The organism is Roseibium sp. R5, assembly GCF_055755305.1.
This window is the reverse complement of the sequence record NZ_CM146910.1, coordinates 454,713-916,085: the sequence shown is the minus strand read 5'-3', so window position 1 is coordinate 916,085 and position 461,373 is coordinate 454,713. Positions and strand designations below refer to the sequence as shown.

Below are 461,373 nucleotides of genomic sequence, written 5' to 3'. Positions count from 1 at the left end.
CAGCATGCTCGCCAAGAAGGCGGGCCTTGCGGACAAGGCCGTTGCCGACAATCTCCAAGCGACTTGCGGGGAAGCGGGGGCCGCCCATCCCGTCATTATGCTGGTGCACGCTTTGGAAACCGCAAGACCGGACGACAAAATCCTTGTGACCGGCTTTGGCCAGGGGTGCGATGCTTTGATCTTCGAAGTGACGGACGCCATCGAAAAGCTTGCACCGAGAACCGCTGTTTCCGGCCATCTGGCCCGACGCCGGGCGGACACCAACTACGCCCGCTTTCTCACCGTCAACGGCCTGGTCACGATGGAAGAGGGCATAAGGGCGGAGGTCGATAAACAGACCGGCCTGTCCACCCACTATCGAAACCGGGACATGGCACAGCGCATGATCGGAGGGTGCTGCAGTGAATGCGGCACACTGCAGTTCCCCAAAAGCAATGTTTGCGTCAATCCGAATTGTGGCGCCATCGGCACGCAGGAAGACCACGCGTTTGCCGACAAAAAGGCCCGGCTGAATTCCTTCACGGCCGACCGGCTGACCTTCTCTCCGGACCCGCCCGCCTATTACGGCATGATCCAGTTCGAGGACGGCGGCCGGTTGATGGCCGACTTCACAGACATTGATCCGGACCAGGAACTGGCCGTCGGCATGCCCATGAAGTTGATGTTCCGGGTGAAGGACTACGACAGGAATCGTGGTTTCCGCCGGTACTTCTGGAAGGCAACGCCAGACAATGATGATCAGGCCAGCGCGCCCGCCGAAGCGGCCGAATAAGGAGGAACGAACATGGCATCTGGAATTAGAGACAAGGTCGCCATTCTCGGCATGGGCTGTTCGCAGTTTGGCGAGCGCTGGAGCGACAATGCAGAAGATCTGATGATCGAAGCGTTTACCGAGGCCCTCGGCGACGCAGGCATTGAGAAAAACCAGATCGACGCCGCCTGGCTCGGGACGGCCATTGAAGAACAACATGTTGGCAAGTCCGCCGTGCCGCTGTCGATGGCGCTGCGTTTGCCGAATATTCCGGTCACACGCGTTGAAAACTACTGTGCCTCCGGCTCTGAGGCCTTCCGCGGCGCAGTTTATGCCGTTGCAGCTGGGGCGGCCGACATCGCGCTGGCTCTCGGTGTCGAGAAGCTCAAGGATACTGGCTACGGCGGCTTGCCTCAGCGCAACCGCGGCTCAGTCAACGATCTTTTTTGGGCGAACGTGTCCGCACCCGGATCCTTTGCCCAGCTGGCGTCGGCCTATCAGGCCAAACACGGCATCAATGCCCGCGATCTGAAACGGGCCATGGCGCATATCTCTGTCAAAAGCCACGACAATGGCGCGCGCAATCCCAAGGCTCATCTGCGCAACAGGATCGATGAAGACAAGGTGCTGAATGCACCGATGATTGCCGAACCGCTCAGCCTGTTCGATTGCTGTGGCGTGTCTGACGGGTCGGCCTGCGCCATCGTGACCACACCGGAAATCGCCAAGTCCCTCGGCAAGCATGACCTCATTACCGTGAAGGCCTTGCAGTTGGCCGCCTCCAACGGACTGGAAGCGCAGCACAATTCGTGGGACGGCAGTCATTTCGTGACGACGCACAAATGCGCAGAGCGCGCCTACAAGGAAGCCGGCATCACCAACCCGCGCGATCAGATCAGCCTGTTTGAAGTGCATGACTGCTTTTCAATCACCGAGCTGGTGACAATGGAAGACCTTTTCATCTCACCGGAAGGCGGCGCTGTGAAGGACATCATGGACGGTTTTTATGATGCCGACGGCAAGGTCCCCTGCCAAATCGATGGTGGTCTGAAATGCTTTGGCCACCCGATCGGCGCGTCGGGTCTCCGAATGATTTACGAAATGTATCTGCAGCTTCAGGGCCGTGCGGGAGACCGTCAGCGCAAGGAAGAGCCCGTTTTCGGCATGACACATAATCTGGGCGGTTTCCCGCACCAGAACGTCTGCTCTTTGGCAATCGTCGGAAAGATGGGGGCGTAAGCGCCGCCATCGCGATGGCAGGGCCCGGTGACTGATACCTAGCCGGGTCTTGTCACAGCAGTTCAGCAGGAGGAGCCGCCTGCAAAAGCATCCTGGGGAGGAGCAATGAGCGATTTACTTGTAAAGCGGGACAGCGGTGTGTTGAGCCTGACGCTCAACCGTCCGGACCGGTTGAACGCCCTGTCAACGGACATGCGCGAGGGCATCTTGTCGGAGCTTCTATCGGAGTTGCATGCTCCGAGTGTGCGCGCTGTTTTGATCACGGGGTCCGGCCGCGGCTTTTGCAGCGGTGCCGATCTCGATCTTGAAACGATTTTGGCGCGCCGTCAGCATATCGAGACCCAGATCCTGAGCGGTATCAACCGGGTTGTGCAAGCACTGCGGGATCTTCCCGTCCCGGTCATTGCCGCTGTCAACGGACCGGCTGCCGGAGCCGGGTTCTCCCTCGTCCTTGCGTCCGACATTGTCGTCGCCGCGCAGTCGGCCAAATTTCATCTGTCCTTTGCAAGGATCGGCGCGGTCCTCGATGGCGGGGCCTCTTCGCTCCTGACCCACAGGATCGGTGCATCTCGGACCACGGCGCTAGCGATGCTTGGCGGATCGATGGACGCGGAAACGGCAAAAGACTGGGGCCTGGTTCACGAAGTTACGGAAGAAAAAAGCCTTTTGGATACCGCAACCACCCTTGCACAGCGCCTCGCCTCGGGACCAACCGTCGCACTCGGCTTGATCAAGCGCGAAATCGCAGCCGCGCAATCAGCATCCCTCGACGAGTCCCTGCGTCTGGAAGCCGCCTGTCAAAGCAAGGCCTTCAACACCCAGGATTTCGAAGAAGGCGTCCGTGCCTTCGGTGAAAGTCGCAAGCCCAATTTTCTGGGCCAATAAACGGGAAGAGACACAAAAGATGCCGAAAACATTGATTTGCGGGCCCCGGTCTATGGACACCGATGACGTGCGCACCCTTGCACGCCGCGCCGCGAGCGGCTTTCTGCAAGCTGGAGTTACGGAAGGTGGGACTGTTGCCACCATGATGCGCAATGATTTCCCGCTGGTAGCGATGGATCTGGCGGCAGCTCTGGTGAAGGCGGCGGCTGTTCCGGTTAACTGGCGTTTCACGGCTGAGGAAGCCGCCTATATTCTGAAGGACTGCAAGGCCAAGGTTTTTGTTATTCACGCGGATCTCTGGAACCAGATCGGCCCGGACCTTCCGCTTGATGTCATTGACCAGCTTCAGATTGTCATTGTGCCGACCCCGGCCGACATCGCTGAAAGCTATGGCCTCTCAGCAGATGCTTGTGCTGTGCCGGAGGGGTTCCCGGTCTGGGAGGACTGGCTCGCAGACCAACCTGTCTGGGAGGGACCGGACGCCCATGGGCAGGCTGCGATGATCTACACCTCCGGGACCACCGGACACCCCAAAGGCGTGCGCAGGCTGACCAATCCCACCTTGGTCAGCACCGGGTACAACAGGATTTTTTCCGAACATTGCCGGACCCTGATGGTGGCTCCGATGTATCACTCGGCCCCAAACCGGTTTGCCATGCTGACTATTGATGTGGGCGGCGATCTTGTTCTTGTTCCGCGATTCGATCCGGAAAAGATCCTTCAGATCATTGAGGAGCATCAGATCACCACGGCCTTCATGGTACCGACCATGTTCATCCGGCTCTTGAAACTGCCAGCTGCGGTGCGCCAGCAATATGACAAATCCTCCCTGCGGCACATCGTTGCCGCCGGCGCACCGTTCCCCCCGGATATCAAACGCGCGATGATCGACTGGTGGGGACCCGTGATCTTTGAGTATTACGGCGGCACCGAAACCGGTGCGGTGACGTTGTGTTCCAGCGAAGACGCACTTCAAAAGCCGGGCACGGTGGGCCGCGCCGTTGAGGACGCGACAATCAAGATCTTTGCCGAAGATGGGTCGGAGTGCCCGCCGAATGTGCCAGGCGAAATCTATTGCCGTCTGCATTCCTTTCCCGACTTTGTCTACGAGGGCCGGCCGGAGGACCGGGCCGCTGTTGAGCGGGACGGGCTCTTCACCGTTGGCGATATTGGCTACCTTGATGACGACGGCTATCTGTTCATCTCCGACCGCAAGCGCGACATGATCATCTCCGGTGGGGTCAACATCTATCCGGCGGAGATCGAGGCCGCCATGTTCGGCCATGATCGGGTCCATGATTGTGCGGTTTTTGGAATTCCCGATCCCGATCTAGGCGAAGCCATCGCCGTTGCCATTCAGCCGGAACCGGACACCACCATCGATACCGGTCAATTGCAGAATTACCTCCGGTCCCGGATTGCCAGCTACATGATCCCCCGTAAGATCCTGATAAAGGACAGCTTGCCGCGGGACGACAACGGCAAGATTTTCAAGCGCAAGCTGCGCGATACTTTTTGGGCCGATGCCGGCCAGCGGATTTGAGTAAGGAACATTTCATGGCCGATGTATTGCCTTCCACCAACGCCAGCCTCGATGTTCTCCTAAAGCCTCAATCCGTTGCAATCATCGGGGCGTCGGATGATGCAACCAGGATTGGCGGGCGGCCGGTCGCCAGCACGATAGCCGGCGGGTTCAAGGGACGGATCTATCCAGTCAACCCGAAGCGGCCAACGGTTCAGGGTCTCAAGGCTCATCCATCGATTACCGAGGTGCCCGAAGCGGTGGATTGCGCAATTGTTGCCGTGCCCGCGCCTCTCGTTGAAAAGACGGTTGTGGATTGCGCCGCCATGGGCACCAAGTCCACGATCATTTTCAGCTCCGGTTTTGCAGAACTCGGAGCGGAGGGAGCAGAAGCACAGCAACGGATCGCGGCAGCTGCTCAGAAAAACGGGATGCGGCTGATCGGTCCGAATTGTATCGGAGCGTTCAGCGTCAGTGCCGGCTGGTTCGGCACGTTCTCTAGTGTTCAGGCCAGCTTGCGCCTTGCTCCGGGAAAAACGGCAATCGTCAGCCAAAGCGGTGCCTATGGGGCGCACATGTTCTACATGGCACAGCGGCGCGGTGTTGCGACGGACCTTTGGGTGACCACTGGAAATGAATGCGACATCGATGTTGCTGAGGTCATCGCTTACTATGCGGATCATCCGGATGTCTCGACCATCATGGCCTATACCGAAGGCGTGAAGAACCGAGACCGTATGTGCGCGGCTCTTGATTTAGCCCGCGCCGCGAAGAAGCCGGTGATCATGATCAAGGTCGGAGACACGGATGTGGGCGCAGAAGCTGCGGCCACACACACGGCCAGTCTTGCTGGTGATGATGCGATCTACGACGCGCTCTTCAAACAATATGGCGTTTACCGGGCGCACAGCTGCCAGGAAATGGTCGATGTCGCCTATGCTTGTCAGACAGGGCTTTTCCCGACGGGCCGGAAGATGGCCATTCAGACAGTCTCCGGCGGCATTGGCATTCAGATGGCCGACGAGTCTGTCAAAAACGGCTTGGAAGTTCCGGCGATGCCGGAGGCCTTGCAGCAAAAACTTCTGGGGCTGATCCCCTACGCTGGTGTGCGCAATCCGATCGACATTACCGGGCAGGTCCTCAACCAGCCGGAGGTCATCGGTCAGGGCATCGATCTGTCGATCCGTGATAGCGGCTGTGATTCCTATGCAATCTATCTTGCGAGTGCCCCACAGGCGCCGGGGCTCAAGAACTTCTGCCTTCAGACGTTCAAGGACCTGCGAGCAAAACACCCTGAAACACCGATGGCGCTCAGCATGATCGCCACACCTGAAATCATTGCCGAGTATGAAGCGCTCAACATCGGCTGTTACGAGGATCCTGTGATGGCGATCCGCGCAATGGCGGCCCTTGCGCAGTTTCACGAGACCTTCGAACGCGGCCAGCCGGATACACCTTCAGATCTTCCGGCGGATTCGGACAGAGTGCCGGATGAACGGGTGTCAGAAGCCGGGGCAAAAGCCATTCTGGCAAGCGCCGGCATCCCGGTGACGCGTGACTTCCTGACGGCTGGTGCCGAGGAGGCAGTCAATGCGTGGCACGCGATTGGCGGCCCCGTGGTTTTGAAAATCGCCTCGCCGGATATCTTGCACAAAACAGAGATTGGCGGCGTCTTGATCGGTCTAAACGACGAAAAGGCCATAGCCGAAGGTTTTGAAGCTATCCTGAACCGGGCGCGGGCAGCCCAACCAGATGCCACAATTGAGGGCGTGCTCGTCTGTGAAATGGTTTCAGGAGGTGTTGAAACGGTCCTTGGTGTAACGAATGACCCGGCACTCGGGCCGGTGGTGATGTTTGGTCTTGGCGGGGTTTTCGTTGAAGTGATGAAGGACGTGACCTTCCGCCTGGCCCCGTTTGGCGTTGATGAAGCGCATCGCATGATCGGCGAGATCAAGGGACGGGCGATGCTTGATGGTGTGCGGGGCGCACCGCCTGCGGATATTGATGCATTGGCGCAGGCTCTGTCCCGGCTCTCGGTCTTTGCCGCAGAAAATGCCGACCGGTTGGAATCAATCGACATCAATCCGTTTGTCGTCCTGCCGGACGGCGCCGTTGCCCTGGACGCGGTTATTGTTCCCAAAGCCACAGGGCCTGCCGGCGATCCGGCGGGAAAGTGACATGCGGGCATTCAAGGGACTGCGCGTCATTGATTTCACCCGCGCGCTTTCAGGGCCCATGGCCGCGCAAATGCTGGCGTTGCTCGATGCAGATGTGGTCAAGGTCGAACCGCCCGGCGAGGGAGACCAGCTGCGCGGAGTGCTGGCCAGCCCTGAGATGGCGGCACAACGCCTCTCACCGGCGTTCCTTACCGGCAATCTTCGAAAGCGCAGCCTTGCCCTTGATCTGAAGTCGGAGATTGGACGCGAGGCGGCAGGCCGATTGGTTTCCGGCGCGGATGTTGTCATCGAAAACTTCGTTCCGGGAACCGCGAAGAAACTCGGCATCGACTACGAGATGGTTCGAAGAGCCAACCCGGATGTCATCTATTGTTCCATCAGCGGGTATGGTCAAACGGGTCCAAGAGCTTCGGAAAAAGCTTATGATTCTGCCATTCAAGCCGATTCTGGGATGATGTCACTGACCGGGTTCCCAGAGACAGGGCCGACCCGGATCGGTTTCATGCTTGTTGATGTCACAACCGGTGTTTCGGCAGCCTATGCGATAGCGGCAGCGCTTTACCGGCGGGCCATGACCGGCAAAGGCCAGTTTCTGGACGTTGCCATGTACGACACGGCCCTTCAGTTGATGTGCTGCCAAGGGGCGGACTATCTGGTTCGAGGGCACCTGCCACCGCTGATGGGCAATGAATCCCCGATGACCCAACCGACTGCCGGGACCTTCGAAACATCGGACGGCATGATCCTGCTTGCAACCTTGACCTCAGATCAGCAGGAAGGGACTTTCAAGGCGCTCGGTCTTGCGGAGTTATTGGGAGACCCGCGTTTTTCCTCCGAGCTCGCCCGCCACAAACATCTTGAAGAAGGCCGGGAGCTGATCCGGCCCGTCTTGCGAAGCCGTTCGACGGAGGAATGGTTGAAAATCCTGAAGGCGCATGGCGTCCCTGTCCAAGCCGTTCGTGATCTGGGTCAGGCGCTGTTCGACCCGCAGCTTGACCATCGCGGCCTGCTTGTGGAGGCGGGGAAACTGGACACCACATCAGACCCCGTCACCTTGCTCGGCGCGCCCTTCATCGCGAACGAGGACGGACCGCACCAAACGGCAGAGCCACCCTTTCAGGTCGGGCAGCACAGTCGTGAAGTTCTGGAAGAACTTGGTTTCTCTGCGTCAGAAATCACAAAATGCCTGGCAACAGCTCCGTAAGGTTACCCTCGACCAACTGACGATTGTTCGCATGTACATATTTTGCTAAGGATCGCGCGCCGTTAAGGCAGGGATAAAGACTTTGACCGGACCGATGGCAAGCAGCGGGTGCAGAAAATCCGCTGATGAAATCGGTTTTGGTAAACCTGAAATTGGACACATATGCACGACCTGGATCGCAAACTCGGAACTTTGTTCAGCGACATTGCCCGTTTCCGCCGGATTCTCTTCGATCAGCTGGCAACCGAGTATGACCTGACCCATGTGCAGGTGTTCCTGCTCAATCATCTTCACAAGGATGATGGTCTGACTCAGACGGATCTTGCATCCCGGATGGATATCGGAACGGTCACGATCAGCGGTCTCGTGGACCGGCTGGAAGCCAAAGGCTATGTGGAGCGCCGGCCAGATGATAAAGACCGCCGCGCCAAACGTGTTTGGCTGACGCCGAAGATGCAGGAAGTCTGGAAGAAGATCGGCGAAAGCATGCGCCAGATGAATGAAGTCACCTTCGAAGGTGTCGATGAAGCCGACATTGAGCATCTGATCACGACCCTGCGCAAGGCACGGCAGAACCTTCAGGGCCGGTTGAGCGGAACCGGCGCTTAGCCCTGGTTGGGCTATTCCTTCATAACTTCATGAAATCGGGTGCTGGGCTTCAGAGCTGGCGGTGTCTTCTTGCTCCGTTTTGACTGACCCTGCAAAGGGCGTCGAGCCCGCTAGATCACTATAAACGCTTGCCAGAAAAATAGTTCGCAATATAATAATAAATATACTTATGAAAAACGTTGTCGGATGGACCTACCCCTCGATCACGCACCAAAAAGAGTGTTTGGACGCATGACTCAATCTCCACGGCTCGTCGGACCGGGATTCCACTGGCAGGACTTTTCTGCCGGTGACCGGTACCGGACCCTGGCACGCACAATTACGGAAGCAGACATCATCGCCTTTGTCGGTGTAACCGGAATGACCGAAGTCCTGTTCACCGACCAGACCTTTGGGCAAGGGGTCGCGGCCCGGGGGCGGGTCGCACCTGCGGCACTGACCTACACGTTGATCGAGGGCATCCAGTGCCAGACCCTCATCCAGGCGACAGGGCTGGCGCTTCTGGAAGTCGACAAGAAGGTTCTGGCACCCGTCGCTGCTGGAGACACCATTCACGCCATCGTGGAGGTTTTAGAGGTCCGCCAGACCAGCAAGGGCAACCGTGCCGTGGTGACGACGCGCAACGACATCGTCAATCAAAATGGAGAAACGGTGATCACCTACACCGCCAAACGGCTGATCGCGGGACGGTAAGAGCCATTGGCGTCAAAGCCGCTGGGGGAGCGGCCGATGCCTAGAGGCAAGTAAACAAATTGGGAGTGAGGCATGGACATCAATTATACGCCGGAAGACGAGGTTTTCCGGACTGAGGTAAAGGCCTTCCTGGAGGCGAAGCTGCCAAAAGGTCTCAGTGACAAGGTCAAGGCAGGACAAAAGCTTGATGGCGAAGACTTCATGCGCTGGCAGCAGATCCTTGGGCAAAAGGGTTGGCTGGTGCCCCGCTGGCCCGAGGAACATGGCGGCTGCGGCTGGACACCGGTGCAGGTGAATATCTTCGATGAAGAAGCCTATCTTGCCGGAGCGCCCCGCGTTCTGCCGTTCGGCGTTAATATGGTTGGCCCGGTGATCATTGAATTCGGCAGCGAGGACCAGAAAGCCCGTCACTTGCCTGGAATTGCTCGCGGTAAAGTCCCATGGTGCCAGGGTTTTTCCGAACCCGGATCCGGCTCGGATCTGGCTTCATTGAAAACGGCGGCGGTTCGCGACGGCCACGATTACATCGTCAATGGACAAAAGATCTGGACGTCATACGCCCATTTTTCCGATTGGATGTTCTGCCTGGTGCGCACTGATCCCAACGCGGCCAAGAAGCAGCAGGGAATCTCATTCCTTCTGATCGACATGAAAACCCCCGGCATCACCGTCCGCCCGATCATCACGTTTGACGGCATGCATTCGGTCAACGAGGTTTTTCTGGAAAATGTCCGGGTCCCGGCGGAAAACATGGTCGGCGAAGAAAACAAGGGTTGGGACTATGCCAAGTTCCTGCTCGGGCATGAACGCACCGGGATTGCCGGCGTCGGCGGCTGCAAGGCCGAGTTCGAAAAGCTCCTGGAAATCGCCCGGACAGAGAAAAAAAACGGCAAGCCTTTGATCGAGGATCCGCTGTTTGCGGCGAAGATCGCTCGGCTCGAGATCGACCTCAGGGCCTTGGAACTCACCAACATGCGGATGCTGAGTGGCAGTGGAACGGGTATGAACGGGGCCTTCCCGTCTGTTTTGAAGGTCAAGGGCACCGAAGTGCAGCAGCGCATTGCCGAATTGCAAATGGATGCGGTCGGAGTGCATGCCTTGCCATGGCAGCAAGCGGCGATGGATCCAGCGTGGAACGGCGACACAGTCGGGCCGGATTATGCAATCCCGCGCATGCCGGCCTATATCGATCGCCGGAAGGCAACGATCTACGGCGGCTCGACCGAAATTCAGAAAAACATCATTTCAAAAACACTCCTCAGTTAAGCGGACCGGCGTCATGAATTTCAATTATTCTGAAGAACAATCCCTGATTTCCGACAGTCTCGGCAAGCTGTTGAGCGATGGCTGCAGCCAGGCCGCCCGAAGAGCCCTCATTGCCGAGGAACAGGATCATGATCCTGCGATCTGGTCGGCGCTCGGTGAGCTTGGAATGCTGGGCCTGCCGATCGCAGAGGCTTATGCGGGCGTTGGCGGTACCGCCGTCGACACGATGGTCGCGGCCGTCGAGTTTGGGCGTCACCTTTCGCTCGAGCCGTTCACGGCAAGCGTTGTTTTGGGCGGGGGCGCCCTTCAATTGGCTGGAACGGAAGACCAGAAAAACGCTTTTCTGCCCGGTATTGCGGACGGCTCCAAACGCGCCGCGGTCGGGTTTTTGGAACCGGAAAGCCGGTTTGACCTTTCAAGTGTTGCGACTCGTGCGGAACCGGACGGCGATTGCTACCGGCTCTCCGGCCGGAAAACAGCAGTGATCGGTGCTCCGTCAGCTGACATTCTGATCGTGTCGGCCCGAACGTCAGGACATGCAGATGATCCGGAAGGTCTCACCTTGTTCCTCGTACGGCCGGACGCAAGTGGTGTGGAGATGAAACCCTACCGGTTTGCAGATGGCCGGACCGGTGCGGACATTGTGCTTGAGAATGTTCCTGTAGCTGCATCCGATATGCTCGGTCCGAAAGACAAGGCGGCAGACCTCATTGAGCATATCGCAGATCTAGGGACGGCAGCGCTGTGCGCCGAAGCCTTGGGAGCGCTTGAGAAAATCATCGCCATGACGACAGAGTATCTCAAGGTTCGTACCCAGTTCGGCCGTCCGATCGGTGAGTTCCAGGCACTTCAGCATCAGTTGGCCGAAATGATGATTGATTTCGAGCATGCCAAGTCGTTGGTGTTTGAAGCCGCCATGACCGCCGATAGCCCGGACGCCCCCATTCGGAAGAAAGCGGTCTCTGCCGCCAAGGTCTACCTTGGCGAACGTGGGCGGGTGATCTGTCAAAATGCGATACAGATGCATGGCGGCATCGGCATGACGGATGAATATGAGCTTGGCGACTATGTGAAACGGGTCATGGTCGCAGAAAAAGCGTTCGGCGATACCGACCAACATTTGGAGCGCTATGCCCGCCAAATGGCTTAGATGTCGTGGCTGCTAAGCAACGCGATCGGGAGGATAGTCCTCGCGACTGCGTTAACATGTTAGCCGAAAGACATATTTTTCGCCGGGCTCATTTGAAGATCGGATCGGACAATCCGATGCTCTGAGCGGTTGGTCCGCTCCAGTAATCCTTGTGAAACGCCGTAAACGGCACGTCAAAGTCACCCACGGTGTAGAGCCCGTACTTGAAATAATAGCCGTCTACCTTGTCGTTGGAATAGCCGGTTGTACCTTCATACTGAATCATGTCCTGCCAATCGCTGTCACAGGTCTCCCGCAGGGGTGGACACTGCCGCATCCAGGAGTCGATTCGGCCATCATTCTCCGGCGACCACACAACACGGTAGACATATTCGTGGTAGACGCCCTGGTCGATCCGTGGTTCCGAATAAAGGATCTGGCCGTCTCCTTCGATGGTGCCAAGCCGCTCGATGACGTCGTCGCTCCAAAGGGTCACGACAAATCGGCCGTTCCAAAGCCGGTGCGAAATGTTGGGCCGCAGGCTATGGCCACCTGCTCTCAGCCGCTCGTGCCACTGAGACAGGACCAGCCGGTGGTCTGCTTCCATGGGAAACGTTTCCGGGATTAATGTGGAGATCCGGTACCAGACTTCCTCGCCATTTTCGGCTACGTACATGTCGCGCAACTCAGCGCGGATCCCGGATGAAATAGGTTTGTCATCCGGTGAAATGGTAAACTTTACGGCGCGCAGATCTTTACCCGGCAATTCAAAATCGATGAGTTCGGCGGATTCGCAGTTTGCCAGCCGTTTGATGCTCAGGTCATCCGGGATTTCCTTAGCGGTCATGTCACATTTGTAAGAGTCTTCCTCGACAGGTACGGCTTTACCACCGATGACGATCTCGTCTTGAGCGAGTGCGGCTGACGCGCCCAAGAGCGTTAGAGCTCCGCAAACTGAACAAGCTTTTGCTTTCGAAAAAGACATGGTGCCGGTGTTGCCCGCGGTCATAGGGAAGTCCTTTTTTGCTTTCATTCATCAACTGAGCGAACGCGAGGGCGTGCTTATCGTTCCGTAAACACAGACTTGTGATCACAGTTTTTTGGGGCCAATTGCACTTTTATCTGGAAAAGAAGGAAGTTGCTTTTTTATGCGAATGATCAAATTCGGAGCTCGCCCTACATAAATATTGACAAAAATACGTATTATGAACAAAAAATAGGCAATAAAACTGCGTTCAGGCAAGTGTAACCATATCTAATTTATTTATTCAGATTAACTTTATAGAAGTGGTCAGATTGTTATTTCAAAAATACTGTGCCGACCACTGATCAACCGTGAACTGTTCAGGGCGAGAAAATTGGTGCCACCGCTGTAAGGCATTTCTAGAGTACGGATTTCGCAATTGCGCTCACTTCTTCAAAAACTTGCGTCCCGTTTTTCCAACTTGGGGGCGGATCAGTCCGGTAATGTCGCCATTCTCACAGCTTTGGCGTTTGTGCCGCTCATGCTGATCACGATTGGCAGCCTCGATGTCGTCCGGATGACGACCGCTCAGGCAAAACTCCAATCCACGTTGGACTCAGCGACGCTTGCGGCCGCTTCTTTGAGCAACACTGCGAGTATCGAAGATACGGTAGATGAGTATATCCGAGCCAACCTGCCCGACACCGCACCCTGGACAACTTTGAACCTGACCATGGGAAATGTCACGGACAGCCTCAACGCAAAGTCTGTCGAGATCAATGCGACCGTTGACATCGAAATGACGATTTTGAAGCTGGCTGGAATTGACACGACGAGTGTTTTGGCATCTTCAGTTGCTCAGCAAGCTGCAACAAATGTCGAAGTGGCTGTTGTACTTGATATCTCGTCGTCTATGGGCGGTTCGAAAATTACGAACCTGCGTTCAGCTGCTAAGTCATTCATTGAAACAATGCTGAACGAAGACGATCGGGAATACACGTCCCTGAGCATTATACCATTTGGCGGAACCGTTAACATCGGGGATTTCTATGATAGATATGCTGTGAACTCATCGACCCCGGGAGTTATCGACTCGCCAAGTCCGGCTGATTACTACGTGAACAAAAACGTTCCCTACGGCAAATTCATGTTCTCCACGGAGAGAGAAGGGTGCATCGAATACACAGATGACGATTTCGATATGACCGCGATCCCTGCGAACAGCCGCCCGCAAATACCTGACTTTACCAAATGGGTCGCGACCAATCCCTGGTGTCCGTCTGACGACACCGCAATGCTTCTAAACTCAAATAACACATCCGACTTGAAGGCGTTGATTGATGACATGGACCTGTCCGACGGTACCGGCATGGACATCGGAACGCTGTGGGGTGCAAAGGTTCTGTCCAGTGACATGAGGGGGCAACTGGGCGGTGATTTTTCGGACCGGCCTGCCGATTTTAATGATGAGGATACGCTTAAGGTTGCTGTGATCATGACTGATGGCGCAATAACTGCGCAGTTTCGACCACGGGACTACACAACGACTGGTAAAATCAAAAACAATACTCAGCAAACCATCGTGTCGAAGGGCGGTAAAAATACCTCTTCATCCACAGCTGATAATGCGGTTGCTTACTTTAAGCGCGTTTGTGAATATTTGAACGATAACAATGTTCAAGTATATACGATAGGATTTCAAATAAGTAGTGGTTCATTGCCAGACGAGCTTCTTCAATACTGCGCATCAAGTATTTCAAATTACTATTTTGTCGAGGGCTTGAACATCGATGATGCATTCAATGCTATTGCGGCGTCGGTGAACAGTCTTCGCATCTCCGGCTAGGTTGATTTCAATGTGTGCCCTGCGAAGTTTCCTTAAAAAGAAAGACGGTGCGACTGCCGTAGAGTTTGCGCTGATCGGCCTGCCGTTTTTTGCGTTGTTTATGTCCTGTTTTGAGATGGGACTTTTGTTCATCCGCATGGCAATGCTGGATCATGCTGTAAACACAACCTCAAAATCTGTCTATATCGGGACAGTCACACAAGGATTGGCGAACAATACGGTTTCCAGCGATGACCTTGAGCAAGATATCTGCGATCTCGTAGGTGTTGTTGTTCCCAATTGCGCGAATAACATCACTATCGAGCTCACGGAAATCGATAACCTAGTCGATCTGCCGGACACGGACGCAGTCTGCCGCGATGAAGGTGATGAATTCGAGCCTGTTGTGAACTTCAATCCGGGCGCTGGGACCAGCATCGTGTTCATGCGGGCGTGCGTTACAACGGATGTCTACACACCGGGGTTGGGATTTGGCCTGGAGCTCTCGAAAACCGACAACAATCGGTTTGAAATAATCTCTTCAATGGCCTTCATGAACGAGCCTTTTTAAGATGCAGTTGTTCTTTAGAAGGATCCGGAGCTTTCGGGCGGCTGCAGAGGGAGCTGCCGCGGTCGAGTTTGCGCTCATTTTTCCCTTGTTGATCCTGATCTTCTTGAACACCGCCAGTTTATTTGATGGGTTCCGTGCTTCCCGTCAGCTTGAGCGAGCAGCAAGTGTGACAACAGATCTCGTTACCCGATTCAATGGAGATACGTTTACAGAGGATGATTTCGATCTTATTGAAGCAACGGCAGTGTCGATCCTCGGAAATTACGCGACCGACAGCAATTTCATCATGACAGTTTCGAGTGTCCGCAATTTCTTCGATGATGAGGATGAATTGGAGGTTCACTGGTCAGAAAGCAATGATGACGATGCGCTTCTGGAAGATGATGATTTGGCCCAGTTTGATTTTCCGACCCTCGCAGAAGGCGACACTGTCATCGTCGTACAGTTGTCGTTGGAGCATTCAGCCTTGTTTGTAAGTGACATTGTCGGTGACTTCAGTCTGAATGATTTCCATATCCGGCGCCCACGGTTCAAAACAGAGATTGTTCACGAAGACGACAGCTGATTGTGGCGCTAACGCCGGAATAGCGTAGTCCATAAGACAGCTCTCAAGTTGCCCATTTTCCCGAACTAAGCCTCGGTATCAAACACGCTTAAGATCTCCTCAAGCGGTTTTTTGATTTTGGCTGCGGCTGGAACGGTGGCATCGTTTGCCGGGTGGCCGACGGCGAGGATCATAACGGGCTTTTCGGCTTCCGGGCGGTCTAGAATATCGTTCAAAAACCGCATCGGATTTGGCGTGTGGGTCAAGGTGCTGAGGCCAGCATGGTGCAAAGCCGTGATCAGCACACCAGTCGCGATCCCGACGCTTTCAGGAACATAGTAGTGCTTGTAGCGCGTTCCGTCTTCATACGTGCCCCAGCGCTGTGCAAAGATCACAATAAGCCACGGAGCGATTTCCAGATGCGGTTTGTGCGCGTTGGTGCCGATCGGTTCCAGCGCCTTGATCCAGGCATCCCCCGCCCCGCCATCATAAAACTTTTGCTCTTCTTCTTCGGCGGCCTCTCGAATTTGGCGCTTTAGGTCTGGATTACGGATTGCCACGAAATGCCAGGGTTGATGATTGGCGCCGCTTGGAGCGGTGCCGGCTGCCCGTATGCAGGTTTCGATCACGCTGCGCTCTATCGGTTTGTCGGAAAACTGGCGAATCGTATGCCGGGTGCGGACGTCTTCCAAAAACTCATTAGCGCGCTGGCGTATGTCTTCATCGGAAATAGCCCGCCGATCCGGCATTGGCAGAGCCGTATAGACGAGGTTTGATTTGTCGATCATGGAAAGACCTTGCGCGTCTTGGCTGTTGTCCATCAGTATGAGGCTTGCCCGAGTTCCATCCAAAGGCAGCACGGTTGATACTGCAGGAATTGCCAATATCATGGCAATGCAAGCTTGAGTGGAAATTGGAAAATAGAAACAATATGAGCGAATTAACGGGTCAACAGAATTAAAATTCCGCATGACTAAAAAATAGTCTTGACCAGAGAGCTGGCAGCTTTCTAGATTTTCTTGACCATTTGGTCAGGCTGATTGTGAAGAAGGCGACACGCCCGCACTGTGCAGCGCGGCCATATTGCGGGGAATGTGCAAGAGCGTGAGGGAGATGCTCATTCCTTTATTCCCGGCAAGGTTTGACTTCCAGAGACGGGCGGAGCCAGAAAGGCACGCCCATAACCAATAGGGGAATGGCAATGAAGGCACTCAAAAGTCTGGCACTGGCTTCGGTCCTTGGCGCCGGTCTGTTTGCGACCGGTGCTCAGGCTGCTGACGAGCTGACGCTTCAGTTGAAATGGGTTACGCAAGGCCAGTTTGCAGGTTACTACGTCGCCAAAGACAAAGGCTTCTACGAAGAGGAAGACCTGGACGTCACAATCAAACCCGGCGGTCCGGACATTGCGCCGCCGCAGGTGATCGCCGGTGGTGGTGCTGATGTCATCATCGACTGGATGCCGTCAGCTTTGGCGTCGCGCGAAAAGGGCGTGCCGCTCGTTAACATCGCCCAGCCATTCCAGAAGTCCGGGATGATGCTGACATGCCGGAAGGAAACCGGAATCTCCTCTCCAGAGGACTTTCGGGGCAAGACGCTTGGCGTGTGGTTCTTCGGCAATGAATATCCGTTCCTGTCCTGGATGAGCCAGCTTGGCATTCCGACTGACGGCAGTGACGGTGGCGTGACGGTACTCAAGCAGGGCTTCAATGTGGATCCGTTGCTACAGAAGCAGGCCGACTGCATTTCCACGATGACTTACAACGAGTATTGGCAGGTCATCGACGCGGGCATCCCGGCGGAAGAGCTGGTGGTTTTCAAATATGAAGACCAGGGCGTCGCGACCCTTGAAGATGGCCTCTATGTCCTGGAGTCCAGCCTGGAAGACCCGGCAATGGTCGACAAGCTGGCGCGCTTTGTAAAAGCCTCCATGAAGGGCTGGGCATATGCCGCTGAAAACCCGGAAGAGGCAGCTGAAATCGTTCTGGAAAACGACGCCACTGGTGCACAGACTGAAAAGCATCAGATCCGGATGGTTGGCGAGATCAACAAGCTGGTCGACGGGTCTGACGGCAAGTTGGACATGGCCGCCTATGAGCGGACCGTGAAGTCTCTCCTTTCTGGTGGGTCTGATCCGGTTATTACCAAGGAGCCGGAGGGTGCGACCTCAACGGCAGTGACAGACAAGCTCTAAGCGAAGCATCTGTCGCTCAAATAGTTCTGAAGCCGGGGCGGGTTATCCGCCCCGGTTTTTTGTTGTTTTACACGTATTGAGAGAAAATTAGAGAATTACCTTTAAACACTACTTCATATCGTCCAGATCTGGATAGAATATGGGTATTATTGACGATAAAAATGACGAAACGATCTATGATGATGGAAGTGAAAACCGAGAAGGCGTCGTAAAAAGTCGCATTGGAATAAATACGCTATTTGTCGCGCCAGTCGCCGTCGTGCCTGTTTTATTCACGATCGTGTTGGTTGTTTTCGGCGCAGTCTTCATCAAGGTCTGGATCGCCGAAAAGGAAACCGCGCAGCGCGAAGTCATGGCGGTTTCTCGGATTTTTAACAGCTACCAGCAATCGCTCGTCGACGAGATGGAGCGGTACGCTGCCTCCAATGCCGCTTATATCAATGTTGTTTCCAAACCAGACGCGAACTGGATATCAGGCCGGTTTGGCGTCGATATGGCCGGCGACTTTTCACCCGACTTTTCCGGGCTGATAGAGCCGAGTGATGGCCTGACATTTTCTGCCAGCCGGTCAGGCGAATCGGCGCAACCGGTGTTTCAGCATATCCTGAGCAGTGGCTTTGCTAATGCGTTGCAGCTGATACGTAACAATTATCTCGCCGGGCTCAGCGCGAATGAAGCCGGAGATATTCTGTTCTCCGGTGATTTGGCTGATCTGAATGGATCGGATGTATTCCGGATTAACGGCATTCCAAGCCTTGTAACCGCTTTTGCGATCGTCCCAGATCCTGGCGGTATTCCGATGGTCTATCAGGAGCCATACATCCTGATATCCGTTTTCAAGCTGAACGACCGCAGATTGGCTGAGCTGCTGTCCATCCTGCCTGTCGAACAACTTGAGTTGTTGGATGAAGTTCCGGAAGGGATGATCGGAATTCCGTTGAAGAATGCAGCGGGTTCGAGTGTGGCTCTGCTTGTTTGGAATCCGATCAGCCGTGCAACCGGGGTTATCGTGTCTTCGATCCCGGTGTTGTTTTTGTCTCTTGGAACCATTTTGATCATGGTTCTGGCGGCTTTACGTCAGATCACACAGGCCAAAAGTGAACTGGCGGTGCAGGAGCAGGAAGCGCGTCGGGCGGCGTCTCATGATTCCATGACCGGGTTCACCACACGTGCCCAATTTTACAAGGAAGCCGGCAAGCGCTTGTCATCCGAAGACGTGCGCATAAACGGCGCCAGTGTTGTTTATCTGGACCTGGATAACTTGAAAGAAGTCAACGACATCCATGGGCATATGGCTGGAGATTGGCTGATCATGAGCCAAGCCGTCCGGATACGAAAGCGTCTTGGGCCGGACGCGCTGATCGGCCGGATTGGCGGCGATGAATTTGTAATTCTGGTAGAAGGCCGGGTCGGGGAAGATCACTTCCCGAGCAATCTGGTTGGATTGTTTGATGACCTGATCGAGCCAATTGAGTTTGAAGGGCGTCTGATCGATGCATCCTGCAGCGCAGGGATTGCCCGTTTTCCGGACCATGGCCGAGGTATACTCGACATCATTCGATCCGCTGATGTTGCTCTTCAAAGGTGTAAGGCCGAAGGCAAACGGTCTTACAGGCTGTTCGACAATAGGATGGATGAGGAGCGCTGCGAACGCCGACAGCTCCGCAGTGAGCTGGCGACTGCCCTTCAGGACGATCAGTTTGAATTGTTTTATCAGTCGATCGTGGTTTCCGAGACGGGCGAACGGGCACACGCTGAAGCACTGATCCGCTGGCGCCATCCCGAACGGGGGCTTGTTTCTCCAGGGTTGTTTTTGCCCATTGCAAAGGAAGCTGGGTTTACATCCGAAATCGACAATTGGGTGTTGGAGCGGGCGATCCGCGACGCCAGCAATTGGGGCGGAACAGGTGTTTCTGTCAACGTGAGCTCAAGCCAGTTCCAGAAAGAAGGGTTTGCCGAGCACGTCGCTGACCTTCTGATGACCTATGGTTTGTCTGCTGACCAATTGCTGCTTGAGATCACGGAAGATCTGGTGCTGGAGGAGGACCAATGCACCCAGAAGGTCTTTGCTGAACTTCGTGACATGAATATCGGCCTGGCGATTGACGATTTCGGAACCGGTTATTCCAGCTTGAGCTATCTGCACAAGTACCCCTTCAACACGATGAAGGTCGACCGCAGCTTCGTGGCGCGAATTGGGATCAGTGAAGAAAACGACATGCTGGTCCGCACGCTTCTCGGCATTGCCAAAGTGATGGGAATGAAAACCATTGGCGAAGGTGTTGAAACCCAAGAACAGCGGGAGTTTCTGGTCAATGCGGGCTGCGAGTATCTACAAGGCTATCTCTTCGACCGGCCGGCGCCGTTGGCCGAAACCGGTTTGAAACGCGCCAGCTGACGCATACCGTCTTCAAGTGTTTAGCTTTTCGGCGTTTTGCGCATCAAGATCCAGGCAAGGAAGCCGATAAACGCGAAAGTTCCCAAGTTCATAAGTGTATCGACGGGATCACCGATAAGCATTTTTAAGCCTCCTTGGGATTGTCGAGGATGAGCGCCTTTATCAGGCAAACCAGCAGCAGCATCGTTATGAAGACGAACGGCAACGCGCCGAGGGCGATAAGTGTCCTCACGGCCGACATGGATCCCGAGAGGATCATCGCTGCCCCGAGTATGCCCAACAATCCGCCCCAGATGACCTTGATCTTTGTGCTCGGGTTTTGATTCCCGCCGGTTGAAAACATGCCGAGTACGAAGGCGGCACTCACCACGCTCGTCACAATGAAGAGGAAGGCCGCCAGAATGGTTGCTAATGTGGTCAAGGTGGCCAAGGGCAGGCGATCAAGGAGAGCGAACGTCATGCGCTCTACGTTGGTCTGTGTCAAAGCAAGCAACTCGCCCTTGCCGTTGAGGGTCTCAAAGATGCCCACTCCGCCAAAAGCGCCAAACCAGATCGTGGAAAACAGAGTTGGGCCGATCAGGACGCCGAGAACAAATTCACGGATCGTGCGGCCCTTGGAAATCCGCGCGACAAAGACCCCGACGAACGGACCCCAAGCGATCCACCAAACCATGTAGGTGAGTGTCCAGTCCTGAAACCAGCGGCCGATCTCGTCGCCGTAGAAGGTAAAGGTGCGGAAGCCGGCGGGTATGACATCGGCAATGTACATGCCAATACCGCCGATCACCGAATTCATCAGGAATTCGCTCGGGCCCATGATGACGGTGTAAGCGACTAGCGCGATCGCAAGGCTCATGGCGATGTTGGAAAGCTTTGCCATGCCGGTGCTGAGATCGACCATCAGGGGCGGAATATATGCAATGACCATGACAACAAAAATCAGGCCGACCAGCCACGGCGCCGCCGTCTGGGTGCCAGCAAGCACCGACACGCCATCGGCAACCTGAAACACACCCATTGCAATTGATCCGCCAACCCCGATCGCGATTGCAGCAATGGCCATGAAGTCTGAAAACCAACCGACTAGACTGGCCCACTTTTCGCCAGGAAACAGGCTTTTGATGGGTGCGCTGACCAGCATCGGTGTGCCCCGCCGGAAGCTGAAATAAGCAATCGCCAGTGCCGTCGTGCCATAAATCGCCCAGGCATGAATGCCCCAGTTGAAATTGGTGGCTAGCAATGCCCCGTCGGCAGCTTCAGGCACGGATATTTTGCCTTTCAAGAAGGCAAAATGGGTCAAGGGCTCGGCCACTGCCCAAAACAACAGTCCGACACCCATACCAGCGGCAAACAGCATGGCGATCCAGGTCGGTGTTGAGTATTCGGGCCGGTCATCATCGGCACCTAGGCGGATGTCGCCGAAGCGGCTGAAGGTCAGACCAAGACAGAACAGCAGCATGATCGTGACAGAGAGCATCACGAACCAGCCGCGGCTTATAAAGTACTGATCAACGATCTCCCGCGCGATTGCCTGAAGGCCTTCCGGGTCGATGACACCCCATACGCCGACGACGGCACACAGGCCAATGGAGCACGTGAGAAGCAAGCGGTTCGAATCCAAGGGGGCCTCCAAGCAGAATTGGCGAACGCTAGCCCATCTTGTGATCGATGCCTAGGCCGCCAGAAGCGCACCCGAGCATTCTGATTGCGCGAAGAAAAAACAGCGCCTCACTTCAACCGCTGAAGTGTTCTGTCCCTCTTGACGTCAAGCCAACTCAAGTCTTCAGTTAGAAAGCCTTGCTCCGATATCCGCCCAAAAGAAACTCAGATTTCGCGGCGGCGCAGTTTGGCAGGATGCGATTTCAAGAGACGCCTTGGGAGGGGATGTGCTCAATCATAGTCAACCGATGGTGGAGACGTCTCCGGCTGTCTCCGATGAAATACGAAAAACCACCTGTTACATGTGTGCCTGCCGATGCGGGATCAACGTCCATTTAAAGGACGGGAAAGTCGCATACATCGAGGGCAATCGGGATCATCCGGTGAACAAGGGCGTGCTCTGCGCCAAGGGCGCATCCGGGATCATGCAGGTCACCGCTCCGTCGAGATTGCGCAAACCGCTCAGGAGAACGGGTCCGCGCGGCTCGGGTGAGTTTGAGGAAATCAGTTGGGAAGAAGCGCTGAAAACAGCCGTTTCCTGGTTGGAGCCCATCCGCAAGACCGCTCCTGAAAAGCTGGCCTTTTTCACAGGTCGCGATCAGTCTCAGAGCTTTACCAGCTTCTGGGCACAGAACTTCGGCACTCCCAACTATGCCGCTCATGGAGGCTTTTGCTCGGTCAACATGGCAGCCGGCGGTATCTACACCATCGGTGGTGCCTTTTGGGAATTTGGGCAGCCGGATTGGGATCGCACGAAGCTCTTCATACTGTTTGGTGTGGCAGAGGATCACGACTCCAATCCGATCAAGATGGGCCTCGGCAAACTGAAGGCGCGGGGCGGTAAGGTCATCGGTGTGAACCCGGTTCGGTCCGGCTACAACGCCATTGCCGATGAGTGGGTTGGAATCACTCCGGGCACGGATGGACTGTTCATTTTGTCCCTCTGCCACGTGCTTTTGAAAACTGGACATATCGATCTTGCCTATCTGGCCCAGTTCACAAATGCGCCCTGTCTGGTGATCGACAATCCAGGGTCTGACGACCACGGCCTGCTGCTGAAAGATGCAGACGGCAAGTCCCTTGTGATCGACCGGGTGACCGGAAAACCGGCACCATTCGACCAGAAAGGTGTCCGACCGGATCTTGGTGCAGAGTATGACGCAGATGGCGTGTCCTGCAGGACCGTCTTTCAGCATCTGGCGGAGCGCTACCTGGATGATGCCTACGCCCCGGAGACGGTCGCCGAAGCATGTGGGGTATCTGCCGGCAAGATCCGGGCTGTTGCCGCAGAGCTTGCCCGCGTGGCTTTCGAGGAATCCTTTGAGATCGACCAGCCCTGGACGGATTTCCGGGGGGAGACCCATCAGACCATGCCGGGTCGGCCGGTCAGTTTCCACGCCATGCGCGGTGTGTCTGCTCATTCCAACGGGTTCCAGACCTGCCGGGCGCTGCATGTGCTGCAGATCCTGCTCGGAACGGTCGAGGTTCCGGGTGGCTTCCGGTTTAAGCCGCCTTACCCGAAGCCAGTCACGGCGCACCCGACGCCCCATTGCAAGACCCAACCGGATCGTCCGCTGGATGGTCCGCATCTTGGCTTCGTCCGCGGCCCGAAAGATCTTGCGTTGAAAGACGATGGCACGCCGGCACGCATCGACAAGGCGTTTTCCTGGGAAAACCCGATGTCGGCTCATGGCCTTATGCACATGGTCATCTCCAACGCCCATGCGGGCGATCCTTACAAGATCGACACGCTGTTCCTTTATATGGCGAACATGTCCTGGAACTCCTCCATGAACACCCGTGGTGTCATGGAGATGCTGACGGACAAAGATGAGAACGGCGACTATGTAATTCCCAAGATCATCTATTCGGACGCCTATTCCTCGGAAATGGTCGCCTATGCGGATCTGATCCTGCCAGATACCACGTATCTGGAACGGCACGACTGCATCAGTTTGCTGGACCGGCCGATCTGCGAGGCGGATGCAGCAGCCGATGCGATCCGATGGCCGGTGATCGAGCCGGACCGTGACGTCCGGGGTTTTCAGTCTGTCCTGGTGGATCTCGGCGCACGGCTTGGCCTGCCCGGTTTCGTCAATGAAGACGGCAGCGCCAAATATGCCGACTACGCCGACTACATCGTCAATCACGAACGCCGGCCGGGCATCGGCCCGCTCGCCGGTTTTCGCGGGAATGGCGAGCAAGCTGGCCGCGGGGACGTGAACCCGGCCCAGTTGGACCGCTACATCGAAAACGGCAGTTTCTTCGTCGAGCATATCCCGGAGGAAGCGGCGTTTTATAAACCCTGGAATGCGGCCTATCAGGACTGGGCGGTGAAACTTGGTCTGTTCGACAGCCCGCAGCCCTATCTGTTTGAGATCTACTCCGAGCCCATGCGCCGGTTTCAGCTGGCCGCAGAAGGGCATGGTGACCGGCAACCGCCCGATCGCTTGAGAGATCAGGTGCGGGAAGCCTTTGACCCGTTGCCGGTTTGGTATCCACCGCTCAGCGATACCATTGCCGATCCAAACACCTATCCGGTTCATGCGCTGACCCAGCGGCCAATGGCGATGTACCATTCCTGGGGGAGCCAGAATGCCTGGCTCCGGCAGATCCACGGCCGGAACCCGCTCTACGTTCCGACCCGGATTTGGGAAGAAAATGGCTTCTCAGAAGGTGATTGGGCAAAGGTGACCTCGCCGCATGGTGAGATCGTTGTGCCGGTTGCTCACATGGCAGCGCTCAATGAAAACACCGTGTGGACATGGAACGCCATCGGCAAACGCAAAGGTGCTTGGGCGCTGGATGGGGATGCGCCGGAGGCAACCAAAGGCTTCTTGCTCAATCATCTGATCCACGAGTTGTTGCCGCCGAAAGGCGATGGCCTCAGGTGGTCAAACTCCGATCCGATTACCGGACAAGCTGCCTGGTTCGATCTGCGGGTGCGGATCGAGCGTGCGGAGCCGCCCCCGGAGAGCCAACCGGCATTTGATCCCATCAAGTCCCCGGTTGGAACAGGCCCGAATACTGTTCGACAGCAGGTGCGCTCATGACCCAGTTGCCGGAAACTACAGACAAGAAGCTCGGGCTCGTTATCGATCTCGACACCTGCGTCGGGTGCCATGCCTGCGTGACCGCCTGTAAGGGGTGGAATACGGAAAACTATGGCGCGCCTCTGAGTGACATGGACGCTTATGGCAAGGACCCGGTCGGGTCTTTCCTGAACCGCATCCATTCCTTCGAGGTTCAACCGGAGAACGGGCCAGCGCAGACGATCCATTTTCCGAAGTCGTGCCTGCATTGCGATGATGCGCCGTGCGTCACCGTCTGCCCGACCGGCGCAAGCTACAAACGCCGTGAAGATGGGATTGTTCTGGTCAATGAAGATGCCTGCATCGGCTGTGGTCTGTGTGCCTGGGCGTGTCCTTATGGGGCCCGGGAACTCGATCAGGCCGAAGGTGTGATGAAGAAATGCACCCTTTGCGTTGATCGGATCTACAACGAGAACCTGGAAGAGGTGGACCGGGTGCCGGCCTGTGTCAGAACCTGTCCCGCTGGCGCCCGGCATTTCGGGGATCTCGGCGATCCGGACAGCGATGTGTCCCGTCTCGTGGCCGAGCGTGGCGGGTTCGATTTGATGCCCGAACAGGGAACCAAGCCGGTGAACAAATATCTTCCCCCGCGACCGAAGGATAAGCTCGCGGAAGTATCGGCCGGTTCGGACACGATGCAGCCCGTTGCCGAAACGCCAAAGGGCTTCTTGCGCTGGCTCGACAAAGCATTGGAGGCGCTCTGATGCATCCGGCTCCCTCCGTCATCATTTTCACGGTCTTGTCCGGGCTCGGGTTCGGATTTCTTGCCTGGCTGGGCCTTGGCCTTCCGGCGGTCACCGGCTGGACAGCGTTTTTCGCCTATCTGATCGGCTTTGCGCTCGCTGTCGGCGGCCTGCTGTCGGCAACCTTTCACCTTGGCAATCCGCAGCGCAGTCTTCTGGCCTTCACCCAGTGGCGATCAAGCTGGCTGTCGCGTGAGGCCTGGCTGTCCGTGCTTGCGCTTGTCTTTATGGGGATCCACGGCTTTGCAGCCGTTTTCTTCGAAGTAACCCTGGCGCCGATTGGCGTGACCGGTGCATTGCTTTGTGTCGCAACAGTGTATGCCACCGCGATGATCTATGCGCAGCTCACCACCGTGCCACGATGGAACCATTGGCTGACACCTTTGCATCTTGTGTCCCTATCCTTGGCGGGTGGCGCTATCCTCGCCGGACAGGGTTTCGGCGCCGTTCTACTGCTCGCAATTGCCGGGTTGGTTCAGAGCCTTTATTGGATCTTCGGAGACCGCCGTTTTTCCGAACGCGGACACACGATGGAGACCGCGACCGGACTTGGCGAGCGTGGCAAGGTTCGCCTGTTTGAGCCGCCTCATACCGGCACGAATTACCTTTTGAAGGAAATGGTGTTCACGGTCGGCCGCAAGCATGCGCAGAAGCTGCGGATCATCGCATTCGCACTCAACTGTGTGCTGCCGATCCTTCTGATCTCCCTGTTGCCCGTTAGCCTGCCGGTTGTCGCTGTTGCAGGAATTGCCTTCCTGATCGGAACGTTTGCCTCGCGCTGGTTGTTCTTCGCCGAAGCGGAACATGTCGTCGGGCTATATTACGGCAAGCGGTAACAAAAACGCAGGCAAGGAAGCCTTGCCTGCGTTGATTTTCTGACACTGCAGTCGGAGTTATTCCGCAGCTTCGGGCACCGCCATCGGGTTGTTCGGATGGGTTGTCCAGTTGGCGTATTTCTCCTCGACCACCTTGTTGGTGCGCGGATCAATGGTGCCGGGGGCCATCTGCTCCATGGTGATGCAGTTCTCAACCGGGCAAACGTTGACGCAAAGGTTACAGCCGACGCATTCCTCGTCGATCACCTCGAACTTGCGTGCGCCATCCACCATGTTGGTGATTGCCTGGTGGGACGTGTCCTCACAAGCAATGTGGCAACGGCCGCACTGGATGCAGAGATCCTGATCGATCTTCGCCTTGGCGATGTAGTTGAGATTCAGGTGCTGCCAGTCGGAGGCGTTCGGAACCGCCCGGCCGACAACCTGATCAACCGACGTATAGCCTTTTTCGTCCATCCAGTCGCTGAGGCCCTCAATCATGTCCTCAACCACCTTGAAGCCGTAGGTCATAGCGGCTGTACAGACCTGCACGGACCCGGCACCAAGCGCCATGAACTCTGCCGCATCACGCCAGGTGGTTACGCCACCAATGCCCGAGATCGGCAGGCCATGCGTTTCCGGATCCCGGGCGATTTCGGCCACCATGTTGAGCGCAATCGGTTTCACGGCCGGGCCGCAATAACCGCCATGAGCGCCCTTGCCGTCGACCATGGGAGCCGGTGACATGGCATCCAGATCAACGCTGACGATCGAGTTGATCGTGTTGATCAGGGAAACCGCGTCCGCACCGCCCGCTTTTGCGGCCTGCGCCGGTTTACGGATGTCGGTGATGTTCGGCGTCAGCTTGACGATACAGGGCATGCGTGAGTGTTTTTTCACCCACCGCGTGACCATCTCGATGTACTCCGGCACCTGACCGACAGCGGATCCCATGCCGCGTTCGCTCATGCCGTGCGGACAGCCGAAGTTGAGTTCCACACCGTCTGCCTCGGTGTCTTCAACTGCCTTGAGGATATCGATCCAGTTCTGCTCTTCGCAGGGAACCATCAGCGATACGACAAGCGCACGGTCCGGCCAGTCACGTTTGACCTGCTTGATCTCCCGAAGGTTCACTTCCAACGGGCGGTCCGTGATCAGCTCGATGTTGTTGAGCCCGATCAGCTGCCGGTCCTTGCCGTGAATGGCGCCGTAGCGCGGCCCGTTGACGTTGACGACCGGGTCGCCATCGCCAAGCGTTTTCCAGACAACGCCGCCCCAGCCTGCCTTGAAGGCGCGGACAACGTTGTACTCCTTGTCCGTCGGCGGCGCGGAGGCCAGCCAGAACGGGTTCGGCGATTTGATGCCGATAAAATTTGTCGTCAGATCAGCCATGTGTCTCTCCCTCGGCCGTTCAGGCGCTCAGCGCGGCGTTGATGGCTTCTGCAGCGATCTTGCCGTCTTCGACGGCTGCGACCGTGAGGTCTTCACCGCCGGCAACGCAGTCACCGCCCGCCCACACATCATCGAGGCTGGTCTTGCGGTCCGCGTCCACCACAATCCGGCCCTTCTCGAGGGTCAGGGCGCCACCGAGATCCGTATCCACCAGGGTCTGGCCGATGGCCTTGAAGACCATATCAGCTTCGAGTGTTACGATTTCACCGGTTCCGGTCAGGGATCCATCTTGATCCTGTGTCCGTTCCAGTTCAATCCCCGTAACCGAGCCGTTTGCAGCCACAAGCGCCTTGGGCTGTGCCCAAGTCATGATCTTGACGCCATTGGTCTGCGCAAGGTGTTGCTCATATTCGGATGCGTTCATGCGATCCTGACTGCGCCGATAGGCAATGGTGACATCATCGGCACCGAGCAGCTTGGTCTGAACTGCGATATCGACCGCGGTCATGCCGCCGCCGATAACGACCACCCGCCGGCCAACAGGAAGTTTTCCAAGATCGTCGGCCTGGCGCAAGTTGGCGATGTAGTCGACAGCATCCAGAGAGCCGCCCTTGTCTTCGCCGTCAAGGCCAAGCGCGTTCACGCCGCCAAGGCCAATGCCGAGGAACACGGCATCGTAGGACGCGCGCAGATCGGCGAGGTCCAGATTGTCGCCAAGGCGGGAGCCGGTCTTGAGTTCGATGCCTCCGATCGAAAGAACAAACTCGACTTCACGAGCCGCAAAGTTGTCGACTGATTTGTAGGATGCAATTCCAAATTCGTTCAGGCCGCCTGCCTTTTCGCGTGCGTCGAACAGGGTCACGTCATGACCGTGCATGGCGAGGCGGTGCGCACAGGCAAGACCAGCCGGACCGGCGCCGACCACGGCAACTTTTTTGCCAGTGCTGGCCGCCCGTTGATAGGGCTGCGTTTCATTTTCGGCCATGTAGTGATCAGTGGCATAGCGCTGGAGCTGACCGATCTGAACCGGCTTGCCTTCTGCGACTTCGCGCACACACACCTGTTCGCACAGGGTTTCCGTTGGGCAAACCCGGGCGCACATGCCGCCGAGAATGTTCTGGTCAAAAATGGTCTTCGCCGATCCGGTCGGATTGCCCGTTGAGATCTGGCGGATGAATTGCGGAATGTCGATGCTGGTCGGGCACGCTTGCATGCAAGGTGCGTCGTAACAGAAGTAGCACCGGTCTGCCTCGACCTGTGCCTCGTGCGGTTCCAGCAGCGGATGCAGATCGCTGAAGTTTTCAGCGTAAGCTTCCTGAGGCAAGCGTCCGGCGGCAATATCGGGGCCGGCTTTGGTCTGGGTCATGAAGATCTCCGGAAGGTTGGCGATCGTTTTTGGGAACGGCATCCTTCGTTCTTTTGAGGTTGCTCGTGGGAGTATTGGGCAAAAATTTGAACAGTTAGTCAAATATTTTTAGAACAATTAAAAACTGGAGACAAAAACTCAGAAATAATATTACTGAAACATCAGTGGTTTAGTTTATATTTTGGGCGTGATTAAATTTGCGCCATAGGGCAAAGCAGTGCCAAACAAGCCGGTTCGGCTGGAGTGTTTTCAATCAGATATGCCGATTTGTGGCAGTTTTTCGGATCGAAAAACACGTCGCATGGCGGTCAGGTGGTGTCTTGGTGAAAGGAAAATACCCTTGAGCGGGAATGTCGAGACTGACCGATTGCTGCTCACGAGACCCAAACTTTCCGAGGTGCCAGAGTTCTACGGTTTTCTTGGGGATCCGTGGGCAATGCAACTCACCCAAATCGACAAGGATCTGGCGTCATGCCGACGGCGGATTGCGGTCCAAGAGTGGCGCCGCCGGCGGGACGGATTTGCTCCTTGGACAGTTCGTGTGAAGGGACAGCCGGAAATTATCGGTTGGGGTGGACTTTATGATGATCCGTTCGACCCCGGGTGGGGGCCGGAGCTGGCGTTTTTCTTTCATCCCAAAGCTTGGGGCCAGGGATACGGCGCGGAACTCTCGTTGGCAGCACTTGAGGTCGCCGACATCAAGATTGAATTGCCTTTGGTGTCGGCGTTTGCGCACCCGGAAAATGTAGCATCCCAGAAACTGCTGCAGAAGGTCGGGTTTCAGCCGGAGCGCCATGTTGAGAGCATGAACCGTATCCTCTACCGACGGCGCCACCCGGCCCTGTAAACGAGACTCACTCCGGATACCAGAAGCGCGCCTTTTCCGCGCCTCGGTCTATGATGACGTGCGAGTTCGCATTACGTAGAGGAGCGAGTAGACTTAAAGGGAAATGCGGGAAACGATGGTTCTTTAGGTTTCCGAGGAGGTATTACGCCGGTTTAAAATGCTCTTTGCGCAGGCCCGGCTGGCTCAGTATCCATAGTGGCCGCCGTTGCGGATGAAAATGAGCTATGAAGTCAGCCCGAAATTAGCTTCAGTCAGGGAAACGGGTAGGGAAATCAAGCGCTCATTTCCCTAACGATTCCTGCTCTTCTTTTCGCGCATAGGCAGTTTTAGCCGGGGGACCAACCATCCTGTGGAGCTGACCGTGGATCCGGCTTCCACACCTCCATCATGTGGTTCCTGCGCGTCCCCAATTGAAACCGATTTGCCTATCAAGATAAATCCGGCGAATTTGTGAAAATGGTTGAGCCTATGTTTGTCGGCAGTTAGGTCGCACGCCTGATGGCGCTCGCTGATGTGTTGCGCATAGGGCTGCGTATGTTTTAAGCGTCCACAACTCAGCATCAAAACCAGAAGTTGACAACCGCATCGCAAACTCTTAAGGCTAGAGCATCGATATTTTCTTGCCGAGATTTGGTTACAACGCGCTTGGCATCGCGTTCTGAACGAACCCTCCCTTTAAAGCATCGTTATCATCACCTGCGAGCTCTTTGCTCGCTGGCCTCTCTCTCTATGCTATGAAAGGGTTCATCATGACCACTGGCACAGTTAAATGGTTCAATTCCACCAAAGGCTTCGGCTTTATCCAGCCTGACAACGGCGGTCCTGACGCCTTCGTCCATATCTCCGCCGTCGAACGCGCTGGCATGCACGAAATCGTTGAAGGTCAGAAAATTGGTTACGATATGGAGCGCGACTCCAAGTCGGGCAAAATGTCCGCCTGTAATCTGCAGGCTGCCTGATAGATCCGGGATCTGCTTTCCCTTGACCACGGATGTACTGGCATCGTCGAAAGCATCAGACCAAGCACGGCCAGGCAAGTTGCCTGGCCTTTTTCGTTGCTGCTCCTAGGTGAACAGCCTTCCGGAGGAAAGTCATGACTGAAATTTACAGCAAACCCCGCCAACAGGCAGAAGTCGCGTTTGGCAAAAACCAGTCGCAATTTTTTGAACGCCAACGTGCAATTGAGGACCTCAACTCGATCGTAGTCGCCCGTAATGAAAAGACACGGAGGTTGCGAGAGGCTCGTCTTGCCAAAGAACGCCAAGACCACATGGCCTCAGCAACAAAGTCCGCTCCAAAACGTGCAAAAAAATCCTCAGGTCGCTCAGTGTAACCGGTTAAATGGAATTGAGATTTGAAAAAAATCAGAAATAACGAACACTCAGACCGCCGCCGCGCCGCGGCAGACGCCAAGGCAGCGCTTGTAGTGGCCTTTCGTACCGCCAGGGAAGCTTCCGAGCCAACCCGAGAAGCCCGGCAGACGGAGCGCCGTTTAATCGCAGAAGCTCGTGACAAGCGCCGTGCCGAGCGCGAGCAAATAAAGCTTGATGAAAGAAATCGCATCGCCGCGGAAGCAGCAGCACGAGACGCTGCCGTTGCAGCCGCAGCCAAAGCTGAAACCGAGGCGCGCGAGTTCGCTGACAAAACCCGTATTGAGCGTGTTCTGCAGGACGAAGCAGCCCGCAAAGCTAAACGCGATCAGCGCTATGCAAATCGGAAGGCGCGCCAGGCCCGATAATGTCATGACGCGGGGTGTTCACACTGTTCATGAACGTCAGACACATCTACCAGAACGTTGTGGAATCGGCTCAGGTCCTGGTTTCTGCCAAATTGGAAAGCGGCGCCGCCTTGTCCAAGGCCTGACGGACGGTGCTCACATCTATCAGCATGGCGATACTTGACGCGCAGGAGAGCTGGGCGCCCAGTTGCCCGGACAATGTTTGCTGCGTGCTTTAATGATGAGCGGATAAAACGTGGCGTATCCCATCGGTCCCGCGGTAGGGCTGAGGGTGCGCGCTCCATACGAGATGAAATGCTATTTTAAAGGCAGGTCGGCTAGCATATTGATTTTTCTCATACAGATAAAAACTCAAATACTTCGTTTAGCCATAGGCACGCAGGCCTTTAGAGCGGCAGCCCCGTTTTGTGTCTTTTGCACGGGCCGTTCCGCTAGAGCTTGAATTCGTCAAACGCTTTGTCTGGGCAACATGTGAACTCGACATGCGTAATTACGCAGCTATGGTTCTATTTGTCCTATAGCGCTCCGCTGGCGGAAAAAGTTGGCCTAATAACTGTTTTCTCAAACGTAACGCCGCATGCAGGCTGAGTTGCGTGACCGCAAATTCTGTAACGAGGAGTATGTAGATCCGTGATTGAAACACTCCTCTTCACCGCTGCGCGCATACAAACGCTCAGTCAGGGTCAAGTTCTCACCAATGCAACAGGGTTCTTCTTCAAGCGGGATGACCGGCTTTTTCTTGTCAGTAGCCGGCACGTCTTTGTTGACGAGGTCAGCCAGCATTTTCCAGATACAGTGCAAATTGAACTACATACTTCTGCCGAGAACGTTGCGCAGACCGTCCGTTTCTTGATCCCGCTTTATAGGGACGGCAAATCTTTGTGGCGCCAAGCTGTTGATGGTGGAGGGCAGATAGACGTGGCATTGATCGAATTGGACCGGCAATTTCTACCTGATCCTTGTATTCTGCATGCTTTCAGCGAAGCGCACTTGATTGATCCATTGGTCAAACAGCCCGAAGTCGGCGAACCACTTCTCATTCCTGGATATCCCCTCGGCTTCTCAGACACTTTGCATGCTTTGCCGGTCGTGCGGCATGCCATAATCGCTTCGTCTTTCGGCATGCGCTTTCAGGGACAAGGCTATTTTCTAACCGATGCGCGAACACATCGCGGCAGCAGCGGTGCACCTGTGCTGATGCGCTCGACCAACGGCCATGTCGGTGATAGCGAACTGAGTTGCTATTTATTGGGCATCCACTCGGCGCGGCTCGACGTTGGGACCCGTGATGTGACGGTGGACGAAGCTCTTGGTCTCAATTGCGCTTGGTATGCCGATATCCTGATGACTTTAACGGACGAAACTGAATCCGTTTAAACGCGATTTGCTCTAAACGAGGCTCACTCCGGATACCAGAAGCGCGCCTTTTCTGAGCCCCGGTCTATGATGACGTGGGAGTTCGCGAAAACGCGGTAACTGTGGCTCCAATCGCCGTCCGGCCATTTGATTCGAACGTTTGCCCGTTCGGCAACGCCGAGGCCAAAATGAACAAACCCGAGTTGTCCGGAGGCATGCCCCGCGCCGACTTCTATGTCTTTGACGACGGTTCGGTTACCCGTTTTAACGCTTATTTTTGCGCCGACGGCGCGGCTATTCGCCGTGCCGGGCTGGCGGACGTCAATTGAGAGCCAGTTGCCGAGCGGACGCGGTTTATCAGTGGATCCAGCCCCGGCATTGCGGAATAGGCTGACCGGCGCGGACCGGTTCACCACCACGAGATCCAAAAGACCGTCGGAGTTGAAGTCTGCAAGACCGGCTCCCCGGCCACGCCGGTCGAGCGCGATGCCAGAGGCTTCTCCGGTCTCAGCGAACTTGCCGCTCCACTGGCCCAGCAAGAGGTTGTCCGGGTCGAACGCGGCAAAGTCGGGCATCGCCTCGACATTGCCCTTGGCGATAAAGAGATCCCAGAGCCCGTCATTGTTGACGTCCTGGAACTCCGAATGCCAGCCGGTCGAAGGCTTCAGATCATCGCCGGTGTAGGGTCGGTGCGCTGTCACACCAAGATTAAAGGCGATGTCCTGGTAGACGGGCACGGTTTCGTCCGCCTCATCATCCAGTTGTTGAAGCTTGGTGTCGCCCATGCTGGTCAGCGCATATTCCGGGAAGCCATCGACATTTAAATCGATGGAGGCGATGCCCATTCCCCAGATTTTCAAATGCTGCCAACCGTCCGTCTTGCGGTAAGGGCGTGGCGGCCTGCCCGGCGGAACAGCCCAGAGCTGTTCCTGGCCGCCGCGATAGTAATGCCGGTCATTGGAGACGCGCAGGGACGGCTCGCCCGAGCGGTTCCAGTCTGTAAACAAGATCGAGAGGCTGCAATATCCGGGTGACAAGCGGATCGGCTCCGGGTAGCTGACGCCGCCACCCGCAGATACTTCCGGCCGGAAGAGAAAGTTGTCGTGGCATGTCCCCCAGGGCGAGCCGGGCGCCGAGCGATCGACATAGTTTCCGAAGGCGAGGGTCGGGTAGGCGTTGCCATCCTCAAAGGTTGCCGAAAAGGCTGTTGTCCATTCCCGTCCGCCGTCGAAGCCGAGCGCGCGGTTGGCAACGTCGAAGGTGCAGTCGCCCTTGCCTTTCAGGATCAGGTTTTCGCCCAGTCTCAAGAGAACAAGATCGAGGATGTCATCGTTATCGACATCCAGCGGATAGGCGCCGAGCACCTTGGAGAGCTGCTTGTCGTTTGGCCCGTAATCCGAAACCGTTTCGAAATTGAGTTTTCCGCCCGTGAGGCTTTGGTTGCGGTAAAGCTTGGCCGGGTTTTTGCCGCCCGCCAGAAACATGTCGGGACGGCGATCGCCGTTGCAGTCAAAAATCGCAACCCCGCCGCCGACGAAATACTCCCATGCCCCGTCGTAGGTATGTGTAACGCCAGCATTTGCGGCTTCTTCGACAAAAGAGGGGACAGGGGCGTGCGAGGTCTGACCGTTTGCCAAGGCGGGGCTTGTCAGAGCTGCGCAGAGACCGGTGATGCAGATGCGAAATCCTAAAGAGTCAAAGATCATTCGGTGATCTCCAGGCTTCGCAGGAAGGCGATGATGGACTGGTGGCCACTTTCATCGAGACTGGCATAGGCCTTGCGGCTGTCGGCGGCATCCCCGCCATGGGCAAGGATCACCTCGTTCAAGGTCGTCAGGTCGCCGCGATGCCCATAAGGCGCCGTACTTCCGATCCCCCAGAGTTCTGCCGTGATGAAGACATCCCGTGCCACGAACCGCTGCGCCAGGAGCTCGTTGCCGAGTGTGTCATTGGCCGGATCAGCGATCTTGTGGCGTTTCAGGTCGCCGAAGAGCGGGACCAGAACGCGCCCGCTGTCATCCCTTGGCAGGGTTTTCACCCACTCCAGTGTTGCCAGATCGAGGGCGAGCGGCTGGTCCACATCGCTTTGACGCAAGGTGCCTGCTGTGTCGAATGGACCCGGATCTTGAAAGACCAGACTGTCGAGTGGCAAGGCCGGGACATGGCAGGAGGTACAGCCAATCTCGTCAAAGATCAGTTCACCTCGTGCAGCGGCTTTTTCCCAGATTTCCGGCATGTCCTGTTTTCTGCCAGGCGGTGGCAGGGTTGCCTGCCAGGCAACGAGGGCCGAGATTTGCCCATCGCTGAATTCGTGCGCGAACCCGTCTGCATCGAAATCATCTGTGCCGGTCCAGCGGGCACCGAATCGTTCATTGGCCTGAATGCCGTGATGATCATTCATCGCGTTGACGGTGAATTGGCGCAGTGATGCAAAGACACCTTTTTGACCGAAGGGCCGAAGAGTCAGATCGTCGTCAATTCCGTCCAATTCAGACACATCGAGAATTCCGTCCGGATGTGCGGTGAGACGCCCAAACGAAATTCCCTTGGTCTCCAGATCCACCGTTGCGGTGGAACCGGTCGTCCTGGCGTCTTGAAGGACTTTGCGGCGCTGGGCGCGCAGATCCGTCGTCATTTCCCGGGCGAGCAACTCGATCAGGCCCGCGCCCTGCAAGGCGTTGGTGTTGCGCTCATTCGAAAACTGCGGGTCGATCGTGTCGAAGTCCGCGCTTTCAAATCCTTCGGACACGAAGACATTGACGGCAAAGGATCCTGCACCGCCCATGACCGGTTCATTATGGCAAGAAGCGCAAGCGTTGGCGTCCGGACCCGCCAGCCGCTGAAAAGTGAGATGAGACTGCCGCCGGACTTTCGTTGGCACGATGGCACCGGTGGCATCCGGCCGGCCGGCTCCGTCGAGGCTGGTGAACTTTGCTTCAAAAAGCGTTTCGCCAAGCGGCTGCAGCACAGGTATTGGATCTTTTCCGGACTCCGCCAGAGCGTTGAGATCCACATCTTCCAGGATGGTTCGTTCGCTCCACGGGGGCAGCGTTTCATCAGCGAGCCCGTGTGCGGGGAAAGCCGCCAGAGCCGCAATGCCGATCAGGAGAGAATTGCGCCGGGTCATGAAGCTTCCCGCCTTGGCGTTTTCACTTGCGCTCCCAGAAAATCCTTATCGAGCCGTTCCATCGATTGGGCCACCAGACCTGTCCTGATGAAGTCTTCGTTCCAAGGCATCACATCAAGTGTGAAGTTGTTGCGCAAGTCCTCGACAAGCGCATCTTTCAAGCCTTCCCACACGCCTTTTTCCATGAACGTGTAGGCCCGCATCGCAGCGCCTGTCAGCACGATGCGTTTCGGGTCGATCAGCGCAATCACTCTGGCGAGCCCGTATCCGAGAACGCGCCCGGCCTGGTGAAATGCCTTTCGGGCGTTTTCATCGCCTGCGTCTGCAGTTTGAATCAGTTTTTCAAGACCTTCGACGCCCGCCTTAATATCCGCCGGGTCTGTGTCTTCAGGCAGCTGTGATGCGGATCGCACCAGCGCATAATCGGAAAGATAGGCTTCAAGGCACCCTTTCTTTCCGCACCGGCACAAAGCGCCGTCCGGAATGTGATTGGCATGTCCGAATTCTGCAGCTGTGCCGCTGGCACCGGAAAACAAATGGTTGTCGAGGTAAAGGCCCATACCGACGCCATAATCGAGCATGATCACCGCGAACGTCCCGCTGTACCGCTCCGGATCCGACCAGTGCAGGGCCTCGGTGATCATATTGGTGTCGTTGGAGATATAGCAGTCTGCGCCAAAGGCCTGATGCAAGGGGGCAACCACCGGTATCTTGCGGCCCGAGAACGCCGGGCTCCAGGCGACCAGGCCCGCTTCGGTTTCCACAACGCCTTGTGCTGCCACACCAATTTCCTGGACTTGCGCCTCGGAAATACCAGCATCTGCAATGAATTGGCGGATGGCAGAAATCAGGACCGGAGGAAAACTGTCTGCATCGGCGGTGGCGCTGTCGTATTGCGTTCTCAAGCTCGATGCGATCGTGCCGGCAAAATCAACGAGCGAGAGATCCATCGTGTTCACGGAGAGGCGGATACAGACCGTGTAGGCGGCTTCCGGATTGAGCCGTAAAAGCGTTCGCGGACGCCCACGGGCCTGATGCGATTTCGGTTCATCGCTCTCCACGCTGATGATCAGTTTCTGATCGAGCAGATCGGAGGTGATTGCCGTGACGGTGGCTGGGCTCAGCCGCGTTATTTTACCCAGATCAATCCGGGCTGTTGGACCATTCCGCCGAAGTGCCTGTAGAACAATACTTCTATTCTGCCGCCGGATCTGATCCCGGTCCGCCTTGCGTGTCATGATGTTTGCGCTCGCTCCCAAATCATTTTCTTACGCCGCGTTTTCCGGGCTTTTTGGCGATTTTTTCTTCGAAGTCCTCTCTTCGAAGTCAAAGTTTCGCAAAACCATGTTGACAGGAGCCGCGCTTTAGAGCAACTTTTTTTCGGGGTCCAAAAAAAATAACAATAAGGCTGTCCCATTTTTTACCGGATCCGGTCCGGCCACAAACAAACGTGTTTCAGGTGCTGTGCTTCGACATCATGCGGCACCGATGGGAGGAATGATAACGATGCGCAAGTTCACCACATTGCTGGCGGGCGCCCTTGTGTCCGCAACTGCTCTGACCGCTGCCCACGCTGAAGACATCGTGGTCGGTGTCAGCTGGTCCAATTTCCAGGAAGAGCGTTGGAAAACTGATGAAGCCGCGATCAAGTCCGCGCTGGACGCTGCGGGCGCGAAATACATCTCCGCTGACGCTCAGAGCTCATCTGCCAAGCAGCTATCCGACGTTGAGGCATTGATCGCGCAGGGCGCAAACGCTTTGATCATCCTTGCCCAGGACGCACAGGCAATTGGCCCGGCGGTCCAGGCTGCAGCTGATGAAGGCATTCCGGTTGTCGGTTACGACCGTTTGATCGAGGATCCGCGGGCGTTCTACCTAACCTTCGACAACGTTGAAGTTGGCCGTATGCAGGCTGCTGCCGTCCTGGCTGTGCAGCCGAAGGGCAACTACGTGATGATCAAGGGCTCCCCGACCGATCCGAACGCAGACTTCTTGCGCGGTGGTCAGCAGGAAGTTCTTCAAGCAGCAATCGACAGCGGCGACATCAAGATCGTTGGTGAAGCTTACACCGATGGCTGGTTGCCGGCGAATGCTCAGCGCAACATGGAGCAGATCCTGACCGCCAACGACAACAACGTTGATGCGGTGGTTGCGTCCAACGACGGCACCGCGGGTGGTGCAGTTGCTGCACTGACTGCACAAGGCATGGAAGGCACCCCGGTTTCCGGTCAGGATGGCGATCATGCTGCCTTGAACCGCGTTGCACGCGGCACGCAGACCGTGTCCGTTTGGAAAGATGCGCGGGATCTTGGCAAGGCCGCCGGTGAAATCGCAGTTGCACTCGCCAACGGCGGTGAGATGTCTTCGGTGGACGGCGCAAGCAGCTGGACTTCACCGGGCGGCACCGAGCTGACTGCGAAGTTCCTGGCTCCGATGCCGATCACCAAGGACAACCTGACTGCTGTTGTTGATGCCGGCTGGATCTCCAAGGACGATCTGTGCCAGGGCGTCGAAAACGGCCCGGCTCCTTGTAACTAAGAAAAACAACGAAACGGTCCGGGCTCTGAGCCCGGACCGCATGATCGGGGCGCCGGAGAGGTCAGTCCCCATGGGCTGGCCACCCGGCTTTTGAAAAAGCAAATGGTCTCCAAGCAGGAGTAACCGCAATGTCCGATACGGCACTGTCCGGCTCTAAGAGCCCGACGGCACGAAACTTCTTTACCGCGTTGCAGCTGGATACGCGCCTTTTGGGCATGATTGGCGCGTTCATCGTCCTGTGCCTGGTGTTCAATGTGTTCACTGAAGGCCGGTTCCTAACCCCGCGCAACATCTTCAATCTGACGATCCAGACCGTCTCCGTTGCGATCATGGCAACAGGCATGGTCTTCGTAATCGTCACACGCCACATCGACTTGTCGGTTGGCTCGGTGCTCGCCACTGTTGCAGCTGTGATGGCAGTGGTCCAGACGGATATCCTCCCGCAATTCATGGGGCTCGGACACCCGGTAATCTGGGTGCTGGCCATCCTGTCCGGTGTTTTCGTCGGAGTGATCATTGGCGGTTTCCAGGGCTGGATGATCGGCTATCTTGGCATTCCTGCCTTTATCGTCACCCTTGGCGGGCTTCTCGTCTGGCGGAACGTTGCCTGGTTCATTACCTCCGGTCAAACGATCGGGCCGCTCGACGACACCTTCACGATGATTGGTGGCATCGGCGGTACGATGGGCGAAACCGGGTCCTGGATCTTCGGCATACTGGCCGTCGCTGCCGCCCTTTGGCTTCAGATCGCATCGCGCCGCCGCAAGTCCTCGCATGGGTTCCCGGTCAAACCGGTGTGGGCGGAAGTCACCATGGGCGTAATCACGACGGCTGCAATTCTCGGGTTTGTTGCGATCTTGAACGCATACGACATCCCGAAAGCCCGGTTGCGCCGGATGTTTGAGGCATCTGGCGAGACACTGCCGGAAGGCCTAACCATGGGCTATGGTATTCCGTATTCCGTCGTCCTTCTCATTATTGTGGCTGTGGTCATGACCGTTGTTGCCCGGCGCACACGTCTCGGCCGCTACATCTTCGCGACCGGCGGCAATCCGGATGCAGCGGAACTTTCCGGCATCAACACACGATTCTTGACGGTCAAGGTGTTTGCCATCATGGGCGGCCTCAGTGCTCTGGCCGCAGCCGTCGCCGCAGCCCGCCTCGGGTTCTCCACCAACGACATCGGCACGCTTGACGAACTCCGCGTCATTGCAGCCGCGGTTATCGGCGGTACGGCGCTGGCCGGTGGTGTCGGTACGATCTACGGCGCAATTCTCGGTGCCTTGATCATGCAGTCACTGCAATCGGGCATGGCGATGGTTGGTGTCGATGCTCCGCTTCAGAATATTGTTGTTGGTACGGTGCTTGTGCTCGCCGTTCTGGTCGACATCATCTACCGCAAGCGCACGGGAGAGTAACAATGACCGCCCCTCTCGTAGAAATGAAAGACATGTGCATCTCCTTTGGCGGGGTGCGCGCAGTGGACCATGTCTCCGTTGATCTTTTTCCCGGTGAAGTGGTCGGTCTTCTGGGCCACAATGGTGCCGGCAAGTCGACGCTGATCAAAATCCTGTCCGGGGCCTACAAGGCCGACAGCGGTGAGATCCGCATCAACGGCAATGAAGTGCATATTCATTCGCCGCGTGATGCGCGTGCTCAAAACATTGAAACCATCTACCAGACGCTTGCGCTGGCAGACAATCTCGATGCCGCGTCGAACCTGTTTCTCGGCCGGGAGCTCACCTCGCCGCTCGGGTTTGTCGACGACGATGCCATGGAGGCGGAAACCCGCAAGATCATGGGCCGGCTCAACCCGAACTTTAAAAAGTTCCATGCGCCGGTGAAAGCCCTGTCTGGTGGTCAGCGTCAGTCCGTTGCGATTGCCCGGGCCGTTTACTTCAACGCCAAGATCCTGATCATGGATGAGCCGACGGCGGCGCTCGGGGTGCATGAAACCCAGATGGTGGCTGAGCTCATTCAGGAGCTGAAGAAGCAGGGCCTCGGTATCTTCCTGATTAGCCACGACATCCACGATGTTTTCCAGTTGTGTGACCGGATTGCCGTCATGAAGAACGGTCAGCTGGTCGGGACGGCCAAGACCGGGGATGTCACCGATGATGATGTTCTCGGCATGATCATCCTGGGCAAATGTCCTCCAGGCGCAACTCCCGGACCTGGCGCAATTGTTGACGACACGGTCGTCGGATAGACTTTTTGGCCCGCGCCATGGTGCGGGCCATCCCTCGAATTGACCGCAATCATTGTTTGGGTCAGTTCGGACGATGTGCCAATGCCGGGCCTCAAGGTTGAGGCTTCGGCATTCTTTTGAAACCAAAATGAGGAACGCACCTCATGTTTATTGGCCTTGATATTGGTACCAGTTCGGTCAAAGCGATCTTGCTCGATGAAAATCAGGTCCTTGTGGCGTCCGCAACGGCGGAGTTGACGGTCGGACGTCCGCACCCAGGCTGGTCTGAACAGGATCCGGAGAGCTGGTGGACCGCCTGCGAAACGGTCCTCGACAGTTTGAAGCAGCAAGTGCCTTCAAAGTTGGCCGCCGTGAGAGGCATCGGATTGTCCGGTCACATGCATGGGGCGACGCTGCTGGATGCAGACGGCAAGCCATTACGGCCTTGCATCTTGTGGAATGACAGCCGGTCCGCAAAACAATGCGCGGATCTTGAAGCGGTAGAACCGAAGTTCCTGAGCCTTGGCGGCAACCGGGTGATGCCGGGTTTCACTGCCCCAAAGTTGCAGTGGGTGCGTGAGAACGAGCCGGAAGTCTTTGCAAAGACGGCCATGGTTCTGCTGCCCAAGGACTATGTGCGTTTTAAACTCACCGGGATCTATGCCGGGGACATGTCCGACAGCGCCGGAACGCTCTGGATGGATGTGGCAAAGCGCGACTGGAGCGACGAGCTTTTGGCCGCCACAGGTTTGAACCGCCAGAACATGCCGCGCCTCGTGGAAGGGGCGGACGTCTCAGGTGAAGTGACATCAGATCTGTGCGCCCGCTGGGGATTTGACAAGGCTCCGGTTGTTGCCGGCGGCGGCGGCGACAACGCCGCATCCGCCTGCGGGGTCGGAGCGGTGGAGCCGGGTTCCGGGTTTGTTTCGCTTGGCACGTCCGGGGTGCTTTTTGTCACCAATGATCGCTTCTCGCCCAATGTGGAAAATGCTGTCCATGCCTTTTGTCATGCCGTGCCAAACACCTGGCACCAGATGGGCGTGATCCTGTCGGCGACCGACAGTCTCAACTGGCTGGCAAGTCGGCTGAAGAAAACCCCGGGGGAGTTGACGGCGGCGCTTGGGAGCGCGGCTGGGCCGTCAGATGTGTCTTTCCTTCCGTACCTCGGCGGCGAGCGGACGCCCCACAATGATGTGGCGATCCGGGCAGGGTTCGCCGGGATTTCCCACGAGACGGGCGATGCAGAGCTGACCCATGCCGTTCTGGATGGGGTGGCCTTTGCCTTGAAAGACTGCCTCGTAGCGTTGACCGCTGCCGGCACGAAAGTTGACCGTCTGCTGGCTGTTGGCGGCGGATCCAGATCTGAGGTCTGGCTGGAGATCATCGCGAGCCTCTTGGAAGTGCCGATCGATGTCCCAATCGACGGCGATTTCGGAGCCTCTCTTGGGGCTGCGCGCCTGGGTCAAGCTGCGGCTCTCGGTTCCACCGAGGGTGTCTTCATCAAGCCAGCGCTTCGAACCACCATTGATCCCAACCCAACCCTTATTCCCGCTTATGCCGATGCTTATCAGCGCTGGCAAAAACTGTATCCGGCATTCAAGCAGGCCGGTTTTTAAAGGAGATACTTTCATGAGCACTGGTTTTTTCGGCGATCTGCAGCCGATCCAATTCGCCGGACCCGACAGCCGCGATCCGCTGACCTACCGCCACTACAACAAAGACGAAGTCGTCTTTGGAAAACGGATGGAAGATCACCTGCGGCTTGCCGTATGTTACTGGCACAATTTCTGCTGGCCGGGCTCTGATCCTTTTGGTGGCGAGACCTTCAACCGCACCTGGATGGCAGCTGGCGGCGACCCGATGGAACAGGCAAAGCTCAAGGCCGATGTGGCTTTTGAGATGTTCCAGATCCTCGGAATGCCGTTTTTCACCTTCCATGACCGCGACATTGCGCCGGAAGGCAAAACGCTGGCGGAAAGCAATGCCAATGTGAATGCGATTGCCGACATCTTTGAAAGTAAGATGGCCAAGACCGGCGTGAAACTTCTTTGGGGAACAGCCAACATGTTCTCCAACCGCCGGTACATGTCCGGCGCTGCGACCAATCCGAACCCGGATGTCTTTGCCTATGCGGCAGCCCAGGTCAAAAACGCCATGGATGTCACCCAACGCCTGGGCGGGGCGAACTATGTTCTATGGGGCGGGCGCGAGGGGTATGAGACCCTGCTGAACACCAACATCAAACAGGAACTGGACCAGCTTGGCCGCTTCCTCAATATGGTGGTCGAATACAAGCACAAGATCGGTTTCAAAGGCGCGATCCTGATTGAACCCAAACCGCAAGAGCCGTCCAAGCACCAGTACGACTATGATGTTGCAACCGTTTACGGCTTCCTGAAAGCTTACGGCCTTGAACACGAGGTCAAAATGAACATCGAACAGGGCCACGCAATCCTTGCTGGCCATTCGTTCGAGCATGAGCTGCACATGGCCCGGTCATTGGGTATTTTCGGGTCCGTTGACATGAACCGGAACGATTACCAGTGCGGTTGGGACACCGATCATTTCGGCATGAATGTACCGGAGCTGGCGCTGGCCTATTATGAGATCCTGATGGCGGGTGGCTTCACGACCGGCGGCACAAACTTTGACGCCAAATTGCGGCGCCAATCCCTCGACCCGGTTGATCTGATTCAGGCACATGTGGGTTCGGCGGACGCTATTGCGCGTGGCCTCAAGGCGGCGGCTGCCATGATCGAAGATGGCCGTATGAAAGGTTTTGTCGAGGATCGCTATGCTGGCTGGAAGAAGCCGGAGAACCAGGAGGTTCTGAAGGGAGGGAGCTCTCTTGAAGCGCTTGCCGAACGGGTACATGCCCGGGATCTTGAGCCGCAACCTGTGTCCGGCAAACAGGAATATCTGGAGAGCCTTGCAAACCTTTTTGTCTGAATTTCCAGACGACGTTTGGGTCCCGGCCTTGAGCCGGGACCCAACCCGCCATGATCCCGGCTCAGGGCCGGGAAAGCGTTCAAGGAATGAGTGTCACATTTTCTTCCGCTCGCGCTTGCAGCGCTCGGAACAAAATTTAACCTCATCCCAGTCCCGCGCCCATTTCTTGCGCCAGGCAAATGGCCGCCCGCAGGCCGCGCAGATTTTCTGTGGCAGATCGCCTTTGCGGCGCATTTTCATGTCGCATCCCCAAAAAGATCGGCCTGATCCGAATTGGCAGCGGCTTTCCGGGTGCGGCGGCGGGGTTTCTCCTGCCCGCGCATCGGGATCCCGCTCTTGCGGCTGCCATGTTTGGTCTGGATCCCGGAGGCTTCCGATCGAAATGCTTGTCCCTTGCGCACGGCCCAGACCTTGTCCCGTGCCTCCTTGGCAGCCGACAGATACTCGACAACGGGGAACGGATAGGTCTTGCCGAGAACCTTTCCGGCGTTCTCCGCTTTCCAGGGTTCATGAATATGGGCCGGATCGATGTCTTTGAGTTCCGGGACCCAGCGTTTGACGAACACACCGTCCGGATCCTGATCCTTGCCTTGTTTCACCGGATTGTAGATCCGAATCGTGTTGATCCCGGTGGTGCCCGACTGCATCTGGATCTGCGACCAGTGAATGCCCGGTTCATAGTCGGTGAAGAGGCGTGCCAGATGCAGGCCGGGTTGGCGCCAGTCGAGCCAAAGGTGATAGCTCGCAACTGCTGTCAGCATGGCCCGCATTCTGAAATTCATCCAACCGGTCGCGGTCAGCGCGCGCATGCAGGCATCGACAAAGGGCAGTCCGGTTTCACCGCGTTGCCAGGCTTGAAGCCGCTCCGCATCGGGCGTTGAAGGCCGCAAGCCGTCATAGGCGCGATGCAGGTTTTTAAATTCGAGGCGCGGCTCGTCCTCAAGCTTCTGCATGAAATGGCAGTGCCAGTGCAAACGGCCTGAAAAGGAGCGCATTGCCCCCTGCCATGTGCTGCGGCCTTTGAAATCTGTCTGCTTTAACTCTGCTTGCCGCGCCCATGTCGCCTGCGCCACTTCCCGCATGGAGACTGTTCCGAAGGTGAGGTAAGGCGACATGCGCGAACAGGCTTCAAATGCTTTCACCGGTGTGGCCATGGCCGCACGGTAGGGTTTTCCGCGGGCGAACAAGAAACTTTCCAGAGTTTCCATAGCTGCCACGCGCCCCCCAATCTGCCGATCCGGGCAGGGATCCGCGGCAAGCCCGAGGTCTGCGGCTTTCGGTAGCGGATCTGAAGACAAGCCGGAAAGGGGTTTGAGTTCGGGTGGGTCAATCGGTTGCTCCGCCATAAACTGATCCCATTGCCCGGCCCAGCCATTGCGCGATTTTATCCGCCGGATAACGCCAGTCTGGCGGCACTCCGTCCAAGGGACAGCATTGGCCCGGCACCAGGCAGCAACCTCTTTGTCCCGCTGATACGTCCAGCCGTTGCCGGTTTCTTCGTGGGACCAGAGACTGGCGATCCGATAACGCTTGGAAAGAGACGTCAGCACATCGGTCACCGAGCCGGTGCAAAGCATCAACGGCTGTCCAAGGCGCGAAAGCTCCTGGTTCAGCTCCTGCAACGATTCAGACAAAAACGCATAGTGGCGGGCCGACATATCCTGCAGGCGCCACAGGTCCGGCTCAATAACGTAAAGCGGCAGAACAGGGCCCTGCAGGCTCGCACGTTTGAGCGGCTCGTGATCGAAAACACGCAGATCTTTCTTGAACCAGACGATGTGGATTGGTTCTGACACGGGTACCCAGGTGATTTGTTTCTGGAGTTATACGTGGCAACAGAATGCTGGATTTGTAGCGCTAGCCTAAAGACCGTCGTTAAGGTGGCGGACCTCCGGATCGACAAGAGCGTGCAGCCTGTGTGCCGTATGCTGGGCAAAACGCAACGTGACGGCTTTTCGAGTTGCAGCAGCAACCTTGTGTTCGGGTGCATCGCGCAAGATCTCTGCGCCGTATCCATCAGAGATGATCAGACCAGCTTCTTCAGGAAAGATGTCCAACGGAACATCTGGATGGGTAGCGAAGAAGAACCGGTCGCAGTGTTGACGATAGTCCGGCCATTTGTGGTCGGCGCGAAAGTCGGCCACCGACGATTTCACTTCAATAATCCAAAGTTCGTGTTTCGGGCCAAGGGCCAACAGGTCTGCCCGGCGTGCGGAAGCCAACGTGACTTCCGCAGCGCAGGCAAACTTGCGTTGCCGCATCAGCCGCGCCGCGCCGCGCCATACCTTCAGTGCTGTTTCCGATTGCCGCCCGTCCGTGAGCGGATTATCGAGCTCTATTCGGCTGCCTTCTGAACGAATATCGGTTTTCATTCCACTTTTGTTCCATTTATGTTCGAAAAATGCAAGCAGCGGAATCGCAGAAGTTGACGTGGCAAACGAAAACTGTCTCCATCATGCTTGCGAAGGGAGCTGCGCGGACGGAGGAACAGCTCTTTAGGAGGGGAAGTGGTTATGAACCGTTGGGTGATCGCTGCATGTTTTTGTGCTGCCGCAGCTGTGGCAGCCGCGCCGGCCATAGCTGGCAAGGGCGATCTCAAAAGGTCTGTTCCACGCTCTGCACCGTTGCTTAAGGGCAAGACCCTGGACCTGAGATTTGCAGATTTCGCGCAAGGCATCTGGGTGCGTGATTTGAGCAATTGTCCGGCACCCCGGATCGACCGCAATGACCCCGGCGCTGCCATTGCGATTTACCGCGGGCTTTTGGAAACGCCGAGCCGCATATGTCAGGTCTATGGGGCTGAAAAGGACAAGCAGTTCACCCAACGTGCGGCGATCAATTGCCTCTTGAATGATGGCGGTGAGGCCATCGAGCTCGTGACCGTACAGCCGCGTGGCACCAATGGACTCATCGTGCAGGAGGGCGAGCGGGCTCCGGTGCATTTCCGGTTCTGTGAAGCCATTCAGCCCGTCCTGCAGTCGGCCCAAAACAACGACAACTGATCGGACAAGATCGAAGAAACTTGGTTCAGATTTCCGGTCCGGCCCAAACATCGGACCGAGCGGCTTTCTTTGGAGTGCGCGATTCTGAAATATGCGCCGTTAGAGGATCCAGCGTGACCAGCGCATCATATTGGCTGAGGAACACTTGGCCCGTTAGATGATCAAGGAAATCCGTCCGTTTCAGCCGGTCCATCACAGGCCCCTTGACCTCGGACAGATGAAAGGAAACGCCGGAATCGAACAGCCGGTGATTGATTTCTTCCAGACTTTCGAGCGCGCTGGCGTCAATTTCATTCACCGCCGGGCACATCAGCACAACGTGCTCGATATTCGGGCGGTCGGCGACTAGAGCGTAGATTTTGTCTTCCAGGAACCGGCTGTTGGCAAAGAACAGGCTTTCATCGACCCGCAAGGTCAGGACCCGCTCTCCGGTCACGACCTTGTGCCGATCGATATTGCGGAAATGCTCCGTGCCGGGCACCACGCCAACGATGGCCATATGCGGCCGGCTGTTCCGGTAAAGATAAAGCGCGATGGATAGCCCGACCCCGGCGACAACGCCCTGTTCCACGCCGAAAAACAGTGTGATCAGGATGGTTGCCGCCATCGCGGTGAAATCGCTTTTCGAGTAGGCGAATGTCCGCTTTACGGCACCGAAATCGACCAGCGACAGCACGGCAACAATGATCGTCGCAGCCAATGTCGCCTGCGGGAGGTGGGTGAGGAGCGGCGTTAAGAAAAGCGTGGCGAGCGCAATGCCGACGGCGGTATAGGCGCCGGCCGCCGGCGTGGCCGCGCCTGCATCGAAATTGACCACAGACCGCGCAAAACCTCCGGTGACCGGATAACCGCCTGACAGCGCGGAGGCGATGTTCGATGTGCCAAGACCAATGAGCTCCTGATCCGGTTCGATCCTTTGGCGTTTCTTGGCCGCGAGGGTCTGTGCGACGGACACGGATTCCACAAAGCCGATCACGGATATCAAAAGCGCTGGGCCCGCCAGCGCCAGCCACAACTCGCTGTCGAAACTGGGTAATTGCGGCATGGGCAGGCCGGATGGGATATCACCGACGATCCGGACGCCCTTGTCGCCAAGGGAGAACACTGCCGAGGCGAGTGTCGTCACAGCGACAGCCGCGACGGGACCGGCTTTGGTCAGGATATCGGCGAAAAACGGTTTGAAACCGAGGCCGAGCAGCAGTCTTTTCAGACCCTTGCGCACCCAGAACAGGAACGCGGTCGCGCCAGCGCCAATGATAAGTGTGATCCAGTTCACCTCATCGAGATGCGCGGCGATCGAAAGCAGGATCTCGTAAAGCGTATGACCGTGGGCTGGAACGCCCAGAATATGTTTCAACTGACTGGAGGCAATCAAAAGCCCTGATGCAGTGATGAAACCGGAGATCACCGGGTGGCTCAAAAGATTTGCAAGGAACCCGAGCCGGAACAGACCCATAATGACCAGCATCAATCCGGAAATGAAGGCAAGGGCAATCGCAGCGCCGAGATATTCGGGGGTCCCTTGAGCCGCGAATTGACCGACGGCAGATGCCGTCATCAGAGAAACAACGGCAACCGGACCCACGGCGAGCGCCCGGCTGGTGCCGAATACGGCATAGGCCACCAGCGGCGCGATCGATGCATAAAGTCCGACTTCCGGCGGCAGTCCTGCCAGCAAGGCGTAGGCAAGCGATTGTGGAATGAGCATGATGGTGACAATGACCGCAGCGACCAGATCGCTGGTTGCTGTCGTCTTGTCGTAGGTTTTGCCCCATTCAAGGATGGGGAAGTAACGCTTCAATCCGCTCATTTTCTGCCTGATGGTATCAAGAACTCTGGCGTGGTCATGCCACATCGCCGGGAAGACTGCATAAAGAAATCGAGCCGGTTTCCCGGCTCGAAAGAGAGTTAGGGGCAAGCCTTTGTGGAAGGCTCTTTTATCTAGGCTGCCGTGACTTTTTCCGGTCTGGCCATCCACTCCTTACCGCGCAGCATGGCGCGCCAATAAATCGGAGGGAGAATCCGTTCCTTCAAAAGCCACGCGGTCCGCGTTGGCTTGGTCCCGTCCACCAGCCAACGCGGGAAGCTCGGCAACAGCGTTCCGCCATAGCCGAATTCTGCAAGAACTATCTTTCCGCGCTCAACGGTGAGCGGACAGGAGCCATAGCCGTCGTATTGCGCCGTTGCGCTGTGACCGTTGATGTCTGAGATTATGTTTTCCGCCACCACGGGTGCCTGCTTGCGCGCTGCTGCCGCGGTCTTCGCATTGGGCGCATTCATCACATCGCCAAGCGACCAGATGTTGTCATAGGTCTTGTGACGTAAGGTCGCCTGATCCACGTCGACCCAGCCGGCAGCATCGGCCAGCGGCGAGACGCGAATAAAGTCCGGTGCCGTCTGCGGTGGCGTTACATGGATCATGTTGAACTCAACATCGACCTGAAGCGGATCCGTCCCAGGTTCTTTGATCTCAAACCGGGCTTTCCTGGCGGGGCCATCGATCGAGATCAGATTGTGGAAGAAATTAAGGGTCGCATCGTAGCGCGCTACATAGTCCATGAGGGCGGGGACATAGTCCTTCACGCCAAAGAGGACCCCGCCAGCATTCATGAACTGGATGTCGATGTTGTCGATGCGCCTTGATTTAGTCCAGTGGTCCCCCGAAAGGTACATCGCCTTTTGAGGGGCGCCCGCACACTTGATCGGCATTGGCGGCTGGGTGAACACGGCCCGGCCTGACGTCATCTCCTGCACCAGTTTCCAGGTGTAGGGCGCAAGGTCATACCGGTAGTTGGATGTCACGCCGTTTTTGCCGAGCGTGTCGACGAGACCTTCAATGCCGTGCCAATCCAGTTTCAACCCCGGGCAGACCACAAGCCGGTCGTATTTCACCACGCGGCAACCATCCAGAATGACCGCATTGTCCTTCGGCTCAAATGCTGCAACGGCAGATTTCAGCCAGTGAACGGCTGCGGGGATCAGCGAAGCCATGGTTTTAGCCGTGTCGGAGGCATCAAAAATGCCGCCACCGACCATGGTCCAGCCCGGCTGGTAGTAATGTACATCGGCCGGGTCGATTACGGCGATATCGAGATCATCGTCCCGGGACAGCAGGCTGGACGCAACCGATATCCCTGCAGCTCCTCCGCCGACGATGACGACATCAAAACGGGCATCTTCCGCAGTTTCCGTCGGTGTCCGCCCGCCATTTGCGATCCGGCGGACAACACCTGCCATGTCGTAACCAGCGGCTTTGGTTTTTGTCAGAATACCGGCGACCGGCAAGGTATTTGCCTGAGACAGAGACCAAAGCGTTGCCGAGCGGGTCCCGGTCCGGCAGTAGGCAAGAACCGGTTTCGGCAGCAAGGCCAGATGCGCGCCAAAGGCATCGGCATCTTCATCCTGCACCTTGCCGGCCGTAATCGGCTGGTACCGGACTTCAAGGCCGAATTTCTTGGCCGCAGCCTCGATTTCCTCAAATGTCGGCTGGTCGGCGGCTTCTCCATCCGGCCGGTTGCAGATGATTGACCGGAACCCTTGCTGTGCAATGTCCGGCACGTCCTCCGGCATGATCTGCGGGCAAACCGAAATCTGCTTGTCTATGGATGCCACCTGCATGGCCGCCGCCTCCCGTTTTTGTCAATCAGAGCCCGTTAACCGGCACTTTCAGGAATGTTTTTCCGCTCTCATCAGCGGGCGGCAATTTTCCGGCGCGCATGTTCACTTGAAGGGACGGAATGATGAGCTTTGGCATATCCAACTGGGCGTCACGCTCGGTCCGGAAACGGACGAACTCTTCCCGTGTCTTGCCGCCGCCGACGTGAATATTGTGCGCTTTTTCATCGCCGACCGTGGTTTCCCAGGCGATGTCCCGGCCGTTCGGGCCATAATCGTGGCACATGAACAGGCGCATATCATCCGGAAGGGCGAGAACCTTCTGGATGGAATCATAGAGTGTACCGGCGTCCCCGCCCGGAAAGTCTGCGCGCGCAGATCCGCCATCCGGCATGAACAAGGTGTCGCCCGCAAACGCCGCATCGCCCATGACATGCACCATGCAGGCCGGTGTGTGGCCGGGTGTATACATGGCAAAGGCGGTCATTTCGCCGATCTGATACGTGTCGCCATCCTTGAACAGGCGATCGAACTGGCTGCCGTCACGCTGGAATTCGGTGCCCTCGTTGAAAACCTTGCCGAAGGTTTCCTGAACAACTGTAATCTGTTCACCGATGCCGAGCTTGCCGCCCAGCTTTTCCTGAATGTACGGCGCGCCGGACAGGTGATCGGCATGAACATGCGTTTCAATCAGCCATTCAAGATCCAGATCTTTATCCTGAATGTAGGCGATGATTTCATCGGCATGGTCGTATGTGATGCGGCCGGCCGCGTAGTCGATGTCCATCACACTGTCGACGACCGCGCAGGCGTTTGACGCCGGATCCTTGACCACATAGCTGATCGTGTTTGTGGCTGGGTCAAAAAACGCTTTGACCTCTGGAATAATGGCCATATCGACCGGATAGTTCGAGGAACTCATTGTGTGTCTCCCGTTGTCTGGCTTCGCCAGTTCTGTTCTCAGGCTTGGGCCGGACTGGGGCGTGACCCCAGTGTTGTGATCCAGCGCGCCACCAAAACTCCTGCGACAATCGCTGCACCTGTCAGCAATGGACCGCTCAGTCCAAGGCCGAGGACCGGAACCAGTCCGCCTGGGCAGAAGCCGCTCATGCCCCAACCTATGCCGAAGATAGCCGATCCGCCGATCAGTTTCATATCCAGATCGGTTTTTGTCGGCAGCGAAAACTCGGCGGCCAGGACCGGAGAGTTCATGCGGAAAGCGAGCCGGTATCCAATTGCGGCAACCGTCAGGGCGCCGCCCATGACGAAGGCCAGGCTCGGATCCCACGTCCCCGCAACATCGAAAAAGTTCAGAACCTTGGCCGGATTGCCCATCCCGGAAATCAAAATGCCTGTCCCGAAAACAAGGCCAATCGCGAATGCTGAAAGAAGCCGGATCATGATTAACCTCCAAACACGTGACGGATGAGGAAAACGGTGATGCCGCCGGTTGCCATGAAGGTCATGGTCGCAACGATAGAACGGGCGGACAGGCGGGACATTCCGCAAACGCCGTGTCCGCTGGTGCAGCCCGAGCCGAGCGTGGTCCCGACACCGGTTAGGAACCCTCCGGCAAGCAAAAGCGCAGGCGAAGATGGGATGCTGATTTCTGGCAGTTGCCCGGTAGCGCCAAGCAGAACCAGCGGGCTGGCGACCATGCCGGCGATAAAGGCTGCGCGCCACGCCCAGTCGGAATTGATGTTTAGGCTCAGCAGCCCGCCGACAATGCCATTGATCCCGGCAATGCGGCCATGAACAGCCATAAGGGCGACGGCGGCAAGTCCAATCAGCAGGCCGCCTGAGAAGCTGAGTATGGGTGTGAATTCGGTCATGGGGATCCTCATTACGTTATTTTCGAATATATGAATATAAGACAAAAGATGCAAGCGGTGAATTCAGAGACTGCCCTGAGTATCCTAAGGGAAAGCGCGTGCTGGCCAAAGGGCGGAAAATCCGGCATGGTCAGATGAAATCTGAGCGTCGGAGGGGCTATGAAAACGCAAAACTTGTTGGCTGTATTGGTGTTTTCCACGTTCGCGTGTCTTCAATCGTTGCAAGCCTATGCAGATGAGGATGCCTACAAACTGCCATTGAAGCTTTTCGGCAAAGACGAAATTGTCGGTGGAATTTCTCCGTGTCATTTGTCGTTCTGGCAGCAGAACCGCGACCCTGAGACAGACGATTATGCGTATCTGTTCCATGCCAACCAGGAGAGCGATGGTTTCACGGGTCCAGGATTGGTGGAGATCGGAGACAAGTTCTACAGCGTAAACGAGCTCGTCTATGGCGGCGAACCCATCGAAGGCCATGGCACTCAATATCTGTTTGCAAGCGATGACCGGGATATAAAAGTCCAGATCGAACTTCTCGAAGTCACGTTCCGAAATGACGCCTTTTATTTCGACAAGGCCAAGGTCACTGTCATCCAGAAGGGCAAACTGCCTTTCACGGCGAATGCCAAAGGGGTCAGCGGTTGCCCGAAAACCGCATCGCAACCACAGACGGCCTCAGCCAGCCCGGACTTGCCTGCAGGTATTCCGATCGGTTACGAGCGATACTTGGCACATATGTCCGAAATCCCGGCTGTTTTGCGCCAGCAAATGCGCGATTACGCGAGCGAAGCCTGCGACATCGATGGCCAGTTTGCCTGGTCGGGCGCGCGTTATTTGATCAACGATTATTATCTGATGTGGCAAATCCCTTGCTTTCAAGGTGCCTATCAGGGTTCCGGTGTCTTTGCAGTAACTCAGAACCCGCCGCAAGACTGGGGTGAGTTATTGACCTTGCCAAATCCCCCGGGGTTGGAGGGCTATCAGAACTATTCAGCGATGAATGCCAAGGTGTTGGGATCGTCCGGTCATATTGAAACCACCGAGTTTGGCCGGGGCGCGGGAGACTGCGGCGTCTATCAGGTGTTTCGCCTGATCGATGGGCCAGGCGAAGTCCTTGAGTTGGAACTTATAGAGTATCGGGAGAAGATCGACTGTGACGGCAATGCGCCTGAACCCAAAACCTGGCCTTTGGCCTACCGGGCGCAATAACTCAGTCTGCAGCCGGAGTTGAAAGGCCGGGAGGTTCGGGCAGACGCGCCAGCACAACATGCGAAAGGTTCGCGCGCTGCCGGGTCTCTGCACCTGGTATGAGACGGGCCGGATTGACTTCAACACCAGGAAGCTCCCGGTCCATTTTAGGACCGGAGAACTCACCCATAGGCCTCAGAATGTCCTCGTGGACGACGCTGCCAAGATAAAGGGGCTCCAGCGTCCCACCTTCGAGAACTTCGTATCGGCTTGGCCATAGCCGCATGACCCAGCGTCCGCCCTCCGCGCCATCGGCATCGTTGCGGATCAGGACCAGGTCCGGTTGGCGGCCGTTCTGGCTACGCGGCAGAATCGGCAGAGAGTCTGGCGGCGTTTCGCCTTCCACAAAGCCGCCTGCTGTCGACAGTGACCACTTTGGCGGATGCACCCAGTCGTCTTTCGCCGCAATGTCAGCGAAAGCTTGGAGCGGACCTGCGTATTGAATGACAAGCGGTTCTTCGGTTTCCCCGTCAATTCCGATCCGGTGTGCCGGTAGGCTTTGCCAGGTTCCACCTCTCCAGTCGCTCGCCTGGATGATCTCTTTGTGAATTTGCGGCGCGTAAGTGACCAGCCCAGCATCGAAGGAGCGGGCCACATGCCAGCCACCGAACCCGGCAAGCATCCCGCAAACGATCGCTGTGAGGGTCAAACGCCCGATTTTCTCGTTGTGGATCGGGCCGAAAACGAAGGCGAAGGCGGACACGATGGCCGTGCCGAACAAGAGCCCGGCCAACACATCCGACATCCAGTGCGCACCAAGATAGATCCGCGAGAAACCGATGGTGATGACATAGGCGACAGTGACTGTGAAAATACCCGCTTTTACCCAGCGGCTGCGGTCATGGGCAATCAGAACTGCACAGATACCGAACAGGACGGTGTTGAGCGTTGCATGGCCGCTCGGGAAGCTGAAAGAGTCGGCTCCTGTGTAAAGCTCCATGGGCCGGGAGCGGTGCAGCATCAATTTCAGCAAAGGCACAAAAATGGCCGTGCCGGCAATCGCGATGACAAACCCGATGCCGCGGCGCCAGGCCTTTCGGAAGAACAGATAGGATGCCACGGCAAGCGCAATCGCAGTCACGACGATGCCGTCCCCCAGTGTGGTCATGAAGACCATGATCTTGTCACCGACGGGCGTTCTGAGGCTGTCAAAGAGGTTCAGGATGGCAAGGTCCGCGCGAACCATCGGTTCGTTTGGAGCGACTTCACCAATCAGCCAGAAGAAAGCAGGCATCGTGATGAGGATAAGCACAGTCGAGGCCAGCATTCCCGCAGAGCGGGGGTGAGCCGGATCGAAATTGTGTCCTATCCATTGCGAGATCCGGTCGGGCCGCCGGGCAAACCAGCGTGCGATGGCCGAATGCGCGTTTGGAAACAGGGGCAGAATAATGAGGATCAACCACCGGCCCAGCATGACCGCCAGGAAGATCACCAGGAGAAGCGCGCCCAGAACCAGCGCAAGGCGGCCGCTGATCTGACCGATCGCATGAAGCGCTGACCCGGCAATAACGCCCGGCGCAATGTGCGCCACACTCCAGGCGATTGCGGAGGTGAAGTTGACCACCGAGAACCGGGTGAAATTCATACCGGCCATGCCGGCAATGCCCGGAACCACGGATTTTACACCTGGAACGAAGCGGCCGATAAAGACGCTCTTGCCGCCATGTTGTTTGAAGAACTCCTCGCCGCTTTCGACCACGTTGCGGTACTTGTTCAGCGGCCACATGCTTTTGATCTTGTCTTTGAAGGCCCAGCCAATCCAATAGGAGATCGCATCTCCTGCGGTTGCGCCAAGCGTTGTCCAGATGAGCAGCGGCATCAGATCAAGCTTGCCCAGGCCAACAAGGGTGCCGGCACCCACCAAAACAACAGTGGTTGGAACAAACAATCCGATCAGGAACAATGCCTCGCCCATGGCTGCCAAAAAGCAGATCAACCCGGCTAGCGACGGGTTCTCGGCGATGAAATGCAGGATGGGATCAAGGAAGTCTGTCACGGAAATCCGGCGGTCTCTAAGAAGGTGCTGGCAATGTTATAACCCGGCTCCGTGAAATTCGGATGCGGGCAGGGTTTCATATATGCGCTGATCGCATCCTCCAACAGGGAAAATGCAGTTTCCCTTACCGCATTATGCCTGTCTTCAGCGACGGAGTGGTTTTTTCAGGTTTGCTGTTTCACAATGTGGCTTCATGGTTCGTGACCGGAGGACGCAATGTTCGAATCTGCCCGCATGCCGCAAAAAATGACCAAAAAGTCCTTCAAGAAACTTGAACCGGAACTTCGCGAGGCGCTGTTGGCGGCGCAGCTTCCGGTGATCGAGAAGCAGCAATTTTCCACACTCATCCTGGTTGATGGCCTTGATGGGGCCGGCAAGGGCGAAGCGGTTGCCCGGCTTTATGGCTGGATGGATGCACGGCATCTCGTGTGCAACGCTTATGGCGAACCCATGGATGAGGCCCGGTTGCGCCCGCCCTTGTGGCGTTATTGGCGGGATTTGCCGGCCAAGGGAGAAACCGCGATTGTTTTCGGCAGCTGGTATCAGTCCCTGTTGCGCGACCGCATTTACAAAAAGATCGACGAGGATGCTTTCGAGAAGGGTTTGGTTCGGATCCGGCGTTTTGAGGAGATGCTGGCGAACGAAGACGTTCTCATCCTCAAGTTTTGGTTTGTCCTTCCCAAGGATGTTCAAAAGGAACGCTTGAAGAAGATCGAAAAGAAAAATGCTGGCCGGCATGTCCTGGCAGACTGGGCGGCCTTGAAGCACCATAAGAAAGCCAGTGAAACCGGTGAGAAGATTATTCTGGAAACCAGTATGGGGTTTGCCCCTTGGTTTGTGATCCCCTCGCAAGATCCGGAGTACCGCGACGTAGCTCTTGGGCAGACAGTCGCAAGATCCATGCAGCTCAAGCTTGAAGATGGCGAGCCCACCTCGGTCGCAGCGCCGCCTGTGGTGGGTGGACTGAAGCGGGAAACCGCGGTCGACGCGATCGATTTGACCGAGACACTGGAGAAGACCGAATACGAAGAGCTCAGAAAAAAGTATCAGGACCGGCTCTCCGAACTCTCAGACCGCAAGTCGATGTCGAAGACCGGTGTTGTCCTCGTTTTCCAAGGCAATGATGCGGCTGGCAAAGGCGGCGCCATCCGGCGTTTGATCCGGCCGCTAGACCCACGGATCTATAAGGTGCATTCGATTTCGGCGCCAACCGATGAAGAAAAGGCACGCCCTTATCTTTGGCGGTTTTGGCGCCGCGTACCGCGAAAAGGACACTTCGCGATTTTTGACCGGTCTTGGTACGAGCGGGTTCTTGTTGAACGTGTGGAGGGTTTTGCCGGTCACGATGACTGGCTGCGCGCTTACAACGAGATCAACGAGTTCGAGCAGGAACTCACAGACTTCGGATACACTGTGTGCAAATTCTGGCTGGCCATTTCCGAAGAGGAACAGCTCCGGCGGTTCAAGGCCCGCGAGGAAACCGTGTACAAGCAGCACAAGATCACTGACGAGGATTGGCGCAACCGTCTTAAATGGGACCAGTACGCCATTGCCGCCGGTGATATGGTCGACCGAACTTCAACCCACTATGCGCCGTGGACGTTGGTTTCTGCAGAAAACAAAAAACACGCGCGGGTCAAGGTTTTGAAGACCATCTGCGACCGTTTGGACGAAGTTCTGTAATCTTGGCCGGGCCCGTTTGGAGCCCGAGCCTGGATTGTTGCGGGGCGCTCTAAAGAGCCCCGGCCAGAGTGTCGATCGCGGCCTGAACGCCGCCCTTTTCATGAGGGATGTCAAGCTTCGCAAGACCGAGCTCGATCGCGGACAGCGTACCGAGCGTCATGACAGCGTTCACGTGACCCATATGAGCAATCCGGATACCTTCATTGGAAAGCTCTCCGATTGTCCCTCCGATGGTGACGCCGCAAACTTCCTTGGTGAAGTCGCGCAGTGGCTCGGGATCCGTATCCTTGAGCCGAACCACCGTGACACTGTCGGAGCGGTGGCGCGGATCTTCGATGTTGAATTCCAGAACACCGCCTTTGGCCCACTGGCTTACGGCCGCCCTGGTCGCATCCGCCAAGAGTTTATGACGGTTCCAAACCTGCTCAAGACCCTCGTCGAACACAAGATCGAGCGCTTTCCGGAACCCGAACAGCAGATGCTCCGGCGGCGTGCCACAGTATTTTTGGTAGTGAACAGGGCCTTGCCGGAACGTCCAGTCAAAATAGTTGGTTCGAAGATTTGCGGTTTCGTGCGCCTTGTCTGCCTTTGGCCCGGCGGCGACAAAGGAAAGGCCTGGCGGTGACATCAATCCTTTCTGAGATCCGGTCAAGGCGACGTCGATCCCCCATTCATCCATTTCGAAGGGAATACATCCGAGCGATGCGATGGTGTCGACCATGAAAAGGGCAGGGTGCTTGGCGGCATCAATCGCCCCTCGCAGAGCCTGAATGTCATTCCAGACCCCGGAGGCTGTATCAACCTGAACAACGAGGATTGCCTTGATCTCGTGTTCGGTATCCTCCGTCAGACGCGCCTCCAGCTGGTCCGGATCGACCGCTGTGCGCCAAGTCCCGGGCAGAACCTCGACATTCAGATCCAAGAGTTTTGAGGCCTCTCCCCAACCGGCTGCAAACAAACCGGAATGAAGCGCCAGGATCTTGTCACCTCGGTTGAGTGTGTTGGTGAGGGCGGCATCCCAGGCGCCATGTCCGTTGGCCGCGTAGATGTACGTTTTGCCTTCTGTCCGGAAAAGCTGTTTCAGGCCGGAAAGGCAAGCATCTGTGGTTTCCAGCAAGGGGCCTTCATAGATGTCGATCGCTGGCCGATGCATGGCCCTCAAGACTTCTTCAGGGACATTGGTCGGTCCCGGAATCATCAAAAATTCCTTGCCATATCGCAGCGGCATGGCGGCATCCTTTTTAAATGCAGGGGCTAAGCCCCGAATGAGCTGAAATGAGTGCGGCCGGACGGGCCGGGCGGGTCAGTCTTCACAATTGCGCGCCAGAGGCTTTCGGTCAAGAGTGCATGTTTCTTGCTCCAATAGAAGTATAGATGCAAGTTGAGGGCAAAAAAGAGCCTGATGATGAATGAAGGAGGTGAATGTCGAGCTTTTTGTGGCTATTTTGGTCGCGCAGGTGCCAATGTTCATTCGCCGGAAGGGCTGTGATTGCTTCGTAAGACAAATTCAGGGGTTGTTTCTTCGGAATCTGTCTTGTTTCCGTAAAGGAAATTATACAAGCTGGTCTCTGGACGAGATCGTCAACTGGGCGGTGCAGTATGATTGTGGTCGAAGAGGGGGCCAGCCCTCTCGTTTTGTGTTTGCCGCATACCGGTACAGATGTGCCGGCAGTGATCGGAAAACGGCTGAATGCGACTGGTCGGTTGCAGACGGACCTGTCCTGGCGTCTTGAGGACGTCCTGCGGTTATCCTCCGATCTCAATGCAACAATCATCCGCTCAACCATCTCCCGGTATGTCATTGACCTTGATCGCGATTTGGAAACTCCTCTGAGCGCTTCCGAAGACCCGAAGACTGCGCTTTGTCCGGTGACCACCCTCGACGGCAAGCGCATCTATTTGGATGGAGAGGAGCCGGGAGCAACCGAAGTCGAACAACGGGTCCTTTTGTTTGCAAGGCCATTCGAAAAAGCTGTGCAGCAGCAGGTGTCCCGGCTGTCCAGGATGCACCGCAAGGTGATCGTAATCGATTGCCAATCCATGCGATCTCATATCAAGGGCGTGACGGACAAAGGCCTGCCGGTCATCAGTGTTGGCAGTGCAGAAGGGACGGCCTGCGATCCCGATTTGCTGAACTTGATTGTCGGCTCCTTCAAAAGTCAGCAAGGATACACGGTCGGTGTCGATGAAATTATGAAAGGCGGTCATTTGACACGGACCTATGGAAGACCGGAGCGCGGCCTTCACGCCTTGTCACTTTTGATTGCCCAGCGAGCCTATTTGCGCCACGAATCGCCGCCCTTCGAGCCAGACAAGAGCCGGGTGCAGCGCTTGGGGAGCTTGCTTGAGGACACTTTCTCACGGGCCATCGACTGGGCGCGCATGGAGAACAGTCAGTCATTCCAGCCATCGGCTGCTCAAGAACAGGAGGCAACTGTGCCCCCTCCGACGGAAGACGAAGCAGCCAATGACACCCATGGGCCTGCAGGCGAACGCCCTGGCCAGCCGCCCACAATGCTCCAGGTTGCCGAATAGGAACTGGTTGCAGGGAGAAGACCTCAGACGACGTTTTTCTCGACAATCGGATGATCGGCTGCCAGGCGATCGAACGCGAGCGGTGTGAGATCCAGCGTTTGATAAGTGCCCGTAGCAATCAGCTCTGACAGGCCACGTCCGACGGCGGGCGATTGCTGCAGTCCATGGCCGGAAAAACCGAGCGCCACATAGAACCCGTCAACGCCCGTAACGCCGCCCAAAAACGCATTGTGATCAAAAAGGTTCATATCGTAGGTGCCGGCCCAGGCAGCGCCCGGTTTGATCGCTTCAAAGGCGGGCACGCGGTTGGCAAGAACGGGCCAGATGTGTTCTTCAAAGAGCCCGTAATCGACATCGAAGTCAGTTGCGTCCGGATCTTGATCTTCGGGCGGTGCGGATCCGCAGATATAGCCTGTGCCTTCCGGGCGGACATAGGTCCCGGTCGGGTCGATGAGAAGTGGGAATTTCGCAAGGCTATCCCGGCATTCGAACGTGAACACGCAACGTTTTTTCGGAACGATCGGCACATCAATCCCGGCCTGGCAGCATAGATCCGCACCGCCAGAGGCGCCGGCGCAATTCACCACAATTGGTGTTGAGACAGTGGCGCCATCGGGGAGGCGCACAGACCAGTACCCAGCGCCCTCTCTCTCAATTGCCGCTTTTCCGGAAAAGTAGTCCACGCCGAGAGACCGGGCTTTCTTTCGGAAGGCCTGCATCAAGCCGTAGCCGTCGAACCAGCCTTCACCCGTGAGTCCATGACACCCTGCAGCCAGATCACTCGTGTTGAGCCATGGAAATTTCGCTACAAGGCCGTCTGCATCATAATATGCGATGTCTGCACCCAGCTCTTGTTGCAGTTGGTGGTTTTCCTGGAGGATGTGTTGCTTGTCCGGCGTTGCCAGAAAGAGATATCCGCCTTCATGAAGGTCAATCACGGGGCGGTTGCCATCCACCGCGAGCTGGGCGCCGATTTCCCGGAGATACTTTATGCCATAGAGCGAGATCTCGATGTTGATCGCGCTGGAGAATTGCTGGCGTATGGAAGCTGCCGAGCGCGCAGAGGCGCAAATCTCATATGAGGGATCTGCCTCAACAACGATAATGCGTCCTGAGAAGTCCTCGCGCTGGGCAAGATGACAGGCAACGGAAGAGCCCATGACGGCTCCGCCAAGGATTACGACATCCGCGGTTTGGTGCGCCATATAGCCCCCAGAAGAAGGAAGCGGGCCAAACGGCCCGCCTCAAAAGTCAATTCTTAGAAAAATGCCTGCAAGCCGGTCTGAGCACGGCCAAGGATCAGCGCATGAACATCATGCGTGCCTTCATAAGTGTTGACCGTTTCCAGGTTCTGGGCGTGGCGCATGACATGGTATTCCTCGGAAATCCCGTTGCCGCCATGCATGTCGCGGGCCTGGCGGGCGATGTCCAAGGCCTTGCCGCAGTTGTTGCGCTTGACGATGGAAATCATTTCCGGAGCCATTTGACCGGCATCGAACAGCTGTCCGACGCGAAGCGCAGCCTGAAGGCCAAGAGCGATTTCGGTTTGCATGTCGGCCAGTTTCTTCTGGAAGAGCTGGGTTTGTGCCAGCGGACGGCCGAACTGTTCGCGGTCGAGGCCATATTGGCGTGCGCGGGTCCAGCAATCTTCAGCGGCGCCCATCGCGCCCCAGGAAATGCCATAGCGGGCCCGGTTGAGGCAGCCAAACGGGCCTTTTAAGCCGGATACATTGGGCAGCAGCGCATCTTCGCCGACTTCCACGTTGTCCATGACGATCTCGCCGGTGATGGAAGCGCGCAGCGACAGTTTGCCGCCGACTTTCGGGGCACTCAGGCCTTTCATGCCTTTTTCCAGGACGAAGCCGCGGATTGCGCCGTCATGAGCTTCGGACTTTGCCCAAACAACAAAAACGTCCGCGATCGGCGAGTTGGAGATCCACATCTTGGAGCCGGTCAGCTTGTAGCCGCCGTCGATCTTTTCAGCGCGCGTGCGCATACCGGCCGGATCAGATCCTGCGTCCGGTTCCGTCAGGCCGAAACAGCCGACATATTCGCCGCTGGCGAGTTTCGGCAGATACTTGTTCCGCTGCTCTTCAGATCCGTAAGCGTAGATCGGGTACATCACCAGGGAGGACTGAACGCTCATCATGGATCGGTAGCCGCTGTCAACGCGTTCAACTTCCCGGGCAACCAGACCGTAAGCGACATAAGAGGCGCCTGCCCCGCCATATTCTTCCGGCAGGGTAACGCCCAGCAGGCCGAGTTCACCCATTTCGTTGAAGATTTCGCGATCGGTCTTTTCTTCGCGATAGGCCTCGATGACCCGCGGCAGCAGCTTGTCCTGAGCGTAGGAGCGGGCCGTGTCCATGATCAGCTGCTCGTCCTCTTTCAGCTGATCGCGAAGACGGAATGGGTCTTGCCAGTCGAAAACGCCGCCGCCAGCTGGGGCTGATTTCACATTTGCCGGTGCATTCATAACAGATCTCCCGGGCCAAACAGGTGCTGGCCGCAATCGTTTCAAGGCGCCTTATTCAAGGCAGATCATTCTGTTTCAGACAGAGTTGCCTGATTTGTGTTTGCGGAAAAGCGAATTCTCCTCCATCATTCATTACCAAATGGAATGAACTAGGAAATTCGCAAGGTATGAAACGGGCATTTGTGCCGCCCGCGGACACCCTCATCGCGTTTGAGTGTGCGGCCCGCCATCTCAGCTTTACCCGTGCAGCGGAAGAGTTGCACCTGACCCAAGGCGCTGTCTCCAAACAGGTGCGTCAGCTCGAAGACCGGTTGGGAGTGGAGTTGTTCCGCCGCGTACGTCAGCGGATCGTTCTGACTGATGCCGGGCGGCTATACCTTCATGATATCAGGGGCGCTCTGGAACAAATGACGCTCGCCACGCGGCAGGTAATGTCGTTTGCAGGCAGCGCGGATGTACTCAATCTTGCGGTCTTGCCAACATTCGGCACTCGTTGGCTGGCGCCGCGTATTGCCGACTTTATCCGCCGATATCCGGACGCGGGTTTGAACTTGAGCGTCCGGCTGCAGCCTTTCGATTTCGACGAAGAGCCTTTCGATGGCGCCATCCACCATGGGGATCCCGTCTGGGCGGGGGCAATTGCCGAACATCTATTTGACGAAGAAGTCATCCCCGTTGCCTCTCGCGTTTTTCGGGACCGGCATAACATCCGTGTGCCGGAGGATTTGACGCGGGTGCCACGTTTGCAATTGGCGACCCGTCCACTGGCCTGGCGGCACTGGTTTGAAAGTGCCGGTGTGGAAACGGATGCGGCTTTCCAAGGTGCAAGGTTCGAGCAGTTCGTCATGATTACGGAGGCTGCGATCCACCACGCGGGCGCCGCGCTCATACCCCGCTTCTTTATCGAGCAGGAGCTTGCTTCCGGCCGCCTAGTGCGTTTGTTTGATGTTCCGCCGGAGCACGAAACAGCTTACTTCTTTGTCTATCCGGAAGGCCGGACCATGCGCCCGGTCGTTGCGGCCTTCCGCAAATGGTTGGCTGAGGAAGCCCGGTCGGCAAGAACCGACCGAGAGACCATGTTGCCTGGATGATCCAGGCCGATTGTATTTGGAGAGTCCTTTGAGCAAACGTCACTTGCGTCTGATTCTAAACGGTAAATCCGCAGGCCGCGCAGATGTTCGTGCTGCTGTGGATGCGGTTCGGAACATGGGTCACGAGGTCTCGGTGCGCGTGACTTATGAGGCCGGAGATACCGAGCGGTTTGCTCTCGAGGCTCTGAAAGAGCATCAGGACAAGAAGATCGATGTTCTGGTGAGCGGCGGCGGCGACGGAACAATTCATGCTGTGGTGGACGGTGTTCTCGATGGACTTGAGGCGGAGGAAAAGCCTCCGTTTGCGTTCGCGGTTTTGCCGCTCGGAACCGCTAACGACTTCGCCCACCACATCCGGCTGGACCCATCGGACATCGTCTCATCCTTCCGCTTTGCCGCAAGAGGGAAACCCAAGCCAACGGACATTGGAACTGTGAATGGCCGTGTCTTCGTGAACATGGCGACCGGCGGCTTTGGGACGAGGGTGACCGCGGAAACGGATCCGAACCTGAAGAAGTTGTTGGGCGGGGCCGCCTATCTCTTTACCGGGATCAACCGGTTTTCAGAGCTTGCCGCCTGCGAAGGCCGGATCGAAACCGATGGGTTTTCGTGGGAGGGCGCGTTCATGGCGCTTGCCATCGGTAATGGCCGCCGCGCCGGCGGCGGGATCAGGTTATGCCCAACAGCCGAACTGGATGACGGATTTCTTGATCTCACCATTCTGCCGATGCCGGATCGAAACCGAGTGACAGAGTTCCTGTCCATCGTGCTTGAGGGGGACCCGGAACGTATTCCGGAAATTGCCATTATGCGCAAAGTGAAGTCGCTGAGGATCGAGGCAGATAATCAGGTCCAGGTGAACCTCGATGGTGAGCCGCTGCACGCCTCCAAACTGGAAATCGAGACCCATCCGGCGCGAATTGAAATGATACGCTAGCGAACCGTTAGCGGGCTTTTTGTGAAAATCAATACGGTCCTTAGTAGAAGTGCGGTGCGGAATGATCGGCCTTAATGATGGATGTGAGGCGATCAAGCACCGAAGCAATTGACAGCCGTTCGGGTAGATAGTCGGCGCAAGTCAGGCCAAGAGTTCCAAAGGGCATGCTCCAGACACGAGGACATACGGCAAAGAGCTAAGCTGCAGTTGCGGAAGGTCATTTTTCTCAATGAGAAGTTTGTCTTGGCCTGAAAAACCTGCCTATGATCGCATGAAATCAACTTTGGTGTTTTTGGGAGGAAACACATGAAGGGACAGATGATGCATCGTCCGCTGAAAATTGCGGACCTCATCACTTTTGCTGCTGATACCTTTCCGGACAGCGAAATCGTTTCCGTACGAACCGAAGGTGATATTCACCGAACCACTTACGGCGAAACCGCCAAACGGATCGCGCAACTGGCGCATGGCCTGCAGGGGCTGGGGATCGAAGTTGGGGATCGCATCGCGACCCTTGCCTGGAACGGCTACCGGCATTTTGAGCTTTATTACGGGATCTCCGGGATTGGGGCGGTCTGCCATACGATCAACCCGCGGCTCTCCGCAGAGCAGATGATCTACATCATCAATCACGCGAAAGACCGTTTGCTCTTTGTTGATCTCACCTTTGTCCCGATCATAGAGAAACTGCGCGAACACCTGCCTGAAGATCTGCGTGTCGTCGTCATGACCGACCGGGCGCATATGCCGGAAACATCTCTGGAGAGTGTTCTCTGCTATGAAGAGATCCTGGATGGTCAGCCGGATCACATGGATTGGCCAGACTTCCCGGAAGAGACGGCCGCTGGCCTCTGCTACACCTCCGGTACAACGGGCAATCCCAAAGGGACTTTGTATTCCCACCGGTCCACGGTCCTGCACGCCTACAGCTTGTGCGTGACCCTCCCCAAGGTTCTGCAGGAAGGCAGCCGTATTCTGCCGGTTGTCCCGCTGTTTCATGTCAACGCCTGGGGGCTGCCCTATTCAGCGCCGTTGTCCGGCGCCAGCATGATTTTCCCGGGCGGCGCGCTGGATGGTAAATCCCTCTACGATCTGATGGAGCGCGAGAAGGTGTTTTCCGCCTGGGGCGTTCCGACGGTCTGGCTCGGTCTCATGAATGAAATCAACCAGCGCGGCCGGTTGCCTGAAGGCCTCGGCGATATCGTCGTCGGCGGATCTGCCGCGCCGCGCTCCCTGATCGAGGGATTTGAAAAGCAGGGCGTCAATGTGTGCCACGCCTGGGGCATGACCGAAATGAGCCCGCTCGGTACGCAAGGCAATCTGCCGCCGCGCATGGACGATTGGAGCATGAAGGACCGGATTGACCGGAAACAATCCCAGGGCCGCCGGGTCTTTGGTGTCGATCTCAAAATTGTCGACGATGAAGGCAACCGCCTGCCGCATGATGGCAAGACGCCAGGTCATCTCTATGTGCGCGGAAACTCGATTACGTCGGGCTATTTTGAGAACCCGGAAGCCTCAAAACTGGTGTTTGACGAAGAAGGCTGGTTCTGCACCGGGGATATCGCTGCGATTACATCCGACGGTTTTCTGGTTATCACCGACCGGTCGAAGGACCTTATCAAGTCCGGCGGGGAATGGATCAGCTCGCTCGATCTGGAAAACATCGTCATGTCCCATTCCGGCGTTGCCAATTGTGCTGTGATTGCTGTGCCGCATCCAAAGTGGGACGAGCGCCCGCTCCTAATCATTCAATCGAAAGACGACGATGTGCCGCCGCCGAAGGACGAACTTCTTGAAATGCTGGGCGAACATTTTGCCAAATGGCAGTTGCCGGATGACGTCGTTTATGTCGACGCTTTGCCGCTGACGGCGACCGGCAAAGTATCCAAACTCACCCTCCGCAAAAACTTCGCAGAAGGCGCAGCATGACCCCGGATAAACTGTTCAGTCTCACAGGCAAGACTGCCCTTGTCACAGGTGGGGCAACCGGCATCGGCCGCATGGCCGCTGAAGGCCTCTGCGCTGCTGGCGCACGGGTGTTGATTGCCAGCCGCAAGGAGGAGGCTTGCCTTCGGGCAGCCGAGGATCTCAATGCGCTGGGCTATTCCGGCAAAGTGGAAGGGTTCGGCGGGGATGTCGCGACAGAGGACGGTATTGCGGCACTCACATCTGAAATTGGAAAGCGCACCGATAAGCTCGACATTCTGATGAACAATGCCGGGACCAGCTGGGGCATGCCGCTCGGCCAATTCCCCTATGAAGCCTGGGACCGGGTGATGCGCTTGAACGTGACCGGCCTCTTCCATCTGACCCAAAGCCTGTTGCCGATGCTGGAAGCGTCTGCATCGGATGACGATCCAGCGCGGGTGGTCAATGTCGGCTCGGTGATGGGCGAAACCCCGCATGGCGACCGGGCCTACAGCTATGCCGCGTCTAAGGCAGCTGTTCATCACCTGACCCGGATCCTGGCTAAGGAACTTGCGGACAAGCGGATCACCGTCAACGCTCTGGCTCCCGGACCGTTTGTCAGCAAGATGACGGCCTTTGCGACAGCGGACGAAGACACCTGCAGCCGGGTGGGGGCTCAAGTGCCGCTTGGCCGCGTTGGCAAGCCCGAAGACATTGCAGCGATCCTGCAGTTTCTCTGCGGAGCAGGCGGTGGCTACATCACCGGAGCGATCATTCCGGTCAGCGGCGGTATCAACGTGGAAACCGGTCCGGACCTGTTCCAGGAGGCCTATAGTTGATCCCGGATCTGGATGACACTGACTTGCCTGTCGAGACCTTGAGCGGTCTCGTCGGCAAGGAGGTCGGCGTATCTTCGTGGCATCTCATCGATCAGGCCATGATCGATGCTTTTGCGCAGGTGACCCGGGATCATCAGTACATCCATGTCGATCCTACCGAAGCGGCAAAGACCCCCTTTGGCGGAACCATCGCACACGGGTTCCTTACGCTGTCGTTGTTGTCTGCCATGGGCCTGGAGGCGCAGCCACGAATTCAGGGCATGGTGATGGGCATCAACTACGGATTTGACCGGGTCCGGTTCTTGAGCCCGGTGAAATCCGGATCCCGTGTTCGTGGGCGGTTTGTCCTGAAAGACGTGAGGGCGGTGAAGCCCGGCGAATTGGACATCACCTGGGCCTCAACCGTGGAAATCGAGGACGAGAGTCGTCCGGCCCTGTCTGCGGATTGGCTCAACCGGTTCTATCTGGAGACTGGCGCAGCCTAAGTCGTGCGAATTGGGGAGGCATTTGTTGGGAGGCGAAATGCTTAAAAAACGCGAGCTGCCAAAGGCTCTGCAGAATTTGCGGCTGCCGGTCGTCGCGGCGCCGCTCTTTATCGTGTCCTGCCCCAAGCTGGTGATAGCCCAGTGCAAGGCGGGTGTGATCGGGAGTTTCCCGGCGCTCAATGCCCGCGATGAAGATAGCGGGCCGGTCATGCTGGAAGCCTGGCTCAAGGAAATCACGGAGGAACTCGACCGCCATAATCAGGCCAATCCGGACAATCCTGCAGCGCCCTTCGCGGTCAATCAGATCGTCCGCAAAACCAATGAGCGCCTGGAACGGGACATGGACATATGTGTCCGCTGGAAAGTGCCGATCTGGATCACCTCGATGGGCGCGCGGGTGGATGTCAACGAGGCCGCGCATTCCTGCGGGGGCATTGCGCTCCATGACGTGATCAACAACACCTACGCCAAAAAGGCGATCGACAAGGGGGCCGACGGTCTTATTGCCGTGTGCGCTGGCGCTGGCGGCCATGGCGGACCGCAATCGCCATTTGCCTTAATCCGTGAAATCCGGGAGTGGTTCGACGGCCCGATCCTTGCCGGTGGTGCGGTTTCAACCGGTGAGGCGCTGCTGGCCGCGCGGGTTCTTGGCGCCGACTTCGGCTACGTCGGCTCGCCATTCGTGGCAACGCATGAGGCGGATGCAGCCGATGTCTACAAGGACATGATGGTCGCCGGCAGTGCGGAAGATGTCATCACGACAGCTGTTTTTACCGGCCATCCGGCCACCTACCTTAGGTCATCAATCACCAAGGAAGGCCTCGATCCGGACAATCTACCGACGGACTGGAAGCCGTCGATCCTGCCGGATGGTGATGATTTACCGAAAGCCTGGCGGGACATTTGGGGCGCCGGTCAAGGGATCAATGCGGTGAAATCCGTCGGTCCGGCTGCCGAGGTCGTCAATCGTTTGGAACAGGAATACAAGGCGGCCATCTCCCGGATGCGCGCCGAGATTTGTTGAGGAATAGGTTATGGATCTTGGAGTAACGGACCGGGTGCGCCCGCTGATCGAGCAGGTGCGCCGCATGGTGGAAACCGAAATCGCGCCGCTGGATGCCGAATACCATGAGGAAGTCGGCAAGCATCCCACCGGTGACCGGTTCTTGCACACCGACCGGCAGATCGAAATCCTGGAAGGGTTGAAGGCCAAGGCCAAGGAACGCGGGCTCTGGAATTTCTGGCTGACCGACAGCGAGCGCGGCTTTGGTCTGACCACAGTGGAATATGCCTATCTTGCTGAGGAAATGGGCAAGGTCGGCATCGCGGCGGAAGTTTTCAACTGCAATGCCCCGGACACCGGCAACATGGAGGTTCTGGAGCGCTATGGCACGCAAGCCCACAAAGACCGCTGGCTGAAACCGCTTCTGAACGGCGATATTCGCTCTGCCTATTTGATGACAGAGCCGGACGAAGCGTCTTCGGATGCCACCAACATCGCTTTATCCGCAGTCAAAGACGGCGATGAGTGGGTGCTGAACGGTGAGAAGTGGTGGGCGAGCGGGGCCGGTGACAGCCGCTGCAAGCTTTATATTGTAATGGCGCGCACCGACCCGGACGCACATAAGCACAGCCGCCATTCCATGTTCCTGATCCCGGCCGATGCTGATGGACTGGAAGTCCTACGGCCGATGCATGTCTTTAATACTGATGATGCACCGCACGGCCATATGCACATCCGCTTCACCAATGTGCGCGTTCCGGAAGCTGATCTCGTTCTGGGTCAGGCGCGTGGCTTTGAAGTGGCGCAAGGACGCCTCGGCCCGGGCCGGATCCACCACTGTATGCGGGCGATCGGTCAGGCGGAGCGGGCGCTCGAACTCATGTGCAAGCGGGCACTGAGCCGGGAAGCTTTTGGCAAAAAACTCGCAGATCTCGGGGCCAATCACGACATCATCGCCAATGCGCGCATGGAAATCGAGATGGCGCGCCTGCTCTGCTTGAAGGCGGCCTGGATGATGGACACGCAAGGCACCCGTGCAGCGCAGCCCTGGATCAGCAAGATCAAGGTCATCGCACCGCTGATGGCGCTGAAAGTGGTCGACGAGGCGATGCAGGTCCATGGGGCCGCCGGGATCAGCCAGGACTTCCCGCTGGCGAGCATGTGGGCGCATTTGAGGACCCTCCGCTTTGCCGACGGGCCGGACGCGGTCCACCGGCGCCAGGTCGCCCGGGTTGAGCTTCGCAAATACACCAACGCCGGGTGAGGTACGCGCCATGACCACTGTGGCACTGGATCTTAAGCGACTGGCATCCTGGCTGGAGCAAAACCTGCCAGGGTTCAAAGGGCCGTTGACGGCAGAAAAGTTCAACCGGGGGCAGTCAAACCCGACCTTCCGGCTCTCCGCGCCCTCAGGTGCCTATGCTTTGCGGCGAAAGCCGCCGGGTGTGCTTTTGAAATCCGCCCACGCTGTTGACCGAGAGTTCCGAGTTCAAAAGGCGCTCGCAGCAACGGATGTCCCGGTCGCCCGGATGCATGTTCTGTGTGAAGACGATGATGTGATTGGCTCGGCCTTTTACATCATGGATCTGGTCGAAGGGCGGAACTTTGATGATCCCCGGATCCAGGACGTTGATACTACTACCCGGTCGGCAATTTACGACGAAATGAACCGCGTGCTCGCTGCCATCCATTCCGTGGATCTGGAGGCGGCTGGCCTGGTCGATTATGGCCCGGCGGGGAACTACTACCGCCGCCAGATCGATCGCTGGACCAAACAGTACAGGGCGAGCGAAACCGGGACGATTGCGGACATGGACGAGCTGATTGCATGGCTTGACCAGAGCATTCCGGAAGACGATGGCCGGCGCACGCTGGTGCACGGCGATTACCGGATCGACAATATGCTGTTCGCGAAAGATAGTCCGGAGTGTGTCGCGGTGCTCGACTGGGAACTGTCGACCCTCGGCCATCCTTTTGCGGATCTCGCAGCCCTTATCATGCAATGGCGCTGCCCGCCGGGAGCAGAGGGCCGGGGTCTTGCAGGCGTTGATCGCAAAACGCTCGGCATTCCCGAGGACCAAGATTTTGTGGAGGCCTATTGTAAGCGTATGGGGATCTCCGGCATTCCGGGTTTCGGTTTTTATCTGGCGTTTTGCTTCTTCCGCATGGGCGCGATCCTGCAAGGCGTCAAAAAGCGTGCGCTTGACGGCAATGCCTCAAACCCGGAGCAGGGGCTGAGGCTCGGCAAGGCGGTACCGGGTTTTGCCAAGGGCGGCCTGGAGGCTATCCAGCATGGCTGATCAGCGTTTTGCAGGCCAAACGATCATGATCACCGGAGCCGCCGGTGGCTTTGGTGCCGAAGCTGCACGCAAATTTGCAGCGCTCGGTGCGCGCTTGGCCTTGTCGGACCGGGACGAGAGCGGGCTGGAACGCATCCGTGCCAAGCTTCAGGATACGGGCGCAGATGTTCTGATTGAGGCCTATGACGTCGGTAATGAAGACCAGACCAAAGCGCATATTGATCAAATCCTCGAGCGTTTCGGTTCCCTTGATATTGCGCTCAACAACGCCGGTATTTGTCACGATCTCAAACCATTGACGCAGCTCGCGGTTGAGGATCTTGACCGGATGTTTGCGGTGAATGTGCGCGGTGTCTTTTTGGGCATGAAATATCAGATCCCGGTGATGGCCAAGGCCGGGCGCGGTGCCATCGTCAACTTGGCCTCAGCCGCCGGGCTTGTTGGGGCCGGGATGTTGTCGGCCTATGCGGCTTCAAAACACGCCGTCGTCGGATTGACGCGCTCGGCTGCCGACGAGACGGGGCGCAGCGGCCTCAGGATCAACGCGGTCTGCCCGTCCTTTGCGCAAACGTCGATGTACCTGAGCTTTTCCGAAGCCTTGGCGGAAAGCCAGAACAGGCCGGCCAGCGAGATCGATGCGGCCTTCACAAAACGGAGCCCGATGGGCCGTGTCATTCGATCTGACGAAGTCATCTCGGCCGTGCTGTGGCTCGCAGACCCGAACAACACGGCCGTCCACGGTCAGGCCATCCCCGTCGATGGCGGCCTGACCGCAGTGTGAATTATCAAGACCAGCCTTTCCTTGATGGTCATCCCGGACGTGATCCGGGATCTACTCTCATTTCAGCTCGCTGCAGATTTCGAGCAATTTTCCGGCGGCTCTGCGAACGATTGGATCCCGGGTCTCAGCTTGCGCTTCGCCCGGGATGACAAATGTTCACGATGACAGGTCAGTTCCAGCCGGTTCAGACGTATGAAACTCAGCCGTTGTTCCTTTCAGCAAACGTTCCACCGGTCGCGGCCATCTGGCGCAGGAGAGCCGGAACCTGCCAGTAGTAGCTGTCTTCCTCAGCAAAGGCTTCGATGCGCTTGACGAGTTCCGCTGCGCCGATTTGGTCTGCTGTGTGCATTGGCCCGCCACGGAACCGTGGGAAGCCGTAGCCGAAGAGATAAACCGCATCGATGTCGATTGGCCGGAGCGCGATGCCGTCCTCAAGAACGCGGATTGCCTCGGAAATCATCGCGGTCATGAACCGGCTGACGATCTCTTCTGCCGTGAATTTGCGCGGTGTGATCCCGGCCTTGGCCCGTTCTTCATCAATGATTTTGAGGGTATCCGGGTTCGGGCGGGCACCCGTCTCATCGTAGATGTAAAAGCCGCTGCCGGTTTTCCGGCCAAACCAGCCCTGTTCGCAAATCCGGTCGATGATCGGGACGTAGCGTTCTTCTGCAGGTCGGGTGGCTGCGCGGCGCTTGTTGGTCGCCCAGCTGATATCGAGACCGGCGAGGTCGTAAACCTGATAAGGGCCCATAGCGAACCCGAAATCGGTCATGGCCGTATCGACTTCTTCTGGAGAAGCACCGTCCATCATCATGTAATCCGCAGCCTTCTTGTAGAAAGACAGAATGCGGTTGCCGATGAAGCCGTCGCAGACCCCGGCCCGGACAGCGACTTTTTTCAGTTTTTTTGCAAGGGCAAAGCCGGTCGCCACCGCGTCCGGTGCTGTCTTTTCAGCGACGACCACTTCCAGCAGCCGCATGACATGGGCCGGCGAGAAGAAATGCAGGCCAATCACATCCTGCGGACGGCTCGTCACGGAAGCGATTTCGTTGATGTCGAGATAGGAGGTGTTGGAGGCAAGCACCGCGCCGGGCTTTGCCACCTTGTCGAGCTCGGTGAAGATGCTGCGCTTCACATCCATCTCTTCGAACACGGCCTCAATGATGAGATCGGCTTCTGCCAAGGCACCCAATTCGACCGCGGAGGACAGATTACCGGAGAGGATCTGATCGCGCTTGTCGGCTGCAAGCTTGCCGCGTTTGACGGCGCCGTCCAGGTTCTTGGCAATTGTCGCCAGGCCCCGGTCGAGTCCGCCCTGGTCTCGTTCGGTCAGGGTAACATTAAACCCGGCCAGGAGGCACGCGGTCGCAATGCCGGAGCCCATTGTGCCACCGCCTATCACGCCGATCTTTGAGACCTGGCGGGGCGGTTCGTTGGCTTCCGGGATTTTTGACACAGCCCGCTCAGCAAAGAAGGCATGGATCAGACCGGCGCGCTGCGGGCTTTCCATGCAGTCCTGAAATAGGCTGCGCTCTTTTATTAAGCCATCGGCCAGCGGCAGTGTGCTGGCTTCAACCGCATCCACGCACTTGTGCGGTGAGAACAACAACGGTTGTGTCTTTTGCAGTTTCTGCCGGTAGGCCTCTATGGCGTCCGGATCGGCGGCTGTCTTCAGTTCGCCCGTCTTGCGATGGCTCAAGGTGCCGTCTGCAAGCGCTTGCGCAGCCTTGAGCGCAAGATCGCGTGGCGCGCCCTCTTCGACCGCATCGACCAGCCCGGACTCCAGCGCCTTTTGCGCCGAAATCGGCTTGCCACTGGTAATCATGTCCAAAGAAGCAGCAACGCCGGCAAGGCGCGGTGCGCGTTGTGTGCCGCCCGCACCCGGCAGAATGCCAAGGGTGACTTCCGGGAGCCCGACCTTGGCGCTGGGAACTGCAATGCGCGCATGGCAGCTCATGGCAACTTCTAGGCCGCCGCCGAGAGCCGTGCCATGAATGATGCAAGCGATGGGCGTTTCAGAATTCTCAAGGAAATTGCATAGGTCCGGCAGCCAAGGGTCTTGCGGCGGTTTGCCGAATTCCCGGATATCCGCGCCTGCAATGAAGGTGCGGCCTTCACCGTAGAGGCCAATGGCCTTGATCCCGGGGTCTTTCTGCAGGTCTGAAACAGTTTGATGGATGCCCTGACGCAAGGCTTGGGAAGCAGCGTTGACCGGCGGGTTGTTGAGCGCGACAAGCGCGACATCGCCGAGTTTTTCGACGGAAACTACGTCGTTCACTTTGCTGGCTGCGGATTGCACCGGCGTATCCATTGAGCTTCTCCCGTATGATTGTTGCGACAAGCATTGGCAATCTTGACGAACGTCTGTCAAGCTACCCAACGGGGTAAGCGCGTTTGAACTACGCGCCGGACCGCGGTTTGTCCGTGAAGGCGCACCGATCGGGTTTGAGATCGATCAGAGGAGTGCCGTTGAGGCAGTCGAGCCCGCGTACGGTCAAAAGGGGACCGTCGACTGAAATCAGTTTGACCAGCGAGGTGCCGATGGGGTTGGGCCGGTTGGGCGAGCGCAGCGCAAAGGTCCCACGGACATCCCCGGTGTGCGCCGGGTTCTGGATGACCAGGTCACGCCGGGCACGATCAAGCCAATACAGCACCTCGATGCTGTCGAAGGTCTCAATATTTTTGAGCGCCGGGACCCATGGCTCGAACACTTCAATCCGGCAGTCCGGCCCGTTTTCAGGATCGCCGCGCCGCGGGCACTCCTTGCGCTCCACCCAGGGCGTGTGGATCCGCCCGATATAGCGCAGCTGGGCATCTTCGGGCGGCGTGGTCGGGACGAACACTTCATGAGGGCGAATATCGGTCATAAAAATCTGTCTGTTGCGTTCAAGGAGAGAGCCAGCGGACGCGGCCGAGCGGAGAGAGGTCATAGCCGCCCATATTGGCGGCTTTGTCCTGAAACTGCTGCGTCCGGGTGAAGTTCAAAAGCCGCTGAACGGGATCAGTGAAGTAGGACTTCCGGTCGATCAAAAGATCAAAGTGTTCATCGGTTAGCGGGACAAATCCGAGTTTGTACTGTTTGGCCATGGCTTCAACGCCAAGTGCTGCGTCCGCATCCCCGCTGGCAACAGCCCCGGCCGCCTCACTCTCGGTGTAGGCATATCCGCTCGAAGCCTGAAGATCCTCTTGGCTCAAGCCGGCCTCTTCCAGAAGCCTTGAAAAAAGGGCCGCTGCACCGGCGCCCGGTTGACGGCGCACAACGCGCTTGCCTCTGAGATCGGCAACCGAATGAATGTCATGGGCTGCATCGCTTGAGACCAAAAGCCCGCGTTTTCGGATGGCCCAGCCGATGAGTACAGCGTCTGTAACGCCGAGTTCGGAGGCTGAGCCAACGTTCCAACCTGTTTCTTCGGGAATATGCAAGCCGGACAGGGCAGCACGGTGATCGGCAAAACAGGCAAGACCCTCCCGGCTGCCATTGAACAGCGTGGCAAGACCGCAGCCGGAATCTCTGATGGCCCAGTCGAGCAACGGATCATGAGACCCTGTGATCACCGCGGGCCGGTCGTCCGGTACAAGTGATCCAGACCCTTCGATCCAAGCGCGGATTTCGGAAGCCGGAAACAGGAGTTTGCCCGTGATGCGCCGGTGGGGGATCTCATCGGCAGCTGCAAGGTCATAGACCTTGCGCTCCTTGACCCGCAACAGGTCGGCGACCTCGCGGGTCGTCAGATAGTCAGGCTGCTGTCCGGCGCTTTGTGGCACTTCAATCCCCATGTGTGGTGGCTGAACTTAGCGGAGTTTCAAAGACTTGCACAGGGGTGTCAGCGGCCGAAAGACCCAGGCTGGAGATCAGCTGGGTTGACCGTGCTGAACATCAGTTCACCTGAATAAAGACGATCACGCAGCCGGAACAGGGACGGGCAATGTTGTTGTGCATTGCCGCATATTTAAATCGATCTAGTATGTTTTGAATGCGCTCATAAACGTTTGGTCTTTCTGCCGCTAATGGATTCTTAGAGCGTTCTAGATCGCTGGAAATGCAGTTGGACAAAAGGTGTTTTTTGATCATTGCTTGGCTCAGCAATTCTGCCGAAGTTGTTTCGCGCTGCAAAATATTCAATCAGCATGTGATTAAAAAATATTAGTTTTTTTTGATGCCCCCCCTTTCAAAGGGCTTTGATTTTTGTTTTGCTACCGCTCACAGCTGAAACGAAGACAGGCGGCACGGAGGGGTGCGGTCGGAAATCGCTGGGGCTGATAAAAACAAACAAACCAGACTTGGGGACAAAATGGCGAATAATCGGGGCGCTGCTGTTAAGTATGACAGCGTTCAAAAAAGCTATGACGGCGAAAGCCTTGTCGTAAAAATCTCAATCTGGATATCCCGCCGGGCGAATTTCTGACCATGCTTGGTCCGTCCGGGTCTGGCAAAACCACCTGCCTGATGATGCTGGCAGGCTTCGAACCGGCAACGCACGGCGAAATCTATCTTAACGACCGGCCGATCAACAATGTCCCGCCGCACAAGCGCGGGATCGGTATGGTCTTTCAGAACTACGCCTTGTTCCCGCACATGACAGTGTCAGAAAACCTTGCCTTTCCGCTTCAGGTCCGCAACGTCAGCAAAGCGGAGCAGGAAGAGAAGGTTCAGCGCGCGCTTGATATGGTGGAGCTTGGCAGCTTCGGAAACCGGCGCCCAGCACAACTGTCCGGTGGTCAGCAGCAGCGTGTCGCAGTTGCCCGTGCATTGGTGTTCGACCCGGAACTCGTTTTGATGGATGAGCCGCTCGGCGCGCTCGACAAGCAGTTGCGCGAGCAGATGCAGTACGAGATTAAGCACATCCATGAAAATCTCGGCGTGACTGTTGTTTACGTGACGCACGACCAGACCGAAGCGTTGACCATGTCGGACCGCGTCGCCGTGTTCAATGATGGCGTCATCCAGCAACTGTCCACGCCGGATGATCTTTACGAAGATCCGCAAAACTCTTTCGTGGCGCAGTTCATTGGCGAGAACAACAAGCTCAATGGCAAGGTCATTGATATCCAGGGCGAAGAGTGCCGTGTGGAGCTTGGTGACGGAACACAACTCAAGGCCGACCGTGTAAATGTCAGCTCTGTTGGCGACAAGACCACATTGTCGCTCCGTCCTGAGCGTGTCGAGTTCGACACCCACGACAGCATGGACAATATTGTCAATGGCCGGATCGAAGAACTCATTTATCTGGGTGACCACATCCGCGTTCGTATGAACGTGGCTGGCAATGATGAGTTCATTGTAAAAGTTCGCAACCGCGGAGAGAAGCGCAAGCTGCATGTCGGCGAAACAGTCCCTGTGGGCTGGGCGTTGAATGACTGCAAAGCGCTCGACGCTGTTGTCTAAAGTCGCAGGGCGGCCGGTGTTCGGCCGCTAGCGAGATCGACGGAAGAAAACCGTTCAATCCTAAAAGAGGGAGCTACCAAACATGAAGCTCAAGACATTGGTTCTTGCAGGAACTGCCCTGGCTATGGCCGGTGGCGCAGCAACTGCGGAAGACATGACGCTGGTATCCTGGGGCGGTGCTTATCAAGCATCCCAAAAGGCTGCTTATGCTGATCCTTATGTAGCAATGCATCCGGAAGTGAATGTCATTTGGGACGAGTCGTCTGCAGAAGCTGTTGCCAAGCTGCGCGCGATGAACGAAGCTGGGAACATCACCTGGGACCTCGTTGACGTTGTTGCATCTGACGCCATCCGTCTGTGCGACGAAGGCCTTGCAATGGAAATCGATCCGGACACCGACCTTGCGGCGGCACCGGACGGCACCTCTGCATCTGATGACTTCGGCGACCTTCTCGTCTCCGAGTGCTTCATCCCGCAGATCGTTTACTCCACGACCTTCGGTTATCGCACTGACGTAGCCGACTGGGGCGGCAAAGAGCCGGATGACATCTGTGATGTGTTCGATCTCGAAGCTTTCCCGGGCAAGCGGTCGCTCGAAAAGCGTCCGATCAACAACATGGAGTGGGCACTCCTGTGTGACGGTGTTGCCAAGGAAGACGTCTATGACGTTCTGGAGACAGAAGAAGGTCAGGACCGTGCATTCGCCAAGCTTGATTCCATCAAGGACAACGTTGTCTGGTGGTCTGCTGGTGCGGAAACCCCGCAGCTTCTGGCTGACAGCGAAGTCGTCATCGGTTCTACCTACAACGGCCGTCTCTTTGCTCTGATCGAAGAGCAGAAACAGCCGGTGAAAATGCTCTGGGACGCTCAGGTGTTCGACCTTGACGGTTGGATCATCCCGACCGGTCTGTCTGAAGAGCGCCTCGCGCGCGTCAAGGACTTCGTGAAGTTCGCGACCGATACACAGCGTCTTGCCGACCAGGCAAAATACATCTCCTACGGTCCGGCACGTAAGTCGTCCGCACCGCTGGTTGGTCAGCACGCATCGCTGGGTATCGACATGGCTCCGCACATGCCGACCGATCCGGAAAACGCCAAAAACACCTTCCTCTATAACTATGAGTGGTGGGCGGATTACCGCGATGACCTGGACGCAAAGTTCCAGGCCTGGCTCGCACAATAATTGGCCTTTTGAGGCCTGCGGACGGGGTACGCCCCGTCCGTTCTTCTTTTCTTTTCACGGAAGTCAGTTTGCATGAGCGATACCACCTCTGACCAGGTGTTGACGACGCAAGACGGAAAACCGTTAAAAGCCGCGCTTGCGCGCGCGCTTCGGCGGGAAAAGCTGCGGTCATTTCTATTGATCGCGCCCCTCTTGATCTTTGTCCTGATCACCTTCGTCGCGCCGATCATCGATATGTTGTTCCGGTCTGTCGAAAACGAGATCGTTTCCGAGACACTGCCGCGGACAGTGGTCGCGCTGGAGGAGTGGGATGAGGCTTCGGGACAAGCTCCCGGCGAAGACGTCTACAATGCGCTCCTGTACGATCTGATTATTGCCGTTGAAAACAAGCGTCATACGCAGCTTGGAACCCGCCTCAACTATGAACAGACGGGTCTTTCGTCCATGTTCAGGCGGACTGGACGGCGCGTCGACGATTTCGGAGAAGTTTACGCCGATCAGCTGATCGACCTGAATGCAGCCTGGAAAGAGCCAGTGACTTGGGCGACCATGTTTGGAACGCCTGAGTGGATATCAGCGCAAGAAACCTGGGCAGCAAATCCATCTGGACCGGAACCGGCTTTTGTGGTGTCGGACGCCGCCCGCAACGCCTTGCCGGTAACGGCAGATCTGTACGGCGCATTCGCCCGCTTCATCCAGACGGAAGACAGCGACAGCCCGATGGAGGAAGATCCCTGGGTCCCTGTCTATAAGGCGCTGTATCAGGACCTGATCGCAAACCCGGACGCCGCATCTGCGTTTTCCGGAGAAACGGCGACACTCGTTGGCCAAGCGGCGGCTGCCGCGCCAAACTTTGAAACAGTCAGCATCAAAGAGTTGTTCATCGACGCGGATGATGACTGGGGAAGTGCTGAAAACTGGGCGGTCATCAAGACATTCGCCCCCAAATTTACATCTGGCTATTTCCTGTCTGCGGCTGATGCGCAGTTGACACCAACCGGTGTCGAGTTGAAGCCGGAAGATGAACGGATCTACCTTTATCTGTTCTATCGCACGTTGCTGCTTTCGATCATGATTACGGTGTCGTGCCTGTTATTGGGGTATCCGATCGCGTTCTTGCTGGCAGCCTTGCCACTCAGGTACTCCAACCTGCTTCTGATTCTGGTCTTGCTGCCGTTCTGGACATCGCTTCTCGTTCGGACGTCTGCTTGGAAAGTGCTTCTACAGCAGCAAGGGGTGATCAACGATTTCCTTGTCTGGATAGGGATAATAGGAGACGCAAACAGATTGGTGATGATCAACAACCAGACGGGCACGATCATCGCCATGACGCACATCTTGCTGCCCTTTATGATCCTGCCGCTTTATTCGGTGATGAAGACGATTTCGCCATCCTATGTGCGCGCGGCCAAGAGCCTTGGGGCGAATGACTGGACTGCATTCTGGCGCGTCTATTTCCCGCAATCGATCCCAGGCATCGGAGCTGGCGCGATTCTCGTGTTCATTCTGTCGATCGGTTACTACATCACGCCAGAATTGGTCGGCGGCACATCCGGTATCTTCATCTCCAACCGGATTGCGTTCCACATTTCCAGTTCGTTGAACTGGGGTCTTGCCGCAGCACTCGGCACTTTGTTGCTCGTCGCGGTGCTGCTCCTCTTTATGGTCTATGATCGTATCGTAGGCATCGACAACGTGAAGCTGGGGTGACGAACATGAGCGCTTTACCTCCATATGCCTCCCCGCTTCAAAGGACTTGGCATTACAGCTTCCGGGTCATTTGCGGATTGATCTTCTTCTTCCTGATCTTTCCGATCATGGTGATCGTGCCGTTGAGCTTCAACGCACAGGACTTCTTCACGTTCACACCAGAAATGCTGGCTCTTGATCCGGCCGGGTATTCGTTGAAGCACTATCACGACTTCTTCACCAACCCGGACTGGCAGCAGGCCCTGCGCAACTCGGTGATGATTGCTCCGGCCGCAACAATCCTTGCAACGTTCCTGGGGACGCTTGCAGCGATCGGTCTGTCTCAAAGTCATGTACCGTACAAGTCGGCAATTATGGCGGTCCTCATCTCGCCGATGATCGTGCCGTTGATCATCTCGGCCGCAGGCATGTACTTCTTCTATTCCCGGATCGGTCTGCAAGGCACCTACTGGGGGGTCGTACTGGCACACGCGGCTCTTGGCACCCCGTTTGTGATCATCACGGTGACAGCGACGCTGGTCGGGTTTGACAAAAGCCTCGTCCGCGCAGCTGCAAGCATGGGGGCTGATCCGGTTACGACCTTCTTCAAGGTCCAGATGCCGCTGATCATTCCAGGTGTTGTGTCTGGAGCCTTGTTTGCGTTCATCACGTCCTTTGATGAGGTGGTCGTGGTCTTGTTCCTCGGATCTGCCAGTCAGCAGACTTTGCCCTGGCAAATGTTCACCGGTTTGCGCGAACAGATCTCACCAACGATTTTGGCGGTCGCCTCGCTCATGGTGGCGATTTCAATTGCGCTTCTGACAGTTCTGGAACTGTTGCGCCGCCGGTCGGAACGCTTGAGAGGCCTAACGCCGGGCTAAGAGACCTAGCGCCATCTGTCCGGATTTGCGCAGGACGTGACGGTTTTGAACATGACATGCGCACGCTTGCGCAGTAGGAAGTAACCGAGCTGTTTCCAAAAGACCGGTGGCGGAACGCCAGTCACCGGGTGGACGGACAACCGTCCCGGCAGCAAGACAATTTGGGTTTGGGCCTGGCGGGCCGGCTTCTTTTCAGAAGCCGGCCCGTTTTCTTTTTTCAAGGCCTTCTTTGGTGAAGATACACAGGAGGACGCGATGAGCGACGACATGATCCGGATTTATGAAATGAACAATGGCGAAAAGGCATTCTCGCCATTTACGCCGCGGGAGATGGACCGCCGGCAGGCTCAGCTCAGGACCTTGATGGCAGACCGGGGGATCGACGCCTGTCTGTTCACCTCGTATCACAACATCTGCTATTACTCGGGCTTCCTTTATTGCTACTTCGGCCGGAAATACGGGTTCCTGGTCACTCAGGACAACGCAACCACGATTGCAGCCGGGATCGACGGCGGCCAGCCATGGCGCCGGACCCATGGTGACACCGTCATTTACACAGACTGGCGCCGGGACAACTATTTCTACGCCATCCAGTCGTTGCTTGGCTTGCCCAATGCTTCCGTGAAGCGTGTCGGCATCGAGTTCGATCACGTCTCTCTGGATCTATTGAAGCAACTTGAGGCGGCTTTGCCGGGGGTCGAGCTGGTCGACATTGCAGCGGATGCAATGACCCAGCGAACCATCAAAAGCGCGGAAGAGCATGCGTTGATCCGTGAGGGCGCCCGTATCTGTGACGTTGGCGGCGCGGCGCTCGTTGATGCCGTTCAAGCGGGCGTTACCGAGCACGAGGTCGCGATTGCATCCACCAATGCCATGATCCGCGAAATCGCCAAGTCCTTCCCGTTTGTCGAGCTGATGGACACGTGGACCTGGTTCCAGTCCGGTATCAACACGGACGGCGCGCATAACCCGGTGACCAACAAGGTGGTGGAAGCCGGCGACATCTTGAGCCTGAACTGTTTCCCGATGATTTTTGGTTACTACACGGCGTTGGAGCGCACGCTGTTCTGCGAGCATGTCTCTGATGACCATTTGAAGCTTTGGGAAGTGAACTGTCACGTCCACCGTGAAGGCCTGAAGCTCATCAAACCGGGTGCGCGCTGCCGCGACATCGCGGCGGAGCTGAATGACATCTACCGCAGCCACGATCTTCTGAAGTATCGCAGTTTTGGATATGGCCACTCATTCGGGGTCTTGAGCCACTACTATGGCCGTGAGGCTTCAGTTGAGTTGCGGGAAGACGTCGATACCGTCTTGGAACCCGGAATGGTTGTCTCCATGGAGCCAATGATCATGATCCCGGAAGGAGAGCCGGGTGCGGGTGGATATCGTGAGCATGACATCCTGATCGTGACGGAAGATGGTGCGGAGAACATTACCGGCTTCCCGTTTGGTCCGGAGCACAACATCATCCCGAAACGATAGTTGGGGTAGCTGCCGGGGCATCGTGGGTTCCGGCGGCGGCCATGCAGGACGAATTGTGCTGCAATTCAATTTTTGAAGCCATTGGCTCAACGCGCATGACCGGGCATTATCCAGCCGCAACAAAAAGCGACATCCAGTTTGGGAGACAGTTGAAAATGATCAAGATCCATGGCCGCAAGACCTCGGCCAATGTGCAGCCCGTGATCTGGTGCCTGGACGAGCTGGGTGTCGAGTATGAACGCCTTGATGTAGGGGGCCCGTTTGGCGGCACGGACACCCAAGAGTTCTTGGGCATGAACCCGCTGGGTCTTGTGCCGGTTCTGGAAGAAGATGGTCAGGCGATTTCGGAAGCAGTGACCATCCTGCGTTATCTGATGCGCCGTTTTGGTGGGCATCCGAACGACCCGATGGCGGCCGCGCAGATCGAAAAATGGGCCGACATGTCCCGTCAGCACATCTATGTGCCGTTGATCCCAACGATCTTTATCCAGATGGTCCGGGTGACTGTGGAAGACCGCAACGGAGCTGCGGTTGCTCAGGCAGAAGCGGCTCTGAAGCAGGCGATGGCTATCTTCGAGGCAAACATCAAAGGTCCGTATTTCGGCGGTGATGCACTCAATCTCGTCGACTACCAGGTTGGCGGCCTTTTGTACCGGTACTACGAGCTGGATTTCGATCGTGCGGATCTCCCGCAACTGAAAGCCTATTATGACCGGCTGTGTGAGCGGAAAGCCTATCAGGAGAACATCATGATCGACTTTTCCGCCATGAAGGTTCCTGGCGCTTGAGTTCCTAAAGCGCTTAAACCCAACGAGGCTTCAGGAAAACCTGGAGCCTTTTTTGTGTGCTGGATGCAGGTCCTTTTTGGCACTGCTGCACTTTTCGGCTGCGCTTGAACATGCAATCACTTGCACAACACTAATAGGCTGTTGCCAGAGGGGAGACACGGGAATGAAGTTGTTGCGGCATGGGGCCCCAGGCGCCGAAAAACCAGGTCTTCTGGACAAGGACGGCAAGATCCGCGATCTCACGGGCATTGTTCCGGATATCGCGGGTGCGGTTTTGTCAGATGCCGGTCTTTCGGCCCTTCGCGGCATTGACGTAGAGAAGCTGCCGGAAGTCACACCCGGAACGCGTCTCGGTCCCTGTGTTGCCGGAACAGGCAAGTTCATCTGTATCGGTCTGAATTACGCAGATCACGCGGAAGAGGCCGGTATGGATGTGCCGCCGGAACCGATCATTTTCATGAAGGCAACCAGTGCGATCTGTGGTCCGAACGATCCCACTTTATTGCCGCGCGGCAGCGAAAAGACGGACTGGGAAGCTGAACTGGCTGTCGTGATCGGCAAGACCGCGAAATACGTCGATGATGCGGACGCCATGGACCATGTGGCCGGATATGCGGTGGCCAACGACATATCGGAGCGCAGCTATCAGATTGAGCGGTCAGGCCAGTGGACCAAAGGCAAGTCCTGCGACAGTTTTGGCCCGGTCGGGCCGTGGCTGGTCACACGGAACGAGGTCGCCGACCCGCAAGATTTGAACATGTGGCTGACAGTAAATGGCGAGAAGCTTCAGGACGGGTCGACCCGGACGATGGTGTATTCCGTGGCGTATCTTGTCTCCTACCTCAGCCGGTTCATGACGCTGCATCCGGGCGACATCATTTCCACTGGCACACCTCCGGGTGTCGGCATGGGCATGAAACCGCCGCGCTATCTGAAAGCCGGTGACGTTGTGGAACTCGGTATTGAGGGCCTCGGCTCCCAGCGGCAGGACGTTGTTGCGGACTGACGTTTCCTGGTTTGCACAGGCTCGGTCTAGAGCTTCCGGAAGTAGCTCAGAGTTTCTTTAAGACGCTGGAGCCGGGCACTTAAAAAGCCGGTTCCACCTTGTCTCGACATTTCTTCGGTATAAGCCGGATAGGCGATCTTGAAGGAGGCCGGCACCTTCTCCGTGCAGTTCTCGCCGAAGGTCGGCATCTGGGCGCGATATTCCGTTAAGAAACGATCGGCAACGTCCTGAAGGGTGGCAGCCTGGTCACCGGGCAGGTTTGCAAATTCTGTCTGCGGTATGGGCTTTCCCGAAAGTGTGCCGTAAACAACCGCTGCCATGAACGAGTTGCCCAAAGGTGTCAGGTGGACACTGTCACTGAACAATGCGGCAAGGATTTCCTGCGCGGACATGTCCTTGAAACCCGGTAGTCCACCTGGTGTTGAGACCAGCTGGTCCACCAGGTCGGCCAATGCCAGCGACGCCGGGACTAGCATGATCCTGTCGTCTCGGCCGTCCTTTGCGAGCCCTGCGTTTACGGTTGCAATTGCGCATTGCCAGATTGGCCAGGCCTCGTGTTCATAAGCGATCCATGAAGATGGGTCTTCAAGGTTCGCAACATCAAGCCAGGGCGCGTAGAAATAGCTTTGCCCGTTCGGATTGTGCGCATGAAATACATCCTGGTAGGCGCGGAGAAACCTAGGGGTTTCCTGCCACAAAAGAGAATCGAGCAGACGGTGTTGTTCGGTGATCAGGAGTACATCATAGGGCTCGGTTTCATTTGCAGAACTGGGCGAAAGTTCGTCCCGGACGTTGATAGGGGCACCGTCCTTATCCGTGCCGTAACCGTATCCGGACCATGGCGACTGGCCGTCCGGTCCATGGCTGCGCTGTTTGATCGAAGATCCGCCGATATGCTGCATGTTCCAAGTGACCGGTTGTCCGGAACTCTCGGCAATTGCTGCCAGCATTTCCGGCATAGGACGATCGGTCAGGCTGTGACCGGAAATGAAGATCTTTTGCACGGCTGGTGTCTCACCGTCTTCAGGCAGGGATGGAAAGCCGGTTGTCGTGAGCTCTTGTCCTCTGGAGAGGAACATGATCGCAACGGCAGCAATCGCAATCACAAATAGACCGCAGGCGATAGCAAGGACCAACTGGAAGCGTGTCATTAAGCATACTCTCGAATGAGGTCTGCCCTGTGGGCATAGAGGGTTTGTTCATCAAACCGTGATCCGTCGGCTGCGGCTGCCTTGATCAGCTGCGCCAGCTTGCTTCGGTTTTCATGTAGATCTTGGATTGTCGCACTTAATGCAGCCGGATCATTGAGCGGCGTACCGACGCCGCCGCCGTTCTGGCTCACAAGGTCATCCGAATAAGACGATTGATAACCGACGATCGGGCACCCGGAGACTAGCGCCTCAATCAGGCATCGGGGCGACTCCTGTGTCTTATGGCAATAGACGAAAAGATCGGCATCTCGCATTTCTGCGAGGATGGCGGCCCGGTCAGAAGAAAACCCCGGCAATTCTATGTGGGCGTCCATTCCCTGCGTTAAAATGCCCTGCTTCATGTCTTCCAGGAGAGGGCCGTCGCCGATCCACTTTGCTTGAAGCGGGACGCCCGATTGCATCGGCTTTGCGATGGCCTCGATCCAATCGAGCGGCCCCTTCATCTCCGAGGCGCGCCCCACATAGAGGATTTTGAGAGCGGCGCCGGATTGCACGCGTTCGGCTTTTTCTTCCAGCGCTGCCGCACTGATGAGGTCAGTGTACTGCGTGTGCACGTCATAAACACATTGCGGATTTGTCGAATGGTCCGCATAGGCATTCAGCGTATCCTGCCCCTGAAACAAACCCAGTTTGCTGTGCCGGATCAGATACTGATGGTACCGGACCATCACGGGCAGTGTTGCAACTTCCTTGATCCGCCGCTTGAGTGGTATCGCGGGAAGCGTTCTGCGAATGACATCGTGCTCGACCCGGTCAAACCAAACGGCATAGTCCCGGTTTTGCCTTATCGCTTCAAGAGCGGCCACGGCGGCCCAGTCACCAAACAGGTATCCGAGGGTGAAACACAAGTGATCTGCCTTGGCGATCTCTTCGCCAACCATCTTCCGGGTTGATTTATAGTCTTTGAAAAATCGTCCGATTTTATAGGCAAACGGGAGAGCAACGACCGTGAGTCGGTCGCGGCAGTCCAAGTCGGCAATATCGATCCAAGTGACTGAGGTATCGTCTTCTAAATCGGCCGGCTGCTCAATTCCCATATAAGTGACATGGCCGAAACTTTCGGCCCATCTGGCGAGCCCGGCGCAGGTCTGATCATCCAGCTGTAATCCCCTGGATCCTCTGCGCAACCGCACCGCTGTGACGAAAAGCACGCGTCCGCCGCGCTGGTCTGCGCTTCCGCTCATGACACAGCGCCTTTCTTGAATTGTTCAGAGTTGACACAAACCGCTGACACGACATGCCCGTTGTAAATCACCTGGCGTCCCCGAAATTTTGTCCCCTTGGCAAAGCCTGGGACTTTGCGCTGGAGCACTGCGAAGAAATCATGGCCATCAAATGTGATCTCCAGATCTTCAAACTCGAAAAACTCCTGCGTGAGCGGGTACTGCGCCTTGTAAGCACTTTCTTTGGCCGTAAACATTCGGAGCGCCTGGCGAGCCCTCTGGCTACTAGGCAGCCGGGCAAGCCATTTACGTTCGTTTGACGTACAAATGGTATCCCACATGTCTTCGTGGAGAGGTGAATCGGGCTCAATATCGAGCCCGATCGACAGGATATTATCCGTCTGCCGGGCGACCGCCGCGAGACACACTGTTTTGCAGTGGCTGATGGTGCCAGTCAAACCGCGGGGCCAGATCGGGCTGCGATCGGGACTTACACCGATAGCAGTTGGCCGGAAGCCAAGGTCTTGCATCGCTTTGCGGGCGCATGCTCGTCCGGCAAAGAACTCCGATCGGCGTGAGGGAACCGCGTTGGCCACATGGATTTCCTCATCTGCATATCCGGTCGGTTTTCCGCCGCGCGGATCACCCGCGGCGATCTGAACCCCGTCCGGAAAGAGAGCCCAAAGCATTGCGGTACAATCACCCCCGGTTCCCGGAGAGCGCTTGCCGTCTTGCGCTCAGCGCCGCGCGGCGCTTGGCCGCCCGGCTGGCAACTTCTCCGAGACGATCGTCAGCGCGTCCGGCGTCCATCAGGTGTCCGGCGAGGCCGCCAACGGTCGGAAAACGGAAGATGTCGGTGATTGTCAGATTTGGAGCCACACTGGCTTTCAGGTCCCGGTGGAGCTGGACCGCAAGCAGGGAATGTCCGCCAAGGTTGAAGAAGTTGTCGTTCTGTCCCACCTGACCCAGACCAAGAATGCGCTGATACGCGTCCGCGATGGATTTCTGCATGTCGCTCTCTGGCGCGACAAAAGTGCTTTGGGCCGTCTCGCGAACCGTTGCATCAGGCGCGGGCAGAGCCTTCCGATCAATCTTTGCATTTGGTGTGAGAGGGAAAGCCTCCAACACGACAAAATGAGCGGGAACCATGTATTCCGGCAATGTGTCTTGCAGCTCTGAGCGTAACACGTCTTCGTCGAGCGATCCGGACTGCGTCCGGACATAAGCGACCAACCGGACATCATCAACCCGGTCTTCGCGTGCAATGACAACGGTCTCGATCACGCCGGGATGCGCGGCAATTCGGGCTTCGATTTCACCAAGTTCGATCCGGTATCCCCGCACTTTGACCTGTTGGTCCGTTCGTCCAAGAAACTGCAGGCTGCCATCTTCAAGCCTGCATACGAGGTCCCCGGTACGGTACATTCGGCCAGGGGCAAACGGGTTTTTCAGGAAACGTTCTTCAGTCAGTTCCGGGCGCTGGAAATATCCGCGGGTTACGCCTTCACCGCCGATAAACAGTTCACCGGGTTGGCCAGGAGCTGCAGGCTGATTTCTGGCATCAAGCACGTAGAGCTGCGTGTTGGCAATCGGCCTACCGAGCGGAATGGTCTGCTCAGGAGCACCCACTTCTGCCGTCGATGACCAGATGGTTGTCTCGGTCGGGCCATACATGTTGGTGACCGAGGCTGAAGTGCACGTCCGAATGTCTTTCAGAAGCGACCCCGGGAACGGTTCCCCGCCGACGTAAAGATGACGGATGCTGGAAAACGCCGCGCGGTCTTCCTCGCGGGTGAGGAACATACGTGCCATGGACGGCGTGCACTGCATGTGGGTGACGTTGTGGCGCGCAAGGTCCACGGCGAGGCCCGCGCCGACCGGGGACGCTTGCTTGACCGGTATTTGAACCTCACCTGCATTAACGCGTCGGATGGCCTCGGCCAAGGGCTTCAAACGGTCTAGAGCGATGTCCTGAGACACGCCAAAATCGATCAGGCAGGCAACTTCGTTTACACCGATGGCACTGATTTGTTCGATACGCTTGAGCGCATCGGAGACCGTTCCAAACAGCCCGCTGTCTTCAAAGTAGCGGAGGAACGCAAACTCCAGGATCGCGTCCAGCTCGTCTTCTGAAAGCGTCTGCAGGTCGATATCCATCGGATTGCTGGCGCCTTCCGGCTTCTTGAAGGCCGGAAACGCCCAGGCGTATTGCTTGATCAACGCTGCCGCACTGCGCAGATATTCCTTCATTGGACCACGCGCGCGGTCCATCACCTCATTCCGGTCCTCTCCGAGAAGCGTGTGCAGCATCAGGGTGACCTTGTAGTCATCCGGATTGCGGCCACATTCAATAAGGGTGTCCCGATAGATCTTGATCTTGCCAGCCAGCTCATCGATGGATTGCCCAAGAAGGTGGGTCAGAACGTTGGCCCCGTTGCGGGCTGCATCCCGATAAGTCTCCGGGTTTCCAGCTGTGGTCAGCCAGACCGGCAACTCGTTTTGAACGGGTCTTGGCTGCGTGACGACGCTGACGGTCTTGTCGCCGGCTTCAAAGTCCACGGCGTCTCCGCGCCAGAGTTTCCGGACGGTCTCAATGTCCCGGTACATGGCCGCCTTATTGTTCGGCGGCCTGTTTTCCGGGCGCAGCACAAAGTCTTCGGGCATCCAGCCGGACGCAAAGGCAAGGGCAACCCGGCCGTTGCTGAGGTTGTCGATCACAGACCACTCCTCGGCAACCCGTGCCGGGTGGTGAAGGGGAAGCACGCAGCTGCCGGCGCGGATGGACAGGTTCTTGGTGACGGCCGCAACTGCCGCACCTGAAACGGACGGATTGGGATAAAGACCACCGAAGGAATGAAAGTGGCGCTCTGGCGTCCATACCGATTTGAAGCCGTTTTCGTCGGCAAATTTGGCGCCTTCCAAAAGCAGCTTGTAGAGATCGCGGCCAGCGCCTTCATTGTAGCCCCAGAAAAACAGCCCAAAATCGACGCTTGCCGTTTTCCCTGAGCCTTGCGCCTCAGGTGTTGTGCTGACCTGCGAGGTTGCTGTTTCAGAGGAATGAATGACGACCTTGAAGCCGCGGGTCAGGGTCCAGAAAAGTTCGAGAACGGAGATGTCGAAGGAAAGACTTGTGACAGCAAGCCATGCCGGTTGTTCTTGCTGGTCGAATTCAATGCGATCATCCATTCCGGCAAAGAAATTGACGACATTCCGATGCTCAACCATTACACCCTTCGGCCGGCCGGTCGAGCCTGACGTGTAGATCACATAAGCGAGATTGTCTGATTGAACGCTACTTTGCGGCTGTTCTGCTGAGGCAACGCGCGCCAGAACATCCTCGATAAACAAGGTCTGTACTCCGGGCGCAGCAAGCGGCTCTGGAAGTGCTCGGCTGGACAGGATGACCGCTGCACCACTGTCTTCGACCATGTAGGTCAGGCGATCTTTCGGGAAGTCGGGATCGAGTGGAACGTAAGCAGCACCAGATTTTAAAATACCAAGTGCGCCGCAGACCATCTCAATGGACCGGGGTATGTTCAATCCGACAAGCTTGTCCGGTCCGGCGCCAAGCGTTTGCAGTTCAATGGCAACGCGATTTGCGCGACCGTTTAGCTCCCGGTAGCTGATGGACTGATCGTGCAGAGCAACTGCCGGAGCGTCCGGCGTCGCCTCAGCCTGATGTTCGATCATCTGATGAACGCAGATCTCCAGATCCACATCCGTGGCAGAGGCGTTCCAACGATAAAGAACAAGGTCGCGCTCGTCAGCGGACATCATGGCGATATCGGCAGCCACTTGTTCTTTGTCAGACAGGGCAGCGGCAACGAGTTCAACGCGCTTGGCATATTGTTTTGCTGTATCGGCGGAGACCCGCGATGGATCGAAGATCAGCGCAGCCTTACCCTGGACAGAAACGCTAAATGTCAGCGCACAGTCGGCCAGAAGCTCCGGCCGCGTGTTTGCTGCTTCGGTTTCAACAATTCCGATTGTATATGCTGGCCGCGCCATCCCAGGCACACGGGAGAACAGATCGGATAGCGGAGCAGTCCTGTCCCGCAATTGCGCTAGCTTGGCATTGGTGTCGTCACAAAGAGCGCTTAAGGGCCGCTGCCAATCGATATTGATCGGAAATGGAAGGCTTTCCGAAAAATGGCCAGGAAACCGGTCCGCGACCGCCGCGCTCTTTGGTCCGAGATAAGCGAGACCAAAATTGTCCTGTCCCGAGAACCTCCCGATAAATAGGGCGATTGCCGCAACTGTGTCCTGCGGTGCCATCAAAGAGGGAAGTGACAACGGCAGGACTTCTGGCGCAGCCCCCCTTTCAACATCGTCCTTGATCCCGAGAAGGCTCGGTATCTCGAGCGTTTTGATCGTTGCAATGACTGCGTCTTCATGACGGACGGCATCGAAGACTGCGGCATCAAGGACAGCCGCTTCTTCATCAGAATAGAGAGGCAATTGCTCATTGAGAGTTACGGACTGTGCCAGATTTGCGTCCGAGCTAATCGCAAAACCGTCCAGCAAAATCGGTTGGTCGCCGGTGGCAACAAGCACGCCGTCTGGGCCGGTCTGCAGAACAGCGCCTGCGGGCCCATTTGGGGTGCCGGGCGGCGGTAAATCGAGCTTGGAAATCTTGAAAAGACCGCGATTGGTTCGCAGCTTTGGTGCGACCAGCGGGTTCGCGTACCCCTCTCCGAAGCTAAGGGCCCGAAAGAGCCGCGACAGCTCCTCTGATGTCCGGGATAGGTCGAGAGTTCCGGACAGCGCCGGGCGCTTGTTTTTTCCGAAGTAGCTGCGTTTTGAAAAATCCTGCGCAATTCCGTTGAGCGTATTGCCGTCTATTTTGGCGATGAGATCGACAAAACTTGCGTACCCGGCCTCAAAGCATTTGGCATTTAAGGTAAGGCTGGTCTCGTCGGGGCTGATATCAAAGTCAGCTTGCGTGTAGATCCGGCCCTTGTCCGCACCCGACGCTATCTCATGCCAGGTGACACCGAAGCGCTGTTCACCATTGAGGATGGCCCAGGCTGGCGCATTGAGGCCTGCGTATCGAGGCAGGGGGCCATCGTGAAAATTCACCGCACCGGATCGCGCCTGTTGCCAAACGGTATCGGGAAGCATCCTCAGATTGGCAATGCTAAACAGCCAATCAAAGTGATAGTCTGCTGTGGTTTCCTCAAGAGAGCTGCCCCAATCGGCCGCTGGAATGCTGTGCGACGACGCCCAATTCCGAATTGCCGGGTTGGAGGATATGACCGCAACGATGCGGTGACCACGTTCTTTCAGGTGTTCGCCACACTGAACTAGAAGGGATTCATCGCCTATCAGGAGACAATCGAGCATTTAAGTTCCCTTGGATGACGCATAACTGGGCAGCAGCAAATTCTTTGTAAAAGAGCACGCAGACTAGTTTGCATATATCCTCGAAGAACCCGTTAATTCATCCGAGAATTTACGGATGTTTGTCTGAATTTTCATAATACACGCGTGAGAAAGTCCATTTATTAATATTTGTTAAGATTTGATCCCGGAGTTTACGCTTATTTTGGTGATCAAGCTCGGGTCACGTGAAACCAGCTTTTCGTATGCCTCTCTCAGTCGGCCTAACACTATGCTAAATATTTACAGGTATGGTCCGCTCAATAATTTGAGGCGAAGTCCCGTTTCCGGAATCTTGAAATGACAATAGGATCAACCGATGCCGGCCTGAATGATGTTGCAATCGTCGGGATGGCTCTTCGTGTTCCAGGCGCACGGAATACCGGCGAATTCTGGGAAAATCTCAGAAACGGTGTTGAATCGGTGCGCACGCTGAGCGACGCGGAACTTGAAGCATCTGGCGAAGATCCGGTGAAGGCCGCACAGCCGAATTACATTCCCCGAACGGCAGATATTCCAGATATGGAGCTGTTCGATCCGGAGTTTTTCGGGCTGAGCCCTAAGGAAGCCGCGATCATGGATCCGCAGCACCGCCATTTTCTCGAGTGTGCCTGGGAAGCGATCGAAGATGCCGGGCGTCCGCCGGAATCCATCGAAGGTCCTGTTGGGGTTTATGCCGGCTGCGGCATGGGCAGCTATTTCTATTTCAACGTTTGCAGTGACCGGCAGCTGATGGATCAGGTGGGCATGTTCCTGCTTCGTCACACAGGCAACGACAAGGACTTTCTGGCGACACGCGCCTCTTACGCTTTCGATCTCAAAGGCCCGAGTGTCAACGTCCAGACAGCCTGCTCAACGTCCCTTGTTGCGGTCCACTACGCCTGTCAAAGCCTGTTGAACGGCGAAACCGATATGGCATTGGCCGGTGGAGTGACCATCGATCTGCCGCATCGCCGTGGATACTTTTTCCAGGATGGCGAAATCCTGTCACCGGACGGACATTGCCGTCCGTTCGATCATCGGGCTGCTGGCACGATCTTTGGCAGCGGCGTTGGGGTTGTTGTCCTGCGGCGTCTTGAGGATGCGATTGCCGACGGCGACAACATCCATGCTGTGATCAAGGCATCTGCCATCAACAACGATGGTCACAGCAAGGCGGGTTACCTTGCGCCGAGCGTGACCGGGCAGGCGGAAGCGATCATCGAGGCGCAGGCGCTCGGCGGGATCGAAGCCGACACCATTCAGTATGTCGAATGCCATGGAACCGGCACATATCTCGGCGATCCGATTGAAATCGAAGCCCTGACCCAGGCGTTTCGTCAAAGCACAAACCGAACGGGATATTGCCGTGTCGGTTCCGTGAAATCTAACATTGGTCACCTCGATACAGCTGCCGGTGTTGTCAGCCTGATCAAGGCCTCATTGGCGCTTAAGAATGGCGAAATACCGCCAAGCCTCGGCTACGAAAAGCCCAATCCATCGATCGATTTTGCTAACAGCCCGTTTGTCGTCAATGACACGCTGACCCCCTGGCCGATAGGCGTCGGCCCTCAGCGGGCCGCTGTCAATTCACTTGGCGTTGGCGGAACAAACGCCCACGTCATTTTGGAAAAGGCGCCGATGGTTGCCGATGACAGCGGGCGGTTTGACGATGAACCCCAACTCATCCTCTTGTCGGCCAAGGCAAAAAAGGGGCTAGCGGACACTGCCGCCCATCTTGCGAATGCCTTGGAAAGTGATCCGGCATTACCTCTGGCCAGCATGGCCGAAACGCTTTTCAATGGCCGGAAGCCGTTCGAACACCGTCAGATCTCGGCGGTGCGTGGGCGCGCTGATGCGATTGCCGTCTTGCGCGGTGAGCAGCCCAAGAGGCTCGCCCATCATCAGGCAGGAGATCATCCTTGCACGGCAACGTTCCTCTTTCCGGGGGGCGGGGCGCAACATCCCGGCATGGCCCGGCGGCTCTATCAGGAAGACAGTTCATTCCGTCAGTCTGTCGATGAAGGTTTGGCTTTCCTTCCCAATGAGACGGCCGCCCGGATCCGGGAGCTCTGGTTCCCACCGGAGGGCTCCGATCTTGAGAAGGCGGCCGAGGAGTTCCTGACGCCGTCCCTGCAATTGCCGGCCATCTTGATCCTGGAGGTTACGCTGGCTCGCTTGTGGATGAACTGGGGCGTTCAACCGACCGCATTGATCGGCCATTCCATGGGCGAGAATACAGCGGCCTGTATCTCTGGGATCCTCAGTTATCGCGACGCTGTTGGCCTCGTTCATCTCCGCGGCAAGCTCTTTGACACAGTCGACCCAGGCGGAATGCTCAGTATCCCATTGAGTGAGACCGAAGTCCGGGCGCTGATGCCGGAATCTCTCGATATGGCTTCCGTAAACGCGCCGGAGCTTTGCGTTGTTTCCGGGCGGGACGAGGATCTGGAAGACTTTCAGAAGGCGCTTCTGGAAAAAGACATCGATGCAACCCGGATCGCCATCGATATAGCGGCTCATTCGCGGATGCTCGAGCGGATCCTGCCCGAGTTTGAACAGTACTTGCGCAGCATTGCACTCAATCGGCCGCAGATCCCGATCATGTCCAATCTCACCGGAGACTGGCTCACTGATGCGGAGGCCCGTGATCCATCTTATTGGGTCCGGCATCTGCGCTCGACTGTTCAGTTCGGCGCCGGCATGACCCGCCTGAGTGCAGATCCGAACCGGGTTTACATTGAAGTTGGTCCGGGAAAGACCCTGTCCTCGCTGGCCAAGCTGCAAGCGGACGTGGCCGCCAATCAGGTCTTCAATACGCTGCCGCATGCCGACGATGATGCGGATGACCGGCTTTCTTTCCTGACTGCAGCCGGATGGTGCTGGGCCACAGGCTTGAAGGCGGATGTTGCCCGTTGCTGGCAGGACTTTGGCCCCAAGCGCGTTTCGCTGCCACCTTATGCGTTTCAGCGGCAACATTATTTTGTCGAGCGCAGTGTTGCGCAGGGCGGTCAGGCCGGGACAGATACTCCTATCTTGCGCCAAAAGGACTTGCGGGACTGGGGGTACCGTCCGGCCTGGAAACGGTCGGTTCCAGATCTTGTCATAGACGGGGACAAGGAGCCTCGGTCCTGGCTGGTTTTCCTCGATGATACCGGCACCGGAAAACAGCTTGCCGGCAGGTTGAAGAGCGCAGGGCATCAGGTGACCACCGTTCAGCGCGGCGATGTGTTCGCCAAGGTTGACCCGCACACTTACATCCTGTGCAGCGAGGAAGGCAGATCGGGATACGATGCTCTGGTGGCCGGGATCCTCGAGGATGGCCGCTTTCCCGGCAACATTGTGCACGGTTGGCTGTTGACGCAGGACGAAAGCCACCGGCCCGGTTCCAACTTCTTTGAAAGAATGCAGGAAGACGGCTTTTACAGTCTGCTTTACCTCGCCCAGGCGCTTGATGAGCAATCTGCCATCGAAGAGGCGCACCTTACCGTTTTGGCAAACGGAATGATGCGCGTTGGGCACGAGCCCGTCGTGTATCCGTCCAAATCGACAGTGCTCGGTCCGGTTCAGGTCTTGCCAAAAGAGCTTTCCGGCCTCTCGGTTCGCTTGATTGACTTTGATATCTCAGCGGCTGCGAACAATCAGCTGCACGTGGGGGCGCTCGACGATCTGTGGGACGAGCTTTTCGCAAAAGCGTCCAGTGAGATTGTAGCCTATAGGGGAAGCCGCAGGTGGCAGCGTATCCATGAGCGTTTGCCCTTGGAAGACGGGCAATTCGAAGGGCACTTCCAAAAGGGCGGCACTTATCTCATTACCGGTGGTCTTGGCGATCTGGCGATGATTTTCGCAAAGGCCCTTGTTGAAGACCATGATGCCAACATCGTTTTGGTCGGACGCCGCAGCCTGCCGGAGAAGCAGGATCGGGAAACCTATCTGCAGACGCATTCCGGTGAGGATCCGGGTGTCCGAGCGTTGGTCCGTCTATCTGAACTTGAGGCGCTGGGGGGGAAGGTGCTTTATGTTCCTGCTGATGTTACCAACCCGGAAGAGATTGGCGCAGCTGTTGCCGCAGCAAAGGCCCGGTTTGGGGCAATCAACGGCGTGCTTCATACAGCCGGCATTGTCGATGATGATCTCGTCCAACTGAAGACCCTTGAAAATACGCAGCACGTTCTTGCGCCTAAGGTTCAGGGCACGCGCGTTCTGGACATGGTGTTTGCCGACGAACCGTTGGATCTGATGGTGCTGTTTTCGTCAACCAGCACGGACACTGCGCCCATTGGCCAGGTCGATTACGTCGCTGCCAATGCGTTTCTGAACGCCTATGCCGAGAGCAAGAGCGGGGACAAGGGCCGCAGGACGGTTGCGGTTCACTGGGGCATCTGGAGCGAGATTGGTCTGGCCGCGCGGGCGGTTTCGGGTGAGGCGGCTGTTTCAAAGACGGCAACAACGTTTGGGGCGGCCAAGGGCCCCTTGTTCGAGCGCTGGATAACTGATGCTTCCAACACGCGCTGGCTGGAATTCACTGCCAGCACGCAAAAGCACTGGATGTGGAATGAGCACAGGCTCGTTTCAGGCGATGCGATCCTGCCGGGCACCGGGTACATCGAGCTGATCGCGCAAGCCTATTCGGAACTGGATTTTGACCAGCGCCCGGATATCCGCAATCTTGTGTTCTTTAAGCCGCTTAGCCTGGAAGACGGTCAGCCTCGCAACATACGGGTCCGTTTCGAGGCTCAGGGAAATAGCACCTTGAAAGCTATTGTCGCGGCAACTGAAAAAGATGATCCGTCCGCCGAGATCGAGGTTTACGCTGAAGCTCTGGTTTGTCCGCTCAAATCTGTCCCACTGTCTGTGCAACTTGAAGACCTTCAAGCTCCGGCGCGCTGGACAGATGTCCGAAAAGCACCAGAAGGCGGGACAATGCCGTCAGCTCAGGCGCATCATATCAAGTTCGGACCGCGATGGGATGTCTTGCGCAGTCTGTCGCTTGGGCGCGGTGAAGCGCTGGCACGCCTGACGTCCCCGGCTGGCTTCGAGGCAGATTACACGGAAACAACTCTTGCTCACCCCGGTCTTCTCGATATTGCGACCGGCTGTGCCATGGAACTTATCGAAGGCTTCAAGAGTTCAGGTGTTCTTTGGGCGCCCGTTTCCTACTCCGCGATACGCCTTTATGAACCGCTGCCATCCGATGTGATCGCCCATGTACGTTTTGTCGATGAGAATGCTTACGGCGACGGTTTCGGCAGTTTTGACATTACCGTCATGCGGCCGGATGGAACGGTTGTACTTGAAGCTGATCGTTTGACAGTAAAACGCCTGTCCAATGACACCGGGTTTGCAAAGGATTTGAAAACCGCGGCAAGCCAGGATGCTGCTGCGCTCTACAAACTGGCAGCGCAAGTCAAGCAAGGCATTCCACCCGAGCAAGGATTTGAGACCCTGCAAAGGGCTTTGGCGACCGGCCAAACACAGCCGATTATCTCGACCATGCCGCTGGATCTGCTCATAAGAAATGCCGAGGCCGAGGCGCAAGCGCGAGATGTCCAGGAGGGACAGCTCTTTGAGCGTCCGGACCTTGACAGTGCCTACGAGGCACCGCGCAATCCGCTTGAGATCAAGCTGGCTGAATTCTGGTCTGAGCTGCTCGGAATTGAGAAGATCGGTGTTCACGATGATTTCTTTGATATCGGTGGGCATTCACTCATCGCGGTCCGCCTGTTCCGGATGATCCGCCAGACTTACGGCGTCGACCTGCCCATGTCCGTCCTGTTCGACGCTCCGACAATTGCCGAATGCGCCGAGCTGCTGGCATCACATGGTGTTGCCAGTGACGGGGATGCTTCTGCGGAGGTAAAACCCGAACAAACTGCGAAAGCCGATGAAACGGTGCATTTGGTCTCGATGAGCAAAGGCCCGGGAACGGGGGCGACGCCCTTGTTCATCTGTGCTGGCATGTTCGGCAACATCCTGAACCTGCGTCAGCTGGCCCTTCTCGTTGGGCGCGACCGGCCAGTCTATGGACTTCAAGCCCGTGGCCTTTTCGGAAATCAAGAGCCCCACGAAACCTTCGAAGAGATGGCGCGGGATTACCTCGCTGAAATCCGCCAAGTCCAACCTCACGGCCCGTACATCCTCGGTGGTTTCTCAGGTGGCGGGATCGTTGCTTATGAAATGGCGCAACAGCTTGCGGCGCAAGGGGAAGAAGTTGCCGAAGTCATTCTGCTGGACACGCCTGTCCCTGAACAGGTTCACCTGTCGCTCGTCGATCGCGTGATGATTAAGTGGCAGGATCTTCAAAAGAATAAGACAAAGTTTTTCAGTGTTTGGTTGCGCAACCGGAGAGAGTGGCGCGCTCGAACAGAAGCTCAACAGAATGCGGCTGGGGATCAAGCAACCGCAGAAAGTTTTAACAACGAACGGATCCGTTTAGCTTTCATGCGGGCGCATGATGGATATGAAGTTCGACCATATAACGGGCCGGTTGTCCTGTACCGGCCAAAAGCTGAGGTTCTCTATCAAATTTCCGGCGGCCGCCGTCTTCAGGATGGTCTGAACATTCTTCGCGAAGACAACGGCTGGTCGCCGTTTGCATCAAAACTGTCGATTGTCGAGGTGCCCGGAGATCACGATTCCATGGTTCTCAATCCGAGTATTCAGGTGCTCGCCAGTAGAATGAGAAAATCCTTGGAAGCAAGGACGGCGGCGGCAATTGGCTCTGACAAGGCCGGGATTGCGGCAGAGTGATGCTGGACCAGGTGGTGCTAGTGAAAACCGGTCCTGTCGCAGATCAGGAGTAATCCCGGCGGTTTGTAATTGGCCGACCGGCGATCAGGTCTTCGTAATACGGGACAGTCAGCGCTGCCTTGCGATCCCAGGTAAAGCAGTCTGTAGCGTACTCTACGGCTGAATTGGCCTTTGAAAGCTGGTCGGCTGGTTTGGTCACAGCCTCTTCCATCGCGTGCTGATAGCCGGCGACCATCTCATCGAGGGTGTTTAGTTCGATTCGAAAGCCGCGATCCTCAGATACGAGATCACCCGGCGCGCCATAGTTGGTGACGAAATTCACACAGCCTGACGCCATTGCTTCGACCACCACGCCCGCGCCAAGTTCGCGGATTGAAGGAAAAACGAACCCGTCTACGGATCGGAAAAACCGACCGACGTCCTTCTGCTCTATCCAGCCGTGAAAGATGACGCTATCGCCCCGCCCTGTTTGCTCGACGACCGCTTCTAGCCGTTCCCTTTCAGGGCCGTCACCGACTATATGCAGTTTGTGCTCTGCCAGGATGGCGCTTTCACAAAAGGCCCGAACGGCCACCTCCGGAACTTTGTAGGGTACCAGCCGCCCGATGAATGCGAAGTTGTACGGTCCTTCTCCGGAAAATGCAGGCGTCCGGTCCGTTGCATCAAACCATTCAGGGTCGAAGCCGACTTCAGGAAAGCTCACGACCTTCGAGGCCGCGCCGTCTGGTAAATCCCTTGCGGTATGATCAAAAGCAGCCAGGATCAGTGCGGCATTTCTGTACGTTGCAGAAGAATAGGGCAGGTATTTGTAGAAGTTCCGGAGTACCCGCGCCCGTTCTTTTTCCCGTGTCTGTTCGGAGCGGAACTCTTTTGGCCAGTCCAAATTGCCGTTCAAGGGACCAATGACAAACGGAACCGGCGATTTGCTCGCGATATAACTGGGCATTGTGGGCGACATGGGTGTGATCCGGTGCACCAAATCAAATTCGCCGGATTGCAGCTCGTCCTTGAAGGTTTTCCAAACCTCCCACTCAAAAGCAAGGTATGTCGGATAGTGAAAAATCGTTCCAAGCGACCATGCCACCTTCCCGCCACCTCTGATCCAGGTTGAGAAGCGGTGGATTGGTTTTGCCACGTATTCATTATCGACATAGCGGAAGTCGGCGCCTTTTGATCGCGGATCCTTTTCGATGTTTTCCCTGTTTCGGACGTGGGTGGCGATGGTCACATCACAGAATTTTGCCAAGGAAAGCGCATACTTGTATCCAACAACCGGAAGCGAGGGCCAATTCGGATTACAATCATCAGCAAGGATCAGAACACGGGGTTTCTTCAATTATAACTCCTGGGACGGACACTTAGTCACTTAGCTGAAATCCTGCGGACACGCTGTTTCTGATCGGTTTTGAACCAAAACCAATTACTTCATCGTACTGGCGGATTTGTGCCGCCATTTCAAAAACATCCAAATGATTTTGGGGCCATCCCAAAGATAACGCCGCCACATCCGTTTCGGGTTGGCCAACAAACGGAAAGCCCACTCCATTCCGCAGGCGCGAACCCATTCCGGTGCTCGCTTTTGCCGGTCAGTCAAAAAATCAATACTTGCACCGACACACAGGCCGATACCCGCGGCGCTGCCTCGGCGTTTCAGATCCTGGGCAAAAAACTCTTGCTTCGGAAAAGACAGGCAAATCAGGTAAATGTCCGCATCGCAGGTCTCAGTAGCTGTCAGAGCTTTCTCCCAATCTTGTGCGCCTCGGTCCATGAAGCCAGACGGGATGTACTGCAAATCCACCCCCGGATACCTGTTTCGCAGTATCTCTATCTGGGAGAGATCGGGGCCGACAACGGCGAAACGCAAGTTTTGAGCTTTGGGATCCGCCAGAAGGTCCTGCACAATATCGGCACCAGGATAAACCCTGAGATTCATTTTCTGGGAATTCGCCAGGCGGCTCAAGATCTTGCTGTCGCAGACCTTCCAGAATGCGTCTTTATAAGCCGATGCTACCTCGTCATCGCGTTCCAGAAGGATGACATGATAGACGTTTGGAGTGACGAAATATTCGAACGTCTGAGGCTTCGAATTCAAGATGAGCGACAACCAATCGGCCTGCTTGCCAATATCGAATTCCAAACCGATGAACTGGAGTTTGGAGAACGGTGAGGCAGGTGCTGCGGTCAGCGAATCCTCAGGTTTTTGCTCAGAACGGTTCGGCATATGGCTCGTCGGATGTCGGTTGAATCCTGCGATCATGAAATCTCAGAAATCTCAATATGTTGCGTATATGTGATCGAGATTAACAAACTGCAGGCGGGTCTGCTTTTTGATCAAAAAAGATCAATTTTTTAACCTGCTGAAAGATATACAGTCTTTGAGCCATCTTCAATCAGATCGCGAATGAATTCTTAACAACTTGCTACCTCGGTTCTAGACCGAAAAGCACAGTTCCATGACGTAACGAGTTGGAAAATGCATGCGTATGTGTGACGGAGCTACTCGCTCGATCTATGAGGCGATCTCAACCGTTTTTCGAGGGGCCTAGCCCAAGTGGCGATTACGCAAAAAAAAGCGATGACCGGTGCGATTTGGACAATCGCTTCCTTTGGTGGAACGACAGGAATACGTTTCGTCTCCAATGTGGTGTTGTCGCGCCTTATCACGCCGGAAATCTTCGGCATCGCAATGGTGCTTTCAACGTTCAGATCAGGCATCGAACTGCTGACCGACGTGGGCATTGCACAGAACGTCGTCCGCAGCCGAAACGCCGATGATCAGTCTTTCCAAAACTCTGCCTGGACATTGCAATTTGTCAGGTCTCTCATTCTGTGTTCGATACTGTCGATCGCGGCCTACCCGTTGGCAAATCTATATGAGATACCGTCAACAGCTATTCAGCTGAGCGCGGTAACGATCATTTTTCTTGGTTTGTCTTCGACGTCTATCTTTTATCTGCAGCGGAATTTGCAGTTTGGACGTGCGAATATGTTCGAGCTGTCATGTGATTTTGTCACGGCGGTTTTGATCATCTTTTTCGCCTATATGAGCCCGACAATTTGGTCGATCCTGATTTCGGGCCTTTTCGCGGCTGTGTTTCGGGTCGGGCTCAGCTATCTCTTACCGAGAGCGCGAAACTGGTTTGAGTGGAACCGGGTGCATGTGCGCGAGATTTTTTCCTTCGGAAAATGGATGTTTTTATCGTCCTTATTGTCATTTCTGTGCATGAACTTCGACAAACTGTTTTTGGCCAAGACCATTCCTTTGGCGACTGTCGGCATCTATGCCATCGCCCGAACAATAGCAGACCTACCGGCATTTTTGGCCGGAAGGCTGGGGTATTCGCTTATCTTCCCCATGGTTTCCTCGCAGCATGCAGCTACCCGTACTGAGATAAGATCAGGCCTTTTGGCACTCAGAACAAAACTATTGACGCTCGCGGCCCTCGGGGTTGCTTGTGGCATCGCCTTTTCCGATGTGGCGGTGTGGATCATATACGATCCGCGCTATTCCGATGCAGGCTGGATCCTGGCCATGCTGCTCATCGGAACCTGGGGCGCAATTCTGTCCGCTTTTTCAGAATACACGCTCTTGGGCCTCAGCAAGCCGGTCTACGGTGTTGTGGCAAACGCTTTGAAGCTGGCTGGAATTCTTCTTTTGCTTCCCATTGGCTATCAATGGATGGGACTTCCTGGGGCATTGATCGGCTTGGCGGTTGGTGAGGTCGTTCGGTATTTTCCGCTTGCAATTGGGTCTGTTCGGGAAAGGACATCCTTTCTTTTGCATGATCTGGCGATGACTGCGATTGTTGTCGCGGCGACGGCTGGTTTGATGTGGGGCAGGAGTGCGGCGGGTTACGGCACCTCGCTCGACGCCGTTTTGCCGCTCCTTTCCGCTGGCGGAGTGTAATGGAGATGGGCCAGCGCAGATGACTATTGGGATCGTGATCATTGGCCGCAACGAAGGGGAGCGGTTCCAGAACTGCATAAGATCCCTTCAGGGGGTGTCTGATCGGGTCGTGTATGTCGATTCCGGATCGACAGACAATAGCGTCAGCTGGGCTAAGGAAGCAGGTTTTCAAGTTGAAACTCTGCCAGCAGACCGCCCGTTCACGGCAGCCCGTGCCAGGAATGCAGGCTATCGCAGGCTTGTTCAACAGTTCCCGGATACCGTTTTCATCCAGTTCATGGATGGTGACTGCCAATTGAATGCCGGTTGGTTAGATGCCAGCTTGGATTTTCTGAAAAATCACCCCGAAGTCGCAGTTGCTTTTGGTCGTCGGCGGGAACAATTTCCCGACGCCACCATCTACAACACCATGTGCGACTTAGAATGGAATACTCCGATTGGCGAGCGACAGGAGTGCGGTGGAGACTGCCTGATCCGCAGGGCAGCTTTCGACGAAGCTGGCGGATACCGTGATGACTTGATCGCGGGTGAAGAACCGGAAATGTGCCTGCGGTTGCGGGAGAAGGACTGGAGGATCTGGCGGCTTGATGCCGAAATGACCCTCCACGATGCCGACTTACATTGTTTTTCCCAATGGTGGAAACGCTCGGTTCGAGCAGGGCACGCATTCGCTGAGGTTTCTTGGCGGCACCGGAACTCACCGAAGAGGATCTGGCAACGCAACGTTTTCCGGGCGGTTCTTTGGGGGGGCGCGTTGCCAAGTGTTACTGTTGTTGCCGGGATGATCCATCCGGCGTTCTTACTGTTGTTCTTGCTCTATCCGCTGCAGCTTGTTCGGCTGATGCTCCGGTCATTTCGGGCGGGCCGTCCTGCGGCTATTGGGTTTTATGAACTGATCGGAAAGTTTGCCGAGTTTCAAGGTATCCTAAAACATTATTGGAACAGATTTCTGATGCGAAATAGCAAAATAATTGAATATAAGTAGTGCTTGTGTGCAGATCGTAGTTGTTTGCCATTTTCAGCGACAAAAATTGAAAGAGCCTAGCTGGGGTTAATCTAACGGCGAAATTTGTCTTTTGGTTTTCATGCAAATGTTGGTCTTTAGAGGTATTGGGATATGCATTTTGTGACGTCGCGCATTACCGAGCCATTGAAAAAAAAGTTCACAAAACAGACGCGCAATTACCGGATGCAGGCTTTTATCGGTCACTTGGGAATACGAAATGGAGAACGCGTACTGGATTTAGGCGGTGTGCCTGAGTTTTGGGAGAATTGCCCTATTCCGTTGGATATAACGATCTTAAATCTCCCAGGATACAATCCGCGAACAGTGCCACAGTCCCATCATCGCATCACTTTGGTTGAAGGGGATGCATGCAACGTCGAATTTGCTGCAGACAACAGCTTCGATATCGTTTTTTCCAATAGCGTTATTGAACATGTCGGAGACAAGACAAAACGGTCTGAGATGGCCAGAGAAGTACGCCGTCTGGCGCCCAGGTACTGGGTGCAGACACCTTCAATCTGGTTTCCTATGGAAGCGCATTGTCACATGTTCTTTTGGTGGTTTTACCCTGAATCCGTACGCCGTTTTTTCATGAATCGTTGGCGCAAAAGCTTGCCGGCCTGGACGAATATGATGTTGGGCACCACGGTTGTTTTGCGAGGGGAGATGCTCGCACTCTTCCCAGATGCTGCGATATGGACTGAGCGGAAATTTGGGTTCACCAAAAGCTACAGTGCGTTTCGCAGTTCAGCGCCATGACGGTCCATAACAAACGAAATAGTTCATTGATGCTGGTCGTGCTGAGACGTCTTTGACAATTGCCGAGGCGCTTAACCCTTTAATCTGATTAGTTCAGAAACTTCTGGAGTGTCCGTCTGATCTTGCCAGTAACCATATCCATTTTCGGAATTTTGCTTTCAATGGTTTCCTTTACAACACCCAATCCGGCTGGATCCCAGGGCCGATTGCCAGCGTAGGCTGTGCGATCCAACACATCATAAAAGCGGTCCCAGATCTCGGTTCGATGATAAGGGTCGTTCAATTTTTCTTTGTATCTCGCGTGCCAAGGCTTCACCGTTCCTATCAAGTGTATGATGCGGTTCTCCACGGTATCCGGCCGTTCGTATTGTGACGTGTTCCAGACATGATCCAGAAATTCGGTGTCGCCGTCGAAAAATACGTTTAATGCGTCCTGATCTTGCGAATGAAAAGTGTCAGCACGTTCGAGCGTCAAATCGACCAAACGGTTTCTGGCATCAAGTTTCCGCCAGCGATCAAGATCGATAATCAAAACACCGCTGTTAAAGTAGTCGTATGGATTAGTGAGCTGAAGCCGTTCACCAATGAAGAGGTGAGGATCAGCGGTCCTTACGGAAATATCACGAACAGAACCTATCGTCTTCCCGTGCATGTTGGCTGCGTTCAATTCAGCCAAATCGCGGAGCACCAACAGATCACAATCAAGATAAATGCATTTTGATTCTTCTCCCAAAAAGTCAGAAATAAAATATCGCGAATAGGCAGATTTTGACTTTAGATACATAGTTGAGCGGAACTTAGAGATATTCTGATAATCAATGTCATAAAATACTACATCCTGGCACATCGGATGGGGCTTCCAGGAATTAGATAACTTTTGTTTATCTTGTTTTGAGAGCCGATCAGCTAAAACATGGATGCGGCAAGGTATACTTGAGTGCTCCAATGACGAGCGAATAGTGACGGCCAAGCCTGGAAGGACCTTTGTATCGGCGCATGCTGCAATGTTTGCGTACAAGTTCTTCTCCATGAAAACAGCGGCCAGTATCTCTGTGTTGACATCGGACGTCTTGCAAACCGTAAAAAATGGAATGCAAGACATATGCGCTTGAATCTTTAGATGTGCGGTGTCCTAAGTACGTTGTCATGTTCATATGATTTGAGGTGCTCGCATAGGGCCCGTGCCAAATCACTGATATCATGCATGGCGGTGACGCGCTGGCGCCCTGTTTCACCCATCTCCTGGAGTGTTTTGGGATCGGCTGACAGCGCAGAGCGAATGGCTTCTGCCAACGCGTTTTCGTCGCCTGGTTCGATCAGCCACCCGCATGAGGTATTTACCAGTTCCGGTATGCCGGCAATGGTTGTCGTAATAACGGGCCGGGTCAGGGCCAAAGCTTCCATCAAGACGATCGGAAGGCCTTCCGCATAGCTGGGGAGAACAAGGGCACGTGACGACTTTATGAAATCCTGGACCTCCGAGTTTGAGCCCCACCCGTGCAAGACGACATGGTCCTCGACCGCATTTTCTTTGATCGCAGCTTCCACATCAGCGCGGCTCTCTCCGTCGCCAACCAGGATGACTTTGATATCGGGATAATCCGCTTTCAAAGCTGAAACGGCGGCCGGAATATGGACTTGGCCCTTCTCCGGACACAGCCGCCCAACACAGACAAAGGTGTTGTTTGTGGGGCTGACGGGAGGCTGCGGACGATAGTCATCCAGTCTTATCCCGCAGCGCGCGATATGAATTTTCTCACTGTCTTCAGCTCTTTGGGCGAAGCTGATGAGCAAGTTTTTGCAATAATCCGAAATAGCCAATACGAAGGCCGCATTCTGGATCTTCAACGCAAAACTCTGAGCCTCCGGATTTTCGAACTCATTCGGGCCATGTGCTGTGAAGCTGTAGTTTGGTCCTCCCAGGGAATGCGCCAGCATCGCAATGGCAGTGGCGTTGGTTCCGAAATGTGCATGAAGATGCCGGATTCCGGATCGGCTCGCCTTTTGGCGGAGGCTCGCGGCTTGCATCAAGTAAGCTACGTGCCGGACGAAACCGCCGTCGGCGTTCGAGTGCAGCTGTTTCCAAATCGGCAGGGTGCGCCAAACGCCGGTAATGTTTGTAAAGATCTCTCGGATGGACGCCAGAAGCAGGTCGGCAAGTTTTCCATCAAGCAAATATTCAGTTCGCGCAGCCTCGCTCCGATCCTTTGGATCTACAAGATCACCGGCAAAACGCCGGCAGGCAAACGGCGTAACCTTGAGCCCGAGATTTTCAAGTGCGTGAATCTCCCGCCGGATAAATGTCGCACTCGGAACTGGATATGTGTTTAGGATGTAACCGATGGCACCATTTTCCGGCATAGGGGAATGCGTCGATTGCGCTGTCACTTGGCGGCACCGGATAGAAAAGTCCTTTGTTTCCGTAAGAAGTTTGCGACCGGAGAAAACAAAAATATCAATGGGTTTTCTCTGGCATTTATCAGCACGGAGCCAATGATTTTCTTATGAATTGAAGGATTTAGTGCAAGCGCGGTCGCCAGATCCGTTTGTGATGTCTTTGCCCATTCTGCGACGAAAATGATTGAATCAAGGTACTTCGACGCCGCGCCCACGTCCGTTGACGCAAACAATGGTGGCAAGTTGAAAATCACCAAATCATATTGCCGGAATGATGGCTTTAATTCCCGCAACTTGTCTGACCAGATCAATTGCCCAGCTCGTTGAGAGTTTTTAACTGTGCCAATGGAAATGGTCGAGAGACCGGTGTCCGGTTCCCGTTTCACAGCTTTTTCGGACAGCTCGCCTTTGCCCATAATGATGTCGATCAGACCGCGTTCGCCATCAGTGACATGGTTTTTTGACGATGCGGCACTGCTATATGCGTTTGCGTCGACCAGAAGAACTTTATGATCGGGTGTTGAAATGAGGCGAGCCAATTGTTCGGAGACCAAAGCGCTGCCGCTTTCTTTTTGCAGCGAGGTCACCCCAACGTAGCGCATTCGGCTGCCAGTTTCAGAGGTCGAACTTTGTATCAACGACGCAACATTAAACAAGGCTGAGTCATCAACCTCTACTTTAGCAGAAGCCGGTCGGAGTTCCTTTTTTTTGTCCGCAGTTCCAGCCTTCTTTTTCGTGCGTGAACTGGTTTTGCCTACTCCAAGGCAAGGCTGTCCAATCACATTGGTGAGTTGCTCCGGGTTTCGGATGCGCGTGTCGAAGAAAGACAAGATCAGGGCTGCAAACAGACCGATGAATCCACCTATGACACCAGCGACGGCAATGATAAGCAGGCCTCGGGTGTTGCTCTTGTGAATGGGCGGGTAGGCTGCCGACACCACCGTCGCCCTTGGTCCGACAGAGCGAAGTTGCTCCTGAAGCCAGCCGCTTGCTGCTTCCGCGGTTTCCAATCGGTCCTGCTCAAGTTTTGCCAGATACGCATCAACGACTGCATTTACAGTGTTTGCTGATGTTTGCGGATCGTCGGACCGAAAGCTGATGTTAATGAGGTTGCTTTGCCCGATGCGGGAAACAATAAGCCTCTGACGGAAGGCTTCCAATTCCTCAATATCTGAGACGGTCTTCACGTCATCGGCTTCATTATCTGCCGCTGTGCCTTCCAGCGTCTCGATTGCAGCTATAATGATTGAGGTGGACCCGATGATCTGTTGCTGGGTATCGAGAAACGTCGGCAAGGCTTGCGCTTCAGGTAGAAACACCCCGGAACCCCCGCCGGGCAAGAGGCGCAAGTTCACGACATCAAGTGTCGCGGTTGCCTGAAACGTCGCAGGCCTGACAAGCACATAAGTTACTGCCAGCACGCCGAAGATTGCCGGGATGAGAATGACTACCCATAGGCGCTCGATTAAAGCGCGCGCCATCCATTGCCAGTCATACGTCGATCCGTTTGACACTGGCAGCGATCTGACGGCTGTTTTTGGAAGAGAAGAAACGTCCACTTTGTCTTATTCTCCAAGCCGAAGGCTGCCAGAGGACACTCTCTGAGGTATGGCTCCGGACAGGTCGTCGTCTCCAAAGCGTGCGACCTTCACAATGTCGCCGGGGTTGACGCTTGTCGTTTCCTCAGCGTTCAGTGTTTGAACCTCACCGTCGACCGTCCGAATGATCGTGAAAGTGAGGCTTTGTGGCAAACTGAGCTCACTATTTGGCCGCTGGCGGTCTGTGAAACCACTCGCGGAATTCACCAGGCTTTCCCGTGTCTTGACCCGTTCCTGATTGGCGCGCAACTCGGACCGTATCCTGACGAGTTGTGTTTCGGCCTCGTCGAGGTAATTCGACTCATGATCTCGCAGCTCGATACGTGCAGCTTCGAGTTCTTGTTCGGCGCGCAGGAGTTCCACTTCAAGTCGCTTCTTCTCCAGCTGTCCGTCTGCTATTTCGCGATTGAGCGGCAGCAAGCGGGGTGAGCCGTAGCCCTGTTTGATCAGATCCTGGATTTTTTCCAGCTCCGTCTGAAAAGAATCCAGCTTGAGTTTGGCATCTTCCAGTTGCTGATTTAGCAGTGTGATCTGGCCTTCAAAGAGGGTAATTGCCGTTGTCAGTGATTTCTTTTCATTATTAAATCGCTGCAGTGAGGCTCTAAACAGCTGAGCTTGCTCGGCGAGCGCACGCGTAAGATTTGGCGGCGCATCTTCTGGGAGCGGCGGAAACACGGTTTCCCCTTTTGCCTGAGCCTCGTAACGGACCCTTTCCGCTTCCAGATCGGCCGCCTCGCTTCTGAGCGTTCGCAGTTCACCCAATGTATTGATGGCAGAGCTTTCAAGGCCCCACTCCGACTGGCTTGGTGGACGATAAACGCCCCCGGCAATGCTCAAAGCGTTGAGCACCAGCATCCCGGGCCGATACGCGTATTCGCCCGGCGATGTGACTGCTCCAAGAATGTAAAACGGCCGGTAAGCGGAAATATCGACAGCCACATTTGGGAGTGAGCGAAGTTTGGCTTGCTCTTGGAGACGTTTAGCGATTTCTGTGGCCAACTCCCGCGGTTCAAGCCCGGCTGCATCCACCTCACCCACGATGGGTAACACCACACTGCCGGATGCGCCGACCTCAAATTCATTGGTAAGGGCGGGCCACTCCGCCACATAGATGCGCAGCCGGTCCTGGATGCCGAGGCGGTATTCGTCCGCCTTAGTCGGGATCGATCCGCCCAAAGCAAACATCGGTAGCGCCAAAAACAGCACCAATAGAACACCGATTATCCGCAGCGGAAATCGCTGCGCTGTTGTGTTCGGATAAAGCCGCAATTCCTACTCCACCGCATGTACTTCTGGTTTGATCGTAGCACTCTGAGTGCCAGATTTAGTTCAAATTTGTAAAAACGGGCCAAATGAAATCTGACCATTGAAAATTGTGACAGTATATTGGTTTCTATGGTTACGGAAACCTATACACCCGTTCACCCAACCCAGAACCAATTATGGCCGCGCCTATTTGCTCAAAGCCCCCGCTTTGAACGTGAAAGTGGCGACTGGATTTTCGCTTGCAACTCTTTGATGGATAGACGTCTCATCTGCGTATCGACGGCTAGCAATGCCAAATGTCATTCCAACCACGATGGCAAACACGATCTGCACCTGCTTGATCAGGAAAATCCATTCAAACAGAGAATGGAGGTAGGCGATGAGCATTGCCGTGCCAAACCCCAGAAGTAACCCGCCATCGGGTATCAAGCGGCGGCGCCACCCAACAAAAAATGCGGTAACCAATGGCACTGCCAGCAAAGCGTAGAATGAAAGCAGGCCCGCCCGTCCGGTTTCTACACCGATCAATCTGTAAGCGTCATGGACGATGTTGTTGATGTTGCCTTCGTTTTGATGAACGCCGGCAAGCTGGGAGTAGTTATACCGCTTGAGCGTATAGGTGTAGTGATTGAAGCCAACGCCTGCAGGGAAATCGTCCCTGATGAGGTCTGCGGCCCTGTTGAACGCTGCGCGCTCGTCATAAACATCTTCGCTTAGAGCAGCGCTTTCAAATCTCTTTTCGAAAACAAGATAGGTCGCCGGTGCAAGCGCAAGAGCTGCTATCCCCGCGAGGGCGGCGGCTGCCATGATGCGGTTGGTAAGACCCGTCAGAGCGACGATCAAAAATGTGAGGGCTATGCCGATCACCGTGAAACCGACTGCTCCGCGGGAAGCGGTGAGCAGCATGCAGCATAAAACGGTGAGAATTATCAGACCGTTCCAGATCGTGCCCCGGCTTTGGGTGAGGAGCATGTACAGAAACGGGTAAAGGACGAAATGAGCGATCATCCCAAGGGTATTTTGGTGCAAGAACAACCCAGGAGCCTGGGCGTAGCCCAACCCAAACCGTTGCCACAGCGACGCGACCAATTGGGCCATAATGCCAAGGGCCATACCGCGTAGGAGAAGGTACGGCACCTCTTCAAACGCGCAGGCACGGGCGACGATTGCTGCAACAAATGCCATTTTGGCAAACTGCCAGACTCCGAAGGATGCGACTGTCGGGTTGGCAGCGTTCGGGACTGATGTTGCGGCAACGGCCGTGAAAACAACGAACGGCAAGAAAAACAGCCAAGAGGTGCGGTGGCGTGGCAGTATGAAAAATGCCACTACCGCTAGGTAATCGACGATCGAAATCTCGATGCCGTAGACAAAACCAACCCAACCATCGGGAGCGTTAATTACGCCGATGTCGAGTAGCGGTATGCTGGTCATGAAAAAGGCTGCGGCGCCAAAGGAAATCCAGAAGATGCGCGTGAGGATCTCATACCGCCGTACCAGAAGCGCAAGCGGCAGCGTGCAACACAAAACGATGAGAACGAACGCTATCTTCACACTTCGCACCGACCCTAATTCAGGCTTTTTTTGTCATTTCAGCTGATAATACCTGAACCCCGCTTTGGAATAACGAGATTCTGTTAATGGATGATGTGCTCCCGGTTTTTCGTCTGAGACTATGGCTGGGAATTGTCTGGCTTCTTATGGCCACGGGATATGGTTTTGCTAAAGATCTACGTATCGCGGAAGTCACGATTGCAACGCCCGATATGATCAGTGTTGAGATCAAAGATCCCAACTTTAAACATGGTGCAATCATTGAGCTTGAAGGTTCGCTCCCCCAACCGGTGGGGACCTGGATCGCGCATCGCGACACCTGGGGGATGGTGATTGGTCCAGAACGGCGCCATCTCAGGTTGGCCGACACGCCACCGGCTGAGTTGCTCGACCGAGCGGTTGTCGATCAGGTCGACGGATACCGATTAAACGGCCAGCCGGCCATCACGTCTGTCTACAGGAAATCGCTTCCCTACGATTCCGGCTTCTATCGGTCATCATCCGGTCGCAGCCGGACGGCAGCGGCGATGAAACACCAGGTGTTTCTGAAATTGAGCCATCCTTTGGAGCCTGGGACACACACACTTAGCTGGCCTGGTGACCTGTTTTCCGAGACCACGTTCACCTATGACCCGTCAATAACACGTGCACTAGGCATACGGTCCACACAGGTCGGACACGCCCCGGAAGATCACTCAAAAAAGGCGTATCTCGCATTGTGGGTTCCAGGAGGCCTAAGTGCCGGCGCGATTGATTTCCGCAGTTACGGTCTCGCCCGGTTCTCAATTCTGGATGAAGCGGGGTCCGCCGTGTACTCCGCCGATATGAAACTCAAGTCGTTGCCGGACGCGAAAGAGCCATGGAATGGACTGGGGTCGCCGCTAATTGATTACGCAGCACTCGGAGAGCGACCTGTACCCGTAACTGGGATCGAGACATCCGGGACTTCGTCAATCACTGTGCCAGGCCATGATTTTCAAACTGGCGAGCGTATCGTGCTACAGAGGCTGTCCGGTGCCGAAGATGCTGCCGCGGTGTTCGCCACAGTCGGTGCAGTTTCTTTGGAGACGATCGAAATTCTCGACAGTCAGTCTGCGCTGCCACCCACAGTGGCTCCAGGTGCCACCGCACGTCGCGCTTATTCGGCCAACCGGGCCGGCACTTACGTTTTTGAGATGGATTACAGCGACTGGGTGCCAAAGCCGAACGGGAGCTACCGGATTCGTGTGGATGGGCTCGGCGTGTCCGATGTGTTCCAGGTGTCTTCAGACCACTGGAAAGACATTGGCAGATCAGCACTTGGAGGGCTTTACAATCATCGCAGCGGGATCGCGCTGGATGGGCGGTTTGGTTTTAAGCGGCCGGCTGCTTTCGTTCCAGGTCTGAATGTGGAAATCGCCGAAAGCACCCTGCCTCTATCGTTCTCCAGCCACGGCACGTTGGGGCTTGTGCCGTTTGAGGATGCGGCCAACAGCACATGGCGCAATGGAAAATTGGCCGGGGCCGACTATTGGGGAGGCTATGTGGATGCCGGTGATTGGGATCGTCATATTGTGCATCTTCGCGTGTCCCGCCTGTTTCTTGATCTTCTCGACTATCTGCCCGCGGACCGCCTGAGGACATCCTATGGCATTCCGAAATCCTCAGAGTATTTGGATCCAGAGCTTTATGCCGGCACCGATGACCTCCCGGACCTCCTTCATGAAGCCATATGGACGATCGACTTTTTCCGCAGACTGCAAGGTCCTGATGGAACAGTTCGGGGCGGAATTGAAAGCGCTGGACATCCATTGCTGGGCACTGCCAGTTTTCTGGAAACCCTTCCTGTTTTCACATATGCACCTGACATCAGCAGCACTTACACATATGCGGCAATCGCTGGAAGCCTTGCACGGCATTTGGAAGCCTACGGCCAACCGGAACTGGCCGCTGTCTACATGGACAGTGCTTCTCGGGCCTGGGACGCTGCCGAGGCTGGGTTTTCCGACCTGGATGCTTTTTACGCTGATGCGGTCGCAGGTTTGGTTGCCAGAGGCTACTCAGATTCTGAAGGCTGGCCCGAAATACGTATAAAGTTGAAGGCGGAAGCTGAAACGCTCCGCGTTGCTGCTGCCAGTTCCCTCTACCGCACGACTGGAGAGCTGAGATTTCGAACAGCCGCAGAAGAACGGCTGAGGGAAAATTGGGACTTGTATCTGGAAAAGAGCGATGCCGCTTGGGACTACATGAACAGCTCGGAAACGGACCAAGGCATACGCAAGACGCTGGAAAATCTCTTCAAATCAGAAACTGCGCTTCTGCTGGAGGCCCAGGAAACGAACACCTATCCGAGCATGAAACACCCTTACGCTCCTGCGGGATGGGGACAGGGCGGTCCGCCAGATTCTGGAATAGCGCAGTTGGCTATGCGAACGCACATGTTGACAGGTGACAACGCCATAACTGGGCTTGTGCTGGAAACCCTGAATGGTCTGCTAGGTGCAAACCAAACCGGGATGAGCCTTATGACCGGAGTGGGAGCACGGCAAATACTGCATCCACTTCATGAAGACCATCGTGCGATGGGCGTTCAAGCCCCGCCGGGGATCATCATCTACGGCTGGGCTCCGGCAAATGCTTTTGCCTATGGATGGATCTTCGGACCGTCGTGGTCTCCGCTTGCGGAGGTCGGACTGACATCTCAGTCCCAAAACACCAAGGTTGAACCATCACGGTTTGCAATTCCGTATTTTGAAAACCTAATCGAGTTTCCAGATGTGATCATACAGCAGGAATACACAGTGCATCAGACGATCGGTCCGGTCGCTGCACTGGCACTCTATCTCGATGGACAAGTCGATGCGGATTAGGCAAATCGACTCCATCAAAGGCAAGACAGGATGACTGCCAGCGCTTATGACAGTGCAGATGCCTTGCGGTGACTTCCAGTTGCTGGAGTTTATGTCTTTTCATCCGCTAATTTTGCAGGAGCCTGCCGAATGCCGGCAACCGATACAATAACTCTGTTGGGAGCTGTGACCTACACCGGGCTTTTGGTTTGGGTGTCGATCACCCTTGTCATGACAGTTGTCTATTGTATTGAAGTTCTTGCAGCCGTTTTTTTGCCAAAGCGGCCAATCCAGTGTTCAGAAGAGCGCGTCCCGATGGTTGTCCTCATACCGGCTCACAATGAGGAAGCGGGGTTAACGGAAACCTTGAAAGCAAGCCAAAAGGGGCTTTATCCATTTGATCGGATCCTGGTTGTTGCCGACAACTGCACCGACAACACCGCGTCGGTTGCGCGCCGGAACGGGGCCGAAGTGATCGAGCGAAATGATCCGGATCACCGCGGGAAGGGATTCGCTCTTGATTTTGGTGTTCGCCAACTCGAGCAAAACCCGCCCGGCTGCGTGGTGATTTTGGATGCCGACTGCGTACCCGAAGCCTCGGCGTTGGACAGGATCCGGCGGGTGGCGGGCCACTTGGGGCGTCCTGTCCAGGCGCGGTATCTGATGACGCAGTCTGAAGACACGATTGCGCAAAAAGTCTCGGTCTTCACCTTCCGTCTCAAAAATTGGGTCCGTCTTCTCGGTGTCTGTAATCTGGGCGGTCCCTCGTTCCTGACCGGCAGCGGCATGGCGTTTCCCTGGGACGTTCTTGCAAAGGCTGATCTGGCGCATGGGCATCTGGTGGAAGACATGAAACTGGGTCTGGATCTCGCATCTCAAGGCACCCCTCCAATTTTCTGCGATGAAGCGATCATCCTGAGCCCTCTGCCACACTCGGTCGAGGGCGCCACCACCCAGCGGTCCAGGTGGGTACGCGGTCATCTCTCGCTCATGGGGGTGGCTTTGTGGCGTTTGCCGAAACACCTTGCTCAAGGCAGGTGGTCTGCGGCCGCGTTGGCCGCGAGTGTTCTCGTGCCTCCCTTGACGATCCTCATCTTCCTGCAAGGTGTTGCAGTCTTGAGCACTTTGATCCTGACAGCCCTTTTAAAACTACCTTTACTCCCCCTCGGAATGGCTTTTGGAACACTTTTGGCGTTTTTAGTCGCGACACTGACGGTTTGGTGGGTGTATGGCCGGGATGTCATCCCCGCACGAAACCTCTTGAGACTTGTGGCGCATGTTTTTGTGCGCATTGCCAAGTATCCAGTGGCTGTGTTCAGACCAAAAAGGGCTGGTTGGGCCCGCACGGAAAGAGACGCTGACAGCTCCGAGAACTAGAGTTATGTCTCCGAACAGCGGAACGGATACGTTCGACTTCCATAGCGGATTAGATGACGAAAGATCGGTTGAAGATCGACGATTGGAAACCGACGGTTACAAAGCAATAAGAACGAAAAATATGGCGCACCCGAGAGGATTCGAACCTCTGGCCTCTGCCTTCGGAGGGCAAGGGATATTAATTTTTCTAGAGTTTCTGAGACTCCTGAATATTATATAAGATACAGAAATATAATGTAATTTTAGAATTGACGTTGATGGACATTCCTTGACGTTCGGGCTTCGGTGGTTACTATGTGGTTACTTTTTTGAAAAAGTAACCACCGATCAGGGCCCAAACCCATGACACTCAAGCTGACGAAATCCGCCATCGACAGGGCTCAGCCGAAGAGCGCTGACTATTTCCTATGGGATGGGGAATTGAAGGGGTTCGGCATCAAGATCGCAAAGGGCGGCCGCAAGGCCTACGTGTGCAAATATCGTGTCGGATGTGGACGAACCGCTCCAAGCCGCCGCATGACAATCGGGGCGCACGGGTCTCCCTGGACTCTGGAACAGGCACGCGCCGAAGCGCGGAAAATATTGGGCCGTGCGGCAAATGGGGAAGATCCCGCCAAGGAAAAACAGGACGAGAAAAAGCAGATTACCGTCTCGCAGCTTTGCGAGCAATACCTCGAGCATGGCATCGGCACCAAAAAGCCGAGTACGATTGCCACTGATAGGGGGCGGATAGAGCGACACATCAAACCCCTGCTAGGCCGAAAGAAGGTGCCAACGGTTACCCGGGCGGACATCAAACGCTTTCTACAGGATGTCGCCAACGGCAAAACCGCCAAAGATGAAAAAACCGGCCTGCGTGGCCGTGCGATCGTTCGGGGCGGACAAGGGACGGCAACACGAACGGTAGGCCTGTTGGGCGGAATTTTCTCCTATGCGCTTGATTGCGGCATGATTGAAACCAACCCTGTGCGGGGCGTGAAACGTTTCAAGGACAAAAAGGGCGATCGCTACCTTAGCCAGCAGGAGCTCGTCGCGCTGGGCCAGGCTTTGCATGACGGACTGGAGCAAGGTCTGAACCCCTATGCTATTGCGATCCTCAAGCTTTTGATTTTTACCGGCGCACGTAAAGGCGAAATCGAAACCCTTCGGTGGAGCGCAGTTGATTTCGACGGCGGTTATATTCGTCTTGAGGATTCCAAGACGGGGCAGAAGACATTCCCACTGAACGCTGGCGCCTTGGAAGTACTCGACGAAATCCCGCGCCTCGACGAGTCACCCTTCGTATTTCCTGCACTTCGCGGTGATGGACACTATGAGGGTACGCCAAAGGTCTGGCGGATCATCCGCAAAATGGCGAACCTTGAAGATGTTCGCCTGCACGATCTGCGCCACAGCTTCGCGAGTATCGCCGTTTCCGGCGGGGCGAGCCTACCGATTATTGGGGCCTTGTTGGGTCATGCCGACAGTGCCACAACACAGCGCTATGCGCACTTGCATGATGATCCGGTAAAGGCGGCGAGCGAGGCTGTCGGAAATAGTATCAAGGCGCTGCTTTCTAATAGTCTTGGTCGAATTGTTAAACTTTCAGGAAAGGGATAGCTAGGTTGTAAAGCGTGTCATCAAAAGCTGTTTTGGATCGGCTTTATTCAGGATAAATGCAGCCGCATCGTCTGTATAAATTAACTGCGTGCCGAACCTGAGATATCCGTGTTCGGTTGGGTAATACCCATTGTATTCATGCCCGTCTTGTGTTGCGACACATCCGGATATGACGCGCTTGAGGCGCCGCAATGCGTCGTCGCGGAAACAGATTTTTCCAGCTTCCAACTCTTCGAAGATGTGCTCCATTTCCTTGTGCCCGCGAGCAATCGCCATGCCGGGTAGGAACGTGTTTGCGCCGAAGTCGACCGCCCAGCCCAGTGAATGTAGGTAGACCCGTCGAGCGTGTTTCGGTGCCCCAACATATGAATAGCTTGTTGGATGATCCCAATATGCACACGCTCTTATAAAGGCCTGCGCATCTTCCAAAAATACCGTTTCGACGCGAGCGTTTTTGTTGCAACGTCGACGAGCTGCTCCTGCTGCACCACGAATTCTAGAAAGCCAGGAATTGCGAAGGTCCACCAGCTCCTGGATGAAAGTCTCGTCTAACTCACCTGTAAGAAAAATGCTTCCACAATCCGAACACTCGCGACCACGCCTAAACCAATGAATATCAACGTATTGTTCATGGTTGACGCGTTGTGCCTTTTTCTTTCCCAGTTTGGTCGGCGAAATAGCACGGCAAATAGTCTCTCGCCGGCATCTTGCACAGTAAACACGTGTTCCGCCTCTCGCCATTTATCCCATCCCTACCGCACTGATCTTCATCGGCATGCTGTGACGACCAACAACTTCATTTTTGGATAACGGGCACGTCAAACCACAATTTTTGGTATAGTTCTACGTTATGGGCATCTTGGTGGCTATATCCTATTGGCAAGATCAGTGAGCTTTGAGTTTTTGGTCAGGAAGCGAACAAGAAAGACGTTGTTAAAAGACCTGGAATGGTCGTTTACGATCGATGACTATCTTGAGCTCAAGCGCCGATTTCCTGATTCAGACACTGCGCTATGGATGGTGTTGGCCAGCGATAACTCATCGCCAAGCTGGGGTATGGATTTTGCCTTTCAATTAGAAGGCGACTATGAGCGGTTCGGGATTTCAATTCATAGTTTTTTGGGAGCGTTGGATGGCGACCCAGACAATATCGACAAATTTATATGTGAGATTTTGAACGCATTGTCAGAGCGCGAAAAAGCGCTGACCGAAAATCCTCATGCGATCAGCGCCGGTAAGGCAATCCCCAATGCTCTGGTTGATTTTTCAATTGGCACACTCGTCGAAGCTTTTGCTTACTATGGATATCCGCCACCAGATTCCTTTCAAATCCTGTTGAAGTATCGGCTCGGCCTATTCAAGAGTACGCTCAAGGAAGAACGTGTTTTGAAATGGCGCCGGACCATGGTTGCCAAATTCGTCGCCGAGAACCCATCACTTTCAAACCGTCAAATTGCAAAAACAGTTGGTGTCAATGTGAGCACGATCTCCCGTTGGATGGGCGAAGAAGACTTTCAAAGATACGTCCGCATGTTCCAAGCGCCGCCGCTGACACTAAAAAGTTAGTGATATGTTGCGCAGAAAACAACGTGCGCAACACCTCAACTGATTGATAGCGCTTCCCTCACCTGCCGGGGTTGTCCGGCGAATCGATGGTGATGGATCAATGACTACGAACACACAGCTGGTGTTGAGCGCCGCACAGGTTGCCAGGCAACTCGGCCTTTCAATCAGCACATTGGCAAAGATGCGGTTGTCCGGCGCTGGGCCAGCGTATTCCAAGCTCGGTCGACGCGTTGTTTACCGCCCTTGTGATGTGGATGCCTGGATCGAGGCAAACCGGTACCAGTCGACCTCCGAATATCCAGACAAGACCTTCGGAGCGTGAGCATGTCGGGCCGCAAGAAGCGCAAGCCGGACTTTCGCCGGATCCGCACCACGAAAACCTATTCGGTTTCCGAAATCGGAAAAGCGCTCGGGCGCAACCAGGCAACGGTGAGGCGATGGCTTCGGGACGGGCTACCGACCATCGACGATCAACGTCCACCGATAGTCCATGGTGCCGACTTGAAGGCGTGGCTCGTTACCCGCTGGGACAAGGGCAAACGTCCTTGCCAGCCTGGAGAGCTCTATTGCTGCAAGTGCAGGCGTCCCCGAAAGCCGGCAGACAATAGCTTTTCCATCGAGCCGCACAACGACAAGACCGTCACTTTAAAAGGCCTGTGCAGCGTTTGTGGAACACGAATGTCCCAAGCCGGTAGCAGGGCGAAAGAGCTGGAAATCCGGCAGGTATTTGATGCGCCAATGCCAGCTTTGCAGCGAATGGATAGGTGCAACAAACCCAACGTTAAGCGCACTGTCCAGCCCACAAGCACCGAAGGTGCGCCCATCAAAAGAAAATCAACGCAATTGAGCCTTGGTTTCTAAGTGCAAGACGGGCTGCAACGATTGAAGGGACGATCAGAGATGGTCAGGCGAAACGCGGAAAACTTGCGGATCAAGCATCGTTATTTTGAGTATCTGGAACATGCGGAAAGCAAGTCAGGCGCGACTGTTCGACAGTTCGAAAGGGCCATCCTCCGCTATGAGGAGAACACTGGCTTCGAAGGTTTCAAATGCTTCGACCAGAAGAAGGCAATGCGGTTTAAGGAGGCGCTGTCCAGAGCTGACCTTGCGCCGGCGACTATCTTGTCAACGCTCACCTGCCTGAAACGCTTCTTTGGCTGGCTGGCGCTTCAGCCTGGCTACAAGCGTCAGATCAAGTTCTCGGAGATCGAATTCCTTAACCTGCCGGAAAAGGATATTCGTGCGGCAAGCGCGCCGGCCGACAAAGGCTATCCGTCCTTACAGATGGTCAAGCAGGTCATCTCGTTGATGCCATCGAGCACTGCAATCGAAAAGCGTGATCGCGCGCTCGTGGCCTTCATCGCAGTTACAGGTATCCGGGACGGAGCTCTTGTCACTCTGAAGCTAAAGCATTTCGATCGGCGGCGAAGCCTGGTGCTTCAAAACCCGAAGGAGGTGCAGACGAAATTCGGCAAACGAATAGACACTTTCCTTTTCCCACTTGATGATGAACTCGAGCGGATTTTTCTCGATTGGGTCGACTACCTCTCCAATGATCTTCTGTTTGCGGACAACGATCCACTCTTTCCCAAGACGGCTTTAGGGCAGGATCACAACAAGTGCTTTTCAGTCGTTGGATTGGGTCGTGAGCACTGGGCAAACGCTTCTCCTGTCAGAACGATATTCAAGGCCGCTTTTGAACGCGCGGATCTTGAAGCCTTCGGGCCTCATCGGTTCAGGGACATGATCGTTTCCGAGATGTACCGGCGAGATCTTTCAATTGCGGAATTCAAGGCCTGGAGCCAGAACCTCGGGCATGAAGGGGCGATGACCACGCTGACGAGCTATGGCAAGTTGAGTTTGGAGGAGCAGGGGAAACTGGTTCGAACTGGTTCAGGCATCCCGCGCCAATCCAGACACAGCAAGTCCAAGAACGACATGCTCCAAGATATTGGACTATAGATCGTCCGGATGTGGCAAAGACAGCAAGGAGCGAACTGTCCAATCCGAAATCTAAAGCCAACAACGAAATTATTGAGGAATTTCAATCGTTGCTGTTACAACGTGTAGCAGGCGACAAGATTAGAAACCTGACTTTAGATTGAAGTCCTGTTTCAGGTGGTGGGGGCGATATTGAAAAAGGAAGAGAAGCTCAAGCTCAGTGAGTCGGATATCTGCGATCTTTTCATCACCCCCTCGATCAAGGCCGCGAAGTGGGATCCTCTTACCCAGATCAGGCGCGAGGTCACTTTGACCCCTGGCCCAGTGATCGTTCGCGGACAGTTGGCGTCACGGAACAAGAAAAAACAAAAATACGCCGACTACGTGCTTGCCTGGAAACCATCGCTCCCCGTTGCGGTCGTTGAGGCCAAACACAACGGATACACGGTCTCTCATGGCCTCCAGCAGGCGCTGGGCTATGCCGAAATTCTGGATGTCCCCAGCGCCTTCAGCTCAAACGGAGATGGTTTTGCCTCGCATAACAAGGTAGCGAAGCCAGGCGAGGACATCGAGACCGAGTTCGTCCTTGAACAGTTTCCTGATCCTGATGAACTCTGGCGGCGATACCGCGAGTTTCATAATATCGAAGACACCGACGACACGGCGCTCGTGCAGCAGTCGTATCATGCGGAACCGGATGGCAAGGAGCCTCGCTACTATCAGGTGGAGGCCATCAACCGGACAGTCGAAGCCGTTGCAAAGGGACAGAAGCGCATCCTGCTCGTCATGGCGACCGGCACCGGAAAGACCTACACCACCTTTCAGATTATCTGGCGCCTCTGGAAGGCTGGAGAGGTCAAGCGCGTCCTGTTCCTGGCAGACCGAAATATCCTTGTCGATCAGACCCTGGTGAATGACTTCAAGCCCTTCAGCGGCGCAATGACCAAGGTGAAGAACCGACGGATAGATCCCGCCTATGAAATTCATCTTGCCCTCTACCAGGCGCTCACCGGGACTGAAGAAGCGGACAAGATTTTCAAGTCGGTATCGAGGGATTTCTTTGACCTCATCGTGGTGGACGAGTGCCACCGCGGGAGCGCTGCAGACGACTCTGCATGGCGAGAAATCTTGGACTATTTTGACAGCGCCATTCAGGTCGGCATGACCGCCACGCCGAAGGAAACCGAGTACGTTTCCAACATCACCTATTTCGGCGAGTCGGTTTACACCTACACCTTGAAACAGGGCATCGAGGACGGCTTCCTGGCGCCCTATAAGGTCATCCGCATTGATATTGACCGCGACATCGAAGGCTGGACGCCGCCGCCGGGGATGGTCGACGATCTTGGAAATGCGATCGAGGAGCGGGAATACAATCAGCAGGACATGGACCGCATCCTGGTGCTCAACCAGCGGACAAAGCTTGTCGCAGAACGGGTGATGAAGCTGCTGCGCGCGACGGACCCGATGTCCAAGACGATCATTTTCTGCGAGGACATCGACCACGCGGAACGCATGCGCAAGGCCATCGTGAATGCCGCCGGCGATCTGGCGCGCAACAATTCCAAGTATGTCATGCGGATCACAGGAGACAGCACCGAGGGCAAGGCGGAGCTGGATCGGTTTATTGATCCGGAGGAGCCCTATCCGGTCATCGCCACAACCTCACAGCTGATGACAACGGGGGTCGATGCGAAGACCTGCAAACTCATCGTTCTGGACCGTACAATTAATTCCATGACGATGTTCAAGCAGATCATCGGCCGCGGAACGCGCATCGATGAGGAAAACAACAAGTTCTTTTTCACCATCATGGATTTCAAGAAAGCGACCAAGCTGTTCAGGGATCCGGACTTCGATGGCGACCCGGTCGTGATTTATGAGCCGGATGATAATGAAGACCCCGTTCCGCCGGATCCTGACGATGTTGGCGGCGACGGCGAAGGCGAGGACAACGAGCCAGACGATACCGATGGACCGGAAACTCCGGGATCGCGGAAGGTACATGTAAGTGGTGTCGATGCCCGCATCATCGCCGAGCGTATTGAGTATCTCGGACCTGATGGACAGCTGATCACTGAATCCTATCGCGAATTCGCTCGCAAGCAGATCAAGGGTGAATATCGCTCGCTCGATGACTTCATGCAGAAATGGCAATCGAGCGATCGCAAGAAGGCCATCATTCAGGAGCTGGAGGAGCATGGCATCGTGCTGGCTAATCTGGCGGAGGAAGTCGGCAAGGATTTCGGCGACTTCGATCTCCTCTGCCACATCGCCTACGATCAGCCGCCACTCACCCGCAGAGAGCGGGCGGAGAAGGTCAAGAAGCGCAACTACTTTGCCAAGTATGGGGATAAGGCCCGCGCCGTCCTGGAAGCCCTGCTGGACAAATATGCGGATGAAGGTATCACCAGCATTGAAGAGCCCAAGGTGCTTCGCCTGAGGCCGTTTACGGACATCGGAACGCCAATCGAGATCATCAATGGCGCTTTCGGTGGCAAGGCCAAATATGAGCAGGCACTCCGCGAGCTCGAGAACCAGATTTATGGACAGGCTTCCAACGAATGAGCAATATTTCCGGTGTCATCAAATCGATCCAGGACATCATGCGCAAGGACGTGGGTGTCGACGGTGACGCACAGCGCATCAGCCAGCTTGTCTGGATGTTCTTCCTGAAGATCCTGGATGATCGCGAAGCCGAGCTTGAGCTCATCGATGATGACTTCGAGTCTCCGATCCCGGAGCATCTGCGCTGGCGCAATTGGGCTGCCGACAAGGAAGGCTTGACCGGGGAGGGGCTGGCCGACTTCATAAACCTTCAATTGTTCCCGAAGCTGAAAACGGACCTGCCGGTTCAGGGGGACAACGCTGCGCGCGCAAAGATCGTTCATGACGTTTTCGAAGATGCCTACAACTACATGAAATCCGGGACGTTGATCCGTCAGGTGATCAACAAGATCAACGAAGTCGATTTCAACAACAGCGACGACCGGCACACCTTCGGCTCGATCTACGAGCAGATCCTCAAGGACCTGCAAAGCGCGGGCAACGCGGGTGAGTTCTATACGCCGCGCGCGGTAACGAAATTCATCATTGATCGATTGAACCCGAAGCTGGATGAGATCGTCTTTGATCCGGCTTGCGGTACCGGCGGTTTCCTGGCCTGCACCATCGATCACAAGCGCGACCAGGTGAAAACCGAAGACGACCAGAGGAAGCTGCAGCGGACAATTCGCGGCGTTGAGAAAAAAGCGCTGCCGCACATGCTCTGCGTCACCAACATGATCCTGCACGGCATCGACACCCCTTCGGGTATCCGGCACGGCAACATGCTGGAGCAGCCGTACAGGGATTATGGTGACAAGGACCGTGTGCATGTCATCGCCACAAACCCGCCTTTCGGAGGAGTTGAAGAGGACGGCATAGAAAACAACTTTCCGTCCCATTTGCGCACGCGCGAAACCGCCGATCTGTTCATGGCGCTGATCATGAGACTTCTCCGAAACCACGGGCGGGCAGGTGTCGTGCTGCCGGATGGTTTCCTTTTCGGCGAAGGCACCAAGTCGACGCTCAAGAAAGCCCTTCTGGAAGAGTGCAATCTCCACACGATCGTGCGCCTGCCGAACGGCGTCTTTAATCCATATACCGGCATCAAGACCAACATCCTGTTCTTCACCAAAGGTGTGTCTACGAAGGACGTTTGGTTCTACGAGCACCCCTATCCGGACGGCGTGAGCAGCTACAACAAGACCAAGCCCATGCAGTTTTCGGAATTTAAAGCTGAGCGGGACTGGTGGGGGGATGAAGCCGATGGTTTCAGGGCTCGTAAGGCAACGGAACAAGCCTGGAAGGTAAGTGCTGAGGAGATTGCTGCCAAGGGTTACAACCTGGACCAAAAGAACCCACACCAGGCGGAAAAGCTTGTTCACGCTCCCGAAGAGCTTCTGGAGGCCTATCAGGAGACGCAGAACTCCATTCAGTCGGTCCGGGATCAGCTGAAATCCATCCTAGCTGAAGCGCTAGCAAGGTGAAGGCGATGATGGGGATCGAAACCGTTCTCACCGAGAACCTCGACATCTGGACCAGTGCGATCGAACGCAAGAACGGCGCTGGGCGCGGTCGCACGAAGAAAGTCAGCTTTTATGGGATCGAGAAACTCCGGGCTCTGATCCTGGAACTGGCTGTGCGTGGCAAGCTGGTACCTCAGAACCCGAATGATGAACCGGCTTCGATACTTCTTAAAGGGATTGCTACAGAGAATGGCGGTTCTATTAGAAGAGGTCCTAGCCGTAAGGCTGAGCATCGCCTGTCGACTGGGGTGGAAGAGCAACCATACGAATTGCCAACTGGCTGGGTGTGGACGAGGTTACAGGAAACTGCGGAGGTAATTCGTGGTGTGTCTTATTCAAAAAGCGATGCTTCTAATGCAGAAGAGGTAGGCAAAATCCCTTTGCTAAGGGGGGGCAACATACAAAAAAAGCTCGAGTTCACTGATTTAGTTTATGTCCCAGTGGAAAAGGTGAACGAGCGCCAATTCGTCCGCCCAGGGGATATGGTCATTGCGATGTCGAGCGGATCAGCAGGCCTTGTCGGCAAAGCAGCTCAATTTACTGAAAATATGTCAATTACGTTCGGTGCCTTTTGCGGAGTTGTGCGTCCATGTTCCGAGAAACTTGAGCCATATTTTCGTTTCTTCTTCGAAACGCCATTTTATCGGAGCCAAACAACTCATGGCGGTAAAGGTATAGGGATCCAGAATCTCAATAAGTCTGCGCTAGAAACACTGCTTCTTCCACTCCCTCCACTCGCTGAACAACAGCGCATCGTTACAAAGGTCGATGAGCTCATGGCGCTGTGTGACACCCTGCAGGCAGAGACTTCTGACGCGGTCGAGGCGCATCAGGTGCTGGTCGAACAGCTGCTCGCCACGCTCTCCGACAGCCAGGATGCAAAAGAACTCACTCGGAACTGGGCGTGGATCGAGGAGCATTTTGACATCCTCTTCACGACCGAAGACAGCGTTGACCAGCTCAAACAAACCATCCTGCAGCTGGCTGTGATGGGGAAGCTCGTCCCGCAAGACCCGAATGACGAGCCGGCGTCTGAGTTGTTGAAGCGGGTTAAGGCTGAAAAAGCCAGGTTGATTGCAGATGGGAAGATCAAGAAGTCAAAGTCATTGCCACCGGTTGATGAGCATGAGGAGCAGTTTGATCTTCCTGCTGGATGGGAATGGGTCAGGTTCGAAGACTGCGTTGATCCTGAATTTACAATCTCATATGGAGTGCTAGTCCCCGGCGAACACCAAGATGACGGAGTTCCATTCGTACGCATCGCCGATCTCTCCATTATTCATCCGCCGGAACTTCCCGAAAAGTCGATAAGCAGTGAAATTGATGCTCAATATGCGCGTACGCGGCTCAATGGGGGGGAGATACTCATGGGAGTGGTCGGGAGTATTGGCAAGCTAGGCGTTGCGCCTGAAAGTTGGCGTGGTGCCAATATTGCGCGGGCTATATGCCGAATAGTGCCCTCCCAGTTTTTTGACAAAGCCTATCTCTTGTGGCTTCTACAAAGTGACTTTATGCAGTCAAATTTTCGCGATGATATTCGAGTACTTGCTCAGCCGACTTTGAACATAAAATTGATTAGGTTAGCGACAACGCCTGTACCTCCTTTACTCGAGCAAAAGCTTATCGTGAAAAAACTCGATGAGCTTATGACACTATGTGATGCGCTCAAATCAAACCTATCCCGCTCCAATGATCAACGGTTTCAAATTGCTGACGTAGTCGTATCTAAGGCTGTGGCTTAATCATTGAACAATTTTCATAGTTGCAAAGATTAAAGAAATAGCAGTGGGAGGACCTGTTGCCCTGGCCTGACTTCACCGAGCTCTCATTCGGGTTTTGTTTTCTTCGAGAGTTCGAACGGCACTATGTGGCTGGCGGGAGCTTTCCGCGTGCTCCGGATTTCATCAGTCAGTACCGGGAAGCAACCGAAGGCCATGACGTGGAAATCGCCCTCGAAGACTCGACGCCGGTCTTTCTTCAGTTCAAGCGATCCTTGGTCTTGACGAGAAGGAATGCGAAAGAGATCAGCGATAGGCATTATGATGATCCCGATGTCTTTAGGATGTACCTGCACAAGAAAAATGATTATGCACAGCATGCCGCTCTTCAGCGAGTTCAGAGGGCTGGAAATCATGTTTTCTACGTAACGAGCCAAATTTCCAGTCATGAAGATCTGTCCGGAGCCTATCTAAATGGGACAGTTGTTTCGGCTTCGTCTGCATTATTCTCGCCATCTGAAATTGATTTACCGAATCTGCACGAAGATCACCACGTGAGCTTTAAGGCATTTGACGATTTCGGCTACATCTATTCGTTTCAAGGTAGGAAATTTGAAAGGCGGTTTGCAAAAACCGACGGTATTTTCCCTTACCTATCTGAGGGGCGGCAATCGACGAGTGCAAATCGCGAGCGATTGGTTTCTTTTGTTGATCTTTGTCTTGCGCGGATCCCGCGTTACTCAACCTTAGCGGAGCTCGTTCGTGAGCTAAAGCATCCTGTCGCTAAGGCCTCAGTCTTGGCATATTTTTATCTTGACGCGCAGTTGACTTTCTTCCAGCCAGAAGTTGAACAGGGCTAGTTTTGGTTGTAGCTCTGTGATTGTCGGCAGGGAGGAAGCATGCGGCTGAAGTCCGTTTTCATCAGTGAGTACAAGAACCTCAAGGACTTTGCCCTGGATTTTGAGGGTGAGGGGTTCATCGACATTTTCGTCGGCAAGAACGGCTCGGGAAAATCAAATTTTCTCGAAGCACTGATCGAGATTTTTGATCATGTCTATGGGTTCAGCTCCAGCGGAGATGGTCCCGGCTTCTACTATCGGATCGCATGGGACATCGATGGGACTGAAACCCGAATTGGCTGGCAGGACGGGCAGCTCTCCATAAATGGAAAACCGAGAAAGCAGATCGGCTCCACACCACTCCCTGAAAACATCATTGTCTATTACTCCGGCCAGAATGACACGGTCGCGGGGCTGATCAGGCGCTATCGGGAAAGCTATCGCCGTAGCGTGAGGAAGGCGGTGGTTGCTGAAAGCCCCAGGTTTGTTGGGATTGGTCCCGACTACAAGACGCTTCTGGTTGCTCTGATGCTGATGCTTCCTGAGGATGCCAAAGCGCGTCAGTTCCTATGCAGGAAACTTGGTATTGAGGTCACTGGAGGCGAGGTCTGGCTGAAGCTTCGCCGGCCAGGCATCGCGGCGAAGACCAAGTTCTATGACCCTTTTGAAAACGACCAGCTTTTCTGGGGCACAAAAGGGATTGCCCGCTCGTTCCTCGAGGATCTGATGCGCTGCATCGTCGGCGACTTTACGCCCGGTTCGCTCTACGATCGCGCCAGCGACACATATCGTTTTGTCATCAACATCGATAAGTTTCGTGAGGTGTTCGAAGACCGGCGGCCTGATGAAGTGTTCGGCCTCTTCAACGCCCTGCGCGCGCTGGGCATGTTCGAAGACATTTCAATCCCACTGCGTCTGAGCGCCAACGTTGAAGTGTCGTCACGGGCATTTAGCGACGGCCAGTTCCAGTCGGTCTATCTGTATGCGATTTCCGAGCTCTTCAAGAACCGGAATTGCATCACGCTGCTGGATGAACCCGACGCCTTTCTGCACCCCGAATGGCAGTCGGACTTCCTGGCGCAAACTCTCGACATTTCCGAAGAGGGAGCACGCACCAATCATATCCTGATGACAAGCCACAGTGCCTCGACCGTGGCTGCCAAGGCGCCGAGCCGATTGCGGCAGATAGAGTTCAATGGCGAAAGAACCGAAGCCTGCAAATATGACAAAAGCGACCTGATCAAATCGCTCTCTGCCGGTCTGATCACGTTTTCGGAAAAAGAAGCGCGCCTCAACATCACCCACAATCTGAAAAACACCAGGGGTCCGGTGCTTTTCACCGAGGGAGTATCAGATGAGGTTATTCTCGAAAAGGCTTGGAGCAAACTCTACCCCGATCAGGACCGTCCTTTTGAAATACAGGCGACCTACGGCTGCGGTTTTTTGGGCGCTCTGCTCAGAGAGGAAACGATTTACGCCAACCACCCCGAGCGATGTTTTTTTGGGGTCTTCGATTTCGACGAGGCGTACAACAACTGGAACAGCAGGAATACGGATTTTGTACAGCAGGATCCGGCCCAAGGACTCGTGCGAAAGAAACAAGGTAAAAAAGGATATTTCGCTCTATTGCCTGTTCCTGCCAAACTTTCAGTGCGAAATCAGGTGATTAACCCTGCCAACGGTCAACATTACAAAGATAAGTCATTACTGCCGATTGAGCTGCTCTTTCATGATGTTCCAAGTCTGGATGATTGGTTCTGCGATGACGAAGCGCGACCTGGAAATTTTCGAAAATTCAGGGGCTCCAAGACAGATTTCGCCAGCAAGGTCATTCCAGGGTTGGAACCTGAGCATTTCGAGTGCTTTCGTCCACTGTTTGAATTTGTTGAGCGCACCATTGGAGCGGCGTAGTGGCGGTTCCGGTACTGGATACGATCAGCAGGACGGCAGATTTCGAGAAGCTTGAGATTCTCGAACAGAACATACGCAGGAATGACGCTCTCACGACTGAAGTCGAGGCTGCCTTGCGAGCACAGTACAGTGTTCTTGGAAGGGGCCTTGTCGCGAGCCGCACTGGCCTTGAACTGGATGACATATCACAAGCTGAAGAAAAGATTATCGAAGCGGTGTCGAAATATGTCGGGCTCCAAAAACGGGAAGGGAAAACGGCCAATCGAACCTTTCAGATGATAGCTGATCGAGGGCTGATTGAAGCTGCAGAAGTTTCCGTAATGAGGAATAAGCCTACTCAAGGTTTTGAGGTACTCGAGGAGGCTGCTCTGGAAGAGTTGTCTTTCGAACAGATCATCGTTGACCATCCCGAAGAGTTTTCGCCGCGATCAATCTGGTTCGCGCGGAAGACGCTTGGATTGCCGAATGAGAGTGAGAAACCGCCAGCGTCGGATGCGCTAATAACCCAAATCCGCACCGAGAAACTTATTGACTGGTGGCGTCAAATAATCGCCACCAGCGGAAAGATCGGTGGATATACGAACGCAGACGTCGGCCGTTTGCTCGGATTTGACGACTTGTCTTCTCACGGCCGGGTGCTTGGAAACATCACTTCGCGCATCGATTTTGCTTGCTACCGATGTGGCGTACCGCCTTTGGGGCTTTGCGCTGACAAGCCGTTTGCCAACGCCTGGAGTCAAGAGGACCGGAGCTGGGCCTTTCCTGTTCAGGATATGGCCGCAGCAGCGCAGACTAGAAACTGGTCGACAGTGGATCTGGACAGGATTCTAGCTGAAACTCGCAAATTGCCAGGAACAGCCAGCATTCCATGGAAGCGCGAAATCAGTGAAGAGGAGGCTTCGGTTAGACGATGGGCCTTCTCCCTTGAAGTACAATCTTCAGCGCAAGGAACGATTTCACCGCCTTCGAAATTGGATCCATATCTCAAGGATATGCAAGCGGCTGAGATGGAAGCCTTGGGCAAAACACCCGAGGTGAAGCGGAAAATTAGCCGATCAATTGAAAGAGGCAAGATTGGCGCGATAGTCAAAAAGCGGAATGAATTTAAGTGCCAAATCTGCGAGGCGCTTGGCGATGATCCGCATTCGTTTACAAAGAAGAACGGTGAGCCTTACATCGAAGCCCACCATGTCGTCCCGGTTTCTGAGCTTCAGATTGGGTCGTTATCCGCTACCAATATCATGACGCTATGCGCCAACCATCATCGGCAAGTGCATTATGGTAAGGTCTCGGTCTTGATTGAGGCAGAACACTTCAATGTGGCTCTGGATGGCAAATCGCTCACCCTGAGGCGTTGCTCACTCTAGTTTAACGGCAATCAACGGTGGTTACTATGTGGTTACTTTTTGAAAAACCACATTCATCGGTTTGTTGCTATGTCTTTGAAAAAATTGGCGCACCCGAGAGGATTCGAACCTCTGGCCTCTGCCTTCGGAGGGCAGCGCTCTATCCAGCTGAGCTACGGGTGCTTATCAGGCGCGCGTTTATCGCGCGGCGGATAGAAGGTCCTGATACAAGAGACCGCGAAAAGAGGCAACGAGTTTTTGACAAAAAGCAACAGCTTCACTCCGTGCTCCAATCCCAAAGCTGTACGGGGCCCGTTGCACAGAAAAACCTGACCAAGGTGATAGGCTCAAGCGTTTGCTGCGTAAGGTTAGGAACCATCAACGAGCGACGTGAGATCACATGAGCGCCAAGACATGCCGCAACCTTATCTTGATCCTCGGGGATCAGCTCTCTGCCGATATCTCAAGTTTACGCCAGGCGGATCCAGAAGTTGATGCAATTCTTATTGCCGAAGTGATGGCCGAGGCCACCTATGTGCCGCATCACAAGAAGAAGATTGTTTTTCTGTTCTCCGCCATGCGCCACTTCGCACAGGAGCTTCGGGATGCCGGTTGGACTGTCGAATACGTAAAGTTGGATGACACGGACAATACCGGGTCCTTTGAAGGAGAGATGAGACGGGCGGTCAGACGGCTTGCGCCGGAACGTGTCGTGGTCACAGAGCCTGGGGAATGGCGCGTTCTTGAGAACATGAGACAATGGCAAGACGTCCTGGGGGTGCCGGTTGAGATTAAGACAGATAACCGGTTTTTCTGCGATGCCAGTACTTTTCGCGGCTGGGCGGATGGCCGAAAGCAGTTGCGCATGGAAAACTTCTACCGCGAGATGCGCAAGTCAACCGGGTTGCTGATGGACGGGGCCAAACCCGTCGGAGGCAAGTGGAATTATGATGCGGAAAACAGAAAGCCTGCCAAGCAAGATCTCTTTATGCCGGCGCCTCTTCAGTTCGAGCCGGATGCAATAACCCAAGAGGTTTTAGATCTCGTCGAAGATCGGTTTGATGACCACATCGGCCAACTGGAACCGTTCTGGTTTGCGGTCACTCGCGCACAGGCCGAAGAGGCATTTGATCATTTTCTGAAGGTAGCCCTTGAGAACTTCGGAACTTACCAGGACGCCATGTTAAGAGGTGAAAAGTTTCTGTATCATGCAGTCATCTCTGCCTACCTGAATGCCGGTTTGCTTAGCCCGAGAACTGTTTGTGAGAAGGTTGAAGAGGCATATTTCGCAGACAAATGTCCTTTGAACGCAGCTGAAGGCTTCATTCGTCAGATCCTCGGCTGGCGTGAGTATGTCCGCGGGATCTACTGGTTGAAAATGCCCGGCTACGCGCGCGAAAACGCTTTGAAGGGAATACGCCCACTACCAGCATTTTATTGGACAGGAAAAACCTCCATGAAATGTGTTGAAGAAGCCGTAGGACAGACGCTGGAAGAGGCATATGCCCATCATATTCAAAGGTTGATGGTGACTGGTAATTTCGCGCTTCTGGCAGGTGTTGATCCAGTCGAGGTCCACGAATGGTATTTGGCCGTTTACGCAGATGCGTATGAGTGGGTCGAACTGCCAAACACGCTCGGCATGAGCCAGTTTGCAGACGGCGGATTGCTCGCCTCAAAGCCGTATATTTCCAGCGGCAATTACATAAACAAGATGTCCGATTATTGCGAGAATTGCGATTACAGCGTGAGAAAAAAGACCGGGGAAGGGGCGTGTCCGTTTAACGCGCTTTACTGGGACTTCCTTGATCGGCATGCCGACGAGCTGGGAACCAACCCGCGGCTTGGCCAGCCTTATGCGACCTGGCGGCGGATGTCGGATGAGACGAAGCAGGAATACTTAGACAGTGCGAAGGCTTTCCTGGAAAAGCTTGATGCTGGCGAACTGGTGTAATAGGCAAAAATTACATGGTAAATATTAAGTAAAAAATCTCATTGATCGCACGGACGATTTCTCGACCATCTACCGTTAACAAAAAAAACGCGCAGCCATTAAAGACTGCGCGAAAAAAGTTACTGTGCACGTGGCCCCATCGACCACGGGCGCAACTCTAGCGGCATACCGGGGTAATGTCATTACCGTAAAATATTTTATTTTTTGATTTACCGAGATGCGACTGATCGTTATTCATTCTTGATTGTTATGGGTGGTATCTCGAAGTCAAAAAAATATAGTTATTTGAAAGCCTTGAAGCTCGCCGAAAACGTGAATGAGGTGTCATTAGATTGGCCTGCACGCGTCATTTTACAGTTTTTATTGGCAGTTATCCGGAGTGTTTTTTCCAGCTAAAGGTGCGGCGCTCGTCACCTTCACCCTTGCAATCCCCTGTTGTACGAAACCGAGTTTTTGAGCGGCCGCCTGCGTCACGTCGATGATGCGGTGTTTCACGAAAGGACCGCGGTCGTTGATGCGAACCACAACCGACTTGCCATTTTTCAGATTGGTAACCGTTGCCAGCGTTCCGAAAGGCAGGCTTGGATGCGCAGCTGCCAGCTTGTTTGGGTCCGCCTGCTCTCCGTTGGCTGTTGTGCCCCGCAGATTGTACCAAGAGGCCTTGCCGCATTGAACAAACGCTTCCTCTGCCTTTGCCGGAGCAGCCCAAGCGATACTGCTGAGGACAAGCGTTGTAAAAACGGAATTCCGCACTTTGAGCGAGGTTGGTTTTGGCATGAACTGATCCCGTACTATCAACAGGCGGATCTGTGCCGCCGCGTTTCGACATGAGCGGCTCTCTTAACGCTAAGGCATGATGAAACTGTGGCAAATACTACATCGGCACTTAATTGAGTAAAATTTTAATAAAAATATATATCAAAATAGTAAAATCAAATTAACTATATTAATACGAAGTCCTGTGGGTAACGAAAGTGCGAGAAAATCCCTCGGATACTTATGCTAGGTAAGGCTATCGAATCTGACGCCTTAGTATTTCAGTTTCCGCGTCCTCAGTTGTTTGTTTGAGAGGGATGATCTGGTGCAGATCAGACAAGGATTAATGCGTGCTTCGAACATGGAGGTCACGGCCTCAGAGAAGCTCGACGAGACGACGCTTTACGCTGATCTACTGGAAGTGATGCCGGTCCCTGCTGCTTATGTCGGCTTGGATGGCCGAATTATTCTGCAAAATAGCCAGTTGCTGGGCCTTTGCGAGACCGCCGCAGATCCAGGTCCTTATCAGTTTTTAACTGATATGATGACAACCGATGGATGGGGCCGGGTTCAAGTCGCCCTGTCCACCTCTTTGAGTGGAGTGCCGATCCAGTCCAACGGCACACTGGAATTTCGCTGCGGAACCGTACTTTGCCGCAAGATTCTCTGCACATCTTTCGTCTCTTTCGCAAACAACCAACCGGCAGTGCTCATTCAATTCGAGCAGGACATCGCGGATGAGCGTGAAAAGCCGGACAATCTGAAAGCTGTGAAGGCTTCATTAGCGCGTTTGGAGGCGCAGGGTTCTCTCCCCAATGGCGTTGCACTGAAGCATTTCCCAGACGAGGTGCTGATCTTTGATGCCGTGGATCCAGCTGAGGTGCGTGCTGCGCGGATACTGGAGACGATTGGTGGCAGCTATAACGCTGAAGACCTTGCCGCTCAGCTGAGCGAGTGTTCGGTTGACGTCGTTCAGACACTCTACATACCGCAAAACGGGCCCATGCCGGGTACCGATGCGGACAGAAAGATGTGCGAAATCAGGCTGGTTCATCTGCCAGCCGATGTCGGCGGTGATGATGCCGGCATGATGGCAATCATTCGCAGGAATGTGGATTGCCCCCATGAAATCGCTGAAAACCGCAGGCTGGCCTATCAGGACCCGCTTACAAGTCTGGCAAACCGGCGGGCGTTTACAAGGGCGCTGGATACCGAGCTACAACGACTGGCGCGTGATGAAAGCAGCGGCTTGGCTGTGTTTTACATCGATCTTGATGAATTCAAGAAGGTCAACGATCTCGGGGGGCATGACGCCGGTGATGACATGCTGCAAAGGGTTGCGTCAAGTCTGGCTCTGACCCTGGGCGAGTTCGGCACAGCTGCCCGGATTGGCGGAGACGAATTCGCCGGCATGCTCCCTGCGGTCAATAAAGAGGCCGCGATGGCCGTTGCCGGAGAAATACTGGACGCTTTTGCAAGGATCCGCCTGGAGGTATCTGATCGGGTTTTTACAATCGGCGGGTCGGTCGGCGTAGCCTATGCAGCGGATTGGTTTGCGGTTGAAGGTTGTAATGGCGCCGCGCTTCTTGGATTGGCGGACAGGGCGTGTCTGCGCGGTAAGCGTTTCGGGGGGCATTCGGTCCAAGTTCACACGGTGAGGCCGCAAGACTGGCCTTCGGTTGGGCAAGGCGTCGGTGTTTTGCCGGAGCCAGGCAGCTTTCAGGCCGGTGAACTGGCACTCTATTCCATGCCGATAATCTGCTTGAGCCGGAACAAGAAGTGCGGAGCAGAAATATTGTTACGTCTTCAGGGCGATCGGTCGCAGGGTTTGTCATCAAAGGCCTGGATCAGCGCGGCGGAACGGTCCGGCTTTATCGCGCAAGTCGACAGTTGGACCCTGGACAAGGTCTTGGACGCTGCTGAGCGCTCCGCAAATCGCACCACATTGACAATGAATGTGTCGGCTGAATCTGCAAGGGATGCAGGGTTCCGGGACAGTCTGTATCAACGGCTTTCAGTCAACCCGTTGCTCGCCTCCCGTCTTTGCCTCGAGATTTCGGAAAAAGACTTTCTGCGCGAACCGGCGGACATCTCCCACTTCATCAAGTTTGTATCCGATCTGGGGTGCCAGACCGCGATCGATGATTTTGCCGGTCATTGGCCGGTGCTGTCCCGGTTGACCGGATTGCGGGTCGATTGGGTTAAGCTGGCGGCCGGAGTTGCGCAAGAGGCTCTGGAGGACCCGGCAAAAGCCGGCTTGTTAAAGGCGCTTGTGGGCGCCGCCCGGGAGCTGGGGCTGAAAACGATTGCAAAGCATGTCGAGACCAAAGCAGAAGCGGACTTCCTGAGAATGTTGGATATCGAAGCGGCACAGGGTTTTTACTTCGGTCGCCCGGAGCCGTGGCCCGAAGCCGCTTAAAGTGTGCCGGTGATAGTAAGTGCTAAAAAAAGCGGCCTTGGCCGCTTTTTTGATATCCGTAATAATCGATCAGATATCCAGGTTGGCAACCGCCAGGGCGTTGTCCTGAATGAACTCCCGGCGGGGATCAACCTCATCGCCCATCAGCTTGGTGAAGATGTCGTCGGCATCGTCGGCCTCACGCACCTTGACCTGCAGGAGCGAGCGTACGTTCGGGTCCAGCGTGGTTTCCCACAGCTGGTCAGGGTTCATTTCTCCGAGCCCCTTGTACCGCTGTAAAGAAATGCCTTTTTGCCCGAAGGCAAAAATGTGTTGCAGCAGCGCGCGGGGGCCTCGGATCTCTGTCGGAACATCCTTGCGCTGCAAGACGGCAGCCTTGCCATACACCTCGTTGAGGTGGTCGGCATGGGCGGCAAGGCGCCGGGCGTCTGCCGAGCCGAGCAATGCCGCATCGATCGTTGCAACTTCCTGAACGCCCCGGACGGTGCGGGTGAATACCAGACTGCCGTCGTCGCGGGCTTCTCCGGTCCAGCCACGCTCAAACTCATCGGCGAGAATGTCCATCCGCCGGGCAATATAGGCTGCAGCTTCGTCAGCCTTGCCTTGGTCTTCCAGGATTTCAGTGTTGAGGGCACCCGCAATGGCGGCTTGCTCGACCACATCCCGGTTGTAGCGTGAGTGCAGGCCGTCAAAGATGTCAGAGATCGCTCGCGCGGTCTCAACGACCTGCCGCAAATCCTGGCCAGTACGGACTTCGCCGTTTGCAAGCTTCAACGAGGTGTCGTCCGACCCTTGCGCGATGAGATAGTTCTCAAGCGCTTCCTGGTCCTTCAGGTATTGCTCCGATTGACCACGTTTGACTTTATAGAGCGGAGGCTGGGCGATATAGACATAGCCGTTTTCGATCAGCTCGGGCATTTGCCGGAAGAAGAAGGTCAAAAGAAGGGTTCGGATGTGCGCGCCGTCCACGTCAGCATCGGTCATGATGATGATCTTGTGGTAGCGCAGCTTCTCGATATTGAATTCTTCCTTGCCAATCCCGGTGCCAAGGGCAGTGATCAGCGTTCCGATCTCGTTGGAAGAGAGCATCTTGTCAAAGCGCGCCCGCTCAACGTTCAGGATTTTCCCGCGCAACGGCAAAACCGCCTGATTTTCCCGGTGCCGGCCCTGTTTTGCCGAGCCGCCCGCGGAATCACCCTCCACCAGGAAGAGTTCGGCCTTGGACGCGTCGCGTTCTTGGCAATCGGCAAGTTTCCCCGGCAAAGACGCAACATCCAGCGCGCCCTTGCGCCGTGTGAGTTCACGGGCTTTTCGCGCAGCTTCCCGGGCAGACGCTGCTTCAACAACCTTGGAGACAATGGTCTTCGCCGGTGCCGGATTTTCTTCCAGCCATTCGCTCAAGGTCTGGGAGATCAGGTTTTCAACGACTGGCCGAACTTCGGATGAAACCAGCTTGTCCTTGGTCTGCGAAGAGAACTTCGGATCCGGAACCTTGACCGAAAGGACGCAGGTCAGGCCTTCGCGGCAGTCGTCTCCGGACAGCGAGACCTTTTCCTTTTTCATCAGCCCGGTCGATTCAGCGTAGCCGGTGACTTGGCGGGTCAACGCGCCGCGGAAGCCGGCCAAGTGCGTCCCGCCGTCCCGTTGCGGGATGTTGTTGGTAAAGCACAAAACCTGCTCGTGGTAGCTGTCGTTCCACCACATGGCCGCCTCGACGGTGATGCCGTCCTTTTCCGCCCGCACCGCGATCGGTGTTTCGATGAGCGGATGTTTGGCCCGGTCGAGATAGCGGACAAAGGCTTCAAGGCCGCCCTCGTAGTAAAGTTCTTCAACCACATCTTCCACGCCGCGCTTGTCGGTGAGGATAATGCGGGCACCGGAGTTCAAAAAAGCGAGTTCCCGAAGGCGGTGCTCCAACGTTGCAAAATCGAACTCTGTCTTGGTGAACGTCTCTGGGGACGGCAGGAATGTGACTTCCGTGCCTTTCTTTCCATTAGCTGGTCCGACAACTTCGAGCGGGCCCACAGCATCGCCATGGGCAAACGTCATGAAGTGTTCTTGGTCGTTCCGCCAGATGCGCAGATCCAGTTTTGTGGACAGCGCATTCACCACGGAAACACCCACGCCGTGCAAGCCGCCAGAGACCTTGTAGGAGTTCTGGTCGAACTTACCGCCGGCGTGCAACTGGGTCATGATGACCTCGGCCGCCGAAACCCCCTCTTCAGGGTGAAGATCGGTCGGAATACCGCGGCCGTTATCGGAAACCGTCACCGACCCATCGGGGTTCAGCGTCACGGTCACGTGGTCGGCATGTCCTGCCAGGGCTTCGTCAATCGCGTTGTCGACAACCTCATAGACCATGTGGTGCAGGCCCGACCCGTCGTCGGTGTCGCCGATATACATGCCGGGGCGTTTGCGGACCGCGTCCAGACCCTTCAGAACCTTGATGGAGTCGGCGCCATATTCGGCACCATTTTCTGCTTCGGGAGTGGCGCCGGGCTCGGGCGTAGACATATCGCTCATGCGAATCATTCACCAATCGGTTTTTGTTTCTTGGCCACGTTATACGGTGTTCCAACAGGCGTTCAACTGCACGCTCGCTGCAGGCCCGTTCAGGGCGGGAATATAGTGGAAAACCATAAGATTCAGGCGGATTTATGGGCTCCGGAAGCCCGGATCAGCCGGGCTTCGTTGTTGCCAACTTCAAACACTTCCGAATGAACCGGCAAAGCATCGAAGAGGGAGGCATCGGTGCCGGTCATAAACACCTGACCGCCGAGGGCATCCAGGCGTGCAAAAAGTGCCGCCCGGCGGTCCGGGTCAAGATGGGCTGCGACCTCATCAAGCAGCAAAACCGGTGTCATTCCGGAGACTTTTGCCGTGAGTTCAGCGTGCGCCAGAACGAGCCCAATCAAGAGTGCTTTTTGTTCTCCGGTAGAGGACTGAGCTGCGGGCATGTCCTTGGCGGCATGACGGACTTTCAGATCGCTCAAATGCGGTCCGGTCACGGTGCGTCCGGCCGCGCGATCCCTATGCCGCCCTTGTTTCAGAAGCCGCCGGTAATGATCTTCCTGATCTGAAGCGCTCATACCGATCGTCTCGGCTTCAAACGTGCCTTCGAGCGAGAGCATTGCTTGCGGAAAGGTCGAGTTTTCAGCGGGCTGGCCGTCAATCATCTGCTTCAGCAGGCCGACGGTTTCCTGACGGGCAAATGAGACGGCTGTCCCGAGGCTTGCGACTTGAAGTTCGAGGGCGCTGAGGTAAGCGTCCGACCCACCCTGGTCCAGCAGCTTGTTGCGCTGCCGGAGGGCGTTTTCAAAATCGCTGACACGGCGCCCGTGCGCCGGGTCGATTGCAAGGGTCAGGCGGTCGAGAAACCGTCGCCTGTCGGATCCGGGGCCTGTAAACAGCCCATCCATTGACGGAACCAGCCAAAGAACCCGCATGTAGTCTAGCAGGCTCTCCGAGGAGCGCATGTCCTCACCATCGATCCGCACCTTGCGCCCGGGAACACCTGCAGTGGCTCCGGTCCCAAGACTTGTCTCCATATCATCAAGGTAGATCTTGGCAGAGACACTCCAGGTCCCATCGCCGCCAACGCGGGCAATATCCGTCAAAGCCGCCCGGCGCAGTCCGCGCCCCGCCGTCAGAAAGGAGATCGCTTCCAGGATATTTGTTTTGCCGGCGCCATTTGCGCCGACAAAGGCCACCATGCCAGCCGACAAGCCGATGCCCATGGTGGCATAGTTACGGAAGCCGGTCAGGGTTAGACGGGTCAGCCGTGCCGACCGGGGTGCAGTCATGACCGGTTTCCGTTGGCGCGATTAGACCCGCATTGGCATCAGAACAAACAAACAGTCGTCGACTGTATTGTCCTGAATGAGGGTCGGGGATCCGGAATCTGCCAGACGGAACAGGGCCGTGTCGCTGCTGAGCTGGTTTGCAATGTCGAGCAGGTATCGGGAGTTAAAGCCGATTTCCAACGGATCCGAGTCGTACTCCACGGCCAGCTCTTCCGTCGCGCTGCCAGAATCCGGGTTGTTGACGGTTAAAACCATGCGCCCATCGCCAAGTGCCAACTTCACAGCACGTCCGCGCTCGGATGAGATGGTCGAGACGCGATCAACCGCTTCTTTAAATTCATCGCGGTCAACGCGCATTTCCTTGTCATTCCCTTGCGGGATCACACGGCCATAATCCGGGAAGGTGCCGTCGATGAGTTTCGATGTCAGAACAACCGTATCTGTTGTGATGCGGATCTTGGTGTCCGACAACTCAATTTGCACGTCCGCTTCCGGATTCTCCAAGAGCTTCTGGATTTCGCCGACTGTCTTTCGCGGCACAATAATGCCTGGCATGCCGGAGGAACCGGAAGGTGCGGCGACCTCTGCCTGCGCCAGACGGTGGCCGTCTGTGGCAACAGCGCGGAATTGTTGGCCGTTGGCAGCGTCGACAGTGTGCAGATAGATCCCGTTCAGATAGTACCGGGTTTCCTCGGTAGAGATCGCAAACTGCGTGGTATCGATCAGTTTGCGGATGTCCGAAGCGCTCAAGGTGAAGCCGTGGCTGAAATCACCAGCGGTCAGATCCGGGAAATCGGTTTCCGGCAGCATCTGCAGCGTGAATTTCGAACGGCCGGCCCGGATCTCCAGTGTGGTGTCGTCTCCGGTCGTTTCCAGAACAACCTGGGACCCTTCCGGCAGTTTTCTAACAATGTCATAGAACATGTGCGCAGGAACTGTCGTGGCACCTGGCATTTCGATCATGGCCGGCACGGTTTCGACAATCTCAAGGTCCAGGTCGGTGGCCTTCAGGTTCAAGGCCCCACCATCGGCACGCAGCAAAACGTTGGACAGGATCGGGATAGTATTCCGGCGTTCGACCACCCGGTGCACATGGGTCAAGGACTTGAGGAGGTCGGTCCGCTCGAGGGTCGCTTTCATACGCTGCATCCGTACTCGTGAAACACCAGACAGAACGTCCGGTCGACTGAATTCTTATGGGCTCCGGTGAGGGAGCGGGGGAAAGACACTGCCCTCAACCGGCTCCAAAAGCAAGGGGGCGCTCGCTTGGAACGCCCCCCTTTTTTGGCTGAAAAGACAGTCTATTCGTCTTAGGCGTCCAGCATGCGCTTCAGGAGTTCAATCTCCTGCGCGAGCGCATAGTCGGCACGGGCCATTTCTTCAATCTTGCGCACCGCGTGCAAAACTGTCGTGTGATCCCGATTTCCAAAACGGCGGCCGATTTCCGGCAGCGAGCGCGGTGTCATGACCTTTGCCAGGTACATCGCGATCTGACGCGGGCGTACGATGGTACGCGTGCGGCGCGCCGACAGCAGATCTGCCTTGGTCACATTGTAGTGCTTGGAGACCACGCGCTGAATGTCCTCAATCTTTACCCGGCGCGGTTCGCTGGAGCGAACCAGATCGCGCAAAGTCATCTCCGCCATTTCCTGGGTGATCGGCTGGTTGGTCAGCTGATTGTGCGCGATCAGACGGTTCAATGCACCTTCAAGATCACGGCCAGATGAGGCGACATGCCGTGCAATGTAGTCGAGCACGGAGTCCGGCACATCAAATTGCGGATAGGACTTGTGGGCCGCTTCAACGCGGGAGACCAGAATGTTCCTGCGCAGAACAAAATCCGGCTCCTGGATTCCAACAACAAGTCCCCCGGACAGGCGCGACCGTACGCGGTCGTCAAGTGTATCTAGGTCGGACGGTGCCCGATCCGCAGCAACGATCACCTGCCGAGCGCCGTCGATCAAGGCATTGAGAGTGTGGCAGAATTCCTGCTGCACCTGCTTGCCATGAAGGAACTGCATATCATCGATGAGGAGGAGGTCGATGGTGCGCAGGTTATCTTTGAATGCAAGGGCGGACTGCGATTTCAGCGCTGCAACGAACTTGTACATAAAGTGCTCGGCCGTCAGATAGAGCACTTTACGGCCGCTGTTGCGCACTTTCGATGCTACGGCCTGCATCAGATGGGTTTTGCCCAAACCCACGGACGCATGCAGGTAAAGCGGGTTGAACGTGACCGCTCCGCCAGCTGCGACTTGACGAGCAGCGGCCAAAGCAAGGTTGTTGGAATCGCCCTCAACGAATGTCTCGAACGTGTATTTCGGATCAAGCGCTGCGCCCTGCAGAACATCACGCGCACTGTCAGATGCGCTGTCACCCCGGCCAACGGCCGCTGTTGCCGCTTGTGCGCGGGTCACATGCGTCGCATCGCCAATGTTTTCCGAGCGTGTGTCGATGGCTGCGTTCTGCACACCAGCTGCCCCTGCCGGCAGGCTCGGCTGAACAGCCGTCACCTGACGTGGCCGAATGGCGCCACGAACAGTCAATTCGATCCGATGGACGTTGTCGCATTCGCGCTGCCAAAGCCCCATCAGACGTTCATTGTAGTTATTTTGGATCCACTGCTTGAGGAACCGGGTTGGTACAGACAGCCGCACAGTGCCGTCCTGATGTTCTTCCAGATCAACCCGGGCGAACCAACTGGTGAACACGTCGTCCCCCAGTTCCGCACGGAGTTGCTTTTTGACCCGCGTCCATTGTTCGGAGCCGCCTGCCTCCTGAACCTGCATGTTATCTGCCTCCTGTACTGGGAAGAACAGTCCGCCACAGCCGTTCTTCGTTCTAACGCCTTGCCGCTTTAGCAGCTTATGTGCCCCGTTTTTGGGGCGATTTTATTACAATCCGGGCACAGCCCGGTTATCTCCCCTGATTGCCAGGGGAATTTCTTAACCCTGTACCCAAGGCAATCCGGCGGCCTTCCAACCAGATTGCGTCCCGCGGTGGGCATGTGCATCAAGCCCGCCTTCGAAACCTTCAGATACATTGTAGCAATTTGTGTAGCCGGCTTGGGTCATTGCCTGGGCAGCCGCCTGACTGCGCGCGCCGGAGCGGCACAGAAAATAGATTGGCGTCTCCGGGTCAAGTTCTTTTTTGCTCAGGCGGTCAGAAAGGTCCTGAACGAACGCAGGATTAGGGCCGCTGGGCGGAAAGCTCTGCCACTCGGCAAAGATGGTTTCTTTGCCCAACGTACGCAGGTCCGGCACACCAACAAACGTCCACTCCGCTTGTGTGCGCACATCGACGAGGACTGCCTGAGTATTTTCGGTAAGAGCCGTAAATGCAGTTTGAACGTCAACGTTTCCCGCATACCCCAATTCGCTAAACACAATGCCCCCTTTCAAAGGCCGTTCGGCCATTGAATTAAAGTTCTTATCAGTAGAATGAGAGTTTAAGTAGGTCCGGAGCGCGCCTAAAAATGATACATACTGAATACATCAATGTATTCATCTGTAACCCGGTTGGGTAAGTGCTCAGCGATGTGGAATTTTGACTTTTTCATTGTTAGGTCCAAGCACTGTTTTTCGTGTCGCGCCGGTCTTTTCTCTGCCAGCACTGAGACAATATACAGCCAGCCCATTCGGTTCAACAGCCGTTCTGACGGATTATCGATTCCAGTGCCAAATGAGCCCAAAATGCCACATTGGGTGTGATCTGTGGGTGATGCTGCAAACGCTTTTTACTGCAATAACTTTTTGCCATTTTCGCATCCTGATTGGATGGATTTGAGCTTTGTTAAAAAAAATTTCGGAACTGATACCTTGACTCGTATCGAATCCGGTTTGAACCGGATTTGGATAGCCTACATATCTCTAAGACACTGAAAAATATAGACATTCCTTGCTATAGAGAAGTTAAGCATTTTTTACAATCTGTCCGGGTGCCGCAGCTGATGTGGGCAATCCACAAAATTGCGCGGCTAAAAAAACCCGGCGCGATGGCCGGGTTCTTTGGATTGTCCGATTTGGGACGAATTTACGCGCTCAGTGCCTTGATCCGAGCATTGAGGCGGGAAACTTTCCGCGACGCCGTATTGGCGTGCATGGTGCCTTTGGAAGCAGCGCGCATGATTTCCGGCTGTGCTGCTTTGAAGGCGTCGTTTGCGGCAGCCTGGTCACCAGAAGCGATTGCTTCTTCAACCTTACGCAAATAGGTGCGCACCCGGCTCCGGCGAGCTTTGTTCGTGGCCGTCCGGCGGGCAATCTTGCGGGCCGCCTTCTTGGCCGATGGTGTGTTGGCCATGGGCTCAATCCTGATCGGTATATTGGGACTTTTGTCCGGTGACGATCGGGACTTGAACGCCGAGGCGATGGAACCCGATCAAAAAACAACGGCGGCGGAAAACCGCCACCGATTGGGCGCTGCTTATAATCCTGACTTGGGCCGCAGTCAACGGCTTTGTCGCTGGTGAACCAAGATTATTTGTTGTTGAACTGTGGCGAACGTTTCTCAGTGAAGGCCGACATACCTTCTTTCTGGTCTTCAAGGGCAAACATGGCTTGAAAAACACGGCGTTCGAAGCGAACCCCTTCAGAGAGGGTTGTTTCATAAGACCGGTCGACACTCTCTTTTGCCATCATAACCACCGGTAACGAGAAGTCTGCGATCTTTTCGGCGGCTTTCAAAGCTTCTTCCAGGAGGTCATTGGCTGGCACGATGCGGCTGACAAGACCGCTGCGCTCTGCTTCTTCCGCATCCATCATCCGCCCGGTTAGCACCATATCCATGGCCTTCGACTTGCCAACAAAGCGGGTAAGACGCTGGGTGCCACCTGCGCCCGGGATTACGCCAAGCGTGATTTCCGGCTGGCCGAACTTGGCTGTGTCAGCCGCAATGATGAAATCACACAGCATGGCAAGTTCGCAGCCGCCGCCGAGGGCGTAGCCTGCCACGGCGGCGATGATCGGCTTGCGGTTCTGTGATACCCGATCAAACGGGGTGATCAGGTCTGTCTGATAGGCGGTTGAGAAGGTGTGCGGCTGCATCTCTTTGATGTCAGCGCCGGCTGCAAAGGCCTTTTCAGATCCCGTGATCACAACACAGCCGATTTTTTCATCTGCGTCGTAGGTATCCAGCGCGGAGCCGAGTTCCGCGATCAGTTCCGAATTGAGTGCGTTCAGTGCTTTTGGCCGATCAAGGGTGATCAACCCGACCTTGCCGCGTTTTTCAACTCGGATGTTCTTGTATCCCATCGTGTCTGCTCCCCGTGGCAGGATGTCTCGATTGCGTGCGCCATGGGTAGCCGACCGGGCCCGTGTCTGGCAAGGCATGACTGCCGTTTCTGGTGGAGTTCTACTTTTGGCAAATAGGGCAATAGAACGTCGATCTGTTCGACTGAACGACACGGCGCACAGTGCCGGTGCAGTCCGGTGTCCGGCAAGGCGCGCTCTCCCGGTCATAGACGGCAAAGGAGTGCTGGAAATAACCGAGCGTGCCGTCCGCTTGGGTGTGATCCCGCAAAGAAGACCCTCCAGCCAAGATGGCATCTTCAAGCGTCTGGCGGATGTTTTGGGCAAGCAGGTCTGCTTTCTTCGTCGGCTTGCCTGACTTGGTTACAAGCGTGCTCGCCAATCGTTTGGGGCTCAGTCCGCTGCGCCAAAGCGCTTCACACACATATATATTGCCGAGACCGGCAATCAGTTTTTGGTTCAAGAGTGCGGCTTTCAACGGGGATTTTCGCCCTGCAAAAAGTCGGGCCAACACCTCTCCGCTCAGTGCATTCCCGAGTGGCTCCAGCCCAAGTTCCCGAAAATATGGATGCGCCGACAGGTCTGTGCGTGGAACAAGGTCCATGAAGCCAAAGCGGCGCGGGTCATTATAAATGATCCGTGCGCTGCCGTCGTTCGGAAGGCTTAAATGGAAGACAACATGGTCATGTCTCGGATCCTTGTTCCGCTCGTGCGCAAACGCCCCGGGTGTTGACTGATCAATGTCGTTTTCGATGCGGAATGATCCCGACATGCCCAGATGCATGATCAAGACATCACCGCTATCCGTGTCCGCCAGCAGATACTTGGACCTGCGGGACAGGGCTGTGACAGTCCGGCCGGTCAGTCTCTCCACGAAATCGTCGGGAAATGGAAACCGCAAGTCCGGCCGGTTCTGATCGACCTTGGTCAGGAGTGCTCCTTCGAATGTCGGCGCCAATCCACGTTTGACCGTTTCCACTTCGGGCAATTCAGGCATTTATTCTCTGGTCTCCGGTAAGGCAGCGCGATATAGGCCTGCGGCATATGGTGTTTTCGTGGCCGGCAAACATAGCGCTCTGAAGGCGCTTGTACTATGGTCCGGCCAAATTTTGGAAATGAATGACGCTTGGAGCCGCGCAGATGACGCAACAGGCTAATGGCCAGACCCGCACACCGGAAGATATGCCGACCAGTTTCGGCTTTACAAAGGTCGGCGAGGGGCAAAAGCAGGCCCTCGTGGACGACGTCTTCCACAAGGTCGCATCCCGCTATGACCTAATGAACGATCTGATGTCCGGCGGTCTGCACCGGGTTTGGAAAGATGCCATGGTGTCCTATCTGGCACCGCCAAAGTCCAGCGCGTCCGGATGGCGTCTTCTGGATGTCGCGGGTGGCACAGGTGACATCTCTACCCGCGTGGTTGAGAAGTCTTACCGGTCTGCGAAGGCCGTTGTCTGCGACATCAACAATTCCATGCTCAATGTTGGCCGTGACCGGGCGGAAAAAGCAGGTCTCTCCGATCTGATCACGTTCTCGCAGGGCAACGCGGAAGACCTGCCCTTCCCGGACAAAAGTTTCGATGCCTATACGATCGCTTTCGGTATCCGGAATGTGCCGGACATTCCCAAGGCACTGCGTGAAGCGCATCGGGTCTTGAAGCGTGGTGGTCGCTTCATGTGTCTTGAGTTCTCGGAGGTCGACGTTCCCGGGCTCGATAAGGTCTACGACGCGTTTTCCTTCAATGCGATCCCGGCTATTGGCAAATGGGTGACCGGCGACGGTGAACCGTATCAGTATCTAGTGGAATCGATCCGCAAGTTTCCGAGCCAGGAACGCTTCGCTGAGATGATCCGCGAAGCTGGTTTTGCGCGGGTCACATATCGCAACTATTCCGGCGGGATAGCCGCATTGCATTCTGGTTGGAAACTCTGATCCATGGCATTTGCAGTGATGCCTTTCTTCCGCCTTGTGCGGGCTGGTTACGTTATGGCACGCGAAGGCGTGTTCGGTCTTGCGCATTTACCCGACCTGCCGGCGGGACCGCGGCTTGCGATCGGTATGGCGCGGCTGCTGGAGCGCCGGGCGGTCAAAGACAAAAGTGCAGAACTGCGTCTTTCGGATGCAATGAACCGTCTCGGCCCATCCTACGTGAAACTTGGCCAGTTCCTGGCAACACGCGAAGATGTTGTTGGCAAAGAGGCAGCAAAGGATCTCGCGGCGCTTCAAGATCAACTGGCCCCGTTTGATCACGAGGAAGCGCGGGCAGCGGTCGCCGAGCAATTGGACCAGCCGATTGAAGATGTCTTTGTTGAGTTCGGCGAGGCAGTCGCTGCAGCCTCGATCGCACAAGTCCATCCCGCAATCGTCCGCGATAAGGACGGTACCGAGCGCAAAGTCGCGGTGAAGGTTCTCCGGCCCGGCGTGCAACGCCGGTTCCAGCGTGATCTTGAAAGCTATTATCTGGTCGCCCGGTTGGTTGAGCGCTTTCACGCACCATCCCGCAGGCTCCGTCCCGTGGCAGTCGTCGACACTCTTGCGCAATCCGTCGCGATGGAAATGGATTTCCGCCTGGAGGCCGCTGGCCTCTCAGAAATGGCGGAAAACACCGTGGAGGATCCAGGGTTCCGCGTGCCGCAAGTCGATTGGATCCGAACCGCCAAGGGCGTCCTGACGATGGAATGGATCGACGGCCGCAAGATGTCGGACGTCGAAGGTCTCACAGATGATGGGCAGGATCTGGAAGCACTCGGAGCAGCAGTCATCCAAAGTTTCCTGCGCCACACGCTGCGGGACGGCTACTTTCATGCAGACATGCACCAGGGAAACCTTTTCGTTGAGCCGGATGGCACCTTGGTCGCTGTCGATTTCGGAATTACCGGACGGTTAAGCAAGCGCGAGCGGAGATTCTTGGCCGAAATCCTGTTTGGGTTCATCACGCGCAACTACAAACGGGTCGCAGAGGTCCACTTTGAGGCTGGCTATGTGCCAGCCGATCAGGATGTCGATCTGTTTGCGCAGGCGATTCGAGCCATTGGCGAGCCGATCCATGGCCACGATGCCAGTGAAATCTCGATGGCCCGGCTGCTGACGCAATTGTTCGAGGTGACCGAACTGTTCGAAATGCGCACCCAGACCCAATTGATCATGCTTCAGAAGACCATGGTTGTTGTGGAAGGGGTTGCCCGATCGCTTAACCCGCGTCTGGACATGTGGCGGACCGCAGAGCCGGTGGTTGGCACCTGGATCAAGGAGCATCTTGGGCCTGTTGGCAGGGTGCGGGATGCGGGGGATGCGCTGTCTGCACTAGCTCGGATTGCAACGGATATGCCGCTGTTTGCCGACCGGATTGGCCGCATGTCGGAAGAAATAGAAAAAATGACGACACAGGGGCTGCGGTTTAGCGAGGAAACGGCTGAATCGATTGGAAAGGCCGAAGCCCGGCATACACGCTCCGGCCGCATCGCACTGTGGGTGATCGCTCTTGCGCTGAGTGCGATTGCTGTTGACGCTCTCATTTAAATTCGGTGCGTGTTCATGAAATGAAACACCCGTATTGTTGACGAGGTAGAAAGATCATTCTACCCATGCAGTATTGTTTTGTTATCTGCATGGAGATCCGATGCCCGACATACCGAACCGCATGAGTGGCATGGTGCTCACTGCCCATGGGGGGCTTGAGTGTTTGCAATGGCGGGAGGATCTTGTCGTGCCGGTCCCGGAGCCGGGGCAGGTCTTGATCAAGGTCGGGGCGGCAGCCATTAACAACACGGATATCAACACCAGGATCGGCTGGTACTCAAAGAGCGTCCGCGGCGATACGGCTGCGACCGCGTCTGAAGGATCTGGCGGAGCTACGAATACAGATGGTGGCTGGTCGGGCGCGCTGAACTTTCCTTTGGTGCAAGGCGCAGATTGCTGTGGGCAGGTTGTTGCCGTTGGTGAAGGCGTGGATACTGGTTGCATCGGAGAACGTGTCTTGGTTCGGCCAATGCAGGTGCCCAAGAAACCTGAGCATGCGCATCTCCCGCTGGTGACCTTCGGCTCTGAATTCGACGGTGGGTTTGCTGACTATGCCGTTGCGAATTCTGAAGACGCGCTGGCAGTCTCCTCAAAGCTCAGCGATGTGGAACTGGCGTCCTTTCCCTGCGCGTATTCAACAGCGGAAGGAATGATTCAAAAGAGTTCCCTCGGTGCGGAGCATGTCCTCATTACCGGCGCTTCGGGCGGTGTTGGGTCGGCTGCAATTCAGCTGGCCAAGCGCCGGGGCGCGCATGTCACGGCCGTCACGACCCCGGAAAAGTCCGAAGCCTTGAAAGAGATGGGGGCGGACGAAACCCTTGGCCGCGAGGATGCATTGCCTGAGGGGACATATGACGTTGTCCTTGACCTTGTCGGAGGGCCGAACTTTCCGAATTTGCTTCAGTGTCTGAGAAATGGTGGCCGGTATGCAGTTGCTGGGGCTATCGCAGGTCCGATTGTCGAGTTGGACTTGCGGACGCTCTATCTCAAAGACCTGGCATTTTTTGGCTGCACCAGACAGGATCCGAAAGTGTTTGAAGACCTTATTGGATATATTGAGCGCGGTGAAATCCGGCCCATGATCTCAAAAACGTTTCCGCTGAAAGACATGGTTGCGGCTCAAGAAGCGTTTTTGTCTAAGAGATATGCTGGAAAGATCGGACTTCTGGTCAGTTGATACTTGTTTCTTGGGCTCCGGCTCACGTCACCCTGTGATACTAGAACCGGTTTGTCACGGTATGGCGTCCAGTAATGTCCTGCCCGCAGCTTCGATGTGAAGCTTCAAAACACGGGTGGCTTTGTCTCGATCCCGAATATGGCACGCGTCCACGATGTCTTGGTGGTCTTTAAGCCATTGAGCGGTCTGGTCTGGCAGGATGCTATATCCTGCAATATGAATGCGGCAGGTTTGGCGAAGCTGGTCGATCATGCCGATCTGGCGGGCTTTTCCGGAAGGCAAATAAAGTGCCTTGTGAAAGGCCCAGTCTCCATCTGACCAGTTTGCGGTTTCGGCATCGATGGATGAATGACGGAAAGCTGCGGAAATCCGCTCCAGGTCTGTGTCCCTGATCTGATCAATCGCTACCGCGAGACAATTGCATTCCAGCAGAATTCTGATGTCATAGATTTCCCGGATTTCGTCACGTGTCAGCGAGATCACACGGGCTCTGCGGTTCGGGACAAGATCGATCAGGCCGCGGGCGGCCAGAAGCTGAAGGGCGTCCCGGATGGGAATACGGCTCACCTGGAACCGCTTAGCAATCTCCCCTTGTTTCAACTCCGCGCCGGGCTTGAATCGCCCTGTGATGATATCTGCCTGCAAGCTGTCAGCGATGTGTTCTGCGGACATCGTTCCTCCGAAAAAGGCCGTCTGATGACTGATTAAGGCACTTGACAAAGCCGTGCAATTTCAAAATGTATAAATGTATACATTTAGTGAGGGTGCATGACCAAAACCCATGAATATGTCTCCAAAATCGTTTGGACGGGAAACCGCGGGCAGGGTACAAAGTCCTACAAGGGCTATGACCGAACATGGGAAATTTGCACACAGGGGAAACCGCCTGTGCAATGTTCGAATGATCCGGTCCTGGGGGGCGATCCGTCTCTTCACAACCCGGAAGATCTCTTGCTTTCCGCCCTCTCCAGCTGCCACATGTTGTGGTATCTGCATCTGGCCAGCAACGCAGGTATCGCCGTTTTAGGTTACGAGGATGTACCGCGCGCCGTGGGTGAAACCGAACGGAGTGGAGCCGGTCGGTTCTTAAGCGCGACGCTAAGGCCGACAATAACAGTACCGGAGGGCACGGATCTGACCGCTGCGGATACCATCCACGGTGAGATCCACAAAGTGTGCTTCATTGCGCGTTCGGTGAATTTTCCGGTGCGTTTTGAGGCAAGTTACAAAACAGATTGAGACCTACGGCGCTGTCACCCGTCTGAGGGTCAGGTTGATCCGCCCGCCGTTTTTCAAGAGCTTGGACGTGCCGCCGAGAATTCGGTCTATGCCGTGATAGGCAAGGCGCGCATCGCCGCCTAGTACCACCACATCACCCGAATTCAGCCGGAATGATTTCGTCGGATCCTTCCGGTTGGTCCCCCCAACGCGGAATGTTGCAGTGTCTCCAAGCGAGACTGAAACTACAGGCGCATCAAACATGGCTTCGTCCCTGTCTTGATGCAGGCCCATCCGGGCGCTGGGTTCATAGAAGTTGATGAGACAGGCTTCCGGTTCGGGGGCGCCAGGAGCCACCGCTTTCCAGAGTTCGAGGAGACGCACCGGAATGGCAGGCCACATTTGTCCGGATACGGGATGATTTGGCTGATAGCGGTAGCCGTTGATGTCGGACACCCAGCCAAGCGGACCGCAATTGCTCATTTTGACGGAAAACGGTTTTCCCGTTTTCGGCATGACGGGCAGAAAGAGTGGCGCTTTGGCAACGACCTCCCGAACGTCGGCAAGAAGTGCTTTCTGCACCGTTCTGTCAAAATATTCCGGCAGATATTTGAGGCCGGTTAGGCCGTTGATGGCGATGGTCTGCATGGGTGTAGATATAGATCAAAACCTTAGTCACCGCATCCGCCGCACCCGGAACCTCCGCCACCACCCCCATCAGATCCGCACCCACCAGAACCGCAGCCGGATCCTTTGGTCGATTTCTTCAGCAGTGCAATCAGGACCAGCGCCACGGCAACAATCCCGAAGAAAAACCAGAGCGTATGCTCTGTAGCCCAGTGCCACACCATGTTGCGGAGCTGTTCCAGCACGGTGTCGCCCGCCGGTGTGCCGTGTGCGAGGGCCAAACCGGTGCCTGCGAAAAGTGCAAACAGGACCATAGCGACCCCCTGAAGAGATGCAGGAACACGTCGCAGACAGTGACCAGTAGTTTTGATCATTGAAAGCCAGCCCGGTTTGCGGAGAACCCAGAAATCCTGTGTGTTGATCCGGAGGAAATGCGGTGCCCTGCCAAATCGTAGGTGTGCAGGAGGCCAGATGTCGCTGGGCGGCTCCCCAAATTCCTGGCGATAGAGAGCGAGTGTCTCCTCATAGGCCCTACGAAATGTCTGAGCCTGGTCCACACCGCCTTTGGTCGGCATGTGATGCAGCGCTGCTCCCAAGGCTTCTTTGAATGGTCCCCAATAATGACGCGTGTAGGTCAGATGCAGGTGCCAGGTCTGATCGACTTCATCGCTGGGCGTGACCATCCCAGCCTTCATTTGGCTGAGATAGGCAAACCGCTGATACTCAACAACAACACGCGCCGCGAAACTTTTGGTCCATCCGTTGTCCCGGGCCAGACGGTGGGAAAACGGGAATGCTGCCTCCACATCATCGGGGTGGCACTTCGATATCCGGTGCCAGAGGTCGGGATTGCGCATGCTGCTGTCTCCGGGGCCAGGAAATTGGTCTGGAGCAGTTTATGCGAGGCCGCTAAACAAATTCCGAAGTGAAACCGTTGAAAACATCACTGCCTGCTTAGCTGCGGTGTCGCCGGTAACCTTCTGCAAAGAAATATCGCCGACATATCCCAACGCCTGTAAAAGCCTGTGAAAAGGTCTCTTGCAGGCAAAGTTTCATCCACCTATATAGCGGTCAAGCGTCGCGCCAAATCCTGGGCAGTTGCCCCGGCGCGGCATCCGGGAAGATCCCGGAAACCCAAAGAGGAGCCGGTTTGACGCCTTTAAGGGTCTCATCGGTTTGCTAGAAAGAGAGGCAAAAATGGCAAAGGTCATTGGTATCGACCTCGGCACGACGAACTCGTGCGTCGCCGTCATGGACGGCAAAGATTCCAAAGTTATTGAAAACGCAGAAGGCGCCCGCACCACCCCATCCATGGTGGCGTTCTCGGACGACGGTGAGCGTCTCGTTGGCCAGCCGGCAAAACGCCAGGCAGTCACAAACCCGACAAACACCCTTTTCGCAGTCAAGCGCCTGATCGGCCGCCGGTTCGATGATCCGACCGTCGCGAAGGATCAGAAGCTGGTTCCCTTCGACATCGTCAAGGCCGACAACGGCGATGCGTGGGTAGAAGCCAACGGTGATAAGTATTCCCCGTCCCAGGTCTCTGCATTCATTCTGCAGAAAATGAAGGAAACCGCTGAGAGCTATCTCGGTGAGAAGGTCGAGCAGGCGGTCATCACCGTTCCGGCCTACTTCAACGACGCTCAGCGTCAGGCAACCAAGGATGCGGGCAAGATTGCCGGTCTTGAAGTCCTGCGGATCATCAACGAGCCGACTGCGGCCGCACTGGCCTACGGTCTCGACAAGAACGACGGCAAGACCATCGCGGTTTATGACCTTGGCGGCGGTACGTTCGACGTGTCCATCCTGGAAATCGGCGACGGCGTCTTCGAAGTGAAGTCCACCAACGGTGACACCTTCCTCGGTGGTGAAGACTTCGATATGGTCCTCGTCGATTATCTGGCTGCCGAGTTCAAAAAAGAGCAAGGCATTGACCTGAAGAATGACAAGCTGGCTCTGCAGCGTCTGAAGGAAGCTGCCGAAAAAGCGAAGATCGAACTGTCGTCCTCGTCTCAGACCGAAATCAACCTGCCGTTCATCACTGCAGATGCGTCCGGTCCGAAGCACCTGACCTTGAAGTTGACCCGTGCGAAATTCGAAGCGCTGGTTGAAGATCTCGTCAAGCGTACCGTAAAGCCGATGGAAGCTGCATTGAAAGATGCAGGCCTGGCCGCTGGTGAAATCGACGAAGTGGTGCTTGTCGGCGGCATGACCCGTATGCCGAAGGTTCAGGAGACTGTTCACAAGTTCTTTGGCAAAGAACCGCACAAGGGTGTGAACCCGGACGAAGTGGTCGCCATGGGTGCTGCCATCCAGGCCGGCGTTCTGCAGGGCGACGTCAAAGACGTTCTTCTTCTCGACGTTACTCCGCTGTCTCTTGGTATTGAAACACTCGGCGGTGTCTTCACACGTCTGATCGACCGCAACACAACGATCCCGACGAAGAAGAGCCAGGTGTTCTCAACTGCTGAGGACAATCAGACGGCTGTGACCATCCGCGTCTTCCAGGGCGAGCGTGAAATGGCCGCGGACAACAAGGTCCTTGGTCAGTTCGACCTGGTCGGATTGCCGCCGGCACCGCGTGGCGTTCCGCAGATCGAAGTGACCTTCGACATCGATGCGAACGGTATCGTCAATGTGTCCGCGAAAGATAAGGGCACGGGCAAAGAGCAACAGATCCGCATTCAGGCATCTGGTGGTCTGTCCGACGCCGACATCGATCAGATGGTCAAGGACGCGGAAGCGCATGCGGACGAAGACAAGAAGCGCAAAGAGCTTGTCGAAGCCAAAAACCAGGGCGAGTCGCTCGTTCATTCGACTGAGAAGTCTTTGGCCGACTATGGCGACAAGGTTTCCGAAGACGACAAGTCCGCGATCGAAAGCGCTCTTGGCGATCTGAAGACCGCGCTCGAAGGCGAAGACCTTGAAGACATCAAGGCCAAGACACAGGCTCTGGCCGAGGCGTCCATGAAGCTTGGCGAAGCCATGTATCAGCAGGCCCAGGCCGATGCCGAGGCGAATGCTGAAGGCGGTGACGCCGATGCTGAAAAGGCCGATGACGATGTCGTTGATGCGGATTTTGAAGAAGTCAAAGACGACGACGACAAGAAGTCTGCATAACTTAAAACCTTTGCAGCCAGCCGTTTATCGGCTGGCTGCTTGATTTCCGGCGCCGGTTGCGCAGTTGCCTGACTTAAGGCACATGCGCCCTGCGCCTTTGCCGTGATGGCGCTGAGTGATAATGGCAGCCACCGGCAGGACAAGACCGAGAGATCTTGATGTCGAAACGTGATTTCTATGAAGTTCTGGGAGTTGCACGTGATGCGGACGATAAGGCGCTCAAAAGCGCTTACCGCAAGATGGCGATGCAGTTCCACCCAGACCGCAATCCAGGCGATGCGGAAGCTGAAGCGAAATTCAAGGAAGTCAATGAAGCCTACGACACGCTGAAAGACGGCCAGAAACGCGCAGCTTACGACCGGTTCGGCCATGCAGCCTTTGAAAACGGCGGATTTGGCGGTGGTGGCGGTGCCGGCGCCCATGACTTCTCTTCGACAATGTCGGACATCTTCGAAGAATTCTTCGGAATGGGCGGTGGTGGCCGGAGATCCGGTGGCCGCGAGCGCGGCGCAGACCTGCGCTACAACCTCGATGTGACACTCGAAGATGCGTTTACCGGCAAGACCGTAGAAATCGAAGTCCCAACAAGCATTACCTGTGACATCTGTTCAGGCTCTGGCGCGAAACCGGGAACAAGCCCGACGACCTGCCGGACCTGCGGTGGCGCTGGCCGCGTACGGGCTGCACAAGGCTTCTTTACACTGGAGCGCACATGTCCGAGCTGTCAGGGCAAAGGACAGGTGATTTCTGATCCGTGTACTGGGTGTGGCGGCTCGGGCCGCAATACTCAGGAACGGACCCTTTCCGTCAATATTCCGGCCGGGATCGAAGACGGCACAAGGATCCGTCTTGCGGGTGAAGGCGAAGCCGGTGTGCGCGGTGGCCCATCCGGCGATCTTTATATTTTCTTGTCCATCCGTCCGCATGACCTGTTCCAGCGCGACGGGGCAGACCTTTATTGCCGCGTTCCGATTTCCATGTCCACGGCAACTCTCGGCGGTCAATTCGATGTGCCAACGGTCGACGGTTCAACGAGCCGTGTGAAAGTGCCGGAAGGAACACAGACCGGAAAACAGTTCCGCCTTCGAGGCAAGGGCATGCCGGTCATGCGGTCCAGCCAGCACGGTGATATGTACATTCAGGTCACCGTTGAAACACCGACCAATTTGACCAAACGCCAGCGGGAACTTCTCGCGGAGTTTGAAAAGGAATCCTCGGGCGAAAACCACCCGGCGTCGGCTGGCTTTTTCTCCAAGGTCAAGGATTTTATCGACAATTTAAGCACATAACCGCCGCGCCCCGCTTCTGGTAACGCTGACCGAACACGCCTATATGTAAATTTCATGACAGGTGTGAGGGTGGATTTTGAAGCGGATCGGGATCAAGCGGGAAGCCATTCGGGACAAACTTGAAAAAGCGGATGCGGTCCGCATGAAAGTTATGGATGAGGTCAAGTTCATCCGCTCCTGGGCGCAAAACCCGCTTCGCACGGGGGCTGTTGCGCCCTCCGGACCCGAACTTGCTTCGAAAATGGTCTCTTTCTTGATCCCGCGGCCGCATTCAAAAATCGTTGAGCTCGGCCCGGGAACAGGTGTGGTGACAAAAGCACTGTTTGACGCCGGGTTTTCGAACCGCGATTTGAACCTCATTGAATACAGCACGGACTTTTGTGAACACCTTGGCGGACGGTATCCAGGCTTGCCCGTCCTGCAAGGTGACGCTTATGCCTTGAGGCAAACCCTTTCCAAACCGGGTGGTTTTTTGCGTGAAGCGGCAGAAGCCAATCATGTTCTCGACGGTATCGTGTCGTCTTTGCCGCTGCTCAACAGGCCGGACGTTCACCGCCGAGCGTTCGTTGAAGAAGCTCTTCAGCTTTTGAAGCCCGGTGCGCCGCTGGTTCAGTTTTCCTACGGTCTGGCAGCCCCTGTGAAGCCACTCACACGGAGTGTTTCGGTCTACAGTTCGGAATGGATCTGGAAGAACTTGCCTCCGGCCCGCGTTTGGGTTTACCGGAAGGCCAACTGACCGTAGCTTAAAGCTTCCCTAGCAGATTGAATGTCTTTGGAGAGGGCTTCATGCGAAACCCAAAAATTATCGTATTGTCCGGTTCCGCACGCGCTGGATCCTACAACAGCCAGCTTGCGGCTCTTGCTGCCAAGAAGCTGGCGATTCTGGACGCGAAAGTGACGCGCATCTCGCTGAAAGACTATCCATTGCCCATCTATGACGGGGATTTTGAAGAGGCGGATGGTGTTCCGGAGAACGCGGAAAAGCTAAAGAAACTGTTTGCCGAACATGACGGCGTTTTTATCGCTTGCCCGGAGTATAACGCGGGAATCACGCCGCTTTTGAAGAATACGCTCGACTGGATTAGTCGGGTGAAAGGGCCAGGAGAAGCCTATCGCGGCAAGGTTTTCGCTGTGGGCGCGGCATCACCTGGCGGCTTCGGAGGCATGCGTGGCCTGATCGGCATGCGAACGATCCTTGAGGTGGGGCTGGGCGCAATGGTCTTGCCGCAGATGATTTCCGTCGCAAAGGCAAGCGGGGCCTTCAATGGCCGGGGGGATCTCGCGGATGAGCGGGCATCCGCCAATCTCGACAAGATGGTCGATGCACTTTTGCGCGCGACCCGGATAGAGCTATCTCACTGAAATAGGCGAGTGAAAGCAGTCTCCTCGCTCTGGTCGCTTTTCAAACTGTGGCGGGATGCTTACATACAGCGCCGCACCAAAGACGTTATGAGGATTAGATGAGCGAATCGCGTGAGCCGGCCGTTTGGCACGGCACCACCATCATGATGGTCCGCAAGGGCGGCAAAGTGGTTATCGCGGGCGATGGTCAGGTATCGCTGGGACAAACAGTTATCAAGCACACGGCCCGCAAGGTCCGCCCGCTTGCGAAAGGTGAGGTGATTGCCGGATTTGCAGGGGCAACGGCCGATGCCTTCACCTTGTTTGAGCGTTTGGAATCCAAACTCGAACAGTATCCGGGCCAGTTGATGCGGGCCTGTGTCGAACTGGCCAAGGATTGGCGGACAGACCGGTATCTGCGCAAGCTGGAAGCCATGATGCTGGTTGCAGACAAGAACACATCCCTTGTGCTGACCGGGACAGGCGACGTCTTGGAGCCGGAAGGCGGGATCATGGGAATCGGCTCTGGTGGCAACTATGCGCTTGCAGCCGGCCGCGCTTTGGCTGACACAGATTTCGATGCGGAGACGATCGCTCGCAAGGCGATGGCCGTGGCCGCTGAAATCTGCGTCTACACCAACGAAAGCATCACGGTGGAAGTCCTCGAAACCGCCGAATAAGGAGGTCTTCCAGGCTCCCCGAACGATCCAGATCAATGCAAGGCAAAAGCAATCAGGCGAAATCGAAAAACTGATTGCTGTGCTTCTGCCTTGCTTGCACTACCGGCGGGCGGAAGCTTGAGAAATTCGGATTGACAGACTTCTTTGCATGCCGGACGGAGGATCTCTTGAGCGAGGCGAGCCAAAAATTGAACAACAAAGAGAGCCCGCTGGATTCAGCGCGGTTGGCGGCCGCCGTCTCCGAGGGCATTTTGACCGAAGACCAGGCTGAGCGGCTTACAGATTTCTGGACCCGCCGCGGCGGTACTGGTCCATTGGCTGAAACATTGCCGCACGCGGACATCGAAGAAGTGCGGTTCGTGCGCGGCTTCCATGACATTTTTATCAGTCTTGGGATCGGGATACTGATGGTCGGGCTGGTGTATGGTTTGCAGAACCTGTTGCCGGCTTGGGCAATCTCCGCAGTTGGCGCTGTGTCCATTTGGGGGCTGGCGGAAGTTTTCTCCCGCCGCATGCGGTTGGCTCTGCCGTCTTTCCTGCTCAGCCTTACATTCACCCCCTTTTTCTTCATGGCGTGTTTCGGGCTGGTCGTTGATCAGGACCTGACCGGTTTGAGCCTCGGTGGCTGGCGGCAAAACTATGAAACTTGGCTGGTAATCCCCACCTCGTTGGTCGCCCTTGCAGGCGCGGTGCTGTTTTACCTCCGCTTCAAGGTTCCAGTTGGGATTGCCGGGATCACCGGCGGATGCCTGTTCATCGTGGCTGTGCTTATTGAGATGGCGGCCCCCGGGCTGATCGACCGGTATCACGTTGGTTTCTTCCTGGCTCTTGGGCTCGTTACCTTTGCATTGGCGATGAGCTTTGATATCAAGGATCCAGCCCGCGTCACGCTGAATTCCGACAAGGCCTTTTGGCTTCATCTGATGGCCGCACCATTTATCGTGCACTCGATCCTTGCCTTGGTCTCCAGCTACTCAGGTCAAGGTTCGGTCGGTTACTCGGTTGCTGTCATCGCGCTGTTTATGATTCTGGCAATCGTGGCGCTGGTTGTTGACCGGCGGGCCCTTCTGGTTTCCGCAATGAGCTATCTTGGTTTTGCAATCGGGTATTTGATCCTGGAAGCCAATGTTTCGGAAGAGGCCGCCTTTGCCGTAACCCTGTTGTTGCTGGGTGGTTTTATTCTGCTTATTGGCTCCGGCTGGAGCCTGTTACGGCGCGTGCTTTTGGCGCCCTTTTCAGGTCAGCCCTTGCTGCGCTACCTTCCTGCGACCACATAACCGGCAATGATCATCTACTTCTGTGCGAGTGAAACCCCTGAATGACTGACTTTTCTCCGCGTGAAATTGTATCTGAACTCGATCGCTACATCGTTGGCCAGAAGGACGCTAAACGGGCGGTGGCCATTGCCTTGCGCAACCGCTGGCGCCGCCAGCAGCTTGAGGGGCAGATGCGCGAAGAGGTTCTGCCAAAGAACATTCTCATGATCGGCCCGACCGGTGTTGGCAAAACCGAGATCTCCCGGCGTTTGGCGAAACTGGCACGGGCTCCCTTTACCAAAGTTGAGGCCACCAAGTTCACCGAAGTTGGCTACGTGGGCCGGGACGTTGAGCAGATCGTCCGTGACCTTGTGGAAGCAGGTATCTCCCTTGTTCGCGAGGAAAAACGGGAATCCGTGAAAGCCAAGGCCCATGTCTTGGCAGAGGAGCGCGTTCTGGACGCGCTTGTTGGTTCAAATGCAAGCCCGGCCACCCGGGAGAGCTTCCGCACCAAGCTTCGCGATGGCGAAATGGACGACAAGGAAATCGAGGTTGAAGTGCCGGCACAGGCACAAATGCCAAGCTTTGACTTGCCGGGCATGCCGGGTGCGAGCGTCGGTGTAATGAACGTCTCGGATCTGCTCGGCAAGGCGTTTGGCGGCCAAACGAAAACGAAGCGGACAAGTGTGCGCGATTCCCATCAGCTCTTGGTGAATGCGGAATCAGACAAGCTTCTGGATGAAGACAAGATCGTCGAGGAAGCCATCTCGCTTGTAGAGAATTCGGGCATCGTTTTTCTCGATGAGATCGACAAGATCTGCGCCCGGGAAGGCCGTGCTGGCGGTGATGTTTCAAGAGAAGGCGTTCAACGCGATCTCCTGCCGTTGATCGAGGGCACGGTCGTGTCGACCAAACATGGCCCGGTTCGCACCGACCATATTCTGTTCATTGCGTCCGGCGCGTTCCATGTTGCCAAGCCCTCGGATCTTTTGCCGGAATTGCAGGGCCGCCTGCCGATTCGGGTTGAACTGCGGGCACTGACCAAGGAAGATTTCCGGGCGATCCTAACAGAGCCTGAGGCCAGCCTGATCAAGCAGTATGTCGCCCTGATGGAAACCGAGGGTCTGAAACTGTCTTTCACCGAGGATTCCATTGAGGAAATCGCGTCGGTGGCCGTGGATCTGAACGGATCGGTTGAAAACATCGGTGCACGGCGTTTGCAGACCGTCATGGAGCGGATTCTGGACGAAATCTCTTTCACGGCACCGGACCGGTCTGGGGAAGAGGTCGAGATCACGGCAGAGTTCGTTCGCGAAAACATTGGCGATCTGGCGAAGAACGTCGATCTGTCGAAGTTTATTCTGTAATTTGGACCGGTATCGCAGGCTGCGAATTCGCCGCTTGCGGCTTGCCGGGACCAGTGGCAGCATGTGGTCATGGTAGCAATTCGAAAAAGTAACGAAGAGGGTCACCGCCGGAAGTTTCTGGTGGTGGTCGACGACACACCGGAATGTGATCGCGCAATTGTCTATGCAGCTAAGCGGGCAGCGCGCACCAGCGGTGTGGTCACATTGCTGTTCATTATCGCACGCGGGGATTTCCAGCATTGGCTGGGTGTTGAGGACATCATGCGTGCCGAAGCGCACCAGGAGGCAGAAGCCACTCTGGCAAAAGCAGCGCAACGGGTTCGCTCAGTCGCCCGCACGGAACCGGAAACGGTTATCCGTGAAGGCACCATGAGTGAAGAGATCCTGGAGCTGATTGAGGCTGATGCCGACATAGCCATCCTCGTTTTGGCGGCAAGCACCAACGCGGATGGGCCGGGGCCGTTGGTTTCCTCGATCGCTGGCAAGTCCGCGGGAACCTTTCCGATCCCTGTGACCATCGTTCCGGGAAATCTGGATGATGATTCCATCGCTGCTCTAGCCTGACCTGCTGTGAGGAAAGACGCCTGAGGCGCTTGATCCCCAGCGACGAAAACCTATCTAGTTTTTAATGGTTCCAAACTGACGCAGGATCGGTTAGAAGATCCTATCGGTGTTTTGCGATGATGGAGAGGCCGCAAACACATTTGCCACATTGGGCGCACAGGTGACACAGCGCGGACAGCGCAAGGACGGAAAACATGTTCATTCAAACCGAAGCCACACCGAACCCGGCAACTCTTAAGTTCCTTCCAGGACGGGTTGTCCTGCCGGAAGGAACGTATGATTTCCGGTCCAAGGCCGATGCTGGTGCATCGCCGCTTGCAGAGAAGCTTTTTGATGTGCCGGGCGTTGCCGCCGTTTTCTTTGGCCATGATTTTGTGACCGTAACCAAGGATGACACGGACTGGCAGCACATGAAGCCGGCAATTCTCGGTGTCATCATGGAACAGTTCATGTCCGGTCAGCCGGTCATGAATGCCGGTGAAAGTGAAAACATCGAAGAAGGCGAGTTCTTTGAGGAAGGCGATCAGGAAACGGTCGCGACCATCAAAGAGTTGCTCGAAACCCGCGTGCGTCCTGCTGTCGCACAAGATGGCGGCGACATCACATTCAAGGGATTCAAGGAGGGGATTGTTTACCTTTCCATGCGTGGTGCCTGCGCTGGATGCCCGTCCTCGACCGCAACGCTTCAGCACGGCATTCAGAATCTTTTGCGCCACTTTGTGCCGGAAGTTGAGGAAGTGCGTCCAATCTAAAGCGAATTTCCGCTTTGTTTTATTGGCCCGGCCTGCTTGCCGGGCCTTTTTATTCTCTCTGGTATTTCTCTGTGGGTTTCAAGCCCCCCATTGGACCTAGATCCAAAGCCCGGCTCGACTCTGCGATGCGGCCGGGGTAGTGGCAAGTTATCATGCGTGTTCTGGCAATCGATACAGCACTGGCCAATTGCGCTGCCGCCGTTCTTGACGATGGCACCTCTTCAGCGTGTTTCGAAACCTGCGGCGAAGAGATCGGGCGCGGCCATGCGGAGAAGCTCATGGACATGATCGGAACCGTGATGGCCGAGAGCTCGACAGCCTTTTCCGATCTCGACCGGGTTGCTGTAACCGTTGGACCGGGAAGTTTCACCGGTCTTCGTGTCGGGTTGGCCGTTGCCCGCGGCTTTGGCCTGGTTCTGGAAAAGCCGGTTGTCGGTGTTACCACATTGGCGGCGATCGCACGGTCCTGCGCATCCGGCGACAATGGCCCCCCGATCCTCGTCGCTCTCACCGGAAAAGGCGACGAAGTTTATTGTCAGCTCTTTTCTCACGATGGCGAACCACTTGACTTTGCCGGTGTCCAAACCCTGTCAGATCTTGCAGGGACACTGCCTGAGGACATAAGATTTGCCGGTTCGGCGGCAGACCGTGTTGCCGACGCAGTGGGAGCGGAAGACACGCGCGTGATTTCCAGGTGCGGTTATCCGGGAATACGGGCCGTTGCCGAGCTTGGTCTCATAACGGATCCGCGAGGGGCGTCTCCCTCCCCATTGTATTTGCGGCCGCCGGATGCGACGCCGCAGACGAAGGGAAGGATTGAACGGCAATGAGTTTTTGGTGGTTCTGGAGCCAGCCGCCTGTCGTTGAAGAGGCGCTGGACGAAGATCTGCTGAAGGTCGCCGAAATCCACGCAGCTTCATTCAAACATGCCTGGGACGTTGAAGAGCTTGCCCGTATGAAGGCGCAATCCGGAACGTCCATTCTGGTCGCGCGGCGGGCCAGCCCTTATGGAACGCAGGGGCCACTTGGTTTCTTAATCCTTAGAACAGTCGCGGATGAGGCGGAAGTGATCACGATCGCTGTACATCCGCGCCAACGTGGCCGCGGCATTGGAAAGAAGTTGATGGAGGCCGGATTGTTCCGCCTCTATGGAGAACGCTGCAAGAGCTTGTTTCTGGAAGTGGATTCGGCGAATGAAGCCGCGATTTTGCTCTACCGCTCCCTTGGATTCCGGGAAGTTGGCCAACGAAAAGGATACTACAGCGACAGTGGAGGAGACGGGACAGCGCTTGTCATGCGCGTCGATCTTGGTTAGAGCGCTTTGAGATCCAACCGGAAGCGGAAGGCAATTGGAGTTTATGACGGACGAGCGGATACCATCGCTGGCGGAACTTTGTGTCCAAAAAGGCATGCGCATGACCGAACAGCGCCGTGTGATTGCCTCAGTGATCGAGCAGGCCTCAGAAGAGCATCCGGACGTGGAGGAACTGTATCGCCGATCTGTTGCGATTGACCCGAAAATCTCCATCTCTACGGTCTACCGCACCGTCAAACTGTTTGAAGATGCCGGCATGGTTGAGCGCCATGATTTTCGAGATGGCCGTTCCCGTTATGAGACTGTGCCCGATGAGCATCACGATCATCTCATTGATCTGCGCAGCGGACAGGTGATCGAGTTCCGGAACGAGGAAATTGAAGCCTTGCAGGAGTTCATTGCCAAGAAGCTGGGCTACAAGCTGGTGGATCACCGATTGGAACTTTATGGCGTTCCGATCGATCCGAAAAAAGGCGGGGACACGGATGGCTGAAATCAAGGCGGTTTTGACGATCCTTGTGTTAACGGTCGTCTCGCTGATCTTGATTCCACTGCAATGGATTGCAGTGAAGCTAAATCTCCCAATCCAGAAACACCTTCCTCATCTCTGGCATAAAATTGCAACCGGCCTAGTTGGTATTCGCATTCACCAGGAAGGGCAGCCTGCGGCAGAGCGTCCTTTGTTGATTGCCGCCAACCATGCTTCCTGGGTGGACATCACCGTTATCGGTTCTTTGATGCCGCTGTCCTTTATCGCCAAGTCGGAAGTTTCCGGCTGGCCGGTCTTTGGTCTCTTTGCCAAGCTCCAGCGGACGGTTTTCGTCAACCGCACCCGGCGATCGCAAACGGCAGAAGTTGCTGACACGATCGCCGGCCGGATGGCAGACGGTGATGCCATGGTGCTCTTTGCGGAAGGCACATCCAACGATGGGAATTGTGTTTTGCCGTTCCGTTCGGCTCTTTTGGGAGCTGCAACGCGCGCCGCGGGGAATGATCAAGACACCACGGTTTGGGTCCAGCCGTTGTCGATTGCCTATCAGGGCTTGTTCGGAATGCCGATGGGGCGTGTGCACCGTCCGCACGTCGCCTGGTACGGGGATATGGAGCTTGCGGGCCATCTTTGGGGCATCTTTAAGCATGGTGCTCTCGATGTTGCCGTCCAATGGGGAGAGCCTGTTCGTGTTGACCAAACAACGGATCGCAAGGCCTTGACACAGCAGCTTGAACGGGAGGTCCGCGCTTTGACCATGGCTGCTTTGCGTCAAAAACCGGTCGAACGGTTCGATTCCGATGAAATCGACGCTGCTGAGTTCTTCTCAAATGAAGAAAAAACCGCTAAAGCTGGCGCCTGAATTGAGGTGCAGCCTGCCTCCGACGTGATTAAACGCGGGCAGACACAGGTGCGGGATAAAGTCTCGCCCAAAAGCACGATCACCACGAGATATGCCGTCCGTCCCACAGGGACCATGAGGAGCGAATGACGAGCCGCCCGGAAGCAGAACTGGACACCTCCGCAGCCGCGGAAACAAAGACCGTATCAGGTGACAATACGCGCAAGGTTTTTGTGCGCACCTACGGCTGCCAGATGAACGTCTATGACAGTGAGCGCATGACCGATGTGCTGGCACCACAGGGCTATTCCACGACTGAAGACATGGAAGAGGCCGATCTGGTCATTCTGAACACCTGCCACATCCGGGAAAAGGCCGCTGAAAAGGTTTATTCAGAGCTTGGGCGGATCCGGAAGGTCAAGGAAGAACGCGCGAAAGCCGGCAAGGACATGATGGTTGGTGTGGCCGGCTGTGTGGCGCAGGCGGAAGGCGAGGAAATCTCCCGCCGGGCACCGATCGTCGACATGGTCGTTGGTCCGCAGAGCTATCATCAGCTGCCCTCGCTTTTGGACAAGGCGCGCCAAGGCCAGAAAGTTGTCGAAACAGAGTTCGACATCGATGCGAAGTTTGACCATTTGTCTGAGCGGGCTGAAAAGCCGATCATGAAACGCCCACCGGCCGCATTCCTGACGGTTCAGGAAGGCTGCGACAAGTTCTGTACCTTCTGCGTCGTTCCTTATACCCGCGGTGCCGAAGTCTCCCGGTCCGTGGAACAGATTGTTACCGAAGCTCAGCGCATGGCAGCCTCTGGTGTGCGGGAGGTGACTCTGCTTGGCCAGAACGTCAATGCCTATCACGGCGAAGCTGCGGATGGGTCAACCTGGGGGTTGGGTAAGCTTTTGCGCCGCTTGTCGGAAATTGATGGGCTGGATCGGCTCCGCTACACGACCAGCCACCCGCGCGACATGGACGATGATCTGATTGAAGCCCACCGGGAACTGAAGAGCCTGATGCCCTATCTTCATCTGCCGGTGCAGTCCGGGTCTGACAAGATTTTGAAGGCCATGAACCGCAAGCACACGCGGGATGAGTATTTCCGACTGATCGACCGGATTCGGGAAGCAGCGCCCGACATTGCCCTTTCCGGCGACTTCATTGTCGGTTTCCCAGGCGAAACAGATCAGGACTTTGAAGACACGATGGATCTGATCCGCCGTGTTGAATATGGCTCTGCCTTCTCGTTCAAATACAGTCAACGCCCCGGCACGCCTGGGGCGACCATGGAAGATCAGGTGCCGGAAGACGTCAAATCTGCGCGCCTGCAGGAACTCCAAGCGCTTCTGAGCGAGCAACAAAAAGCCTTCAATGCGTCCCGCAAAGGGATGACCTGCGATGTGCTTTTGGAAAAGAAGGGCCGGAACCCGGGACAGCTTGTTGGCAAGTCTCCATGGTTGCAGCCGGTCCAGCTGGATGCACCAGAGTCCATGATCGGCAGTGTACAAGCGGTGGAAATCGTTGAGATCGGAAGCAATTCGCTGTTCGGACGGCTGATTGCGGGGCAAGATACTGCTGATGGATCCGGTGCCATTCCGGCCCCGGCCGCCTAAGGAGACGTCATTTGACGCGCGACAGCCAATCTTCTTCCCGCAGGCTTTCTGATGAAGCCGCTTCGGCTTCCGACATGACCCACATCGTTCTCGCTTTTGAAGACAATCGTTTGATCGGCGATCTGTTTGGCCAGTTCGATCAGAACCTTGCCTTAATAGAGCAACGCCTCGGCGTGGACGCGATTGCACGCGGCAATCAGGTGACGCTGAAGGGGTCGCAAGCCGGCTGTGCCCAAGCCCGGGCGGCATTGGAAGCCCTTTATCAGCGCTTGTTGCAGGGGCAGGAAATTCATCCAGGCGATGTCGATGGTGCTTTGCGTATGGCGGCGGCCAACGAAGCCCAGCTGCCGTTGCCGACCCTTGAGCCGAAATCCCGGTTGGCGTTCGCACAAATCGCGACGCGCCGGAAAACCATTGTGGCGCGCACGCCAACACAGGATGCCTATATCCGGTCCATGGACCGGGCGGATCTGATTTTCGGTACCGGCCCGGCTGGAACTGGTAAGACGTTCCTCGCGGTTGCCTACGCGGCTGCGCTATTGGAACGCGGCGATGTGGCGCGTTTGATCCTGTCCCGGCCTGCAGTTGAAGCCGGTGAGCGTCTGGGCTTCTTGCCGGGAGAAATGAAAGACAAGGTCGACCCGTATCTCCGGCCGATTTATGACGCGCTTTATGAAATGATGCCGGCTGAAAAAGTTGATCGCGGACTACAATCCGGAATGATCGAGGTCGCGCCACTCGCGTTCATGCGCGGACGTACGTTGTCAAACGCCGTTGTTTTGCTCGATGAAGCGCAGAACACGACATCGATGCAAATGAAAATGTTTCTGACCCGGCTGGGCGAGGGATCAAAGATGATCGTGACCGGCGACCCGAGCCAGATCGACTTGCCCTCGGGCCAGAAATCCGGCTTGCGTGAAGCTCTGGGTCTGCTGACCGATATTCCTGCGGTTGCACATATCCGGTTCAACGAAACCGATGTTGTTCGCCATGAGTTGGTCGGCCGGATTGTCACGGCTTACGATAATGCTTCGCGCGAAGAAGCACAGGCACGTGAACGCCAGTTTGCGGCCCGCCAAGGCGAAAGCGAAGATCAGGATCGCCGGCCGCGCAACAGCGCAGCGGCTTCCTGAAGGGGCTTTTGTGACCAAAGCTGAACATGCGCCTGAAGAGGTTTTGATTGATATCGCGGTTGAGGCCGGTGATTGGCCGGATGAGGCCGCGTTGATCAAACTGGCGCAAACCGCGATTGCTGCTGGAATAAAAGGCGCGGATCTTGAAGTTCTGGAAGAAACCGAGCTGTCACTGCTCTTCACAAATGATGAGGGGATCCGCAAACTGAATCATCAGTGGCGGGACAAGGACAAACCGACCAATGTGTTGTCCTTTCCCGGCAGCAACCCTCAGGATGATGTGTACGGCCCTCTGCTCGGCGACATAGTTTTTGGCTATGAGACAGTGGCCAAAGAAGCAGAAGAACTGGGAATTGAATTTAACAATCACCTTACCCATCTCACTGTTCATGGATTGCTTCATCTTTTCGATTATGATCATCAAGAGAAAGACGAAGCTGAACTGATGGAAAGCTTGGAAACGGCCATATTGGCCGGTTTGGGTATTGATGATCCTTATGCTGGCCGGCCACTTGAAGCCGATGGCGATTAAAGGGACAGTAGGGGTATGACCCGTTGCTTCAGGGTCCTGAAACGATAGATGATGAACGCAGTTGAACCAAACAGTTCCGGTGGCGAGGCGGATTCCGCCCAGCACGGAACGGCGCAGGACGGGGAAGACCCGCAACAGACCAGGCCGCAGAAACCTGCGGCATTCTTCTCCTCGCTCAAACGGCTTCTCCGCTTGGGGCGCGACACATCCAACTTGCGTGAAAATCTGGAAGATGAACTCGCCCGCGAAGGGGCGGGAGATACAGCATTTTCGCCTGAGGAACGCATGCTTCTTGGGAACATTCTTCGTTTGCGTGAAAAGCGTGTTGACGATGTCATGATCCCAAGGGCCGACATTGAAGCGGTCGACCTAGGCACGAGCCTTAGCCGGGTTATGGAGCTGTTCCGAAACAGCGGGCACTCCCGCATGCCGGTTTACGAGGACACGCTCGACGATCCGCGTGGCATGGTTCACATCAAGGACCTGATGGCCTTCATAGCCGAACAAGGGGCAGGTTCGAGTGTAAACAGGTCAGATACGCTCGGTCAGTCCGGGGACACCGAACGCCTGACCATCGTGGCGCCAGCACCTGGTCATAATTCCTCAGATCTCGATCTGTCGTCGGTCGATTTGTCGATTTCGCTCCGGGATGCAAACCTCATTCGGAACCTGCTTTTTGTTCCACCTTCCATGCCGGCAACGGACCTGATGGCGAAAATGCAGGCTGGCCGGATCCAGATGGCGCTTGTGATCGACGAATATGGCGGCACGGACGGTTTGGTCTCCCTGGAGGATCTCGTCGAAGAAGTTGTCGGCGACATTGAGGATGAGCACGACGAAGACGAAGAAGCGATGCTTGCAGATGCCGGTGACGGCATTTGGATCGCGGATCCAAGGCTGCCGCTTGAAGATCTCGATGAGGCCCTTGGAACACAGTTGAGCGACGGTGAGATATCCGAAGATGTCGATACGCTCGGCGGATTGCTCTACGTCACGGTTGGCCGCGTGCCGGTGCGCGGCGAGCTTGTGCTCGTGGATGACGTGCCGGGCTATGAGTTTGAAGTCATGGATGCGGATCCGAGGCGGATCAAACGCTTGAAGATTCGCCGTCGGCGCGCTGAAGTTCGGTCGCCGGAAGTCAGGCGCCGTTTGAAACGTCCTGAAACCGACCCGTCCGAGACCGATCAAGATGCGCCAGAAAACAAAGAACAGCGGCCAATCGCATCCTAAAATTTGGTCGCTCGGGACCCTGATGGACTAGGCTTGGCGTTTGGCGGTCGAGCGCTGCGCCGTGGAAAGGGTTGACCGGCTCGCTGCTAGCAGACAAATCTGCCAACGTTTTTGCAGCGAATCGGATCCATATGAGCCCGCTTTTTCAGAAGCTTTCCGTCATTCCAAACACGTTTCTGCTCGCTTGGGGATGGCGACGTCGGTTGCTGTGCTTTTTGTGTGGCAGCGCTTCAGCCTTTGCCCTACCGCCATATGGTCTCTTTCCAATCCTTTTTCTAACCTTTCCCGGATTCGTTTGGCTCCTGGATGGGGCTTTGGAGACAAACCGGAGCGGCGTATTCAAGCGGCTGCGCACCGGGTTTGCGCTCGGTTGGTTGTTTGGCTTTGGATACTATCTCTCCGGTCTTTGGTGGATTGGCTCGGCTTTTCTGGTCGATGCCGAACAGTTTGCCTGGTTGATGCCGTTTGCCGTTGTAGCCATGCCGCTTGGCTTGGCTCTGTTCACGGGCCTCGCCGGAGCCATTGCGGCGGCACTTTGGGGGGACTCCAGGACCCGGGTGCTGCTCCTGGCAGCAGCGATGACGCTTGCCGACTGGCTCAAAGGAACGATCCTGACCGGATTTCCCTGGAACTCTTACGGTTATGCTTTTTCAGAAAGTCTGGCTCTTTCTCAAACGGCCGGCGTTCTGGGTATATACGGTCTGACGTTTCTGGCGTGGAGCATCTTTGCAGCGCCGGCTGCGCTCGCGGACAGCAGGCCACTCCCGCTGCGCGTCTTGCCTGTTGGTTTGGCAGCAGCTGTTCTGGTTCTTATGGCGACCTATGGCGTATATCGGTTGGCGCCTGATACCACTGTGTACGAAGATCTGGATATCCGGATCGTTCAGCCTTCAATCAACCAGCAGGACAAGTGGCGGCCGGAGCTGCGCGACGAGATTTTTCAAACCTACCTTGATTTGACAGAAGCGCCGCTTGGCGGGGAGGGGCGGGTTGGAACACCACAGCTGGTGGTCTGGCCCGAGTCTGCGGTACCGTTCCTGCTCACGAGGGAGCCTGGTGCCTTGCATCGGATCTCGGCAGCGCTTGGGCAGAACAAAGAGCTGGCGGTCGGCGCGGTCCGGGCAGAGCCAGGCGAAATCGGCCAAGTCTATTTCAACAGCATCTATTTGATCGGAAATGATGGGACCGTGCGCGGGCTTTACGACAAGGTGCGCCTGGTCCCGTTCGGTGAATATGTCCCGTTCCGCCCATTGCTGGATAAACTGGGTATCAGCAATCTGGCAGGTCCCGGTGCAGGTTTTGAGGCTGGAGACGTGCGGCGCCCCTTGTCAGCAATGGACAAGTACCAGTTTCTGCCACTGATATGCTACGAGGCAATATTCCCGGCTGAAACTGCTGGTGTGGCACCGAGACCTGCGTTTCTTCTCAATCTGACCAACGATGCGTGGTTCGGCCGGACACCAGGTCCTTACCAGCACTTTGCGCAGGTTCGGCTGCGTTCTATCGAAACGGGCCTGCCCACAATCCGCGCCGCCAACACCGGAATATCCGGTGTGATAGATGGGTTGGGGCGTGTGGTGACTAAACTTCCGGTATTTGAACGGGGTGTGATTGATGCTCGGCTACCTGTGCGAGAACCGGAAACGATTTACGGTACATTTCTGGATACTCCGATACTAATCATTTCGGTAATTATTGTAATTTTGACCAGTATTCATCGATACAACCGCAATTCCCGTCTAAATTGATATTTTTTGTTTGAGTTGAGTGAAAGAATTGTGATACAACCGTGACATAGCTGATTGAAAGCTAACGTAGGCGTAAGCGGGAAGTTGCGGGCAAACTTTCTTCTTTTCAGGTTTGTGGGGACCTGATTGGGCTTGCGCCAAATAAAAAATATTGGCTGCAAAAAGCCAAATGACTCAGAAAGAATAACGCCAATGCCCAGTAAGAAATCACCTAATCCAATCGATATCCATGTTGGAAGCCGCGTGCGCTTGCGCCGCATGATGCTCGGAATGAGCCAAGAAAAACTTGGCGAAGCGCTAGGCATCACTTTCCAGCAGATCCAGAAATACGAAAAAGGCACCAATCGCATTGGCGCCAGCCGGTTGCAGCATATCGCAACTATTCTGAAAGTACCGGTTTCCTTCTTTTTTGAAGATGCGCCTGGAACGCCGGAAGAAGCTGAAGGCTTTGGCGAAACCCAACCCACGTCTTACGTCGTGGATTTCCTTTCCTCGTCGGAAGGTCTGTCTCTCAACAAGGCATTTGTGCGCATAGAAGACCCGAAGGTCCGCCGCCGCATTGTTGATCTGGTCAGATCCCTCGCCGGCGACGAATAATAAAAACAACCATCTTCTTGACGTGGCCCCAAACTTCTTAGATTGATGGCACCTGAAGCGGCGATCGTAATCGCCGCTTCTTTGTATTCATTCCCAGAAGGACGATCGCCAATGGCACGTCAAAATTACCTGTTCACGTCTGAGTCCGTCTCCGAAGGTCATCCAGACAAGGTTTGCGACCGTATTTCTGACGCGGTTGTAGATGCCTACCTCAAAGAAATGCCTGAGGCCCGTGTTGCCGCTGAGACGCTGGCGACCACCAACCGGATCGTGATTGCCGGTGAAACCCGCGGGCCTGCGACCATCACCAACGAATACATCGCGCATTTGGCGCGTATGGCCGTCAAAGACATCGGCTATGAGCAGGACGGCTTCCATTGGGAAGACTGCGATATCGCTGTGCATTTGCATGCCCAGTCTGCTCACATCGCTCAAGGCGTTGATGCCGGCGGCAACAAGGATGAGGGTGCGGGCGATCAGGGCATCATGTTCGGTTACGCATGCCGCGAGACCGAAGAGTTGATGCCGGCGCCAATTCTCTTTTCACACAAGATCCTGAAAACGCTGGCAGAAGCCCGTAAAACCGGCAAGGAACCGGTGCTTGGTCCGGATGCGAAGAGCCAGGTGACTGTTCGCTACGAAAACGGCAAGCCGGTCGGTGTCACGTCCATCGTCCTGTCGACGCAACATTTGGACCCGGCGCTCACCTCGCCTGATGTCAAAGCAATCGTCGAGCCCTACATCCTGTCCTCCTTACCGGACGGCTGGGTCACGGATGAAACAGTTTGGCATGTTAATCCGACGGGCGCGTTCGTTATTGGCGGTCCGGATGGCGATGCAGGTCTGACAGGCCGCAAGATCATCGTCGATACTTACGGCGGCGCTGCCCCACACGGTGGTGGCGCGTTCTCCGGTAAGGATCCGACAAAGGTTGACCGGTCTGCAGCCTACGCCGCCCGCTATCTGGCAAAGAACGTTGTCGCGGCCGATTTGGCCGATCGGTGCACGATCCAGTTGTCGTACGCAATTGGCGTGTCCGATCCTTTGTCGGTCTACGTCGATTTCCACGGCACTGGCCGGTGCGGCGAAGCCAAATTGGAAACAGCGCTGCGCGACGTAATGGGCCTCAGCCCGCGCGGCATTCGCGAGCATTTGCAACTGAACAATCCGATTTATGAGCGCACCGCAGCCTATGGTCACTTTGGCCGGCAGCCGGATGCCGATGGCGGGTTCAGCTGGGAAAAAACAGACCTGGTTGACGAACTGCGCTCGCTTGCAGGATAAGCCGGACCCAGAAAGGTCCACTCACAAGAATGAAGATCGCCGGCCTTTGAGGCCGGCGATTTGGTTTGAAGCAATGAATGATCGATACGAAGGTTCTTTTTTTGGACGCCGGAAAGGCAAGCCGCTCACCCCGCGCCGGGAAGCGCTCATGGCAGATGTTCTGCCGGAGCTTTCCCTGGATCTTACAACGCCGCCGCCTGCCGACTTGAAGGACCTCTTCAAGGCAAAGGTTACATCTGTCTGTTTGGAGGTGGGCTTCGGCGGTGGTGAGCATTTGTTGCACCGGGCCCGGACCAATCCGGAAACCGGGTTCATAGGCATAGAGCCGTTTGTTGGAAGCATGGCAAAAGCCGTTGCTGCCGTAACGGATGAAAACCTCCAAAATGTTCGGCTTTATGACGACGATGCGGTCAATGTCCTAGATTGGATGCCGGAAGCTTCGCTCGATCTCGCATACCAGCTTTATCCGGATCCGTGGCCAAAGAAGCGCCATTGGAAGCGGCGTTTTATCAACGGACAGAACCTTGATCGGTATGCACGCGCCTTGAAGCCTGGAGCCGAATTCCGGTTTGCCAGCGACATCGACACCTACATCGATTGGACACTGCGCCATTGCCGCGACCATCCGGCCTTTGACTGGGCCGCGGAAACCGCGTCTGACTGGAAAACCCCTTGGGAAGGTTGGCCCGGCACACGGTATGAGGCCAAGGCGATCCGTGAGGGGCGCATTGGCCGGTATCTCACCTTCTTAAGGCGGTAGAGCCTGTACCAGAGCAGTGTCAGCTGGAGCAGTGACTGCCGGGCAAATGCAGACTCTTTTCCAGCATTCACCCCAAGCCCCTTGCCTTTGAGGGGTGTTTGGCGTTATACAGCCGGTGTTTCATCTCAAACGGCTTATATGAGCTCTTGAGGGTGGGCCCGCCGGGGACCCGCTCTTTTTTGCTTAACCCCATGCCGGAAACCGAATGTGATATTGCCGGGCAGCGCCTGAGTTTATCTCTAAGCTCGATGCCCAACTGAAACAAAACTGCCTCAAATTGGCAGAATGGAGCCGGGTATTGAGCGACCAAGAACCGAGAATTGTCACCGAACAAGGGCTTGATGCCCGTGTTGCGGCAATTGTTGAGCCGGTTATTGAAGATCTCGGCTACCGGCTCGTGCGCACCAGGATCAGCGCGGCAAACGGATGCACGCTGCAGATCATGGCCGAGCGCCCGGACGGCACCATGACGGTGGATGATTGTGAAACAATCAGCCGGGCTGTGTCGCCTGCTTTGGATGTCGAAGATCCGATCAACCGGGCGTATCACCTTGAAGTGTCGTCTCCCGGCATTGATCGGCCGCTTGTGCGCGCCGGTGATTTTGACCGCTGGGCCGGTCACGAAATGAAAGTCGAGATGGACGTCATGCAAGATGGCCGCAAGCGGTTCCGCGGAACGCTTCTCGGCGTTGAGGGTGCGTCGGCAAAAATGCGTTTGCCTGATGCTCCCGAAGGTGAAGCAGATACTGTTCTGCTTCCGATGGAAGATATTGGCGAAGCCAAACTGGTCTTGACCGATGACTTGATTACGGCAGCTCTTCAGGCCGAAAAGGCGGCCTTGGCCGCACGCGGCGAGAGCGCCGATGAATTGACACAGGATAACACGCCGAACTGAGCCTGAGCTCGTTGGCACTTGGATGAACGCGCCCGACCCGACCCTTGGCGCAAGAGGAGTGGATTATGGCAATCAGCGCAAACCGGCTTGAACTGCTGCAAATTGCGGACGCAGTTGCTCGGGAAAAGTCGATCGACCGGATGATCGTCATCAATGCAATGGAAGATGCCATCCAGAAGGCAGCCCGCTCGCGTTATGGCACGGAAACGGAAGTTCGCGCAGAGATTAATCCGAAAACCGGGGATATCCGATTGCAGCGTCTGCTTCAGGTTGTGGAAGCTGTCGAGAACGTCTCCACCGAGATTTCTCTGGACGATGCCACAGCGCGCAATCCGGAAGCCGGTCTGGGTGATTTCATCGCCGAGCCGTTGCCGCCGCTGGACTTCGGCCGCATTGCCGCTCAGTCTGCAAAGCAGGTTATCGTTCAAAAGGTTCGCGAAGCAGAGCGTGATCGTCAGTATGACGAATTCAAGGACCGTGTTGGCGAAGTCATCAACGGGGTAGTCAAGCGGGCGGAATACGGCAACGTCATTGTCGATCTTGGCCGGGGCGAAGGGATTGTTCGCCGCGATGAGCTGATCCCGCGTGAGATCTTCCGCACGGGCGACCGTATCCGGGCAATCATTTACGACGTGCGCCGCGAGCAACGCGGTCCGCAGATCTTCCTGTCCCGGACCCATCCGCAGTTCATGGCCAAGCTGTTTGCCCAGGAAGTCCCGGAAATCTATGACGGTGTCATCGAGATCAAATCTGTCGCTCGTGACCCAGGGTCCCGCGCAAAGATCGCTGTAATCTCGAAAGACAGCTCCATCGACCCGGTTGGTGCGTGTGTGGGTATGCGTGGTTCCCGTGTGCAGGCCGTTGTTGGCGAGCTTCAGGGCGAAAAGATCGACATTATTCCATGGAATGACGAGGCAGCCACGTTCATCGTCAACGCGCTGCAGCCGGCCGAAGTTGCCAAGGTTGTTCTCGATGAGGATGCCGAGCGTATTGAAGTTGTCGTTCCGGATGACCAACTATCATTGGCGATCGGACGCCGTGGTCAGAATGTGCGACTGGCATCCCAGTTGACCGGCTGGGCGATCGACATCATGACAGAACAGGAAGAATCCGAGCGCCGCAGCAAGGAATTCCAGGAACGGTCTCAACTGTTCATGGACGCCCTCAATGTTGATGAAATGGTTGGTCAGTTGCTGGCGACAGAAGGGTTCACATCTGTTGAAGAGGTCGCCTATGTGGAGATCGAAGAAATCTCCATGATCGAAGGCTTTGACGACGACACGGCAGTTGAAATCCAGGCGCGCGCCCGTGACTATCTGAATGAGCTGGAAGCAAAGCTCGATGAAGAGCGGATCGAACTCGGCGTTTCAGACGAGTTGCGCTCGATTGATGGTCTGACAAGCGCTATGCTGGTGGCTCTCGGCAAAGACGACGTCAAGACGATGGAAGACCTTGCCGGTTGCGCTGCGGACGATCTGGTTGGTTGGACCGAGCGCAAAGATGGCGAGACCAAGCGATATGATGGTGCGCTGTCCGCTTATGATGTTTCCCGCGCCGATGCGGAAAACATGGTAATGGCAGCCCGTCTGGCGGCCGGCTGGATTACCGAAGAAGAACTCGCTGCTCAAATGGCAGACGAGGACGCGGAATCGGAAGAGATCGAAGCTGAAGAGGAAACCGTTGAGGAAGCACCGGCCGGTGCGATCCTGAACGGATAATTCCATCGGCTGGACTTACGAGGCCGAGTGCCTCTAGTGAGCGGTAACGCCTTGGCGGCGACCGCTCAAACAAGACTGAAAGTGGTCAACGCGGTTTGCGTCTCTGCCTGAGCATCGGGCGCATGGTTGATCGAGAGGAGTGGCAGCGTGCCAAGGAAGAATGAGCCAACCGAACGGCAATGCGCCGTCACCCGGGAGGTTCAGCCCGTCAGCTCGCTGATCCGGTTTGTGCTTGATCCAGAGGGTCAGGTTGTTCCGGATCTGAAAAGGGTTCTGCCGGGGCGCGGTGTATGGGTAACAGCGTCGAGCGATGTCGTCTCTGTTGCCGAGAAAGACCGGAAGAAAGTGTTTGGCCGGGGCTTCAAGACCGAAGTCAGCGTCGAACCTGGATTGGCCGAGCGCGTCGATGCGCTCATGGAAAAAAGTGCGCTTCAGGCGCTTTCCATGACGCGCAAGGCGGGCGAGCTGATCACCGGTTATTCGAAAGTTGACGCAGCCTTGCGGCGGGATCCCGTCGCAGGACTGATCCATGCCTCGGATGCTGCGGAAGACGGGGTACGGAAACTGGCGGCCGTGGCCGCGGGTAGAAATGAAGAAGCAAACGGATGCCAAATCGTCCGTTTGTTCGATTCGGACCAATTGGATTTGGCATTGGGCCGGTCAAATGTGATACATGCTGCACTGCTTGCGGGGCAGGCCAGCGAAAATTTCCTGTCACGGGTACGTGACTTGGAGCGTTTTCGCGGCTATTCCGTCGCAGACGACGAAAAGAGCAACGCATAGCAGGGCGGTTGCGCAGGACTGAAGGCAATATGAGCGATACGAAAAATCCGGGCGACAAGACAATCAGCGTTGAGCGTGGCAAGACGCTTGGCCTAAAGCGTGGTGGTGGCGATTCAGGAACTGTTCGCCAGTCCTTTTCGCATGGCCGGTCAAAGGCCGTCGTCGTGGAAAAGAAGAAACGCCGTGTCGTCCTGCCGGGCCAAGAGCCGAAACCGGAAGCTCCGGCTCCGGTTACGCAACGCCTTGAAACACCTTCCGAGGTGCCGCCGCGCAAGCCGGACGCAACGGCTGCCCGCCAGGGGCGCAAGCCAGGTGGCGGACAACGGCAAAAAGGCAATGGCAATGTGCTGCGCACGCTGACGCCTGAAGAAGCGAAAGCGCGTCAGGCTGCACTGCTGATGGCCAAGGAGCGCGAGGTTGAAGAAGCCAAGCTCCGCGAGGAAGAGGCCAAGCGCCGCGCCGCCGCAGAAGCTCAGCGCAAGCAGGAAGAAGAAGTTCGCGCCAAGGCAGAAGCCGAAGAGCGGCAAAAACGCGAAGCCGAAGAAGCTCAGGCAGCTGCGGAGCAGGCAAAGGTTGCCGAAACTCCGAAAGTTGAAGAAGCTCCGGCTGAAGCGCCTGCCGCAAAGGCTGCGCCGCAAGAACGTCCAGCTCAGCGCCGCGAAGTCCGCAAAGCGCCGGGCCGCGACGACAGCAAGCCGCGCAACCTGAATGACATGGGCCGCCGGAAGACAGAAACTCCGGCCAGCCCGAAACCGGAAGAGCGTCCGGCCGCTGGTGCAGATGATCGCGGCGCAGCCAACAAAAACCTGCGCGCGGTTAAACGTCCCAAACAGGCCCCGGCTCCGGCTCCGGCACGTCCGAAGGGTGGCGACGATCGCCGCCGTTCGAAGCTGACGATTTCTGCCGCGACCGGTGGTCACGATGGGCAGCGGACACGCTCGCTTGCATCCATGCGCCGCCGTCAGGAAAAGGCAAAGCGCGGCCAGCAGCAGGTTGTTCGCGAGAAGGTCATGCGGGAAGTCACGCTTCCGGAAGCGATCACCATCCAGGAGCTCGCCAACCGTATGGCAGAGCGCGCTGTTGACGTGATCAAGCTTCTTATGAAGCAAGGCCAAATGCTCAAGATCAACGATGTAATTGACGCCGATACGGCCGAACTCATCGCTGAAGAAATGGGCCATACGGTTAAGCGTGTTTCTGAAGCCGATGTTGAAGAAGGTCTCTTCTCTTCGGACGACGATGAGGGCACCTTGCAACCGCGTCCGCCGGTCGTGACCATCATGGGTCACGTTGACCATGGTAAGACATCGCTTCTGGATGCTGTCCGCAAGGCCAAAGTGGCAACCGGTGAAGCAGGTGGCATCACTCAGCACATTGGTGCCTATCAGGTCGAGCAGGACGGCAACAAGATCACCTTCATCGATACCCCGGGCCACGCGGCGTTCAGCCAGATGCGTGCCCGCGGCGCGAAGTCGACCGACATTGTGATCCTGGTGGTTGCCGCCGACGATGGCGTCATGCCGCAGACCAAGGAAGCGATTGCGCACGCCAAGGCAGCGGATGTTCCGATCATCATCGCCATCAACAAGATGGACAAGCCCGATGCAGATCCGAACCGGGTTCGTACGGAGCTTCTGAGCGAAGAGATCGTTACTGAATCCATGGGTGGTGACGTCATCGACGTTGAGGTCTCGGCCAAATCCGGTCAAAACCTCGACAAGCTTCTGGAAATGATCCTGTTGCAGTCCGAAGTTCTGGAACTTCAGGCCAACCCGGATCGGACCGCGGAAGGTATCGTCATCGAAGCACAGCTCGATCGTGGCCGTGGTCCGGTTGCGACTGTTCTGGTGCAGAAGGGTACTCTCAAGCCGGGTGACATTCTGGTTGCCGGTTCCGAGTGGGGCCGTGTCCGCGCGATGCTTGACGAAAATGGCAAGCAGGTCAGTGAAGCTGGCCCGGCGAAACCGGTCGAGGTCCTCGGCTTCCAGGGAACGCCGGCTGCCGGTGACATGGTTGCAGTGGTTGAAAACGAAGCCCGTGCCCGTGAGATCACCGACTATCGTCAGCGCCAGATCCGCGAGAAGGCATCTGTCGTTGCATCTGGGACACGTGGCTCGCTTGAGCAAATGATGAACCGTCTGCAGGAAACGGGCCGCAAGGAGTTCCCGCTGGTTCTGAAAGCCGACGTGCAGGGGTCTGCAGAAGCCATTGCACATGCGTTGAACGAGCTTGGAACAGACGAAGTCGGTGCGCGCATTCTGCTGTCCGGCGTGGGCGGCATCACGGAAAGCGACATCACGCTGGCGGCGGCATCCAAAGCACCGATCCTTGGCTTCAACGTGCGTGCCAACAAGCAGGCACGTGAAGCGGCTCAGCGTGACGGCATCGAGATCCGTTATTACAACGTGATTTATGATCTCGTCGACGACATCAAGGCTGCCATGTCCGGCCTTCTGTCGCCAGAGCGCCGCGAGACGTTCCTTGGCAATGCGGAGATCAAAGAGATCTTCCACATCTCCAAGGTCGGCAAGGTTGCGGGCTGTCTGGTTACCGAGGGCGTTGTGGAGCGCGGCGCGCAAGTCCGCCTCATCCGCGACGACGTGGTCATCCACGAAGGCGAGTTGGGCACGCTCAAGCGCTTCAAGGACGAGGTCAAGTCTGTCGAATCCGGTCAGGAATGCGGCATGAACTTCACCAAGTACCAGGACATGCGTCCGGGCGATGTTATCGAGTGTTTCCGCGTCGAGCACATCAAACGTACGCTCTGATCGCCGGTTACTGATTGGAAAAGATGCGCGCCGGCGGGACTTCAAGGTCACGCCGGCGCCCTTGCATTTGGAGCCTCGACGGCTCGTTAGGAATTGAAATGGCGAAACATTCTGGACAGGACAGTCAGGGACCATCGCAGCGCCAGCTGAAGGTGGGTGAAACGGTCCGTAAGGAGCTGTCAGACATTTTCACACGCGGCCGGTTTTCCGATCCGGACCTCGACGGCGTCATCATCACGATCCCGGAAGTCCGCATGACACCGGATCTGCGTTTGGCGACTTGCCTCGTGATGCCGCTGGGCGGTGTGAATGCCGAAAAGGTTGAGAAGGCCTTGAACCGGAGCGCAAAATATCTCCGAGGTCAGGTCTCCCGCCGGCTGACAATGAAATACATGCCCGATCTGCGCTTTGTCCTGGATACGCGCTTTGACGATGACGACCGCATCGACACGCTTCTTCATTCTCCGGATGTTGCTCGGGATCTGGACGGTCCGCAGGAAGATCAGTGAATTGCTTGGAAAGCCTATAGGGCGTCACGTTAGGCAGTGATGATCCCAGGGTGGACAGACGCGTTACGAACAAGAAGAAAAAATGGCCCGCAAACAGCAATTCAAAAGAAAAAAGAACACGATCAACGGTTGGCTGGTATTGGACAAGCCCTTCGGCATCACGTCCAACGAGGCCCTCGGCAAGATCAAGCGGATCTTTTCACCGCAAAAGGTCGGGCATGCAGGCACTTTGGATCCGCGGGCCTCTGGCCTGCTGCCGGTGGCCTTCGGGGAAGCGACCAAGACCGTTCCCTTTGTGATGGACGGACGCAAGGTTTACCGGTTCGAGGTGACATGGGGCGCGGAAACCAACACCGATGACACCGAAGGTGAGGTCGTTGCAACATCGGATGTGCGTCCGGATGCAGATGCGATCAAGGCCGTTCTCCCGGAATTCATCGGCGAAATCATGCAGGTTCCGCCCAAATTTTCCGCGATCAAGGTCGCAGGCGAGCGGGCCTATGATCTCGCCCGTGACGGTGAAGAGGTCGAATTGGAAGCCCGGCCAATTGATATGCACCGGCTTGATCTGGTCGCCTGTGTCGATGAAAACCGGGCTGTTTTTGAAGCGGAGTGCGGCAAGGGCACCTATGTGCGGGCGCTGGCTCGGGACATCGGCCGGCGTCTTGGCACACGCGGCCATGTGACCGAACTGCGCCGTCTTCTAGTTGGGCCATTCGGTGAAGGGGATCTGATCGAGCTTGACGAAATCCTTCAGATGGCAGAAGAGCTTGAAGAAGGTGCGGGTGTCGATGACCTGGTCGAAGAATTTGTCTTGCCGGTCCGCGAAGCGATGGATGAGTTGGTCGAAGTCACTGTCTCGGATGACGATGCAGCCAAGATCAAAAAGGGCATGGCTGTGCTCCTGCGTGGCCGGGACGCCCCGTTGAACTGTGATGTCGCCTTTGCCAGCCACGCAAGTGTTCCCGTCGCCATCGGTGCGATCGAAAAGGGCCGCTTTCAGCCGAGCCGGGTGTTTCATCTTTAGGGCCAAGCCTGCGATCACAGCCTGACGTTTCGGCTAAACCGTGCCATGATGCCCAGGCACAAACGGCAACGACCGGGTGGAGGGCACTATGAAGCGCGGGCGGAAGATCTTTACGGATACTCGCGGGCGGGCAACGCGGCGCCAAGTGCTGAAAACTGGTGCTGCTTTGGCGCTAACTTCGCCGTTTCTGCATGCAAGTTTAGCGAAAGCCCAAAACGACGACTTCGATGTGATTGTGATTGGGGCCGGAATTGCAGGCCTCGCTGCAGCAAGGCGACTCCAGGATCTTGGATACGCGGTTGTTGTCCTGGAGGCGACGTCTGCCGTCGGTGGGCGGATCCGGACAGATTGGTCTTTGGGCGCGCCATTTGAGGTCGGTGCCGGCTGGATCCACAGGCCTGAGGGAAATCCGGTTTCAAAACTCGCAGATGCGATCGACGCGCCGACTTACATTACATCGGATGAAAGCCATCAGGTCTATGCCCAAGATGGCGCTGCTGTTTCGAGATCCACGATCAACTCCAAGTACCGTGACTTGATGCGCCTCTATAAGCGCATTGACGATACGTTCGACAATGATCAGCCGCTGTCTGAGGCAATCCGCCGTGTCTCCAAGGATAGCCTGCCGAATCCGGTGCTTCGCTGGATGATGAGTGCCTACACGGAGTTCTCTACCGGCGGACCCATTGAAAAACTGTCCGCCTACTATTTCGATGAGGACGATGAATATGATGGGGCGGATGTTATCGTGACAAAGGGTTACGATCAGATCCCAAAGAGCCTCGCGGACGGTCTGGACGTTCGTTTTGATACGGTTGTTGAAGCGATCGAATATGAAGAAGGCGATGGGGCCGCCGTCTACACGTCAAAGGGAGCATTCGAATCCTATTTCGTGATTTGTACCGTGCCCCTTGGAGTTCTCAAGAAAGGCATGATCGCGTTTGACCCGCCCCTTCCCAAGGCACATCAGAAAAGCATCAACGAAATTGGCTTTGGGAGTGTCACCAAACTGGCGCTGAAGTTTGAGCAGCCATTTTGGCCCGAAGACGTTCAGTATCTTGGCTACATGAGCGAACCAAAAGGGCGCTGGAATTACTTTCTAAATTACCGCACCTTCAGCCCTGAAAACATCCTGCTGGGCGTGAGTGTTGGCGATTATCCGTTTGTTGCCGAGGCAATGAGCGATCCCGATATGATCAGCGATTGCATGGGTGCGCTCCGCGCGATGTTCGGTGAAGACATTCCTGCGCCGATTGGTCATATGGCAACACGCTGGTCGAAAGACCCGCATACGTTCGGCGCGTATTCCTATTCTGCGGTCGGAAACACGCCAGCCGATTTTGACCGTTTTGCAACGCCTGTTGCCAATACCATCCTTTTTGCCGGCGAGCACGCAACCTTCGATTTTCATGGCACGACCCACGGCGCATACCTGACCGGACTGGCAGCGGCAAACCTGATTGAAGATGAGCTTGCGGAATAAAAACTGACTAACCGGGTCAGTCGTGCGTTCAATGAACTTCTCTGATTGGCGTATCTGGGACACCACTTGAGATTCTTCTGGATTTTCGTAAGGTTTTCCGTCATATTCCGCCGCCATTGGGCATTGAAGCTCAAAACGTCCCTTCAAAACCTTTGCTGACCGACATCTTGGCTCTGGCGCAGGAGGGATCAGGCCGGAAATCCGGCATGTCAACGCGCCCGGTCAACGGGCCCCACCTCTTGAAAGGAAGAGCGATGTCGATCACTGCAGAGCGCAAAGCTGAGCTCATCAAAGAATACGCCACCAAGGAAGGCGACACCGGTTCTCCGGAAGTACAGGTCGCGATCCTGACCGAGCGGATCAACAACCTCACCGAACACTTCAAAGGTCATGGCAAGGACAACCACTCCCGCCGCGGTCTTCTGAAGATGGTTGCGCAGCGCCGGTCCCTTCTGGACTACACGCGTGGCAAAAGCGAAGAGCGTTACAAGACCCTCATCGAGCGTCTTGGCATTCGCCGCTAAGGCTTGTTTTAGACTTGATCAACGCGGTGGGCTTGCCCGCCGCGTTTTTCTTTTTGCCAAAGGGCTTTTTCTTGAGTTCCTTAGGCCTTTGAGTGTTTCCCTTTTGGCAGCAAACGCTCTATAGAAACCTCGTGACATGTCATGGGGCAGGATTGCCAGCGTCTTTTCGATTTCACTGAAAAGATACTTGCCGTCTTGCCCATGACCTGTCCGCCGGTAACCGGCCCATCCGGGGCCGACCGGGAATGTGTTTGCCCCAGATGGACCGCTGAGGAATAGCGGCGGGGCAGACAGGCTATGTTAAGGACAGATGATGTTTGATATTCATCGTGTAGAAGTCGACTGGGGCGGACGTCCGCTCATTCTCGAAACGGGTAAGGTTGCCCGTCAGGCTGATGGGTCCGTTATGGCGACCTACGGTGAAACCAAGGTCCTGGCGACCGTTGTTTCCGCCAAAGAGCCGCGGGCCGGCCAAGACTTTTTCCCGCTCACCGTGAACTACCAGGAAAAGGCATTCGCCGCCGGTAAGATCCCGGGTGGCTACTTCAAGCGCGAAGGCCGTCCGTCCGAGCACGAGACCCTCACATCCCGTTTGATCGACCGTCCGATCCGCCCGCTGTTTGCTGACGGTTACAAAAACGACACGCAGGTCGTGATTACCGTCCTGTCGCACGACATGGAAAATGCACCGGACATCCTGGCCATGGTCGCAGCTTCTGCTGCCTTGACCCTGTCTGGCGTTCCGTTCATGGGCCCGATCGGCGGCGCACGCGTTGGTTACATCAACGGCGAATACGTTCTGAACCCGCTGGTCGACGACATGCCGGAATCCGCTCTGGATCTGGTTGTCGCTGGAACCTCCGATGCGGTTCTGATGGTTGAGTCCGAAGCCAAGGAACTTGACGAAGAAACAATGCTCGGTGCGGTCATGTTCGGCCACAAGGGCTTCCAGACCGTCATCGACGCGATCATCAAGCTGGCGGAAGCCGGCGCGAAAGAGCCGCGCGAATTTACTGCGGCCGACCATTCCGAACTGTTCGGCAAAGTCAAGGCAATCGCGGCTGACGATCTCGCCGCCGCTTACAAGATCACAGCAAAAACCGAGCGCAAGAACGCGGTTGATGCGGCCAAGGCCAAGGTTGTCGAGGCGCTGATCACCAACGCTGCCGAAGGTGAAGCGGTCGAGGCGAACGTCCTCGGTGAGCAGTTCAAGAAGCTGGAAGCGGAAATCGTCCGCGGCGGCATTCTGGACACCGGCACCCGCATCGACGGCCGCGATCTCTCCACTGTTCGCCAGATTTCCTCGGAAGTCGGTATTCTACCGCGTGCGCATGGCTCTTCCCTGTTCACCCGCGGTGAAACACAGGGTCTTGTTGTTGCGACCCTCGGCACCGGTGAAGACGAGCAGTTCATCGATCTTCTGGAAGGCACCGTGAAGTCTCATTTCATGCTGCACTACAACTTCCCGCCGTACTCTGTCGGTGAGACCGGCCGCATGGGCTCCCCGGGACGCCGCGAAATCGGTCACGGCAAGCTGGCGTGGCGCGCGATCAACCCGATGCTTCCGGCGCACCATGAGTTCCCGTACACCCTGCGGGTTGTTTCCGAAATCACCGAATCCAACGGGTCGTCCTCCATGGCAACCGTTTGCGGCACCTCCCTGTCGCTGATGGATGCAGGCGTTCCGCTGAAGTCACCGGTTGCCGGTATCGCCATGGGCTTGATCAAGGAAGGCGATCGTTTCGCGGTCCTGTCCGACATCCTGGGCGATGAAGATCACCTCGGTGACATGGACTTCAAGGTGGCTGGTTCTGCGAACGGCATCACCGCGCTGCAGATGGACATCAAGATCGACGGTATCACCGAAGAGATCATGAAGGTTGCTCTGGAGCAGGCCAAGGGCGGCCGGATCCACATCCTCGGCGAAATGGCAAATGCCATCACCGAAGCACGGTCCGAGCTTGGTGAACACGCTCCGCGCATCGAAATGATGAAGATCCCGGTCGACAAGATCCGTGAAGTCATCGGTTCGGGCGGCAAGGTCATTCGCGAGATCGTTGAGAAGACCGGCGCGAAGGTCAACATCGAGGACGACGGCACCGTCAAGATCGCCTCTTCCGATGGCAAAGCCATCAAGGCGGCTGTCAACTGGATCAACTCCATTGCAGCTGAGCCGGAAGTTGGCGTGATCTACGAAGGCACTGTTGTGAAATGCGTTGACTTCGGCGCGTTCGTCAACTTCTTCGGCGCGAAAGACGGCCTGGTGCATATCTCCCAGCTGGCTCCGAAAAAAGTTGCCAAGGTCACCGATGTGGTCAAGGAAGGCGACAAGGTCTGGGTCAAGCTCATGGGCTTCGACGAGCGCGGGAAGGTCCGCCTGTCCATGAAGGTTGTTGACCAGGAAACCGGTCAGGAAATCCCGAAAGACGCCGAATAAGCTTCAAAAGCTTCTTTAATAGAAAACGCAGGTGCCAGTCGGTACCTGCGTTTTTTTGTGCCCCAAGCGGACAGGTCAACGTGTTGACGTGGGTCTAACTGACCTTCAATTGCAGTTCGGTCTTAAACGGTTCTTCGGCCAGGAATTGGAAGAAATCTTCTCTTGGCATTGGTTTGCCGAAGTAAAAGCCCTGAATCTGACGGCACCCCATGCGCATCAAAATGGTGTTCTGTTTGCGGGTCTCCACGCCCTCACAGACCACACCGATCGACAACGCATTTGCCATGGTCACAATGGCACTGACCAGCGCCTGATCGTCAGTGTCGGTCTCAATATCCTTAATGAAGGAGCGGTCGATTTTGAGGGTATCGATCGGCAGTCGCTTGAGATAGCTCAAGGATGAGTATCCAGTCCCGAAATCATCAAGTGACAGTTTGATGCCCAGGGTCTTGATAGCCATCATGATGGCAACCGGATCGATTTGGCTATCATCGAACATAACGCTCTCAGTGATCTCCAATGTCAGCTGGTCCGGCCGCATGCCCGCGTTGTCGAGAGTGGATTCCAAGAGGTCAACAAAGCCGTCTTCCCGGCATTGGCGCGGCGATATGTTCACCCCGATACTCTGAAGATTGTGGCCGTGCGCACGGCAGTCCGAAAAGAATGTGCAGGCCTTTTTCAGAACAAGCTTTCCAAGTGGGACAATCAAGCCCGTTTCTTCAGCGACGGGAATGAACTCTCCCGGCGACACAAAGCCGAGTTCAGGATCGGTCCATCGCGCGAGGGCTTCGCAACCAGACACAGTACCAGTGGCGCAATTGATGATCGGTTGGATATAGATCTCAATCGTATCATTCTCGATGGCTTTTCGAAGAGCGGATTCGAGCATCAGTGCCCGCGTCATTCGATCATTCGTTTGCTTTGAGAAGAACCGGAAAGCATTGCCGCCATCGGTCTTCGTTTGATGCATGGCGGATTCGGCCTGTTTCAAAAGCGCGATATCTGTAAAGCCGTCCAGCGGAAAGACAGAAATGCCGATACTGGCCGTCAAAACCACATCCTGTCCGTTGCCGACATCAATTCTTTTGGAAACAGCGCCTAAGATTCTCTGGGCGACCCTTTCTGTCTCCCAGTCATCTTCGGTGTCAGTCAGGAGCACGGCAAACTCATCACCGCCAAGGCGGGATACTGTATTGCTGGGGTCAACGGTTTCCCGAATACGATTGCCAACCTCACGCAAGATCGGATCGCCGAGATCATGGCCATGGAGATCATTCACCGTCTTGAATCTGTCCACATCGACAACAAGTACCGCGCCGGCCTTTTCTGTCCTGTCTCCGTGGACGAGACTTTGGCGCAGACGGTCTCTGAACAGATTGCGGTTCGGTAGACCGGTAAGAGCGTCATAGTTTGCATGTTTCTCAATGAGCTCTTCTTGTTCCTTTCGTTCCGTAATGTCTGTGATCGTGCTGTGAATGGCGGTGACGCCGTTCCAGGTGGTCATGCGAACATGTTGCTCAAGCCAGACCGGCTCTCCTGAATCTGCTCTGCCCAAGACTTCATAAACGGCCGGCGCGATGCCACCCTCTTGCCGTATGCGGCGATAGGTTCGCATGCGCTCATGCTCTTCGGGAGCATAGATATCCCAAATCGATTGACCAATCAGCCTGTCCGCATCACCCGGCTCGTATCCGAGGATTTTGAGCAGCGCGTCATTGACGTAAAGGATCTTGGCATCGGAATGGATCACAATCCCTTGCAGCGATCCGTCAATAAGTTCGCGGAACTGGGCATTGGTTCTTTGAACGGCATCAAAGGCGCTGTCAAAGAGTGTGCCGAGGCGGTTGTATTCTGCAATCCGGCCGGGTTCGTACTTGTCGCCTGACCCCTTAGCTGCCCGTCCACCAGCGTAATCCACGAGAGCGTTGAGGTTTGCGGCGGTAAACTGATTGATCAGGAATGCGGCTGAAAACGACGCAATCCCAATGTAAAGAAGAAATGGAAAGAAGATGTCCAGATAGGTGGATTCTATATTTTCGACAATGTCGCTTTTGGATTGTGCGATGATCCGAATTGGGTCTGTGCCAATTTCGTCCAAGAGGACATTGCTGGATGTCAGTGTTCCATCATCGAGGCGGAATGCCTGGTCTCCGAGTTCATTAAGCGTATCTGAGAGTTCTTCGCCATTAGCGAATTTTCCATAAGAGGCCAGCGTTGTAGTCCCGGAGATGATCGCAATATCTCCGGTACCAAGAACGCCTGAAAGGTTGTCGAGGAGAGAGTAAGCATCGTTGATCAGAGTCCCTCCGATAAGTCGGGCGATGACGCGGCCGGTTTCGGGATACACCACTGGTATTGAAATGACCGTGAGTTTCGTTGCCGGCTCGGTGCTGTCGTCGCTGTAGAACCGCCAAACATCTGGTGGCATCGTTCTCAGAGTTTGTCCCGGTAGCACGGAACCGACGTCAACAAGGGCAAGACTGGAATTCAGCCATCCCATCTGCCGTTCATGATCGAGTATAAGCACGTCAGGGACGACAGCCGATGCATTTTGGCCGACGACCTCCATGATCCTTGCAGCCTTCCGGGCATCGTAATCAATAACCGACTGAATGAAATCATCGTTCAGGGCAATCGTACGCAGCTGGCTTTCGATGTCCTTCAAATAGGACTCGAATACCAAAGTCGTGAGCGACTGTTCGCGCTTTGCATTGCGTTCAGCTTCCAACTCAGCGACGGACAAACTTCCAAGGTAGGTGATGCCAAAAAGCGCAACAGCAGTTGCCATGAGGCCGACCACAAACAGGCCTCCGACCAACCAGCTGAACTTCACACCTTTTGTCTTCATTTTGAGTACCGGAAGGCCCGCGCCTTCAATTCTTGAATATCTTCAGTAGAGTTATCCTTGGTGACAAGCGCGAACTCGCCGGAAAACACCACCGGGATCTGGTCACTGTTTCCTGTCTGGTCCAACACGATCGCCTCAGCCATGGCAACACCGTTGTCATCGTTCATCCGCATTACCGTGACATCCAGCTTTCCTTCCAGAATGGCATCCAGTTCGGCGGCGCCTCCACCCCATCCGTTGGTTCTGACGGTTCCTTGGTTGCCGCTTGCTGCGATGGCGTCCATGACCCCGAGAGCGATGTCAGTTGAGCACGCATAGATGAACGATAGGTTTTGATGGTCTTGAAGAATGCTTTCTGTCGCCTGCCGCGATTTTTCCCGGTCATACCCAACGTAGTAGGAGGCCTTGAGGTTCATGGCTTCCGGATCTGAATAAGCCTGCAAGAAAGTGTTGCCCCGGGCTCGGCTGACGTATCCGCGAGGCCCGAACAGAATTGCAAAGTCCTGTTTTTGGCCGAGCTTGGTCTTGTAGTGGTCGATGAGAAGCTGGGTACCGGCGACATGGTCGAAACCGACATAAAGAAAGGGCTGCCGTTCCTTCCAAACCTTCAGTGGTGTCGTAATGTTTTGAAGGATGACTTTAGGTTTTCCTCGGGCGATGAGACGTTGAACAATCGGCTTGTGGCGCAGGACGTCCAGAGTGAAAACCAGATAATCCGGATTGTTCGCCAGAGCCTGTGTGATCAGCGCGGCCTGGCTGCCCGCATCCGATGATGATCCGGAAAAATAAGACTCGATCTTGTGAGGGAGACCAATCTCGTCCATCCGCGCTTCAAACGACGCGAGACTGCGGCGCCAATAATCTGATGCCTGGCTGCCAGGATATATGATTGCGACATTAACCGGATTGACTTTGGTTTCCAGCGGGATCGCCGGCGCCGACACGCGCTGCGCAAAGCCTTCTGCGGCAGACCGTTGTTTTTTATTCAGCGCGATAAACTCGGTGAGCGACCAGAATTCGTCCAAACTCGTGTCTTGAGCTGTAGCTGTCGTCAAATATGCAAGGCTCAGAACAACGGAGACTGCCAAAGATGTAAATAACGATCTTCGTACGGCTTTGCGCAAAATATTGAGTTGGCTCATACCGAAATCGCTCGCCAGAAATACTGATCCGAGATAACTGGCGTTCATTGTGATTGTGGTTTGATATGATGCAATCAAAAAAGCCGCTTTTTTTGTTGTGCCTGATCACTTTATCGAAACGCTATTATAAGAGGTCAAACAAATACTTAATTAAACGAATTATTGTTTGTTTTTATCATGTTAATTTAGGCCATTCTGCAATCGATCAGTTAATATCGGTTGGGCCTAACTTCTGTCCCAAGTTACGGACCAGACATTGAAGCGCCCGTGTTTGTTGCGCTCGCATCAGACATTTGCCTGCAGTTACGAACCTGCTATACCGCTGCCAACTTTGAAGGGAACAAGGTATGGGTTCAATGCGCTTGGTCGTGGTTGGTGCAGGTGGCCGGATGGGACGGGCCTTGACCCGGGCCGTCACAGATGCTGCGGGAGCAGACGTGGTTGCGGCCATTGAGCAAGAGGGATCACCATTCCTAGGTCAGGATGTGGGTGAGCTTGCCGGCGTTGGCGCTTTGAATGTCCCTGTGACCGATGATCCGTTGTCTGCATTTGCGAAAGCCGACGGGGTCTTGGATTTTACAGCGCCGAAAGCGAGCATATGGTTTGCTGAGTTGGCGGCCCAAGCGCGGATCGTTCATGTCATCGGAACGACTGGTTGGACGCCGGAGGAGGAAACACCTCTTCGCGCCGCTGCAAGGCACGCACGGATTATCAAATCCGGCAACATGAGCCTTGGCGTCAATTTGCTGGCGAGTCTTGTGCGCAAGGCGGCAGGGGCATTGGACGCAGACTTTGATATCGAAGTTCTGGAAATGCATCACAAACACAAGGTCGATGCGCCGTCCGGCACTGCTTTGCTTCTTGGCGAAGCTGCCGCAGAAGGCCGCGGGATCGATCTCCAGACCCATTCAGTTCGAAGCCGTGACGGTATTATGGAACCGCGAAAAACCGGCGATATCGGTTTTGCGACCCTTCGGGGCGGATCCGTCATAGGAGAGCACTCCGTGATTTTCGCCGGTGAAGGCGAGCGGATTGAGCTGACGCACCGCGCCGAAGACCGGCAGCTGTTCGCACGCGGCGCGGTCAAGGCGGCCCTGTGGGGCTTCGACCAGAAACCCGGATTATATTCCATGGCCGATGTCCTCGGCCTGGACACCTGATCAATTCAAGATGATCCACCTAAGGAGATCTTTATGGAACGCCTGCTAGTGCTTGTCCGCCACGGACAGAGCGAATGGAACCTGAAAAACCTGTTCACAGGCTGGAAAGACCCGGGTCTGACCGACCAGGGTGTTGCCGAAGCGCATAAGGCGGGCGAGCAGCTGCGGGATCTGAAACTAAATTTCGATCTGGCCTTTACGTCGGTGTTGTCCCGTGCCCAGAAAACGCTCGGGATCATTCTTGATGAGCTTGACCAAACCGGCCTCGAAACTTTCAAGGATCAGGCTCTGAACGAGCGTGACTATGGCGATTTGACCGGCATGAACAAGGATGGGGCCCGAGAAAAGTTCGGCGAGGAACAGGTTCACATCTGGCGCCGATCTTACGACATTCCGCCCCCGGGGGGTGAGAGCCTCAAAATGACCGCCGAACGTGTTCTGCCGTACTACAAAGCCGAGATATTGCCGCGCGTCTTGTCTGGCAAGCGCACGATCGTTGCAGCCCACGGCAATTCGCTGCGGTCGCTCATCATGGAACTGGAAGGGCTGAGCCCGGAAGAAATCCTGAAGCGGGAGCTCGGGACCGGCACGCCGATCATCTATCGCCTGGATGAAGATGGAAAAGTCATCAGCGTCCAGGATCTGGCCGCCTAGGGACTACAAAACTTATGAGAAAAAAGGCGGCCGGTGGGCCGCCTTTTTGGTATTCACACTTCAAAGCCATTCTGCGCTGCAAGGTTTTTCAGCGGCCGCTCGGGGCGGGCGCCGACGTGTTTGATAACGCTAGAGGCACAGATGCAGCCGAGCTCAGCGGCATTGGTGAGCGAGTAATCTCGTGCGAGGCCAAACAGAAAGCCGGCGGCAAAGAGGTCGCCGGCACCGGTGAGGTCAACGACATTGTCAACTTGCTGGGCAGGAACCTTGACGGTTTCCTCAGGTGTGATGATCATCGCGCCCTCTTTTCCGAGCGTAAGGGCGGTCATTGCGCCGCTCTCACGTGCGGCAGAAATGGCTGTGTCCAGGTCTCCCGTCTGATAAAGCGCCTTGATTTCATGCTCATTGGCGAACATCAGATCAACGACGCCATCTGACAGCAGGCCGGTAAATTCATCCCGGTAACGGTCAACACAGAAGGAGTCGGATAAGGTGATTGCCACTTTCCGATCATGCTTGTGTGCGATCTCTGCAGCCGCGAGGAAAGCTTTTTTTGCCTCTTCCGGATCCCACAAATAGCCTTCCATGTAGGTGACTGCGGCAGCGGCAACTACGTCTTCGTCAACATCTGACGGGCTGAACTCCGTGCACGCGCCAAGATATGTGTTCATGGTGCGCTCACCGTCCGGGGTGATCAGGATCATTGAGCGGGCCGTGGGCTTCCATTCACGCAGGCGCGGGGTGTTGTAGTAGACACCTGTGCCGTTCATGTCGTGGTAGTAGCTGTCGCCGAGTTCATCTTCGGCGACTTTCCCAAAATAAGCCGGGCGGCCCCCGAGAGAGGCAATTCCAGCCGCCGTGTTGCCTGCGCTGCCGCCGGAGATGCGGACCGTTTGGCCCATCTTGTTGAACAAGGCCACGGCTTCATCGGTCTCGATGAGCCGCATGGACCCTTTGACCAGGCCCTCCTGGAGAAGAAAGTCTTCCTCGACATGGGCAAACACATCACAAATAGCATTGCCGATGCACAGGGCATCAAAACGAATTTCGGTCATTGGGTCCTCTAAGGGTCCTGAAAGAATGGGCGTCGTTCTTAAGATTGCGGATTGGGTCTTAAGGCCCGGTTAGCTTCCGGTTCACGAATTTTGTCGCGGAACGGGCTCGCCCGGTAAACACCAACGATCTTGAGCTCCGCGCAGAAGAAGGCGAGCTCTTCCAAGGCCAACGCAACATGCGGATCGTTTGGGTGCCCTTCGATGTCTGCGTAGAACATGGACGCGAAGAACTGCCCCTCCAGCTGGTAGGATTCCAGCTTGGTCATGTTCACATTATTCGTCGCAAAGCCGCCGAGCGCTTTGTACAGAGCGGCCGGCACATTGCGGACCCGGAAGATGAAGGTGCTGATTACCGGCTGGCCGTTGTGGGCTGCCTCCATCTTGTCGCGGGACAGGATCACAAACCGCGTGGTGTTGTGTGCCTCGTCTTCCACGTCTTTACGCAGGATGTCGAGACCGTAGATATCAGCGGCCATCCGTGGAGCAAGTGCTGCATGGGTGGGATCGCCCAGCTCGGCAATCTGACGAGCCGAGCCGGCGGTGTCGGCGCCAACTACAGCGTTTAAACCCAGCTCGCGGATGATGTTCCGGCATTGCCCCAGCGCATGGACGTGGCTTTGTACCGTTGTAAGATTTTCAACCTTGGTCCCTTTTGGAGCCATCAACTGGAACCGGATCGGCATGAAGTACTCGCCGATGATGTGCAAATTGGAACCAGGCAGAAGATGGTGAATGTCCGCGACACGGCCCGCGACCGAATTTTCGATCGGGATCATCGCCAGGTCGGCTTTACCGTCCGCCATTGCCGAAAAACAGTCTTCAAACGTCGCGCAGGGAATGGCTTCGTAGTCGGGATAAACGTCACGGCAGGCCATGTGGGAATTGGCGCCGGTTTCGCCCTGGAAGACGATTTTTTTCGCATTGCTCATTGATGTGTCCAGCTTTGGTGCGGCGTTTTATAAGGATTGATAGGCTAATCGAGCCCGTTCTAGATCTTCAGGTGTGTTCACGTCCATAGGCGCGGAGGCAATCTCCGATACATCAATGCGCATGCCGGCCTCGAGTGCGCGCAATTGTTCCAATTTTTCCCGCTTTTCCAGTGGTGATGGCGATAGCGAGACAAAACGCGCCAGCGCGGCGCGGCGATAGGCATAGATGCCGATGTGCTGATAAAGCGGACCATCGCCACCTGGCGCGGTTGCGCGGGTAAAATAAAGCGCCCTGTTGTGCCCGTGCCCGTGCCCGTTCGGTGTCGTGACTGCTTTGACGAAGTTCGGGTCGTCGCGGAACCGTTCATCCCGGATTTCGGTCATGATGGTGCCAATGTCTACGCCTGAGACCGAAAGGGGGGCGAAGGCAGCCCGAATCGCTTCAGGCTCAATCAGGGGCACATCGCCCTGAACATTCAATACAGTGTCGTGCTTCTGGTCGGGGTCCAGGGTCTGCGCTGCTTCAAAGATGCGGTCTGAACCAGATTCATGGTCGTCCCGGGTCAAAACAGCAGTTCCGCCATGATCCCGGACCGCCTCTGCGATACTCGTGTCATCAGTCGCAACGGCGACTGGTCCGATATCTGCGTTGAGGGCCTGCTCGAGTACCCGGACAATCATTGGTTTTCCGCAAATATCCGCCAACGGCTTCCGGGGCAGTCGTGTTGCGGCCAGTCGGGCCGGAACAATAACAAGTGCAGCGCTCAATCCAGTCTCCTTTGGCGGGTTTTTTGTTCGGAAAACTGTGTTTTTCCGGGGGCGCGTCCGAATGTCGTACACGTTGCCCTTTTAAAGCTATGGACAGCGAGGTCAAAAAATTTGTAGGTTCCGGCAAAATTCGAGGAGCTGATAGGGTTCGTGACCTCAAGTTACGGGCCCGGACGCGTATGAGCTTGGAGCCGGAGAGAATGGATTCCTTCACGCTGAACAAGGCCGCTGGTGCGGTTCTTATGGTGCTTATTCTGACTATGGGTTTGGGAATTGTGTCTGACATAATTTTCAAGCCGACGATCCCGGGCAAGCCCGGCTATGAAATTGTCGTGGCCGCTGCGGAAGATTCAACGTCAGAAGTCACACCGGAGCCGGATGTCGTTCCGATTGGCGAGTTGCTCATGGCTGCTGCTGCTAGTGACGGCGAGAGTGCTGCAAAGAAATGTGCGGCGTGCCACACCTTCGAGCAGGGCGGCGCGAACAAAGTCGGCCCGAACCTTTGGGAAATCGTTGGTCGTAAGCCGGGTGGTGTTGATGGCGTAAATTATTCCAGCGCAATGGCTGCATACGGCGAGGAAAATCCGGAGTGGACCTACGAGGGCCTTTATAACTTCCTCGCTGCCCCGAAAAAATACATCCCGGGCACGTCCATGGGCTTTGCAGGTATCCGCAAGTCTGAAGAGCGGGCTGACCTGATTGCCTACATGCGGGAGCAGGCTGCTACACCAAAGCCGCTTCCGGGAGAATAACCCCAATAAGCACTGGTGAAATGCTGTGACTACATTTGGAAGCCGGGCAATTGCCCGGCTTTTTTATTGCGATTTGAAGAAAAATTAAGTTTTGTGACGTTACGTATCATTTAGGTAATATTGGCAGGAACGACAATCCAATTGGATTGGGCAAGCATGAACGCACTGCGTCAATTCTTTGTACATAGCAATGGGGCGTGGGTTGCTTCGCTGACGGCGGTGATTTGCTTTCTGGCTGGGATCGCGGTTACGGCGCATGTCGGGTACACGGTGCGCAGCGAAATCATGTCCCAAAACAAACGTCAGGCCGTTGCTAATCTTTCAGAAGTCCGTGCCAAGCTGGAAGGCGAACTCAACCGCACAGTTGCCTACGGTATCGGTCTGCGGGCCAATGTCATTGAGTCCTCGATAGAGCCGTTCAATGCGCGAAAATACGATGCAATCGCGTCTGATTTGATTGATGAAAATCCAGTCATAAGATCGATCGGACTTGCACCGGACAATGTCCTGCAAGCTGTCTATCCGTATCAGCCCAACCAGTCGGCCATCGGCTTGGATTACCGATTGAACACAAGCCAATGGCCTGCAATCAGACAGGCCATGCTCTCTCGAGAGATTGTCATTGCCGGGCCCTTGGAACTCGTTCAGGGCGGTCGCGCGCTTTTGATCCGGATCCCTGTATTCCCGCCGGCCGAACTCGGACAGCCCAAGCCGGAGCGCCCGTATTGGGGTGTGCTATCTCTTGTGGTCGATGAAGCGGGTCTGATGCAAGCTGCTGGCATCTCTGACACTGTCAAACAGCTGCGGATTGGGATCGTGGACAAAGCTGCTTCCACACCGGAAAAGGCGCATATATTCGGAAGCTTCGGCTTGATGGATATTGACAGTGTAAGGCTCCCCTTGAACCTGCCCGGCGGTTTGACATGGGAAGTGCTGGGCTATCCAGAAAACGGTTGGAACAGCAACGAACGCAGCATCTGGATCACACAGCTCGTCGGGAGTTTGATTTCGCTTCTGTTCGGCGCCATGGCCTTTTTGCTGATCAGCGAGGTTTACAAGGTTCGCTCAATGGCGTTGCACGACCCGCTGACCGGGTTGGCCAATCGGCGGCTCTTGGAAGACAGGATGCTCCAATTGGCGGTCATGTCCGATCGGACCGGGTCCGGCTTTGAGATCTTCTATGTCGATCTTGATGCCTTCAAGCCGATCAATGACAATTATGGGCATGCGGCCGGGGATCAGTTGCTGGTCGAAATCGGTCACCGGCTACAGCAGCAGACACGGCAGACAGATACGGTTGCCCGTGTGGGTGGTGATGAGTTCATCGTTTTGACCCCCGGAAACATGCGCCGCCTGGAACGGGAAGCGTTCCTGGAGCGCTTGGGTGAACGTCTTTCAGAGGTTTTTGAGTTCTCCGGTGTGCGCATCGGTGTGAGCGCCAGTATCGGCAGTGCAAGCTTTCCAAGCGATGCAGGCACCATTGACCATCTGCTCAGAGTAGCCGACAGCCGGATGTACAGCCAAAAGACTAAGGGGCGGAAAGAATCGGAAACCATCTCCGGCAACGAGCTCTCGCAAACCGGTTAAATTTCTGTCATGTCACGCTTAATGGGTGGTTTTTTGGCCACCGCTCCCTAAACTGTTTCCATACCGCAAACTGCGGCCCGGACAACAGCAACGGAGCAAGTGATGCGAGCCGCTTGGCGTGCAAACGAAAAACCAGCGGTGACGGCAATACTGACAGGAGTTTTGTTGCTGGTCGCTGCAATCGCCAACCCCGCAGTGGCGCAAGATCCTCAGTGGAAACATGCTGCGGCTTTGAATGGCACGCCGAAATATGGCCCTGACGCCGAACATTTTGACTATGTAAACCCTGATGCGCCGAAAGGCGGCAAAGTGCGCCTCGCAGCCCGCGGCGGGTTCGACACCTTCAACTTCCTGCCGCCCAAAGGCCAGCCTGCACCTGGGATCCTGAACATTTACGAAAGCCTGATGGAACCGTCTCTTGATGAAGACGACATCAGTGCGCAGTACGGTGTTCTGGCAGATGGCGTCAGATATCCGGATGACTATTCTTGGGTCGAATACCGAATGAACCCGAACGCCAAATGGCATGACGGGCAACCGGTGACGGCCGAAGATGTGATCTGGTCGTTTGAGAAATCAATCGAACTCAATCCGCAGCGGAAGTTCTATTATAAGAACGTCACGAATGCCGAAATCGTTGACGGCAATATTGTTCGGTTCACCTTCGACACATCTGGCAACCGGGAACTTCCCAAGATCATGGGTCAACTCACGATCCTGCCAAAGCATTGGTGGGAAGGAACCAATGACAAGGGTGAGCCTCGGGATCTCTCCAAGAGTTCGCTGGAGCCGCCCCTAGGATCCGGTCAATACCGGATCAAGGATTTTTCGGCGAACCGGCAAGTGAACTACGAACGGGTCGACGATTATTGGGGCGGGGATTTGCCGATCCGGGCCGGAACTGGCAACTTCGACGAGATCCGGTACGTTATCTTTCTGGACGATGCGGTTCAGTTCGAAGGCTTCAAAGGCGATCAATACGATTTCCATACCGAACGCAGCTCAAGCCAATGGGCGAAGCGGTATGACTTTCCAGCACTTCGCGACGGGCGGGTCGTGCGCGAGATCTTTCCGGACCGATCCACCGGCGTGATGCAGGGATACTTCCTGAACCTCAGAAGAGACAAGTTCAAGAACCCGGACGTGCGCCGGGCGCTGAACTATGCCTATGATTTTGAAACCACCAACGAAATCATCTCTGCCAATCTTCTGAAACGCGTGAATTCCTATTTCTCAGGCACGGAACTGGCATCGTCAGGTCTGCCGACTGGAAAGGAACTGGAAATTCTTGAAGAGGTTCGCGATCAGGTGCCGCCGGAAGTCTTTACCGAAGAATTCAAGAACCCGGTTGGCGGTTCCCCGCAAAACGTCCGGGCCAATTTGCGTGAGGCCGTTAATCTTCTCCGCGGTGCCGGTTACAAACTCGAAGGGCGCCAGATGGTCGATGAGGCAACCGGTGAGCAGCTCACGATCGAGTTTCTTTACCGCGACAAGGCCAGTGAGCGCTCTCTGCTGCCCTACGCAAAAAATCTGGAGAGTATCGGCATCAAGGCTGTCTTGCGGCTTGTCGATACGTCCCAGTTCATCAATCGGGTTCGGGCACGCGACTTCGATGCGACGACCTTGGCGATCGGGCAGTCTTTGTCACCGGGGAACGAGCAACGGGAGTATTGGGGGTCTGTTTCTGCCGACAATGCGAGCTCGGCCAACTACGGCGGCATCAAAAACCCAGCCATCGATCACCTGATCGACAAGGTGATCTTTGCAGAAGATCGTGAAACCCTTGTTGCTGCGACCCACGCCCTGGACCGTGTCCTGTTATGGAACCACTACGTAGTGCCGCAGTTCTACGTCGATGAGACCCGAACAGCGCGTTGGGACCGGTTCTCTCACCCGGAAAACATGCCGGAATACAGCACCGGGTTCCCGGAGATCTGGTGGTATGACGAAGAAAAGGCAGCAAAAACCGGAGCAGTACAATGACGAACCGTCAGGGGCCGGACCGACGGCAGGTCTTGAAGCTCTCCGCAGCAACAGCACTTGCGGCTGCATCCGGACCGCTTCTCTCACGGGCAGCATATTCAGCCGGTGAGAGCACAGGCCCACGTCATGGCCTTTCAGTGTTTGGAGACCTGAAATATGGGCCGGACTTCACGCACTTTGACTACGTGAACCCGGATGCACCAAAAGGCGGAACGTTCAATTTTCAAGCGCCGTACTGGTCCTTCAATCAGAATGTTTTGACTTACAACACCTTCAATTCCTTCATTTTGAAAGGGGATGCACCGCCGCGGATGGAGCTGTGTTTCGACACTCTCATGGTCAGGGCCTATGATGAACCGGATGCGGTTTATGGGCTCGTCGCAGAAAGTGTTGAGGTCTCCGAAGACGGCAATCGCTTCATCTTCAATTTGCGGCCTGAAGCAAAGTTTCATGATGGCTCAAAGCTGACAGCTGAAGACGTTGCTTTCTCCATGCTGCTTCTCAAAGAGCACGGCCATCCGAACATCAGTCAGCCGATGCGGGTTCTGACCGATGCGGAAGTTCTCGATGAACATCGCGTCGCCCTGCAGTTTGATGGGACACAGTCCCGCAATTATCCGCTCGGTGTCGCCGCCGGTTACCCGATCTTTTCAAAACGCTACTACACGGCCTACGACTTTGAGCAGAGTACGCTGACCCCGCCGCTGTCGTCGGGCCCTTATAAGGTTGGCAAACACGCTGTCGGGCGTTTCGTCGAATACCATAAGGTCGATGACTATTGGGCCAATGACCTTCCCGTGCTGCGCGGACAGAAAAACTTCCAGATCGTGCGAGTGGAGTTCTTCCGAGAGCGCCAGGTTGCTTTTGAGGCGTTCAAAAAAGGAACCGTCCGCTACCGCGAGGAATTTTCGTCAAAGAACTGGGCGACCGAATACAATTTCCCGGCGGTCGAAGATGGCAGGGTGGTGACAAAGGTCTTTCCGGACGGCCGTCCTTCCGGCGCGCAAGGTTGGTTTCTCAACACGCGCCGCGAGAAGTTCAAGGACCCGCGTGTGCGCGAAGCCCTTGGCTACGCGTTTGACTTCGAATGGTCCAACAAGAACCTCTTTTACGATCTTTATCAAAGAACGCAGTCGTACTTCGAAAACTCGGAGATGAAGGCCGAAGGCGTGCCCCAGGGTGCGGAGCTGGCTTTGTTGGAGCCTTACCGGGATCAGCTGCCGGAAGCTGTCTTCGGGGAGCCCGTGACGCCGCCGGTCAGCGATGGGTCGGGTTTTGACCGTGGACTGCTGCGCCGGGCCAACGAGCTTTTGCAGGAGGCGGGATACACGCGCGACGGATCAAACCTTGTCGGACCAGACGGCAAACCGTTCACTATCGAATTTCTGAACAACACAACGTCGTTTGAACGGATCGTCAATCCATTCATCAAGAACCTGAAGCGGCTCGGTGTCGACGCAACTTTCCGGGTCGTGGACGGAGCCCAATATCAGGCCCGCTTGAACGAGTTCGACTTCGACATAGCCAGCCGCCGGTTTGCCTTCAGTGCCACATTGTCTGATCCGATCCGGGAGTACTGGACCACCCGCTCAGCCACTGTGCCGGGAAGCAGCAATCTTGCCGGCATTTCCGATCCCGTGATTGATGCCTTGACCGACAAAGTCCTGGCGGCGCAGTCCAAGGAGGAAATGGTGACCGCAGCCCGAGCGATCGACCGTGTCTTGCGTGCCGGTTACTATTGGATCCCGCAATGGTACAAGAACACCCATTCGGTGGCCATCTGGGACTTGTTCGGTTTTCCACCGGAACCGCCAAAGTATTTCTTCCCCGTGGAAGATCTTTGGTGGATAGATCCGGAAAAAGCCAAAATCATTGAAGATGCCGGTTAGAAAATAACAGACACTCTCTATGCTCGGTTTTCGAGCTGAGACGCAAAGGGATAAAAAAGACCCCTATGGGCGCTTATATTCTCCGCCGTTTGTTGCTCATGATCCCGACCCTTGTCGGGATCATGGCAATCAATTTTTTCATCATCCAGTTTGCACCCGGTGGACCGGTTGAACGCGTCATTGCGCAGATCTCCGGCACGGATGTCGATGCAACATCGCGCATCAGCGGTGGCGGCAGCGATATGGGAAACATCGGCAATGAATCGTCCGGCGCAAGCGCGGGCGGTGGTGACAGTGTTACGTCCAAATATCGCGGCGCTCAGGGGCTGGATCCGGAATTCATCAAGGAGCTGGAAGCGCAATTCGGGTTCGACAAGCCGCCGCTGGAACGGTTCTTGAGCATGCTCTGGAATTATGCGCGGTTTGATTTCGGTGAGAGTTACTTCCGAGACATTCGCATCCTCGACCTGATCGCCGAAAAACTGCCCGTGTCGATCTCGCTCGGTCTGTGGATGACGCTGATTTCCTATGCGGTCTCGATCCCGCTTGGCATCCGCAAGGCGGTCAGCGATGGCTCGCGCTTTGATGTTTGGACCTCCGGGGTGATTGTGGTCGCCTATGCAATTCCCGGGTTCTTGTTTGCTGTCCTCTTGATCGTCCTCTTCGCCGGCGGGTCCTTCTGGGACATCTTCCCGCTGAGGGGATTGGTGTCCGACAATTGGGAGAGCCTGTCTTGGCCGGAACGGATCCTTGATTATTTCTGGCACCTGGCCTTGCCACTGACAGCGATGGTTCTGTCGGCTTTTGCGACAACCACGCTGCTCACCAAAAATTCCTTCCTGGATGAGATTCGCAAGCAATATGTGATCACCGCGCGCGCAAAAGGGTTGACGGAAAGCCAGGTTCTTTACGGCCATGTGTTCCGGAACGCGATGCTGATCGTGGTGGCTGGTTTCCCGGGGGCTTTCATCTCGTCCTTCTTTGCCGGTTCCCTGTTGATCGAGACGATCTTTTCGCTGGATGGTCTCGGGCTGCTCGGTTTTGAATCCATCATCAATCGCGATTACGCGGTGGTCTTTGCAACGCTGTACATTTTCTCGCTGATGGGACTTCTGGTGAATCTCATCTCTGACCTCACCTACACCTGGATCGATCCGCGGATCGATTTTGAAAGCCGGGAGGTGTGAGGCAATGGACAGTCGTCTGAACAAGGACCTCGAAAACGCCGGCTACGATGTGTTGAACCCGCTGGCGGAGGAAACGGCACCACCGCCCAAAAAGATGCGCCTGTCGCCGATCAACCAGCGGCGCCTTGCCAACTTCAAGGCCAATCGCCGGGGTTACTGGTCGCTCTGGATTTTTCTGGTGCTGTTTGTGCTCGCCATGGGCGCCGAGTTCTTGACCAACGACCGGCCAATCCTCGTCTCCTACAACGGCGAGATACTGACCCCGGTCTTCGTCGATTACCCGGAAGAAAAGTTTGGCGGCTTTCTGGCAATCACCGACTATCGGGATCCGTTCATCCAGGAAGAGATCGAAGCGAACGGCTGGATGCTCTGGCCGCCGGTGCGGTACTCCTACCGTACCGTGAACCATGAAATACCGGTGCCCGCGCCAGCCCCGCCGTCGTGGATGCTGGATAAGGAAGAGCGGTGTCAGCGCTACCCGATGGGTGCGGACGATCCGAACTGCGTCATGGGCAACTGGAACTGGCTCGGCACAGATGATCAGGGCCGCGATGTTCTGGCGCGTCTAGTCTACGGCTTCCGCATCTCGGTCCTGTTTGGTCTGGCCCTGACCCTGGCATCCTCGGTGATCGGCATCGCGGCCGGGGCCGTGCAGGGCTATTATGGCGGCTGGGTGGACTTGATCTTCCAGCGCTTCATTGAGATCTGGACAGCCATCCCGACGCTGTATCTCATTCTGATTGTGTCCTCGGTTCTCATTCCCGGATTCTGGACGCTTTTCACAATCCTGCTCGCCTTCTCTTGGGTGGCGCTAGTGGGCGTAGTGCGCGCAGAGTTTCTGCGTGGTCGGAACTTTGAATACATCTCGGCGGCACGCGCGCTGGGCGTGTCCAACGGCGTGATTATGTGGCGGCACCTGTTGCCGAATGCGATGGTGGCAACACTCACCTTCATGCCCTTCATCCTGAACGGATCTATCTCGACGTTGACTGCGTTGGACTTCCTCGGCTTTGGTCTGCCGCCTGGGTCCGCATCGCTTGGCGAACTGCTCGCACAGGGCAAGAACAACCTTCAGGCGCCTTGGCTGGGCATCACCGGGTTCTTGGTGATCTCGCTGATGCTAAGTTTGTTGATTTTCATTGGCGAAGCCGTGCGCGATGCGTTCGATCCGCGCAAGAGCCTGGCATAAGGAGGCCGAGATGACCAAAGACACGCTCGTCTCCATTCAGGATCTCTCCGTTGCTTTCACGCAGGGCGGCAGGGAAACACTTGCAGTCGACCGTATCTCCTTTGACATCAACAAGGGGGAAACCGTTGCGCTGGTTGGCGAAAGTGGGTCCGGGAAATCTGTCTCGGCTTTGTCGGTCTTGAAACTTCTGCCGTACCCGGCGGCCTCTCACCCGACGGGCAAAATCGTCAAGGATGGCGTAGACCTCCTGCAGGCAAATGCCAACGAGATGCGCAAGGTGCGCGGCAACGAGATCTCGATGATCTTTCAGGAGCCGATGACCTCGCTCAACCCTTTGCATACGGTCGAGCGTCAGATCTCCGAAATCTTGAAAGTACACCGGGGCATGAGCGACACCCAGTCCCGCGCGCGGGTTCTGGAACTCATGAATCAGGTCGGCATCCGTGATCCGGAATCCCGCCTTGGGTCTTATCCGCACCAGCTTTCCGGCGGGCAGCGGCAGCGTGTCATGATTGCGATGGCGCTTGCGAACGAACCGGACCTTTTGATCGCTGACGAACCGACAACCGCGCTCGACGTGACCGTGCAAGCGCAGATCCTGGAACTGTTGAAGGATCTGCAGCGCCAGCAGGGCATGGCCATGCTGTTCATAACCCATGACCTCGGCATCGTGCGCAAGTTTGCCGACCGGGTCTGCGTGATGACCGGCGGTAAGATCGTTGAGCAGGGCCCGGTCGCCGAGATTTTCGACAATCCGCAACACGATTACACCAAGCATCTTCTGGCCGCAGAGCCTAAGGGCAACCCGCCGGAAACGGACAAGACCAAGCCGATCGTCGTGCAGGCTGACGACCTGAAGGTCTGGTTTCCGATCAAGCGCGGGTTCTTGCGCCGGACCGTTGACCATGTAAAGGCCGTTGACGGCATTGATGTCACCGTACGGGAGGGACAGACGCTCGGGATCGTGGGCGAGAGTGGATCAGGTAAGACCACACTTGGGCTTGCGATTTTGAGAATGATTTCCTCCACCGGCCGCATCGCCTTCAATGGTCAGGACATTCAGGAAAACTCCTGGAAGGAAATGCGGCCTTTGCGCCGCGACATGCAGATCGTGTTTCAGGACCCGTTTGGGGCGCTTTCCCCGCGTATGTCTGTCGCAGACATTGTTGGAGAGGGCCTTCAGGTGCACTTCCCGGGCATCTCTTCAGAAGAGCGGGACCGGAAAGTCGCTGGCGCGCTGGAAGAGGTTGGACTGGACGCTTCCACGCGTCACCGCTACCCGCATGAGTTCTCAGGTGGTCAGCGGCAGCGCATCTCCATTGCCCGGGCAATGGTGCTAGAGCCAAAGTTTGTCATGCTGGACGAACCGACGTCAGCACTGGATATGAGTGTTCAGGCGCAGGTGGTCGATCTCTTGCGGGACCTGCAAAAGGCTCATGGATTGGCATACCTCTTCATATCTCATGACTTGAAAGTGGTGCGGGCCCTTGCCAACGAAGTTGTCGTCATGCGGCAGGGCAAGGTGGTGGAATCCGGCCCGGCTGAAAAGATCTTCGACGCGCCGGAAACCGATTACACAAAAGCGCTTATGGCAGCAGCATTCCGGCTGGAGACGGCACCGGAAGGTGTCGTCAGTGTCTGATCTTTTAACACCGCTTTGGTCAGTAGGATGACCACGCGCATCGCCGCCATTGAATTGAACGTCTCTGATCCGGCGATACTGGCAGACTTTTATTGCCGGACTTTGGGCATGATCCGATCTGAACGGGATGGCCATGTCGCTGTTGGATATGGGGCCGATGGTGCTGTTCTTCTGCTGAAACAATCAAACAGCTCAGACCGATATCGGCACGAACGCTCCGACCGGTACTGGAAAATCGGGGTGACATTGCCGGACCTTGACTGCGCACATGCCGTCTTGGCCGCACAAGGCGTTTCTGCATCTGCACCGCATCAATTCCGCGATGTCGGCTATCTAAGCCATCTTGAAGACCCGGAAGGCCATATCATCGAGTTGCTTCAGCACACTTTTGAGGGTGTCCCGAAAACAGAAACGGGGGATTTGGAACGCCCGCTCGGCGGCGGTGCGGAGATTGGATTGGTCACGCTTCGGTCCAGCGACATTGAGGCAGACCTTGCGCAGTGTGAGGAAGAATTTGGTCTGCGTTACCTGGTCCGCGAACAACTGCCGGAACTCGGGTTCGATCTTTATTTCTTGGGAAAACGGAACGAGACAGCGCCAGACCCAAATCCGGATGCACTCATTAACCGTCCGTGGATCTACCAACGCCCATATACCGTGCTTGAATTTCAGCACCTCCGGAATGGCATTGATGTCCAGTGGCCAATGCCCACGCAAAAGGGATACGCTGGTATCAGAGTGGACGGCCGGGGCTCTCCAGATCAAGGCTTTGTCTAAAAAGACAGACACCCGTTCGAAGGGCAGTGCTTCAAACGGCGTCGGGGCAGCGCTCAAGACCTTCTTCTCCGCCGATTTCCGCCATCTGCTCTTCCAGATCGAAATTGCGAACGAGAGTTATAAACCCGCCCAATTCGGCAGCCTTTAAGAAGGTGCTGACACGAATTTCTGACGGCCTTTCATCGGTCAGAAGGCAGCCAGTCACACCGATACTCAAATTGCCCTCAACCTTCTCCCGATCACTTTTGGACATAGAGGCCATGTGCTTTTGAAAACTGCGGAAGAACGGCACGTTTTCCTCCGGAATCCGATAGATTTCCAGGTGATAACCGGTCTGCAGTTCCTGCGATAACTCAGCCTTGTCCGCCTTGGATTCTGTTTCCTCAAAGGCGAGCTGTTCTTCCATCAAGACAGTGCCATCGGCCTTGCGTTTGATCGTCAGGGCCATGGTCGCCCCACCTTCGGGAATACGGATTGCATCCGGGTATTTAACCGCGAGACGCAAAGCGCCGGGATCTGTTTCCAGCATGTCGAACTGGCTGAGCTTGGCAATGGTGGCCAAAGGAACGTGGCCACATGCTGACATCAAACCACCAAGCATGAGGACCAGAACTAGCTTGGCAAGTCCCGGTCGAGCGGGCGTTTTGTGAGCAAACATCAGTATCTCCCGAAAAATCGGGATGATGATTATCGCAAAACAATAAGAAATAAAATCAAAAAATTAATTTGAGTGCTAATTATCCTACCCAGCAGGTCGCAAAGAAACCATTCTTCTCTTGGTCCTTACCGATGGAGCGGCGGGTCTTGAAACCGATGAGACCATCTGCACCGCCGACATCATGACCATCGCCTTCCAGGCGCAATTGAAGATTGCGCACAGCACCTCGGGTGGTGTCCTTCATTGGTTTCCAATCGCCCACAAAGCTTTTGTTCGAGCCATACCGGTCTGCAAGGTGCCCGACAAACAGCGCGTAGGTGTCGCTCTCATTGTATTCCTTGATGACATAGAAGTTTTCGGTGGCGATGAAAGCCGGACCATAGCGGCCGGCCGGCAGCAAGATGTTGCCCGGTTGTTTGATCTCGTGATTTGGGAAAGGGCGTCCACTGACCCGTGTGACACCTTCAGCTACAAACCTTGAGATCGGTTGCCGGTTGTCCGGCCCTTCGCGGGTGCAGGAGACCGTATTCGGCAAGCGGACCTCGTAGCCCCAGTCCCGGCCGCTTACCCAGCCATGTTTGGCCAGGTAGTTTGCGATTGACGCCATTGTATCCACTTCCGACGTCCAGATGTTTCGCCGTCCATCGCCGTCAAAGTCGACGGCATATTTCAGATACGATGAAGGCAAAAACTGGGGTTGTCCCATGGCGCCACCCCACGAACTGCGCAAGGTTTTTCTGGCAACGTCGCCGGTTTGCAGGATTTGCAAGGCAGCAATCAATTCGCCTTTGAAGAAATCAGCCCGCTGACCCATGAAGGCCCGGGTTGCCAGAACACGAACGGCATCATGTGGGATCTTGGCACCGCCATAGCCAGATTCTCTGGCCCAGATCGCAAGTATGATCCGTTTCGGAACACCATAACGCGCTTCTATCTTTTGAAGAGTTGACGCGTGCTTTTGTATGAGCCGGCGGCCGCCGGGCACGAGTGCATTGAACTGGCTGTCGCGGAAATAGCGCGCAGGCGAGCGGAACTCAGCCTGGAAATTGACCTTGGGAGGAGCGCCCTTGCCACCCGGACCAACGAGGCCCGGCAGCGATGTATCTGGTGTCAGGCCCCTCAGTTCTCTGTCCAATGTTGACTGGGAAACACCCGCTTGCCTTGCCGCTGGGACAACGGCCGAAGCCAGGAATTGACGGAATTGCTGGTCGTACTGGCCGGCGAGTGCCAGACCTGATGGCAAGATTGAAAGGCTGAGGGCGAGCGTGGCAAGGCGCAGCGCTTTGGCGATCACGGCTTAGTCTCCATACATCGGGAGTACAGAGACTATCACGAAGACAAGCTTCAACCGACAGCTGTTAGAGTTCTGTCCAAGCCAAACTTGAGCCAGACTGCGATGTCAGCCAGTCCTTGTCGAACCGGTACCAGCTGCCGCCACGCTTCTGATCATGTGCCCGTGAGATAGGTGCGCCCATTAGGTGGCACATCAACAGGGTTCCGACCGCGCCGTGTCCGGTGAAGAGAACAGGATCTTCCTCTTTCACTGAGCGCAGAACGGCTCGGATGCCAGTGACAATGCGCATTTGTGCGTCAATCGCCCGCTCCCAGCCGCGGATGGATTCGTCCGGGTTGGCAAAAAACTGATCTGCGGTCCGCTCAAATTCTTCCCGGGCCAGATAACCGGTCGCGGACCGGTCATTTTCGTGCAGCGCCTTCAAGACCAGAGGCTTCAGCTCGAGGTGTCCCCCGACGATTTCGGCGGTTTCGACGGCCTTGACCTCGCCGCTGGAGACAATGCGCTGAAAGTCTTTGGCAAATGGCAGATCCGCGGCGAGGGCAGCGCGGTCGCGGCCAATTTCGGACAGCCGCCACTCCTGAATAGGGACATCCGGATCGATTTCGACTTCCGGATGGGTCAGATAAACACACCAAGTCATAAGGATGTCTCCTCTAGCCAGCCGGTAATGAGTTCATATGCGATGGAAATGGAAGGCGGGATCATGTGCCCCTCCGGATGGGTACCCTCAATCATCTGGCGGACCTCGTCGCGGCTGCACCACTTGCAGGCCTCGAGTTCGTCATCTTCGATGACGATGTCTGTCGACAGCGCATCACCGATGCAACCGAGCATCAAATTGGCCGGGAAAGGCCAGGGTTGGTTGGAAATCAAACGGACTTCCCCGACTTCAACGCTGGATTCCTCCAGCGTTTCCCGTCGAACGGCCTGCTCGATTGTTTCTCCCGGCTCCATAAACCCCGCAAGTGTCGTGTAGATCCCTTCCGGCAATCGCGGCGGGCGCCCCAGCAGGGCCCGGTCTCCGTCTGTGATCAGCATGATGACGCAGGGATCTGTGCGCGGAAAATGATGGGCTCCGCACGAGGGGCAATCGCGGCGGTATCCCCCTTCGCTCATGACCGTTTTTTCACCGCATTGCGAGCAATGCCGGTGGGTTCGATGCCAGTGGATCAGGGCGCGGGCTTGCGCCAATGCGCCGAGCTCTTCTGGAGGGAATGTCCGTTGGATGGCCAGCTGCCGTAGATCCTGCAAATGCAGGCTGGGCATCTCCGCCAATTCTTCATCCTGCTGGCCGAGTGTCGTCGCAAAAACGGCCCGTCCCGTTTCAGGCCGTAACCCCAAGAAGACCATTTCTTCGCGTGATGCGTTGAGGAACAATGCGCTATCGAGCGTGTGTCCGAACTGCGGAGGGGGCCCTGCCGGAAAGACCAGCGTCCGCGGCGTCGACAAAACAATTTCGGTATCCGGTCTATCCAGGAGCCCGCTTAAGTAGGCGCGGTCGCCGCGACGCGTTGACTGGCGGTCGAGCGTGTTCCCGAGAAAACTCATTTCCAACGCTGGCAAGTCGGCATCAGGCGCACGCATCAAGTAATCCTTGGATTTGGGAGAGTTTTGTAAGGGGCCGGGTCAGTCGAAATCGGTTTCCGCTGCAAAACTGTCCCGCAGGCGGTTTATCAAGTGTTCGTCCGCAGCGTCTTCGTAAGGTTTGGGGGAAACTACCCCCCAAATCGGCCCGGGCCAAGCCGCGTCATCCCGGAAGCGGGCAATGACGTGAACGTGGAGTTGAGAGACCTGGTTACCGAGAGCGCCAACGTTCAGTTTCTCGCATTCAGTTGCCGAGCGCAAAACTCGGCTGGCCAGCGCAATTTCCCGCATCAGCTGAAGCTGGTCATCTTCTTCCAAATCGATGATCTCAACCAGATCCGGCTTGCGCGGCACCAACAGCAGCCACGGATAATTGGCGTCCTTCATCAGCCGAACAGTTGATAACGGCAAATCCAGAACTGGGAGACTGTCTCCGTCAAGGCGCGGATTGAGATCGAAAAAGGTCATAGGGTCAAACCGATACAGAATTTAGACCGTCGGGGCGCGAACAGACTGAATTAGAATTTGTTATCTCACCATACGTCCAGTGCGGATGGGAAAGAAACCTCTTTTCACGCTGGAGCCATATGACGCTACGAAAATCATAGCTGGCGACATTTTCCCCAAATGTCAATCTTGGATGGCGTCACAAGATGATGAGGCACAGTGTCTGCGAACTGCCAGCACTTTTCTGGCAAAGAAAAAGCCGGATTTGCCTCTTGCCAACCACCCCATGAGTCCTGATATAAGGCGCTCGGGAGGTTGGTGGTGGACGAGCCACTCGCCAACCGGGTCAGGTCCGGAAGGAAGCAGCCCTAACGAGCCTCGGCACGGGTCGCCGTGCCAGCCTCCCACCCTTCCTTTTGAGGAAATAGAACAAGGCACCGCCGGAATTCCGCGGTGCTTTTTTGTTTTTGGAGCCGCTCCCGGGACGTGCCTGTTGGCCTTTCCAAGAAAACCGATAAAACCCTGTCCACCTTTTGAAAAAAATCGGTATGGTGCGGCTCATGGATGACACTGGCTTTCCGCAAGACGACACTGAAACCGGCCTTGGGCTAACGGGCGGGACCGGAACCGCGCCCGGCGCGGCCGAGGGCGGCGCCTACCGTGTGTTGGCGCGCAAATATCGCCCGAAAACCTTTGAAGATCTGGTGGGGCAGGAGCCCATGGTTCAAACGCTGGAAAATGCGTTTGATACCGGCCGGATCGCGCAAGCCTGGATGCTGACCGGGGTGCGCGGAGTTGGCAAAACCACGACCGCCCGCATTCTTGCCCGAGGCCTCAACTATGAGGTGCCCGGCGAAGCGGACAAGCCGACCGTGAAACTCATGCAGGAAGGCACGCACTGCAAGGCCATCATGGAAGGCCGCCATGTTGATGTGATCGAGATGGACGCTGCCTCTCATACCGGCATCAATGACATTCGCGAGATCATCGATGCAGCCCGCTACCGCCCGGCAACGGCGCGGTACAAGGTCTACATCATCGATGAGGTGCACATGCTCTCCAACGCAGCCTTCAACGGGCTGCTGAAGACGCTGGAAGAGCCGCCGGAGCATGTGAAGTTCATTTTCGCGACGACAGAAATCCGGAAAGTTCCGATCACGGTGCTGTCCCGCTGTCAGCGCTTTGACCTGCGCCGGATCGACCAGTCCAAGCTCATTGGCTTGCTGCGGCGGATCTCCGATGCCGAGGGCATTCAGATCTCCGATGAGGCCCTGATGCTTATCGCACGGGCAGGGGAGGGTTCGGCGCGCGATTCGCTGTCCCTGCTCGATCAAGCGATGGCCCACGGCTCAGGCGCCATCGAAGCTGACGATTTGCGCCAGATGCTCGGACTTGCGGACCGCGCGCGGGTGATTGATCTCTTCGGCCACCTGATGGCCGGCCGGATTGAGGACGCACTTGGCGAGCTGCAGGCGCAATATGAAATTGGTGCGGATCCGGCAATCGTTCTGACAGATCTTGCCGATTTCACACACCTCGTGACACGTATGAAGGTCGCGCCGAAATCGGCTGACGAGGCCTCGGTGACGGAAGCTGAGCGCGCTCGAGGCCAAGAGTTTGCCGAGAAGATCTCAGTCCGGCTTCTGTCACGCGTTTGGCAGATCCTGCTAAAAGGCGTTCAGGAAGTTCAGACCGCCTCCAAGCCTCTGGCCGCGGCCGATATGGTGCTGGTGCGTCTTGCCTATGCGGCAGACCTGCCAGACCCGGGCGAATTGATGGCGCAGATCCAGAATGGCCAAATGCCGGCATCCGGCGGGGCGCCGGCAGGTGCCTCTGGCGGCGGTGTAGCTCCGTCCGGCGGTGGCGGACAGGCAATGGCCGTTGGCGCGCGGGCGATGCCACAAGGCACCCCACAAGGTGGCCCGGTCATGCAGGCGTCTGGTCGGCCGCAGCTTTCCGCCATCCAGGGCGGCATGCCGCAAACAGCACCCGCACAACAAAAAGCGCCACAGAGTGCACCGGAGCCGGAGCTCGCTCAGCCACAATCCGCTTACAATCTAAAAAATTTGCATGACTGCGTCGCCTTGGCTTCGGAAAAGCGTGACATCCCGATGAAGGTTGCGATCCAGCGCCAGATGCGGCTTGTGAAATTCGAACCGGGCAAGATCGAGATCCAGCCGACCGACGATGCGCCAGCCGATATCGCCGGGGAATTCGGCCGCAAACTGACCGAATGGACGGGCCAGCGCTGGTTTGTCGTTGTGTCGCGGACGCAAGGCCGCCCGACGATCCACGAAGAGCAGGAAGCCAACCAGCAGCAGCTTCTGTCAGATGCCAAGTCTCATCCGACTGTCGCGGCGCTTTTGGCCCAGTTTCCAGGCGCCAAGGTGATCGACGTGAAGGTGCAGGCTTCTGAAGAAGACGAAGCTGCCATGGCCGACCCTCTGGTCAACGATCCCTTGCTCAACGAAGCGCTGGGCAACGACGACGAAGATTAGAGTCGGGCGCCGTCTGCGGTGGTCAAGCTTGCGCCCTGGCAATTGTTCTTCTAAACGCAGACCCCAAATAGTGAGAAACGGCGGGGACCGCCGGCCAGGTTTTCAAGGAGAGACCCGATGGACTTCCTCAAGATGATGAAGCAGGCCAAGGAAATGCAGGAGCAGATGGGCTCTTTGCAAGGACAGATCGAGGACATCGAAGCGGAAGGTTCCTCCGGAGCTGGCCTGGTCACCGTGCGCCTCAATGGCAAAGGCGAGCTCAAAAGCCTCACAATCGACCCGTCTCTGATGAAAGAAGGCGAGGGTGAGATCCTGGAGGATCTTATTATTGCCGCGCACACCGACGGCCGGGTGAAGATCGATCAGGCAATCCAGGAAAAGACCCAGGAAATGATGGGCGGCCTCGGCCTTCCGGCCGGCATGAAATTGCCGTTTTAAGGTTTTTGAGAATGGGCCTAGCGCCGCGCTCTTGCCTATTCCGTCATCCTCGGGCCTGACCCGAGGATTCATGCCGTTATCTCTCCGCGCACACCTGAATTGCGGATAAGTCACGGAATGGATTGCCGGATCAGGTCCGGCAATGACGACGGTGGGTGTCGCCTCGATTTCAATAACATCGGATCGGAAAAACATGGCGCAGAAGCAGGTTGCGGGACCGGAAATTGAGCGGTTGATCCAGTTGCTGGCCAAGCTGCCGGGGTTGGGTCCGCGGTCGGCCCGCCGGGCTGCTTTGCACCTCATCAAGAAAAAGGACCAGTTGCTCGTCCCGTTGTCCGAGGCCATGGGCATTGCCGTGCGCGACATCGGCATTTGTTCGGTTTGCGGCACGGTCGACACGTCCGACCCTTGTACGATCTGTTCGGATGAAAAGCGGGACCCCAGTGTCCTGGTGGTCGTGGAAGACGTATCCGATCTCTGGGCGCTGGAGCGTGCAGGTGCCGTCAATGCCCGCTATCATGTGCTCGGCGGAACACTCTCCCCGCTGGATGGCGTTGGCCCGGATGATTTGAACCTTGCCTCCCTGATCGACCGCTGTGGCGCGCCGGAAATTCAGGAAGTCATTCTGGCGATCAGCGCGACCGTTGAAGGCCAGACAACAGCCCATTACATCATGGACCAGCTTGGCCATCTGGATGTTCATGTCACCAAGCTGGCCCACGGCGTCCCGGTTGGCGGTGAACTCGATTATCTGGATGAGGGCACGCTCGCCCAGGCACTTAAGGCCAGGACTCGATTCTAGAGAAGCGCTGATGACAAGCTACTGATCGAACCGAAACAACCGGCAATAGCCGCCATTCGGGATCGAGAACAATTCCTCTGCCGCTGAAAAACCCGCTGCGCGCCCGGCAGTGAGCCAGCCGTGTGCGGTCTCCGGAAAATCGCAAGTCTCGATATGGGTCATCAGGCGTTCAAACTGTTCCTCAGTGAGTGGCGGCGACCAGTCTTTCCGGAATTGTTGTCTGTTTTGCCGGTTGAATATTTCGACTGATTTGCCCTCCGGCAGAACAGGTTCGAAGGAGAAGAACACGCCGTTGGAGCTCAGCGCAGAATGGATGGCTGAGAAAACCCGCGTTTTTTCCTCACTGCTCTGGAAATGATGCAAACACAGCCCGCACCAGATCACGTCATATGAGCCCGGGTTTTCAGAGAGCGTAGTGAGTATATCAATTTGCTCCAGCCGTGCGTCAAAGGGCGCGTCATTCAGGTTCTTCCTGGCGATCTCAAGAGCTTGCGGTGACAAGTCAACGCCGAGATAGTGGTCGACGGTGGTTTTCCGAAGGGCACGGGACATGACATCCGCATCACCGCAGGCGAGATCCAGAAACCGGATGGCGCCGGAAAACCGCGTCGTCATTTCTTGAACCAGGATCTCTGAAACTTCCTGATGAAAGAGCAGATTGTTGTCGACCAAAGTCCGGTAAATCTGCCAGTCGGTTTCGAAAATGGTTGCCGGATCCAGGTCTGTTGCGACAGGTGTTGCAGTTGGATTGTGCGCGTTGATCATTGGCGGAAAAACAATCTATGAGGGTTGTGTAAGAGATTGCATCCTAGGATACATTTTATGCAGGAGGAACGAAAGCAGCCTTGATCACCATATGTGACCTGAGGAATGATGACACGAACGCAAGTATCCCCGCTTTTTGCTCAAGGATTGTTGCTCATGTTCCCGAACGCAGCGTTGCAAGCACCGGCACCGATTGTAACCCGGAGACTGTGTCTCAGGGCACCCCGGCTTGAGGATTCGTTCGACATCGATCCGATCTACAATGATTTTGACGTCGCCCGCTGGATCAATGTCCCTCATCCGTGTCCGACCGGATTTGCCCTTGAGCGGTTTCAGCGGTTTCTGACCTTTCCGCCGCACGAACGCTGTTTCATCCTTTCGAAAAAATCAGACAAAAAACAAAAAGCCATTGGCCTCATTCTGGCGAACTGGGCGGATGGCGAAAAATCGCCGATCATCGGCTTCTTTCTGGCATCGAGATTTCACGGCAAGGGGTTCATGGGCGAAGCGCTGGATGCGGCCCTCAAGGAGCTGTTTCAGCTGACCGGCGCCGATGAGATTCGAGCATCTTTTTATGACGGCAACATCGCCTCGGACGTTCTGCTGAAGAAGAAGGGGTTCAAGCCGGTTGGAACCAGCATGGACTTCAATCGCGTTACCGGTAAGACAGAGCAGCAGACGGATCTCATTCTTCCCCGATCCGTTTTTGAGGCAGAGTGATCCTTTTTCTCGTCCACTTGCGCGGGATCAGATCCACACTTATGTCGATGCTGTCGATCACAAACCCTTAAAGGCAAGAATGTTCCAGTCCGCCAGCCGTGCCATGTCCCAGGTGTTCGAGCGCCCATTTCGCGCTGTCTTCTGGAAAATGCTTGGCTTTACACTGGCCGTTCTCGTGGTCATTTGGATAGCATTACAAGGGTTGGTCGCGGGATTCGTTGCGTTGCCCTATCCGTGGCTGGAAACGGCTCTGTCCGTTCTGACCGGCATCGGGGCTATTTTCGCGCTCGGGTTTCTGATTGCACCAATTTCTGCGCTGTTTGCAGGTCTGTTTCAGGACGAGATCGCGGATATCGTGGAGGTACGGGATTATCCCGAAGACCGGCCCGGCGAGGCACTGCCGCTTTCCAAGTCAATCCCTCAGACGATCAAGTTCACCGGGGTCGTGATCCTCGGCAACCTCTTCGCGCTTGTGTTGCTTTTGGTGCCGGGGATCAATCTCGTGGCGTTTTTCCTGGTGAACGGGTATCTGCTCGGTCGGGAATTCTTCGAGTTCGCGGCCATGCGTTTCATGCCACCGGAGGAGGCGCGCGCATTTAGGAAAGCACGCGGGGGCACAGTCTTTTTAGGCGGGTTGGTCATTGCCGGGCTATTGGCTGTTCCGATCCTGAACCTGGTGACACCGATCTTTGCCACCCTGTTCATGATGCATCTTTACAAGCGGCTTGCATCCAAAGCCGTGATCTGACCTAGTCTGCCTTCAAAACGAGGGCAAAATGCAAGACCTTCTCACCACCATCGCGGACGCTGCGCTCAAGTCGGAAGACAAGGGGCAGGTTGCGACCTACATTCCCGAGCTTGCCAAGATCGATCCCGACCAGTTCGGGATTTCGATTGCGCTTGCTAATGGTGATGTTTTTTCCGCTGGCGATGCGCATGTTCCGTTTTCCATCCAGTCGGTGTCCAAGGTTTTCGCCCTGGCCCTTGCTCTTGGCCGGGTGGGAGATCAGCTCTGGCACCGGGTCGGGCGGGAGCCGTCAGGTCTCTCCTTCAACTCAATTCTGCTCTTGGAGAAAGAGGAGGGCATCCCGCGCAATCCGTTTATCAATGCCGGTGCGCTGGTTGCGACCGATACCTATCTTGCCGGCTCGTCACCGCGAGAGGCTCTCGGCGAGTTGGTGCGGTTCATTCGTGCAGCAACGGATGACGACAGCATTCATATCAACGAGAGTGTCGCAAGCTCAGAACTTGCCACCGGGCATCGAAACTTTTCGCTCGCGCATTATCTGGCGTCTTTCGGCAATCTTCGCGCATCGGTCGACAAAGTTTTGGGCACCTATTGCCACCAATGCGCGGTCGAAATGACATGTGTGCAGCTCGCGCTTGCCGGCCGGTTTCTTCTCGAAGGGCCGGATATGCCAAAGCTTGTGTCCAGCGAACGGCGGCGGCGGATCAACGCCTTGATGATGACTTGCGGCCACTATGACGGATCTGGTGACTTTGCGTTCCGAGTGGGGTTGCCGGGCAAGAGCGGCGTTGGCGGCGGGATCCTGGTGATTGCTCCAGGGCGGGCGTCGATTGCGGTGTGGTCGCCGGGACTAAACAAATACGGCAACTCCAAGCTCGGGACTGAGGCGATGGAGCGAATTGCTCACGAGACAGGCTGGTCCGTGTTTGGTACGCCGCAAGCCTGATCGAAAATACGAAAATGACGCAAACGGAAAGCGTTCTTTGCAGTGAGTCGTTTCTTGCTCTGACTGAAAAAATACTGCGCTGTCTACGTCTCAAACGGTGCCAATGCGCGGCAAACCGGCGCAATATCTGGTTTTCAGACAGTCACCTAACCCATTAAACCGATTCACAGGTCGTTTTTCGCGATATAGACCTATAGGATATTTTGACGTACGGCGGCGTTGGCGCTAGAACCCCTCTAGACAACGCCTTGAAATGCTTACGTTTGCGTAAACGTAAGAATGCGTCGCACGGGAGAGGAAATCCATGTCGAACGCCGATTTGCGGGGCAATCGCCCGCTGTCGCCCCATCTTCAGATTTATAAACCCATTCTGACGATGGTCATGTCGATCTTGCACCGCATCACCGGAGCGGCGCTGTATTTCGGCACCATTCTTTTGGCCTGGTGGCTGATCGCTGCGGCTGCGGGCCCGGCCTATTTTGATTTCGTCAACGCGATCTACGGTTCGATTATCGGCCGGCTGGTCCTGTTCGGCTTCACCTGGGCGCTGGTCCATCACATGCTGGGCGGCATCCGCCACTTCATTTGGGACATGGGCGCCGGGTTTGAAAAAGATGCCCGCGAGTGGCTCGCCAAGGCGACGATCATCGGTTCTGTTTCCCTGACGCTGATCCTTTGGATCATCGGCTACGCAGTTCGCTAAGGAGACCGTCATGAGCGATATGCGCACGCCCCTCGGCAAAGTTCTCGGCCTCGGTTCTGCCAAGGACGGTACTGACCATTTCTGGAAACAACGCCTGACTGCAGTTGCAAACGTGTTTCTGATCTCCTTCTTCGTGATCTTGGTGATTTCGATGCAAGGATCCTCACAAGGCGATGTTGTCGAGACCCTGCAGAACCCGCTAGTCTCCATCATCCTTTTGCTGGTGATCCTGTCCGGCGTCTATCACATGAAGCTCGGGATGCAGGTCATCATCGAGGATTACATTCACGGCGAAGCCCTGAAGTTCCTAACAGTAATGGCCAACACATTCTTCTGTGTCTTCATCGGTTTCGGCTGCATCTTTGCAGTGCTTAAGATTGGCTTTGGAGGTTAACCCGTATGGCCAAGACCTACGAATTTGTCGACCACACATATGACGTGGTTGTTGTCGGCGCCGGTGGTGCTGGCTTGCGCGCAACGCTTGGCATGGCCGAGCAAGGACTGCGCACTGCTTGCATCACCAAGGTGTTTCCGACCCGCTCGCACACGGTGGCTGCTCAGGGCGGCATCGCCGCATCCCTGACCAACATGACGCCGGACTGCTGGGAATGGCACATGTACGACACGGTCAAGGGCTCCGACTGGCTCGGTGACACCGACGCCATGGAGTATCTCGCCCGCGAAGCGCCCAAGGCGGTTTATGAGCTGGAACACTACGGCGTTCCATTCTCCCGGACCGAAGACGGCCGTATTTATCAGCGCCCGTTTGGCGGTCACATGCAAAACTACGGCGAAGGTCCTCCAGTACAGCGCACCTGCGCAGCTGCTGACCGGACCGGTCACGCGATCCTGCACACGCTCTACGGCCAGTCCCTGCGTCACAACGCGGAATTCTACATCGAGTATTTCGCGCTTGACCTGATCATGTCCGAAGATGGCGTATGTCAGGGCGTGATTGCGTGGAACCTTGACGACGGCACCATCCACCGCTTTGCGGCGAAGATGGTTGTGCTGGCGACCGGCGGATATGGCCGATCCTATTTCTCTGCCACCTCCGCGCACACCTGTACCGGTGATGGTGGTGGCATGGTGGCCCGTGCGGGCCTGCCGCTTCAGGATATGGAATTCGTGCAGTTCCACCCGACCGGGATCTATGGCTCCGGCTGCCTGATCACGGAAGGTGCCCGCGGCGAAGGCGGCTATCTGGTCAACTCCGAAGGCGAGCGCTTCATGGAGCGCTATGCGCCGTCCGCTAAAGATCTGGCATCGCGCGATGTTGTGTCCCGCTGTATGACCATGGAAATCCGCGAAGGCCGCGGCGTCGGCAAGAACAAGGATCACATCTTCCTGCATCTGGATCACCTGGATCCGGCGATTCTCGCCGAGCGTCTCCCGGGTATTTCGGAAAGTGCGAAGATCTTTGCCGGTGTTGATGTCACCAAGGAGCCGATCCCGGTTATCCCGACGGTGCACTACAACATGGGCGGCATCCCGACCAACTATTGGGGCGAAGTGCTCAACGCCAACTCCGATCATCCGGACCGGATCCAGCCGGGCCTGATGGCTGTCGGCGAAGCCGGCTGTGCGTCTGTTCATGGCGCCAACCGCCTTGGCTCCAACTCTCTGATCGACTTGGTGGTCTTTGGCCGTGCAGCAGCGATCAAAGCCGGTGAGGTTGTTGATCCGAAGGAAGCCGTTCCATCGCCGAATGAAGCGTCTTGTGAGCGGATCATGGATCGTTTCGACAAGCTCCGGAACGCCAGTGGTTCCACACCGACAGCCGAGCTGCGCGACCAGATGCAGCGTGCCATGCAGGAAGATGCTGCGGTTTTCCGGACCCAGGAAACGCTGGCTCAGGGCTGCAAGCGGCTCGATGACATCTGGAAGGGCATGAGCGACCTGAAGGTCTCTGACCGCTCCATGATCTGGAACTCCGATCTGGTGGAAACACTGGAGCTGGAAAACCTGATGGCGAACGCGATCACCACCGTTTACGGCGCTGAGGCCCGGAAAGAGTCCCGCGGTGCGCATGCCCGTGAAGACTACAAGGACGGTGACTTTGCCGGCCGGAACGACGCGGACTGGCGCAAGCATACACTGGCTTGGGTGAATGAAGAGGGCGATGTCAAGCTGGACTACCGTCCGGTTGTGACCGAGCCGCTGACACCGTTCCAGAACGGCGGCATCGATCCGAAGAAGATCGCGCCGAAAGCGCGCGTCTACTGATCGGAACGAAGTTGGCTCCAATGGCGGCAATCCTGGATACAAGCAGCCCATTCGGCACATACCGTGCCGGGTGGCTTGCCAAAGCTGCTTGGCGAGCAGCCGATGCCCATCGGCTGCCCGACTGGCTGCGCTACAAGATCCGCCATTTTGTTGCCGACCGGTTTCCTGGCCCCTATGACACAAGTGCTGAAGGTCTCACCTTCCGGATCTATCCGGGTGTCAACCGGGACGACTGGAAGATCGTTGCCAAGGACCGGCTGTCGGAAAAGGCCGAGCGCAAGATGCTGGCACAACACTTCAACAAGGACGCTGTTTTTGTCGATTTGGGTGCAAACATCGGAACTCATACGCTCTCCGCAGCAGAACTCTGCGGCCGGGTAATTGCGGTGGAAGCCAATCCGGATATTGCGGCAAAGCTGGCTTACAATGTTGAACTGAACAAGCTCGACAATGTCTCGGTCATGTCAGTTGCCGCGGGGCCTGAAGAAGGCACGTTCGATCTGGTGATCTGCCCGTCCAATTTGAACCTGTCGACATTGTCAGAAGGCCTTGCGCCATCGCTGAAAAAGTCTGAATGGACGACCACATCGATCCGGGTTAGCCCGCTGGCGGTAATCCTTCAAGAGGCCGGTGTGGACCAGGTGGACGTCCTGAAACTGGATGTCGAAGGTTATGAAGATCAGGCGATCCTGCCTTATTTCCGGACGCAGCCGCGGCACAAGTGGCCGCGCGTGGTGATGATCGAAGTCGATCATCAGCCGGAATGGAAAGAGGATTGTCTCGCAGAAATGGCGGCGATCGGGTACCGGGAAATCGGAACGACCGGCGCCAATATCATGCTGGAATTGACAGAAGTGACGCACGAAAGCGATCAGGCTCCGGCACCCGGAATTAAGGAGCTCGCCGAATGAAGAGGGACGCAATGGTGCTCGACACCAGAAGCCCGTTCGGCACTTATCCGCCAATTGGGCTGGTCCGAACAGCATGGCGGCTGGCAAGTCAGGCCAAGCTGCCGAAAGGCTTGCGCAGGTATGTGCGCCTGTTTCTGGGCAAGATCTTCACAGGTCCTTACGACCTTGAGGCAGACGGCCTGAAATTCCGGGTGTACCCCTCCGACAATTACGATGACCGCAAGGTTCTGATCAAAGGCCGGTTGCCTGAGGTGGAGGAACACAAGCTCATCAAGCCGTTCTTGTCCGACGATGCGGTGTTTGTCGATGTCGGCGCCAATATCGGCGTCTATACGGTCTTTGCCGCCCATCATGGAGCCCGTGTGATTGCGCTGGAGCCCAACGCCCATTCGGTCGACAAGCTGCAGTGTAACATTGACGCCAACGGGCTCCAGAACGTGACCATTGTCCCGACCGCCGCCGGTCCGCGCGAAGATGTTCTTGAGCTTTATTCGGAAACCTCCAATCGTGGTTTTGGCACGCTCGACAAGCGGGTCACCAATGGTGAATGGGGTGGAGACTGGGCACCTTCGACCGTGAAGATGCGGCCGCTGACAACGATCGTTGATGAAGCGGGCGTGAAGAAAATAGACGTCTTGAAAATCGATGTGGAAGGCTTTGAAGACCGGGTTCTTCTTCCCTTCCTGCGTCACGCGGATAAGAGCCTTTGGCCGCGCGTGATCCTGCTTGAAACCAATTGCCGGCCCTATTGGTCCGAGGATTGCCTGACGGAACTGGCAAACCGGTCCTACAAGGTCACCGGCCGAACGAACGACAACATGATCTTTGAGTTGGCCGCCTGAGCGGTGAATTCAAGAAATTGGCCCGACAGCCTTATCTGGCGCGAACAAGGGCCCAACGCGGAGCATTGAAAAGATGGTTCAGCTGACGCTACCCCGGAACTCACAAGTGACGGACGGCAAGGTTTGGGACAAGCCGGAAGGGGCAACCAACCTGACCGAATACCGGATCTACCGCTGGAACCCGGATGAGGGCAAAAACCCGCGCGTGGACACTTACTTTGTCGACCGTGACGACTGCGGTCCGATGGTGCTGGATGGTCTCATCTACATCAAGAACAAGATCGACCCGACCCTGACGTTCCGCCGGTCCTGCCGCGAAGGAATTTGTGGTTCCTGCGCGATGAACATCGACGGCACCAACACCTTGGCCTGTACCAAGGGCATGGAAGAGATCGCCGGCGACGTGGTGAAGATCTATCCGCTGCCGCACATGCCGGTGGTCAAGGATCTGGTTCCGGACATGACCCGGTTTTATGCCCAGCACCGCTCCATTGAGCCGTGGCTGAAAACGGTGACCCCGGCTCCGGAAAAGGAATGGCGCCAGTCCCATGAGGACCGTCAGAAGCTGGACGGCCTTTACGAGTGCATTCTCTGCGCCTGCTGCTCCACCTCCTGCCCGAGCTACTGGTGGAACGGCGACCGCTACCTCGGCCCGGCTATCTTGCTGCAGGCTTACCGCTGGCTGATCGACAGCCGGGACGAAGCAACCGGCGAGCGTCTCGATAACCTCGAAGACCCGTTCCGCCTCTACCGGTGCCACACCATCATGAACTGCTCCCAGGCCTGCCCGAAAGGTCTGAACCCGGCGAAAGCCATCGCCGAAATCAAGAAGATGATGGTCGAACGCCGCGTCTGACGCTGTCGAAGCGTTTGCTTCGGGAACCGAAAATAGGAAAACCGCTCCGGAGGAATTCGGGGCGGTTTTGTTCGGTCTGAAGCGTGCTTTTGGATCTAACATAAACATCAGCGATTTGCTCTCCGGCTGCGCAGTTTTCGCACACTGCATCCGGTGTTAGAGGCTTCCCGAACTGCAAATGGCTCTCAAATAGACGTGCCACATCAAGAGCGGCGGCCGGTTCCTGGGCATTTTGTGATTCTCATCACACGGCCTGTGTGCACGTTCCTGCGCGCCCTTCGGGAGAGTGTGCAGAAATCTGCACAGTTGGCAAAATAGTTAACCCCGGTCGGGATCCGTAATCACTATATAAAACAGTGAGATAAGGAAAATTTCCGAAACTGGCACACCCGTTGCAAAGTTATTGGCATCGGCACCGAACGGAAATCAAACGGCGCCCAAGACTTCGAAAGTGACAGATCAACCGCTTTAAGAGCAGGAGACGGAAAAATGGCAAACGTTGCATACATGACCATCAGCGGGTCCACCCAAGGTGAAATTACCTCCGATGCTACAACGGCAGACTCTATCGGCAACAACTGGCAGGAAGGCCATGAGGGTGAATCCCTGGTCTACAAGTTCGAGAGCAACGCAATTGTTCCGCGTGACCCGAACTCCGGTACCGCCATCGGCACACGCCGCCACCAGCCGACAACCATCATCAAGCCGCTGGACAAGGCGTCTCCGTTGATGTGGCAGGCTCTGGCCACCGGTGAATCGTTGGAGATCACCATCAACTTCTGGCGCACGTCGACTTCTGGCGTTCAGGAGCACTACTACACGATCAAGTACACCGATGCGGTTTTGGTTGAAGGTAAAACCATCTTGCCGGACGTCTTCGATGATGCGAACGCATCCCGCGGCGATCAGGAGCAGTGGTCCTTCACTTACCGCAAGGCGGAGTGGACACACGAGAAGGCTGGCACATCCGCTTCTGACGACTGGCGCGCTCCGGTCACCTGATCGGCCTTTGGCCTTTAACGAAAACCCCGGTCACTTTGGCCGGGGTTTTTGTTTGTCTATGCTCTTAAAACACAAAGGGCGCGAGGATACCGGCCGGACCGGGGTATCTGCGCCCTTTAGGATACTTCAATTGGCTTGCCCCCGCTCCCCCTACGCGGCCGTTTGAGCATCTGACGGCATATTGATGTCCTGCGGCTCGGATTGTTCAGCCTGTTTTTGTGCCATGGCCAGGAAGGGCGCTGCGATCAACGCCAGTCCATAGGCGGCCAGCGCAAACATTGCCAAGAAGGCGATCACGGTGAAGCCAAGGCCAGCCATCACACAGCCAACCAGGACCACGATCGCGCCGGCAAAGGTGGCAGTGGTTTTCTCAAGAATGGATTTCATTTCCAGTATCTCCAGTTTGTCCTGTCGTTTGGATAAACTGGATATGGAGACCCGGTTTTACGTTCCGCTCCGCCGGGCTTTACATTTTTGTAAAGTTGAGCGCGACGCGCAGACCGGACGGCTTGACTGAAGATAGCTCGAGTTTCGCGGTGTGCCGGTCGGCGACGGCCCGCACCAGCGCGAGGCCAAGACCAGTGCCCTCGCTTTCCCTGGCAGCGTCCAGACGCACCATGGGTTTGATAATCTCGTCAAAGAGATCGGGGTTAACGCCAGGCCCATTGTCCGATACGCCGATTTCCGAACCACGTGCGAACAAGGTGATGTCCGGACCACCATGGACCAAGGCGTTCTGAATGAGGTTCGCAAGCGCCTGGATTAACATGCTCCTGTCTGCCAGAACGCTTTCGCCGGATATTGCCGAAAGGACGAGCGACTTGCCCGTATCCTCAACGACCGGGCCATAAATCTCCGCGACTTCGTCAATGAGGGCGTTCAGATCGACTTGTTCAAAGCCCTCCGTGCCGTGAGCCGCCTCGATCCTGGCAACCCGCATGATGGTGTCGAAGATGCCGGAAAGTCGTTCGGCTTCTTCCAGCGCTGCGCCGCGCTCTTCGCCGTTCGGCAGGCTTTCAAGTTGGGCGCGAAGGCGGGCAAGGGGCGTGCGCAGGTCATGCGCGATACTGGCGCTGAGATTGCGGGTCTGGGCGACAAGGCGCTCCAGCTCTTGTGCGGTTCGATCGATTTGCCCGGCAAGATCATCGAGATCATCACTGGAGCTGGCAACGCCGATGCGCGCTTCAAGGTCTCCCGTCGCCAACCGATCCAGAACCCCTGTGATCCGGGAAAGGCGCCGCTGAACAAGAAAACCTGCCCCGAGCCCAATGACGAGCACCAGGACGAGCACCACCCCGGCTGTGCTCCATAGTGCATTGCCCAGAAGTTCCAGAGCGTCTTCGCTGGCATCAAGCGGCACGGCGATCAGTACCGGTTCCCCTTCCTTGTCCCGTGAAATCAGGACCCGCCAATCTTCCGCGCGCCGGAAGTCCCGTTTGAGACTGACAGTGCCGCCACCTGTGCGCACGACCTTCTCAAATTCCTTCGGCAAGTCGCCGATTTCAGAAAGCGGGCGGATTATGACGGAGAATGTATCTGTTTCGGTGTCGTCGGCTTCGACCGTCGCGGCCAAACCTTCAAGGGCCGTGTCGACCCGGTTGAGAACAGCTTCCCGGCCAAAGGTCAGTGCCAAAAGAATGGCAACCGCCATGCCGACGGCAAAAATGGCAGTTAACAGCAACGATAGCCGCAAGGTGGAGGAGCGGAGCAGCCATCGGACGCGGCGTGTCAGCGTGGCTCTAACTGTGTCGAGTACCTTACTTGCCGAAGACATAACCCTCGCCCCGTCTGGTGCGGATCAGCTCGTCGTCAAAGGGTTTGTCGATCTTGGAGCGCAGCCGGCTGATATGGGTTTCCACGACCGAAGTCGTCGGATCAAAGCTCATGTCCCAGACCTGCTCCAAAAGCATGGTGCGGGTCACGAGGCGGCCGGGACGCCTCATGAAATATTCCAGCAGTTTGAATTCCTTGGCCATCAGGTCGATCGCCTGTCCATGGCGTTCGCAGCGGCGGGCCAAAAGGTCCAGACTGAGATCTCCATAGCGCAGGGTGGTCGGCTCGGCAGTGCTGGTTCCGCCACTGTCCCGTCGACGGCCAAGAGCATTCACGCGGGCCGAAAGCTCGGCAAAGGCAAAGGGTTTGGTGAGATAATCATCACCGCCAGCATCAAAACCCTCTACCCGCGCATCTACTTCCCCAAGGGCGGTAAGGAACAGCGCCGGGGTGGTGTCTTCGGAGGCGCGCAAAGACTTCAACACGGAGAGGCCGTCGAGACCGGACACCATCCGGTCGAGGATCAAAACATCATAGTCCTGACCCATGGCAGCAAGAAGCGCTTCCTTGCCGTCGGTGAAATGATCGACCACGTGGCCTTCTTCGCGCAGGCCGCCCGCCACCCACGGCCCGAGTTGCCGGTCATCTTCCAAAAGCAGTATCCGCATTGCAAATCCTTACCCCGTTGCATGGCGTCAAAACAGGAAAAAGGCCGCCATCCCAGGCAGCCTGTTCCCTAACACGTTCTGTCACCGATTACCCGGCGCGTTTGTTGTCGCCTTTCTTGTAATCATCATCGTCGTCGTGATCATCGTCCTGTTCGATCTCCAGGACCGTGCCGGACGCGGCGTCGATTTCGACTTCCATTTCAACACCGTCGGCCGTGACGATTTCGATCTCAAAGATTTCTTTGCCGTCTTCGCGCTCAAATTCGGTTTCCTGAACAGTTCCCGGAACCTCTTTGAGAGCGATTTCGATGGCCTGTGCTTCGCTTATGGCAGCTGGTGATGTCGCTGTTTGTGCAGCGACCGCGCCAACCGCACCTGTGGCCAGAACCATACCTGCAACAACCGTACCTGCGATGATCTTCATGTTCATTACGCGTCTCCATCTTTGTGTGTGAAAGGCTCCCTGCCTTCCGATGAAACAAAGATGGGACAGCCAGTTTGCAGGCCTCTTGAGCGAAGTTTACATTTGTGTAAAGCGCAGAAGATTTCGATATTTTAGATACTTACGCACCTCAATGCCCGCTGGCTTCTTCTTTCTTGCCTGTCACCATATGCCAGGCCGGTTCGATGACCTTTGTGACGATCGGGATCAGGATCAGTCCGAGGATCAGCCCGAAAATCCCGTCCATGGTTGCCGTCGCGAACCAGCCGAGGAAACCTTCGGCAACGCCAATGGTGTGGGCCACACCGTGCGCGATGTCGTGAATGGTGTTGTAGAGGCCTTTGACGCCGAGTTCTTTCAAACCGTGAATCACAATGGAACCACCAACCCAGAGCATGGCTGCCGTTCCGACCGTCATGAGAAATTTCATGACGCCGGGCATTGCTTTCACGATGCCAATACCAATCGCGCGGGTCACACCGAACCGCCCCTCGCGGGACAGGTGCAGTCCAAAGTCATCTGCCTTCACGATCAGCGCAACCGAGCCATAGACCATGACTGTGATGCCGATCGCGACAACCGCCAGTGTGGAGGCCTCCATCCAGATATTGCTGTCCGGGATTTCGGACAGCGCTATGGTCATGATTTCGGCGGACAGGATGAAGTCTGTCTTGATAGCTCCGGAGACCTTCTGTTCTTCCAGATGGGTTGGGTCCTGCACCAGGTTTTTCGGTTGGTCCGCGTCGTGATGGCCGGGAACAAAGAGGTGATAGACCTTCTCCGCCCCCTCGAAACACAAATAGGCTCCGCCGAGCATCAACAAGGGCGTGATGATGCCGGGCAAAAACGTGTTGAGCAGAAGGCCCACAGGCAGCAAAAAGATTAGCTTGTTCTTCAGCGACCCTTTGGCAATACGCCAGACAATCGGTAACTCGCGGGCCGGGGAAAAACCGGCAACATATTTCGGCGTCACCGCTGCATCGTCAATGACAGCTCCGGCCGCCTTGGACCCAGCCTTGGCGGCTTGGCCAATCACATCATCCACGGACGCTGCGGCCACCTTGGCAATCGCTGCCACATCGTCGAGTAGGGCGAGAAGACCGCTCATGGCCGCTCCTGAATCATTTTTCCCGTCAGTTGTGCTGACCATACAGTCTTTTTGCGACAGGCCAAATGCCGGATGACACGCGATACGATGAAAGAGAAGGGTGGTGAACAATGAAGGAAATTGACAGTTTATTTGCCAGATAAACTACTCAAAAAAAACACTAATTCGTATTTGTCAGCTTTAAGATTGTTTAATCAAATCATGCAAAGAGGGACCATCCGTAATTTTCTCAGGTCAGTCATTATGTTTCTCGATAATTTTAAAATCGGCTTCAAGATCTGGATCCCGGTTATCAGCTTGGCTGTCTTCACGCTGGCCTTGGTGACTTATGATCTCGTATCTCTGCGCTCGATCTTGTATGGCGAACGTACCCACAAGACCCAGACCGTCGTTGAAGTCACCAATTCGGTTCTGAAATACTTTCATGAGCTGGAAGCCTCCGGTGAACTTTCCAAGGACCAAGCCCAGAAGTGGGCGCGTAACGTTGTTCGTGCCATCCACTACGATGGCAACAACTACGCCTTTATTTTTGACCTGGACGGCACCCGCATTGTGAGTGCGAAGCAGTCTTCCGAGGGCAAGAGTGCGTGGAACTCACAAGACAAGACCGGCAAGTATCACGTCCGGGAAATGATTGAGGTTGCCAAGTCTGGTGGCGGTGTCAGCAGCTATATGTGGAACCGCAAGGGGGAAGAAGAACTTCTTCAGAAGGCGACCTGGTCGGAGGTCTTTCAGCCTTGGGGCTGGGTCACGGCGACTGGTGTGTATGTGGATGATGTGTCCGCCGCTTTCTGGTCCAAGGCCAGCGCCCTGATTGGCGTGCTCATTGTCGGAGGTCTAATTGCTGCAGCGATCGCCGTCGCCGCAATCCGCAATATTTCGGTACCGCTCAAGGGACTGACATTGGGCATGAAGCAGCTCGCAGACGGCAAGACTGATTTCCCTATTGTGGGCACTGACCGGCGCGATGAAATCGGCGATATGGCCGAGGCCATGGAGACCTTTGTGGCCAATGAAAACATGCGGCGCGACCTGGAAGACCAGCAGACCAATCGTCAGGAGCTCGATCTCCAGCGGTCGCGTGCAATCCAGAACCTCTCGTCCGATTTTGATGTGCAGGTCTCCGGTCTGCTTGAGACGATTGGCGGGTCCGTTGAAAGCCTGCAGCATGCGTCCACCAATCTGAACTCCGGAGCCCAACAGACCACAAGCCAAAGTGAAGCGGTTGCATCGGCAGCAGCCATCGCATCGGCAAACACTGAAACAGTGGCTGCCGCGGCGGAGGAACTTGCGGTGTCTGTTTCGGAGATCAGCCGTCAGGTGTCGTCATCCAGCGAAATCGCCTCTGAGGCTGCGAGCCAGGCAGCCCAGACCAACCAGCGCATTCAGGGCCTTTCTGAGGCCGCTGCGAAAATCGGTGAGGTCGTCACGCTCATTCAAGCGATTGCCGAACAGACCAACCTGTTGGCGTTGAACGCGACCATTGAAGCGGCAAGAGCCGGCGAAGCAGGCAAGGGGTTCGCCGTGGTGGCTGCTGAAGTGAAGGAGCTGGCAACGCAAACTTCCAAAGCGACGGAAGAAATCTCTACCCAGATTTCGAGCATTCAAGGGGAAACCCATCACGCTGTTGAGGCAATCGGGGCGATCACCAGCACAATCGGCAAGATTAATGAGATTACCACGAGCATTTCGGCGGCTGTGGAGCAGCAAGGTGCCGCGACCAACGATATTGCGTCCAACATTCAGCAGGCTGCAGCCGGAACGCAGCAGGTTTCTGACAACATCGGCGGAGTGTCGCAGGCTGCAACGGTGACCAACCAGGCAGCAGATGTTGTCTTCACGGCTGCCAACAGCCTGGAAAAAGAAGCTCGGGAACTGCGCGAAAACGTTGGCGCATTTCTGAAAGGTGTCAAAGCCAACGCGACGACCGACGCAGCTTAGACCGCTTCCTGTAACCTTTGAATTGGCGGCTCGAGAAATGTTGTCCGCCAATTCACATTCACTGATCCTGAGTTGCTGGCCGGCTTACAAGCCCGGCACAGCTTTGTTTGACTTGGCCAAGTGACGCCGCACCCAAGCAACGGAGCGCTCCGCAGCCTCCAAGGCGCCTTCCAGGAAGCCACCGTTCTCCGGTGCGGTTTCCGTACCGGACAGGAACAGCCGGTCATGCCAGGATTCAACAATAGGCAACGGTCCGTATTGCGGGTGGCTCGTCAGAGTTTCCTGATCACGCTGAGTTGCCACCAACGGGTCCGTTGCCCAGACCTTCAAGAAGACCTTTGCCGGGCGTCCAGCTTCGGGCCCAAAGAGCTCCTTCAACTGCGTGATCGCCCGTGAAACAAAGGCCTCACGATCTGCCGTGTTTTGGATGTCGTGAGGGGAGACAAAACCAAACAATGCTGCCTCGCCCTGAGGGTTTTCTTCCGCTGAAGCGTCGTGGATTTCGACCAAAGGACCGACATGGCTGATGGCATCGCCTGAAAATCCCTGGGCGCGCCAAAAGGGTCGATTATAGACAGCGACAAGTTTCGCATGTCCGGCCATCCACGTTGGAACTGCAGACATATCCTGTTTCGTTTCAGCGACAAGATCCGGCAAAAAGGCGATACGTGCTGCGGCCAATCGCGGAGGTAAGGCAAGGATGACTTGCCGGCAAGATACGCGGAAGGGACCTTCAGGTGTCTTTCCCGACACTGTCAGGCCAGAGGTGTCCTGTTCAATTGCGGTGACGGCGTGCTGATAGGCAATTGTGCCGTCAGGAAGATGGGCAGCCAAGCCGTCTGTAATGCGTGTCAGACCGCCAGGTATCCGTAAAGCATCTCCCATCGTTGCAAAAGCGAGATCGCGGCGGATGCTGCCTGTCTGATCCTGAAATATGAGGTTTCCGGCTGAGTGCTGACGGATCAGGGGTAAATCAAGTTGTTCCGCTAAGTGAAGCATTCTTTGATTATGCGGCCAGATCCATGCGGGGCCAAGATCATAGCGTAGATCAGGAGTCGAGGGCCCAGGCAGAGACCGGATGCGTCCACCAGCCGTCTTGCTTGCTTCAAACACCCTTGCGTCGACGCCCAAGTTCGAAAGCAGAACTGCCGTGGCCAATCCGCAGAGACCTGCCCCGATGATAGCAATGTCTGTCGAGTGTTCGGACATCAGCGGCACCTATTTTGCGAGTATTATAAAATGCCCACAGGCAAACCACTCGCGTTCAGCGTCAATATGGATCGCGTGATTGTTCAATCCAGTCTTTGTCAGATCTTCACATGGGAAAAGAGCTCGCAATATGGCGTAGTTAATAATTTGCACCCAGAGCAGAAACAATTTGCCTAAAGCCCTTAGCGCCAATTTTGGGAATTGTCCCTAGGATGCCTTTAACGCCACACGGTTGGCGATGGTACTGCAGGGGAAAGAGTGGTCATGTCTCAAACAGCGTCACAGTTTGAAACACTTGGAAATGCGTCACATACGGAATTTGGTGACACTCAAGGCCGGGCGGTTGAAAGCCGCTTTTATCCGATCATGGGAAAGAACGTCAGCATACAGGCGATCGTCGAAGGGTCTCTGCTGGCCCAGATCGAACTGGACTCCATCCCGGAATACGGCATTTTCGCTGACTAGTTTAGTTGATCTGACAATTGTTGGTCTGATTCGAATAAAAAGAAACCGCTCCGAAGGTGTCGCAGCGGTTTTCTTTTTGAAGGCGTATCAGAAAGCCTAGGCTTGTTTTTAACGCTCAATGACATCAAGAACACCGACCATCACGACGGCATAAAGCACGTGGCCAACCAGGGCGACCCAGGTGATGCCGGTAAAGTTCAGGAAGAACGGCAAACCGGCGATTGCCGTGATACCGCCGATGGCAAAGACCCACAGACCAACACCGTAGATCGCGGCTGGCAAGAGCCAATGCGTGTCGCCGACAACACGTTGCCAGATCGGTGCGAAAACGTACATCCAGCCGATCGGATAGCCGACAAGGCCCACCAGATAGAAGTGAACAAAGTACCCTGCAAAGGCGTTGCTGGGCAGGCCGAGGCTTGCCAGAAGGCTTTGTGCCAAGCCGTGAGGTGAAAGATTTGCAAAACCCAAACCCGGGCTGATGATCTGCCCCCAAAGATCAAAAGCAATGGTGGCGAAAAAGCCTGAAATGAACATCAGGCCTACGGTGCTGACCGAAACAGCCGGTGCGGCTGCGGTCAGGTGTCTATCTGCTGTTAGTGTCGTCATGATTTCTGCGCTCCCAAATCCGATTGCGATAGACCACATGTGGGAGCGAGATCACTGGCATTGAAATCAAGGTGTGCCACGCTTCCGTGACCTGATTTCCTTCAAAATATCAATGTGTTTTATGTGAAGCCGCTCCACGGCAGCCCGAATTGTCAAGGTGTGCATCACCTGCCATGACAGGGGCGTGAGCAGCCGTGAAGCCGATTAAACCTGCAAATGGCGCTACCAGCCCATAATCGTCAGGTTTGTTCGTCCGTTTTGGCCTGATCTTGGACCCAGGACGGGCGCTTCAAAGCGTGGATCAGGATCGGCAGGCCAATGAAAACAACAAACCCTGCCGTTACCACACCGACATAGGTTGTGGGGCTGCCCACGGGGAGCTGGCTTGGCGGAAAGAACGAGGTGACAAACGCAAAGGCCACTCCGGCAAAGCCGATCCCGGCCACAGTGATCAATCCGCCGAGGCCACCGGGCACTTTGTAACTTCGCTCAGTGTGCGGTTGTGTTAGCCGCAGGCGAACTGCAGCCGCGTACATCATCATATACATCACCAAGTATAGCGTGATCGTCATTGCCGACAGCAGGAAGAAGGCGACGGAGACATTTTTCAAGATAAAGTAGAGCAGCGCCAAAACGGTGACGATGCCGCCTTGAATCAGCAGAATTGTTACCTGCACTCCGTTCTTGTTGGTCCGCGCAAGAAAAGGCGGCAACTCGCCGTCACGGGCAGTTCGGAGAAGACCGCGGCTTGGGCCGGTGATCCAAGACATCACTCCTGCAAGCGCGCCAAGAGCGATCAACAGGGCAAGGATAGGCACGAGCCAGCCGAGGCCAAATTCTTTAAGCGCGATCTGCAAGGCCTGCATCGGACCTTGGTCAAGGGCAATCTCATTTGCGGGAACGATGGATGCAAGCGCCAACGAGCCCAGGAGGAAAAGTGCAACGATGATCACGACAGACAGGAGTATGGCTTTCGGGAAGTCCCGCGCCGGGTTCTTGAGTTCGTTGGCGTGAACTGCATGAACCTCAACACCGGCAAACAGGAGCACAATACCGCCGAGAAAAGCCAGGGATGACAGGCCGGTGATATGAGGAAAGAACCGCAAATGCGCATCGCCGCCGGTCACTGATGTGCTTTCCAAAAAAGCCATCGTTTGCCCATCCGCAATCCAGGCCGCACCGAGAGCGATGATCAGAAGTCCAGGGATCACGGTCCCGAGTAGAAACCCGCCCGAGGTGAACCGCGCCGCAGCGCTGGTTCCGGTCAAGGCAATTAAGGTTGCAAACCAATAGGCCGCGATGATGACCGACCCGGTGTAGATGCCATCATCGGCAAGTTCTGGCCGTCCGATGACATAGGCAAGGGACGCAGCTGCGAAAGCAAGCACGGTCGGATACCAGACCACGTTCTGGATCCATTGCAGCCAGATGGCGACAAAGCCCGCCCGGGCGCCAAACGGGGCTTTCACCCAATCGTAGACCCCCCCGGTTGAATGGGCGAACATGCCGCCCAGTTCGGCAGCGACCAAAGCGGCTGGTATCAGAAAAATAAAGGCGGCGAAGCCGATGTAGAACAGCAGCGTCGTACCTTCAACGGCCATCAATGGCAGGCCGCGCAGGCTGACTACGGCAGCGACTGTCATCATGGCAAGGCCGAGAACGGTGATTTTTCCGGTCGCTGAGCTGTCCTTGGCCGGACGCTCCGTGCCAGCCTGAGCGGGATCTGACATCGGTCTATCGTCCGTGGTGAAAGGAGGCTTTGGCTTCCCGGTTGCTCATCGGATTTCGATCGAGAAATTCGATCGTCCGGCTCATATCCTCAATCAACAGTTCCATAAGATCGCGGCCGATCCCATGGCGGACCATAACCCGCTGAACAATGAGATCATGCCGGTTTGCCGGAAGCGGATACGAGGCAATTTGCCAACCGCGCATGCGCAACCGCTCCGACACGTCGTAGAGCGTGTAGCCGCGGTCGGCGCTGTTCTTCAGGGAATAACAGACAGCCGGCAGACCACCATCGCCATTGTAGAGCATGTCGAAATGCCCGGTCTTTTCCAGCTCAGCGGCCAAATACTGAGCTGTGTCGGCACAGGCGCCTTGTACGTCGGTATACCCTTTCCGGCCAAGGCGCAGGAACTGGTAGTATTGCGCCACGATCTCGCCAGCGGGCCGCGAAAAGTTGAGCGCAAATGTTGGCACCTGGCCGCCCAGATAGTCGACGTTGAAAATCAATTCTTCCGGCAAATCTTCCGGTTCCCGCCAGATGGCCCAGCCGACGCCGAGCGGGGACAAGCCATATTTGTGGCCGGATGCATTGATTGATTTCACGCGTGGTAAGCGGAAATCCCAAACAACATCCTCGTGCAGGAACGGTGCAATGAACCCGCCAGAGGCTGCATCTACATGGATCGGGATATCAAGGCCGCGTTCAGCTTCGATCCGGTCGAGTTCTTTCGAGATTGCTTCGACGGGCTCATAAACGCCAGTAAAGGTCACGCCCAGGGTTGGCACAACGCCGATGGTGTTCTCGTCGACAGCTTCGGCCACCTGGGTGGCCGTCATGCAAAGCTCGCCGTCAAGGATCGGGAGTTCCCGCAATTCGACATCGAAGTAACGCGCAAACTTGTGCCAGCAGATTTGTACCGGCCCACAGATCAAGTTGGGTTTATCGGCCGGTTTGCCGGCGGCTTTCTGGCGCTTGCGCCATTTCCACTTGAGAGCAAGGCCGCCTAGCATCGCCGCTTCAGAGGACCCGGTCGTTGAACATCCAAGCGTGGTTTTTGCGTCCGGGGCGTTCCACAGATCGGCAAGAATGTGGACGCAGCGGTGCTCGATCTCGGCTGTCTGCGGGTACTCGTCCTGGTCGATCATATTCTTGTCGACGCAGTCCTGCATGAGCTGCTGGGCTTGTGGGGGCACATAGGTTGTGCAGAAGGTCGCCAGGTTTTGGCGAGAGTTGCCATCAAGCAGCAATTCGTCGTGGATCAGATTGTAAACCGTATCGGGGAGCGAAGAGTTCTCCGGCATCCGGAACTTTGGCAACGGCTGTTCGGACAAGTCGCGGGCATAAAGGTCAAAAACGTCGTCCCGCCGGCCGGGTTTGGATTGATGCAATGCCACTGGAAACCTCCCTGTGAATACAGGCGTGTGATGGATGCCCCATACGACCATAGAATTCAGATCATGTGCAATGCCTACCCTGGGCAGTGCATGCTGTCCTGTGACCCGCGTCACAAGTGTGCCATTCGGTGGTGGCCACTAAAGATTCTATCGATGCGAAATAAGAAAACGCCCCGGACAGCTTCCCGGGGCGCTTGATTGAGCGGAAGAATTTCTCAGTTGGCGGGTGGCCTGGGTCAGCCTTTGGCCTTGCAGACCAACAGGGTGCTGTTGCACCAGCCGCGCAGGCCCGGCAGGCGGCCAAGCGTCCGGGTCAAACCGATTTCCGCCGGTTTCAGTGGACCCCACTCGAATGTCTTGGAACGCAGGTGATGGAAGAGTTTTCCATGCCGGTTATGTTCCTTGTACCAGGGGCTGAACATGGGCGTGTAAGGCAGGACGCTGAGGTAACCGATGCCATGGGCTTCTTCGATATCGGCGGCCTTTTCGACGATATTCATCCATTCCTTGAGTGTGAAGCGGACATGGTGTTCCGGATAGTGCAGGTGGCCAAATTTTAGCCGGTCGAGCCGGTAGAGCTGCGGCACGACCGCAAGCACCAGACCACCCGGTGCGACCACTTCGCAGCATTGGCGCATGGTGGATTCAATCGCCTCGGCTTTCCCCGGAAGATGCTCCAGTACATCCAGCAGGGTAATGACATCCGGGCGCCAGGGCAGGTCTTCCTTGTGCTCGGACAGCTTCGTGGCATCGAGCACGATGTCCGGCTGGAAAGCGGCTTCGTAGTCGGCGCCGCAATATTCAAACTCCAGCCCGGTTGCGGCCAGATATTCCTTGGAGATCGAAGTCGAGCAGCCGATATCCAGGATCTTTGGCGGGTCCGTGCGGCCTTTGGCCCAGGATTTGATTTTCCGTGAAACCGTATCGAATTTCACAGTCCCGTAGAGATTTTGCTTTGAGTTCGACAGCTTCTTCACAAGATACTGTGAGTGTACTGTCAACTCGTTGGTTGTATCGGTCATAGCTGGTCCCTCTGCTCAATCCACAGCTGTGTACACAACGCCTCGCTGGCTGGCGTGATGCGATGAATTCCCGGCTCGTACGGATAAAAGGTGATGTCCGACATCAGGACGATCAGTTCGCCCAGAATGAGTTCGACGATCTCATCGGCGACGCTGCCAGATCCCGGAATGAAGTTTGCTGGATAACCGTCGTTGACGAGGCAAATCTGACGCTCGCCGTAGCCATTGTCGTTCTGTAAATGGAAGGCCCGGATTGATGGATGAATATCGGCGCTTGGCGCGGTTTCCAGATATTCGACATCAATCTCGATGCGCCGGGAGCTGGCGCTTGCGACCATACAGCCGCTGCGCAATTGGCGCAGCACCTGTTCCGTGATCGACAATCTTCCAGCTGCGCCAACGATCAGATCGCACTTCTCCAACTCCCTTGGTGACATGTGCGCCTGAAGACCGGAGAGGCGCGCTTCTGCCACCTTGAGCGGGTCGGTATCGATGACCATCGGAATGACATCAAGGCGGCGGAACGCATGGGCAACACCGGAGCCGATCCATCCCGCTCCGAAAACAGCGGCATGGCGTCCTGCAAGGGAGTTGCCGAGATCCCTGGACAGGCCGTCCAGGCAGCGCACGATGGTTTCACCACACCGTTTGGCTTCCAGCCGCTTCAGTTCGCTGTCGGCGCAATGCAGCACCGGCACTTTCAAGTTGAGCTGTTCGGCCCGCCACACACCTTGTTTGGTGATCTCGACGACACCCTCAACAAGGTCCAACTGATCGGCAAAACGTTCATGCAGCAGTTCAACGACATAGCCGCCAACTTCCTGGATCACCAGTTTCTGACCAGATGAGCGGCACTGCAGAAAACTTTTCTGAATGGCAGCTGCAAGCGTTTCCTTGAAATCGTCCTCGGTCTTCGGGCAATGCACGATAGAGCCATAACGCGATTGCCATTTCGTGCGTGTAGCATCGCTGCCGGAAGAATATGGAATACCGATGATGGCATCGAAATCCATGATCCCAGCCAAGGCATCAATCATCCGCATGGTGTCGTCGAACAGATGCGCGACCAGCATGAAGCGATGCGTTTCTGCCTGGCACAAGTCAAGGCGTTCGACCAGGGCCGGAAGATAATTCGCCCGGCGCACATAATCAGCGCTGGCGCCAAGAGCCATGTTGTTTAACGGTGTCATTCACAAAGTGTCCTTTGTTAACGAATTATTAAGAACTGGCCATGCAGCAGAAGACAAGCAGGGGTTGCCAAAAATCTTGGTATAAACCGGATTCATGGTTAACCCGCTTTTGTGGTAACTCGATTACCCTGAGTTGATACCTTGGCTAGTACACTGAAAACCCGTTCGAATTCTCAGTTGAGTTCGTTCCGTTGCCAACAATTGGTCCACAGCTTGTTCACAACAGATCTTGTGAGGATTGATTGCCAATCCGGGGGGTGAATTCCGAAACAGGTCAAAAGTATTCAAGTTTTATGTAATATTTACAAGGGCAAATATGCGGCACGCAGAGGATTGCAAAAGTCTGTTTAGCTAGCAAACTATACCGCTCGGCAGACTTGCCTTGGCCCAAACTGCCTAAATTCACGAGCCACCGGCATATTCAAGCCACATTTCCTCCGCCGAAAAAACATCGGGTGTTCGAACAATGTGCTGATTGTTCCGATTTGATAGCGCTTGTGGGCAACCCTTTGGCAGAGGATTGCAGAAAATGGCGAACGAAACATCGGCACCAACCGCAGATGACGAAAACGGATCTCCCCAGAACCGACAGTCACCGAAACTACCAGCAGTTCTGAAATCGCCCGCGGTCAAGGTTTTCCTGATCGGCTTCCTGACCGTTCTTCTTCTCATACCGACGACGTTTGTTTGGTTGCTCGTGGAAGAGCGTGCCGACCGCGCCAAGGGCGTGGCGGCGGATATCGCACGGTCCTGGGGAGGAACGCAGTCGATCAATGGTCCTTATCTTGCAATTCCATTCACGGAGACTGTCATTTCCGGAGAAGGCGAGAAGAGGCAGCGGACCGTCCATCATCGAACGGTGGTCTTGTTTCCTGAACGTCTGGAATTGAAAGGAGACATAGGCGTCGAAGAACGCCGCAAGTCAATCTACTCATTGCCGGTCTATAGTGGTCAGATGTCCATGGAGGGCCGGTTTTCTGGGCCGCCCTCCGGCATCTTCGAACCGAAAGACGGCGGCACGATCAAGATCGCAACGGACAAAGCCATGGTTGTCGTTGGCATATCGGATGTCCGCGCGCTGCGCAGCGAAGTCGCGATCCGTCTCGATATGGCAAAAACCGTGCAATTTGAGCCTGGCCTTGGTGCCTTGGCCAAGCACGGCGGTTCCGGTATCAACGCACCAGTCGCAGCTGATATCTGGCAAAGAGGCTTTTCTTTTGATCTGGCCATGCACCTGAACGGCTCATCAGCCCTTTTTGCAGCACCGGCCGGGCAGACGACACTGGTCACGCTCCAGTCCGATTGGCCGCATCCAGGATTTACAGGAGCTTTCCTACCTGAACAGCGTTCAATCACGGACAGTGGGTTTACCGCAAACTGGACCATCCCTTATCTGGCCCGGGGCATTCCCAAGACGATGGAGATCGACAGTTTGCCGCTGTCCGGCAAACTGATGGGTGTGAAGTTTGTCGAGCCGGTGAACTTCTATCAGACGATTTCGAGGTCATTGAAATATGCCATCGGTTTCATCAGCCTGACCTTTCTGGCAGTTTTCGTTTTGGAGATGCGATCGGGCTGGCAATTTCACTGGATACAATATGGGTTGGTTGGTTGTGCGCTGATCATCTTCTACGTGATGCTGTTGGCCTTCTCTGAGCATATTGGTTACGGGCCGGCCTACCTGGTCGCTGCAGGTTCGGCGACGCTGTTGAACGCCATCTACGTTGGGACCTCGCTGAAAAGCCGAATTGCAGGATTTGTTATCGCAGCTGTCCTGACCGGTATCTTTGCGACCCTTTACGCTTTGATGCGAGAACAGGACTACGCCTTGCTGATCGGATCTGTGATCGCATTTGCAGCTCTTGCCGTGACCATGTTCGTGACGCAGAGGATCGACTGGTCGGGGCTGGACGCACCGCGCTCACCATCTCACCGTCAGGCTGTCTAGCAAGAAAAACAGCGGTGCCTGTCAGGTGGGGTGGCGATCCACCTGGCGGGGCATAGCATTGGTCAGAAGCAACGTGAGTCACACATCCCTCACGGGCTTGTGCGGGAATGACAATGGAGTTGAGTTGCCTCCAGCTGCAGATGCGTTAGCTCTGATACCAACATACGGAGGATTTCTCATGAAGCGTCTTGCCCCGCTCGCCCTTGCAACTCTGATGACCGGTGCCGCCTATACGGTTCCGGCGAACGCCGAGACGGCGGTATTTGCCGGCGGCTGTTTCTGGTGTGTTGAATCAGATCTGGAACAGCTTTCGGGCGTTCGCGATGTGGTGTCCGGTTATGCTGGCGGAACCACGCAAAACCCGACCTACAAGAACTACGAACGTGGTGGTCACCGCGAAGTCGTTCAGGTCGATTTTGATGAGACCAAGATTAGCTATGGCGAGCTCTTGGCGATTTTCCTGAGAACAGTCGATGTGACCGACAGCGGCGGGCAATTCTGTGACCGGGGTTTTGGATACTCCACTGCGATCCATCCTTTGAACGCAGCGCAGGAAAAAGCGGCGAAGCAGGAAGTGGCAAAAGCGGAAAAGGCACTGGGCCGTAAAGTGGTGACCCCGATTGAAGACGCTGCAGTCTTCTGGCCGGCTGAGGACTATCACCAAGGCTATTACAAAAGCAATCAACGCACCTTGACCCGGTTCGGCTATGTAACCCGTGCCGATGCCTACAAAGGCTACCGAAAGGCCTGTGGCCGGGATGCTCGTGTAAAGCAAGTCTGGGGTTCTGAAGCCTTCAAGGGACTCCCGCAAGCCGGATCCTGATCAAACCACGATCTGCTCAAACTTTGAGGCTGGCTTAAACGCCGGCCTCGAAGGCTTCCACCAGATCCAGAACTGCTTCGCCATACTTGTCCAGTTTTGATTGGCCAATGCCGGAGACCGATAGAAGGCTGTCGGGCGTGACCGGGCGCGCCGCAGCGATCCCGGCAAGAGTGGCGTCGGGAAACACCACATAAGGCGGCACGCTCTGATCCCGGGCAATTTGGGTGCGCAACCGGCGGAGCCGATCAAACAGCAACCGGTCTTCCTGGTCCAGCTCATCCGCCAGAGAGGCAGCCCGCGATGTCCGGGTGTTCTTGAGGCCAGAGGCGCTGCGGTCTTTGCGCAGACGAATCCTCTCTTCACCCCGCAGAACCGGCCGCGCCTTTTCGGTCAAGACCAATGCGCCATATTGCGCGTGGTCAACGTCGACATATCCGGCAGCAACGATCTGCCGTGTGATCGACTGCCATGTTTTGAGAGAGTGCTCCTGGCCGATACCGAACACGGAGAGACTGTCGTGGCCGAAGCGGGCGGACTTCTCGCTGGTCTTGCCCAGTAGAACATCGATCACATGTCCAGTGCCGAAGCGCTGGCCGGTCCGGTAGATCGCCGACATGAGCTTCTGCGCAGGTTCCGTGCCATCCCATGTTTCCACGGGTGACAGACAGGTGTCGCAGTTTCCGCAAGGTTCCGGGTAGGTCTCGCCAAAATGCGCGAGCAAGGCCTGGCGCCTGCAGCCCGCCGTTTCGCAAATTCCGAGGAGTGCGTTGAGCTTGGCATTTTCTGCGCGTTTGACCTCGTCCGGGGCATCGCCCTCCGCGATCATTCGCCGGCGTTGCACGAGATCCGCCATACCATACGCCATGAAGGCTTCGGACGGCGCACCATCCCGCCCGGCGCGGCCTGTCTCCTGATAATAGGCCTCTACAGATGAGGGCAGGTCCAAGTGGGCCACGTAGCGCACATCCGGCTTGTCGATCCCCATACCGAAGGCCACCGTGGCCACCAGGCAAAGATCCTCCTCCAGCAAAAACGAATCCTGATTGGCTGCCCGCTGTTCTGCAGGCAAACCCGCATGATAGGGCAGTGCACGAATGCCCTTGGCATTTAGCCACTCGGCGATGTCCTCGACCTTCGCCCTGGAGAGGCAATAGACGATGCCGCACTCGCCCTTGTGCTTCTTCAGGAAATCCAGAAGCTGCTGGCGCTGGTTGTTCCGTTCAACGATCTCATACCGGATGTTGGGCCGGTCGAAACTGGTCGAAAAAACTTCCGCCTCATCCAGCTTGAGTCGCGCCTGAATGTCTTTCTGGGTGTGCGGATCGGCTGTTGCTGTGAGTGCTACCCGGGGGACGCCCGGATAGCGTTCCGCCAGGGTGGAGAGGCTTAAATATTCAGGGCGGAAATCGTGGCCCCATTGGCTCACGCAATGCGCCTCGTCAATGGCAAAGAGCGCAATGTCGAGCGTATCGAGGAGCTTGCGAAAGCTCTCACTGCTGAGCCGTTCCGGCGTAACGTACAAGAGATCAATTTGTCCACGTTGCAATTCCATACGTAAATCTGCTTGTTCGCCAGGCGTGAGCGTGGAGTTTAAAGCAGCTGCGTTAACGCCGGCGGCTGTCAACGCGCCGACCTGGTCCTTCATCAGCGCAATGAGCGGGGAGACAACTATCCCGACACCGCGGCGACAAAGCGCCGGGATTTGGTAACAAAGCGACTTGCCGGCACCTGTTGGAAAAAGCACGACTGCATCCCGGCCGTCGACAAGCGACTGGATAACTGCCTGTTGCTTTCCCCGGAAATCACTGAAGCCGAAGATTTTCTGCAGCACAGCCAAAGGGCGGGCCTCGCCGGTCACTGGCGGTGTAAGCGTTGCCTGAATCGGGTTGGGTTCCTCTGCGGCGGGCGCAGGTGAAGCGGACATGTTCGAATGATTCTCCTGAACTCATCGCACCATGTCTTATTCGCTGCCCGGAGGCAATTCAGGCTTGTGGACGAAATGCGGCGGCCAACAACAATTGCCCGGCCGCCACACCTCCAGTTTCGTGTCAGGCAGCGGATTGGCTGAGGGCCGACTGAACGAATGCAGCGAGGGGCAGAGGCGGATGCCCGATCAACTGTTCCAAATCATCGCTGGACGTCTCAAGGGCCCCGTGTGCCGCAGCTGCGTCGGCATCGGCTAAAGCGTTGGCAATTCCGCCGGGCAATCCTGCGGCAGTGAGTGCGGCAGCGTAAGCGGATTGCTCCATGTTCCGGAAAGCGATGGTGCGGCCGGCCTGCCGGGATACTTCAGCCGCAAGCTCTGCTGCGGTGAAACCGCTGCCACCCAGTTCAAAAACGCGGGTGGAGGTATCTTGCCCGGTGAGGACAGAAGCGGCTGCCTCGGCATAGTCCTGTCTGCTGGCTGCTGAAATGCGTCCTTCGCCGGATGCTCCGGCAACAGCCCCTTGTGCCAGCGCTGCGGCCACGGCACCGCTGTAATTCTCAAGATACCAGCCATTGCGCAGGATGGCATGGGCAATGCCAGAGGCTTTCAGGAGGGCTTCGGTTTCAACATGCTCTGCGGCCAGGATCATCTTGGAGCGGCCGGCATTCAGCAGGCTTGTATAGACAATGAAGGATACGCCGGCCCGTTTTGCCGCTTCAATAATGTTGCCGTGCTGGCGGGTCCGCGATCCGACTTCACTTCCGGAGATCAGCAGTAGGCGGTCGACGCCCTGAAGGGCCGCGGCAAGCGTCTCGGGCGCATTGTAATCAGCATGCACAATGCTGACCGTGGTGCTGGCAAGATCTGCTGCCTTTTCCGGAGAGCGGACAAGGGCCCTGAGGGCGGGCGTGTTCTGACGGGAGAGGTGTTTGAGGACAAGCCGTCCGAGTTGGCCGTTCGCGCCTGTGATTGCAATCATATCTGGTCTCCTGTTTTACGATACAGGCCACCTGAATTCACCCATTTGAGAGGCGTATCCGGCCTGTTGCAAACGGATATGGCTTGTAAACAAACTTTTAGTAAGTACATACAAAAAGGTAAGTATGGAGTTTTTTACCGGAGCCGGAAAATGATGGAAAAACGGGATCGAAGGCGGGATGGCACTCAGCCAAAGCTTGAGGGGGAAACAGCCGCCGATCCGGAACCTTATGCAAATATTGCCGGAGAGCCGCTGTCTGAGCTCGTGCGCCGCGGAGAGCTATTCAACGTCAACTGTCCCTCGCGGGCTATCCTGAAGCACTTGACCAGCCGGTGGGGCTGTCTCGTGCTGATTGCCCTGTTGGACAGTGAATACAGGTTTGCAGAATTACGCCGCAAAGTGGGTGGAGTCAGCGAAAAGATGCTGGCTCAAACGTTGCAGACGCTGGAGGCCGACGGGTTCCTGAACCGGATTTCCTATCCGGTCGTTCCACCACATGTGGAGTATTCCCTGACACCACTGGGCCAGGAAGCGGCGGAAAAGGTGCGCGACTTTGCGGACTGGATCGAGGTGAATATCGGCCGGATTTTGAAGGCGGGCAAAAACAGTTAGCGGGGGATTTCGCAAACCGGAGTGCTCAGAATTCCGCGTCCGGGTCACTTGCCAGGGTTTCTGCACAATGGATGCGCATCTGCTCGGTCAGCTCTGTCAGGTCGCCGTCCAGCCGTTCCGGGCGGATCGGCTTGCCGAAGTGCACCCGGAATTCGGCATTTTTCTTGTTCAACAGCTCATTGAAAACGGTCATGTCGCGCAGTTCTGTCGAGACTCGGGCCAGGAAATAAAACAGCCCGGAATTCCGGCCGCCCATGTGCATGGGAATGATCGGCGCCTTGTTCTTACGCGCAAGAGCCAACGCAGACGTCATCCATGGGCGCTCGGTGAGCTTGCCCTCGTGCCAATAGGCAAGACGTCCAGACGGGAACAGGACAACGACGCGCTCCTTGGAGAAGGCGGATGACGCAATCTTGAGCGTTTCTTTCGACTTTTCACGGCTTTTGAAATCTGCCCGCCACTCAACCGGAATGATCATGTCTGCAAGCTGCGGATTGATGCGGATCGCGTCTCGATTGGCGAAGATTGCCAGGTCTTCACGCCGCTCCTTGATGGCATCGAACAACACAACACCATCGGCAATACCTGTGGGGTGGTTTGATACCAGGACGACCGGCCCGTCCGTTGGAACGCGGTCCAGGCCGAGGGTCGTGACGTTCAATTGCAACAAATCGCTGAGGTGCCGGAAAACGTCCACCGCGCTCATGTGATCGATGGTGTTGGCCATTTCGACGGCTGACCGGTAGCGCAGGATCTTGAAGGCAAACGGACGGATGAGGGGCCACCAGGGGCTCGCCATCACCTGTTTGCCGCGTTCTGCAATCAGCACATCCACTATATGAGGATCGGCGGGAAGGCGCGTTGCCACCGTTTCATTTTCATGACGGGTGGGAAGCGTGGTGGTCGTCTGGTCTGTCGTCCGCACTCTTTAACCCCTGCCGGTTTCGATGCTCGATCCACACTGCCATGGTTAGCGAAAGCAGTCCGGCCATGCAAATGTTCAAAATAGAATTGGGTTTTTAAATGTCAGGCTGTTGCGTTTTAGCTCCACACGGGGCTTGTGAATATTGCGACGCAGGTCAGGAAGCCTGCGGTCCAGGCCAGTGAGCGTGGGTTTGATCGATCCGTCCAGTAGCAGAACACATAAATCACCCGCAGCATCACAAATAGGACTGCCAGCTGGTTGATCCAGTAGTCGGACCCGCCTTGACCGATCCCGACGATGACAGAGATGGCAAAAAGAGGAAAAGCCTCAAAGCCGTTGGCCTGAGCTGCTTGTGCCCGTGCCCGGAACCCCTCGCGCCAATAGTCAGGATCGCGCGGATTGGCGTTATCAAAGTCCTTGTTCAGCTTTGCCGGAAAGGCCGAAAGGATCGGAAGAATGGCGGCGGCAAGGATGCACCAGATGGCAAGCGGCACAGTTATCTCCATGACGTCGAGATTGGGGTGCGCCTTCATTCGCATGCAAATTGAGTGATATCAACGCCAATCGCGCAAGTGCGTCTTTAAGTATCCATCCGTCAGCAAAACAGCGGAGGAGCGAACATGTCCGTTAGCGATTGGCAGTCCTTTATTTCACAGACCGACAAGAGAATGGCAGATCTTCGGGGTGGCATCCCCGGTGTCACAAAAGGGTTTCACGACGTTGCTCGCTCGGCCATCAGTCCGGGTGCTTTGGATTCGAAGACCAAAGAATTGATCGCTCTTGCGATTGGAATTGCTGCGCGCTGCGATGGTTGTCTTGCCTACCACTCCAAGGCGGCCGCAAAATATGGTGCGAGCCGGGAGGAGATCATGGAAACGATCGGTGTCGCGGTTTATATGGGCGGCGGCCCGTCGATGATCTATGGAGCCGAAGCGCTGGCGGCATTCGATGCATTTTCCGGACACGGCGCGTCCGAGGCCCAAGACCCTAATTAGTATTCAGAAGATTGGCTGTTTATCCGCTGAGAATGTCGGGCACAGCCTTAAACTGTCATAATAGGGTCTGAACCTTTGGCTATGGCATCCACGAAATTGGGAAACATGCCCCAACTTCGCAAGAGGATTCCCTGTGCCAAAAACCACCGTGTTGTTTGTGTGCCCCGACAACAGTTTGCTCGGGCCGATGGCCGAAGCCTGCCTCAACTCCAGAGGCAGCGGCCTCATGCGGGCCTTTTCTGCAGGCCTTCAGCCTGCGGCGCAGATCAGCAAGAATGTCAGCCGCCTTTTGTCGGAACATGGCGTGAGCGCGCAAGGCCTTTCGCCGAAATCCATTGATGTGTTTTTGATGCCATATGCGATCGTGCCGGATCGGATCATTTATCTGAGCGACGTAAAGGCGATCCTTCAACCGGCGTCCTGGAAGGGGACAACATCAAGCCATTGGTGGAGCGTGACGGATGGCGGCGCCTTGAGCGATGATTTTGCGGCCTGTTCTGCTTACCTTAAGCGTATCTGGCAAGCGATTGACGGCCTGATTGATCCGTCCGTCCCATCGGAGCTTTCCACTGGCAACAAGGTTGCCTGACGGAAATTTGTAGAGTTTCCGCGGGAGCCTTTGGATTTTCGCCAAATTGTAGGCTAAGAGTGGCGGCATATTGGGACGTCATTCAGGGACTGATTCGTTATGAAGCGTGCGGCAAACTTGGGTTTGGTTGTGGGGTTGGTGATTCTCGCTGCGGGATGCCAGAGGCTTTCCGGCGGACCGAATTATGCTGCTCCGTTGCCCGCCACGCCGACGACACCGGTCAACTCCGGTGCTTTGCAGCCGCTTGACCCTGCAGTCCCGGGAACTGAAACCGCGACAGCCGGGCTTGATGGAACCGCACCCACAACCGACGGTGCCGTGGCAGCCGTGACACCTCCTGCGAACGCTCAACAAGTAGGCCGTACCGACCTCCTCGGCGGCTGGAAATTGGCCTCTGGTGCCGACAATTGCATGGCATTCATGACCTTGACGACCTGGTCTGGCGGCTACCGTGCAAATACCAGAGGTTGTGCCACGCCTGTGCTGACCGGAATTTCCGCATGGGATCTGAATGGCAATCAGGTGGTCTTGAAGGACGGGAGTGGGCAAACCGTTGCGCAGCTCTACTCCAGCCAATCCGGGCGGTTTGACGGCCAGACGGCTACTGGAGTGCCAGTCTCTCTTTACCGTTAACAGCCCTCAGTATTTTTTCTGGACAATACGCGCAATGCGTGTATTTTTGCATGGTCAACTAAGGACTGTGCAAATGTCAAAATATGAACCTTTGCGGGAACACTTGGCCAGAATGGACGACGTGGTGTGGGCCGCGAAGCTGGACGAGGTCGAGGAGATCATCGGATCAAACCTGCCGCGCAGTGCCAGAGAGCATCGCACCTGGTGGGCCAATTCCGGCGGTAGTCTGGTGCATCAAAATGCTTGGCTGGATGCTGGATGGCGTGTCGAGCGGACGGACCTGAACCGGGACGTCATCATTTTCCGGCGCCTCCGGATCGGTGGAACCAACATCGCAGCCCAGAGCCAACGCGCGCAAAAGGATGTTCGAAACCCTCAGCGCGCTGCTGAAAAGCGCTTGACCCGGGAAATGGCTTCCTTGCGGCAGCCGGCGACCGTGACCCTGCGGACCGAGTGGACGACCCTTGGTGACGTTCAAAAGACACCCTGTTCAAATTCAACGATCCCGAGGGATGCGGGCGTCGTCCGTTTCGCCGCCATGGATGGGGAAGAGGTCAGGACAGTGATCATTGCAACGCAATCGATCCACAAACTGTACCGTGCTCTTCGTTTGGAGATGAAGGGCATGTCCGGGTCTGATGAAGATTTGCCGGCACTCAAACTCATCAACAAGTCCGGTTTTGACCCCAAGCAGCCCATTGAGTGCGATGTTGTGAAATCTGGAAATGCTTGGTTGCTCACCGATGGGCGCGGCCGCAAAGCCAAAATGGATGACAAAACTGAATGTCATCTCGTGGCGCAACTCCTTTACGTGCAAGAGCTTCAATCTGGCCGGACGAGCAAGCTTTTGCAGGTTTGACGGGGCCGCCGCACCCTGACCACTTCCTCCAAAATTTCTCAGGGTGGTCCTCTCCAGCGCCTGCTGGAGAGGATTTTTTGTTTCGATCTCAAGTCGTTGGCTGACGAATGCCAGAGATCGGGAGTTTTAATTGATTTAAACGCACAACTAGTTTTGCGAGGTTCCAATTGGCAGTCCCGCAAACGTGTCATGTCAGAAGTGCCGTAACGCTTTTTGATAGCTTGCATCTGCGACGTTTTGACAGTATCCCCGCCCCCAAAAGGTCCCGCCTTACCCTCCATGAACTTTCAGGATGGAGCGCCGCACTTGAAGCTGGAATTGCCGGTAAACCGCGCCTTGGGCGCCCGCTACGATGCGCTTGTCGCATCCGGTGATATTTCTGAGGACCCCGTTCAGCGCGAGGCAGTCCGGCATCTTGATCTTCTTAACACCCGACTTGGCGAGACACGGCTAGCTTCTAAGAAGAGCTCGCTTGGCTGGCTGTTTGCCAAGAAAAAGAACCAGCTCTGGGCCTCCGTTCAGGGGCTATATATGTGGGGCGGAGTCGGTCGGGGCAAAACCATGCTGATGGACCTCTTCTATGAGGTCACCGTGATCCGCCGCAAACGGCGTGTGCATTTTCATGAATTCATGGCCGATGTGCATGAACGGATCCATGCGCACCGGCAGGCGCACAAGCGGGGCGAAGTAAAAGGCGACGATCCGATCCCGCCCGTGGCGGCACAAATCGCCGAAGAGACCCGGCTGCTCCTCTTCGACGAGTTTTCCGTCACCGACATCGCCGATGCGATGATCCTGGGACGACTGTTCACGCAGCTGTTCGAGTTGGGGGTCATCGTTGTTGCCACTTCGAATGTGAACCCGGACCTCCTCTACAAGGATGGTTTGAACCGGCAGCTTTTCACGCCATTTATCTCGCTCTTAAAGTCCAAGGTCAGTGTCTTGCATTTGGATTCGCCGACCGATTACCGGCTTGAAAAACTTGCAGGATCTCCCGTCTATTTGACGCCGCTTGGGGATGAGGCGAGCGTTCAGATGGACGATCTCTGGCTGCGTCTGACTCACGGTATGCCGCCGCACAAGGAAGAGCTCGAAAACAAGGGCCGGAAGATCCCGGTTCCCTGCACGGCAGCCGGCGCGGCGCGGTTCACGTTTGACGATTTGTGTACGCAGCCGCTTGGAGCAAGTGATTACCTGCGTATTGCGCATGCCTACAGCACACTGTTTCTGGACGGTGTGCCGGTCCTGTCGAAAGCCCGGCGCAATGAAGCCAAGCGATTTATCACACTTATTGATACGCTTTACGATAACGGCATCAAACTGATCATCTCCGCTGCGGCTGAACCAGCCGATCTTTACGTGTCGACAGACGGAACGGAGGCCTTTGAATTCGACCGGACGGCGTCGCGTTTGATCGAAATGCGGTCTGAAGCCTATCTGGCGGGTGAACGGCGTGAAAGACACGCATAGGTACGCATTCCCTATAGGGGAGGAATGTGTGCGGGAATAAATGAAAAAATTTGGTTTTGCTGGCGCAATATACTTCTGGCGAGGTTGCGCGGGCGGAACAAAGGGAGTAGTGCCATCGTCAGTCATCGGCGGATGGCATGGAGTTCCATCTTACGTAAAGGGAAACTTTCGATATGGCGCGGAACAAGATTGCCTTGATCGGCTCGGGTCAGATTGGCGGCACGCTCGCTCACCTGGCAGGCTTGAAGGAACTGGGGGACATCGTTCTCTTCGACATCGCGGAAGGCATGCCGCAAGGCAAGGCACTAGATCTCGCAGAGTCCTCTCCGGTCGACGGGTTTGATGCCAAGCTGGCAGGAACCAATACCTACGAAGCCATCGAAGGCTCCGACGTTGTCATCGTTACCGCAGGCGTGCCGCGCAAGCCGGGCATGAGCCGCGACGATCTTCTGGAAATTAACCTCAAGGTCATGGAGCAGGTCGGCGCAGGTATTGCCAAATACGCTCCAAACGCGTTCGTCATCTGCATCACCAACCCGCTCGACGCGATGGTCTGGGCTCTGCAGAAGTTCTCCGGCCTGCCGAAAAACAAAGTCGTCGGCATGGCTGGCGTTCTGGACAGCGCCCGCTTCCGTTACTTCCTTGCTGACGAGTTCAATGTTTCCGTTGAAGACGTCACCGCATTCGTCCTTGGCGGCCACGGCGACACCATGGTGCCGCTGACCCGTTATTCCACCGTTGCAGGCATCCCGCTCACCGATCTGGTGAAAATGGGCTGGTGCACAGCCGAGCGTCTCGAAGAGATCGTTCAGCGCACCCGTGACGGTGGCGCAGAGATCGTTGGCCTCCTGAAAACCGGTTCCGCTTTTTACGCACCGGCAGCGTCCGCGATCCAGATGGCTGAGAGCTACCTGAAGGACAAGAAACGCGTTCTGCCATGTGCAGCTGCCCTCGACGGTCAGTATGGCCTGAAAGATACCTATGTCGGCGTTCCGGTGGTGATCGGCGCAGAGGGTGTTGAGCGCGTCATCGAAATCGACCTGCAGGGCGACGAAAAAGCCGGCTTTGAAAAGTCGGTCGCGTCTGTCGATGGCCTGGTTGAGGCCTGCAAAAAGATCCAGCCGGCGCTCGCATAAGAAAGCGCCTGCCGACGAGTTTTAGCGGCCGCCCCGTGTTGGGGCGGTCCTCCGACAACGGGGGAAACACATGAACATTCATGAATACCAGGCCAAGGCCGTGCTGAAGGAATTCGGTGCACCAGTGGCCGAGGGCGTTGCGATCTTTTCTGCTGATGAAGCAGAAGCCGCTGCCAAAAGCCTGCCGGGCCCGCTTTGGGTCGTCAAATCCCAGATCCACGCTGGTGGCCGCGGCAAGGGCAAGTTCAAGGAATTGGATGCAGATGCCAAGGGCGGTGTCCGCCTCGCCTTCTCTTTGGACGAAGTGAAAGCGCATGCAGCGGAAATGCTTGGCAACACGCTGGTGACGGCCCAGACCGGGGAAGCTGGCAAGGTTGTCAACCGTCTCTACATCGAAGATGGCGCGGACATTGAGCGTGAGCTTTACCTCTCCATCCTCGTTGACCGCACCGTCGGCCGTCCGGCATTCGTTGTGTCCACCGAAGGCGGCATGGACATTGAAGCTGTGGCCGAAGAGACCCCGGAAAAGATCATCACGCTTCCGATTGATCCGGATACGGGTGTCACTGAGGCGGATGCTGCCAAGCTTTGCGATGCGCTCGAATTGACCGGCGCGGCACGCGAAGACGGCTTCAAGCTCTTCCCGATCCTGCACAAGGCGTTTGTCGAAAAAGACATGGCGCTTCTGGAAGTGAATCCGCTGATCGTCATGAAGGACGGCCACCTGCGTGTTCTCGATGCCAAAGTGTCCTTCGATGGCAACGCGCTGTTCCGCCACGACGATATCATGGCCCTGCGCGACGAGACCGAAGAAGACGCCAAGGAAATTGAAGCGTCCAAATACGATCTCGCATACGTTGCTCTCGACGGTGACATTGGCTGCATGGTCAACGGCGCCGGCCTTGCCATGGCGACCATGGATATCATCAAGCTCTACGGTGCAGAGCCTGCCAACTTCCTCGATGTTGGTGGTGGTGCGACCAAGGAGAAGGTGACGGCTGCATTTAAGATCATCACGTCTGATCCGAACGTCAAAGGCATCCTGGTCAACATCTTCGGCGGCATCATGCGCTGCGACATCATCGCGGAAGGCGTTCTCGCCGCTGTGACCGAAGTCGGTCTGCAGGTTCCGCTCGTTGTGCGCCTTGAAGGCACGAACGTTGAACTCGGCAAGAAGATCATTTCCGAAAGCGGAATGAACGTGATCGCCGCTGACGATCTCGACGACGCCGCCCAGAAAATCGTGAAAGCCGTTAAGGGGGGCGCGTAAATGTCGATCCTCGTCAATAAAGACACGAAAGTTATCGTTCAGGGCCTGACCGGCAAGACCGGCACGTTCCACACGGAACAGGCTCTTGAGTACTACGGCACCAAGATGGTGGCCGGTGTGCACCCGAAAAAGGGTGGTGAAAAATGGTCTGCTGGCGTCGAAGGCGCCGCAGAGCTGCCGATCTTTGCTTCCGTAGGTGAGGCAAAGGAAGCAACCGGTGCTGACGCCTCCGTGATCTACGTTCCGCCGGCAGGCGCGGGCGCAGCGATCATCGAAGCGATCGATGCGGAAGTCCCGTTCATCGTCTGCATCACCGAAGGCATTCCGGTTGCCGACATGGTCAAGGTCAAGGCGAAGCTGGATAAATCCAAGTCCCGTCTTCTCGGCCCGAACTGCCCGGGTATCCTGACCCCTGAAGAGTGCAAGATCGGTATCATGCCGGGCTCCATCTTCAAGAAGGGTTCCGTGGGTGTTGTATCGCGCTCCGGCACACTTACCTACGAGGCGGTCTTCCAGACCTCCAACGCAGGCCTCGGCCAGACAACGGCTGTCGGCATCGGCGGCGACCCGGTCAAAGGCACCGAGTTCATCGACGTCCTAGAAATGTTCCTGGCCGACGACGAAACACAGTCGATCATCATGATCGGTGAAATCGGTGGCTCTGCGGAAGAAGAAGCGGCTCAGTTCCTGAAGGACGAAGCCAAGAAAGGCCGCAAGAAGCCTATGGCTGGCTTCATTGCGGGCCGCACGGCGCCTCCGGGCCGCACCATGGGTCACGCAGGTGCTGTGATCTCCGGTGGCAAAGGCGGTGCTGAAGACAAGATCGCCGCGATGGAAGAGGCCGGTATCAAGGTGTCTCCGTCCCCGGCGAAGCTCGGTGAAACACTTCTCGAAGTGTTGAAGGGCTAAATACAAAAGAAAATCCACTGCGGATTACGGAAACTGTTTACGTTTCCTGCTGCATGGTGAAAGGATAGGTTACGGCGCGGCAACGTGCCGTGACCTTTGGGTAAACACCCAATATTTCGAGGGGCCGGTGGTGCGCATCGGTCTTTGTAGGGAACCGGCCGCGGGCCAGTTTTTTGGCTCGCCAAAGAATAAGGGCGGAGAAGCCCTCCGCTGAGTGAACATGGCACGGCAGGAAGCGAACAACGTATTCGCACTGACGTCGTTGCTTTACGGCGCCAACGCAGCCTATATCGAAGACCTCTACGCCAGCTATAAGACTGATCCCAATTCGGTTGATCCGGAGTGGCGGGATTTCTTCGCGGCATTCCAGGATGAAAAAGACGCGGTTTTGAAAGAAGCCCGCGGCGCGCCCTGGAAACGGAAAGACTGGCCGCTGGAAGCCAGTGGCGACCTCGTCAACGCGTTTGACGGCAATTGGGCGCCAATCGAGCAGAAGCTCGAAACCAAGCTCAAACAGAAAGCGGATACGACCGGCACACCGATGTCGGATGCAGAGGTGCATCAGGCAACACGCGACTCCGTCCGTGCGCTGATGATGATCCGGGCCTACCGCATGCGCGGTCACTTGCACGCAGATCTTGATCCGCTGCAACTCGCGACACCCGGCGATCACGAAGAGCTGCACCCCTCATCTTACGGCTTCACCGAAGCCGATTGGGATCGCAGGATCTTCATCGACCATGTCCTGGGTTTGGAATATGCAACCATTCGCGAGATGCTGGACATCCTGAAGCGGACCTATTGCTCGACGCTGGGCGTTGAGTTCATGCATATTTCTGATCCGGCAGCAAAGTCGTGGTTGCAGGAGCGCATTGAGGGTCCGGACAAGCAAGTTGCTTTCACCTCCGAAGGCAAGAAGGCGATTCTCAACAAACTTGTTGAAGCCGAAGGTTTCGAAAAGTTTCTGGACGTCAAATACACCGGCACAAAACGTTTCGGCCTCGATGGCGGTGAAGCACTGATCCCGGCGCTTGAACAGATCATCAAGCGCGGCGGTCAGATGGGCCTCAAGGACATTGTCCTTGGGATGGCCCACCGCGGACGCCTCAACGTGCTGACCCAGGTGATGGCGAAACCGCACCGCGCCGTATTCCACGAGTTCAAGGGCGGCTCTTATGCGCCGGATGACGTGGAAGGTTCGGGCGATGTGAAGTATCACCTCGGCGCGTCTTCCGACCGCGACTTTGACGGCAACAACGTCCACCTGTCTTTGACAGCCAACCCGTCCCACCTCGAGATCGTAAACCCGGTCGTTCTGGGTAAGGCGCGGGCCAAGCAGGACCAGCTGGCGGCCAAGGAAGACGGGACGTTTGTTGAAACAACAGAAGTCGAACGCGGCACCGTTCTTCCCCTTCTGCTCCACGGGGACGCGGCCTTTGCCGGTCAGGGTGTGGTTGCTGAGTGTTTCGGCCTGTCCGCACTGCGTGGTCACCGCACCGGTGGTTCGATCCATGTGATCATCAACAACCAGATCGGCTTTACGACCAACCCGCGTTTCTCGCGTTCGTCACCGTATCCGTCGGACATGGCGAAAGTTATTGAATCACCGATTTTCCACGTGAATGCGGATGATCCGGAAGCCGTTGTCTTTGCCGCCAAAATCGCGATTGAATACCGGCAGACTTTCGGTCGTCCGGTGGTCATCGACATGATCTGCTATCGCCGGTTTGGTCACAACGAGGGTGACGAGCCAGCATTCACCCAGCCGATCATGTACCGCAAGATCCGCAAACATCAGACCACTTTGCAGCTGTATTCCGATCGGCTGATCAAGGAAGGTGTGATGAGCCAGGAGGAAGTCGACCAAATGAAGGCCGACTGGCGCAAGCACCTGGATGGTGAGTTTGACTCCGGTCAAGCATTCAAACCGAATAAGGCCGATTGGCTGGACGGCAAATGGGCCGGCATGAAGCGTGCGGATGATGAAGAAGATCCTCGTCGCGGTGAAACCGGTGTGGCAATCGATGAGCTGAAAGACATCGGTCGCAAGCTGACCAAAATCCCGGACGACTTCAACGCGCACCGCACGATCGCCCGCTTCATGAACAATCGCGAGCGAATGATCGAAACTGGAGAGGGCATCGATTGGGCGACCGCCGAAGCAATGGCGTTTGCAACCTTGCTCAAGGAAGGTCATCCGATCCGGTTGTCCGGTCAGGATTGTGAGCGCGGTACGTTTTCGCAGCGGCATTCCGTGCTCTATGATCAGGAGAACGAAAACCGCTACATTCCGCTGAACCATGTCGGGGAAGGCCAGCAGCGCTACGAGGTCATCAACTCGATGCTCTCCGAAGAAGCGGTGCTCGGTTTCGAATACGGCTACTCGCTAGCTGAACCTCGTGCCCTCACTTTGTGGGAAGCGCAGTTTGGTGATTTCGCCAACGGTGCGCAGGTTCTGTTCGATCAGTTCATTTCGTCTGGTGAGCGCAAATGGCTGCGCATGTCGGGTTTGGTCTGTCTGTTGCCGCACGGCTACGAAGGCCAGGGACCCGAGCACTCCTCTGCACGCCTCGAGCGGTTCCTGCAGTTGTGCGCGGAAGACAACATGCAGGTGGCGAACTGTACGACACCGGCCAACTACTTCCACATCCTGCGCCGCCAGCTGTGCCGAGACATTCGTAAGCCATTGATCCTTATGACGCCGAAGTCGCTGCTCCGCCACAAGAAGGCCGTTTCAAAGCTCGCGGAACTCGGACCGGACAGCACCTTCCACCGCTTGCTGTGGGATGATGCGGAATCCAATCCGGCAGCCGAGACCAAACTGGTTTCCGACGACAAGATCAAGCGTGTCGTGATGTGTTCCGGAAAGGTTTACTACGACCTTTACGAAGAGCGCGAGAAGCGTGGCATCGACGATATCTATTTGTTCCGGATCGAGCAGCTCTACCCATTCCCGAAAAAAGCTCTGATGATGGAGCTGGCCCGTTTCCCGCAAGCGGAAATGGTCTGGTGCCAGGAAGAGCCGAAGAACATGGGAAGCTGGTTCTTCGTCGAGCCTTACATCGAGTGGGTTCTGGAGCAGATCGATGCCAAGCACAAGCGCCCGCGTTATGCAGGCCGCGCGGCAATGGCGTCCACGGCTACGGGTTTGATGTCCGCGCATTTGGCCCAGCTGCAGGCATTCCTCGAAGAGGCACTCGGAAACTGATCACGAAGGGGGCGGTGGCCACCTTCATCGAAATTGGCCTGGGAAATTTAAGAGAAGGCAACCATGGCAACCGAAATTCGCGTCCCAACGCTTGGGGAATCCGTATCTGAGGCAACCATTGCTCAGTGGTTCAAAAAACCGGGCGACGCCATCAATCAGGATGAGCCGCTGGTCGAGCTGGAGACGGACAAGGTAACCGTTGAAGTTCCAGCACCGGCATCCGGCACACTGGAATCCATCGTGGTCAAGGAAGGCGACACCGTTGAGGTTGGCGCTCTGCTTGGTCAAATCGCAGAAGGTGCAGGCGCTGCAGCTGCCGCACCGGCGGCTTCCGTGCCGGCTGCTGCCAAGACAGAAGCTCCGGCGGCCAAAGCTGAGCTCGTTGACGTTGTCACCCCGAGCGCGGGCGAAAGCGTGACCGAAGCTGAAGTTGGCGAATGGAGTGTCAAGGTTGGCGATACCGTCAAGGCGGACGACACGCTTGTCGAACTGGAAACCGACAAGGCCGCTCAGGAAGTTCCAGCTCCAGTCGCAGGCACCGTTGTCAAGATCGCGGCTGAAACCGGCGCAACCGTCGAGCCGGGCGTTCTGCTCTGTCAGATCGATCCGTCCGGTGCAGGCGCTGCCGCCGCCGCCCCGGCTGCAGCAAGTGCTCCGGCTCCAGCAGCTGCCACTCCAGCACAGAGCACTGGCACCTCCATGCCGCCGGCACCGTCTGCTGCCAAGATGATGGCGGAAAACAATCTCTCTGGTGATCAGGTCGCCGGCTCTGGCAAACGCAGTCAGGTCCTGAAGGGCGACGTCATCAACGCCATCGCCTCCGGTGCGACATCGGCCTCTGCTCCGGCGCCGGCAGCTGTTGCCCGTGGTCCGGTTGCAGCCGAAGACGAAGTCCGCGAAGAGCGCGTCCGCATGACCAAGCTGCGCCAGACCATCGCGCGCCGCCTGAAGGACGCCCAAAACACCGCAGCTATGCTGACCACCTACAATGAGGTGGACATGGGCCCGGTCATGGAACTGCGCAAGCAGTACAAGGATCTGTTTGAGAAGAAACACGGCGTGAAGCTCGGCTTCATGGGCTTCTTCACAAAAGCTGTAACCCATGCGCTGAAAGAGATCCCGGCTGTGAATGCCGAGATCGATGGCACGGACATCATCTACAAGAACTTTGCCCACATCGGTGTTGCCGTTGGTACGGACAAAGGCCTGGTAGTTCCGGTTGTCCGGGATGCGGACCAGATGTCAATTGCCGAGATCGAACAGGAAATCGGCAACCTCGGCCGCAAGGCACGGGACGGCAAGCTCGGTATGGCCGACATGACCGGTGGGACCTTCACCATCTCCAACGGCGGTGTCTACGGTTCGCTGATGTCTTCGCCGATTCTGAATGCGCCGCAGTCTGGTATTCTGGGCATGCACAAGATCCAGGAACGTCCGATGGCCGTGAACGGTCAGGTGGTGATCCGCCCGATGATGTATCTGGCCCTGTCCTATGACCACCGGATCGTCGACGGCAAAGAAGCCGTCACCTTCCTGGTGCGCGTCAAGGAAAGCCTGGAAGATCCGCAGCGTCTGGTTCTGGATCTCTGATCCGGACCAGTCTTCCTGTCATGCTCAAAGGAGCCGGACAATGAGCCTGGAGTTTTTGATCACCGCTTTGATCGTGGTGCTGGTCCCCGGAACCGGGGTCGTCTACACGGTGGCGGTCGGTCTGGGCAAAGGCCGGCAGGCGGCAATCGCTGCCGCCTTCGGCTGCACGCTGGGCATCATCCCGGCAATCCTGGCGTCTGTCATCGGATTGGCCGCGCTGATGCACACCAGCGCGCTGGTCTTTACGGCGGTCAAATATGCCGGCGTGGCATACCTGCTTTATCTTGCCTGGCAAACGCTGAAAGACAGCGGTCCGCTGGAGTTGAAGGCGGACAAGTCCAACCGCAAAAGCATGCTGGCGACGGTTCGCACCGGGTTCTTGATCAATATCTTGAACCCGAAACTGACCGTGTTTTTCTTGGCGTTTCTGCCGCAGTTTGTCAGCCCGCAAGCGGCCAATCCAACTCTGGATATGGCTTTGCTTGGCGGTGTGTTCATGGCGATGACCTTCGCGGTGTTCATCGTCTACGGCATGTTTGCGGCCCTTGTCGGGGAGAAGGTGCTGCGCAGTGATACGGTCATGCTCTGGATGCGCCGTGCTGTTGCGACAGCTTTTGCAGGTTTTGGCTTGCGCCTTGCGCTTGCAGAGCAGTGATGAGGTCTTTGCAAGACCTTCGAATTTCATTCTCCGGTTTCTGTTCTGACAACCGGTTTTAAAAGTGTCCGTTAGGGATAGATAGAAAGAGGCTAAGGCGACCCAAATGTCCCAATATGATCTTGTCGTCATTGGAACCGGCCCGGGCGGCTATGTTTGCGCAATCAAGGCGGCTCAGCTCGGCCTGAAGACAGCCGTTGTCGAAAAAGAAGCGACCCTTGGCGGCACCTGTCTGAACATCGGGTGTATCCCGTCCAAGGCTCTGCTGCACGCATCAGAAATGTTCCATGAAGCGGGCCACGGGTTCGAGAAGCTCGGCATCAAGGTTGCCAAGCCGAAACTCGATCTGCCGGGCATGATGAAACACAAGAGCGACGTTGTTGACGCCAATGTCAGCGGCATTTCGTTCCTGATGAAGAAAAACAAGATCGACGTCCACGCCGGAATGGGCAAGATCCTGGGTGGCGGCAAAGTCGAAGTCACTGACAACGACGGCAAGGCATCTGTTATCGAAACGAAGAACATCGTGATTGCCACCGGCTCCGATGTGATGCCGTTGCCGGGCGTGGAAATCGACGAAAAGCAGATCGTCTCCTCCACCGGCGCGCTGGACCTTGAAAAAGTCCCAGGCAAAATGATCGTTGTCGGCGGCGGTGTGATCGGTCTGGAGCTCGGCTCGGTCTGGAATCGTCTCGGCGCTGAAGTCACCGTTGTCGAGTTCATGCCGAAGATCCTTGGGCCCATGGATGGCGACATTTCCAAGAACTTCCAGCGGATCCTGAAAAAACAGGGCATGGCCTTCAAGCTGTCTTCCAAGGTCACGGGCGTTGAGAAGAAGGGCAAGGGCCTTGCGGTTTCCGTTGAGCCCGCAGCCGGCGGCGATGCGGAAGTTCTTGAAGCCGATATCGTCCTGGTTGCCATTGGCCGCCGTGCGTACACGGAAGGTCTTGGGCTTGATCAGGCCGGCGTTGTTGTCGATGACCGTGGCCGGGTTCAGATCGACAATCACTACAAGACCAATGTCGACGGCATCTACGCAATCGGCGATGTGGTGGTCGGACCGATGCTCGCGCACAAGGCCGAGGATGAAGGTGTTGCGGTTGCCGAGATCCTCGCAGGCCAGGCTGGCCATGTGAACTACGACGTCATTCCGGGTGTTGTTTACACCCAGCCGGAAGTCGCCTCTGTCGGCAAGACGGAAGAGGAGTTGAAGGCGGCTGGTGTTGAGTACAAGACCGGTAAGTTCAACTTCACGGCCAATGGCCGCGCGCGAGCCATGAACGCGACCGACGGCTTTGCCAAGGTTCTGTCCGACGCCAAGACCGATCAGGTGCTCGGTGTGCATATCGTCGGTTTCGGTGCTGGTGAAATGATCCACGAAGCCTGCGTTGTCATGGAATTCGGCGGGTCCGCGGAAGACCTCGGCCGTACGTGTCATGCGCACCCGACCATGTCGGAAGCCGTCAAGGAAGCCGCCATGGGGGCATTCGCCAAGCCGATCCATTCCTAAGAGGTCTGGAAAGTTTGAAATCAAAAAGCCCGGGCAAGCGCCCGGGTTTTTTTAACTTTTGTCCTGAAGATGTTTAGGCGGCGCGCTTGGCGCCTTGCGCAGCAGATACCAGATTCGACAGGATTTCGCGCAAGGAGCGCTCCAGGTTCTCATCGGCCAGTTTGCCCGCTTCCGTGTCGAACTTCTCGCTGAACGGCCCGATCGAGACGCTGCCCCGAATGTCGGCACCAAAGAAGCCCGCCGACCCGACCGCTGATTTCAGGACGCTGGCAGCGCCGCCCGGTCCCATGGACGCGGACAAAGCTACTTGCGGCTTGTCCTGAAAGACCTTCATGTTGATGCGGGAGGCCCAGTCGAACACGTTCTTGAAGGCGGCGGTGTAGGTGCCGTTGTGTTCGGCATAGGAAACAATCAGAGCATCGGCGGCACTAATTTTTTCATGGAACCGCTTGGCCTCTTCCGGAATGCCGCCTTCGGTTTCCCGGTCAATGCTGTAGATCGGCATCTCGTAATCATTCAGATCGATGATCTCGATCTCCGCATTTGGATCCAAATCGGATGTGATGATGTCGCTTGCGGCCTGAACCACCTGCTTATTGATGGATTGGCGGCTGTTTGTTGCTGCGAATGCTAGGATATTCATGGCTCAACCTCTTTGGTGATGTCCCACTGTCATCGTGTTGAACCCAATCTAGTATGTTGTATATTTGCTTTGAAGGTATCGATATCCGCATCTAATGCGCGAAAATGTGACATAAGACTATGCAGCACTGGACCGAAATTCGAACAGCCGCGCGTGTTGCGCGTTTGGGGACGGTAAGCGCTGCCGCCGAGTCTCTAGGCGTTCACCGGGCGACCATCAATCGCCACGTCGACACCCTAGAGGCGGCAATCGGCGGCAAACTGTTTCAGCGCCATGCAAAGGGCTTTACGCCGACCGATCTCGGGCGTGAGTTGCTTCGCATTGCGGACACCGCCGACGAGCAGTTCGAGGAATTACATCGCAAAGCGCAAGGACAGGGAGATGCGCTGAGGGGCGACTTCATCGTGACGTCCATAGCGACCTATGCGCCAATCCTGATGCCGATCTTACGCGCCTTTGGCGACAAGCACCCGGGCCTTACCATCCGGTTCATGGTTAGCGACAGCCTCCTGCGCCTGGAGTATGGCGAGGCGCATGTCGCGTTTCGTGCAGGTGGCCGGCCGGAAAACCCGGACAATGTGGTTCGGGAGTTTGAACGAATTGAAATCGGTCTGTTCGCCCATCATAACTACATTGACCGGCACGGCCTGCCCAACGGGGCAACTGACTTCCTAAAGCACCGGTTCGCCGGAACCGTGGATCCGAACACGAGGGCAGGGTTCCAGCGTTGGCTGCACGAAAATGTCCCGGCTGAGTGTATTGCATTCCGTTCCAACTCGATGGGCACACTGGCGGAAGCTGTTCTCTGCGGTAATGGAATTGGGTTTCTGCCACGTTTGGCCGCTCTTGAACGCGGGGACCTGGTCGAAATTGTTCCCCCGGATCCGGATTGGCTCTCGATGATGTGGATGGTCACCCATGTTGATCTGCACCGCTCGGCGAAAGTGCAGGCGTTTTTGAAGGAGTTGGACCATCTGCGGCGGACCGGCGATTGGCTCTAAAGGGAAATTCTCCAACTGAACCGGGCAGTCCGCTGGCGGATTAACGAAACGCTCGGAAGTTGTCACTAGTTTTGGGACATGTCTCACAGCGCTGCCGATTCTCTGCTCGTCACAGCCAAACCGGATCTCAATGATCGGATCGCCAAATGGTTGGATCATTTGTCCGATGAGCGGCGCTTGTCCGACAAGACGATGATTGCTTATGAGCGGGATCTACGTCAGTTCCTGCGCTTTCTGACAGATCATTTGGGTGGTGCGCCGGGGGTTAAAGATATTGCGGACTTGCGCCCAGCGGATTTCCGCGGATTTTTGGCACAGCGCCGCCGCAATAAGGTCCAAAGCCGCTCGCTGGCACGCGGCCTGGCTGGGATCCGCTCGTTTCTGAAATTCCTGGAACGCCGGGGAGAGATCAACGCTGCTGCCTCGGATGCCGTCCGACCACCGCGTCAATCGCGTTCGTTGCCCAAGCCGTTGTCCGCACAGGATGCCATCGACATCACCAGCGGTGATCTCGCGATGGAAACAGAGGCCTGGGTGGAAGCGCGCAATGCAGCTGTTCTGACCCTGCTGTATGGTTGCGGACTGCGCATTTCCGAAGCGTTGTCACTGACTGGAAAGATGGCCCCGCAGCCAGGTACGAAATCTATGCGAATTGTCGGCAAAGGCCGCAAGGAGCGGATCGTGCCAATCCTGCCGGCCGTGTGTGAGGCGGTGGCTTACTACGTGAAGCTCTGCCCTTATGCGATCTCACCAGACGGTCCGTTGTTTCTCGGGGCGCGCGGCGGTCCGCTAAACCCGCGGATGATCCAACTGTCCATGGCCAAACTGCGCGGCGCACTCGGTCTTCCGGAAACCGCAACTCCCCACGCCTTGCGCCATTCCTTTGCAACGCATTTGCTCGCAGGTGGGGGGGATTTGCGAACCATTCAGGAATTGCTTGGTCACGCAAGCCTGGCATCCACCCAGATCTATACCGAGATTGACAGCGCCCATTTGCTGGCCGCCTATGACAAGGCGCATCCGCGGCGATAGTTAACTCTGTGTTCCGATCCGGAGGTGGACGGTCAACATTGCAGAACCTGCTATCCGTCGGGTCTTCGCGAGCTATGGTCTGAATGCGCAATCTACCGCCGGAATTTTAAGGCGACGGGCTTTTAAGACTGTGCATGGCATCCCACTTGATTGGCAGGCCAGACCCGGCATCATGGAGTGGGGTGAAACGGGATGACTGGTAACGTTTCGGACAAGGCCGCTGTGATAAACACCGTCTTGCACTGAAGCAAGCGCAACGCATCATGGAGCGGAGGAGCAGGATGCAAGGAACGCTTTTAGCCGTCGCTTTCGTGGCCGGATTGGCGGTCTTTTCTTTGCCTGCACAGGCACAAACGGGATCAGGAACCGAAAGAATTTACTGTCCGATTCCGGAGGACGGTGTGTGGGTCAATCCGGACGCAGCTCCCAAGGAAATCAGCCGGGTTGAGGTAGAAAGCCGATGCGAAAATGAACAGGTATTTGTGCGCGCTCGGGCGTTTACCTCCTGTATCCCCCGTGACTGCAAGTGGGGATGGACCAAGGGGGAACTCCGCTCCGATGGTGCCGTGCGGGTCCTGTTGATCGGGTTTTTAAGCAGTAAGGATATGACTTTAAAAGCCTTTGGGGATTTGCTCGATGTCCGTGTCGTCAATATCCTGAATGACTTGTCTGAGCCAAACGAAACAAAAGTTTACAATCTCCGCCGCAAATAGTTCGGATCTTAACTCTGGCATAAACAGCTGGAAGGTTTTTCTTGGTGATCACTTCGATCTGAGTTACGCTAGGTCACGTAAAGGGATTGCACGAGCAAACAGAGGGAACAGACTATGCGTCTATTAACTACTGGTATCGCGGCCCTTGCGGTCAGCACTTTCGCACTTGCCCCGGCCCATGCCTGCTCTTGGGGCAAAACGGCAAAAGCGAAAGACATGACCGTTGCCGAAACGACTGTGGCGCCTGAGATCGACACCGAAATTTCCATCGCCACCAATGACCTCAGCGATCAAGTCCTTCAGGAAATGACAGTTCCGGAAGTTGAGACTGAGGAGCCAGCGGAATAAACGACAGCACTCAATGCTCCAAAGCACCCGCTGCTATGGCAGCGGGTTTTTTTATGCCTAGCGGACAACACTATCAGGTGCAGTGCCATGTTCGTGGTCCGAGCCGGTCTCAGTGTCCGTCTGCCTGTACTCTGCGATCGCCTGTTTGAGGATCTGCACTGCGGAGTTGACAAAGAGGCTCGCCATCAGACCAGCGACGATGAGATCCGGCCAACCAGTCGCCGTTCCCCAAACCCCAAGTGCCGCCAGCATAACCGCGACGTTGCCGATCGCATCGTTGCGGGAGCAGAGCCAGACCGAGCGGACATTGGCATCACCATCCTTGTAGCGAACCAGAACCAGGACACTGATCAGGTTTACAGCCAAAGCCAGGAACCCGATGGCTCCCATGATTTCAGCTTTTGGAGTTCCAAGGACAAGAATCTGGTAAGCGGTCGATCCGCCAACCCAAAGACCCATCAGCAACAGGCTTCCGCCTTTGAACAACGCTGCGATTGCCCGGGTTCTCAAAGATGCTCCGATAACAGCCAGCGAAATTCCGTAGGTGATCGCATCGCCGAAAAAGTCGAGCGCATCGGCTTGTAGTGCCTGGGAGCGCGCCGCATGTCCGGCGGCCATTTCCACGACAAACATGGTCGCATTCAGGGCGATCACCAGCCACAGCCGCCGTTTGTAATCCTGGGAAACCCCATCGAATTTTGCGTTCGATCCGCAACATCCGGACATTGAACTGAACTCCTTGATTTTTATTTCTTGGTTCTGTGTAATCCCTATAGCGGCTAGAGGTTCAAGAGGGTTTTATGGATTTTTCAATCGGAGAATTGTCAAAGGCGACAGGCGTGAAGGTTCCCACAATCCGCTACTATGAAAAAGAAGGGCTTATCGAGGCCCCGATACGCACAGAGGGCAATCAGCGGCGTTACCAAACGCGGGATCTCGACCGGCTTCGGTTCTTAAAACACTGCCGGGATCTTGGTTTGCCGATGGAGGCCATCCGGGAACTGATTGACCTCAGCCTTCATCCGGACCAGCCTTGCAGCAACGCAAACCGAATTGCGGCTGAGCAACTCCAAGCCATCCGCGCGCGCATTGCGCATTTGAAAAAACTGGAAAAGGAACTGGCCCGGATCAGCGCAAGCTGCACCGGCGAGCACCCGGCCGCCGATTGCAACATTTTGAAAGCCTTCGGCGATCATGATCTGTGTTTGTCAGATCACAAGTAATCGCGATGAAATCAGCTGTGCTGATGCGCAAGATCCTCAACTGGCCAATCGGCCTTGACCGCCGCACCGACATAGACACTGTTCAGGAATGAGAGGATTGCGGCCGCCGAATCGGCGGCCTTGCGGGCATCTTCGTATGTCAGGATCGCCAGTGCACCACCGTTCTTTTCAGCCCAGAAGGCGTCAGCTGGTTGCAGGTTAATCTGGTTCATTACCTGCGGTTCCGGATAGGCATAGCCATAAAACGCGGCTTCGGGAAAGCTATCATCTCCGGGCCAGAACCCAATTGAAATCACCTCGTGGGAGTAGGCCTCGCGATCGGACTGTGTGCCGCCTTCCAAAGGATGTGCCCGCCCGGAGAACCGGGTCACGACCAGGTCAAAGGAATGCCAGTAGAGCTGAACCGGTGTCTGTTTGCCGACAAATCCCGAGCGGTAAGTCTCAAAGACGCTGGAAATTGAACAGAGCGCCCGCCAGAAATCGGAAACGGCCTTTCGGTCGTAAGCGCGCGGTGCGGTGTCCTCCGGAAATGGCACCTTAGATTTGTTGTCATACGGAACGGCAACGATCTTCACTGAGATGCCCAGCTGCTCAAGTCGGGAGAAAAGCGCTTCATAAAATTCAGCAACAGTGAGACCGGGCGCTGAAAACGATGCGCTTTCGCCATCGTTCCGGCTGATGGTCACTGTGTGATCAAGCATGTCATAGAGAATTTCAAAGCCGCTGGTGCCATACGGAATGCGCCCGGTCGTCAGGCCGCGCACGTGGGGATAAAGCGTCACATGCCACCAGTGATTCAGTTTCGGATGGGCCTTTAGGCGGATCTTGCCGATCATCTGCAAGAATAGATGCAGCGTGTCCTTCGTTTCCGACCAGTCCTGATAGGGAAGTGCGGGCAGCATGCCGATCTCCTGACAATTCACTTGAACAATGGCGTTGGAAGCCCTTCTTGACCAGCATATAGGCGCGTGACCGGCCAAGCCCAGCCGGTTCCATCCGAAAATTAAGGCGCGTTGCGCTGTGAGGGATCCTTGTCAAAGGCCTTGGTCGCAATCGCTTGCTGGCGTTGGCGGCTTGCAGCCTCCGCCCACCAGGTCAGCTGGTGCAGGGTGCGCCCGATGTACCCGTCCCATTTGTCGGCATCGACACCTTCAAGGTAACGGCCTTTTTCATCAAACACGTCCTGTGCTTTCGGCACATGGATCATGGCGGAAACTGGAAGACAGCCGAGCTCGCTCAAATAGGTGCGCATGTTGACGGCCGCCCGCGCGCCGCCCCATTGACCCGCGGAATACGTCGCAATCGCGCTCGGCTTGAAGGAAAAACTGGAACTGCCAAAATGATTGAGTAGATCCGCAAGCGCTGGGCTCATGGAGTGATTGTATTCCGGCGAGACCATCACATAGCCGTCCGCACCTTTGATCTTTTCCGACAAGGCTTCAAGCGCCTCTGGCGCCCGCCCGGCTACATAGGCGAAATGCGGCTTGAATACTGATTGCGGCTCGAATTTGAGCGGATCAATGATCTCGACGTCGGCCCCGGCCCGGACGAGTTGCGCCGCGCAGGCCGTGGCCACCCGCTCGCCGAGCCGCGCTGGCCTTGGCGGCGTGCTCTGTCGCACCGACCCCAGAAACACCAACAATTTCATGACCTGCCCTATATCCGATGACATTGCCGTCGAAGAATGCGGGATGCTTGCAACCGTGAACAGGAAATTGTTGGATCTTCGATGTAAGGGCTACGAGCCAACAGCATCTTCAAGCCAACCCGCGACAGCGCGGCCAATCTCTGCACCACTGTCGTCCTGAATGAAGTGGCTTCCTTTGACAGTCACCTCTTGCTGGTTTTTCCAGGTCCGGCAGAAGTCGCGTGGGGCACCGATCAGGATTGCGCCGGGATCTGCATTGATGAACAGTTTGGGCAGGTCGTTTTCCGCCATCCAGGCTGCATAGTCCGAAGCGATTTGGGTAACGTCAGCTGGCTCGCCGCCTATCGGGATTTGGCGCGGCCAGGTCAGGGTCGGCCAGCGATCGTCCCGATTTTGAAAGGGCCGCCGGTATTCGGCTTGTTCTTCGGCGCTCAAGTCGCGCAGGATCGATCCGGGCAGAACACGGTCGACGAAAAGATTGCGATCGAGAATCAGCTCTTCACCTTTTTCGGATCGAAATCCTTGAAAGATCGGCGCCGCCTCAGGATTGAACTCAGACCAATCCGCCAGCGGCTTCACGATGCCTTCCATATAGGCAATGCCGGCGACCGCATTCCGGTGCCTGTTTGCCCAGTCGAAACCGAGTGCAGAGCCCCAGTCGTGAATGACGAAAATCGCGTTCTTGTCCACACCGACGGCTGCCAGAAACCCTTCCAGAAAACGTCGGTGGGTCTGGAAGGTGTAGGTGTCCGGTCCTGGTTTCGGCAGTTTGGCGCTGTCGCCCATGCCGATCAGATCCGGCGCAATGCAGCGCCCGAGATGTTCGCATTCTGGGATTACGTCCCGCCACAGAAAGGAGGAAGTCGGATTGCCATGGAGAAAGACGATCGGGCGCCCTTGCCCGCGCTCCACATAGGTCATGTCATGACCTTCGACGCTGATCTTTTTCTTTGCAGCTGCCCAGTCGGATGTCATGCGGTTTCCTCCTTCTTGTTTGCCCAGCGGGCCGTCAGGACGCGCGTATAGTCGCTCGCGCCGGGGCCCGGTACAGGTGTAACTTCCCGGGGCCCAAGCGGCCGCCCGTCCTGGGCCGTCACCGCCATGTCGCGGACCGGCAGACCGGTTGCCCGTTCTGTGAGCGTCATACGCGGTCCCCGGCCGTTGGGGGTCCATTTCTCCCCCCAATGCAGCAAGGCGACGAGCACCGGATACAGGTCCAGTCCCTTGTCCGTCAGCCGGTATTCATGGGACCGGCCATCCTCGGGCAAGGGGCGCTTTTCAACGATGCCCGCTTCGCTCAAGGTCTTGAGGCGGGCCGCCAGCACGCTCGACGAAATTCCGAGATGGGACTGCATGGCATCAAAAGTGCGCATGCCATTGAAGAGATTGCGCAGCACGAGCAGCGTGCGCCATTCGCCAACGATGTTCAGCGCCTGGCCAATGCCACAGTCATCTTCAATCGGCGCGCGGCTCATTTGCCCTTGTACTCCGGCGTTTTCTTGGCGAGGAACGACGCGATCCCATGCGCGCCGTCATGGGTTTTCATCATGGCGGCAATCGACCGGCTTTCCTTGTCGAGCTGGGTTTCCAGCCCTTCGGAATACGCGGTCTGCAAAAGGCGCTTCACACCGCCGTAGGCCTTGGTTGGTCCCGTGGCAAATTGGGCTGCGAGTGCACGCGCTTCTGCCATCAAATCATCCGGGGCGACCACACGGGTGACCAGCCCCCACTCGCAGGCTTCCTTGGCGGTCAAAACACGGTTGGTCAGCATCAGCTCCTTCGCCCGCAGCAAACCAATGTGCTTGGCAAGGAAATAGGACGACGACCCGTCGGGTGTCAGCGCGGAGGCCGTGTAAGCGGAGACAAATTTTGCCTTTTCGGACGCCAGAATGATGTCGCCGGAAATCGCGATGGAAAACCCGCCACCACCGGCTGAGCCGTTCACAGCAGTGATCACTGGCGCATCCATGTGCGAGAACCTGGAAAGTGCCGCATGAAGGATGGTTGCCATGCGGGTGACATGGTCTGCCTTGTCCTCCGCTTCATCAAATTCCTGCAAGTCTCCGCCAGCGTTAAACATGCGCCCGGATCCGGTGAGGATCACCGCGCGCGCCTTCCGCCTCGCACCGGCAGGCCGCATCGAAGAGTTCATCCGACATGCGGGCACTTAGCGCATTGGCATTGTCTGGCCGGTTCATGGTGATCTCGGCTACGCCGTTTTCGTGGCTCCAGAGGAGCGTTTGATAGTCCATTATTTTTCCCCCGACGCTTATTCGGCAGCAACGGCAACGCCGCCCACCATGCCTTCCAGCCGCTGGCGGATGAGGGCATCAGCTTCACTCATGATCCGGTCGATCAGCTCCTTGCAGGTCGGAATGTCATCGATCAGACCGGCCACCATCCCGCAGGACCAGGCCCCGGCATCCATGTCGCCGTCCATCATGATCTTCGGATAGACGCCAGCGACTTCTTCGATGATGTCCTCGAATTTCAGATCGTCACCGAGGCTTTTTTCCTTCTCCAGCAAACGCTCCACGGCGGCATTGTTAAGGACGCGTTCCGTGTTGCGCAGCGGGCGCATGACCAGACGGGTGTCGAGTTCGGAGGCGGCCACAATCGCATCCTTGACCCTTTGATGCACCGGCGCTTCCTTGGTGGCGATGAAGCGGGTGCCCATGTTCATGCCTTCCGCGCCCATGGCAAGTGAGGCGACGAGACTACGGGCATCGGCCATGCCGCCGGAGGACACAAAGGGGATTTCCAGTTCATCTGCGGCGCGCGGCAATAGGATCATGTTCGGAATGTCGTCTTCGCCCGGGTGGCCGCCGCACTCAAAGCCATCCACCGAGACCGCATCACAGCCAATGGACTGGGCTTTCAGGGAATGCCGTACGGAGGTGCATTTGTGGATCACCTTGATGCCCGCGTCTTTCAGGTAGGGCATCACCTGTTGCGGATTGCGGCCAGCGGTTTCCACCACCTTGACCCCGCCTTGAATGATCGCCTTCACATAACCTGGATAGTCAGGTGCGTTCACCGTCGGCAAAAAGGTGAGGTTCACCGCAAACGGCTTGTCGGTGAGATCCCGGCATTTGGCGATCTCGTTGGCAAGGGCTTCCGGTGTCTTTTGAGTTAAACCCGTGATCGTTCCAAGCCCACCGGCATTTGAAACAGCCGCCGCGAGCTCTGCAAAACCGACATAGTGCATGCCGCCCTGAATGATCGGATGTTCAATGCCAAAGAGCTCGGTAATCCGCGTTTTCATGAAAGGGTCCTCCGTTGTCCATGCCATTCTACGCAGGCGACCGGGTCCCTCCGGTGTTCTGGAAATAGCTTTCATAATCGAAGCTATCTCTGTTTTTGCCAGGGTGCAATTACTCCGTGAAGTGATGTTTTCTGAATGCGTTTCCAGCGTTCAGCCAAAGCACAGACTGCGGAGAGGTATTCAAAAAAACGCCCCGGCCTGATCTGGCCGGGGCGTTCTATTGTTTTCGACACTGATACTGGAGCGTTTATGCGCTCCGGTGGCGGTTGCGCGGTTCAAAACCGGATTTCTCAGCCGGGCGTGGATCGCGCACCCAGACTTCCCGGTTCGGATGCAGGCCACCGCCTCGGACAGCCGGAACAGCCGTGTGACGGGCCCGGTGCAGAAGACGGGTATCCGCAATACCGCAGTTCGGGTGAATGCCGCCATTGTCTGCAACAGCCTTGTCCCAAACGGCCTTGCGGGCTGCGAGCGTTGCTGCATCGTCCAGCGCCGGGCAATTCAGGGTATTGGTGTTGAGGTCAACGACAATCTCATCACCGTCCTCGACAAAGGCAATCGGGCCGCCAAGGGCTGCTTCCGGACCCACGTGGCCAATCACCAGACCGACCGAGCCGCCAGAGAAGCGGGCATCTGTCATAAGGGCGATCACGATGCCGCGCTCCCGGCACAGCGTCGTGATACGCGATGTCGGGTCGAGCATCTCCGGCATGCCCGGACCGCCGCTTGGGCCGTCATAGCGGACGATGACCATGTCATGGTCTTGGAAGCTGTCTGGCGCTTCATCAAGGGCCTGGATCAGACCGGCTTCGCGTTCGAACACACGCGCACGGCCCTTGAAGAGATTGTCTTCCAGACCGCCTTCAACACCGGCAAGCTTCAGGATGGCAGAGAAATCCGGCGACAAGTTGCCGCCGAGCATGCGAAGGCCGCCCGTCGGCTTGAACGGCTCGGCAACCGAATGAATGACGTCGCCGTCTGGGGCGGCTGCGTTGAGGTCCGCAACCTGTTCGGCCAAGGTACGGCCGGTGCAGGTCATCATGTCGCCATTCAGAAGGCCGGCATCCAGCAGTTCCTTGACGATCACCTGGACCCCGCCAACGCGATCAATGTCGAGCATGGAGTATTTGCCGTACGGCCGGGCGTTGGTCAGAACCGGGACCACATGCTGGGAGAGATGATTGAACTCTTCCGGCGTCATGACATCGTGCCAGAAGTGCTCATAACCGGCTGCGCGGGCGATTTCGGGAACGTGCAGAACAACGTTGGTGGAGCCGCCGATGGCCATCGCGACGATGATCGCATTGCGCAGCGAATCCCGCTTGACGATGTCGCGCGGCTTCAGGCCCTTTTCCATCATGTCGGCGAGGTAGGAAACGAGCTGCTGCGGGAATTCCTCGAGGCGGCGCGGGTCATCGGACGGAGGCGCTACCATGTGGAGCGGCTGCAGGCCGACAACACCGATGAACGTCTGCATGGTGTTGTAGGTGAACATGCCGCCGCAGCTGCCAATGCCGGGGCATGCGTTGCAGGCGATGCGATCCCGCACGGCCTTGTCCGGGTGTCCGGCCACCTGATAGGCGCTGACAATGTCCAGCATCTCGCCAGTTTCCGGATCCTTGCCCGGGCGGATTGTGCCATCGGACATGATGATCGCCGGTTCATTACGCTCAAGAACTGCAGCCATGGTGCCGACCGGCGGCTTGTCACAGGCGACGACGGCGATCGTGCCAGCCAGACCGGAGGCTTCCAGGTGCTCGCACAAACCATCGTTGGTGACTTCGCGCCCGATGAGCGAATAGCGCATTTCGCGCGTGCCGTTGCGGATGCCGTCGGACGTCGCAATCGTGTATTCCGGCTGAACCAGCCGGTATTTCAGCTGACCTTCGCCGCTTCCGATGCGCGATTTCAGGTGCTCATGAATGGCATCGACCTTGCGCGCCACACCGAGATAACACTGGCTGTCGCCTTTCGTGCCAACCACGCCGACAGACGGTTCATGGATGAGATCGGGGTCGGTGCCCAATTCCCGCGCCACGCCAATGGTTTGCGCGGACCGGCCGGGGTGGCGGTCAATCAAGACGATTCTCGAACCCGTCATTGTGTGTTTCCTATCCTTCAGCGCTTTAACCCGCGCTCTTGCTGTCTGTTTTCAAATCCACGAATACCCTGCGCGCTTCCGTCTGTCACCGGGGTCGGGCCACTTGGGATCGGGATTTGCCTGAATGGCTGGGCTGTCCGGCCGTCAAATGCCGGAACCGCGGCTCAAAATAGAAAAATGAAGAGCCGAGTGCCACCGCTTTTTGATCGCCGGCTTAGCAACATAAAGGTAAGGCCCCGGATGAACCGGGGCCTTTGATCGTGTTTCTTAAGCGAACCGGGATGCAACACGTGCTGCACCCGATCCGCGAGCGTCTTAAAGGATGCTCTGACCGGTCTTCGCCCAGTCGCTCAAGAACGCATCAAGGCCCTTGTCGGTCAGCGGATGCTTGACCAGCGACTTCAGCGTTGCCGGCGGAACGGTGACCACGTCAGCGCCAATGATCGCAGAGTCCTTGACATGATTGGGTGTGCGGATCGACGCGGCCAGGATCTCGGTGTCAAAGCCATAGTTGTCGTAGATGACGCGGATTTCGCGGATCAGTTCCATACCATCAAGATTGATATCGTCGAGGCGGCCAATGAACGGCGAAATGTAGGTCGCACCAGCCTTTGCTGCGAGCAGGGCCTGGTTGGCCGAGAAGCACAAGGTTACGTTGGTCTTCGTGCCTTCGCTCGTCAGCTGCTTACAGGCTTTCAGACCGTCAAATGTCAGCGGCAGCTTGATGACCACGTTGTCTGCGATCGCACGCAGAACATGGGCTTCCTTGATCATGGTGTCGAAGTCGGTTGCTGCGACTTCCGCTGAAACGTCACCATTTGTGATCTTGCAGATCTCGGCAATCACGTCTTTGAAATCCTTGCCGGACTTGGCGATCAGGGACGGATTTGTGGTGACGCCGTCCAAGAGGCCGGTGGCTTCGAGCTCCTGGATCTCCGCGGTATCTGCGGTGTCGACGAAAAACTTCATGAATGATTTCTCCCAATGGCGCTTGTGTGTACGCCTTTGCAGCCTGCCTCCGTCGGCAAGCGAACGAATGAATGGTCAGCTGCGCTCTCTTTAGCCTAGGATGCTGTCTAACTGAAGCCCTGATTCTCTGGTGAAAGCCTTTTTGCGGTACGTACCTCAAAAATTATTCCGCTTGAATGGAACAAGGATCCGGGCGATCTCCGCAGAACGTCCCGCATCTCTCATCCGTGGGTGTGTGGATCACGAAATGCCATGCCGAAAAATGTGACCTACCGTGCTGTTTGACGATTTGGAGCCGAAAGACACGATTGCCAGCGTGCTGGTACCCGTCGCCGTGCCGGTTGCCTACACTTATAAGGTCCCTGCTGGGCAGTCGGTGGTGCCGGGTACGATCGTCCGGGTGCCATTGGGAACGCGGGAGGTCATCGGTGCGGTCTGGGACGGTGAGCCGGATGCGGCGATCAATCCCAACAAACTCAAATCGATTTCCCACGTTTACGACACCACGCCGCCGCTCGATAAGGATCTCCGCCGGTTTGTGGATTGGGTAGCCGGCTGGACGCTCGGCGCACCGGGCATGGTCGTGCGCATGGTATTGCGGTCTGAAGAGGCACTCGAACCGGAAGCCCCGGTTCCAGGTGTTCGGCGGATCGAAGGTGCAGAGCCAGAGCGGATGACACCTGCCCGCCGCCGTGTCCTCGAAACCATGGAAAACGGATTTGCCTGGACAAAGAGCGGCCTCGCACATGCTGCTGGTGTCAGCACATCCGTCATTGACGGACTGGTGCAACAGGAGGTGTTGGAGATCGTCTCCATGCCGGCAGCGCCCCCACCGCCACGTCCTCAGATCGACTATGCGCAAAAGGATCTGACGCCAGCCCAGCAAGCAGCTGCGGAGAAGCTATCAGAGAGTTTCGACAAGGGTGCTGCAGTGACCTTGATTGACGGTGTGACGGGGTCGGGCAAGACCGAGGTCTACTTCGAAGCAATCGCGGAAGCCTTGCGGCGGGATAAGCAGGCTCTGGTGCTTCTGCCGGAGATTGCGCTGACCGAACAGTTTCTGCGGCGGTTTGAACAACGGTTCGGTGTTTACCCGGCCGAGTGGCACTCTGAAATTACACCAAAGAACCGGGCGAGGGTTTGGCGCGGCGTGGCTTCCGGCGACGTCCGTGTGGTGATCGGAGCACGATCCTCTCTCTTTCTACCGTTCAGGGAACTCGGGCTGATCATCGTCGACGAAGAGCATGACGCTGCCTTCAAGCAGGATGACCGTGTGCCCTATAGCGCACGGGACATGGCCGTCGTGCGCGGGCATATTTCACGCTTCCCGGTAGTCCTGGCCTCCGCGACACCGTCGATCGAGAGCCGGGTCAATGCTGAGCAGGGCCGGTATGGTCTGGTCGAATTACCTGACCGGGCGTCCGGCGCTGCACTTCCCGATCTATCGGCCATTGATATGCGCCTGGACGGACCGGAACAGGGGCGTTGGCTGGCACCCGGTTTGGTGGGCGCAATCAAGGAAACTTACGCCAACGGGGATCAGGCGCTGTTGTTCCTGAACCGGCGCGGATATGCCCCTCTGACATTATGCCGCACCTGCGGTCACAGGTTCCAATGCCCGCATTGCAGCACGTGGCTGGTTGAGCACAGGTTTCAAAAGAAACTGGTTTGTCACCACTGCGGGCATAACGAACGCGTGCCGGATAGCTGCCCGTCATGCCAAAGCACCAATACGCTGGTTGCCTGTGGCCCCGGTGTAGAGCGGATTGCAGAAGAAGTGAGCGATCTCTTTCCGCAGGCGCGGACGTTGGTTCTATCGTCTGATCTGCCTGGTGGGCCTGAGCGATTGAAGCGGGAAATGAAAGTCGTCGAAGAGGGCGGCGCTGATATTATCATCGGAACTCAGTTGGTCGCCAAAGGCCACAATTTCCCGAAACTGAAGCTGGTTGGCGTGGTTGATGCAGATCTCGGCCTGGCGCATGGCGATCCGCGTGCCGCTGAAAAGACCTTCCAACTGCTTGCCCAGGTCACGGGCCGTGCAGGCCGCGTCACCGGTGGCGGCAAAGGCTTTTTGCAGACCTACAGCGCCGATCATCCTGTCATCAAGGCGTTGCTCTCCAACGATAAACACGCGTTTTATCAGGCGGAGATCGAAGCGCGCCGCGCCGCTGGGCTGCCGCCATTTGGTCGATTGGCAGCAGTTGTGATCTCAGGTCCTGACAGGAATTTTGCGGAAAGTTTTGCCCGCCAGCTTGCGCGGGTGGCGCCGCCGGACCCGGCCGTTACGCTGCTTGGGCCTGCAGAAGCCGCTTTGGCCATGGTTCGCGGACGCTACCGGTTCCGCCTTTTGGCGATGGCGCCGAAGCAATATGACTTGCAGTCTTATATTAGGGGCTGGCTTTCAAATGGCCCGAAGCCGACGAAGGGCCTTCGCGTACAGATCGATATTGATCCGCAGCACTTTTTGTAGCACCGCGCATAGTCCGAAACGGATGGGCTGCTTTGGTATAGAAGGCTTTCGGTGGCTTAGCCGTCACAGGATGTGTTGGTCTTTCGTGGTAGACCCGCAATGAGAACGACTGCAAATACGGTCTCAAAAGCGGCCACCGTCTAAAGGTTTATACGGCCGGTGACACATTGATCTGCAAGGCTTTTTGTCGCGGATGGGTAAAAAACACCAATGAATCGGCAAGAACAGCCTCCCCGCGGCGTTGCACACTGGGAAACCCTGTGCTAATTGAGGCGCGGCTTTGGGGGAACGGTTTAACCGTCATACCTTCTGACCTTGAAATCATTCATTTTTTCAATGTCTTGCGGACGCTAGCCGTTTTGCGGACATGAAAAACGTCAGAGAGCACGGACCTGGTGACTGACAACGTATCTCTCGTATCCGGCGTGGCACAGCGTTATGCGTCCGCCCTTCTCGACCTAGCTGAAGGCGACGGCGTAACGGCTGACGTGGAACGGGATCTGACTGCTTTTGAAGGCATGCTGTCTGAAAGCGAAGATCTCGTCCGTCTTGTGAAAAGCCCGGCATTCAGTGCTGAAGAGCAGCTTGCAGCGCTCGCGGCACTTCTCGACAAGGCTGGCATCAAAGGCCTGGCCGCAAATTTCGTGAAGCTGGCAGCCCGTAACCGGCGCCTCTTCGTCCTTCCTGACATGATCAAGTCTTTCCGTGCCCTGCTTGCAGAAAAGCGCGGCGAAGAAACAGCTGAAGTGGTCTCGGCCGCTGCTCTGTCCGACGAACATGTCGCTGCCCTGAAAGAAGCGCTTTCTGCTTCCACGGGCAAATCTGTAAACATCGCAGCTAAGGTTGATCCTGCCCTGATCGGCGGCCTTGTGGTCAAAGTCGGGTCCCGCATGATCGATACGTCGCTGCGTACCAAGCTCAATTCACTCAAGTTCGCGATGAAAGAGGTCGGCTGATGGATATTCGGGCCGCGGAAATCTCCGCAATCCTCAAGGACCAGATCAAGAGCTTTGGCCAGGAAGCCGAAGTTTCTGAAGTTGGTCAGGTGCTCTCCGTCGGTGACGGTATCGCCCGTGTTTATGGTCTGGACAAAGTTCAGGCTGGTGAGATGGTCGAATTCCCGGGTGGTATCAAGGGCATGGCCCTGAACCTGGAATCCGACAACGTCGGTGTCGTTATCTTCGGTTCTGACCGTGACATTAAAGAAGGCGACACCGTAAAGCGGACCGGCGCCATCGTGGAAGTGCCGGTTGGTAAAGGTCTCCTTGGCCGCGTTGTTGATCCGCTCGGCAACCCGATCGATGGCAAAGGCCCGATCGAAGCTACTGAAAAGCGCCGTGTGGACGTTAAAGCGCCGGGCATCCTGCCGCGTAAGTCCGTGCACGAGCCTATGTCTACTGGCCTGAAAGCCATTGACGCCCTGATCCCGGTTGGCCGTGGTCAGCGCGAGCTCGTCATTGGTGACCGTCAGACCGGTAAGACCGCGATCATCCTTGACACATTCCTCAACCAGAAGCCGCTTCATGCCGGCGACGACGAAGACGCAAAACTGTACTGCATCTACGTTGCGGTTGGTCAGAAGCGTTCTACCGTTGCCCAGTTCGTCAAGACACTGGAAGACAACGGCGCTCTGGAATACTCCATCGTTATCGCCGCGACCGCATCCGAAGCTGCTCCGCTGCAGTTCCTGGCGCCGTTTGCCGGCTGTGCAATGGGTGAGTTCTTCCGCGACAACGGCATGCACGCCGTGATCGGTTACGACGATCTGACCAAGCAGGCTGTTGCTTACCGCCAGATGTCTCTGCTTCTGCGCCGCCCGCCCGGACGTGAAGCGTTCCCGGGTGACGTTTTCTACCTGCACTCCCGTCTGCTGGAGCGTGCTGCGAAGTTGAACGAAGACCACGGCAAGGGCTCTTTGACCGCACTTCCGGTCATTGAGACCCAGGGCAACGACGTGTCCGCGTTTATTCCGACCAACGTGATCTCGATCACCGACGGTCAGATCTTCCTGGAAACGGACTTGTTCTACCAAGGTATCCGCCCGGCTGTTAACGTTGGTCTGTCGGTATCCCGCGTGGGGTCCTCCGCTCAGATCAAGGCGATGAAGCAGGTTGCTGGCCCGATTAAGGGTGAGCTGGCTCAGTACCGTGAAATGGCTGCGTTCGCGCAGTTCGGCTCCGACCTTGACGCCACCACTCAGCGCCTGTTGAACCGCGGTGCACGTTTGACCGAACTTCTGAAACAGCCGCAGTTCTCGCCGCTGAAGACTGAAGAGCAGGTCGCCGTGATCTATGCTGGCGTGAACGGATACCTCGACAACCATCCGGTTGATCGTGTGAAGGAATTCGAAGAAGGCCTGCTTCTGTTCCTGCGTGGTGAGCACAAAGAGCTGCTCGATGCGATCTGGGAAAAGAAAGCCCTCGACGACGACCTCACTGGCAAGCTGAAAGCTGCGCTTGACGCGTTCGCTAAGAACTTCGCCTAAGACCACACGCCGGGATAAGGAGCAGGGGCGGCCATGCCGAGCCTGAAGGACTTACGAAACCGCATCGCTTCCGTGAAGGCGACGCAGAAAATCACCAAGGCCATGCAGATGGTGGCCGCGGCGAAACTGCGTCGTGCCCAGGAAGCTGCGGAGGCCGCGCGTCCCTATGCGGAACGCATGGAGAGTGTGCTGGCCAACCTCGCCGTGGCTTTCGAGGGCCGCGACGACGCTCCGAAGCTGATGTCCGGTACGGGCAATGACCAGGTTCATCTCCTGGTCGTTGCAACGGCCGAACGCGGTCTTTGCGGGGGCTTCAACACGAACATCGCCAAGTTGGCACGCGAGAAGGCCAAAAGCCTGATCGGCCAGGGCAAGACGGTCAAGATTGTATGTGTTGGCAAAAAAGGTTTCGACGCGATCAAGCGCGACCTTGGTCAGTATGTGATCGAGACAATCGAGCTGCGCGGCGTCAAGAACGTTGGTTTCTCCAATGCGGATGAAATCGGGCGAAAGGTTCTCTCCATGTATGAAAATGGAGAGTTCGACGTCTGCACATTGTTCTATGCGACCTTCCAATCCGTTATCGCTCAGGTTCCGACTGCCCAGCAGTTGATCCCGGCCCATTTTGAGGCAAGCGAAGGCACGGATGAAGGTGGTGCAAGCGCGGTCTATGAGTATGAGCCGGATGAGGCTGAGATCCTTGCTGATCTTTTGCCGCGGAACATCTCCATCCAGGTTTTCCGGGCGCTTCTGGAAAACGCTGCATCTGAGCAGGGCGCTCGTATGTCCGCAATGGACAACGCGACGCGCAACGCCGGCGACATGATCGACAAGCTGACGATCAACTACAACCGCCAGCGCCAGGCTCAGATTACGACCGAATTGATTGAAATTATCTCAGGCGCTGAAGCGCTGTAACGGGATCGAGACGAGGATTAGGGATATGGCTGACAAAAAAGTCGGACGGGTCACCCAGGTCATCGGCGCCGTTGTCGACGTCAAGTTCGATGACCATCTGCCGTTGATCCTGAACGCTCTTGAAGCGGACAACCAGGGCAACCGCTTGGTGCTCGAAGTTGCTCAGCACCTGGGCGAGAACACAGTACGTACCATCGCGATGGACTCCACCGAGGGTCTGGTTCGCGGTCAGGAAGTTGTCGACACCGGTTCTGCCATCATGGTGCCGGTTGGTGACGGCACTCTGGGCCGCATCATGAACGTGATTGGTGAGCCGGTGGACGATGCTGGCGAAATCAAGCACGAGCAGAAGCGCGGTATTCACCAGGAAGCTCCGGAATTCATCGAGCAGTCGACCGAAGCTGAAATCCTTGTGACGGGCATCAAGGTCGTTGACCTTCTAGCACCGTACGCAAAGGGCGGTAAGATCGGTCTGTTCGGCGGCGCCGGCGTTGGCAAAACCGTTCTCATCATGGAGCTGATCAACAACATCGCTAAGGCGCACGGCGGTTACTCCGTTTTCGCCGGTGTTGGTGAACGCACCCGTGAGGGTAACGATCTTTACTGGGAAATGATCGAATCCAACGTGAACAAGGAAGGCGGCGGAGAAGGCTCCAAAGCGGCCCTCGTTTACGGTCAGATGAACGAGCCTCCCGGAGCGCGTGCCCGTGTTGCTTTGACTGGTCTGACAGTCGCCGAGCACTTCCGTGATGAAGGCCAGGATGTTCTGTTCTTCGTGGACAACATCTTCCGCTTCACCCAGGCTGGTTCTGAGGTGTCCGCGCTTCTCGGCCGTATCCCGTCTGCTGTGGGTTACCAGCCGACACTTGCCACCGACATGGGCGGCATGCAGGAGCGGATCACTACCACGAACAAGGGCTCGATCACCTCGGTTCAGGCCGTTTACGTTCCTGCCGATGACTTGACCGACCCGGCACCGGCATCGACCTTTGCTCACTTGGATGCGACCACGGTTCTGAACCGCGCCATCGCGGAAAAAGGCATCTACCCGGCTGTGGATCCGCTGGATTCCTCATCCCGCATGCTGGATGCCCGTATCATTGGTGAAGAGCACTACGAAACAGCCCGTGCTGTTCAGGGTACTCTGCAGCGCTACAAGGCTCTTCAGGACATCATCGCCATCCTCGGCATGGACGAACTGTCTGAAGAAGATAAGCTCACCGTGGCACGTGCCCGTAAGATCGAGCGCTTCCTGTCGCAGCCGTTCTTCGTGGCTGAGGTGTTCACCGGTTCTCCGGGCAAGCTGGTTGCTCTGGAAGACACCATCAAGGGCTTCAAAGGCCTTGTTGACGGTGAATACGACCACCTGCCGGAAGCTGCTTTCTACATGGTTGGTTCCATCGAGGAAGCCATCGAGAAAGCTCAGAAGCTGGCTGCAGAAGCTGCTTAAGGCATTGGATCGGACGCCGGAAAACGGCGTCCGGTTTTCTCTTGTTTGATGGTCCGGCCTTCTGCCTGCCATCTGAACCGATGACTGACAAGGAAGACGCCAAATGGCTGAACTTTTCCAGTTTGAGTTGGTCTCGCCGGAGCGCCAGCTCCTGTCCGAACAGGTTGCCGAGGTCGTTGTACCGGGCACCGAAGGCGAGTTTGGCGTTCTGAAGAACCACAGCCCGTTCATGACCACCATCAAGCCGGGCATCCTGAAAGTCCGCACAGATGCTGGATCATGGGATGAGTATTTCGTGCGCGGCGGATTTGCTGACATCGCTCCGGGCGGTTTGACCGTCTTGGCCGAACAGGCGATCCCGGTGTCTGAAATCAGCGAAGACCAACTGGCTCAGGCGATCAAAAACGCCGAAGAGGATGTTGCTGACGCGAAAGACGACGACACCAAGCAGAAGGCAGAAATGACACTGTCCCAGCTGAAGGACGTCGCAGAAGCTCTCAAGGCTGCCTAATCAGCTTACGCTCAGAAACGTATTTTTGAAAACGCGGTCCGGATTGGATCGCGTTTTTTGTTTTTTACTTGAGAAAAAACGTTTGCGAAGTTTTGTTTAGGCCGCACCGCCGCGGATAACCTTGTGGGCGCGGCCAGCCTCGTAGAACCGGAAGCCGTTGCGCCCATTCTGCTTGACTTCATAGAGCGCGATGTCAGCTTTTTTCTGCAGGGATTCAATGGATGCGGCGTCTGCACCAATATAAGAAATCCCGATGCTGATCCCGATCGAAACATTATGGGCAAAGACATCAAAGGGCTCATTGAGTGCCGTTACCAGCCGCTCCGCGATCTCGGTCACCCAGGGCTCGCTTGGCCCGCCGCCTTGAAGAATAATTGCAAACTCATCCCCGCCAATGCGCGCTACCAGGTCGGTTGCACGTACGCACTCCTTGAACCTCTGCGCAACCTGACAGAGCAGCTCGTCTCCGACATCGTGCCCATAGGTGTCGTTGACTGGTTTGAAGCGATCAAGATCCAACAACAACAGATGTCCACCCGTTCCTTGCATCTGGGCATCGAGCAGGGCTTCTTGAAGGCGTGCCGTGAAGAGTGCGCGGTTAGCAAGACCCGTCAGGTCATCGTGGTGGGCCGCATGGGTAATGCGCGCTGCGGCTTCTTCGCGCAAAGTGATGTCTTCGTGGGTCCCGATCCATCCGCCGTCCGGCAATGGTGCATGGACCACCCCGATCACCTTGCCGTCGGGATGTGTGAATTTCGATCGGACGACTTCGCCGCGGGACAGTTTTTCATAGAGCGATTTATAGTGTTCTTCGACGTCGCCATCGAAATCGCCGCGGTCTTTTTCTGCCTGAAGCAAATCAATAAGGCTGACACCTTCGCGCACCTCGCCATAGGGCTTCCGGAAGATGTCCAGGTATTGCTGGTTCCACAAGATGAGCTTGCCGTCCTTGTCGAATACGCTCACGCCTTGGCGCATGTTGCCGAGGACGGCCTCGAGCTCTGCCAACCTGTCTCGTGCGAGACGTTCGCTCTCAGCCAGCGTTTTCTCCATTTCCTTGCGATCAGTCACGTCAAAGAAATTGAAAATGGAACCGCCCGCCGGCAATGGTGTGTACCGAACTTCCAGGTATCGACCGTCGGCATTGTGCCGCTCATAGCTATAGGCTTCGGAGGTAGAGTTCAGCCTGAACTTCTCCAGAGCAAGTTTCTCCGGGTCTCCAGGCCCATAATCACCTCTTTCGGCTGAAAACTTGAGGTAATCCAGAATGTGCAACTTCTGCCGTAACATATCGGCGGGATAACCGAGCAGTTTGCCGAATTCATCGTTGTAAGATGCGAGTTGGAAGTTGTCGCTGTAGTGCGCCACACCGCCCGGGAAATTGTCGAAAATGCCTTGGAGCGTATTCGCCTGGCGTTTGGTTTCCGTGATGTCGGTCAGTGAAACGACGACCCCATCAAGGGCGTAATCGCCGCCTTGTGCAATGGGTCTTGCATTGACACGCAACCATCGCGACGCCGCTTTTCCACTGTGTTTGAGTTCAGCAGTGGCATCGCAGACGAGGAGCGGATCTTTTGCCGCCAGTTCGAGCGTATTAACGTCCTGGTGTGAAACTCCGAGGTCACAAACGACAGCGACTGTGAGGTCTTTGACGTTTCGGCCGACGAGACGCTCGGTCGTAGAATCAAGCAGTTTCGCGCCTGCCGGATTGCAGGACTGGATGACGCCGGATCGGGTCAGAACCAGGACACCTTCACTGAGCGTCTCAAGCGTCGTTCGGTGTGCGGCTTCGGATTCGCGCACCGCTTGTTCAACTTGTTTCCGCTCAGTTACGTCCTGAAATGCGCCAACAAGCTTGATGGTTTCCCCGTCCTTTTCGATTGGGCGGCCCACAGCGCGCACCCAGATTTGGCGACCTTTGGCGGTTACCAGGGGCAGTTCAGCATCCCAGCCGCGGCCTTGCTCAATGCCACGCGCAACCGCCTTGGTGATTGTCCCCCGGGCCTCTGGTGCATAGAAGTCAATGGCTGTTTCGACGTTCGGGACATAGTCGTCTGACACGTCATGGATCTCGTGGGTCTTCCGCGTCCATGTCAGCTTTTGAGAGTTCATGCATAACTCCCAGCCACCAACGCCCGATACGGCGGCAATTTCCTCAAGCAGCCGGCCTTTGCCCACGGCCTCTTCATGTTCTGCTTCTGCACGCGCAAGCGCTGCTTCTTTTTCCACACTTGCCTGATGAGATTTCAGAAGCCCCTCGACCACCCGGCCCATACGTCGCAGCTGGTTCAATTGCTGCCGGGCCGGCTTGCGTGGTCTTTGGTCGATGACGCAGAGAGTGCCGAGCCTGTTTTTTCCATCCAGACTTAGAGGACAACCGGCATAGAAACGGATATTCGGCTCACCCATGACCAACGGATTGTCGCAGAATCTTTCATCGCTCAGTGTATCTGGAACGACAAACAGATCATCAGCTGAAAGGGCATGTTGGCAGATGGAAACTTCTCTCGCAGTGCCTTCGATATCAACGCCGCAGGCGGCCTTGAACCATTGAACACGTTCATCTACCAGAGAAATCAATGCGATGGGGCAATCGAAGATGGCTGCAACGGCTTCCACCACCGCATCATATTCCGGCAAACGCTCAGAGCCCACGATCTGCAGTGCGTGCAGCGCGTCCAGGCGTTCCCTCTCATTTTCAACCAGGTGTATACCCATCCTGCCCGTCGTCTAGGTTGCTTTGCAACAAATCTAGTACGGGAAAAAGTACCGGTCGGTTAAAAACAAAATCTTAACTGGCTCCAATAATTGAATAAAAAATATCTAAAAAAGAAACAGAAAAAGCTTTGAGGGAGTAGTAAATAGGGAGAAAAGAACGCAGGGTAAATTGAATGAATAGGTAAAATATACGGAACTTGAAACGTATTGGCGCTAAGGTCGATCGTAAAAAGTGCCAAGGCGCCAACAAAAAACCCGGCCTGGGGCCGGGTTTGAGGCGCGTGGATGATCCACGGAGAGCTGCTTTTATTTACAAGCAGCTGTAGTTTTAAGCCGCGCGACGGAAGGACAAGCTCATGCCACCACCAGAACGGTTGCGGCGGCGCTCTTCCGGTGGGATGTAAACGATGGAGCGGTGGTCGTCACAGTAAGAAACGCCCGGCTCGACCCGGTTGGAGCACGGAAAGGTGTAATTTCCAGCGTCGCCTTCTGCCCATTTACAGCAGCCCGGGCGCGGGAGGGACAAGTCAGCCATAACAGTTTCCTTTATTCTTTACGCACACAACAAAAGCGCTCGAGCATCCTCCTCAAGTGAGGATCCGAACAGCCTTTGAAATAAATCGGATTTAGCAGACGCCCGGGACGTTTTTCATGGCCCACCCCTGCAAGCAGAGAGCTCTTCAGCAAGCGCAACGAGTACATAGGTCGGATGTCACAAAATTGCAATAGAATAGCAGGCATGTCGGCCTTGCATTTCCTGCATAGCCGGTTAAGCCTAGTTTACCTTTGCTCAGAAAGCCAAACAACTTCCGTTGTTTAGCGCTTTATTGTTGGTCATCTGGCGGGAGCTGCCCACCGGCTGCAAATAGTGCTTGGGGTGTGTCCAAATCGAGCCGGGCCGCATCACCAAGCTCGACTTCCGCTACGAAGCCCAGATTCTCAGCGATAAGATGTCGACCGCCAATGTCACCGGTCAAGGATTTCAGCGCATCGAAAAATCGCTGATCCCAGAGTACCGGATTGCCGCGTTTCCCGTCGGCTGTCGCTGTGACGATAAGGTTGCTGGAGCTTTCCTGGTAGGCACCAATGAGGTGGTTCAAATCCACTGGCGTAATGCGCGGCATATCGCCGAGAAGAATAACAACAGCGTCCGGGTCAGTTTTTAGAGCATTCATGCCAGCGCGGATCGAGCCCGCCATACCATCTGCATAGTCGGCATTAAACGTGACATTCAGATCAAGATCATCAACTTCGGCTTCGACCCTCTCAGCAAGATGACCAGTGACCAGAACGGTTTCGATCAGATCAGCACCGCAAGCCGTTTCTGCAGTGTGACGTATCAACGACTTGCCATCCAGTTGCGCCAGCAGCTTGTTCGGTCCACCCATGCGGGAGGACTTACCGGCGCCCAGAATGATCGCTGCGATCTTCGGCTTCGACCTTGAGGGCTTTGGGGCCCTTGGTTGCGGCCGCGTTCCGATTTCCATCAAGAGGCCTCCAACACCCATGCCAGTAATGTCCTGGGTTGAAACTGCCAATCCGGCGAGCAGGCGATCAAGGATCCAGTCAAAGCCGTTTTCCTTAGGGCTGCGGGCGCACCCCGGTGCGCCGATCACAGGCGTGGCGTTGAGATCGCCCAGCATAAGAAGGTTACCCGGGTCCACCGGCATGCCGAGGTGTCGAACGTCGCCGCCAGCTCTTTCCAGCGCTGCAGGAAGAACATCTTCCCGGTCAACAACGGCGGACGCACCAAACAGGATCAGCAAGTCCACGCCGCGGGTATTCATTTGGGAGATGGCAGCAGAAACAGCCTCTTCGGTATGGTCGACGCGCAATTCAGCCGCGATGTAACTGCCGCTTGCCCGAAGCCGGTCTTCGAGTATCCGGCGGGTTTTATCCATCGTGGCCGGTTTCAAATGGGGCAAGCATGTTGCGATCAAGCCGACTTTGCAGGCAGAAAACGGGGCGACGCGGACCGCACCATTAATCGCGGTTTCGGCTTTCTCGAGCAAGTCATCAGCTAAAGCAAACGGAATGATCTTGGCAGTGGCAACCATCCGGCCCGGCGTGACCCGAGTATGATTTGCGAGCGTTGCAAAGGTAATCGCAGGATCTATTCTATTGGCATCTGTGACCGCGGCCTCATCAATAACCAGAACACCGTCGGTGTCTGAAAACAGGTTCATCCGGCCCGTAAACGGCGCATCCGTGTACAGGCCGGCACCTTTGGCAGCGCCTCCTAGTCGGGCTGCCGCTGCGTCTTCGTCCAGGTCTCCGGCTTCAAGGCGCGCAACAACAATCGTCTCCAAGCCGGCCTCGCTCAAAAGAGCACAGTCGGTTTCTGTTAAGCGATGCCCTTTCTTGAGGATGAGGCCAGGCAGTTTGGTCGAGTGGGCGAGCACACAGCCCTCAGCTTCCATCGGCGCAACGGGGCCAAACTTCATTCCGGGCCCCTCTTCATGGCGAAACCCCATCGGGTTTTCGTAAGGCCTTGATCACTGAGGCGAGGACTGCAACTGCAATTTCTTGAGGGGAGGCTGCACCAATGTCGAGACCGATTGGCGCTTCAATCCGGCTCATTACATCCTCTGACAAGCCCGCTTCCCTGAACCGGTCCAGGCGCTTGCCATGGGTCTTTTTGCTGCCAAGAGCACCCACATAAAAGCACCCGGTCTTGAGCGCTTCCATGAGTGGGTAATCATCAATCTTGGGGTCATGGGTGACCGCCGCGACGGCGGTGTAAGGGTCAAATGGCTGGGCTTTCAGGACATCTTCCGGCCACTCAGCCAACAAGCTGGACCCAGGAAACCGGTCTTCGGTCGCGAAGGCCGTGCGTGGATCAATTACGCTGACATCGAAGCCTGCAATTTCAGCCATGGGAACCAATGCCTGACTGATGTGTACGGCCCCAATGAGGACAAGCCGGGGTGCGGGAACAGAGACCGTCAGAAAAGCTTCGCCTGCATCGGTTTTGACAAGGCCGGATTTGCCGGACAGGAAGCGCTTGTCGAACTCGTCTGCCAGAGGGTCGTCACGGTAGGCAACGTCCCTCTTGATCAGCCGTTGACTGCCGGCCGTCATATCCGTGACCAGGATAGCCGCCCTGCGGGCCGCCCGTTCCACATTCATTTGGCGAAGGAGTGAAAGGTCCATGTCAGCTGCGATCCGTTGCCAGCTTCAGCCCAAGCCCGACAAGCAGTGAGCCGCCAGCCCAACGGGTAACGGCCTGCATTCTGGATTGACGCGTGAAGCGCTTTTTGACTTCCGAGGCGAACAAGACGGTAACGATATCTGCGGATGTGAAGGCAAAATTGACGATCGTCCCGAGAATGAGGAACTGTGCCCAGACCGGAAGGGCCGCTTCCGGGCTAACGAACTGTGGCAGAAATGCTATGAAAAAGACGGCGACCTTCGGATTGAGGACTTCCACGAGGAAGCTGTCCACCATGGCCCGCCGACCGCTTTTTTGAGGCAGGTTGGGTATTGCGCCACTATCCGCCTGTGCGCGGATCATCTGAATGCCGAGAAAAATCAGATAGGTGCCGCCAATGATTTTCAGCGCGAAGTAAAGATTCGGAACGACAGAAAAGATCGCGGAGAGCCCGAGAGCTGCTGCAAAGACGTGCACGTAGCAGCCCATATGAATGCCGAGAGCTGCAAGAAACCCGGCGCGGCGTCCCCGCGCGATCGTCTGAGCGGCGGTGTAAAGCAGGGCAGGTCCTGGCATGTAGGCAAAAAGGGCAGTCGCGGCGAAAAAGGCCAACAACGTCTCAATAGGTGGCATCGACTATACTCAATCAGTTAACCGGCTCGACATAAACGCGAATGCGGCCGCCACAAGACAGACCAACCCGCCAAGCTGTTTCATCGGCAACGCCAAATTCAAGCATCGCCGCTTTACCTGTTTCAATCACATCAATGGCTTCCGCAACCACCGCGCCTTCAACGCAGCCGCCGGACACTGAGCCCTCAAAATTGCCATCAGCATCGATCACCAGATGCGATCCGGCGGGGCGGGGCGCGGACCCCCAGGTCTCAACGACAGTCGCCAAGGCCACCGAGCGGCCCGCCTCTTTCCAGGTTTGGGTGGTTGCAAGCACATCCAAACCCTCCACTGGCAGTGTTGCATCCGTTGACATTGTCTTTCTCCTCATGCCGCAACACCTGCAGCTTATAGCGCACCACGCAGAAGTCGATAGTTCCAAGCCACAAATGTACCGCGTTTGAATTGACGTATGGGAAGCTTAAGAGTATGGTTGTGGAGTGGAAATAATAATCTTCTAGGTTTAATGGAGGGTGGAATGGAAAAAGGGAAATCTGTCGTTATTCAACTCCCTGACGAAGACATGCTCCAACGTGCGGATTTGAATTCGGATCAGCTGGAAAGTCTTGTAAAATCTATGCTCGGAAGTCAGGTCGGCCGAGGCATTGATGATGTTATTATTCGTGGCGGGCGTCTGAGTGGCGGGAAAGATGCCGCTTCGACATGGACGAAGACGATCTGGAAACGGGCCTGCTGAGGTCGTTTTTTCCATCAGATACTGATTGCAAGTTTGTTCTCGGCGCGAGCTGGGGTGTTCCAAAAATGAGGAGCATCCCAGCTAATGCCTCGCTTTAGATTCGTTCAACACGCGTGGAAAAGGTGGAGGCTGGCTGCTTAGGCAAATCCTTGGTATGGGAGGCTCGGTTGCAAGTAGAAATGGCTGGCCGGGAGGCGGTGCCAGAGACGCGTTTCGGTGTGCCAGGACCGATCACTTGCCGCGCAATCGGTTCTGGTAAATCCTTGTTTCTTCAAGCGCATTCAGGGTCTTGGATTATTGTTGAAAATCAGTCTGTCCCAAATGTGCAAGCGCTCCTTGAGGCTGCGTCCTCCCGCCTTTTGGACAGGTTTTCAGATGCCTTAGAAATACCGCTCGTTGCTGAGCTTTATCGTGCTGGGCTTTTGTCAGTAAATGGCCGGAACGCTTGGGATCGTGTCGATTTCGAGAATGAAACAAGCGAAATCAACACCTTAATTCTGAAAATGGCGGGCTACTGCAACATTGCTTGCACGTATTGCTATGACTTTGAGGCGGCCACCTACAAGAACCGGCTGACTGTTGAACAGGGCAAGAAAGCCATTCGGGGGACCTTGGAGAATGCCGGTCCGCGCCTGAACATCCTATTTCATGGTGGAGAGCCATTGCTGGCATTTGATGCCATCACCGACCTTGTTGCATATGCTCAGGTGGAGGCACAAAAGGCAGATACCGAGCTGTTGTTGTCCATTCAGACCAACGGAACGCGCTTTACGCCGGAAATCGTGAAGTTTCTCATCAAAAACCGTTTTTCTGTCGGCGTATCTTTGGATGGTCCGAAATCGGTAAACGATACGTTCAGGGTTGACTTTAAGGGGCGAGGAACTTGGCAAAACATCACAGAGGCAATTTCAGACTTTCCCGAACTTGCAAGCCAGATGGGCGTCCTGACAACCGTTACCAACGCCAACGCCGCCAGACTGAAGGAGGTCGCCTGTCACTTTCGCGATTGGGGAGTGCGGTGTTGGGATGTCACAGTGTTTCAGGCCGCTGGTCGGGCTACAAAAAAACCATCACGTTTTGCCCCTGATTTGGACGAATTGATCGCTTCTTACATAGATCTTTTGGATGGGGTCGAAGCGGATGAGTTTGGCGACATGGAAATCCGCCCTGTCTTGCACTACGTGCGGAATGTGCTCGGATACGAGCGTCCGAACATGTGCCTGCGCAATGGTTGCGGCGCTGCTAAGGAATTGGTCTCGGTCTCCGCCGATGGTACAGTGGAGGCCTGTGACTGTATTAGCGAACCCGCCTTATCGTTGGGGAGTCTCGCCGATGGCGGGATTTCCCAAGCTTTGTCCTCCGCAGAGGCGCGAAGTATCCGGAGCCGGACCGTTCGAAGCCTTACCCCCTGTGCAACCTGCGACTGGCGGATCTTTTGCGGTGGTACCTGCCTGGCAAAGACCGGGGATGTCACAAAGGTAGATACCGGTGAGTGTGCGGTATCGATGGCGCTTTTCCCAGATATCTTGCGGCGACTCGCAAACTCGGATCGGCTATTGCGATATGCAGAACGTTTTGCAGACCCGTTGGCGCATTGACTGCGAAAAAAGACGCAGTTCGCGCGGCAATATTGATGTCCACCGGCTTTTAGGGGATTGGTTCGGCGACGCTGAGTGGCAGAGGGAGCTGTCGCAGATTCCGGCTCGACAGCGCCGCGTCATGTTATCGGAAATTGGCAGGGACATGTTTCTTGATAACATCGGTAACTATGCGAAGGAACTCCGATGGAACATGGAGTTGGTTGACTGGGTGTGGACCGATGAGCAGCGTAGGTCATTGGCATTGGATCATGCGCGCCTCCTTTTTGCCTCGCTTTCTGATTCCATTGATTTTGCCTCGGGCACGTATCCGCAAACAGAACTAGACGTGTCGGGTGCTGAGCATGTGCTTGGTCCAGGCGAAGCAGGCCGGGGTGTAATTCTTGTCAGCGTTTTTCAGACACATCCAGGTTATGCCTTTGTGTGTTCTCCGTTGAGAGACCGCAAGATAGGCGTGATCCGCAAGGCTCCTGGTGGAGGCGCTTCTCTCACTTTGGATGGTTTGCCAAAGAGCGTTGCAGAGTTGCCTGCGAGCACTGCAGCTGTACGCCCTTTGCTGAAGTTATTAAATGAAGGGAGCGTTACAGCAGCCTACTGTGATTATGTTTATCAAGGGTCGGGTATGATTGAGGCACCCATGTTTGGCGCCTGGGTTTCGGTATCCCGCTCCTTGCTAAAGATTGCGAGACAGACGAATGCCGCGATAGTTCCGATGGCTGTTGCACGTGATCTTGATATATCGAAGGAGCTGGTCCGAGTAGAATTCTTTCCCGACCTCACAGACGGTGACAGCAGGAGCTTTCAGCTCTCAGACCTGTCGCTTCGGCTCGGTATCGCACTAGAGTGCCTGATCCGTCGATATCCGGTGCAGTGGCGATTGTGGAACACCTTGCGCGACCGGTTGAATTGATGAGGAAACTGCCGTGCTGGTCTTGATTACCGGAGCCTCTTGCAGCGGCAAAACAAGTTTTGCGCGCAGCTTATCTGCAACTCGGCCTTATCAGCTCGACCTTTACGACGGGGTCGAGGCCCTTTTGCCTGAATTGGAAACGAGACACACTGATGCGGAACAATCTGTCGTTATCGAAGGACTGTTATCCGGGAGTGTATCTGCATCGCGAGAACTCATCGGAAAGTGTGATTGTGTGATCGTGCTGCAAACCCCAATAGCGATCCGTTTGTTAAGGAGCCTTCGACGGGATGGTGTTTCCGGGTGGGCCCGGTTCATCCGGAACGAGTTTGCTTGGAGCCAATATTGTGCGCCGCTTTTGAGGCTGTCAGAAACGACAGTGCCGATCAGACATGTAAACTGGCAGCCGAACCGTGGAGACCGCGCGTGAGCCACGAAGCAGCTGCAGCGTGTCGCGTTTAACGACATACAGGTTACTTCAGGTTTCACGTACGAGGCAAAGCCGAGTGGCAGAGAAACCTCAAGTAACCTGTATGCGATTTGCTCCAGAAAACAGCAGCGTTTGAAATGTGTCCGGGCACCGACAGACTGGTCGGTACCCGGACCGTGTTTGGGGTTATTCTGCCGCGAGCCGGACGGATGGGGCTGCGCTGCGGACAGAGTTGTCGACATGTGGTTCGAAGGTCTCGAAATTGTTGACGAACATATCGACCAGTTTGGCAGCTTGTGTGTCATAGGCCTCTTTGTCGGTCCAAGTGTCGCGCGGCGTCAGGATCTCAGTATCGACACCGGCAACTTCAACAGGAACTTCGAAGCCGAAGTTTGCATCTGTCCGGAATTCTGCGTTCGAAAGATCACCGGAGAGTGCAGCCTGCAAAAGGGTGCGGGTCGCCTTGATCGGCATGCGGTGGCCGACACCATGCGCGCCGCCGGTCCAGCCGGTGTTCACCAGCCAGCAATCGACATTGTGCGTGGCGATCAGATCCTTGAGAAGATTTCCGTATTCGGACGGATGGCGCGGCAAGAACGGCGCGCCGAAACACGTTGAGAACGTTGCTTGCGGCTCGGTCACACCTTTTTCTGTGCCCGCCACCTTCGCCGTGTAACCGGATAGGAAGTGATACATTGCCTGGGCCGGGGTGAGGCGAGCGATTGGAGGCATGACGCCAAAGGCATCTGCCGTTAGCATGATGATCGTCTTCGGGACCGGCGCACAGCCAGTGTCGCTGGCATTGGAAATGAAGTGGATCGGGTAAGCGGCCCGGGTGTTTTCTGTTTTCGAACCATCGTCGAAATCCGGAACCCGGTCTGCGTCCAGCACAACATTCTCCAGAACCGTGCCGAACCGCTGAGTGGTGGAATAGATTTCCGGCTCTGCCTCCGCGGACAGTTTGATGGTCTTTGCGTAGCAGCCACCTTCAAAGTTGAAGACGCCGTTTTCGCTCCAGCCGTGCTCATCATCGCCGATCAGTGTGCGTGACGGATCAGCGGACAAGGTTGTCTTGCCGGTGCCGGACAGGCCGAAGAAGACCGCTGTATCGCCGTTGTCACCCACGTTTGCCGAGCAGTGCATCGGCATGATGCCTTTTTCCGGAAGCAGGTGATTAAGAACGGTGAACACCGACTTCTTCATTTCACCAGCGTAGGACGTGCCGCCGATCAGAACGATCTTGCGTGTCAGATCAACGGCAATCACGGTCTCACTGCGGCAGCCATGGCGGGCCGGGTCGGCCGTAAAGCTCGGCAAATCGACAACCGTCATTTCTGGCGCAAAACCTGCAAGGTCGCTGCGCTCCGGGCGCAACAGTAGATTGCGGATGAAAAGAGAATGCCACGCATATTCGGTGTACACGCGGACCGGCAGGCGGTGGTCGGCGTCTGCTCCGCCGTAAAGGTCCTGCGCGAAAAGCTCCATTCCTTCAGCATGTGCCAGGAAATCACTCATCAGGAGATCAAACTGCTCCCGGGACATTTGCGCGTTGTTGTCCCACCAGACGGCGTCCTTGGTCTGGTCATCGACAACCACAAACTTGTCTTTCGGCGAGCGGCCGGTGTGTACACCGGTTTCTGCGACCAGAGCGCCGCCAGCGGCCAGCTGGCTTTCACCTCGGTTCAGGGAATACTCATAAAGCGCAGGCTCGCTCTGGTTCCAATAGAGCGCTTTCAGTCCTTTGAAGCCGAACGTTTCGCTGCCAATGGCTGAATTCCTATCGCCTACTTCCTGCATGATCCCGAGATCCTTGTTGTGGGAGCTATTTGTTAGCGGCCGGGCAGTGTTAACAAATACTAAACCCGATCTTAAGGGCTGCGAACCTAGTGGATGCGCAGAAATGCAGCAAGGCGGCCAAAGGGCTATGTGTTTGTTTAATCGATTAAAATACGCGAATAAATACCACTTAATTAATTTGGGCGGCAAACAAAAAAACGAAACTTTCGAATTCTTCGACTTGTCTGTTGAGGCGAAAGTATATGCGGCTGAAACGCGCTTTTTCGGTCTGTGACGTGATCGAGCCGAAAGGGGGCGATCTCATTCTCGCCTTATTTGAGAACGCTGCGGCAGAGCATAGAGATCGGAAGCGCACGCAAAATTCAATTAATGCGGTGTGTTGCCGCCTATCAGTTTGTTCCCGCAGCGGCAGGCGGGGTAAGGAGAGAACCTGATCGCCCAACTGGTGTCACCAATGTAACTGACAGCATTTGCGTTTGGCGCTCCGACAACAGCTGAAAGTGTTTCAGCTCATTATTGCGTGCTTTAGAAGTGGGGCTTGTAACGCTGAGCTATCCCCGCCATCTGGAGAAACGTTTTAGCCCGCCAGAAGGGCTGCCTCGGCTATGCGCGCCTTACCTCGCAGATTGTAAATGGCCCGATCGCCTTAATTTTTGCGCATTTAGCAGGCCAAAGGCTTTGTGTTACTGTTTGACCGACGCGCGCCGTCGGTGCGTTTCCGGAAGTGGACGAAGACAAATATGCCAACGATTGCCCTGGTTGATGACGACCGCAATATCCTGACCTCTGTATCAATTGCATTGGAGGCGGAAGGATATCGGGTCCAGAGCTACACGGATGGAACCTCCGCGCTTGATGGCCTGCAAAGCGATCCGCCCGAACTGGCGATCTTCGATATCAAGATGCCGCGAATGGACGGCATGGAATTGCTGCGCCGGTTGCGTCAGACATCAGATCTCCCGGTCATCTTTCTGACGTCCAAAGACGATGAAATCGACGAGCTGTTCGGTCTCAAAATGGGCGCGGACGACTTCATCCGGAAGCCGTTCTCCCAGCGGTTGCTGGTCGAGCGGGTCCGAGCGGTGCTGCGCCGTGCCCAACCGCGCGATGCATCAGCACCAAGGGATGACGCAGACAAGTTGCTGGAGCGCGGACAACTGGTCATGGATCAGGAGCGGCATACCTGCACCTGGAATAACAAGCCAGTTACGTTGACCGTCACCGAGTTCCTCATTCTATCAGCCCTGGCCCAGCGTCCGGGGGTCGTCAAAAGCCGGAATGCGTTGATGGATGCGGCATACGATGATCAGGTCTATGTTGACGACCGCACCATCGACAGTCACATCAAACGTCTGCGCAAGAAGTTCAAAGTGGTTGACGACGATTTCGACATGATCGAAACCCTTTATGGTGTTGGCTACCGGTTCAGAGAGGTTTGAGCTGGAGGCCACAGACCTGAAGGTGGGCCTGAATGGCGGTGGAAAGTGAACATCTCGACAACGTGCAGATCTCTGAACCGGAAGGCGGTTCGGAGCGCTCCAAGCTGCGCCGTTTGAGCAAGAAGCGCGTTCGCCGTAGGCTCTTGAGCCGGGTGGGCCGGGTCTTCGGGACATACGTGCTGTCTTCCCTGACGCGCCGGATTATTGCGATCAACCTGGTTGGGCTTATCGCCCTCGTGATCGGGATCCTCTACCTCAATCAGTTCCGTGCCGGTCTCATTGATGCACGGGTGCAGAGCCTCCTCACGCAAGGGGAGATCATTGCCGGTGCAATTGCGGCATCGGCGACCGTCGATACCGGAACGATTACGGTCGATCCGGAACGTTTGTTGCAGCTTCAGGCAGGCGAGAGCATCACGCCGACGGCTGGTGATGATCTTGAAAGCCTCGACTTTCCAATCAATCCTGAACGTGTCGGTCCTGTTCTTCGTCGACTGATATCTCCGACGAAAACGCGTGCGCGGATCTACGATCCGGAAGGTATTTTGATCCTGGATTCCCGCCACCTTTATTCCAGTGCGCAGATTTTGCGCTTTGATCTGCCGCCGCCCAATGTCGAGGAAGAAGGCTTTTGGGACACACTCTGGCAGTGGAGCAAGCGATGGATGCAGCAGGGCGACCTGCCGCTCTACCAGGAGGTTGGTGCAGGCGACGGCCGAGCTTATCCTGAAGTGGAGGCGGCTCTTGCAGGATCTCCGGCCAGTGTGACCCGGATATCCCAGCGTGGTGAACTGATCGTCTCCGTGGCTGTTCCGATCCAGCGGTTTCGTGCCGTGCTCGGCACTTTGCTCTTGTCAACGCAGGGCGGTGATATTGATGCCATTGTTCGGGCTGAGCGCATCGCGATCATCCGTGTTTTCTTGTTTGCTGCGACGGTCACGATCCTGTTGTCGATCCTTCTGGCCGGGACCATTGCAGGACCTGTGCGCCGTCTTGCAGCCGCAGCGGATCGCGTGAGGACCGGATCAACGACGTCTCGTGAAGAAATCCCGGAGTTCTCAGACCGGCAAGACGAGATTGGTCACCTGGCGCGCTCTTTCCGTGAAATGACCAACGCGCTCTATGACAAGATTGACGCTATTGAGCGCTTTGCAGCAGACGTTGCACATGAACTCAAAAACCCGCTGACTTCTCTCAGAAGCGCGGTCGAGACCTTGCCGCTTGCTAGAAACGAGGATTCGCGCAACCGGTTGATGGAAGTTATTCAGCATGACGTCCGCCGTCTCGACCGGCTGATTAGCGACATCTCCGATGCGTCCCGCCTGGATGCAGAACTTGCCCGGACGCAATCGGAAACGATCGACATTGCCGAGCTTCTTCGGAACATGGCAGACGCCGCAAATGAGCGGTCCGATAAGGGGGACCCGCGAGTTAAACTGACCGTGGCGGACGCGCCTGGCACCAAACCTTACGAAGTCCAAGGCCATGACATTCGGCTTGGTCAGGTGATCAGCAACCTTCTTGACAACGCCCGTTCGTTTTCACCGAAGAAGGGAACCGTCCGGGTGGATCTTGGCCGCGATGGACGGGGAATCAAAATCACCGTGGACGACGATGGACCCGGTATCCGCGCGGAAAACACGGAACGGATTTTCGAGCGGTTTTACACCGACCGGCCGGACGGCGAGGGCTTTGGCAACAATTCTGGCCTTGGTCTCTCGATCTCACGGCAGATCATTGATGCGCACGGCGGATCAATTTCGGCAACCAACCGGATTGAAGCCGGCAAAGACGGGATGGACCGGATCGCCGGCGCCCGGTTCACGATCATTTTGCCCGTAGGCCGCAAGAAGTGACAGCCAACAACATCCACGCAAACTGCCTTGTTGTCGGAACCAAGGGACTTCTGATCCGCGGCAAGTCCGGTAGCGGCAAGTCGTTATTGAGTGACACAATTCTCGAGGCGGCGCGATCACGCGGGCACTTGGCGGCTCTTGTCGCGGATGATCGCGTGCTCTTGAACGGAGAAACCGGGCGATTGCTGGCGGAGCCGCCGAAGGTGCTTGAAGGCCTGATGGAAGTGCGCGGTACTGGTATTGTGCAAGCAGGGTTTTTACCCCATGCGCAAGTTCACCTGATTGTTGATTTGTGTCAGTGGGAAGCGTTGGAACGCCTCCCGGAGGAGCCTTGCAAAAAGGAAACCGTTTTGGGCGTAGCGTGCCCGCTCCTTCGTTGCCCCGAAGACGATGCTTTTTCGAGTATGCGATTGATCCGCTGGGCCTTCAGGCATCTCTACCCAAACAGCCCTGACTATTTTTGAGGCGGACCATTCCTTTTTTGCTTGCAACTGGCGATACGGTTGCCGAGAGTGCAGCAGGCTGGTAAACGCCCGGCTCTCAAATGAGCTGAAGCAAATCTCGATGATCGGGTTTTTATACGTATGATTGGACTTGTCCTCGTCACTCACGGGCGCCTCGCCGAGGAATTCAAGGCAGCACTGGAACATGTTGTTGGCCCACAGGAGCAGGTCGAGACCATCTCCATTGGCCCGGATGACGATATGGAACAGCGCCGGCAGGACATTTTGGCGGCGGTCGATGCCGCAAATACAGGCAAAGGTGTGGTTCTTCTGACAGACATGTTCGGTGGCACACCGTCCAACCTTGCGATCTCTGTTATGGACAGCAAGTCCGTTGAAGTCGTTGCAGGTGTAAATCTGCCGATGCTGATCAAATTGGCCAGCGTTCGGGCTGATCGTGAGCTTCCGCAGGCTGTTGACGAGGCGCGGCAGGCCGGACAAAAATATATCTCAGTCGCGAGCCAGGTGCTGTCGGGACAGAATTAACAAGAACAGGACGCGAAAAGCGTGTTGGAAAAAGACCTGACGATTGTAAACCGGCGCGGCTTGCACGCCCGGGCATCGGCAAAATTGGTAAAGCTGGTTGAGACTTTCGACGCCGACGTGGAAGTCTCAAGAGATGGCCAGACAGTGGGCGGCACCTCGATCATGGGTCTCATGATGCTCGCGGCCAGCCCTGGTTGCTGTATCAAGGTCCGCACAAGCGGCGCGCAAGCCGAACCTGCGCTTGAGGCCATCACGGATTTGGTTGAAAGCGGCTTCGGGGAAGAAGACTGACCGTCTCGACACACCGCAAGGTTTGACCATTGAGTTGGAGGGCAAGTTGGACGCGGTTGTGGATCGGAATATGCAGGTGACAAAAGACCTGCTGGCCCATGTTCATGATGCATTGGGGGCCGATTTTTCTTTCGAGCTTCCAGATGGAACGGTCATACCGGAAAATAGCCAGGAGAGCGAACTCCGCCTATTCATTTCCGGCACTGCAATCCCGGCGCTTTTGCGGCGTCCCAGCTTAAAGACGGTTCTTGAACTTTATGCGCGCGGCGAAGTCGAGCCACGGGGCGGGTCGCTGTTTGATTTCGCAGACAAGCGTCCGTCGGTCAAATCAAAGACACTGTTGAAGCGTTTGAACAAACGCCTTGTTGTCGGATCAGCGGTAAAGCTGTTCTTTGCACCGCGCGCATCCGATAAACAACAAGCGCAACTGGACGGGGGCAATGCGGCTCAGCAGTCCGGGAGCGGTCAGACCGACATTGCCTTTCACTACAATGTCTCCAATGAGTTCTATCGGCTCTTTCTGGATCCGGAGATGCTCTACACCTGTGCTTATTTCCGGACATGGGACACAGATCTTGCGACGGCACAGAAAGACAAGCTGGAGATGATCTGCCGGAAGCTGCGCCTGAAACCGGGCGACCGAATGCTCGACATCGGGTGCGGCTGGGGGGCTCTGATTTGTTATGCGGCCAAGCATTATGGTGTGACGGCAACAGGCGTGACTTTGTCGGAAGAACAAGCCGTTCTCGCCCGCGAGCGGATCAAGACCAAGGGCCTGGAAAGCAAAGTTTCTGTCGAGCTCAAGGACTTCCGTGAGATGGAAGGCGAGTTCGACAAGATTTCCTCCATAGGGATGTTTGAGCATGTCGGCCTGGATCATCACGAGGAATACTATCAGGCCGTTCATCGTCTTCTGAGACCGCGCGGGATCTATCTCCACCATGCGATCACGCGCCGGGGCAAAAAGAGCCTCAAGAACTTCCGGCGCAAGCGCGCGGAGTATAAGGCGCTTGTCAGATACATTTTTCCTGGCGGCGAGGTTGACCACATCGGATGGACCCTTACCAATCTGGAATCCTACGGTTTTGAAGTGCACGACGTCGAAGGTTGGCGGGAGCACTATGCACGCACAACCCGACTGTGGGCTGAGAACCTGATGCGCGCCAAAGAGGCAGCCATTACCGAAGTGGGGGAAGAAAAATACCGCTTGTGGCTGGCTTATTTGACGGGTGTCTCCCTTGGCTTCCAGCGCGGCACGATCAACATCTTCCAGACTGTGTCGACCAAACGCACAAAGGGCCCGTCGTCTATGGCGCCGACACGTGAAGATCTTTACCGAAGCTAGACGGTATCGGCGATTTGAAGCTCAGCCGAATCCATGTTTCGAAGCCCCATCCTAACGATGACTTAATCATATAAAGAATTCTTTATATCTTTATTGCATGACATGCGGTGCGGGGGTATAACCCCGGCAATGGATTGTGGCGTTGCTTGCAATCCGGCTACTTGCCGCGCAGCAGTCAATCGACTGGATCTGTGTTCCGACAGACGCGGCGCAAAATCGAGTTGGCCCGGCAACAGAGGCTGGCGCAAACAGCAGGAAACTTTCATGGCTGATTACATCGTCAAGGATATCGGACTCGCAGACTGGGGCCGCACCGAAATCGAAATCGCGGAACACGAAATGCCGGGCCTGATGGCGTGCCGGGAAGAGTTCGGCGAAAGCAAGCCGCTCAAAGGGGCCCGGATTGCGGGATCCTTGCACATGACCATTCAGACGGCGGTTCTGATTGAAACGCTGGTTGCGCTGGGCGCGGAAGTCCGTTGGGCGTCTTGCAACATCTACTCCACACAGGATCAGGCAGCAGCTGCTATTGCCGCTTCCGGCGTTCCGGTGTTCGCTGTAAAGGGCGAAACGCTTGAGGAATATTGGGACTACGCCGACAAGATCTTCGATTTCGAAGACGGCGCCAACATGATCCTTGACGATGGTGGCGACGCCACTCTTTACATCTTGCTCGGTGCCCGCGTTGAGGCAGGTGAAACGGATTTGATCGAAAATCCGAAGTCCGAAGAAGAGGAAGCTCTCTTCGCGCAGATCAAGAAGCGCGCAGCTGCCAATCCAGGCTGGTTTACCAAGCAGCGCGACATGCTGCAGGGTGTCACGGAAGAAACCACCACTGGTGTTCTGCGCCTTTATGAAATGCAGAAAAACGGCAAGCTGCCGTTCCCGGCGATCAACGTCAATGATAGCGTCACCAAGTCCAAGTTCGACAACCGCTATGGCTGCCGCGAATCTCTGGTAGACGGCATTCGCCGCGGCACCGACGTTATGATGTCCGGCAAGGTCGCTGTTGTGTGCGGCTATGGGGATGTCGGCAAGGGCTCTGCGCAATCTCTCGCAGGGGCTGGCGCCCGGGTCATCGTTACAGAGATCGACCCGATCTGCGCACTTCAGGCATCCATGGACGGCTTCGAAGTCAAGACCATGGAACAGGTTCTGCCTGAAGGCGACATTTATGTCACCGCGACCGGCAATAAGGACATCATCACCTTCGACCACATGCGTGGCATGAAGGACATGGCGATCGTCTGTAACATCGGTCACTTCGACAATGAAATTCAGGTTGCTGCTCTGAAAAACACCAAACTGCGTCCGGTCAAAGATCAGGTCGATATGTATGAATTCCCGGATGGTAAGCGGATGATCCTGCTGTCGCAGGGGCGTCTGGTAAACCTCGGCAATGCGACAGGTCACCCGAGCTTCGTTATGTCTGCAAGCTTCACCAACCAGGTGCTTGCGCAGATCGAACTCTTCACCAAGGGCGATCAGTACAAGAACGAAGTATATGTGCTTCCGAAGCACCTCGATGAAAAGGTTGCCCGTTTGCACCTGGCAAAGCTTGGTGTGACGTTAACCGAATTGAGTGACGACCAAGCGGATTATCTGGGGATTAACAAGTCCGGTCCGTTCAAGTCGGAACACTACAAATACTGATTCCGGCGCCTTGCCATACTAGATATGGTGAAGGCTGCGATTCGGCATTGTGAACAAAAAAATGCGGGACCCTTCAATTTGAAGGGTCCTGTTAACTTTTCAGCAAGGGACTCTTCTGCGCGATTCTCAAAAAGGTTATGGTTTTAGCGAATCAGAGGCCAGAAGGCGGATGTCTTTGATTTGCTCCCAATAATCGGGGGCTGCATCCCGTTAGAATTAGCGGGCGAAGGCGGTGTAAGGGGATCTTGGAATGCCGGAAGGCAGCGGAAACGGCGTGCGAGGCCGCACGACGTGGCAGGATTGGAGTCTTAAAACGATCAAACTCGGCAGTGTGTCGGGATTGGCGATGGCTCTGTCTGGCAGCCCTGCTGCGGCCGCGGATTTTCTCTCCGGCACACTTGCGGCAATCAATCCCGACACAATGGTCATGTTTGGCGCCCTTGGCGGCATGTGTGCTTTTGCAGTCACTGCAGCTATTGCGCTGGTCCGCCACCGCGCCCAATCCGGCCAATTGACAGAGGCGCTTGAACAGGAAAAGCGCGATCTCAAATTTCGCGTCGACCGCCTTGAAGCCATGCTGAATACAGATGAACAGCGCGTCATCGTATGGACGGGCAATGGCGCGATGCCACAGATCTGGGGCATTCTTCCTGAAAAGTCAGGTGTTCCGCGTCCACCGGCCCAGCTGCTCGCTTTCGGCAGTTGGCTGACGGCAAAATGCGCAGGCGATCTCGAGCGTCATCTGGACCTTCTGTTTCGCACAGGCGAAACGTTCAACACTACACTCAAGACCCGGACTGGCAGTTACGTGGAAGCGCTGGGCCGCACGACGGGTGGTGCGGTGGTGTTGCGGCTCCGGGATCTCACGGGTGAGCGCCAGGCGCAGGCTGAACTTCAAACCCGCAACGCAAAGATCTCCGGTGAGCTGCACATGTTGCATGCGCTCCTGGACGCCATGCCGGCCCCTGCTTGGCAACGGGATGCCGAGGGCAATGTAATTTGGGCAAATGATGCTTATGCAGAAGCTGTCGAGATGCCTGATGCACAGGCGGCTGTCAAAGAAGGGGCGACCTTCCTCGATGCCGCGGCCCGCACTGCAATGGCCGTTCAGCGAAACGAAGATGGCTGCTTTAGCGCACGTATTCCAATTGTAGCTTCCGGTCAGCGCCGGGTGTTCGAAATCACCGATGTCAACGCGAATGTCGGCGGTGCCGGTATTGCCGTGGACATCAGCGAACTGGAACAGGCGCAAAAAGAACTGGGCCGTGCAGAAGAGTTTCATGGCCGGACACTGGATCAACTGGCCGCAGCCGTTGCCATTTATAGCGGCGACAGGAAGCTGCAGTTCTATAATGCGGCCTTCCGTCATCTTTGGGATCTTGATCCCGCCTTTCTGGAAAGCCATCCGGAAGATGGTGCGGTCCTTGATGCTTTGCGGGCTGCCCGGAAACTGCCCGAACAGGCGGATTACCGCGGCTGGCGCAACAAGATGCTGGAAGGCTATCAGTCGCTCGAAGCACGTGAAAGCTGGTGGCATTTGCCGGATGGCCGCACCCTGCGTGTGATCGCCAACCCGCATCCGCAAGGCGGTGTGACCTATATCTATGAGAACGTCACTGAGCAGCTAGATCTTGAAAGCCGCTACAACGCCCTGACACGAGTTCAGGGTGAAACGCTGGACAATTTGTCCGAAGCCGTCGCAGTGTTCGGGTCTGACGGAAAATTACGGCTTTGGAACCCGGCTTTTGGCCGGATTTGGGATCTCGAAGAAGACCAACTTTCCAAGTTCCCGCATGTCAATGAAGTAGTCAGCGCGTGCGCGTTGAACGACTATGAGAAAACGGCTTGGGAGCAACTCGCCAGCAATGTAACGGGCTTGGTCGACAACCGCACGCAGAATGTCAGCAGATTGGAGCGCCACAATGGTGCCGTGCTGGACTATGCAACGGTGCCTTTGCCAGACGGTGGGACCCTCGTCACGTTCGTGGATGTGACCGACAGTGTGAATGTGGAGCGGGCGCTTCTTGAAAAGAACGAAGCGCTTGAACAGGCCGACCAGATCAAGAACGCATTCATCCAGCACGTCTCCTATGAGCTGCGCTCGCCTTTGACCAACATCATAGGATTTGCGCAGCTTTTGGCAGATCCGAAGTTTGGCGATCTCACCGAAAAGCAGGGCGAATACGCCGATTACATTCAGTCTTCCTCGTCGGCGCTGCTTGCCATCATCAACGACATTTTGGACCTTGCCACGCTTGACGCCGGGATCATGGAGCTGGATCTGCGCGAAGTGGATCTTGCAAGCACCGTTGAAGCTGCGGTCGAAGGGCTCAAAGACCGGATTGCCGAAGCACGCATAAATCTCAGGACCCAAGTTCCGGACAACATCGGCAATATGATCGCGGACGAAAAACGTCTGCGTCAGGTCCTGTTCAATCTCATCTCCAACGCTGTGCGGTATTCTGAGCCCGACGGCATTGTCGACATCAGCTGCGACCGGGACGACGACAAGGTGACCTTTGTTGTCCAGGATCATGGTCTCGGCATCCCTGCGGAAATTCTAACCCAGGTCTTCAATCGTTTTGTCGGTCATGACACGGGCGCGCGCCGCCAGGGTGCGGGCCTCGGCCTTGCCATCGTCAAAAGCTTCGTTGAGCTTCATGGCGGAACGGTCGACATCGACAGCGTCGTCGGCAAGGGTACGACCGTGACCTGCGTCTTCCCAGCGCATCCGGATCTGGCTGATCAGGCTGCGGCCGAATAAGGTTCGCGTCCCCATGGCGTCCCACCCGCTTCGCGATCTCCCCACCTCCTTTTTGGCCCTACTGCTGAAAGACGAGAGTGACACGCGTCAACTCGCCGAAGATCTTGCGGCAATCCTGAAACCAGGAGACCTGTTGTGTCTTTCCGGGGATCTCGGAGCTGGTAAATCCACCTTCAGCCGTGCGCTAATCCGCAATATCGCTGGCGATCCCGATTTGGAAGTTCCGAGTCCAACCTTCACATTGGTTCAGCCTTACGATTTGCCAAGGCTTCCACTTGCCCATTTCGATCTGTATCGGCTGGAAGAGCCGGAAGAACTTGAGGAGCTGGGCCTGGAAGAAATCCTAGAGGACAGTGCCGCTCTGATTGAGTGGCCGGAGATGGCGGAAGACCTCTTGCCCAAGTCAGCGCTTTGGCTTCAGTTCCGCCATGTTGGGGATGAGGACACCCGTCAGGTTGAGTTCTACTCTGAGGATACGGTATGGGAAAATCGGATCTCCGCCACTCTTGAGGTTCGCGCGTTCTTGGAGGCGGCGACGAACACAGGGCAGATCTCCCGCGAGCATCTGGCCGGCGATGCGTCTCTTCGTACGTTTGAGAAAATCGAGGCCGGTGAAGAGCATCTGGTTCTTATGCGGTGGCCGTTCTCCGATGCAACCCTGCCGGAGACCATACGGTCCTACATGGACCAGGTTCATCTTGCGAAGGATTGCCGTGCGGTTGCTGCAATTGGCGGCGAACTGCGCAAGATCGGCCTCCGCGCACCGGCTATTAAGAGAGCGGATTTCGACAAGGGGCTGGTCCTGTCTGAGTTTCTCGGAAGCGAAACGATCGTCGTTGACGGCAAGCCTGTCGCGGAGCGGTACTTCGCCGCTGTCGATGTCCTTGCGGCTATGCATGCCCGGAAGTTTCCGGAAACAGTGGATCTGGACACGGGTGAAACCTACCAGGTTCCGGCGTACTCCGCTGACGCACTGGTATCTGAAGCGAATCTCTTGCTGGACTGGTATCTGCCAGAGAAAACCGGAACTGAAGCGAGCGATCAAACCAGAGCGGAATTTGAGGCGCTTTGGCGAGGTTTGCTGGATGGAATATCAGAGGCCCAAAGCGGTTGGGTCCTGAGAGACTTTCACTCTCCGAACCTGCTTTGGCAGGTCGGGGCATCAGGCACTGATCGCATTGGCCTGATTGATTTTCAGGACACGGTGATCGGACCAGTCGCTTATGATGTTGTTTCCTTGCTGTTGGATGCGCGAACGGACATCAACCCTGAACTGGAAAATGCCCTTTTTGATGCTTATCTCCAAAAGCGGAAGGGGCTTGGCCAAGAAAGCGATCCGGAGGCGTTCAAACAGGCTTATGTCGTTATGGGGGCGCAGAGGATTTCCAAGATCCTCGGCATCTTCGTCCGCCTTGCAAGGCGGGACAATAAGCCTGCTTATCTTGGGCACTTGCCAAGGATGGAAGGGTATCTCGACCGGGTGATGACGGCACCCATATTGTCCGATTTGAAAGATTGGTATCAAAGACATATTGGATGATACTGACCGGACGCTGAAGAGCTGATTAGACAACCGAGTACGACGATGACAGACACGCGCTTTCGCCCTACCAACGCCATGATCCTGGCCGCCGGCCTTGGCAAGCGGATGCGCCCGCTGACCGCAACCACACCAAAGCCATTGATCGAGGTAAACGGTCAGGCGCTGATCGATCATGGAATGGATCGGCTGGCGGCTTCAGGCGTGAAAAAATGCGTGGTCAACGTTCATTACCTTGCCGACCTGGTTGAGGTTCATGTCCGGCGCCGGCAGGACATGGACATTGTAATTTCAGATGAGCGCGCCCAGCTTCTGGAAACCGGTGGAGGGATCAAGCATGCGCTGCCGCTGCTCGGAAGCGATCCTTTTTTCCAGCTGAATTCGGACACCTGCTATTGGGTCGAAGGCGTCAAGCCGAATCTCGAGCATATGATCGATGCCTGGGACGACAGCCGCATGGACGCATTGCTCCTGGTCGCTGAAACGGTGAAGGCTGTGGCTTATACCGGCCGTGGCGATTTTGAAATGGCACGTGATGGCACGCTCAGCCGAAGGCCGGAAAAAGGCGTCACCCCATTCGCATATGCGGGTGCTGCGATCTTGCATCCCCGTTTGTTTGAAGACGCTCCGGATGGCCCATTCTCGATGAATGTCTTGTTCGACCATGCAATCGAAAGCGGCCGGTTGTTTGGTGTCCAGATGGAAGGTGTCTGGCTGCACATTGGGACGCCGGAAGCAATCCGGGCCGCCGAATATGCAGTTCGCGAAAGCGCTGCCTAAGAGATGCCGGACCAGCCCCGTCTTTTTACAGTCTCGCCCGCCGTATCCTTTCTTGAGACCTTTGTAGACAAGCTTGTTGACGGGCAAATCGTTCCAGGGTTCCGGCCGCTCGATGATCCATTGCTGTTGTCGTCAGCAACGCTGTACCTGCCGACGCGCCGCGCCGCGCGCCTGCTGCCAGACCTGTTCCAGAAGGCTTTTGACGGCAAGCCTGTGCTTTTGCCAATCATCCGGCCGGTCGGTGATGCTGATGAGGATATCCAGTCGCTGAGTTCTGGTCCGGACCTGGAACCGCTGCCGCCGGCCATGCCACTGATCGACCGGCACCTGGCGATGACCCGGCTGGTTATGGCTTGGAAAGGCGCTTTGCGCCGTGAAGCTCTGGCCCTGCGGTCCGATGAGCCGCTTGGGCTTCCCGCATCGACCGCCGATGCAGCCTGGCTGGCTGGCGATCTCCTGACCCTGATGGATGAAGTGGAAACGGAAGAGGCGGACTGGAGCGAGCTTGCCGGGCTGGTGCCGGACGATCATGCCCGCTATTGGCAGATCACGCTGGACTTTCTGCAGATTGTTCAGGAGGCCTGGCCGGCGCATTTGGCAGAACTCGGCAAGATGGACCCGAAGGCCCGCCGGTCCGCGCTGATCCGGCGGGAAGCCCAACGCATTTCCATGACGTTGCCAAAAGGTCCGGTCATTGTGGCAGGCGTAACCGGCTCGGTGCCGGCAACGGCTGAACTTCTTAAAGCTGTGGCCGGGTTGGAGCAGGGTGTGATTGTGCTGCCCGGGTTGGATCTGGACCTCGATGACCGGTCCTGGGAGGCGCTTGGCAAGCGGTTTGTACCCGGCACACGGCATGGAAGCGGGACAAAAACACCTCCGCCCTTGTCCTCTCATCCGCAGTATTCCCTGAAACAGCTGCTTGATCGGCTTGGCGTTACGCGGGCGGATGTTTGCGAGTTTGGTGAAGCTGATAATGTGCAGCGCCAACGTCAGAAACTGGTTTCGGAGGCATTGCGCCCTGCGGACACCTCGGACGGCTGGACAAGTTATCTGGGTGCGACCCCCATCGAAGTCCGAGCGGCTGCACTCGGCAATGTCGGTCTCATGACAGCCCGCAACGAGGCAGACGAAGCTCTGAGCCTGGCAATTGCCTTGCGGGAGGCAATCGAACTCGGCGAGACCGCAGCGCTGATCTCCCCGGATCGGATGCTCACCCGCCGCGTGGCGGCGGAGCTTGCGCGCTGGAACATCCAGGCTGACGACAGTGCTGGCCGTCCGCTCGATCAGACCGCGCCCGCCATTCTGGCGATCCTGGCCGCAAAGCTTGCGCTCAATGGCTGTGAGCCGATTGATCTTCTGTCGCTTCTGAAACATCCGCTGGCGCGGCTCGGTCTGCCTATCAAAGACATCCGCGCAGCAGCTCGGGCCTTGGAGCGCGGGGTGATCCGCGGCGAACGGCCCCGCCCTGGTACGAGTGGTTTGATCATGGCTGTAGAGGCCTGCAGAGCCGCGGCAGAGAATGCACACACGCCGCGCTGGAAGAAGGTGCACGAGGGCGATTGGGATGTGATCGCGGATCTCGTAGCACGTCTTCAGAGCGCGCTCGCACCGCTGGAGAACATGACCGGAGATCGGGACCCTGTGCCGGTGGACCACCTCGTTCAGGCGCATGTCGATGTCATGCAGGCGATTTCTGCGGATGAGACAGGCGCCGCGGATGAGCTCTATGCGGCCGAGGCTGGCGAGGCACTGGCGGCGTTCTGGTCCGGGCTGTTGGAAGCAGAGGCCAGCGGTCTTTCTGTGCCACCGCACGAGTGGCCATCCGTTCTGTCGGCATTGATGTCGGGGGACGCCGTGCGCCGGCGCTTGCCGGGGGATCCGCGGGTGCAAATCCTCGGGCCAATGGAAGCACGCCTGCAAGCATTCGATTTTGTCATTCTCGGTGGGCTCAACGAGGGCACGTGGCCGCAGCGTACCCGCAACGATCCCTGGCTCAATCGGCCAATGAAACGGGATATGGGGCTGGAACCCCCGGAGCGGCGCCTGGGAGCAGCAGCCCATGATTTTGCACAAGGGATGGGTGCCAAGCGGGTCCTTCTTTCCCGTGCCGCAAGGGCTGATGGGGCTCCGACGGTCGCATCAAGATGGCTGCAGCGTCTGACTACTTTGGCCGGACCGGAGATCGCAGCTGCGATGGAGGCGCGGGGCAACCGCTATTTGCAACTCGCAGCGCTGTTGGATCGCCAGGCAGGTGATGTGCGTCCCGCGGACCGGCCCGCACCGAAACCTCCTTTGGCAGCGCGGCCAAAAACGCTGTCGGTGACAGAAATCGAACGGCTGGTGCGGGATCCTTATGCGATCTTTGCGCGGCATTCGTTGGAGTTGCAGCCGGTTGATCCGATCGGTGGGGAGCCGGGAGCCGCCGACAAAGGCAATCTCATTCACGATGCACTTGCAGAGTTCTTGTCGACCTGGACCGGACCGTTTGACGAAACGGCGGTGACGGCTTTGCTTGAGATCGGAGAAGAGCTGTTCGAACCGCTGGACGCGTTCCCGGCAATCCGGGCGCTCTGGTGGCCGCGGTTCCAGCGGATTGCTGAAGGGTTTGTTGCGTTTGAGGCCAAGAGGTCTTTGCACGTCGAAAAACGGTTCCTGGAGATCGGCGGCGGTGTCGAACTGAAACTGCCCGGTCTAGATTTCCGCCTGCGTGGGCGGGCAGACCGAATCGATCTGATGAATTCAGGATCTCTTTCCGTCATTGACTACAAGACTGGCCAGGTGCCGTCGCAAAAACAGGTGGATGCTCTGTTGTCGCCACAGCTGCCTCTGGAAGCGGCGATGATCCAGCGCGGCGGGTTCAAGGACGTGCCAGCTGGCGAGCCGGTTGGTGAACTGCTTTATCTGCAGCTGAAAGGAGGCACTGACGCCGTGCTCGAAATCGGCCGGAACCCGAAAGATGCGGTATTGGAGGAGCTCATCGAGGATGCCTGGCAGCGTCTCGAACAATTGATCGCCCATTATGCCAAGGAAGAGACCGGTTATCTCTCCCGGGCCCGCGTCATGCAGGGCCGTCAGATCGATGGTCCTTATGACCATCTGGCGCGCGCGCAAGAATGGGCCCTTGGCGGGGAGGATCCGGCATGAGTGGCTTCCAGATCCCCGACCTCACGCGGCAGCGTCAGGATCTTGCATCGCGCCCCCGAGCGTCCGCCTGGGTGAGTGCAAACGCCGGATCGGGAAAGACCTTTGTCCTGTCACGCCGGGTTGTCCGGCTCCTGCTGGATGGCACCGACCCATCCCGCATCCTGGCCCTGACCTTCACTAAAGCTGCGGCCGCTGAAATGGCGACCCGCGTCTTCAAGATCCTCGGCACCTGGGTGACGATGGACGATGCGGATCTTGCTAAGGAGCTTTTTGAGATCGAAGGGCGTCATCCGGATGCCGCCCGGATCGCGATGGCCCGGCGTCTGTTTGCGCGTGCGCTTGAAACGCCGGGCGGCCTTAAAATCCAGACCATCCACGGCTTTTGCGAAGCCCTTCTCCATCAGTTCCCGCTTGAGGCCAATGTCGCCGGTCACTTCAACGTTCTCGACGACCGCATCGCAGCGGAGTTGATGGCGGAAGCGCGTGCCAGCGTCTTGCATAAGGCGGAAATGGAGCCGGAAAGCCCGTTCGGCCAGGCGCTTGCATCTGTTATCGATCTGATGAGCGATGGCGGTGCGCAAAAGGCTCTGGATGAACTCATTCAGAACCGCGATGCGTTCCGACGCTGGACGGTCGATGCGGGTGGTTTGGAACCAGCATTACAGACCCTGGCGGGCGATCTTGAGATTGATCCGGCCCAGCAGCTTTCAGATTTCGATTGCCGCTTTCGCGCCGAATGTCCTTTCGATCTGAACACTTGCCTCAGTTACGCAGAAGCGTTGGACACGGGCACGAAAACGGATCAGGGCAAGGCAGAGGCGCTTGTTGCGGCAATCCGCCAGACCGATCCGGGCCTTTTCCGCGAGGCATGGCTTCCGCTCTTCCTGACCGGCAAGCTTGAGGCACGGAAATCGCTGGCGACCAAGAAAGTCACCGAAGCGTTTCCGGACATGGTCGATGCGCTGATTGCGGAACAAGCCCGGCTTTTGGAGCTTCTGGACGGGCGCCGGAAGGTCGTGACCTATGCGGGCACCGTCGCGCTTTTACGGCTCGCGGATGCTGTGATCACGTATTACGAACGGGCAAAGACGGCCAAAGGTTACCTGGATTTTGAAGACCTAGTGGTCAAGACGGCCACGCTGCTCGCCAAATCGGACGCGGCTCAGTGGGTGCAATACAAGCTCGATCAGGGCTTGGATCATATCCTTGTTGATGAGGCACAGGACACGAGCCCGCGCCAGTGGGAGGTGGTCAACGCCTTGGCCGCCGAGTTCTTTGTTGGTGACAGCGGGCGTGAAAAGGTTCGGACCCTCTTTGCAGTGGGGGACGAGAAACAGTCGATCTATTCCTTTCAAGGCGCTGTTCCGGCTTATTTCGACCAAATGCGCCGGGCCTTTTCCAAGCAGGCACAAAGCGCGGAGCAGGAGTTTCATTCGGTAAACCTTCAGCTCTCGTTCCGCTCGACACCGGATGTCTTGGGGGCGGTCGATGAGGTTTTCAAAGACGCCAGCGCTTATCAGGGGCTATCGCAAGAGGGTGTGGCCCCGGTTCATGAGGCGATCCGGCTGGATCCCGGGATTGTTGATCTTTGGCCGCTGGAAACTGAGGCCGAGGTGAGCGAACCCGATGACTGGCGGCTGCCGGTCGATCACGTCGGCTCGGGCAGCCCGATGTTGAAGGTCGCCAAGCGGATCGCGTCGACCATCAAAGGCTGGATGCTGGACGGGACCGCAGAGCCGGGTGATGTCATGATCCTGGTCCGTAAGCGTGGTCCATTTGTTGAGGCGCTGAACCGGGAGCTGAAAAATCTCAACATCCCGGCGGCTGGTTCAGACAGGCTGGTTCTCACAGATCATATCGCGGTTCAGGATCTCGCAGCTCTCGGGCGTTTCCTTCTTCTGCCGGAAGACGATCTTTCTCTGGCGGCTGTTTTGAAAAGCCCTCTGTTCGGCCTGGACGATATGGATCTTCTGGAAGTCGCGCGCGAAACAGATGAAAAAATTCGCCCCGGCACGCTCTGGCAGATGCTCGTCAAGCGATCTGAAACGTCTACAAAATGGCAGGACGTTCGCCGGCAGCTTGAGGATTGGCGGGCGCGGGCAGACTTTGTCCCGCCGTATGAGTTCTATGCTCGACTGCTTGGGGCCGACGGAGGGCGTCAGGCGTTCCGCCGCCGCCTCGGTGTCGAGGTCGATGATGTTCTCGATGAATTCCTTGCGCTGACCATTGCTTATGAGCAGGCCGGAACGCCCGGTCTGGAAGGGTTCCTCGCCTGGATGGCCGCTGCGCCGACCGAGATCAAACGTGAACTGACGAACACCAAGGGCATGGTGCGGATCATGACCGTCCACGGCTCCAAGGGGCTGGAAGCGCGTATTGTCATTCTGGTTGATCCAGGTGGCGCGCCGGTGAGTGCGATCCATGATCCGAGCTTCTTACCGCGGCCGCGTCCCGGAAACGATTTGTCACCTCCTGCTCTTGTCTGGTTGCCTCCGAAGACGGATCGTATCAGCTGGCATGACGAAGCAGTAGAGACGCTCCGGAAGGGGCAGGAAGAAGAATACCGCCGTCTTCTTTATGTCGCGCTCACACGTGCCGAAGACCGATTGGTTGTTTGCGGCTGGGAGCCGAAACGCGGCGCGCATGACGATTGCTGGTATTCACTTGTGTCCGCTGCCTTGAAACCACAAGCCAAAGAACTGCACGATGCCAATGGTGATGTTGTCGGGTGGCGTTGGCAAAAGGACCCCAATGTGAGTTCCGGCAGCGCACCGTCACCCGGTCATCCTCGAACGGCTGCGAGTGTATCTGGTGACGACCTCACGCTGCCTGACTGGGCACACCAACCTGTCACACCTGTTTCCAGAAAAATCCGGCTTCAACCGTCAAAGGCGTTTGAAGACATGGAAGACAAGGACGGTATTGAACCGGTTCCGGCTGTGGCGCGCCTAGCAGCTGGGCGCCAGCCGGATTCTTGGCCGTTGGAACGAGGGCGGTTGGTCCACAGGCTATTAGAGTTGCTGCCTGACTTGCCGGCAGTGTCACGGATGGCGGCTGCGGAGAGATTTCTGGATCAGGCTCTGAAGCCGGTCTTCGCGCCTTTCAAAGACACTTTGCTGAAAGAGCTTGAGCAGGTCCTGAAGGAACCAGAGTTTCAGCCCGTGTTCTCAGAAAATGGCCGGGCGGAAGTGGCCCTGGCTGGAACGATTCGTTCTGCAAATGGCATGGACGTTGAGGTGTCGGGGCAGATTGACCGCCTGATTGTGGACGGCAACGAAGTTGTGATTGTGGATTACAAGACCAATCTCAAACCGCCGGAGACACTTCATCAAGTGCCGTTGGAGTATCGGGCGCAGCTCAGTGTTTACAGGGAGTTGCTGCGGCAGATCTATCCGGCAAAGACAGTCCGATGCCAATTGCTTTGGACAACAGGGCCATCGTTGATGGAGATTCCGGGCGAACTTCTTGATGAAACTTTTGCCGGATTGGCGCCAGAGGTCCGGCCTGCTTGACGGAGCCGCTTCGGCTACCTACGTTCCAACCAACTGACGTACCTGAACTGGGTATGTGTGAACCACCGAACCACGAGATGTTGTAATGGCTACCACCCAAGTCACCGATGCTTCCTTTGAAGCTGATGTTTTGAATTCCGACGAGCCGGTCGTTGTGGACTTTTGGGCCGAATGGTGTGGCCCGTGTAAGATGATCGCGCCGGCTTTGGAGGAAATTTCCGAAGAAATGAACGGTCAGGTCAAAATCACAAAGCTCAACATCGATGAAAACCAGGACATGGCCATGAAATATGGCGTCCGGTCCATTCCGATGCTGATCCTCTTCAAAGGCGGTGAGCCGATGGCCACTCAGGTTGGCGCTGCACCGAAAGGCAAACTTGCCGATTGGATCAAGAGCGCCCTTTAAGGCCTTAAATAGCTGTGGTTGCCGCCGGGCGCTGCAGGTGAGCTTTGCAGAGCGGCGGGTAAGGTTGACGCTTATCCGCCGTTTCTCTTTGATTTTGCCGCCCCCGGACGTATAAGCAACGCCAAATGTGTCTGAGCCAAACGGAACACCAATGAGTGAAGAAAACAAATCGCCGGAAAATCAGCCGGACGGGCTGAATCCAGAAGCTGAAGCTGTCAATGAAGCTGCCGCGGCCGCTGAGGAAAGCGTGGTCGACCCGGTGGAAGCTCTGATGGCCGAAAACGCGGATCTGAAAGATCGGGCCTTGCGCACCATGGCGGAAATGGAAAATCTCCGCCGCCGCACTGAAAAAGAAGTCAAGGACGCGCGCCAATACGCAGTGTCTGGCTTTGCCCGCGACATGCTGACTGTTTCCGACAACCTTAGCCGTGCGCTGGAGGCTCTGCCGGAAGACGATCGCAAGAATGCAGATGCCGGCGTCGCCTCCCTCATCGAGGGAGTGGAGATGATCGAGCGGGACCTACTGAACCAGCTTGAGAAAAACGGTGTGCGCAAGCTGGAGCCGGAAGGGCAGAAGTTCGATCCGAATTTCCACCAAGCCATGTTTGAGGTACCCAACACCGAGGTTCCGAACAACACCGTCGTTCAGGTCGTGCAGGCTGGTTATGTGATTGGCGAACGCGTTCTACGCCCGGCTATGGTGGGCGTCTCCAAAGGCGGCCCGAAAGAGGCTCCGAAAGCAGACGTCGGCACAGAACCTGGTGAAACTGTTGATAAAAGCGCCTAAAGCGCCCTAAGATCAATGGATTGAAGCAGGCCGCCCCTCCATACGGACCGGGCGGCTTTCTTTTTGGGGGCAGGAATGCTGTTGCAGTTGCTTGATTATCTGGGTGTTGCCGTGTTCGCCGTGACCGGGGGAATCGTTGCCTCACGCAAGCAACTGGATTTCATAGCCTTTCTGTTCTTCGCAACGCTGACCGGTATTGGAGGCGGCACGCTGCGCGATCTTCTTTTGGGAGTGCCGGTCTTCTGGGTGGTCAACGAAGCGTATCTTGTCGTCTGCCTCGTTGTGAGCGTGTTCCTCTGGTTCTTTGCTCATTGGATTGAACGCTTCAACAAGCCGTTGCGCTGGGCAGATGCCGTTGGTGTTTCAGCCTATTCCGTAATGGGCGCGGCAAAGGCCCTAAACGTTGGGGATACTCTGTTGGTTGCTGTTTTGATGGGCGTCTCAACAGCGACTTTCGGCGGAGTCTTGCGGGACACGCTTGCGCAAGAACCCTCTTCGATCGTCAAACCAGAGATCTATGTCAGTGCCGCGTTTGCAGGTGCTGGCAGCTATGTTTTGCTGGCCCAAGTTGGTGTTGTTCCATGGGCAGCGGCGATTCTTGCGGGAAGCGTTGCGATGCTCCTGCGTGGCGGAGCTATTCTCTATGGTTGGAGCTTGCCGGGATACGGCCATCGGCGCCGGCCTTGAGCTTCACGCCCAGTATCCGGTTCCCCATATGCAACTACAATCAAAAGCTGTTATGTCTTCTCCTCCGGTTGAGTAGTCAGGAGGGTGACATGTGGGAACACGGTCAGTTTTGGTGGAATGAACTGATGACCCGGGATGCTGAAAAGGCGAAAGCGTTTTATGGAAGCACGCTTGGATGGACCTTCTCTGAGATGCCGGTGGAAGGTGGCGGAACCTATTGGGTTGCCAATCTCAGTGACAAACCGGCCGGTGGGATCTTCGAGATGAAAGGCCCGGATTTCGACGGGCTGCCCGACCATTGGTTTTCCTATATCGCCGTCGACAACATCGACGAACGTCTTGAATTGGCAAAAGCCCACGGCGCTTCGGTCACACGGCCGCCCTTCGACGTGCCGGGTATTGGTCGGATTGCGCTGCTCAAAGATGCAGGCGGCGCCGCACAGGGCTGGATGACCCCAGCGTAGCGCGGCATTTTGAAAGCAAAAAAGCCGGCTCTCATGGAACCGGCTTCGCGCCCTCATCTTAGAAAACAAGCCCGTAGGTTGTTGCGACGATCACGATCAAACCGATCGTGATTGCCGGTAGACTTGCTGAATAGGCAAGTGTCGTCAGCATGTCCTGCTCCTTTGCAAAACGACATTGTGCGACATCGGTGCCCATGCACATGCGGATGTGCGCGAGCGGCGGCTTTTTGTTCTTATGGACGCCCCCGGATAGCAAACGAAATGGGATGGCCGCCGTCTGAAATCCAGACGTCAGGCCTTCAAGAAAACGTGTGCAGCCAGAACGAAATCGGCGAGCCCAGTGTCTGGGCACGGAACGAAAAGTGTTCTTTGTCCATAATACCGCCGTCCGGCGCGTTCACCGCGCGCCAATTCTTCCAGCCCAGCCGTCCATTCACAGTTGGTTCGCGGCGCTGATTTCAGGTTCGTGGTGAAGAGACGTGCTTCTTGCCAAAGCGTGTCCGGGATGGGGGGATTGGCCACCAAAGCATCTACGTGGCATCCAGCTGGAGGATCGAACTTGGATAGATCTATCCAGTCACCAGATCCAGCCTCCGGTCCCGCCAGGCACACAATGTCTGCGCCCTCAAGAGCGCTGGAAATGTCGTCTGTGACGCCTGCCGAAACGTGAGAGAGCTCTGAAATCCCAGCGATCCGCCGCCGGATCTCCTTGTCCGTTCCTGCAAAAAGGATCGAGGTGATATTACGGACAGCTGAATAGGCGGAAATAAGGCGTGGCAGGCGCGGGTCGCTGCCAATCACCAGCAGACGGTGAGCATCTTCACGGGAAAGATAAGCAGCAGCCAATGCATGTAAACCGGCGTCGCGCCATGTGGCGAGGCGAACCCCGTCCAAAAGTGCGATCGGTTGCCCGCCACTGCCTGAGAACAACACGTAGAGACCGGAAGGGTCGCCGGTTTGTTCTGGTAGTGCCAGCGATAAAGAACAACCGACGTAGCCGCGATCTATGTGCCCCTGTCCGGCAAAGTCGGACCACGCAGGCTGCACAGCGAATTGACCTGCCTGCGTATCAGGGCGGGGAATGCTTGCCGTAAGTGGTGCGCTGACCTGAGCAAAGGACCGGTAACCTTGGCGTAGGATCTCAATTGCGTCCCGATCGCTCAGGCACAGGTCAATGTTGCTGCTGGAAATGATCCGCATTGTAAAGCGGTTATGCGGCGGTGCGGTTGCCCGGCCGCGGCAGGCTTGCGGTCGCAGAGCTGCCCTGTCCGTCTGTAGTCAGTTCGCGCAGCTGGTCGGCTTCCTTGTGCCACTTGTCAGCTTCCCGGCGTTTAACACGGGCTTCCTTGCGCCAGCGGCCTTGCTTCGCCCAAGCCCCGATGCCACCGACTATAATGCCGCAGCCGAGGCTCGCAAAGATGATCCAGAACAGGGGGATATCCGGGATCGTCAAGCGCGGGTCTTGCGGATCAAACGGATTGAGGGCCAGGGAGACCGTGTGCCGATTGGCAACGGATAAGGGAACGAGAACAACTGCAATGGCGAGCAAGATCAAGTTCTTGATAAAGCGGGTCAAAGCAGTCTCCCTAACGGTCTGAGCAAAACGCGATTGCGGCGATGAGGCAAGCTAAAGGGGACTCAATCGTCCCCGTGGTCGACACCATCATTCAACCGTATACGCATTTCTTTGCCGGTTTTGAAGAACGGAACATGTTTTTCATCCACTTCCACCTTTTGGCCGGTTCGTGGATTGCGCCCGATCCGGGCAGGACGGTTTTTGACAGAGAAGGCGCCAAAACCTCTGAGTTCAACGCGGTCTCCGCGCATCAGCGCTTCAGTGATCTCATCAAGAATCGCATTGACGATGTTTTCGACATCCCGCTGATAGAGATGTGGATTTTGTTCGGCAATATGCTGAACAAGCTCTGATTTGATCATGAAGAGCCCCCTCGATTACGGTTTTCTATCTGCCGCTACTGGAGCCTGCCAAACCGACACGAGCCCGTCAAGCATAAGGTCCCGAGAAATCAGCCCTTTAGCCTCATTTAGTGGCTCCAAGACAGCCAAACCGAAGCCTTTGCCGACTTCCCGGGAGACACGGGACGCAAATGGCAGTTCTTCGATGCTCTCTGTTGTTGTCCAGGTGATGACCGGAAGGTCTTTGGCAACACCTTTTTCCGTTTCGAGCCAGGATACCGCCGTTTCCTCTCCGCCAATGGCGTCTATGAGCTTCTCCTGAAGGGCCCGTTGACCCAACAAAACACGGCCGTCGGCAAGTTCCAGGGCTTTCGATTTGTCCAGGTCCCGGCGCTCAGCGAGAATGTCGACAAACCAATTGTAGGAATCGGTCACCATTGCCTGCAGCATCGCTTTGGCTTCCGGCGTCGCAGGGGAATAGAAGTCAGGTTCGGCTTTCAAAGGCGCGCTTTTGACCGCTTCCATGGAAACGCCGACGGTTTCAAGCAGCTTTTCAAAGTTGCCGAATTGGAAGAGGACACCGATCGAGCCGGTGATGGTGTTGTACCGGGCGACAATATGATCAGCGGACATGGCGATCAGGTACCCGGCGGAGGTCCCGATTGTTCGCATTTCGGCAACAACGGGCTTTTTGTCCGAGAGTTTGCGTAAGGCGTTGTAGATCGCTTCGCCGCCGGTTGTGCTGCCGCCGGGAGAATTAATCGAGACAATCACGCCCTTCACAGCGTCGGATTTACCGATCTTCTCCAGCATCTCCAAAGTTTTCCGGTTTTCCAGGATCATGCCTTCAATCGGGATGCGCGCGATGTGGGCGGACCGTTTCGACATGTTCGCAGCGCCCGCAAAATACACCAGGCCGCCGATCAGAACCAAGGCGGCGACAAGAAACGTTGCCACCCGCCAGAATGTCACCTTCCGCCGCAAACGCCTGCGATCAACCAATGCATCGACATCCATCGCCATTGCGCGAAAAACTCCAAATTTATCATCACAATTCAAGTGGCTCGGACCCTAGGCTCGAGGCGCCCAAATTGCAAATACTGGATCAATACGTAGGGGTTGAATAACGCGAATTTACCGCCTTATCTCAATTGATGCCCGTCAGCTGGATCGCGAAAGTAAGGTTTTTGCCAGCAAGCGGATGGTTTGCATCCAGTACAACGTTGTCGTCGTCAAATGACACGACCACAACACTCATCACCTGGCCGTCCGCGGTCTGACCTTGCAGCTGCATTCCAATTTCCAGCGGAACATTTTCCGGGATCTGCGTCCGCGGCACGGTTTGCTGAGCATCCGGATTGTGTGGCCCGTACGCATCTTCGGCTGCGATCGTGACGGTTTTTTCGTCACCGACCTTCATGCCCGGGATCTCGCGATCGAGCCCCGTAATGATCTGGCCGGAACCAACGGTGAATTCGAGTGGCTCGCGGCCTTCTGAACTGTCAAAAACGGAACCGTCGTCCAGAGTTCCCTTGTAGTGAAGTTGCACCATATCGCCGTGTTTGGCTTCGGTCATGAGGCGTATCGCAATTCTGTCTTGGGGTGGGTTTTGAGGCCGCAGTCTGTTGCAGGTGCTCGTCTCTTGCGGATAAGCCTACTGTACTGGGCAATAAAACGAAACCCGCCATCCAAGGCAAAGATTTTGGAATGGTCCGAATTGCCTAAGTCCTTATCAGGCTATTCATTTTGCTGACACTTGGCCGTGGAAGAGGACACGCGTCCTTTCCAATCCATTCTGCCGATCCGGCCAAGGAGGTTATTATGTCGAACCCGGTTTCATCTGGGCTGTCGCGCCGTTCATTTTTGAAAACTGGGGCTGTCGTTGCTGGCACGGCGCTAGTCCCGTCCATTGTTTCCTTCCGTGCCCATGCCAAGGCTGGGCCTGGTGAACTCGCCATGGTTCCAGCTCAGCCAAACCCAAACGGGGAATTTGAGCGCTTGTTTCTTTTGAAAGGCGATCCGCTTTCAGGGCCTATCCGGACGATCGTGACCGAAGAGGGCAATCCTGTCCCGATGCCAACGCTTGAAGACGGCGAGCGGCGCGTGCTCCGTGTTCTTCACTTCAACGATATGCACAATCATCTGACAGAGATGCACGGCAAGCGCGGAGACACGCACCGGTTCTCGCAAATCGTGAAGATGGTCAAAGACATCCGCGGCGCGGCAAAAGAGGACGAGATCGTTCTTTTCGTGTCTGCCGGCGACGACCACACCGGTTCGATCTTTGATGAACTGATGGGGTGGGCCCCGGAGGAGTTTGTTGCCGATGCGGGTTACCGGGCGAATTCCGCCGCCGGTGTCGACATCGCCGTCCTTGGCAATCACGAATTTGACCGGGGTGCGGAACTTCTGAAGTTGGGTATCGATACCGATGCCGACTTCCCGGTCCTGTCAGCCAACATTCATGGCTCGAAGCATATAGCGCGTGACGAAGACTACGTGGCCGCGGCCATTGCCGAAGTGAAAGGCCTTCGGGTGGGTTTCATTGGTCTGACGACAGCGATTGACACCCGTGTTGGCCAGCCGGACGATCCGGATCTTGCCGTTGCCAGCCCGGTGGATGCCGCCCGCAACCTGACCCCAGCACTATCCGAGGTGTGTGATGTCATCGTTGTGTTGTCGCATTGCGGTTATGGCGGCGATCAGCACAAGAGCGGTAAAGCTGCAACATCCCGCACAATCGGCGAAGGCGACTTTGCAATTGCGGATGCCGTTGGTCCGCTGACTGACAAGCCGGTGGTCCTGATTGGCGGTCATTCCCACACAACGCTGAACGAGAGTGGCATCAACACCGACAATGTTGTCAACGGCGTCCTGATTACACAGGCCAATGCCCACGGCAAGTTTCTGGGCGATGTCGCCATGTCGATCGCAGCGGATCAGGGGCGCAAAGGCTGGTTCACATCTGTCGGTTTGCACCCGACCAAGAAGCGCGACCAGCGGGTTGCAGCGTACGATCCTAAGTTTGCCTCTCTCGAACAGCCTGAAGACTACGATCAAGCATTCGAGGAAGCGCATATCGCTCCGATGATCAAGGCGCTGGATACCAAACTGGCGGAAGTCATTGGACAGGTGTCTGACGATAAGGGCCTGACCTCGGAAGAAACGTTTGCTGACCGGTATGTTGGTGAAGTTGCGCTTGCGAACTACATGAACGATGCGCTGGTCGAGGCGTCCAAGGCCTTTCCCGGCGGTCCGGTGGATCTGGCGATCTTCAATGCAACAGGATTGTCCGCCGGTATCTCCAAGGGCGATCTGACCTTCCGGCGCTGGTATGACGTCATGCCGTATGCGGATGCTGTGCATGTTGCGACCATGACCGGGGCTCAGCTTAAGGAAATGCTCGATAACAATGCCAAGCGTCTTCTGCGCCCTGAAGAAGCGGAAGACGTTGATATGAAGGGCTTTGTGTCGCGCGGCTTCCTGCATTTCTCTAAGGATCTGCGCTACAAGATCGCACTTGGAGCGACGGCAGCGGATGCGCGGGCTGTTGATATCACGGTCCAGGGCAAGCTGCTGGATGAGCAGTTGGACAAAACCTTCCGAGTCGCTTTCAACACCTATATTGCTCTGGGCGCCTTCGGTGAAACCTGGAACGGCAAGCCGATCGGTGCGGATGTTCCGGGCAATATTGCGAGCTTTGACGTGCGTCAGCTGCCGTTTGAGCACACCGGCCTCGTTTACCGGAACGAAGTGATCTCCCACATTCGCAACACTGGAACCGTTGGCCCGGAGTCCGGCGCAAAGAAGGATGGTCGTCTGACGATCGTTCAATGATTTGTGCTGGTCAGGCGTTTCTTCGGCTGACGATACGAACCAAAACAAAAAGCCCGGCATCGCTGCCGGGCTTTCTCGTTTTTAGCTTCTGGAAAAGAAGCAGGTAACTTAGTCGTCACCCTGCTGCTTCAAAGCAGCACCCAGGATGTCGCCGAGGGACGCGCCGGAGTCGGAAGAACCGTACTGTGCGACAGCTTCCTTCTCTTCTGCGATTTCCAGCGCCTTGATGGAGGCGGAAACGCGGCGTGTCTTCTTGTCGAACTGCGTGATGCGTGCATCGAACTTGTCGCCGACAGAGAATTTCTCCGGACGCTGCTCATCCCGGTCACGGGAAAGGTCAGCACGGCGAACGAATGCAGTCAGGTCACTGTCTGCGATCTTCACGTCCAGGCCACCGTCTTTGATCTCGATGACTTCACAAGTGACAATCGAGTTCTTACGGATTTCGCCAGCAGCACCGGTTTCCATCGGGTCGCCAGAGAGCTGCTTGATGCCGAGAGAGATGCGCTCTTTCTCAACGTCAACGTCAAGAACGATGGCCTTGACCATGTCGCCCTTTTTGTACTCTTCGATGACCTGCTCGCCCGGACGGTTCCAGTCCAGATCGGACAGGTGAACCATGCCGTCAACGTCGCCGTCGAGACCGATGAAGAGACCGAATTCGGTCTTGTTCTTCACTTCGCCTTCAACTTCGGTGTTGATCGGGAACTGCTCAGCGAATGCATCCCACGGATTCTGCAGGGTCTGCTTGAGGCCGAGAGAGATGCGGCGCTTAACCGGGTCGACTTCCAGGATCATCACTTCGACTTCCTGAGAAGTGGAAACGATCTTGCCCGGATGGACGTTCTTCTTGGTCCAGGACATTTCGGAAACGTGGATCAGACCTTCGATGCCTGGCTCCAGTTCGACGAATGCACCGTAGTCGGTGATGTTGGTCACGCGGCCGTTGAACTTGGCTTCGATCGGGTACTTGGCTTCGATGCCATCCCACGGATCAGCTTCAAGCTGCTTCATGCCAAGGCTGATACGGTGTGTGTCCTGGTTGACACGGATGATCTGAACCTTGACGGTCTGACCGATCGTGAGAACTTCGGACGGGTGGTTGATGCGGCGCCACGCAATGTCGGTGACGTGCAGCAGGCCATCGATGCCGCCAAGATCGACGAACGCACCGTAGTCGGTGATGTTCTTGACGACACCCTCGACTGTGTGACCTTCTTCCAGGCTCTGGACCAGTTCCGAACGCTGCTCGGCACGGGTTTCTTCCAGAACGACCCGGCGGGACACAACGATGTTGCCGCGGCGTTTGTCCATCTTCAGGATCTGGAACGGCTGCGGTGTGTGCATCAGCGGAGTGACGTCGCGAACCGGGCGGATGTCCACTTGCGAACGCGGCAGGAAGGCAACAGCGCCATCCAGATCGACGGTGAAGCCGCCTTTGACCTGGTTGAAGATCTGGCCGTTGACTTTTTCGTTGGCTTCGAAAGCCACTTCCAGGCGAACCCAGCTCTCTTCGCGGCGCGCTTTTTCGCGCGACAGAACAGCTTCGCCGAGGGCGTTTTCGACACGCTCCAGGTAAACTTCGACTTCGTCGCCGACGTTCATTTCGCCATCACGGCCTTTGGCGCCGAATTCCTTCAGCGGCACGCGGCCTTCAACTTTCAGACCAACGTCGATGACGGCCAGGTCTTTTTCGATCGCGACGACGGTGCCTTTGACAACAGCACCTTCGTAAAGGTCGTTCTGGACGAAGGACTCTTCGAGAAGAGCCGCAAAGTCTTCCATGGAGGGATTAAAATCAGACATAGATACTCCTAGCGCCTTTTGGCGCGCCGCCGGCGGGTTGGTGTTGCACTCCGGAGCTTCTGCCTCCCGGAACCGACGTTTCGTCTGGTTCTTCCGCTTTAATCAAGCGGGCCGGCGGGGCGAGAAACAGAAAATCCGGTCTCGTCACAGGCCACATGCGTGTCCTGCCGAAAAAATCTGTCCATTTCTGAACAAAAGGCCCTAAGGGCGGGTTCCGGCCAAAATGCGCAAAAAGGGGCGCACTCTGGAGTGAGCCCCGCATCATCTGATGCCTATGCAGCTTTGGAAACAATGTCCACAGCCGCTTGGAACGCTGCTTCTATATCCATTTCCGTCGTATCAAGCAAGACCGCATCGTCCGCTTGTTTCATCGGAGCCACGGTTCTTTGGCTATCCCGTTCGTCGCGGCGTTTCAGATCGTCCAGGACTGAGGCGTAATTTGCCTCATTGCCCTTGGAGATCATCTCGTCTGTCCGGCGCCGCGCTCTTGCTTCCGGGCTGGCCGTGACAAACAGCTTTACGGTGGCATTGGGGCAGACGACCGTGCCAATATCCCGACCGTCCAGAACGGCGCCGGGAGGTGTTTCGGCAAACTTGCGCTGCAGGTTGACCAGTTCTTCTCGCAGACCACCGAGGACGGCTATCCGGGATGCTGCTTCGCCGATCTCATGAGCGGACAGAACCGACTTGTCCATCTGAGCAAGATCGAGATGTTGCGCGATTTCAATCGCAACACTCTCATCCCCCAGCGGCAACCCCTTCGCCAAGAGTGCAGCAGCCACGGCCCGGTACGTCAGGCCCGTATCCAGATGGCGCAGCTCGAAATGTTCGGCGAGCCGCCGTGCAAGCGTGCCCTTTCCTGAGGCGGCCGGACCGTCGATTGCAATAATCATGCGGCCTCACTCGAGTTTGCAGAGATCTTTGCGCCAAGCTCTTCAAACAACGACGTGAAGGTCGGGAAACTGGTCGCAATCACCGCGCCGTCATCCACCGTCACAGATTTATGTGCTGCAATACCGAGGATCAGGAACGACATGGCGATCCGGTGGTCTAGATGCGTGACAACTGTGCCGCCGCCGATATCGGCAGCACCGCCCGTGACAGTCAAAGTGTCTTCGGTTTCAACGCAAGGTATGCCGTTGGCCTCCAAACCACGGGCTACAGCTGCAAGCCGGTCGGATTCCTTTACACGCAGCTCCTCAAGACCGGGCATGAAGGTGTTGCCTTCGGCAAATGCAGCAGCAATTGCCAAAACCGGGTACTCATCGATCATGGACGGTGCGCGCTTTGCCGGAACTGTGATCCCCTTCAGCTTGCTATGCTTCACGCGGATATCGGCGACCTCTTCGCCGCCAGCGCTGCGCTTGTTGAGGAGTTCGATATCACCGCCCATTTCGATCAGCGTCGTGATGACGCCGGTGCGGTGCTCATTCAGCATGACATTCTCGATCGTGACATCCGAACCCGGTACGATCAAAGCGGCAACAATCGGGAAAGCGGCAGATGACGGATCAGCCGGAACATCGATGTCCTGTGGCTTCAGTTCCGGCTGACCGGTGAGTTTGATCACCCGCTCTCCGGCTTCGTTGAGAGACACGGAAATGTCCGCGCCGAAGCCCTTTAGCATTTTTTCCGTGTGATCCCGCGTTGCAATCGGTTCGATGACCGTTGTGACACCCGGAGCGTTGAGGCCGGCTAGAAGCACAGCGGATTTCACCTGAGCTGAAGGCATCGGAACGCGGTATGTAATTGGAAGAGCTTGTTCTGCACCACGGATTGAGGCCGGGAGGCGATCGCCATCGCGGGCAATCACGTTGGTGCCCATCTCACGCAATGGGTCGAGAACACGACCCATCGGACGTTTGGAAAGAGACGCATCGCCAACAAAGGTCGCTGCAATGTTGTGGCTGCCGAAAATGCCCATCGTCAGGCGCACGCCGGTTCCGGCATTGCCGAAATCAATAACGCCTTCTGGCTCCAAAAGGCTGCCGAGACCGATCCCGTCGACGGTGTAGGAGCCGTCGTCCTGTTTTTCGATCTTGGCACCGACGGCCCGCATGGCATCGGCTGTCGCAAGAACGTCTTCAGATTCCAAAAGGCCTTGAACAGTGGTGCGGCCAACGGCAAGGGCGCCAAACATCAAGGACCGGTGAGAGATGGATTTGTCGCCAGGCACGCGAATGGTGCCTTTCAGCGGGCTGCCTGCCGCTGAAGTGAGCGGAACAGGTGCGGAAGTGTGTGACATTATGTTTGTCCGCAAGCTTGCTAGTTTGTCAAAAGGTGCCACGTCCTATCACGCAAGGGCGGCGGCGTCATCCATTAGCGCCGGATAACAATCCTTTATGTGTACGGATGCAGTGAGCCTGCTTGAAATTTGCCACGCATCGTGCAGAAAAGTGGAACCGAAAAGAAAAAACAGCGATTTGGCTTTGACATCGGCCCTGAGTTAGCGCTAAGGGCGGCGAACTCAAATTTCCAAATCGACCATCCAAGCTATGAAGGGTGAGCACAGTGGCAAAACCTGAACTTGGCACAAAGCGGCTGTGCCCGGGCTGCGGCGCCAAATATTATGATCTCAACCGCGATCCGATTACCTGCCCGAAATGCGGGACGATCTTCGAGGCTGTAATGACCTCTCGCGCGGCGAAAGCCGCCAAGGTTGAAGAAAAGCCGGAAGATGATGAAGACGAGGACGATGCAGCGGCTCCGGAAATCGTAACGCTGGAAGAAGCCGACGCGGAAGCCGAAGGCGGCGATGATGATGTGCCGGACATCGATGGCGATGATGTTGAACTCGAAGACGACGACAGCGCCGATGATGACGTCTTTATCGATGAAGACGATGAAGACGATGAAGCTGTTCCCGGTATCCGGGTTGAAGTAGACGACGATCCTGATCGTTAAGTGACTGGCCGGGAAGTGTTTTTTGCGCTCCCGGCCTTTTCCACAAGGGCAGGCTGAAATCATTCAAATTTCCGCTTGATCTTACCAGGAGGTGCGACTATGGTCCGCCTCCATCAGCCGGAGCGATCCCAACGTTTCCGGACATAAATGGGGCCTTAGCTCAGCTGGGAGAGCGCTTCGCTGGCAGCGAAGAGGTCAGGGGTTCGATTCCCCTAGGCTCCACCATCTTCTCTTCCATATGATGCTACTTGACCCCGATGAACGGTTGCTTCTGAAGCGAAGTGGCTTATATCGCGGCGCACGATGATTGCGCTGTTCCTATCTTCCTTTCTTGCTGCAACGTTTTTTCCGGCTCAATCGGAGTTGGGGCTCGTCTATCTGGTGACCAACTACCCGGAAGACCTGGTGGCTTTGATTGCAGTTGCCAGTGTTGGTAACACCCTTGGATCGGTTGTGAATTGGGCCATCGGTCTGGGACTGATCCGGTTTGCCCGTCCCGCAGAGCATTCCGGGAAGGCGTCGAAATGGTATGCCAAAGCGCAGCACTGGTATGAGAAGTATGGCTACTGGAGTTTGTTGATCAGTTGGGCGCCTCTTGTTGGAGACCCGGTAACGCTCGTCGCTGGTGTGTTCAGGGAGCCCCTGTGGCGATTCTTTTTGTTGGTGGCGATTGCGAAAACGGTCCGGTACATCGTGGTTGCCGCGATTGCTCTTCAGTTCATCTGATCGTCTGGTGGCGACTGAAATCAAACTCTTTGTGATGTCGGTTGATTCAGTAGTTTGCCAGCAAATAAATCAGCAGTCCCTGCAACAGTAGCGTGGTTGCTCAACAGCGGGCTGTTGAGATCGCAATTGTTTCGAAGCCTCTAATTAAGGTCTTCGGCAACCTACGTATAACTCCCTATATTTGCGCAGAAAATCTGACGGTTTGAAACGGCGAGACCTCTGCGGCGAGGTGCCGCTTTCCATTACTACGCCATGAGGCGTGGTTTTTGGTCAATACAACCGAAAGCTTAGGCGTCGCAAGAATTGTCGTTTCTGAGCACTTCCCTCTTGCAGCAGGTCTCAAGCCGTCGTTTAATGTTCATATGAGCGTCATATAACGTTCATATGAAAACAATACGAAACGCAGGCGTTATCCTTTTGGCGTTGAAGAAGCCGTCAGCGCCATGACAAACCAACTGCTGATCAGGGCGGCCAGCCCTGCTAGATGGGAGCAAACAATATGGCTTACCGTAAGACAGTCGCCAGCCTCGTAGCTGCTGCGGCCCTTCTGGGTACCTCTTCCGCGTCCTACGCGGCGACCGAAATCTCCTGGTGGTTTGCCCATGGCGGCCATCTCGGTGAAGTGGTCAACCAAATCGGTGAAAACTACAACGCTTCTCAGGATGCTTGTCAGATCACTCCGGTCTTCAAGGGCACTTATGAAGAGACCTTGACCTCCGGCATCGCCGCGTTCCGCGCAGGTGAGCAGCCGAACATCCTGCAGGTGTTCGACGCTGGTGCAGCAACGATCATCGGCGCTAAGGGTGCTGTCGTTCCGGCACAGGACATCCTGGAAAACGCTGGTGTTGAGTTCAACAGCGAAGACTACATCGAAGGCGTCCGCAACTTTTACGCAGACAGCGAAGGCAAGATGATCGGCATGCCGTTCAACTCGTCCACGCCGATCCTGTACGTGAACGAAGAAGCTCTCGAAAAGGCCGGTGTTGAAGCTCCGAAGACTTGGGAAGAATTCCAGGAAATCGCACCGAAGCTGAAAGAAGCTGGCTACGTGCCGCTCGCTCAGTCTCACCTGCCGTGGATCTTCACAGAGAACTTCAAGTCGCGCCATAACCTGCAGTTCGCAACGAACAACAACGGTTTTGATGGTGCTGAAGGCACTCAACTGGTGTTCGGTGAGCCGATCAAAAACCACTTCACAGCTGTCAAAGGCTGGCTCGACGATGGTCTGTTCGGTTACTACGGCACAGGCTGGGGCGACAACCAGACACCGTTCAACGAAGGCAAAGTAGCCATGTGGCTTGGCTCTTCAGGCTCCTTCGGTGGAATTCAGAAGACCGTTGAGTTCCCGTTCTCCGCGACATACCTGCCTTACTGGGATGCAGTTGAAGGCGCAGGCACCGGCACGTTCATCGGCGGCGGCGCTCTGTTCGCAATGGCCGGCAAGCCGGAAGAAGAAAACAAGTGTGTTGCTTCCTTCTTCGAGTACCTGACTTCACCGGAAGTCCAGTACATGTGGCACCGTGAAACCGGTTATGTGCCGATCACAAATGCTGCATACGACCTCGCCAAGAAAGACGGTCACTACGACCGCAACCCGGCCGCTGAAGTTGGTATCAAGCAGTTGACCCTCCCAGGTGGTGAGTGGACCAAAGGCTACCGCATGGGCTTCTACGTCCAGATCCGCGACATCATGAACCGTGAATACGGTCGGATCCTTGCCGGTGAAACCACTGTTGAAGACGCTTTCAAGAACATTGAAGCTGACGGCAACAAGCTTCTTGAGCGTTTCGCCAAGACCACCAGCAACTAAGGCTGACGAAACTATGCGGGGACTCAGAACAAGCGTCCCCGTTCTTTAGGGCTGATGGCGGGTCGACAGATTTCTGGAGACCCGCTTTCTCCGTTGCGGTGACGTGATGAAAAAAGTTCAATTTCAGACTGGATGGGTTCCCTATATGCTGCTTTTACCGCAGCTGGTAATCGTGACAGTCTTCTTCCTCTGGCCGGCCGCAGAAGCCGTGCAGTCTTCCTTCTATTTGGAAGACCCCTTTGGCTTCGGCGCAACATTTGTCGGCTTCGACAATTTCGTCGATACCGTAACCTCAACGGATTATGGCCGTGTGGCGCGTTTCACGGCTGTCTTTACCTTCTTTGTAACCTTCCTCTCCCTCGGAATCGCGTTGCTTCTAGCCGTGAAGGCCGACAAGGTCTTGCGGGGAGGCTCCTCGTATAAGACGCTTCTGATGTGGGTGTACGCGGTTGCGCCTCCGGTTGCGGGTCTGATCGGCGTGATGCTGTTCGACCAGCACGTGGGACCAATCGTGGAGTTTTTTGCGCTTTTCGGTTGGGAAATGCAGATCGGGGTCGACTACTTCGACACGAGCTTTGCTATGACCGTAACAGCGGTCTGGAAACAGGTTCCGGTCAACTTCATCTTCTTCCTGTCTGGCCTTCAAGGCATTTCCAAGTCGGTTCAAGAGGCTGCCAGCATTGACTGCCGGTCCAGTTTCCGCCGGTTCTGGACCGTCACGTTCCCGCTGCTCGCGCCGACCGGTTTCTTCCTGTTGATCATCAACATCACCTACGCGTTCTTCGACACGTTCGGTATCGTCGACATCATTGTGAAACAGGAGCCGGGCAACAACCCTGTAACCCTCGTCTACAAGGTCTTCCTTGATGGTTTCCGGGGCAATGACCTTGGCGGGTCGTCCGCGCAGTCGGTCATTCTGATGGTGCTGGTTTTCATACTTACCGTCGTTCAGTTCAGGCTGATCGAACGACGCGTTCACTACACCTGAGGGGCGAGAGATGAGAAAAGTTCAAATTCTGGATCACGTGATCCTGCTCTTGGGTGTCTTCTTCATGGTAACGCCTGTTGCCTTGGCGTTCATGACCAGCACGCACGACGCGATCACCATTTACAAGGAAGGCATCCAGTTCCTTCCGGGTGACAAGTTCCTGGAAAACTACGAGACGGTTCTGTTCCGTGCCGGCGGGTTTACCAAGGAAGTCGACGGGTTTGTCATGCTGATGAACTCGATGATCCTTGGGTTCGGCTTTGCCATCGGCAAGATCATCATTTCGATGATCGCGGCCTATGCGATCGTCTACTTCCGGTTTCCAATGGCAACTTTCTGCTTCTGGATCATTTTCGCGACGCTGCTGCTTCCTCTGGAAGTGCGCATCTTGCCGTCTTACGAGATCGTTCAGTCGCTGGGTCTGGTGAACACGTACACCGGCCTGATTGTTCCGTTGATCGCATCTGCGACCGGCACCTTCTTCTTCCGTCAGTTCTTCATGTCCGTCCCCGACGAGCTTTTGGAGGCGGCCCGGATCGATGGCGCAGGTCCCTGGAAGTTCTTCAAGGATATCCTTGTGCCGCTGTCACAAACAATGATCGCGGCCATCTTCATCATCATGTTCGTATATGGCTGGAACCAGTATCTCTGGCCGACCTTGATCACCACAGAGGAATCCCTGTTCACGCTGGTTCGCGGCATAAAACAGATCATGCAGGTCTGGGTTGGCGCACAGATCCCGGCGCTGAATGAGGCGATGGCGCTTGCAATCCTGGCCATCGTGCCGCCCGTTCTCATCGTGGTGATCTTCCAGAGCTGGTTCGTCAAAGGGCTCGTCGAGAGCGATAAGTGAGGTTTTGAATGTCAACGATTACTCTCGACACTGTCCGCAAGGTCTATGCGGGCAATGTGGAAGCGGTTAAGGGCGTTTCCATCGACATCGCCGATGGCGAGTTCATCGTGCTTGTCGGTCCGTCCGGCTGCGGCAAGTCCACCCTGTTGCGCATGGTTGCCGGTCTTGAGGACATCACCACCGGTGAGATCAAGATTGGCAATCGGCTGGTCAACAATGTCGATCCGGCTGACCGTGACATTGCCATGGTGTTCCAGAACTATGCGCTTTATCCGCACATGTCGGTCTATAACAACCTAGCCTATGGCCTGAAGAACCGGGGCATGGACAAGGCGGAAATCGACCGCCGGGTAAAGGAAGCCGCACGGATCCTTGAGATCGGTGACTATCTGGATCGCAAGCCGCGGGCCCTGTCAGGCGGTCAGCGTCAGCGCGTGGCCATGGGCCGGGCGATTGTCCGCGAACCGGCCGCTTTCCTGTTTGACGAGCCGCTTTCCAATCTGGACGCCAAGTTGCGTGTCCAGATGCGCGTTGAAATCAAGCGTCTGCAGCGGTCGCTCGGCACAACCAGCGTTTATGTGACCCACGACCAGCTCGAAGCCATGACTTTGGCGGATCGGCTGGTGGTTTTGAACGGCGGCAACATCGAACAGATCGGAGCTCCGATCGATGTTTATGACAAGCCTGCGTCGACATTTGTGGCGAGCTTCATTGGTTCACCTGCGATGAACCTCTTGGACGTTGCAGCAAACGGATCAGGCTTGGCCTTGAACGCGGGTTCCGGTCTTTCGGGCGCGAACACCAAGGGCAAGGACGGCTACAAGATCGGGATCCGTCCGGAGCATCTCACCGTTGTGGAAAGCCCGCATTCCGGTGACGGCATCGGACTTGAAGTCAAAGTAAATGTGTTGGAGCCGGTTGGCGCCGAGAGCTATGTCTATGCGAGCTTCGAAGATGGCGGACCGGAAATCGTGATCCGCGTCTCCAGCCATGCGCATCATGAACCGGGCGAGACCATGTATCTCGCGGCGGCTCCAGAGGATGTTCATTTCTTTGACGCTGAGACCGGCAAACGGATCGACTAAATCGAACGACTTTTGAGGCGGGCGGCAATACGAGGGTCGGCCTGCCTCGAGTAAACCACCCCGAGCAATCGGGGTGGTTTTTTTGGCATTCAGCTGCTCTCGGGGTTCCGGCAGCATAGCGCGACAAAGAAGTCTCAGGTTTTCTACCCGTCCGGATTTGATGAACTGATAGGTGCGGACTCGGAGGTCAACGGCGTCTGGCGCAGATAAGTGTTGACGGCGTCAATGAGCCGAAGGGATTGCGATCCCTTACAGGCAATACCGATCGGGACGCTCTTCAAAGGGTTCTTTGCGTCGTAGTTCGGCACCGGTATGTCGTTAACCCGAAAGTACACAAGTGTTTCAGGTATCCACCCCAAAAACACATCAAGTCTGTCAAGTGTCAGCATGTTGACCGCTGCGCGGGGTGTGTCGACCCGCCGAATATCAGTCAGGTTGGTTTCGACCCTGGTCCCCAGCGGCATTCCCTGAATAGCCCCGACATCAAGAGTTTTGAGATTGTCGATTGCGAGATCTGGAGCGTCAGGTCTGAGTGAAAAGGCGTGAAGCTCCACTTTGTCCCACACGTCCGAGAGTGTTGCGCCGGGGCAATGGCTGATCTCGGGGTCTTCATTGCAAGGACTGACGCAGCAGTCTTCACATTTGGAGAACTGGAGGATCGCGCGGGCCGGCGGCATGAAGCGGAAGTCGACTTGCAGGTTTTGCTGCTGGGCGGCGGACAATACAATCTGATCATACCGGCCACGCGCATCCGGTTGGTGGTGTCCGTCCAGCTCGGTCGTGAAGATTGTAATGGGGTCGGCTTGCGCTATTCCGGTCACCGAAACCGAGGTGATCAAAACTGACAAAGCCAAGAACGCGGCCTTCAGGATTGGGACTGGCAAAAATTCAAAATTGGCCGACATGGTTCTGTGCTTGGCGTTAGATAAACGCCATCTCGAGTGTTGAAGCTGTTCAGCTGGTCCAGTTTGCGCAACCTGCTGCTTTGTTACCAAACATAAGTGAGCCAGACCGGAATTGTTATTGTGTAAATGGATGATGGTAAGGATAACAGCGCGTGCGGGCTGAAAGCTTTGAGCGATCACCATCTGGCGGCAAATGAACCAGAAAAGTGCACTCCTGACGGTACTTGTCAGGAGCCCTGGAGTGTCGGCTGGAACAACCACAGTCATCATGCGATGTAGGCTCTTCAGAAGAACAGGAGCTGCACTTGGAACCCTTCAAAAACAAAATCTCACCGGAGTTTGTTCAGTGTCTGGCCAGCCATCTTGACCGGACGATCGACGGGTTTCAAAAAACGGCCTTTGAAAGGGAAATCCTGGGCCAATTGCAGCAGCTTGAACTGAAGCAAAGAGCCCGGCTCATTGCGGATGTCACCACGAAGCATTTGCCTGACGCGCTCGAGAGCCGGTTTTCGATCTTGCGCTCGCTTCTTCATTCCGATCCGGAGGGCGCGGTCGATCGGGACAGCGACGAGAACGGGATCTGCGGCTGGGGCATGATGCCGCTGGGTATGATTGTTTCTGACACCGGCCTGAATGACTTTGACGCTTCGTTCGATCTCATGAAGGAAATGACCAAACGGGCGACTGCCGAATTCGATGTCCGGCCCTTTTTGGCAAAAGACCAGGAAAGAGCGCTCTCCATCATGACACCTTGGACAGAGGATCCCAACGTGCATGTCCGGCGTCTGGTCTCTGAGGGCACACGTCCGCGATTGCCCTGGGGCATGCGGCTAAATCAGTTGATTGAGGATCCAACACCGACCTTGCCGTTGCTGGAGGCCTTGAAAGACGACCCGGAAGAGTATGTGCGCCGGTCTGTCGCAAACCATTTGAATGACATTGCAAAGGATCATCCGGCCTTGGTGAGCGACATCGCGGCTAACTGGCTCAAAGATGCAACGCCGCATAGGGAGAAGTTAGTTCGGCATGCCTGCCGGTCTTTGATCAAAAGCGGCTATGAACCGGCCTTGCGCGCTTTTGGTCTCAACGCGCCAGAAATTCATCTCGCAGGTTTGAGCATTGAAACGGCGAAGGTCCGCTTCGGCAGTTCATTGTCCTTTTCGGCTGCGTTGAAATCGACAGCAATGAGGTCTCAGGATCTGATCATTGACTATGTGCTGCACTTTCGAAAGGCCAACGGCAAACTGGCGCCGAAAGTATTCAAATGGACGAAAGCCACATTGGAACCCGGCACCGTTCACCGGCTTTCCCGTTTTCATCCGATCCGACCGATCACGACACGGACCTACTACGGCGGCACACAGGCCGTGAGCTTGCGTATCAACGGTCAGGATTTTGGGTATCAAGAGTTCGATCTTCAAATACCGGACGGCTGACGGTTCCAATTGGGTCTCTAGAACCAGTTCAGTTTTGGTTCTGGTGAAACACCAGCCCCTGGATTGCTGAGATCGAGATCGACATCCCCTGCAATGCCACCCACCGTGCCGTCGTCCGAGTACTGCCAGATGGCATAGGTTTTCCAAGGGGAGGGAATCTCGGGCGCACTCGCCGTTGTGTAGTTTGCGACCCACAACGGGTAATCGGAGAAGTCGGGACTGCCCAACCCCTGCCAAAATGCCGGGGAGACATAGATCATCGGGTTACATTTGAGTTGCGTCTTCAGGCTTTGGAGAAGCTCTTTTAAAGCATAGATGTATGTGGAAGCAGAGACACCTTCCATATCCTCACAGTCTATCGCCGGCGGCAAATCGGCGGTTGGATCATAGCCCGCGGATCTCAACTGCTGGATCAAAAGGTCTGCCTGTTTCAAGAAACAGTCTGTTGGAAGGAAGTAGTGGTAAGCGCCGCACTTTACGCTGTTGTTCTTGCACCCGGCCCAATTCGACAAGAACATCGGATCCGGTGAACTCTCTCCTTCACTGGCCTTGATCATGGCAAACTCATTTCCGTCCGCAGCAACACCTGCCCAATTGACCGTCCCTTGGTAATGGGAAACGTCGATGCCCCGTCTACTCGTCGTGTCCATGCGTTACACTCCGTCTGTTGCCTACGAAGTGAGAGACGCGGCACAGGCCGTGTTGTGAGGAAAGGCTTAACTTTCCGGTGCGAGCCGTTTCAGTCTCAGCATACCGGCAATGCCAATCACCGGTCCGATTGCCATGATCCCAAAAACTGCGGGCCAACCAATACCGTTCGCAAGCATGGGCGTGACCTGGACAGTCAGGAAAGTCAACGCAAAGCCAAGTGCGGTCTGGAAGGTCATCAGGCTTCCGGCCTGTTCGGCAGGTGCAAAATCCGCGACGAGGGCTGAGAACTGTGCGGAATCGGGCAAAATGGCCGCGCCCCAGATCAAGACGCAGAGGATTGTCAGCCAGACTGGGCCGCCAAAGGTGATGGCGCTTAGAACAGCAGCCGTTCCACTGACTGCCATCGCAAGGATCGCGATGTTGGCCTTTCCGACCTTGTCTGCAAGAACACCAGCGGCAATGCAGGCGACACCGCCCGCTGCGATCGCAAGAAAAGCGATCAAACGCGCAAGCGAAACCGCGTCCTCGGCCGCCATATGCGCAGAAAAGGAAACGGTCAGCGCGATCCCTATCCAGGCCCACATCGCGTAGAGCTCCCACATGTGACCGAGATAGCCGAGGTAAGCGTACCGGATCTTGCGGTTCGTCCAGGCAGAAAACACAGCCTTGATGTCCATCTTTGGGGCTGTGCCATGAAACGGCCCAAGCGTGCTCGCAAGGCACAATAACCCGCCGAGTGCCGAAGCGATCGAGGCAACCGTCAGGCTCCAGCGCCAGTCGGTTCCCCCAAGGAGCGCCAAGAGGTGCGGTGCTGCAGATCCGAAGGTGAGGGCGCCGACGAGGGTTCCCACCAGAAATCCGCGGTCCTTTTGACCCCAGCCAACAGCGATTTTCATACCCACGGGATAAACGCCTGCGAGCAAGGCTCCTGTCGCAAATCGGGCCAAAATGGAAACAACTCCACCGGGTTCGGAGACAAGAAGGCTGGCGTTAAAAAGAGCGGCGGTAATCGCGCAGAACGCAAAAAACCGGCGGGGATCAATGCGGTCGGCAAGTCCCAAGAGTGCCGAGGCCAGCGCCCCGACAACAAAGCCGATCTGCACCGCACTTGATAGAGCGGCCTGCCGGAACTCGGAAATCGGGTATTCGCGGGTCAAATCCGGCAAGATGGCTGCAGACATGAACCAAAGGCTCATGGCTGCAATCTCGGCAACCATCAGAAGGCCTAAGGACCGCCACTTTGCTGTGGCATCAATCTGCAAGGCCAAGATCTTTCTGGAGTTTTTTGGAAAGCTTACCCGCAACGATTTCGTGGGCTGCCGAAATGTATGCTTTCAGATCATCGTCCGAAATACTGCTGTCGTCTTCCCGCTGAACCCACTTGGCCCGCGCAAGATACGGAGCGGGAATGATGCCATCCTGCTGTATCAGCAGTGAGTAGGAAAGGTCCGAACACTTGAAGCTGAATTTCTCGTGTGTACCTTCGCCCCAGCCGGAGCAAATGGCGAATATCTTGCCACCAACTTTCCAAACGGACGCATTGCCCCACTGGATCACGTTCGAGGTTGCGGGAAGTGTTTTGCAGTAAGCGTCGAATTCGTTCCGGTTCATGAGAACTGACTATCACTAAGAGTAAAAACAAATGCGGAGGAAGTGATAGCCCATGGAGGAAAGGCGAAAAAGGGGAATCAGAACAAGGGTTCGTGTTGTTGATATGATGTCGGGCGGCGAAGGTCAGAGCCGGCCTTGGTAAAGAGCGAGCCGCTCCCCACATACTTGAGAGGCGGTTTTTGCAACAACGGTCACTCACCGCCCTGACCTCTTAGCCAATTGACGTTGCAGCCAGCTTGTGTACGGCCATTGGAAAACAAAGCAAAAACAGCCGAATTCGGCAGTGTCCTTGAATCAATTTTAACATATCTCCATATTTAATGATGAAGGGAGCAAGACGCTCCTGTCCGGGTGCCTTACGAAAAGGGTCCGGATGCAAGGTCGCTTCGACAAGGACTTTGAGGATGTCGCGCATGTCAGCGTTTTCTAGCCCGTTTATGCTCGGGTTTGATGATATCGAGCGTGTGCTTGATCGTGTGTCTAAGGCCGCAAATGACGGCTATCCGCCCTACAACATTGAACGGTTGCCGAAAACCGACAGTCAGGGCGATGTAATTAGAATTACGTTGGCTGTGGCCGGGTTTACCCGTGATCAGCTTGATGTCTCGGTGGAAGAAAGCCAGCTCGTTATCCGTGGCCGGCAGATTGACGATAAGACCCGTCAATATCTCCATCGCGGTATCGCGGCCCGCCAGTTTCAACGGGCATTTGTTCTCGCCGAGGGGATCGAAATACTCGGTGCAGACTTGAAAGATGGCTTGCTGTCCATCGACTTGGCACGACCGGAGCCGGAACGTGTCATAAGAAAAATAGAAATCTCCAGCGGTGAATGACTCTCGCTGCATAACCAAAATGGAGAAACACTGATGCACAACACGAATTCACCCTTCTGGGCTGACGACAACGACATCGCCGAAGTCATGACGGTCGACGAACTGAGCGAACTTGGTACGGGCGATGTGGCTTACATCAAGCCGGTGAAAGCCGGTGACTTGAAAGAAATGTTCCCGGACGTTCCGCCGTTAGAGGATGATTTGACGCTCTATGCGCTCCTCAATGCAGATGGAACGCCGATCCTCTTGGCTGACAGCCGCGCTGCGGCACTTGCCAACGCCTTTGAGCAGGAACTCGAAATGGTCTCGTTGAACTGAGGCCTGTTGGACGTCACGTCCTGATCAAGAAAAACCCGGGAGCTTGCTTCCGGGTTTTTCTTGTCAGTTAAGCACCTTGTCCGCATCCTTCGCCGCATGAGATCCGTCACCGGCTGCAGGAGGCTTATTTGGTTGACGCGTGAACTCCGGCTGGAGTGTCGCCTTTCCCGGAGGTTTGCGCCAGGGCTCGCTCTTGTACCAGGACACGACATAGGCGACGGCTATGAGGGCGGCGAACCCAAGAAGATTGGAAAGGATCTGTGGTATCCATTCGCCCCGGCCCCAGACCATATCGCGCAGGATCGCAGCCGCTTGAGCGACAACGAGGCTAGCCATGAAGACGGCGAGGGACTGCTGTCCGACTTTTTGGACGACCCGCACAAATCCGCCCCAAAGTTTGCCATGACCCAGAAGATATTTGCCATGTTCGCCGGCCGCCGCCCAGGCAAGATAGGCAAGTGCCAGGAAATGAATATACCGCAGCACGCCGAATTCAGTCTTGATCCAGAGCGGCTTGATGAATTCACGGACTTCCCGCGCCCACACCCAGTTAAGGTGCGCTTCGCCATAGACGCGGAAATACGCGAAGGGCACCGTTGCCAGTACAATCACCGTGCATAAGATCAGCAGCTTTGAATTCACCGGAGGGGCCGGTATCCAGCCGCGCATGAATGCAAAGCCAGTAAAGAACAGAAGTTGCCAGGCAAATGGGTTGAAGAACCATTCCCGATCAGACCAAGGTTCCGCTGGCAGGCTCAAGATGTCGAACTGCGACGCCAGCCATAAACTGATCGAAACTGCAAAAGCGGCCTTCACCGAAATCCGCGATGCCAACATGATCACCGGGATAAGCGCCAGGATCACGATATACATGGGCAGGATATCGAAGTAGTTCGGCACCCACGTCAGTGTCATGATGCCGGGCAATGCGACGGCTGTGTTGTTAAACAGATGCCACAGGTTTAAGGAAACAACATAGTCCTGGGTGAGGTCGCAGCAGCTCTGTAAATAGCCGCTTTCGTGCACCATCACCAAGCCAACCGCAATTACCAGCAGCTGACCGATATGCGCCCAATAGACTTGCCACATCCTGTGCAGAATGCGGGCAGCGCCGATCCCCAGGCCGTGCAGATCGAAGATCTTGCCGAACGCGAGTGCCGATGCCATCCCGGAGCAGAATACGAACATTTCCGTCGCATCGGAAAAGCCGAATCTCGCCGGAATCCAAAGCGTCCACCAATTCCAGGGAACATGGGCAATATAGATGATGAACATCCCGATCCCGCGGAAAAAGTCGAGCCGCGGGTCCCGGGGGCGTTTGGTATGAGGCTGGGAAGTCACGTTTGTCACATGGCAAGTGTAAATGAAATCGTCCGCCGGATCACCGGTGAACCGTCAGTAGCTGTTCGTTGCACGCAGACTATCGGCCTGCATCACCTTTTCTGCGCGCCGCATTTTCTGGCAAGTTTCAAGGCGTTGTTCCGCGAACCGATCGAGCGCACCGCGTTTGCGGGACCGGTCCTTGATAAGGGTCTCAGCTTCTACAGACAATCCGGCACGTAAGGCGGCATCAATTGTTATCCGCTCAAAAACATCGCGCTGGGCGTGCGACCCGCCAATCCGGGGCATGTTGCTTCTGGCGGATGTGAGCAGTGTAAACGCTGAGGCGTAGTTGCCTTTTCTATACTGTTCCAGGCCGAGCCCAGCGGGCAGACCAGCTTCCGATGACACGTGCCCGATGTCAGTTTCCCGGTCAGCGCGCTGCTTGAGACCAGCGATGAGCCGGTCGGCGCCCATGCGGCGGCCCCCGTTCAACAGGGCCATCAAATAATGCAGGTCCGCAAAAACGTTGCAGCCATCTTCGGCGCGTTTGTCGGAAATCAGCGCAAGCTCATCCCAGCGGCTGCCGATGTCGATCCCCTCCAGCTCAAGGCGTACCAGCAGCGAAGCGGCGTTCGAAATGTCGCGATAGTCGTCTGTCTTGTCTTTCCGAATGTCGCGGTCATACAGCATCAAGGCTTTGTCTGCCTGACCCTGATCGAGATACATGAGGGCCAGATGCCACCAAACGTGATAGCCGAAGTTGTTGCAATGCGCCCAGCCGTCCGGATGGTTTTCGAGCCAGCCGGCGCCCTCTTCGGTGCGGCCTGTCATGTCGTGAACATGCGCGACAGCGTGAAGTCCCCATGCATCGTCGCGGGCGTGTTCGAGACCGAGCCGGCCGGCAGCTTCAGCGAGCCGGTATTCGCCCGTTTCTTCAAGCGAAAACGCGCGGCAACCAAGAACGTAGCCATATGCAGGATTTTGCGGGTCATAGGCATCGAAAACGCCGTCGATTGAGGACCGCATCCCCGTGGCATCGCCGAGCACAAACCGGATTGCATGCACGAGTTTCAAGAGCAGCGCATCGCGCGGCGCCTTCGAAAGGGCGGCATCCAGGAGATCTGCGGATCGGCTCGGGAATCCGTTGAGCCAGGCAGCCAACGCTTCAATGACCGCGGTTTCGCGCTCGGTTACGGAACTATTTGCAGCAGACGATCGGGCAATCGATAGGCATTCCCGCGCAGTCTCAACCAATTCCTTTCGGCCGAGCAGGAGACAAAACAGTCCGCGTGTCGCATGGCCGAGAGCAAAATTGGGCTCTTCGGTCAAGCAGGTTTCCAAATGGGCGGGCGTTGTCTTGCCATGGGCCAGAAACGCCAGAACCGCCTTGTCCCATGCTTCTGCGGCTGCAAGGCTGGTCAAGGTGAGATCGTATCCAAATTGATCGCTAAGACGCATGCTGAGCCTTTGTTGCTGTTCCGTTGAACGCGCTGACGTTTGCAAGAAAACGTGGCAGCACTGAGCCTCAACGAGGTTGACCGCTATTGAACCCAAGATCCGCAGCTGTGTCCTGAACTGCAAAACACAAAATGGTGTTGGCGGCGTGTTGCCACGGCGGGGCTTTCCTTGCGCGTTTTTGGGAGATAGTGAGTGTGTGCTCGGTTTTGACCGAGTGTCCTTAAGTTTAAAGAGATAGCGACTATGGCCGTGTCACTGAAAAGTCCTCAAACTGCGATTGCAGTCATCGCGTTTGGCATCATCGGGCTGATATCGATCGGCGCATATGCAGCTGCGGGTCCCCGCCAAGGCATGGCTGTCCTGATTGGCGGGCTTGCTGGCATTTCGCTGTATCATGCGAGCTTCGGGTTTACCGCTGCTTGGCGGCGCATTGTGACGGAGAAACGGGGCGGCGGTTTGCGGGCGCAGTTCGTCCTCATTCTGCTGACAAGCGCTGTTTCCTTTCCGTTGATCGCGTGGGGCGATACCCTTGGATGGCCGGCGGGCGGTTTCGTCTTTCCGTTCGGCGTCGCTGCCGCCATCGGAGCTTTCATGTTTGGCGCAGGTATGCAGCTTGGAGGTGGCTGCGGGTCGGGGACACTCTTCACTGCGGGCGGTGGATCGACGCGTATGATGATCACGTTGGCCGCCTTTATTCTCGGGTCCGTGTTTGCAACCGCGCATCTCCATTTGTGGGGGCAATTGCCAAAATTGCAGCCGGTTTCGCTGATCCGTGAGTTTGGTCCGCAAGGGGCGTTCTTGCTGACCGCTTTGGTACTCGGGTTTATTGCACTTCTGACTGTCTGGCTGGAGCGGCGCGCCCACGGCGAGATCGCACCTGCACGCAAAACTGAATCTGTTCTGCAAGGCCCGTGGTCTCCGATGCTCGGTGCGGTGATGCTAGCGGTTGTTGGAATCGCAACCTTTATCGTGGTTGGCCGGCCATGGGGCATTACATCCGCCTTCGCCCTTTGGGGCGCGAAGGCATTTCATTTCATCGGGATTCCGGTGGAAACCTGGCCGTATTGGACCTGGCAGAAAGGCGCGCTTGAAAACAGTGTCTTGAGAGACACGACATCGGTCATGAATTTTGGGATCATTTTTGGCGCGATGGCCGCGGCCGCGCTGGCTGGAAAATATGCGCCGCTTTGGAAGCTGACCCGCCGCGACGTCTTGACGGCGATCGCCGGCGGTTTGTTGATGGGATATGGGGCCAGGCTCGCCTATGGCTGCAATATTGGAGCCTATCTTGGCGGGCTGGTATCTGGCTCACTGCACGGTTGGCTTTGGCTGCTGTTCGGATTTATGGGGTCGATGGTCGGGGTCCGATTGCGCCTGAAACTCGGCATGGGCTGATTGGAGCACCACGTAACTCACACCCGATTGTGAGACGTGTGTGAAAGAGCCACTCGCTATTGTGCGCGCTACTCGATGTTTTCCAGTGGAGGATTAGCTTTTGCGTTATGTGTTTCCAATCCTGCTGACGGTTTTCCTGGGACTTGGTCCCGTTCAAGCTGACAGTAATGCGCCTCGTGAGGGATGGCAGGTCCGATCGACATCCCTGTCCTACCAGGAGCTGGTTGACGGCCTCAAAGCAGCAGTGAAAGAGGCCGGCATGCTGCTCGTCACACAAGCAAGCGCCTCAGCCGGTGCAAAGGGTAGGGGGCTGACAATCCCGGGCAATCGTGTTCTCGGCGTTTATCGGAACGACTATGCGGTACGAATGCTGGAGGCGTCCGTCGCTGCCGGCATTGAGGCCCCAATCCGGTTTTATGTGACCGAGAATTCGAACAAGACTGCAACCCTATCCTGGAAAACGCCGAGTTTTGTCTTCGCGCCATACATGGATGAGGGCGGCGAAAAACTGGCTGGCTTGGCAGCAGAGCTTGATGGCGTCTTCCAAAGCATTGCTGACGCGGCTGTTGCTCCTCAGTAACGGTCTGTGGATTTGCGTGTTTGGAAGGCATGCATGACCAGTTTTTGTGCTTGTCATACTGCTGATTCTCAAGAACAATCTCCTTGTCTTCAACGTTAGAAAGGAGGTGTGCCCATGTCTAGTGAGTATCGGAATTTGGCCCTTGTATCTGGGCGGGATGGAACGGTGCTGGAGCAGCCTCTGGTATCGAACGGTTTCGCCGGGATGTAATCCGGAACAAAGGTCAAACGATCTCATGGGAGGGCCGCTCAGCGGCCCTCTTTTGATTCCGGAGGGATCAAATCAAGCCAACCGCCTTGCGCACATCTTCATCGCGCAAAGAGCAGTCGATACCGCGATAGGTATCTCCCGCCTGAGTACAGAGCCAACAGATTGTTTCGCCAACCCATTCGGCAGGGATGTGCACGGACGGATCAAGCTGGCTGACCGGATTGATCCCTGATGCTTTGATATCGACCTGCATTTGTGTGGCAACGGTCCCTGGGCTCAGGCCCACCACGCGGACACCCTTTTCGCCAAATTCCTTGTCGCTGCATCGGGTCAGCGAGAGTGCGGCGGCCTTGGACGAGCAGTATTGGCTCCAGCCCTCCAATGCGCTGACAGCGGCGCCGGAGCTTATGTTGACAATTGTGCCGGAACCTTTTGCGAGCATATGCGGCGCGACAGCGCGAATGCCGTGGTAGACGCCTTTCACATTGATATCGATCACCTGACCCCAGGCCTCCGGATCGGAGCGTTCGATACGGCTGATTGGCTCAATAACACCAGCATTGTTCACCAGAATATCGATCCCACCAAATGTGTCGATCGCGGTTTGAACGGCTTTTTCAACATCGGCGTAGTTCGCAACGTCGCAGGTTACTGCAATCGCCTCACCGCCATCGGAGCAGATATCTTCCGCGATTTTTGTAATGTTGCCGCTGGACCGCGCTGCAAGAACAACTTTGGCACCGTATTTCGCAAGGCTGCGGGCACCGGCCTCACCAATCCCGCGGCTCGCGCCGGTTACAAGGGCAACTTTGCCTTTCAGATCGAACATTCAAGAACCTCATTTTTTATCGCCGATACCGGCAGGTTTTGTTGAAGCAGACCCTACTGCGCGGCGCGCGCGGAATAAACCGTCTCGCATCATGGATGCCGTGCAAAATCTTCATCAGTTGGGAAAATCCAATGTTACACCAGTCACTCAATTGACATTTCATCTGCGCTCTTGTCGGGTGAAAATGTGTTTTTTGAATAGGTTGGCGGGCTGAAGGAATGGCAGAAAAATCGGATCTGCAATCGCGATTGCGTCAACTGTATTTTGGCCATTCAAACAGCGCGCGGATCTTTCGCTATGTTCTGTTGGCCTTCGATATCATCACGATTGCGTATTTCATCGTGTCTGCGATCGCCGATCCGGACCGACATCATCACGAAGTGGATTACGCTATAGCGGTGGTTCTCGCCCTGGACTTCGTGGCACGCCTGATTGCGGCGGGCTCTCGCTGGCGATACCTGGCAAGCTTTACGTCCTTGGCCGATGTCGTGGTGGTGATCTCGCTGATCATCCCGGCGTTTTTTGAGAATTTCGCCTTTCTCAGGGTCATTCGCATGTTGCGTTTGCTGCGGTCCTACCACCTCTTGAAGGAGCTGCGCGACACGTCGAAATGGTTCCGCCGCAATGAAGAAATCCTCCAGTCGACAGTCAACTTGTTTGTTTTCATTTTCGTAATCACAGCGATCGTTTTTGTGCTGGAGCACGATCGGAACGAGAACATCAACAACTATCTTGATGCGCTCTACTTTACCGTGACAACGCTGACGACAACGGGGTTCGGCGACATCACCATGACCGATACGGTCGGACGCCTGCTGACGGTCCTGATCATGATTTTCGGTGTCGCTTTGTTTTTGCGGCTCGTCCAGACCATTTTCCGTCCCTCGAAAGTCAATCTGCCGTGTCCCGATTGCGGGTTGAACCGTCATGACCCGGACGCTGTGCATTGCAAGCACTGCGGACGCATGCTCAACATCCCGACGGAAGGAACCTGGGACTAGGCCGTGTGGACGAATTGGCGATGCATTTCGCCGGGATTTGCGCTGGAATTGAGCAATGCAAACACGGCCCAGAGGGTGAGACAAGTGCCGACGATCTGGCACCGCCGGTCCCTTGACCGTATATCGATACGCTCTGCAGGACCGTCGCCGCCATATCTTGGCACTTGTCTCACGAAATACGTCTCCAACTCGTCCACACGGCCTAGGTCTCCGCAATCGCGCGCTTGTGATCCGTCAGGTGCTGGAAATCTGCGGGCGTTGGGTCACTCTCCAATTGGCAATGACCAATATCGCCGGGAGCGCACGCATGACGCAAAAACGAAACTGGGCCCTTGGCCTTGCAGTCGCCGCAGCCATGAGCCCATCTGCTTTTGCCTCAGAGACGAGCTGCGGCGGCGAAACACCCTGCACGTTGAGTGATGGTGCCTATTACGTTCACATGCCCGAAAAGCGCGACCCGTCAAAACCACTCGGTGCAATCCTTTATCTCCACGGGCATCGCGGCAAAGCAGTCAATGCGCTGAAAAACGAGAGCTTTAAGCGCATGGCAGATGACTTGGGTGTTGCTTTCGTCGCTGTTCAAGGCGTGAACGGAACCTGGTCCTTTCCGACAGCTCCGAGAAATCTCCGGGATGAACCGGTGTTTTTCGACAGCGTCCTAGACGATTTGTCGGAGCGTTTTGGAGTTGATCGGAAGCGCACCATGCTCACCGGCTTTTCCTCCGGCGGTTTCATGACCTGGTATTTGGCCTGCGAACAATCGGAGCGATTTTCAGGCTATGCGCCAATTGCTGGCGCCTTCTGGGAGCCGCTTCCGAAAGACTGCCCAACAGATGCCCCGTACCTGTTTCATGTCCATGGCACCACCGACACTGTTGTTCCCCTGGAAGGGCGTTGGCTCGGCGGCGGGCAATGGAAACAGGGGGATGTTTTTGAAAGTTTCGATATCTGGCGCAAACAGACTGGCCTGTCCGAGACCGCACCGGAGACCCTGACAGACGGAACCTTGTCTTGCGAAAGATGGAAGCCAGTCACCGGACTGCTGGAGTTGTGTCTTCATGATGGCGGCCACAGTGTGCGTGCGGAGTGGATTGAGCGTGCCTGGTCGCTCTTGTCAGACATGCGCGGGTGGGAAAGCTAAGGTGAGCTGATCGCATCACTTTGCGGTGACGGGAAATTGAGACAAAGCGATCTGATGACAAGACCACCGGAGTTGACGGCGGCATGCCTCTCATGTCCTTTTCGCGGAAGTATCAGCAACAGGGTGATCCGTGCAGCAAACCGTTCCATCGAAGGGAGCACTTTCAGGGCTCCTTGTCCTTGATCTTTCCCGAATTCTAGCAGGACCGACCTGCACCCAAATCCTGGGTGATCTTGGGGCAGAAGTCATCAAAATCGAACGGCCGGGCCGGGGCGACGATACCCGGGGATGGGGCCCCCCGTTCCTGAAAAATGCGGATGGCGAAGAAACCGACGAGAGCGCCTACTATCTCTCTTCCAACCGCAACAAGGAGTCGGTGGCCGTAGATCTGGCAAGCGAGGAAGGTCAGAGTCTGATACGGAGGCTGGCTGCAAAGGCCGATATTCTGGTCGAGAATTTTAAGGTCGGCGATCTCAAGCGGCGTGGACTCGACTACGAGACCCTGAAGGCGATCAACCCAAAACTGATCTACTGCTCGATATCCGGGTTTGGTCAGACCGGGCCTTACTCACATCGTGCCGGCTATGACTTTCTGATCCAGGGCATGGGCGGGATCATGTCGCTCACCGGCTTTGACGATGAGGATGGTGGAACGCAAACCAAGTGCGGCGTTGGAATCGCAGATGTTATGTGCGGCATGTATGCGATCGTGTCGACACTCGCCGCAGTTCATCACCGGCATCAGACCGGCGAGGGGCAATACATCGACATCTCGCTGTTGGATGCTCAGGTGTCCTGGCTCATCAATCAGGGTGTTGCGCATCTGGTGTCCGGAGAAATTCCCGGGCGGCTCGGCAACGGGCACCCCACCATTGTGCCCTATGAGACGTTTCCGGGTGCCGATGGCCCGTTCATTCTCGCGGTTGGAAACGACGGTCAGTTTCAGAAGTTTTGTGATGTTGCCGGTAGACCGGACCTGGCCACAGATCCGCTCTTTTCAAAAAACGCCGACCGGGTTCGAAACCGGAAGACACTGGTGCCAAAAATCCGGCGTCTGACAATCGAACGCGACGCTGCGGATTGGATACGGGATCTTGAAGCGGCTGGTGTGCCCTGCGGCCCGGTGAACGATCTGGGGCAGGTCTTTACAGATCCTCAGGTTCTGGCACGGGAGATGAAGATCACCTTGCCGCACCCGGTCAGCGGATCGGTGGATCTGATTGGATCTCCAATCAAAATGGAGAAGACGCCGATAGACTACCGCAAAGCTCCACCGACGCTTGGTGCGGATACGCAAGATGTATTGCAAAGGCATTTGGAATTGAGTGACAGCGAGATCGCAGAGCTGGTAGAGCGCGGCATCCTTGATCTTGGCAAAGCCACACCGGCAAAAGGAAACTAAGTAACCATGACCACCGGCGCTAATATCATTGCACAAAAGCTTCACGGTGCAGGTTGCCGTCATGCCTTCGGAATTCCTGGAGGCGAGGTGCTGGCACTGATGCAGGCGCTTGATGAAGCAGGTATGAAGTTCGTGTTGGTGAAGCACGAAAATGCCGGTGGGTTCATGGCGGAAGGCGGCTGGCATGCCGACGGCGCACCAGGAGTGCTCCTCGCCACACTTGGGCCGGGAGCCGCGAATGCCATCAATGTCGTCGCCAATGCCTGGCAGGATCGCGTGCCGCTGATCTTTCTGACCGGCTGCGTCGATCAAGCCGAGGCGGAAAGCTACACGCACCAGGTCTTTGATCATCAGCAGCTGTTGCGCCCGATCGTGAAAGCTAGCTTTTCCGCACGCCTCGGTGCGCTTGATGTGATGATGGAAAAGGCTTTGGCGATCGCGCTCGACGGTCAGCCGGGGCCGGTTCATATCGACGTCCCGATCAAGGTGGCTGAAACGGTCACGTCGGAAGCGTGGTCTTCAAACTTCCGCTCAAGCCCGGCCGCGTCCGCACCTGCGCCCGGTTCCGATTTGGACACCGCACTTGAGTTGTTTGCACAGGCGGAGCGACCCATCGCCATTGCCGGGGTGGATGCTGTGAATGAGGGCGCTTCGCAAGCTATTGCCGAGTTTTGCCGCACCTACAAAATCCCGCTCGTAACAAGCTACAAGGGCAAGGGGCTTCTCGATGAGAGTGACCCGCTCGCGCTGGGCGGCGCGGGCCTGTCGCCAAAGGCTGACGGCCACCTTCTGCCGCTGATTAATCAAAGCGATTGCATCCTGTCGCTTGGCTATGACCCAATTGAAATGCGGATCAATTGGCGCAATCCCTGGCCGTCTGACGCGCCGGTGATTGATGTGACGCCGGTTTTGAGAACCCATGGCATGCATGAAGGTGCAGTAACGCTCCGCAGCGCCGTCGAACCTGCGCTAAACCTGCTGGGTGAAGCACGTGACACAACCGCTTCTTCTTGGTCAGGCGGTGAGCCGTCCGCAGTCCGCAAGGATCTTGCCGAGGCGTTCGCGCCGGAACAATCAGGCTGGGGCCCGGGCACAGCGTTTCACGTGCTACGAGATGTGATGCCTGAGAACACCGTTGCCACGGCCGACAGTGGCGCACACCGTATTTTGGTCAGCCAGATCTGGCGCTGCTCTGGTCCAAGGCAGATGCTCCAGTCGTCCGCCTTGTGCACCATGGGCTGTGCCGTTCCGTTGGCGATGGGCCATCGGTTGGTAGACCAGACGGCGCCGGTGATCGCGTTTGTCGGCGATGCCGGGCTTGAGATGTGCCTTGGTGAACTCTCTACGCTTCGGGACCTGAAAATCCCGGTCATCATCTGTGTTCTGGTGGACACCAGCCTTGCGCTCATCGAACTCAAGCAGCGCAACAGCCAGCGGCCGAATGTCGGCGTCGACTTTGGTGAAACCGACTTTCCGGCTATCGCGGCGGCCTACGGAGGTTATGGCGTTTGGGTCGAGAGTGCAGAAGTTCTAAGGCAGGAAGCAGAGGCGGCGCTGGACCGGGATGGCTTCACACTGCTTGCGTGCCGCATCGCGCAACGATCCTATGACGGTGCTTTTTAGGCACGCAACCTAACTTTTTAGACAACGAACGGATACTGGACCTTCCTAGGTGGGGTGGCTATGTTGCACCTGCGAAAAGAATAAAGTCCCGACAAGGGATTGGGAGGAGAGCCAATGAGGATCTGCCGAACCAAGGCGGATATGCGTGCCCTCGTGCGCGCCTGGAGACAGAGCGGAGAAACCACCGCTGTTGTTCCGACAATGGGATATCTGCACGACGGTCATTTGTCGCTGGTTCGCAAGGCAAAAACCGTGGCGGACCGTGTTGTCACGACGATCTTCGTCAATCCGACCCAATTCGGTCCGAATGAGGATCTGGCGACCTACCCAAGGGACGAAGACCGCGACCTCGCACTTCTGCGCGCGGAAGCCGTGGACGCTGTGTTTATGCCGAGCGTCGATGAAATGTACGACGCAGGTGGAGACACTTTTGTCGAAGTGCCTGGTCTGTCGGCCATCTTGCAGGGTTCATTGAGGCCCGGACACTTTCGGGGTGTTTCAACGGTCGTGACCAAACTCTTCAATATCGTGACGCCGGATATCGCCGTCTTCGGTGAAAAGGACTACCAGCAGCTGACCCTGATCAAACAGATGGTGCGGGATCTCGATGCGCCCATAGAGATACTTGGTCATCCAACGGTGCGGGAAGCCGATGGCCTGGCCATGTCTTCGCGGAATGTGCGTTTGACGGACGGCCAGCGTACCGAAGCGGTCGCCTTGAGCCGGTCCCTGGATCAGGCCGAGCAGCTTGCAAAGACCGCACCGCGAATTGATGACCTTGTAGCGGCCGTTAGCAGCGTCCTCTCGGACGCGCCATCCGGACAAATTGAAAGCATCGACATCCGCGATGCCGAAACCCTTGCCGAGCTGAGCGGCACGCTGGACAGGCCTGCCGTTATTCTTCTTGCCGTCCGCTTCGGATCCGTCCTTTTGATCGATCAACGCGTTGTCAGACAAGCTGTGTAATCCAGCCATCCGGCGTAACTCCTAAGGAGCTCAGACCATGAGCGCTCAAAAACAAATCCGCCGCATCACCGCACCGCAGATCGCCAAACGCAAGGGCGTGGAGCCGATCGTCTCTTTGACCTCCTACCACGCACATACGGCGGCGATTGTCGACAAATACGCGGACTTCATTCTGGTCGGCGACAGTCTGGGCATGGTCATGCATGGCATGGAGTCCACCGTTGGTGTTTCGCTCGACCTGATGATCATGCACGGCAGGGCAGTTGTTCGCGGAACACAGCGCGCGCTGGTCGTTGTCGATATGCCTTTCGGCACCTACGAGGAGAGCCCGGCCGAGGCGTTTCGCAATGCGGCTCGAGTGATGAAAGAAACCCAGTGCGGTGCCGTCAAGCTGGAGGGCGGGCGGCGCATGGCTGAAACGATCCGCTTTCTGACCGAGCGCGGCATCCCGGTCATGGCGCATATCGGGCTAACACCTCAATCGGTGAACGTCATGGGTGGGTTCAAGACACAAGGGCGCGAAGAAGAAACCTGGTCGATCCATGAAGAAGACGCCAAAGTGGTGGCCGAGGCCGGTGCCTTTGCGCTCGTCCTGGAAGGCATGGTCGAACCGCTCGCAGCGAAGATCACAAAGCAGATCCCGATACCAACCATCGGCATTGGTGCCTCGGCCGAATGCGACGGACAGATCCTGGTTCTTGAAGACATGCTGGGTCTCAATCCCACGCCGCCGAAATTCGTCAAGGTCTATGGCAATCTGGGTGGCCAGATCGAAGCGGCTGTGAAATCCTATGCCGATGAGGTGAAAGACCGCAGCTTCCCGGCCGAAGATCAGGTCTACCGCTGAGCCGGCTCCGCTTTTCAAATAAACGCCCGATTTCCGGCTGCACTGCTCTAAGCTTCGTCTTATGGTGCCGGAATGCTGAAGATTAGTCCTAGTTTCGATACACTTTACGAGGCGCTCTTGAACCGGGATCCGTCCTATGACGGGCGGGCGTTTGTTTGCGTTGCCTCGACAGGGATCTTCTGCCGGTTGACCTGTCCGGCCCGCAAACCCAAGCGGGAAAACTGCACATTTCATGAGACCGTTGCAGAATGCATCGATACCGGTTTCCGGCCCTGTAAGCGGTGCAAGCCGACGACACCGGAGGCGAGCGCCGATCCAGTCATAAAGGCATTGATACCGGAACTTGAAAGACGGCCGGCCTATCGCTGGGGCGAACCGGATTTGCGCCGGATGGGGCTAGACCCGTCGACTGTACGCAGGTCATTCAAGAGGCAATTCGGCATGACTTTCCTGGAAATGGCGCGTCAGCGGCGTCTTCAGGAAGGGTTTTCGGCCTTGGCGGATGGCGGCAAGGTGATTGAGGCGCAGGTCTCGGCCGGATTTGACTCTGCCAGCGCGTTCCGGGAGGCCTTTGCAAAGATCTTGGGTCAGGCGCCCGGCATGTTTTCGACGGATCCTCTACTGAAAACTGACTGGGTATCGACGCCACTCGGGCCCATGATCGCGATTGCGGATCACTCCCAACTGCATCTCTTGGAGTTTTTGGACCGAAAGGCCTTGCCATCGGAAGTCAAGAAACTGCAGCGCAATGCCAACGGCAGTCTTGGATTTGGCCGGACGAAAATCATCGACCAGATCCAGGATGAGTTGACGGGTTTTTTTGAGGGCAGGAAAGCAGTGTTCGAGACCCCCTTGGCGCTGCACGGCACGCCCTTCACCCGGGATGTCTGGCGCGAACTCTTGAAAATTCCGGCAGGTGGTGTTCGCAGCTATTCGGATGTGGCAAAGGCCCTTGGTCGGCCGGAGGCGGTGCGGGCCGTTGCGCGCGCAAACGGCGCCAATCAGATCGCCGTCGTCATTCCTTGCCACCGGGTCATGGGCGCCGACGGATCCCTCACGGGCTATGGTGGAGGTCTCTGGCGCAAACAAAAACTGATCGAGCTGGAACGCAGCTATCAGGCCGCAGGTTCATAGCAGGGCATTTATCTGCGTGGGACCGGGGACAAAGTCCGTACCTGAGACCATGTGCTCAAGCAGCCAAAGGCTTTAGCGTAGGGATAAGAAATGGCGGAGAGAGAGGGATTCGAACCCTCGGAACGCTTGCGCGCTCAACGGTTTTCGAGACCGCCCCGTTCGACCACTCCGGCACCTCTCCGCGATGCATATCGACAAACGGGTCTTAAGCGGCGCGGAACATAGACAAACCTGCCCATGCCCGCAAGTCCCGATTTCGAAGTTCCCATTTCTGAGTTTCTGCCCGCTAGTCTGGTACAGGCACGGCGAAGCCAATTGCGGCTGGTTTGCGCAATATTGCCGTTTTGTATCTTCAATATTAAATCTGAGTCATCTGCTGGTTGTTCCCTTGTCGATAGGAAGGTCTGGTATCAACTCCTAACAAAGACAAGGACACATCAGTCGCTAGCGGTTACCTACCGGCCATGTCCGGCGTCTTATTTTAGAGCACAGGACGCGGACATGGATTCGGAAACCAAAATATCGAGCGAAAGCGACGTTCAATACAGCACGCCACATGTATACTTCTTCGTACCTTATAACGTGGACGATGACGGGGGCGATGATGAGCTCGGCGCTATCCTAAGGCTCGGCGAGGCGTCCGATCTTGAATACGATTGCACGTCCAGTGAACTCGCAGCTTACTACCCGCAGCAGCACATAAGTGACGCTGGCGACAGCGATACTGCGGTCGACCAGGCGGCTGGTGTGAGCGACAGTGAAACACTGAAAGGCATCTTACTGTCCTGCGATGGACGGATCCTCGTTAAGGCTGGCGAGAAGATGTACATTGAGACCGGAGCCTATAATCAGGCGGTCAATGGGAACTACGAGCTTGATGCAACAGGTTCCTATACGACCGCAGCAGCAGGGACGGTTTCCATTTCCTCAACTGGCAGCGATGTGCAGATCGCGAGCGCGGATGGCAAGGACATATACATCACAGCCGGCAAGACGAGTTCCGGATCAGCAAACGGGACGATCTACGAAAGCTCGCAGGACCATTACAAGGTCATCGGCGGTCACCAGTATGAGAAAAGTACGGCGAAGGACACTTATGTGACCGGCGTATCGAACAATTTCTTTTTTGGGGCAACGTCTACAGTCCAGGTCGATGCAGACTTCACTTTGCTTGCTGGCGGATCTTGTATGGTCAAGCCTATCCTCAACGTCGTTTTGACGGGCATCCAGTATGAAGTAATTGGCAAACTGTTTGAGCTGAAGGGCAGTGCAACGGACATAAAAGAAAGCTGGTTTGGCGTTGCCGGTCTGTCGACCAAGGTGAACGAACTTGAGGCTGAAATTTATGCGACAGACGTCACCGTAAGCCAAACGACAGTTCAAGCGCGCGACAACCTGGCAGCAGTTGCAATACTCGAGAGTAAGGTGCGTCAGTTGGAGGCGGAAATGGGAGGAGCCCGTGCGGCAGTTCGAGACATGGATGTACATATGTAGGTAGTCGACCACCGTGCATCCTTTGGTGCGGGAGATTTGGATTAGCGGCGCGCGGTGCTTTTGCGGTCAACTCCAATGCGTGTTTCAATTCCAAGAAAAGATTGACATGCCGATGCCGATACATATATTGCGCGCTGTTCGAAGTGCCGGGGTCTGCTCAGACTCCGGCCTTCGTGTTGGGCCGGGCCCGCAGGAATGCGCTTTACTCAAGCCGCTCTAATGACCTGCCAAAGACCGAAAGCAGATGTTTGCTGCTTCGGCGCCTTTGTTCAACGCGGTTTCCGCGACTAGCGTAAGCGAGTTGTAGGATTTTAAAAACGAAAAGAAGGACGTGCGAGACATGTTCGCAGTGATCAAAACTGGTGGCAAACAGTATAAAGTTGCCGCTGACGACCTGCTCCGGGTCGAAAAACTCGATGCCGAAGCTGGCAGCACCGTAACTTTCGACGAAGTGCTGATGGTCGGCAACGACACTGACACCACAGTTGGCGCTCCGACCGTTGAAGGTGCCAGCGTTGTTGCAGAAGTGGTCGATCAGGGCCGCAACCGCAAAGTTATCATTTTCAAAAAGCGCCGGCGTCAGAATTCCCGCCGCCGCAATGGCCATCGTCAGGCGTTCACCCTCGTTAAGGTGACCGACATCCTGACCGGTGGTGCAAAACCGGCCAAGAAGGCTGCGCCGAAAGCGGCTGCGCCGAAGGCTGAAGCCAAGGAAGACGCACCGGCTGCAGACGCTGGCGCGGACGACCTGAAGAAACTGGACGGCGCTGGCCCGGCTGCTGTGAAGAAACTGAACGAAGCTGGCATCACCACCTTCGCTCAGATCGCAGCCATGAGCGCTGATCACATCGCTCGCGTTGAAGAAGAGACCGGCCTGAAGGGCAAGTTCGAACGCGGTAACTGGGTTGAGCAGGCGAAAGAACTGGCTGGCAACTGAGCTGCAGTTTCTTAAGACCTGACATTTAAGTATTCGAAGAACGAGGAGTTCTAACGATGGCACATAAAAAGGCAGGCGGTTCATCCCGCAACGGCCGCGACTCAGCTGGCCGCCGTCTCGGCATCAAAAAGTACGGTGGCGAAGCCGTAATCCCGGGCAACATCATTGCTCGTCAACGTGGCACAACCTGGCATCCTGGCACCGGCGTAGGCATGGGCAAGGACCACACCATTTTTGCGACCGTTGAAGGCAAAGTTGAGTTTCAGGCGAAAGCCAACAAACGAACTTTCATCAATGTGGTCCCAGTGGCGGAAGCTGCGGAGTAAAGCCGACGTGACGTTTCGAAGCGCCGGTGTCCCATCCAGACCCCGGCAATTCGAGACAGGTCAGCATCAAAGACCAGTCAAAGATCCAAGGGGAAGATGGGGCACCATCTTTCCCTTGATTTGTTTTGGCTGGAGGAAAAAATGGTTGTTGAAAGCGATGGTCTGTTAGACGAAAGCAGTTTGTACGCGGCCCCGTTGCCGCAGGAAGCGGTTCATGTGCGGCTCGACACGCCGCGTGTGGACGATTTGGCTGATTTGGTGTTCCTGGCGAACAACAAACAGGTGGCGGCAAACCTGTCCACCATGCCGCATCCTTTCACGGCGCAAGATGGCCGCGCGCTGATCGAAAAGGCTGAGCGCAACCGTCCGCTGAACGCCGGGTTTGCGATCCGGTTGAAAAGCACGGGCCGCCTCATCGGTCTGACCCGCTACGCCAATGTCGAGCCGGATGGTCCTCTGCATGTTGGTTATTGGCTCGGCGAACCCTTCTGGGGACGGGGCTATGCAACCGAAGCGGTCCATGCGCTTGTTGATCATGCCTTCACGCATACAGACGCTGAAGAATTGCAGGGCTCTTGCCGGGTGACCAACCCGGCTTCGCGCAGGGTTTTGATCAAATCGGGTTTCCAGTATCGCGATCAGTCGATGATCCGGTCGCTCGGGGCCGGCGGGTCTGTGCCGATCGAGCGGTACACGCTTGAAAAAGCCGTCTGGAAATCTCTGAAAGGATGGGGGCAAGGCCGATGATGACGTTGCCAGAATTGAAGTCGCGCCGTCTGGTTCTGCGGCCGCTGACCGCCGATGATGCTTCGGCAATTGCACAGCTTGGCGGTAAGGATTTTGAGATTGTCCGCTGGCTGAGCGGTGTATCCTGGCCGTTTGTGGAAGGCGAGACGGAAGCCTATCTGGAAACGGTTGTGGGGGTCGATCCGCTCACACATGAAGCAGCTTTCGCGATCACGCTGGGCGGTGTTTTCATCGGTGTTGTGAGCGTTATTGCGCCTGGTGATCTCGATGAACTGCCGAATGCGCCTTCAATCGGGTATTGGATCGGGCGAGCCTTCCAGGGTCATGGCTATGCTTCGGAAGCTGTTGAGACCGTTCTGGAGTGGGGTTTTGACGTTTACAAAACCGATGCGATTGGTGCCCGGGCATTTGAGGAGAACACCCGGTCCCGCGGCTTGTTGCGCAAGTTCGGGTTCAAGCCCTATGCCATGACCGAACGGTATGCAAAGGCGCTTGACCGGAAGGTTTCGAATGTCGTCGTCTGCCTGGAGCGGTCTGACTACGAAGCCAGACGGCAAGTGGCATGAGCCCGTCAGAGATCCGGACCCGGCGGCTGGTGCTCCGGCCGCCGCGAAGGGATGACCTGAATTCCTGCGCTGCACTTCTCGGAGACTACGAGGTCGTCAAGATGTTGTCCCGGGTGCCGTATCCGTATGATCTGGAGGGCGGACGGGCATTTCTTGACAGGGCGGCTGCGAGTTGGAAGGCACCGGAACAGACCGATGAACTGCCCTTTCATATTGACCATGATGGCCAAATGATCGGCGCGGTGGGTTTTCGGAAGTTGCAGGAAACGCCCCGGATCGGCTATTGGCTGGGACAGCCCTATTGGGGGCAAGGGTTTATGAGCGAAGCCGTTCTGGCTGCGCTTCAATGGCTTTTCCGGACAACGGATCACAACCGGGTTGTCAGCGAAGCCATGAAGACAAACGCCGCGTCCTTGGCGGTTATGAATAAAATGGGCTTTCGCCAGGTTGGAGAAAGGCTCTGTGACAGTGCCGCGCGCTCCGGCCCAGTGCCGGCCTTGCAAACCGAATTGATGCGCGCAGATTTTACGACCGGTCATTGATCGAAACAAAGATCAAGTCCTGGTCCAGGATGAAAAGAGAAGAAAATGAAATTCCTCGATCAGGCAAAGATCTACGTGCGATCAGGAAACGGCGGTGCGGGCTGTGTCTCCTTCCGCCGCGAGAAATATATTGAATACGGCGGACCGGATGGTGGCGACGGCGGCAAGGGCGGTGATGTCATTGTCGAATGCGTTGATGGCCTCAATACGCTGATCGACTATCGCTATCAACAGCACTTCAAAGCAGGAACGGGCATTCACGGGATGGGTAAGAACCGGACCGGAGCGCATGGCGACGATGTTGTTCTGAAAGTGCCTGTCGGGACGCAGATCCTGGAAGAAGATAACGAAACCATCATCGCCGATCTGACGGAAATCGGCCAAAAGGTCCACCTTATGAGGGGCGGCAATGGCGGTTTCGGCAACGCGCATTTCAAATCTTCGACAAACCAGGCGCCACGCCGCGCCAATCCGGGTCTTGAAGGCGAAGAGAAATGGATTTGGTTGCGGCTGAAGCTGATTGCGGATGCCGGTCTGGTTGGTCTCCCGAATGCAGGCAAATCCACCTTCCTGGCAACCGTATCGGCAGCGAAGCCCAAGATCGCAGATTATCCCTTTACAACCCTGCACCCGAACCTTGGAATCGTGCAGATCGACGGCAACAGCTTTGCCATGGCCGATATCCCTGGTCTGATTGAAGGTGCCCACGAAGGCACCGGCCTTGGTGACCGCTTTCTGGGTCACGTGGAGCGGACCCGCGTTCTCCTCCATCTGGTTGATGGATCGGGTGAAGAAGACCCTGGCGAGGCCTACAAGGTCGTCCGCGGAGAGCTGGAAGCCTATGGAGCTGGTCTGACGGATAAGCCCGAGATCGTGGCCTTGTCGAAATGCGATGCCTTGACCGAAGATCTGATCGCAGAAAAGTCGGCAAGCCTGGAGGCTGCCTGTGGTCAAAGACCCTTGATCCTGTCATCTGCCAGCGGTCTGAATGTTGACCGCGCCCTGCGGATGATTGTCCGGGCCATCGATCGCGACAAGGAAGAAGCTGCCAATCAGGTACCGTCTCCCGAGCAGGAGGGGTGGCATCCCTGATGTCGGCGCAGCGGATCCTCAAGACCCATAGCCGGATTGTGGTCAAGATCGGCTCGGCGCTGCTTGTTGGCAATGGAGCGCTTCGGAAAGACTGGCTGGAGGCTCTGGTCTCCGACGTGGTTGACCTGATGGATGCCGGCGCTGAGGTGCTTCTGGTGTCGTCTGGGTCTATCGCGCTTGGCCGTGGGATCCTTGGGTTGCCAAAAGGACCTCTCAAATTGGAAGAAAGCCAGGCAGCGGCAGCAACAGGCCAGATCGCATTGGCCAAAGCCTATGCCGAAGCGCTGGACGCGCACAATCGGCGCGCCGGGCAAATTCTCCTGACACTCGGAGATACGGAAGAGCGCCGCCGATATCTCAATGCGCGTGCCACCATCGGAACGCTGTTGAAGCTCGGTGCGGTTCCAATCATCAATGAAAATGATTCCGTTGCAACGTCCGAAATCCGGTATGGCGATAACGATCGGCTGGCCGCACGCGTTGCGACCATGGCGAGCGCCGATTGCCTTGTACTGCTGTCGGATATCGACGGACTTTACACCGCGCCGCCGCATGTGGATCCGTCTGCGGTGTTCTTGCCGGAAGTCTCGCGGATTACGCCAGAGATTGAAGCAATGGCCGGAAGTGCCGGGTCCGAACTTTCCCGCGGGGGCATGAAGACCAAAATCGATGCCGGGAAAATCGCCACCGCCGCAGGAACGTCGATGGTGATCACATCCGGCAAGGAGCTCAACCCGCTGAAACGCCTGGACGAGGGCGCACGGGCCACCTGGTTCCCCGCATTGGCGACACCGGCAAGCGCCCGAAAAGCCTGGATTGGCGGGACGTTGGAGCCACGCGGCGAAATCCTTCTGGATGCGGGTGCCGTTCGTGCCCTAAAGTCCGGAAAAAGCTTGTTGCCTGCAGGGGTCACCAGCGTATCCGGTCAGTTCAGTCGTGGAGACGCAGTGAAAATCCTGGCGCCGGACGGTGCAGTGGCCGGGCGCGGTCTCATTGCCTATGACATGGATGAGGCGCAGCTGATTGCTGGCCGCAACAGCCGCGAAATCGAGGCAATTGTAGGATATCCGGGCCGGGCAGAGATGATCCATCGGGATGATCTTGTGCTCGAAGATGGCTTTTTGAACGGAACAAGCTAAAAACACCAATTCAAGGTGGCGCTGATGAACGCGCCAAACGGGAGTTGAAGGAATGCTGGACAAGGTTGAGGCACAGTCGACGGAAGCTTTGATGGCGGATATCGGCACGCGGGCGCGGGCAGCTGGCCGGGTGCTTGCCAATGCCCCAACCGAGGCAAAAAACAACGCGCTCATGGCGATGGCGAAAGCGGTCCGGGCCGCAACGCCGGAAATCCTTGAAGGCAATGCCAAAGACGTCGAAGCCATGAAGGCCAATGGCCAGACCGCAGCGTTTCTGGATCGTGGCACCTTGAACGAAGAGCGCGTTGAGGCGATTGCCGCAGCCCTAGAGGATATCGTTGCGCTGGATGATCCGGTTGGAAGCGTGATTGCGGCATGGGAACGGCCGAATGGTCTTAAGATCGAACGGGTCCGAACACCGCTCGGTGTGATCGGTGTGATCTACGAAAGCCGTCCGAATGTGACCGCCGATGCCGGTGCTCTGTGCCTGAAGGCCGGCAATGCCGTTGTGCTCCGCGGCGGTTCCGACACCATCAACTCCAACAGGGCGATCCACGTAGCGCTGCAAAAGGGCCTCGCGGCGGCAGGTCTGCCTGAAGATGCAATTCAGATCGTGCCGGTGACCGACCGGGCGGCAGTTGGCGAAATGCTGCGGGGATTGAACGGAAACCTCGATGTGATCGTTCCGCGTGGCGGGCGCAGTCTGGTCGAACGGGTTCAGACCGAGGCGCGTGTCCCGGTGTTCGCGCACCTTGAGGGGCTCGTACACATCTTTGTCGATAAGGCTGCCGATCTCGAAAAGGCCGTGTCGATTGTGAAGAATTCCAAGCTCCGCCGCACCGGGATTTGCGGCGCCTTGGAAACGCTGCTGGTTCACAAAGACGTCGCTGAAAGCCACTTGCCGGCAATTTTAGACGCATTGAACGCAGGTGACTGCGAGATCCGCGGCGATGCCGAAGTCCAGAAAATTGGTTTAGGTGTCTTGGAAGCAAGTGAAGAGGATTGGTCAACGGAGTATCTGGACAAGATCCTCTCCGCGATGATTGTGCCGGATCTCGATGCTGCCATCGCGCATATAGCAAACTACGGGTCCAACCACACCGATTGCATCATCACCGAAGATCAGGCTGCCGCAGACCGGTTTCAGGCGGAAGTGGATTCGGCGATCGTATTGCACAACGCCTCGACCCAGTTTGCGGACGGTGGCGAATTTGGGATGGGTGCTGAAATCGGCATAGCGACTGGGCGGATGCACGCGCGCGGGCCCGTTGGCGTCGAGCAGCTGACAAGCTTCAAATACAAGGTGCATGGGACGGGCCAAATCCGTCCATGAGCAAATTGTCCACCGGCCAGGACCGTCATCAGGACTGGTTGAAATTGCCCCATTGTGAAGCGGGCAACCGGATCGGAATTTTCGGCGGGTCGTTCAATCCGCCGCATTCCGGTCACAAGATGGTTGCCGACACTGTTCTGAAGCGTCTTGGGCTGGATCAAGTTTGGTGGTTTGTCACACCGGGCAATCCTCTGAAGAGCCATTCGGAGCTGGCGCCGCTTGAGCTGCGGCTTCACTTGACGAGTGCGTTGTCCAATCATCCGCGGATGAAAGTGACCGCTTATGAGAAGGTGTTGGGCACGCCCTACACGGCCAAGACACTGCAGGCCCTGCGGTCCAGAAACCCGTCGGTCCGATTCGTTTGGGTCATGGGTGCTGACAATTTGGCAGGGTTTCATCATTGGCAGGATTGGCGAGGTATTCTCGGCACCGTGCCGGTCGCAGTTGTCGACAGACCGGGCGCATCGCTGTCGGTGTTGTCGTCGCCAATGGCAAAAGCCTATGAAAAATATCGGCTTCCAGAAGAGGATGCGGGTCTTCTTCCCGATATGGACCCTCCGGTATGGACGTTTCTGCACACCCCTTTGGATCAGACTTCATCAACTGATCTGAGGCGCAAGGGGTGACGGATAAGGCAAGCAGCCTAGTGAAAATTCCGTTGTCTTGAAATTGCCAAGTCAGACGCGGTATTATGTGGTGTGGCTGCTAAGGGGGCGGCCGCACATTGGTCAACCGGCCTGTAGCCAAAACGGGTGACGTGCAAAGTCGGACAATCATGTTCGTGACGACGTTGGACACAGGCCATTGAAGACAGCGAAAGGCATTCCACCTGACCATGTCCCTTGAAAGCGGGCGGACAGAAATGTCCACTCCTATGAAGGCTTCCGTAAGTGCAGACCTTACGGCCGGCCTCCTCGATACGGTTCTCGCGAGTCTGGAAGACTCCAAGGCAGAGGACCTTGTTACTCTCGACATCGCAGGAAAAAGCTCCCTGGCCGATCACATGGTGATTGTGTCTGGCCGTTCACATCGTCATGTCGGGGCGATCGCGGATCATTTGCAGCGTGACCTGAAAACTGCAGGACACGGCAACGCGACCGTTGAAGGGCAAACCACCTGTGATTGGGTCTTGATCGATGCCGGTGATGTGATCGTTCACATCTTCCGTCCGGAAGTCCGTGGTTTCTACAATCTGGAAAAGATGTGGGCCCCGGAGGAAGACGACGCACCGCAGTATATCGGCTGAACCTGACACGAGGGTTCCTTTCGGGAGCCCCGTGATATTGTCGAAGCAGTAGTGGCACCGGATATTCGTCCGGCGAGGATCTGATGCGCTTCTCACTTATCTGCGTTGGCCGCATGAAGGCTGGTGCGGACAAAGATCTTTTCGACCGGTACATGGACAGGGCGCGCAAGTCTGGCCGCGCGCTCGGAATTACCAATGTCGGTCTTTCAGAAATGCAGGAAAGCCGCGCTCAGCGTGCCGAAGATCGCAAGGCTGATGAAGCACGTGCGATTTTAGCGTCTCTACCGGCTGGCGCAAAGCTGATCGTGCTGGACGAAAACGGCAAGAGCCTGTCCAGCCCAGCCTTTTCGGAGCGGTTGGAGAAGTGGAAGGATGACGGCGCGCCCGACATCGTTTTTGCCATCGGTGGTGCCGATGGGCATGGTCAAGAGGTTTTGGCCCGCGCCGATTTGAAACTGGCGTTAGGGGCGATGACCTGGCCGCACCAAATTGCCCGCATTCTTCTTGCGGAACAGATTTACCGGGCGATCACGATCCAGTCCGGCCATCCTTATCATCGCGTTTGATCATCAGATCCTCGATCATAAAACAGAGCGCCAGCATATCGCCGCATTCTGCCGATAGTGCTCATCATGCTGCGAGTGGTGGATAAGGGCGCGGTGTTAACGGTTTGGCCACTACGGTAAACACTTCGTTAACGCCATGCCGGTATCGCAGATCGTATGGCGTATTGGAGATCGCGCGACTTGAGATCAGATCCGGGCAGGGGAACTAGAAAACGGCGGTGGAAGAAAGCTGGTCAGCCGGCACTTCTCAGCGGCCTTTTTGCCTGTGCGTTTCTGTGGCCAGTGCCAGGGTACGTCACCGAGACGGTAGATCCGTCCGAGGTTGCGGTCAGCTCACCGGAAATTGAAGCTGCGATTGAGAAAAAGGCGAAGCGCGAACAGGAGCTCGCCGCGCTTACGTCAGACATCACTGTCTCGTCGGATCGGCAAGCGGCGATTGCCCGAGAAATCCAGTCCCTTGACCGGGACCGCGACACCCTCAATGCAAAGATCATCAACACAGCGGACACAATTCGCGGGCTTGAAACAGAGCTGACGGACACCGAACGTCGGCTGCGCAGTCTCGGCGAGAATGAAGACGCTGTTCGCTTGTCCTTGATCGCGCGCCGCGATGTCCTAGCTGAAGTGTTGGCGGCGCTTCAACGTATTGGCCGCCGGCCGCCACCAGCATTGGCAGTTCGCCCAAGTGACGCTCTTTCGGCGGTTCGCAGCGCGATTCTCTTGAATGCGGTCATGCCGGAATTGCGGGTGGAAACGGAGGCCTTGGCCGCTGATTTGGAGGAGCTTCAGCGCTTGAAGACAGTCATCGCAAATGAGGAACGCCGGCTTCGCGGTGATGCCATGCGATTGGCTGAGGAAAAGTCACGGCTGGAACTTCTCTTGCGCGCCAAAAGGCTGGAACATACTGAAACGGTCCGTAGCCTTGAGGATGAAAAGCGCCGTGCAGCAGAATTGGCGGCAAGGGCAGGTTCGCTCAAGGAATTGATTGCAGACTTGGAGTCCGAGATCGAAAGCGCCCGGGAAGCCGCTGAGAAATCCCGGCAGGCTGCTTTGGATCAAAACCGGACGCCGCGAGATAACGATCCGTTTTCGGATCCTGGTCGTCTGGCACCTGCGATTGCTTTTGAGGACGCCAGGGGACGGCTTCCTCAACCCGTATCCGGCACTGTGCTGAAGGATTACGGTCAAGAAGATGAGTTTGGCGGTGTGACTGAAGGCCAGTCAATCGCCACACGCCCCGGATCGAATGTCACATCGCCAGCAGATGGATGGGTGGTGTATTCTGGTCCCTTCAGGTCGTATGGCCAGCTCTTGATCCTGAACACAGGTGACGGCTACCATGTGCTCCTGGCCGGAATGGACCGGATCGATGCGGAGCTCGGACAATTTGTTTTGGCCGGAGAACCGGTCGGTGTAATGGGCGCGACCCAATGGGCAAGCGCATCAACATTCGGTATGGGCTCGACCCAGCCGATATTATATGTTGAATTTCGGAAGGACGGCCGTGCGGTCGATCCCACACCATGGTGGGCGCGCACAGAAGAAGAAAAGGCTCGCGGATGATACGGAAAGCTTCCTTGCTGCTGGCAGGTGCCCTTTTGGGGGCCGCGGCTGTGACAACCTTGTCCCAAATGCCATTCCATGTGTCAGGCGCAGCAAATGCTGCAGCCACCGATACATATCGGCAGCTGAACCTATTTGGGGATGTGTTTGAACGGGTCCGCTCGGATTATGTTGAAGTTCCTGATGATGCACAGCTGATCGAAAGCGCCATCAATGGCATGCTGACGTCGCTGGACCCGCACTCCAGTTACATGTCACCCAAAAGCTTCCGCGATATGCAGGTGCAGACCCGCGGTGAGTTCGGCGGTCTGGGTATCGAAGTGACCATGGAAGATGGTTTGGTGAAGGTCGTTTCTCCGATCGACGAAACACCTGCGGCCAAGGCCGGTGTATTGGCGGGTGACTTGATCACTTATATCGACGGCGAACAGGTTCAGGGTCTGACCCTCAACGAAGCTGTTGAAAGAATGCGTGGCCCGGTCAACACGGATATCGTGGTCACCATCCGCCGCGAAGGTCAGACACAACCGCTCGATATCACGATCACCCGCGACATCATCCGCATCCGGTCCGTCCGCTGGCGGGAAGAGGATGATGTTGGCTATGTTCGTGTAACGCAGTTCAACGAGCAAACCTTCGACGGTTTGAAAAAAGGACTTGAGGAAACCGCCAAAAACATTGGCGACGACAAGCTCAAGGGTTTCGTGATTGATCTGCGGAACAATCCGGGCGGCCTTTTGGACCAGGCAATTGCCGTGTCCGACGCGTTTCTTGATCGTGGTGAAATCGTATCCACTAGAGGCCGGGAAGCAGATGAAACCCAGCGCTACAATGCGCGCGCCGGTGACCTCACCGACGGCAAACCTGTCATCATACTGGTCAATGGCGGCTCCGCGTCAGCGTCTGAAATTGTTGCGGGTGCTTTGCAAGATCACCGCCGGGCAACAATTCTCGGAACGCGCTCCTTCGGGAAAGGCTCCGTACAGACGATCATTCCGCTGGGTGCCAATGGTGCAATCCGCTTGACCACGGCGCGCTACTACACGCCATCAGGAAATTCGATCCAGGCCAAGGGTATTGTCCCGGACATCGAAGCGCTTCAGGAACTTCCAGAAGAACTCGTTGGCCGTGTTGAAACCCGCGGTGAGGCAGGTCTTCGCGGCCACCTTGAAGCCGAGGGTGAAGAACAGTCTGGAAGCCAAGCTTACATTCCGCCGGATTCGGAAGACGACACACAGTTGAACCTGGCGCTTGATCTTCTGCGTGGCGTTCAGGTGAACAGCGCGTTCCCACCGATTGCTGACACAGCGTCGGTTCCGAAAAACTAAAACTCCAAGGTGCGCCAGCCACGGCGCACCTTTTCCACTCGTTCTGCGTATCCAAAAACAATGATCATGCCGGCGTGTTGCCGGCGTAAAGGCACTGGACGATATGTCGAGCGAAGATCTCACAGCTCCCTTAGGAATGGGAAAGCGGCGGCTTGTCAGGCTGCCGTTTGGCCTCATTGGCGCAGGATTGATAAGTGTCGTCTTAACAACGGCGCTTATTTGGATCCTGGTGGTAGACGATCCGTATGGCGGAGAACCGTTTGCTGTCTTGCCACTTGATGAGGTTGTTGAAGGGATCACATCCCAGGACATCGAGGTCGTCGAGATCCGTCCGACGGTGGGCGATGATCTAGGCCCAAATCTCCGCCAACAGTCTAGCGGTGACTACCTTGGTCCGCGTTATGAAATGATCATCCGCCCCGACGGATTGGGGCTGGACGCGCCAGTGACCGGATTGGCAATCAATCCAGATCCACGAGTGAGCGAACGCTCGGACTACGGCTTCTTGCCGATGGTCAGCGACGCTGGTGTGCGACCACTTGATGCTTACGCGCGACCAATCCAAACGCAATTTACGTCTATTCCAAAAATTGCCGTCGTTGTTACCGGGCTTGGGCTGAGCGAAACAGGTACGCAAAACGCGATCGACAGTCTTCCGGCGGATGTGACTTTCGCGCTGGCACCTTATGGCTCGGATCTGGATCTCTGGATGCAACAGGCCCGGATGAAAGGGCACGAGCTGCTTCTCCAGCTGCCGTTGGAACCATTTGATTTCCCCGACAACGATCCCGGTCCGCATACGCTTCTTGTCAGCCTTCAACCGGCCGAGCTCCTGGACCGCCTCGCGTTTTTGCTGACCCGAGCCACAAACTATGTCGGCGTGATTGGCGAAATGGGAGCCCGCTTCTCATCGACCCGTCCGTCCATGCAGTACCTTCTGGAAAAACTTGAATCCCGAGGTCTCATGTTTGTCGACAACGGCACGACCTCGCGCAGCATCGCTGACGAGGTCGCAGGCGAACTCAGAATGCCGTTCAGCGGCGTTGATGTCGTGCTTGATGAAGTGCCGCGGGAAAGCAATATCGATGCAAATCTTTTGCAGCTTGAGAGCGTTGCCCGTGCACGCGGATATGCTGTGGCTGCCGGGTCGGCGCTGCCCGTCACCGTCCGGCAACTGCAGGAATGGGTGCAGGATCTCGAGCAACGCGGCTTGCAGCTGGTTCCAGTCAGTGCGACCATCGATCGCGACGAATAATATACACGGCAGCGTCGCATCCACGGTTTTCTTTTGCGTATTGAGTGAGGTTTCTGGTGACAAAACTGGATCTTGGACCGGGTTATCCTGAAAGCGTGGATGGCCTGCCCTACCGCCCCTGTGTTGGGATCATGCTGATCAATCGGGTCGGGAAGGTCTGGGTCGGTAGCCGGTCATCGGAGGCCAACAAAAATGGCTACGATTACAAGTGGCAGATGCCCCAAGGCGGGATCGATGCCGGTGAAACGCCGGAAAAGGCCGCCAGGCGGGAACTCTATGAAGAAACATCCATTCAGTCGGTGACGCTGTTGGAAGAAGCGCCGGAGTGGTTCGCCTATGACTACCCGGGCGAGATTGCCCGTTCGAGCCGGAAGGGCAAATACCGGGGGCAGGCCCAGCGCTGGCTTGCCTATCGCTTTGAAGGATCAGATGACGAGATCAATATCTTGACCCCGCCCGATGGTCATTCAGCCGAGTTTGAGGAATGGCGCTGGGAAGATGTATCCCGGCTGCCGGAATTGATCGTCCCCTTCAAACGCCCGGTTTACGAGAAGGTTGTCGCCGCCTTTTCGCATCTGACGATATAAACTCAGAGCCCATGTTTTCGTCGGGTCTGTTGTTCCAAAGCGTCAGCTTTGGGATCGCGCTTGTCGTTTTTCAAACAGACAGGCCTGAGTTCGCTGGATAACATCCGGCCAACGAAATCATTCTGGGAGTAAACGCCAATGTCTTTCGGCAAGGGGCTTTCACGCAAGCCGTCCCAGCCAAAAGGGCGTCAATTGGAGGATGCGGCACTTACAGAAGTGCAGGCGCTGCTTGGAGATGAGCCGCGCCGCCGCGATCTGTTGATTGAACATCTGCACAAAATCCAAGATGCATATGGGTGTCTGGAGGCGCGGCATCTGCGTGCGCTGGCAGAGGAAATGCGTCTTTCTCAGGCCGAGGTCTATGAAGTCGCGAGCTTCTACCACCACTTCGACATTGTCCGCGAAGGCGAGGCAAAACCGGCACCGGTGACTGTCCGTGTATGCGACAGCATCACGTGTTCTCTCAAAGGCGCGGATGCCTTGGCGGCAGCTCTGGAAAGTGGTGTGGACCCGAGCAAAGTCCGGATACAGAAGGTGCCCTGCATCGGCCGGTGCGCAGCTGCCCCGGCCGCTCAAGTGGGCAAGCGGGCGGTCGATCATGCAAACGAGATGTCTGTCCGCTCTCTGCTGTTTGAAGGAACAGTTACGCCGGAGATCCCGCAATACACCGGCTTTGAGGCCTATCGTGCATCGGGCGGTTACAAGGTTCTGGAGCGTGTCAGATCTGGCGATCTGACCGCTGAATCCGTGGCCGATCTTGTACTGGCTGCGGGTCTGCGTGGTCTGGGTGGTGCAGGCTTTCCGACCGGTACCAAGTGGAAGATTGTCCACGATCTTCCGGGACCGAAATACCTGACGATAAATGGTGACGAAGGCGAGCCGGGGACGTTCAAGGACCGGTATCACCTGGAGAGCGATCCGCACCGTCTCCTTGAAGGTGCTCTTGTTGCTGCCCATGCGATTTCCGCTGATCGGATCTATCTCTACATGCGAGACGAGTACCCTGCCGTTCTGGAGATTTTGAACACGGAAATCGAGGCGCTGCGGTCAGCTGGTATCATCACAACGATCGATATCGAGATTCGCCGGGGAGCTGGCGCGTATATTTGCGGCGAAGAAAGCGCAATGATCGAGTCGATCGAAGGCAAGCGTGGTTTGCCCCGTCATCGCCCGCCGTTCATTGCTCAAGTCGGTTTGTTTGGCCGCCCAACTCTCAACCACAATATCGAGACGCTCTTCTGGATCCGCGACATTGTCGAAAAAGGGCCGGACTGGTTTGCCGAGCAAGGACTTAGGGGGCACAAGGGTTTCCGGTCTTTCTCGGTATCAGGCCGTGTCAGGGAGCCGGGTGTGAAACTGGCTCCGGCCGGAATCACCATGAACGAGCTGCTTGAAGAGTATTGCGGGGGTATGGAAGACGGCCACAGCTTCAAGGGCTATCTGCCGGGTGGCGCATCCGGTGGCATCCTGCCGGCTTCGCTCGCAGATGAACCGCTTGATTTCGGCACGCTCGACAAGCACGGCTGCTTCATTGGCAGCCACGCGATTGTCGTCTTTTCCGATCTGGATGACATGCGCGATGCGGCCCTCAACTTGATGCGGTTCTTCAAGCATGAGAGCTGCGGTCAGTGCACACCGTGCCGGTCTGGCACTGAAAAAATGGAAAAGTTGCTCGCTGAGGGCGACTGGGATCAGGACAAGATTGCTGATCTGGACGCAGTCATGCGTTCAGCGTCCATTTGTGGTCTTGGACAAGCCGCCAGCAACCCTGTGGCGTCGGTGCAAAAATTCTTCTCTGAGGAGTTTGAAGTATGAGCAACATCACCTTCTCTCTCGACGGGAAAACCGTAATAGCGGAAGACGGCGAAACCATTTGGCAAGTGGCGAAACGCGAAGGCGTCGCCATTCCGCATCTCTGTCACAAGGACGCGCCGGGATACCGATCGGACGGAAACTGTCGGGCCTGTATGGTGGATATCGAGGGCGAGCGCACACTGGCGGCCTCCTGTATCCGCACGCCGTCAGAAGGGATGGTTGTCCAGACGGCCACGGAGCGCGCGTCCAAGGCGCGCGAGATGGTGTTCGAGCTTCTCGCCTCTGACCAACCGAGCCGCGATCATCACCCGGACCCGGAGAGCGATTTCTTCAAATGGTCCGATGCGATTGGTGTCACCTCCAGCCGTTTCGCACCGTGCGAAAAGCCGGCTCAGGATGTGTCCCATCCCGCAATTGCCGTGAATCTCGACGCTTGTATCGCCTGTAATTTGTGCGAACGAGCCTGTCGGGAAGTCCAGGTGAACGACGTTATCGGAATGGCGGATCGCGGGTCCCACACGGCTCCGGTCTTTGACCTTGCCGACCCCATGGGCCTGTCCACCTGTGTGGCCTGCGGTGAGTGCGTTTCGGCTTGTCCGACCGGCGCACTGATGGAAAAGAGTCTTCTCGATGCAGCCGCAAAGACCCGGGAAGTCTATGCAGATGAAACCATAGACAGTGTCTGCCCGTTCTGCGGTGTGGGCTGTCTGACATCTGTTTCCGTGAAAGACGGCAGGGTCGTGAGCGTTGAAGGCCGCGATGGCCCGGCCAACGAAAACCGGTTGTGCGTCAAAGGCCGCTTCGGTTTTGATTATGTATCAAGCCCTGAGCGACTGACTAAACCGCTGATCCGCCGAGACGATGCGCCGAAAGATGCGGGCATCTCTCTGACCCTCGACAACTATCTCGAGGTCTTCCGCGAAGCGACCTGGGACGAGGCGCTAGATCTGGCGGCAAATGGCCTGAAAGCGACGTTTGAGACCAAGGGCGGTGCGGGTATTGCCGGGTTCGGGTCTGCAAAAGGTTCTAATGAAGAGGCTTACCTCTTTCAGAAATTGATCCGTCAGGGGTTTCAGACGAACAACGTTGACCACTGCACCCGGCTTTGTCATGCCTCGTCTGTTGCCGCGCTCATGGAAGGCATCGGCTCCGGGGCCGTCACTGCACCGTTCAACGCGGCAGAAGATGCTGATTGCATGATTGTGATCGGTGCGCGGCCCGAACAGAACCACCCAGTCGCCGCGACCTACATCAAGCAGGCAGCAAAGAACGGCACCAAGCTGATCGTCATGGATCCGCGCGGGCAGGGGCTGATGCGCCACGCCGATTACGGGCTCAAGTTCAAGCCCGGGACGGACGTTGCCATGCTCAACGCCATCTTGAACGTTATCGTGACCGAAAGGCTCTATGACGAGCAGTATATTGCGGCGCATGTGGATGGCTTTGAAGCTCTGAAGGAAAAGATCCAGGACTTCACCCCGGAAGCCATGGAACCGGTTTGCGGCATTGATGCCGGCACCTTGCGCGACGTTGCCCGTCTTTACGCAACCAGCCCGCGTTCGATCATCTACTGGGGCATGGGTGTTTCCCAGCACGTTCATGGCACTGACAATGTACGCTGCCTGATCGCCATGGCACTGACGACTGGCCAGATCGGCCGTCCGGGGACCGGCCTTCATCCGCTGCGCGGCCAGAACAATGTGCAAGGCGCCTCCGACGCGGGCCTCATCCCGATGGTTTTCCCGGACTACCGGTCCGTCGAAAATGTTGACATCCGGGCAGAATATGAAGATGCCTGGGGGCGTACGCTTGACCCAGTTCGCGGTCTTACCGTCGTCGAGATCATGGACGATATCCTGGCTGGCGGCATTGAGGCCATGTACATCCAGGGCGAAAATCCGGCTATGTCCGATCCGGACCAGAACCATGCACGAAAGGCCCTTTCAAGCCTGAAGCATCTGGTGGTTCAGGACATCTTTTTGACCGAAACCGCCTGGCATGCGGATGTGATCCTACCGGCCTCCGCTCATGCGGAAAAGCTCGGCACCTACACCAACACCAACCGCCAGGTTCAAATCGGCCGGCCTTGTGTCCCGATGCCGGGCGAAGCGCGCGCAGATTGGGAGCTGATTATTGCAATCGCCAACCGGCTGGGGCTCGATTGGTCCTATGACGGCGTGCCAGCGATCTACGAGGAAATGCGCTCCCACATGGCGTCCATCCAGAACATTTCCTGGGAGCGTCTGGAGCGCGATGGCACTGTGACCTATCCAGCAGACAGCCCGGACAAGCCCGGCAACGAGATCCTGTTCGGTCAGTCGTTCCCGACGGCTGATGGCCGGGGCAAGATCGTGCCAACCGACCTGGTCCCGCCGGATGAAACGCCGGATGAGGACTTCCCTATGGTCCTGACCACCGGACGGATGCTGGAGCATTGGCATACCGGTGCGATGACCCGCCGGGCGGCAGTTCTGGATGCGATCGAACCGGAACCGGTTGTTTCGATGAACCCGCGCGACATCAAGCTCCAAGGCCTGGAGATTGGTCAGCAGGTGACTGTGGAAACACGCCGGGGGGCGATCACGCTGACACTTCGAGCGGACCGTGACGTGTCGACTGGGATGATGTTCGTGCCCTTCTGTTTTTATGAGGCGCCGGCGAACTTCCTCACAAATCCGCAGCTCGATCCGTTCGGCAAGATTCCGGAGTTCAAGTTCTGCGCGGCCCGGATTTCAGCCGCCGAACACCAGGAAGCTGCGGAATAGATCTCCTGATCATTAGATAAAAAAAGGGCGGCCCAGCGGCCGCCCTTTTCGTTTCTGCGTTTCCCGAAGTCTTAGTTTGCCTTGACCTGAACGTTCAAGAGGTCCGGCAGAGTTTGAGGCGCCGCCAAGCTGCCGACAATTTGCGCCAGCGGGACAGGTGCTTGCGGCTTGAGGCTCAAAGTGATCTCGCCTGGATTTTCGAGAAACTTTGAAACCGCTGATCGAACCATCTCGGTGAAAGCAGCATTTTGGATTGGCGCCGTCATTTCGGCTGCCTGCTCCGTCAGAGCCTCGCGGAACACATTGACCGGTATGTTCTGGTCATTGGCGATGTGAGCGAGACCGTTCTCGGTAACACCGTCGTCGACAAACCGGATGCGGGCGTCGATGAACTGGGCAACGATCAATGCCATCTGACCTTGGCCTTCGGGATCTTCAAAAAGCTGCTTCGGGACATTGCCGAACCGCGCGGAAGCCTCCGCCCGTCCAACCCCTTCCATTTCGAAAGTAAGCCGTTCGAGGTTGAGTTCCTTTGTGGCTTCGTCCCAATAAAGACGCGTTTCATCAGACCAGATGATCTCGGAGATCCCGAGCGCATCCAAAAATGTTTCCACTTCCGGATCGCCCAAAGCCTTCACAGGGATCTGAATGCCGTCGTTCTTGGCATAATAACTTGTAGGGATGGGCGGCACCGTTGAAGACATCCGCATTTCAGCACGGTTCACACTGGTGACACCAGCATCCGGCACGGCGACCTTAAGCCCCTCCACTTCATACGAAATGGACCGCGGCATGAACGCCCGAAGGACGTCCAAAGGGTTCTCCTCGCCATAATCGGGATTGTCGACCAACGTTGCGATCATGCTTTCCATCGGAGCAAAGTCGGCGAACTCAATATCGCCAAGTGCAGCCCATTCCAGAGACATGGCTGCACCCTCGGGCAGGTCTGGGGCGGCAATACCAACAAGCATCATTTCCCCGATGCCATCAGAACTGACATTTGTCAGTGCGGCCTCCTTGATGGTCACCTTTGCAGGTGTGTCCACGCCTGCTTGCTCTATGCTGACGTCAATTCCGGAAACACGCGCGTCTGCGATCGCAAAGGAGCGGTAGATCTGGAAAACATTGGTGATGATGTCGACAGGCTCCGGCAATTCTCCGGCAATCATCTTGTCCATCAGATCGAGGAAATCATTTTCGCGTTTCACGAAGGTCAGATCATCCGTCGAACTCCGGTCGATCTTGAAGGCAATCGTCGTCCCGTCGCCCAGATCCTGCCGAGTGGCATAATCAACTGCCGAGGCCGTCCGGATAACCGTAACTTCATCACCGGTCTCCGGAACATCCGGATCGAGCAGCGCAATCAGGGCGTTTGCATCCATGTCCTCATAGACAGTCTTTCCCTGGGACGTGGTTTGAGTAAGTGTCTGCCCGCTGGTCTCATCTCGGGTTTCGAGGGTCTGGGTCATCTGATCGAGCGAATAACGTGCGATCTTTCCGTCGACCGCCCCGGCCATGAGATACCCGTCCAGTTGAACGGTTCCAGACATGACTTGGGCTTCGTTACCGTCTTCGTCTGCATATGCTTCCAGCGTCATGGCTGTCGTATCGACCCGAACCTCATCATAGGAAGCTTGCAGGAGGGTTTTGAAAAACGGCAACCATCGGCTGGCTTGACTACCCGGATCTTCGGCAGGCAGCTCGGGTATGGTGAAGCTGTAGTTTTCAGCTTTTGCTCCCGACATCCGTGCGTCCGCCAAAAAACGGCCTTCACCGTCAATGCTGGCTGATATGGTGAGGCTAGTGTCGTCTGAGTATGACCACCGGCCCGCGGAGAAAACGTTGTTGTCTTCGCTCAAACCTTCAATTGTCACCGTGCCCGCTGACAAGGACAGGTCGTAGGAAAGGCTTGTGTTTTCGGACGCATCTGCGTCAGCGTCATCACCGTCAAATCCCTCGGCAGGAAGATCTGTAATAACGCCTTTGAAACCGAGACTGGCGCCCGAGATCGTGAGTGTATCTGTGGTGCCGTCATAGTTGATTGCACCGTCCTCAACGGTAAACCCAAGATCCTTCAGGCCGGCAATATAAGCGTTATAAGCTTCGAGCCCGGTCGTTTGCGCGCTGGCACTTCCAGGCACAATCGCAAGAGCGAAACCGACCGAAAGCACGGTGGTTTTCATGGGTGCCAGAAAGGCGGGGCGGGGGCATTTGAAGTGAGGACTGGAAAAATACAACATCTTGGCTCCGGTATCCGGGATAGAGGTCCGGCATATCCGAGGAAAAATACCCCTTGCCGTGATGACCTTTCAATAAACTATAGACCATTCTCACGAGAAGATGGCCCAAAGCTGGCGATCACTTTTTTATCCTTGCTTCTGCCACTCGCTGCGGACTTCGGCGCTGGTTTCGGAAGGGAGCGCAGCATGACTCTTTTGTTTGAACATGTCAGTTGGAACAAGTTGGCGCCAGGCCCAGACCGCTGTGCCACGCACAGTTTCATCCGGATCATCCAGTAGCTGCTCAACAGAGTGTACGAGATCCGGTTTTCCGGAATTCCCAGCTGCAATCAGAACATTGCGCAGGAACCGGTTTCGGCCAATCCGTTTGATCGGAGATCCGGAAAAAAGTTTCCGGAACGCTGGGTCGTCCAATTTCAACAAGTCGGCGAGCCGGGGAGACTTCAAATCCTCCCGGGCCACCAGTTTTGCCTCGCTTGCCGCTTGAGCGAATTTGTTCCAGGGACAGGCCGCCAGGCAATCGTCACAACCATAAATCCTGTTGCCGATGGGTTTTCGAAATTCATCTGGAATGGGACCGGCATGCTCGATGGTGAGATAGGAAATGCACCGCCGCGCATCCAGCTGGTAAGGCGCCGGGAAGGCATCTGTCGGACAAGCATCGAGGCACGCCTTGCAGGACCCGCAGTGATCGGTCTCCGCGCTGCTTTCCGGCAATTGAAGTGTCGTAAAGATAGAGCCGAGGAAGAACCAAGAACCGAGCTCCCGAGAAACCAGATTGGTGTGTTTTCCTTGCCAGCCAAGCCCGGCCGCCTGACCCAAAGGTTTTTCCATGACGGGCGCTGTATCGACGAACACCCTCACATCTCCGCCCGCACGCGAAATCAGAAAACTGGCAAGTTCCTTAAGGCGCCCTTTGATGATGTCGTGATAATCGCGGTGCCGTGCGTAAACAGAGACGCCGCCAGCACCTTTGTCGCTCAGATGCGCCAGTGGATGGTTCTCCGGGGCATCGTCAGGACCATAGTTCATGGCCAGCATGATGACGGAATTCACCTCGGACCAAAGCGCTTTCGGCGCCGCTCTGCGTTCGGCAGTTTCGGCCATCCAGCTCATCGAGCCGTGATAGTTTTTTTCAAGAAACGTATTCAGCCGGTCTCTTGCGTCCGGAATACTGTCCGCGGCTGCAATGTTTAAGGCATCAAAGCCGAGTGCGGTTGCCTTTGCTTGGAGCGCTGCAACAAGTTTTTTCGTCTTGGTGTCCAAGGCAGGCCCCAACGGTGCTCAAAAATCGAGATCCGCATAGGTCGATGCGGGTGGCATTCCCAGAACCTTTTCTCCCAGAAGAGGCCTCATGCTGGGGCGGGATTTTACCCGCGCATACCAGTTCTTGATATCCTCTTCGTTGTTCCATTTCACCTCGCCGAGATAGTCTGCGCAAGATAGCGCCGCAGCCAGCGCAAAATCCGCAAATGAGAGGCGGTCGCCGGCAAGCCAGCGGCGGGACGCAACGAGGTAGCCAAAGTACTTCAGATGGTGGTCGATGTTGGCCCGGGCGACCCGTAGTGCCGCAGAATCCGGCTCGCCCCCACCGGCGGATTTCGGCATGATCTGTTTGTAAATCCGCTCCCGCACCAGATGACCGATCACTTCGACGTCAAATTTTGCCAGTGCCCAATCCACCAGTCTGCGAGTTTCCGCACGTGCATCGGGATGATCGGGCATCAGTCTGCGATCGCCGATCGCATATCCGCGGGTCTCATCAAGGTACTCCATGATCGGACCAGGGCCACAAATTGCCGGACCTTCATTCTCGACCATCACCGGAATTGTGCCTGCAGCGTTCAGGATGAGCAATTCTTGAGGCCGTTCCCAAGGATTGATATGCCGCTCCTCGAAAGCCGCACCATACTCGCTCAAGATCAGGCGAATAAACCGGGAGGAAGGTGAAAACGGGTGGTGATAAAGGGTCAGCATGAAAGCGTATAGAGCCTGAACTGTGGCAAGACTATGCCCGATGGCCGTGGCAGACGAGAAGTTTGCCTCAGAACTGGTTATCAAGGGTTTGACGGAGGTCTCCGGGTCCGGCAAATAGGCGGTCGGAATTCGTCGCGACAGTTAGCGGATCACCCCGCCTGTCATCAAGGCTTTTGGAGACCTGATACACAATGGATGGCCAAACGATTGTAAATGCTCTCATTTTGGGAGTGGTTGAGGGGCTAACCGAGTTCATTCCGGTCTCCTCAACAGGGCATTTGCTCCTCATTGGTCATTTTCTGGGGTTTGAGAGCACCGGCAAAACGTTTGAGGTGTTGATCCAGCTTGGAGCAATTCTGGCGATTCTGTCCGTGTATTCGGCACGGCTGTGGCAACTTGCGACGTCCTTGCCCAGTGATGCGGCCAGCCGAAGGTTTGTGTTCGGCATCCTGATTGCCTTTCTTCCGGCTGCCATCATCGGGGTCATGGCGCATGGCTTCATCAAAGAGGTGCTGTTTGAAACTCCAGCACTCGTCTGCACGACATTGTTGGTTGGCGGTATCATTTTGTTGTGGATCGACCGCCTCGAGCTTTCACCGAAATACACCAACGTGATGGACTATCCGCTGTCTCTTTGCCTGAAGATCGGGTTCTGCCAGTGCTTGGCCATGGTCCCCGGTGTTTCCCGGTCCGGCGCAACCATCGCCGGGTCGCTGTTGATGGGCACGGACAAGCGGTCTGCGGCAGAGTTTTCCTTCTTTCTCGCCATGCCGACTATGGCGGGGGCCTTTGCCTATGATCTTTATAAAAACCGGAATGTGATTTCGGCGGACGATGTCGTCCTGATCAGCATTGGATTTGTCGCCTCCTTCATCGCGGGTTTCTTTGTTGTCAAAGGGCTCCTCGATTTTGTCTCCCGTCATGGCTTTGCGCCTTTTGCCTGGTGGCGCATTTTTGTCGGTCTGGCCGGTTTTGCCGGTCTTTATTTCCTAGGCTGACTTTTCAAGCCGGGGTGAGCCGTGCGCGTTTGCAAGCGCCGCATACTCCGATGCGATTTCCTCGCGCAGGTGAGCGGGTTCCAACAGTTCAGCTCCGGGTCCCAACCAACGGACAAGTGGCAGGATGCGTCCCGCGTCGACGCTCGGGATGCTGATCAGGATTTCACCGTTGGCAATTGGTGTGAAAACCGCGTGGCGGTAATACCAGTCTGCACTCAACCGTTTGGCCTGCCTTGCGGTTAAACGGATCTTGCTGATCTTGTCATCCTGTTCCCAGCGCCGCATTGCATCTGACAACCAAGCACCACCCAAGAGGGACTGGATCGAAAAGTCTTTTGGCGGGCGGAACCGGAAACCGCTGATCTCGAGATCATGAACACGGTCTGCGCGGTAAACTTTCAAGGTGTCCGTGTCTACGCACCGGCCGGCAAGATACCAAAGATCCCGGTCAAACATGACACCTTGCGGCTCGACATCATGGGACTTGCGGGTTTGCCGCGACGGATTGACGTGATCGAACCGCACCCGTCTTGCCTCCAGGATGCCCGTCATGAACCCGTCGAGTGCGCTTTGCCATGCGTCGGTTGCTTCGGCTTTTGTGCCGGAGTGAAAGATATCGGGCGGGATCGGTTCGATCCCGACAATCCGTTCGGCATCCTTCAGCAGTCCGTGGACCGCCTTTGGAAGTGTCGCCAGAAGTTTTTGTTCCGCCGAGGAGAGATCGTTTGCCAACGGTACGGTCCTGCTTGACCGGACGAGGGCCATTGCCGTGAGAAGGGCTGCGGTCTCGTTCCGGGTAAGCGCGACAGGTGGCTGCAAATATCCCTTGGCCAGCCGGTAGCCGCCTTCAGCTCCGCGTTCTGCATCGATCGGAACACCAAGGGAGATCAGCCGGTCGATGTCCCGATAGACCGTTCTCAAAGAGACGTGAAACCGGTCTGCCAGAACCGTCGCGGGGACGAGTTTGCCGCCGGTCAACAGCAGCAAAATGCCGAGTGCGCGTTCAATCGGGTTCATGAAACAGAGCTCTTCAGAGTTGTAGCGAAAAAAATCATATCCTGAGAACAGAACAAGATCAAACCTGACTCCCTGCTGTCAGGATTGCCCTGCCAGAATGGTTTCATCCCCGGACAAGACGGGGTGACAATGATCCCGGAGAAGTGAGATGAGCCTTGAGATTGATACCGTTTTCCGCCGCCGTGCCCATAACCGCAGTTTGTTCCTCGCTGCCATTCGTACTTTGGCCGCAGGTGTTCAATTGTATCTGCGCCGCAGGTCAACTGAGCGGGCTCTTGCACGTTTGAGCAATCAGGAACTGGATGACATCGGTCTTGTGCGAACGAATCGCGGATACCGCGAGCTGCACCATGACCGCCTCGGCGCGAGCTATTGGAATGACTGAAGAAACAAGAAGTCCGGCGCTATCTTATGCGCCGGATTTCCGTGTCAGGGTTTTTATCTCAGGCCGGTTCCAGACAATGAACATGACAATCAGTGCGATAATGGACGCGGCCATTACAGTGAAGAATGGCAGGTCCAGATCAATCGCAATCAGCCGGCCGCCCAAGAGTGAGATAACGCCGGCGACCAATGTGAAGACGGCGATTGTGACACCCATAATCCAGCCCTGTTCCTCGTCAGTCACCGCCGCCGAATACAGGCCGAGGAACGTCGGATAGGCGATGCCGAAGACGAAATAGAAACAGAAAACCGGTACGAACGTCAAAATCGGGTGAGGCGCTGCCACAAACGCAGCTGCCGATAGCGCCCAGACGATAAACGTCACACTCAAAATGGCCTCTTTGGTCAACCTTTTCTGGACTGGAACAACAAGGAACGTGCTGGAGAAAGCAAGCGCCACTCCAATCGTCAGCATGATCATGCTGCCGCCGAGCGTCCCATACCCAAACCGGCTTGTCATATAGTTGTCGACGAAGATGTAGAAGGACAGGTTTGCGATGTGGAAGAACAGGAACACCGCTGAGAGCCTGACGACAACGGGATAGTTTTTGATCCGCCATAGCAGTTCAAAAATCTCTGACGGCTTGAAAACAAATGGCGCAAGATCCTGCTTTTCATCCTTGAAAAAGACGAGAACCAGGACAATAGCAATCGCGACCAGGACAAAGCAGGCATAAAACGGCATCTGCAAGCTGGCATAGCTGCCCAGGATAACCGGATCTGAGAGAAATCCGCCGATCAAGGGGCCGCCGACCAATCCGAAACTGACGCCGGTAATGATGTAACCCATGTTCCGGTTACGATCCTCTTCATCAACGCTGCCATCGATCATGGCCGCTTGCGCAATCGGCTGGTTGCCGGCGGTCAGTCCCGTGATCGCTCTGCCGACGATCAGAAGAGTGAAGCTCTTCATGTAAAGTGCAGCAATGGTCAACGCGTAGCCCGCAAGGGCTCCGACGAGACAGATGAGGATTGCGTTTTTGCGGCCGATGCTGTCGGAAAGCTTCGATATATAGGGGGCCCCAAAAAACCAGCACAAGAAAAAGACGCCTATGATCAGGCCATAGTCAAAATGCCGTGTGGCCTCAGAGGTTGCGGCCGGGAGCAGTGCCGTATCCGGGTTCATGATCAAGCTATTGATGATTGGAAACACCAAGCCTTGTCCGAGCAAATCGACAAACACGACAAACAACAAGGTGATCTTGGCAACAACCGGCATGTATCCGTCTCCACTTAGTCAGCCTATGTGCAGCACAGGATGACCGCAATGCGGTGAAAACAAAAAAGGCGGGCCAAGCCCGCCTGATCTTCCGCTTTTGAAGCCCAACCGGGCTTAGGTGCGATTGGCCTTGTGGGCGTCATACTGGCCATGTTCCCGGAACCGGTCGAGATAAGACGGCAGAATAGCAGCCAAGGTCGTTGGTTCGATGCCAATGCCTGAGAGGGTTCGGCCTTCGGAGATCGCAGCTTCAGACACCACATTGTCTTTCTTGAGCAACTCCACCTGATCCGCCGTTAGCGGGGACCCGGGCAGATACTGCATGACCTTGCCCATAACTTCGGAAACAGGGAAGGGGATCGGCAGCAGAACGCGAGAGCGCTGTGTGACCTCCAGCATGTCTTCCAGGCAGTCCCGGAAACTCTTGATCTCTGGTCCGCCGAGTTCATAAACCGAGCCGGGCAGAAGAGTACCGTCAACAGCACGTGCAACAGCTTCGGCGATGTCACAGACATAGACCGGCTGGAATTTGGTTTCGCCGCCGCCAACCAGCGGTAGGACCGGAGAAAATCGAGCCATCCCGGCAAACTGGTTGAAGAAATTGTCTTCCGGCCCAAAGACGATCGAGGGCCGTAGGATAATGCTGCCTGGTAGGGTTTCCAGAACACCGGCTTCGCCGACAGCTTTGGACCGGGCATAGGCAGAGGCGCTCTCAGGATCCGCGCCAATTGCTGAAATGTGGGTAATGCCGTTCAGTCCGGCCGCACGGGCGGCCTCGGCAATGGCGCGGGGCCCGAAGGCCTGAACAGCATCGAAACTTTGTTTCCCGGTTGGCGCAAGAATGCCGACCGCATTGACAACAGCGTCGGCCCCTTGAACGGCGCGATCGACGGACCAGCGGTGGCGTAAGTTGGCTTGCACAGCCATGATTTGACCGGGTGCGCCGAGTGGTTGCAAATGGCTGGCGAGATCGGGCCGCCGCACGGCCGCCCGTACACGGTAGCCGCGCTTAGACAATGCCTGAACGATATGCCGGCCGAGGAAACCGGATCCACCGAAGACTGTGACGAGTTTTCCGTTAAGGGGTGTGGACATCGTGAGAAGGCCCTTTGTCGCGTCCAAAAGCTTTACCCGGCAAAAAGGCCGGGACTTTCCAACAGTCTCTTAGACCGTTGCGTCCGGTGTGTGAAGGGCTGGAGGAAAAGGATCGAAAAAAGTATAAGACGGCGATTGACAAGCTGCGGGCTGCCCCTTACAAGCCCCCCTCACGGCCCAGGTGGCGGAACTGGTAGACGCGCTAGCTTCAGGTGCTAGTGCCCTTACGGGCGTGGAGGTTCGAGTCCTCTCCTGGGCACCAAACACACGTTTCAGATCATCCAGTTCGATCCGAAACTCTTCGAAAAAGCTCCGGATTCCGGAGCTTTTTTCGTATTCGGCGTCCGGTTTTTAAAGAATAATATGACGCCTGCATGTGGTTGCGAATTACGCATCTGCAGCATCTGTTATGAATGCCGAGTAGCTGAACACTTAGTTGTGTCTTGGGTTGGTCTTTGCTCTTGTTCTAGGCTCAGTCCCGTCGTTCTGCATACATAATTGCTAATACCAATTTGAATACAAATTAGCGATCTCGAAAGTCAGCTGGCTGAAACAGGCAGTGACGGCATTTTGGTAGTTTTAGCTTAAATCGAAGAGATGGAAGATGGCCGGGCACTGCCCGGCCGTTTTTGTTTAGATTGACCCTGGCGATCGATGTTCTCAAAGCACCCTCGATCAGCCGAGCAGAGTGCTTGACCTTCCTGTGACTGGAGGGTTTAAGAATAGAAAGTGAAGGTGCGTTTAAGGGCCAACCTGGCAGGTTAATGATGCGGGTCCCAACGCAACCGTCGGCGTTTCAAAAACCGGCCAGAAACACCATCAGGCTCTGGCCAATACTCCTGGTCGCCAAAGGGTTACGTCAAAAATGGTACAAGTTGCGAGGGTGCATTCATGAACATTGGCGATGCTGCAAAACAGTGCGGGCTGCCGACGAAAACGATCCGATACTACGAAGACATCAAGTTGGTCGCACCAATGCGCTCAGAAAATGGCTACCGGGATTATTCGGAGACAGATGTCCAGCGTTTGGCGTTCATACAACGATCGCGAGGTCTCGGCTTCACCATTGATCAATGTCGTGAGCTCTTGTCACTTTATGATGATCGCAATCGGGCAAGCGCAGATGTCAAAGCGATTGCGCGCCTGAAGATCGACGAGATTGATGCCAAGATCAACGAACTCAAATCCTTGAAGAAAACCCTGAAGTCCCTGGTGGCGAGTTGCCAGGGTGATGATCGTCCGGACTGTCCGATCATTGATGATCTGGCGGGAGCGATTTCGAGCGGTTAAACGGTATCTGATGGCAATCGCTGCGAGACGGCAGCAGTCTTTGGTGGATATCTTGTCAATTCCACCGGCGGTACACCGCCCTTTAGCGCCCGGGCAAAGTTTGGAAGTGGAAGGCTCTTCGATGAATATCAGAAAGACTGTAAGCATTTCCGCTGCAATGTTGGCCTTAAGTGTTGCATTGGCATTTGCGCATGGGCGCGCGACTGGAATTGTCAAAGAGCGGATGGATGCCATGGAGGAGATCAGCGCCAGCATGAAACAAGTTGGGCAGATGCTCCGAGGCCAGAAGCCCTTTGATGCGTCGGAAATCGGTGCTGCTGCAGGGATAATTGCGGGGCACAGCGGTGACAATCTGACACGGCAATTCCCGCCGGATAGCCTGATGGCGCCAACTGAAGCGAGCCCGGTCATTTGGGAAAAATGGGAACAGTTCTCAGGCATCGCAAATGGCATGGAAACTGCGGCTTTGAGCGTCACGGATGCAGTTCAAAGTGGTGCGGACCGTGACCAGATAGCGACCGCGTTTGGTCGTCTCGCCCAAACCTGCAAGACTTGCCACGAGGCGTTTCGGGTCAAGAAGTAACGCAACAGTTTTCGGTCGACGCATCATCCAGCCACTTGCGCCAATTCGTGGCATGTTTTACGTGACGAGAAGTTACGGCCTCTGCGTATGTGTCGTGCACCTATTCGGCCCGAGAAAACTCCAGAAGGAAATGGCGATATGACAATCCGCTACCACAAAGGTGACTTGCCGGACTTGAGTGCCTATGAGACGGCATCCGCCGTGGCAGTAGATTCAGAAACGCTCGGACTGAACCCTCACCGGGACCGTTTGTGTGTTGTGCAGCTCTCACCCGGTGACGGGTCTGCCGATGTGGTGCAGATCGCTCGCGGGCAAACGGAAGCCCCCAATTTAGCCACGCTGTTCACCGATCCATCCAAACCGAAGATTTTCCACTTCGCGCGGTTTGACGTGGCTGTTCTTCGTCACTATCTGGGGATTCATGTCACCCCGGTCTGGTGCACCAAAATCGCTTCGAAACTGGTGCGCACTTACACTGACCGCCATGGATTGAAAGATATTACCCGCGAGCTTTTAGGGGTTGAGTTGTCGAAGCAGCAGCAGAGCTCAGACTGGGCGGCTGAAACACTATCGGATGCGCAGTTGGCCTATGCAGCATCAGACGTATTGCATCTGCATGATCTGAAGGCAAAACTTGAGATGATGCTTGAGCGCGAGGAGCGTACGAATATTGCAGATGCTTGCTTTGACTTCTTGCCGGTTCGTGCGGAGCTCGATCTAAAGGGCTGGGAAGAAAACGACATTTTTGCTCATTCCTGAGAAGCTTTCGCCGCCGGAAAGCTGCGTTACTGAGTTCGGGAGTGCTGGAGTTGCCTTTGAGCGCAGTGAACCAACAGTTCGGCGGGCTAAGACCACGCGACATGGAGAGCCGGGTCCAGAGATCCGCACGGCGGCACAGCGCACTGGTGCGCGTTCTGCGCTTTCTGTTTCCCGCAATAGGGCTGCTCATCTTGGCCGGCATGATCGGCGCTGTGGTGTTGTTCAATGTTCTCGGGTCTTTCGGCGCAGCCAATCTCGTTTTGACCAGCGACGGGATCGTGATGGATCACCCAAAACTGTCCGGCAATGATGGCGAGCGCTCCTATCAGGTAACAGCGCGCAAGGCTATCCAGCGGCTTACCGATCCGAGGATCATTGATTTGGAAGAAATTCGCGCAGATATCGTGCTTGCACCGGACGAGGGCGCGCGGATAATTTCCCTTAAAGGCATATATAATAACGCTGCGGAAACCCTGCGCCTTTATGAGGGGGTGCAGCTGAACTGGAGTGAAGGGTATACAGTGGATGTTGAGACGGTCGACGTTGACCTGAAAACAGGTGCGATATCGTCCCACGATCCTATTACCATTGGGTCCGGTGAGGCTCAGTTGACCGCCGGAAAAATCGATTACGACAAAGACATGCAAATCGTTTGGTTTAAAGAGGGCGTCAAGCTGATCCTTTACCCGGCGACCGAGGACGAAAACCAATGATGAAACCGGTCTTTAAAAGCGGCTTGGTTGCTTATTCAGTGTTGATGCTGGCAATTGCGCCTCTATCCGCGCAGACTTTTTCGGATTCTTTCGCCGGATTTGGGTCAAGCGACGGTCAACCGATCGAGATCGAGTCAAACGAACTTAAGGTCGAAGACCAGACCAAAGTCGCGACGTTTATCGGCGATGTCGTGGTGATCCAGGGTGACACCCGGCTTGAAACATCGCAGCTGAAGGTTTTTTACGACGGCGATGGTCAGAGTTCTGAGGGCGCGGACACAAGCAATGGCGCTGTTCCAGCTCAACAGGAGATTTCGCGGCTTGAGGCAAGTGGCGGTGTTCATATCTCCTCCAAGGACCAGACCGCGACCGGCGATGCTGCAAACTTCGATATGAAAACCGAAGTCATGGTCATGACGGGGAAAGAAGTTGTCCTGAAGCAAGGCGGTAATGTCGTTGTTGGCAATCGTTTGACGGTAAACCTGAAGACCGGTCAGGCCAATTTGAACGCCCCCGCCGACGATGGGCGTGTAAGGGTTCGTATCCTTCCCAATTCAGCGCCCAGCACACAGCAGTAGTGCCGGACAGTCATCGGTAATGTTTTTCGTATCTAATGACTTCAACAGCGCCCAAATGCGGTGCGAACGGATAGAACATCAGTGAACCGGCCACCTATGGACAACTACGATTTCGAACATGGCCTTACTGGTGCCGCGGCACCAGTTGAAGATCTGTCCAACGCACTCGTGGTTGACGGGATTGGCAAAACCTATGGCCGCCGTCAGGTGGTGAAGCATGTTGGCTTGATGGTTCGGCCGGGGGAGGCCGTTGGTCTGCTCGGCCCGAATGGTGCTGGCAAAACAACGACCTTTTATATGATCACCGGCTTGATCCGGCCGGACCAGGGCAAGATTTACCTCGAAGGATTCGACATCACCCGTATGCCGATGTACCGCCGGGCTCGGCTGGGGATTGGGTATCTGCCTCAGGAAGCATCGATCTTTCGCGGATTGACCGTGGAAGAGAACATACGTGCGGTCCTTGAGGTGATCGAGCCGAACCGGAAACAGCGCAAGGAAGACCTGGATTCCCTTCTGGCGGAATTTGGTCTGACCCATCTGCGCAAATCTCCAAGTATCGCGCTGTCTGGCGGTGAGCGCCGCCGTGTGGAAATTGCCCGCGCTCTGGCAAGCCGTCCATCATTTATGTTGCTCGATGAACCGTTTGCGGGGATCGATCCAATTGCTGTCGGTGACATTCAGCAGCTTGTCCGCCATCTCACAAAGCGCGGTATCGGCGTGTTGATTACGGATCACAATGTCCGGGAGACGCTCGGACTGATCGACCGGGCCTATATCATTGCTGCCGGAGAGGTTCTGACCGAAGGGCTTCCGCGGGACATAGTGTCAAATCCAGATGTCCGCCGACTTTATCTTGGTGAGCAGTTTACCCTTTGATGACAAGGCGCGTGCAAGTTTGTATCTTGTGATCATAAGCAAGAAGCAGACCAACCGAACCTGACGAGCGCCCGGGACATCAATGGCAATATCAACCAAATTGGAGATGCGACAGAGCCAGTCGCTTGTCATGACGCCGCAGTTGATGCAGGCGATCAAGCTGCTGCAGATGTCCAATCTCGATCTGGTTGCCTATGTCGAGGCTGAACTGGAACGCAATCCGCTTCTGGAAAATGGCGAGACCGATACAGGTGACAGCGCTCCCAGCGACGCCAATACCCAGTCTGAAGCCCCCGGTGATGTCCGCTCGGAACGGCCAGAGACGTCTGCGGGCGGCGATAGCGAGCCTGGCAGCGGCGACTGGATGCAGAGCGATTTGGAAACCGGTGCAGAGGCAATTGCCTCGCGGATGGATACAGATCTGAGCAACGTGTTTCCGGATGAGCCTGGAGTGCCGGCCTCTCCGGATCCGGCTCAGCTGAAGGGTGGCGATAGCTACAAAAATGCGGGGTCGAGCGCGGCCTCCGAAGACTACAATCTTGAAGCTTTTGTCGCTGAAGAGGGGTCACTAACCACCTCTTTAGAGGAGCAGATGAACCTCTCAATATCCGATGAGGTGGATAAGTTGATTGCCGGTCACCTGATCAACTCACTGGATGAAAACGGATATCTCTATCTCGATTTGATTGAAGCCGCTGAGCAACTTGGTGTTGAGCCGGAACGGGTTGAGAGTGTTTTGAGTATCTTGCAAACGTTCGAGCCGGCCGGCGTCTTTGCCCGAAACTTGGCCGAGTGTCTCAAGCTCCAGTTGATCGAGAAGAACCGGTATGACCCGGCGATGGAAGCGTTGATCGCCAATATCGAGTTGCTTGCCAAGCGGGAACTTGCGGCGCTTAAAAAAATCTGCGGTGTCGACGAAGAAGACCTCAAGGATATGATCCACGAGATCAGAGCCCTAGATCCAAAACCCGGCTCTGTATTTGGCGGCGCTTTGGTCCAGCCAATGGTCCCGGACGTTTTCGTACGCCCGGCCAACGACGGCACTTGGGCGGTCGAACTGAACTCCGATACGCTTCCAAAGGTTCTTGTCAATCAGACATATTTTGCGCGTGTCGTGAAAACAGCCCGCAATGAGACCGAGAAAGAATATCTGACGGAGTCGTTGCAAACCGCAAACTGGCTCGCGAAAAGCCTGGACCAGCGGGCCAAGACAATTTTAAAGGTCGCCACCGAGATCGTGCGTCAACAGGATGGTTTCCTGACTTACGGAATTGCGCACCTCCGCCCACTCAATTTGAAAACGATTGCTGAAGCGATCGAAATGCACGAGTCGACGGTCAGCCGGGTGACGTCCAACAAATACATGGCGACACCGCGTGGCATTTTTGAACTTAAGTACTTTTTTTCCTCGGCAATCTCCGCGACCGTCGGCGGTGATGCGCATTCCGCCGAATCTGTGCGCCACAAGATTAAACAGATGATCGACGCGGAAGATCCAAAGGCGATTCTTTCCGATGACACCATCGTGAAAGTCCTCAAAGATGAGGGCGTTGATATTGCGCGTCGCACAGTCGCAAAATACCGCGAGGCCATGAAAATCGGCTCTTCCGTCCAACGGCGGCGGGAAAAAAACGCAAAGATGTAAACGCCTTGGAGTTCAGCCGAACTCTTTCTGGTTTTGTTGGCGTGTACTGTAAGAAACGTCGGTTTCTTTAGCGTTTTTCGCAATATTACCCCATTTTCTTAATTGGTTTTATCGGATTCTTTCCCATTTCATGAGACGATTGACTCTCATGCAGACGCCGATTATAGGACCGCCCTTGTGACTATGAGGGGGATGGCACTTTAGAGCTGACTGGTCCATTGTGTAGGTGTGAAACGTTTCTCGTTTCCGCACCGGCGGTTCCGCCGGTGACCTGTCGGTCAATAGAAAAAGAAGAGGTCCCCATGGCTTTGCGGATTTCGGGTAAAAATGTTGATGTTGGTGACGCAATGCGTGTCCATATCACAGACCGAATCGAAGACGCCCTTTCGAAATACTTCACGGGCGGTTTCACTGGCCACGTCACGCTGAGCAGGGAGGGCACGGGTTTTAAATCCGAGTGCACCGTGCATCTGGACACTGGAATTGTGCTGCAAGTGTCAGCTCAGGATCAGGATCCTAGAAACAGCTTTGATCAAGCTGCTGACAAGATCGAAAAACGATTACGCCGTTACAAGCGTAAACTGAAGGATCATCACAGTCACAACGGCAACGGCCGCGAGGCGTTCGAAGCAGCGTCTTACGTGTTGGCCTCGCCGGAAGAAGACGAGGAAGTCCCGGCAGATTTCAATCCGCTGGTCATTGCAGAGACATCTGCAAAAGTGAAAACGATGACCGTAGGCATGGCTGTTATGGAGCTTGATCTGACGGAAGCCCCGGTTGTTATGTTCAAAAATGCGGCAAATGGTGGTGTCAACGTTGTCTACCGCAGGGCGGATGGCAATATAGGGTGGATAGACCCTGCACTGGTGGCAAACGCCGCCGCAGAATAACACTGATGCGCTAGGGTCCGGCTTCCTTGTAAGCGGGAAGCCGGCGCCCAAACGGATAGGCGAAGGAATGGATCTTAGTGATCTTCTGAGCAAAGACGCGGTTATCTCCAGGCTGAAAGCCAAGAGCAAAAAGCAGGCGATCCAGGAGTTGGCAGCCAAGGCGGCTGAACTGACCGGTCTTTCTGAGCGGGAAGTCTTTGATACGTTGCTGCAGCGTGAGCGGCTTGGTTCCACCGGCGTCGGGCAAGGTATCGCAATTCCGCACGGCAAGCTTATCCGTCTCGACCGCCTTGTCGGGGTATTCGCGCGTCTGGACAAACCGGTCGATTTTGATTCACTCGACGAAGAGCCGGTGGATCTTGTGTTCCTACTTCTGGCGCCTGAGGGGGCCGGAGCTGACCACTTAAAGGCCCTTGCCCGCATTGCGCGGCAATTGCGCGATGCAACGGTCACTGAGGGGATCCGGTCTGCCGCTGAAGCTGAAGACATTTACGAACTTCTCACCCAGCCAATAGCATCGTCCAATGCTGCCTGATCCGCCAGGGGTGTTGCCACACTGAGATTAATGAAACACAGAGTGGCCCGTTTTGTCTGATCAGCGCGCTTCGACGGGTTCAGGTTCGGCGGCAGCTGTCGGCAAGTCCTGCGGCTGAAACTCGGCCCCTCTACCTTTTTGCAAAGCCGGCAGTTGAAGCTGCAGCAACTCGGCAGGAGGCGCAGTCTCCTCGGGGATCCGCCAGAGTGTGGACCGGATTGCCAAGGTGCCTAGCGTTTTCGTCGAGGTCATAACGGCCAGTATCGTGGCAAGCAGTGGCCCCACCGCGACAGGGATGACCGGCCAAACCAGATCAATGGGTTGCTGAACGATCCAGGCAAGGCCAGCTGCACCGAAAATGGTTTGCGGCCAGAGTTTGGAAGCGACTAGCAAAATCGGCAAGCGAGCAACACCACGCGCTTGCGCACCCCAACCAATAGACTTGCCGAAAGCAAGACCAGCCATGAAGACGGTGTGAGCAACCGCCATGATTGGCGCAAGCATGGCCGCGTAGACGATCTCAGCCATCACGCTGAGCAGTATTCGGATGGGGCCACCAAATGCTTTTCGAAGATCCGTGCGTGCAATGATATCCGCGACAGTTGCCAGCTTCGGTGCAAAAACCATTGTCAGCACGGAGAAAAACAAAACAGCGCCGGTATCCGCCCGATAAGGAGCGTAATCCGTTGTCATTCCAAGGGTTGCAGCCCCCACCATAAATCCGATCCAGGCGGGTGACCCGAGAAACATCAGGATGGCGAGCACCAACTGGGCCCGGCTAACGGGTTTAAGGCCCTTGAGACCGAGCAGTTTACGGTACTGCAAATTGCCCTGGCACCAGCGAAGATCGCGGCGGATGAACTCTAAGAGATGTGGCGGATTGGCCTCATAACTCCCGCTTTCTTGCGGCAGGACACGGACTTCATATCCGGCGCGGCGCATCAGAACAGCTTCGACTTGGTCATGCGACAAAACCGGACCGCTCAACGGGCCTGTTCCAGGTAGAACTGGCAGCTTGCAGTGCTCTTTGAACGGCTTTAGCCGCAAGATGGCATTGTGCCCCCAATAGGGCCCACAATCTCCCTGCCACCATGCACTGCCGATCGTGTAGGAGCGCATTCCAAGACGCATCCCAAACTGGAAAATCCGTGCAAAGGCGCTGTCTGTCGGCAGCCCGACCACGAGGCTTTGAAGGATACCGATCTGCGGATTGACTTCCATGCGCCGGACCAGATCGATGATCGCTGAGGCGGACATGTAGCTGTCCGCATCCAGCACGATCGCAAACTCGTGACGATCTCCCCAACGTTCACAAAAATCTTCGATGTTGCCGGCTTTGAAAGCAGTGTTTTCAGCCCGGCGCCGGTAAACGACATCTATTTGCCCAGAAAACCGGGCAGACAGCCGTGCCGACATTTGCTGTTCTTGCTGCGCTGTGTCGTCCCGGGACGTATCGCTCAAAACATAGAGCGTAAAGTTATGGCCGGAGCCTGCGCGGATCAGATTGCTGGCCATCGCGGTGAGATTGGTCTCCAGCGCGTCGACGTCCTCATCCTTGATACAGGAGAGGAGCGCTGTAGAGCTGGTGATTGATTGAGTCGCATCTCCTGGGGCAATCGGGCATACGGCTGCGACAGGATCCTTGGAAAACCGCATGACCAAAAGACCGATTACAGCGTTCCAAAAACCGATAATGGTCCACGGAAGTGTGACCATGAAACAGCCAAGGATGAAGAAGTCCAAAGGCGTGTGACCGCCCGGAGATAATGTCATGAACATTAACGCCGACAAGGCAACGAAACTTGCCGCCAACAGGAAGGCGAATAGAACCCGGCGACCGGTCATGGACGTTTTGGATAATGCCGGGTTAGGTTTATCAATGACTTGCAACATTTTTCGGACTTCCAATCCTTGCAAACATGGCATGAATGGGCGTAGCGATAAGTGGATGTGGTGGCAAAAGCGTGTCACGGTTCGGAGAAATTGCAGAATGCCAACTCCCGCTAAAGAAGCTGATCTCCATGAAGCTCATGCCGTTTGGTATGTCGGCGACGGTGGGTGTGCGGTTAGGCCGGCTCTGCTCTCGAAGCCGCAGCCGGGAGAGGTTCTCATCAAAGCCTCGAACAGTGCGATCAGCCGGGGAACCGAAGGGCTTGTGCTCCGCGGTGCGGTTCCGGAAACAGAATGGCATCGCATGCGTGCGCCTTTTCAGGAGGGACAGTTTCCCTTCCCGGTGAAATACGGCTACGCCAGCGTGGGAACCGTCATTGACGGAGACGCTGAACTTGCAGGTAAGCTCGTCTTTTCGCTCTTTCCGCATCAAGATCTCTACACTCTCCCGTCGGATGCCTGTGTCCCTGTGCCTGCTTCCGTTCCGGCCGAGCGGGCGTCGCTTGCGGCCAATTTAGAAACCGCTCTCAATGCTTTATGGGATGGAAAACCATCACCTGGGGATCACATCTGCGTGGTCGGCGGCGGTGTTGTTGGACTTCTGACAGCTTACGTGTGCAACCGTATCCCCGGATCAACGGTGACCTTGGTGGATATCAATCCGGGTCGCGCTGAGATCGCATCCGGCCTTGGTTTTCGTTTCAGCCTTCCAGGGGATGCGCCGCGGGACCAGGACCTCGTGTTCCACACAAGTGCGAGCGCAGCCGGGCTGAAAACGGCGCTTTCTAGCGCCGGTGACGGCGCCTCGGTCATTGAAATGAGCTGGTACGGCGATCAGACCGTCGGGGTGCCGCTCGGAACTGATTTTCATAGCCGGCGGATCAAATTGATCTCAAGCCAAGTGGGCACAATTCCGGCCGAACGGCAGGCGCGCTGGACTTACCGGCGGCGAATGGAATTAGCGCTTTCCCTACTGGATGATCCACGTCTGGATCTTCTGATCAGCCACAAAATCCCATTTGAAGACGCGGCAGTGCGCGTTCCCGAAATATTGAACAAGGCATCAGATGTCTTGGCTGCGGTCATCGTTTATGACCAAGCCGACGAGGCGTGATGCCAGCTTGGCAGAAAACTCCGGAACTTAGGAATATAATATGTTTGCTGTAGAAGTTCGCGATCACGTGATGATTGCCCACTCCTTCAAAGGGGAACTATTTGGTCCGGCACAGGCGCTGCACGGAGCCACATTTGTCATAGACGCGGCCTTTTTGTCCGAAGAACTCGATGAAAACGGTGTCGTGATCGACATTGGCCGCGCGCATGAAGCGCTGAAGGAAGTGCTGACGCCGCTCAACTATAAGAACCTTGACGAGGTGCCCGAGTTCGCCGGGATCAATACGACCACGGAATTCCTGACCAAGCACATTCATGACCATCTGGCCGAAGCTGCGCGGCAGGACCGGCTTGGCCGCAAGGGCGGTGAGCTCTCTGCCATCCGTGTGACGATCTCTGAATCCCATGTTGCCCGTGCGTGGTACGAGGCAAAGATCTGACATGCCGGACAAACGGCTTGTGTTTGCCTATCCGGGTGATCTTCAAACGCTCACGGGCGGGTATGGCTATGACCGGCGCGTGATCGCCGGTCTTGCTGCCAACGGCTGGGATGTAAGGCCGCTGTCTCTTGGGCCGGGATTTCCATTCCCGTCAGGGCAGACCCTTCACGAGACAGATGACGCGCTTTCTGCTCTACCGGACGGCTGTTTGGTCATTGTCGATGGCTTGGCCTACGGCGTTATGGATCAGGCTGCTGAAAAACACGGAAAGAGGCTACGATTGATCGCCCTTGTTCACCATCCGCTCTGCCGGGAAAATGGCTTGTCCAGCGATGTTGCCGCGCGGCTGCGTGCAAGCGAAAGCGCGGCACTCAACCATGCCCGTCATGTGATTGTGACAAGCCCGGCGACGGCGGCTCAGATCGAGGAACTGTTCGAAACCCCGAAGGATGCGATCAGCATTGCGCTTCCGGGCACGGAGCTTCCGACGCAGAGGTGCAAAGCGTCAGAAGGTGCAACGCGGCTCTTGTCCATCGGAACCGTGACACAAAGGAAAGGCTACGATGTTCTCTTTGAGGCGCTCAGCCAATTGAAAGAGATGGATTGGCATCTGGATGTCGTTGGCGGACTGGAGGCGGACCCGGGCTGCGTCATGGCTCTGAAGAACCAGTTAAGCACTCTGGCGCTCACCGGCTGCGTCACGTTCCATGGGGCGGTGCCGCAGGAAAAGCTGAGCGATTATTATTGCTCGGCGGACGTTTTCGTTCTGGCGAGCCGTTATGAGGGGTACGGCATGGCCTATGCGGAAGCGCTGGCGCATGGTTTGCCGGTGATCGGCAGCGGTGCTGGAGCGGTTAAGGACACCCTCTCGGTCGGGGGGGCGATCTATTGCGGCGTGGAAGATGTGCAGGCTTTAACCGCTGCCCTTACCACTATTATGTCTAATGCCGAGGCCCGGGAACGCCTTGCCACAGAGGCCCGGCAGGCCGCTTATTCCTTGCCAAGCTGGGAGGACGCGGTGAGGGTTTTCGAGACAGTGATTGAGAAGGTGGCGCAGTGAGCGGATTCTCAGCAACTTGGTTGGCCTTGCGCGAACCTCTGGACCTTGCAGCCCGCAATAAAGAGGTTGAGGCGGCCTTCTTCGAGGCCTTGCCGGCTGAAGCCCCAAAAATTCTCGACCTTGCGAGCGGTGCCGGCTCGACCGTTGCAGCTTTGGCAGGAGAAAAATCGGACATCCAGTGGATTTTGTCCGACTACGATGCCGATCTTCTGTCGGTGGCGGCCAGCCGGGACTACGCGACAAAACCTGGGTCGCTTCAAACTCGAGAAATCGATCTAGCGGCAAACCTTAAGGAACTCCCGTTTGACGCGGTCGATGCGATCACGACATCTGCATTCCTCGATCTCGTTTCGGAAACATTTCTGACGCAACTTGTAGAAGCAATCGTCTCATCCAGAAGGCCGTTTCTTGCCAGCCTGACTTATGATGGCCGGACTGGTTTCATCCCTGCTGAACCGTTGGATCAGGATCTCTGTGATGCGATGAACCGTGACCAGCAGACCGACAAGGGGTTTGGTCCGGCGCTGGGCCCCAGGGCTGCCGAACGGGCAATAGCCCTCTTTCAGGCTAAGGGATACAGGATTGTCAGCGGTGACTCCGATTGGGTCATTGGCCCGCAGCATGAGGATTTTCTGGCGGAATTCCTGCCCGGTTGGATTGGCGCTGGCATCAAGCAGGGCGTTGAGAAATCCAGGGCTGATGATTGGCTGGAAAGCCGCCGCTCGCAGATCGCGGACGGCACGTTCACTATGACAGTTGGCCATCTGGATTTTGCCGCGCTGCCCGCCTGAGGCCGTCTCTCAAACCTAGTGTGGAGCTCCACCGCAGACTGCGGAGGACCCATCTGACGCGGTCAAATACGGCTTTAGAACCGTCATCTGCGGGGTGTCGATGCTACCTTGTGGCTGGAGGGACAAGGCGTAGTCTCCCCACCAGTCACCGGCGGCCCAGGCTGTCCAACCGATCCAGACGTCGCTCTCGCTGTTGATGTATGCCGCCACTTCTGCAAGGCCATCCAGGCAATCGGGGGACGCGGTCCCGCCGAACTCGCCAAGATGCGCCTGAAATCCGGATTGCCGCATCCATCTCGTCACCGCTTCAAGGGCCTTCAGGGCGTCAGTGGTCCGAGGACAGGTGGCGTTCCTGCCGGAAAAATCCGTGTCCAGATACTGATGAATGTCGAAGGCGAAGTTGTTGGCTGGGTCTGCGATGCCCTTGAAGACGTCAGCATTGGATCCTTCGGGCATATCATCGAACCAATGAGAGGCCCCGGTCCAAATAGTGCCGGGAACAAGAACGAGGTTGTCCGCACCAACGCCCCGGATCGCAAGAATTGCGGCCTGGGTGGCCTTGAACCACGTGGTTGCGATGACACCCTCCGGCTCATTCATCAAAAGATAGAGGACACGCGGGTCACCGGAAAATTCCGAGCCAAGTTTGCGCCAGAAATCTGCGAAGGCCTCCACCGTCACTGGTTCCTGACCGATTTTCACATCGCGGTATTCAGCAAAATTGTGCGGATCCAAAATGATTGTTAGGTCGTGTTGTTTGGCGTTGGCCACCGTCTTCTTGAGGCGGGCGAGCTCAGCGTGATCCAGTGCCGCATGTAGCTCCGGCTGGAGACGTTCCCAGCGGAACGGAAGACGGATTACGGTCATTTTCCGGGAGGCCACCCACGCTAGTGTTGCATCTGAAGGATAGATGTAGCTTTCGCCGTAGGGCCCTTCATAGCCGCCGAACTCGGCACCGGCGATATTGACACCGCGCAGGCAGGTCCGTTCCTGAGCGCTTGATGCTGTGATAGTGCCGGTCAATATCAAAAGCAGGATCGAGGCAGTGGCCAGGGCGGCATTGAGCGTGTTCATCAAACATCTGCCGATCGCGTGATCTGGTGTAAGGTTATTGATGCGCAACTAAAGCGCGATAATTGGTTCGCCTGCAAGAAAAACCTGTTGTTTGCGGCTTGCTGGTTCTCCTGGAAATCTCGGCCGCGGGATCACGTGTTTAGAAACTTGTCGGTCCAGTCGAGCACGTCGTTGACCGTAGCTGCAGTATCCGTTGACGGCAGTTCGGGCCGGTCCACTATTATGACCGGGAGCTGCATCTGCCGCGCGGCCTCGATTTTTGCATAGGCTCGCGTTCCGCCGCTGTTCTTGGTCACCACGTGGGTAATGCCTTTTTCTTGGAACAGCTCGACTTCTTCTTCAGCCGATTGGGGCGGACGCGAGAGCACGAGCGACCAGTGGTCCGGCAAGGGAGCGGGAGGTGGTTCGATCATCCGGGCGGTGCCGATGATATCGCCGCGCCGGTAAAACGTTGCGATTTCCTTGCGCCCGGCGGCCAGAAAAGCGTGGGCCCCATCGGGTATCGCATCGGCGGCGTCATCCATGGAGGCAACCGGATGCCAAAGATCATTTGGCGCCTGCTGCCAGGCAGGTCGCTCGAGCCGGAGGATCGCAACGCCCTCACGCTCCGCCGCATGGAAGGCGTTCCAGCTTATTTGAGCTGCGAACGGGTGTGTTGCATCGATGATGAGCGAAACCTTCTCGGTCTGAAGGTATCGGCAAAGCCCCTCAATTCCGCCAAACCCGCCAATGCGCGTTGGAACACCAAGATCCGGCAAATCTTTCACGGCACCCGCGAAGGACGCTGTCTGGCGAACAGCTCGAAACCTTTCCTGGAGTTTTTTTGCAAGCACGCGGGCCTCAAAGGTCCCGGCCAGCAGCAGGATGTGCGTTTGATCAGCCGTCAAATCCGCACTCCCCGATGATGTGCCCTTGACGGTCGACGACAAGCACTTCCACGTCGACAGGCGCATCCCGCAGAACTGTTCGAACCGCTGTTTTTGCACGCTTTGCAAGAGGCGCGCTCAGATTGATCCCCTCTGCCGCCGCCATATCGAGTACTTCCTTCGCCGTATTCGATGTTCCAGCATGGGCGATGAGGCTGGTTGGGGCGTCGGCCTCACGAAGCAAGTCCTGAAGGAACTCAAAACTGACCGAGCTCCGGGCCGAGTGCAGGTCGAGCGCGCCTTGGGCAAGCTTGGTGAACTTGGCAAAGCCCCCGGCCATGGTGATTTTCGGGACCGGGTGACTGCGCAGGTATTTCAGGAGCCCGCCGGCAAAATCGCCCATGTCGAGATAGGCGCTGTCGTCGAGGTCATGACGGGATTGCACGGCCTTTTCCGACATAGAGCCTGTTGCGCCCACGACATGCTCAAGCCCGGTTGCACGCGCGACATCGATCCCGCGATGGATGGATGCGATCCACGCTGCGCAGGAGAACGGGCGCACGATCCCGGTTGTTCCGAGGACCGACAATCCGCCAACGATGCCAAGGCGCGGGTTCATGGTTTTCAAAGCCAATTCCTCGCCGCCGGCAATCGAGATTTCGATCTCGACATCGCCTGTGCCGCCGCAAAGGCGGGTCACTTCCTCAATGGCTGTTTGCAACATCTGACGGGGCACCGGATTGATTGCTGGTTCACCCGGCGGGATCGGTAAGCCGGGCCGGGTAACAGTGCCAACCCCGGCCCCGGCCTTGAACTGGACACCGCTTCCCTCTGGCAGAAGCCTGACAGTTGTCGTGATTTCGGCGCCATGAGTCACATCCGGATCATCGCCCGCATCTTTCGTAATCGTGGCTAAGCTGCATCCGTCAGCCAATGCGTGGCGGGTCAGAACGAAGTCCGTGGTTCTGCCTTGCGGTAAGGTTATCTCGACCGGATCCGGAAACGTACCCGTGAGCAAAGCCTGGTAGGCAGCCTTCGCCGCCGCCGTAGCACATGCCCCCGTCGTCCAGCCGCGCCGCAATTCTTTGCCGTCAGGTCTGACCATGAATTGTCTATAACCGAGTTTTTCAAAAATGCGCAGATCGAGAGATGAAATGTCGCATTCGGAGAGCTTTATACCGGCGAAGGACTTGGCGCTTTTCTATCCCCGCTGTAAACAAGATTCATGCAGTCTGAACAACACCTGACATTGCCTGCACAGTCTCTGCCGGAATTCGAAGCCGGATGGGTCTGGCTGGCCGGAGCGGGGCCTGGGGATCCTGGCCTATTGACGCTGCACGCGGTCAATGGGTTGCGGCAGGCGGACGTGGTTGTTTACGACGCGCTTGTGGATCAGAGCATTCTGAGCTGGGCAAGGCCTGGAGCTGTGCTCGATTATGCGGGCAAACGCGGTGGCAAGCCGAGCCCGAAACAGCGGGACATCACCCTCAAACTCATCGACTATGCGCGGGCCGGCAAACGTGTCTTGCGCCTTAAAGGCGGCGATCCTTTTGTGTTTGGGCGGGGCGGGGAAGAAGCGCTTGGACTGGTCGAGGCCGGGGTTCATTTCCGGATCATACCGGGCATTACTGCCGGAATTGGCGGGTTGGCCTATGCCGGTATCCCGGCGACCCACCGGGATTGCAATCAGGCTGTGACGTTTCTTACCGGACATGATCAGACCGGGCTGACGCCGGATGCGATCAACTGGGACGGTATTGCGCAAGGCTCTCCAGTCATCGTGATGTACATGGCAATGAAACATCTTGAGACGATCGCCAGCAAACTGATTGCCGGTGGACGCTCGGTGGATGAGCCTGTGGGAATCGTGTGCAATGGGTCCTTAGCCGGGCAAGAAGTTCTGGAAACGACACTCGGAAACTGCGCAGAAGAAGCAAAGCGCGCTGGTCTCAGCCCGCCCGCCATTGTCTGTGTTGGTGAAGTTGTCCGTTTGCGCGCTGGGCTCGACTGGCTGGGCGCCCTGTCTGGGAAGGTTCTGACACCCGATCCACTCGGGCTGCGCGAGGCGACCCGACAGGCCGATGCAGGTTAATCCAGGCGGATCGAGGGGACTCCTGATCGCAGCGCCATCCTCTGGCGCTGGAAAGACGACCGTGACATTGGCCCTACTGCGGGCTTTCAAAAACGCGGGCCTGTCCGTTGTCTCGGCAAAGTCCGGACCCGATTACATCGATCCCAAGTTCCATGAAGCTGCAAGTGGTACGCCCTGCCTCAACCTCGATGCCTGGGCGATGGGTGAGGGCACCTTGCAAACGCTTGCGGGTTCCCACGCTGCTGCACACGATCTTCTTATCGCCGAAGGGGCCATGGGCCTGTTCGACGGCGCTGCAAATGGCAAGGGATCAGCTGCGGATCTGGCAAGTGCACTCCAGCTCCCGGTGGTCTTGGTTGTCGATTGTGCGAAACAGGCGCAATCGGTTGCTGCGCTCGTCAGTGGCTTCAAACACTTCCGCTCCGATGTGAAAGTGACCGGTGTCATCCTCAATCGGGTCGGCAGCACCCGTCATGAAGAGATGCTGCGGGCAGCCCTGAGCGGCCTCGATATTGCAGTCCTTGGGGCTATCCCGCGGAAGAGCGACTTAGTTCTGCCGGAACGCCATCTCGGCTTGGTTCAGGCTCAGGAACATCCAGAACTGGAGGCTTTTCTGGACGCAGCGGCGCGCATTTGTGAAGATCATCTGGATCTCAATGGAATTCAAACGCTGGCGGAGAACATCGCCACAAATGACGATGAACTGCGCCAACTTCCATCACCTCTTGGACAACGGATCTCAGTCGCCAAGGACATCGCCTTCGCCTTTTCTTACGTTCATCTGCTGGATCATTGGCGGCGCATGGGTGCGGAGATTTCGTTTTTCTCGCCGCTCGCCAACGAAGCGCCAAGGTCTGATGCCGATGCAATCTATCTGCCGGGCGGATATCCCGAACTCCATGCCGGCAAACTCACAGAGGCGCAGACGTTCCTTTCCGGAGTGCAAGCAGCAGCTGAAAACGGCGCGCTGATCTATGGCGAATGCGGCGGCTACATGATCCTGGGTGACATGCTGGTGGACGCACATGGTTGCCGGCACAAAATGCTTGGGCTTTTGCCACTGGAAACGTCGTTCCAAACCCGCAAACGGCACCTCGGCTATCGGATTGTCACTCCAAAAACGGGTGCGCCATGGTCAGGCTCGCTGGCAGCACACGAGTTTCACTATGCCAGTGTTGTGAGTGAGGGCGCCGTCGATGGGCTGTTTTCAGCAAGTGATGCGTCCGGGAACGGCTTGCCCGACATGGGGCTGCGCGTAAACAACGTGATGGGGTCGTTTGCGCATGTGATTTCACGCCATCAAACGACTTCCAGCACACAGAGCTGACAGAAAACGTCTTCCTTTGTGTGATATGGGCTGAGATGGATATCGACAATCCGCACCACGCCATCAGTTTCAAGCTTCTCGATCTTCTGCGCAAAGCCGTCAGTGTCCCATGTGGTGTCCCGTACCGTGAAGACGATTGGAGCACCGGGCTTGGCAATCCGGATCAGTGCATCGAGCCCATCTGGTCCAACATGGCCGCTGGTAAACACGCCCGCGCTGACAATGCTATCATAACTGTCGTCGTCGATCTCATGCAGCGGGCCGCACATGTCGGCTTCATTCAGTTTCCGATAAGCGCCGCTTTTGCGCGATGCAGCCAGCATTTCCGGTGTGATATCGATCCCGTCGATGGTGAGCTCATAGTCGAGCTTCAAAAGCTCCAGCCCGACGAGTCCTGTGCCGCAACCTGCATCCAGTACCAATTTGCCGTCACCCAGATGCCGGATCAAAGCTTCAGCAGCGACCTGCGGAGCGACATACCCGATCGCAAGCAGGAGATCCGTGTCGTAGGTCTGCACCCAGTTGGCATAGAACTCCCGGATCGCGAGAGGGTCACCGTTCAGCGACAGCGCATGTTCCAGAAGCGGATTTCGTTCAGCCACGCGGCGTCTCCCGTCAAATGTTCCTAAAGAAAACTACGGGATCAGCGTGGTGAAAGGCAATTGTCGAAGCGCTTAGCCTTTGGCCTTTTTCTTCGGTCGTAGGACATGCACGTGATCTGCATCATACAGCGCGCTGTCTCTGAAATCCTGACCGGGCTTCAAGGCGTGACCAACGAAGGTCAACGCAGTGCGTGTGATCTTTGCTGCCCGCACCTTTTCCGCAATCGTTGACAACGTCCCGTGAATGAAGGCCTCATCCGGCCATCCGACACGATAAGCAACGATAACCGGGCAATCTGCACCGTAGTGTGGCGCGAGTTGCCGCTCGACTTCGCGCAGGTTCCGGATGGACAGGTGGATTGCAAGCGTTGCGCCGCTTTTCCCAAGCGTGTCGAGATCCTCGTTGTTTGGCATGGCCGAGGATTTCATGGCCGTCCGGGTCACAATCACGGTTTGCGCGACTTCAGGTATGGTGAGTTCTGTTTTCAGCGCTGCGGCTGCTGCGGCAAAGGCCGGGACGCCTGGTGTCACATCATAGTCGATACCGAGTGCTTCCAGGCGGCGCATCTGTTCGGCCGTCGCGCCATAGATCGATGGATCACCGGAGTGGACACGGGCCACATCCTGGCCGTTCTCGTGGGCGGTCTGGATTTCAGCAATAATCTCGTCGAGGGTCATAGGCGCCGTGTCGATCACCCGCGCGCCTTCCGGCGCTGCAGCGACAATCTGTTCCGGCACCAGCGAGCCTGCGTAGAGACAAACGGCGCAGTTCTGAATGAGCCTCAAGCCACGAACGGTGATGAGATCTGGATCGCCGGGACCGGCGCCAATGAAGTGAACGGTCATGCGGTTTCTTCCGTTTTTTGGTCTTTCGGGGCGTCGATACGTTTTGCATAACCGCGCGGCGTATAGACGAACTTCCTGCCGTCTCCCCGTTTGACCGCCTTCGAATTGGACGACCCGACCATGACTGTCGTCAACATGTCGACATCATCCACTTCAAGTTCGGCCAGTGTCAGCACGCGCAAGGTTTCTTCCGGGCGGCCCAGATTGACACCGAGCACAACCGGCGTTTCCGGCGGTCGATGTTTCAGCAGGATTTCCTTGGCAGCAGCCAATTGTGTCCGACGCCGCTTTGACACTGGATTGTAGAAAGCAATCACAAAGTCCCCTTCAGCCGCTGCGTTGAGACGCTTTTCGATCGCTTCCCATGGAGTGAGTAGATCGGATAGCGAGATCGCACAGAAGTCATGGCCGAGGGGTGCGCCGATCTGCGCTGAACACGCCTGAAGGGCGGAGATGCCGGGTGCGTTGGTGATGCTGACTCGTTTAGCGGCATCGGACACGCCGCCGTTGTCTGCGTCGCGATCCAGAAGTTCGTAAACAAGGGCTCCCATCGCGTAGATACCGGCATCGCCAGACGAAATCAGCGCTACGTTCTTGCCTTTGCCTGCCTCTTCGAGCGCAAACCGCACGCGGTCTTCTTCCGCGCCAAGAGGGAAATTGTGGTGGGTCTTGCCCGTGATGTGAGAGGCGACGATTTCAAGGTAAAGCGAGTATCCTACGACATCGCTCGCTGCGGCGAGAAGACGGGTTGCCTGCGGCGTGCGCCAGTCGTCCTTCCCTGGGCCAATGCCGATCACCGACAAGTGGCCGCGGCCACGGCCAACTGTCATTCCGTCAAGCGGTTCCAGCGCACGAGTGATGGCGCATGTGGCGTTTGCGGTCTTTTGTTTCTCGACCACCAATCGGCCTTCGCGGCCAACGGCCGCAAGTGCTGCGCCTTCGGCCACACCATGGCAGCGCACTTCAGAGTAGACCACTTCCGACGGGTTCTTGAGGCGCGGCTTTTCAAGCTCCAGCGTTTCCGCCGGGAAGAGACGTAAGGGGGCATCCAAATGGGCGGCCAACGCATTCATGGCAGCCTCATCGGCTTTCAAGTCGATGGTTGCGACACAGGCGACAGCGCCCTTTGCAACACCTTGAACTGCGAGATGTGTGTCAACCAGGTCGATCAGTTCTTGTGGATCACAGCCGCGGGCACAACCGACGCCAACCACATACCGCTGCGGATGATAGACAAGCCGAGTTGGCGTCCCGTCGACTGGTTCATCGGTTGCCAAAAGCGTCAGTTCGGCATCCTCGGAAATGGTCAGTTTGTCCCGCTTCAACCAGTCTGCGGAGCCCAATACCTGAACCGGCGCGCCGGACAGTAGCTCAGCCATGACCGGCTTGGCGTCTTCCGGGTTTGCGAGCTTCCAGCCCTTGGGCGGTGCATCCAGCGCGATACCAAGGGCGGTGTCGCCTGCGGTGGTGATCGCCGCATGGCCGCCAAGGGCTTTTGCCAGAAGGCGCGCCAATTCGTTGGCCCCGCGATGTCCGCCGAGTAGCGGGAGGATGCTGGAGCCATCTTCGGACACGGCCACAACCGGCGGCTCGGTCCGCTTGTCTGACAGGATCGGAGCCAGGGCCCGGATCAGAATGCCGCTGGCGCAAAAGCCGATGATCGGATGTCCGGCCCTGAACAGCATCTGAATGTGTTCAATCGTCTCGTTGAACTGCGTGTCGGCGGTCGGTACACGGCCGGCAAGGCCATGGATGCGCGCCGTCGAAAACCGCTTGGCGATGTCTTCGGCCGTATCCAGACCAGCTTGGTTCAGGACGAGAAGGATGGGGGAAGCGTCCACGCTTCGTCTCCCTTGTAGATGAGTATCATGGAAAAATACGGGGCTTTGTCCGTATCAAGATCTTGAAGCCGATAGACCTTCTGCTCTGGCAGGCTTGCGCGTTCTACATAGCCGGCCTGGTCGAGAAGGTTCATGTCTTCAAGAAGTGCTTTCAACCGCGGCAAATGTCGGCCCACCTTCATGATGGCAACTGCCTGGGCTTCTTCGATCTTGGCGCGGATATCAACATCGGGTAGCGGGCCAGGAATGACAGTCAGAACGTCATTGCGGGACGTCAGTGGCCGCATCAGCTGCGCTGCGCAAGCGGTCAAGGAGGTCACGCCCGGCACAACTTCACTCGGGAAACGTCCGGATAGGCGGTCGAACAGATACATGAAGGACCCGAAGAAAAATGGATCGCCTTCACATAGCACGACTACATTTTCACCGGTTTCCAGAACCTCTGCGATTTCTACAGCGGCCTTATCGTAGATTTCCTGCGCAGGAAAGCGGTCGACGCGCATTGGCACAACAATCGGGATCTCCCGAGCGCCTTGCGGGATCGTGTTAGCTGCGATCGACCGCGCAAAGCTCTCGCCGGTATCTGGAGCTGGATAGGCAATCACCCTGGCCGATGAAATCAGCCGATGCGCTTTTAAGGTCATCAGTTCCGGGTCACCCGGTCCAAGACCAATTCCATAGAGCGTGCCGCTCATGACTTCACAAAACTCCACTGGGTGACCGGCATTGCCGGCCGCCATCCGGTTAGCCCGCCGACTGCGCTGGCGCGCTGAACGGACAACCGTTTCAAATCGCCGCCGTGTTGCTGATAGGCATTCAGGAGAACTGCTTCGCTTTCAAGCGTGACAGCGTTCGCGACCAAGGTTCCCCCAGGTTTCAACGCGGATAGGCATGTTTCAACCATGTTGTCCGCAGTCAGGCCGCCGCCGATAAAGATCGCATCTGGCTCAAACAAGCCGTGCAATCCGTCCGGCGCGGTCGCATCAATCAGGTCAAGATGGGGGACGCCAAGGGAACTCGCGTTTTCCGCTGCCATCAATCGCCGTTCTTTATGGGGTTCGAGGCCAATGGCTTTTGTTCGATCCGCTGCGCGCAGCCACTCGATCGCCACTGACCCGCACCCGGAGCCAACATCCCACAAAAGCGCACCTGGATAGGGCTTAAGTGCTGCGAGGGTCACCGCCCGCACTTCCTGTTTGGTCATCTTGCCATCGTGACGGAAGGCCTCATCCGGTAGGCCTGGAACACGAGAGTGGACAGCGGTACCGGAGGTCGCAACAACTTCGATACCAAGGGTGTGAAAGTCAGCGGCGTCTCCCGACCATTCCTTCGCGATGCCCGAAACAATCCGCTCTTTTTCACCACCAAGATGCTCAAGGACGGTCATGCGACTCGCGCTATAACCTTCATCTTGCAACAGCTTGGCAATTTCGCGCGGCGCATGGCCATTGCTGGTCAGAACCAGCAAATGTGCTCCGGGGTAAAGGTGGCAGCGCAGCCGGTCAACCGGCCGCCCGTGAACGGAAAGGCATTCGCACTCCTGAACCGCCCAGCCCAGACGCGCTGCAGCCAGCTGGAACGCGGAAGGTGCCGGGAAAACGGTCATTTCCGCGGACGGGAAATGCCGCGCGAGGCTGGAGCCAATTCCGTACCACTGCGGATCACCGGTCGCGAGCACGGCGACAGAGCGGCCTTTCAGAGCTGCCAAGTCCTCAAAAACCTTGGCAAACGGCGAGGGCCACAGGCGCTTTTCGCCGAATATTCCCGGAACCAGATCAAAGTGGCGGGCACTGCCATAGACGATTTCCGACCCGTCCAGCGCAGTTTGCGCGGCGGCCGAAAAGGAGCCGTCTTCGCCCAGTCCGATCAGGGTCAGCCAGGGGGCGTTCATGTGTCCCCCAGTTTGTAGGGCCGGATGGCGACTTTGGTGGTCAAATGTTCTGGTTTTCCATCATCTGACACAACCGGCTGTCGTTTGCCGCGAGACATGTTCGGTTTGCCCGAAGATCCATCTTCGAACGGGGTGTGAACGCCCGGCTGGGAAAGAAATCCACGGGACCGCAACGCTTGTGGTTTGCTGACGGATTTCAGTGTGGGCTTGCGATCATCGATGGTCATGTCACCCCTCTTCCGGCAAACCGGCGGCAAGTGCATTTACAGCAGCGGCTGCCATGGCCGAGCCACCTCGGCGGCCCTTGACGGCAAGGTAGGGAACGCCAAACGGATTGCTGGCCAGCGCATCCTTGGATTCCGCAGCGCCGACAAAGCCCACTGGAAAGCCAAGAATGACCGCAGGTTTCGGTCCGCCTGCAGCAATCATCTCAAGTAGATGAAATACCGCTGTTGGGGCATTGCCAATCGCGACAATTGCCCCGTCCAGCCGATCGCGCCAGAGCTCGACAGCAGCGGCTGACCGGGTCGTTTTGAGCTCAGATGCAAGGCCGCGTACAGATGAGTCATTCAATGTGCAGATGACTTCGGAGCCTTCCGGGAGGCGGTTCTTGATAATGCCGTGCGCCACCATCTCCACATCGCAAAATACCGAAGCACTCTGCGAGAAAGCTGCTTGTGCTGCTTCTAGAACGTCATCCGACCACATCAGATCTTGTGGTAGATCGGTCATGCCGCAGGAATGGATCAACCGGACAGCCGTTGGATGCAAGGCCTTTGGCAAATGCGAAAGGTCTGCTTCTTGCCGCACGATGGAAAAGGATTGGCGGTAGATTGCCGCCGGGTCCGTCTCATATGCGTATTGCGGCGTGTCATCGGCTGGCAAAAGCGTCACTCAGGTGTCCGTGTTATCGGGTTGCGCGGCAAGTGTAATTCTAAATACGGGTGCCGCTAAAACAGCAATTCGTAGGAGCTCGTTTTGGATTATGACGCCGAATTTTCCGCAGTTTCAGCGGGCTCAGCATCTGCTTCGTCGCTGTCGGCTGCATTGTCCTTGTCTTTCCGGCCCGCCCAAGCAACGACACCGGCAATGAGAGCTGCACCTGCAAGCGCAGCGGCACCAGCCCAATGTGCGTGCCCAGCAAGTTCGCCCAAGTGGCCCGCGTGTGCAAATGCGGCTGAAGGTGCTGATAACGCGAACACGGCAGACAGGATTATCCTGTGGGTCATGGTCTCTTCCAATCATAGTGCCGTTTAGGCAAACAAGAATGCGGCTGTCCGGAAAGGAAGAAAGACACGCCGATTTGGCTGCAGCTTCGACTGCATGCGGGGCGATTTGCCTTCAACAGCTCCGGCATTGGCCCCCGGTATGGGTCAGCCGCATCCAGAATCTCTCTCAGTCCTTATTAGGACGCCGTCAGATCGGCGCACAGTACGGGAGGGTCTTGCGGTGATCAAGCATCAAAACGACACGTTATTGACGGGCACCGCCATACCTATTTGGTGAGGAAACTGAGCCCTGCAATCAGTTGCGTCAAACAGCCAATTTACAACGCCTGTTAAAGGCGGTAGGGGTTTTTACGTAGCCTGTGGAGGGGCTCAGGCCGGCGTCTTGCCGGTATTTCCAGCGCTCCGATGCGTTTGGAAACGGCGGGTGGCTGATTTGGTCATCCGCCACTCCTAAGTCCTCTAATTTTTTCCTTATCTGCGGCGGGCGACGAGCAGAGTGATGTCGTCAAACACCGCTGCCGACCCGATATGCGATCTAAGATCGGCAATCATCGCCTCCAACATCCGTGCGGCGTCCTTGTGGCCATGGTCCTTGGTGCTCGCGATCAACCGATCCAATCCGTACATCTCGCCCTTGGTATTTTCCGCCTCTGTAACACCGTCCGTATAGAGGACAACCGTGTCTCCGTTCTCAAAGGGCATAGGCAGCGGGCGCACGAATTCCGAGATGTTGTCTTCCAATCCAACCGGAAAACCAAGATCCAGTGTGTCGACCGTTTCCACGGCACCTGAGCGCCGCAGCAGTATCAACTCTTCATGCTGGCCAGTCAGCGTCAGTTTGTCGTGTTCAATATCCAGGAAACACAAGGTCAGGTGCTTGTCGGTCTTTGTGCGTTTGATGTTGCGGCAGATCGCATTGTTGAGCGCAACAAGAAACTGTTTTGGGTCGCTCGGGCCCTGTTCTTGAAGGGCGACGGCAACCGACTGCACCATCAGCATTAGGACGCCGCTTTCAAGGCCATGGCCGGTGACATCGCCGATGCCGATTTTGACGCGGTCCCCTAGCTGCAGGACGTCGTAGTAATCTCCGCCGACTTCATCGGCAGGTTCCATAAACGCGGCGACTTCCAGCTGATCAATCTCACCCAATTCGTTTTGCGTAGGTAAGACCATCATCTGTATCTGCCGCGCAACTTCAATTTCGGCTCCGAGACGGACATTTTCAGAAGCCAGCTGTTCGTTCAGGTGGCTGATTTCAGAGTTCGCCGCTTCCAGGTCGCCGTTCATCTTGTGGAAACGATACGCCTGACGCCATTGCAAACCGGCAAATGCAATCCCGAAAGCACCAGCGCCTGCGAAATAGGTCAGCAAGTACTTGAAGGACCAAAAATTTTCCGCGATGGGCTGGTCAATCGTGATGGCTTGGATGCCGCGGATATCGCCGACCACCCAGTCCGTTTTTGGGCTCTCAGGATGCGTATTGTGGCAGGCGACACATGAAGCTCCCATGTATACAGGAGAGGCGATTTGAACCTGGCGGTCGAACAAGGACCCCGTGAAGCCGATCTCCAGGTCCTTGGGATCCCGGGTCTCCCGGAAGTCAGCCAAGGCCTTTTGCTCAAAAGCGGTGAGTTCGTAAGGCTCGCGTTCTGTGAACGGCAAATCGGAGACGAACCGGTATTCAAGCGTACCTTGATCGCCGATGACGTCCCCGAGCTCAATTGACAGCGTTGCTGGAATGGGAATTCCGCCATCCCGTTCGTGGTATTCATGCGTCGGTTGAATGTCACCGCTTGCGCTTTGCACGCGCCCGACGACATTGCGGGCGTAGTACGTCCGGATCTCGGTGATTGCCTTGTCGAGATCAATGGCTTGAGAGCGGAGAGACTGGTCGGAAATCGTGCGCAGGTCCATCCAAACGGCGACCGGCAACAAAGCGAGCGCCAGCAGAACAACCACTGCGAAGACAAGCGGGCGGTCCATGAATTTGAGCCAGAAGCGATCCAGTGTTTTCAAACTGTTGTGGGTCTGCATTCTGCGTTTACCGCTCTCTGAAGTGCCATCTGAATTTGGCTGTTTTGTACACGTCTGCGCCTCGAAATGAATATAGGGGCGCCCTGGTAAATTCTAAATGACCACTGTTGAAACCGCGGATCCCGGGTAGCATCCGAGACCCTATAAAGACGGACGGTGTCCTTAGCTATTTTGCACAGTCACTTGTTTTCTCAATCTTGAAATGTCAACAAGAACTGTAACAACCTCGATCAATCGGGTGCCGTATCATGCAAGACCATCTCGTGTTCACAGTCATTGCCGAAGACCGTTCTGGGCTTGTCGAGAAGATCGCTGACGTCATCGCTGGCGCAGGCGGGAATTGGATCGAGAGTTCCATGGCCCGACTTGGTGGCGAGTTTGCCGGCATCGTGCGCATCTCTGTTCCTGCCGAAAACGCCAGCCAGCTGACTGCGGCGCTGGAGGCACTTGGATCAGATGGGATCGATATCACGCTGCGTTCCGGCCAGAGCAGCGTCAATGAAGCGCTTGGAGCGTCCGCCCACCTGGATCTGGTGTCGCAGGATCATCCGGGTATATTGCGCGACATCACCCACATTCTGAGCGAGCACAAGGTCAGCATCGAGCACCTGGAAACGTCTGTTGAAGCGGGATCGATGCAGGGCGGTTTCCTGTTCAAGGCCTCGGCGGATTTGAGGCTTCCAACCGGACTGACACCTGCTCAATTGAGCGACGCATTGCAAGCAACAGCGGCGGATCTGATGGCCGACATCAGCCTTGCCGAGTAAGGAGACAGGCTGGCTCTTCCGGCACATCTGATTTTTGGAATTGTCTTTGTTCTGGATCTACCTTAAGCACTCAGCCGTTCTGAAGTGAGGGGCATCAGGATCTTGGGCGAACTCCGGCAAAACATCCGGAAATTGAATGCAGCAGTGTTTGTGCTGCTGCTGCCATTCCTGCTGTCTGCCCTTTTGCCGCAAGGCTTCATGCCATCGCTGCAAAAGGATCAGGGCTTTACGGTCGTCCTGTGTACACCGGACGGCATGAGAACCATCACCCTAGATGCCGACGGTAAAGAACTGCCGTCTGGACCGATGGGTGATGATGAAGGCAAAGCATCAAACCACTGTGTATTTTCCGGTGTTGGAGCGGTGGTCGTGCCGGTCTTGGCATCGGACAGCGCCTTACCGGTCTTCGCTTCGCTGGCAATTCCGTTCTTTGCCGAAGCGCCACGGACAAGCTCGCTGAACCGCAGCCAGAACGGGGCACGCGCTCCGCCTCTTGGGATCTGATCTTCCCGAAATCCATTTTGAAATTGATATGAACCGGACCGCCTCCAACTGTCTTTGAGTGGTGGGGCATCCGGTATGGAGATCCCATGAGTGATATCTCACAAGACGTTCGAGGTGCGTCTGCACCGAACGCGTTCTATCGCGCTGCATGGCGCTGGCACTTTTATGCCGGATTGTTTGTTGTGCCCTTCCTTATGGTCCTCGCGGTCACAGGCATGATGATGATGTTCATCGGTTACCTAGATGGCCGTGACGGCGAAAAAATTACCGTGTCTGTCCCTCAAGATGGTCAGCCGCTGAGTGTGTCCGAACAAGCGAGCCAAGCCCTGAAGCAACAGCCAAACGGGATTGTTGTGGAATGGCTCAAGGGGCGCGCTGACAACAACGTGTCTGTTTTCCGCGTCAAAGTAGACGGTGTTCAGTCAATGGTGGCTGTCGATCCGTATACTGGAGACGTGGTTGAAAGCTGGGAACGGCGAAAAGGCTGGTATGATTTTGCCGACGGCATCCACAGCGATCTTCTGCTCGGAACACCGGGCGACCGCCTTCTGGAGATCGCAGCCGGTTTGTCGATCGTGTTGGTGGTAACGGGTCTTTACCTTTGGTGGCCGCGTGACCGGTCCTTTGCACAGTCCGTCGTTCCAAACATGAAAGCCAGGGGACGAGATTTCTGGAAGGGGCTTCATTCCAGTATCGGGATCTATGTTTCAGTTATTTTGCTGGCGTTCTTGATCACCGGCATGGCCTGGACCGGTATTTGGGGAAGCAAGATCGTTCAGGCTTGGAACACCTTTCCTGCGGAAAAATGGAACAATGTTCCCTTGTCCGACAGCACACACGCTGCAATGAATCACGGTCCGGTTGGTGAAGTGCCCTGGGCTCTGGAGCAGACACCAATGCCGGCTTCCGGCTCAGGATCCGGGGCTTCTGGAACGCCCGAGGGCGTGCCTGTGACGATCGACAGCATCGCGGATTTGGCGGCGGCAATCGGCTTCAATGCCCGATACCGTATTTCCTATCCCCAAGGAGACACGGGTGTGTGGACCATCAATCAGGACACAATGAGTTCTGATGCTGAAGATCCCTTCTCAGATCGCACTGTCCACATTGATCAGTATACCGGCAAGATTCTGGCGTCTGTTGGGTTTGCCGACTATTCGCTTGCCGCAAAAGCAATGGCTGTTGGCATACCCCTGCATATGGGATTGGTGGGGCTTTGGAACCTGGTGCTCAACACACTCGCGTGCCTGTCCGTGATCTTCTTGTGTGTGAGTGGTGTTGTCATGTGGTGGATGCGCCGCCCGAAAGGTGCAGCGCTCCGGATCATTGCGCCGAAGACACCGGAAAACATGCCGCATTGGCGTGGCGCCATGATTTTGATGTTGTTCCTGTCGCTGGCGTTTCCACTTGCCGGAGTGACCCTTTTGACAGTCCTGGCGCTCGATTATGTGTTGGTCAAGCGCATACCGGTTCTCAGAAAGGCCTTTGGCTAATTGATGGATCGGGCTCTCTTCTGAGAGCCCGGTCTGTCTTAATCAGACCGTTTTATGCTGCCACCGACCAATCTGCCGCATCCTGTCGGGCGCCGATGAGAGCAAGGCCGTTGGCCACTGATGTCAGTTCATTGCCGCCTGAAATCCGCTCGGCACCAAAACGGTCGGCGAACATCTTCCGCACCGCAGGCACGAACGAGGTGCCGCCGGTCATGAACACCCGGTCAATTTCGTTTTCGCTCAACTTGGCGCGTTCCAGTGTGCTGTCGAGTGCGCGATTCATCTTCAAGAGATCCGGAGCGATCCAGCTCTCAAAGTCCTTCCGCGCAACGCTTGCTTTGAAATCAGGGCCGAGTGGTTTGAAGGTAAGTTCGGCTTCTTCGTTTGCTGAAAGAAGTGCCTTTGTCTCTGAGACCGATTTGTAGAGTGGATAGCCTTGATCTTCTTCGACGAGCTCAATGAACAACTCGATCTGATCTGGGTCGAGGCACCAGCGTAGCAGCTTTTTCATCTCCTTGAAATCATCGGATGTCTTGAAGATGGACAGCATGTGCCAGCGGGCAAAATTTGAGAAAAGGTTGGGCGGAATGTCCAGTGTCTTGCCCATGCTTTTGTATTGAGACCCTTTGCCGAGCTTTGGCAGTACGACGTTATCAATGATCCGGTAGTCAAAGGTGTCTCCCGCGATGCCTATGCCGCCGCGCCCCAGCGGGTGCGCGTGCATATGACCTGCTGAGGTCTCAAACCGCATGAGCGAATAGTCTGTGGTGCCGCCGCCAAGGTCCGCCACTAGGATGGTCGTATCCTGCTTGAGGGACTGAGCATAGGAAAATGCGGCGCCAACAGGTTCCATGACAAAAAGGATGTCGTCGTAGCCGAGTTTGCGGAAAGCTGAGCGATACCGCTTCATCGCGAGCTGTTCATCCGGATTGTGACCGGCAAACTCAACGGGCCGGCCTACCACCAATCGGGTTTGAGACGGATTGATCTGAGGATGGGCGCGCTCAAAAGCGGCCGTCAAGAACGTCGCCATCAGGCTCTCAAAGTCAAACGGAACGCCAAAAATGCCCGTTCCTTTAAAGGCCGCGCTCGCCGCAAAGGTTTTCAATGACTGAATGAAACGAACATCACCGAAACTTTCAAGGAACTGACGGATTGCCCAGGGGCCGACTTCAGGGTGGGGCGCTTTTGCGGCTCCCTTGTCGAGAAAGCTCAGGACGGATGGCAACGAGGTCACGGTTTCCCGGTCGCCGAGAAATGTGACCGCTTCTGCAGCCCCAGACATGGAAGCTGTCATCGCCACGGTGTTCGATGTGCCGAAATCAAGTCCAATGGTTTGCATGAAAACGGTGTCCTTCTGAAATGCATATAAAAGACCGATCGCGATAATGGCGATCTGTTGCGCAGTCTTCGTGTCAGTGATGTGGGGCGTGCGGAGTACGCTTGTTTGATGCGAAAGGCAAGCAAGGCGTTAACACCTCGAATGATCGGCTCGCTGTGATAACCGCCTGGCTCGTCTTTGGTGATCCACCTCAATGGATTCCGATACGACTGGAACTTCAAAGCAAAATTGCAGCGTTACAAAGATAAATAAATTCGAATTTTCGAAATAAAATGCATTTTGAGCTCAAAACCGCAAGAAGAAAACTCCCGAAAATTTAGGGTTAATGGCTCAAAAAATAGTTGTTGTTGAGGCGTGTTTACGAAGTTGTTCAAAATACATCGCATTAATTTAAATATTTAGCCACTTAAGGTCTTGTTAAGGTTATAAAAGCCCTAACCGCATAGGGACGATGCGGCTCTCATTGGGACTAAGCGAAACCCGGCAGGGGGTAATCGTGTCGAATAACAAAGGAAAAAAATGTCTATCGCGTTCAACGAAGAGTATTACCTTGCGAACAATCCGGATGTAGCTGCTGCAATTGATGCGGGCCTGTTCCAGTCCGCAGAAGAACACTTCAATCTGTTCGGTTGGTCAGAAGGGCGTGACCCAAACGAGAATTTCGATACATCGTTCTACTTTTCAGAGAATCCTGACGTTGCAGCGGCCGGTGTTAATCCGCTGGACCACTTTTGGGTTTACGGCGCGGCTGAGGGACGGATCCCGAACCAAACAATTGATACGCTGTTGGGCCAACCGGACATTGGTGGTGGCGACGATGCCTTCGATTCTGCGACGTATCTTGCCGCCAATCCGGACGTCCAGGCTGCTGTTGATGCTGGATCGTTCACGGCCTATCAGCATTGGGTCCTTTATGGGCAATTCGAAAACCGGGACGGGGCACAGACCCTAAGCGGGACAGATCTGTCGTCCGTAGTACTGGATACGCCTTTGGGCGGCGATGGCGATCCCGACGATGGCGATACTGGTGGTAGTACTGGCGGTGGCGGAGCCGGCGGTGGCGGCAGCAGCACGATCGGCAATACGATCATTCTCGAAGCCGGAGCATCTGAAGTGTTGGTCGGAGGCGTGCCGGTGAATGCGACAAACTCCGCAACGGATTTGAACGACACGATTTACAGCACATTCGACAACGCGGATCTGAGTGTTATCGATGCCGGAGATGGTGAGGATACGCTTATCATTACCGGCTTCAACACCTTCATAATCGACGATGTCCGGACGGACGACGCAACTGACGTGTCCGACCAACTTGATATGAGCCTGACCTCCGTTGAAAAAATTATTTTTGAGGATGTGATCGGTGAGGTCGACATCGAAGATAAGCACAACGGTGAAAACATAGAAGTTCAGGGCGAATCCGGTGCTCTGGAAGCTCTTACGAAAGCCGATGGCCAGACTTTGGTTGTCGAGAATACAAGTGGAAGCTTTTATTCCGAGATTTTTCTGTCAGACCATTCCAACCTGTCCGTGACGCTTGGGGCAAGTGATGATTTCATCATCGACCTCCAGACCGGGGATGCCTACGTTGATGCTGGTGGCGGAGACGACTTGATTGTCGTGAGTGCCGAAGCTGCGGAAACTGCCACGATAATCGGCGGTGACGGCAGCGAGGACGCGTTGATCATTGACGCGGATATCACTGAGGACACGCATTATGTCTTCACCGATGCAAGCGGAATTGAATACCTGGACATCTATGAAGACGACTCGCACACGACGTCGGTCGATCTCTTTGATGGTATCAGGTTTCTCGGCGTATTTGAGGGAAGTGGACCCCAGGACAGTTGGATATACGGTACCGCAGACCAATGGAACAACATCTTTGAGACCAACTTCGAAGACACAGGTGCGGCGAAAACCCTTGTGCTAACGGCAGAAGGGGACATTGACTTTTCAAGGTACGATGTTGACCTCTCCGGTTTGGGCTTTGGAGGCGCGGGCGGGGTGTTGTTGTCTTCCGGCAACGACTCGCTGACCCTGAGCGCAGAGAATGCCTTCTATGTCGCTGACGATGGCGGCTTGATCGATGGCGGCGACGGTACTGATACACTGATAATGGCGGATGAGCTTGAAGATCCGTTTGATCTGGATGCCGTTCGAAACTTTGAAACCATCCAATTGACGGGTGGTGATCAGGGACTGATCATTTCCGACAATACCACTGCATCTGGCGCAACAACGGTATTTGATGCCTCTGGTCTTACCGGTGGATTGTTCTTCTGCGGGTGCGATGAGCTTGATGGAGCTCTTGAAGTGCTTGGCTCGAACTTCGGGGACTTTATCATCCTCGGTGCGGGCGCGGATACCGCCACGCTGGGCAGCGGTGATGATGTGGTGCAGATCGTCGAAGTCGAAAACGGCACGCTTGTCTTCGGAGCAGACACGATCAACGGGTTCACGGTTGGAGTTGATCCAAGTTCCGGCGACGCAATCTCGTTCTCTAGAGACGATGTGGACTTTGGTGATACGACAGAGCTCACCTTCTCGACCATTCACGGCGATGGGGCCAATACCGACATATCTGCATTGATCGATCGTGGCTCCGTGTCCGTTCTGGATGTTGCTGCGGGCGCTGATGTCGATGATGCCGCAGAGCACCATATCATCAACTTCACTGATACCATTGGCATAAGCTTCGCGGACGCAATCGGTGCTGGAACTGTTGATGTCAATGATGGTGGAGCCTTGGCCGCTGACACCGCAGTTCTTGTCACGTATTTTGACTCGGATGCTGGTGCCGCGATTATCGGATATATCGACGATCTGGGTGGCAACAACCTCCTGGACGCCACAGACACCGTCAATACGATTGCAAGTGTCGGTATGACGGCAGCAGATTATGCCAACTTTGCAGTGAACTCGTTGATGTTCGACTAAGCATAAGATCATTGCCCGTCGGGTCTCCATAACCTGGCGGGCAATTTTTTGGGAAGTCTTGAACGAATTCTTGGCACCGGACCCGTCTTCGGGCGGTTCATAAGTCATGCCAAATGCCACCGCCTGTAATAATCAGCGGTGTTTTCTAAATTCAGTTTTCAGAGGTAATGGCGGACAGAGAGGGATTCGAACCCTCGATACGGTTGCCCGTATACACGCGTTCCAGGCGTGCGCCTTCAGCCACTCGGCCACCTGTCCGTTGCAAGCAGTGTCCCGCTTGAGTGGGCGCAATATACTGATGCGGCGGATGAAGGCAAGCATCTCATGAAGTTTTTTTTATCCAATCGGTCTGAGCTTGGGGATAGCTGATTGGAACACGGCGAAATGTTTGAATTTATGCCGAAAAATGCGGGTTTGATTATCTGATTTTTGAAGCAATGAAGTCGGAGATTTTCGCTGAAAGCAGGCGCTTCTATGGATGTGAGTTGGCTATTATGATCGAACTCATTTGGTCGATGGAATCTCGGTGGTCCAATAGCCGTGCCTATCATAACGTTAGGGCAGAGCATGATTGCAGTGCTAAAGCCGGAAACACAAAAGTGTTAGCTGACAATACTTGATCAAGAAATTAACGATATTACTTGAGGCCTGTTCGCCTTTAGTCAAATTGCATATGTGCAGCGAGCAAGGTCAAATCTGGAATTTTGAAATAACACAGAAAAATATAAAATATGACGGTACGGCAATGATAAGTATTGTGAAGTTTTTATTGCGCATGTTCGGTTTCGGATTGCTAGCAATTGCGATTGTTGTTGGCATTGCAGACGCAAGCCGTTCGATTGCAGAATCGCAAATTATGTTCAAGCCACTCGGTCAGCTTTGGTTCGAGATGTCACCCGAAACGCTTAATTTATCTCAAGCTGTGATTCAGCGGTATGTCCATCCGACTGTTTGGGATCCGATGCTTCAAACGGTTTTGACGTGGCCGGCATGGGCCGTCTTTGCTGGGATCGGGGTGCTATTCTTGCTCATCGGCGCCAGAAGGCAAAAGCGCCGTTTTCGCTATGCTTAGCGTGTATAGCATTGTGAGCTTCAGTGAGCATTGGCCCCTGACCGTAGACAAGCTGCAAAATAGATCCACATAATTTGTCAATCGGTATTCGCCTGCACTGGATCGCAGGTGCGTACTCCTGTCATCAAAACCTGGAGCGCGATCATGTCTTTCATGACAATGTTGAGCAAAAAGTTCTCACTTCCGACCTCTGCAGAGGCACTTCCAGGCCGCGCAGAAGCCATTGTGCCGGGTGAGGCGCATTTTGTGAATGGAAACTCGATGACGGGGCCGTATCCGGAAGGGTCGGAAACCGTTCTTTTCGGGATGGGATGTTTCTGGGGCGCTGAACGTCTGTTTTGGACGTTGCCCGGCGTCCATGTGACAGCTGTCGGTTATGCAGGCGGGATCACACCAAACCCAACCTACCATGAAACCTGCACCGGCCGGACAGGTCACACGGAGGCAGTACTGGTCGTTTATGATCCCGCTCAGGTCACGCTTGGAGATCTCTTGAAGGTTTTCTGGGAAAATCACGACCCGACACAAGGCATGAGGCAGGGCAATGATACCGGCACCCAGTACCGCTCGGCGATATACGTTCCGACAGACGCGGCGTTGAGTGAAGCCAATGCATCTATGGTCGCGTATCAGAAAGCGCTTCATGACAGCGGTATCAAGAATGCGATCACGACTGAAACCAAGAAGCTCGACGAGTTCTATTTCGCCGAAGATTACCATCAACAGTATCTTGCGAAAAATCCGGGCGGATATTGTGGGATCGGTGGAACCGGTGTCGCGTGTCCAGTTGGGCTCACCTCGGCTGAATAGGACCGGTCTTGGACGAACCGCAACCCGGTTCTAGAATGGGTTTTTTTCGGACGGCCTGACGAATTCGTCAGGCCGTTTTCAATTGTTACAAAGCACTTGGAAGTGGCGAAAATCCGGCATGTGTGTCCAAACATTAAGTTCCGAAATTTCAGAGTTTATTAAATTGCCGCAGGGATAATTACGCCAAACGTGTTGGTGATTTGGCAAAAAGTTGAGCAATTCCACAAAGCGCTTCGTTGCTCTTTATTTCCTGGGAAGCAGTTTGATCGTGCTTCTCGGGACATTGGTGCCATCAGGGAACGGTCCGGTGGTCGTATTTGCGAAGCCATGGGGGGCGTCCGCCCTTGAGGTTGTCGCGAAAGCGGAAGGTCGGATCATGGCGGCGCCAACTGCAACCTGGTTTGCTTTGAGCCAAAGTGCAGACAGTGATTTTGTTCAGCGCCTCTATCAGTCGGGCGCCGGATTTGTTGCGTCCTCTGCCGTTGCCTATGCCTGTGCACGAATAACTGGCACACCCATGGAGACCCAGTAATGAATAACATGGTATCGGCCGCATCTGGCCTGGACGTCTTGCGGGAAAAGTTCTCCCGGATCGTGATTTTTTTCACATGGTTTAACGTCTTTCTGGTCATCGGAACTGCGTGGGTCGTGGGGAATGTCTCTTTCGTGACCATGTGCGGCGGCGCACTATTGCTGGGCGTTGCAGCAACAGCCACCTGGGTCCGGTTTGGCATTGGCGTGGAAACGCGTTTGGCAACTGCTATGTCACTCGCTGGATTGGCGGCCTTGTTCGTTGCAGCACTTCACACACCGAATGTCGAAGCCTCTTACCAACTTGATGGGCACATGTATTTCTTTGCCGTTCTGGCGGTGTTGACGGGGTGGGTCGACTGGCGCGCTCTTGTGGCATACGCGGGCGTGGTCGCTGTGCATCACCTGGGTTTGAACTTTGCAATGCCTTGGGCGGTGTTTCCGGCGGGGGCAGACTTTGGCCGGGTGGTCTTCCATGCGATCATCGTTGTTGCCGAGGTAGCTGCGCTTTGGTGGATCACAGATTTCATCGCAAAGGCATTCGCAGCATCGGATGAAGCTCGCGAGGAAGCCGAGGCCGCGCAAGCTGAAACACAGTCTCTGCAAACGCAGGACGAGGAACGCGCAGAAGTCGAGCGTGCCAAGCAAATGGCCATTACAGAACGCATCGGGCAGTTCCAGTCGGAGATTGCTACAAAGCTGAACGGCGTAACGGCGAAAGTCGAAGAGATGCGCGGCTCAGCACAGGAACTGGGCCAAATTGCCGAAGACACGACGGTTCGCGCCACTTCTGTCTCTGATGCCTCCGAAACGGCTTCGTCCAATGTCCAGACAGTTGCTTCAGCGGCCGAAGAGCTGAGCAGTTCGATCAGCGAGATTTCGCGTCAGGTTGAGCAGACGACCGGCATCGTGATGAAGGCGACTGAAAACGCACAGACCAGCAACCAGAAAGTTGCCGGGCTTGCGGAGGCTGCGAACCGGATTGGCGAGGTTGTGACCCTCATTCAGGCAATCGCTGAGCAAACAAACTTGCTGGCGCTCAATGCCACGATCGAGGCCGCACGTGCCGGCGAGGCGGGCAAGGGCTTTGCTGTTGTTGCGGCTGAAGTCAAAGAACTGGCAACTCAGACGTCCAAAGCAACGGAAGAAATCGGCGCACAGATTTCCGCCATCCAGGAGGAAACCAAAGGTGCCGTTGAATCCATCGGGGCCATCGCGTCCACAATGGATGAGGTCAACAGCTATACGGCGGCCATCGCGGCCGCGGTTGAGCAGCAAGGTGGTGCCACACAGGAGATCTCGCGCAATGTTGCGGAAGCTGCAGACGGCACCGGCCGGGTGGCGACCAACATTGGCGATGTTCGGGAATCGGCAGAACGTACGGGCGCCTCGGCGCGCTTGATGGTCGATGCAACCCAGATGCTCAACGAGGAAGCTGATGATGTGAAGCGTGCAATTGATACCTTCCTGAAGGACGTTGCGGCTGCCTAAACCGCAACGGACTATTTTGGTCTGACTGCAGCAGCTCATGTCCAGTTGCGTGTGACACAATTAGATGGCCGGCAAAGAGTTTTGCCGGTCATTTTCGTTTTTCCGGGACGAAAGACTTGACCACATGACGCATGAGTGCAATCTGCCGCCTCTTATGGACCGTTAGCCTTCGCTCAGTTCGGTCTAATTTACGGCATAAACCACCCTCTCGAACCTCGGCGTCAGCAGATGTCAACGCGCACTATGAAAACCGGATCAGTCTTGCTGCTCGACGTTTTGAAGCGCCGGACGGCGACGTTGTTCGAAGCGCCGGTCGACGTGGTGACCTGCGCGCGTTTGGAAGAGGTCGACGGCTGCCTAAGGCAGATGGAGCGTGCACAACAGGACGGGTACTATTGTGCTGGTTATCTGGCGTATGAACTCGGGTTTGCCTTTGAGGAAAAACTCAAAACGCGCTTTGAAGAATCCGGCGAACCGCTTCTTTGGTTCGGGCTGTACGAAGAGCGCCAGGATCTCACGCACGATGAGGCTTTTGACGTCCTGAACGCGGACACCGCGAATGCTCCGCGAGGCTTCAGCAAGCCATCTTTTGATATGGCGATCGAAGACTACGAACGTGCGTTCGCAAAGGTCCAGGATCACCTTTCTAAAGGCGATATCTATCAGGTCAATCTGACGCTTCGGGCCAAATTCGGCCATCAAGGCGCCCCGGCGGTCTTGTTCCAGGACCTTTTGAAACGCCAGCCGGTGGAGTTTGCAGCTTATTTGAAGTTGGAAGACCGGACCGTATTGTCGTTATCACCTGAGCTCTTCTTGGAGCGCACCGGAACGACGTTGCGGACACGGCCCATGAAAGGCACAGAACCACGCGGCAGGTTCGCTTCTGAAGATGCCCGTATTGCACGAGACCTTGCTCAGGATCCCAAGCAGCGATCAGAGAACATCATGATCGTTGATCTGATGCGCAATGATCTTTCCAGAATTGCAGAAACAGGATCCGTAAAGGTCACGAAACTATGCGATGTTGAGCGGTATCAGAGCGTTCAGCAGATGACGTCGACCATCGAGGCTCAGGTTCCGGCAACAAGCGGATTTGGGGACATCGTCCGGCAGCTGTTTCCGTGTGGTTCCATCACAGGTGCGCCCAAACTAAGCGCCATGCAGATCGCTCATAACCTGGAAACGGCACCTCGCGGGGTTTACACCGGCTCGATCGGATTTCTCGCACCAACTGGTGATTTCTGCTTGAACGTGGCTATCCGCACACTGGTTCTGCGGCAAGATGGAACGGGAGAAATTGGGACCGGATCCGGCGTTGTATTTGATTCCAAGGCGCAGCACGAATACGACGAATGTGCTTTGAAATTGAAATTCATGACGGAAGATCTGCCTGAGTTCGACCTCATAGAGACCATGGCGTATGATCCAGAGGTTGGGTACCTGCTGCTTGAGCGTCATATGCAGCGGCTACAAAAGTCCGCAGAATACTTCGGGTTTCAGTTTGATTTGCAAACCGTTCTGGATCGACTGGAGACCGCCGGCGAAGCCTGTCGCGGCTCGCAGCGTGTCCGGCTGTTGTTGGGCCGTGCAGGCGACATTTCCATCTCTTCAACGGAGTTGCCGCCAGCGGACCGCGGATCTGTTTTCAATTTGGTGCTCGCAAAAGAAACCACGCGGTCCAGTGATCGTTTCCTCTATCACAAGACGACCAACCGGTCCTTCTACGACGAGACCCGAACTAGGTATCAAGCCGAAACAGGGTGCCAGGAAGTTATTTTCTTGAATGAAAGCGGCTATCTCACTGAAGGGTCCTATACAACACTGTTCCTCAAGGTCGACGGCAAGCTGCTGACACCGGCGCTGGAACACGGCGTATTACCTGGAACGTTTCGTGCGGGGCTGCTGGAGGCCGGTTATGCAGTTGAGGCCGATCTGACGCCGGAAGATTTGGAAAGAGCCGAGGCGGTGTTTGTCGGAAACTCTGTCCGCGGCTTGGTCAGGGCTCGCATGATTGCGGCCGAGAAAGCCGAACCGTCATCGTCGGCACTTGAGGGCATTCCGGTTCAAGAGACGCGGCGCTTGGGATAATTCTGCTGTCAGCCTGATGCTGCTGATACATCCCACGGGATAACGTCGAGCTCAGGCCATAGCGCTTTCATTCGTGCCGCCTTCTCCGCGTAGGTTTCCGGATTGGGCTGGCTATAGTTTGGGACCAGCCGCATCGCGAAAATGTTTGCAAGTCCAAATGGCGCGTGAATGCAAATCTGATCGTCCTTACCGAGTTGCGCAGCCACAGCATGGGTCCGCGCAGCGTAAGTCGTGAGCGAATCCATCGCACAATCGAGCGGCCTGTAGGGCCTACCGAATCTCTGTTTATACCAGAGATGGACACGGGCCTGATTGCGGACTTCCACGAGCTCTCCAAGGTCCGGAAGTGCGGACTGCACCTGTTGGATCACCGCATCCTCACCTTCGTAAGAAAGGTCGCGTGCATCGAAATAGATAACGTCATAGTCCTTTATCCCGTGATCTAAAGGACGGTCTGTGATGACGTTCCAGATGGTCTGGTAAATACCGCCCGATACAAGCCAGCCATCGCGGATCTGGAGGTCTCTGATGCATCGGAGAATATCCATAACACGCGGTATTTCCTGAAGAATATCGGCCAACGCTTCGACGCGTTCGAGCTCCGTTGTTTCGGCAATATCCGCAAGAAGACAGAAGTCTTTGGTGCACGTTTTGGAAGGAAGCATGCGATGTCCTTACGCGAGAAAGGCATCTATCGTTAGGCGATTCTCGCCTGCCTGTCTTCACGCAGGCTTGTGCGCACCAGCCATCAAACATGCTTTCGCTCTGTGGGGGAGCGGTTAAAATTGACGCGGGGTTTCAACTTGATCTGATTGGCCACGGCGCCAATGTTATTTCATTGTGATTTTGAGGAGGCGCCTATGGCACGGCATTTCAGACGTACATCAAAGAGGTTTTGGTTCCGGGCAGTGCCCGCGGTGACAGCGTTGGTCGCAACAGCAATCCTGACCCTTCCGGCAGATGCACAGAGCCGGCGAGCGAACTCCACATCATTGACTTGCGCGCAAGCACAGTCACTGATTGCTCAGCGTGGCGCTGTTCTGATGAATACTGGTCCCAATACATTCGACCGTTACGTCAATGATCGTGGATCTTGTCAGGTCAACGAATATGCGAAAACCGACTTCATTCCTACGAAGGACAAAAAGAAGTGCGCGGTGAAACGCTGCGAAAGCATTACACCATTCTCTGTCCCGTAAGACTGGAGCCAAACAATTTGCGCTGCCGCTACAACCTACGTGCGGCAGCGCAATAAGTGTTAGCCGCGCAGCGTGCCGCCGGTGGCTTTCTCAACGTTGGCGATCACCTTCTTGGCAACCGCGTCGATTTCTTCATCCGTCAGCGTCTTTTTGCGTGGTTGGAGAACAACGTCGATCGCAACAGACTTTTGCCCTTCTGGAACACCGGCCCCTTCGTAGATATCGAAGAGTGTAATGTCTTCGATGAGGCTCTTGTCGGCCCCGCGGGCAGCCTTGAGGATCTTGTCGGCGGTGACCGCGCTATCTACGAGGAACGCAAAATCGCGGCGAACCGGCATCAAATCGGAAGCATTCAGGGACCCCTTGGAGCGGCCTGCCTTGGCTTTTGGCTGCGGCAAAGCATCAAGATGGATTTCGAAAGCAACGAGCGGCCCTTCGATGTCTATCTTCTGCAAAATGCGCGGATGGACTTCACCGAACATGGCAAGCGTGTTCTTCGGACCAAGCTTCAAACACCCGGAGCGGCCTGGATGAAAAGTGTCCGGTGCATCGGTGAATACCTGGAGCTTGTCGACCGGCGCGCCGATCGCTGCCAGCGCCGCTTCCGCGTCAGTTTTGGCATCAAAGACATCAACTGCGGCTGATGTGCCGGACCAATGGCGTCCGCTTCCAGACATCTTCGCGGTTCCACGGCGTACGCCAGCAGCCACGATCTTTTGTCCCTCTGGCGCATCGGACTCGAAGACCTGGCCGATCTCGAAGAGGGCAACGTCACCATAGCCGCGATCAGCATTGCGCTGCGCCGCCATGAAAAGGCCTGGCAGCAGGCTCGGACGCATGTCTGACATCTCCGGTGAGATCGGATTTGCCAAAGCGAGCGTGTCGTTGCCGCCACCGAACAGAACGGCATGGTCTTTCGGAATGAAGGACCATGTGACGGATTCGTTGAACCCGCGTGCGGCCAGGGCACGGCGTGCCTTGTTGCGGCGGATCTGGCTCGGTGTCAGCACGGTCTTGGCGACAGTGCCAAGGCGTGGCAGAGGCGTTGACGGGACACGATCCAGGCCGACGATCCGGGTCACTTCTTCAACCAGATCGGCCTTGCCTTCAATATCTGGGCGCCAGCTGGGTGCAGCCACTTTGACAGTGTCTCCGGAACCGGAAATCCAGAAACCGAGCGCCTTCAAGGTGACGTTTGCCTCAGCCGGTGTGAGGTCGATGCCCGACAGCCGTCTGATCTCGGAATACGGGAAATCGATGATGTTTGTGCTGTCGGGGATGTCGCCGGTGCGAATGGCTTCGGACGGCTCACCTCCGCACAGGTCCAGCACCATGCGGGTCGCGTGCTCGAGACCAGGCATCATGTAGTCCGGATCGACGCCGCGCTCAAAGCGGTAGCGGGCATCCGTATTGACGCCCAGTTTCCGGCCGGTGGCCGCAATATCATCCTCGTCCCAAAGCGCAGACTCGATCAGTACGTTGACAGTTTCCTCAGTGCAGCCGGAGGGTTCGCCGCCCAGGATGCCCCCAAGGCTTTCCACGCCTTTGTCATCCGCGATCACGCAAATTGTGTCGTCGACGTCATAGGATTTTGCATTGAGGCCGTCGATCTTTTCGCCAGTTTTGCCCCGGCGTACAACAAGATTGCCGTGCACTTTGTCTGCATCGAAAACGTGAAGCGGGCGGCCCTGGTCGAAGGTGATGTAGTTGGTGATGTCGACCAGGATGTTGATCGGCCGCAAGCCGATCGCCACCAGGCGGTCCTGAAGCCACTGTGGTGACGGGCCGTTCTTGACGCCTTTGACCATCCGCAGACCGAAAGCCTTGCACATTGGCTTGGTGTCGCCGAAGTCGAATGTCACGTCGACGGGGCAGGGATAAGCGCCGCGGATCTGCTCATGCGAGCGTTCCTTCAGCTTGCCAAGGCCGGCCGCCGCGAGATCGCGCGCAATACCGTAAACGCCAGTACAATCAGGACGGTTCGGCGTCAGGCCGATCTCGATCACAGGTTCGTCCAGGCCTGCCCATTCGGCATAGTTCACACCAACAGGGGCATCGTCTGGCAAATCGATGATGCCGTCATGCTCGTCGGACAGCTCCAACTCGCGCTCCGAGCACATCATCCCGAAGCTTTCCACATCGCGGATCTTGCCGACGGATAGCGTAACATCCAGGCCGGGTACATAGTCGCCAGGTTTTCCAAGAACACCGATGAGGCCTGCACGGGCGTTGGGCGCACCGCAGACAACCTGGACTGGCTCGCCGTCCCCGGTATCGACCTTTAAGACGCGCAGCCGGTCTGCGTTCGGATGTTGTTCGGCTTCCAGGACTTTCGCGATCTTGAAAGGCTTGAGGCGGTCGGCGCGGTTCGTAACCTCTTCCACCTCCAGGCCGATCATGTTCAAGCGGTCCAAGATGTCCTCAAGGCTGGCATCCGTGTCCAGATAGTCCTTGAGCCAGGACAGAGTGAATTTCATAACAAGTCTCTTTATCAATCATGCGGCGCAGGCCGCGAATTTTGTTCAAGAAGCGCTTACTGGCTAAAGCGGTCCACTTCCGGGATAACCGTTGCTTCGCCGTAGTTCTCCGCAAACCGGCGCCCGATTGCGGACAGGTCGCGTGTCCAGTCGGTTACCATTGCCGGTGTGATTTGCTGACCAGTTGCGATCGATTGGGCTGCTTCCGTTTCGATCCGGTCACGCAAGATGCCAAGTTCGACCTGTGCAGCGTATTCGGCCCGGTACTTGCCGAGCCAGCCCATGGCAACGATGATCACCATCACAAGCAAAGCCGCTGTGCTGGTCAGGCTTGCCCACTTTGCTGTGCCGCCAATACGGCGTTCACTCGCAATCAGCACGATCGAGGCGATCGTCAGGAACGCCACGATATAGATCGCTTGCAGAAAGCTCTCGTACTTATCGGCAGAACTGGTTTCGTGAGAAGCCCGCAGACGTGTGATCCGGTCTCTGAGGTACAGCAGCGCGTCAGCTTCAGTTCCGAGCTTGTCGCGAAAATAGGTGTCACAGAAACGAAGTCGGCCACGTTCTTCGATCTTCTCGGCACAAGCCTCCAGGAACGACGTGGGTGCAGCAACGCGCGCGTCACGATCAGACGTTTGGCTTGCTGTCTGTGCGACCGCCGGCAGAAGGCTTGCGACAATCAAAACAGTTGCGACACAAAGACGGGTCAGGACTGACATGAAGAATGCCCCTTTAAAGATCCCAAGTTAGCTGGACAGCCCGCCGAACAGGGTCGGCAAGTCGAGCGGCCGGAAACCATAGTGCTGGATCCAGCGGACATCTGCATCAAAGAACGCGCGCAGATCGGGCATACCGTATTTCAGCATGGCGATCCGGTCGATGCCCATGCCCCAGGCAAAACCCTGGTAAACGTCCGGGTCCAGTCCGCAGTTGCGGATCACGTTCGGATGCACCATGCCGCAGCCGAGGATTTCTAGCCAATCATCGCCCTGGCCGATTTTGACTTCGCCGCCGGACCGGTCGCACTGGATGTCGATTTCCATGGACGGTTCGGTGAACGGGAAGAAGCTCGGGCGCAAGCGCATTTTGATGTCGTCGACTTCGAAAAACGCCTTGCAGAATTCTTCCAAAATCCACTTCAGGTGGCCGAGGTGGCTTTCCTTGTCGATCACCAGGCCTTCGACCTGGTGGAACATCGGCGTATGGGTCTGGTCGCTGTCGCAGCGATAGGTCCGGCCGGGAATGATCACACGGATCGGCGGTTCCTCGGTGCGCATGGTGCGGATCTGAACCGGCGATGTGTGGGTTCTCAAAAGCAGGCGCTCACCGTCTTCCTTTTCATTGAAGAAGAAGGTGTCGTGCATTTCCCTTGCAGGGTGGCCTTCCGGAAAATTGAGAGCCGTGAAATTGAGTTCATCCGTCTCAATGTCCGGACCTTCCGCAATCGAAAAGCCCATATCGGCGAAAATTGCGGTCAGCTCGTCGATGACCTGGCTGACCGGGTGAATGCGTCCGGTGTCGGTCGGGGACGGCCGCATCGGCAATGAGACATCGACTGTCTCGCTTGCCAGCCGAGCTTCCAGCGCGGCTTCCGCAAGGACGTCTTTGCGGGCCGCGACGGCATCAGTGATTTTCGCCTTGAGGCCATTCAGCGCCGGGCCCATCACCTGGCGTTCTTCCGGCGTCATCTTACCGAGCGTCTTCATTTGCTCAGAGATGCTGCCCTTCTTGCCAAGCGCGGCGACCCGCACTTCTTCCAGGGCGGATTCGGAGCCGGCGTTTTCAATGGCTGCGAGGAGTTCAGATTCAAGAGTATCGAGATTGGACATGCGTGCTCAGGTCGGTTCGCGCGCGGTGCGCGGTGTCTTCGAAACAGAAAGTCGGGGTCTTTTAGCGAATAATGGCGCACAATGCCACGGCTTCAGACGCATTATTGCGGGAGCCCCAAGGATGACGTTCGCGCTGGAGAAAACTGGCGCGTCAGCGCATAAATCGCCCGCAAGCGGGACCCTGGCACTCGGCAAACCGCCGCCTCCCCGATGCGTCGGCAATCGGAACGCATAAATGGCAAGCAGATGCGTCTGTGTGAACCAGATAGATCATGCGGCCAGCATAAGCGGATGCTTGATCAAAACAAGAAGAAACGTCAGCGGGGGATCAGTCGGGGTCCTGGCGTTGCGCCGGGGCCACATCACTTCCCTTGGGACGGCCAATCGATCGCTGCAATTCGCTCGTGAGCCAGGAGCCGAATGCATCCTTTGCTCGTGTCCGAGGCACATTCTTGCCGCTGATCAGCCAATAGCCGAGACCCGTGGATGGCCGTTCAGGAAACGGTGCGATCACCTGCCCGGAATTGACGGCGTAAACGGCTAATGTTTCCCAGGCGAGGAAAACACCTTGGCCTGCGATTGCAGCGTCCATGCATAAAGAGCCGTCGGAAAAACTGGGGCCATCCTGCAGTATGCTTTCATCAAGGTCAAAGAGGTCCAACCAGGTCTTCCAGGTAAACATCTGGCCGGGGTCGCGAATAATGGGCAGCTTGCCAATGTCTTCAGGGCGTTTGATCTGTTCCGCCAGCGCAGGGCTGCAGACCGGGAAGACCCGTTGATTGAGCAGTTTTTCCGCATTCACGTCCGGGTAGGGGCCGTTGCCCACGCGGATGCAAAGATCGACATCACTTGTGTTCGGGTCCACGAGATCGACGGTTGCTTCCACGCGGACCCGAATGCCCGGGTGCATTTTGTTGAAGTGTTTCAGATGCCAGACGAGCCACTTACCGGCGAAAACCGGCGCGACAGAAATCGTCAATGAATCCTCGCGGCCACGCTGGGTAATCGCAACGGCCGTTGAGAGGGAGGACATGCCGGACGTCAGATGGGGCTGCATTGCCTGAAGATGCGGGGTCGGAACGAGCAGTCTGTTCTTCCGTTCAAACAGCTGAACGCCCAACTGGGCTTCTGTTTTCTGGATCTGTTGGCTGACCGCTCCGACGGTCACGCCGAGCAGGTTTGCTGCCGCTTTGACAGAGCCCAGGCGCCCGACCGCTTCCACAGCGCGCAGGCCTGACAAATGCACTTGATTGAGTGTTTTCATATTAGAAAATCTAAACTGAAAACCAGAATAAGTCGATTTTTAGTTGGAAAATATGCGCCTATATATAGCCATGCTAAATTCAAAAATTAAGGAATTTGGCCATGAGAAAAACAACAAGAAGGAAAATAAGATCATGTTGAATTTGTTCAAACGTCGTCATTTGACTGCTCAATCTGGAAACAGCCTTGACCGCCGCGACCCGCTGGCGCACCCGGCAATCCAGCGCATGAGCCCGCGTGAACTGGCAGATCTGCCGTTTAACCGGCGCTAAGCCAACCGGCCGGTTGTCGAACCGGCCTCAAGACTTCTGATCGGCCATGGCCGGTCGGCAACACCCAGAAAAAATAGAAAACGGCGCCGCGGTAGATACCCGGCGCCGTTTCTGTATTTATTCCATAGAATTGGAAATGGATCCGCTCACTCATCCATCTTAAGGGCTTGAATGAACGCTTCTTGCGGGATTTCCACCTTGCCGAACTGGCGCATCTTTTTCTTACCCGCCTTCTGCTTTTCCAGAAGCTTCCGCTTACGCGTCGCATCACCGCCATAACATTTGGCGGTCACGTCCTTACGCAGCGCAGACAGGGTTTCACGGGCAATCACCTTGCCGCCGATGGCTGCCTGGATCGGGATCTTGAACATGTGCCGTGGGATTAGCTCTTTTAGCTTCTCCACCATCGCCCGGCCACGGCGCTCAGCTTGCGAGCGGTGAACCAGAACGGACAAGGCATCGACGGGTTCTTCATTGACGAGGATCGACATCTTGACGAGATCGCCTGCGCGATAGTCGGAGATCTGGTAGTCGAAGGACGCGTAGCCCTTGGAGATCGACTTCAGCCGGTCATAAAAGTCAAAGACCACTTCGTTGAGCGGCAGATCGTAAGCAACCAGTGCACGGCTGCCCACATAGGAAAGATCCACCTGGATGCCGCGCCGTTCCTGGCACAGTTTCAAAATGCCGCCAAGATATTCGTCCGGCGTCATGATGGACGCGCGGATCCAGGGTTCGCGGATTTCAGAGATCTTCACCACTTCCGGCATGTCGGCCGGGTTGTGCAGATCAATGTCGGTGCCGTCCGTCATGGTCATTTCGTAGACCACTGATGGCGCTGTCGCGATCAGATCGAGATTAAACTCACGGGACAGACGTTCCTGGATGATCTCAAGGTGCAATAGGCCGAGGAAACCGCACCGGAAGCCAAAGCCGAGCGCTGCCGATGTTTCCATTTCATAGGAGAAGCTGGCGTCATTGAGACGAAGCTTGCCCATCGCCGCCCGCAGGTCTTCAAAGTCGTTGGCATCCACAGGGAAGAGGCCGCAGAAGACCACCGGCTGGGCTGGTTTGAAGCCGGGAAGCGCTTCGGTGCAAGGTTTCTTCTCAAGGGTGATGGTGTCGCCGACGCGTGTGTCGGCCACTTCCTTGATGGACCCGGTGATCACACCGATCTCGCCGGCCTTCAGTTCGTCAACCTGCATGAATTTCGGTGTCATGACACCGACCCGGTCAACGTCATAGGCTGCACCAGTGCCCATCATCTTGATCTTCTGGCCCCTTTTGAGCGAGCCATTGATCACGCGCACCAGAACCATCACGCCGAGATAGGTGTCGTACCAGCTGTCGACCAGCATGGCCTTCAGTGTGTCGTCCGGGTCGCCTTGCGGTGCCGGAAGTTTCTCGACGATCGCTTCCAGAACCGTTTCGACACCGAGCCCGGTCTTTGCCGAAATCATGCAAGCTTCAGACGCGTCGATACCGATCACATCCTCGATTTGCTCCTGGATCCGTTCCGGCTCTGCCGCTGGCAGGTCGACCTTGTTCAGGACCGGAACGATTTCGTGGTCGTTGTCGATTGCCTGATAAACGTTTGCAAGGGTCTGCGCTTCCACGCCCTGGGAGGCATCGACCACAAGCAGGGAGCCTTCACAGGCCGCCAGCGAGCGAGACACTTCGTAGGCAAAGTCCACGTGACCCGGAGTGTCAATCAGGTTCAGGATATACTGCTGCCCGTCTTTGGCATCGTAGATCAACCGCACGGTCTGCGCCTTGATTGTGATGCCGCGCTCACGCTCGATGTCCATCGAATCGAGGAGCTGCTCGGTCATTTCCCGATCGGTCACGGTGCCTGTCATCTGGATCAGCCGGTCAGCAAGCGTCGATTTGCCGTGATCGATGTGGGCAACGATTGAGAAATTGCGGATGTTGGAAAGCGTCTTCGTCGTCATGGCGCCCGTTTACCACCGCAATCCCGTTTCTACCAGAGGATTGCGGCGCGTTACTGCGGAAAAGCGAAGGAATAATTATGCTGGATTCTGTTTTCAGGCTCAGCACTTCGTTCAAGGTGCGTGTATTGGCCGCGGATGCCTGACATTATTGCGTAATTTTCGCTCGACCAGTACGATCGGGCACGAAACATGTGGCCGCCGGTAGTCTGCCGCGCGCCTTTACAAAAAAGATGATCGTTTTATGCCGCTCAGAGATGCCGAGCCGGGCGATATACCGGCGATTCTTGCGCTTTATAATCAGGCCGTCCGCGAAACAACAGCGGCTTGGACGTCACAAGAAGAAACTCTGGATGAGCGCATCACTTGGTTCGAAACGCGTCAGAACGCAGGCTGGCCCGTCATCGTCGCGACCAGCCCGGAAGACAAGCTTATTGGCTTTGCCAGCTATGGAGCGTTTCGCCCGCGGGAGGGATATCGCAAGACCCTCGAACATACAGTCTATGTTGATCCTAAGTTCCAAGGGCAGGGGATCGGGGCAAAGCTTTTGCAACAACTCATCGAAAAGGCGCAGACACAAGAGGTGCATGTGCTTGTTGGGGTGGTCGATGGAGACAACACCGCATCAATTGCTCTTCACAAAAAGCTTGGATTTGAAGTCGCCGGCAGGTTGCCGGAGGCTGGAACAAAGTTTGGTCGCTGGCTTGATCTGATCTTCTTGACGAAAATCGTCACACCCGACTTGGACAGTCCTGACGTTTGAAGGGGAGCATTCTGCCCCTATCAGTTCGCAGTCAGAACATTTTGACAGGCCGTTGGTAACGCTGCCAGGGCCATAGGGCGTTTCTTGACGATTTTCGGTTTTTCACCGGCTTTGGGCGGGTTCTTTGGAACCCAAGGCTCATCGGAGAGCCAGTAGGTCAGGTGTTCACCGCATCCATCGCCCGGTGGCGGCGGGTTTTGGTTTTTGCAGCCGCCGCTTCCTGACGGGCAGGAGAGCCGCACATGGAAGTGGTAATGATGTCCCCACCATGGGCGCACCTTGCGAAGCCAGGCCCGGTCGCGGCTGGTTTCAAACTCGCACAGTGCCTTTTTGATGGTCGGGTTCACGAAGATCCGGGCAACACGTTTGTCTGATGCAGCGCGCCGGATCAGCCGTGCATGTATATCGGTCCATTTCTTCGGATCGACGCTGCGGTCCGCCCCTTTCACATCAAGGCGGCCTTTCAGCATTGAGATTGCCGAAATCTGTTCCCGCTCTTCGGGTGTCAGCCGCCGTTGCGGCATCTCGGTCAGCCAGATATCGGCATCCAGACCAATCTGGTGGCTGGCATGTCCCGACACCATGGGGCCACCGCGCGGTTGTGCAAGGTCACCCACGAGAAGTCCGTTCCAGCCAAGGCCCGGTGCGTCCTTGGCAAGATCTTTGAGAAAATCGATTAACTCCGGATGGCCCCAGTTGCGATTGCGTGACAAGCGCATCGCTTGCCAAGTCGGTCCATCGGTTGGCAGCATGGCCCCGCCGGCAAGACATCCCTTTGCATAAGAGCCAATGGCACGGGCTTTCAAAGGGGCTGGACCGTCCACATAGCCAAAATAGTCCTTGGCGGGCTGACTGCCACGCAACACGAGTTTTGGCTTGGACGGTTGATACCCCTCCGGTACGGCCCGCTTTTCAACCGGGATTGGAATTCCGGCGACCTTCTGGACCGCTGAAGCCGCCGGTGGAATGACCGTGCCGGGTTTCGCAGACGGAACGGGTTCTGCCGCAACACCTATCAAAGGCAAAAACGGGAGTGCGCCAAAAGCAAAGACGATTGCCTTGAGCGTGGTTTTCTTCCGGCTTGCGAAGTTGCGATGCGTCACGGCGGACCTCATGCTCTGTGGCCGAAACCAAGTGCACAAAGATGCTGGCTCCTGAGGTTTCGGGCGCCCTTTTATGCAGCATGCCCCAAAACGGCATCGCTGGCATCTTTTTCGCGCGTTTCCACGTGATCCTTCAACAGATCTGCAAGGTTATCCAGAAGCACGGTATTGTCGCGGATCATGCGATCTGCCGCACCGTTCAAGGTCAAAATGTTACCCGGTCGTGCGTTGTCGAAGTCTTCAGCGCTCGCCTCAAGCTCCCCTTCGATCCGGTGATAGGTGACATTGGGCAACTCATTGAACAAGTGGGTCGCCTGGTAAGATGCCGTCTGGGTTTGGCCATCTGAGAAGATGGAAAGGATAGGCACACCCTTGGACGGCTGCATCCAACCGAGGGCTCCCCAACCAACGGCCTCCTGATAGGAGAAGGTTCGTTCCTGGGCCCGTCCCGTCCCGAGTGAAATGATGACCAGTTCTTCAGTATCCCAACCCAGTTTGCGCGCTTCCAGATAGGCCGCAATGGTCGGGTCGTTCATGAAGACGCCGCCGTCCACCATGGGTTCTTCGCGCTTGCGGGTCAGGTTTTCGATTTTTGCGGGTTCGAAATAAGAGGGGGCTGCGGTTGTTGCCCGCACGGCCTGCCAGAAATAATAATCGTCAGGCCGGCTGCCGTTTTGCTCCAGTCCATTGGTCATGAACACGGCTTTGCGCTGCTCAATGTCGTAGGCGGTGAGCACCAGCTTGCACAGGCCGCTTGCCATGGACGTCCATCCGAATTGCTCCTTCAGGATCTTTTCGAGAGGACGGGCATCGTACGTTTCATCGAACAGACCAAGCGGATTGGTGAATGCACGGGCAAGGCGTGCGCTTAGCGAATATGAAAAAACCTCGCGGGCATCGCGCTCATAAAATGTCCGAAGTTCTGAGATCGTTGCTGCGGCTTCCCCCTTGTTGCCGCCAGGCCTCGGGGCGGAAAGTCCGGCTGCAATCAAACCGCCGGTCGAGGTGCCGGCCATGAGATCGAAGAGCTCGTGCATCGGCTGCGTGACGCCGCGGTGCACGAGGCGGCTCTCCAGAGACTCCAGAATGCGCAACGGGATCAGACCCCGGACACCACCACCATCTATGGAGAGTATGAAGCGCTTCTTCTGGGTCATGAAAAATCCCCTTGTTCAATTGATGGGTTTCCAGTCGAACTGCCGTAACGTCGTCTGAATGCCTTGTTATACCAAAATCAATTATTTGACGGGAATTACGTCACAGCAATGGCAGTTGGTGAGATTCAGCCGCAAAATGTCGACATAACTTGATTTTGGTAAATCACTGCGCGGCATGTAGCGCTTTTTGCCGCGAGAGCGGGTGGCTTGTTTCCACTCAGCCTTTGTCCAGGGTGAAATTTCAGATTAGGATCGCGGCGATTTTCATATCAAACAGGACATTCCATGAATATCGATCTGCTTCGACGTCTTTGTGAAACACCAGGTGTGCCGGGTCATGAGCATCGGGTTCGGGACTTGATCAAATCCGAAATCGAAGGGCTCTTTGATGAGGTGACAACGGACCCCATGGGCTCGCTGCTTTGCCGCCGGAACTCTCGCAAGAAGCCGAAGAAAGGGGATCCGAAGAAGGTCATGTTGCTGTGTCACATGGACGAGATCGGTTTTTTGGTTTCGCATGTGACCGACAAGGGGTTTGTGCATGTTCAGCCGGTCGGCGGCTTTGACGCGCGCAACCTGTTCTCCCGCCGCGTGCTCGTCTCGACGGACGATGGCGACTACAAGGGTGTCATGAACCCGGGCGGCAAGCCGATCCATATTTCTTCTCCCGAGGAACGCAAGAAGGTTCCAGAGCCCAAGGACTTTGTTGTGGACTTGGGTCTTGGAGAGAGCACCAAGGATCTCATCAAGGTCGGCGATATGGTCACCATGGATGAGCCTTTGATCGAAATCGGCGAAAAGATCGTGTCAAAGGCACTGGACAACCGGATTGCCTGCTGGCTCGGGATCGAGGCCATCAAGGCGCTGGGCAAGTCCAAGCACGAGTGTGAAATCCATGTCGCCTTCACCTGCCAGGAAGAGGTGGGTCTGCGGGGCGCACGCACCGCATCGTTTGCTATCAAACCGGACATCGGACTGGGCATCGACGTTACACTGGCCTGCGATACGCCGGGAGTTCCGGAACAGGATCGTACTACGGTGCAGGGCGAGGGGTTCGGCCTCCATGTCAAGGACTCTAGCTTCATTGCCGATCGGGACCTGGTGAAGGAGATTGAAGCGCTGGCTCAGAAGGAAGAGATTTCGTATCAGCGCACAATGCTGGCAGCAGGTGGTCAGGACGGTGCGGCTGCTCAGCAGGCGGCGGCAGGTGCGAAAGCTGTCGGGATCGTGGTCGGCACCCGCTACATCCACACGGTTACAGAGATGATCCACAAGTCCGACCTTCAGGCAGCCCTCGACATTCTTGCCGCGTATTTGAAAAAAGCTTGATGATGTGTCAGCTCAGGGCGCGTTTGGTGCCCTGGGCGCTTTGCTCGGTGCTTTTGGTATTAGGCGGTTAGACCCGCCAGCTTGGAAATCTGTGACCCGGTACCAGCATAGAGCTCGCTGACTGCGGCGCTTTGGTAGCTGAAGGATCCGTTGTCAAATTCGCCTTCAATGGTGGAAGCGTTTGCAGAGCGCACCGAGAGCCCGGTCTCGGAATTGAAGGACACCCGTTCGAACGAGACGAACTGCGCAGAAACGGTTTCCCCGTCGATCTCGGCTTCAATCGTTGTTGTCGAGATTGTCGCGCTTTCATAGGCGAGGGACGCACTGGAGACACTGCCATCTTCGCCGAGTGCCGATTTCAACTGACCAGCCGTTTTCTGATAATCCTCGACGGTCGCCAGCGCGCCGTCTTTCTCGTCTTCGTCGCCCTCTTTGCCGTCTTCAACGGCTTCACGAAGGGCTGCAATCACCACCGCGTCTTCTTCTGCCTTTTGTGAGGCAGCCTCCAATAGGCTGACAGCGGTATCCTTGGGCGGTTGACCTGGCTTTCCGTCTTCAGCCTCCGGCTTTGCAGACGGATTTCCGGAGCCTTGAAACGACGCGGACAACAGGCTGGTGCTTTGTGTTGTGGTTTCAATCGAGATTTGCATGACGCGCTCCGGAAAGTCTCCAGTTAACAAGGAGACACTTCGTTAAGAGACTGGACCAAAACCGTTAAGAACCCATTAACCAATTGCCGGGGCTCATGTGACGGCTAGAGGAATGTCTTTTCAAGAAATTGGCGCCCCAAAATGAGCCCGCGCTCGTCAATGCCATGTCCCAAATCATCCAGGCAATGCGCTTCGACTGTTACACCAGCCTGCGCTAGTGCGGTTCGTGCGGCTTCGAGATGATAGGCAGGAACGACATCATCATCTGCGCCATGCACGATTAAGGTTGGAGGAGGTGCTGAGAGGACCTGGCGCGCCGCAACTCCCGGCAAAAGACCTGAGTAGGCCAGAAGGCAGGCGGGCGGTGTTTTCCGGCGCAGACCCGCTTGAAACGTCATCATGGCTCCCTGACTGAAACCAACCAATGCAAGAGCTGCATCGTTGAGACCCAGGGAGATCAGTTCGGCATCAAGGAACCGGTCGAGCGCTGGTTGAGCCGCTTGCGCACCGATTTCGTACTCCCGCGGTGTCCGCTCTTCCAGGGCAAACCACTGCCGCCCTCCAAAGGCTTCAAATGGCAAGGGCTCAGGAGCATTGGGCGCAACGAAAGCTGCGTCGGGAAGAGCCTGTTGCCAAGCCCGGCCGAGATCTATCAGGTCGGTGCCGTCAGTGCCATAACCATGGAGGATGACGACCAGTTGTTCTGCAGCGCCTCCGGAGAGCGGTGCAAGACGAGGCCCGTCAAGCGACGGGTTGAACGCAGACGAGGTCATTCTTTCACCGGCGTTTGCGAAGGGGCCGTTTGCGTGTTTGCTAAGGCGATCCGTTGATTTTTGAGGAACGGGAGTGCGATTAAGCCAGATAATGAGATCAGCACTGCGGCAATCACAAACGGGATGCCTGGGAAGTAAAGGTCTGTCCCGTCCCTCGTAAAAAAGGAAAAGCTCTGTGTCATGACAAAGGGGCTGATTATCATGGCAAGCCCGGCTGCACTCGCGATCAGACCCTGCAGTTCGCCTTGCGCGTTGTCGGGAACCCGGTTGGACATCAAGCCGGTGAAGGCAGGTGTCGCAAGCGCGCCCATAACAGCAAATCCAATAAACGCATAAGCGACCCAGCCGCTTTCAGCGACGGAAAGAGCAATAAACGCAATCAGGTTGCATGTGAGGCCAATCATGAGAATGGCGCCGATCCCGATCCGGCGGTCCAGAACGCGGATCAGATATCCTTGCACGATTGCGTAACCGAACCCGACTATGGCAAGGGACAAGCCGATATCGGCTGGGGTCCAGGCAAAGACTTCTGCAGTGAAATAGCTCCAGACAGCCGGATAAACGTAGTGGGCAATGTCAAACAGAAGTAGCGCCAACAGGAGCACACGCACCTCCTTGTTGGAAGAGATGTGTTTTAAGGCGCCGAATGGATTGGCGCGCTTCCAATTGAAGGCGCGACGGTTTTCCAGTTTCAGTGTTTCTGGCAGCACAAAATAGCCAAAGAGGAAGTTGACGAAGGATAATGCAGCACCGGTGTAGAACGGGGCTCGGGATCCATACTCCCCGAGCAGTCCTCCAATGACCGGTCCCAGCACAAAGCCGACGCCAAAAGCCGCACCAAGAAGGCCGAAATTCTTCGCTCGGTCTTCCTTCTCCGAGATATCTGCAATGTAAGCCGCTCCCGCAGAGTAGGTGGCACCGGCAATCCCGGAGATCATTCGAGCAATGAACAGCACCGCAAGGTTCCAGGACAGAGCAATCAGGAGATAATCTGCCGCCACCGTCAACGTAGAGATAAGCAAAACGGGCCGGCGTCCGAACCTGTCAGACAGACTGCCAAGCGTTGGACCGAATAAGAACTGCATCAAGGCAAAGACGACACTCAGCCATCCACCCCACAGTGCAGCTTCACCGACAGGCAGGCTGGTGAGTTCGGTCAATAAGCTCGGCATCACCGGTATCATGAGACCGATGCCCATCGCATTGATGGTCAAGGTAATGAAGATGAAGATAAGCGCGTTGGATCGCTTCGGGCGGCCGGGCAAAGAATTGTTCCTTCAATACGACTTGAAGGAAACGCGCAAAGCCAGTTTCAGGCAAGAGTGTTTCTGGGGATTGGCCAACAAAAAAGGGCGGTGAAACCGCCCTTCCATACCGCAAGTGCCGATTGGCCTTACAGGACTTTGAGGTCTTCGGCGACCATCTGGCCACGGCGCCACTCAAGATCGAATGCCACGAGTTGGCCTTCCTTCAGCGAGTCGATGCCGGACCGGCGCAAAGCCGTGATGTCAACGAGGATGTCGTCCCCGTCTTCGGGTTCGATCGTGCCGACACCGCGGCCCTTATCAAACCATTTTACGTTTCCATGTAGCATGGAGTCTTCTTTCCAATTTCTTGCATCAAAGCATCAGCGCGCTTGTCTAGCGCAGCATTTCAAAGCTTTGATGACAGTTCTTTATTGTAATACTAAAATACAAGTCTGCAGCGGGAGGCTTGTCTGGCGCTTGTTCCAATTAGGAAGAAAATACAAGCGGCCGAAAACCAAAAACTACAGCCGGTCTGAGCAGTCTTCGTATGAACTCAGACCACTTAGACTGACTTGATATGGTTGCTCAATCGTTAAATACAAGATTGGGCGGTTGAACTTAGAGTTCTGCGTTGATGACGTAGTTGAGGATTTTGACGATCTGGTCCGGGGTTTCCGCGACAGCAAGAGCTGCAGCATCAACTTCCTTCAGAGGATGGGTCAAGGACGGATCGTGAAGTATGATCAATGACTTACCAAGGGCTGAAGCGTAGCCGGCATCGAAGGCTGCATTCCATTGCTTGTACTTGTCGCCGAACCGGACAACGACGATATCGGCCTTTTCAATCAGTGTCCGGGTGCGGATGGCATTCACCTTCGCGCCTTTGTGATCGTACCAGAACTTCTTGTCTTCGCCGCCGAGAATCGCTGCGCCGCAATCGTCGCTGGCCTCGTGGTTGGTGACCGGTGCAGAAAAACTGACCGGCAATCCGGCGGCCTCCGTTGCGCTAACGATCTGTTCGCGCCAGTCGGTGTGAATCTCACCGGAGAGATAAACGCGCCATTCACTCATGTTCTTGCCTTTCTGGGTCGAGGGATGCGGGCAATGTGCCGCATCCGTTGGCCAGAAACTGGAAAACCGGTTCGCAGGTGTCAACCGTAGTTCTGGACAAGAGTGTTTAAGGCAATCCGATAATCCGGATAGCGGAAGGTATAGCCGAGTTCGTTTTTGACGCGTTCGTTCGAAACCCGTTTGTTCTCACCATAAAATGACCGGGCCATTGGTGTGAGGTCCGCTGTTTCGAAGGCAACTTCCGGCGGTGGTGTCACACCCAGCAGTTCAGCAGCGTATGTCACGACATCTTGCGGCGGCGCAGGCTGGTCATCCGTGACATTGAAAATGCGTGTCTTTGGCGACTGCATGGCAATTGAAACCGCGCCTGCAATGTCCGCGACATGGATCCGGTTGAACACCTGACCGGGCTTGATCAAGCGCCGGGCGCGACCTTTTTTGAAGTTCTCGAACGTGTTGCGGCCTGGCCCGTAAATTCCGGAGAGCCTAAAAATCTGAACAGGCACCGAGGTCCGCTCTGCGAAAGAAAGCCAGGCCTCTTCAGCGGCGACGCGTTGGACTGAGCGTTTGGAGACCGGTTTGCAAGCGGTGGTTTCATCCACCCAAGCCCCGTCGTGGTTTCCATAAACGCCGACAGTCGACAGGTAGCCGACCCATTTCGGAGAGGCTGCGGCAATATCCGCGCCGTGCTGATTGAGGACCGGGTCGCCGGCCTCATTTGGGGCAATGGACACAAGCACATGGGTTGCTGTTGAAAGTGCGTCCGCAATCCCGTCGCCAGGAGTTTCGCCATCGAACATAAACGGCTCAATACCGTTTTCGCGGAGAGCACTGGTCTTTTCCGCAGACCGTGTCGTGCCACCGATCCAATCAAAGCGATCCCGCACTTCTTCGATAATCGCTTTTGAAGAATACCCGACACCAAAAACAAACAGGCGCATCACGACAGCTCCAGATAGTTGCGGCGGATTTCATAAAGCGAGATGCCGGTGGCAACAGCAAGGTTCAGACTGTCGGCTTCCCCCACTTGCGGGATCCGGATCAAGGTCCGGCATGCCTCAGCCATATCGTCTTCCAGTCCCTTCTGCTCGTTTCCCATGACGAGCAGGGCTGGTTGTTTGTAGTCCGGTGTGCGGTAGTCGACCGAACCCTTCAAATGCGTCGCGGCAACGGTTCCGGGCCAGTCTTTTGCAAGCGCCTTGAACTCGTCCTTTGTCATCTTTGCAAGGGGCACATGGAACAGCGACCCCATCGTGGCGCGGACGGCTTCGACGGCAAATGGATCCGTGCAATCGCCAACCAGCATCACGCCACTGCCGCCGACCGCATCCACCGTCCGGATGATTGTACCGAGATTTCCAGGATCCCTTACCCGATCCAGCGCGACCCAGACGGTGGTGCCTTGCGGATCAATGTCCCGGGCGCTGACGATGTTTTGCTCGTAAACACCCACAACCATCTGGGGATTGTCCTTGCGGGTCATGGCGCTCATGACTGCGGTCGAGACTTCAAGGACGAGTGCGCCGCGTGCCTTGGCCGTCGCCGCGGCTTTTTGGGCAACCGGGTTGTCGCGTGCCTCTGGGCCAAGGGCGAGGTAGCGGACGCCCCAGCCGGCAGCCATGGCATCGGTCGCCAATTTGAGTCCCTCGGCGACAAACAGGCCGGACTGGGTGCGGTGCTTGCGCTGGGCTACAAGCCCTTTGATTTCCTTAACGATCGGATTCGAATGGCTCGTGATCTGTTTGACCGCGCCGATTTTTTGAGGTTTGCCGGTCTGCGGCATGCGGGAGCTCCAAGGGCTCTTCTTGAGCCAGCTGAATTCTAAAGACAGTTTGGATTGGATTAGTCCCCGCGACCGACCGGGTCAAGAAGCGACCTACGGCACCGATGGAAGCAGACGTTCTGTCGCGATCAGAATAGAGTCTTCAATGTCGACCGGAAACTCCGTCACATCCAGTTTGCCGTCGATCGCCAAGAACGATAGCCCGTGGACTTGTGTCCACAATGGGAAGGATGTGCGGAGTACCGTCTCGTTTATGTCCGGCTCGCCCAGATAGTCTGCGACTTCTCGGAGCAAGACACCATAGGATCCGCGGCCAACCTGCTTAAGCTCATCAATTCGGTCATGATGAGACATTGTGCTGAACATGAGCCGGAACGTGTGCGGCTCGCGTCTTGCGAACGCAACATAGGCGCGCCCCATCGCGGCAATCGACTGAACAGTGCCGCGCGCCTGCTTGGAGGCTCGGGCTTCCATGTCGATTCCAAGGCGATTAAGGCCGTCTTTTGCGATCTCGCTCAAAAGATCCTGTTTGGACGAAAAATGCCGGTAAGGCGCCGCCGTACTCACACCGGCAAGACGGCAAGCATCAGACATGGAAAACCCATCCGGCCCATGTTCTTCAATAAGTTGGCGCGCTGCGGCGATCAATTCACCGCGCAAATCACCATGGTGGTAGCCCGCTTTTTTATGAATTTCTGTTTTGGCCATGTAAGGCGTTTCCGAATTTTTTCTTGTTGTGTCTCTTGCCGAAGTTAATTCCGCTAACATATGTTAGCAACGGTAACATAGTTAGTGCTGCTTACATTGGGAAGACGATGCTCCCCGAAATCGCACCGGCAGCCAGCGGACAAGGTGAGAATGTGCCATGTCGAAGGATCATCAGACCCCAGCGCCAAAGACGACCGGCAGTAAAAGCAGGCTCCGGCGTTTTGGCAGAATGGCGCTGAGTACGGCGACCTTTTCCATCAATGTCGGTCTTGCCGCCGCTGCGGTGATGATCGGGGTCACCACCATCCAGATGCGTGCAGAAGAAAAGCCATCCGTTGAACCCTCGCCCCTGGCCGTTGTGGATGTATTCACACCGTATTGGGAGACCGGCTATGATGTCGAGCGCAGTTTTGTGGGCAGGCTTGAACCCGCACGCAGCACGGACCTGGCCTTCGAGCTCTCCGGGACAGTTCGAGAGGTTCGGGTCGATGAGGGTGACCTGGTCGAGGAAGGCGACGTCATTGCTGTTCTCGACACACGGACACTTAAGGCGGACCGCCGGCGCCAGGTCGCCAATCGTCAAGCGGCTGAAAGTGATCGGGAACTGGCCTCGCTGACGTTGAACCGCCGTCAGCTGCTGAAGGACAATGGTCATGTCAGTGCGCAGGTGCTCGACGAGGCCCGCCTGACCCTCAGCCGTTTGGACGCCACGATCGCGCAGATCGATGCTGCGATCGACAACATCGATATAAATCTTGATAAAGCGGTTTTGAAAGCGCCGTTTTCGGGCCGGGTTGGAGAGCGCCTCTTGGACGACGGAGCAACAGCGTCTCCGGCAACGCCCGTTCTACGGTTGCTGGAGAGTTCACGGCCAACGGTCCGCATCGGTTTGTCGCCGGAAGTGGTCGACCGGCTGGATCGGTCGCACAGCTATGACATCCAGATCTCGGGCCGGACGTTTAAGGCCGGCTTGGCAGCGCTTCGTCCAGACCTTCAAACCCGCACCCGGACAATCGAGACCTTGTTTGAACTCGATACACCGGAAGCAACACCCGCTTTTGGACGATTGGCGGAACTGTCAATTGTTGAGCGCGTGGAGACGGAAGGCGCCTGGATCCCGGTTTCCGCATTGAAAGAAGGTCCGCGCGGTCTCTGGACCGTGCTGACCGTCGCCGAGGATGTGGATAGCGCTGCGCCCAGCCCGACATACGTTGTGGTGCGGGAAGCTGTGGAAGTCCTGCATGCTGAAGAGGGGCGGGCGTTTGTCCGCGGGACCTTGACGCCAGACAGCCTGATTGTTCGGGATGGCGTTCACCGGGTTGTCGTTGGCCAAGCTGTAGACCTTGCAAAGGCGGGAGGCTGAGGCATGGAAACCCTGTTCTTTCGCCAACCCCGTCTGGTAGTCCTGACGCTTCTTGTGATCTTGGCAGCCGGGGCGACGGCGCTGATCGGCATTGGCCGGCAGGAAGATCCGACGATCACCAACCTTTTTGCAACGGTCACGACCGTCTACCCAGGCGCTGATCCGGGGCGTGTCGAGGCTTTGGTCACGGAAAAGATCGAGGAAGAGCTCCGCGAAGTCGAAGAGATTGATGTTATTGAATCGACGTCGGCCTCCTCGATTTCGATTATTCAGATCGAGCTGCTCGACACGTTGACTGAAGACGTGATTGAACAGGCGTGGTCGGAGATCCGGGACAAGATCGGCGACGCCACGCGCGAATTTCCCCAAGGTGTTATGGAGCCGGAGTTCAGCACTGACGGTGCTGGTGCTTTCGCATCTATCAGCGCACTTGTTCCCGAGCATGACTCGGTTTCTCAGGCAGTCATGCTTCGCTATGCCGAGGTTTTGTCTGATACACTCCGGAATGTGCCCGGCACAAAGTCCGTCGAAATTTTCGGCGAGATGGAAGAAGAGATTCTGGTTCGCATAGATCCGGCAACGCTCATTTCCTTATCTTTGACTGTGGATCAGGTCGCCTCTGCCATACAAAACGCCGATGCTAAGGTCCGTGCAGGCCGCCTGCGCAGTCCGGACCGCGAATTTCTGATCGAGGTGTCTGGAGAAATTGCCGCGATTGACCGGATCCGCGCCATCCCTGTGACAACTGCAAGCAATGGTCTGGTGACCCGCGTTGGCGATGTTGCCACCGTCACGAAGGGCATCCGCCAACCCGCTGAAGAGCTCGCCTTCTCAGGAGGGCGTCCGGCAATACTCGTTGCTGCGAAGATTGCGGATGGCCTGCAGGTGGACACCTGGATGACCCGTGTTCGTGACCGGATTGCTGCCTTTGAAACGGATATGCCGCATTCAATCCAGCATCAACTCGTGTTCGATCAAAGCCGCTACACGATCGACCGTCTGACAGATGTTGGCGTCAACATAGCCATCGGTATGGCCTTGGTGATTGGCGTGCTGCTTGTCACGATGGGGCTGCGGTCGGCAGTGATCGTTGCAATGGTGTTGCCTGTGGTCACGCTGGCCTCTTTTGCAACGATGAGCATGATTGACCTGCCGCTTCATCAGATGTCGCTTACGGGACTGATCGTGGCTCTCGGCCTACTGGTTGATGCCGGTATCGTCATGACTGACGAAATCGGTCAGGCTCTGGCGCGCGGAGAAGAACGGCGTGAGGCTGTCCGCAAGGCAGTTCGACGCCTCTTTGCACCGCTGCTGGCGTCGACCGCCACCACGGCCCTGTCCTTCTTGCCCATGGTTCTGCTGCCGGGACCGGCTGGAGACTTCGTCGGGGCGATCGCGATTGCCGTGATCATCATGCTTGTCTGGTCGTTCCTCGTTGCCGTGACCTTGACGGCGGCAATCGCCGGCTGGCTGTTACCTGCAACGAGATTAGAGACCAAGCGCCGTTCTTTCCAATCCGGTAAGTTGGTGTCCGTGCCATTCAGGTTCTCACTGCAGCTCGCCATGAGAAACCCGGCAAGTTCGGTAGCGTTTGCGCTGGTCTTGCCCGTGATCGGTTTCATGAGCATGCCGACTCTGACTGCACAGTTTTTCCCGGGCGTAGACCGGGATCAGTTCCACATTGAAGTGGAACTTTCTGATGGTACTGCGATTGCCGAAACATCCGAGGTGGTTCGTTCCATGGATGGATTCCTGTCCGATCAAGAGGGCATCGAAAAAGTGGTTTGGGTTGCGGGCAAGAGCGCTCCGGCCTTCTACTACAACATTGTCGGCAACCAGGACCGCGCTCCGGCTTTCGCTCAGGCACTCGTCACCACCAGTTCACCGGATACGACAGCAGATCTGGTGCCACGGCTGCAAGGCGACCTGACCGCCCAGTATCCGAACGCGCGGATTCTTGTGCGGGATCTTGTTCAGGGACCGCCGGTGGATGCGCCGGTCGAGTTGCGCCTAGTCGGCCCGTCTTTGGACGTCTTGCGCGAACGCGGGGATGCCTTGCGCCAACTTGCTTCCGGCATCGAGGAAGTGACCGTTGTGAGGACAACGCTGGAAAGCGGCGCACCGCAATTGAAATTTTCGGTCGATGAGGACAAGGCACGGCTTGTCGGGCTGAGCCTGGCGGATGTTGCCCGTCAACTCGAGGCAACCCTGGAAGGGGCTGTCGGGGGCAGTCTGATTGAAGGCACAGAAGAACTACCGGTGCGCGTCCGGATCGGCGATGCTGCCCGCAGCGACTTATCTGACATAGCGAGCCTGCCGTTGTTGCCCGCGATCGGAGCGGCCGGAACAGCTGGTTATGACGGGGTGCCATTGTCTGCGATCACGGACATTCGTCTGGAGCCCTCTGAGGGTGAAATCAATCGCCGGAATGGAGAACGCACCAACACGGTTCAGGCATTCGTCCAGTATGGTGTTTTGCCGGAAGAAGCCCTGAAGAAGCTCCAAAGCGAGATGAACCTGGCCGGCTTCGCAATGCCGGACGGCTACCGTATCGAAACCGGCGGCGACTCCGATGCGCGTTCTGACACGTTGAACAATCTGATCGGCTCGCTTGGATTGATCGTGCCATTGTCGATTGCAGCGATCGTTTTGACCTTCAACTCGTTCCGATTGTCCGCTGTCACGCTGGTGGTGTCCGGGCTGTCGGCGGGGCTCAGCATACTGGCGTTGGCGATCTTCCAGTACCCGTTCGGCATCAACGCCATCATCGGTGTGATCGGCTCGATCGGCGTTTCAATCAACGCAGCCATCATCATCCTGACCGGTCTTCAGCAAAACAGCCGGGCGGTCGATGGTGATCGGGAGGCGATGGTCGACGTGGTAATGGGGTCGGGCCGGCACATCATCTCCACAACGCTTACGACCTTCGGAGGGTTTTTACCGTTGATCCTGGCCGGAGGTGGGTTCTGGCCACCGTTCGCCATGTCGATCGCCGGCGGCGTGTTGCTGTCGACCGTGATCTCGTTCTATTTCGCACCGCCCATGTTCGCATTGGTTTATGCACGGCGGAGCAGGGCGAAAGCCGAAGACACCCCAAGTCAAAATGACGATACAGATTGGTCGAACGACAATCGCCCCATAGCACTCGCGGCTGAGTAGGCGTTAGCGGCTGCTCCAGCGGGAGAAGAGAGATGTCGAAAGGGCACGCGTGCTGTCTTCTTCGCGGATGACCAACTCGCCGGATTCCAGCCGTCCGCCTTGCCTGGACAAGGTTTCGGCCATGAGCTCATGGATCGAGACAAAGCTGGAGCGGATCGCATAGGCGGTCAAGATCATGAAGAGAGCGTCTTTTGCCAGCAGCTGCTGCAGGTCTTTCAGCATACCGGGCAAGCTGGTGTAGATGTCCCAAACCTCGCCTTTTGGGCCGCGCCCATACTTTGGCGGGTCCAGAATAATGCCGTCATAGGTGTTGCCGCGGCGAACTTCGCGAGCCACAAACTTGGACGCATCTTCGCAGATCCATCGGATCGGGAGATCTTCCAGTCCGGAAAGAGCCTGGTTTTCGCGAGCATAGCCGATCGCCTTTTTGGAGGCGTCGACATGGGTGACCTGTGCGCCTTCGGTCGCCGGTAGGAGCGACGCCAAACCAGTATAGCCAAAGAGATTTAGGATCTTCAGCGGCTTCTCCGGGTTTTTCTTCTTCTCGGCCCGGATTCTGGAGTTGACCCAATCCCAATGCGCGGCCTGTTCCGGAAAGACGCCAACGTGGCGGAATGACATAAACCGGCCATTGTAAGTGACCGGTCCGTAGGACATTGGCCAGGTTTCCGAGACGTTGCCGGAATACTTCCAGCGGCCAGGTCCTTCTTCGTCCGTATCGCCGGAGAAGACGGCATTGGCGCGGTCCCACACAGCGGTCTTCAGGCGGCGGCTGCCCATGGCCTGTGGTTCCGGCCGGACGATCGTATAGCGTCCGTAGCGCTCCAGCTTCTGACCTTCGCCCATGTCCAAAAGGCGGTAGTCCTTCCAGCCAGGGGTCTCAAGGATCACGGGCCATGCCTGCACGGGCGGCTGTCCGGGTTTTGCAAATTCTGGCGCGTCGGTTTTTTCCGCCACGGTGGTCTCTCTCGTCAGTCACGAAGGGGTTCGACCACGCCTTAGAGCTATGCTGCTTCAAGGTCAACGTTGAGGCAGGGCCTAACAAAGAAAAAGGCGGGGTGACCAGCACACCCGCCTTTTTTGATCTTTAAGTATTTGCTGATCAGGCAGCAGCCACTTCCGAGAGGAAGGTCTCCACTTCTGACTTCAGCTGGTCGGTCTTTTCGTTCAGCTCACCAGAGGCTGCCAGAACCATGTCGGCTGAAGAGGACGTCTGATCGACTGCCTGCGAAAGCTGTGTCATGGACGAGGAAACGGCACCAGTTGCCTCAGCAGCCCGCTGAACGTTCTGCGAGATCTCTGCGGTTGCCGCACCTTGCTGCTCCACAGCGGAGGCGATGGCCGTCGTGTAGCTGTTGACCTCTGTCATGGTCTCGGCGATTTCACCGATCGCGACAACGGAGTCTTTGGTTGCTGTCTGGATCGCGGTGATCTGGGAACTGATCTCCTCGGTCGCCTTCGACGTCTGCGTCGCGAGTTCTTTGACTTCTGCCGCAACAACCGCAAAGCCCTTGCCAGCTTCACCAGCCCGCGCTGCCTCGATCGTTGCGTTCAGGGCAAGCAAGTTTGTCTGTTCGGCGATGGCCTGGATGAGCGTGACCACTTCACCAATCTTTGTCGCCGCTTCTGCCAAGCCTTCGACCTTCTGATTGGTGATGCGGGTGCCGGTTGTGGCTCGTTCCACGATGTCCGTGGTTTGGGCTACCTGACGGGAGATCTCGCCGATGGACGCCGCAAGCTCTTCTGCCGCGCTGGCAACAGTCTGCACGTTGTTGGTTGTCTCGTTGGACGACGATTGTGTTTCGCTCGCGTGACCAGCACTGTCGCGTGCAATATCCGTCAGGGCGCGAGCAGTTGAATCAAGGCTGTCGGCGGTGGACTCCACAGAGCCAATTGCCTCTTCGGCTGTTGCACGGAAGCCTTGGATCAGATTGTCGATCCGCTGTTGACGTTCCTGGCGAGCGGCCTCTTCTTGCGCGTTACGCTCCTGCAGGTTTGCGCGCTCAACCGCGTTGTCACGGAAGACTTGAACCGTGCGGCTCATGTCACCGATCTCATCACCGCGGTCGATTCCCGGGATTGCGACTTCGTTGTTGCCGCCAGCCAGGCTGTTCATCACATCCGTAATCGTTTTGATCGGCCGGGTGATGGCAAGGTTCAGGACAATCGCCAGACCGACACCGCCCAGAATGGAAAGAAGCACAGTCATTGCGATCTGGAGCTCGGCAGCTGTTGCAGCGGCACCGGCTGCCTCAGATTGAGCTTGAGAAATCCCGGCAATTTCAGCGCTGACTTGCTTGGTCAGCGTATCCAGCTGTGCCCGTTTTGCCTGCAGGTCTTGCTTTGTAGACAGCATGTCCTGAAAGGCGCGATCGAAACTCGCGATGGAGATTGCGATGCTGTTGATCGCATCCGCTGTGCTGGGCAGAACATCTGCATACCCGACGAGTTTTTCTTCCAGTTTAACCAGCTCAGTGATCTCTGTTTGCACACCTGCCGGATCGCTGATGCCAAAGTTGCCAAACAGGGCGAGTGTCTCAGCCTCGGCGCGCAATGCATGCTCGCCGAGAGCCGTCGCTTCGATCATGACCGTTTTAATGCTGCCAAGCCGCGTATTGGCGGTCAGAACGGTTGCCTTTGATTTGCTGACTGCAGCGATCGCTTGCTCTCGAATTTGGTAAGCGAGCTCGGTAATGGCATCGAGGGTCGTACCAACAGCGGTTCTGGCCTCGTAGGCCTCTGCAAAGCCAAGATCTTCTTTCAACCGCGCGATCGCCTTATTGAGCTTGTTGGCTTGACCAGCGAGTTTGCTCACAGTCTTACGCTCAATGCCTTCGATCTGGCGATACCGCATCTCGCGGGTCCGGTCGACGATCTCTGCTGAGATTTTCATGCTTTGCTCGAGAGCGTCACCGTCCAGAGAGCCGTTGCTTTTCAGGTAGGCGAACTGGATCTTGGACACATCGTCCTGCAAATCAAATACGCCGCGCAGCATGAGGTTTGCGTCTTCCAACGTTCCGTTGGCTGAGAAAACGTCTGCGCTAACCTTTTTCTCTTCGGACAGAACAGCATCGGCGATAGAAACCGCTAGGTTTTCCAGTTCCAGTACGCTGGATTTCAAAGATTTCAATCGGTCAGCCTGCTGCTGTGTCTGGTTCACAACCTCGTCGAAGGTTGTTCCAAACTCTCCGACCGCAGAAATCGCTGTATCCACTTGAGACGCTGCGGTTGGGTCTCCCGCGACATCGTTCGCAAGGGTTTGAAGCGAAGAATTGAGGCCGGCGATCTCTTGGCGGGTTGCTTCCGCGAGCTCCGGCGTTGGCGCGTTCAAATAGTTCTCGCGCACCAATGAGGTGCTTTGAACTTGCCGCCCAACATTTGCTGATTGATCAGCCACTTCAAATCTTGCAGACAGCGAAGATATCGCAAAATATCCAACACCGCCAACGATCGCGGTCAATAGCAAGATTGCTGCAAAACCGCCGCTGACTTTGAAGCCGAACTTCAGATCAACCAACCACTTCAAGGCACGTTTCATCGAATCCCCGCACGTCCGGAAAACTGTGATTACTGACCAAGTTATGGGGGGTAGCGATGAAGAATAGGTAAAAATGCATAAAATTACTAAGCAGAATTATAAATCTAAACGTGATGACATTAATATTTTTGCGTAAGGAAAAAAACGGAGAGAGTTTTGAAAGCGATTATTGAGTTTTTATTAAACATGTTGACCGCCGTTGATATGAATTTCTGACCCCGTCACATAGGACGACGTTTCGCTGCACAAATAGTAAATTGTCTCGGCAACCTCGTTCGGCTGACCAAGACGGCGAAGGGGAATATCTTCAATCATGTCCTCTGTCCCGGGAGATAGGATGGATGTATCGATCTCGCCGGGCGCGATCGCATTTACCCGAACGCCATGCGGCCCAAAATCTGCAGCCATTTCCCGCGTAAGGGACGCGAGCGCTGCCTTTGACGTGGCATAGGCCGTGCCCGCAAACGGGTGCACCCGGACACCCGCAATGGAAGTGACGTTCACCACCGAGCCAGTGGCCGCTTTAAGTTCGCTGAACAATCCTTTTGCGAGCAAAATGGGGGCAAAGAAATTCACCTGAAAGACATTCCGCCATTCATGCATCGGAGTGTTCAGCGAATTGAGCCGTTCCCCGCCGTTTCCTTTCGGACTGATCCCTGCATTGTTCACCAAAGCATGGAGCCGGGATCCGTTGGGCTCAAGCCTCTTCCGGATTTCCTGGATCGCAAACCCCATGTTTTCCGGATCTGAGAGATCGACCTGGATATGATCTTCCGGTCCCATCGGCCAGGGACACTTGTCGGAAAAGGCTTGCCGGGAACATGTAATGACACGCCAGTTTTCCGCGGAGAACTTTTTGACTGTCGCGTGCCCGATACCACGGCTGGCTCCGGTGAGAACCAGTGTCCGCCGTTCGTCAGTCGGTTTGCCATTGTTCATTTGCTGATCCGCCAGGTGCTAAGTATGCTCTAAAAAGTTGACTTTTATAGTACGGTTTCTGTATGCCGCTGCCATCTGTCAAACACTATATGCGATGAAGTCCTCGTAACGGCCAGACCCCAGTATGCTCATTTGCTCCTGTAATGTATTATCAGACAAGCAATTACGCGAAGCTGCGGCAGAGATGCGTGACGATCCGAATGGTAAAATCCCAACGCCTGGATCTGTCTTCCGCTATTTGGGGTGCCGGCCGCGTTGCGGTGGATGTTTTCCAAGTGTCATTGACATTATTCACGAAAACACACCAGAGAATGAGAAACCTAAACAGCGGCGGGCGTCTTCCGGGCGCAAAGCCGAGAACCGTTGAGCTTTTAAGAGGGACTGATGAAGGGCGACGCGCGGGTCATTGACTACTTGAACAAGGCTCTCCGGCACGAGTTGACAGCGGTCAACCAATATTGGCTGCATGGCCGCTTGCTAGCGGATTGGGGTTTTGGAAAACTCGCTGCCAAAGAATTGGAAGAGGCGGAAGAGGAACGTCAGCACGCTCAGGATCTGATGGACCGAATCTTGTTCCTGGAGGGGTTCCCGAACCTGCAAACGCTCGATCCGCTGCGCATTGGTCAATCGGTGAAAGAATGCCTCGAAGGCGATCTGGCAGCTGAGTACGCAGCCCGCTCCCTCTACCACGAAGCGCGTGAAGTTTGCCGTGAGCAGGGCGACTATGTCTCAATGAAACTGTTCGAGACCCTGCTCTCCGATGAAGAAAGCCACATCGATTTTCTTGAGACCCAGTTGGCTCTGATCGAGCGCATCGGGATCGACAATTATTCACTCTTGCAAGCCCAGTCAGCAGATACGCCAGAGTAGCTGCAGCCCAGATTATTGCGGTTCAGTCGCCGGACCTTCCAACCTGTAAACTGGACCGCCTGCCACTTCAGCATCCTCGAAATCATGCGTAACCAGAAGAACGGGCAGGGCGCGTTCTCTGGCGATCGAGAATACCTTTTGCCGGACGTCAGCGCGTCTCGACTGATCGAGGCTGGAAAAAGGTTCGTCGAGCAAAAGGGCTTTGGGTCTGGCCAAAAGAGTTCGCATCAAGGCCACTCTCGTTTGCTGCCCGCCTGAGAGCTTGGCTGGATCCTTGGGGCTAAGCCCTTCAAGATTTACGGCCTCAAGGGCTTCCTCCGCCAACCTCTGCCGTTCTGTCCGATTATTGATCTCGGAAGGAATTGCAAACATAAGATTTTGCGCGACAGACATGTGCGGGAACAAAAGCGGCGATTGAAACATCAAGCCGATATGGCGCTCTTGCGCTGGAACGGTGGTCACATCGGTACCGTCCAGGATGATACGGCCTGTAGCTTTGAAGTCGGGTTTCAAAAAACCTGCGATGAAGTCAAGAAGGCTTGATTTCCCGCTGCCGCTTTCTCCCATGACGGTCAGCACCGTCCCTGGTTCAATCGTTGTATCAAGCTCCAACAGAGTGCGGCCATCCAGCTGGATGTTTACATTCTCCAGGATGAGCCCCTTCTGGTTTTGGAGAGTGCGGGCGTTCATTGACTTAAGCATCCAGGCGCAACGCGGTTCTGTTTTTAAATAGAACAGCTGGGATCGCAGCAGCAACAGCGAAACCGGCAAACGGGATAAGCAATTGCAGCAAGGCGTAGACGGCTGTGATTTGCCTGTTTCCACCACTTGCGAGCGCAACGCTCTCTGTTGTCACGGTGACGACCCGGCCAGCTCCAATCATGAGTGTGGGGAGGTATTGCCCGACCGATACAGCAAGGGCAACTGCCAACGTCACGAGGACCGGGCGTGTCAGCATCGGTAGTTGCACCCTGAAGAAGATTCTGGCTCTGCTGGCGCCCATGGAAGCTGCGACGCGGGCATATCGGGGGTCCTGCCGCTGCCATGGGTCGCTGAGCGCAAGAAAGGCATAGGGCAAGACGAAAACCAGATGTGCAAGAAGCACAGCTGTGAAACTTCCATCCAGACCAATCATCAAGAACAACATCTTGAGGCCGAACAGGAACGCAATTTGCGGCAGGAGAAGGGGCACAAAGACGAGTGTTCTCAGTCGATGATCTACAGGCTCCGCGGCGTATGTTTTTGTTTCCAGCAGCCAAAGCGTCAACGACGTGCTGATGAGCGCTGCCAGAACACCAAGCAAAATCGTCGTGCCAAGGATCTGCGGTGTTTGCATCAAGGCCATTGAAAGCGCCGATATAGACCAATTCTGGGGCAGCGGGGCCGGATACCACCAGGACTTGGCTAAACTCCATATTATCAGGACAAGCAGGGAAAGGCACATGGCAGACACAATGAAAACCATCGTACCGAGCGCTGCCATCCGGCCTGCATCATCTGACTTTATGCGGTGTCCATGTGCCAAACGGGTGGAACTCAGCTTGGTGACACTGGCTTCGAACAATAAATAAACAAGAATTGCCCCAGCGCTAACTCCAAGCTGAAGCAATGCACCAGCTGATGCGGCAAGACGCAGGCTCAGATCCGGATCATTCATCCAAACCACCAGCCGCGCAGCCAACGGTGCCGGTGTCGTGGGCCCCAGTATCACCGCGACATCCACCACGGAGGTCGAGTAAGCGATCACAGCCAGCATCGGTAGACGGATGAGCGGATAAATCTGGGGCAGGATGACTTTGAAAAAGCCTGACATCCGACCGTAACCGAGACTGGTTGCCACTTTGGTGTAGGACTTGATCTCAGGTCGGTTCAAAGCGGCCAGTGTCATCAAAAACAGGAATGGAACCTCTTTTGCGACGAGACCAAGGGTCATGGCGACTCCATAGGGGTCGTTAACCAGCAACAAATCCGGCGGACGCTCCCACCCAGTTGCCCATGGCGACAAAATTCGTGAAAGGAACCCGGACGGGGCAATCAGAAAGGCGAGACCGATTGCGGCCGCAGCGTGCGGTACTGACAAAAGCGGCGACAGGAAACGGCTGACGCGTTGAAAGGTTTGGGTACCGCTCCATGCGGCTGAAAAACAAAGAACGATTGCAAGCGAAACCAGTGACGCAACAAGGCCTGTCCAAAAACTCAGCGCCGTTGATTGCAGCAGGCCCGGCATGGAGAAAAGCTGTGCGAAAGGCTCAAGCGTTATCTCTCGCGCCCCAAGAACAGGGAGGTAGCCGAAAGCCGGCAGAACGGTTCCTGCAAGACCGGCCAGAACCGGTCCCGCCAACAGCAACACAACGATCAGCGAAGGTAATTTCGAACCTGGCCGGAATCTGGCCAAGGGTTTATTGGCCCCCTGCGCCGTAACGTGCCGCCCATGCCTGTTCCAGGGCCGTGACCCAGCTCGGATGCGGTTCCGGAAGGGTCGGGCCAAGTTCTTCCGGCGTGAGGGTCGCGGGCCCAAGGTCTTGGGTGGCGAACAATGCTTTTTCCTTGGCTGGAAGGCCAGCCACGTTCAACACGGTCGGGTCACCCCAAATTTCCGGGTCCTGTTTGCGCATCTGGGCCATTGGTGACAGCAAATGGTTCGCGAAAACCTTTGCACCTTCCTGAGCCGAACTGTTGAACGGGATAGCGACAAAGTGAGTATTTCCGACCGTGCCGCCGTCAAAAACGAATGTGCGTACAGTTGGTGGCAGTTCGCCGTTCACAATTGCGCCGGATGCATCACCCGGATTGAATGAAAAGGCGATGTCGATTTCACTGTCCGCAAGGAGTTGACGCATATGGGCCGCGTTCTTCGAGAACGCTTGTCCCTGACGCCAGAGATGCGGATGCAGCTCATCCAGGAAATTGAACAACGGCGCCGTCTGCGCCTCGAATTCGTTCGGTTCGACCGGAGCAGACAGCACCGCTGTATCCGCGATGGTGTTGAGGAGTGCTTGCTTCAGGAAGGTCGTTCCATAGAAATTCGGCGGTTGCGGGTAGGAGAAACGGCCCGGATTGGACTTCGCATATGCGAGCAGCGCGTTGAGCGACGCCGGAGGTGTATCGAGCCGTGCAGTGTCATACATGAAGACCAGCTTGGCCATGCCCCAAGGACTTTCTTGTCCGTCTGTCGGAACGGTAAAGTCGACCAAGACCGTCGGTTTGTTTTCCGTGTCGACATACGTCCAGTTCGGCAGGCTTTGTGCCCAATTGGGTTCTGCGAGCAAGCCACTTGTCTTCATGGCGGCAAAGTTTTCGCCGTTGATCCAGACGAGGTCGACGCCGCCACCGCTCGTCTTGCCGACTGACTTCTCTGCGAGTACCTGGGAGACGACACTCGCAGTGTCGCTGACCTTCACATGAACAACCCGGACATCATAGAGGTTTTCAACTTCCCGCGCGGCCCATTGGATATACGCGTTGATCCGCGGTTCGCCGCCCCACGCATGGAAATAAACCGTCTGTCCCTTGGCTTCGTCCAGAACGTCTTTCCAGTCGCTGTCTTGTGCCGACACCGGCTGTAACGTGAAAAGACCGGAGATGAGCGCAGCGGCAGCGATAAGCAGACGTTTCATTTCAATCCTCATGGTGCGGGAATGTTCTCCCTCGCTTACGGCAACGGACACGGTCAAGACAAGGCTTTGTGATTAGCCTGGGCATCCGGACGGGCTCAGACCGGCAGGATATGCGTGTCCTTAATTTCTTCCATGACAGCATAAGTATGCGTTTCCCGGACGCCGGGAAGGGCCAGCACCACATCAGACAGGAACGCCCGGTAGGCCTCCATGTCCTTGACCCGGCTTTTCATCAGGTAATCGTATCCCCCGGCAACCATGTGGCATTCCAGAATGTCAGGGGCACGTTCGACGGCCCGCTTGAAGGCATCAAAGATCTCCGGTGATGTGCGTTCCAGCCGGATTTCGACAAAAACCAATAGCCCCCGGTCCACCTTTTTCGGGTCGAGGCTTGCCGAAAAATGTTCAATATATTTTTCCCGTGTCAAACGTTTGACGCGCTCGGCGGTCGCTGTCGGAGATAGTCGGACTTTTTCCGAAAGGTCGGTATTGGTGATCCGGCCGTCTTCCTGAAGTACCTTGAGAATTCGCCGATCCGTTGCATCAAGCATGTGAATTTAGTCCGAATATTGCATTTTTAAAGTTATATACTTCGTAACTTGGGTAAAAAATAGAGAAAAACACAGCCGATTGAGGCGTATCATAGGTGAATGTGTCGTTTGGCCCTGACAGGGCCGCTTTGGGAGGTGCCTATGTCCGCAACTGTTGCCGTTTTGCCGGGCGTTAGTGAAAAAGATCTGCAACCGTTTCGCGCCGCCTATGCGCCGAGCGACAAGCCGCTTGTGGAAGCGCTTTTGAAAGAAGCGTCGGGAGACCCGGTCGTTGAAAAGCTGATTGACCAGAGAGCCCGTGGTTACATCGATGACATGCGGTCAGTTCAAGTTGGTCTCGGCGGTGTCGAAGACTTCATGCGGGAGTTTGGCCTGACAACCCGCGAGGGTCTTGCCATGATGGTGTTGGCCGAGGCCTTGCTGCGGGTTCCGGATGCTGAAACAGCAGACAAGCTGATCGAGGACAAGCTGGCTGCGGCCAAGTTTGATGATCCAAGCGGCCCGAAATCTGACACCTGGCTTGTTTCGGCGTCATCCTGGGCGCTGGGCATCACCTCCCGTCTTTTGCATCCGGGGGACACGCCGCAGAACATTCTGTCCAGCCTGGTCAAGCGCATGGGCATGCCGACGGTGCGGCTCGCCACTCGCAAAGCCATGCAACTTCTTGGGCATCAGTTCGTTCTGGGGGAAACCATCTCCAAAGCACTAGAGCGCGCGAAGACGCAGGAAGCAAAGGGCTACCGCTACTCCTATGACATGCTGGGAGAAGGGGCTCGGACCGAGAAGGATGCCGAGCGCTATTTCCAATCCTATGCCGCTGCGATCGAAGCGATCGGAAAATCCGCTGGCGACAAAAAGCTTCCCGACCGTCCCGGTATTTCGGTGAAGCTCTCCGCTCTGCATCCGCGGTATGAGGCCATCAAAGGCGCCCGTGTTCAGGAAGAGTTGCTGCCACGCCTCACAAAACTCGTGCAAATGGCGCGCGAGCGGGATCTGAACTTCACCGTCGATGCAGAGGAGGCAGATCGCCTCGAAATATCCCTGGACGTCATCGCGGCGCTTTTGTCCGATCCGGTCACAGAAGGTTGGGACGGCTTTGGCCTTGCCGTTCAGGCCTATCAGAAAAGAGCAGTGCATGTGATCGATTGGCTGGTGGACGCTGCGCGAAAAACCGATCGCAAGTTGATGGTGCGTCTTGTGAAAGGTGCGTACTGGGATACGGAGATCAAACACGCCCAGGAAAACGGCGCGGACGGCTATCCGGTCTTCACCCGGAAGGCTGCAACGGACCTGTCTTATCTGTGTTGCGCCAAGCGGATGCTGGCTGCACGCGATGTGCTTTATCCGCAATTTGCGACCCACAACGCGCTGACTGTCGCGCAAGTCGTCGAGTTGGCCGGCGGTAGTGCGGAGGGCTACGAGTTCCAGCGCCTCCACGGCATGGGCGAAAGCCTGTTCAAATCCGTCTGTGAGCGGGATGGGTTCTCGACCCGGATTTATGCTCCGGTGGGCGGGCATAAGGATCTGCTGGCTTATTTGGTACGCCGTCTCTTGGAAAACGGCGCCAACTCGTCCTTTGTGACGATTGTCGGCGATACATCCGTCCCCGTTGAAGCCATGTTGGAGCGGCCGCGCGAAATTCTTGATGGTGGCCACCACGCTGCCAACCGCTCCATCCCAATGCCGGATGACCTGTATGGGGCTAGCCGGAAAAACTCGGATGGCGTCGAATTCGGCTGGGCCGAAGAGCGCAACATTCTTGTTCGCGGAATGGCAAAGACCACAGCTCCGTTCACGGTTGCGACGCCGCTTGGTAAAGGGCTTCCAGCGAACGGCGAACCGAACCCGATCTTTTCTCCAATGGACGGGACAACCAAGGCGGGGACAGTTTCATTTGCCGACAAGGCAACTGCAGAAAAAGCAATGGATGTTGCTCAGGCCGGGTTCGAGCGCTGGTCACGCCGCCCCGTGGAAGAGCGCGCGGACATCCTGGCAAAAGTCGGGGATCTTCTGGAAGACAACCGTGATCGTCTGATGACCATACTGTCGGTTGAGGCCGGCAAGTGTTTGCCGGACGGGATCGCTGAGATCCGGGAGGCCGTCGATTTTTGCCGCTACTATGCGCAAGAAGCGCGCACCCAGTTTGGCGATGGCCGCTTGATGCCGGGACCGACCGGCGAAGAGAACCGGTATCGTCATCGTGGCCGGGGCGTGTTCGTTTGCATCTCGCCCTGGAATTTCCCGCTTGCGATTTTCCTTGGCCAGATCAGCGCAGCCCTCCTTGCCGGAAATGCGGTCATCGCAAAGCCTGCAGAACAAACACCACTCATCGCCTATGAGACCACAAAGCTGCTCTATGAAGCTGGGGTGCCGGAGGACGTGTTCATGCTCTTGCCTGGCGATGGCGAGGTTGGAGCTGCCTTAACCGCGCATCCGAAGGTCGCCGGCGTTGCCTTTACCGGTTCAACGGAAACCGCTTGGGCGATTAACCGGACACTTGCCATGAAACGGGGTCCAATCGTGCCGCTCATTGCAGAAACCGGTGGTATCAATGCCATGCTGGTGGATGCGACAGCCTTGCCGGAACAGGTCTGCGATGACGTCATGATGTCCGCCTTCCGGTCCGCCGGTCAACGCTGCTCCGCTCTGCGCCTGCTCTATGTTCAGGAAGATGTGGCAGATACCCTGTTAGCCATGCTGGAAGGCGCTGCAAAGGAGCTGGGGCTTGGCGACCCCCGTCTTCCATCAACCGACATTGGCCCGGTGATTGACGATGAAGCCAAGGCCAACATTCAAGCGCATATCGACGAGATGCAGGAAAGCCAGACGCTGCGCTTTGCCGGGAAAACGCCGGAAGGTAGCCTTGCGAACGGCTCCTGGATCGCACCGCACATCATCGAATTGGACAAGGCGGAAGCGCTCACCCGCGAAGTGTTTGGGCCCGTGCTTCACGTCGTCCGCTACAAGGCCAAGGATATCGACAAGATCCTCGATCAGATCGCCGCGACTGGCTACGGCTTGACCCTCGGCGTTCACAGCCGGATTGACGCCACCGTGAAGAAAGTCGTCGACCGCCTGTCAGTAGGCAATGTCTACGTCAATCGGAACACAATCGGCGCTGTTGTGGGAACCCAGCCGTTCGGGGGCTCCGGCCTGTCCGGCACCGGCCCAAAAGCTGGTGGACCTGCTTATCTGACCCGCTTTGCTTTGGAGCAGGTGGTCTCGATCAACACAGCTGCTGCCGGTGGTAACGCAAGTCTTGTTGCTGCGTCAGACGACTAACGCATCTTATGAGGCTGGGGCGAATTGATGAAACAATTGCCCCAGTCTCCATCACCTTCGCCGAACGGAATGTAGCCGCGTGCCTTTAAGAACTCAGGTAAGTCCGTGTTCGATTGAGCTTCGGTAAGGGCGGTTTCAAAACCTTCAAATTCTCTGGCTGCCAAGTTTTCATCCTCCGCCAGAATCCGTCCCGAGGCTACCGCGTCGCGGGCGACAGAGGTCAGCTCTGAGTATCCAAGATCGGCGATCGCTATCAGCCATCCGCTCCAGATTGGATCGTCCGCTGGCGGTGCATCTTCCGATTTGAGAAAACCGCGAAGATTGCGCTCTGTGGAGACAGCATTCACCCTGCCCTTAAGCGCCTCGTAAGTCCAAGCCCTTAAAAACGCATCCCGGATCATGAAATCCAGTTTGTCATTCTGAAAGCCTTCCCAAAGATCCGTTGCCTTTCCACGACTGAGGCACATCAGGACACGGGGAAAAGTCTGGCCCAATCCAGCTTCTCCAAGAAGGTCCGCGAGTATCAGAGGCTGCTGGGTCGCAAGTCTATAAACGCCGTCAAATGTGTTTGGTATTTGAAGGACGGCCAGGATGTGAAGGCCAAGGTAAAAGGACTGCGCCTCCAATGCGCCCAATTCCGTGCCGTTTGCGGCCTTACCGAGGATTGGCAAAAAGATAGCAGCTGAGCGATCCGGGTTTTTCAGACAGTACGCGAGCATCTCAGACGGATAGGTTTCCGGATCCGCCAGGTTTTCCAAGATGTCACGACGATCGAGCATATAACCTCCGGCGAAACTCTATCACAAGTAGAATGCCAATTTTAGCTTCCCTTTGGTTTAACGCGCCGTGTGGCTTCAGCTGAAGTCGGATCATCCGGCCAAGGATGCTTGGGATACCGACCTTTCATGTCGGCCTTCACGTCGGACCAGGAACCTGCCCAAAAGCCGGGAAGATCCTTGGTGATCTGGATCGGGCGCTGGGCGGGCGAAAGTAGCTCCAGAAGCAGCGGCAAACGTCCGTTGCAGACCGACGGATGTTCACTGAGGCCGAACAACTCCTGCACCCGGATCGACATAGTCGGCCCTGCTGCCGCGCCATAGTCGATTGGTACCCGACTCCCAGTCGGGGCCGTGAAATGGGACGGTGCGATTGCGTCAAGTTTCTCAGTCGCATCGTAAGGAAGTTTTGCGGCGAGCGCGGTCCCGAGCACGGCGGCGTCAATCGCGGCCAAACTGGTCAGGTCTACGAGAAACGGTGCAAGCCAGTCCTCGAGGTTGGCGGCGAGCGCATGATCTGACAGATCCGGGAGATCGGCCGTACCATTGTCCCGCGCATAGGATAGGCGCTTGCGCAGACGGTCCTGATCCTTGCTCCAGGGGAGGCGGGAAATCCCGCGCCGCCGGACCTCTGACAAGAGGGCCTTCTCGATAGCTGCCGGATCGGGTGATGTTATGTTTCGCGATTGCAACTCGACGGCCTTGTACCGTAAGACACGCCGTGCCTTCAGGGCACCTTCTTTGGTCAGTTGCACCTCATCGTCTTCAATGATGTCGTTGGAAAACAAATCCTCGATTTCATCGCGGCTTATGGGCGCGCAAAGCTGGATCCTGCCACTGGCCGCTTTGCCTTGAATATCCGCTACAGTCAGGAATGGTTCTGATGTCAAGCCATGCTCCGTGGGCAGCTCGGCGCCCCGGCCATTCGCCAACCGGAAGCGCCCCGTTGCGCCGCGTGCCTGGGCGACGCGATCTGGATAGGCAAGAGCGAGCAGCATACCGCCGCATTCGATATCGATTTCCGAGCCGCTGCCGCCGGCAAGTTTCAACCACCGCGCTGCTAGGGCTTTGCCGTCCTTTGCGCGTTGGCCTCTGTCGTTCTTCAAAGTCTGTAAACGTGCGCGCAGATCCGGATCTCGCCCGCCAAGCCCAGGTTCAGAAAGCAACAAGGCGATGAGCGCTGCCGTATAGCCCAGATCCCGCGCCACACCCTCCATCACCATGTGGGCGAGCCGCGGATGCAAAGGAAGCTTTGCGAGGCTTTTTCCCTCCGCTGTCAACCGCCCGGAACTGTCGAGTGCATGTAAGTCCGCTAATAGCGTGACCGCTTCGTTCCAGGCAGCTGTTGGTGGTGGATCTGGAAACGTGAGTGATGCCGGATCCGAGGTGCCCCAGGCCGCAAGATCCAGCACGATGCCGGTGAGATCGGCTTCCAGAATTTCCGGTGTCTCGGCTGCGGGCAGTGAAACAGTTTGCGCTTCGTCCCAAAGCCGGTAACACACACCTGGTTCCGTCCGCCCGGCACGCCCCCGTCTTTGGTCAGCAGAAGCTCTTGAAACCCGCACTGTCTCCAGACGTGTTAGGCCCGTTTGAGGCTCATATTTGGGAACGCGCGCAAACCCGCTGTCGATCACGATACGCACCCCCTCAATCGTGAGGGAGGTCTGGGCAATGGCACTGGCGAGCACTATCTTGCGATTGCCACCGGTTGCTGGCCGGATGGCTGCGTCCTGCGCCTTGCTGTCGAGGCCGCCATAAAGTGGGGCAATCTGGCAGTTTGGCGGAACTTTTCCGGCAAGCAGGTCTGTCGTCCGTTTGATCTCTCCCTGACCGGGCAGGAAAACAAGAACAGAACCGCTTTCTTCGCGGATCGCCTGTTGAACGGCCCTTGCGATCTGATGTTCGATCCGCTCGTTTTGAGCGCGGCCAAGGTAACGCGTTTCAACCGGAAAACTGCGGCCTTTGCTTTCGATCACAGGAGCGTTGCCCAGCAACTGGGCGATGCCGGATGCATCAATCGTCGCAGACATCGGCACGAGCCGAAGGTCATCTCGCAAGGCGCCTTGTACGTCCAGGCTGAGGGCGAGGCCCAGATCTCCATCGAGCGACCGCTCGTGGAATTCATCAAAGAGGATTGCGGCAACACCGCTCAATTCCGGATCATCGAGAACCATGCGGGTGAACACACCTTCGGTAACAACCTCGATCCGTGTTTGAGCGCTTACTTTGGTTTCCATGCGCACGCGGTAACCAACGGTTTCGCCGGGACGTTCGCCAAGTTCACTTGCCATACGCCGGGCGGCGGCCCGCGCGGCAAGGCGCCGCGGTTCCAGGACCAATATCTTGCCGTCGCCCCGCCAAGAAGCATCCAAAAGCGCCAGCGGTACGCGTGTCGTTTTACCGGCGCCTGGTTCTGCAACAAGAACAGCGTTGGTGTTTGTCTCTAGCGCTGAGAGCAGTTCCGGCAAAACCCCGTCAATCGGTAAGGATGTTTTGAACTTAGGTGTTTTTGCCACGGATGATCGGGGCCTCACGCCAGGATTGTTGACGGATTGACTATCCATTCGCGCCCGCGCCGATCGACCGCAAATTGTTCGGGTTGTCGGGCATAGGCCGCCAAACCCTCCAGCGCAGGGTCCGGATGACGCACAATAAAGGTCGGGATTTTGTGCATCAGTTGTTCATGAGGAGCCTTTGCTTCAAACGCTGCGCGGAAGTTTCCATCCGTCAAGAACTGCGGGATGCGCGGCGTGATGCCGCCGGTCAGATACACACCGCCGCGAGCAAGGGTCGTCAACGCAAAGTCCCCTGCAACACGGCCAAGAGCCCTTGCAAAAACCTGCAGCGTTTTCAGAGCAACCGGGTCGTTCTCTTCTGCTGCCTTTGTGATCATCGCGGGCGTCGTAAAGTCCCGGGTCATATCCATCCACGTGGAAACGGCTCTGGCGAGGCGCGGAAGCCCTGTGCCACTCAAAACCTCCTCGGCTCCTATTCGGCCATTGCGCTTGATTATGAAAGGCCAAATCTCAAAGTCTTCGGAAGTTACGGGACCCAGTTCCACATGCCCACCTTCTCCGGGAACCGGTACCCAGGTGTCGGCCGCATAAATCATCGACGCCGCTCCAAGGCCAGTGCCGGGCCCAAGAACAAATTTTGTTGCGTTTGGCCGGGCCTCACCCTTACCAACCTGCTCAATATCCGAACCTTGATATCCAGGCAAGGCAAGGGCTTGCGCTTCGAAGTCGTTGAGGACAACGACCCGGTCAAAACCAAGCTCTGAGATCATCTTGAGCGGTTCGATCACCCAAGCTGCATTTGTCAGTGGTATCGTGTCGCCGGTCACCGGGCCTGCCACCGCAATGATGGCAGTCTTCGGATGTTTCGAAGTGTTTGGCAATACGGTTTGCCGAATGGCTGAGGAAATGTCTGCATGATCTGCGGTTGCTGTCTTGCCGCACATCCGGGTGGGTGCCGTCTCATTCTCGACCATCGCGAAACGTGCATTCGTGCCGCCGATATCGGCAACCAGGACCGGATAGGAAAATGGAGCTTGGGATTGGAACGTCATTGGGCAGCCGCGCCCACTTCCGGTGTGTTGGACGTTGTCGTCAATCCAGTCAGGCGGGATGACCGCAGCAGAATCCCGGCCGTTGAAGGGTTCAACGCCATTGGCATGTCATACACAACAGCAAGGCGCATCAAAGCCTTTACATCAACATCGTGGGGCATCGGAGACAGTGGATCGACAAAGAAAATCAAGCCATGAAGGCGTCCTTCGGCAATCATCGCACCAATTTGCTGATCGCCGCCCAATGGGCCGCTTTTAAATCGATTGATGTTTAGGCTGGGGCAGGCCTCTTGTATGCGGCCGCCCGTCGTGCCGGTCGCGACAAGATCGAATGATGTCAGTTTCTCTTCATGCCGCTCGGCAAACTCGACCATGGCGTCTTTTTTGGCATCGTGGGCCACCAGGGCAAGGGTTGGTTTGGCGGGCATGAGAGGCGTCCTTTGAGAACGGATTGGAAATTGTTTTCGTGTTTAGCGCAAAGGCGGCCAGGCGCAAAGAAAGATCGGAATTTGCTGAGACAGTCTCGCTCAACCAGACCGGAAGGCCGCTGAAATCTGAAGACAAAAAACGCACATGCCGGAACAGGTGCGCTTAAAAGACACTCGATGGAGACGTGGCTTGATCAGTCGAACAAATTACAACGCACCGGTTCACGTGCGGAGACAGTGTGGAAGTAGTTGTCCGGTTCTGGCATCGAAATTCCGGCTATCTCCATGACGAGTTTCATGCGGATTGCATCTGCAAAGCCTTCTTTCGATCGCACAGGGATTGCAAACGAACCCGGGCCACCAATCACGCAGTCTTCGTAATAATGGTCGAGGTTCAACATGGCTTGCCAGGTGTTTTTGTTTGATTTCATCATCAACGGAAGGCCGTTGATGGTCACACCGGCGTTCACCATGCGGTCACGCATGGCAGTCACTGAGCCGCCCTGGTTGTTCGGGCCATCGCCCGAAATGTCGATGACCTGTCGCAAACCCGTGTACTTGTTGTTCTGAACCATCCAGACCGATTTCTCCAGTGCGGAGGAAATCGATGTTCGTTGCACCTGCCGCAACGGAGCTTCAGAAACCTTGGAGGCGAAATGCGCCGCTGAGGCCGCATCTTGGACAACTGTCCAGTCGGCAACGACGAAATGTTCGTCAACACCGCCCCATTCCATGTACATGATCGCGATTTTACCTATGGGACCGACCTGTATCGCATCCAGAAACTCTTGAGATGTCAGAGCCGAGATATATCCAGCGCGCTGGATCTCCTGCTCTTCGGTATCCATGGATTGAGAAATGTCGACAGCGAGCACCAGTTCAACGTCTACTTCGTTGGCGGGATCATAGCTGTATTGCGCTGAAATAAGTGGCGACCTCAAAAAGTCGCGTGCTTGAGTTTGCGTGGAAAGTACGGTGGCCACGCAGAGGAAGAGAAGTAACTTAAACGCTTTCAGTGCACAGTTTTGTGTTGAGTCGAGACGCATTGGTTTCTCCATCTTTCGGTCGTCTGACCAGGTCGCCACGTCTCCCCTTTTTGTTATTTTGTTATGTAATTTCTTATCTTTTCGTTTCTCGCTAATCCTACTTAGGTACTTTGGCTCATTTGGTCGCTGCTCGTGAATTACTGAGCAAACAGTGTGCCAACTGTACTAGATTTATGATTAACCGGCAAAATCAAATGCGCACAGAGTGCATTTATTCCACAGAAGGGAAATAAGTGCCGGTTTGCTCGGCAAAAAATGCCACTTGCTCTGAAGATGCGAAAATGATGCGGCATTTTTTGCCGGTCGCGTCTCCGCCGGAAAAACGTCGCTTTGATCAAAAATGCGGCAGTTTGCTGCATTTTTGTGACGCTTTTTTATTGACGCAAAGCTCTTGAAGCGACATGATCTGCAGAAATTCTCACTATGTGAAGAATTTTTCAAAAAGCTTCTGCGACGACCAGTAAATGGTCGTGGCAATGGCGGATCAGGCTGGTTCGAGGGAGCTGCCTGGTCAAACGTGTTTGAGATTAAACTCATGGGAGCGGGTTTCTCGATGGCGGTACGCGGCGACGATTTGACATCTCACATGGCCATCCGGGCTGCGTGGCTGTCGTTTGTCGGTGGCCGGACGCAAGGTGAAATCGCGGCTCAGCTTGGCGTCTCTCCCGCCAAAGTCCATCGTTTGATTGCGCACGCGCAAAAAGCCGGGCACGTAAAGTTCCAGATCGACGGAAGGCCAATGGAATGCCTCCAGCTGGAGCGGGAGTTGACGTCTCATTTCGGTCTGTCCAATTGCATCATTGCCCCGGATGTCGGCAGCGGCGATGAAGATGCAGCCTTGCGGGCGGTGGCTGTTTCCGCCGCGCAGTTCTTATCGGGTCTTCTTGGCGGTGCTGGTGTGAAGCGGTTGGGCGTTGGCATGGGGCGCACGTTAACGGCATCAGTCGAAGCCTTGCCGAAGATCCAGCGCAGCGATCTTGAGATCATGTCGATCTGCGGATCCTTGACGCGCACATTGGCTGCCAACCCTTACGACATCGTCCAGAAGATGCAGGAACGGACTGGTGGCGTCGGATATTATCTGCCGGTGCCGTACTTTGCCGAAAATCAGGACGAAAAGTCCATGTTTTTGACCCAGCGCAGCGTTCAGGACCTGATGAGCCGCGCGCGCCAGTCTGATGCCTTCCTGATTGGGCTGGGTTCGGTCGAAAATGAAGGGCACCTCGTGCAGCGCGGCATGATCTCCAAGCAGGAGCAGGAAAATCTGATGTCCGGCGGCGCCGTTTGTGATTTGATGGGGCGCTTCTTGACGATTGACGGAGAATTGGCTCCCGACCCGCTCGGAGATTGTGCGGTCGGCCTTCATTTTGATGAAGTGCGGGGGAGCCGTGTGATTGCGCTGGTGGGTGGTGAAAGCAAGGTGGATGCAACACTTGCTGCACTGCGTACCGGTGTCATTACCGATCTGGTTGCGGATGAGAGCCTAGCAAAAGCTCTCAGCGCACGGGTCGGGTTACAGTTGGCACAGTCTGCATAAAGCAGCTGGGTCTCTCGAGGGGAAATGGGCCCGCCGAAGGCAGGCCCCCGCATGTCGGAGGACATATACGTGAAGAAAATTCTGACCATCAGCACCGCTTTGGCGGGTCTGGCGTTTTCGGTGGCCGGTGCAATGGCCGCCGACATCAAGCCGGCAGTGCTCTACGATCTGGGCGGCCGTTTTGACAAGTCTTTCAACGAAGCAGCCTACACCGGTGCTGAGCAATTCAAAGCGGATTACGGCACCGAGTACCGCGACTTCGAAATCCAGAACGACAGCCAGCGCGAGCAGGCACTGCGGAACTTCGCAAAACGCGGCATGAACCCGATCGTTGCAATCGGTTTCTCTCAGGCCAACGCGGTTGAGAAAGTCGCGCAGGAATTCCCGGACACCCAGTTTGCGATCGTCGACATGGTCGTTGATCTTCCGAACGTTCGCTCAATTCTGTTCAAGGAGCACGAAGGCTCCTACATCGTGGGCATGCTCGCTGCGATGGCGTCTGAAACCGACAAGGTCGGCTTCGTTGGCGGTATGGACATTCCGCTGATCCGTAAATTTGCATGCGGTTACAAGCAGGGTGTCATGGCGACAGCGCCGGACGCTGAAGTCTTTGAAAACATGACGGGCACGACAGGGGCCGCATGGAACGACCCGGTCAAGGGCGGCGAGCTGGCGAAGTCTCAGTTCGACAGCGGTGCTGACGTTGTCTACCACGCGGCTGGCGCCACCGGTATCGGTGTTCTTCAAGCTGCTGCAGATGCCGGCAAGCTCGGCATCGGCGTCGACAGCAACCAGAACGGCCTGCACCCGGGTTCCGTTTTGACGTCGATGCTGAAGCGCGTTGACATCGCTGTTTACCAGGCATTTGAAGACGCTGCCAACGACTCCTGGTCTTCAGGCTTTGAAGTGCTCGGCCTGAAAGAAGGCGGTGTTGATTGGGCTCTGGACGACAACAATGCAGAACTCGTTAGCGATGAAATGAAGGCTGCTGTTGAAGAAGCATCCAACAAGATCATCTCCGGCGAAATCGTCGTTCACGACTACATGTCTGATCAGAACTGCCCAGTTTAATCTGATTTGTCTTGGCATCCCGCGCGGTTCTGCGTGCGGGATGCATTTCTTTGGGTTTTCCCGGTTCGCGGTCTAGCGGGGATCTGATGGTCCGTTTTCGTACAGGAATAGTGTCTGTCGTTTTGGGCAGCTTGGCAGCCTTTGCTGCGCAAGCCGAGCCGGCGATTGTGTATTCGGTCGGCGGCAAATTTGATGGCTCCTTTAACGAGAGCGCTTATGACGGCGTCAAACGGTTCACCGATGAAACCGGCGAGGCTGTGCGGGAATTTGAGCTGGAACGCGATGCGCAGAGCCTTCAAGCAC

Annotated in this window: 396 protein-coding genes, 5 tRNA genes, 1 other RNA gene and 2 pseudogenes (2 of these 404 running past the window's edge); 248 read left to right on the top strand and 156 right to left on the bottom strand. The window is 56.2% G+C overall.

What is annotated here, in order from left to right:
- The 10 genes from AC0J4F_RS04155 to AC0J4F_RS04110 form a co-directional block, all read left to right on the top strand.
- On the top strand, positions 1 to 772 hold the 3' portion of the coding sequence (locus AC0J4F_RS04155) for a hydroxymethylglutaryl-CoA synthase family protein (protein WP_473025493.1). It extends 716 nt beyond the left edge of the window; 772 of the gene's 1,488 nt are visible here — the last part of the coding sequence; its start codon lies off the left edge, out of view; the stop codon is at positions 770 to 772.
- 12 nt (positions 773 to 784) lie between these two features.
- Positions 785 to 1,990, top strand: a complete 1,206-nt coding sequence (locus tag AC0J4F_RS04150; protein WP_473025492.1) for an acetyl-CoA acetyltransferase — start codon at positions 785 to 787, stop codon at positions 1,988 to 1,990.
- 105 nt (positions 1,991 to 2,095) lie between these two features.
- Entirely contained in the window at positions 2,096 to 2,875 is a 780-nt protein-coding gene (locus AC0J4F_RS04145; protein ID WP_473025491.1) for an enoyl-CoA hydratase/isomerase family protein, read from the top strand.
- A gap of 19 nt (positions 2,876 to 2,894) precedes the next feature.
- Complete coding sequence (locus AC0J4F_RS04140) at positions 2,895 to 4,418, top strand: AMP-binding protein (protein WP_133949498.1); 1,524 nt, start codon at positions 2,895 to 2,897, stop codon at positions 4,416 to 4,418.
- Between the two features lie 14 nt (positions 4,419 to 4,432).
- Entirely contained in the window at positions 4,433 to 6,574 is a 2,142-nt protein-coding gene (locus AC0J4F_RS04135; RefSeq protein ID WP_133949496.1) for an acetate--CoA ligase family protein, read from the top strand.
- 1 nt (position 6,575) lies between these two features.
- Positions 6,576 to 7,778, top strand: coding sequence for a CaiB/BaiF CoA transferase family protein (locus AC0J4F_RS04130; RefSeq protein WP_473025490.1), 1,203 nt, complete (start codon positions 6,576 to 6,578; stop codon positions 7,776 to 7,778).
- Between the two features lie 162 nt (positions 7,779 to 7,940).
- Positions 7,941 to 8,387, top strand: coding sequence for a MarR family winged helix-turn-helix transcriptional regulator (locus AC0J4F_RS04125; RefSeq protein WP_133949491.1), 447 nt, complete (start codon positions 7,941 to 7,943; stop codon positions 8,385 to 8,387).
- 231 nt (positions 8,388 to 8,618) lie between these two features.
- Positions 8,619 to 9,080 (top strand): MaoC/PaaZ C-terminal domain-containing protein, encoded by a 462-nt coding sequence (locus AC0J4F_RS04120; protein ID WP_133949489.1) that lies wholly within the window; start codon positions 8,619 to 8,621, stop codon positions 9,078 to 9,080.
- 72 nt (positions 9,081 to 9,152) lie between these two features.
- Positions 9,153 to 10,346, top strand: a complete 1,194-nt coding sequence (locus AC0J4F_RS04115) for an acyl-CoA dehydrogenase family protein (protein WP_473025489.1) — start codon at positions 9,153 to 9,155, stop codon at positions 10,344 to 10,346.
- A 13-nt stretch (positions 10,347 to 10,359) separates the two neighbouring features.
- Positions 10,360 to 11,496 (top strand): acyl-CoA dehydrogenase family protein, encoded by a 1,137-nt coding sequence (locus AC0J4F_RS04110; protein ID WP_473025488.1) that lies wholly within the window; start codon positions 10,360 to 10,362, stop codon positions 11,494 to 11,496.
- An 88-nt stretch (positions 11,497 to 11,584) separates the two neighbouring features.
- Here the strand turns inward: AC0J4F_RS04110 and AC0J4F_RS04105 are convergent, their stop codons facing one another.
- Entirely contained in the window at positions 11,585 to 12,484 is a 900-nt protein-coding gene (locus AC0J4F_RS04105) for a heparin lyase I family protein (RefSeq protein ID WP_473025487.1), read from the bottom strand.
- Positions 12,485 to 12,878: 394 nt separating this feature from the next.
- Here AC0J4F_RS04105 and AC0J4F_RS04100 point away from each other — a divergent pair, with 394 nt between their 5' ends.
- Genes AC0J4F_RS04100 through AC0J4F_RS04090 form a run of 3 tightly spaced genes read left to right on the top strand, consistent with a single transcriptional unit; the run spans position 12,879 to position 15,400 of the window.
- On the top strand, positions 12,879 to 14,285 hold the full coding sequence (locus AC0J4F_RS04100; RefSeq protein ID WP_473025486.1) for a pilus assembly protein TadG-related protein: 1,407 nt from the start codon (positions 12,879 to 12,881) through the stop codon (positions 14,283 to 14,285).
- A 10-nt stretch (positions 14,286 to 14,295) separates the two neighbouring features.
- The gene (locus AC0J4F_RS04095; protein ID WP_473025485.1) at positions 14,296 to 14,835 is read left to right on the top strand and encodes a TadE/TadG family type IV pilus assembly protein; all 540 of its coding nucleotides are present in this window, start codon (positions 14,296 to 14,298) and stop codon (positions 14,833 to 14,835) included.
- 1 nt (position 14,836) lies between these two features.
- Positions 14,837 to 15,400, top strand: coding sequence for a TadE/TadG family type IV pilus assembly protein (locus tag AC0J4F_RS04090; protein ID WP_133949478.1), 564 nt, complete (start codon positions 14,837 to 14,839; stop codon positions 15,398 to 15,400).
- 65 nt (positions 15,401 to 15,465) lie between these two features.
- Here the strand turns inward: AC0J4F_RS04090 and AC0J4F_RS04085 are convergent, their stop codons facing one another.
- The gene (locus tag AC0J4F_RS04085; protein WP_473025484.1) at positions 15,466 to 16,200 is read right to left on the bottom strand and encodes a nitroreductase family protein; all 735 of its coding nucleotides are present in this window, start codon (positions 16,198 to 16,200) and stop codon (positions 15,466 to 15,468) included.
- Positions 16,201 to 16,580: 380 nt separating this feature from the next.
- Here AC0J4F_RS04085 and AC0J4F_RS04080 point away from each other — a divergent pair, with 380 nt between their 5' ends.
- Together AC0J4F_RS04080 and AC0J4F_RS04075 are read left to right on the top strand one after the other, a co-directional pair.
- Positions 16,581 to 17,570 carry an ABC transporter substrate-binding protein gene (locus tag AC0J4F_RS04080; protein ID WP_133949476.1) on the top strand — a complete coding sequence of 330 codons (990 nt, stop codon included), beginning with the start codon at positions 16,581 to 16,583 and terminating at the stop codon, positions 17,568 to 17,570.
- 139 nt (positions 17,571 to 17,709) lie between these two features.
- Positions 17,710 to 19,968, top strand: coding sequence for a putative bifunctional diguanylate cyclase/phosphodiesterase (locus AC0J4F_RS04075; protein ID WP_473025483.1), 2,259 nt, complete (start codon positions 17,710 to 17,712; stop codon positions 19,966 to 19,968).
- 124 nt (positions 19,969 to 20,092) lie between these two features.
- Here AC0J4F_RS04075 and AC0J4F_RS04070 read toward each other — a convergent pair whose 3' ends face one another.
- On the bottom strand, positions 20,093 to 21,589 hold the full coding sequence (locus tag AC0J4F_RS04070; RefSeq protein WP_473025482.1) for a BCCT family transporter: 1,497 nt from the start codon (positions 21,587 to 21,589) through the stop codon (positions 20,093 to 20,095).
- 286 nt (positions 21,590 to 21,875) lie between these two features.
- Between AC0J4F_RS04070 and AC0J4F_RS04065 the strand changes: the two genes are divergently transcribed.
- From AC0J4F_RS04065 to AC0J4F_RS04055, 3 genes are read left to right on the top strand one after another with little or no spacing between them, the layout of a single operon-like run.
- A complete protein-coding gene (locus AC0J4F_RS04065) occupies positions 21,876 to 24,680 on the top strand; it encodes a molybdopterin oxidoreductase family protein (protein WP_473026401.1) in 2,805 nt (934 codons plus the stop codon).
- Positions 24,677 to 25,423: a 4Fe-4S dicluster domain-containing protein gene (locus tag AC0J4F_RS04060; protein ID WP_209180844.1), complete on the top strand. Its 747-nt coding sequence runs from the start codon at positions 24,677 to 24,679 to the stop codon at positions 25,421 to 25,423. The genes AC0J4F_RS04065 and AC0J4F_RS04060 overlap by 4 nt, the downstream gene beginning before the upstream one ends.
- The gene (locus tag AC0J4F_RS04055) at positions 25,423 to 26,298 is read left to right on the top strand and encodes a dimethyl sulfoxide reductase anchor subunit family protein (RefSeq protein WP_473025481.1); all 876 of its coding nucleotides are present in this window, start codon (positions 25,423 to 25,425) and stop codon (positions 26,296 to 26,298) included. Before AC0J4F_RS04060 ends, AC0J4F_RS04055 begins: the two co-directional genes overlap by 1 nt.
- 57 nt (positions 26,299 to 26,355) lie before the next feature.
- Here the strand turns inward: AC0J4F_RS04055 and preA are convergent, their stop codons facing one another.
- Together preA and AC0J4F_RS04045 are read right to left on the bottom strand one after the other, a co-directional pair.
- Positions 26,356 to 27,669 carry an NAD-dependent dihydropyrimidine dehydrogenase subunit PreA gene (preA, locus tag AC0J4F_RS04050; RefSeq protein WP_133949467.1) on the bottom strand — a complete coding sequence of 438 codons (1,314 nt, stop codon included), beginning with the start codon at positions 27,667 to 27,669 and terminating at the stop codon, positions 26,356 to 26,358.
- A gap of 19 nt (positions 27,670 to 27,688) precedes the next feature.
- Complete coding sequence (locus tag AC0J4F_RS04045; RefSeq protein WP_473025480.1) at positions 27,689 to 29,035, bottom strand: NAD(P)-dependent oxidoreductase; 1,347 nt, start codon at positions 29,033 to 29,035, stop codon at positions 27,689 to 27,691.
- 301 nt (positions 29,036 to 29,336) lie between these two features.
- On the opposite strand from AC0J4F_RS04045, the gene AC0J4F_RS04040 reads away from it, so the two are divergent.
- The 5 genes from AC0J4F_RS04040 (at position 29,337) to AC0J4F_RS04020 (ending at position 32,997) form a co-directional block, all read left to right on the top strand.
- The gene (locus tag AC0J4F_RS04040) at positions 29,337 to 29,882 is read left to right on the top strand and encodes a GNAT family N-acetyltransferase (protein WP_473025479.1); all 546 of its coding nucleotides are present in this window, start codon (positions 29,337 to 29,339) and stop codon (positions 29,880 to 29,882) included.
- Positions 29,883 to 30,631: 749 nt separating this feature from the next.
- Entirely contained in the window at positions 30,632 to 30,841 is a 210-nt protein-coding gene (locus AC0J4F_RS04035; protein ID WP_040452710.1) for a cold-shock protein, read from the top strand.
- 134 nt (positions 30,842 to 30,975) lie between these two features.
- A complete protein-coding gene (locus tag AC0J4F_RS04030; RefSeq protein WP_133949463.1) occupies positions 30,976 to 31,215 on the top strand; it encodes a hypothetical protein in 240 nt (79 codons plus the stop codon).
- Positions 31,216 to 31,236: 21 nt separating this feature from the next.
- Complete coding sequence (locus tag AC0J4F_RS04025) at positions 31,237 to 31,620, top strand: DUF6481 family protein (RefSeq protein ID WP_473025478.1); 384 nt, start codon at positions 31,237 to 31,239, stop codon at positions 31,618 to 31,620.
- A 630-nt stretch (positions 31,621 to 32,250) separates the two neighbouring features.
- Entirely contained in the window at positions 32,251 to 32,997 is a 747-nt protein-coding gene (locus AC0J4F_RS04020; protein WP_473025477.1) for a S1 family peptidase, read from the top strand.
- Positions 32,998 to 33,020: 23 nt separating this feature from the next.
- Here the strand turns inward: AC0J4F_RS04020 and AC0J4F_RS04015 are convergent, their stop codons facing one another.
- From AC0J4F_RS04015 to AC0J4F_RS04005, 3 genes are read right to left on the bottom strand one after another with little or no spacing between them, the layout of a single operon-like run.
- Entirely contained in the window at positions 33,021 to 34,682 is a 1,662-nt protein-coding gene (locus tag AC0J4F_RS04015; RefSeq protein ID WP_473025476.1) for a CRTAC1 family protein, read from the bottom strand.
- Positions 34,679 to 36,103: a di-heme oxidoredictase family protein gene (locus tag AC0J4F_RS04010; RefSeq protein WP_133949457.1), complete on the bottom strand. Its 1,425-nt coding sequence runs from the start codon at positions 36,101 to 36,103 to the stop codon at positions 34,679 to 34,681. The genes AC0J4F_RS04015 and AC0J4F_RS04010 overlap by 4 nt, the downstream gene beginning before the upstream one ends.
- The gene (locus AC0J4F_RS04005; RefSeq protein WP_209002366.1) at positions 36,100 to 37,341 is read right to left on the bottom strand and encodes an ROK family protein; all 1,242 of its coding nucleotides are present in this window, start codon (positions 37,339 to 37,341) and stop codon (positions 36,100 to 36,102) included. The genes AC0J4F_RS04010 and AC0J4F_RS04005 overlap by 4 nt, the downstream gene beginning before the upstream one ends.
- 268 nt (positions 37,342 to 37,609) lie before the next feature.
- Between AC0J4F_RS04005 and xylF the strand changes: the two genes are divergently transcribed.
- The 5 genes from xylF to xylA all read left to right on the top strand — a co-directional run bounded on the left by xylF (position 37,610) and on the right by xylA (position 43,778).
- On the top strand, positions 37,610 to 38,641 hold the full coding sequence (xylF, locus tag AC0J4F_RS04000) for a D-xylose ABC transporter substrate-binding protein (RefSeq protein ID WP_055673696.1): 1,032 nt from the start codon (positions 37,610 to 37,612) through the stop codon (positions 38,639 to 38,641).
- A gap of 128 nt (positions 38,642 to 38,769) precedes the next feature.
- Positions 38,770 to 40,059, top strand: a complete 1,290-nt coding sequence (locus AC0J4F_RS03995) for a sugar ABC transporter permease (protein WP_133949455.1) — start codon at positions 38,770 to 38,772, stop codon at positions 40,057 to 40,059.
- Positions 40,060 to 40,082: 23 nt separating this feature from the next.
- The gene (locus AC0J4F_RS03990; RefSeq protein WP_008197073.1) at positions 40,083 to 40,850 is read left to right on the top strand and encodes an ATP-binding cassette domain-containing protein; all 768 of its coding nucleotides are present in this window, start codon (positions 40,083 to 40,085) and stop codon (positions 40,848 to 40,850) included.
- A gap of 143 nt (positions 40,851 to 40,993) precedes the next feature.
- The gene (gene xylB, locus AC0J4F_RS03985; protein WP_473025475.1) at positions 40,994 to 42,445 is read left to right on the top strand and encodes a xylulokinase; all 1,452 of its coding nucleotides are present in this window, start codon (positions 40,994 to 40,996) and stop codon (positions 42,443 to 42,445) included.
- Positions 42,446 to 42,458: 13 nt separating this feature from the next.
- Positions 42,459 to 43,778, top strand: coding sequence for a xylose isomerase (xylA, locus tag AC0J4F_RS03980; protein WP_473025474.1), 1,320 nt, complete (start codon positions 42,459 to 42,461; stop codon positions 43,776 to 43,778).
- A gap of 93 nt (positions 43,779 to 43,871) precedes the next feature.
- Here xylA and AC0J4F_RS03975 read toward each other — a convergent pair whose 3' ends face one another.
- The 3 genes from AC0J4F_RS03975 to AC0J4F_RS03965 all read right to left on the bottom strand — a co-directional run bounded on the left by AC0J4F_RS03975 (position 43,872) and on the right by AC0J4F_RS03965 (position 46,150).
- On the bottom strand, positions 43,872 to 44,018 hold the full coding sequence (locus AC0J4F_RS03975) for a DUF2256 domain-containing protein (RefSeq protein WP_133949449.1): 147 nt from the start codon (positions 44,016 to 44,018) through the stop codon (positions 43,872 to 43,874).
- Complete coding sequence (locus AC0J4F_RS03970; protein ID WP_473025473.1) at positions 44,015 to 45,574, bottom strand: FAD-binding domain-containing protein; 1,560 nt, start codon at positions 45,572 to 45,574, stop codon at positions 44,015 to 44,017. The genes AC0J4F_RS03975 and AC0J4F_RS03970 overlap by 4 nt, the downstream gene beginning before the upstream one ends.
- Before the next feature lie 66 nt (positions 45,575 to 45,640).
- Complete coding sequence (locus AC0J4F_RS03965) at positions 45,641 to 46,150, bottom strand: MmcB family DNA repair protein (RefSeq protein ID WP_473025472.1); 510 nt, start codon at positions 46,148 to 46,150, stop codon at positions 45,641 to 45,643.
- A gap of 141 nt (positions 46,151 to 46,291) precedes the next feature.
- Between AC0J4F_RS03965 and AC0J4F_RS03960 the strand changes: the two genes are divergently transcribed.
- Positions 46,292 to 46,780, top strand: a complete 489-nt coding sequence (locus tag AC0J4F_RS03960) for a hypothetical protein (RefSeq protein ID WP_473025471.1) — start codon at positions 46,292 to 46,294, stop codon at positions 46,778 to 46,780.
- 25 nt (positions 46,781 to 46,805) lie between these two features.
- On the opposite strand, the gene AC0J4F_RS03955 is transcribed toward AC0J4F_RS03960, so the two are convergent.
- The 5 genes from AC0J4F_RS03955 to AC0J4F_RS03935 all read right to left on the bottom strand — a co-directional run bounded on the left by AC0J4F_RS03955 (position 46,806) and on the right by AC0J4F_RS03935 (position 52,227).
- A complete protein-coding gene (locus AC0J4F_RS03955) occupies positions 46,806 to 48,590 on the bottom strand; it encodes a SulP family inorganic anion transporter (protein WP_473025470.1) in 1,785 nt (594 codons plus the stop codon).
- A 131-nt stretch (positions 48,591 to 48,721) separates the two neighbouring features.
- A complete protein-coding gene (locus AC0J4F_RS03950) occupies positions 48,722 to 50,398 on the bottom strand; it encodes a bifunctional protein tyrosine phosphatase family protein/NAD(P)/FAD-dependent oxidoreductase (RefSeq protein ID WP_473025469.1) in 1,677 nt (558 codons plus the stop codon).
- 25 nt (positions 50,399 to 50,423) lie between these two features.
- Entirely contained in the window at positions 50,424 to 51,317 is an 894-nt protein-coding gene (locus AC0J4F_RS03945) for an MBL fold metallo-hydrolase (protein WP_306147942.1), read from the bottom strand.
- 38 nt (positions 51,318 to 51,355) lie between these two features.
- A complete protein-coding gene (locus AC0J4F_RS03940; RefSeq protein ID WP_422019826.1) occupies positions 51,356 to 51,796 on the bottom strand; it encodes a DUF6691 family protein in 441 nt (146 codons plus the stop codon).
- Between the two features lie 2 nt (positions 51,797 to 51,798).
- Positions 51,799 to 52,227, bottom strand: coding sequence for a YeeE/YedE family protein (locus AC0J4F_RS03935; RefSeq protein WP_209002365.1), 429 nt, complete (start codon positions 52,225 to 52,227; stop codon positions 51,799 to 51,801).
- Positions 52,228 to 52,386: 159 nt separating this feature from the next.
- On the opposite strand from AC0J4F_RS03935, the gene AC0J4F_RS03930 reads away from it, so the two are divergent.
- Complete coding sequence (locus AC0J4F_RS03930; RefSeq protein WP_473025468.1) at positions 52,387 to 53,436, top strand: DUF1176 domain-containing protein; 1,050 nt, start codon at positions 52,387 to 52,389, stop codon at positions 53,434 to 53,436.
- 1 nt (position 53,437) lies between these two features.
- Here the strand turns inward: AC0J4F_RS03930 and AC0J4F_RS03925 are convergent, their stop codons facing one another.
- Positions 53,438 to 55,471, bottom strand: a complete 2,034-nt coding sequence (locus tag AC0J4F_RS03925; protein WP_133949428.1) for a bifunctional DedA family/phosphatase PAP2 family protein — start codon at positions 55,469 to 55,471, stop codon at positions 53,438 to 53,440.
- 216 nt (positions 55,472 to 55,687) lie between these two features.
- Between AC0J4F_RS03925 and pap the strand changes: the two genes are divergently transcribed.
- On the top strand, positions 55,688 to 57,154 hold the full coding sequence (gene pap / locus AC0J4F_RS03920; RefSeq protein WP_209171994.1) for a polyphosphate:AMP phosphotransferase: 1,467 nt from the start codon (positions 55,688 to 55,690) through the stop codon (positions 57,152 to 57,154).
- Positions 57,155 to 57,203: 49 nt separating this feature from the next.
- Here pap and AC0J4F_RS03915 read toward each other — a convergent pair whose 3' ends face one another.
- Positions 57,204 to 58,382: a pyridoxal-phosphate-dependent aminotransferase family protein gene (locus AC0J4F_RS03915; protein ID WP_473025467.1), complete on the bottom strand. Its 1,179-nt coding sequence runs from the start codon at positions 58,380 to 58,382 to the stop codon at positions 57,204 to 57,206.
- 371 nt (positions 58,383 to 58,753) lie between these two features.
- On the opposite strand from AC0J4F_RS03915, the gene AC0J4F_RS03910 reads away from it, so the two are divergent.
- Positions 58,754 to 59,689, top strand: coding sequence for an N-formylglutamate amidohydrolase (locus AC0J4F_RS03910; RefSeq protein ID WP_473025466.1), 936 nt, complete (start codon positions 58,754 to 58,756; stop codon positions 59,687 to 59,689).
- Positions 59,690 to 59,712: 23 nt separating this feature from the next.
- Here AC0J4F_RS03910 and AC0J4F_RS03905 read toward each other — a convergent pair whose 3' ends face one another.
- Complete coding sequence (locus AC0J4F_RS03905) at positions 59,713 to 60,894, bottom strand: NAD(P)/FAD-dependent oxidoreductase (RefSeq protein ID WP_473025465.1); 1,182 nt, start codon at positions 60,892 to 60,894, stop codon at positions 59,713 to 59,715.
- Between the two features lie 53 nt (positions 60,895 to 60,947).
- Positions 60,948 to 62,165 carry an acyl-CoA dehydrogenase gene (locus tag AC0J4F_RS03900; protein WP_133949421.1) on the bottom strand — a complete coding sequence of 406 codons (1,218 nt, stop codon included), beginning with the start codon at positions 62,163 to 62,165 and terminating at the stop codon, positions 60,948 to 60,950.
- A 167-nt stretch (positions 62,166 to 62,332) separates the two neighbouring features.
- On the opposite strand from AC0J4F_RS03900, the gene AC0J4F_RS03895 reads away from it, so the two are divergent.
- From AC0J4F_RS03895 to AC0J4F_RS03855, 9 genes are all read left to right on the top strand, one after another.
- Positions 62,333 to 63,256 carry a LysR substrate-binding domain-containing protein gene (locus AC0J4F_RS03895; RefSeq protein WP_133949419.1) on the top strand — a complete coding sequence of 308 codons (924 nt, stop codon included), beginning with the start codon at positions 62,333 to 62,335 and terminating at the stop codon, positions 63,254 to 63,256.
- A gap of 28 nt (positions 63,257 to 63,284) precedes the next feature.
- On the top strand, positions 63,285 to 64,193 hold the full coding sequence (gene yegS, locus AC0J4F_RS03890) for a lipid kinase YegS (RefSeq protein ID WP_473025464.1): 909 nt from the start codon (positions 63,285 to 63,287) through the stop codon (positions 64,191 to 64,193).
- A gap of 306 nt (positions 64,194 to 64,499) precedes the next feature.
- Complete coding sequence (locus AC0J4F_RS03885; protein WP_473025463.1) at positions 64,500 to 66,125, top strand: long-chain fatty acid--CoA ligase; 1,626 nt, start codon at positions 64,500 to 64,502, stop codon at positions 66,123 to 66,125.
- On the top strand, positions 66,122 to 66,943 hold the full coding sequence (locus tag AC0J4F_RS03880; protein ID WP_473025462.1) for an SDR family NAD(P)-dependent oxidoreductase: 822 nt from the start codon (positions 66,122 to 66,124) through the stop codon (positions 66,941 to 66,943). Before AC0J4F_RS03885 ends, AC0J4F_RS03880 begins: the two co-directional genes overlap by 4 nt.
- Positions 66,940 to 67,428, top strand: a complete 489-nt coding sequence (locus AC0J4F_RS03875) for a MaoC family dehydratase (protein WP_473025461.1) — start codon at positions 66,940 to 66,942, stop codon at positions 67,426 to 67,428. Before AC0J4F_RS03880 ends, AC0J4F_RS03875 begins: the two co-directional genes overlap by 4 nt.
- A gap of 37 nt (positions 67,429 to 67,465) precedes the next feature.
- Positions 67,466 to 68,452: an NAD(P)H-dependent flavin oxidoreductase gene (locus AC0J4F_RS03870; protein WP_133949409.1), complete on the top strand. Its 987-nt coding sequence runs from the start codon at positions 67,466 to 67,468 to the stop codon at positions 68,450 to 68,452.
- A gap of 10 nt (positions 68,453 to 68,462) precedes the next feature.
- Positions 68,463 to 69,695: an acyl-CoA dehydrogenase family protein gene (locus tag AC0J4F_RS03865; RefSeq protein ID WP_473025460.1), complete on the top strand. Its 1,233-nt coding sequence runs from the start codon at positions 68,463 to 68,465 to the stop codon at positions 69,693 to 69,695.
- A gap of 10 nt (positions 69,696 to 69,705) precedes the next feature.
- The gene (locus AC0J4F_RS03860; protein WP_473025459.1) at positions 69,706 to 70,731 is read left to right on the top strand and encodes a phosphotransferase family protein; all 1,026 of its coding nucleotides are present in this window, start codon (positions 69,706 to 69,708) and stop codon (positions 70,729 to 70,731) included.
- Entirely contained in the window at positions 70,724 to 71,512 is a 789-nt protein-coding gene (locus AC0J4F_RS03855; protein WP_473025458.1) for an SDR family NAD(P)-dependent oxidoreductase, read from the top strand. Before AC0J4F_RS03860 ends, AC0J4F_RS03855 begins: the two co-directional genes overlap by 8 nt.
- A 199-nt stretch (positions 71,513 to 71,711) precedes the next feature.
- Here the strand turns inward: AC0J4F_RS03855 and AC0J4F_RS03850 are convergent, their stop codons facing one another.
- From AC0J4F_RS03850 to AC0J4F_RS03840, 3 genes are all read right to left on the bottom strand, one after another.
- Positions 71,712 to 73,823 (bottom strand): 3-hydroxyacyl-CoA dehydrogenase NAD-binding domain-containing protein, encoded by a 2,112-nt coding sequence (locus AC0J4F_RS03850; RefSeq protein WP_473025457.1) that lies wholly within the window; start codon positions 73,821 to 73,823, stop codon positions 71,712 to 71,714.
- A gap of 88 nt (positions 73,824 to 73,911) precedes the next feature.
- A complete protein-coding gene (tsaA, locus tag AC0J4F_RS03845) occupies positions 73,912 to 74,379 on the bottom strand; it encodes a tRNA (N6-threonylcarbamoyladenosine(37)-N6)-methyltransferase TrmO (RefSeq protein ID WP_473025456.1) in 468 nt (155 codons plus the stop codon).
- Positions 74,380 to 74,398: 19 nt separating this feature from the next.
- On the bottom strand, positions 74,399 to 75,277 hold the full coding sequence (locus AC0J4F_RS03840) for a substrate-binding domain-containing protein (RefSeq protein ID WP_473025455.1): 879 nt from the start codon (positions 75,275 to 75,277) through the stop codon (positions 74,399 to 74,401).
- Between the two features lie 527 nt (positions 75,278 to 75,804).
- Between AC0J4F_RS03840 and AC0J4F_RS03835 the strand changes: the two are divergent.
- The 7 genes and pseudogenes from AC0J4F_RS03835 (at position 75,805) to AC0J4F_RS03805 (ending at position 83,930) form a co-directional block, all read left to right on the top strand.
- Positions 75,805 to 76,898, top strand: a pseudogene (locus AC0J4F_RS03835) (ABC transporter ATP-binding protein).
- Between the two features lie 82 nt (positions 76,899 to 76,980).
- Complete coding sequence (locus AC0J4F_RS03830; protein WP_133949395.1) at positions 76,981 to 78,081, top strand: extracellular solute-binding protein; 1,101 nt, start codon at positions 76,981 to 76,983, stop codon at positions 78,079 to 78,081.
- 72 nt (positions 78,082 to 78,153) lie between these two features.
- Positions 78,154 to 79,791 carry an ABC transporter permease gene (locus tag AC0J4F_RS03825; RefSeq protein ID WP_428529237.1) on the top strand — a complete coding sequence of 546 codons (1,638 nt, stop codon included), beginning with the start codon at positions 78,154 to 78,156 and terminating at the stop codon, positions 79,789 to 79,791.
- Positions 79,792 to 79,796: 5 nt separating this feature from the next.
- Positions 79,797 to 80,651: an ABC transporter permease gene (locus tag AC0J4F_RS03820; protein ID WP_209172030.1), complete on the top strand. Its 855-nt coding sequence runs from the start codon at positions 79,797 to 79,799 to the stop codon at positions 80,649 to 80,651.
- Between the two features lie 255 nt (positions 80,652 to 80,906).
- On the top strand, positions 80,907 to 82,136 hold the full coding sequence (locus AC0J4F_RS03815) for a M24 family metallopeptidase (RefSeq protein ID WP_473025454.1): 1,230 nt from the start codon (positions 80,907 to 80,909) through the stop codon (positions 82,134 to 82,136).
- Between the two features lie 155 nt (positions 82,137 to 82,291).
- Complete coding sequence (locus tag AC0J4F_RS03810; RefSeq protein WP_473025453.1) at positions 82,292 to 82,924, top strand: glutathione S-transferase family protein; 633 nt, start codon at positions 82,292 to 82,294, stop codon at positions 82,922 to 82,924.
- Positions 82,925 to 83,087: 163 nt separating this feature from the next.
- The gene (locus tag AC0J4F_RS03805; protein ID WP_473025452.1) at positions 83,088 to 83,930 is read left to right on the top strand and encodes a fumarylacetoacetate hydrolase family protein; all 843 of its coding nucleotides are present in this window, start codon (positions 83,088 to 83,090) and stop codon (positions 83,928 to 83,930) included.
- Between the two features lie 26 nt (positions 83,931 to 83,956).
- On the opposite strand, the gene AC0J4F_RS03800 is transcribed toward AC0J4F_RS03805, so the two are convergent.
- The 4 genes from AC0J4F_RS03800 to AC0J4F_RS03785 form a co-directional block, all read right to left on the bottom strand.
- Positions 83,957 to 85,081, bottom strand: coding sequence for a hypothetical protein (locus tag AC0J4F_RS03800; RefSeq protein ID WP_473025451.1), 1,125 nt, complete (start codon positions 85,079 to 85,081; stop codon positions 83,957 to 83,959).
- Positions 85,081 to 86,325, bottom strand: a complete 1,245-nt coding sequence (locus tag AC0J4F_RS03795) for a glycosyltransferase (protein WP_473025450.1) — start codon at positions 86,323 to 86,325, stop codon at positions 85,081 to 85,083. The genes AC0J4F_RS03800 and AC0J4F_RS03795 overlap by 1 nt, the downstream gene beginning before the upstream one ends.
- Positions 86,322 to 86,900, bottom strand: coding sequence for a 4'-phosphopantetheinyl transferase family protein (locus AC0J4F_RS03790; protein WP_473025449.1), 579 nt, complete (start codon positions 86,898 to 86,900; stop codon positions 86,322 to 86,324). The genes AC0J4F_RS03795 and AC0J4F_RS03790 overlap by 4 nt, the downstream gene beginning before the upstream one ends.
- 103 nt (positions 86,901 to 87,003) lie before the next feature.
- Positions 87,004 to 91,647, bottom strand: a complete 4,644-nt coding sequence (locus tag AC0J4F_RS03785; RefSeq protein ID WP_473025448.1) for a MupA/Atu3671 family FMN-dependent luciferase-like monooxygenase — start codon at positions 91,645 to 91,647, stop codon at positions 87,004 to 87,006.
- Between the two features lie 336 nt (positions 91,648 to 91,983).
- On the opposite strand from AC0J4F_RS03785, the gene AC0J4F_RS03780 reads away from it, so the two are divergent.
- Positions 91,984 to 98,412 (top strand): SDR family NAD(P)-dependent oxidoreductase, encoded by a 6,429-nt coding sequence (locus tag AC0J4F_RS03780; protein WP_473025447.1) that lies wholly within the window; start codon positions 91,984 to 91,986, stop codon positions 98,410 to 98,412.
- A gap of 43 nt (positions 98,413 to 98,455) precedes the next feature.
- Here AC0J4F_RS03780 and AC0J4F_RS03775 read toward each other — a convergent pair whose 3' ends face one another.
- Both AC0J4F_RS03775 and AC0J4F_RS03770 read right to left on the bottom strand, forming a co-directional pair.
- Complete coding sequence (locus tag AC0J4F_RS03775) at positions 98,456 to 99,748, bottom strand: glycosyltransferase (RefSeq protein ID WP_133949375.1); 1,293 nt, start codon at positions 99,746 to 99,748, stop codon at positions 98,456 to 98,458.
- 84 nt (positions 99,749 to 99,832) lie between these two features.
- Positions 99,833 to 100,669, bottom strand: coding sequence for a WecB/TagA/CpsF family glycosyltransferase (locus AC0J4F_RS03770; RefSeq protein ID WP_473025446.1), 837 nt, complete (start codon positions 100,667 to 100,669; stop codon positions 99,833 to 99,835).
- A 294-nt stretch (positions 100,670 to 100,963) separates the two neighbouring features.
- Here AC0J4F_RS03770 and AC0J4F_RS03765 point away from each other — a divergent pair, with 294 nt between their 5' ends.
- From AC0J4F_RS03765 to AC0J4F_RS03755, 3 genes are all read left to right on the top strand, one after another.
- Positions 100,964 to 102,319, top strand: coding sequence for an oligosaccharide flippase family protein (locus tag AC0J4F_RS03765; RefSeq protein WP_473025445.1), 1,356 nt, complete (start codon positions 100,964 to 100,966; stop codon positions 102,317 to 102,319).
- A gap of 34 nt (positions 102,320 to 102,353) precedes the next feature.
- Entirely contained in the window at positions 102,354 to 103,304 is a 951-nt protein-coding gene (locus AC0J4F_RS03760) for a glycosyltransferase family 2 protein (RefSeq protein WP_473025444.1), read from the top strand.
- A gap of 132 nt (positions 103,305 to 103,436) precedes the next feature.
- Positions 103,437 to 104,084 carry a class I SAM-dependent methyltransferase gene (locus AC0J4F_RS03755; protein WP_422019765.1) on the top strand — a complete coding sequence of 216 codons (648 nt, stop codon included), beginning with the start codon at positions 103,437 to 103,439 and terminating at the stop codon, positions 104,082 to 104,084.
- An 88-nt stretch (positions 104,085 to 104,172) separates the two neighbouring features.
- On the opposite strand, the gene AC0J4F_RS03750 is transcribed toward AC0J4F_RS03755, so the two are convergent.
- The 5 genes from AC0J4F_RS03750 to AC0J4F_RS03730 form a co-directional block, all read right to left on the bottom strand.
- Positions 104,173 to 105,102 carry a glycosyltransferase family 8 protein gene (locus tag AC0J4F_RS03750; protein ID WP_473025443.1) on the bottom strand — a complete coding sequence of 310 codons (930 nt, stop codon included), beginning with the start codon at positions 105,100 to 105,102 and terminating at the stop codon, positions 104,173 to 104,175.
- 98 nt (positions 105,103 to 105,200) lie between these two features.
- Complete coding sequence (locus AC0J4F_RS03745; protein WP_473025442.1) at positions 105,201 to 106,472, bottom strand: glycosyltransferase family 4 protein; 1,272 nt, start codon at positions 106,470 to 106,472, stop codon at positions 105,201 to 105,203.
- Complete coding sequence (locus tag AC0J4F_RS03740) at positions 106,469 to 108,040, bottom strand: Wzz/FepE/Etk N-terminal domain-containing protein (protein WP_166672705.1); 1,572 nt, start codon at positions 108,038 to 108,040, stop codon at positions 106,469 to 106,471. The genes AC0J4F_RS03745 and AC0J4F_RS03740 overlap by 4 nt, the downstream gene beginning before the upstream one ends.
- A gap of 6 nt (positions 108,041 to 108,046) precedes the next feature.
- On the bottom strand, positions 108,047 to 109,348 hold the full coding sequence (locus AC0J4F_RS03735; RefSeq protein WP_133949361.1) for a polysaccharide biosynthesis/export family protein: 1,302 nt from the start codon (positions 109,346 to 109,348) through the stop codon (positions 108,047 to 108,049).
- Between the two features lie 183 nt (positions 109,349 to 109,531).
- A complete protein-coding gene (locus tag AC0J4F_RS03730) occupies positions 109,532 to 110,899 on the bottom strand; it encodes an O-antigen ligase family protein (protein WP_133949359.1) in 1,368 nt (455 codons plus the stop codon).
- 86 nt (positions 110,900 to 110,985) lie between these two features.
- On the opposite strand from AC0J4F_RS03730, the gene AC0J4F_RS03725 reads away from it, so the two are divergent.
- From AC0J4F_RS03725 to AC0J4F_RS03715, 3 genes are all read left to right on the top strand, one after another.
- Positions 110,986 to 113,748, top strand: coding sequence for a glycoside hydrolase family 9 protein (locus tag AC0J4F_RS03725; RefSeq protein WP_473025441.1), 2,763 nt, complete (start codon positions 110,986 to 110,988; stop codon positions 113,746 to 113,748).
- 129 nt (positions 113,749 to 113,877) lie between these two features.
- Positions 113,878 to 115,104, top strand: coding sequence for a glycosyltransferase family 2 protein (locus AC0J4F_RS03720; protein ID WP_473025440.1), 1,227 nt, complete (start codon positions 113,878 to 113,880; stop codon positions 115,102 to 115,104).
- Between the two features lie 342 nt (positions 115,105 to 115,446).
- Complete coding sequence (locus AC0J4F_RS03715) at positions 115,447 to 116,703, top strand: tyrosine-type recombinase/integrase (RefSeq protein WP_473025438.1); 1,257 nt, start codon at positions 115,447 to 115,449, stop codon at positions 116,701 to 116,703.
- Here the strand turns inward: AC0J4F_RS03715 and AC0J4F_RS03710 are convergent, their stop codons facing one another.
- On the bottom strand, positions 116,704 to 117,444 hold the full coding sequence (locus tag AC0J4F_RS03710; protein WP_473025437.1) for a hypothetical protein: 741 nt from the start codon (positions 117,442 to 117,444) through the stop codon (positions 116,704 to 116,706).
- A gap of 147 nt (positions 117,445 to 117,591) precedes the next feature.
- Between AC0J4F_RS03710 and AC0J4F_RS03705 the strand changes: the two genes are divergently transcribed.
- From AC0J4F_RS03705 to AC0J4F_RS03660, 10 genes are all read left to right on the top strand, one after another.
- The gene (locus AC0J4F_RS03705) at positions 117,592 to 118,269 is read left to right on the top strand and encodes a hypothetical protein (RefSeq protein WP_473025436.1); all 678 of its coding nucleotides are present in this window, start codon (positions 117,592 to 117,594) and stop codon (positions 118,267 to 118,269) included.
- Between the two features lie 100 nt (positions 118,270 to 118,369).
- Positions 118,370 to 118,591 carry a helix-turn-helix transcriptional regulator gene (locus AC0J4F_RS03700; RefSeq protein WP_473025435.1) on the top strand — a complete coding sequence of 74 codons (222 nt, stop codon included), beginning with the start codon at positions 118,370 to 118,372 and terminating at the stop codon, positions 118,589 to 118,591.
- A gap of 2 nt (positions 118,592 to 118,593) precedes the next feature.
- Positions 118,594 to 119,130: a hypothetical protein gene (locus AC0J4F_RS03695; RefSeq protein ID WP_473025434.1), complete on the top strand. Its 537-nt coding sequence runs from the start codon at positions 118,594 to 118,596 to the stop codon at positions 119,128 to 119,130.
- 39 nt (positions 119,131 to 119,169) lie between these two features.
- Positions 119,170 to 120,231, top strand: a complete 1,062-nt coding sequence (locus tag AC0J4F_RS03690) for a tyrosine-type recombinase/integrase (protein WP_473025433.1) — start codon at positions 119,170 to 119,172, stop codon at positions 120,229 to 120,231.
- A 171-nt stretch (positions 120,232 to 120,402) separates the two neighbouring features.
- Positions 120,403 to 122,778: an EcoAI/FtnUII family type I restriction enzme subunit R gene (gene hsdR / locus AC0J4F_RS03685; protein WP_473025432.1), complete on the top strand. Its 2,376-nt coding sequence runs from the start codon at positions 120,403 to 120,405 to the stop codon at positions 122,776 to 122,778.
- Positions 122,775 to 124,241 carry a type I restriction-modification system subunit M gene (locus AC0J4F_RS03680; RefSeq protein WP_473025431.1) on the top strand — a complete coding sequence of 489 codons (1,467 nt, stop codon included), beginning with the start codon at positions 122,775 to 122,777 and terminating at the stop codon, positions 124,239 to 124,241. The genes hsdR and AC0J4F_RS03680 overlap by 4 nt, the downstream gene beginning before the upstream one ends.
- Before the next feature lie 5 nt (positions 124,242 to 124,246).
- Complete coding sequence (locus tag AC0J4F_RS03675) at positions 124,247 to 126,022, top strand: restriction endonuclease subunit S (protein ID WP_473025430.1); 1,776 nt, start codon at positions 124,247 to 124,249, stop codon at positions 126,020 to 126,022.
- Positions 126,023 to 126,078: 56 nt separating this feature from the next.
- Positions 126,079 to 126,858 carry a hypothetical protein gene (locus AC0J4F_RS03670; RefSeq protein WP_473025429.1) on the top strand — a complete coding sequence of 260 codons (780 nt, stop codon included), beginning with the start codon at positions 126,079 to 126,081 and terminating at the stop codon, positions 126,856 to 126,858.
- 39 nt (positions 126,859 to 126,897) lie between these two features.
- Positions 126,898 to 128,748: an AAA family ATPase gene (locus tag AC0J4F_RS03665; protein WP_473025428.1), complete on the top strand. Its 1,851-nt coding sequence runs from the start codon at positions 126,898 to 126,900 to the stop codon at positions 128,746 to 128,748.
- Positions 128,748 to 130,115, top strand: a complete 1,368-nt coding sequence (locus AC0J4F_RS03660; RefSeq protein WP_473025427.1) for an HNH endonuclease — start codon at positions 128,748 to 128,750, stop codon at positions 130,113 to 130,115. Before AC0J4F_RS03665 ends, AC0J4F_RS03660 begins: the two co-directional genes overlap by 1 nt.
- 85 nt (positions 130,116 to 130,200) lie before the next feature.
- On the opposite strand, the gene AC0J4F_RS03655 is transcribed toward AC0J4F_RS03660, so the two are convergent.
- A tRNA-Arg gene (locus tag AC0J4F_RS03655) sits at positions 130,201 to 130,277 on the bottom strand.
- Positions 130,278 to 130,494: 217 nt separating this feature from the next.
- On the opposite strand from AC0J4F_RS03655, the gene AC0J4F_RS03650 reads away from it, so the two are divergent.
- On the top strand, positions 130,495 to 132,048 hold the full coding sequence (locus tag AC0J4F_RS03650) for a cryptochrome/photolyase family protein (protein ID WP_133949353.1): 1,554 nt from the start codon (positions 130,495 to 130,497) through the stop codon (positions 132,046 to 132,048).
- Between the two features lie 360 nt (positions 132,049 to 132,408).
- Here AC0J4F_RS03650 and AC0J4F_RS03645 read toward each other — a convergent pair whose 3' ends face one another.
- The gene (locus AC0J4F_RS03645) at positions 132,409 to 132,825 is read right to left on the bottom strand and encodes a septal ring lytic transglycosylase RlpA family protein (protein WP_473025426.1); all 417 of its coding nucleotides are present in this window, start codon (positions 132,823 to 132,825) and stop codon (positions 132,409 to 132,411) included.
- Between the two features lie 325 nt (positions 132,826 to 133,150).
- Between AC0J4F_RS03645 and AC0J4F_RS03640 the strand changes: the two genes are divergently transcribed.
- On the top strand, positions 133,151 to 135,223 hold the full coding sequence (locus AC0J4F_RS03640; RefSeq protein ID WP_209002363.1) for an EAL domain-containing protein: 2,073 nt from the start codon (positions 133,151 to 133,153) through the stop codon (positions 135,221 to 135,223).
- Positions 135,224 to 135,292: 69 nt separating this feature from the next.
- Here the strand turns inward: AC0J4F_RS03640 and gyrB are convergent, their stop codons facing one another.
- From gyrB to mutM, 8 genes are all read right to left on the bottom strand, one after another.
- Complete coding sequence (gene gyrB / locus AC0J4F_RS03635) at positions 135,293 to 137,746, bottom strand: DNA topoisomerase (ATP-hydrolyzing) subunit B (RefSeq protein ID WP_133949349.1); 2,454 nt, start codon at positions 137,744 to 137,746, stop codon at positions 135,293 to 135,295.
- Between the two features lie 122 nt (positions 137,747 to 137,868).
- Entirely contained in the window at positions 137,869 to 139,026 is a 1,158-nt protein-coding gene (gene recF / locus AC0J4F_RS03630; protein ID WP_133949347.1) for a DNA replication/repair protein RecF, read from the bottom strand.
- A gap of 21 nt (positions 139,027 to 139,047) precedes the next feature.
- On the bottom strand, positions 139,048 to 140,166 hold the full coding sequence (gene dnaN, locus AC0J4F_RS03625) for a DNA polymerase III subunit beta (protein WP_133949345.1): 1,119 nt from the start codon (positions 140,164 to 140,166) through the stop codon (positions 139,048 to 139,050).
- A 170-nt stretch (positions 140,167 to 140,336) separates the two neighbouring features.
- A complete protein-coding gene (gene dnaA, locus AC0J4F_RS03620; RefSeq protein ID WP_133949343.1) occupies positions 140,337 to 141,815 on the bottom strand; it encodes a chromosomal replication initiator protein DnaA in 1,479 nt (492 codons plus the stop codon).
- Positions 141,816 to 141,971: 156 nt separating this feature from the next.
- Positions 141,972 to 142,442, bottom strand: coding sequence for a rhodanese-like domain-containing protein (locus AC0J4F_RS03615; RefSeq protein WP_133949341.1), 471 nt, complete (start codon positions 142,440 to 142,442; stop codon positions 141,972 to 141,974).
- Between the two features lie 616 nt (positions 142,443 to 143,058).
- Complete coding sequence (rpsT, locus tag AC0J4F_RS03610; RefSeq protein ID WP_040451298.1) at positions 143,059 to 143,325, bottom strand: 30S ribosomal protein S20; 267 nt, start codon at positions 143,323 to 143,325, stop codon at positions 143,059 to 143,061.
- 176 nt (positions 143,326 to 143,501) lie between these two features.
- Complete coding sequence (locus AC0J4F_RS03605) at positions 143,502 to 144,275, bottom strand: enoyl-CoA hydratase (protein WP_008193734.1); 774 nt, start codon at positions 144,273 to 144,275, stop codon at positions 143,502 to 143,504.
- A gap of 100 nt (positions 144,276 to 144,375) precedes the next feature.
- Positions 144,376 to 145,269, bottom strand: coding sequence for a bifunctional DNA-formamidopyrimidine glycosylase/DNA-(apurinic or apyrimidinic site) lyase (gene mutM, locus AC0J4F_RS03600; protein WP_473025425.1), 894 nt, complete (start codon positions 145,267 to 145,269; stop codon positions 144,376 to 144,378).
- Between the two features lie 185 nt (positions 145,270 to 145,454).
- On the opposite strand from mutM, the gene ubiE reads away from it, so the two are divergent.
- From ubiE to AC0J4F_RS03585, 3 genes are all read left to right on the top strand, one after another.
- Entirely contained in the window at positions 145,455 to 146,204 is a 750-nt protein-coding gene (ubiE, locus tag AC0J4F_RS03595; protein ID WP_473026400.1) for a bifunctional demethylmenaquinone methyltransferase/2-methoxy-6-polyprenyl-1,4-benzoquinol methylase UbiE, read from the top strand.
- Between the two features lie 3 nt (positions 146,205 to 146,207).
- Positions 146,208 to 147,791: a 2-polyprenylphenol 6-hydroxylase gene (ubiB, locus tag AC0J4F_RS03590; RefSeq protein ID WP_422019734.1), complete on the top strand. Its 1,584-nt coding sequence runs from the start codon at positions 146,208 to 146,210 to the stop codon at positions 147,789 to 147,791.
- A gap of 100 nt (positions 147,792 to 147,891) precedes the next feature.
- The gene (locus AC0J4F_RS03585; RefSeq protein ID WP_473025424.1) at positions 147,892 to 148,968 is read left to right on the top strand and encodes an alcohol dehydrogenase family protein; all 1,077 of its coding nucleotides are present in this window, start codon (positions 147,892 to 147,894) and stop codon (positions 148,966 to 148,968) included.
- Positions 148,969 to 149,022: 54 nt separating this feature from the next.
- Here AC0J4F_RS03585 and AC0J4F_RS03580 read toward each other — a convergent pair whose 3' ends face one another.
- A complete protein-coding gene (locus AC0J4F_RS03580) occupies positions 149,023 to 149,640 on the bottom strand; it encodes a GntR family transcriptional regulator (RefSeq protein WP_209172071.1) in 618 nt (205 codons plus the stop codon).
- 96 nt (positions 149,641 to 149,736) lie between these two features.
- Between AC0J4F_RS03580 and AC0J4F_RS03575 the strand changes: the two genes are divergently transcribed.
- On the top strand, positions 149,737 to 150,207 hold the full coding sequence (locus AC0J4F_RS03575) for an OsmC family protein (protein ID WP_473025422.1): 471 nt from the start codon (positions 149,737 to 149,739) through the stop codon (positions 150,205 to 150,207).
- Positions 150,208 to 150,210: 3 nt separating this feature from the next.
- Here AC0J4F_RS03575 and AC0J4F_RS03570 read toward each other — a convergent pair whose 3' ends face one another.
- On the bottom strand, positions 150,211 to 150,834 hold the full coding sequence (locus AC0J4F_RS03570; protein ID WP_473025421.1) for an alpha-ketoglutarate-dependent dioxygenase AlkB family protein: 624 nt from the start codon (positions 150,832 to 150,834) through the stop codon (positions 150,211 to 150,213).
- Positions 150,835 to 150,857: 23 nt separating this feature from the next.
- Positions 150,858 to 151,670 (bottom strand): glycine-rich domain-containing protein, encoded by an 813-nt coding sequence (locus AC0J4F_RS03565; protein WP_473025420.1) that lies wholly within the window; start codon positions 151,668 to 151,670, stop codon positions 150,858 to 150,860.
- A 340-nt stretch (positions 151,671 to 152,010) separates the two neighbouring features.
- On the opposite strand from AC0J4F_RS03565, the gene dnaK reads away from it, so the two are divergent.
- The 30 genes from dnaK (at position 152,011) to pnp (ending at position 184,863) form a co-directional block, all read left to right on the top strand.
- Positions 152,011 to 153,933, top strand: a complete 1,923-nt coding sequence (dnaK, locus tag AC0J4F_RS03560; RefSeq protein ID WP_409685391.1) for a molecular chaperone DnaK — start codon at positions 152,011 to 152,013, stop codon at positions 153,931 to 153,933.
- A 158-nt stretch (positions 153,934 to 154,091) separates the two neighbouring features.
- Positions 154,092 to 155,222 (top strand): molecular chaperone DnaJ, encoded by a 1,131-nt coding sequence (gene dnaJ / locus AC0J4F_RS03555; RefSeq protein ID WP_473025419.1) that lies wholly within the window; start codon positions 154,092 to 154,094, stop codon positions 155,220 to 155,222.
- Between the two features lie 76 nt (positions 155,223 to 155,298).
- Positions 155,299 to 155,958, top strand: a complete 660-nt coding sequence (locus AC0J4F_RS03550; protein WP_473025418.1) for a class I SAM-dependent methyltransferase — start codon at positions 155,299 to 155,301, stop codon at positions 155,956 to 155,958.
- 50 nt (positions 155,959 to 156,008) lie between these two features.
- On the top strand, positions 156,009 to 156,584 hold the full coding sequence (locus AC0J4F_RS03545; RefSeq protein WP_473025417.1) for an NADPH-dependent FMN reductase: 576 nt from the start codon (positions 156,009 to 156,011) through the stop codon (positions 156,582 to 156,584).
- A 98-nt stretch (positions 156,585 to 156,682) separates the two neighbouring features.
- Positions 156,683 to 157,243, top strand: coding sequence for an ATP-dependent protease subunit HslV (gene hslV / locus AC0J4F_RS03540; RefSeq protein WP_055672334.1), 561 nt, complete (start codon positions 156,683 to 156,685; stop codon positions 157,241 to 157,243).
- A 167-nt stretch (positions 157,244 to 157,410) separates the two neighbouring features.
- The gene (locus AC0J4F_RS03535) at positions 157,411 to 158,520 is read left to right on the top strand and encodes a hypothetical protein (protein ID WP_473025416.1); all 1,110 of its coding nucleotides are present in this window, start codon (positions 157,411 to 157,413) and stop codon (positions 158,518 to 158,520) included.
- Positions 158,521 to 158,561: 41 nt separating this feature from the next.
- Positions 158,562 to 159,866: an ATP-dependent protease ATPase subunit HslU gene (hslU, locus tag AC0J4F_RS03530; RefSeq protein WP_209178832.1), complete on the top strand. Its 1,305-nt coding sequence runs from the start codon at positions 158,562 to 158,564 to the stop codon at positions 159,864 to 159,866.
- Between the two features lie 69 nt (positions 159,867 to 159,935).
- Positions 159,936 to 160,430 carry a universal stress protein gene (locus tag AC0J4F_RS03525; RefSeq protein WP_040451306.1) on the top strand — a complete coding sequence of 165 codons (495 nt, stop codon included), beginning with the start codon at positions 159,936 to 159,938 and terminating at the stop codon, positions 160,428 to 160,430.
- Between the two features lie 194 nt (positions 160,431 to 160,624).
- Complete coding sequence (locus tag AC0J4F_RS03520) at positions 160,625 to 161,182, top strand: NifU family protein (RefSeq protein ID WP_473025415.1); 558 nt, start codon at positions 160,625 to 160,627, stop codon at positions 161,180 to 161,182.
- A gap of 152 nt (positions 161,183 to 161,334) precedes the next feature.
- Positions 161,335 to 162,012 (top strand): tRNA (adenosine(37)-N6)-threonylcarbamoyltransferase complex dimerization subunit type 1 TsaB, encoded by a 678-nt coding sequence (gene tsaB / locus AC0J4F_RS03515; RefSeq protein ID WP_473025414.1) that lies wholly within the window; start codon positions 161,335 to 161,337, stop codon positions 162,010 to 162,012.
- Positions 162,009 to 162,497: a ribosomal protein S18-alanine N-acetyltransferase gene (gene rimI / locus AC0J4F_RS03510; RefSeq protein WP_209178834.1), complete on the top strand. Its 489-nt coding sequence runs from the start codon at positions 162,009 to 162,011 to the stop codon at positions 162,495 to 162,497. Before tsaB ends, rimI begins: the two co-directional genes overlap by 4 nt.
- Positions 162,498 to 162,540: 43 nt before the next feature.
- Positions 162,541 to 162,990: a Fur family transcriptional regulator gene (locus AC0J4F_RS03505; protein WP_473025413.1), complete on the top strand. Its 450-nt coding sequence runs from the start codon at positions 162,541 to 162,543 to the stop codon at positions 162,988 to 162,990.
- Positions 162,983 to 163,849 (top strand): lyso-ornithine lipid O-acyltransferase, encoded by an 867-nt coding sequence (gene olsA / locus AC0J4F_RS03500; RefSeq protein WP_473025412.1) that lies wholly within the window; start codon positions 162,983 to 162,985, stop codon positions 163,847 to 163,849. The genes AC0J4F_RS03505 and olsA overlap by 8 nt, the downstream gene beginning before the upstream one ends.
- A 125-nt stretch (positions 163,850 to 163,974) precedes the next feature.
- The gene (gene miaB / locus AC0J4F_RS03495; RefSeq protein ID WP_473025411.1) at positions 163,975 to 165,435 is read left to right on the top strand and encodes a tRNA (N6-isopentenyl adenosine(37)-C2)-methylthiotransferase MiaB; all 1,461 of its coding nucleotides are present in this window, start codon (positions 163,975 to 163,977) and stop codon (positions 165,433 to 165,435) included.
- A gap of 74 nt (positions 165,436 to 165,509) precedes the next feature.
- Complete coding sequence (locus tag AC0J4F_RS03490) at positions 165,510 to 166,568, top strand: PhoH family protein (protein WP_133949751.1); 1,059 nt, start codon at positions 165,510 to 165,512, stop codon at positions 166,566 to 166,568.
- Positions 166,569 to 166,578: 10 nt separating this feature from the next.
- Positions 166,579 to 167,100 (top strand): rRNA maturation RNase YbeY, encoded by a 522-nt coding sequence (ybeY, locus tag AC0J4F_RS03485; protein WP_420339090.1) that lies wholly within the window; start codon positions 166,579 to 166,581, stop codon positions 167,098 to 167,100.
- 48 nt (positions 167,101 to 167,148) lie between these two features.
- Positions 167,149 to 168,330, top strand: coding sequence for a hemolysin family protein (locus tag AC0J4F_RS03480; protein WP_473025410.1), 1,182 nt, complete (start codon positions 167,149 to 167,151; stop codon positions 168,328 to 168,330).
- A gap of 131 nt (positions 168,331 to 168,461) precedes the next feature.
- Positions 168,462 to 170,078: an apolipoprotein N-acyltransferase gene (gene lnt, locus AC0J4F_RS03475; RefSeq protein ID WP_473025409.1), complete on the top strand. Its 1,617-nt coding sequence runs from the start codon at positions 168,462 to 168,464 to the stop codon at positions 170,076 to 170,078.
- Between the two features lie 192 nt (positions 170,079 to 170,270).
- A complete protein-coding gene (locus AC0J4F_RS03470) occupies positions 170,271 to 170,675 on the top strand; it encodes a helix-turn-helix domain-containing protein (protein WP_094073420.1) in 405 nt (134 codons plus the stop codon).
- A 111-nt stretch (positions 170,676 to 170,786) separates the two neighbouring features.
- Positions 170,787 to 171,959, top strand: coding sequence for a methionine adenosyltransferase (gene metK, locus AC0J4F_RS03465; RefSeq protein ID WP_133949300.1), 1,173 nt, complete (start codon positions 170,787 to 170,789; stop codon positions 171,957 to 171,959).
- A gap of 73 nt (positions 171,960 to 172,032) precedes the next feature.
- Positions 172,033 to 172,719, top strand: coding sequence for a tRNA (guanine(46)-N(7))-methyltransferase TrmB (gene trmB / locus AC0J4F_RS03460; protein WP_473025408.1), 687 nt, complete (start codon positions 172,033 to 172,035; stop codon positions 172,717 to 172,719).
- A 298-nt stretch (positions 172,720 to 173,017) separates the two neighbouring features.
- The gene (gene rimP, locus AC0J4F_RS03455; RefSeq protein ID WP_133949296.1) at positions 173,018 to 173,614 is read left to right on the top strand and encodes a ribosome maturation factor RimP; all 597 of its coding nucleotides are present in this window, start codon (positions 173,018 to 173,020) and stop codon (positions 173,612 to 173,614) included.
- Positions 173,615 to 173,679: 65 nt separating this feature from the next.
- Positions 173,680 to 175,332 (top strand): transcription termination factor NusA, encoded by a 1,653-nt coding sequence (nusA, locus tag AC0J4F_RS03450; RefSeq protein ID WP_473025407.1) that lies wholly within the window; start codon positions 173,680 to 173,682, stop codon positions 175,330 to 175,332.
- A 147-nt stretch (positions 175,333 to 175,479) separates the two neighbouring features.
- Positions 175,480 to 176,115: an RNA-binding protein gene (locus AC0J4F_RS03445; protein WP_133949292.1), complete on the top strand. Its 636-nt coding sequence runs from the start codon at positions 175,480 to 175,482 to the stop codon at positions 176,113 to 176,115.
- Positions 176,116 to 176,144: 29 nt separating this feature from the next.
- Positions 176,145 to 178,883 carry a translation initiation factor IF-2 gene (gene infB, locus AC0J4F_RS03440; RefSeq protein WP_133949290.1) on the top strand — a complete coding sequence of 913 codons (2,739 nt, stop codon included), beginning with the start codon at positions 176,145 to 176,147 and terminating at the stop codon, positions 178,881 to 178,883.
- Between the two features lie 98 nt (positions 178,884 to 178,981).
- Positions 178,982 to 179,392, top strand: coding sequence for a 30S ribosome-binding factor RbfA (rbfA, locus tag AC0J4F_RS03435; RefSeq protein WP_473025406.1), 411 nt, complete (start codon positions 178,982 to 178,984; stop codon positions 179,390 to 179,392).
- An 82-nt stretch (positions 179,393 to 179,474) separates the two neighbouring features.
- Positions 179,475 to 180,419: a tRNA pseudouridine(55) synthase TruB gene (gene truB, locus AC0J4F_RS03430; RefSeq protein WP_473025405.1), complete on the top strand. Its 945-nt coding sequence runs from the start codon at positions 179,475 to 179,477 to the stop codon at positions 180,417 to 180,419.
- Positions 180,420 to 180,507: 88 nt separating this feature from the next.
- On the top strand, positions 180,508 to 181,902 hold the full coding sequence (locus tag AC0J4F_RS03425) for a flavin monoamine oxidase family protein (RefSeq protein ID WP_473025404.1): 1,395 nt from the start codon (positions 180,508 to 180,510) through the stop codon (positions 181,900 to 181,902).
- 254 nt (positions 181,903 to 182,156) lie between these two features.
- Positions 182,157 to 182,426 (top strand): 30S ribosomal protein S15, encoded by a 270-nt coding sequence (rpsO, locus tag AC0J4F_RS03420; RefSeq protein WP_133949282.1) that lies wholly within the window; start codon positions 182,157 to 182,159, stop codon positions 182,424 to 182,426.
- 313 nt (positions 182,427 to 182,739) lie between these two features.
- Positions 182,740 to 184,863, top strand: coding sequence for a polyribonucleotide nucleotidyltransferase (pnp, locus tag AC0J4F_RS03415; protein ID WP_133949278.1), 2,124 nt, complete (start codon positions 182,740 to 182,742; stop codon positions 184,861 to 184,863).
- A gap of 94 nt (positions 184,864 to 184,957) precedes the next feature.
- Here the strand turns inward: pnp and AC0J4F_RS03410 are convergent, their stop codons facing one another.
- Positions 184,958 to 187,711, bottom strand: coding sequence for an EAL domain-containing protein (locus tag AC0J4F_RS03410; RefSeq protein ID WP_473025402.1), 2,754 nt, complete (start codon positions 187,709 to 187,711; stop codon positions 184,958 to 184,960).
- On the bottom strand, positions 187,708 to 188,736 hold the full coding sequence (locus tag AC0J4F_RS03405) for a substrate-binding domain-containing protein (RefSeq protein WP_473025401.1): 1,029 nt from the start codon (positions 188,734 to 188,736) through the stop codon (positions 187,708 to 187,710). The genes AC0J4F_RS03410 and AC0J4F_RS03405 overlap by 4 nt, the downstream gene beginning before the upstream one ends.
- A 464-nt stretch (positions 188,737 to 189,200) precedes the next feature.
- On the opposite strand from AC0J4F_RS03405, the gene dapB reads away from it, so the two are divergent.
- Positions 189,201 to 190,013, top strand: a complete 813-nt coding sequence (dapB, locus tag AC0J4F_RS03400) for a 4-hydroxy-tetrahydrodipicolinate reductase (RefSeq protein ID WP_473025400.1) — start codon at positions 189,201 to 189,203, stop codon at positions 190,011 to 190,013.
- A 33-nt stretch (positions 190,014 to 190,046) separates the two neighbouring features.
- Positions 190,047 to 190,667 carry a 2,3-bisphosphoglycerate-dependent phosphoglycerate mutase gene (locus AC0J4F_RS03395; protein WP_473025399.1) on the top strand — a complete coding sequence of 207 codons (621 nt, stop codon included), beginning with the start codon at positions 190,047 to 190,049 and terminating at the stop codon, positions 190,665 to 190,667.
- A gap of 53 nt (positions 190,668 to 190,720) precedes the next feature.
- Here AC0J4F_RS03395 and AC0J4F_RS03390 read toward each other — a convergent pair whose 3' ends face one another.
- The 3 genes from AC0J4F_RS03390 to AC0J4F_RS03380 are packed head-to-tail and all read right to left on the bottom strand — an operon-like array spanning position 190,721 to position 193,419.
- Positions 190,721 to 191,722 carry an adenosine kinase gene (locus AC0J4F_RS03390; protein ID WP_133949269.1) on the bottom strand — a complete coding sequence of 334 codons (1,002 nt, stop codon included), beginning with the start codon at positions 191,720 to 191,722 and terminating at the stop codon, positions 190,721 to 190,723.
- Positions 191,723 to 191,760: 38 nt separating this feature from the next.
- The gene (locus tag AC0J4F_RS03385; protein WP_133949267.1) at positions 191,761 to 192,651 is read right to left on the bottom strand and encodes a prephenate dehydratase; all 891 of its coding nucleotides are present in this window, start codon (positions 192,649 to 192,651) and stop codon (positions 191,761 to 191,763) included.
- Between the two features lie 27 nt (positions 192,652 to 192,678).
- On the bottom strand, positions 192,679 to 193,419 hold the full coding sequence (locus AC0J4F_RS03380) for a 3-deoxy-manno-octulosonate cytidylyltransferase (protein ID WP_473025398.1): 741 nt from the start codon (positions 193,417 to 193,419) through the stop codon (positions 192,679 to 192,681).
- A 200-nt stretch (positions 193,420 to 193,619) separates the two neighbouring features.
- On the opposite strand from AC0J4F_RS03380, the gene AC0J4F_RS03375 reads away from it, so the two are divergent.
- From AC0J4F_RS03375 to AC0J4F_RS03340, 8 genes are all read left to right on the top strand, one after another.
- Positions 193,620 to 194,171 (top strand): c-type cytochrome, encoded by a 552-nt coding sequence (locus AC0J4F_RS03375; RefSeq protein WP_008189097.1) that lies wholly within the window; start codon positions 193,620 to 193,622, stop codon positions 194,169 to 194,171.
- 156 nt (positions 194,172 to 194,327) lie between these two features.
- Positions 194,328 to 195,758 carry a diguanylate cyclase gene (locus tag AC0J4F_RS03370; RefSeq protein WP_473025397.1) on the top strand — a complete coding sequence of 477 codons (1,431 nt, stop codon included), beginning with the start codon at positions 194,328 to 194,330 and terminating at the stop codon, positions 195,756 to 195,758.
- Between the two features lie 102 nt (positions 195,759 to 195,860).
- Complete coding sequence (locus AC0J4F_RS03365) at positions 195,861 to 197,741, top strand: extracellular solute-binding protein (protein WP_473025396.1); 1,881 nt, start codon at positions 195,861 to 195,863, stop codon at positions 197,739 to 197,741.
- Complete coding sequence (locus AC0J4F_RS03360; protein ID WP_473025395.1) at positions 197,738 to 199,630, top strand: extracellular solute-binding protein; 1,893 nt, start codon at positions 197,738 to 197,740, stop codon at positions 199,628 to 199,630. The genes AC0J4F_RS03365 and AC0J4F_RS03360 overlap by 4 nt, the downstream gene beginning before the upstream one ends.
- A gap of 65 nt (positions 199,631 to 199,695) precedes the next feature.
- Complete coding sequence (locus tag AC0J4F_RS03355) at positions 199,696 to 200,817, top strand: microcin C ABC transporter permease YejB (protein ID WP_133949257.1); 1,122 nt, start codon at positions 199,696 to 199,698, stop codon at positions 200,815 to 200,817.
- A 94-nt stretch (positions 200,818 to 200,911) separates the two neighbouring features.
- Positions 200,912 to 202,006 (top strand): ABC transporter permease, encoded by a 1,095-nt coding sequence (locus tag AC0J4F_RS03350; RefSeq protein WP_286190023.1) that lies wholly within the window; start codon positions 200,912 to 200,914, stop codon positions 202,004 to 202,006.
- Between the two features lie 10 nt (positions 202,007 to 202,016).
- Positions 202,017 to 203,648 (top strand): ABC transporter ATP-binding protein, encoded by a 1,632-nt coding sequence (locus AC0J4F_RS03345; RefSeq protein ID WP_209172105.1) that lies wholly within the window; start codon positions 202,017 to 202,019, stop codon positions 203,646 to 203,648.
- 27 nt (positions 203,649 to 203,675) lie between these two features.
- A complete protein-coding gene (locus AC0J4F_RS03340; RefSeq protein WP_133949251.1) occupies positions 203,676 to 204,425 on the top strand; it encodes a VOC family protein in 750 nt (249 codons plus the stop codon).
- 31 nt (positions 204,426 to 204,456) lie between these two features.
- Here AC0J4F_RS03340 and AC0J4F_RS03335 read toward each other — a convergent pair whose 3' ends face one another.
- From AC0J4F_RS03335 to AC0J4F_RS03315, 5 genes are all read right to left on the bottom strand, one after another.
- Complete coding sequence (locus AC0J4F_RS03335; RefSeq protein ID WP_133949249.1) at positions 204,457 to 205,083, bottom strand: hypothetical protein; 627 nt, start codon at positions 205,081 to 205,083, stop codon at positions 204,457 to 204,459.
- A 79-nt stretch (positions 205,084 to 205,162) separates the two neighbouring features.
- On the bottom strand, positions 205,163 to 206,377 hold the full coding sequence (locus AC0J4F_RS03330) for a lytic murein transglycosylase (RefSeq protein ID WP_473025394.1): 1,215 nt from the start codon (positions 206,375 to 206,377) through the stop codon (positions 205,163 to 205,165).
- Between the two features lie 64 nt (positions 206,378 to 206,441).
- Positions 206,442 to 207,020 (bottom strand): histidine phosphatase family protein, encoded by a 579-nt coding sequence (locus AC0J4F_RS03325; RefSeq protein WP_055672357.1) that lies wholly within the window; start codon positions 207,018 to 207,020, stop codon positions 206,442 to 206,444.
- Positions 207,017 to 207,964: an NAD(+) diphosphatase gene (gene nudC / locus AC0J4F_RS03320; protein WP_473025393.1), complete on the bottom strand. Its 948-nt coding sequence runs from the start codon at positions 207,962 to 207,964 to the stop codon at positions 207,017 to 207,019. The genes AC0J4F_RS03325 and nudC overlap by 4 nt, the downstream gene beginning before the upstream one ends.
- 42 nt (positions 207,965 to 208,006) lie before the next feature.
- Positions 208,007 to 208,432, bottom strand: a complete 426-nt coding sequence (locus tag AC0J4F_RS03315) for an HIT family protein (protein ID WP_133949243.1) — start codon at positions 208,430 to 208,432, stop codon at positions 208,007 to 208,009.
- A gap of 289 nt (positions 208,433 to 208,721) precedes the next feature.
- Here AC0J4F_RS03315 and ffs point away from each other — a divergent pair.
- The 4 genes from ffs to recR all read left to right on the top strand — a co-directional run bounded on the left by ffs (position 208,722) and on the right by recR (position 212,149).
- Positions 208,722 to 208,819: signal recognition particle sRNA small type (gene ffs / locus AC0J4F_RS03310), an RNA gene on the top strand.
- A 152-nt stretch (positions 208,820 to 208,971) separates the two neighbouring features.
- Complete coding sequence (locus tag AC0J4F_RS03305) at positions 208,972 to 210,909, top strand: DNA polymerase III subunit gamma/tau (RefSeq protein WP_473025392.1); 1,938 nt, start codon at positions 208,972 to 208,974, stop codon at positions 210,907 to 210,909.
- A 117-nt stretch (positions 210,910 to 211,026) separates the two neighbouring features.
- Complete coding sequence (locus tag AC0J4F_RS03300) at positions 211,027 to 211,347, top strand: YbaB/EbfC family nucleoid-associated protein (protein WP_133949239.1); 321 nt, start codon at positions 211,027 to 211,029, stop codon at positions 211,345 to 211,347.
- A 193-nt stretch (positions 211,348 to 211,540) separates the two neighbouring features.
- Entirely contained in the window at positions 211,541 to 212,149 is a 609-nt protein-coding gene (gene recR, locus AC0J4F_RS03295; RefSeq protein WP_209178862.1) for a recombination mediator RecR, read from the top strand.
- Positions 212,150 to 212,167: 18 nt separating this feature from the next.
- Here the strand turns inward: recR and AC0J4F_RS03290 are convergent, their stop codons facing one another.
- Positions 212,168 to 212,914, bottom strand: a complete 747-nt coding sequence (locus AC0J4F_RS03290; protein ID WP_133949237.1) for a class I SAM-dependent methyltransferase — start codon at positions 212,912 to 212,914, stop codon at positions 212,168 to 212,170.
- A 156-nt stretch (positions 212,915 to 213,070) separates the two neighbouring features.
- On the opposite strand from AC0J4F_RS03290, the gene AC0J4F_RS03285 reads away from it, so the two are divergent.
- The 10 genes from AC0J4F_RS03285 (at position 213,071) to AC0J4F_RS03240 (ending at position 221,868) form a co-directional block, all read left to right on the top strand.
- Entirely contained in the window at positions 213,071 to 213,634 is a 564-nt protein-coding gene (locus tag AC0J4F_RS03285; protein ID WP_166672701.1) for a GNAT family N-acetyltransferase, read from the top strand.
- A gap of 79 nt (positions 213,635 to 213,713) precedes the next feature.
- Complete coding sequence (locus AC0J4F_RS03280) at positions 213,714 to 214,382, top strand: sulfate transporter family protein (protein ID WP_133949233.1); 669 nt, start codon at positions 213,714 to 213,716, stop codon at positions 214,380 to 214,382.
- A 28-nt stretch (positions 214,383 to 214,410) separates the two neighbouring features.
- Entirely contained in the window at positions 214,411 to 215,328 is a 918-nt protein-coding gene (locus tag AC0J4F_RS03275) for a glutaminase (RefSeq protein ID WP_473025390.1), read from the top strand.
- Positions 215,329 to 215,632: 304 nt separating this feature from the next.
- The gene (sdhC, locus tag AC0J4F_RS03270; protein ID WP_040451324.1) at positions 215,633 to 216,031 is read left to right on the top strand and encodes a succinate dehydrogenase, cytochrome b556 subunit; all 399 of its coding nucleotides are present in this window, start codon (positions 215,633 to 215,635) and stop codon (positions 216,029 to 216,031) included.
- Positions 216,032 to 216,041: 10 nt separating this feature from the next.
- Complete coding sequence (sdhD, locus tag AC0J4F_RS03265; protein WP_473025389.1) at positions 216,042 to 216,425, top strand: succinate dehydrogenase, hydrophobic membrane anchor protein; 384 nt, start codon at positions 216,042 to 216,044, stop codon at positions 216,423 to 216,425.
- A gap of 5 nt (positions 216,426 to 216,430) precedes the next feature.
- Positions 216,431 to 218,257, top strand: a complete 1,827-nt coding sequence (sdhA, locus tag AC0J4F_RS03260) for a succinate dehydrogenase flavoprotein subunit (protein WP_133949229.1) — start codon at positions 216,431 to 216,433, stop codon at positions 218,255 to 218,257.
- 20 nt (positions 218,258 to 218,277) lie between these two features.
- Positions 218,278 to 219,168 carry an FkbM family methyltransferase gene (locus AC0J4F_RS03255; RefSeq protein ID WP_473025388.1) on the top strand — a complete coding sequence of 297 codons (891 nt, stop codon included), beginning with the start codon at positions 218,278 to 218,280 and terminating at the stop codon, positions 219,166 to 219,168.
- Positions 219,165 to 220,010 carry an FkbM family methyltransferase gene (locus AC0J4F_RS03250; protein WP_473025387.1) on the top strand — a complete coding sequence of 282 codons (846 nt, stop codon included), beginning with the start codon at positions 219,165 to 219,167 and terminating at the stop codon, positions 220,008 to 220,010. Before AC0J4F_RS03255 ends, AC0J4F_RS03250 begins: the two co-directional genes overlap by 4 nt.
- A 73-nt stretch (positions 220,011 to 220,083) precedes the next feature.
- The gene (locus tag AC0J4F_RS03245; protein WP_133949223.1) at positions 220,084 to 220,866 is read left to right on the top strand and encodes a succinate dehydrogenase iron-sulfur subunit; all 783 of its coding nucleotides are present in this window, start codon (positions 220,084 to 220,086) and stop codon (positions 220,864 to 220,866) included.
- Between the two features lie 489 nt (positions 220,867 to 221,355).
- Positions 221,356 to 221,868, top strand: a complete 513-nt coding sequence (locus tag AC0J4F_RS03240; RefSeq protein ID WP_008193018.1) for an Hcp family type VI secretion system effector — start codon at positions 221,356 to 221,358, stop codon at positions 221,866 to 221,868.
- A 150-nt stretch (positions 221,869 to 222,018) separates the two neighbouring features.
- Here AC0J4F_RS03240 and AC0J4F_RS03235 read toward each other — a convergent pair whose 3' ends face one another.
- The 5 genes from AC0J4F_RS03235 to AC0J4F_RS03215 all read right to left on the bottom strand — a co-directional run bounded on the left by AC0J4F_RS03235 (position 222,019) and on the right by AC0J4F_RS03215 (position 225,859).
- A complete protein-coding gene (locus AC0J4F_RS03235; protein ID WP_473025386.1) occupies positions 222,019 to 222,255 on the bottom strand; it encodes a hypothetical protein in 237 nt (78 codons plus the stop codon).
- Between the two features lie 79 nt (positions 222,256 to 222,334).
- The gene (locus tag AC0J4F_RS03230) at positions 222,335 to 223,642 is read right to left on the bottom strand and encodes a sensor histidine kinase (protein ID WP_473025385.1); all 1,308 of its coding nucleotides are present in this window, start codon (positions 223,640 to 223,642) and stop codon (positions 222,335 to 222,337) included.
- On the bottom strand, positions 223,626 to 224,309 hold the full coding sequence (locus AC0J4F_RS03225) for a response regulator transcription factor (RefSeq protein ID WP_133949217.1): 684 nt from the start codon (positions 224,307 to 224,309) through the stop codon (positions 223,626 to 223,628). The genes AC0J4F_RS03230 and AC0J4F_RS03225 overlap by 17 nt, the downstream gene beginning before the upstream one ends.
- Positions 224,310 to 224,397: 88 nt before the next feature.
- On the bottom strand, positions 224,398 to 224,739 hold the full coding sequence (locus AC0J4F_RS03220; RefSeq protein ID WP_133949215.1) for a PepSY domain-containing protein: 342 nt from the start codon (positions 224,737 to 224,739) through the stop codon (positions 224,398 to 224,400).
- Between the two features lie 142 nt (positions 224,740 to 224,881).
- Entirely contained in the window at positions 224,882 to 225,859 is a 978-nt protein-coding gene (locus AC0J4F_RS03215) for a DUF808 domain-containing protein (protein ID WP_473025384.1), read from the bottom strand.
- A 243-nt stretch (positions 225,860 to 226,102) separates the two neighbouring features.
- Here AC0J4F_RS03215 and AC0J4F_RS03210 point away from each other — a divergent pair, with 243 nt between their 5' ends.
- Positions 226,103 to 227,800, top strand: coding sequence for a methyl-accepting chemotaxis protein (locus AC0J4F_RS03210; protein WP_473025383.1), 1,698 nt, complete (start codon positions 226,103 to 226,105; stop codon positions 227,798 to 227,800).
- 84 nt (positions 227,801 to 227,884) lie between these two features.
- Here the strand turns inward: AC0J4F_RS03210 and AC0J4F_RS03205 are convergent, their stop codons facing one another.
- Positions 227,885 to 229,009, bottom strand: coding sequence for a flavin monoamine oxidase family protein (locus tag AC0J4F_RS03205; protein ID WP_473025382.1), 1,125 nt, complete (start codon positions 229,007 to 229,009; stop codon positions 227,885 to 227,887).
- A gap of 264 nt (positions 229,010 to 229,273) precedes the next feature.
- On the opposite strand from AC0J4F_RS03205, the gene AC0J4F_RS03200 reads away from it, so the two are divergent.
- A complete protein-coding gene (locus AC0J4F_RS03200; protein ID WP_473025381.1) occupies positions 229,274 to 229,474 on the top strand; it encodes a hypothetical protein in 201 nt (66 codons plus the stop codon).
- A gap of 108 nt (positions 229,475 to 229,582) precedes the next feature.
- Here the strand turns inward: AC0J4F_RS03200 and AC0J4F_RS03195 are convergent, their stop codons facing one another.
- From AC0J4F_RS03195 to AC0J4F_RS03175, 5 genes are all read right to left on the bottom strand, one after another.
- The gene (locus AC0J4F_RS03195) at positions 229,583 to 230,083 is read right to left on the bottom strand and encodes a hypothetical protein (RefSeq protein WP_473025380.1); all 501 of its coding nucleotides are present in this window, start codon (positions 230,081 to 230,083) and stop codon (positions 229,583 to 229,585) included.
- A 239-nt stretch (positions 230,084 to 230,322) separates the two neighbouring features.
- Entirely contained in the window at positions 230,323 to 231,813 is a 1,491-nt protein-coding gene (locus AC0J4F_RS03190) for an amino acid permease (RefSeq protein ID WP_473025379.1), read from the bottom strand.
- Positions 231,814 to 231,817: 4 nt separating this feature from the next.
- A complete protein-coding gene (gene gad / locus AC0J4F_RS03185; RefSeq protein WP_473026399.1) occupies positions 231,818 to 233,200 on the bottom strand; it encodes a glutamate decarboxylase in 1,383 nt (460 codons plus the stop codon).
- Between the two features lie 242 nt (positions 233,201 to 233,442).
- Entirely contained in the window at positions 233,443 to 234,228 is a 786-nt protein-coding gene (locus AC0J4F_RS03180) for a class I SAM-dependent methyltransferase (RefSeq protein WP_133949201.1), read from the bottom strand.
- On the bottom strand, positions 234,225 to 235,418 hold the full coding sequence (locus AC0J4F_RS03175) for a Rossmann-fold NAD(P)-binding domain-containing protein (protein WP_473025378.1): 1,194 nt from the start codon (positions 235,416 to 235,418) through the stop codon (positions 234,225 to 234,227). The genes AC0J4F_RS03180 and AC0J4F_RS03175 overlap by 4 nt, the downstream gene beginning before the upstream one ends.
- Before the next feature lie 529 nt (positions 235,419 to 235,947).
- Here AC0J4F_RS03175 and creD point away from each other — a divergent pair.
- Both creD and msrA (AC0J4F_RS03165) read left to right on the top strand, forming a co-directional pair.
- Positions 235,948 to 237,366 carry a cell envelope integrity protein CreD gene (creD, locus tag AC0J4F_RS03170; RefSeq protein WP_473025377.1) on the top strand — a complete coding sequence of 473 codons (1,419 nt, stop codon included), beginning with the start codon at positions 235,948 to 235,950 and terminating at the stop codon, positions 237,364 to 237,366.
- 178 nt (positions 237,367 to 237,544) lie between these two features.
- Positions 237,545 to 238,189 (top strand): peptide-methionine (S)-S-oxide reductase MsrA, encoded by a 645-nt coding sequence (msrA, locus tag AC0J4F_RS03165; RefSeq protein WP_209172134.1) that lies wholly within the window; start codon positions 237,545 to 237,547, stop codon positions 238,187 to 238,189.
- 34 nt (positions 238,190 to 238,223) lie between these two features.
- Here msrA (AC0J4F_RS03165) and recQ read toward each other — a convergent pair whose 3' ends face one another.
- Together recQ and AC0J4F_RS03155 are read right to left on the bottom strand one after the other, a co-directional pair.
- Positions 238,224 to 240,113, bottom strand: a complete 1,890-nt coding sequence (recQ, locus tag AC0J4F_RS03160) for a DNA helicase RecQ (protein ID WP_473025376.1) — start codon at positions 240,111 to 240,113, stop codon at positions 238,224 to 238,226.
- Between the two features lie 124 nt (positions 240,114 to 240,237).
- Positions 240,238 to 241,095: an SDR family oxidoreductase gene (locus AC0J4F_RS03155; protein WP_133949193.1), complete on the bottom strand. Its 858-nt coding sequence runs from the start codon at positions 241,093 to 241,095 to the stop codon at positions 240,238 to 240,240.
- Positions 241,096 to 241,245: 150 nt separating this feature from the next.
- On the opposite strand from AC0J4F_RS03155, the gene AC0J4F_RS03150 reads away from it, so the two are divergent.
- Complete coding sequence (locus AC0J4F_RS03150) at positions 241,246 to 241,707, top strand: winged helix-turn-helix transcriptional regulator (protein ID WP_008197079.1); 462 nt, start codon at positions 241,246 to 241,248, stop codon at positions 241,705 to 241,707.
- 25 nt (positions 241,708 to 241,732) lie between these two features.
- Here the strand turns inward: AC0J4F_RS03150 and AC0J4F_RS03145 are convergent, their stop codons facing one another.
- Both AC0J4F_RS03145 and AC0J4F_RS03140 read right to left on the bottom strand, forming a co-directional pair.
- On the bottom strand, positions 241,733 to 242,632 hold the full coding sequence (locus AC0J4F_RS03145) for a GNAT family N-acetyltransferase (protein ID WP_133949191.1): 900 nt from the start codon (positions 242,630 to 242,632) through the stop codon (positions 241,733 to 241,735).
- Between the two features lie 116 nt (positions 242,633 to 242,748).
- Entirely contained in the window at positions 242,749 to 243,126 is a 378-nt protein-coding gene (locus tag AC0J4F_RS03140) for an MAPEG family protein (RefSeq protein WP_133949189.1), read from the bottom strand.
- A gap of 126 nt (positions 243,127 to 243,252) precedes the next feature.
- Between AC0J4F_RS03140 and AC0J4F_RS03135 the strand changes: the two genes are divergently transcribed.
- From AC0J4F_RS03135 to lpdA, 12 genes are all read left to right on the top strand, one after another.
- Entirely contained in the window at positions 243,253 to 243,627 is a 375-nt protein-coding gene (locus AC0J4F_RS03135) for a carboxymuconolactone decarboxylase family protein (RefSeq protein WP_133949187.1), read from the top strand.
- Positions 243,628 to 243,760: 133 nt separating this feature from the next.
- Positions 243,761 to 244,216 (top strand): arsenate-mycothiol transferase ArsC, encoded by a 456-nt coding sequence (locus AC0J4F_RS03130; protein ID WP_473025375.1) that lies wholly within the window; start codon positions 243,761 to 243,763, stop codon positions 244,214 to 244,216.
- A gap of 99 nt (positions 244,217 to 244,315) precedes the next feature.
- Positions 244,316 to 244,849, top strand: coding sequence for a protease inhibitor Inh/omp19 family protein (locus tag AC0J4F_RS03125; protein WP_008196881.1), 534 nt, complete (start codon positions 244,316 to 244,318; stop codon positions 244,847 to 244,849).
- A gap of 73 nt (positions 244,850 to 244,922) precedes the next feature.
- The gene (locus AC0J4F_RS03120; protein WP_133949183.1) at positions 244,923 to 245,708 is read left to right on the top strand and encodes a DUF7662 domain-containing protein; all 786 of its coding nucleotides are present in this window, start codon (positions 244,923 to 244,925) and stop codon (positions 245,706 to 245,708) included.
- Between the two features lie 279 nt (positions 245,709 to 245,987).
- On the top strand, positions 245,988 to 247,178 hold the full coding sequence (gene zapE / locus AC0J4F_RS03115; protein WP_473025374.1) for a cell division protein ZapE: 1,191 nt from the start codon (positions 245,988 to 245,990) through the stop codon (positions 247,176 to 247,178).
- Positions 247,179 to 247,351: 173 nt separating this feature from the next.
- Positions 247,352 to 248,314, top strand: a complete 963-nt coding sequence (gene mdh, locus AC0J4F_RS03110) for a malate dehydrogenase (RefSeq protein ID WP_133949179.1) — start codon at positions 247,352 to 247,354, stop codon at positions 248,312 to 248,314.
- Positions 248,315 to 248,384: 70 nt separating this feature from the next.
- Positions 248,385 to 249,584, top strand: a complete 1,200-nt coding sequence (gene sucC / locus AC0J4F_RS03105) for an ADP-forming succinate--CoA ligase subunit beta (RefSeq protein WP_133949177.1) — start codon at positions 248,385 to 248,387, stop codon at positions 249,582 to 249,584.
- A complete protein-coding gene (gene sucD, locus AC0J4F_RS03100) occupies positions 249,585 to 250,493 on the top strand; it encodes a succinate--CoA ligase subunit alpha (protein WP_473025373.1) in 909 nt (302 codons plus the stop codon).
- A 220-nt stretch (positions 250,494 to 250,713) separates the two neighbouring features.
- Positions 250,714 to 253,701 carry a 2-oxoglutarate dehydrogenase E1 component gene (locus AC0J4F_RS03095; protein WP_133949174.1) on the top strand — a complete coding sequence of 996 codons (2,988 nt, stop codon included), beginning with the start codon at positions 250,714 to 250,716 and terminating at the stop codon, positions 253,699 to 253,701.
- Positions 253,702 to 253,764: 63 nt separating this feature from the next.
- The gene (odhB, locus tag AC0J4F_RS03090) at positions 253,765 to 255,291 is read left to right on the top strand and encodes a 2-oxoglutarate dehydrogenase complex dihydrolipoyllysine-residue succinyltransferase (RefSeq protein WP_473025372.1); all 1,527 of its coding nucleotides are present in this window, start codon (positions 253,765 to 253,767) and stop codon (positions 255,289 to 255,291) included.
- A gap of 40 nt (positions 255,292 to 255,331) precedes the next feature.
- Positions 255,332 to 255,946, top strand: a complete 615-nt coding sequence (locus AC0J4F_RS03085; RefSeq protein WP_133949170.1) for a LysE family translocator — start codon at positions 255,332 to 255,334, stop codon at positions 255,944 to 255,946.
- Between the two features lie 106 nt (positions 255,947 to 256,052).
- Positions 256,053 to 257,456 carry a dihydrolipoyl dehydrogenase gene (lpdA, locus tag AC0J4F_RS03080; protein WP_473025371.1) on the top strand — a complete coding sequence of 468 codons (1,404 nt, stop codon included), beginning with the start codon at positions 256,053 to 256,055 and terminating at the stop codon, positions 257,454 to 257,456.
- A gap of 73 nt (positions 257,457 to 257,529) precedes the next feature.
- Here the strand turns inward: lpdA and AC0J4F_RS03075 are convergent, their stop codons facing one another.
- Positions 257,530 to 258,099 carry an NADPH-dependent FMN reductase gene (locus AC0J4F_RS03075; protein WP_473025370.1) on the bottom strand — a complete coding sequence of 190 codons (570 nt, stop codon included), beginning with the start codon at positions 258,097 to 258,099 and terminating at the stop codon, positions 257,530 to 257,532.
- A 119-nt stretch (positions 258,100 to 258,218) separates the two neighbouring features.
- Between AC0J4F_RS03075 and AC0J4F_RS03070 the strand changes: the two genes are divergently transcribed.
- The 4 genes from AC0J4F_RS03070 to AC0J4F_RS03055 all read left to right on the top strand — a co-directional run bounded on the left by AC0J4F_RS03070 (position 258,219) and on the right by AC0J4F_RS03055 (position 261,193).
- The gene (locus AC0J4F_RS03070; protein ID WP_473025369.1) at positions 258,219 to 259,100 is read left to right on the top strand and encodes a LysR family transcriptional regulator; all 882 of its coding nucleotides are present in this window, start codon (positions 258,219 to 258,221) and stop codon (positions 259,098 to 259,100) included.
- Between the two features lie 78 nt (positions 259,101 to 259,178).
- Positions 259,179 to 260,132, top strand: a complete 954-nt coding sequence (locus AC0J4F_RS03065) for a tyrosine recombinase XerC (RefSeq protein WP_473025368.1) — start codon at positions 259,179 to 259,181, stop codon at positions 260,130 to 260,132.
- 281 nt (positions 260,133 to 260,413) lie between these two features.
- Positions 260,414 to 260,845 (top strand): serine/threonine protein kinase, encoded by a 432-nt coding sequence (locus AC0J4F_RS03060; protein ID WP_473025367.1) that lies wholly within the window; start codon positions 260,414 to 260,416, stop codon positions 260,843 to 260,845.
- Between the two features lie 114 nt (positions 260,846 to 260,959).
- The gene (locus AC0J4F_RS03055; RefSeq protein WP_133949161.1) at positions 260,960 to 261,193 is read left to right on the top strand and encodes a hypothetical protein; all 234 of its coding nucleotides are present in this window, start codon (positions 260,960 to 260,962) and stop codon (positions 261,191 to 261,193) included.
- A 57-nt stretch (positions 261,194 to 261,250) separates the two neighbouring features.
- On the opposite strand, the gene AC0J4F_RS03050 is transcribed toward AC0J4F_RS03055, so the two are convergent.
- Positions 261,251 to 261,919: a cation efflux transmembrane domain-containing protein gene (locus AC0J4F_RS03050; RefSeq protein ID WP_473025366.1), complete on the bottom strand. Its 669-nt coding sequence runs from the start codon at positions 261,917 to 261,919 to the stop codon at positions 261,251 to 261,253.
- A 74-nt stretch (positions 261,920 to 261,993) separates the two neighbouring features.
- Between AC0J4F_RS03050 and AC0J4F_RS03045 the strand changes: the two genes are divergently transcribed.
- A complete protein-coding gene (locus AC0J4F_RS03045) occupies positions 261,994 to 262,416 on the top strand; it encodes a MerR family transcriptional regulator (protein WP_473025365.1) in 423 nt (140 codons plus the stop codon).
- 11 nt (positions 262,417 to 262,427) lie between these two features.
- Here AC0J4F_RS03045 and AC0J4F_RS03040 read toward each other — a convergent pair whose 3' ends face one another.
- From AC0J4F_RS03040 to fsa, 8 genes and pseudogenes are all read right to left on the bottom strand, one after another.
- Complete coding sequence (locus tag AC0J4F_RS03040) at positions 262,428 to 263,318, bottom strand: DUF5996 family protein (protein WP_473025364.1); 891 nt, start codon at positions 263,316 to 263,318, stop codon at positions 262,428 to 262,430.
- Positions 263,319 to 263,419: 101 nt separating this feature from the next.
- Positions 263,420 to 264,064 carry an NADPH-dependent FMN reductase gene (locus tag AC0J4F_RS03035; protein WP_473025363.1) on the bottom strand — a complete coding sequence of 215 codons (645 nt, stop codon included), beginning with the start codon at positions 264,062 to 264,064 and terminating at the stop codon, positions 263,420 to 263,422.
- A 90-nt stretch (positions 264,065 to 264,154) separates the two neighbouring features.
- Complete coding sequence (locus tag AC0J4F_RS03030; protein ID WP_473025362.1) at positions 264,155 to 265,039, bottom strand: haloalkane dehalogenase; 885 nt, start codon at positions 265,037 to 265,039, stop codon at positions 264,155 to 264,157.
- Positions 265,036 to 265,539, bottom strand: a complete 504-nt coding sequence (locus tag AC0J4F_RS03025; RefSeq protein ID WP_473025361.1) for a winged helix-turn-helix transcriptional regulator — start codon at positions 265,537 to 265,539, stop codon at positions 265,036 to 265,038. Before AC0J4F_RS03025 ends, AC0J4F_RS03030 begins: the two co-directional genes overlap by 4 nt.
- Positions 265,536 to 266,262: pseudogene (locus tag AC0J4F_RS03020) on the bottom strand (enoyl-CoA hydratase/isomerase family protein). The gene AC0J4F_RS03025 and the pseudogene AC0J4F_RS03020 overlap by 4 nt, the downstream one beginning before the upstream one ends.
- 71 nt (positions 266,263 to 266,333) lie before the next feature.
- Entirely contained in the window at positions 266,334 to 267,329 is a 996-nt protein-coding gene (locus tag AC0J4F_RS03015) for an NAD(P)H-dependent flavin oxidoreductase (RefSeq protein ID WP_422019634.1), read from the bottom strand.
- Between the two features lie 247 nt (positions 267,330 to 267,576).
- The gene (locus tag AC0J4F_RS03010) at positions 267,577 to 269,430 is read right to left on the bottom strand and encodes a dihydroxy-acid dehydratase domain-containing protein (RefSeq protein WP_473025360.1); all 1,854 of its coding nucleotides are present in this window, start codon (positions 269,428 to 269,430) and stop codon (positions 267,577 to 267,579) included.
- Positions 269,431 to 269,745: 315 nt separating this feature from the next.
- Positions 269,746 to 270,399 carry a fructose-6-phosphate aldolase gene (gene fsa, locus AC0J4F_RS03005; protein WP_133949144.1) on the bottom strand — a complete coding sequence of 218 codons (654 nt, stop codon included), beginning with the start codon at positions 270,397 to 270,399 and terminating at the stop codon, positions 269,746 to 269,748.
- Positions 270,400 to 270,673: 274 nt separating this feature from the next.
- Between fsa and AC0J4F_RS03000 the strand changes: the two genes are divergently transcribed.
- The 6 genes from AC0J4F_RS03000 (at position 270,674) to AC0J4F_RS02975 (ending at position 278,233) form a co-directional block, all read left to right on the top strand.
- Positions 270,674 to 272,869 (top strand): primosomal protein N', encoded by a 2,196-nt coding sequence (locus AC0J4F_RS03000; protein ID WP_473025359.1) that lies wholly within the window; start codon positions 270,674 to 270,676, stop codon positions 272,867 to 272,869.
- A 395-nt stretch (positions 272,870 to 273,264) separates the two neighbouring features.
- A complete protein-coding gene (locus AC0J4F_RS02995; protein ID WP_040451344.1) occupies positions 273,265 to 273,825 on the top strand; it encodes a F0F1 ATP synthase subunit delta in 561 nt (186 codons plus the stop codon).
- Positions 273,825 to 275,354, top strand: a complete 1,530-nt coding sequence (gene atpA / locus AC0J4F_RS02990; protein ID WP_133949140.1) for a F0F1 ATP synthase subunit alpha — start codon at positions 273,825 to 273,827, stop codon at positions 275,352 to 275,354. The genes AC0J4F_RS02995 and atpA overlap by 1 nt, the downstream gene beginning before the upstream one ends.
- A 33-nt stretch (positions 275,355 to 275,387) precedes the next feature.
- Positions 275,388 to 276,272: a F0F1 ATP synthase subunit gamma gene (locus AC0J4F_RS02985; protein WP_133949138.1), complete on the top strand. Its 885-nt coding sequence runs from the start codon at positions 275,388 to 275,390 to the stop codon at positions 276,270 to 276,272.
- Positions 276,273 to 276,297: 25 nt separating this feature from the next.
- Complete coding sequence (gene atpD / locus AC0J4F_RS02980) at positions 276,298 to 277,722, top strand: F0F1 ATP synthase subunit beta (RefSeq protein WP_133949136.1); 1,425 nt, start codon at positions 276,298 to 276,300, stop codon at positions 277,720 to 277,722.
- Positions 277,723 to 277,825: 103 nt separating this feature from the next.
- The gene (locus AC0J4F_RS02975) at positions 277,826 to 278,233 is read left to right on the top strand and encodes a F0F1 ATP synthase subunit epsilon (protein WP_133949134.1); all 408 of its coding nucleotides are present in this window, start codon (positions 277,826 to 277,828) and stop codon (positions 278,231 to 278,233) included.
- Positions 278,234 to 278,329: 96 nt separating this feature from the next.
- Here AC0J4F_RS02975 and AC0J4F_RS02970 read toward each other — a convergent pair whose 3' ends face one another.
- From AC0J4F_RS02970 to AC0J4F_RS02945, 6 genes are all read right to left on the bottom strand, one after another.
- On the bottom strand, positions 278,330 to 280,951 hold the full coding sequence (locus tag AC0J4F_RS02970) for a PAS-domain containing protein (protein WP_473025358.1): 2,622 nt from the start codon (positions 280,949 to 280,951) through the stop codon (positions 278,330 to 278,332).
- Positions 280,952 to 281,279: 328 nt separating this feature from the next.
- Positions 281,280 to 281,486 carry a hypothetical protein gene (locus tag AC0J4F_RS02965; RefSeq protein ID WP_133949130.1) on the bottom strand — a complete coding sequence of 69 codons (207 nt, stop codon included), beginning with the start codon at positions 281,484 to 281,486 and terminating at the stop codon, positions 281,280 to 281,282.
- Between the two features lie 289 nt (positions 281,487 to 281,775).
- Positions 281,776 to 283,395, bottom strand: a complete 1,620-nt coding sequence (locus AC0J4F_RS02960; RefSeq protein WP_473025357.1) for an NTP transferase domain-containing protein — start codon at positions 283,393 to 283,395, stop codon at positions 281,776 to 281,778.
- Positions 283,396 to 283,408: 13 nt separating this feature from the next.
- On the bottom strand, positions 283,409 to 284,104 hold the full coding sequence (locus tag AC0J4F_RS02955) for an XdhC family protein (RefSeq protein WP_473025356.1): 696 nt from the start codon (positions 284,102 to 284,104) through the stop codon (positions 283,409 to 283,411).
- Between the two features lies 1 nt (position 284,105).
- A complete protein-coding gene (locus tag AC0J4F_RS02950; RefSeq protein WP_133949124.1) occupies positions 284,106 to 284,735 on the bottom strand; it encodes a LysE family translocator in 630 nt (209 codons plus the stop codon).
- Between the two features lie 13 nt (positions 284,736 to 284,748).
- Positions 284,749 to 285,090, bottom strand: coding sequence for an XdhC family protein (locus tag AC0J4F_RS02945; RefSeq protein ID WP_208326710.1), 342 nt, complete (start codon positions 285,088 to 285,090; stop codon positions 284,749 to 284,751).
- Between the two features lie 162 nt (positions 285,091 to 285,252).
- On the opposite strand from AC0J4F_RS02945, the gene AC0J4F_RS02940 reads away from it, so the two are divergent.
- From AC0J4F_RS02940 to AC0J4F_RS02930, 3 genes are all read left to right on the top strand, one after another.
- Entirely contained in the window at positions 285,253 to 285,471 is a 219-nt protein-coding gene (locus AC0J4F_RS02940) for a hypothetical protein (RefSeq protein ID WP_133949122.1), read from the top strand.
- A 167-nt stretch (positions 285,472 to 285,638) separates the two neighbouring features.
- On the top strand, positions 285,639 to 287,069 hold the full coding sequence (locus AC0J4F_RS02935; protein WP_133949120.1) for a radical SAM/SPASM domain-containing protein: 1,431 nt from the start codon (positions 285,639 to 285,641) through the stop codon (positions 287,067 to 287,069).
- Positions 287,035 to 287,979 (top strand): LpxL/LpxP family acyltransferase, encoded by a 945-nt coding sequence (locus AC0J4F_RS02930; RefSeq protein WP_133949118.1) that lies wholly within the window; start codon positions 287,035 to 287,037, stop codon positions 287,977 to 287,979. Before AC0J4F_RS02935 ends, AC0J4F_RS02930 begins: the two co-directional genes overlap by 35 nt.
- Before the next feature lie 616 nt (positions 287,980 to 288,595).
- On the opposite strand, the gene AC0J4F_RS02925 is transcribed toward AC0J4F_RS02930, so the two are convergent.
- Positions 288,596 to 290,206 (bottom strand): phosphoenolpyruvate carboxykinase, encoded by a 1,611-nt coding sequence (locus AC0J4F_RS02925; RefSeq protein ID WP_133949116.1) that lies wholly within the window; start codon positions 290,204 to 290,206, stop codon positions 288,596 to 288,598.
- 740 nt (positions 290,207 to 290,946) lie between these two features.
- Between AC0J4F_RS02925 and AC0J4F_RS02920 the strand changes: the two genes are divergently transcribed.
- The 16 genes from AC0J4F_RS02920 to AC0J4F_RS02845 all read left to right on the top strand — a co-directional run bounded on the left by AC0J4F_RS02920 (position 290,947) and on the right by AC0J4F_RS02845 (position 311,863).
- On the top strand, positions 290,947 to 291,645 hold the full coding sequence (locus AC0J4F_RS02920) for a response regulator transcription factor (protein ID WP_133949114.1): 699 nt from the start codon (positions 290,947 to 290,949) through the stop codon (positions 291,643 to 291,645).
- A 32-nt stretch (positions 291,646 to 291,677) separates the two neighbouring features.
- Entirely contained in the window at positions 291,678 to 293,501 is a 1,824-nt protein-coding gene (locus AC0J4F_RS02915) for a stimulus-sensing domain-containing protein (protein WP_473025355.1), read from the top strand.
- The gene (locus AC0J4F_RS02910; protein ID WP_473025354.1) at positions 293,498 to 293,965 is read left to right on the top strand and encodes an HPr kinase/phosphorylase; all 468 of its coding nucleotides are present in this window, start codon (positions 293,498 to 293,500) and stop codon (positions 293,963 to 293,965) included. Before AC0J4F_RS02915 ends, AC0J4F_RS02910 begins: the two co-directional genes overlap by 4 nt.
- A gap of 120 nt (positions 293,966 to 294,085) precedes the next feature.
- Positions 294,086 to 294,490 (top strand): PTS sugar transporter subunit IIA, encoded by a 405-nt coding sequence (locus AC0J4F_RS02905; protein WP_008193884.1) that lies wholly within the window; start codon positions 294,086 to 294,088, stop codon positions 294,488 to 294,490.
- Positions 294,491 to 294,511: 21 nt separating this feature from the next.
- On the top strand, positions 294,512 to 294,781 hold the full coding sequence (locus tag AC0J4F_RS02900; protein ID WP_209178923.1) for an HPr family phosphocarrier protein: 270 nt from the start codon (positions 294,512 to 294,514) through the stop codon (positions 294,779 to 294,781).
- A gap of 70 nt (positions 294,782 to 294,851) precedes the next feature.
- Positions 294,852 to 296,126, top strand: coding sequence for a class I SAM-dependent methyltransferase (locus tag AC0J4F_RS02895; RefSeq protein WP_473025353.1), 1,275 nt, complete (start codon positions 294,852 to 294,854; stop codon positions 296,124 to 296,126).
- Positions 296,127 to 296,390: 264 nt separating this feature from the next.
- On the top strand, positions 296,391 to 297,779 hold the full coding sequence (ahcY, locus tag AC0J4F_RS02890; RefSeq protein ID WP_133949107.1) for an adenosylhomocysteinase: 1,389 nt from the start codon (positions 296,391 to 296,393) through the stop codon (positions 297,777 to 297,779).
- A 250-nt stretch (positions 297,780 to 298,029) separates the two neighbouring features.
- Complete coding sequence (locus tag AC0J4F_RS02885; protein ID WP_473025352.1) at positions 298,030 to 300,543, top strand: PAS domain-containing sensor histidine kinase; 2,514 nt, start codon at positions 298,030 to 298,032, stop codon at positions 300,541 to 300,543.
- Positions 300,544 to 300,556: 13 nt separating this feature from the next.
- A complete protein-coding gene (gene tsaE / locus AC0J4F_RS02880) occupies positions 300,557 to 302,083 on the top strand; it encodes a tRNA (adenosine(37)-N6)-threonylcarbamoyltransferase complex ATPase subunit type 1 TsaE (protein ID WP_473025351.1) in 1,527 nt (508 codons plus the stop codon).
- 45 nt (positions 302,084 to 302,128) lie between these two features.
- Positions 302,129 to 302,863, top strand: a complete 735-nt coding sequence (locus AC0J4F_RS02875; protein ID WP_133949101.1) for a nucleotidyltransferase family protein — start codon at positions 302,129 to 302,131, stop codon at positions 302,861 to 302,863.
- 3 nt (positions 302,864 to 302,866) lie between these two features.
- The gene (gene addB / locus AC0J4F_RS02870) at positions 302,867 to 306,007 is read left to right on the top strand and encodes a double-strand break repair protein AddB (protein ID WP_473025350.1); all 3,141 of its coding nucleotides are present in this window, start codon (positions 302,867 to 302,869) and stop codon (positions 306,005 to 306,007) included.
- The gene (gene addA, locus AC0J4F_RS02865) at positions 306,004 to 309,519 is read left to right on the top strand and encodes a double-strand break repair helicase AddA (RefSeq protein WP_473025349.1); all 3,516 of its coding nucleotides are present in this window, start codon (positions 306,004 to 306,006) and stop codon (positions 309,517 to 309,519) included. Before addB ends, addA begins: the two co-directional genes overlap by 4 nt.
- Positions 309,520 to 309,604: 85 nt before the next feature.
- On the top strand, positions 309,605 to 309,925 hold the full coding sequence (gene trxA / locus AC0J4F_RS02860; protein WP_055672927.1) for a thioredoxin: 321 nt from the start codon (positions 309,605 to 309,607) through the stop codon (positions 309,923 to 309,925).
- A gap of 151 nt (positions 309,926 to 310,076) precedes the next feature.
- Entirely contained in the window at positions 310,077 to 310,712 is a 636-nt protein-coding gene (gene grpE / locus AC0J4F_RS02855) for a nucleotide exchange factor GrpE (RefSeq protein WP_133949097.1), read from the top strand.
- A gap of 75 nt (positions 310,713 to 310,787) precedes the next feature.
- Positions 310,788 to 311,399 carry a trimeric intracellular cation channel family protein gene (locus AC0J4F_RS02850; protein WP_133949095.1) on the top strand — a complete coding sequence of 204 codons (612 nt, stop codon included), beginning with the start codon at positions 310,788 to 310,790 and terminating at the stop codon, positions 311,397 to 311,399.
- A gap of 89 nt (positions 311,400 to 311,488) precedes the next feature.
- Complete coding sequence (locus AC0J4F_RS02845; protein ID WP_133949093.1) at positions 311,489 to 311,863, top strand: VOC family protein; 375 nt, start codon at positions 311,489 to 311,491, stop codon at positions 311,861 to 311,863.
- A gap of 291 nt (positions 311,864 to 312,154) precedes the next feature.
- On the opposite strand, the gene AC0J4F_RS02840 is transcribed toward AC0J4F_RS02845, so the two are convergent.
- The 5 genes from AC0J4F_RS02840 to AC0J4F_RS02820 all read right to left on the bottom strand — a co-directional run bounded on the left by AC0J4F_RS02840 (position 312,155) and on the right by AC0J4F_RS02820 (position 315,356).
- The gene (locus AC0J4F_RS02840) at positions 312,155 to 313,063 is read right to left on the bottom strand and encodes an ornithine cyclodeaminase (RefSeq protein WP_133949090.1); all 909 of its coding nucleotides are present in this window, start codon (positions 313,061 to 313,063) and stop codon (positions 312,155 to 312,157) included.
- Between the two features lie 10 nt (positions 313,064 to 313,073).
- Positions 313,074 to 313,439, bottom strand: a complete 366-nt coding sequence (locus tag AC0J4F_RS02835) for a DUF1049 domain-containing protein (RefSeq protein WP_133949088.1) — start codon at positions 313,437 to 313,439, stop codon at positions 313,074 to 313,076.
- A gap of 62 nt (positions 313,440 to 313,501) precedes the next feature.
- Complete coding sequence (locus tag AC0J4F_RS02830) at positions 313,502 to 313,801, bottom strand: integration host factor subunit beta (protein WP_008191762.1); 300 nt, start codon at positions 313,799 to 313,801, stop codon at positions 313,502 to 313,504.
- A 15-nt stretch (positions 313,802 to 313,816) separates the two neighbouring features.
- Positions 313,817 to 314,803: a signal peptide peptidase SppA gene (sppA, locus tag AC0J4F_RS02825; protein ID WP_133949086.1), complete on the bottom strand. Its 987-nt coding sequence runs from the start codon at positions 314,801 to 314,803 to the stop codon at positions 313,817 to 313,819.
- Positions 314,804 to 314,927: 124 nt separating this feature from the next.
- Positions 314,928 to 315,356, bottom strand: a complete 429-nt coding sequence (locus AC0J4F_RS02820; RefSeq protein ID WP_473025348.1) for an FKBP-type peptidyl-prolyl cis-trans isomerase — start codon at positions 315,354 to 315,356, stop codon at positions 314,928 to 314,930.
- A 245-nt stretch (positions 315,357 to 315,601) separates the two neighbouring features.
- Here AC0J4F_RS02820 and AC0J4F_RS02815 point away from each other — a divergent pair, with 245 nt between their 5' ends.
- The gene (locus AC0J4F_RS02815; protein WP_133949082.1) at positions 315,602 to 317,617 is read left to right on the top strand and encodes a 5'-nucleotidase C-terminal domain-containing protein; all 2,016 of its coding nucleotides are present in this window, start codon (positions 315,602 to 315,604) and stop codon (positions 317,615 to 317,617) included.
- Positions 317,618 to 317,725: 108 nt separating this feature from the next.
- On the opposite strand, the gene rpsA is transcribed toward AC0J4F_RS02815, so the two are convergent.
- From rpsA to aroA, 3 genes are all read right to left on the bottom strand, one after another.
- Positions 317,726 to 319,423, bottom strand: a complete 1,698-nt coding sequence (gene rpsA / locus AC0J4F_RS02810; RefSeq protein WP_133949080.1) for a 30S ribosomal protein S1 — start codon at positions 319,421 to 319,423, stop codon at positions 317,726 to 317,728.
- A 272-nt stretch (positions 319,424 to 319,695) separates the two neighbouring features.
- The gene (cmk, locus tag AC0J4F_RS02805) at positions 319,696 to 320,316 is read right to left on the bottom strand and encodes a (d)CMP kinase (protein ID WP_473025347.1); all 621 of its coding nucleotides are present in this window, start codon (positions 320,314 to 320,316) and stop codon (positions 319,696 to 319,698) included.
- Entirely contained in the window at positions 320,313 to 321,668 is a 1,356-nt protein-coding gene (gene aroA, locus AC0J4F_RS02800; RefSeq protein WP_473025346.1) for a 3-phosphoshikimate 1-carboxyvinyltransferase, read from the bottom strand. The genes cmk and aroA overlap by 4 nt, the downstream gene beginning before the upstream one ends.
- 266 nt (positions 321,669 to 321,934) lie before the next feature.
- Between aroA and AC0J4F_RS02795 the strand changes: the two genes are divergently transcribed.
- The 7 genes from AC0J4F_RS02795 to AC0J4F_RS02765 all read left to right on the top strand — a co-directional run bounded on the left by AC0J4F_RS02795 (position 321,935) and on the right by AC0J4F_RS02765 (position 327,789).
- Entirely contained in the window at positions 321,935 to 322,327 is a 393-nt protein-coding gene (locus tag AC0J4F_RS02795; RefSeq protein ID WP_133949074.1) for a TIGR02300 family protein, read from the top strand.
- 149 nt (positions 322,328 to 322,476) lie between these two features.
- Positions 322,477 to 322,552, top strand: a tRNA-Ala gene (locus AC0J4F_RS02790).
- A gap of 78 nt (positions 322,553 to 322,630) precedes the next feature.
- Positions 322,631 to 323,053, top strand: coding sequence for a YqaA family protein (locus tag AC0J4F_RS02785; protein WP_133949072.1), 423 nt, complete (start codon positions 322,631 to 322,633; stop codon positions 323,051 to 323,053).
- 499 nt (positions 323,054 to 323,552) lie between these two features.
- Positions 323,553 to 324,863, top strand: coding sequence for an extracellular solute-binding protein (locus AC0J4F_RS02780; RefSeq protein ID WP_133949070.1), 1,311 nt, complete (start codon positions 323,553 to 323,555; stop codon positions 324,861 to 324,863).
- A 106-nt stretch (positions 324,864 to 324,969) separates the two neighbouring features.
- Positions 324,970 to 325,851, top strand: a complete 882-nt coding sequence (locus AC0J4F_RS02775) for an ABC transporter permease subunit (RefSeq protein WP_133949068.1) — start codon at positions 324,970 to 324,972, stop codon at positions 325,849 to 325,851.
- A gap of 10 nt (positions 325,852 to 325,861) precedes the next feature.
- Positions 325,862 to 326,704 carry a sn-glycerol-3-phosphate ABC transporter permease UgpE gene (gene ugpE / locus AC0J4F_RS02770; protein ID WP_133949066.1) on the top strand — a complete coding sequence of 281 codons (843 nt, stop codon included), beginning with the start codon at positions 325,862 to 325,864 and terminating at the stop codon, positions 326,702 to 326,704.
- Between the two features lie 8 nt (positions 326,705 to 326,712).
- Complete coding sequence (locus AC0J4F_RS02765; protein ID WP_473025345.1) at positions 326,713 to 327,789, top strand: sn-glycerol-3-phosphate import ATP-binding protein UgpC; 1,077 nt, start codon at positions 326,713 to 326,715, stop codon at positions 327,787 to 327,789.
- 143 nt (positions 327,790 to 327,932) lie between these two features.
- Here the strand turns inward: AC0J4F_RS02765 and AC0J4F_RS02760 are convergent, their stop codons facing one another.
- Complete coding sequence (locus tag AC0J4F_RS02760) at positions 327,933 to 328,694, bottom strand: hypothetical protein (RefSeq protein WP_133949062.1); 762 nt, start codon at positions 328,692 to 328,694, stop codon at positions 327,933 to 327,935.
- 305 nt (positions 328,695 to 328,999) lie between these two features.
- On the opposite strand from AC0J4F_RS02760, the gene AC0J4F_RS02755 reads away from it, so the two are divergent.
- On the top strand, positions 329,000 to 330,130 hold the full coding sequence (locus AC0J4F_RS02755) for a DNA alkylation repair protein (protein WP_473025344.1): 1,131 nt from the start codon (positions 329,000 to 329,002) through the stop codon (positions 330,128 to 330,130).
- 17 nt (positions 330,131 to 330,147) lie between these two features.
- Here the strand turns inward: AC0J4F_RS02755 and AC0J4F_RS02750 are convergent, their stop codons facing one another.
- The 3 genes from AC0J4F_RS02750 to AC0J4F_RS02740 all read right to left on the bottom strand — a co-directional run bounded on the left by AC0J4F_RS02750 (position 330,148) and on the right by AC0J4F_RS02740 (position 332,392).
- Positions 330,148 to 330,780: a GH25 family lysozyme gene (locus AC0J4F_RS02750; RefSeq protein ID WP_133949058.1), complete on the bottom strand. Its 633-nt coding sequence runs from the start codon at positions 330,778 to 330,780 to the stop codon at positions 330,148 to 330,150.
- A 66-nt stretch (positions 330,781 to 330,846) separates the two neighbouring features.
- Positions 330,847 to 332,043, bottom strand: a complete 1,197-nt coding sequence (locus AC0J4F_RS02745) for an MFS transporter (RefSeq protein WP_473025343.1) — start codon at positions 332,041 to 332,043, stop codon at positions 330,847 to 330,849.
- Positions 332,033 to 332,392 carry an MmcQ/YjbR family DNA-binding protein gene (locus AC0J4F_RS02740; RefSeq protein WP_133949056.1) on the bottom strand — a complete coding sequence of 120 codons (360 nt, stop codon included), beginning with the start codon at positions 332,390 to 332,392 and terminating at the stop codon, positions 332,033 to 332,035. The genes AC0J4F_RS02745 and AC0J4F_RS02740 overlap by 11 nt, the downstream gene beginning before the upstream one ends.
- 404 nt (positions 332,393 to 332,796) lie before the next feature.
- On the opposite strand from AC0J4F_RS02740, the gene AC0J4F_RS02735 reads away from it, so the two are divergent.
- Positions 332,797 to 333,225 (top strand): Hsp20 family protein, encoded by a 429-nt coding sequence (locus tag AC0J4F_RS02735; RefSeq protein ID WP_133949054.1) that lies wholly within the window; start codon positions 332,797 to 332,799, stop codon positions 333,223 to 333,225.
- 33 nt (positions 333,226 to 333,258) lie between these two features.
- Positions 333,259 to 333,543 (top strand): BQ00720 family protein, encoded by a 285-nt coding sequence (locus AC0J4F_RS02730; protein ID WP_133949052.1) that lies wholly within the window; start codon positions 333,259 to 333,261, stop codon positions 333,541 to 333,543.
- Between the two features lie 63 nt (positions 333,544 to 333,606).
- On the opposite strand, the gene AC0J4F_RS02725 is transcribed toward AC0J4F_RS02730, so the two are convergent.
- Together AC0J4F_RS02725 and AC0J4F_RS02720 are read right to left on the bottom strand one after the other, a co-directional pair.
- Positions 333,607 to 334,818, bottom strand: coding sequence for an OpgC family protein (locus AC0J4F_RS02725; RefSeq protein WP_473026398.1), 1,212 nt, complete (start codon positions 334,816 to 334,818; stop codon positions 333,607 to 333,609).
- A gap of 120 nt (positions 334,819 to 334,938) precedes the next feature.
- Positions 334,939 to 336,324: a tetratricopeptide repeat protein gene (locus AC0J4F_RS02720; protein WP_473025342.1), complete on the bottom strand. Its 1,386-nt coding sequence runs from the start codon at positions 336,322 to 336,324 to the stop codon at positions 334,939 to 334,941.
- Positions 336,325 to 336,567: 243 nt separating this feature from the next.
- Here AC0J4F_RS02720 and AC0J4F_RS02715 point away from each other — a divergent pair, with 243 nt between their 5' ends.
- Positions 336,568 to 337,719, top strand: a complete 1,152-nt coding sequence (locus AC0J4F_RS02715) for a YeeE/YedE family protein (protein ID WP_473025341.1) — start codon at positions 336,568 to 336,570, stop codon at positions 337,717 to 337,719.
- 109 nt (positions 337,720 to 337,828) lie between these two features.
- Positions 337,829 to 338,299, top strand: a complete 471-nt coding sequence (locus AC0J4F_RS02710; protein ID WP_473026397.1) for a DUF302 domain-containing protein — start codon at positions 337,829 to 337,831, stop codon at positions 338,297 to 338,299.
- A 277-nt stretch (positions 338,300 to 338,576) separates the two neighbouring features.
- On the opposite strand, the gene AC0J4F_RS02705 is transcribed toward AC0J4F_RS02710, so the two are convergent.
- The gene (locus AC0J4F_RS02705; protein ID WP_133949046.1) at positions 338,577 to 339,338 is read right to left on the bottom strand and encodes an SDR family oxidoreductase; all 762 of its coding nucleotides are present in this window, start codon (positions 339,336 to 339,338) and stop codon (positions 338,577 to 338,579) included.
- 218 nt (positions 339,339 to 339,556) lie between these two features.
- Between AC0J4F_RS02705 and AC0J4F_RS02700 the strand changes: the two genes are divergently transcribed.
- The 7 genes from AC0J4F_RS02700 (at position 339,557) to AC0J4F_RS02670 (ending at position 347,452) form a co-directional block, all read left to right on the top strand.
- Positions 339,557 to 340,339, top strand: coding sequence for an ion transporter (locus AC0J4F_RS02700; RefSeq protein WP_133949044.1), 783 nt, complete (start codon positions 339,557 to 339,559; stop codon positions 340,337 to 340,339).
- Positions 340,340 to 340,646: 307 nt separating this feature from the next.
- Positions 340,647 to 341,480, top strand: a complete 834-nt coding sequence (locus AC0J4F_RS02695; protein WP_209002347.1) for an alpha/beta hydrolase family protein — start codon at positions 340,647 to 340,649, stop codon at positions 341,478 to 341,480.
- Between the two features lie 130 nt (positions 341,481 to 341,610).
- Positions 341,611 to 342,882: a CaiB/BaiF CoA transferase family protein gene (locus AC0J4F_RS02690; RefSeq protein ID WP_133949042.1), complete on the top strand. Its 1,272-nt coding sequence runs from the start codon at positions 341,611 to 341,613 to the stop codon at positions 342,880 to 342,882.
- A gap of 6 nt (positions 342,883 to 342,888) precedes the next feature.
- Positions 342,889 to 344,505, top strand: coding sequence for a thiamine pyrophosphate-binding protein (locus AC0J4F_RS02685; protein ID WP_133949040.1), 1,617 nt, complete (start codon positions 342,889 to 342,891; stop codon positions 344,503 to 344,505).
- Positions 344,506 to 344,619: 114 nt separating this feature from the next.
- Positions 344,620 to 345,471, top strand: a complete 852-nt coding sequence (gene panC, locus AC0J4F_RS02680) for a pantoate--beta-alanine ligase (RefSeq protein ID WP_133949038.1) — start codon at positions 344,620 to 344,622, stop codon at positions 345,469 to 345,471.
- Between the two features lie 37 nt (positions 345,472 to 345,508).
- Positions 345,509 to 346,318: a 3-methyl-2-oxobutanoate hydroxymethyltransferase gene (gene panB, locus AC0J4F_RS02675; protein ID WP_473025340.1), complete on the top strand. Its 810-nt coding sequence runs from the start codon at positions 345,509 to 345,511 to the stop codon at positions 346,316 to 346,318.
- A gap of 72 nt (positions 346,319 to 346,390) precedes the next feature.
- The gene (locus tag AC0J4F_RS02670) at positions 346,391 to 347,452 is read left to right on the top strand and encodes a bifunctional transcriptional activator/DNA repair enzyme AdaA (RefSeq protein WP_473025338.1); all 1,062 of its coding nucleotides are present in this window, start codon (positions 346,391 to 346,393) and stop codon (positions 347,450 to 347,452) included.
- Positions 347,453 to 347,543: 91 nt separating this feature from the next.
- Here the strand turns inward: AC0J4F_RS02670 and AC0J4F_RS02665 are convergent.
- Positions 347,544 to 347,633, bottom strand: a tRNA-Ser gene (locus tag AC0J4F_RS02665).
- A gap of 320 nt (positions 347,634 to 347,953) precedes the next feature.
- On the opposite strand from AC0J4F_RS02665, the gene AC0J4F_RS02660 reads away from it, so the two are divergent.
- The 18 genes from AC0J4F_RS02660 (at position 347,954) to fdhF (ending at position 366,753) form a co-directional block, all read left to right on the top strand.
- Positions 347,954 to 348,946 carry a hypothetical protein gene (locus AC0J4F_RS02660; RefSeq protein ID WP_473025337.1) on the top strand — a complete coding sequence of 331 codons (993 nt, stop codon included), beginning with the start codon at positions 347,954 to 347,956 and terminating at the stop codon, positions 348,944 to 348,946.
- A 340-nt stretch (positions 348,947 to 349,286) separates the two neighbouring features.
- Positions 349,287 to 349,883 carry a 50S ribosomal protein L21 gene (locus AC0J4F_RS02655; protein WP_473025336.1) on the top strand — a complete coding sequence of 199 codons (597 nt, stop codon included), beginning with the start codon at positions 349,287 to 349,289 and terminating at the stop codon, positions 349,881 to 349,883.
- 56 nt (positions 349,884 to 349,939) lie between these two features.
- Complete coding sequence (gene rpmA, locus AC0J4F_RS02650; protein ID WP_008192734.1) at positions 349,940 to 350,209, top strand: 50S ribosomal protein L27; 270 nt, start codon at positions 349,940 to 349,942, stop codon at positions 350,207 to 350,209.
- Positions 350,210 to 350,350: 141 nt separating this feature from the next.
- Positions 350,351 to 350,956 (top strand): GNAT family N-acetyltransferase, encoded by a 606-nt coding sequence (locus tag AC0J4F_RS02645; protein ID WP_209002346.1) that lies wholly within the window; start codon positions 350,351 to 350,353, stop codon positions 350,954 to 350,956.
- On the top strand, positions 350,953 to 351,522 hold the full coding sequence (locus AC0J4F_RS02640; RefSeq protein WP_209172247.1) for a GNAT family N-acetyltransferase: 570 nt from the start codon (positions 350,953 to 350,955) through the stop codon (positions 351,520 to 351,522). Before AC0J4F_RS02645 ends, AC0J4F_RS02640 begins: the two co-directional genes overlap by 4 nt.
- Positions 351,519 to 352,064, top strand: coding sequence for a GNAT family N-acetyltransferase (locus tag AC0J4F_RS02635; protein WP_473025335.1), 546 nt, complete (start codon positions 351,519 to 351,521; stop codon positions 352,062 to 352,064). Before AC0J4F_RS02640 ends, AC0J4F_RS02635 begins: the two co-directional genes overlap by 4 nt.
- A 45-nt stretch (positions 352,065 to 352,109) precedes the next feature.
- Positions 352,110 to 353,156: a GTPase ObgE gene (obgE, locus tag AC0J4F_RS02630; RefSeq protein WP_409685798.1), complete on the top strand. Its 1,047-nt coding sequence runs from the start codon at positions 352,110 to 352,112 to the stop codon at positions 353,154 to 353,156.
- Positions 353,156 to 354,295: a glutamate 5-kinase gene (gene proB, locus AC0J4F_RS02625; protein WP_473025334.1), complete on the top strand. Its 1,140-nt coding sequence runs from the start codon at positions 353,156 to 353,158 to the stop codon at positions 354,293 to 354,295. The genes obgE and proB overlap by 1 nt, the downstream gene beginning before the upstream one ends.
- Positions 354,296 to 354,347: 52 nt before the next feature.
- Positions 354,348 to 355,628, top strand: coding sequence for a glutamate-5-semialdehyde dehydrogenase (locus AC0J4F_RS02620; RefSeq protein WP_473025333.1), 1,281 nt, complete (start codon positions 354,348 to 354,350; stop codon positions 355,626 to 355,628).
- On the top strand, positions 355,625 to 356,254 hold the full coding sequence (locus AC0J4F_RS02615; protein ID WP_133948987.1) for a nicotinate-nucleotide adenylyltransferase: 630 nt from the start codon (positions 355,625 to 355,627) through the stop codon (positions 356,252 to 356,254). Before AC0J4F_RS02620 ends, AC0J4F_RS02615 begins: the two co-directional genes overlap by 4 nt.
- A 236-nt stretch (positions 356,255 to 356,490) precedes the next feature.
- The gene (gene rsfS, locus AC0J4F_RS02610) at positions 356,491 to 356,874 is read left to right on the top strand and encodes a ribosome silencing factor (protein ID WP_286182741.1); all 384 of its coding nucleotides are present in this window, start codon (positions 356,491 to 356,493) and stop codon (positions 356,872 to 356,874) included.
- Positions 356,875 to 356,957: 83 nt separating this feature from the next.
- Positions 356,958 to 357,440, top strand: coding sequence for a 23S rRNA (pseudouridine(1915)-N(3))-methyltransferase RlmH (gene rlmH / locus AC0J4F_RS02605; protein ID WP_133948983.1), 483 nt, complete (start codon positions 356,958 to 356,960; stop codon positions 357,438 to 357,440).
- 180 nt (positions 357,441 to 357,620) lie between these two features.
- Positions 357,621 to 359,003: a murein hydrolase activator EnvC family protein gene (locus tag AC0J4F_RS02600; protein WP_473025332.1), complete on the top strand. Its 1,383-nt coding sequence runs from the start codon at positions 357,621 to 357,623 to the stop codon at positions 359,001 to 359,003.
- Positions 359,000 to 360,331 (top strand): S41 family peptidase, encoded by a 1,332-nt coding sequence (locus tag AC0J4F_RS02595; protein WP_473025331.1) that lies wholly within the window; start codon positions 359,000 to 359,002, stop codon positions 360,329 to 360,331. Before AC0J4F_RS02600 ends, AC0J4F_RS02595 begins: the two co-directional genes overlap by 4 nt.
- Before the next feature lie 103 nt (positions 360,332 to 360,434).
- On the top strand, positions 360,435 to 361,586 hold the full coding sequence (locus AC0J4F_RS02590; protein WP_473025330.1) for a divergent polysaccharide deacetylase family protein: 1,152 nt from the start codon (positions 360,435 to 360,437) through the stop codon (positions 361,584 to 361,586).
- Between the two features lie 56 nt (positions 361,587 to 361,642).
- The gene (locus AC0J4F_RS02585; protein ID WP_473025329.1) at positions 361,643 to 362,173 is read left to right on the top strand and encodes an RNA pyrophosphohydrolase; all 531 of its coding nucleotides are present in this window, start codon (positions 361,643 to 361,645) and stop codon (positions 362,171 to 362,173) included.
- Between the two features lie 138 nt (positions 362,174 to 362,311).
- Entirely contained in the window at positions 362,312 to 363,988 is a 1,677-nt protein-coding gene (locus tag AC0J4F_RS02580; protein ID WP_473025328.1) for an NAD(P)H-dependent oxidoreductase subunit E, read from the top strand.
- Entirely contained in the window at positions 363,985 to 366,753 is a 2,769-nt protein-coding gene (fdhF, locus tag AC0J4F_RS02575) for a formate dehydrogenase subunit alpha (RefSeq protein ID WP_473025327.1), read from the top strand. The genes AC0J4F_RS02580 and fdhF overlap by 4 nt, the downstream gene beginning before the upstream one ends.
- A 71-nt stretch (positions 366,754 to 366,824) precedes the next feature.
- Here the strand turns inward: fdhF and AC0J4F_RS02570 are convergent, their stop codons facing one another.
- The 3 genes from AC0J4F_RS02570 to AC0J4F_RS02560 all read right to left on the bottom strand — a co-directional run bounded on the left by AC0J4F_RS02570 (position 366,825) and on the right by AC0J4F_RS02560 (position 370,970).
- A complete protein-coding gene (locus tag AC0J4F_RS02570) occupies positions 366,825 to 368,936 on the bottom strand; it encodes a hypothetical protein (RefSeq protein ID WP_473025326.1) in 2,112 nt (703 codons plus the stop codon).
- A 183-nt stretch (positions 368,937 to 369,119) separates the two neighbouring features.
- On the bottom strand, positions 369,120 to 370,259 hold the full coding sequence (gene queG / locus AC0J4F_RS02565) for a tRNA epoxyqueuosine(34) reductase QueG (RefSeq protein WP_473025325.1): 1,140 nt from the start codon (positions 370,257 to 370,259) through the stop codon (positions 369,120 to 369,122).
- A gap of 18 nt (positions 370,260 to 370,277) precedes the next feature.
- Positions 370,278 to 370,970: a glutathione S-transferase family protein gene (locus AC0J4F_RS02560; RefSeq protein WP_133949712.1), complete on the bottom strand. Its 693-nt coding sequence runs from the start codon at positions 370,968 to 370,970 to the stop codon at positions 370,278 to 370,280.
- A 191-nt stretch (positions 370,971 to 371,161) separates the two neighbouring features.
- Here AC0J4F_RS02560 and AC0J4F_RS02555 point away from each other — a divergent pair, with 191 nt between their 5' ends.
- Complete coding sequence (locus tag AC0J4F_RS02555) at positions 371,162 to 371,968, top strand: undecaprenyl-diphosphate phosphatase (protein WP_133948970.1); 807 nt, start codon at positions 371,162 to 371,164, stop codon at positions 371,966 to 371,968.
- On the opposite strand, the gene AC0J4F_RS02550 is transcribed toward AC0J4F_RS02555, so the two are convergent.
- Positions 371,960 to 372,985: a WYL domain-containing protein gene (locus tag AC0J4F_RS02550; RefSeq protein WP_133948968.1), complete on the bottom strand. Its 1,026-nt coding sequence runs from the start codon at positions 372,983 to 372,985 to the stop codon at positions 371,960 to 371,962. The two genes, AC0J4F_RS02555 and AC0J4F_RS02550, sit on opposite strands and share 9 nt — an antisense overlap.
- A 148-nt stretch (positions 372,986 to 373,133) precedes the next feature.
- Here AC0J4F_RS02550 and AC0J4F_RS02545 point away from each other — a divergent pair, with 148 nt between their 5' ends.
- Entirely contained in the window at positions 373,134 to 373,370 is a 237-nt protein-coding gene (locus AC0J4F_RS02545; RefSeq protein WP_133948966.1) for a YjiS-like domain-containing protein, read from the top strand.
- Between the two features lie 24 nt (positions 373,371 to 373,394).
- Here AC0J4F_RS02545 and AC0J4F_RS02540 read toward each other — a convergent pair whose 3' ends face one another.
- Both AC0J4F_RS02540 and AC0J4F_RS02535 read right to left on the bottom strand, forming a co-directional pair.
- Positions 373,395 to 374,648, bottom strand: coding sequence for an MFS transporter (locus AC0J4F_RS02540; RefSeq protein WP_473025324.1), 1,254 nt, complete (start codon positions 374,646 to 374,648; stop codon positions 373,395 to 373,397).
- Positions 374,649 to 374,762: 114 nt separating this feature from the next.
- The gene (locus AC0J4F_RS02535; protein ID WP_133948962.1) at positions 374,763 to 375,743 is read right to left on the bottom strand and encodes a complex I NDUFA9 subunit family protein; all 981 of its coding nucleotides are present in this window, start codon (positions 375,741 to 375,743) and stop codon (positions 374,763 to 374,765) included.
- Between the two features lie 175 nt (positions 375,744 to 375,918).
- Between AC0J4F_RS02535 and AC0J4F_RS02530 the strand changes: the two genes are divergently transcribed.
- From AC0J4F_RS02530 to ptsN, 10 genes are all read left to right on the top strand, one after another.
- Positions 375,919 to 376,005 (top strand) — tRNA-Leu (locus AC0J4F_RS02530).
- A gap of 629 nt (positions 376,006 to 376,634) precedes the next feature.
- Positions 376,635 to 377,033 carry a Cu(I)-responsive transcriptional regulator gene (gene cueR / locus AC0J4F_RS02525; RefSeq protein ID WP_133948960.1) on the top strand — a complete coding sequence of 133 codons (399 nt, stop codon included), beginning with the start codon at positions 376,635 to 376,637 and terminating at the stop codon, positions 377,031 to 377,033.
- Between the two features lie 121 nt (positions 377,034 to 377,154).
- Positions 377,155 to 377,616: a cytochrome c gene (locus AC0J4F_RS02520; RefSeq protein WP_166672698.1), complete on the top strand. Its 462-nt coding sequence runs from the start codon at positions 377,155 to 377,157 to the stop codon at positions 377,614 to 377,616.
- Positions 377,617 to 377,754: 138 nt separating this feature from the next.
- A complete protein-coding gene (locus AC0J4F_RS02515; protein WP_133948956.1) occupies positions 377,755 to 378,375 on the top strand; it encodes a ribonuclease D in 621 nt (206 codons plus the stop codon).
- 65 nt (positions 378,376 to 378,440) lie between these two features.
- Positions 378,441 to 379,088 carry an LPS export ABC transporter periplasmic protein LptC gene (gene lptC, locus AC0J4F_RS02510; RefSeq protein ID WP_473026396.1) on the top strand — a complete coding sequence of 216 codons (648 nt, stop codon included), beginning with the start codon at positions 378,441 to 378,443 and terminating at the stop codon, positions 379,086 to 379,088.
- Entirely contained in the window at positions 379,085 to 379,666 is a 582-nt protein-coding gene (locus AC0J4F_RS02505; protein ID WP_133948955.1) for an LptA/OstA family protein, read from the top strand. Before lptC ends, AC0J4F_RS02505 begins: the two co-directional genes overlap by 4 nt.
- Positions 379,667 to 379,762: 96 nt before the next feature.
- Positions 379,763 to 380,545 carry an LPS export ABC transporter ATP-binding protein gene (lptB, locus tag AC0J4F_RS02500; protein WP_133949708.1) on the top strand — a complete coding sequence of 261 codons (783 nt, stop codon included), beginning with the start codon at positions 379,763 to 379,765 and terminating at the stop codon, positions 380,543 to 380,545.
- Positions 380,546 to 380,627: 82 nt separating this feature from the next.
- A complete protein-coding gene (gene rpoN, locus AC0J4F_RS02495) occupies positions 380,628 to 382,190 on the top strand; it encodes an RNA polymerase factor sigma-54 (protein ID WP_133948953.1) in 1,563 nt (520 codons plus the stop codon).
- 302 nt (positions 382,191 to 382,492) lie between these two features.
- Positions 382,493 to 383,080: a ribosome hibernation-promoting factor, HPF/YfiA family gene (hpf, locus tag AC0J4F_RS02490; protein WP_040451389.1), complete on the top strand. Its 588-nt coding sequence runs from the start codon at positions 382,493 to 382,495 to the stop codon at positions 383,078 to 383,080.
- A 67-nt stretch (positions 383,081 to 383,147) separates the two neighbouring features.
- A complete protein-coding gene (gene ptsN, locus AC0J4F_RS02485; protein ID WP_133948951.1) occupies positions 383,148 to 383,615 on the top strand; it encodes a PTS IIA-like nitrogen regulatory protein PtsN in 468 nt (155 codons plus the stop codon).
- Between the two features lie 60 nt (positions 383,616 to 383,675).
- Here ptsN and mdoH read toward each other — a convergent pair whose 3' ends face one another.
- A complete protein-coding gene (gene mdoH / locus AC0J4F_RS02480) occupies positions 383,676 to 385,508 on the bottom strand; it encodes a glucans biosynthesis glucosyltransferase MdoH (RefSeq protein WP_473025323.1) in 1,833 nt (610 codons plus the stop codon).
- A gap of 97 nt (positions 385,509 to 385,605) precedes the next feature.
- Between mdoH and AC0J4F_RS02475 the strand changes: the two genes are divergently transcribed.
- From AC0J4F_RS02475 to AC0J4F_RS02460, 4 genes are read left to right on the top strand one after another with little or no spacing between them, the layout of a single operon-like run.
- On the top strand, positions 385,606 to 386,619 hold the full coding sequence (locus AC0J4F_RS02475; RefSeq protein WP_473025322.1) for a zinc-dependent alcohol dehydrogenase: 1,014 nt from the start codon (positions 385,606 to 385,608) through the stop codon (positions 386,617 to 386,619).
- A gap of 40 nt (positions 386,620 to 386,659) precedes the next feature.
- Positions 386,660 to 387,058 carry a 6-pyruvoyl trahydropterin synthase family protein gene (locus tag AC0J4F_RS02470; RefSeq protein ID WP_409685869.1) on the top strand — a complete coding sequence of 133 codons (399 nt, stop codon included), beginning with the start codon at positions 386,660 to 386,662 and terminating at the stop codon, positions 387,056 to 387,058.
- A 1-nt stretch (position 387,059) separates the two neighbouring features.
- Positions 387,060 to 388,118, top strand: coding sequence for a glycosyltransferase family 4 protein (locus AC0J4F_RS02465; protein WP_473025321.1), 1,059 nt, complete (start codon positions 387,060 to 387,062; stop codon positions 388,116 to 388,118).
- Positions 388,115 to 388,909: a class I SAM-dependent methyltransferase gene (locus tag AC0J4F_RS02460; RefSeq protein ID WP_133948943.1), complete on the top strand. Its 795-nt coding sequence runs from the start codon at positions 388,115 to 388,117 to the stop codon at positions 388,907 to 388,909. The genes AC0J4F_RS02465 and AC0J4F_RS02460 overlap by 4 nt, the downstream gene beginning before the upstream one ends.
- 15 nt (positions 388,910 to 388,924) lie before the next feature.
- Here the strand turns inward: AC0J4F_RS02460 and AC0J4F_RS02455 are convergent, their stop codons facing one another.
- The 3 genes from AC0J4F_RS02455 to AC0J4F_RS02445 form a co-directional block, all read right to left on the bottom strand.
- Positions 388,925 to 389,983 carry a glycoside hydrolase family 5 protein gene (locus tag AC0J4F_RS02455; protein ID WP_473025320.1) on the bottom strand — a complete coding sequence of 353 codons (1,059 nt, stop codon included), beginning with the start codon at positions 389,981 to 389,983 and terminating at the stop codon, positions 388,925 to 388,927.
- Positions 389,984 to 390,114: 131 nt separating this feature from the next.
- The gene (locus AC0J4F_RS02450) at positions 390,115 to 390,870 is read right to left on the bottom strand and encodes a cobalt-precorrin-6A reductase (RefSeq protein WP_473025319.1); all 756 of its coding nucleotides are present in this window, start codon (positions 390,868 to 390,870) and stop codon (positions 390,115 to 390,117) included.
- Positions 390,860 to 391,954: a cobalt-precorrin-5B (C(1))-methyltransferase gene (locus AC0J4F_RS02445; RefSeq protein ID WP_473025318.1), complete on the bottom strand. Its 1,095-nt coding sequence runs from the start codon at positions 391,952 to 391,954 to the stop codon at positions 390,860 to 390,862. Before AC0J4F_RS02445 ends, AC0J4F_RS02450 begins: the two co-directional genes overlap by 11 nt.
- 120 nt (positions 391,955 to 392,074) lie before the next feature.
- Between AC0J4F_RS02445 and cobA the strand changes: the two genes are divergently transcribed.
- Together cobA and AC0J4F_RS02435 are read left to right on the top strand one after the other, a co-directional pair.
- Positions 392,075 to 392,941, top strand: a complete 867-nt coding sequence (gene cobA / locus AC0J4F_RS02440) for a uroporphyrinogen-III C-methyltransferase (protein WP_133948935.1) — start codon at positions 392,075 to 392,077, stop codon at positions 392,939 to 392,941.
- Positions 392,931 to 394,268, top strand: coding sequence for a cobyrinate a,c-diamide synthase (locus AC0J4F_RS02435; RefSeq protein WP_473025317.1), 1,338 nt, complete (start codon positions 392,931 to 392,933; stop codon positions 394,266 to 394,268). Before cobA ends, AC0J4F_RS02435 begins: the two co-directional genes overlap by 11 nt.
- Here the strand turns inward: AC0J4F_RS02435 and AC0J4F_RS02430 are convergent.
- The 9 genes from AC0J4F_RS02430 to AC0J4F_RS02390 all read right to left on the bottom strand — a co-directional run bounded on the left by AC0J4F_RS02430 (position 394,241) and on the right by AC0J4F_RS02390 (position 402,711).
- Positions 394,241 to 394,870, bottom strand: a complete 630-nt coding sequence (locus tag AC0J4F_RS02430; RefSeq protein WP_133948926.1) for a class I SAM-dependent methyltransferase — start codon at positions 394,868 to 394,870, stop codon at positions 394,241 to 394,243. The genes AC0J4F_RS02435 and AC0J4F_RS02430 overlap by 28 nt on opposite strands.
- Before the next feature lie 72 nt (positions 394,871 to 394,942).
- Entirely contained in the window at positions 394,943 to 395,716 is a 774-nt protein-coding gene (gene cobM, locus AC0J4F_RS02425; protein ID WP_473025316.1) for a precorrin-4 C(11)-methyltransferase, read from the bottom strand.
- A complete protein-coding gene (gene cobJ / locus AC0J4F_RS02420) occupies positions 395,713 to 397,557 on the bottom strand; it encodes a precorrin-3B C(17)-methyltransferase (RefSeq protein WP_473025315.1) in 1,845 nt (614 codons plus the stop codon). The genes cobM and cobJ overlap by 4 nt, the downstream gene beginning before the upstream one ends.
- Positions 397,527 to 398,252: a precorrin-2 C(20)-methyltransferase gene (gene cobI / locus AC0J4F_RS02415; RefSeq protein WP_473025314.1), complete on the bottom strand. Its 726-nt coding sequence runs from the start codon at positions 398,250 to 398,252 to the stop codon at positions 397,527 to 397,529. The genes cobJ and cobI overlap by 31 nt, the downstream gene beginning before the upstream one ends.
- Positions 398,249 to 399,448, bottom strand: a complete 1,200-nt coding sequence (gene cbiE / locus AC0J4F_RS02410) for a precorrin-6y C5,15-methyltransferase (decarboxylating) subunit CbiE (RefSeq protein ID WP_473025313.1) — start codon at positions 399,446 to 399,448, stop codon at positions 398,249 to 398,251. The genes cobI and cbiE overlap by 4 nt, the downstream gene beginning before the upstream one ends.
- Complete coding sequence (locus AC0J4F_RS02405) at positions 399,445 to 399,675, bottom strand: hypothetical protein (RefSeq protein WP_473025312.1); 231 nt, start codon at positions 399,673 to 399,675, stop codon at positions 399,445 to 399,447. Before AC0J4F_RS02405 ends, cbiE begins: the two co-directional genes overlap by 4 nt.
- 1 nt (position 399,676) lies before the next feature.
- A complete protein-coding gene (locus tag AC0J4F_RS02400) occupies positions 399,677 to 400,342 on the bottom strand; it encodes a precorrin-8X methylmutase (protein WP_473025311.1) in 666 nt (221 codons plus the stop codon).
- An 89-nt stretch (positions 400,343 to 400,431) separates the two neighbouring features.
- Positions 400,432 to 400,677: a DUF6732 family protein gene (locus AC0J4F_RS02395; protein ID WP_133948915.1), complete on the bottom strand. Its 246-nt coding sequence runs from the start codon at positions 400,675 to 400,677 to the stop codon at positions 400,432 to 400,434.
- A gap of 471 nt (positions 400,678 to 401,148) precedes the next feature.
- Complete coding sequence (locus AC0J4F_RS02390; protein WP_133948913.1) at positions 401,149 to 402,711, bottom strand: SpoIIE family protein phosphatase; 1,563 nt, start codon at positions 402,709 to 402,711, stop codon at positions 401,149 to 401,151.
- A 248-nt stretch (positions 402,712 to 402,959) separates the two neighbouring features.
- On the opposite strand from AC0J4F_RS02390, the gene AC0J4F_RS02385 reads away from it, so the two are divergent.
- The 3 genes from AC0J4F_RS02385 (at position 402,960) to AC0J4F_RS02375 (ending at position 405,475) form a co-directional block, all read left to right on the top strand.
- The gene (locus AC0J4F_RS02385; RefSeq protein ID WP_473025310.1) at positions 402,960 to 403,478 is read left to right on the top strand and encodes a glycine cleavage system transcriptional repressor; all 519 of its coding nucleotides are present in this window, start codon (positions 402,960 to 402,962) and stop codon (positions 403,476 to 403,478) included.
- A 102-nt stretch (positions 403,479 to 403,580) separates the two neighbouring features.
- Complete coding sequence (locus AC0J4F_RS02380; protein ID WP_428528692.1) at positions 403,581 to 403,982, top strand: DUF2946 family protein; 402 nt, start codon at positions 403,581 to 403,583, stop codon at positions 403,980 to 403,982.
- Positions 403,983 to 404,068: 86 nt separating this feature from the next.
- On the top strand, positions 404,069 to 405,475 hold the full coding sequence (locus AC0J4F_RS02375; protein ID WP_473025309.1) for a PepSY-associated TM helix domain-containing protein: 1,407 nt from the start codon (positions 404,069 to 404,071) through the stop codon (positions 405,473 to 405,475).
- A gap of 52 nt (positions 405,476 to 405,527) precedes the next feature.
- On the opposite strand, the gene AC0J4F_RS02370 is transcribed toward AC0J4F_RS02375, so the two are convergent.
- Positions 405,528 to 406,817, bottom strand: a complete 1,290-nt coding sequence (locus tag AC0J4F_RS02370) for an Hsp70 family protein (RefSeq protein ID WP_473025308.1) — start codon at positions 406,815 to 406,817, stop codon at positions 405,528 to 405,530.
- A gap of 519 nt (positions 406,818 to 407,336) precedes the next feature.
- Here AC0J4F_RS02370 and AC0J4F_RS02365 point away from each other — a divergent pair.
- Positions 407,337 to 409,757, top strand: a complete 2,421-nt coding sequence (locus AC0J4F_RS02365) for a hypothetical protein (protein ID WP_473025307.1) — start codon at positions 407,337 to 407,339, stop codon at positions 409,755 to 409,757.
- Positions 409,758 to 409,925: 168 nt separating this feature from the next.
- Here AC0J4F_RS02365 and AC0J4F_RS02360 read toward each other — a convergent pair.
- Positions 409,926 to 410,015 (bottom strand) — tRNA-Ser (locus AC0J4F_RS02360).
- A gap of 358 nt (positions 410,016 to 410,373) precedes the next feature.
- On the opposite strand from AC0J4F_RS02360, the gene AC0J4F_RS02355 reads away from it, so the two are divergent.
- The 5 genes from AC0J4F_RS02355 to pabB all read left to right on the top strand — a co-directional run bounded on the left by AC0J4F_RS02355 (position 410,374) and on the right by pabB (position 415,749).
- Positions 410,374 to 410,829 (top strand): hypothetical protein, encoded by a 456-nt coding sequence (locus tag AC0J4F_RS02355; RefSeq protein ID WP_473025306.1) that lies wholly within the window; start codon positions 410,374 to 410,376, stop codon positions 410,827 to 410,829.
- 144 nt (positions 410,830 to 410,973) lie between these two features.
- On the top strand, positions 410,974 to 411,639 hold the full coding sequence (msrA, locus tag AC0J4F_RS02350; RefSeq protein ID WP_166672696.1) for a peptide-methionine (S)-S-oxide reductase MsrA: 666 nt from the start codon (positions 410,974 to 410,976) through the stop codon (positions 411,637 to 411,639).
- Between the two features lie 211 nt (positions 411,640 to 411,850).
- On the top strand, positions 411,851 to 412,171 hold the full coding sequence (locus tag AC0J4F_RS02345) for a hypothetical protein (protein WP_209002338.1): 321 nt from the start codon (positions 411,851 to 411,853) through the stop codon (positions 412,169 to 412,171).
- On the top strand, positions 412,171 to 413,661 hold the full coding sequence (locus tag AC0J4F_RS02340; protein WP_306148190.1) for a methyl-accepting chemotaxis protein: 1,491 nt from the start codon (positions 412,171 to 412,173) through the stop codon (positions 413,659 to 413,661). Before AC0J4F_RS02345 ends, AC0J4F_RS02340 begins: the two co-directional genes overlap by 1 nt.
- 228 nt (positions 413,662 to 413,889) lie before the next feature.
- Positions 413,890 to 415,749, top strand: coding sequence for an aminodeoxychorismate synthase component I (gene pabB / locus AC0J4F_RS02335; RefSeq protein WP_473025305.1), 1,860 nt, complete (start codon positions 413,890 to 413,892; stop codon positions 415,747 to 415,749).
- 8 nt (positions 415,750 to 415,757) lie between these two features.
- Here pabB and AC0J4F_RS02330 read toward each other — a convergent pair whose 3' ends face one another.
- The 5 genes from AC0J4F_RS02330 to AC0J4F_RS02310 all read right to left on the bottom strand — a co-directional run bounded on the left by AC0J4F_RS02330 (position 415,758) and on the right by AC0J4F_RS02310 (position 422,521).
- Complete coding sequence (locus AC0J4F_RS02330) at positions 415,758 to 416,414, bottom strand: nucleotidyltransferase family protein (RefSeq protein WP_473025304.1); 657 nt, start codon at positions 416,412 to 416,414, stop codon at positions 415,758 to 415,760.
- A 593-nt stretch (positions 416,415 to 417,007) separates the two neighbouring features.
- On the bottom strand, positions 417,008 to 419,425 hold the full coding sequence (gene pheT / locus AC0J4F_RS02325) for a phenylalanine--tRNA ligase subunit beta (RefSeq protein WP_473025303.1): 2,418 nt from the start codon (positions 419,423 to 419,425) through the stop codon (positions 417,008 to 417,010).
- A gap of 56 nt (positions 419,426 to 419,481) precedes the next feature.
- Positions 419,482 to 420,147, bottom strand: a complete 666-nt coding sequence (locus AC0J4F_RS02320) for a phenylalanyl-tRNA synthetase subunit alpha (protein ID WP_473025302.1) — start codon at positions 420,145 to 420,147, stop codon at positions 419,482 to 419,484.
- A gap of 27 nt (positions 420,148 to 420,174) precedes the next feature.
- Positions 420,175 to 421,257, bottom strand: coding sequence for a phenylalanine--tRNA ligase subunit alpha (gene pheS / locus AC0J4F_RS02315; protein WP_473025301.1), 1,083 nt, complete (start codon positions 421,255 to 421,257; stop codon positions 420,175 to 420,177).
- A 328-nt stretch (positions 421,258 to 421,585) separates the two neighbouring features.
- Positions 421,586 to 422,521: a LysR substrate-binding domain-containing protein gene (locus tag AC0J4F_RS02310; protein WP_133948893.1), complete on the bottom strand. Its 936-nt coding sequence runs from the start codon at positions 422,519 to 422,521 to the stop codon at positions 421,586 to 421,588.
- Between the two features lie 43 nt (positions 422,522 to 422,564).
- Here AC0J4F_RS02310 and AC0J4F_RS02305 point away from each other — a divergent pair, with 43 nt between their 5' ends.
- Positions 422,565 to 422,792, top strand: a complete 228-nt coding sequence (locus tag AC0J4F_RS02305; RefSeq protein WP_473025300.1) for a hypothetical protein — start codon at positions 422,565 to 422,567, stop codon at positions 422,790 to 422,792.
- Between the two features lie 146 nt (positions 422,793 to 422,938).
- Here the strand turns inward: AC0J4F_RS02305 and lepA are convergent, their stop codons facing one another.
- Positions 422,939 to 424,744 carry a translation elongation factor 4 gene (lepA, locus tag AC0J4F_RS02300; RefSeq protein ID WP_209172353.1) on the bottom strand — a complete coding sequence of 602 codons (1,806 nt, stop codon included), beginning with the start codon at positions 424,742 to 424,744 and terminating at the stop codon, positions 422,939 to 422,941.
- A 241-nt stretch (positions 424,745 to 424,985) separates the two neighbouring features.
- On the opposite strand from lepA, the gene AC0J4F_RS02295 reads away from it, so the two are divergent.
- Complete coding sequence (locus AC0J4F_RS02295) at positions 424,986 to 425,504, top strand: GNAT family N-acetyltransferase (protein WP_473025299.1); 519 nt, start codon at positions 424,986 to 424,988, stop codon at positions 425,502 to 425,504.
- 20 nt (positions 425,505 to 425,524) lie between these two features.
- Here AC0J4F_RS02295 and mepA read toward each other — a convergent pair whose 3' ends face one another.
- Both mepA and AC0J4F_RS02285 read right to left on the bottom strand, forming a co-directional pair.
- The gene (mepA, locus tag AC0J4F_RS02290; protein ID WP_473026395.1) at positions 425,525 to 426,529 is read right to left on the bottom strand and encodes a penicillin-insensitive murein endopeptidase; all 1,005 of its coding nucleotides are present in this window, start codon (positions 426,527 to 426,529) and stop codon (positions 425,525 to 425,527) included.
- Between the two features lie 149 nt (positions 426,530 to 426,678).
- The gene (locus AC0J4F_RS02285; protein ID WP_306148200.1) at positions 426,679 to 427,764 is read right to left on the bottom strand and encodes a patatin-like phospholipase family protein; all 1,086 of its coding nucleotides are present in this window, start codon (positions 427,762 to 427,764) and stop codon (positions 426,679 to 426,681) included.
- A 285-nt stretch (positions 427,765 to 428,049) separates the two neighbouring features.
- Here AC0J4F_RS02285 and AC0J4F_RS02280 point away from each other — a divergent pair, with 285 nt between their 5' ends.
- Positions 428,050 to 429,093 carry a M42 family metallopeptidase gene (locus tag AC0J4F_RS02280; RefSeq protein ID WP_409685971.1) on the top strand — a complete coding sequence of 348 codons (1,044 nt, stop codon included), beginning with the start codon at positions 428,050 to 428,052 and terminating at the stop codon, positions 429,091 to 429,093.
- 59 nt (positions 429,094 to 429,152) lie between these two features.
- Here the strand turns inward: AC0J4F_RS02280 and AC0J4F_RS02275 are convergent, their stop codons facing one another.
- The 8 genes from AC0J4F_RS02275 to AC0J4F_RS02240 all read right to left on the bottom strand — a co-directional run bounded on the left by AC0J4F_RS02275 (position 429,153) and on the right by AC0J4F_RS02240 (position 435,325).
- A complete protein-coding gene (locus tag AC0J4F_RS02275; protein WP_473025298.1) occupies positions 429,153 to 429,743 on the bottom strand; it encodes a hypothetical protein in 591 nt (196 codons plus the stop codon).
- A gap of 104 nt (positions 429,744 to 429,847) precedes the next feature.
- Positions 429,848 to 430,516, bottom strand: a complete 669-nt coding sequence (locus tag AC0J4F_RS02270) for an alpha/beta hydrolase (protein ID WP_473025297.1) — start codon at positions 430,514 to 430,516, stop codon at positions 429,848 to 429,850.
- Positions 430,513 to 431,781: a TCR/Tet family MFS transporter gene (locus AC0J4F_RS02265; protein ID WP_473025296.1), complete on the bottom strand. Its 1,269-nt coding sequence runs from the start codon at positions 431,779 to 431,781 to the stop codon at positions 430,513 to 430,515. Before AC0J4F_RS02265 ends, AC0J4F_RS02270 begins: the two co-directional genes overlap by 4 nt.
- Before the next feature lie 128 nt (positions 431,782 to 431,909).
- Positions 431,910 to 432,110, bottom strand: a complete 201-nt coding sequence (locus AC0J4F_RS02260; protein WP_008195161.1) for a cold-shock protein — start codon at positions 432,108 to 432,110, stop codon at positions 431,910 to 431,912.
- A 271-nt stretch (positions 432,111 to 432,381) separates the two neighbouring features.
- Positions 432,382 to 432,834, bottom strand: coding sequence for a YtoQ family protein (locus AC0J4F_RS02255; protein ID WP_133948876.1), 453 nt, complete (start codon positions 432,832 to 432,834; stop codon positions 432,382 to 432,384).
- Between the two features lie 80 nt (positions 432,835 to 432,914).
- Positions 432,915 to 433,775 (bottom strand): SDR family oxidoreductase, encoded by an 861-nt coding sequence (locus tag AC0J4F_RS02250; RefSeq protein ID WP_473025295.1) that lies wholly within the window; start codon positions 433,773 to 433,775, stop codon positions 432,915 to 432,917.
- Positions 433,775 to 434,617 (bottom strand): TrmH family RNA methyltransferase, encoded by an 843-nt coding sequence (locus AC0J4F_RS02245; RefSeq protein ID WP_473025294.1) that lies wholly within the window; start codon positions 434,615 to 434,617, stop codon positions 433,775 to 433,777. The genes AC0J4F_RS02250 and AC0J4F_RS02245 overlap by 1 nt, the downstream gene beginning before the upstream one ends.
- A 93-nt stretch (positions 434,618 to 434,710) precedes the next feature.
- Positions 434,711 to 435,325, bottom strand: coding sequence for a TetR/AcrR family transcriptional regulator (locus AC0J4F_RS02240; protein WP_166672694.1), 615 nt, complete (start codon positions 435,323 to 435,325; stop codon positions 434,711 to 434,713).
- Between the two features lie 229 nt (positions 435,326 to 435,554).
- On the opposite strand from AC0J4F_RS02240, the gene AC0J4F_RS02235 reads away from it, so the two are divergent.
- Positions 435,555 to 436,688, top strand: coding sequence for an efflux RND transporter periplasmic adaptor subunit (locus AC0J4F_RS02235; RefSeq protein ID WP_473025293.1), 1,134 nt, complete (start codon positions 435,555 to 435,557; stop codon positions 436,686 to 436,688).
- Between the two features lie 3 nt (positions 436,689 to 436,691).
- Complete coding sequence (locus AC0J4F_RS02230; protein ID WP_473025292.1) at positions 436,692 to 439,847, top strand: efflux RND transporter permease subunit; 3,156 nt, start codon at positions 436,692 to 436,694, stop codon at positions 439,845 to 439,847.
- Between the two features lie 3 nt (positions 439,848 to 439,850).
- Here AC0J4F_RS02230 and AC0J4F_RS02225 read toward each other — a convergent pair whose 3' ends face one another.
- From AC0J4F_RS02225 to AC0J4F_RS02215, 3 genes are all read right to left on the bottom strand, one after another.
- Complete coding sequence (locus AC0J4F_RS02225; RefSeq protein ID WP_473025291.1) at positions 439,851 to 440,804, bottom strand: class I SAM-dependent rRNA methyltransferase; 954 nt, start codon at positions 440,802 to 440,804, stop codon at positions 439,851 to 439,853.
- Positions 440,805 to 440,949: 145 nt separating this feature from the next.
- Entirely contained in the window at positions 440,950 to 443,385 is a 2,436-nt protein-coding gene (locus AC0J4F_RS02220) for a methyl-accepting chemotaxis protein (protein ID WP_209002335.1), read from the bottom strand.
- Between the two features lie 180 nt (positions 443,386 to 443,565).
- A complete protein-coding gene (locus AC0J4F_RS02215) occupies positions 443,566 to 444,324 on the bottom strand; it encodes an SDR family NAD(P)-dependent oxidoreductase (RefSeq protein ID WP_209172374.1) in 759 nt (252 codons plus the stop codon).
- A 124-nt stretch (positions 444,325 to 444,448) separates the two neighbouring features.
- Between AC0J4F_RS02215 and AC0J4F_RS02210 the strand changes: the two genes are divergently transcribed.
- Positions 444,449 to 444,691, top strand: a complete 243-nt coding sequence (locus AC0J4F_RS02210) for a (2Fe-2S)-binding protein (protein WP_133948858.1) — start codon at positions 444,449 to 444,451, stop codon at positions 444,689 to 444,691.
- A gap of 17 nt (positions 444,692 to 444,708) precedes the next feature.
- Positions 444,709 to 445,194 (top strand): bacterioferritin, encoded by a 486-nt coding sequence (gene bfr, locus AC0J4F_RS02205; RefSeq protein WP_133948856.1) that lies wholly within the window; start codon positions 444,709 to 444,711, stop codon positions 445,192 to 445,194.
- 12 nt (positions 445,195 to 445,206) lie between these two features.
- Here bfr and AC0J4F_RS02200 read toward each other — a convergent pair whose 3' ends face one another.
- The 4 genes from AC0J4F_RS02200 to AC0J4F_RS02185 form a co-directional block, all read right to left on the bottom strand.
- Positions 445,207 to 445,884 carry an ATP-binding cassette domain-containing protein gene (locus AC0J4F_RS02200; protein ID WP_473025290.1) on the bottom strand — a complete coding sequence of 226 codons (678 nt, stop codon included), beginning with the start codon at positions 445,882 to 445,884 and terminating at the stop codon, positions 445,207 to 445,209.
- A gap of 4 nt (positions 445,885 to 445,888) precedes the next feature.
- Positions 445,889 to 447,589, bottom strand: coding sequence for an ABC transporter permease subunit (locus AC0J4F_RS02195; protein ID WP_133948852.1), 1,701 nt, complete (start codon positions 447,587 to 447,589; stop codon positions 445,889 to 445,891).
- Between the two features lie 4 nt (positions 447,590 to 447,593).
- Positions 447,594 to 448,811, bottom strand: coding sequence for an ABC transporter substrate-binding protein (locus AC0J4F_RS02190; RefSeq protein WP_473025289.1), 1,218 nt, complete (start codon positions 448,809 to 448,811; stop codon positions 447,594 to 447,596).
- 95 nt (positions 448,812 to 448,906) lie between these two features.
- Complete coding sequence (locus AC0J4F_RS02185; protein WP_133948848.1) at positions 448,907 to 449,362, bottom strand: Lrp/AsnC ligand binding domain-containing protein; 456 nt, start codon at positions 449,360 to 449,362, stop codon at positions 448,907 to 448,909.
- Between the two features lie 141 nt (positions 449,363 to 449,503).
- Here AC0J4F_RS02185 and putA point away from each other — a divergent pair, with 141 nt between their 5' ends.
- Complete coding sequence (gene putA, locus AC0J4F_RS02180) at positions 449,504 to 452,644, top strand: bifunctional proline dehydrogenase/L-glutamate gamma-semialdehyde dehydrogenase PutA (protein ID WP_473025288.1); 3,141 nt, start codon at positions 449,504 to 449,506, stop codon at positions 452,642 to 452,644.
- Here putA and AC0J4F_RS02175 read toward each other — a convergent pair.
- The 5 genes from AC0J4F_RS02175 to AC0J4F_RS02155 all read right to left on the bottom strand — a co-directional run bounded on the left by AC0J4F_RS02175 (position 452,641) and on the right by AC0J4F_RS02155 (position 458,357).
- The gene (locus AC0J4F_RS02175; protein ID WP_473025287.1) at positions 452,641 to 453,423 is read right to left on the bottom strand and encodes a hypothetical protein; all 783 of its coding nucleotides are present in this window, start codon (positions 453,421 to 453,423) and stop codon (positions 452,641 to 452,643) included. The two genes, putA and AC0J4F_RS02175, sit on opposite strands and share 4 nt — an antisense overlap.
- A gap of 41 nt (positions 453,424 to 453,464) precedes the next feature.
- The gene (gene hrpB, locus AC0J4F_RS02170; protein WP_473025286.1) at positions 453,465 to 455,936 is read right to left on the bottom strand and encodes an ATP-dependent helicase HrpB; all 2,472 of its coding nucleotides are present in this window, start codon (positions 455,934 to 455,936) and stop codon (positions 453,465 to 453,467) included.
- A 14-nt stretch (positions 455,937 to 455,950) separates the two neighbouring features.
- Positions 455,951 to 456,988 (bottom strand): glucokinase, encoded by a 1,038-nt coding sequence (gene glk / locus AC0J4F_RS02165; RefSeq protein WP_473025285.1) that lies wholly within the window; start codon positions 456,986 to 456,988, stop codon positions 455,951 to 455,953.
- A complete protein-coding gene (locus tag AC0J4F_RS02160; RefSeq protein WP_055670500.1) occupies positions 456,985 to 457,416 on the bottom strand; it encodes a methylglyoxal synthase in 432 nt (143 codons plus the stop codon). The genes glk and AC0J4F_RS02160 overlap by 4 nt, the downstream gene beginning before the upstream one ends.
- 194 nt (positions 457,417 to 457,610) lie before the next feature.
- Complete coding sequence (locus AC0J4F_RS02155; protein WP_209002333.1) at positions 457,611 to 458,357, bottom strand: DUF1194 domain-containing protein; 747 nt, start codon at positions 458,355 to 458,357, stop codon at positions 457,611 to 457,613.
- Positions 458,358 to 459,015: 658 nt separating this feature from the next.
- Between AC0J4F_RS02155 and AC0J4F_RS02150 the strand changes: the two genes are divergently transcribed.
- From AC0J4F_RS02150 to AC0J4F_RS02140, 3 genes are all read left to right on the top strand, one after another.
- On the top strand, positions 459,016 to 459,999 hold the full coding sequence (locus AC0J4F_RS02150; RefSeq protein ID WP_209002332.1) for a sugar-binding transcriptional regulator: 984 nt from the start codon (positions 459,016 to 459,018) through the stop codon (positions 459,997 to 459,999).
- 69 nt (positions 460,000 to 460,068) lie between these two features.
- Entirely contained in the window at positions 460,069 to 461,070 is a 1,002-nt protein-coding gene (locus AC0J4F_RS02145; RefSeq protein ID WP_133948838.1) for a BMP family lipoprotein, read from the top strand.
- A gap of 86 nt (positions 461,071 to 461,156) precedes the next feature.
- A protein-coding gene (locus AC0J4F_RS02140) for a BMP family ABC transporter substrate-binding protein (protein WP_133948836.1) crosses the window boundary here: on the top strand, positions 461,157 to 461,373 show its beginning. It continues 776 nt past the right edge of the window; 217 of the gene's 993 nt are visible here — the first part of the coding sequence; the start codon lies at positions 461,157 to 461,159; its stop codon lies beyond the right edge, outside the window.

Bases quoted from the DNA above. Each gene is read 5' to 3' on its own strand.
- AC0J4F_RS03065 (WP_473025368.1), top strand. From the start codon at position 259,179: ATGTCTCACAGCGCTGCCGATTCTCTGCTCGTCACAGCCAAACCGGAT.
- AC0J4F_RS02595 (WP_473025331.1), top strand. From the start codon at position 359,000: ATGATACGGAAAGCTTCCTTGCTGCTGGCAGGTGCCCTTTTGGGGGCC.
- AC0J4F_RS02830 (WP_008191762.1), bottom strand. From the start codon at position 313,801: ATGATCAAATCAGAGCTTGTTCAGCATATTGCCGAACAAAATCCACAT.
- grpE (WP_133949097.1), top strand. From the start codon at position 310,077: ATGAGTGAAGAAAACAAATCGCCGGAAAATCAGCCGGACGGGCTGAAT.
- AC0J4F_RS03240 (WP_008193018.1), top strand. From the start codon at position 221,356: ATGGCAAACGTTGCATACATGACCATCAGCGGGTCCACCCAAGGTGAA.
- AC0J4F_RS02310 (WP_133948893.1), bottom strand. From the start codon at position 422,521: ATGAAAACACTCAATCAAGTGCATTTGTCAGGCCTGCGCGCTGTGGAA.
- AC0J4F_RS02250 (WP_473025295.1), bottom strand. From the start codon at position 433,775: ATGCGCCTGTTTGTTTTTGGTGTCGGGTATTCTTCAAAAGCGATTATC.
- msrA (WP_166672696.1), top strand. From the start codon at position 410,974: ATGTCTTTCATGACAATGTTGAGCAAAAAGTTCTCACTTCCGACCTCT.
- sppA (WP_133949086.1), bottom strand. From the start codon at position 314,803: ATGGCGATGGATGTCGATGCATTGGTTGATCGCAGGCGTTTGCGGCGG.
- olsA (WP_473025412.1), top strand. From the start codon at position 162,983: ATGGCTGAAATCAAGGCGGTTTTGACGATCCTTGTGTTAACGGTCGTC.
- AC0J4F_RS02955 (WP_473025356.1), bottom strand. From the start codon at position 284,104: ATGGACCTTTCACTCCTTCGCCAAATGAATGTGGAACGGGCGGCCCGC.
- AC0J4F_RS02845 (WP_133949093.1), top strand. From the start codon at position 311,489: ATGTGGGAACACGGTCAGTTTTGGTGGAATGAACTGATGACCCGGGAT.
- infB (WP_133949290.1), top strand. From the start codon at position 176,145: ATGAGCGATACGAAAAATCCGGGCGACAAGACAATCAGCGTTGAGCGT.
- AC0J4F_RS02720 (WP_473025342.1), bottom strand. From the start codon at position 336,324: ATGCGTCTTAGCGATCAATTTGGATACGATCTCACCTTGACCAGCCTT.
- AC0J4F_RS02615 (WP_133948987.1), top strand. From the start codon at position 355,625: ATGAGCAAATTGTCCACCGGCCAGGACCGTCATCAGGACTGGTTGAAA.
- AC0J4F_RS03675 (WP_473025430.1), top strand. From the start codon at position 124,247: ATGATGGGGATCGAAACCGTTCTCACCGAGAACCTCGACATCTGGACC.
- miaB (WP_473025411.1), top strand. From the start codon at position 163,975: ATGACGAGCCGCCCGGAAGCAGAACTGGACACCTCCGCAGCCGCGGAA.
- AC0J4F_RS02275 (WP_473025298.1), bottom strand. From the start codon at position 429,743: ATGCAAATCTCGATTGAAACCACAACACAAAGCACCAGCCTGTTGTCC.
- AC0J4F_RS03315 (WP_133949243.1), bottom strand. From the start codon at position 208,432: ATGACCTTTTTCGATCTCAATCCGCGCCTTGACGGAGACAGTCTCCCA.
- AC0J4F_RS02185 (WP_133948848.1), bottom strand. From the start codon at position 449,362: ATGCTTGATGCAACGGATCGGCGAATTCTCAAGGTACTTCAGGAAGAC.
- AC0J4F_RS02875 (WP_133949101.1), top strand. From the start codon at position 302,129: ATGACAGACACGCGCTTTCGCCCTACCAACGCCATGATCCTGGCCGCC.
- AC0J4F_RS02620 (WP_473025333.1), top strand. From the start codon at position 354,348: ATGCTGGACAAGGTTGAGGCACAGTCGACGGAAGCTTTGATGGCGGAT.
- AC0J4F_RS02390 (WP_133948913.1), bottom strand. From the start codon at position 402,711: ATGCAGACCCACAACAGTTTGAAAACACTGGATCGCTTCTGGCTCAAA.
- AC0J4F_RS02520 (WP_166672698.1), top strand. From the start codon at position 377,155: ATGAATATCAGAAAGACTGTAAGCATTTCCGCTGCAATGTTGGCCTTA.
- AC0J4F_RS03825 (WP_428529237.1), top strand. From the start codon at position 78,154: ATGAGCGATACCACCTCTGACCAGGTGTTGACGACGCAAGACGGAAAA.
- AC0J4F_RS04105 (WP_473025487.1), bottom strand. From the start codon at position 12,484: ATGACCGCGGGCAACACCGGCACCATGTCTTTTTCGAAAGCAAAAGCT.
- AC0J4F_RS02540 (WP_473025324.1), bottom strand. From the start codon at position 374,648: ATGCCGGTTGTTGCCAAGATCACCTTGTTGTTTGTCGTGTTTGTCGAT.
- AC0J4F_RS04110 (WP_473025488.1), top strand. From the start codon at position 10,360: ATGAATTTCAATTATTCTGAAGAACAATCCCTGATTTCCGACAGTCTC.
- AC0J4F_RS03955 (WP_473025470.1), bottom strand. From the start codon at position 48,590: ATGAGCGGATTGAAGCGTTACTTCCCCATCCTTGAATGGGGCAAAACC.
- AC0J4F_RS04015 (WP_473025476.1), bottom strand. From the start codon at position 34,682: ATGATCTTTGACTCTTTAGGATTTCGCATCTGCATCACCGGTCTCTGC.
- rimI (WP_209178834.1), top strand. From the start codon at position 162,009: ATGAGTTTTTGGTGGTTCTGGAGCCAGCCGCCTGTCGTTGAAGAGGCG.
- AC0J4F_RS02730 (WP_133949052.1), top strand. From the start codon at position 333,259: ATGCACAACACGAATTCACCCTTCTGGGCTGACGACAACGACATCGCC.
- AC0J4F_RS03895 (WP_133949419.1), top strand. From the start codon at position 62,333: ATGAAACGGGCATTTGTGCCGCCCGCGGACACCCTCATCGCGTTTGAG.
- AC0J4F_RS03275 (WP_473025390.1), top strand. From the start codon at position 214,411: ATGCAAGACCTTCTCACCACCATCGCGGACGCTGCGCTCAAGTCGGAA.
- AC0J4F_RS04065 (WP_473026401.1), top strand. From the start codon at position 21,876: ATGGTGGAGACGTCTCCGGCTGTCTCCGATGAAATACGAAAAACCACC.
- AC0J4F_RS02970 (WP_473025358.1), bottom strand. From the start codon at position 280,951: ATGGGTATACACCTGGTTGAAAATGAGAGGGAACGCCTGGACGCGCTG.
- mdh (WP_133949179.1), top strand. From the start codon at position 247,352: ATGGCGCGGAACAAGATTGCCTTGATCGGCTCGGGTCAGATTGGCGGC.
- fdhF (WP_473025327.1), top strand. From the start codon at position 363,985: ATGAGCAACATCACCTTCTCTCTCGACGGGAAAACCGTAATAGCGGAA.
- preA (WP_133949467.1), bottom strand. From the start codon at position 27,669: ATGGCTGATCTGACGACAAATTTTATCGGCATCAAATCGCCGAACCCG.
- AC0J4F_RS03645 (WP_473025426.1), bottom strand. From the start codon at position 132,825: ATGCCAAAACCAACCTCGCTCAAAGTGCGGAATTCCGTTTTTACAACG.
- pabB (WP_473025305.1), top strand. From the start codon at position 413,890: ATGTCAACGCGCACTATGAAAACCGGATCAGTCTTGCTGCTCGACGTT.
- sucC (WP_133949177.1), top strand. From the start codon at position 248,385: ATGAACATTCATGAATACCAGGCCAAGGCCGTGCTGAAGGAATTCGGT.
- AC0J4F_RS02925 (WP_133949116.1), bottom strand. From the start codon at position 290,206: ATGCAGGAAGTAGGCGATAGGAATTCAGCCATTGGCAGCGAAACGTTC.
- AC0J4F_RS02200 (WP_473025290.1), bottom strand. From the start codon at position 445,884: ATGAACGCCCGCACTCTCCAAAACCAGAAGGGGCTCATCCTGGAGAAT.
- AC0J4F_RS02780 (WP_133949070.1), top strand. From the start codon at position 323,553: ATGGCTTACCGTAAGACAGTCGCCAGCCTCGTAGCTGCTGCGGCCCTT.
- AC0J4F_RS03690 (WP_473025433.1), top strand. From the start codon at position 119,170: ATGGTCAGGCGAAACGCGGAAAACTTGCGGATCAAGCATCGTTATTTT.
- AC0J4F_RS04080 (WP_133949476.1), top strand. From the start codon at position 16,581: ATGAAGGCACTCAAAAGTCTGGCACTGGCTTCGGTCCTTGGCGCCGGT.
- AC0J4F_RS03520 (WP_473025415.1), top strand. From the start codon at position 160,625: ATGTTCATTCAAACCGAAGCCACACCGAACCCGGCAACTCTTAAGTTC.
- AC0J4F_RS02570 (WP_473025326.1), bottom strand. From the start codon at position 368,936: ATGAAAACCACCGTGCTTTCGGTCGGTTTCGCTCTTGCGATTGTGCCT.
- AC0J4F_RS03325 (WP_055672357.1), bottom strand. From the start codon at position 207,020: ATGACTTGGTGTGTTTATCTGACCCATCCGGAAGTCGAAATCGATCCG.
- lpdA (WP_473025371.1), top strand. From the start codon at position 256,053: ATGTCCCAATATGATCTTGTCGTCATTGGAACCGGCCCGGGCGGCTAT.
- AC0J4F_RS02220 (WP_209002335.1), bottom strand. From the start codon at position 443,385: ATGAAACGTGCCTTGAAGTGGTTGGTTGATCTGAAGTTCGGCTTCAAA.
- AC0J4F_RS03395 (WP_473025399.1), top strand. From the start codon at position 190,047: ATGGAACGCCTGCTAGTGCTTGTCCGCCACGGACAGAGCGAATGGAAC.
- sdhC (WP_040451324.1), top strand. From the start codon at position 215,633: ATGTCGAACGCCGATTTGCGGGGCAATCGCCCGCTGTCGCCCCATCTT.
- panC (WP_133949038.1), top strand. From the start codon at position 344,620: ATGAGGATCTGCCGAACCAAGGCGGATATGCGTGCCCTCGTGCGCGCC.
- AC0J4F_RS02945 (WP_208326710.1), bottom strand. From the start codon at position 285,090: ATGTCAACGGATGCAACACTGCCAGTGGAGGGTTTGGATGTGCTTGCA.
- AC0J4F_RS04150 (WP_473025492.1), top strand. From the start codon at position 785: ATGGCATCTGGAATTAGAGACAAGGTCGCCATTCTCGGCATGGGCTGT.
- AC0J4F_RS03725 (WP_473025441.1), top strand. From the start codon at position 110,986: ATGGATGATGTGCTCCCGGTTTTTCGTCTGAGACTATGGCTGGGAATT.
- AC0J4F_RS03570 (WP_473025421.1), bottom strand. From the start codon at position 150,834: ATGCAGACCATCGCCATCAACGGCCTAACCGGCCTCAAATATCTGCCG.
- AC0J4F_RS03640 (WP_209002363.1), top strand. From the start codon at position 133,151: ATGCGTGCTTCGAACATGGAGGTCACGGCCTCAGAGAAGCTCGACGAG.
- AC0J4F_RS04120 (WP_133949489.1), top strand. From the start codon at position 8,619: ATGACTCAATCTCCACGGCTCGTCGGACCGGGATTCCACTGGCAGGAC.
- rpoN (WP_133948953.1), top strand. From the start codon at position 380,628: ATGGCAATATCAACCAAATTGGAGATGCGACAGAGCCAGTCGCTTGTC.
- AC0J4F_RS04040 (WP_473025479.1), top strand. From the start codon at position 29,337: ATGGCGGTCAGGTGGTGTCTTGGTGAAAGGAAAATACCCTTGAGCGGG.
- AC0J4F_RS02645 (WP_209002346.1), top strand. From the start codon at position 350,351: ATGGTTGTTGAAAGCGATGGTCTGTTAGACGAAAGCAGTTTGTACGCG.
- AC0J4F_RS03070 (WP_473025369.1), top strand. From the start codon at position 258,219: ATGCAGCACTGGACCGAAATTCGAACAGCCGCGCGTGTTGCGCGTTTG.
- AC0J4F_RS03030 (WP_473025362.1), bottom strand. From the start codon at position 265,039: ATGACATCCGACTGGGCAGCTGCAAAGAAAAAGATCAGCGTCGAAGGT.
- AC0J4F_RS03795 (WP_473025450.1), bottom strand. From the start codon at position 86,325: ATGAGCGGAAGCGCAGACCAGCGCGGCGGACGCGTGCTTTTCGTCACA.
- pheS (WP_473025301.1), bottom strand. From the start codon at position 421,257: ATGTCCAATCTCGATACTCTTGAATCTGAACTCCTCGCAGCCATTGAA.
- AC0J4F_RS03565 (WP_473025420.1), bottom strand. From the start codon at position 151,670: ATGCGCAATCCCGACCTCTGGCACCGGATATCGAAGTGCCACCCCGAT.
- addB (WP_473025350.1), top strand. From the start codon at position 302,867: ATGCCGGACCAGCCCCGTCTTTTTACAGTCTCGCCCGCCGTATCCTTT.
- AC0J4F_RS02815 (WP_133949082.1), top strand. From the start codon at position 315,602: ATGTCGAACCCGGTTTCATCTGGGCTGTCGCGCCGTTCATTTTTGAAA.
- AC0J4F_RS02445 (WP_473025318.1), bottom strand. From the start codon at position 391,954: ATGGTCAGACCTGACGGCAAAGAATTGCGGCGCGGCTGGACGACGGGG.
- AC0J4F_RS02455 (WP_473025320.1), bottom strand. From the start codon at position 389,983: ATGAACACGCTCAATGCCGCCCTGGCCACTGCCTCGATCCTGCTTTTG.
- AC0J4F_RS03505 (WP_473025413.1), top strand. From the start codon at position 162,541: ATGACGGACGAGCGGATACCATCGCTGGCGGAACTTTGTGTCCAAAAA.
- AC0J4F_RS02230 (WP_473025292.1), top strand. From the start codon at position 436,692: ATGGAAACCCTGTTCTTTCGCCAACCCCGTCTGGTAGTCCTGACGCTT.
- AC0J4F_RS03190 (WP_473025379.1), bottom strand. From the start codon at position 231,813: ATGTCAGATCCCGCTCAGGCTGGCACGGAGCGTCCGGCCAAGGACAGC.
- AC0J4F_RS03870 (WP_133949409.1), top strand. From the start codon at position 67,466: ATGCTTAAAAAACGCGAGCTGCCAAAGGCTCTGCAGAATTTGCGGCTG.
- AC0J4F_RS02885 (WP_473025352.1), top strand. From the start codon at position 298,030: ATGCCGGAAGGCAGCGGAAACGGCGTGCGAGGCCGCACGACGTGGCAG.
- AC0J4F_RS02840 (WP_133949090.1), bottom strand. From the start codon at position 313,063: ATGCGGATCATTTCCAGCAGCAACATTGACCTGTGCCTGAGCGATCGG.
- proB (WP_473025334.1), top strand. From the start codon at position 353,156: ATGTCGGCGCAGCGGATCCTCAAGACCCATAGCCGGATTGTGGTCAAG.
- cbiE (WP_473025313.1), bottom strand. From the start codon at position 399,448: ATGAACGCCCCCTGGCTGACCCTGATCGGACTGGGCGAAGACGGCTCC.
- AC0J4F_RS03965 (WP_473025472.1), bottom strand. From the start codon at position 46,150: ATGAAAACCGATATTCGTTCAGAAGGCAGCCGAATAGAGCTCGATAAT.
- AC0J4F_RS02775 (WP_133949068.1), top strand. From the start codon at position 324,970: ATGAAAAAAGTTCAATTTCAGACTGGATGGGTTCCCTATATGCTGCTT.
- AC0J4F_RS03200 (WP_473025381.1), top strand. From the start codon at position 229,274: ATGTCTCAAACAGCGTCACAGTTTGAAACACTTGGAAATGCGTCACAT.
- AC0J4F_RS03210 (WP_473025383.1), top strand. From the start codon at position 226,103: ATGTTTCTCGATAATTTTAAAATCGGCTTCAAGATCTGGATCCCGGTT.
- AC0J4F_RS02670 (WP_473025338.1), top strand. From the start codon at position 346,391: ATGCTGAAGATTAGTCCTAGTTTCGATACACTTTACGAGGCGCTCTTG.
- AC0J4F_RS02255 (WP_133948876.1), bottom strand. From the start codon at position 432,834: ATGAGTGAATGGCGCGTTTATCTCTCCGGTGAGATTCACACCGACTGG.
- AC0J4F_RS02975 (WP_133949134.1), top strand. From the start codon at position 277,826: ATGGCTGAACTTTTCCAGTTTGAGTTGGTCTCGCCGGAGCGCCAGCTC.
- AC0J4F_RS03650 (WP_133949353.1), top strand. From the start codon at position 130,495: ATGAGCGCCAAGACATGCCGCAACCTTATCTTGATCCTCGGGGATCAG.
- obgE (WP_409685798.1), top strand. From the start codon at position 352,110: ATGAAATTCCTCGATCAGGCAAAGATCTACGTGCGATCAGGAAACGGC.
- AC0J4F_RS03945 (WP_306147942.1), bottom strand. From the start codon at position 51,317: ATGAGTTCCTCGAACTATCCGGTCGATATGGCCATTATTCCAGAGGTC.
- ubiE (WP_473026400.1), top strand. From the start codon at position 145,455: ATGCCGACCAGTTTCGGCTTTACAAAGGTCGGCGAGGGGCAAAAGCAG.
- AC0J4F_RS03995 (WP_133949455.1), top strand. From the start codon at position 38,770: ATGTCCGATACGGCACTGTCCGGCTCTAAGAGCCCGACGGCACGAAAC.
- lptB (WP_133949708.1), top strand. From the start codon at position 379,763: ATGGACAACTACGATTTCGAACATGGCCTTACTGGTGCCGCGGCACCA.
- AC0J4F_RS02245 (WP_473025294.1), bottom strand. From the start codon at position 434,617: ATGCCGCAGACCGGCAAACCTCAAAAAATCGGCGCGGTCAAACAGATC.
- AC0J4F_RS03720 (WP_473025440.1), top strand. From the start codon at position 113,878: ATGCCGGCAACCGATACAATAACTCTGTTGGGAGCTGTGACCTACACC.
- recR (WP_209178862.1), top strand. From the start codon at position 211,541: ATGGCGCAGAAGCAGGTTGCGGGACCGGAAATTGAGCGGTTGATCCAG.
- AC0J4F_RS02160 (WP_055670500.1), bottom strand. From the start codon at position 457,416: ATGCCCGCCAAACCAACCCTTGCCCTGGTGGCCCACGATGCCAAAAAA.
- AC0J4F_RS03085 (WP_133949170.1), top strand. From the start codon at position 255,332: ATGAGCCTGGAGTTTTTGATCACCGCTTTGATCGTGGTGCTGGTCCCC.
- rpsO (WP_133949282.1), top strand. From the start codon at position 182,157: ATGTCGATCACTGCAGAGCGCAAAGCTGAGCTCATCAAAGAATACGCC.
- AC0J4F_RS02365 (WP_473025307.1), top strand. From the start codon at position 407,337: ATGTCTATCGCGTTCAACGAAGAGTATTACCTTGCGAACAATCCGGAT.
- lnt (WP_473025409.1), top strand. From the start codon at position 168,462: ATGAGCCCGCTTTTTCAGAAGCTTTCCGTCATTCCAAACACGTTTCTG.
- AC0J4F_RS03470 (WP_094073420.1), top strand. From the start codon at position 170,271: ATGCCCAGTAAGAAATCACCTAATCCAATCGATATCCATGTTGGAAGC.
- AC0J4F_RS02715 (WP_473025341.1), top strand. From the start codon at position 336,568: ATGGCCGTGTCACTGAAAAGTCCTCAAACTGCGATTGCAGTCATCGCG.
- nudC (WP_473025393.1), bottom strand. From the start codon at position 207,964: ATGCGTGCGCCTGATGCCGACTTGCCAGCGTTGGAAATGAGTTTTCTC.
- AC0J4F_RS03245 (WP_133949223.1), top strand. From the start codon at position 220,084: ATGGTTCAGCTGACGCTACCCCGGAACTCACAAGTGACGGACGGCAAG.
- AC0J4F_RS03055 (WP_133949161.1), top strand. From the start codon at position 260,960: ATGCGTCTATTAACTACTGGTATCGCGGCCCTTGCGGTCAGCACTTTC.
- AC0J4F_RS04125 (WP_133949491.1), top strand. From the start codon at position 7,941: ATGCACGACCTGGATCGCAAACTCGGAACTTTGTTCAGCGACATTGCC.
- AC0J4F_RS03155 (WP_133949193.1), bottom strand. From the start codon at position 241,095: ATGATTGCAATCACAGGCGCGAACGGCCAACTCGGACGGCTTGTCCTC.
- nusA (WP_473025407.1), top strand. From the start codon at position 173,680: ATGGCAATCAGCGCAAACCGGCTTGAACTGCTGCAAATTGCGGACGCA.
- hslV (WP_055672334.1), top strand. From the start codon at position 156,683: ATGAGCGAATCGCGTGAGCCGGCCGTTTGGCACGGCACCACCATCATG.
- AC0J4F_RS03280 (WP_133949233.1), top strand. From the start codon at position 213,714: ATGTTCCAGTCCGCCAGCCGTGCCATGTCCCAGGTGTTCGAGCGCCCA.
- AC0J4F_RS02465 (WP_473025321.1), top strand. From the start codon at position 387,060: ATGCCGGACAAACGGCTTGTGTTTGCCTATCCGGGTGATCTTCAAACG.
- AC0J4F_RS03755 (WP_422019765.1), top strand. From the start codon at position 103,437: ATGCATTTTGTGACGTCGCGCATTACCGAGCCATTGAAAAAAAAGTTC.
- trmB (WP_473025408.1), top strand. From the start codon at position 172,033: ATGAATGATCGATACGAAGGTTCTTTTTTTGGACGCCGGAAAGGCAAG.
- AC0J4F_RS03810 (WP_473025453.1), top strand. From the start codon at position 82,292: ATGATCAAGATCCATGGCCGCAAGACCTCGGCCAATGTGCAGCCCGTG.
- cueR (WP_133948960.1), top strand. From the start codon at position 376,635: ATGAACATTGGCGATGCTGCAAAACAGTGCGGGCTGCCGACGAAAACG.
- AC0J4F_RS02270 (WP_473025297.1), bottom strand. From the start codon at position 430,516: ATGACCTCGTCTGCGTTCAACCCGTCGCTTGACGGGCCTCGTCTTGCA.
- AC0J4F_RS03125 (WP_008196881.1), top strand. From the start codon at position 244,316: ATGAAGCGTGCGGCAAACTTGGGTTTGGTTGTGGGGTTGGTGATTCTC.
- AC0J4F_RS04090 (WP_133949478.1), top strand. From the start codon at position 14,837: ATGCAGTTGTTCTTTAGAAGGATCCGGAGCTTTCGGGCGGCTGCAGAG.
- AC0J4F_RS03605 (WP_008193734.1), bottom strand. From the start codon at position 144,275: ATGGGATACAAGAACATCCGAGTTGAAAAACGCGGCAAGGTCGGGTTG.
- AC0J4F_RS02725 (WP_473026398.1), bottom strand. From the start codon at position 334,818: ATGTTCATCATCTATATTGCCCATGTTCCCTGGAATTGGTGGACGCTT.
- AC0J4F_RS04115 (WP_473025489.1), top strand. From the start codon at position 9,153: ATGGACATCAATTATACGCCGGAAGACGAGGTTTTCCGGACTGAGGTA.
- AC0J4F_RS03865 (WP_473025460.1), top strand. From the start codon at position 68,463: ATGGATCTTGGAGTAACGGACCGGGTGCGCCCGCTGATCGAGCAGGTG.
- AC0J4F_RS03250 (WP_473025387.1), top strand. From the start codon at position 219,165: ATGAAGAGGGACGCAATGGTGCTCGACACCAGAAGCCCGTTCGGCACT.
- AC0J4F_RS03615 (WP_133949341.1), bottom strand. From the start codon at position 142,442: ATGGCCGAACGGCCTTTGAAAGGGGGCATTGTGTTTAGCGAATTGGGG.
- AC0J4F_RS02660 (WP_473025337.1), top strand. From the start codon at position 347,954: ATGGATTCGGAAACCAAAATATCGAGCGAAAGCGACGTTCAATACAGC.
- AC0J4F_RS02375 (WP_473025309.1), top strand. From the start codon at position 404,069: ATGAGTGATATCTCACAAGACGTTCGAGGTGCGTCTGCACCGAACGCG.
- AC0J4F_RS03015 (WP_422019634.1), bottom strand. From the start codon at position 267,329: ATGAAAACGCGGATTACCGAGCTCTTTGGCATTGAACATCCGATCATT.
- AC0J4F_RS03120 (WP_133949183.1), top strand. From the start codon at position 244,923: ATGTCAAAATATGAACCTTTGCGGGAACACTTGGCCAGAATGGACGAC.
- AC0J4F_RS03285 (WP_166672701.1), top strand. From the start codon at position 213,071: ATGTTCCCGAACGCAGCGTTGCAAGCACCGGCACCGATTGTAACCCGG.
- AC0J4F_RS03305 (WP_473025392.1), top strand. From the start codon at position 208,972: ATGGATGACACTGGCTTTCCGCAAGACGACACTGAAACCGGCCTTGGG.
- AC0J4F_RS03990 (WP_008197073.1), top strand. From the start codon at position 40,083: ATGAAAGACATGTGCATCTCCTTTGGCGGGGTGCGCGCAGTGGACCAT.
- AC0J4F_RS02750 (WP_133949058.1), bottom strand. From the start codon at position 330,780: ATGGACACGACGAGTAGACGGGGCATCGACGTTTCCCATTACCAAGGG.
- AC0J4F_RS02260 (WP_008195161.1), bottom strand. From the start codon at position 432,110: ATGCTACATGGAAACGTAAAATGGTTTGATAAGGGCCGCGGTGTCGGC.
- AC0J4F_RS03220 (WP_133949215.1), bottom strand. From the start codon at position 224,739: ATGAACATGAAGATCATCGCAGGTACGGTTGTTGCAGGTATGGTTCTG.
- AC0J4F_RS04035 (WP_040452710.1), top strand. From the start codon at position 30,632: ATGACCACTGGCACAGTTAAATGGTTCAATTCCACCAAAGGCTTCGGC.
- AC0J4F_RS02580 (WP_473025328.1), top strand. From the start codon at position 362,312: ATGTCTTTCGGCAAGGGGCTTTCACGCAAGCCGTCCCAGCCAAAAGGG.
- AC0J4F_RS03830 (WP_133949395.1), top strand. From the start codon at position 76,981: ATGAAGCTCAAGACATTGGTTCTTGCAGGAACTGCCCTGGCTATGGCC.
- AC0J4F_RS03700 (WP_473025435.1), top strand. From the start codon at position 118,370: ATGACTACGAACACACAGCTGGTGTTGAGCGCCGCACAGGTTGCCAGG.
- AC0J4F_RS03235 (WP_473025386.1), bottom strand. From the start codon at position 222,255: ATGAAATCCATTCTTGAGAAAACCACTGCCACCTTTGCCGGCGCGATC.
- AC0J4F_RS04085 (WP_473025484.1), bottom strand. From the start codon at position 16,200: ATGGACAACAGCCAAGACGCGCAAGGTCTTTCCATGATCGACAAATCA.
- tsaE (WP_473025351.1), top strand. From the start codon at position 300,557: ATGGCGTCCCACCCGCTTCGCGATCTCCCCACCTCCTTTTTGGCCCTA.
- AC0J4F_RS03050 (WP_473025366.1), bottom strand. From the start codon at position 261,919: ATGTCCGGATGTTGCGGATCGAACGCAAAATTCGATGGGGTTTCCCAG.
- AC0J4F_RS03385 (WP_133949267.1), bottom strand. From the start codon at position 192,651: ATGAGCAATGCGAAAAAAATCGTCTTCCAGGGCGAAACCGGCGCCAAT.
- AC0J4F_RS03950 (WP_473025469.1), bottom strand. From the start codon at position 50,398: ATGCAGGTGGCATCCATAGACAAGCAGATTTCGGTTTGCCCGCAGATC.
- AC0J4F_RS03355 (WP_133949257.1), top strand. From the start codon at position 199,696: ATGGGCGCTTATATTCTCCGCCGTTTGTTGCTCATGATCCCGACCCTT.
- truB (WP_473025405.1), top strand. From the start codon at position 179,475: ATGGCCCGCAAACAGCAATTCAAAAGAAAAAAGAACACGATCAACGGT.
- ugpE (WP_133949066.1), top strand. From the start codon at position 325,862: ATGAGAAAAGTTCAAATTCTGGATCACGTGATCCTGCTCTTGGGTGTC.
- putA (WP_473025288.1), top strand. From the start codon at position 449,504: ATGTCCGCAACTGTTGCCGTTTTGCCGGGCGTTAGTGAAAAAGATCTG.
- AC0J4F_RS03480 (WP_473025410.1), top strand. From the start codon at position 167,149: ATGATGAACGCAGTTGAACCAAACAGTTCCGGTGGCGAGGCGGATTCC.
- sdhA (WP_133949229.1), top strand. From the start codon at position 216,431: ATGGCCAAGACCTACGAATTTGTCGACCACACATATGACGTGGTTGTT.
- AC0J4F_RS03770 (WP_473025446.1), bottom strand. From the start codon at position 100,669: ATGATCGCAGGATTCAACCGACATCCGACGAGCCATATGCCGAACCGT.
- AC0J4F_RS03785 (WP_473025448.1), bottom strand. From the start codon at position 91,647: ATGCTCGATTGTCTCCTGATAGGCGATGAATCCCTTCTAGTTCAGTGT.
- AC0J4F_RS02640 (WP_209172247.1), top strand. From the start codon at position 350,953: ATGATGACGTTGCCAGAATTGAAGTCGCGCCGTCTGGTTCTGCGGCCG.
- AC0J4F_RS02435 (WP_473025317.1), top strand. From the start codon at position 392,931: ATGCAGGTTAATCCAGGCGGATCGAGGGGACTCCTGATCGCAGCGCCA.
- AC0J4F_RS02175 (WP_473025287.1), bottom strand. From the start codon at position 453,423: ATGCTCGATCGTCGTGACATCTTGGAAAACCTGGCGGATCCGGAAACC.
- AC0J4F_RS02740 (WP_133949056.1), bottom strand. From the start codon at position 332,392: ATGAACCGGAACGAATTCGACGCTTACTGCAAAACACTTCCCGCAACC.
- addA (WP_473025349.1), top strand. From the start codon at position 306,004: ATGAGTGGCTTCCAGATCCCCGACCTCACGCGGCAGCGTCAGGATCTT.
- AC0J4F_RS04045 (WP_473025480.1), bottom strand. From the start codon at position 29,035: ATGACCCAGACCAAAGCCGGCCCCGATATTGCCGCCGGACGCTTGCCT.
- AC0J4F_RS03580 (WP_209172071.1), bottom strand. From the start codon at position 149,640: ATGTCCGCAGAACACATCGCTGACAGCTTGCAGGCAGATATCATCACA.
- atpD (WP_133949136.1), top strand. From the start codon at position 276,298: ATGGCTGACAAAAAAGTCGGACGGGTCACCCAGGTCATCGGCGCCGTT.
- AC0J4F_RS03060 (WP_473025367.1), top strand. From the start codon at position 260,414: ATGCAAGGAACGCTTTTAGCCGTCGCTTTCGTGGCCGGATTGGCGGTC.
- cobM (WP_473025316.1), bottom strand. From the start codon at position 395,716: ATGACCGTTCACTTCATTGGCGCCGGTCCCGGCGATCCAGATCTCATC.
- AC0J4F_RS03175 (WP_473025378.1), bottom strand. From the start codon at position 235,418: ATGACACCGTTAAACAACATGGCTCTTGGCGCCAGCGCTGATTATGTG.
- AC0J4F_RS03040 (WP_473025364.1), bottom strand. From the start codon at position 263,318: ATGCTGCCCGCACTTCCCTATCAGGACTGGTCGGAAACGAAGGACACG.
- AC0J4F_RS02150 (WP_209002332.1), top strand. From the start codon at position 459,016: ATGGCGGTACGCGGCGACGATTTGACATCTCACATGGCCATCCGGGCT.
- AC0J4F_RS02295 (WP_473025299.1), top strand. From the start codon at position 424,986: ATGCCGCTCAGAGATGCCGAGCCGGGCGATATACCGGCGATTCTTGCG.
- AC0J4F_RS03575 (WP_473025422.1), top strand. From the start codon at position 149,737: ATGACCAAAACCCATGAATATGTCTCCAAAATCGTTTGGACGGGAAAC.
- AC0J4F_RS02735 (WP_133949054.1), top strand. From the start codon at position 332,797: ATGTCGCGCATGTCAGCGTTTTCTAGCCCGTTTATGCTCGGGTTTGAT.
- pheT (WP_473025303.1), bottom strand. From the start codon at position 419,425: ATGAAATTCACTCTGTCCTGGCTCAAGGACTATCTGGACACGGATGCC.
- AC0J4F_RS03915 (WP_473025467.1), bottom strand. From the start codon at position 58,382: ATGCCGCTGCGATATGGCAAGGAATTTTTGATGATTCCGGGACCGACC.
- bfr (WP_133948856.1), top strand. From the start codon at position 444,709: ATGAAGGGCGACGCGCGGGTCATTGACTACTTGAACAAGGCTCTCCGG.
- AC0J4F_RS03680 (WP_473025431.1), top strand. From the start codon at position 122,775: ATGAGCAATATTTCCGGTGTCATCAAATCGATCCAGGACATCATGCGC.
- AC0J4F_RS03975 (WP_133949449.1), bottom strand. From the start codon at position 44,018: ATGAAAATGCGCCGCAAAGGCGATCTGCCACAGAAAATCTGCGCGGCC.
- AC0J4F_RS03850 (WP_473025457.1), bottom strand. From the start codon at position 73,823: ATGGATACGCCGGTGCAATCCGCAGCCAGCAAAGTGAACGACGTAGTT.
- xylA (WP_473025474.1), top strand. From the start codon at position 42,459: ATGAGCACTGGTTTTTTCGGCGATCTGCAGCCGATCCAATTCGCCGGA.
- xylB (WP_473025475.1), top strand. From the start codon at position 40,994: ATGTTTATTGGCCTTGATATTGGTACCAGTTCGGTCAAAGCGATCTTG.
- AC0J4F_RS02515 (WP_133948956.1), top strand. From the start codon at position 377,755: ATGACAATCCGCTACCACAAAGGTGACTTGCCGGACTTGAGTGCCTAT.
- AC0J4F_RS03855 (WP_473025458.1), top strand. From the start codon at position 70,724: ATGGCTGATCAGCGTTTTGCAGGCCAAACGATCATGATCACCGGAGCC.
- AC0J4F_RS03010 (WP_473025360.1), bottom strand. From the start codon at position 269,430: ATGACGGGTTCGAGAATCGTCTTGATTGACCGCCACCCCGGCCGGTCC.
- AC0J4F_RS02475 (WP_473025322.1), top strand. From the start codon at position 385,606: ATGCCAACTCCCGCTAAAGAAGCTGATCTCCATGAAGCTCATGCCGTT.
- AC0J4F_RS03820 (WP_209172030.1), top strand. From the start codon at position 79,797: ATGAGCGCTTTACCTCCATATGCCTCCCCGCTTCAAAGGACTTGGCAT.
- AC0J4F_RS02635 (WP_473025335.1), top strand. From the start codon at position 351,519: ATGAGCCCGTCAGAGATCCGGACCCGGCGGCTGGTGCTCCGGCCGCCG.
- AC0J4F_RS03340 (WP_133949251.1), top strand. From the start codon at position 203,676: ATGACCACGCGCATCGCCGCCATTGAATTGAACGTCTCTGATCCGGCG.
- AC0J4F_RS02820 (WP_473025348.1), bottom strand. From the start codon at position 315,356: ATGACCGAAGCCAAACACGGCGATATGGTGCAACTTCACTACAAGGGA.
- AC0J4F_RS03180 (WP_133949201.1), bottom strand. From the start codon at position 234,228: ATGACCGATACAACCAACGAGTTGACAGTACACTCACAGTATCTTGTG.
- AC0J4F_RS02560 (WP_133949712.1), bottom strand. From the start codon at position 370,970: ATGCTGACCCTTTATCACCACCCGTTTTCACCTTCCTCCCGGTTTATT.
- AC0J4F_RS03525 (WP_040451306.1), top strand. From the start codon at position 159,936: ATGGTAGCAATTCGAAAAAGTAACGAAGAGGGTCACCGCCGGAAGTTT.
- AC0J4F_RS02685 (WP_133949040.1), top strand. From the start codon at position 342,889: ATGACCACCGGCGCTAATATCATTGCACAAAAGCTTCACGGTGCAGGT.
- AC0J4F_RS03935 (WP_209002365.1), bottom strand. From the start codon at position 52,227: ATGACCGAATTCACACCCATACTCAGCTTCTCAGGCGGCCTGCTGATT.
- AC0J4F_RS02765 (WP_473025345.1), top strand. From the start codon at position 326,713: ATGTCAACGATTACTCTCGACACTGTCCGCAAGGTCTATGCGGGCAAT.
- odhB (WP_473025372.1), top strand. From the start codon at position 253,765: ATGGCAACCGAAATTCGCGTCCCAACGCTTGGGGAATCCGTATCTGAG.
- ptsN (WP_133948951.1), top strand. From the start codon at position 383,148: ATGGATCTTAGTGATCTTCTGAGCAAAGACGCGGTTATCTCCAGGCTG.
- recQ (WP_473025376.1), bottom strand. From the start codon at position 240,113: ATGTCCGCTTCACCTGCGCCCGCCGCAGAGGAACCCAACCCGATTCAG.
- mdoH (WP_473025323.1), bottom strand. From the start codon at position 385,508: ATGTTGCAAGTCATTGATAAACCTAACCCGGCATTATCCAAAACGTCC.
- AC0J4F_RS02700 (WP_133949044.1), top strand. From the start codon at position 339,557: ATGGCAGAAAAATCGGATCTGCAATCGCGATTGCGTCAACTGTATTTT.
- AC0J4F_RS02785 (WP_133949072.1), top strand. From the start codon at position 322,631: ATGATTGCGCTGTTCCTATCTTCCTTTCTTGCTGCAACGTTTTTTCCG.
- AC0J4F_RS03035 (WP_473025363.1), bottom strand. From the start codon at position 264,064: ATGAAATTGTTGGTGTTTCTGGGGTCGGTGCGACAGAGCACGCCGCCA.
- AC0J4F_RS04005 (WP_209002366.1), bottom strand. From the start codon at position 37,341: ATGACACGCAAGGCGGACCGGGATCAGATCCGGCGGCAGAATAGAAGT.
- AC0J4F_RS03345 (WP_209172105.1), top strand. From the start codon at position 202,017: ATGACCAAAGACACGCTCGTCTCCATTCAGGATCTCTCCGTTGCTTTC.
- atpA (WP_133949140.1), top strand. From the start codon at position 273,825: ATGGATATTCGGGCCGCGGAAATCTCCGCAATCCTCAAGGACCAGATC.
- AC0J4F_RS03370 (WP_473025397.1), top strand. From the start codon at position 194,328: ATGAACGCACTGCGTCAATTCTTTGTACATAGCAATGGGGCGTGGGTT.
- AC0J4F_RS03410 (WP_473025402.1), bottom strand. From the start codon at position 187,711: ATGAAGACAAAAGGTGTGAAGTTCAGCTGGTTGGTCGGAGGCCTGTTT.
- AC0J4F_RS03135 (WP_133949187.1), top strand. From the start codon at position 243,253: ATGTCCGTTAGCGATTGGCAGTCCTTTATTTCACAGACCGACAAGAGA.
- hslU (WP_209178832.1), top strand. From the start codon at position 158,562: ATGACTGACTTTTCTCCGCGTGAAATTGTATCTGAACTCGATCGCTAC.
- AC0J4F_RS03665 (WP_473025428.1), top strand. From the start codon at position 126,898: ATGCGGCTGAAGTCCGTTTTCATCAGTGAGTACAAGAACCTCAAGGAC.
- AC0J4F_RS02285 (WP_306148200.1), bottom strand. From the start codon at position 427,764: ATGACCCAGAAGAAGCGCTTCATACTCTCCATAGATGGTGGTGGTGTC.
- mutM (WP_473025425.1), bottom strand. From the start codon at position 145,269: ATGCCTGAATTGCCCGAAGTGGAAACGGTCAAACGTGGATTGGCGCCG.
- AC0J4F_RS02940 (WP_133949122.1), top strand. From the start codon at position 285,253: ATGGAAAAAGGGAAATCTGTCGTTATTCAACTCCCTGACGAAGACATG.
- AC0J4F_RS03225 (WP_133949217.1), bottom strand. From the start codon at position 224,309: ATGCGGATACTGCTTTTGGAAGATGACCGGCAACTCGGGCCGTGGGTG.
- rlmH (WP_133948983.1), top strand. From the start codon at position 356,958: ATGCGCTTCTCACTTATCTGCGTTGGCCGCATGAAGGCTGGTGCGGAC.
- tsaB (WP_473025414.1), top strand. From the start codon at position 161,335: ATGCGTGTTCTGGCAATCGATACAGCACTGGCCAATTGCGCTGCCGCC.
- AC0J4F_RS03365 (WP_473025396.1), top strand. From the start codon at position 195,861: ATGCGAGCCGCTTGGCGTGCAAACGAAAAACCAGCGGTGACGGCAATA.
- AC0J4F_RS03910 (WP_473025466.1), top strand. From the start codon at position 58,754: ATGATTGTGGTCGAAGAGGGGGCCAGCCCTCTCGTTTTGTGTTTGCCG.
- AC0J4F_RS02545 (WP_133948966.1), top strand. From the start codon at position 373,134: ATGAGCCTTGAGATTGATACCGTTTTCCGCCGCCGTGCCCATAACCGC.
- rpmA (WP_008192734.1), top strand. From the start codon at position 349,940: ATGGCACATAAAAAGGCAGGCGGTTCATCCCGCAACGGCCGCGACTCA.
- pnp (WP_133949278.1), top strand. From the start codon at position 182,740: ATGTTTGATATTCATCGTGTAGAAGTCGACTGGGGCGGACGTCCGCTC.
- xylF (WP_055673696.1), top strand. From the start codon at position 37,610: ATGCGCAAGTTCACCACATTGCTGGCGGGCGCCCTTGTGTCCGCAACT.
- AC0J4F_RS02280 (WP_409685971.1), top strand. From the start codon at position 428,050: ATGAATATCGATCTGCTTCGACGTCTTTGTGAAACACCAGGTGTGCCG.
- AC0J4F_RS02915 (WP_473025355.1), top strand. From the start codon at position 291,678: ATGGCGGTGGAAAGTGAACATCTCGACAACGTGCAGATCTCTGAACCG.
- zapE (WP_473025374.1), top strand. From the start codon at position 245,988: ATGAACTTTCAGGATGGAGCGCCGCACTTGAAGCTGGAATTGCCGGTA.
- AC0J4F_RS03805 (WP_473025452.1), top strand. From the start codon at position 83,088: ATGAAGTTGTTGCGGCATGGGGCCCCAGGCGCCGAAAAACCAGGTCTT.
- AC0J4F_RS03815 (WP_473025454.1), top strand. From the start codon at position 80,907: ATGAGCGACGACATGATCCGGATTTATGAAATGAACAATGGCGAAAAG.
- AC0J4F_RS03195 (WP_473025380.1), bottom strand. From the start codon at position 230,083: ATGACGACACTAACAGCAGATAGACACCTGACCGCAGCCGCACCGGCT.
- AC0J4F_RS03880 (WP_473025462.1), top strand. From the start codon at position 66,122: ATGACCCCGGATAAACTGTTCAGTCTCACAGGCAAGACTGCCCTTGTC.
- AC0J4F_RS04095 (WP_473025485.1), top strand. From the start codon at position 14,296: ATGTGTGCCCTGCGAAGTTTCCTTAAAAAGAAAGACGGTGCGACTGCC.
- cobA (WP_133948935.1), top strand. From the start codon at position 392,075: ATGCAGTCTGAACAACACCTGACATTGCCTGCACAGTCTCTGCCGGAA.
- AC0J4F_RS02385 (WP_473025310.1), top strand. From the start codon at position 402,960: ATGCAAGACCATCTCGTGTTCACAGTCATTGCCGAAGACCGTTCTGGG.
- AC0J4F_RS03375 (WP_008189097.1), top strand. From the start codon at position 193,620: ATGGATTCCTTCACGCTGAACAAGGCCGCTGGTGCGGTTCTTATGGTG.
- AC0J4F_RS02985 (WP_133949138.1), top strand. From the start codon at position 275,388: ATGCCGAGCCTGAAGGACTTACGAAACCGCATCGCTTCCGTGAAGGCG.
- AC0J4F_RS02930 (WP_133949118.1), top strand. From the start codon at position 287,035: ATGCAGAACGTTTTGCAGACCCGTTGGCGCATTGACTGCGAAAAAAGA.
- AC0J4F_RS02760 (WP_133949062.1), bottom strand. From the start codon at position 328,694: ATGTCGGCCAATTTTGAATTTTTGCCAGTCCCAATCCTGAAGGCCGCG.
- AC0J4F_RS02960 (WP_473025357.1), bottom strand. From the start codon at position 283,395: ATGAAGTTTGGCCCCGTTGCGCCGATGGAAGCTGAGGGCTGTGTGCTC.
- AC0J4F_RS02555 (WP_133948970.1), top strand. From the start codon at position 371,162: ATGGATGGCCAAACGATTGTAAATGCTCTCATTTTGGGAGTGGTTGAG.
- gyrB (WP_133949349.1), bottom strand. From the start codon at position 137,746: ATGAGCGATATGTCTACGCCCGAGCCCGGCGCCACTCCCGAAGCAGAA.
- AC0J4F_RS02895 (WP_473025353.1), top strand. From the start codon at position 294,852: ATGCAGGTGACAAAAGACCTGCTGGCCCATGTTCATGATGCATTGGGG.
- ahcY (WP_133949107.1), top strand. From the start codon at position 296,391: ATGGCTGATTACATCGTCAAGGATATCGGACTCGCAGACTGGGGCCGC.
- sucD (WP_473025373.1), top strand. From the start codon at position 249,585: ATGTCGATCCTCGTCAATAAAGACACGAAAGTTATCGTTCAGGGCCTG.
- rpsT (WP_040451298.1), bottom strand. From the start codon at position 143,325: ATGGCCAACACACCATCGGCCAAGAAGGCGGCCCGCAAGATTGCCCGC.
- AC0J4F_RS04075 (WP_473025483.1), top strand. From the start codon at position 17,710: ATGGGTATTATTGACGATAAAAATGACGAAACGATCTATGATGATGGA.
- AC0J4F_RS03150 (WP_008197079.1), top strand. From the start codon at position 241,246: ATGATGGAAAAACGGGATCGAAGGCGGGATGGCACTCAGCCAAAGCTT.
- AC0J4F_RS03545 (WP_473025417.1), top strand. From the start codon at position 156,009: ATGCGAAACCCAAAAATTATCGTATTGTCCGGTTCCGCACGCGCTGGA.
- dnaN (WP_133949345.1), bottom strand. From the start codon at position 140,166: ATGAAAGCGACCCTCGAGCGGACCGACCTCCTCAAGTCCTTGACCCAT.
- lepA (WP_209172353.1), bottom strand. From the start codon at position 424,744: ATGACGACGAAGACGCTTTCCAACATCCGCAATTTCTCAATCGTTGCC.
- AC0J4F_RS03885 (WP_473025463.1), top strand. From the start codon at position 64,500: ATGAAGGGACAGATGATGCATCGTCCGCTGAAAATTGCGGACCTCATC.
- AC0J4F_RS03045 (WP_473025365.1), top strand. From the start codon at position 261,994: ATGGATTTTTCAATCGGAGAATTGTCAAAGGCGACAGGCGTGAAGGTT.
- metK (WP_133949300.1), top strand. From the start codon at position 170,787: ATGGCACGTCAAAATTACCTGTTCACGTCTGAGTCCGTCTCCGAAGGT.
- AC0J4F_RS04060 (WP_209180844.1), top strand. From the start codon at position 24,677: ATGACCCAGTTGCCGGAAACTACAGACAAGAAGCTCGGGCTCGTTATC.
- ubiB (WP_422019734.1), top strand. From the start codon at position 146,208: ATGGCATTTGCAGTGATGCCTTTCTTCCGCCTTGTGCGGGCTGGTTAC.
- AC0J4F_RS02950 (WP_133949124.1), bottom strand. From the start codon at position 284,735: ATGCCACCTATTGAGACGTTGTTGGCCTTTTTCGCCGCGACTGCCCTT.
- AC0J4F_RS02695 (WP_209002347.1), top strand. From the start codon at position 340,647: ATGACGCAAAAACGAAACTGGGCCCTTGGCCTTGCAGTCGCCGCAGCC.
- AC0J4F_RS02210 (WP_133948858.1), top strand. From the start codon at position 444,449: ATGCTCATTTGCTCCTGTAATGTATTATCAGACAAGCAATTACGCGAA.
- AC0J4F_RS04145 (WP_473025491.1), top strand. From the start codon at position 2,096: ATGAGCGATTTACTTGTAAAGCGGGACAGCGGTGTGTTGAGCCTGACG.
- creD (WP_473025377.1), top strand. From the start codon at position 235,948: ATGGCGAACGAAACATCGGCACCAACCGCAGATGACGAAAACGGATCT.
- AC0J4F_RS03025 (WP_473025361.1), bottom strand. From the start codon at position 265,539: ATGAGCCGCGCGCCGATTGAAGATGACTGTGGCATTGGCCAGGCGCTG.
- AC0J4F_RS03425 (WP_473025404.1), top strand. From the start codon at position 180,508: ATGAAGCGCGGGCGGAAGATCTTTACGGATACTCGCGGGCGGGCAACG.
- AC0J4F_RS02535 (WP_133948962.1), bottom strand. From the start codon at position 375,743: ATGTCCACACCCCTTAACGGAAAACTCGTCACAGTCTTCGGTGGATCC.
- AC0J4F_RS02215 (WP_209172374.1), bottom strand. From the start codon at position 444,324: ATGAACAATGGCAAACCGACTGACGAACGGCGGACACTGGTTCTCACC.
- AC0J4F_RS03095 (WP_133949174.1), top strand. From the start codon at position 250,714: ATGGCACGGCAGGAAGCGAACAACGTATTCGCACTGACGTCGTTGCTT.
- AC0J4F_RS02965 (WP_133949130.1), bottom strand. From the start codon at position 281,486: ATGGCTGACTTGTCCCTCCCGCGCCCGGGCTGCTGTAAATGGGCAGAA.
- AC0J4F_RS03290 (WP_133949237.1), bottom strand. From the start codon at position 212,914: ATGATCAACGCGCACAATCCAACTGCAACACCTGTCGCAACAGACCTG.
- tsaA (WP_473025456.1), bottom strand. From the start codon at position 74,379: ATGACCGATATTCGCCCTCATGAAGTGTTCGTCCCGACCACGCCGCCC.
- AC0J4F_RS04130 (WP_473025490.1), top strand. From the start codon at position 6,576: ATGCGGGCATTCAAGGGACTGCGCGTCATTGATTTCACCCGCGCGCTT.
- rsfS (WP_286182741.1), top strand. From the start codon at position 356,491: ATGTCCACTCCTATGAAGGCTTCCGTAAGTGCAGACCTTACGGCCGGC.
- AC0J4F_RS03930 (WP_473025468.1), top strand. From the start codon at position 52,387: ATGAAAACGCAAAACTTGTTGGCTGTATTGGTGTTTTCCACGTTCGCG.
- AC0J4F_RS04140 (WP_133949498.1), top strand. From the start codon at position 2,895: ATGCCGAAAACATTGATTTGCGGGCCCCGGTCTATGGACACCGATGAC.
- AC0J4F_RS03230 (WP_473025385.1), bottom strand. From the start codon at position 223,642: ATGTCTTCGGCAAGTAAGGTACTCGACACAGTTAGAGCCACGCTGACA.
- AC0J4F_RS03360 (WP_473025395.1), top strand. From the start codon at position 197,738: ATGACGAACCGTCAGGGGCCGGACCGACGGCAGGTCTTGAAGCTCTCC.
- cobI (WP_473025314.1), bottom strand. From the start codon at position 398,252: ATGAGCGGCACGCTCTATGGAATTGGTCTTGGACCGGGTGACCCGGAA.
- AC0J4F_RS02590 (WP_473025330.1), top strand. From the start codon at position 360,435: ATGTCGAGCGAAGATCTCACAGCTCCCTTAGGAATGGGAAAGCGGCGG.
- rbfA (WP_473025406.1), top strand. From the start codon at position 178,982: ATGGCGAAACATTCTGGACAGGACAGTCAGGGACCATCGCAGCGCCAG.
- AC0J4F_RS02330 (WP_473025304.1), bottom strand. From the start codon at position 416,414: ATGCTTCCTTCCAAAACGTGCACCAAAGACTTCTGTCTTCTTGCGGAT.
- AC0J4F_RS03215 (WP_473025384.1), bottom strand. From the start codon at position 225,859: ATGAGCGGTCTTCTCGCCCTACTCGACGATGTGGCAGCGATTGCCAAG.
- AC0J4F_RS03900 (WP_133949421.1), bottom strand. From the start codon at position 62,165: ATGAATGCACCGGCAAATGTGAAATCAGCCCCAGCTGGCGGCGGCGTT.
- AC0J4F_RS03905 (WP_473025465.1), bottom strand. From the start codon at position 60,894: ATGGCGCACCAAACCGCGGATGTCGTAATCCTTGGCGGAGCCGTCATG.
- AC0J4F_RS02505 (WP_133948955.1), top strand. From the start codon at position 379,085: ATGATGAAACCGGTCTTTAAAAGCGGCTTGGTTGCTTATTCAGTGTTG.
- AC0J4F_RS02235 (WP_473025293.1), top strand. From the start codon at position 435,555: ATGGCGCTGAGTACGGCGACCTTTTCCATCAATGTCGGTCTTGCCGCC.
- msrA (WP_209172134.1), top strand. From the start codon at position 237,545: ATGAAGCGTCTTGCCCCGCTCGCCCTTGCAACTCTGATGACCGGTGCC.
- AC0J4F_RS03075 (WP_473025370.1), bottom strand. From the start codon at position 258,099: ATGAATATCCTAGCATTCGCAGCAACAAACAGCCGCCAATCCATCAAT.
- AC0J4F_RS03800 (WP_473025451.1), bottom strand. From the start codon at position 85,081: ATGACACGCTTCCAGTTGGTCCTTGCTATCGCCTGCGGTCTATTTGTG.
- AC0J4F_RS02905 (WP_008193884.1), top strand. From the start codon at position 294,086: ATGATTGGACTTGTCCTCGTCACTCACGGGCGCCTCGCCGAGGAATTC.
- dnaK (WP_409685391.1), top strand. From the start codon at position 152,011: ATGGCAAAGGTCATTGGTATCGACCTCGGCACGACGAACTCGTGCGTC.
- AC0J4F_RS03490 (WP_133949751.1), top strand. From the start codon at position 165,510: ATGACCCACATCGTTCTCGCTTTTGAAGACAATCGTTTGATCGGCGAT.
- AC0J4F_RS02395 (WP_133948915.1), bottom strand. From the start codon at position 400,677: ATGACCCACAGGATAATCCTGTCTGCCGTGTTCGCGTTATCAGCACCT.
- AC0J4F_RS03585 (WP_473025424.1), top strand. From the start codon at position 147,892: ATGCCCGACATACCGAACCGCATGAGTGGCATGGTGCTCACTGCCCAT.
- AC0J4F_RS04010 (WP_133949457.1), bottom strand. From the start codon at position 36,103: ATGACCCGGCGCAATTCTCTCCTGATCGGCATTGCGGCTCTGGCGGCT.
- glk (WP_473025285.1), bottom strand. From the start codon at position 456,988: ATGACGTTCCAATCCCAAGCTCCATTTTCCTATCCGGTCCTGGTTGCC.
- AC0J4F_RS03255 (WP_473025388.1), top strand. From the start codon at position 218,278: ATGGCGGCAATCCTGGATACAAGCAGCCCATTCGGCACATACCGTGCC.
- cmk (WP_473025347.1), bottom strand. From the start codon at position 320,316: ATGATTATTGCAATCGACGGTCCGGCCGCCTCAGGAAAGGGCACGCTT.
- AC0J4F_RS02370 (WP_473025308.1), bottom strand. From the start codon at position 406,817: ATGCAAACCATTGGACTTGATTTCGGCACATCGAACACCGTGGCGATG.
- AC0J4F_RS04135 (WP_133949496.1), top strand. From the start codon at position 4,433: ATGGCCGATGTATTGCCTTCCACCAACGCCAGCCTCGATGTTCTCCTA.
- aroA (WP_473025346.1), bottom strand. From the start codon at position 321,668: ATGTCACACACTTCCGCACCTGTTCCGCTCACTTCAGCGGCAGGCAGC.
- AC0J4F_RS03695 (WP_473025434.1), top strand. From the start codon at position 118,594: ATGTCGGGCCGCAAGAAGCGCAAGCCGGACTTTCGCCGGATCCGCACC.
- AC0J4F_RS02320 (WP_473025302.1), bottom strand. From the start codon at position 420,147: ATGTCAGTCCTGACCCGTCTTTGTGTCGCAACTGTTTTGATTGTCGCA.
- AC0J4F_RS02405 (WP_473025312.1), bottom strand. From the start codon at position 399,675: ATGACCATCGATGATCGCAAGCCCACACTGAAATCCGTCAGCAAACCA.
- AC0J4F_RS02340 (WP_306148190.1), top strand. From the start codon at position 412,171: ATGAATAACATGGTATCGGCCGCATCTGGCCTGGACGTCTTGCGGGAA.
- AC0J4F_RS02240 (WP_166672694.1), bottom strand. From the start codon at position 435,325: ATGGCCAAAACAGAAATTCATAAAAAAGCGGGCTACCACCATGGTGAT.
- AC0J4F_RS02705 (WP_133949046.1), bottom strand. From the start codon at position 339,338: ATGTTCGATCTGAAAGGCAAAGTTGCCCTTGTAACCGGCGCGAGCCGC.
- AC0J4F_RS02850 (WP_133949095.1), top strand. From the start codon at position 310,788: ATGCTGTTGCAGTTGCTTGATTATCTGGGTGTTGCCGTGTTCGCCGTG.
- AC0J4F_RS03780 (WP_473025447.1), top strand. From the start codon at position 91,984: ATGACAATAGGATCAACCGATGCCGGCCTGAATGATGTTGCAATCGTC.
- hpf (WP_040451389.1), top strand. From the start codon at position 382,493: ATGGCTTTGCGGATTTCGGGTAAAAATGTTGATGTTGGTGACGCAATG.
- AC0J4F_RS03860 (WP_473025459.1), top strand. From the start codon at position 69,706: ATGACCACTGTGGCACTGGATCTTAAGCGACTGGCATCCTGGCTGGAG.
- AC0J4F_RS03300 (WP_133949239.1), top strand. From the start codon at position 211,027: ATGGACTTCCTCAAGATGATGAAGCAGGCCAAGGAAATGCAGGAGCAG.
- AC0J4F_RS03960 (WP_473025471.1), top strand. From the start codon at position 46,292: ATGAACCGTTGGGTGATCGCTGCATGTTTTTGTGCTGCCGCAGCTGTG.
- AC0J4F_RS02920 (WP_133949114.1), top strand. From the start codon at position 290,947: ATGCCAACGATTGCCCTGGTTGATGACGACCGCAATATCCTGACCTCT.
- AC0J4F_RS04030 (WP_133949463.1), top strand. From the start codon at position 30,976: ATGACTGAAATTTACAGCAAACCCCGCCAACAGGCAGAAGTCGCGTTT.
- trxA (WP_055672927.1), top strand. From the start codon at position 309,605: ATGGCTACCACCCAAGTCACCGATGCTTCCTTTGAAGCTGATGTTTTG.
- AC0J4F_RS03940 (WP_422019826.1), bottom strand. From the start codon at position 51,796: ATGATCCGGCTTCTTTCAGCATTCGCGATTGGCCTTGTTTTCGGGACA.
- dapB (WP_473025400.1), top strand. From the start codon at position 189,201: ATGGGTTCAATGCGCTTGGTCGTGGTTGGTGCAGGTGGCCGGATGGGA.
- AC0J4F_RS03350 (WP_286190023.1), top strand. From the start codon at position 200,912: ATGCGCCTGTCGCCGATCAACCAGCGGCGCCTTGCCAACTTCAAGGCC.
- AC0J4F_RS02470 (WP_409685869.1), top strand. From the start codon at position 386,660: ATGTTTGCTGTAGAAGTTCGCGATCACGTGATGATTGCCCACTCCTTC.
- sdhD (WP_473025389.1), top strand. From the start codon at position 216,042: ATGAGCGATATGCGCACGCCCCTCGGCAAAGTTCTCGGCCTCGGTTCT.
- AC0J4F_RS04055 (WP_473025481.1), top strand. From the start codon at position 25,423: ATGCATCCGGCTCCCTCCGTCATCATTTTCACGGTCTTGTCCGGGCTC.
- panB (WP_473025340.1), top strand. From the start codon at position 345,509: ATGAGCGCTCAAAAACAAATCCGCCGCATCACCGCACCGCAGATCGCC.
- AC0J4F_RS03710 (WP_473025437.1), bottom strand. From the start codon at position 117,444: ATGGCGAGAGGCGGAACACGTGTTTACTGTGCAAGATGCCGGCGAGAG.
- dnaA (WP_133949343.1), bottom strand. From the start codon at position 141,815: ATGCAGGTTCAGGAGGCAGGCGGCTCCGAACAATGGACGCGGGTCAAA.
- AC0J4F_RS03335 (WP_133949249.1), bottom strand. From the start codon at position 205,083: ATGTTTGCTCACAAAACGCCCGCTCGACCGGGACTTGCCAAGCTAGTT.
- AC0J4F_RS03390 (WP_133949269.1), bottom strand. From the start codon at position 191,722: ATGACCGAAATTCGTTTTGATGCCCTGTGCATCGGCAATGCTATTTGT.
- AC0J4F_RS03205 (WP_473025382.1), bottom strand. From the start codon at position 229,009: ATGTCCGAACACTCGACAGACATTGCTATCATCGGGGCAGGTCTCTGC.
- recF (WP_133949347.1), bottom strand. From the start codon at position 139,026: ATGACTGCACCCCGGTCGGCACGGCTGACCCGTCTAACCCTGACCGGC.
- AC0J4F_RS02190 (WP_473025289.1), bottom strand. From the start codon at position 448,811: ATGAAACGTCTGCTTATCGCTGCCGCTGCGCTCATCTCCGGTCTTTTC.
- fsa (WP_133949144.1), bottom strand. From the start codon at position 270,399: ATGAAGTTTTTCGTCGACACCGCAGATACCGCGGAGATCCAGGAGCTC.
- AC0J4F_RS02655 (WP_473025336.1), top strand. From the start codon at position 349,287: ATGTTCGCAGTGATCAAAACTGGTGGCAAACAGTATAAAGTTGCCGCT.
- AC0J4F_RS02550 (WP_133948968.1), bottom strand. From the start codon at position 372,985: ATGAACCCGATTGAACGCGCACTCGGCATTTTGCTGCTGTTGACCGGC.
- pap (WP_209171994.1), top strand. From the start codon at position 55,688: ATGTTCGAATCTGCCCGCATGCCGCAAAAAATGACCAAAAAGTCCTTC.
- dnaJ (WP_473025419.1), top strand. From the start codon at position 154,092: ATGTCGAAACGTGATTTCTATGAAGTTCTGGGAGTTGCACGTGATGCG.
- rpsA (WP_133949080.1), bottom strand. From the start codon at position 319,423: ATGTCTGATTTTAATCCCTCCATGGAAGACTTTGCGGCTCTTCTCGAA.
- AC0J4F_RS03715 (WP_473025438.1), top strand. From the start codon at position 115,447: ATGACACTCAAGCTGACGAAATCCGCCATCGACAGGGCTCAGCCGAAG.